A 458,037-nucleotide genomic window follows, 5' to 3' on the forward strand; every position below is an offset into this window, starting at 1 on the left:
GCTGGCTCAGCATGCTGTTCAGCAGCACGAAGAACAGCGCCGGATGCGTCGCCTTCACGATGCCGGCCTCGATTCCTGCAAGCACCAGTGCATGCCCGGCCGCGTAGGCAGGGCGCAGCAACTGCTCGGTGACCACGGCGGCCCGCTCGGGGCTTTCGGAGACCACGCGCGCGACGAAGTCGCGCACTGCCGGGTTGGTCTCGTAGAAGGCGGCCATGATCAGGATCGCGTCGGTCAGCCGCTGCAGCAGCGCGCGCCCGTCGTGTTCGGTCAGTTGCGCCATCGCTGCAAGCCGGGGCCGCAGGGCATGCGAGAGCTGCTCCACGCAGGCGCTCCACAGCTGCGCCTTGCTGCCGAAATGCACGCGCACCAGGTTCGGGCTCACTCCTGCGGCCGCGGCGATGGTGCGGATGTCGGCGCGGTCGAAGCCATACCGGGCAAAGATGCCGGTCGCCGCCGACAGCAGCGCCTGGCGGCCGTCGGCCCGGTCTCTGGTCGGGCGGCCGCGGGGGCGCGGGGGTGGCTTGGCGCTCATGTCCGGGTGTGCGTCCGCATAAATGTTCAGATGTACATTTAATGCCGGCCGCGGTGTTCTTCAAGGTGGCCGTTCAGCGGGTAGTTCGTTTGCTGCTACGGACTGCAGCGGGGCTGCGCCTGCGCGCAGACCAATGCGCGCCGTTGCCGGCGCGTGGCGAAGACATGGCGATCGGTCCCGTGTCGCTGCTTGCGCCGCCTTCTTCGCTCAAGCCCGCAGGCGCTTCACTTCGGGGTGCCCAATCCGCCGATGTTGACCATCACCCGCAGGCCGATCACCAGCGCGTTGTCCGGCGCGCGGCGTGCGGCGGTGTTGCCGAGGATGTCGGGATTGACGATGTACTGCACGTTCGGGACCAGGGACAGCGGCAACTGTGCGACGCGATAGCTGTAGTTGAGTTCGAGGATCGTCTCGTTGCGCGAGATCCCCGGCGCGGCGCCGCGCTTGCGCAGCAGGTCGTTCATGTAGCCCTGCTGGTCGGCGCTGAAGCGGTAGTAGTTGGCGATGGCGCCGAATCCGTCGTTCGGGCGCGAGTCGAACGGGCCGGCGTAGTACAGGCCGGCGGTGAGCTGCAGGTCGTACACCTGGCGCGCATCCAGCGGCGCGGCGATGTTGCCGAACGCGACCAGCATGCGTTTGCTGGCCATGCCCTGCGGCCGGTAGAGCGCGCGTTCGCCCATCAGGTAGGCGCCCCAGCGCCCGCCGTCGTACATGCGCGCCGGTCCGCCGGACAGGCCGCGCAATCCGCCGGTCCGGTTGTAGCGCAGGTCGGCGTAGTCGGCCGAGTTGTACCAGACGCCGGCCACGTAGCGCGGCGCGCCCTGGCCGCGCGCCGGATCGGGTTCGTAGCCGACCTCCAGCGTGCCGAGCACGCCGTTGCTGTCGGCGGTGCTCCAGTCCAAGCCGTTGCTGTTCTTGCGTTGCGGATTGAGTTCGAACGCGCCGACCGAGACGTAGCGCGCATCGGGCTTGTAGCGCAGCTTCGCGCCCCAGTTGACGTAGGGAAAACCGACGAAGCCGCCATCGGCCTGGCTCAGCTGGAACGGGCAATCCGAGGCGCCGACGAAGCGGCAACCGTAGCGGCTGCGGGCGAACTGCCAGGTGGTGTTCATGCGCCCGGCAACCAGCTGCCAGCGGCCACCGGCGAACGCCTGCTCCCAGGTGAACTGCGCCAGTTGCGCCTGTTGTTGCGGATACCAGTAGCCCTGCACCTTGACCGCGTTGCCGATCTGGCGCTGCGACAGGCTGTCGCCGTAGTACCAGGCGCCGGTCGCGTGCACGGTGGCGCCGGGAATGCCGAACAGGCGTTCCAGATCCAGGTCGGCACCGGCGACCACGCCGCCGGCGTTGCGATCGCCGCGCGCCAGCCCGCCGCTGGCGTTGCGCGCATAGTCGTTGGACCAGACGAAACGCGGCGCGATGCCGTGTTCGCCCAGCCAACTGTCGGTATCGGCAGCAGCGGCGCTGGCGGACAGCGTGGCCGAGGCCGCCAGCGTGAGAAATGGAACGAAAGAACGCGATCGGGACATGGGACGCTCCACGGACGAGGCGATGCACGCGGCGGACGTGCGCGGCAGGGGCGCGGTGTCGCGGCGGTGCGCGAAGGGAAGACAGCGTCCGGTCGTGGAGCCGCAGGACAGCGTCGCGTCCGTCGCTAAGCGGACACGGCATTGCGCAGGCTCGTGGGAGGACCGGCAAAGTCGCGGCGGCACGTACGTTGCGCGGCGCCGAAGCGCGCGCCATCGTCGCCACGGATGGGCCGCGCGGCGGCGCGGCCCATCGGACTGGATCGGACTGCCTGGGTCAGGCCACCTTGCCGAGGCCGGCGGCGGCCATCGCGTCGGCGATTTCCTTGTCGGCGCCTTCGGCCAGCGGCAGCAGCGGCGAACGCACCGTGGCGTGGTCGAGCAGGCCGCGCGCGGCCAGCGCCCACTTCAGCGCGACCGAGCCTTCCATGTGCGAACCGCGGTGATAGACGCTCTTGGTCACCGGCAGCAGGCGGTCGTGCAGGGCGCGCGCCTTGGCGTAGTCCTTGGCCTTGCCGGCGGCGATCATCTCGATCAGCGGCTCCGGCGCGATGCAGCCGTAGCCCACCAGCGCACCGTCCACGTCGAACATGGTGTGCAGCAGGTATTCGTCGTGGCAGGTCAGCACCGGCACGTTCGGACGCTCCTTGCGGAACACCGGGATCTCGGTGTCCCAGCGCTTCATGTTGCGCACGCCGTTCTTCATCGCGATCACCCCCGGCAGCGCGGCGATCTCCAGCAGCGTGTCCAGGTCGTAGGTGGCCTTGGTCACGTCCGGGTACTGGAACAGGATCATCGGCAGGCCGCTGGCCTCGTGGATGGCCTTGTAGCGGTCCTGCGGCGCGCCCTTCTGGTAGCCGAAGCGCAGCCAGCCGTGCGAGGGATAGATCAGGCCGGCCGAGGCGCCGGCGGCGACCGCGCGCTTGGCTTCGTCGGCGGCGACGCGGGTGCCTTCCAGGGTGATGCCGGCGATGATCGGGATGCGGGCGTCGACCGCATCGCGGAACGCCTCGATCACCTTGGCCTGCTCGTCGCGCTCCAGGAACGTGCCTTCGCCGGCGTGGCCGAGCACGGTCAGGCCCTTGACGCCCTCGATGCCGCCCAGCCACTTGCCGATGCGCTTGATCGCGGGATAGTCGACGGCGCCGTCGCGGGTGAACGGGGTGACGGGCGCGGGAACCAGGCCTTTCAGGTCGATGTTGCTCATGGGGTTTTTTCCTCTTGTTTCGGATCAACGGGGGATGGAGTCGAACGCAGCGTCCGACGTGGGGGTGGTGCGTGGAGGCGCTAGTAAACGGGCCTCCGGAGGGATGCGTGCGGTGTGGGCGGGTACTGCAGCCGATGCGCTCAGGGCGAGAGTTCTTCCAGCGATCGGCCCTTGGTTTCCAGCGCGCACAGCAGCGTCACCGCCGCGCCGGCCAGCAGCACGACGGCGAAGGCGACGAACACGTAGCGCAGGCCGATGCCGGCGATGACCGCGCCGACCACCAGCGGGCCGCTGGCCGAACCCAGGCGCAGCCAGGCGCTGCCCAGGCCGGTGCCGATGGCGCGGATGCGGGTGGGGTAGAGCTCGGCCGAATACAGGTACAGCGAGAAGGTGATGGTCTGCACCGCGGCATAGGCCAGCGCCGCGAACACCAGCACCTGCAGCGCCGAGGTGCCGCCCAGCATCGCCAGCGCCAGCAGCGGAACGCTGCCCGCGGCGAAGGCGATGACGTACCAGCGCTTGCGTCCGACCTTGTCGATCGACAGCGCGCACACCACCGCGGCGGCGACGCCGGCCAGCGAGGTGAGGAAGCCGTAGGCGATGCTCTGCTGCAGCGGCAACCCGAAATGCTGGCGATACAGCGTCGGCAGCCAGGTGATGATGCCGTTGGCCACCAGGTAGGAGCAGAACCACAGGCACCAGATCACCAGCGTGCGCTTGAGGTAGACGCTGCCGAACAGTTCGCGCCAGTCCGAACGTTGCGCCTTGGGCAGCGCGTTGCGGTCGAACACCGGCGCCGGCAGCGGGCCATGGCGGCGCTCGGCGCTGCGCTCCAGTTCGGACACGATCGCATCGGCCTTGTCGTAGCGGCCCTTGGAGGCCAGCCAGCGCGGCGACTCGAACATGAAGAAGCGCAGCGGGATCATCACCACCGCCGGGATCAACCCGACCATGAACATCGCCTTCCAGCCGTAGGCCGGCACCAGGAAGTAGCCGATGCCGCCGGCGGCGACCAGGCCCAGCAGGAACATCACCTCGTACAGCAGGAAGAAGCGGCCGCGCTTCTTGGAGCCGATCAGTTCGTTGATGTAGGCGCTGGCCACCGGCACTTCGCCGCCGGTGCCGATGCCCTGGATGAAGCGGAACGCCATCATCGCCGCGGCGCTGCCGGCGAACAGGCAGGCCACGTCCATCGACACGAACAGCAGGATGGTGAACAGCAGCACGTGCAGGCGGCCGACGCGCTCGGCCAGCCAGCCGAAGAACACCGCGCCGAGCAGTTGGCCGAGGTAGCCGGCCGACAGGATCATGCCGATCTGCGCCGGCGTCAGCTGCCACTCCTTGGCCAGCACCGGCATCGCGTAGGCGATGGCGATCACCGTGTAGCCGTCGAAGAAGGTGGCGGCGCCGACGATGTTGCGTGCCCACCACACCTGGCGGGTGACGGGAAGGCGTTCGAGCCGGGCGCCGATCTGCGCCTGCGCCTCGGCGGGCGGCAGCGAACGTGCGGCAGTGGCGGGGGCGGCGGTGGTGGGCATGAGCATCGTTGCTGCCTCTCACAGGACAAGAAGAACCCGGCGCGGGCGCCGGAGCGTCCACGAAGCGGTCGGATTGCAGGGGAACCGGGCGGGGCGCCCGGGCGGTCAGGTGCTGGGTGCGGTCACGGCGATACTCCCGCTGGCCTGGATCGCGAAGGCGATGTCCTTGGCCGCGAGCAGGGTGGGTTGCAGGGCGGTGCGTAGCAGTTCGTCATGGCTGGTGCGCACCGACGGTGCGGCGACGCTGATCGCGCCGAGCGGATAGTCGTCGGCATCCAGCACCGGCACCGCCAGCACGCGCAGTCCCTCGGTCAGCATCGAGTCGAGGATCACGTGGCGGTCGCGGCGGATGCGTTCGAAGGTGCCGAGCATGGCGGCGATCTCCGGCGCGTGCGGCGCGTGCACGTTCACCCCCGTCACCCGGGTCACTTCCTCTGGCGACAGGTGCGCGAGCATGGCCAGGCCGATCGCGGTGCGGGTGCTGGGCACGGTGGTGCCGATGCGGATGTCCACGCCCAGCCGGGTGATGCCGGCGCGGACCCGTTCGATGTAGAGCACGTCCGGGCCCTGCAGCACGGCGAAGCTGGCCGCTTCGTTGACGTCGCTGACCAGCGCGCGCAGCAACGGGCGCACCACGCTGCGCAGGTCGCGGCGGGCGATGGCGTGGAAGCCGAGGTCGAGCACCTTCAGCGTCAGCCGGAAGCGGCGGCTTTCGGGAATGCGGCTCACGTAGCCGAGTTCGACCAGCGTGTTGAGCATGCGGAACGTGGTGCCCGGGTCGAGCTTGGCCAGCGCCGCGATCTGGCTCAGCGACAGTTCCTCGTGCTCGGAGGAAAACGCCTCGAGCACCCGGAAGCCCTTGGCCAGCGATTGCACGGTGCTGCGCAGCTTCTTGTCCGCCGCGGCCTCGTCGCCGTCGGCGGCGGCGGGGTCCAGCGCGCCTGGGGAGATCGTCTTGGTCATCTGCACATTCCTGGTGGCCGTCGTACGTCGCAAGCTTGCCGAACCGGCCGGATGGTGTCGCTTGACAAGCGTGTTTCGGATTGCGAAAATTATTTCGAAAGTACACGCCAAGGTTCGCCAAGCGCTCTCGCCGCGTCAAGTTGCGGCGCAGCATCGGTGGCGTGTGGTCGTGCGCGGCGCGATCGGCGACATGGTCCGCGCCTGGTTCCAGGCGGCCGAGCGTGCGCCGCAGGATCGAGTTCCCAATCTCCAATCCCGGCTGCATTGCCCTGTGCGTGGCGCAAGACGTAGCGCCCTGTCGAAGTAGCTGGAGCCGCGTCTTGGATTCGCCGTGGCGGCGGCACCATGTGAGATCGGTGCGATTCCAATGCTTCGAGCGGCGTGCGCGCTGTGGCGGATCGCCATGTAGACGAACGGCTCCGCGATCGGCAGCGCAAGCGTTGCTGGCAGACAACCCCGCGCGGCGCCGATAGCGTGGCGTATGGCCCGAACCAACCGACAGGCGCCGCAACCACCTGCGCAGAAATGGTGGCAGACGTTGTCGTTCAAGCGCGCCGCCGCCGAGGTGTCGGCGGTGCTGGTGCTGGTCGGCGGCACCTACGGGTTCGTGCAGTACGTGGAGGTCAAGCCGCTGGAACGGCGCCTAGCCGAAGCGCAGGCCGCCGCTTGCAAGCCGGCGCCCAGTTCGCCATTGATCGCGTTCGGCTTGTTGCCGGGCGACAGCCGCGTCCTCTGGGATGGCGCGCTGACGGTGACCAACGCGACGCGCGGCGAGGACGGCGCGGGGACGCGGTTGCGGGCGACGCCACGCGAGGGTGCGCCGGTCGAGCGGGCAGGGCTGTCGCCGGGCGACAATTTCGATGTGCCGGTTGCCGGACACGGCACGTATCAGGTCTACCTGAAAAGAAGCTCGGCCGACTTCATCGAGGTGTCAGTGCTGCATCGGCCATGACGGCCGCGACGGGCGAAGGCGGCGCGTGCCTGCAACGCCTGCGCGGCGATCTCGTTGTCGTCAACGGATGCTGGACTTCGCGCAGCGGCGCCCCGGCGCTACTGCGGCTGCGTCACCGCGCCTGCGCGGTCTCGACCACGGCGCCGTTCTCGTACACGGTCAACCGGCGTGTGCCCGTGTCCGCCGCCGGCGCGAACACGAAGCGCAGGTCGCGTTCCATGGCAAAGAAGCGGGTCGGCGATTCGGCGTGCAGGGTCACCACCAGTGCGCCGGCGCTGAGCTTCAGGTGGTCGCCTTCCACGGCGACGCGGATGTCGCCCACGCGCGCGCCGCGATAGTCGCCGGCGTAGCCGGCCAGGACCTCGGGTGCCAGGCGCAGCTGCGTGGTGGGCGGCACGTACGCCGCCGCGGCGTGCGCGTAGCTGTAGATGCGGCGCATGCGCCAATGTCCGTCCACCGACTGCCAGAGATTGGTGAATTCGGCCTGCCCGTCCAGACGCTCGGGCTCACCGTTGCGCTGCAAGTGGAAGCGATGCGTGCCCGCCAGCAGCGCGAAGCCGCCGGCCAGCGGATGGAACTGCACGTCGCCGGCGGCCGCGTCGCGACGCAGGTGCATCGCCGGGTCGGCGCAGGGGCCATCGCGCAAGGATCGCAGCACCGCCGCCTTCGATGCGGTCAGGCCGGTCTTGTCGTGGTAGAACTCCACGTCGTCGGTGAGCAGTTCGCCCATCGTGCGCATGTCGCAGGCGTTGTAGGCCTGCCAGTAGCGCGCATCGGCGGCGCGCACCGCTGCTTCGTCGTCGGCCGCCGCGGCGGCGCCGCTCAGGCCCAGCAGCGCGCACAGCGCAAGATGGCGAAGGGACATGGCGGGCTCCTGCAGCAGGAGCCCGATTGCAACCCAACGCTGCGCGCCTGCCGCGTGCAACAAGTCATGGGCACCGATGGACGTCGGCGTTCGGTGGTCATGGCGAAGGGCACCAAGCGCGGCAATGCAGCGAAGGCGGCGCTGCCGAGGGTGCTGATCAGCTGAAAGAGATGTCGTGCCGGCAGCGCCGCATGGCCGAGCGGCGAGCGCACGACGTCGCCGTGTCGCAACGGCAGAAAATGCGTCTGCGCGTTGCCGCACACCGGCCGCTGGCGCTGCGCAATACCGTTACCATGCCCTGCGCCGCGACATGCCGCGTGCGCCTGCATGCGGCCGCATGTCGCCAAGATGACGGCGATCGCGCGCGCGCGATGAGCGCGAAGATGCGTCCGCTACGCAATCGTCGCATACTGGGCATGCAGGGGTGCGAGGGGAGGAGTTGTTGGCGGTGCTGATGCAAGGCGGTGGGACGTTCAAACGAGTGCTGCACGGCCCGGCCAGATGGCTGCGTGCGGTGCCGATCGCCGACCCGGTGGATCTGCGCAATGCGCCGATGTTCCAGGTGGTGCTGTTGCTGTTCGGGACCCTGCCTGTCGCTGCGTGGCTGTATCGCGCGATCGCGGTGCCGGTGGCGTGGCGTCCCGGCGAATTGACCAGTCTGGCGTTGAGCGCGCTGTTCAGTGCGGTCGCGCTGCTGGGCGTGGTGCTGATCCGTTTCGGCCGCTTCCGCTGGGCCGCCTACCAGATGTTGGGCGTGTTCGCGGTCTCGGTCCTGGCCAGCCATGCCGCCAGCGGATTCGGTGGGCAACGCTTCGAGCAGCCGGTGCTGGTGGTGCCGATGGCGATCGCCGCGCTGGCGGTGGGGCGGCCGGCGCTGTGGACGATGTTCGCCGCCGTCGCGCTGTCGTTCGCGCTCGGGACCTATGTGGACATCGGCAACGGTGAGCCGCAGGACGTCATCGGCGATGCGGTCATCAGCGGCGTCATCTTCCTGCTGATCGCGGTGGTGCTGGACCGCACCTCGGCCGCGTTGCGGCAGAGCCTGCGCGAGGTGCAGGTACGCGCCGAGCAACTCGGTCTCGCGCACGACACGCTGCGGCGCGAAGTGGAGGAGCGGCAGCGGATCGAAGACCAGCTGGTGAACGCCAAGAAGGTGGAGGCGGTGGCGCGGCTCGCCTCCGGCCTCAACCACGATTTCAACCATCTGCTGAGCCTGGTGCTGGGCTACGTGCGCCAGGGACGCCGCGCCGGCGACGCGCCGGCGATCGCCGCGGCGTTCGACGGGGTCGAGTCGGCGGCCAGGCGCGCCACCGCGCTCAGCGCGAAGTTGCTCAGCTTCAGCCGCCAGGACGAGACCCAGGCCGAGACGCTGGATCTCGGCGAACTGGTGGCGACGTTGCGGCCGCTGCTGAAGCAGGCGCTCAAGCCCGGCATCGCGCTGGAGGTGCAGGTGCCGCCCGGGCTGCAGGTGCATTTCGACCGGCAGCAGCTGGAGTTGATCCTGCTTAACCTGGTCGCCAATGCCGACGATGCGATGGAACACGGCGGCACCGTGACCCTGCACGGCCGGCGCGTCGGCGGCGAAGCCTGGCTGCAGTGCCGCGATACCGGCCCGGGCATTCCCGCGGCCCTGCGCGAAAAGATCTTCGAGCCGTTCTTCACCACCAAGCCGGTCGGCCATGGCACCGGGCTCGGCCTGGCGATGGCCAACGGGCTGATGCAGCGGCATGGCGCGCGCATCTGGGTCGACGCCGAGACCGGTGCCGGTGCCGCGTTCGTGCTGAGCTTCCCGCATGGGCAGGCGCAGCCGCCCGCGCTGGCGGGCGCGAAAGGCGTGGAGGGCTAGCGCGTGGCGTGTGCTTGCCGTTTGCAGGGCGCCGCGTATGCGTGGCTGGCGCCGTCAGGGACGTGCCGGCGATGACGGCGTCGCCGGGGCTGGTGCTGGCCGGGGTGCGGATCGCGGTGGTCGAGGACGACCCCGAACTGCGCGCGATCGTCGTCGACGAACTACGCCACGAAGGTGCCCAGGTGCTCGGCTTCGGCAGCGCCGAGGCGTTGTACCGGCACCTGCTGGGCGATGTCTGCGATCTGGTGGTGCTGGACGTCGGGCTGCCGGGCGAAGACGGCTATTCGGTGGCGCGCTATCTGCGGCAGATCGTGCCGCAGGCGGGCATCGTGATGCTGACCGGCCGCGGCGCGAACACCGACATGACCCGCGGCCTGATGCAGGGCGCGGACCTGTACCTGGTCAAGCCGCTGGACGTGGAACTGCTGATCGCGGCGCTGGCCAACCTGCGCCGGCGCCTGCAGCCTGCGGCACCGTCCGCGGCGCCGGCCGTGCAGGACTGGCGGCTGAGCGACGACGGCTGGACGCTGTTCGCGCCGGGCGCGCGGACGCTGGCGCTGACCGAGGCCGAGCGTGGACTGCTGAAGGTGCTGTTCGCGCAACGCGGCGCGCCGGTCGACCGCGACACGCTGATCGCCGCGGTCACCGATGCGCCGTGGGATTTCGATCCGCACCGCCTGGAGGTGCTGGTACACCGGCTGCGCGCACGGGTGACGGCCGCGACCGCGGCGACGCTGCCGCTGCGCGCCGTGCGCGGGCAGGGGTATCTGCTGGGCGAGGCGGCGTAGCCCAGCCGACCCGGTCGGGATAGGTCGTGCTGTGCCTGGCGCGTGTGCGGCCGGTAAGGCCGGGGGCTGTCTTCCGCAGGGAGCCGAGCCGCCGCGGCCTGGTGCGCCCGAGCGTATCCCTTCGAAGTGCCGTGTTCGGCGTCCGGGCGGCTTCGCGCCTCGGACCGGCGGCCGCCCGCCGCGCCGCCCGCGCATGACCACCCGCACGCCGGCACGGCCGATTCGCCTCTCCAATCGCGCAATGTCCCCAGGATGTCTCCCGGATGTCCCGCATTCGCGCATGGGCCGCGGATCCGATGCTTGCGCGATCGGTAGACAGATTGGCGGGTTTCGCCGGCTGCGCCGGCGTCCATTCTTTCGTCACAGCCCAATAACGAGGGCGTCCCATTGCGGTTGCGGCATCCGTCTCGTTGCGCGCGTGAGGAAGTGAGAGCGAACGCGAACCGCTGCTACTGACTGCCTGCACCGGCCTGCGCAGAATCCGCGCCACCACACCGGCAGGCCCAGCCTGCGCTTTCGGAGTGGGTTCCGATCCCGATCGCAGCGCGCCCCGCACGGCTTAGGCCTGGGGCGCCGGTTCGTGGGTCCGGTTTGGATGCTTGGGGAGAGAGAGGCACATGACTTATCTGATGCGCGGCAGCCGCATGGCTGCATTGCGGGCGTGGGCGCGTGTCGCCTGCGGCGACCACCGCGTTCCGGCGTTGCCGGGGCGAAGCCTGCGGCTGATGATGGCCGTGTTGCTGCTGGCCGCGCCTGCGCTGGCGGCGGCCGCGGACCTGCAGATCACCAACCTGTCCGACACCGGCTACGATCCGACGCCGGCCGGCGGCACCGTGGTCTACAGCGTCACCGTCGAGAACAGCGCCGCCGATACGGTCAACAACGCGGTGGTGATCTTCGATCTGCCCGCCGGCGCCCAGGCCGGCGCACCGCTGCCGGCCACCTGCAGCGTCGCCGCCGGCAACCCGCAGCGCATCGAGTGCCGGGTCGGCACCCTGGTCGGCACCTTCTCTTCCAACGGCGCGCCGGTGACTTTCCAGTTGCCGGTGAGCACGGTCGGCCTGGCCCCGGGCACGATCGAGATCCGCGGCGCGATCGGCGTTGAACCCGGCCTGCCGGCGGCGAGCACGCCGATCGCCTCGCTGCTCGATGGCGACGCGTTCTTCGCCGGCGACAGCAACGCCGCCAACAACCGCCGCCTGGAAGCGACCACGCTGGAATCGGCGGGCGACCTGAGCGTGGAGAAGACCGCCACGCCGAACCCGGTCGTCGCCGGCGCCGAGGTCACCTATACCGTCACCGTGCGCAACGCCGGGCCCAGCGCCTCGGCCGGCTTCACCGTGGTCGACACGCTGCCGGCCGCGGTGCAGTACGTGGCCAACAGCTTCAGCGGCAGCGGCTGGACCTTCAACAGCGGCAGCATGACCGCCACCCACGCCGGTGCGCTGGCCAACGGCGGCAGCAGCAGCTTCACCTTCCGCGCCCGCGTCACCGCGGCCAGCGGCAACATCGTCAACACCGCGCGCGTGGAGGCCGGCTCCACGCCGGATCCGCTGCCCGACAACAACACCGGCAGCGTGACCACCACGGTCAACGCCGGCGCCGACCTGGCGCTGAGCAAGAGCGTCAACCCCTCGCCGGCGATCTCCGGCCAGCCGGTCACCTTCAACATCCAGGTCCGCAACCAGGGCCCGAGCGCCGCGCTCAATCCGCGCTTCGTGGACAACCTGCCCACCGGTTTCCTGGCCACCGGCGGCACCGTGCCGGCCGGCTGGACCTGCACCAACAGCAATGGCAACGCCACCCGCACCTGCGCGTTGAACGGCAGCCTGGCGGTCGGCGCCGTGGCCGATTTCACCATCGAGAGCACGGTGCCGGCGTCCGGCACCAACAGCAGCGGCGACGTCACCAACAGCGCCACTGCCAGCTCCGACACCCCGGACGCGAACAGCGCCGACAACACCGGCAGCACCACCTTCACCGTGCTCGCCGACGGTGCCGACCTGTCGATGCAGAAGACCAAGACCCCGGCGCTGGTGCCGGTGTGGAGCGGCATCGGCAGCGATCTGGACAGCCGCATGACCAGCACCATCGTCGTGCGCAACATGGGTCCGCGCCCGGCCACCGGCCAGGTGCAGACGGTGGATACGCTGGCCACCGGCGAAGAGCTGTTGCAGCCGGACGGCAGCGTGGCGCAGCCGGGCGTGCCGTTCGCCAGCGGCGCGTGGACCTGTTCCGTAGACCAGGCCTACAGCGGCTCCAGCGTGCAGCACGTGACCTGCGACCTCGGCGCCGGTTCGCTGCCGTTGGCGGTGGGTGCGCAGGCGCCGACCCTGCAGCTGCTGACGCGTGCGCGCAGCTCCTCGGCCAACCTGCTCAACAACGCCTGTACCGGCGGCTCCGGCGGCTCGATCGAACCGCTGACCGGCAACGGCATCGACCGCGACCCGGAAACCGACAACGACTGCTCCGGCGCGGGCACCCGCACCACCGACGAGCGCGCCGACCTGGCCATCGCCAAGCAGACCAATGGCGTCGGCGCCGCCGACAACGTGCTGGCGGCCAACCAGGACACGCTCAGCTACACCCTGACCGTGACCAACAACGGCCCGGACAGCACCACCGGCGTGGTGGTCAACGACACCGTGCCCGGCTTCGTCAACGGCCGCACTCAGATCACCGTGACCACCACCCCGGCCGGCTGGAACTGCGCCATCAACGGCGCCTCGGTGGTCTGCCGCTCCGGCACCACCGCGCTGGCCAACGGCGCCACCGCGCAGATCGTCATCCAGGTCCAGCGCGCGCTGTTCGACAGCTTCAACCAGGCCGCCGGCACCTGCGGCGGCACCGCCATCAGCGGCGCGTTCTGCAACACCGCCGGGGTCGGCATCGATGCGGCCGTGGCCGGTTCGGTGGGCGAGCTCAACGGCAACAACAACCAGGCCTCGGACTGGATCCGCATCGCGCGCGTGGCCAACGTCGCCACCACCGCCAAGACCATTTCCTCGGGCACGCCCGGCCGCGCCGGCGTCAACACCACCTATGTGATGTCCTACATCAACCGTGGCCCGTCGACGGTACCCGGGGTGATCTTCCGCGACGTGTTCACCCTGCCGGCCAACGATTCCGGCTTCGTGCTGGTGTCCGCGCAGCGCACCGGTGCCGGCACCCGCGCCTGTACCGCCACCGCTGGCGCCGGAGTGACGGTCACCGTCGACGCCGGCGGCACCTCCTACGCCAACCCGACCGGCGCGCCGGCGCAGGTCACCGTGCAGTGCCCGGCGCTGCCCTCGCTCACCAACGAGCAGACCGAAACCCTGCAGGTGGTGATCCGGCCCAACGTCAACAGCGGCAACACCGGCCGCCAGTTCGACAACATCGCCGACTTCGTGGTGGACATCGATGGCGACGGCACCGGCGATGCGACCGCGGGCACCGATGGCGACGGCAACACCTACGACTTCAACACCGACACCAGCGACGACAGCAAGAGCGCGCAGCTGCCGTTCGAGGCCGGCCAGGTCGACCTGATCACCAACAAGGTCGACACCGGCTTCACCGGCGGCGTGGATCCGCTCGGCTACGACGAGACCAACCCCACCGCGAACCTGATCACCTACCGGATCACGATCCGCAACAACGGCCCGTCGGTCGCCACCGACGTGCGCCTGGGCGACAGCTTCACTCCGCCGTCCGGCCGCACCGTCACCTTCATCGGCGCCTCGGCCACGCCCACCGGCACCTTCGACCCGGCCGCCTGTTCGGTGACCTCCGGCAGCAACCCGACCGTGGGCGCGGTGCAGGTGCTGAACTGCCTGATGCCTGGCATCGGCTTCAGCAACAACGTCGCCGGCGTGGTCGCCTCCGGGCAGACCAGCACGCTGTACCTGCGCTACCGCTACGACACCCCGCCGGGCGCGGCCGGCGACACGGTCAGCAACCTGGCCCAGGCCACGTCCGCCGAGGCCGACAGCAACACCGCCAACAACGACGCCAGCCAGGAAACCACGATCCGCGCCTCCGCCGATGTGGGCGTGAGCAAGCACGTGATCACCACTGCGCCCGATGCCGATCCGGATGCGGCGCTGCCGGCCAACGCCACCTCGGTGGGCCTGCGCCAGCCGTTCTTCTACGTCATCGACGGCATCAACAACGGTCCCGGCGCGAGCCTGTCGCGCGACCGCAGCGGCACCAGTCCGCTCAACGGCACCGGCACCGTGGTCAGCGACACGCTGCCCGCCGGGCTGGTGGTCGTCGGCCAGGTGACCTGGCAGAAGAAGGGCCCGATCCCGGGCGGCGGCGGCGGCGAAGTGCCCAACGGCACCGGCAGCTGCACCCAGGCCTCGGCCACGCTGACCTGCAACCTCGGCGACGTCACCGTCGGCGGCAAGCTGCGCATCGTGGTGCCGGTGCGCTGGGATACCTATCCGGGCGCGTCGGCGATCAACAACACCGCGACCATCACCACCGAGCAGGTCGATCGCGTTCCGCCGAACAACACGTCCACCGTGCCGATCCTGGTCACCCGGGCGTCGCTGGCCGGCACCGTGTTCGAGGACCGCGACCGCGCGGGCGGCAATGGCGGCGTGCGCCAGAACGGCGAGCCCGGCATCGCCGGCGTCACCATCGTGCTGACCGGCACCGATGCCTATGGCAACACGGTCAACCGCAGCACCACCACCGCGGCCGACGGCACCTATAGCTTCGACAACCTGTCGGCGGCCGGCGCGGGCGGCTACACGCTGACCCAGACCCAGCCCACCGGCTATCGCAACGGGCCGGTGGATCCGCCGGTCGCCGGCGCCAGCGCGCCGTCGCTGGGCGGCACCTATGCCGCCGGCAGTCCCAACTCCAGCTACACCACCGTTCCGGTCGGCGCGACCGACGCGGCGGTGCGCTACGACTTCCCGGAAGTGCGTCGCCCCAGCCTGTCCGGCCGGGTCTACGCCGACCTGAACTTCAACAACGTGCGCGACGGCGGCGACCCGGCGATCGCCGGCGCCACCGTGGAACTGCTCGACGCCACCACCGGCGCCGTGCTGGCCACCACCAGCACCGACGGCAACGGCGCCTACCGCTTCGACGATCTGGATCCGACCCTGACCTACAGCGTGCGCGAGCCGCTGCCGGCCGGGCAGTACAGCAACCGTCCCAGCGCGATCAATCCCGGCCAGATCGGCGGCGCGGCGTGCACGCCGGGCAGCTGCGTGGCCGGCACCGCGGTGGCCGCCCCGGGCGGTCCGGATGCGGCCACCACCGACCGCATCTCGCAGATCCAGCTGGGCGCAGGCCTGGACGGCACCGAGTTCAACTTCGGCGAGAACCCCAGCGGCAGCGCGATCCAGGGACAGGTGTGGCGCGACGACGACAATGACGGCGTGATCGACCCGACCGAGACCGGCCTGGCCGACGTGGACGTGGTGCTGACCGGCACCGACCAGAACGGCCAGGCGGTCAATCTGACCACCAAGACCGATGCGACCGGCAACTACAGCTTCATCGGCCTGCTGCCGGGCACCTACACGGTGACCGAGCCGACCCAGCCGACCGGCACCCTCAACGGCAAGACCGTGCCCGGCGACAAGGGCGGTACCGCCACCGACGTGGTCACCACGCCGTCGGCGATCGCCACCATCGTGCTCGGCGCCAACCAGTTGGGCCAGCACTACGACTTCGGCGAAGTGCAGGCGGCCTCGCTGTCCGGCCGCGTGTACTACGACAACGACGACAACGGCGTGGTCGGCAGCGACGAGACCGGCATCGGCAACGTGCGCGTGGTGCTGACCGGCACCGACGACCTCGGCGCGGCGGTGCAGCTGACCGTGCAGACCGACGCGCAGGGCCGCTACCGCTTCGAGAACCTGCGTCCGGGCACCTACACGGTGACCGAACCGGACCAGCCGGCCGACACCCGCAACGGCATCACCACCGCCGGCACCGTCGGCGGCGCCACCCGCGGCGTGGCGACCCCGCGCGAGACCGTGCCGTCGGCGATTTCCGCGGTGGTCCTGGCCCCGGGCGCGCAGTCGATCGACAACAACTTCGGCGAGATCGCCAACACCCCGGACCTGGTCGTCAGCAAGATCGCCGACCCGGTCAAGTTCACCGTCAACAACACCGCCACCTACACCATCAGCGTGCGCAACATCGGTCCGCGTCCGACCGCCGGCGTGTACCAGGTGCAGGACCGCCTGCCGCCGGGCGTGACCCTGGCGGCCCTGCCCACCGGCAGCGGCTGGACCTGCGCCGGCGCGGTCGGTGCCGACCGCTTCAGCTGCGACGCCAGCACGCTGATCGCGCCCGGGCAGACCGCCAGCGACCGCATCCAGGTGCAGGTCGCGGTCGGTGCCGCGGCGGCGACCGGCAACCCGGTCAACAATGCGGTGCTGGTGCAGGGCGGCGGCGAAGATGCCGCGCACAGCCCGACCCCGACCGAGCGCGGCGCGTTCGACGGCGACGTGACCCAGTTGCCGGTGTGCGATCCGGCGATCACCCAGAACGCCTGCCGCCTGCCGACGCAGGTGCAGCTGGCGGCCTCGGTGACGGGCACGGTCTGGTTCGACGTCGGCAACGACGACACCCTGCTCGACGGCGGCGATCGCCGCCTGCCGAACTGGATCGTCGAACTGGTCGATCCGACCAGTGGCCAGGTGGTCAAGACCACGCTCAGCGCCGCCGACGGCAGCTACCGCTTCGGCGACGTGATCCCCGGACAGAAGTGGCACATCCGCTTCCGCGATCCGAGCTCCGGGGTGATCTGGGCGTTCCCGGTCAGCGGCGAGACCGCTTCCGGCGCCGCCGCCCCGTGCGCCGCCGACGCGGCGATCAGCAACGGCAGCACCAGCTCGTGCCGGGTCAGCGACGGCGGCATCAGCCAGCTGGAAGTGGTGCTCAAGGCCGGCGAGAACCTGCCGCAGCAGAGCCTGCCGGTGGATCCGTCGGGCGTGGTCTACGACGCGGTCACCCGCGATCCGGTGCCCGGTGCGATCGTCACCCTGGCCCCGGTCGGCGTCTGCGCCGGCTACGACCCGGCCACCAGCCTGCTCAACACCCAGGCCGGCGGCTACCGCATCGAAGGTAACGCGGTGTCGATGACCGTCGGCAACGATGGCTACTACCAGTTCCTGTTCGGCCCGGCGGCGCCGGCGCGCTGCGAATTCCAGCTGACGGTGACCCCGCCGGGCGGCTACGTGTTCGTCTCCACGCTGATCCCGGCCGAAGGCAACTCGCTGTCGCCGCCCGGCGCGGTGGGCAGCAACTACCAGGTGCAGCCCAACGCGCTGGCGCCGACCGGTCCGGTCGGCACCGCGACCCAGTACTACCTGCGGCTGTTCGCCGGGTCGGCCACCGCCGGCATCGTGCACAACCACATTCCGCTCGATACCGCGGTAGCCACCGGCCTGGCCATCACCAAGACCGGCGATCGCCAGACCGCCGAAGTGGGCGACACCGTGCAATACACCATCACCATCCGCCAGACCGCCGGCAGCCCGCTGCAGATGGTCAACGTGGTCGACCGCCTGCCGCGCGGCTTCACCTACATCGACGGCACCGCGCGTGCCAACGGTGTGGCCGTGCCCGAACCGCTGGGCAAGCCCGGTCCGACGCTGGGCTTCAGCGCCGGTCCGATCCAGGTCGGCCAGCAGATCGCGCTGACCTACCGCGTGCGCATCGGCGTCGGCGCGCAGCAGGGCGACGGCATCAACCGCGCCCAGGCGCACGGCTGCTCGATCGCCGGCGGCTGTCTCGACCCGGTCTCGCTGCAGCCGCGTTCCGGCGCGCTGCCGTCCAACCAGGCGCAGTACCGCGTGCGCGTCACCGGCGGCGTGTTCACCGAGGAGGGCTGTGTGCTCGGCAAGGTATTCGTGGATTGCAACGTCAACCATGTGCAGGACCGCGAGGAGATCGGCATTCCCGGCGTGCGCCTGTACTTCGAGGACGGCACCTGGGTGATCAGCGATTCGGAAGGCAAGTACAGCTACTGCGGCCTGCCGCCGCAGAGCCACACGCTGAAGGTCGACGCCAGCACGCTGCCGCAGGGTGCGCGCCTGACCACCAGCAGCAACCGCAACCTGGGCGACGCCGACAGCCTGTTCATCGACCTCAAGAACGGCGAGCTGCATCGCGCCGACTTCATCGAAGGCAGCTGTTCCAACCCGGTGCTGGAGCAGGTCAAGGCGCGGCGTACGCAGGGCGAGGTGCGCGCGCCGGAGACCGAAACCGGCAACGCGCCGCTGCGCTTCAGCAGCAAGCCGACGCGCGCCCCGCAGCAGGCCACCGACTCGGCGGCGCAGTCGCCGATCGTCAAGCCACGCGGTACGCCACCGCCCGATGTCACCGTTCCTGCGGAGGTGCAGCCATGAGCCGGCCCGTCACGACGCGCCGCCTGCCGCGGCTGACCCTGCTGGCGTGCGCCCTGGCGACGCTGCCGGCCATGGCCCAGCAGACCGTCGGCAGCAGCCGCTTCACCCCGGTGCTGGGCGAGGCCGGCACGCTGTACCCGCGCACGCCGGGCAGCGCTGACGCCGCCGCCCAGACCCTGGCGCCGCCGCGTTCGGGTTCGCTCGACGCGCGCGCCGCGCAGGGCATGGACCAGGTGCAGGTCGAGGTCGATCGCGATGGCGCGCCGGCCGACGGCCAGACCCCGGTGCACGTGACCGTGCGCCTGCTCGACGACGCCGGCAAGCCGTTGCAGGGCGAGCACTTCGCCACCATCGAGCACACCGGCGGGCGCATCCTGCTGCCGGGCTCGCGCACCGACGAGCTGGGGCCGGGCGCGGCCGACTCCGACAAGGTCACGCCGGGCGTACAGTTGCCGGTGCGCGACGGCGTGGCCGAGTTCGACCTGCTGGCACCGGACCAACCGCAGGACGTGGTGCTGCGGGTCACCGCCGGCGCCCACAGCGCCGAGGGCACCATCGGCTTCGTGCCGGAAATGCGCGAGATGATCGCCACCGGCCTGATCGAAGGCGTGGTCAATTTCCGCCGCCGCGACAACAGCGGGCTGATCGCCCCGGTCGACCACGACGACGTGTTCGAGCGCGACATCCGCCGCTGGGAGAAGCAGTTCAACAACGGCAAGGCCAACGCCTCGGCGCGCACCGCGTTCTTCGTCAAGGGCCGGATCAAGGGCGAGTACCTGCTCACCGCCGCCTACGATTCGGACAAGCAAGTGCGCGGGCGTCTGCTGCGCGACATCCAGCCGGAAGAGTACTACCCGGTGTACGGCGACTCCTCGCTGCGCGGCTTCGATGCGCGCTCGGCCGAGCGCCTGTACGTGCGCGTGGACAACCGCCGCAGCTACCTGCTGTACGGCGATTTCCAGACCGGCGACACGCTGGCCACCGCGACCGGCATCGGCGCGCGCAGCAGCATGCCGCAGCGCAGCCTGGGCACCTACAACCGCACCGCCACCGGCCTGGGCTGGCACTACGAGAACGAGCGCGTGCGCACCAACGTGTTCGCCATCCAGGACTCGCTGCGCCAGGTGATCGAGGAGTTCGCCAGCCAGGGCAGCGGCCCGTACGCGCTGCGCAACAACGCCGTGCTGGAAGGCAGCGAGCGGGTGGAAGTGGTCGTGCGCGACCGCAACCAGCCCTCGCGGATCGTCTCGGTGCAGCCGCTGTCGCGGTTGGTGGACTACAGCTTCGAGCCGTTCTCCGGGCGCATCCTGCTCAACCAGTTCCTGTCCGCGTACGACAGCAACCTCAATCCGGTCTCGCTGCGCATCACCTACGAACTGGACCAGGGCACCGAGCGCTTCTGGGTGTACGGCGCCGACGGCCAGCTGCGGCTGACCGATGCGCTGGAAGTCGGCGCGGCGGTGGTGGACGACCGCAACCCGTTCGCCGAATTCCGCATGGGCAGCGTCAACGCCGGTTACCGCTTCGGGCCCAACACCGCGCTGGTGGCGGAGTTCGCGCGCACCCAGAGCGAGATCAACACCAACTCGATCAACCAGATCGCCACCCCGGGCCTGCAGGATCTCAGCGGCCGCGTCGAAGGCGACGCCTGGCGGGTGGAGTTCGGCCACGACGGCACCAAGCTCGACGCCAACCTGTTCGCCGCGCGCACCGATCCGGCGTTCAACAACCCGGCCTCGCCGCTGTTCGGCGGGCGCGGCGAGTACAACGCCAAGGTCGAGTACCACCTGACCGAGCGCGTGGACCTGTATGTCGAAGGCCTGCGCAGCGAGGACCGCAATCCGGACGGCGGCAAGCGCGACGCCGGCGGCGCTGGCGTGCGCGTGGGCGCCACCGAGAAGCTGACCCTGGACTTCGGCCTGCGCTCGATCCGCGAGACGGTCGGCGCGTACTCGCCGTGGTCCACCGACACTGGCTACGGCAACAGCGGCGGCCTCACCGGCGGCTTCGCCACCGGCTCCGGCGGCGGCGCGCTCGGCTACGGCCAGCAGCCGCTGGATCCGCTGACCGGCCTGCCGGTGATCGGTTCCAGCAGCGCCGTCACCGGCACCGCCAGCGACCTGCCGATCGGCACCCGCCTGGAATCGGACAGCGCCCGCATCGGCGCCGGCTACCGCATCGGCGCCAAGCTGTCGCTGGGCGCCGAGTACGAGCAGAGCGTGTCCGGCGAGGACCGCAACCGCGTCGCCGCCGGCGTCGACTACCAGGTGCTGGAACGCAGCCGCCTGTACGGCCGCTACGAGAAGCAGACTGGCCTGACCAGCGCCTACGGCATCACCACCGTCGACCGCGAGGCCGATGCGCTGGTGTTCGGTATCGACAGCAGCTACGTGCGCGACACCCAGGCGTTCTCCGAGTACCGCATGCGCGATGCGATCAGCGGCCGCGACGTGCAGGCCGCCTCCGGCATCCGCAACACCTGGGACGTGCGCGAAGGCCTGCGCCTGAGCAGCTCCGCCGAGCACGTGAAGATCTACGACGGCAACACCGGCGATGCCACCGGCCTGGCGCTGGCGCTGGACTACAGCGCCAACCCGCTGTGGCGCGGCTCGGTGCGGGTGGAACACCGCATCAGCGGCGACGTCGCCGAGACCGAGACCGACGAGGCCTTCGACACCACGCTGGTGCAGTTCATGCTGGCGCGCAAGCTCAGCCGCGACTGGACCCTGCTCGGCCGCAACTACCTGCTGCAGACCAACTACGCCGCGCGCGGCGACGTACTGCAGAACCGCTTCCAGCTGGGCGTGGCCTACCGCGATACCGACACCAACCGGATCAACGCGCTGGCCCGCTACGAGTACAAGCTGGAGCGCGACGAGAGCGGGCTGACCCTGCTCGACGGGCAGGCGGTGGACGGCAGCAGCCAGGACATCAGCAGCCGCGCGCACATCGTCTCCACCCATGCCGACTGGCATCCGTCGCGGCCGTGGTGGCTGACCGGGCGCGTGGCCGGCAAGTGGCAGCAGGACCGCTTCGCCTATGCCGACGGCGGCCGCGTGGACAGCCGCTTCCATGCGGTGCTGGTGTCCGCACGCGTCGTCTACGACATCACCGAGAACTGGGACATCGGCGTGCTCGGCTCCACCTTCCGCGGCCAGCTGGGTTCCAACCAGTACGCCTACGGCCTGGAAGTGGGACGGCTGCTGCGCCAGAACCTGTGGCTGTCGGCTGGCTACAACTGGTCCGGCTACGAGGCCGACCGCGACCTGTCCGGCTACGAGTACACGCAGCAGGGCGCGTTCCTGCGCCTGCGCTTCAAATTCGACGAAGACCTGTTCCGCCGGGATCCGGTCCGTTACCGCGACCCGGCGCGCTGAGGAATCCATGATGACCACGACCCACTCCCGCTTCGTCCTGTCCCGCACCGTCGCCGCCGCCTTGCTGCTCGGCGCCTGTGCCGCCGGCAACGCGCAGACCCAGTTGCTGCCGCAGCAGCAACGCATCAGCGACGAGGCCATCGCCGCCGACCTGCACGGCTACCAGTCCGTGCAGGACCGCATCCAGGCGCTCAACGATGGCGGCCGTCCGGTGCGCGACTACGCCCTGTCCAAGGCGCAGTGCTGGCTCGACGTGTCCTTCCACGAGTACACCCGCAACGACCGCAGCGCGTTCCCGCAGGGCGCGCTCAGCGAATCGGAGAAGCTGGTGCAGCTGATGGAGCAGGGCGCCACCACGATCCCCACCGAGACCCCGCTGGTCAACGACGCCAAGTACCTGCGCGACGACCTGTGGCAGCGCCTGCGCGCGCTGCACGGCACTGCCGGCTTCAGCTGCGCGCAGCAGGCGGCGGCCTGCGGCGAGGTCGAGCTGGTGCACGCCGGCAACGAGTTCAACCAGCAGCAATGGCGCCATGCCAAGCCCTACATCCAGATCGCCGAGGACATGGTCAACGACGCCGAGGCGCTGGCGCGGCAGTGCGGCGGACCGGAGCGGCCGGACGCGCCGGCCGCGGCGCCGATCCCGCTGGTGGCCAACGTGCTGTTCGAGTTCGACCGCGACGGCTACAAGGACATCCGCACCCACTCGCTGGAAAGCCTGGACCGCGCCCTGGCGCGCATCGCCGAAGAGAAGCTGACCTTGCAGAAGGTGGAGCTGGTCGGCCATGCCGACCGCATGGACGGCCGCGGCCACGACTACAACCAGGGCCTGTCCGAGCGCCGTGCGCGCACCGTGCGCGAGCTGCTGATCGGCCGCGGCATTCCCGCCGACCGCATCCGCTACGAGTACCGCGGCGACAGCCAGCAGGTGCAGCAGTGCGCCGGCGTCAAGCCGCGCGCCGCGCTGCTGGAGTGCCTGCTGCCGAACCGCCGCGTCGAAGTGCGCCTGGTGGTCGGCCGCGGCGACTGACCGCACGCGTTAAAGCCCCTCTCCCCCCGGGAGAGGGGTTGGGGTGAGGGTACGGGGGCGAAGCCCTCGCATGTTCGGCTGCACCAGGCTTCGCCCGTACCCTCATCCGCCCCTTCGGGGCACCTTCTCCCGATGGGAGAAGGGAAGGCATCGCGCCGCCCATAACGCTCAGATGGGCCACAAGCCGCAGCACGACCACGGCTACGCTCAAGAATCTCCCACCGCCGCCGCCATCATGGAGAAGCGAAGTCGCTTCGCCGCCCGGGTCGGGCCGTCCATGAGGTCACGCGCATGCTGTCATTGCCACGCCTGCTGGGGCGCCACCTGGCCAAGTTCCTGTCCAAGCCGCGGCGGCACCGTTCGGAACTGCCGACCAGCCCGCCGCAGCTGCTGCAGGCGGCGCTGCGCAAGGGCGACGTGCTGCTGGTGGAAGGCAACAGCCGCTTCTCGACCGCGATCAAGTACCTCAGCCAGTCCACCTGGTCGCATGCCGCGCTGTACATCGGCGATCACCTGGGGCCGGCGGCGGACGCGGACGCGCCGACCTTCTGCGACGTGGACATCAACGTCGGCGTGCGCCTGGTCGGCCTGCGCGAGTTCGCCGGCCTGCACACGCGCATCTGCCGGCCGGTGGGGCTGCGCGCCGAGGAGATCGCGACACTGGTCGACTACATGGTCAGCCGGGTCGGCAACAGCTACGACCTGAAGAACATCTTCGACCTGGCGCGCTACCTGATCCGTACGCCGCCGCTGCCCTCGTCGGTGAAGCGCCGTTTCCTGGAACTGGGCAGCGGCGAGCCGACCAAGGCGATCTGCTCGACCCTGCTGGCGCAGGCCTTCGGCGCCATCCGCTATCCGATCCTGCCGGGAATCGGCCATGCGCCGACGCCCGACGCGCAGGACGCGGAGATCCTGCACAACCGCCATCACAGCCTGTACTTGCCGCGCGATTTCGACGTCTCGCCGTACTTCGACGTGGTCAAGCCGCGCCTGCAGGCCGGCTTCGATTTCCATCGCCTGGTATGGCAGGGCGATGCCGACGAAGACGCGGCTGAGCGCCGACGCGAGCGCCAACCCGCGCCGCAGCCTGTCCTGTAGGGACAGGTGACGCTCGCAGACGCCGCCTGAAAAGTGAGCGAGCGCACAAAACGGTGCGCCCGATCACAACGCTTCAGCCTGGCAGCCGACCAGGCGTCAAGTTTGAAATGCCTGTGGCCGATATCAGTGGATATACCTCACCGCATCGCCATCAGGATCGTCATGAATCCCATCCATTTCCTGCGTCGCCGCATCGCCAACCTGCCGATGTCGCGCAAGTTCGTCGTGCTGTGCACCCTGCTCGCCATCGGCGTGGTCCTGCTCGCGGTCGCCGCCGCGCGCCTGCAGTACCTGGACCTGGTCGCCGCGCGCAAGCAGAGCGTGAAGACGCAGGTCGACATGGGCATCAGCGTGATCGAGCACTACGCCGCCAAGGCCAAGCGCGGCGAGCTCAGCGAGCCGCAGGCGCAGGAGGCGGCGAAGGCCGCGCTGGCCGACATGAAGACCAACGGCGGCGTGGACTACTTCTTCATGCTCGACCCGCAGATGCGCATCGTCATGCATCCCAAGCGCAAGGTCGGCACCGACATGAGCGGCTACAAGAGCGATGCCGGTGAATACGTGTACCGCGACATCCGCACCGCGGTGACCAGCGGCGACGGCTTCAGCTACTACAGCGCGGCCAAGCCGGGCAAGAAAGAGCAGCTGCCGAAGATCAGCTACGCCAAGCTGTACCCGCAGTGGAACTGGGTGCTGGTGATGGGCGTCTATGCCGAGGACATCCAGGTCGAGGCGCTGGGCTTCACCAAGATCCTGACCGTGATCGGCGCCGGCCTGGTCGGCCTGGTGGTCGGGCTGTGCTGGCTGATCGCCAGCGCCATCGTCACCCCGCTGCGCGCCGCCACCCGCACCGCCGAGGCCATCGCCTCGGGCCGCTTCGACAACGCGATCAAGGTGGAGTCGCGCGACGAGACCGGGCAGCTGATGACCAGCATGCAGCAGATGCAGACCCAGTTGCAGCGCTTCAACGGCGAGATGCAGACGCTGGTGCGGCTGCAGCAGGGCGAGGACATCAGCCACCGCATGCCGGAGGATTTCCCCGGCGACTACGGCACCCTGGCACGCGGCATGAACACCGCCCTGTTCGAACACCTGGACGCGATCATCGAAGCGATGACGATCATGGGCGAATACGGCCGCGGCGACCTGCGCCGCGACATGCGCCGCCTGCCCGGCCAGCGCGCCGCGCTGCACCAGGCGCTGGACGCGGTGAAGACCAACCTGTCGGCGATCAACGGCGACATCGCGCGCCTGGCCGACGCGGCGGCGCGCGGCGACTTCTCCGCGCGCGGCGACGAGTCGCGCTACCAGTTCGCGTTCAAGGAAATGGTGGAAGCGCTGAACCGCTTGATGCTGCAGGCCGAAAGCGGCCTGGCCGACGTCGGCCGGATCATGGGCGCGATCGCCGACGGCGACCTGTCGCAGCGCGTGGACGCCAGCTACGAGGGCGCGTTCGGCCAGCTGGCCGAGGCCGCCAACCGCACCGCAGAGCAATTGACCTCGATCGTGCAGGGCATCCAGCGCTCGGCCGAATCGATCAACACCGCCGCCGGCGAGATCGCCAGCGGCAACAGCGATCTGTCGGTGCGCACCGAGCAGCAGGCGGCGAGCCTGGAAGAGACCGCCGCGTCGATGGAAGAGCTGACCTCCACGGTCAAGCAGAACGCCGACAGCGCGCGCCAGGCCAACCAGCTGGTGCTGGGCGCCGGCGAAGTGGCCGAGAGCGGCGGCCGCGTGGTCGAGGACGTGGTCACCACGATGGCCTCGATCAGCGCCGCCTCGGCGCGCATCGCCGACATCATCGGGGTCATCGACGGCATCGCCTTCCAGACCAACATCCTGGCGTTGAATGCGGCGGTGGAAGCCGCGCGCGCCGGCGAGCAGGGCCGCGGCTTCGCCGTGGTCGCCTCGGAAGTGCGCTCGCTGGCGCAGCGCTCGGCGGCGGCGGCCAAGGAGATCAAGACGCTGATCTCCGACTCGGTGCAGGAAGTGGAGCAGGGGTCGACCCTGGTCGCGCGTGCCGGCACCACCATGGCCGAGGTGGTGACCTCGGTGAAGCGGGTCACCGACATCATGGCCGAGATCTCCGCGGCCAGCGCCGAGCAGAGCTCGGGCATCGAGCAGGTCAGCAAGACGGTGATGCAGCTGGACGAGACCACCCAGCAGAACGCGGCGCTGGTGGAGGAAGCCACCGCGGCGGCGAAGAGCCTGGAAGACCAGGCCTCGGACCTGACCCGCGCGGTGGCGGTGTTCCGCCTCGCCGGCGGTGCCCAGCCGGTCGCCGTGACCGCGCCGCGGCCGGTGGCCGTGCAGGCGCCGGTCCGCGCGGTGGCCGCCGCGCGCGCGCCGCTGAAGAAGACGCCGGCACCGGCGGCGCGCCCGCTCGCGCGCAGCAAGGCCGGCGGCGCATTTGCGGAAAGCTCGGAGTGGGAAGAGTTCTGAGCCTGCGGTAGGGCGCCGGCAACGGGCGCCATTGCCGGCAACGACGCCGATGCCTTAGCGCATCGGCGTCGTCGTTTCTGCGCTGGCCGCGGTCGGCGGCCGCGGCGTCATGCCACGCCGCGCGCGACGCAAGGCGATCCAGCGCAACCCGAGCAAGGCGACGCCACGTGTGGGAGCGACTTCAGTCGCGACGGGCCTTCCCGGTAGCGCCCGTCGCGACTGAAGTCGCTCCCACACGGTTGGCGCCAGGCCGGTCCGGGTGCACTGCAGGAACGGCGGCAGCGGTCCTCTGCAGTCCAGGCGTTTGCGTTGGGCGATCCAGCTGCGAGGTGCACGAGGCCGCTCCGCGGTCGCATCTGCCACACTGTGCCGCCCCCCGATCAAGCAAGGACTCGCCTGATGCACCTTCGTGCCGTGCTCGCTGCCGTGCTCGCCGTGGCCAGTTCCATCGCCGCCGCGCAGGACCCGCTCGCATCCGCGGCCGCGCCGCTGCTCACCCAGGTTGCGTTCGGCGCTGGCGAGGTGCAGTTGGGCGAGCGCGGCGGCCACTGCGCACTGCTGCGTGGCGAGACCGAACTGCTGGCGCTGGCGATCCCGGCACCGTGCGGGTTCAGTCCGGACCGCCACGGCAAGGTGCGCATCGAGTCGTTCAATCGCGGCAGCCGCATCGTCCTGGTGGAGCACATACGCGCGGATCCGCGACCGCCGCTGCGCGGCAGCGTGGGGCCGGACTGCATCCGCGAAGCGCAGGCCGTGCGCGAGATCGGCGGCAAGCTGGAGGCCGGCCATGTGATCACCTCGGCCGGCTGCGCTCGCGGCGCGGCCGACCAGAAGATGTTCGTCGCCGGTTTCGATTGGTGACGTTCGCGCACGCGGCGCGATCGCGCCGAGGGACGTGTCACTCGTCTTCGTCGTCTTCGTCCTCATCCGCGCCCGCGTCGGCAGCATCGCCGAGCCGGGCCGCATCGGCGTCCACCGGTTCCAGCAAGGTGTAGTCGTTGCGCTCGCGGCGCTGGTAGGCCGCGGACACCGGATAGGCCAGCAGCGCCGGTTGCGGCGCCCGGGCCAGGAACGCGGCAGGAAACAGCCGTGGTCCGCGCAGCCAGCTGCGCCAGCGGTCGCCGTCCAGGAAGATCGGCCCGTCCGCGGTCAGCGGCGCGGGAATGGCGGCATTGGCGTGGGTCAGCATGCTGAAGCTGAGCAGCGCCGGTTCGCCGCGTTCCCAGCGTTCCCACAGCCCCGCCGCCAGCAGCACCTCGCCGTCGGCGTGGTGGATGTAATAGGGCTGCGCGGGTTTGCGGCTGCGGTCCCATTTGTAATAGCCGGACAAGGGGATCACGCAATGCTGGCTCTTCCACGGCGCGGCGAAGATGCGGCTGCGCGCGGCGCGTTCCAGCCGCGCGGTGACGGTGGTGTAGGGCGTGTCCGGGGTCTTCGACCAGCGCGGCACGATGCCCCATTGCAGGCGCTCCACCTGCGGCGTGCCGTCGCGGCACAGGATCGCGGACGCGACGTCGCCCTTGCCCAGGTTGTAGTGGTCCGGATATGCCGCCAGCGCCTCGCGCAGCGACGGGTCCAGCCGCGCGGGCAGGTCGTCCTCGATGCCGAAGGCCTGGACGAAGCGTCTCATCGGTTCCTCGCGTTGCGCACGCCACCACCTTAGTGCGCGGGGTGGACAAGCGCAGGTGAAGAAGCGCCGGGCATGCGCCGCTGCTGCGCAGCGCATCGCGGCATGGCGCCGGGCTGCCCGATGCCTGCGCTGCGCCAGCTTCTTCTTCATCCTGTCTTCCCGCAGCCGCGGGCATAGTCGCCGCCGACCCAGGCGACCGCCGCGGGTGCGGTGCAGGAGGAGACGTCCAGGCATGTTCTTTAAACGCAATGGCTTGTCGCTGGTGTTGTTGGGCCTGACCCTGCTGTTCATCGGCGGCCAGGCGCTCAGCGGCCAGCACGCGTACAACGACGAACTGCGCCAGCAGGGCCTGGCGCCGCTGATGTTCTGGGAATACCTGCGCAGCGGCCATTTCGTCGGCGCGCTGTTCGAGAACTGGGAAAGCGAATTCCTGCAGATGGGCATGTACGTGCTGCTCACGGTGAAGCTGCGCCAGTGGGGCTCGGCGGAATCGCGGCCATTGCCGCCGGACGAGGAAGACGAAACCATCGCGCCCGGCACCACGCCATGGCCGGTACGCGCCGGCGGCATCTGGCTGAAGCTGTACGAGCACTCGCTGGCGCTGGCGTTCGGCCTGCTGTTCCTGACCAGCTTCGTGCTGCACGCGCTGGGCAGCTGGCGGCACGAGTTGGCCGAGCGCGCGATGCAGCGGCTGCCGACGATTTCCTTCCTCGAGCATCTGGGCAGCGCGCAGTTCTGGTTCGAGTCGATGCAGAACTGGCAGAGCGAGTTCCTGGCGGTGTTCTCGCTGGTGGTGCTGACCATCTGGCTGCGGCAGAAGGACTCGCCGCAGTCCAAGCCAGTGCCTGCGCCGCACACGCAGACCGGGAGCTGACCGGGCCGCCATTCGGGAGGATGGTCCATGCAGACGATCGCGCCCTTCGCCTACCTCGCGTACCTGCTGTGGCTGAGCGCCGGACTGGGCGATTTCCTGCTGCACCGGCGCAGCGATCTGCCGCACACCTCCGGGCTGCGCGAGTCGCTGCTGCACCATCTGCAGTTGCTGTGCGTGGGCCTGGCCGTGCTCGCGTGGCTGAGTCTGCAGCCTGGCCTGGCGCAGCTGTCGGCGATGGCGCTGCTGGTGGTCGTGCATGCCCTGGTCGGCTACTGGGACACCCGCGTGGCCTACGGCGTGCGCGCCATCGGACCGCTGGAGCAGCACGTGCACAGCGTGCTGGACATGGCGCCGTGGATCGGACTGGCATGGGTCGCCACGCATGAGGGGAGCGCGGCCCTGCAGGCCGGCTGGGAACTGGCGTGGCGCGCTCCGACGTTGCCAGTGCCGCTGTGGATCGCTGTGCTGGTGCCGGCGTTGGCGATGACCGTGCTGCCGGCGCTGGCGGAAACGTTGTCGTGCCTGCGCGCGCGGGCGCGGCGCAATGGCCCGCGCCGCGCCTGACGCGACGAAACGTGCAGCGGCGAAACGCGTTCGCCGCTGCGGGTGCTGCGGTTACGGTTGCAGCGTGATGTTGCCCTTGGTGGAGCCGGCGCCGGGGCCTGCGCCAAGATCGGCGCCGGTGGTCGGATCGCTGTCCGGCTGCGACATCGTGCGCGCCGCCAGCGCCTGCAGCGCGCTCTCCTCGGCGGGACTGAGGCCGACGCTGGGCACGCCGCTGCCGCCGTCCACCGCGGCCTGGCGATTGCGGTCGGAGACCTTCTCCCACTGGCTGCCGCTGTTCCACGGACCGTTCAAGTCGCCTTCGCCCTGCGACATGTCGTAGAACTTGTCGGTGAACGCCGGATCGCCCGGCAGCTTGCCCGGCGGGAAGTTCGGCTCGATCGCGTACAGCGCCTTCTCGAACGACTTCTGGTGCGCCACCTCGCGGGTCATCAGGAACTTCAGCGCATCGACGATGCCCGGATCGTCGGTGACGTTGATCAGCCGCTCGTAGACGATCTTGGCGCGCGCCTCGGCGGCGATGTTGGAGCGCAGGTCGGCGGTCGGTTCGCCGATCGAATCGACATAGGCCGATGTCCACGGCACGCCGCTGGAATTCACCAGCGCCGGCCCGCCGCCATACAGGATCTGCTGAGTCTGGCTGGTGCTGTTGTTCATGGTGAGATTGCGCATGTCTTCCGCCTCGGCCATGCCTTCGGAAAGCACCGCCTTGGGCCCCTGGTTGAGCATGGCGATGATCGAGCCGATGATCTCCAGGTGGCTGAGTTCCTCGGTGGCGATGTCGTAGAGCAGGTCCTTGCGACCCGGGTCGACCTCACCGATGGCCTGGGTGAAATAGCGCATGGCGGCGGCCAGCTCGCCTTGCGGCCCGCCGAACTGCTCGAGCATCAGCGAGGCCAGCGCCGGATCCGGCTGCGCCACGCGGACCGTGTACATCAGCCGCTTGTTGTGCATGAACATGGGGAATCTCCTGGAGTGCGCCCAGGGCAAAGCCACAACGGACCAGTGCAGGCGTCGTGACGCATGGGGCGTCTGGGAAAGAAACCGCGGCGCCGGGTGCCGGCGCCGCGATCGGGCGGTTTAGGCCGCCTTGCGCTTCTGCGCGGCTGCTTCGTTGCCGCCCTGCTCGGCGAGCAGGGTCAGCTTCTCGTCGGTGGACTTCTCTTCTTCCAGCGTTTCCAGCAGCAGCTTCAGCGCATCGGTCTTGCCGAGTTGCTTGGCCATCGCCGCCAGCGTGCCGTAGGACGCGATCTCGTAGTGCTCGACCTTCTGCGCGCCGCCGATCAGCGCGGCGTCGCGCACCGGGCCGGCTTCGATCGACTCGATCACTTCCTTGCCTTCCTCCACCAGGCCTTCCATCGCCGCGCACTTGATGCGCTTCAGGCGCAGGTCGAGGATCTCCACAATCTTGTCGAGGCGCTCGATCTGGCCCTGGGTTTCCTCCAGGTGGGTCTCGAAGGCGGCGCGCAGGGCGGGGTTGGTCGAGGCGCGGGCCAGTTTCGGCAGCGCCTTGGTCAGCTGCTTCTCGGCGCTGTAGATGTCGGAAAGCTCGTGCAGGAACAGTTCGTCGATGGTCTTGATGGCCATGTCGATGGATCTCCGTGGTTGGTAGGTGGGTGGAGCGGGAAGTGCGCGGACGCGTGTTCGGCAGGGGCTAGTGCTTGGCCGTCTGGCCTTCGGTCCGTTCGCGTTTCAGGAAGGCCAGGATCGTGGCCTCCTGGTGTTCGATCAGCCACTCGGCCATGGCGATTTCCTGGTCGAGGATGGCAGCGCAGATCTCGGCGATCTGCGGTTGGTCTGCCTCCTTGGCGGCAATGACCAGCGCGCGATAGCTGGCGACTTCCATGTGTTCGAAGGCGTAGCTGATGCCCAGGCTCTTGGCCACTTCGTCGCTCATCATCGAGTTGCCGGCGGCGTGCACGGTGGCCATCACGCTGGCGACCGCGCCCTTGATGGCGGGGATGGAGCCGTCGAGCAGTTCGATGCAGCGCTTCACCTGTTCGGACTGGCCGCGGGTCTCGGTGATGTGCTGCTCGATGCGCGCCTTGAGTTCGGGATAGTGCTCCAGGCGGCCGGCGGTGGCGGTCAGCATCGTGTTCGCCTCCTGCTCCATCGCATAGGCGTCCTGCAGCCATTTCAGCAGGCGCTCGGTATTGCTTCGCGTCATGAATGTTTCTCCAAAGGAAGTGCGGGTTCCAACTTCGGCGCTCCGCCATCGTGGCGTTGCGCACTCGCTGTCTTGTCCCCGTGGAAGCCAAGCTAGACCGCCTGGCGTTAGTGCGGATTCAATGAAGGGTGAACGCTTTGCGAGGAGCGCGACTTTCTTCAACGCTGAATGCGCGCGTCATCGTCTGCGTGGCGACCGCGCGTTCACGGCCGCCACGCCAGGCTCGTGCGGCCCACCCTCACAGGAGACCCATGTGCCCAAACTCGATCACGCCGACTGGCCGCAGCGCCTGTGGCTGGTGCGGCACGGACAGAGCGCGGGCAACGTCGCCCGCGACCTGGCCGAGGAATCCGGACAGGACCTGATCGACATCGCCACCCGCGACGCCGACACGCCGTTGTCCGACCTGGGCCTGCAGCAATCGCAGCAACTGGGGCGCTGGTTCGCGGCGCTGCCGGCGCAACAGCGGCCCAGCATCCTGCTGACCTCGCCGTTCCTGCGTGCGCAACAGACCTGCGCGGCGATCGGCGAGGCGCTGCGGCTGCCGCCGGCGGCCGCGGCGCTGGACGAGCGCCTGCGCGAGAAGGAATTCGGCATCCTCGACCGCTACACCCGGCACGGCATCGCCAGCCGCTTTCCGGAACTGGCCGAACAGCGCGCCTCGGTCGGCAAGTTCTATTTCCGGCCGCCCGGCGGCGAGAGCTGGTGCGACGTGATCCTGCGCCTGCGCAGCGTGGTCGAGGAACTGCGCCGCGACCATGCCGGTGAGCGCGTGCTGATCGTGGCCCACCAGGTCATCGTCAACTGCATGCGCTACCTGCTCGAACGCCTGGACGAAACCGCGATCCTGGATATCGACCGCGGCGGCGACGTGCCCAACTGCAGCGTCACTGAGTACGCCATCGGCGACAGCGAGGGCGCGCCGCGCTTCGGCCTGGTCCAGGCCAATGCGGTGCCGTTCGAGGTGCCGGTGACCACCGCGTCCGACCAGCCGGGCGGGCCGCGATGACCCGCACGCGCGCGATCGCGGTGACGGCGGCACTGCTGCGGCGCTGGCCGTTGCCGAGCGCCGCCGGCGTCACCGGCAAGGAACAGCGCGGGCGCGTGCTGGTGATCGGCGGCAGCTGCGAGATTCCCGGCGCGGCGTTGTTGGCGGCGGAGGCGGCCCTGCGCGCCGGCGCCGGCAAGCTGCAGGTCGCCACCGCGCGGCCGGTGGCCATGGCGATGGCGATCGCCTTGCCCGAGGCGCGGGTGGTGGGATTGCCGGTCGCCGTCGACGGCGAACTGCGCCTGGAGGGTGCGGCGCTGCAGCGCGACGTCGCCCGCACCGATGCGCTGCTGATCGGCCCCGGCATGCGCGGCAAGCCGGCACTGCGCGCGCGCATCGCGCAACTGCTCGCGACCACCGGCTGCGGCGTGGTGCTGGACGCCGGCGCGCTGGTGGAGACGCGCGGCATGGCCGATCCCGGCCGCATCGTGCTGACCCCGCATCATGGCGAAATGGCCGCGCTGAGCGGCATCGCGATCGAACGCATCGCCGCCGATCCGACCGCGATCGCGCTGGACTACGCGCGGCACAGCGGCGCGATCGTGGTGCTGAAGTCGGCGACCACGGTGATCGCCGCGCCGGACGGAACGCACTGGGTGCACCGCGGCGGCAGCCCCTGCCTGGGCACCTCCGGCTCCGGCGACGTGCTCGCCGGCATCATCTGCGGCTTGCAGGCGCGCGGCGCCGACAGCACGCAGGCGGCGGTATGGGGCGTGCATCTGCATGCGCGTGCCGGCGCACTGCTGGCACGCCGGATCGGCCCGCTGGGGCCGCTGGCGCGCGAGATCGCGGCGCAGGTGCCGGGCTTGCTCAGCCGGGACTCGGGACCCGGGACTCGGGACTCGAAGAACGGGAGTCGGTAGAGCCTCGGGGCTTGGCGGCGCCGAAACTTCGATGTCGGCTGTTGTTGAGCGCTGGCCGGGACTCGGGCCGAGGACTCGAAACTTGAAGGACAGAACTCCGGTAGGGCTTCGCGAGCGGGGCGGCGCAGAAAATCCGACGCCGCCTGCCCATGTGCTGTTTGTTCAATGCCCCGCGTTCTAGCCCCGAGTCCCGAGTCCCGCGCTCTACAGCGTCGCCGCGCCGCCCGCGATGGTGATCAGGGCGCCGGAGGTGTAGCTGGACGTGTCGGAGGCGAGCAGCACGTAGGTCGACGCCAGTTCCACCGGCTGTCCGGGCCGGCCGAACGCGGTCTGCGAGCCGAATTCCTTCACTTCCTCGGCCGCCATGCCGGCCGGGATGAACGGCGTCCAGATCGGGCCCGGCAGCACGGCGTTGACCCGGATCTTCTTGTCCGCGAGCAGCCCGGCCAGGCCGATGGTCATGTTCGCCACCGCGCCCTTGGTGGTGGAGTAGGGGAGGATGTTGGGCGTGGGCTTCTTGGAGTTGACCGAGGCGGTGTTGATGATCGACCCGCCCTCGGGCATGTGCGGCACCGCCAGCCGCACCAGGTTGAAGGCTGCGTGCACATTGGTGGCGAAGGTCTTTTCCCATTCATCCAGGGTGATCTCGTCGAAGCTCTGGAAATAGCGCTGGTAGGCGGCGTTGTTGACCAGCACGTCGAGCCCGCCGAAGGTGCCGGTCACGGTCTCGATCAGCGCTTGCGCCTGCGCGCGGTCGCTGATGTCGCAGGGCTGCAGCAGCACGCGCACGCCGGCGGTCTCGAGCAGTTGGCCGATCCGCTCGGCGTCGTGTTGCTCGCTGGGCAGATAGGCGATGGCGACGTCGGCGCCTTCGCGCGCGTAGGCGATCGCCACCGCGGCGCCGATGCCGCTGTCGCCGCCGGTGATCAGCGTGCGCTTGCCCTGCAGCAGGCCATGGCCGACGTAGCTGTCCTCGCCGTGATCGGGCTTCGGGTCCATCTTGTCGGTCAGGCCGGGAAACGACTGCTGCTGCGGCTTGAAGGGTGGGTAGGGATAGTTCGGAACCGGCATGGCGATGTCCTGCGTCGGGGGAGTGCGCAAGCTTGCACGTGGCCGGGTAAAGGATCGGCCAAGGCCATGTCGTCATCGCGTGTGCGGCGACGCCAAAAAGCGTGCCGCAGCGGGCTTCGCCAGGCGCGGTTACACCGGCAGCGACACGCTGAACGTGCTGCCGCCGTCCACCCCTGCGCTGCTGGCGACCACGCTGCCGCCGTGCGCGGTCACGATTTCACGCACCACGGTCAGACCGATGCCCATGCCGCCGCTGTGGAAGCCGATCGCATGCGTGTCCTGCACGAACGGTTCGAACACCAATGGCAAGGCCTGCGCGGAGATGCCGATGCCGGTATCGGAGACGATCAACTGCGCCTGGCCCTCGATCTGCTGCAGCGTCAGCGTCAGTCGGCCGTGCTCGGGAGTGTATTTGCAGGCGTTGTCGAGCAGGTTGCGCGCCACCTGCGACAGGCGCACGCGGTCGCCGTGCATCCACAGCGCATGCTCGGGCATGGTCAACGCCAAGGTCTGCTGGCGCGCGTCGATCGCCGGGCGGCAGGCATTGACCGCCTCTAGGATGATCTCGCACAGATCCATCGCTTGCTTGATCAGGCGCAGCTTGCCGGTGCGGACCCGCGAAACGTCCAACAGGTCGCCGACTAGGCGGGCCATGTGCGAGACCTCGTGTTCGATGATCTGCTGCATGTGCAGCAGCTCGGCGGGCGCCAGGGTGGTCAGCATCGAGCCAGCGATGCGGATCGGCGTCAGCGGATTGCGCAGCTCGTGCGCCACGAAGGCCAGGAACTCGCCCTGCCGCTGGTAGGCCTTCTCGGCGCCGGCCTGCAATTCCTGCGCGCTCAGTGCCGCCAGCACCAGGTGTTGGTTGGCCTGGCGCAACTGCGCCTGCTGTTCGCTCTCGCCCGCATCTGGTGCCGTCGTTGCGCCGATCGCGCGCGCTTTCGCGCCCAAGGCGTTGCGGTGCGCATGCAGTTCGGCGACGCGGCGCGGATCGTAGAATTCGAAGCGGGCCGTCGACAGGCGCTTGGCGCAATACATTGCGTCGTCCGAATGTGACAGCAGGGCCTCCGCGTTGTCGGCATCGTCCGGATATAGGCTGATGCCGATGCTCACCCCCAGCCGCAGCGCGTCCTCGCCGGCGACCGCCGGCCGTTCGAAGGCTTCGATCAGCGCCGTCGCTGTCGCGGCGGCGTAGGCGTTGGTGCTCAGTCCGGTCAATACCACGACGAACTCGTCGCCGCCATAGCGCGCCACCGTGACATGCGCGTCGACGATGCCGTCGATGCGCTCGGCGGCCAGGCGCAGGAACCTGTCGCCGGTCGCGTGGCCGAGCAGATCGTTGACCTGCTTGAATTCGTTCAGATCCAGGAACAGCACGGCGATCCGGCTGTGCTGCGCGTGCGCCGTGGTGATGGCCAGATTGAGCCGTTCGAACAGCAGTTCGCGGTTCGGCAAGCCGGTCAACGCGTCGCGCTTGGCATGGCGCGTGGCGTCCTGCAGCGCCGTTTCGTAGCTCGCCACCTGCGCCTGGGCGCGTAGCGTGGAGAACACCAGCCGTTCGTTGGCCGCCTGCAGATCGGTCGCAAGGCCGAGCGGCGCATGCTCTTTCAGCGTACTCAGGTCCGCTTGCAACCGGTCGAGCTCCAGCCGCGCGACCAGCGACTGGCGGCGCAGGTGCGAGAGCTCGAGCCGGGCCGCGTCGATCGCGTGCTGGTCGGAGGGCGTCTGCATACGCGGTCAGCTCGTGTCGAGGGTGTCGTGTGCGCCGGACTTGCGCATCGGCCGGCCGCCTAGCAGGCCTTCCTGCTGCGGCAACGCTGCGCCGATGCGAATGCCGCTGTCGTCGATATGGAATTCCCGCAGCGCGTCCGAGTGCGCGCTCGCGCGGACCTTGACCACGGCCATGACCCGGCGCAGCCGGCTGTCCACCTCGATGTAGCGCTGCACGATGATCGCATCGGTCATGAAGGCGGTGCCGTAGGGACTGAAGCGCAAGTCGGTGTAGCGGTCTTCCAGCTCGGAGGTCATCAGTACGGTGACGCCGGTCGCGGCCAAGGCCACCACCATGCGCGACAGCGATTCGCGAAAGTCTTCGCGAAACGTCGGCGCCAACGCCAGCTCGAATGCCGACAGCGAATCGATCACCACGCGGGTGGCGCCGAGCCGGTCGATTTCCGCGACCAGCAACTGCAGGATCTCGTCGATCGACAGATCCGGCGCACGGCTGTCCACCACGCCGACCTGGCCGCTGGCGATCAATGCCGCCAGCGCAGGCGTGCGCGAGCGCTGCGGCTGCTGCTCGAAGACGACCAGCACGCCGTTGTCGCCACAACGCGCGCCTTCGGCGAGGAACGCCGCGGCGAGCAAGGTCTTGCCGGAGCCGGAGGGGCCTGCGACCAGCAGCGAATAGCCTTGCGGCAGGCCGCCGCCGAGCATCGCATCCAGCTCCGGCACGCCCATCGGCAAGCGCGCGCCGGTGCGCGGCGATGGTGCGCCTAGTGGCAGCACCGGCACCGGCGCGAACACCCGCATGCCGGAATGGTCGATGCGGAACGTATGCAGCCCCGGCAGCGACGGGCTGCCGCGCATCTTCATGACCTCCATCTTGCGCACCATCGAGTTGCGCTGCACGCTCTGCCGCAACCAGATCAGCCCGTCGGCCACGGTGAACACCGGATTGGGATCGGATTCCAAGAAGTATTCGCCGATCAGAAACGTGGTCGCCTGCCAGCTGCTCATCAGCATGCCCAACTGCTGGATGAAGCGTTGCAGGTTGTTGTGCAGGTTGCCGTCGGCGGTGCTGGCCAGTGCCACCGAGCGGAACGAATCGACGAACACCAGCGCTGGGCCGTGCGCTTCCACTTCGGCGACCATGCGCGCCAGCACCCGGTCCAGATCGCCGGCCAGGGTTTCCTCGGAGAGGTTGACGAAGTGGATCGTGGCGTTGATCGCTGTCGCATCGAAGAAGTCGAACTGCTGCTGGTAGCGCAGCATCTTCAGTGGCGGCTCGCCGAGCACGGTGAAGTACAGCGCCGGACGCTCGGGCGTGGCCAGCGCGAACATCATCTGGTGCGCGAGCGTGGTCTTGCCGCAGCCGGGCGGCCCGGCGATCAGGTTGAACGAGAATTCGGGCAATCCTCCACCCAATACCTTGTCGAGTCCGGGGACGCCGGTCCGCAGGCAATGAATGGCGACTTTGCTGCTCATGGGGAGGTGCCCTGCGCGGGAGGTCCGCTGGAAGAGGTGACCCACACCGACTGCAACAGCCGTTCGGTGAGGGTTGCGCCGATCATGCTGACTAGCACGCCGTGAAAGGTCGAAAGGAATGTGCCGCCGCCTGCGGCCGCGGTGGCGGCGCTTTGCTGGCCCAGCACCAGGCCGAAGCTGTCGAGCGCGCCGTGTTCGCTGGACGCCTCGGTCGCGATAAAGGCCTCTTCCAGCCACGGGAAGCGGTCCTTGGTCAGGAACAGGGCGCGTTTGAACAGCGCGGCCACGCCGCGCGCGCCGAGGATCGGTGTCAGTGCCTGTTCGATCTGCCGCCACGTCGAGGTGATGGACGCCGCGATCGTCGACGCCTCCGCGCCGTTCGCTGCCTGTCGTGCGAGCGCGGCGACCGTCGCAGATAGCGCGGGGTTCTCCATTGCCTTGCGCGTACCTGCGGATTATGTGTCCCCACTGTATACCTTCGGCCACGCAACGCGCGTGGCGTTGTCCTCACTCGTCCGGCAACCGCCCGTAAAAGCGGGGCGATGCTATTGGCGGTGGGCCCGGCAGGAACGCGTCGAGGTGTTCCGCCCAGTGCTACGCCTTGCCGATCGAGGCGGAAGGCGGGTTATGGACGGATATGTAGACAGCGAATAAACAGTTCAGGGCGCGATGGCGTCGAGGCCATGCACCGGCGCGGGAAGCAATTACGCCGACGCGGCGATCGTGCGCGAGCCGAGGATGATCATGCGCAGCATCGCGCTGATCTGCCGCACCAGTTCCGGGTCCTTCTCCGGCGGCAGGTCCATCGCGGTGGCGCCCATCGCGAACACCAGCCGGGTGATCGCCTTGGACACCAGCGCCGGTTCGTGCAGCGGCGTGCCGTCGAGCGCGGCCAGGCGGATCAGGTCCACGCGCAGCTCTTCCTCGAAGTAGTTCAGCTCGCGATCCACCGCGCGCTTGAACGCATCCGAGCCGACCGTGCCTTCGCGCAGCAGCACGTGCAGCAGCTTGTCGTCGGCGCGCAGCTGCTCCATGAAGGTTTCCACCGAGCTGAGGATGACGCTGCGGTTGCTGCCGGCCGCGCGCTGCCGCGCCTGACCGATGATGGTGCGCAGCGAACTGCCGGCCAGGTCGATCAGCGCCACCGCCAGTTCGTCCATGTCGCGGAACTGGCGGTAGAAGCTGTTCGGGGCGATGCCGGCTTCGCGGGTCACCTCGCGCAGGCTCAGCGTGGACACGCTGCGGTGCGGCCCGATCAGCTTCAATGCCGCCGCCAGCAGGTCTTCGCGCGAAATCGCGCTCTTGCGCGCGGGCAGCGCGTCCTCGGGCAGGGGCAGGGGCGTGGAAGTCATGGACGGGCTGGGCGAGACAAGAGAGGAATCATAGCGCCTTCCTGAATATACAACTGTATAGACATCTGTATCTGCGCCTGTATAGTGGACCCATGAACGCTGCCCGCCGTCCTGCCTCCGCCCGCTCCGCCACCCGCGCCCTGCGCGCCTGGGTGCAGCCGGAGGTGTTCGATTTCTGGTCCACGCGGATCCATCCGCTATGGACCTGGCAGCGCCCGCGCGCGCGGCTGCTGCAGCGCGAGCGCGCCAGCAGCGACGCGGTGACCCTGATCCTCAAGGCCAACCGCCACTGGCGCGGCCTGCGCGCCGGCCAGCACGTGCAGCTGGGCGTGGAGATCGACGGGCGCCGCCTGACCCGCAGCTACAGCCCCACGCCGCTGCCGGGCGGGCGCCTGGCGATCACGGTCAAGGCGATCGACGGCGGCCGCGTCAGCCAGTACCTGGCCGACGGCGCGCGAATCGGCGAGGTGTTCGAACTGGGCCAGGCGTTCGGCGACATGGTGCTGCCCGCCGCGCCGCAGGGACGCTGGTTGCTCCTGGCCGCCGGCAGCGGCATCACCCCGATGCGCGCGCTGCTGCGCCAACTGGCCGACGCCGGCATGCCGGCCGACGTGGACCTGATCTACTGGGCGCGGCGCAGCGACCAGTTGTGCTTCGTCGACGAACTGCAGGCGCTGGCCGCCGCGCACCCGCGGTTCCGCCTGCAACTGGCGGTCACCGGCGAAGGCGCTGCGCCGGCGCCGCGCGTGGACACGCTGTCGCTGGCGCACCTGGCCGGGCTGGAGCAGGCGCAGGTGCTGGCCTGCGGTCCGGGCGGTTTCGTGCAGGCCGCACGTGCGCGCCTGGAAAGCGGCGTCGCGCGCTTCCAGGCCGAGGCGTTCAGCGCACCGCCGCTGGCCGATGCCGAACACGGCACGGTCGCGGTGACGCTGGCGCGCAGCGGCCGCGTGCTGCAACTGCCGCGCGGGCAATCGCTGCTCAGCGCGCTGGAAGCCGAAGGCCTGCGCCCGAAGCACGGCTGCCGCATGGGCATCTGCAACAGCTGCGCCTGCGGCAAGCAGTCCGGCGCGACCCGCGACCTGCTCACCGGCGCGCACGCCACCGAACCGGGTTCGATGCTGAAGCTGTGCATCAACAGCGCCAGCAGCGACCTGATCCTGGACCTTTGAAGGACTTCCCCATGGCTGCTCCCCGCAACCGCGCACTCACCCCGGCCGACCTGCAGGCCTTCGGCGACGAACTCGATGCGCTGCGCGTGCGCACCGTGGCCACTCTGGGCGAAGCCGACGCGCGCTACATCCGCCGCATCGTCGCCGCGGTGCGCTACACCGGCCTGGCCGGGCGCGCGCTGCTGTTCCTGGGCGCGTTCGTGCACAGCGTGTTGTGGCCGGCGTGGATCGCCGGCGTGGCGCTGCTGACCCTGTCCAAGATCCTGGAGAACATGGAGCTGGGCCACAACGTCATGCACGGCCAGTACGACTGGATGGGCGATGCGCAGCTCAACGGCAACACCTACGAGTGGGACATCGTCGCCACCGGCGACAACTGGCGCAAGACGCACAACTTCAAGCACCACACCTATACCAACGTGCGCGGCATGGACGACGACATCGGCTACGGCCTGCTGCGGATCTTCCCCGAGCAGCGCTGGCGCCCGTTCTACCTGGCGCAGCCGTTCATCGCGGTGGTGTTCGCGCTGCTGTTCGAATGGGGCGTGGCGATCCAGGACCTGCGCCTGGGCCGCTGGTTCGCCGGCAAGATGAAGCGCGGCGAGCTGCGCCGCACCTTCCTGCCGGTCGGGCGCAAGATGGGCCGGCAGATCCTGAAGGACTACGTGATCTTCCCGGCGCTGGCCGGCCCGTTCTTCCTGCCGGTGCTGCTGGGCAACCTGGCCGCCAACGTGCTGCGCAGCATCTGGACCTTCGTGATCATCTTCTGCGGCCACTTCACCGCCGACGCGGAGACGTTCCCGAAAGAGTCGATCAAGGGCGAGTCGCGCGGCCACTGGTATCTGCGCCAGCTGCGCGGTTCCTCCAACCTGGCCGGCGGCAAGCTGCTGAACGTGCTGTCGGGCAACCTGAGCCACCAGATCGAGCACCACTTCTACCCGGACATCCCGGCCAACCGCTACGCGGCCCTGGCGGTGGAAGTGAAGGCGATCTGCGCGCGCTACGGCCAGCATTACAACACCGGCTCGCTGCCGCGCCAGTTCGGCCAGGTGATGTGGCGGATCGTGCGCCACGCCTTCCCGAGCCGCCCGCGGCCGGTGCGCCAAGTGCGGCAGCAGGCCGCGCAACAGACCGGCTGAGCGCAACGCGCAGGACGTGCAACCAAAGGCGGGGACTCCCCGCCTTTTTCATGCGCCGCTGCAGGATTCAGGATCATTGACGCTTCATCCACGCGGCGCTGCGGATCATCCTGGCTGCCCGCGCATTCACGCCTGGTGCGTCGGTCCCTTCGACTGCGCGAGGTCCGCGATGAAACCAGCCAACCTGTTCAACACCGTCGCCAAGAAGGCATCGTATGCGGCCGGCACGCCGTGGACGTTCTGCATTGCGCTGGGCATCGTGGTGCTGTGGGGCGCCAGCGGCCCGGTGTTCGGCTTCAACGACACCTGGCAGCTGGTGATCAACACCGGCACCACCATCATCACCTTCCTGATGGTGTTCCTGATCCAGCACACGCAAAACGCCGATACCGCGGCGATGCAGATCAAGCTCGACGAGCTGATCCGGGTGAGCGCGAAGGCGAACGACGAACTGCTCGATCTGGAAGAACTGGACGAGAAGCGGCTGGAAGAGATCCGCAAGCAGTACGAGGCGTTGGCGCAAAAGGCGGGAGAGGCGTTGCGCTCGCGTGGCTCGAATCGCCGCGACCCTGTCGGTGCGAAAGGCCCGGACGATCCTGACGGCGACTGACTGCGTCGTGGCGAACGCAAGGCATCTTGCGTGCCGCAACGGCAAAGCGGGCATGTGGGCTCCGATTCCGCCAATCGGACGCGCGCACATGCCCTGGATCCACGCGTTGAAGAGGCACCGCTCGCTCGATGGACGAACGTGTGCTGGCTCCTGCCTTACGTCAGCGCCGGTCCGGTATACAGGCCGGCCGCGCTCTCTCCGCCACGCTGCTCGTCGGTGGCGGAAACCACGTCGCCGTGCGGCGGCGTGAACGCTCCGTCGTCCGGCACGGCACGGTATGCGCCGTCTTGCGAAAACGCCGCGGGTTTCTGCGCGGTGCTGCGACGACGGTATGCCCTGGCCGCTGCGACAACGGTCCCGGCGACCGCCAGTTTCCAAAGTAGGCCACTCATGTTCGGCTCCTGCGGGATGACGAATCCAGATCGTCTGCGACCGCCGGTTAGCACGGCGTGGAAGGCATGCGACCGCGCCGTGCATGGGTCTTCTGCGTGCGTAGGCGTCCACGGATCGGGATGCACGATAGGGCATGCAAAGATGCTGCCCACCGCGTCGGCGATGACGTCATGGAGCGTAACCCGCGCTCGCGCCGTCTTCATCGCGCCTTGTGCCGTCGCTAACGCGTGCATGCCTAGGCTTGGTCGCACGCCGCCTCCCTCCGCGGCACGGCATCCGATCATCGAGGAGACCTTCATGAGCGACCATGATTCCCGCCCGCTGGGCGATCACGATATCCGCCAGGCCGGCTACCGCGGCGGTACCGCCGACGTTTCAGAGGACAGTGGCGTGCCGCGCGGGCGCGGACGCGACGTGCCGTCGCGCACCACCCCGCGGCAGGACGCGCAGGGCGTGCCGGACAACGACGCCGACGATCCGGGCGCCGACCGCAGCGGCCGCACCCAACCGAACTTCGGCCAGGCCGGCACCTATGCCGCCACCGGCGAGCACGCCGGCGGCGCGCACGGCAAGCCGGCGACCGGCGGCTACCACGAGGACGCCAGCGGCGAGGACGGCGGCCGCGACGAGCGTGCCGAGGATCGCGACAAGGGCTAAGCGCGGCCGCGGCTGGTCCGACGCCGGCCTGCACGCGCCGGTCGGGCGTGTCGGGAGCACGCGCGTGTAACGGATCGCGTGCCAGCATCTCCGCTTCTTTCGTGGAGATGATCATGTCCAAGCCGACCATGGCCCGCCTGCTCGCCGAAACCCTGCACAGCGCGGGGGTCGAGCGCATCTGGGGGGTCACCGGCGACAGCCTCAACGGGCTCACCGACGCGTTGCGGCAGATGGACAGCATCGAATGGATGCACGTGCGCCACGAGGAGGTGGCCGCGTTCGCCGCCGGCGCCGAGGCGGCGCTGAGCGGCAAGCTCGCGGTCTGCGCCGGCAGCTGCGGCCCGGGCAACCTGCACCTGATCAACGGCCTGTTCGACTGCCACCGCAGCCACCAGCCGGTGCTGGCGATCGCCGCGCATATCCCGTCCTCGGAGATCGGCCTGGGCTATTTCCAGGAAACCCATCCGCAGGAACTGTTCCGCGAATGCAGCCACTACGTCGAGCTGGTCACCAATCCGGCGCAGATGCCGGAGGTGCTGCACCGGGCGATGCGCACCGCGATCCTGAAACAGGGCGTGGCGGTGGTGGTGATTCCCGGCGACGTGGCGCTGCAGGAAGTGCCCAAGGGCACGTCGACCGCCTGGCCGGCGCTGGCGCCGCCGCGGATCCTGCCGGCCGACGCCGATGTGGAGCGCCTGGCCGAGCTGCTGCAGGCGAGCGAGGCGACCACGCTGCTGTGCGGCAGCGGCTGCGCCGGCGCGCACGACGAACTGGTGGCGCTGGCCGACCTGCTCGGTGCGCCGATCGTGCACGCGCTGCGCGGCAAGGAACACGTGGGATGGGACAATCCGTTCGACGTCGGTATGACCGGGCTGATCGGTTTCAGTTCCGGCTACCAGGCCATGCTCAACTGCGACACGCTGCTGATGCTCGGCACCGATTTCCCGTACCGCCAGTTCTATCCGAAGGACGCGGCCATCGTGCAGGTCGACCGCGACCCGTCCGCGCTGGGCCGGCGCACGCCGCTGCAGCTGGGCATTGCCGCCGACGTGCGCGAGACCATCGCCGCGCTGCTGCCGAAACTGCAGCGGCGCGAACAGCGCGGCTTCCTGGACAAGTCGCTGGCGCACTATCGCAAGGCGCGCGCAGGCCTTGACGACCTGGCCGTGGCGGCCGCGCCCGGCGAGCCGCTGCACCCGCAGTTCGTGACCCGGATGATCGATGCACTGGCCGACGAGGATGCGATCTTCAGCTGCGACGTCGGCACGCCGACGGTGTGGGCGGCGCGCTACCTGACCATGAACGGCAAGCGCCGCCTGCTCGGCTCGTTCAATCACGGCTCGATGGCCAACGCGATGCCGCAGGCGCTGGGCGCGCAGGCGCAGTTCCCGCGGCGGCAGGTGATCTCGCTGTCCGGCGACGGCGGCTTCACCATGCTGATGGGCGACTTCATCACCCTGGCGCAGCTGGGCCTGCCGGTGAAGGTGGTGGTCTACAACAACGGCTCGCTCGGCTTCGTCGCGATGGAGATGAAGTCGGCCGGCTACCTGGACACCGGTACCGACCTGAGCAACCCGGACTTCGCGGCGATGAGCAACGCGATGGGCATCCTCGGCCTGCGCGTGGACGACTCGGCGCAGCTGGAGCCGGCGCTGCGCCAGGCCTTCGCGCATCCCGGGCCGGTGCTGGTCGATGTACGCGTGGCGACCCAGGAACTGGTGATCCCGCCGGCGATCAAGCTCGAGCAGGCCAAGGGCATGGGCCTGTATCTGCTGCGCGCGGTGATGAGCGGGCGCGGCGACGAGGTCGTCGAACTGGTCAAGACCAACCTGCGCTGAGCGGCGGACGGCGGCAGCGCGCCCGCACAGCGCGGCGGCGTGGCGCGGGCTGCTATCGTTCCGACTTTCGCGCCCCCGGTGGACCATGCCCCGTTCGCTGCTGCGGCAACTGCTGCTGATCTGGATCGTCATCCTCGCCGCGTGCGTGGGCATGGCGGTGGTGCTGTTCGGCCTGTACCGGCACAGCGAGGGCGTGCGCGTGGGCGAGGCGCAGGCGCGGCTGCAGGGCGACTGCACGCGCATCGTGCAGCGCTACAACGGCGCCAGCGCGGCGGCGCGCGGCAGCGACGGCGCCGGCCTGGCCGCGGTGGTGCTGCAACTGGTGCTGGCCGACGCCGCGGGCGTGGAAGGCGGGGTCTGGGAGCGGCAGCGCGGCTTCCTCGCCTACGCCTATCCCACCTACGACGGCAGCGAACACAAGACCGACGTACCGACCGCCGAACAGAACGTCATCGTCGCCACCGCGCAACGCAGCGTGGCCGACCGCCAACCGGCGCACTACCGCCGCGACGGCCAGCGCGAGACGCTGCTGATCGCGGCCTGTCCGCTGGATCGCGACAGCGCGGCGTGGACCATGACCCGGGTCGCCGCGACCGGCGAGGCCTCGGCCGGACGTCCGCTGGCGGTGGGCATGGCGCTGATCCTGGCGCTGGCGGTGGTGTCGGCGGTGGCCCTGGGCTGGGTGGTACGGCGCTGGAGCCAGCGCCTGCAACGCATCCAGCAGGCGCTGGCGACGCCGGCGGAGGTGCCGTCGATACCGGCCACCGGCGCGCCGGAGCTGGACCGCCTGGGCGCGGCGGTTACCGATTACGCGCAACGCAGCGCACAGGCCCTGGCCGAGGCGCGCCGGCTCGGCGAGGAACTGTCGCGGCACGAGCGGCTGGCCGCGCTCGGACGCATGACCGCGACCGTCGCCCATGAGATCCGCAACCCGATCGCGACCTTGCGCCTTGCGCTCGAAAACCAGATCGCCGCGGGCGAGGGCGGCTTCGACGAGGCGCAGGCGCAGCTGATGCTGGCGCAGATCCAGCGCCTGGACGGGGTGGTGGAAAGCCTGCTCGGCATGGTCCAGCCGATCCGCCTGCAGCGCCAGACCGTGGCCTTGCAGCCCTGGCTGCAGGACCTGCTCGATCCGGCCGAATGGGCGCCGCTGGCGGCGCCGATCGCGTTGCAACTGGCGGCGGCGCCGGCGCAGTGGACGCTGGATCCGCAGCAGGCCGCGCGCGCCTTGCACAACCTGCTGCGCAACGCGCTGCAGCACGCCACGCCCGGCACCGCGGTGACGCTGACGGTCGAGGCCGATGCCGACCTGCTGCGGCTGACGGTGGCCAATCGCGGCGAACCGGTGCCCGCGCCGGTCGCCGCGCACCTGTTCGAACCCTTCGCCAGCGGCCGCAGCGACGGCAACGGCCTGGGCCTGGCGCTGGTGCGCGAGATCGCCCGCGCGCACGGCGGCCAGGCGCACTACGCGCACCACGACGGCATCACCTCCTTCATCCTGGAACTGCCATGGCGCGCATCCTGATCGTCGACGACGACACCGCCTTCCTGAGTACGCTGCAGGCCACGCTGCGCTCGTTCGGCCACGAGGTGCTCGCCGCCGCCGATGGCGAAGCGGGACTGGCGCGATTGCGCGAAGGCGGCATCGACCTGGCCTTCGTCGATTTCCGCATGCCCGGCATGGACGGCATCGCGCTGATGCGCGCGCGCCAGGCGCACGCGCAGGCCGCCGCGGTGCCGCTGGTGATGCTCACCGCCTACGCGTCCAGCAGCAACACCATCGAGGCGATGAAACTCGGCGCGTTCGACCACCTGGTCAAGCCGGTGGGGCGCGCCGACATCGTCGCGGTGGTGGAACGCGCGCTGCAGACGCACGCCGGTGGCGCGGCGGCGCCGCAGGCGCCGGCCGAGGACGCCGGCGCGCTGCTCGGGCACAGCGCGGCGATGCGCACCGTGCACAAGCGCATCGGCCTGGCCGCGGCCTCGGACCTGCCGGTGCTGATCAGCGGCGAGACCGGCACCGGCAAGGAACTGGTGGCGCGCGCGCTGCATCACGCCAGCGCGCGGGCGGGCTCCTTCGTCGCGGTCAACTGCGCGGCGATCCCGACCGAACTGATGGAGAGCGAACTGTTCGGCTACCGCAAGGGCGCGTTCTCCGGCGCCGTCGCCGATCGTCCCGGGCTGATCCGCGAGGCCGACGGCGGCACCCTGTTCCTGGACGAGATCGGCGACATGCCGCTGCCGATGCAGGCCAAGCTGCTGCGCTTCCTGCAGGAAGGCGAAGTGTCGCCATTGGGCGGGCGCGGCGCGCAGAAGGTGGACGTGCGCGTGGTCGCCGCGACCCACCGCGAACTGGCGCAGCTGGTCGCCGACGGCCGCTTCCGCAGCGACCTGCGCTACCGGCTCAACGTGGTGCCGATCGAACTGCCGCCCCTGCGCGAGCGCGGCGACGACATCGTGCTGCTGGCACAGCATTTCCTCGAGGACGGCGCCAGCGCGGCGCGCACGCTGTCGGCGGCGGCGCAGGCGCGGCTGCGCGCGTATCCATGGCCGGGCAACGTGCGCGAGCTGCGCAACGCGATGCAGCGCTGCCAGGTGCTGGTGCGCATGCCGACGATCGAGGCGCAGGACCTGGACGAGGTGTTGGCAGGCGATGGCGCCGGCGATGCGGTCGCCGCGGATGCGCCGGCGCTGACCCTGCCCGACGCGGTGGCGCAACTGGAGAAGCGGATGATCCAGGCCGCGCTGGCGCAGGCGCAGGGCAACCGTGCCGAAGCCGCGCGCCGGCTCGGCATCCACCGCCAGCTGCTGTACCGCAAGCTCGACGACTACGGGCTGGGCTAGCACGCCGCCGCGAGAGCGCACCGCACTCGCGTCGCGACGAAGCGAACGCGCCTCCGTCTCCTGGCAACGACGCCGCACCACTTACGCCCAGGTACGCCCAAGCCCAACGCGGCCAGACGCCCGACCCAAGCCACAGCAGCCACACCCATGTAGGAGCGGCTTCAGCCGCGACAGACACCCTCCGCAAGCCTGTCAAGCCAAGCGCCACTCACCAAGCGCAGTCCCACCAACAAGCGAACGAAACACCAACCCATAAGCGTCCGATTCCAGACACCACACCTGTCCGTAAAGCGGACGCCAGTGGATGAAGCGCAGACACCCAGCGTTCCCGTTCGCAAGCGCGATTCCTTGAGGATCAATTAGTTGGGACTTGGCACGGATGCTGCGTTGCTACCTCCACAGGCGGCCACCCCTTGCCGCCCTGGAGACTTCCGATGATCCGTCGCAGCGCACTCGCTTTCTCGCTGGCCATTGCCGCCGCCACTGCCGCCGCGCAGGTGCCGGCGCCCCTCACGGCCGCCGCTGCGCCGCCGCCGGCCCCGCCTGCGGCGCCCGCACCGCCACCGCCGCCTGCCGCGCCGGTCGCGGCCGCGCCGGTACGCGTCGAGGGCACGGTCGAGCGTTTCATGCTCAATCCCAATGGCGACGTCGACGGGCTGTGGCTGCGCGACGGCACCCAGGTCGGCTTTCCGCCGCATCTGTCGGCCGAACTGCAGGCCGCGGTGCGCAGCGGCGATGCGGTGACCGTGCAGGGCTATCGCCTGGGCACGCTGCCGTTGCTGCAGGCCAGTGCGATCGGCGCGCGGCGCAGCGGCAAGCAGGTGGTGGACCGTCCGCCGAACCCGCTGGCCGCGCCGCCGGCGCCGCCGACCCCGCCTGCGTTGAATCCGATGCAGGCCGAAGGCCGTATCGAGCGCCTGGTCTACGGCCCGCGCGGCGAGACCGCCGGCGTGCTGCTCAGCGACGGCACCGTGGTGCGGATGCCGCCGCACGTGGCCATGCAATACGCCACGCTGCTGCGCGTCGGTGCGCCGCTGAGCGTCAGCGGCTTCGGCGTGGCCACCGCGGCGGGGCGCTCGCTGGAAGCGACCCAGCTCGGCCGCGATCGCGCCACGCAGCGCACCCTGTTCGCGCCGCCCGCACCGCCGGTGCCGCCGGCCGCGCCACCGCCGGCCGGTCCCGCCGCGCCGGCAGTGCCGCCGGTGCCACTGCCGGCGCCGCGCTGATCGCCTGCGCTTGGTCATGCGATTGCGGCGCCCGCTGCCTCGCGGCGGGCGCCGCCACCGGCGCGACGCCGGTCCCCACCTTCCTTCATTGGAGTAACGCCATGCATTGGGTCGATCCCGATTTCCTGCCGGAAACCCGCGGCACGCTCGCCCGTTTCCTGCTCAACCCCAAGGCCGAGGTTGATGGCCTGCTGCTCGACGATGGCACCGAGGTGCACACCGCGCCGCACCTGTCGGCGCAGCTGCTGAAGACGCTCAAGCCCGGCGCCGCGCTCGGCGTGCGCGGGCTCAAACCCTATGGCGCGGACATGCTGGTCGCGCTGGCGATCGATCCCGACGGCGGCAAGCGCATCGCCGACCGCGGGCCGCATGGGCCACATGCCGAGCACACGCCGGCCAGGAAACCGGAAAAGCACGAGAAGCCGGCGAAGACCCGGCACAGCGGCGTCGTCGCGCGCCTGCTGCACGGCCCGCACGGACAGGTGCACGGCGCGCTGCTCGACGACGACTGCATCGTGCGGTTCCCCCCGCACGCCGCCGACGCGCTGGCGAACTGGCTGGCCGTGGGCCAGCCGCTGGCGGTGGAAGGCCACGCACTGGTGTTGCCGCATGGCACGGTGATCCACGCGCAGGCGGTCGGCGCCACGCCGGCGGCATTGCAGCCGATCGCGCCCAAGCCGCATCCGCCCAAGCCGCACGATGCCGACAAGCCCAAGCCAAAACCCAAATCCAAGCACTGAACCGCGCAGCGCAGCGGCGGTCGCGGCGACGCGACCGCCTGCATCGCGCAACGTTCTCGAATTCGTCGCGGCCGTCGCAGGCGCGTCAGAGCGCCATCGTGTGTTTCTCCAGCCCGAATCCTGGCGCTGAACCGGATAGCGCAAGCGCGGCCGCAGCAATGCGCCCGCCTGCGTCGCGCAAGTTTTCGAGTCCTCCTTGGCCCTCGCGGCGGCACTTCCAGGACATCGCATGCCACGTTTCCACTGCGCACATCGTTCGGCTTTGCCGCTCCTTTCCGCTCGCAGCGCGGTGCGGCGATGAGCGCGCTGCCGGCCGCAGTGCCCGGCGTCCGCCCGCGCGGCACGCGTGCGCTGGAAGCGCTGAACTTCACCTTGGCCGACGTGCAGGACGGGCTCGGCCCGTTCCTGAGCGTGTTCCTGCAATCCAAGGGCTGGTCGGTGGCGGCGATCGGCTCGGTGATGAGCGTGGGCGGCATCGCGGGCATGCTCGCGACCACGCCCGGCGGCGCGCTGGTCGATGCGACCCGGCGCAAGCGCAGCATCGTGGTGGTCGGTTGCACGCTGATCCTGCTGGCCTCGGCGCTGCTGTGGTGGGCGCCGAGCTTCGCCGGTGTGGTGACCGCGCAGGTGATGACCGCGCTCGCCGCCGCGGCGCTGGGTCCGGCGCTGTCGGGCATCACCCTGGGGCTGGTGCGGCAGGCCGGGTTCGATCATCAGATCGCGCGCAACCAGGTCGGCAGCCACGCCGGCAACGTGGTTGCGGCGGCGCTTGCCGGCGTGCTCGGCTGGAAATTCGGCTTCGGCGCGGTGTTCGCGCTGACCGGTTGCTTCGGCGTGCTGGCGATCGCCTCGGTGCTGCTGATCCCGCGCGATGCGATCGACCATCGTGCCGCGCGCGGCCTGGCCGATGCCGGCGTGCACGGCGCGGACCACGCCAGCGGCTGGTCGGTGCTGCTGACCTGCAAGCCGCTGCTGGTGCTGGCGACGGCGCTGGCGCTGTTCCATCTGGGCAATGCGGCGATGCTGCCGCTGTACGGCATGGCCGTGGTCGCCGCGCACAAGGGCAATCCCAGCGCGCTGACCGCCACCACGATCATCGTCGCGCAGGCGACGATGGTGGTGGCCTCGCTGCTGGCGATGCGCCTGATCCGCGTGCGCGGGCACTGGTGGGTGATGCTGCTGACCTTCCTGGCGCTGCCGCTGCGCGGCCTGATCGCGGCCAGCCTGATCCACAGCTGGGGCGTGTTCCCGGTGCAGATCCTCGACGGGATCGGCGCCGGCCTGCAGAGCGTGGTGGTGCCGGCGCTGGTGGCGCGGCTGCTGCAGGGCACCGGCCGGGTCAACGTCGGCCAGGGCGCGGTGATGACCGTGCAAGGCATCGGCGCGGCGCTGAGCCCGGCGCTGGGCGGCTGGATCGCGCAGGACTTCGGCTACCGCACCGCGTTCCTGCTGCTCGGCGGCATCTCGCTGCTGTCGCTGGCGCTGTGGGTGGGCTTCCGCAAGCAGTTGCTGCAGGTGGCCGGGGTGCCGGCGGCGGACGTTGCGGCAGCGCCAGCGCCGGCATGACCCGCCGCCGCGATCGCCCCGCGCCGCGCTGAATCAGTCCGCCGTCACGCCCGCCACCACGTCGCAGGCGATCCCGGCCGCGGCCAGTCGCGTAGCCAACTGCGCGTGCGGCGCCTGCCGGAATGCATCGCCCGGTTTCAGGCTGACCACGCGCTGCCCGGCCTGCACCTGCTCGACCAGCAACGCCAGGTGCGCGTCGGCGTCGGCCGGCAGCGGCTGCCGCGTCGCATCGCGGCGCGCCAGGCTCAGCACCGCGGCAGCCACCGCGGGATCGCACAGCAACAGGTCGGCCTGGTTCAATGCGCGCAGCGCCTTCAGCGTCAGCGCACCGGGATCGCCGTTGCCGGTGCCGACCAGCCACACGCTGCCGCGGCGCGGCGCGTCCTCCCCGCTGCGCTGCAAGGCATCGTGGAAGGCCTGCTCGGCGGCCTGGGTCTGCCCGCTCTGCAGCAGCACCTGCACCGGGCCTTCCAGCACCTGTTCGAACCAGCGCCGGCGCTGCGCCAGCTGCGGCAGGCGCGCGCGGATCGCCTCGCGGTGGCGCGCGAACAGCTGCGCCAGCTGCGCGTAGGAATGGTCCAGCTCGGTCTCCCAGCGCTCGCGCAGGCGCCGCGCCAGCATCGGCGCCGCACCGCTGGAGGAGATCGCCACCAGCAGCGGATCGCGGTCGATGATCGCCGGCACCTGGAACGTGGACAGCTCGGCATCGTCGACCACGTTGACCAGCTTGCGGCGCCGCCCGGCCTGGGCGGCGAGTTCGCGGTTGAAGGCGTTGTCGTCGGTGGCCGCGACCACCAGCCAGGCGTCGTCCAGCCACTGCGCATCGAACGCGCCATCGACCCGCTGCAGGCGGCCGTGCGCCAGCCACTGCGCCACCGTGGCGTTGAGCGCGTGCGCGTACACCAGCACCTGCGCGCCGGCGTGCAGCAGCGCCTCGATCTTGCGCATCGCCACCTCGCCGCCGCCGACCACCAGCACGCGGCGCCCGGCCAGGTCGGCGAACAAGGGATACAGCGGCATGCGGACTCCTGCGGGGTGGGGGACGGCTCGCTGCGGACGCGTGTTGCATGGCACCATGCGGCTCAGCCAACTTCCGTTAGCCAGGCCCGAATGCTGCGCGTCCTGCTGGTCAACGATACCGAAAAGCCGATCGGGCAGCTGCGCCAGGCGCTGCTCGACGCCGGCTACGAGGTGTTGGACGAGGTCGCCGCGGCGCCGGCGCTGCTCAAGGCGGTGTCCACCCAGCAGCCGGACGTGGTCATCATCGACGTCGATTCGCCCTCGCGCGACACCCTCGAGCAACTGGCGCTGATCCACCGCCAGGCGCCGCGCCCTGTGGTGATGTTCTCCGCCGACGGCGACGACCAACTGATCCGCGCCGCGGTCAGCGCCGGCGTCACCACCTATGTGGTCGATGGCCTGGCGCCGGCGCGGCTGGCGCCAATCGTGCAGGTGGCGCTGGCGCGCTTCGAACAGGAAGCGGGCATGCGCCGGCAGCTGGACGAAGTGCAGGGCAAGCTGCGCGACCGCGAACAGATCGACCGCGCCAAGCGCCTGCTGATGGACAAGCGCGGAATGAGCGAGAACGAGGCCTACGCCGCGCTGCGGCAGCAGGCGATGAAGCAGGGACTGAAGCTGGCCGACGTCGCCCAGCGCATCCTCGCGATGGCCGACCTGCTGGGATGAGGAAGCGATGAGCGCACCACTGCACCCCGAACCGCGCACCCTGCGCCTGGGCTACCTGCCGCTGATCGATTGCGCGCCGCTGATCGTCGCGGTGCGGCTGGGCCTGGACAGCCGCCACGGCCTGCGCCTGGAGCTGCAGCGGCAGGCCTCGTGGGCGGCGGTGCGCGACAAACTGCTGTCCGGCGAACTGGACGCGGCGCATGCGCTGGCCGGGCTGGTCTACGGCGTGGAATGCGGCATCGGCGGCCCGCAAGCGGACATGGCGATCCTGCTCACCCTCAACCAGAACGGCCAGGCCATCACCTTGGCGCCGGCGCTGGCCGACGCGCTCGCGCGCGGCACGCCGCTGCGCGAGGCCTTGGCCGCGCTGGGGCGCCCGCCGGTGTTCGCGCAGACCTTCCCCACCGGCACGCATGCGATGTGGCTGTACTACTGGCTGGCGGCGCAGGGCGTGGACCCGCTCGGCGGCATCCAGGCGGTGACCCTGCCGCCGCCGCAGATGCCCGGCGCGCTGGCGCGCGGCGAACTGGACGGCTACTGCGCCGGCGAACCGTGGGCGGCGCAGGCCGAGGCGATGGGCGTGGGCCGGCGCGTGATCCGCAGCGGCCAGCTATGGCCCGGGCATCCGGAAAAAGTGCTGGCCTGCCGCCGCGCCTTCGCCGCGCTGCAGCCGGAACTGGCGACCGCATTGACCGCGACACTGTTGGAGGCCTGCCGCTGGCTCGACGATGCCGCGCACCGCCGCGACGCGGTGGCGTGGCTGGCGGAGCCGGAGGTGATCGGATTGCCGGCCGAGCGCATCGCCGCATGCTTGTTGCCCGGTGGCGCCGCCGATGCGGGCGCCGACCCGCAGGGGCTGCGCTTCCATGCCGGTGGCCTGGCGAACATGCCGTGGCTGTCGGATGGACGCTGGTTCCTGCAGCAGTTCCGGCGTTGGGGGTGGTTGCCGGCGCGCGAGGCCGCGCAAGATGCGCTGGACGATGCGCAGATCGTGGCGCGGGTGCATCGATTGGAAACGTATCGCGCTGCCGCTGCGCAGTTGGGGATCGCGGTCCCGGCGCGCGACGAGCGCGAGGACGGATTACCGGATTGGGATGCTGGACGCGTGCCTGCCTAGCGCCTGCACGAACTGCAATGATGCAGCTTCGGCATTCCCAGCGTAGTCCATGCGGTGTCTCGGAGCCGCTGGCCGCGTGATGATGAAGCCGCGAGGAGCCTCTCAAGCATGGCTTCACCGCCTCGCCCATCCACGATGTGACGGTGATGTTGCCGCTCAGGTGATACTGGATACTTCTGTCCATGTCGCATGGGAGAGGAGCTGCGCGGTACGCTCGCTGCAGTCGACTTCGCCCCGCAACGCGGCTCGACGCACACGCTCGCCAATGGATGACGAATGGCCAATGCACTCATTGCCCTGGTGCTGATCGAGGGCTTGCTGCTGGTTCTATGGAGCCGGACCTATTGGTCGTGGGGGATTCCGGTGTTCAGTCGTCGCATCGCGGTGCCGACCGCGGCGTTGCTGCGCTTTCCTTTCGATCGGCTGGAAGGCGAAGTCGCGATGGAGAAGTGGCCCACACTGGCGTTCCGCCCGCTGTCCGCACGGAGCTGGGCGTTCCGCGAAAGCGTCGGTCTCCACTTCGGCTGGCGATACCCGCCGATCATGCGCGGGCTGATCGTGATCGACCGGCGGCGCAGCGAGATCCGCGTGCTCGGCTTGTGCAATTGGTCGGCGCTGTTCGCCGCCGCGACGCTGGTCCCGGCCATTGCCGTGAAGCCCGCCGCGGTGTTGATCGTCGCAGTGCTGCTCGGCGGAAGCTATCTCATGCAGAGGCACAGGTTCATGGCCGTCGATGCGGCGGTGCGCAGGCTGATGCTGCACTGCGAGCCGCAGCGGCCGATCGTCCACGGCGGCACCCGGGCTGAGCAACGCGGTTAGGCCTGGCGCATCGGGAAGTGGCGAATGGCCGCGTCTGGTCGGTGGCGGACAGAAGCGCACTGGCATCGCCCCGGTGGAAGGGGGAATTGCAGAATGCAGCTGAGATCCGCCCGGGGTCTTGTAAAAGATCATCGCGGGCTTGGATGCATGCTCGTTGCGCTTCATGGGCGACAAAGGGATCCATCGCACCAAGTACGACGATCATCCGAGTGTCGCGCGGTTCTCGGCGCGATTTACAAGCCAGGTGGGCAGTGCGCCAGGTAGCACGAAGCCCAACGTGACCAGCAGCCCGTGCAGATTGCAGGTCATGGACTGGGAGGGGCTACAACGCCTGGCTCGCGTCTGCGCACGCTAGAACTCACCTGAGCGTAGCCCACCTACCGTTCAACTGAAGATGCGAGGCCGTAGCCGGGCTGCAACCGTCATGCGCTCGTCATCTGGGATGCCTACCTTGCGGCGCACTTCAGGGGGAAAGGCGACACAGGTGGCCGAGCAGGCAAGACGGCGCCTGGCGCGCATGTTCGAGGACCACGCGCAGCTGCTGCGCGGCTTCTTCGTGCGGCGCGGCGCGCGGCAGGATGCCGAGGACCTGGTGCAGGAAACCTATCTACGCCTGCTGCGTGCGCATGAAGGCAACGGCGAGCCGATCGCCAATCCGGAAGCCTACCTGTTCACCGTCGCGCAGAACCTGGCGCGCGAGCAGGCCGCGCGCCGTCGCTGGTCGACGCTGCCCATCGAAGAGATCGAGGACCTGGGCCAGAGCCTGGCCAGCGGGGAATGCGTGGAAGATGCCGCCGAACGCGAACAGCGCCGCCAGCGCCTGCAGACGTTGCTGGCCACCCTTCCGGAGCACACGCGGGCCGTCCTGGTCATGCAGTACCGCGATGGATTGAGCTACAAGCAGATCGCCGAGCGCATGGGCGTGTCGCCGCACATGGTGAAAAAGCACGTGGTGCGCGGGCTTTCGGTGTGCCGCCGGGCGATGGCCGAACCGGCAGGGAGGCCCTGAGCATGGCCGTTGAACATCCGTCGGCGCTGACCCATGCCGCCGCGCACTGGCACGCCCTGCAGCGCGAGGGCGAGCTGAGCCCTTCGCAGCAGCGCGCCTTCATGCAGTGGCTGCTGGTCTCGCCCGAACATCTGCGCGAGTACATGGCCATCAGCGAGGTGGCCGGTGCGCTCGGGGAAGCGCTCCGCGCCATGCCCGTCGACGTGGATACGCTGCTGCAGGCCCCCGCGCCCGCCGGCAACGACCATAACGTGGTGCGTCTTTCACCGCGTCCGGCCGCTGCGCCGACAGCGCGGATGGCCCGCCCTATGCGAGGACTGCCACGCATCGCGGCCGCGGCGGCGCTGCTGCTGGGCGTGGGGGTGTTCACCACCGTGGCCTGGCCTCGCACCGCGCACTACGTGGCCGCGCATGGCGCACCGCGACAGATCACCCTGGCGGACAACACCGTGGTGCACCTGGATGCGGAAAGCGAGATATCGGTACGCATGACGCTGCTGGGGCGACGCGTCGAGCTCGAACGCGGCCAGGCCAGCTTCACGGTGGGCAGGGACCGCCGCCCCTTCGCGGTACACGCCGCAGGCCTGCAGGTGACCGACATCGGCACCACGTTCGATGTCTCGCTGCTGCGTGAGCAGGCCCGCATCGGCGTGAGCGAGGGACGCGTGCACGTGCGCGGCGATGGCGGACGCGGACGCATGCTGGCCAACCTGGGTGCGGGGCAGGCGGCGCAGGTCGACTACCGCGACCAGCAGGTGCGGGTGAGCGAGGAGGACGCCGCCAGCATGACCGCATGGTGGAAGGGCCGGGTGGTGTTCCGCGACGAGCCGCTGCGGGACGTGGCCGACCGCTTCAACCGACGCAACACGCTGCGCCTGCACGTGAGCGACGACGCCGGCGCGCTGCGCCTCACCGGCAACCTGCGTGCGGATGACGTGGCGTCGCTGCGCGCGTTCCTTGACCAGCAGCCGACGCTGGTCACGCAGCGCAGGGCGGACGGTATCCACGTGCGGATGCGCGCCGCGCCGCCGCCGCTGTAAGAAAAAATTCATCGAAAACGTGGTGCCCGATCAGTGCGCTGCGCCCTCGTAGTTGGGGAAAGCAGGAACAAACCCGTTCCGCGACCACCGCCATTTCCTCACTGGATCCCACGATGCGCCGCACACTGTTCCTTTCCATCGCCCTTGCACTGCAGGCCACCGCCACGGCGGGTGCCAACGCCGCAGAACCGGTCCGCGTGGCCAGCGAGGCCATCGCCTCGCAGCCGCTGGACATGGCGCTCAATGCCTTGTCGCGCCAGACCGGCCTGCAGTTCGTCTACAACGCACAGAGTGCGGGCAACCCGCGCACGCCGGGCGTGCCCGCCGGGCTGAGCGCGGATGCCGCGCTCAGCCGCCTGCTGGCCGGCACCGGGCTGCGCTACCGCTATCTCAATGCCACCACGGTCACCATCGAAGCGCAGGACGGTGCCTCGCCGGCCCCGACCTCCGCGCTGGCAGCAGCGGGTACGGCGGTGGTGGCGGCCACGGCTTCGGCCCAGGACGGCGTGGATGCCCCCGTTGCGGAAGCCGCCAACCTGGAAACCATCCATGTGACTGGCAGCTACAGCCGCAGCCTGGAACAGGCCGTGGACATCAAGCGAACCACCGTGGGCTTTTCCGACTCGATCGTCGCAACCGACGTGGCCGACTTTCCCGAGCAGAACCTCGCCGAAGCCCTGCAGCGCGTCCCGGGCGTGACCATCGAACGCAGCAAGGGCCTGGGCACCAAGGTCAATGTGCGTGGCCTGCCTTCGGAGTACACCCACGTTTCGATCAACGACCTGGCGACGGCCTCGGGCAGTGGTGGGCGTGACGTGGAGTTCGACATGTTCGCCTCGGAGATCATCCAGCAGGTCACCGTGCAGAAGTCCCCCACGGCCGCGGACGAAGAGGGCGGCATTGCCGGCTCGGTGAAGATCTCCACCGCACGCCCGTTCGACTACGACGAACGCAAGCTGGTGTTCTCCGCCGAGGGCGCGCACAACAGCATCTCGGAGGAGGTGGACCCGCGCTTGGCCTTCCTCGCCGCCGATACCTGGGGCGACTGGGGTGCGCTTGTGTCGTACTCGCAGTCCAAGCGCACCAACCGCACCGACTCGACTTCGGGCATCAACTTCCGCCCGTCCTCGCGCTTCCTGACCGCCTCGGGCACCCGCGGCACCCAGGCACAGGCCGTGCTGCTGCGCGACGCGGGTGTCAACATCAGCAACCGCAATGACGCCGACCAGACCAACCTGGTGGTATTCCAGGACAAGGTTGGCGACCGCGTCTACCTCAACGAGCAGGACAAGTGGGGCGCGACCGGTTCGCTGCAGTACAAGCCGAGCAACAACTTCAGCCTGACCTTCGACGCGATGGTGGGTGGCTACGACAGCACCGAGGACGAGTACGACGCGGCGGCCTATTCGGCCTCCAGCCGCAGCACCTTCGACACCATCCACGAGTACGACGCCACCACGCTGTCCGAATACGGCATGGTGGTGTTGCGCGATGTGTCCTACACCGCGACCCAGCACGAGATGCTGAGCAAGGAACGGATCAACAAGACCGACTACAGCCAGTACAGTCTGGCGATGGACTGGAAGGGCGACAGCTGGTACGTGGATGCGCTGGTGGGCTATTCCGGTGCGGAGAAGACCTCGGATTTCTCCAACCTCAAGCACGTGGCCTATGCGCCCTCGCGCACCCGCTGGACCGGACGCAGCGGTGAAACGATCCCCACTGCCGCGGCGGGCAGCTTCGACATGTACAACGCCCCGGGCCGGTACCTGTTCGAAGCGTATGAGACCACGCTGGAGAAGGTGCAGGACGACAAGTACGCCGGCCAGGTCAATGTCACCCGTCTGCTGGATATGGCCTTCCTGCCGGCGCTGCACACGGTCAAGTTCGGCGCGCGTTACACCGATCGCTCCAAGCAGCGCCAGTACGGGGAGCTGAAGATCACCGGCCCGACCGCCGGCAGCGCCGCCTGGGTCAATACCCGCACGATGGCCGACAGTCCGCTGCAGTCCATCGACGACATCGTCCCGGGCGGCAGCTACTCCAACAAAGGGCTGAACTGGCAGCAGATTTCCAACGAGTACGCCCGCAGTGCGTTCCGCTACGATGGCTTCTACACCCCCTTCGACCCGGGCCAGTACTACCAGGTCGACGAGAAGGTGATGAGCCTCTACGCCATGACCGATTTCGCCTTCGACATCGGCAGCGTGCCGTTCAGCGTCAACGCCGGCGCGCGCTACGTGGATACGCAGGTCGATTCGTTCGGTTATCACCCGATCCAGCGTCCCAACGGCAGCACCGGCTACACCGATACCCCGGTGTCGAAGGACGGCAGCTACGACGACCTGCTGCCCAGCTTCAACATGACCGCCGAACTCTCGCCCGGCCTGCTGCTGCGTGCTGCCGCGTCCAAGGTGATGATGCGCCCAGCGCTGACCGACATCGCCTACAAGCGTACCGCCAGCTGGAGCTCCTACCGCTTCACCGACGGTAATCCGGCGCTCAAGCCGACCTACGCCAAGCAGTGGGAAATCGGCGTGGAAAAGTATCTGGACAACGGCGCCCTGTTCGCCGCCAGCTACTTCCGCAAGAACATCGATGGCGTGGTGATCAATTCGCTGACCGGCGTGGTCGAGGACGTGGCGGTGTACAACGCCAACGGCAGCCTCAACGGCATCTACGACTTCGACGTGTACCAGCCGGTCAATGCCAAAGGGGCCTACGAGGTCGACGGCATCGAGCTGGTGGCGCAGTTGCCGCTGAACATGGTCACGCCCTGGCTGGATGGCTTCGGCATCAATGCCAACTACACCATGCTGGACAGCTCGCTGGCCGGTGAGTCCGACCTGGGCATCCGCACGCCGATGCCGGGTCTGTCGGAGAAGACCTGGAACCTCACCGCGTACTACGAGAGCGAGCGCTTCGACGCCCGCGTGTCCTACAACCACAAGGACGAGTACGTCGAATCGATCGGCTACAACCTGTACCCGATCTGGCGCGATGCCTATGGCCAGATGGATGTCTCGATCGGCTACCGCATCACCGACTACATCAAGATCAGCCTGAAGGGCATCAACCTCACCAACGAGCGGACCAGCGGCTACACCATGGATCCCTCCTTCCCGACCATGGACGAGACCTCGGGCCGTCGCATCAGCCTGGGCGTGCGCGCGGACTTCTAAGGGATGGTTCAGCTGCGGGCGGCGTGCGGATCGGAAAGGATCCGTACGTCGTCCGTACGCTTTTCAGAGATCACGTCATGAAGAAATGCCTAATGCTGGCGCTGCTCGCAGTGTCGGCTCCGGCGGTGTCCGCTCCCGCCACGGCTCCAGCCGATGCCGGCCGTCAGTGGCTGGCTGGCGACCACCACGTGCACAGCGAATGGAGCGTGGACTGGGACAGCAGCACGACGCCGCCCACGCCGGTGCGCGGTGGAGATTCGCCCTACAGCCGCAGCCGCAACGCGGCGCAGGCCAAAGCCTTCGGCCTGCGCTGGATGGTGCACACCGATCATGGTGGCCCCGGCCACTCTGCGGTCATGCGCGATCACGCCTACCCGGCACTTGTACAGGCACGAGCCGACGTGCCGGAAGTGATCCAGTTCAATGGCATGGAATTCGATGTGCCGGCGGGGGAGCACGCCTCGCTGATCATCGCGCCAGGCCCGGGGGAGCTGGACCAGCTGGTCACCGCAGAACGCGACTTCAGCCGCAGCGAGCCTCTGCAGGGCAGCCGCGATACCGAACAGCAGATGCAGGCGGCACTGGCCTATCTGCGGGATCTGCGTCCTGCGCCGCTGATGTTCATCAATCACCCGTCGCGCACGGCGACCGGCATGGGCGAATGGGGGGCGGTCACGCCCGAGGAGCTCCGGGGTTGGCATGCGGCCGCGCCGAACGTGCTGGTGGGCATGGAAGGCGCACCGGGGCATCAGGCCATCCGCACCGAGCGCGGCCTGTACCGCAATGCGGACGCCCCCACCTTGGGTGGCTACGATCAGATGACCGCGCAGGTGGGCGGCATCTGGGACCAGATGCTGGCGGACGGCATTCGATTCTGGATCACGGCCAACTCCGACTCGCATGTGAACCTGCGCGACGGTGGACGCGACTATGACCCCGGTGAGTACAGCAAGACCTATGCATGGGCACGGCCGGACGCCGGGGACATCCTGGATGCACTGCGGTACGGCCGCATCTTCACGGTGACGGGTGACTTGATCGACGCCCTGGAGCTTCGGGTGGCGGGTGGTGATGTCACCGGGACCCCGGGGGACACGGTAACGCTGTCCGTTACACAGACGATGCAGGTGGAAGTGCGGGTACGGCAGCCGACGCGTGCCAACGCGAAGGGGCTGCGCCCGGCGCTGAAGCACATCGAACTGATCGTGGGCGGGAGGGGGGAGGACGGCACCCTGCAGATGCAGCGGCGTGGCTTTGGCGTGGCGACGTGGGTGCGTGAGGGCGACTGGATCGTGGCACGTTGGTCACTGCCGGTGCCTTCGCGCGGGGCATTCGTACGAGCGCGGGGCAACAGCACTGGAGCCGTCGAGGCGCTGGTGGACGAACGCGGCGAAGATCCCTGGGACGATCTATGGTTCTACTCCAATCCGGTGTTCGTCAACGTCGCGGACGCGGCGCGGAGGTAGATGGGCGAGTGTGAAGCGGGAAAGGTGGCTGACGGAGACCGCACCGACGAAGAAGGGGCGCTTGCCGTGTCCGTTCCTGGTCGAAAGCGAACATTCGCCAAGGTTCGCAGGCGGCTACTCGCGTGGCGGCCGGTGATCGCTGGATGCCGCGGTCACTGTTTGCCGCGATGGTTGTCCAAACCCGATGGCTCCCCTGCCGCGCGCCGGCCTTGCCTCCAGGGCATCCAAAGCCACCTGGACTGGCTTATGATCCGCCCTCTCAACTCTCCCGCACCGGCATCATGGACCGAGCCCGTACGCGCCTTCCCCGTCGCCAGCGCCTGTGCGCGTGGGTTGCCATGCTGGCGCTGCTGGTGTGGTGCGCCGCGCCTGCGCTGGCGCAGACTGCGCGCAAACCTTCGCCCTACGAATACCGCCAGGGCAGCAACGCCGCGGTGCAGCCGACGCAGGGGCCGGACTATCTGTCGCGCATCGACAGCCGTGCGCAGTTCATGCAGCTCGCACGGGTCTACAACGCCGGGACCGCGCTGGAGATGCCGCATCTGATCTTCGTGATCGACCGGCAGCATGCGGCGCGCATCTACTACATCAACACGCCCCGTCACGCGCTGCACGAGGAGTTCGTGCAGCGCCAGCGGCTGGTGCGCGCCATGGACAAGGCGACGCTCAACGCGCAGTACCGCGACCCGCAGCGGCGATTCCTGTTCGGTACGCTGAGCTGGCAGCGGGATCTGCCGGGCTACACCTACGAGTTCTGGGAAGGCGACAAGCTCACCGCTGCGTTGCTGCGGCAGACCGACGACGTGGTGCGCGCCTCGTTCCGCGACCCGATCCGCTTCAAGACCAACTCCACCCAGCACGAGCAGCTGGCCAGTTCCATGGGACTGGCCTACGTCAGCCAGGAGGTGCTGCTGCGCGAGCAGCGGTTCCTGCCGTTGAACACGGGCCGCGCCGAAGGACGGCTGCGCATCGTGCGCTCGGAGGAACAGCTGCGCACGCTGTCGCCGCGCGACATCCCGGTCCTGGACGAAGTGCCCATCGCCTTGGCGCCGGTCGCGGGCCTGGTGACGCAGCGCCCGTCCACCCTGCTGTCCCACGTCAACCTGCTGGCCAAGGGGTGGGGCATTCCCAATGTCTACGTGCGCGATGCCCAGAACGCCCTGCGCCAGTACGACGGACGCTGGGTGGCGCTGGAGGTCACCCACAACGACTACCGGGTGACGCCACTGGCGCGTCCGCCACGGACGCCATCGGCCACGGCCGCCCGCCCGGCGGCGCGCAACCTGCCGCGCCCGGACCTGACGGTGGTCGCGCTCAAGCCCCTGGCGGCGCTGCGTGCGCGCGACAGCAGCCACTGCGGGGTGAAGGCGGCCAACCTCGGCACGCTGAAGGCGGCGCTGCCGCCTGCCGCGCGCGTGCCGGACGGCTTCTGCATCCCGTTCTCGCACTATCAGGCGATGATGCAACGGCTGCGGATTCCGCAGCGTCTGCAGGAACTGCAGCGCCGCCCAGGGTTCGGGACCGACTCCAACATCCGCCGCGACACGCTGGCAGCGCTGCGCGCCGAGATTGCCGACGCCGCGCCCGATCCCGCCTTCGTGCGCGCGCTGGACGCGCAATGGCGGAGCCAACTGCAGGGCGGTGCGGTGTTCGTGCGCAGCTCGTCCAACTCCGAGGATCTGCCGGGCTTCAGTGGTGCCGGCCTGTACACCACCGTCCCCAACGTGACCCGCGCCGATGCCCTGGCCAAGGCCGTGCAGACGGTGTGGGCGTCGGTCTACAACTTCGAGGCCTACGAAGCGCGCACGGCGGCGGGGCTGGGCCAGGACGCGGTAGCGATGGCGGTGCTGGTGCAGCTGGCCGCGCCGTCGGACAGCTCGGGGGTGATGATCACCCGCGACCCGTTCGACGCCGCCCGCCGCCACATCACCTACATCTCGGCCAAGCGCGGGCTCGGCATCCGCGTGGTGGAAGGCAAGCGCCAGGCCGAACAGGTGATGTATTCGACCTGGTCCAAGGCGGTGCAGGTGCTGAGCCGCTCGGCGGAAGACACCCAGCTCGTGGCCAACGCCGCTGGCGGCGTCCGCGAAGTGCCCATCACCGGCTCGCGCCAGGTGCTGACCGACGCGCTCATCGCGCGGCTGGCCAAGGTCGGCGCCTCCACCAAGCAGGCGCTGGGCGGCGCGGACCAGGACATCGAATGGGCCGTGGTCGGCGACGAGGTGGTGATCTTGCAGTCGCGGCCGTATGTAGATCGAAGCGCGCCGTAGCTGGCTGCTGCCGGATCGACGTGTCATGCCGCTTGCGCGAGCGTACGCCTGAGGTCGCATCGCGTCCGCGGCGCGGTGTGGGCGCAGATGCTGCGATCGTCTGCGGATGTCCGTTTCCGACCGAAAGCGGACGATGAACGTGGCAGATGAGGCGTCACCGCTGGGGGCGCTGCAGCGTGCTCATGCCCTGCACGAGCTTCGGGTGATTCTCGACCTTCCCAAGGGCCGAGTCGACGAACAGTGCGATGGCGTTGCCTTCCCGCGTGGCCATCGCTTCAGCCGACTCGCCGCCTTGCCCATTCCGCCATACGGTCCACATTGCACCCAGATCGCCGTCTATCCGGACGACCGCGATATGAAACCCGTCCTCGTCGCCGCCAAAAACCAGCGCGGGACAGACGAGTACGGCGCGCCCAGGAATGGACGGTAACGCGTTGCGCTTCCGATCGCGGAGGCAGTTCGCTGGCCCGCGGGGATCGTCGAGCCGAAGCTGGGCGAGATCGACCAGCTTGAAGCGTTTGGGAGGAAGCGCGCGTCGCACCACATACGACGTGTCAGTACACATGGATCTGGCCCACTGGCGCGAAAACGTGGGACACAGCTGACCCGCACTGGCAAGGTCGGTCTCACCGTATGGGTACACCGCGACTGATACCAGGTCTAGTTCGAGCGGGTGTCGATCGTCGCGCGTGTCGCGAAGGAAGGCGACGCGCCGCTCGGTCGCACGCTCCCGGTCGGCTGCCCGGTCGAGGGAGAACGACATCCCTCCTGACGCATGATCTTCCAGTGCGACGAATGGCAGGACCAGCGCATGCTCGGCAACGGCGACATGGACGTCCGTCGCCAGCAGTTGCAGGTCTGGTGGGCGATGCGGTGTACGACTGCCGCACCCGCCAAGCAGGACGATGCAGACGAGAAGCATGGACCGCGGGTTCTTGAAAGGCATGCGGGCAATCCCCCTGAAGCAGAAAGCCACAAGCTTGGGACGCTCAAGTGATGCCGGTAAGGGTCGAGTGTGAAGTGGTTGTGTCTTGGCGGTGGCCGCAAGCGCCTTTGCCGTCAGCAGGCATCCAATGAAGCGCGCTGCCGGCATCGCCGCAGTTGCCGCGGCGCACAATAAAGGTGCGCCGCGCACCACTTGTGTTCGTTGAGGCTCGCCGCGGTGGCTGCGCAAGCGGGTTGCAGGTTGCCGGTGGATCCGCCAGTGCCTTGAATTTTATGGCGATTCTTCCGCTGTACCGGCGCCGAGGCGACTTGGCACGCCGATTGCGATAGCTCCAGCGCGGACGCAACGGGGTGTCCGCACCAATTCGATTCGGCAGGCGGGCCAACGGCGGTCCGCCTGCCCAGACAACGGCGTCTTCCGGTGCGAACCGGACGGCGCCGTTTTCGTTTTTCCCTCCCCTCGACTACCGCGTGCTGCGGGTGGTGTGCAGCGCTGCGGCCCAACGTTTCTCGGAGATGGCGCGGATGAATCGATCGTTCTGGCAATCCGGGCATACGCCCACGCTGTTGTCGGCGTTCCTGTATTTCGACCTGAGCTTCATGGTCTGGTACCTGCTCGGGCCGTTGCAGGTGCAGATCGCCGCGGCGCTGTCGCTGGATACGCAGCAACGCGCGTTGATGGTGGCGGTGCCGATCCTGTGCGGGGCGGTGTTGCGGCTGTTCCTGGGCATGCTCGCCGACGTGATCGGCGCCAAGCGCGCAGGCATGCTGGCGCAGGTGCTGGTGATCGTGGCGCTGCTGGCGGCGTGGCAGTTGGGCGTGCACAGCTTCGCGCAGGTGCTGTTGCTGGGGTCGATGCTGGGCGTGGCCGGGGCCTCGTTCGCGGTGGCGCTGCCGCTGGCGTCGCGCTGGTATCCGCCGCAGCACCAGGGCACGGCGATGGGCATCGCCGGCGCCGGCAATTCCGGCACGGTGTTCGCGGCGCTGTTCGCGCCGGTGCTGGCCACGGCGTTCGGCTACCAAGCGGTGTTCGGGCTGGCCTGCATTCCGCTGGCGCTGACCTTGCTGGTGTTCGCGGCGTTCGCCAAGGACGCGCCGGTGGAGGTGCCGCGCAAGCACCTGGGCGACTACGCGCGGGTGCTGGTCGGCAACCGCGATTCGTGGTGGTTCATGCTGTTCTACGCGATCACCTTCGGGGGTTTCGCCGGGTTCGCCAGCGCCTTGCCCGGCTACTTCCACGATCAGTTCGACTTCTCTCCCAAGCTCGCCGGCTGGGCCACCGCGGCGTGCGTGCTGGCCGGTTCGGTGATGCGTCCGCTGGGCGGTGCGCTGGCCGACCGCATCGGCGGCACGCGCACGCTGCTGTCGATCTATCTGCTGGTGGCGCTGCTGGTGGCCGCCGCGGCGGTCGGGGTCGGCGGTCCGGCGGCGACGGTGGCGCTGTTCGTGCTGACCCTGCTGTGCCTGGGCACCGGCAACGGCGCGGTGTTCCAGCTGGTGCCGCAGCGGTTCGGTCGCGACATCGGGCTGATGACCGGGTTGATCGGCATGGCCGGCGGCATCGGCGGGTTCCTGCTCGCCGCGGGGCTGGGCATCGTCAAGCAGCACACCGGCAGCTATGCGTTGGGGCTGTGGCTGTTCGCCGGCTGCGCGCTGCTGGCCTGGGGCCTGCTGTCCAACGTCAAGCAGCACTGGCGCAGCCAGTGGGCCGCGGCCGGCGCGGCGCGGGTCTGATCCTCTCCACCGAAGCGAGACGCGAATGAACAAGCCAAGACTGGTGGTGGTGGGCAACGGCATGGCCGGCATCCGCACCGTGGAAGAACTGCTCAAGCTGATGCCGGGGATGTACGACATCACCGTGTTCGGCGCCGAGCCGCATCCGAACTACAACCGCATCCTGCTCTCGCCGGTGCTGGCCGGCGAACAACGGTTCGACGAGATCGTGCTCAATCCGCTGGCCTGGTATGCGGAGCACGGCATCCGCCTGCACGTGGGCAAGGAAGTGACCCGCATCGACCGGGTCAAGCGCAAGGTGATCGCCGCCGATGGCACCGAGGCGCCGTACGATCGCCTGCTGCTGGCCACCGGCTCGCTGCCGATCGTGCTGCCGGTGCCGGGCAAGGAGCTGAAGGGCGTGATCGGCTACCGCGACATGCACGACACGCAGACCATGATCGACACCGCCACGCGCAAGCGCCACGCGGTGGTGATCGGCGGCGGCCTGCTCGGCCTGGAGGCGGCCAATGGGCTCAAGCAGCGCGGCATGCAGGTGACCGTGGTGCACCTGGCCGACTGGCTGCTGGAGCGCCAGCTCGATCCGGTCGCCGGGCAGCTGCTGCAGCGCTCGCTCAGCGAACGCGGCCTGGACTTCCGCCTCGGCACCTCCACCACCGAACTGGTCGGCAACGCCGCTGGCGAAGTGGTGGCGGTGAAGTTCTCCGACGGCAGCGAGGTGCCGGCCGACCTGGTGGTGATGGCCGCCGGCATCCGCCCCAACATCGCGCTGGCGCAGGCCGCCGGCATCCACTGCACGCGCGGCATCGTGGTCAACGACACGCTGCAGACCTTCGACCCGCGCGTGTACGCGGTCGGCGAATGCGCCAGCCACCGCGGCATCGCCTACGGGCTGGTCGCGCCGCTGTTCGAGCAGGCCAAGATCTGCGCCAACCACCTGGCCGGGTTCGGCATCGGCATCTACCGCGGCTCGGTGGCCTCGACCAAGCTCAAGGTCACCGGCATCGACCTGTTCTCGGCCGGCGATTTCATGGGCGGGGACGGCAGCGAGGAGATCGTGCTGTCCGACCCGGCCGGCGGCGTCTACAAGAAGCTGGTGCTGAAGGACGACAAGCTGGTCGGCGCCTGCCTGTACGGCGACACCAACGACGGCGCCTGGTATTTCCAGCTGCTCAAGGACGCCAGCCCGATCGGCGAGCGCCGCGAGCGGCTGATGTTCGGCGAGAGCGCGCTCGGCGACGCCGGCACCGCCGGCCAGGACCGTGCCAGCGCGATGCGCGACAGCGACGAGGTGTGCGGCTGCAACGGCGTGTGCAAGGGCACCATCGTCAAGGCGATCAACGCGCAAGGCTTGTTCACCGTCGACGAGGTCAAGAAGCAGACCAAGGCGGCCAGTTCCTGCGGCTCGTGCACCGGCCTGGTCGAGCAGATCCTGATGAACTGCCTGGGCTCCAACTTCCAGCAGACGCCCAAGACCAAGGCGGTGTGCGGCTGCACCGACCTCAGCCACGGCGAGGTGCGCCAGGCGATCCGCGAGGGCAAGCTGCTCACGCATGGCGCGGTGTATGCGCAGCTGCAGTGGCGCAGTCCCAATGGCTGCGCGACGTGTCGTCCGGCGATCAACTACTACCTGCTGTCGACCTGGCCGCGCGAGGCGGTGGACGATCCGCAGTCGCGCTTCATCAACGAGCGCGCCCACGCCAACATCCAGAAGGACGGCACCTTCTCGGTGATCCCGCAGATGAAGGGCGGGGTGACCAACGCCTCGGAACTGCGCCGCATCGCCGACGTGGCCGACAAGTACGCGGTGCCGATGGTCAAGGTCACCGGCGGCCAGCGCATCGATCTGCTCGGCATCCGCAAGGAAGACCTGGTGGGCGTGTGGAAGGACCTGGGGATGAATTCCGGGCATGCCTACGGCAAGTCGATCCGCACGGTGAAGACCTGCGTGGGCAGCGAGTTCTGCCGCTTCGGCACGCAGAACAGCACGCAGATGGGCATCGACCTGGAGACCATGCTGGCCAACATGTGGAGCCCGCACAAGGTGAAGCTGGCGGTGTCCGGCTGCCCGCGCAACTGCGCCGAGTCCGGGATCAAGGACGTGGGCATCATCGCGGTGGAGTCGGGTTGGGAGCTGCACATCGGCGGCAACGGCGGCATGAAGACCGAGGTCGCCAAGTTCCTGGTCAAGGTCAAGACCGCCGAGGAGGTGAAGGAGTACACCGGCGCATTCCTGCAGCTGTACCGCGAAGAGGCCTACTACCTGGACCGCACCGTGCACTACATCGAGCGCGTGGGCATGGACTACATCCGCCAGCGTGTGATCGAGGACGCGGGCAACCGCCGCGCGCTGTACGAGCGCCTGCTGTACGCGCTGGAAGGCCTGCCCGATCCGTGGGCCGAGCGCATCGCCGGGGCCAAGCAGCGCGAGTTCCAGCCGCTGCGCGTGGCCGCGCCGCTGGCGCTGGTGGAGGACTGAACGATGCACGCAGCCGCTTCCGACCTCATCGAGTCCGACAGCAGTGCCGCCGACGCCAGCGCCCGCCACTGGATCCGCATCTGCCGCATCGACGACATCCCCGCGCTCGGCGCGCGCGTGCTGCAGATCGCCGGCACCGACCCGATCGCGCTGTTCCGCACCGCCGGCGACCGCGTGTTCGCGTTGGTCGACCGCTGTCCGCACAAGGGCGGGCCGCTGTCGCAGGGCATCGTCGCCGGCGACAGCGTCACCTGCCCGTTGCACAACTGGAACATCGCCCTGGACAGCGGCCAGGCCTGTGCGCCGGACGTGGGCTGCGCGCGCCGCTATCCGGTGCGGGTGGACGACGGCGAGGTGTGGCTGTCGTTGCAGGGCGCCGCGTGATGGACGGCGCGCACGTGCCCGCGGCCAGCGCGGTCGCGGACACCGCGGCGCGGCGCACGCTGACCCGTTCCACCTGCTGCTACTGCGGGGTCGGCTGCGGCGTGCTGATCGAGACCGAGCACGCCGCCGACGGCGCCGCGCGCATCGTCGGCATCGAGGGCGACCCGGAACACCCGGCCAACTACGGCCGGCTGTGCAGCAAGGGCCGCACGCTGCCGCAGACCGTGCGCAGCCTGCATGGCCGCGCGCTGCAGCCGGAACTGCGCACGCACCGCGACGCACCACGCCGTGCGGTGGACTGGGCGGTGGCGCTGGACAGCGTGGCCGAGCGCCTGGCCGGCATCGTCGAACGGCACGGGCCGGACGCGGTGGCGTTCTACCTGTCCGGGCAATTGCTGACCGAGGACTACTACGTCTTCAACAAGCTGGCCAAGGGCCTGATCGGCACCAACAACATCGACACCAATTCGCGGCTGTGCATGTCCAGCGCGGTCACCGGCTACAAGATGGCGCTGGGCGCGGACGGCCCGCCGACCTGCTACGAGGATCTGGAACTGGCCAGGACCGTGCTGCTGGCCGGCAGCAACATGGCCTATGCGCACCCGGTGCTGTTCCGCCGGCTCGAGGAGGCGCGCGCGCGCGATGCGGACGTGCGCTGGATCGTGGTCGACCCGCGCCGCACCGACACCGCGGCGATGGCCGACCTGCACCTGCCGATCCAGCCCGGCACCGACGTGGCGCTGTTCAACGGCATGCTGCATCACCTGATCTGGGAAGACCGCATCGATCGCGCGTTCATCGCCGCACACACGCAGGGTTTCGCCGAACTGCGGCAGACATTGCGCGAGTACACCCCGGCGATGGCCGCCGACATCTGCGGCATCCCGGTCGCCGACCTGGTGCAGGCGGCGGAATGGTTCGGCCGCGACGCGCCGGCGCTGTCGCTGTATTGCATGGGCCTGAACCAGTCCGCGCACGGCACCGACAAGAACCTGGCGCTGATCCACCTGCACCTGGCCACCGCGCAGATCGGCAAGCCCGGCGCCGGCCCGTTCTCGCTGACCGGACAGCCGAACGCGATGGGCGGGCGCGAGGTCGGCGGCATGGCGACGATGCTGGCCGCGCACCGCGAGATCGCCAGCGCCACCGATCGCGCCGAACTGGAGCGGCTGTGGCAGCTGCCGGCCGAGCGGCTGTCGGCGCGTCCCGGCCTGCCGGCGGTGGCGCTGTTCGATGCGCTGCGCCGCGGCGAGGTCAAGGCGGTGTGGATCGCCTGCACCAATCCCGTGCACTCGATGCCGGACATCGCGCAGGTGCGCGATGCGTTGCGCCAGGCCGAACTGGTGATCGTGCAGGACGCTTTCGTGCAGACCGATACGGTGCCGTTCGCCGACGTGCTGCTGCCGGCGGCGAGCTGGGGCGAGAAGGACGGCACGGTGACCAATTCCGAGCGCCGCATCTCGCGCGTGCGCCAGGCGCTGCCGGCGCCGGGTGCGGCCAAACCGGACTGGTGGATCGCCAACGAAGTGGCGCGGCGGCTGGAAGCGCGGCTGGACGCGCCTGCCGCCGGCTCGCGTTTCGGCTTCACCGATACCTCGGCGGTGTTCGACGAGCATCGCGCGCTGAGCGTCGGCCGCGACCTGGATATCGGCGGACTCGACTACGCGCGGCTGGAGACGCAAGGCCCGCAGCAATGGCCGCTGCCGGCCGGCGCCGCGCGCGGCCAGGCGCGACGCTACACCGACGGCGTGTTCGCCACCGCCGACGGCCGCGCGCGCTTCCATCCCACGCCGTACAAGCCGGTGGCCGAGCCGACCTCCGCGCGCTTCCCGCTGCGCCTGCTGAGCGGACGCCTGCGCGACCAGTGGCACGGCATGTCGCGCAGCGGCAGGGTGCCGGGGCTGTTCGCGCACAGTCCGCAGCCGGGCCTGCGCATGCATCCGCAGGACGCGGCGCGGCGCGGGCTGGCCGCCGGCGATCTGGTGCGTGTCGTGAGCAAGCGCGGCAGCGTAGTGCTGCCGCTGGAGCCGTGCGAAGAGATGCGCTCCGGCGACGTGTTCGCGGCGATGCACTGGAATGCGCAGTTCCTGGACAACGGCGGCATCAACGAACTCAGCCTGGGTACGGTGGATGCGCGCTCGCAGCAGCCCGAGCTCAAGCATGCCGCGGTGCGCGTGGAGAAGGCCGAGTTCGGCTGGCACCTGCTGCTGGCGCGGCGCGGCGACGTGCTCGCGCTGCAGGCCGCTGCGCAACCGTGGCTGCGCGACTTCGGCTATGCCGCGCTGAGCCTGCAGGCCGAGAGCGGCGAGCAGGAGCAGGCCTGGCTGGTATTGCGCGCCGCCGCCGAGCAGGCGCCGGCCGCCGCGCAACTGGAGGCGCTGGCCGCGGCGCTGGCCTTGGCCGGCGGCGACGCCGACATCCTCGAATACCGCGACGCGCGCCGCGGCCTGCTCAAGCGCGTGGCCTGGCGCGGCGCCGCGCCGGCCAGCCACCTCGACGGCCTGCTGTTGGCCGGCGCACAGCGCGATGCCGGCGGCGAAGGGCTGCTGGAGCGCGCGCTGAGCGGCGAGGTCTGGTACGGCGCGCGGCTGACGGCCTTCGCGCAGGCCCGCGGCAGCGCACGCGATCCGGTGGTGTGCCAATGCACGCAGGTCCGCGAATCGGCGATCCGCAGCGAAGCCGCGCGCGGCGCGGCGCCGGCCGAGATCCGCGCGCGGCTGGGCTGCGGCAGCGTGTGCGGCTCGTGCATGCCGCAGGTGCTGCGACTGTGCGCGACGGCGGCAAGCGCATGAGCGGCTGCGACTTGCAGGTAGGCGATTCGCGCCGAAGCCGCGTGCGGCGCGGCGCTCGCAGAGACCCGCGTGTGGCTGGGCTGCGGCAGCGTGTGTGGCTGGTGCATGCCGCAGGTGCTGCGACTGTGCACGACGGCGGCAAGCGCATGAGCGGCTGCGGCTTGCAGGTTGCCCTTGTGCCGGCCACGGAGTGCGCAGGAAACGCTGTAGGCATCCACCTTGCGTTCTACTCGGCAAGGCGAAGCGATGCGCTGGTGACGAGTCGCAGGTGCAGCGGGCGGACGCCGCAGTGGTGCCGGCGCTGGCGAGATCATCCCGCTTCGCACACGCCGCAGCTGCTGCGGTGCGCGACGACCCGTTGCGCATGAGTGGTCGGGGCTCGCGCGCAGCCCTGGTGTCCGCTGGGGATGCAGCGACGAACGCCGCGTGCGCTCGCGGCCCACGCGGCGTCGCCGGTAGGGCGCGGCGACGGCGCGCGTGGCGGGCGCAGGGGAAACACGGCGCGGATGCGCGCGGCGGAGCGCAGGCGGGTGCGATGTCTTGGGTGTGGTTCCTTCTTCCTGGGTGGAGTCTGCGATGAACGATGCAAGCATGTCCGGCGTGCGTGGTAGCGGCGAAGTGGTGTTGCTGTCGGCCGGTCCCGGCGACCTGGAGCTGCTGACGCTGAAGGCGGTCAAGGCGTTGGCCGCGGCGCAGGTGCTGCTGCTCGACGACCTGGTCAACCCGGACATCGTGCAGTTCGCGCCGCAGGCGCGGGTGATCCGGGTCGGCAAGCGCGGCGGCTGCCGCTCCACGCCGCAGGATTTCATCTGCCGGCTGATGCGGCGCTATGCGCTGCAGGGCGCCAACGTGGTGCGCGCCAAAGGCGGCGAGGCGCTGTTGTTCGGCCGCGCCGGCGAGGAGATCGCGTTCCTGCGCGCGTCTGGCGTGGCGGTGCGCATCGTCAACGGCGTCAGCGCCGGGTTCGCCGCGGCGGCCGGGCTGGGCATGTCGCTGACCCATCGCGACCACTGCCACGGCATCACCTTCGTCACCGCGCACACCCAGGACCATGGCGAGCCGGACTGGGCCGCACTGTGCGCCACTCGCACCACGCTGGCGATCTACATGGGCATGGGCCGCATCGCCGCGCTCAGCGCCGCCTTGCTGCGGCACCTGCCCGGCGACACGCCGGCGGCGGTGGTGCAGTCGGCGAGCCTGCCGCAGCAGGCGCAACTGCTGACCACGCTCGACCACCTGGCCGTGGACGTCGAAGGCCTGGGCATCGGCGTCCCAGGCGTGATCCTGATCGGTGGCGCGGTGGGCGAGGCGCAAGTGCAGCAGTTCGCGCAGTCACACGCACTGCGGGCGACCGCGTGATCCCTTGTGGGAGTGTCATCAGTCGCGACGAGGGAAGTCGAATCCTCGTCATCGCATCACGCCTCGAAGTCGGCCCGGAACCATCGTGACATCCTGAATCCCGATGGCGCCGGCTGCGGATACATACGGTCGCGGCTGAAGCTGTTCCTACAGTGCATGCGTGCAGTGCGCCTCGATCCCCCTGTAGGAGCGGCTTCAGCCGCGACGAACGAAGCGAAAGGCGTTGCAGCGTCATGTAACGCGCCGGACCGATGCTCCGAAGCCATCGCGATATCCGACATGGGTGAGCCGCTGACGCAAGCGTTAGAAACACCTTGTTCGCCAATGTCGCCCGGGCCGTCGCGGTCGCCCGCAAACCTTGGGATGCCGCCAGGCCTTTGCCTTCCTGCGCAGATGGCGCGCCGCGATTTTCCTGCGGCAACATGCGACGATGCCGAAGGGGCGCTGCCGCTACCCGACTGCCCGACCCTCCCGGGGTCGAAGGAGATGCAATGAAAAGCACGTCGGATGCCACAACGACCCAGCGTCCGGCACCTTGGGCAAGCCCGTCGCGCCGCCGTTGGCTGCTGGTCCTCGCACTCGCCGCCGCAGCGACCGCGCAAGCGCAGTCGGCACCCGCGCAGGATCCGCTCGCCGTGCTGGACCACGGGCTGCGCCCGAGCGTGCTCGCGCCCGGCCAGGCTTTGCCACGATGGTCGATCGACGAACGCATGCGCCACTACAAGGTGCCCGGCGTCGCCGTGGCGATACTGAAACATGGCGAAGTGGTAGCGGTGTCGGGCTACGGCGTGCGGCAAGCGCATACGCAGGACAAGGTCGACGGCGACACGCTGTTTTCGGTCGGTTCGATCAGCAAGGTCGCCACCGCGACCACCGCCTTGCGCTTGATCGCGCACGGCGAACTCGATCTGGACCGGAACGTCGGCGACTACCTCAAGCGCTGGAAGCTGCCGACCTCCGCGGACGTTCCCCGCCCGAACGTCAGCCTGCGAATGCTGATGTCGCATACCTCCGGCCTGGGCGTGCACGGTTTCGCGGACTATCGCCCCGAGGCTCCGCTGCCGACCCTCGTGCAGGTGCTCGACGGGCAGACACCGGCCAACGGCGAAGCGGTCGCGTTCAAGCACCCGCCAGGACAGGTCAATGACTATTCCGGCGGCGGCGTCACCGTGGAACAGGCCGTCATCGAAGATGCGACCGGCCACCCGCTTCAGCACGTGGCCCAGGACCGGGTGTTCGCTCCGCTGGGGATGCGCCGCAGCACCTTCGAAAGTCCGCTCTCGGCCGAACGCGGCAACATCGCCGAGGCGCATGACGCGAGCGGCGCACCGACGGCCTTGCCGCGCGGCTGGGAAAGCTTCGCCGAGGCCGGAGCATCGGGCTTGTGGACGACGGCAAACGATCTCGGGCGGCTGGTCGGTGGGTTGATCGACAGCTACCAGGGCCGAGGCGATTTTCTGCCGCAGCCGTTGGCGACGGCGATGATGACCGAGGTCTCCCCGGGGCCTTTCGGGCTGGGGCCGCGTCTGGGTGGCGCCGGTCCGGGACGCCACTTCTTCCACATGGGCGCCAACGACAGTTACCGTGCGTTTTTCGAGGGGTATCCGGAAACCGGCGACGGCTTCGTGATCCTCACCAACGGAAGCAACGGCACGGAACTGTCCTTCGAGATCCGCAACGCGTTGGCGGATGCGATCGGCCAGGGCGCGCATCCACTGATCCGCGGCGTGGCCCCGCGGCTGCCGCCTCCGCCGGACTATGCCGGCCGTTACCGGCTGGACACCAGTGTGCCGATGGACCTGCGCCGTGCCTCGGCCGACAGCTTCGACCACGACTCCCTGCAGGTGAAGGTCGCGGGCGACAAGGTGGAAGTGCTGTTGCCAGGCCAGGACGCGCCGCAGCCGTTGCACGTCCTTGGACCGGCACAATTCGTTCTGGCGGGGATGTACGCGTTCGTGTTCGAGTTCCGGCGCGATGCGTGGGGAAAGGTGCGAGGCATCTCGCTGTCGATCCCGGAGGCCAACTCCGTGACCTATTACGTACGCGAATGAAGCTGGCGGCGTAGGAGCGAATATCCGAACCGACGGGGCGTCGGATTCGCCATGCCATCCACCTGCCGGACCCGGCGCTATCGCCGACTTGCCGGTGAGATCCTGAAATGAGCGCCTCGCGGCAGCTGCCCGCGCCACTGGCGCGCCATCCGCGGCATCGGCCATGAAACGGTCCGCCAGCTCGCCGAGGCCGGCGTCGCCACGCTGCGTGCTGAGACCCACAGGTGTCGGGTAAGGCTACCCAGCGGACGCAAGTTCGTAGGCATGGTTGCAACGCTTGCGATTGCACTGGGGCCAGCAGCAGCTTGTGTTCGGCCGCGATCCCGCATGTACCTGAGCCGCCGCCGACAAACGAGCACCGACGGCTTGCCTGTCGAGCCGATCACGCTAGACATCACCAACGCCGACACAACTCACGAGGCCCTTGCAGATCAAGGGCGACCGCATCCGCGACGCACGCGATCTGAATTCTCGCATCCCGTAACCGACTGGGCCCGAAACCACCGGCATCGCTCCACACGCGCTGTGTGGAGCGACGCCAGCCGCATTGCGCGATCGGCAAGGCCGCTCTAAGCGGCCGCGCTTTCCTGCGCCGCGCTCAGGCCGCCGGCGTCGGCGACGGCGCCGCGTTCTGGTGCTGGGCCGCGGCGGCCTTGCTGTCGCGCTCGGCCGCCAGCAGGGTCAGCGAACGGCCGATGCCGTGCCATTGCGAGCCGCCCGGCAGGCCGTGCTCGTGCTCGCGCTCGGCGGTGTCGATCAGCACGCGCCAATGCTCGCCCTCGACCAGCGGCAGGGTGAAGGTCACGTCCTCGACGGCACCGTTGACGATCATCAGCAAGGTCACGTTCGACGCGGCCTGGCGCAGGCCGCTGGACGGCGCCCGGCCGTCCAGGCGCATCATCATCGCCCGCGCATGCGGGTCGTGCCAGGACGCCTCGGTCATCTCCTCGCCGTCCGGCGCCAGCCAGCTCACATCCTTGATGCCCAACTCTTCGTCGTAGACGCCGTCGAAGAAGCGCGCGCGATGCAGCAACGGGTAGTGCGCGCGCAGGTGGGTCAGGCGCGCCACGAACGCGGTCAGCCGCTGCGCGCGCTCGTCGCTGTCCCAGTTCAGCCAGGTCAGTTCGTTGTCCTGGCAGTAGGTGTTGTTGTTGCCGCCCTTGCTGCGCCCGAACTCGTCGCCGGCCAGCAGCATCGGCGTGCCCTGCGACAGCAGCAGCGTGGCCAGGATGTTGCGCATCTGCCGCTGGCGCAGCGCGTTGATCTGCTCGTCGTCGGTCTCGCCCTCCACGCCGTAGTTGGCGGAGATGTTGTTGTCCGAACCGTCGCGGTTTTCCTCGCCGTTGGCGTCGTTGTGCTTGTGCTCGTAGCTGACCAGGTCGTGCAGGGTGAAGCCGTCGTGGGCGGTGACGAAGTTGACCGAGGCGGTGGGGCGGCGACCGCGGTGGTTGAACAGGTCGGCCGAGCCGGTCAGGCGCGTGGCCAGTTCGGCCAGCTGGCCTTCGTCGCCGCGCCAGAACGCGCGCACGTTGTCGCGGAACTTGTCGTTCCATTCCGACCAGCCAGGCGGGAAGCCGCCGACCTGGTAGCCGCCGGGACCCACGTCCCACGGTTCGGCGATCAGCTTGACCTGGCTCAGCAGCGGATCCTGGCGGCAGGCGTCGAGGAAGCCGCCCTTGGGATCGAAGCCGTGGTGCTCGCGGCCGAGGATGGTGGCCAGGTCGAAGCGGAACCCGTCCACGTGCATCTCCGACACCCAGTAACGCAGCGAGTCGTTGACCATGCGCAGCGCGCCGGCGTTGGTCAGGTCGAAGGTGTTGCCGGTGCCGGTGTCGTTGATGTAGAAGCGGCGATCCTGCGCCAGGCGGTAGTAGCTGGCGTTGTCGATGCCCTTGAACGACAGCGTCGGCCCCAGTTCGTTGCCTTCGGCAGTGTGGTTGTAGACCACGTCCAGGATCACTTCCAGCCCGGCATGGTGCAATCGCGCCACCATCTGCTTGAACTCGGCCACGGTGCGCGTGGCCATGTAGCGCGGCTGCGGCGCGAAGAAGCCGATGGTGTTGTAGCCCCAGTAGTTGCGCAGGCCCTGCTTGAGCAGGTATTCGTCGTCGACGAAGGCGTGCACCGGCAGCAGTTCCACCGCGGTCATGCCGAGCCGCTTGATGTGTTCCACCACCTCGTCGACCTTGAGCCCGGAGAAGGTGCCGCGCCAGGCCTCGGGCACCGACGGATGGCGCATGGTGGTGCCGCGCACGTGGGTCTCGTAGATCACCGTGCGGTCCCACGGCGTTTGCAGGCGCTGGTCCTTGCCCCAGGTGAAGGCCGGATCGATCACCGCGCACTTGGGCACGTAGGCGGCGCTGTCGCGGCGGTCGAAGCTCAGGTCCGCGTCCTTGTGGCCGATGGTGTAGCCGAACAGGGCCGGGGCCCATTTCAGCTCGCCGACCAGCTGCTTGGCGTAGGGGTCGAGCAGCAGTTTGTTGGGATTGAAGCGGTGTCCGGCGTCGGGCGCGTACGGGCCGTACACGCGGTAGCCGTACAGCTGGCCGGGCCGCGCATCGGGCAGGTAGCCGTGCCAGATCTCGTCGGTGTACTCGGGCAGGACGATGCGCTCGACCTCGCGGCCGCGCTCGTCGAACAGGCACAGCTCGACCTTGGTGGCGTTGCTCGAATACAACGCGAAATTGACGCCCAGGCCGTCCCAGGTGGCGCCCAGCGGATACGAGCGGCCTTCGCGGATGCGGGAGCGGCGGGCGAGCTTGCGAAGCGGCATGCGGAATCCTTACGACGTGGCGGGGCCGTTGCCGGCCGGAGAAAGCGAGTGGTCTTGCGCAGGGGCGTGGGCTTCGGCGTCGACCAGGCGTTCGGCCATGGCCCAGTGGCGGGCGGCGCGGCCGTCGGGCCGGCCCTCGGCCTCCCAGATTTCGTGTGCGAGTTGTTCGATGCGGCGCTTGCGTGTGTCTGCGTCCATGGCGGTCTTGTCAGGGGAAGGTGGCCAGTACGGCGACCGGGAAGTCGGCGAGCAGCTCGGACACCGGCGTGGTGGCCGATGCCGCGAGCGTGCGCCCGCTCAACACATGCCGGTACTGTGCCGCGGGCAGTGTCAGAACGGTGTTATGCCAGTCCTGCGGCGCGCGCAGCGGCGCGGCCGGATCCAGCGCCTGCCGCGCCGCGGTCAGGCGCGGCACCAGCACCGCCAGGGTCTGGCCGGCGTGCTCGCGCAGGAAGCCGAGCACGTGGTCGGCGTGCGCGCCTTGCGCGTACAGCGGGCGATAGTCGCCGTGCGCGAACAACGCCGGATGGGCGGCGCGCAGCTGCAGCAGCTGCGCGCTCAGCCAGGCCTTGATGTGGCCGCTGTGCCAGTCGCGCAGCAGGTCGGCCGGCGCGGTGGCGTCGCGCAGCCAGGCCTGGCGCAGCGCGTAGTCGACCGGGCGGCGGTTGTCCGGATCGACCAGCGACAGGTCCCAGCCTTCGCTGCCCTGGTACAGATCGGGCACGCCGGGCACGGTCAGGCGCAGCGTGGTCTGCACCAGGCTGTTGAGCGCGCCGGCCGGGGCCAGCGCCGCCGCGGCCTGCGCCAGCGCCTCGCGCAGCGGCGCGCCGGCCGGCGCCAGCAGCGCCGCGTCCAGGAACGCGCGCGCGCCGGTTTCGTAGGCCTCGTCCGGCCAGGTCCAGTAGGTGCGCAGCTTGGCCTCGCGTGCGGCCTTCAGCTGCCAGGCGGCGATGCGCTCGGCGTAGTCGCGCAGGCCGGCGGCATCGTCGGCGGCCAGTTCCAGCGGCCAGGCGGCGACCAGCATCTGCCACAGCATCAGCACGTCGCCGGGCAGCGGCGCGGCGCTGTCCGCCGGCAGCAGGTCGGCGGCCAGCGACTGGAAGCGCGCGACCTGTGCGTCCCACCACGGCGCCTGCGCGCTGAGCGCGGCCAGGCGCATGCGCACATCTTCGCCGCGCTTGTGGTCGTGGGTGGCGGTGGCCAGCAGCGCGCGCGGATGCCGCTGCGCACGCGCCGCGTTGGCGGCATGGAACGCGTCCGGCGCCAGCGCGAACACGTCCGGATCGCTGCCGACCTCGTTGCGCGACAGCAGCACGCCATGGCGGTAGAACGCGGTGTCCTCGACCGACTTGGCGTTGAGCGGTGCCGACAGCTGCTCGATGCGCCGGCGCACGATGCGCCGCAGTGCGATCTGCGCCTTGCCGGTGCCGCGACCGTCGCGGCTCCAGCGTTCGATCGCGTCGATCGCCGCGACCACCCGCGGCTCGGCGCCGGCGCGCGCGCGCTGCGCGGCATGCGCCAGGCGCGCCGCATCGGCTTCGTCCAGGCCATCGGGGCCGGCGTAGGTGCGGTACACCTCGAACTGCCGCAGCAGCGCCATCAGGCCCTGCGCCAGCATCTGCGGGCTGAACTCGCGGGTCGCCGGTTCCAGATGCGCGGTGGCGGCCAGCGCCTGCACGGTGCGCACGAACTCGGTCTGCAGCGAACCCTGCAGGATCTCGTCGCGCGCGGCGCGCTGTTCCTGGCCGAAATCGCCGCTGCGGCCGCTGTATCGGCGCCACAGTGCGGTCAGCGGCGCGGCGCCGGCCGGGTCGTGCAGCACCCCGGCGACCTGGTCCATGAAGTCGTAGCCGGTGCTGCCGTCGCACGGCCAGTCGGCGCGCAGGGTCTCCTGCGGCGCCAGGATCTTCTCGATGTACAACGCGATGCCGCCGGCGCCGATGCCGCGACGGCGCCCGGCGCGGTCCAGTTGCGCACGCAGCCGCTGCACGTAGCCGGTGGGATCGGCCAGGCCGTCGACATGGTCCACGCGCACGCCGTCCAGGTGGCCGTCGGCGACCAGCCGCAGCGGCAGCTCGTGCACCGCGGCGAACACCTCGCTCTGCTCCACGCGCAGCGCGGTCAGCGAGGTGATGTCGAAGAAGCGGCGGTAGTTGAGCATGTCGTTGCCGACCCGCCACCACGCCAGGCGGTAGCACTGGCGCTCGATCAAGCGATGCAGGGTGTCGTCGCCGAGCCGCGCGGCATCGTTGAGCCGGGCCGCCCAGGCCTGGCGCGTGGCCGGCGGATCCTGCGCGACCGGACCTTCCAGGCGGATCGGGAAGCGCTGGTCGTGGTGCTCTAGTCGCGCCTCGCCGTCTTCGTCGACCCGCAGCTGCAACACGCCTTCGCTCAGCGCCTGCGCGTACGGCCGGTCCAGCACCGGCAGCCACAGCTTGCCGTCGCGCCCGGGCGCGCGCCAGTCGATGTCGAACCAGCCGGCGTGGCGGCTCTGCCGGCCGTGCTTGAGCACGTCCCACCACCACGGGTTGGCCGCGTGCGCGGCCATGTGGTTGGGCACGATGTCCAGGATCAGGCCCATGCCGTGCGCGCGCACGCGCTCGGACAGCTCCAGCAGCGCCGGCTCGCCGCCGAGTTCGGGGTTGACCTGGCGCGGATCGGTGACGTCGTAGCCATGCGTGGAGCCCGGCACCGCGGTGCCGATCGGCGACAGGTACAGGTGGCTGATGCCCAGGCCGGCGTAGTACGGCACCTGCGCGGCGGCGTCGAGCAGGGTGAACCCGGCGTGCAATTGCAGGCGGGCGGTGGCGCGCAGCGGGATCAGGCTCATCGGTCGGTTCCTTGCGCGGCGGAGGCGCTGCGGCGGGCTTGCGCGAACGCGTCCAGGCGGGCGTCGAGCAGCGCGCTGGCGTCCGTCGCGTCCGGCGGCGGCAGGCGCCGGCGCCAGTTCGGATGGCCGTCGACGGTGCCCGGCAGATTGGGTTGCTGGTCCAGCCCCAGCGCGTCCTCGGCCGGCAGCAGCGCCAGCGGCGAGGGCGTGGCGGCGACGAAGCGCAGCGCGTCCAGTTCCGGGTCGCGCGCCTGCGCCTGCGGCAGCGCCGCGGCGACCGTGCCGTCCATGCTGGCGACGTCGGCGGCGCGGGTCAGGTGGTCGGCGCGTTGCTGCGTGGCATCGGACAGCTGCAGGCGCCGGCGCCAGTCGATGTCCTCGCCGCGGCGCCAACCGCGCAGGGTCGGCAGGTCGTGGGTGGTGGTGGTGGCGATCGCATCGCCGCGCCAGCGCGCCGGCGGCAGGAAGGCGCCCTTGGCGTCGCGGGTGAACAGCAGCACGTCGATGCCCATCACCCCGCGCTGCGACAACTCGGCGCGGATGCCGTCCGGCACCACGCCCAGGTCTTCGCCGATCACGATCGCGCGGTGCCGCCACGATTCCAGCGCCAGCAGGCGCAGCAGGTCGTGCAGCGGATAACGCAGGTACACGCCGTCGGCGGAACTGGCGCCGCGCGGAATCGTCCACAGCCGCAGCAGGCCGAGGATGTGATCGATGCGCACGCCACCGCGGTCGCGCAGCACCGCGCGCAGCAGCTCGAGGAACGGCGCGTAGCCGGTGGCACGCAGCCCGGTCGGCGAGTAGCCGCCGATGCCCCAGGCTTGGCCGTCGCCGTTGAACGCGTCCGGCGGTGCGCCCAGTTCCAGCCCGGCCAACACCGCCTGCGGCCAGGCCGCGGCTTCGGCGCCGCCGGGATCGAAGCCCACCGCCAGGTCGGCGATCAGGCCGATGCCCATGCCGGCCTCGCGCGCCTGTCGCTGCACGCCGGCCCAGCTGCGCGCGGCCAGCCATTGCGCGAAGCGGTGCAGGGCCGGATCGGCATCGCCGAAATCGCGTGCGGCGAATGCGGCGTAGTCGCGCAAGGCGGCGCCGCGTTCTTGCTCGAATGCGGCGAAATCCGCATGCAAGGCGGCGTCGGCCTGGGCGAAGTCGGCATGCAGCTGGCGCAGCCACTGCCACTTCGCCGCGGCCGAGGCCGGCCAGTCGATCAGTGGGCGCGCCTGCGCCTCGGCGAAGGCCTGCTCCAGCCCGGCCGCCTGCAGGGCGCGCTGCGCCGCGGCGGCGCCGAGCACGCGCGCCGGGGCGGCCTGCAACGGGTCGAGGAAGCGGCGGTCGCCGGGCGAATACGGGCTGTAGTGGCTGCCGACCGGCCGCGCCGCGTGCACCGGGCTCAGCGCGATCGCATCGCCACCGGCCGCGGCGATGCGATCGGCCCAGGCGGCGACGCCGTCCGCGTCGCCGATGCCGGCGTCGCGTGGGCCTTGCGCCGAATACACCTGCAGCGACAGGCCCCAGCGCCGCGGCGCGTCTTCGTCGACCGCCTCGGCGACGCCGTAGCAGCGCGCCGGCGCCAGCGCCAGCGTGGTGTGCCGGTCGCCGTGCTGCAGAGTCCAGTAGCCGTGCGTGTCCAGCGCCGCGACGCGGCCCTGCGCATCGAAGCGGCCGTCGCGCTGGCTGCCGTCTTCGTGTTCGAGCCGGTACGCCGCGCCGGGCGTGCCGCCGGCATCGATCGGCGTGCCGACGTCGGCGGTCAGCAACGGTGCGGCGGTGGCGCTGGCCTGCAGTCGGCGCAGGCTGTCGCGGCAGGCGGCATCGTCGCGCGCGTCCAGGCCGAGCGCGCCGAGCACGCTGCGCAGCGTGTCCGGGCCGACGCTGCGCGGCGTGTCGGACGCGTCGATCCAGTCGACCAGCAGGCCGGCGGCGGAGGCCAGGGTGTGCAGGGGGGTGTCGGTCATGGGCAAGTCGGAGCCGCGGCAGTGATGGAGGGAGGACGTGCACCCGCCGTCGCCGGTGCCGCGCACGGCAAGGCCTGCGCGTCGGTCGGCGACCAACGGAACGGCCAGCTTGCCGGGGACGCTGTCGCGATGGCGTCGCGACAGCGTGCGGTCACGGTGTGGAACCGGGACGGTAGCGCGCGACGAAGGCGTTGGGCGGCAGCTGCGCCGGATCGTCGCCGGCGTTTTCGGCATGCACGGTGGCGCCGGGCAGGTCCAGCGCCACCGGCGCCTGTCCGAAGTTCGCGGCCACGTGCCACTCGCCGTCGCCCAGCCTCCAGCCTGCGGCGACCGCCTTCGGCCCCAGCGTGCGGGCGCCCAGCGCGCGTGCCTGCGCCAGCGGCGGCACCAGGTGCTGGCGGCGCAGGGCCATCAGCGCTACGAACCAGTCGCGCCAGCGCGCGCCGTCGCCGTGGGTGGCATCGCTGATGTCGGGAATGGACGCCTGGAACGTGCTCGGCGCGTTCGGGTCGGGAATGGTCGCGCGCTGCTGCGGATCGGCGAACGCGGCGAAATGCGCGAACTCGCGGCGCCGGCCTTCGCGCACCGCTTCGTCCAGCGGCGGCGCGAAATCGGTAAAGAACAGGAACGGGGTGCGGCTGCCCCACGGTTCGCCCATGAAGAACAGCGGGATCATCGGCGTCAGCGCGGTCAGCGCCAGCGCCGCGCGCAGCGCCGGTTCGGAGACCTGGGTGATCAGCCGGTCGCCGCGCGCGCGGTTGCCGATCTGGTCGTGGTTCTGCGCGAAGATCACGAACTTATGCGGCGGCAGCTGCGCGCTCGGTTCGCCGCGCGCATGCCCGCGGTGGTCGGCCTGGCCCTGGTAGGCGAAGCCTTCGCCCAGCACCCGCGCCAGGTGCTGCGCCGGCGCATCGGCGAAGCCGGCGTAGTAGCCCTCGTCCTCGCCGGTCAGCAGCACGTGCAGGCTGTTGTGGAAATCGTCGTCCCATTGCGCGCTGTAGCCGCGCTCCAGCACGCCGGCCTGGTTGGCCTCGTTCTCCAGCACCAGGTGCACGTGGCGCCCGGCCGGCACGCTGGCCATGATCGCCTCGCGCAAGGTGTCCAGGAATGCGTTGGGCACGATCGCGTGCACCGCGTCCAGGCGCAGGCCGTCGAAGCGGTACTCGTGCAGCCACATCAGCGCGTTGTCGATGAAGTAGCGCTGCACCGGCGCCAGCCGGAAGTCGATCGCCGCGCCCCACGGGGTCGGCGCGTCTTCGCGGAAGAACGGCGAGGCGTACTGGCCCAGGTAGTTGCCGTCCGGGCCGAAGTGGTTGTAGACCACGTCCAGGAACACGCTCAGGCCCAGCCCGTGCGCCTCGTCGATCAGCGCCTTGAGTTCGTCCGGATGGCCGTAGGCGGCGGCTGGCGCATACGGCAGCACGCCGTCGTAGCCCCAGTTGTGGCGGCCGGGGAACGCGGCCAGCGGCATCAGCTCGATCGCGGTGACGCCCAGCGCCGCCAGCGTCTGCAATTGCGCGCGCAGCCCGGCGTAGCCGCCGCAGGCGCCGACGTGCAGCTCGTAGAACACCGTTTCCGCCCACGGCCGGCCGCGCCAGTCGCCGTGCTTCCAGCGGTAACCGTCGCTGGCCAGCACCGCGCTGGCGCCATGCACGCCGTCGGGCTGCCAGCGCGAGGCCGGATCGGGCACCGGCTCGCCGCCGTCGATCGCGTAGCGGTAGCGGGTGCCGGCGGGGCAGGCGAGGGTGGCGGTGAAGTAGCCGCCCGCGGCGGCGGCCAGCGCTTGTCGGCTGCCGTCGTCGAACACCAGCTCCACGGCGGTGGCGTCCGGCGCCCACAGCGCGAACACGACTTCGCCGGTCGCGGTCGGCCAGGCGCCCTGGCGCAGCGCGGCGGGCGGCGCCGCTGCAGCGGAGCCGGTCGATGATGCGTTCGTTGCGATGTTCACGTCAGTGCTCCGCTTGCAACCAGAGGGTGGACAGCGGCGGCAGGGTCAGCGCCAGCGATTGCGCGTGCCCGTGCATCGGCTGCGCCACGGTGCGCAGGACGCCGCCGTTACCCTGGTTGGAACCGCCGTAGTAGCCGCTGTCGCTGTTGAGGATTTCGCGCCACTGCCCGCTGCGCGGCACGCCGAGGCAGTAGCCGTGGTGCACGCTCGGGGTGAAGTTGCTCACCGCCAGCAGCGGCGGCGCGCCGCCGTCGCGATCGTGGCGCACGAAGGCGAACACGCTGTTGCGGTGGTCGTCGGCCACGCTCCATTCAAAGCCCTCAGGCACGCGATCGCTGCGGTACAGCGCCGGCAGCGCGCGCAGCTGCCTATTGAGGTCGCCGACCAGCCGCGCCACGCCGCGATGCTCGGGGCGTTGCGCCTGCGCCCAGTCCAGCGCGCGGTCGTGGTCCCATTCCTGCCATTGCCCGAACTCGCCGCCCATGAACAGCAGCTTGCGTCCCGGGTGCGCCCACATGAACGCCAGGTAGGCGCGCAGGTTGGCGAAGCGCTGCCAGCTGTCGCCGGGCATCTTCGCCAGCAGCGAGCCCTTGCCGGGCGCCACTTCGTCGTGCGACAGCGGCAGCACGAAGTGCTCGGAGAACGCGTACACCAGGCCGAAGGTCATCTCGCTGTGGTGGTGCGGGCGCTGGACCGGGTCGCGCCGCATGTAGCTCAGCGTGTCGTGCATCCAGCCCATGTTCCACTTGTGGCTGAAACCCAGCCCGCCCTGGTCCAGCGGCGCGGTCACGCCCGGCCAGGCGGTGGATTCCTCGGCCATCACCCGCACCCCGGGGAAGCGCTGCGCGATCTCGGCGTTGAGCTGGCGCAGGAACGCGATCGCCTCCAGGTTCTCGCGCCCGCCTTCGGCGTTGGGCACCCACTCGCCCTCGTTGCGGCCGTAGTCGCGGTACAGCATCGCCGCCACCGCATCCACGCGCAGGCCGTCGACGTGGAAGCGCTCGATCCACTCCAGCGCGCTGCCGATCAGGTAGGCGACGACTTCGGCGCGGCCGTAGTTGTAGATCAGGGTGTTCCACTCGCGGTGCACGCCTTCGCGCGGATCGGCGTGCTCGTACAGCGCGGTGCCGTCGAAGCGCTGCAGGCCGTGCGCGTCGTCGGGGAAATGCGCGCCGACCCAGTCCAGGATCACGCCGATCCCGGCCTGGTGGCAGGCATCGACGAAGCGCGCGAAGCCGTCGGCGTCGCCGTGCCGCGCGGTCGGCGCGTACAGGCCCAGCGGCTGGTAGCCCCAGGAGCCGCCGAACGGATATTCGGTGATCGGCAGCAGCTCGATATGGGTGAAGCCCAGCTCCTGCACGTACGGGATCAGTTGCGCGGCCAGCGCATCCCACTGCAGCGGCTGGCCCTGCGCGTCGTGGCGCCAGGAGCCGGCGTGCAGTTCGTAGATGCTCATCGGCTGCGCGGCGCCGGCGCGCGCCTGGCGCTGCGCCAGCCAGTCCGCGTCGTGCCAGGCGAAGCCGGCGGGGCTCGGCACCACCGAGGCGGTGTCCGGCGCGCGCGTGCTGTGCCGCGCGACCGGGTCGGCCTTGCGCGGCAGCGGCGTGCCGTCGGCGGCCAGGATCTCGTACTGGTAGTGCTCGCCGCCGCGCAGCCCGGGCACGAACAACTCCCAGACCCCAGCCTCGCGGCGCAGCCGCATCGGGTGGCGGCGCCCATCCCAGCCGTTGAAGTCGCCGACCAGCGCGACCCGGCGCGCCTGCGGCGCCCACACCGCGAAGCGCACCCCGTCCACCGTGCCGACGCGGGTATGGTGCGCGCCCAGCGCGGTGCGCAGTGCGGCGCCGTCGCCGGCGGCCATGCCCTGCAGCCACGCCGCATCCAGCACCGGGCCGAACGCGTACGGGTCGTCGCTTTCCTGCACCGCGTCCGGCCACACGATGCGCAGCCGGTACGGCATCGCGGTCTTCAATTCGCCTTCGAACAGGCCCTCGGCCTGCGGATGCGCGCGCATCCGCGCCACCAGCTTGCCGGAACCGTCGAGCAGGCCGAGCGCGTCGGCGCCCGGCACCAGCGCGCGCACCCGCACCGTGCCGTCTGCGGCCGCGTGCGGACCCAGCCAGGCGAACGCGTCCACCGCCTCGCCGTACGCCAGCGCCTGCAGCGCCAGCCGTTCCTGCTCGTCGTCCGCTGCTTCCAGCGGCGCGTCCCACACCGGCGTCGTGTCCGCCGACCGTTCCCGCTCGCTCATGCCACCGCCGTCGCCGACGTCGGAGCCGCAGTGCGGTCGTACAGGGCCATGTACTTGCGGCCGGCCAGGTCCCAGCCGCTGGGCCGCAGCATCGCCGCGCGGCGCATCGCCTGCAGCAGGCGCGGCAGGCGGAAGGTGCGGAACGCGCGCTGCAGGCAGCGGCGCAGGCCGTCGGCGGACGGGTCCTCGAACAGGAAGCCGGTCACCCCGTCGTCCACGGTATCGATCAGACCGCCGGTGGCGTGCGCGATCGGCAGGCTGCCGAAGCGCTGCGCGTACATCTGGCTCAGCCCGCACGGCTCGAAGCGCGACGGCATCAGCAGGAAGTCCGAGCCGGCGAACATGCGCCGCGCCAGGCGTTCCTCGAAGCCGATGTGGGCGCCGACCTGGCCGGGGAAGCGCCGCGCCAGTGCCGCCACCGCCTGCTCGATCTGCGGCTCGCCGCCGCCGATCACCACGATCTGGCCGCCGGCGGCGACGATCTGCGGCGCCACCTCGCAGATCAGGTCCAGGCCCTTCTGGTGCACCAGCCGCGACACCACCGCGAACAGCGGCCCGTCGCTGTCGATCAGGCCGAACGCACGGCGCACATGGGCGGCGTTCTCGCGCTTGCCCTGGAACTGGTCGATGCCGAAATGGGCGTGCAGGTGGTCGTCGGTGCGCGGGTCCCAGCTGGCGTCGATGCCGTTGACGATGCCGCTAAGGCGGCCGCTGGCGGCACGCCGGGCCAACAGCGAGTCCAGGCCGCAGCCCTGCGCCGGGCCGGTGATCTGCGCGGCGTAGCTGACGCTGACCGTGTTGACGTGCTCGGCGTGGACGATGCCGGCGCGCAGGAACGACATCTGCCCGTAGAACTCCAGGTCCTGCAGGCCCTCGTTCGGAATGCCCAGGGCCGCGGCCATCGAATATGGGAACAGGCCCTGGTAGGCCAGGTTGTGGATGGTCAGCAGGCACGGTGTGCGGCCGCCGGACCAGCGCACGTAGGCGGCGGCCAGCGCGCACGGCCAGTCGTTGAGGTGCAGCAGGTCCGGGCTCCAGTCCAGCCCGGCGCGGCCGCCGGCGATCTGCGCGGCGGCGTGCGACAGCGTGGCGAAGCGCAGCGCGTTGTCTTCCCAGTCGCGGCCCTCGCTGGACACGTACGGCGAACCCTGGCGCTCGAACAGCTGCGGGCACAGCAGCACGTACACGCACAGGCCGTCGGGGCGGTCCGCGCGGCCCAGCGCGCAGGCCGGCAGGCCGGCATGGGCCGCGATCTGGCCGACGATCTGCAGCGGGCCGGTCTTACGCAGCACCGCCGGATAGCCCGGAATCAACACGCGGATGTCGCAGCTGCCGCGCAGCGCGCGCGGCAACGCCGCGGCCACGTCGCCGAGCCCGCCGGCCTTGATGAAGTCGGCCATCTCCGAGGTCACGAACAGGCTGGCGCGGCGCGCGGCCGGCTGCAGCTTGACGGTGACCTCGGCGGCGCGGATGAAGCGGCCGCGCGCGTCGCGATGCCGGCGCCGGGGGGCGCGCAGGACCGGATGGGTATCGCGTTGTCTATCGGGCAAATCGGCGAGCGTAGGGGGCGACATGGCAGTTCCGTCGAAGAGGGGGAGACGGGGACACGGAAAGCAACTGCCGCCGCAGGCCTTCACAGGCGCGCGGCGTAAAACCAAAGATGGAATGAGGTACAGCGGACAAGCGGGTCAGCGCTTCTTCAGCAATCTACGAATTCGGCGATAAAAGGGGCGTGAAGTGCGCGTGTTGTCTACGCTACAGCCGGGCCGCTACCGCATAGTGACTCGCCGATCGCAGGCGGTGACACGGGCAGACACCAATGAATCGTTTAGCTTCGTTTTCCGTGCCGCGGCCGCTCGCGCCGGCCGGCGTGAATGCGCGGGTAGCGGGGGCTTCATCCGGGCTGTGCTGCAATGCCGGCATGAACCTACCTGATCAACGCATGCGTCGCGAACTCGATGGCTTCGTGTTGGACGCCGTCCTCGCCGCGGGGCCGGATGGGGTGCTGCTGCCGCAGATCCGGATCTCGTCCGACGACGGCGCGGTCCTCGGCCGGCATGCATTCGACGGCGTCTACTTCGGCGATGTCCGTGCCGGCGAGCACTTCGTCGCCGAACGGTTGGCGGCGATCCGTTCGGCGCAGTACGGCAGGCTGGTGTTCGGCTGAACGAGCCGCGCGCCGCCTAGTGGGCCGGCTGCAGGCGCTGCAGCGCCGCCAGCAGGCCGGAATGGCTGTACGGCTTGGACAGGAAGCCGGTATGCGCGGGCAGCGTCGCGGTCTCGGGGTTCTTCATGCCGGAGGTGAGCAGGGCGGGGATGGTGACCGCGCGCCGGCGCAGTTCGCGCACCATGGTCACGCCGTCGCAGCCGGGCATCTGCACGTCGCTGAAGATCAGGTCCACGTCGGGATGCTGCTCGAGCAGTTGGAGCGCCTCGTTCGCGGTGCCGGCGCTCAGCACGCGATAGCCATCGGCGTCGAGCATCATCGCAGCCAATTCCCGGATCGTCTGGTCGTCCTCCACCAAAAGAATTGTGGTGAGGGCGCAAGTCCCGCGCATAATGCTGATGCCATCGGCTTCGTTGTCCGCAGCTTCACCACTGAGGGGTGAAGCGCTGGTGACGCCACGATGATGCCCATATCCTCGGCCTCCCAATCGCGAGACGTCGCTTGCCCACTCACGCCCGCTATCGACAGATCGTCGAACTCTCGCACGACTGCATCAAGGAGATCGGCCGCGATGGCGTCGTGCGTTCGATCAACACGCATGGCCTGGGCCTGCTGGGCGCGGCGGAGCCCAAGCGCATCGTCGGCCACGAATGGGTAGGACTGTGGCCGGAGGAGATGCGGCCGCTCGCGGAAACCGCGCTCGCCACGGCGCTGCGCAACGAACAATACGAATTCTGGGCGCAGCGCCCGACCCTGGATGGCCGCCCGCGCTGGTGGCACGTGCTGGCCAGCCCGCTGACCAACGCGCAGGCCGAAGTGGAAAGCGTGCTGGTGATCAGCCGCGACATCACCGAACACCGCCAGATCGAGCAGGCCCTGCGTACCCTCGGCGACTTGCCGCAGGCCGCCGCCGCGCCGCCGCCGGCGGTCAGCGAGGCGCTGGGGCGGCAGCAGCTGCAGGCCGAACGCACCCAGCTGCGCGGGCAGCTGGACATCGCCCTGGCCGCGCAGCGCGTCGCCGAGCGGGCGATGACCCAGGCGCAGAAGGGCGAGGCGATCGGGCAGATGCTCGCCGGCATCGTCCACGACTTCAACAACATGCTGCAGACCGCGATGACCTCGGTGAGCATGGTCGCCGAACATCCGCAGCGGTTGCAGCCGGACCAGCGCAAGCTGCTCGGCATCGCCGGCGAGGCGCTGCAGCATGGCGCGCGGATGACCCGGCGCCTGCTCGGCTTCGCCCGCGCGCACCCGGTCAAGCCGGAGTGGCTGGACCTGTGCGAGGTGGTCGTGCAGATGCAGCCGCTGCTGGCGCAGGCGCTGGGCGGGGAAATGCAGCTGCAGCTGGCGACCGCCGACGGCGCCGCGACGACCTATGCCGACCGCGGCTCGGTCGAGCAGGCGGTGATGAACCTGGCCCTGAACGCGCGCGACGCCTGCCAGCCGGGCGACGTGGTGTCGATCCGCTGCGGCACCCTGCACGTGCCGGCCACGCACGAGGCGGCGGCGCTGCGCCAGCCCGGCCGCTACGTGACCCTGGCGGTCAGCGACCAGGGCGAGGGCATGTCCGAGGAGACCAAGTCGCGGCTGTTCGAGGCGTACTTCACCACCAAGCCCGAGGGCAAGGGCACCGGCCTGGGCCTGGCCCAGGTCTACGGCCTGGTGCGCCAGGCCGGCGGCTTCGTCGACGTGGATTCCGAACTGGGCCGCGGCACCATCATCACCCTGGCGTTCCCGTATGTCGCCGCCGCGCCGCCGGGCGAGCGCGACGACGGCGCGACGCTGCCGGCGCTGGCCTGACCGACCTGAGCCACCGGCTCAGCGTGCCGGCAGCCGCTCGCTCACGCTGACCGCGAACGCGTCGTGCAGCAGCCGCAACGCGCGCTGCTGGCGCGCCGCGCCGAACGTGGCGCAGCACGACGGCGGCACCTGCACCTGGAAATCGCGCATCCGCGCGTCGATCGCGGTGGCCAGCACACAGGCGTCGGTGGCCACGCCGGTGACCAGCAGGCGCGTGGCCTGCAGCCGCGACAACAGGATCTGCAGCGCCGAATCCAGGAACGCCGAATGCTTCGGCTTGAGCACGTAGTAGTCCTGCGGCTGCGGCGCCAGCAGCTTGGCGATCTGCGCGCCGCGCTGCGCCGGGTCGGCGCACAGCGTCCACAGGCCTTCGAAATCGGTCTGCCAGTCGGCGAAGTTGTCGTTGGCGAACACCACCGGCCAGTCGCGGCGGTGGAAGCGCGTCCGCAGCTGCGCGATGCGTTCGGCCACCGGTAGCGCCGCCTTGGCCAGGCGCGCGCCGTCGGGGAAATCGAAGCGGCTGACCATGTCCACGATCAGCAGGGCCGGCCGGCTCATGACGTCCGCTCACGGTGTTCGCGCAGGCGCCGCCGTTTCAGCGTCTGCAGCAGTTGCCCGGCCACGGCGGTCAGCAGCACCAGCGTGTTGGTCGCCACGAACACGTAGTTGCGCAGGGCCGCGCTGTACACGATGAACAGCAGCGAGGCGCTGATCTGGCCGACGAACAGCCAGGCCGACACCGCCTGCACGTCGGGCGCGCGCCATTGCTTGTGGATCTGCCGCAGCAGCGTCGCCACCAGGATCAGCGTCGCCGCCCAGCCGATGAGATCCAGCGGCTTCATCGGATCCTCCTTCGCGGCCGCGTAGCGTTGCCGCGCGGCATGCAGCGCGCCTGCGCCGGTGGAACGATATTGTCGATGCGATCGATGCGATCGATGCGATCGATGCGTGGCGCGGCGGCCGGATGGACGCCCGGCGCCGCTGCCTGGGACGGTTGGCGCATCTGCGCTGCCTCCTGTGCGGACCGCTTGCCATGTTCTCCGCGCGCGGTGAAACGCAAGTGAGCGCGGCGGATGGCTGAACGGACTGCAGGCGCCGCCGCGGTCGCGTTCTCGGCGATCTTCGCGAAAGCTTACTATTTAAGGTTTACAGTGGCGGCCGTATTTTGCCCGCCCGACAGGAGAGAACGTGGGTACGAGTGGCAATCACAGCAACACGGCGCCGTTCGCGGTGCCAGGACACGCTGCGGCCAGGTCCGGATCGCGGCGCTGCGCTGCCCGACGAGGCTGGCGGAACGCATGAGCATGGTCGTCCCCCCACCGACCCTGCCCGACGCCGTTTCCCTCGATGCCGGCCACGCGGTGCTGCCGCCCGAGGCGCCATTGCCGATGCCGGTGCAGACCCTGCGCGAGGGCAAGCTGCGCAACAAGCGCCTGCCCACCACGCCGGTCGGCATGTTCTGGCGGCGGCTGTACGTGTTCGGCAGCACCGCCTTGATGACCGCCTACGCCAGCGTGCTGATCGCCAAGGTGCTGCTGATCGGCGGCGTCAGCGTGCTCGAAGCCTGCCTGATGGCGCTGTTCATTCCGCTGTTCGCGTGGATCGCGTTTTCGTTCGTCAGCGCGCTGGCCGGATTCGTGACCCTGGTGTTCGGCGGCGGGCGCAAGCTCGGCATCGATCCGGACGCACCGCTGCCGAGCGTGCGCAGCCGCACCGCGCTGCTGATGCCGACCTACAACGAGGATCCGCACCGGCTGATGGCCGGGTTGCAGGCGATCTACGAATCGGTCGAGGCCACCGGCCAGATCGCGCACTTCGATTTCTTCATCCTCAGCGACACCACGCGCGCCGCGGTCGGGACCGAGGAAGAAGAGGTCTACGCCGACCTGGTCGCGCGCACCGGCGGCCACGGCCGCATCTACTACCGGCGCCGCGCCGACAACGCCGAGCGCAAGGCCGGCAACATCGCCGACTGGGTGCGCCGTTTCGGCGGCGCCTATCCGCAGATGCTGATCCTGGACGCGGACAGCCTGATGACCGGCGAAACCATCGTGCGCCTGGTCGCGGGCATGGAAGACCATCCCGACGTCGGCCTGATCCAGACCTTGCCGGAAGTGGTCAACGGCAACAGCCTGTTCGCGCGCATGCAGCAGTTCGGCGGCCGCGTCTACGGCCCGGTGATCGCCTACGGCGTGGCCTGGTGGCACGGCGCGGAGAGCAACTACTGGGGCCACAACGCGGTGATCCGCACCCAGGCCTTCGCCGAACAGGCCGGCCTGCCGGCGCTGCCCGGGCGCAAGCCGTTCGGCGGCCACGTGCTCAGCCACGATTTCGTCGAGGCCGCGCTGATGCGCCGCGGCGGCTGGGCCACGCACATGGTGCCGTACCTGCAGGGCAGCTACGAGGAAGGCCCGCCGACGCTGACCGACCTGCTGGTGCGCGACCGCCGCTGGTGCCAGGGCAACCTGCAGCATTCCAAGGTGGTCTTCGCGCGCGGCCTGCACTGGATCAGCCGCATGCACATGATGATCGGCATCGGCCATTACTTCACCGCACCGATGTGGGGCTTGCTGATGCTGATCGGCATCGCCATCCCGCTGCAGAGCGACGGCTTCGACCTGGTCGCCACGGTGGTGTCCCCGTTCTCGCCGGCGCGCTACTGGCACCAGCAGGATTCGACCCGGGTGTTCTGGGTGTTCGCGGTGACCATGTTCGTGCTGCTGGCGCCGAAGGTGCTGGGCTACTTCGCCATGTTGCTCAAACCCGAGGAGCGGCGCGGCTGCGGCGGTGCGCTGCGCGCGCTGCTGAGCATGCTGCTGGAGACCGTGCTGGCGGCGCTGATGGCGCCGGTGGTGATGTACGTGCAGTCGCGCGGCGTGGCCGAAGTGCTGGCCGGCAAGGATTCGGGCTGGGACGCGCAGCAGCGCGACGACGGCCGCCTGTCGTGGCTGGCGCTGGCGCGCAGCTACGGCGGCCTCAGCGCGTTCGGGCTGCTGATGGGCGCGATGGCCTACGTGGTGTCGCCGTCGCTGGCGATGTGGATGGCGCCGGTGGTGATCGGCATGGCGCTGGCGATCCCGGTGGTCGCGGTGAGCTCCTCGCGCGCGGCCGGATTGTGGCTGCGCCAGCTGCGCATCCTGGCCATTCCCGAAGAGCGGCAGCCGCCGGCGGTGCTGCTGCGCGCCGGCGAATTGCGCCGCGCCGCGGCCGCGCGACGCATCGCCGGCTGACCCGGGCGGCCGATGCGGCAGGCATAATGCGCCGCATCTCGATGGGGACGCCGCGCATGCTGGAAACGCTGGAACACGAAACCGCCGCCTCGCCGGCCTGGACCGTCTTGTGGCTGCACGGGCTCGGTGCCGACGGCAACGACTTCGCGCCGCTGGTGCCGGAACTGCTGCGGCCGGGCTGGCCGGCGCTGCGCTTCGTGTTCCCGCACGCGCCGGTGCGCGCGGTGACGATCAACAACGGCGTGCGCATGCGCGCCTGGTACGACATCGTCAGTCCCGATTTCTCCAACCGCGCCGACAGCGCCGGCGTGGCCGCCTCGGTCGCGCAGGTCGAGGAACTGATCGCGCGCGAGCACGAACGCGGCGTGCCCGCCGAGCGCCTGCTGCTGGCCGGTTTCTCGCAGGGCGGCGCCATCACCCTGGCCGCCGGGCTGCGCCGCGAACGGCCGCTGGCCGGCTTGATCGCGCTGTCCACCTATCTGCCGGAGGTGGCCGACGTCGCCCGCTGGCATGCGCCGGCGGCGCTGTCGCAGCCGCTGTTCATGGCCCACGGCCAGGGCGATCCGGTGATCCCGCAACCCTATGCCGAGCAGACCGCGCAGGCGCTGCAGGCGCTGGGCATGCCGGTGCAGTGGCGGCGCTATCCGATGGCGCACCAGGTCTGCGCCGAGGAGATCGCCGATCTGCGCGACTGGATGAGCGCGCGCTTCGCCGCCGGCTGAGGCGCGGCCACGGCGAGCGGCGCGGGGCGCCGGGGCGAGCCCCTGCCGCTGAGGCGCGGATGACGGCCCGGCGGCGGCGGGGCTACTATGCGGCGAGACCGCGCTCCAGCCCACTGAGGTGACGTACGTGAAGGTGGTGATCGCCGACGACGAACCCCTGGCGCGCGAGCGCTTGCGCGCGCTGCTGGCCGAGCATGCCGGCGTCGAGGTGGTGGCCGAGGCCGGCAATGGCCTGGAAGCGCTGCACGCCTGCGCCGAATTGCGCCCGGATCTGGTGCTGCTGGATATCGCCATGCCCGGCGTCGACGGGCTGGAGACCGCGCGCCACCTGGCCAGCTTCGAGCCGCGTCCGGCGGTGGTGTTCTGCACCGCCTACGATGCGCACGCGCTGTCCGCGTTCGAGGCCGCGGCCATCGACTACCTGATGAAACCGGTGCGCGCCGAGCGGCTGGCGGCGGCGTTGGAGCGCGCGCGCACGTTCATGGCCGGTCGTCGCGGCAGCGTCGGCGCCACGCCGCTGGAACAGCGCCGCACCCACCTGTGCGCGCGGCTGCGCGGCAGCCTGCGCTTGATCCCGGTCGACGACATCCACTACCTGCAGGCCGAGGAAAAGTACGTGGTGGTGCACCATGCGCGCGGCGAGGACCTGATCGAGGAATCGCTGAAGTCGCTGGAGGAGGAATTCGCCGAGCGCTTCGTGCGCATCCACCGCAACTGCCTGGTCGCGCGCCACGAACTGGTCGAGCTGCGACGCCTGGGCGAGGGCCAGGTGCATGCGGTGCTGCGCCATGGCAAGCAGCCGCTGGAAGTGAGCCGGCGCTGTGTGGCGCAGTTGCGGCAGGAGATCCGTTATCTGTGAGGGGGCCGGAAGTGGGGATTCGGGATGGCCGGTGGAGTGGTTGCGGCAAGCGGGGTTCGGAATCGGGAGCGGATGAGCGGGCATTCGGCTGCGAAGGCCGGGATGGATGGCGGCGCTTTCCGCGATAATGGGCCGATGAAGATCCTGCGCATCGCCACCCGCAAAAGCCCGCTCGCCCTGTGGCAGAGCGAACACGTCGCCGCCTGCCTGCGCCAGGCGCATCCGCAGCTGGAGGTGGTGCTGGTGCCGATGAGCACCCGCGGCGACGAGGTGCTGGACCGCTCGCTGGCGGCGATCGGCGGCAAGGGCCTGTTCCTGAAGGAGCTGGAATTGGCGATGCTGCGCGGCGAGGCCGATTGCGCGGTGCATTCGCTCAAGGACGTGCCGATGGAACTGGATCCGCCGTTCGTGCTGCCGGCGATCCTGGCGCGCGCCGACCCGGCCGATGCGCTGATTTCCAACCTGTACGCGTCGCTGGACGCGCTGCCGCTGGGCGCGCGGGTGGGCACCTCCTCGCTGCGCCGACAGGCGCAGCTGCGCGCGCGGCGCCCGGACCTGCAGCTGCAGGATCTGCGCGGCAACGTCAACACGCGCCTGGCCAAGCTCGACAACGGCGGCTACGACGGGATCGTGCTGGCCTGCGCCGGCCTGCAGCGGCTCGGCTTGGAGGCGCGCATCACCCAACGCCTGCAGGCGCCGGACTGGCTGCCGGCGCCGGCGCAGGGCGCCATCGCGGTGGAATGCCGCGGCGACGCCTCGGTCGCGCTGGACCTGTTCGCTGCACTGGACCACGCGCCCACCCGCACCTGCGTGGAGGCCGAGCGGGCGATGAACCGCGCGCTGCACGGCAGCTGCCATGTGCCGGTGGCCGCCTTCGCCCAATGGCGCGGCGAGGACCTGCTGCTGCAGGGCTTGGTCGGCGGCGTCGCCGACGGACGCCTGGTGCGTGCCGAGCTGCAGCGTACCGCGCAGGACCCGGAGGCGCTGGGCGAAGCGGTGGCCGAGGCGCTGCTGGGCGCCGGCGCGCGCGAGCTGCTGGATGCCGCGCTACCGGGCTGAGAGGTCCGGCCCAGGCGCCCGTTGCATCCGGACAATTGGGTCTATGCGTGCAGCGAGCCCGTCTGCGGGCAGTGAACCCTGTAGGAGCGGCTTCAGCCGCGACAGGCGTTACCGGTAACGCCCGTCGCGGCTGAAGCCGCTCCTACAAAAACCAAAAACCATCAGCCGAAACGGCCGGGTCGGATGACCCAGAGCGGCAGCCCCGATCGGCGAGGCCGCGCCGCATGCTGTCCCGAGTCCCGAGTCCCGAGTCCCGGCCCCGGCCCTACCTGAACTTGTAGACCACATTCATCGTGGTCAACGTATCGGTCTTCTTCTTGTCGTCGCTGACGTCGCTGTTGTGGCGCGCCTGCCAGCCGGCCTTCAGCGCCAGCCGCGAATTCATGCTGACCGAGATGCCCAGGTCGTTCTGCGCGAAGGTGTTGTACGACCCCGATTCGACCAGCAGGGTGTTGGCCAGTTCGGTGTTGGCGGTCAGGCCGTACTTGAAGTCGACCAGGCCGCGGCCGATCAGCCCGGTCTCGGTGCGATCCTCTTCCACGTCGTGGGCGCGGCGCACGCCGGGGCCGATCTGCACGTCCAGGCTCCTGTGATCGCCGTCCATGATCCGCGTGCCGTAGCCGATGCCGATCGTGGCCAGACGGTCGTAGGTGGCGAAATCGTCGCGCTCGTAGCGCAGCGAGGCGGTCAGCTGGCGGTGTTCGCCCAACTGCAGCGCGCTGCCGGCGCTGCCGGTATAGCGGTTGGAGGTGGTCTGGCGCACGCGTTCGGTGCTGCCGTCGTCGTTGGTGTTGGTGTACTCGGCGCTGGCGCGCAACCCGAACAGGTCGATGCTGTGGATCCAGTCGCCGTCCAGGTACTGGCCCTTGAGCCGGCCGTTGAAGCTCTCGTTGGAGCTGTTGCCGCGCGAGGAGGCGAAGCCCAGCTCGCCGGAGCCGCTCCACGGCGAACTGCCCGGTTCCGGTGGCGCGGCCACGTCGGCGGCCCAGGCCGGGGACGTACCCAGCAGCATCAAGGTGATCGCGGTTACTACGGCAGCGCGGCGGGGCATTGGCTCTTCTCTCCTGGGTTTGGGGACGCAGCCTTCGGCTAACGAAATGGAAACGATTTCATCATACCGGATCCACATGACACCCCGGCCGCCGCCCGGCCACGGCTTCATCGGCGGTTTGGGCGCGCGGCTGGCCGCCAGGCGTATTTCCGCCACGGACTCAGACATAATCGGTGCCATGGACCGCTACGAACGCATCAACGCATTGCACCGGCTGCTCAAGTCCGCCCGCTACCCGGTGACGGTGGCGCGGCTGCAGGACGAACTGGGCTGCTCCCGCGCCACCGTCTACCGCGACCTGGCGTTCCTGCGCGACGCGCTGATGGCCCCGGTCGAGGGCGACGGCGAGGCCGGGTTCCGCTACGAGTCCGGGGAGAGCGACCGCTTCGAACTGCCGGGGCTGTGGCTCAGTTCCGAGGAACTGTACGCGCTGCTGGCCTCGCAGCAATTGCTGGCGCGCACCGGCGGCGGGGTGCTGTCCTCGGTGCTGGCGCCGCTGCAGCAGCGCATCGAGAGCCTGCTGGCGGCGCAGGCCGGGGCCACCCACTGGCCGGTGGAGCGGGTGCGGGTGATCCCGCACCGCGGCCGCAAGCTCGACGAGGCCAGCTTCCGCACCGTCGCCTCGGCGGTGCTGGAGCGCAAGCGGCTGTCGTTCGATTACCGCGCCCGCTCCACCGACGAATCGACCAAGCGCACGGTGTCGCCGCAGCGCATCACCCACTACCGCGACAACTGGTACCTGGACGCCTGGGACCACGGCCGCGACGCGGTGCGCAGCTTCGCGGTGGACCGGATCAACCACGCGCGCCTGCTCGACCAGCCGGCGCAGGACGTGGCCGACGAGGAGCTGGATTCGCAACTGGCGGCCAGCTACGGGATCTTCTCCGGCGCGCCCAAGGGCTGGGCGACGATCGTGTTCAGCCCCAAGGCGGCGCGCTGGGTCGCCGACGAGCACTGGCATTCCAAGCAGCAGGGGCGCTTCCTGGCCGACGGCCGCTACGAACTGAAGGTGCCGTACAGCGTCTCGCGCGAGCTGTTGATGGACGTGCTGCATTACGGCTCGGATGCGGAAATCGTCGAGCCGCGCTCGCTGCGCGAACAGGCCAAGGCGCTGCTGTCGCTGGCGCTGAGCAACTACAGCGACGACTAGCGCGTCGCTGCCACTGTAGGAGCGGCTTCAGCCGCGACAGGCAGCATCAGCCACGGTACCGTCTGTCGCGGCTGATGGCTCGAAGGCCACCCAGAGCCGCTCCTACAGTGTGTCCGGCGGCCGGTTGCCGTTGCTCAGGATGGTGCCGATGTTGGTCTCGATCCAGTCCACCAGTGCGTGCACGTGCGTGGCCGCGTCCTTGCCCAGCGGGGTCAGCGCGTAGTCCACGTGCGGCGGCACCACCGGGTGCGCGGTGCGCTGCACGAACCCGTCCGCTTCCAGTGCCTGCAGGGTCTGCGCCAGCATCTTCTCGCTGACCCCTTCCAGGCTGCGGCGCAGGTCGCCGAAGCGATGCGTGCCCTTGCGCAGCGCCACCAGCACCAGCACGCCCCAACGGCTGGTCACATGGCTGAGCACGGCGCGCGAGGGGCAGTGCTGCGCGAACACCTGGCCGCGCGTGGCGTCCGCTGCGGGCGGGAGCGGCGAATCGCAGAGGGTCTCGGAAAGAACGCTGGCCAAGCGGTGCACCTGTCTGGGGGACGGACCGGCCTGATCATACGGAGGTCGGCTGGCGCCTCGCTGAGTGGCAGGCGATGGCGGTGCAACCTATTCGGGGAGCGGCGACACGTCTCAGGGCTCGCTCGGCACTTCGAAACCGAGCCTGCCGACCTGGTCGCGGCGCTGCGGCACGCGCTTGAGCTTGTCGACGTTGATCCCGTAGTCGCGGTCCAGCTTGCCCGCCAGTTCGCGGTATTGCTTGTGGTCCATGTCCGGCTCGCGCGCGAATATCCAGGCCAGATCGCGGCCGGGATAGTCGATCAGCGCCCAGGAATAGTCCGGCGCGACCTCGAGGATGCGGTACTTGGTCGGCACCACGGCGAACAGCCAGGTGGTCCAGCGGCGGTCGCCGGTGCCCTCTTTGACCGTGGCGCGCGAAGTGATTTCCTTGACCGGCGCGTCGAAGCCCTCGCGGTACCGGTAGCGCACGGCGATCTTGCCGTCCTCCTTGAGCGTGTACTCGTCGCTGCTGGCGACATGGCCGCGCTCGGCGAAGTAGGGCACGTGCGCGATCACGTACCAGCGGCCCATGAAGCGCTTCAGGTCGATCGGCGGCTGCTGGGGCGCATGCTCCTCTGGGGATGTCGCCCGCGCCGCCGGCAGGGGGACGGCCATGCCGAGCAGCAGCATGGAGGCGAACAGGGAGAGCAGGCGCATAAGACAGGAATCCGGAGGCTTGAAGGGACAAGCTAGTGAGTATCGGGCGAAAGCCATGTCAATAGTGGGTCGCAGCCGTTGAGATGCGCGCGCGGCACGCTGCGCGCCTCATCACCGTTCCGGAGTCGCCGCCATGCCGATCGCCCCTTCGTCCCGTTCCGCCCGCGCGCCGCATCCCGGCCTGCGCCGCCTGGTGCTGCAGGCGCTGCTCGCCGGGCTGGCCTTGGTCCTGGTGTGGCCGGCCGCGCGCGGCTACAGCGAATGGCTGGGCTGGCGGCCGCTGTGGCTGCTGGGCATGCCGCTGAGCGCGTGGTGGGCGCTGCACCGCTTCCCGCTGCCGCTGCGGCCGTTGCGCCGGGGGTTGGCGCGGCTGCGGCCGCGGGTCCAGGCGCGGCGGCGCGCGCCGGCGTGGCGGGTCACCCGCGCAGCCTGACCTTCGGCAGGGGAGGGCCGCGTCCCCGCATGCTACGGTTCGGGGCTGTTCTCCTGGACCTGTCCCATGCCCTCTCTTGCCCATGCCTGCCTGCTTGCCGGACTGATTGCCTCCGGGACCGCCGCGGCGAAGGAAACCGCAATGCCCCAAGATCCCTATGCCTGGCTCGAAGACGTCACCGGCGCCAAGCCGCTGGACTGGGTCAAGGCGCAGAACGCCAAGACCGAGGCGCGGCTGACCGCGCAGCCGGGCTTCCAGGCGCGCGAGGCCGGCATCCGCGAAGTGCTGGATTCGGACGCGAAGATCCCGGCGGTGCAGAAGATCGGCCCGTACTACTACAACCTGTGGAAGGACCGCGAGCACGAGCGTGGTCTGTGGCGGCGCACCACCCTGGAGGAGTACCGCAAGCCCGAGCCGAAATGGGAGACGGTGCTGGACCTGGACGCGCTGAACAAGGCCGAGGGCGAGAACTGGGTGTGGCACGGCGCCGATTGCCTGCGCCCGGACTACCGCCGCTGCCTGATCGCGCTGTCGCGCGGCGGCGCCGACGCCGACGTCACCCGCGAGTTCGACCTGGGCAGCAAGCAGTGGGTCAAGGACGGCTTCTTCCGTCCCGAGGCCAAGGGCGGCCTGGGCTGGATCGACGCCGACACCGTCTACCTCTACACCGATTTCGGCGCCGGTTCGATGACCAGCTCCGGCTACCCGCGGGTGGTCAAGCAGTGGAAGCGCGGCACGGCGCTGCAGAGCGCGACGCCGGTCTACGAAGGCAAGCCGGAGGACATGTACATCGCCGCGATGCACGACGACACGCCCGGCTACGAGCGCGATTTCGTCAGCCGCACGCTGGCCTTCTACAACGATGAGCTGTACCTGCGGGGCGCCGACGGCCGCCTGACCAAGATCGACGTGCCCAACTCGGCCAACAAGCGCGTGCACCGGCAGTGGCTGACCCTGGAATTGCGCGATGCGTGGACCGTGGACGGCACCACCTATCCGGCCGGCGCGCTGCTGGTGGCCAAGTTCGACGACTTCATGGCCGGCAAGCGCGCGTTCCAGGTGGTGTTCACCCCGACCGAGACCACTTCGCTGGCCTCGTTCGCCTGGACCAAGTCGCGCCTGGTGCTGAACGTGCTCGACGACGTCAAGAGCCGGCTGTGGGTGCTGACCCCGGGCGAAGGCGAGTGGGCGCGCGCGCCGTTCCCGGTCGGCGACCTGGCCTTCGGCAGCACCAGCGTCGAGGCGGTCGATGCCGACGAGAACGACCAGGTGTGGCTGACCTCCACCGATTTCCTGACCCCGACCACGCTGATGCTGGCCGACGTGCAGCGCGGCGCGCAGAGCATCGAGACGCTGAAGGCGATGCCGAGCTTCTTCGACGCGTCCAAGGACGCGATTGAGCAGCACTTCGCGGTGTCCAAGGACGGCACCAAGGTGCCGTACTTCCTGGTCCGGCCGAAGCAGCTCAAGCTGGATGGCAGCAATCCGACCCTGCTGTACGCCTATGGCGGCTTCGAGATCTCGATGACCCCGTTCTACTCCGGCGGCCTCGGCCGCGCCTGGCTCGACCAGGGCGGCGTGTACGCGCTGGCCAACATCCGTGGCGGCGGCGAGTACGGCCCGCGCTGGCACCAGGCGGCGCTGAAGCAGAACCGGCACAAGGCCTACGAAGACATGGCGGCGGTGGCGCAGGACCTGGCCGCGCGCAAGATCACCTCGGCCAAGCACCTGGGCGTGCAGGGCGGCAGCAACGGCGGGCTGATGGCCGGCAACATGCTGGTGCAGTACCCGCAGCTGTTCGGCGCGGTGGTGGTGCAGGTGCCGCTGCTGGACATGAAGCGCTACAGCCACCTGCTGGCCGGCGCCTCGTGGATGGCCGAGTACGGCAATCCGGATACCGACGACTGGAAGTACATCCAGAGCTTCTCGCCGTACCACCTGTTCGACCCGAAGAAGACCTATCCGCCGGTGATCTTCCTGACCTCCACCCGCGACGACCGGGTGCACCCGGGCCATGCGCGCAAGATGGCGGCGAAGATGATCGATGCGGGCAAGGACGTGACCTACTACGAGAACATCGAAGGCGGCCACGGCGGTGCGGCCAACAACGCGCAGGCCGCGCATATGCAGGCGCTGGCGTACGGGTTCCTGTGGGAGCGGCTGAAGGATTGAAGGCGCTGTAGCAGCCGGTCTTAGCGGATGCCCGTGCGCCTTGTACGGGCGTTTGGAGTTCTGGCAAGGCGGGGTAACTTCAGGGCCGGAGCAGCGGCAAAGGCTGGAGCAACGGCAAGGGCCGGAGCAACGGCAAAGGCTTTCGCGCCCTTGGCGCGAGTCACTTTTGTCTTGGCAAAAGTAACCAAAACCGCCGTCGCCGACGCGAGCCGATGCGATAAAGCCGCATCGGTTCCCTGTGCTCCTCGGCGCAAGCGGCACGGCGCCCAAACTCGCTTCGCTCAAACAAGGGCGCCTCTTCGGCCGCTTGCGCCTGCGGTGCTCGGCTCGCTTTAAGGCGAAGACAATCGAAAGCCACAGCCACAGCCACAGCCACAGCCACAGCCACAGCTAAAGCCACAGCTAAAGCCAAGCCAAAACCGCGTTGGCTACGCGATGTGGTCGCTGGCGATCTTGGGCTTGGTTTCGGTCTGCGAGGTCATTGCGATCGGCAGCGCCTGAAGGCGCTTACGGTCCAGCGTGGCGATCCCAACGCTCCAGTCCGCGCGCGATCCGTGCCACCGCTTCCTGCAGCCGCGGCAGGCTCTGCGTGTAGGCGATGCGTACGTGCTGGCGTGCGCGGTGCCGGCCGAAGTCCACGCCCGGGGTGAATGCCACGTGCTCGGTCTCCAGGAAATGCGCGCAGAACGCCTGCGCGTCTTCGGTGAACGCGCTGACGTCGGCGTAGAGATAGAACGCGCCCTGCGGTTCCACTTCGATGCGCAGGCCGAGCGCGCGCAGCGCCGGCAGCAGGTAGTCGCGGCGTTGGCCGAACTCGGCGCGGCGCGCCTCCAGGATCTGCAGCGTGTCGGGGCGGAAACAGGCCAGCGCCGCATGCTGGGCGATGCTGGACGCGCTGATGTACAGGTTCTGCGCCAGCTTCTCCAGCGACGGCACCGCCGCGCGCGGCGCCACCAGCCAGCCCAGGCGCCAGCCGGTCATGCCGAAATACTTGGAGAAGCTGTTCAGCACATAGGCCTCGTCGTCGACCTCGAGCACGCTGGGCGCGTCGATGCCGTAGCTGAGGCCGTGGTAGATCTCGTCGACCACCAAGTGGCCGCCGCGCGCGCGTAGCGCCTGCGCCAGTGCGGCCAGTTCGGCGCGGTCCAGCAGCGTGCCGGTCGGGTTGGCCGGCGAGGCGACCAGCGCGCCGACGCTGTCGGCGTTCCAGTGCGCGTCCAGCAGGGCCGGGGTCAGCTGGTAGCGGCTGTCCGGGCCGACCGGCACCAGGTGCGCCGCGCCTTCGACCAGGCGCAGGAAGTGCCGGTTGCATGGATAACCGGGGTCGGCCAGCAGCCAGCGCTTGCCCGGATCCACCAGCAGCGCGCTGGCCAGCAGCAACGCGCCGGATCCGCCGGGCGTGATCATGATCCGCGCCGGGTCCAGGTCCACGTCGTGGCGTTGCCGATAGAAGCCGGCCAGCGCCTCGCGCAGCGCCGGCAGCCCGCGCGCGGCGGTGTAGCGGGTGTGGCCGGCGGCCAATGCGGCCTGGCCTGCGGCGACGATCGGCGCGGCGGTGGTGAAGTCCGGCTCGCCGATCTCCAAGTGGATCACGTCGTGGCCGGCATGTTCCAGTTCGTTGGCGCGGGCCAGCAGCGCCATCACGTGGAACGGTTCGATGTCGCGGCTGCGCTGGCTGTAGGCGGGCGGCGCGTGCGCCGCGGCGGAAGAGGGGGGCGGAAGGGAAGCCATGGCCCGATCATAGAGGAGCATGCGGCAACAAATCGTTGCGCGCGCTTGCCAGGATGCGGCGTTGCGCGGAGACTCGCTCGGCACCATGCGCCGCCGCATGCCTGCCGCCTCCCGGCCCGGGCGGCGCGTCCTTCGTTGCGTTGCCGCCGCCGGAGCCCCATTAGATGCATCCCCGTCCCTTGCTAGCGAGCTTCCTCCTGCTCATGACCGCGCCCTTCGCTTCCGCCCTCGCCACCGATGCCACGCCGCCGCACCCGGCCAAGCAGCCGCACACGGTCAAGGCGCCGTTCGGCGCCACCCGCCAGGACGACTATTACTGGCTGCGCGACGACAAGCGCGAAAACCCGCAGATGCTGGCCTATCTCAACGCCGAAAACGCCTACGCCGATCAGCTGCTGAAGCCGCTCAAGCCGCTGGAGGACACGCTGTACACCGAAATCGTCGGCCGCATCAAGCAGGACGACAGCAGCGTGCCGTACCGCGAGCGCGGCTACTGGTACTACACGCGCTACGAGAGCGGCAAGGACTATCCGGTGCACGCGCGGCGCAAGGGCAGCATGGACGCGCCGGAGCAGATCCTGCTCGACGTCAACGCGATGGCCGCCGACAAGGGCTATTTCAGCGTCGGCGACGCGGTGGTCAGCCAGGACAACCGCATCCTGGCCTGGACCGAGGACGACGTCGGCCGCCGCCAGTACGTGGTGCGCTTCAAGAACCTGGAGACCGGTGAGGTCTACGCCGATCGCGTGCCCGGCGTGTCGCCGGACCTGGTCTGGGCCGACGACAACAAGACCCTGTTCTACGTCGAGAACGACCCGGAAACGCTGCTCACCGTGCGCGTCAGGAAGCACGTGCTGGGCACGCCGGCCACGCAGGACGCGCTGGTCTACGAGGAGAAGGACGACAGTTTCTACATGGGCCTGGGCCGCACCCGCGACGACAAGTACATCGTCATCGGCGTGGAAAGCACGGTGTCCTCCGAGCAGCGCTACGCGCCGGCCGCCGATCCGCAGCGCTTCACCGTGCTGGCGCCGCGCGAACGCGACATCGAGTACAGCGCCGACCATTTCGACGGGCGCTGGGTGATCCGCACCAACTGGAAGGCCAAGAACTACGCGCTGATGACCGCGCCCGACGGCGCCACCGCGCGCGCGCAGTGGCAGACCTGGCTGCCCTACGACGAGAAGGTGTTCATCGACAGCTTCGAACTGTTCGACGGCTTCACCGCGATCGCCGAGCGGTCCGACGGCCTGGAGCGGATCCGCCTGCACTTCGCCGATGGCAAGGAGGACTACGTCAAGGCCGACGAGCCGGCCTATTCGATGGGCCTGTCGGTCAATCCGGAGCCGGACACGCCGTGGCTGCGCTACAGCTACACCTCGCTGACCACCCCGGCCACCACCTACGAACTCAACACCCGCACCGGCGAGCGCAAGCTGCTCAAGCAGCAGCCGGTGATCGGCTACGACGCGGACAAGTACCAGACCGAACGCGTGTGGGTGACCGCGCGCGACGGGGTCAAGGTGCCGGTGTCGCTGGTGTACAGGAAGGGCTTCAAGAAGGACGGCACCGCGGCGTTGTACCAGTACGCCTACGGCAGCTACGGCATGTCCACCGACCCCAACTTCAACCTGCCGGTGGTGAGCCTGCTCGACCGCGGCGTGGTCTACGCCATCGCGCACATCCGTGGCGGCCAGGAGATGGGCCGCGACTGGTACGACCAGGGCAAGCTGCTCAACAAGAAGAACACCTTCACCGACTTCATCGACGTGACCCGCGGCTTGGTCAAGCTCGGCTATGCGGCACCGGACCGTGTCGCCGCGGCCGGCGGCAGCGCCGGCGGGCTGCTGATGGGCGCGGTGGCGAACATGGCGCCGCAGGACTACCGGGTGCTGGTGGCGCAGGTGCCGTTCGTCGACGTGGTCACCACCATGCTCGACCCGAGCATTCCGCTGACCACCAACGAATACGACGAGTGGGGCAATCCGGAGAAGAAGAAGTACTACGACTACATGCTCGGCTATTCGCCGTACGACAACGTCGCGCGCCAGGCGTACCCGGCGCTGTTCGTCGGCACCGGGCTGTGGGATTCGCAGGTGCAGTACTGGGAGCCGGCGAAATGGGTGGCCAAGCTGCGCGACGACAACACCGGGACCCGACCGATCGTGTTCCGGGTCAACATGGAAGCCGGCCACGGCGGCAAGTCCGGGCGCTTCCGCCGCTATCGCGAGCAGGCCGAGTCGTACGCGTTCATGCTCGATCAGCTGGGCGTGGAGCACGCGGCGAAGTAGGGCGGGCTCCGGCGCCCTGTCGCGGCTGAAGCCGCTCCTACAGGAAGCGGGCCGGGTGCACTGTAGGGGCCGGGACTCGGGACTCGGGACTCGGAAAAGCGGCGCGCTTCTTGGTGCGGCGTCGGCCCGGTCTATAGCGCGCGGTAGCGCTGTAGGAGCGGCTTCAGCCGCGACGGGTTCCGCAGCCGCTGGCTGGCGGATTCCGCGTCGCGACTGAAGTCGCTCCCACAATGGCTTGCCACGCCGAGCGCTGGCCAGTGGCACTGTGGGAGGGACTTCAGTCCCGACTGCATCACGCTGGCAAGCACGTCGCTTCGCTGCTCGCGACTCAACTCGCCCGCGCAAGAGGGCGGTGCCGAGGGCGCATGTCCCGCCGCCATCCGGTCGCGGCTTTATCATGCGCCAATGGAATCCCCCTCCCGTTTCCGCTGGGCATGGTGGCTGCTGGCCTATGTCAGCCTGGCGACGGGCATCGTCGGCATCTTCGTGCCGGGCTTGCCGACCACGGTGTTCGTGCTGATCTCGGCCTACGCCGCGTCGCGCGGCTCCGAGCGGCTGCGCCGCCGGCTGCTGGAGGATCCGCGCTTCGGCCCCAGCATCCGCGACTGGGAAACGCACGGCGCGGTCAGTCGCCGCGGCAAGTGGATGGCGACGCTGACCATGGCGGTGTGCGCGCTGGTGCTGCTGCTGTTCGTGCACAGGCTCTGGGTGCAGGTGCTGGCGATCGGCTGCATGAGCTGCGTGGCGCTGTGGCTGTGGCTGCGCCCGGAGCCGCCGCCGCGCGACTGACGGGCGGGCGGCCGCATGCGGCACAGCCGATTCAGGCCCTTCTGGCTATACTCGGCGCATGAGCACATCGTTCCGTCATCCGATCCGTATCGCCCTGTTCGGTGCCGCCTTGCTGGCGCTGTCCGGGTGCGGCAACAAAGGCCCGCTGGTGATGCCGCAGAAGCCGGTCCCGGTGGAAACCGCGCCAGCCACCGCGCCCGACGCGACGCCACCGGCCACGACCGATCCCGCCGGCCAGGCGCAGCCGGTCGATGGCCAGCAGCAGCCGGTCGACGACACCACCACCACGCCCACCGATGGGAATGAGTGAGGCCACTCCCGCGGCGCGCCTGCGCTTTTCCAAGATGCAGGGCGCGGGCAACGATTTCGTGGTGCTCGACCTGCGCGATGGCGCCCCGGCGCCGGACGCCGCGCTGGCGGTGCGCCTGGCCGACCGCCATTTCGGCGTCGGCTGCGACCAACTCCTGACCATCGAGGCGCCGCGCAGCGCCGACGCGGTGGCCAGCTACCGCATCTGGAACACCGACGGCAGCCTGGCCGGGCAGTGCGGCAACGGCGCGCGCTGCGTCGCCGCCTGGCTGGTACGCGACGGCGCCGCCGGCAGCGATGCGTTCGTCATCGACAGTCCGTTCGCCTCGCATCGCATCGAGCGCGGCGACGACGGCCAGTTCGCGGTCGAGATGGGCGTGCCGCGCTTCGCCCCGGAGGACGTGCCGCTGATCGGCTTCCCGCGCATGCGCGAGGAATACGTGTTGCCATTGCAAGGCGGCAGCGTGCGCTTCGGCGCGGTGTCGATGGGCAATCCGCATGCGGTGCTGGAAGTGGGCCTGGTCGACGCGGCGCCGGTCGAACGGCTGGGGCCGTTGCTGCAGCAGCACGCGTCGTTTCCCGATTCGGTCAATGTCGGCTTCGCCCAGGTGATCGACCGCGGCCATGTGCGCCTGCGCGTGTACGAGCGCGGCGTCGGCGAGACCCTGGCCTGCGGCAGCGGCGCCTGCGCGGCCGCGGCGGTGCTGATCCAGCGCGGCCGCGTGGAGCGCGACGTGCGCGTGGTGCTGCCCGGCGGCGAGCTGCGCATCCGCTGGCCGCACGATGCGGCGCCGGTGGTGATGTCCGGGCCGGCCGCCTTCGTTTTCGATGGGGAGTGGATCCGATGAGCGAGACCCAGGACAAGATCGGCGCGCACGAGATCGCCGCATGGCTGCGCCGCCACCCGGCGTTCCTGAAACAGTTCCCCGACCTGGCGCTGACCCTGGTGGTGCCGCGCGACGACGGTCCGACCGCGTCGCTGGCCAGTTACCAGCTGGAAGTGCTGCGCGACAAGAACCGCGAGCTGTCGCGGCGCCTGTCCGAGCTGGCCGCCAACGCCCAGGTCAACGAGCGCCTGGCGGTGCGGACCCACCAGCTGACCCTGGCGCTGATGCGCCAGACCAGCGCCGCCGACAGCGTGCGCGCGATGGCCGCCTCGCTGCAGGAGGATTTCCAGGGCGACCTGGTCAGCATCGTGCTGCTGCACCCGCTGCCCGGGCTGGAGCAGGCGCCGTGGCTGCAGATCCTGGCGCAGGACGATCCGCGGCTGGCGCCGTTCCGCGACTGCCTGAAGGACGGCGAGCCGATCTGCGGCCGCCTGCAGCCGGAGAAGCAGGCGCTGCTGTACGCCGAGCGCATCGAGGACGTGCAGTCCACCGCGCTGCTGCCGTTGCCCGGCGTGGGCCTGCTCGCGGTCGGCAGCCGCGACCCGAACCGCTTCTATCCCGGCATGGGCACCTTGTTCCTGCGCATGATGGGCGAGTCGCTGACGGTGGCGCTGCAGCGATGAAGCGCGGGACCGGGGACCGGGGACCGGGGACCGGGAAAAAGCCGCAATCTCGCATTGGCGAGACCACTTGCACAACCAGCGCCGAAGGCCCGCTTGCACCGGGTCCCCGGTCCCCGGTCCCCGGTCCCGCGTCTGCCTTCCTCGCCTACCTGCAAGTCGAACGGCGCATGTCCGCGCACACCCTGGACGCGTACCGCCGCGACCTGGCCGCGCTGGCGGCGTGGGCCGCGGACAATGCCGGCGGCGACATCGTCGCGCTCGGCGCCGAGCAGTTGCGCCATTTCATCGCCGCCGAGCACCGCCGCGGGCTGTCGCCGAAGAGCCTGCAGCGGCGCCTGTCGGCGTGCCGCAGTTTCTACGCGTGGTTGCTCAAGCATGGCCAGATCGCGGCCAGTCCGGCCGCCGCGCTGCGTGCGCCGAAGGCGCCGCGCAAGCTGCCGCAGGTGCTCGACGCCGACGAGGCGGTGCGCCTGGTCGAGGTGCCGACCGATGTGCCGCTGGGCCTGCGCGACCGCGCGCTGCTCGAGTTGTTCTATTCCTCCGGGCTGCGCCTGAGCGAGCTGTGCGCGCTGCGCTGGCGCGATCTGGATTTCGCCAGTGGCCTGGTCCGCGTGCTCGGCAAGGGCAACCGCCAGCGGCTGGTGCCGGTCGGTTCGCATGCGCGCAAGGCGTTGCTGGAATGGCAGGCGGAGACCAAGGCGGCCGCAGAGGCGCCGGTGTTCCCGGGCCGCGGCGGCGCGCCGATCGGCGCGCGCGCGGTGCAGATCCGGATCAAGCAGCTGGCCGGGCGCCAGGGCCTGTTCAAGCACGTGCACCCGCACATGCTGCGGCACAGTTTCGCCAGCCACATCCTCGAATCCTCCGGCGACCTGCGCGGCGTGCAGGAGCTGCTCGGCCATGCCGACATCGCCACCACGCAGATCTACACCCACCTGGATTTCCAGCATCTGGCCAAGGTCTACGACGCCGCGCATCCGCGCGCCAAGCGCAAGTCCTGACTGATCCCTGAGCGGGCGCGATCTGCTGCCCGGGTTGTCCTCGATCAAGGCGCATCGCGCCCGCGCTGCGCACACTGCCGGCTCCAGCGCAGTGAACAGGCGTCCGATGGCCAGACCATTTCCATTGAAACCCGGGCATCCCGAGCGGATCTGCTGGGGCTGCGACCGCTATTGCGCGGCGGACGATCTGGCCTGCGGCAACGGCTCGGGACGGGTCATGCACCCGATCGAGATGCAGGGCGAGGATTGGCATCTGCTGTGGGGCATCGAACCGGAACCCGAGCATCCGGGCCGCGCCAGGATCGCGAGCGGCCGAGCTGCGGACGCTTGAACGGGCGGCGACGTGCCCCCACACCTGAAGAATCGCTCAGGAGGCAGCATGGACCCCAGTCAGAACCCCAACGTTTTCCACGCCACCACGATCCTGTCGGTGCGCCGCAACGGCCATGTCGCGGTGGCCGGCGATGGCCAGGTGACGCTGGGCCATACCGTGATGAAGGGCAATGCGCGCAAGGTGCGCCGGCTCGGCCGCGACGGCCAGGTGCTGGCCGGTTTCGCCGGCGCCGCCGCCGATGCCTTCACCCTGTTCGAACTGTTCGAGGCCAAGCTCGAGAAGCACGGCCAGCTGACCCGCGCGGCGGTGGAACTGGCCAAGGATTGGCGCACCGAGCGCCGCCTCGGCAAGCTCGAGGCGTTGCTGGCGGTGGCCGACAAGGAAACCTCGCTGATCATCAGCGGCACCGGCGACGTGATCGAGCCGGAGGACGGCATCATCGCCATCGGCTCCGGCGGTTCCTACGCGCTGTCGGCGGCGCGCGCGCTGCTCGGCCACACCGAGCTCGATGCCAAGACCATCGCGGTCGAAGCGCTCAACATCGCCGGCGACATCTGCATCTACACCAATCGCAACGTGGTGGTCGAAGAGCTGTGATTCGGGATTCGGGATTGGGGATTCGCAACAGCGCTCCTTTCCCTGTGTCCGGACACGCATCGATCGTTCCCATTCCGCTTCTACCAATCCCGAATCCCCAATGCCCAATCACGACACCTCAACCATGACCCCGCGCGAGATCGTGCAGGAACTGGACCGTCACATCGTCGGCCAGCACGACGCCAAGCGCGCGGTGGCGATCGCGCTGCGCAACCGCTGGCGGCGCATGCAGCTGCCCGATGCGCTGCGCAACGAAGTGATGCCCAAGAACATCCTGATGATCGGCCCCACCGGCGTCGGCAAGACCGAGATCGCGCGGCGCCTGGCGACACTGGCCAACGCGCCGTTCGTCAAGGTCGAGGCGACGCGTTTCACCGAGGTCGGCTACGTCGGCAAGGACGTGGAGCAGATCGTGCGCGACCTGGCCGACACCGCGGTCAAGCTGTACCGCGAGCAGGCCAAGGTGCGCGTGCGCACCCAGGCCGAGGACCGCGCCGAGGACCGCATCCTCGACGCGCTGCTGCCGCGCCGCAGCGCCGGCATCGGCTTCGATCCGGAGGCCGCGCGCAACGAGCCCTCGGCGCAGGACAACGACACCCGCAGCAAGTTCCGGCGCATGCTGCGCGCCGGCGAACTGGACGAGCGCGAGATCGAGCTGGACGTGGCGGTCAACGTCAGCATGGACATCATGACCCCGCCGGGCATGGAGGAAATGGGCCAGCAGCTGCGGCAGATGTTCTCCAACCTGGGCGGCAGCAAATCGCAGTCGCGCAAGCTGACGATCAAGGCGGCGCGGCCGCTGCTGATCGAGGAGGAGGCCGGCAAGCTGGTCAACGAGGAAGACGTGCGCGCCGCGGCGATCGAGGCCTGCGAGCAGCACGGCATCGTGTTCATCGACGAGATCGACAAGGTCGCCAAGCGCGGCGAAGCCGGGTCCTCCGGCGGCGACGTGTCGCGCGAAGGCGTGCAGCGCGACCTGCTGCCGCTGGTCGAAGGCTCCAACGTCAGCACCAAGTACGGCACGGTCAAGACCGACCACATCCTGTTCATCGCCTCCGGCGCGTTCCATCTGGCCAAGCCCAGCGACCTGATCCCGGAACTGCAGGGCCGCTTTCCGATCCGGGTGGAGCTGTCGGCGCTGTCCAAGGACGATTTCATCCGCATCCTCACCGAGCCGAAGGCGGCGCTGACCAAGCAGTACGAAGCGCTGCTGCTGACCGAGGGGGTGACCCTGAGCTTCACCGACGATGCGATCGACCGCCTCGCCGAGATCGCGTTCCTGGTCAACGAACGCCAGGAGAACATCGGTGCGCGGCGCCTGCATACGGTGCTCGAGCGCCTGCTCGATACGCTGAGCTACGAAGCCCCCGACCGCGACGGGCAGAGCGTCAATGTCGATGCGGCGTACGTCAACGCGCACCTGGGCGAGCTGGTGCAGGATCCGGATTTGAGCCGCTACATCCTGTAACTGCGTTGCTTGCTGTGACTGCTGCGTACCGGCACACAGCGGGCGAGCCAGCACCTTGTGGGAGCGACTTCAGTCGCTCCCCCAAAAGTTCCATCTGCGAACCGGATATGGAAGAACGCACGCTTGCGCGGCAGGCAGTGCCGCCGCGCTACCGGCGGGTGCGCGGCACGAATGCTCGTCAGGCGCCGGTCGCCGCAAACCTGTAGGAGCGGCTTCAGCCGCGACCGGGCATTACCGGTAACGCCCGGTCGCGGCTGAAGCCGCTCCTACAGGGTTCATGGCGGTGAATCCGGCGCTCAGTACAACGGCGTCCCCGCCTGATACGCGGCCGAGAACGCCTGCCAGTCCAACTGCACCTGCGCGGCGTAGTCGAACGCGAACTGGAGCAGTTCCGACTTCAGCCCGCTCTTGCTGCTGGCCGCCGCGTCGATCTGCTTGTCGATGCTGTAGCTCACCACCGCCGGATCGTAGTCCTGGTCGGCCAGCGCGTGCGCCGAGGCCAGCGCCTGTCCCAGGTAGGTGGCGGCGGTGGCCAGCTTGCCCGCGCTGCTCAGCGCGGCCGGGTCCAGGTCTTCCTGGAACGGCGATTTCTCGTGCACGTAGAACGGCACGCCGGCGACGCTGGCGTAGCCGATCAGCACGTCGGCATCCAGGGTCTGCGCCTTGGCGGTGCGCGCCACGCGCTCGCCTTCGTGACCGTCGTAGCTGGAGGCCGGCATCTGCGACGGTGCGGCGACGGCGACCACGCTGGCCGCTTCCTGTTTCCATTCCAGGATCACATCGTCGCCGGTCGAACTGCTCGCGCCTTCGATCAGCACGTACAGGCGCTGGCGGCCGAGGCTGCCGGTGCCCGAGCCGAGTTTCTGGCGCACGTCCTTGATCGCGTAGTAGCTCGTGGCATAGCGCTTGGATGCCGCGATCGAGGCCACATAGCCGTTCATCGCGCTGGCGACCGACGCGGACGTCGTGCTGTCCACCGCGACCAGGTTGTCCAGGTTCTGGAACGTGCGCCTGCCGCCGCCGACCACGGTGTATTTGGCCAGCAGGCTGCTGCGACTCTTGCCGTCGGCGCTGTCGATGGCCTTGGCCACCACGCCGCTGGTGTTGCTCTTGCCGAGCTGGAAACTCTTTTCGGCGTCGCTGCCCTTGAAGGCGCCGATCTTGTCCAGGTAGGCGCCGACCATCGTGTCGATCGCGCTACCGATGTCGCTGTCGGACAGGCCGTTGTCGCGCCCGGCCAGGACCATGCTCGCCGCCAGCCGGCGCAGGTCCCACACGTACTGGCCGAGATGGCCCTCGTCGAAGTCGGCGACGTGGAACACCGGCTTGCCGCTGCTGTCGCGCGCGGCATCGAAGTTGCCGATGTGGGTGTCGCCGCCGAGCCAGGTATAGCCGGTCTGCGGCGTGGTCCACAGCGAGGCCGGCAAGGTCTTCATGTCCTGGTAGAACAGATGGTCGGTGCCGCGATAGAACGCGTAGGCGCTGCCGGCCATCGTCGCCATCTTGGTGTCCAGCTCGGCCTGCTGCGTGGCATAGGGATGGTTGTAGTCGCGGATCTGCTGCACCACCCAGGCGTCGCGCTGGCTGGCGGCGGTGGCGCAGCCGGCGGTGGCGGCCAGGATCAGGCCGATCAGCAGCAGGCGCGGCAGGCGGGTGGGCATCGCAGGTCTCCAGGCGCGGACAGGGACACCAGTCGAGCATGCCGGCATTGCACGGCGATGAATCTTTGGCCGCCGCGCCGTGTTCCCCGCTACAGATAGCGCAGCCAGGCCAGGTCGCGGCGTCGCGCCTTCAGCCGCGCGAACGCGGCGACCGGCCAGTACAGCGCCAGCCCCAGCACCGCGGCGATCACCCACAGCGCGGCGACGCTGCCCACGCCGAACAGCGTGCCGTGGTTCGGCCCCCAGGACGCCAGCGCCGCCAGGTACAGCAGCCGCAGCACGTACAGGTGCAGCAGGTAGAAGAACATCGGCGCCGCGCCGATCGTGGCCAGCGGCGCCAGCGCCCTGGCCAGCGGCGGGTGCTCGTACAGGCGCAGCAACAGCAGGCCCACGCCCAGCGTCAACAGCAGGAACAGCAGCGATGGCGGGTACTTGGTCACGTTGAAGAAGCTCATCGCGGTGTGCGCGAGGTCGGCGTGTTCGCGCCACGGCGCATCGCCGTAGCCGTTGTGCCAGCGCAGCAGATGGAACAGCGCCAGCGCGCCGATTCCGCAGGCCAACAGCCGCCGCTGCCGTTGCGGCGGCGCGGCGGCGGCGCCGTACCAAGGGCCGGCCGCATAGCCCAGCGCGATCACCCCGATCCATGGCAGCAGCGGATACGAGGTGCGCAGGCGCAGTTCGCCCAGTTGCAGCCAGCTGCGGTCGTGCAGCACCGCCCAGGCCGCGGCCCACGGGCCGTCGCCGGCCACGTGCACGCCATCGAGCAGGTTGTGCCCGGCCACCAGCACCGCGCCGAGCAGCGCCAGCAGCGGCCGCGGCAGCCACAGCAACGCCGCCAGCGCCAGCATGCTCAGCCCGATCGCCCAGATCACCTGCAGGTACAGCACCTGCGGCGGGAAGGCCAAGGTCCAGGCGAAGTTGACCAGGGTCAGTTCCAGCACGATCAGGAACAGCCCGCGCTTGAGCAGGAACGTCGCCGCCGCGGCGCGGCCATGCGGTTGCCGCGCCGCGTACAGCCACGCCGACAGCCCGGTCAGGAACACGAACACCGGCGCGCACAGGTGCGCCAACGCGCGCGCCACGAACAGCGCCGGCGCGGCGCGCTCCACGTCCACCGGATCGCCGATCTGGTGGTGCAGGTAGAACGTCTCGCGCACATGGTCGAGCAGCATCAGCAGCATCACCGTGCCGCGCAGCAGATCGATCGAGGCCAGGCGCGAGGAGGGCGTGGGAGAAGCGAGGGAAGCGGGGGAGGCGGAAGACATGCGGTGTGATCGTGGCAATATTGAAATAATATAACATCGCTTTCCAGGTGCCTTTTCATGCCGCACCTCGCCGTATTCCTTCCCTTGTCGCCGCCTGTCGGGCCGCGGCGCATCGCCGCACAGCGCCTGCGGGGCGGCAGCTGGCGCTGCCGCGCTCAGTCCTCGCCGATGTCCTCGTTCCACACGTCCGGGTTGGCGGCGATGTAGCCGCCGAGCAGGTCGATGCACTCCTGGCTGTGCAGGTCGATCACCTCGACCCCGCTGTCGCGCAGCCAGTCGATGCCGCCCTGGAAGGTCACCGATTCGCCGACCACCACGGTGCCGATGTTGAACTGGCGCACCAGGCCGCTGCAGTACCAGCACGGCGCCAGCGTGGTGACCATGATGGTGTCCTTGTAGCGGCGCTGGCGGCCGGCCTTGCGGAACGCGTCGGTCTCGCCGTGCACGGAGGGGTCGCCTTCCTGCACGCGGCGGTTGTGGCCGCAGCCGAGCAGGCGGCCGTCGTTGTGGTACAGCGCCGCGCCGATCGGGATGCCGCCTTCGGCCAGGCCTTGGCGGGCTTCGGCGATGGCGGTGTCGAGCAGGGCGCGGTAGTCGGGCGTGGCGATCATCGAATGGGTTCCGTGGCGGGAGAGGGCCATAGTGCGCATGGCGGCGCGGGCTGTCACCACCGCCAGCCCAGGCGCGGTGCCGCCTGCGCGCACGCCGGCCCGGTGCTTGCCGCATCGGCATGCCGGCCGTCGCGCGTCCGGCTTTACTTACCCCGCAAATAGGGCTATGAACGCTCTACCCCCACCCCCCGCATCACCGGCTCGGCGCAGGCCTTGCTGCAGAAACGCTGTTGTCCGACGACAGGAGACACGCGATGCGCACCACGATGTGGAAAGGGATTGGCGGGCTGGCCGTGGCCGCAGGGATGGCGACCGGCGCGCAGGCGCAGGACCAGGAAAAGGCGCAGGGACTGCAGTGGAGCGACGGCGCGGCCAGCGCTTCGCTGTACGGCACGCTGGACATCGGCTACGTCGGCCGCCGCGGCGGTAACGGCGCGGTCGCCGATACCGGCACCGACAACGACCTGCAGAGCGCGGCCGGCTCGGACGGCAGCAACGTCGGCCTCAAGCTTGGCTACGCGCTGGGTGGCGGCACCCGCCTGATCGGCGAGGTCGAGGTCGGCGTCAACCTGACCGGCGACGAGGACGCCGGCAGCGGCGGCGATACGTTCTACACCCGCCATGCCTGGCTGGGCGCGACCGGCAAATGGGGCACGCTGCTCGGCGGCACCGTCGACGGCGGGCGCGCCGCGGTGCTCAAGCAGTACGATCCGTTCAAGGGCCGCTCCGTCGCCAGCGCCGGTTCGCTGCAGGTGGTGGTGTCGCGGGCCAAGGACGCAGTGGTCTACGTCACGCCCACCTGGCAAGGCTTCAACGCCACCGTCGCCTACACGCCCAATCTGCTCGGGGTCAGCGACCGCGACAGCCGCAGCCCGCTGTATGCGGTGATCCTGGCCTACAACAAGGGCCCGCTGAGCATCGGCTACGACCACGAGGAAGAATGGTGGGAGGACGTGCCCGGCCTGACCCGGCTCAAGATCAATCTGTTCGGCGCCAGCTACGATTTCGGTCCGCTCAAGCTGTACGGGTTCTACGAGCGCATCGACATCCAGCAGCCGTTCGACGTCGCCGCGCTGGGCTTCTACCACGAGCACAAGGGCTATCTGCTGGGGTTCACCGCGCCGATGGGCGCCAACGGGCTGTGGAAGGCGGCATGGAGCCGGCGCGATTCGTCCTACGTGGACAACACCTGCGACAAGTGGGGCGTGGGCTACCAGCACGCGCTGTCGGCCAAGGCCTATCTCTACGCCGACTACGCGCGCATCCACAACGACGCCGGCGGCACCTGCACGATCGCCTACAGCAACGAGCAGACCTCGGCCGACCTCGGCCAGGGCGATGCCGGCGGCTACGGCATCGAGGGCGTGGACTTCGGCCTGGTGCTGAAGTTCTGAGGAGCGCGCCCGGCGGCCGCGCGCGCCTCGCCGTGCGTGGCGCGGACGCTGGTCTGCCGCTGTCGTGAGATCGCGGGGCAGGGCCGGTGGCGCCGGGCCATCGGCCGGCTCAGCGGCGGCTGCGACAGAGCGCCGCGGGCCACGGCGGCGCCAGCAGTGCGATAATCCCGCCATGAGCGAATCTCCCTACAAGACCGGCACCACCCATTTCGGCTTCCGCGACGTCGATGCCAAGGACAAGCAGAAGCTGGTCGGCGAGGTGTTCACCTCGGTCGCCGGCAACTACGACCTGATGAACGACCTGATGAGCCTGGGCATCCATCGGGCCTGGAAGCGCTATTTCGTGGCCACCGCGCAGGTCAAGCCGGGCGACCGCGTGCTCGACCTGGCCGGCGGCACCGGCGACATCGCCGCGCTGCTCAAGGAGCGGGTCGGCGACGAGGGCGCGGTGGTACTGGGCGACATCAACGCCGGCATGCTGTCGGTGGGCCGCGACCGGCTGACCAACCGCGGCCTGGTCGCGGGCCTGGACTACGTGCAGTGCAACGCCGAGGCGCTGCCGTTCCCGGACCGCAGCTTCGACCTGGTGACCATCGCCTTTGGCCTGCGCAACGTCACCGACAAGGACGCCGCGCTGCGCGAGATGTACCGGGTGCTGAAGGTCGGCGGGCAGGCACGGGTACTGGAGTTCTCCGCGGTCACCGCCGACTGGTTCAAGCCGATCTACGACTTCCATTCGTTCAAGATCCTGCCGCGGCTGGGCCAGCTGTTCGCCAAGGACGCCGACAGCTACCAGTACCTGGCCGAGAGCATCCGCAAGCATCCGCCGCAGGACGCGCTGAAGGGCATGATGGCCGAGGCCGGGTTCGAGCGCAGTCACTACAAGAACCTGACTGGCGGGATCGTGGCGATCCATTCGGGTTACAAGATCTGACGGCCGGGATTCGGGATTGGAGATTCGGGATTCGTAAAAGCGGGGCAATGCGCTCTTTACGAATCCCCAATCCCGAATCCCCAATCCCGGCACTCAAGGTAAACTTCCGGTTTCCCCGAACCGGTGCTGTCCGCCATGCGTTCCCCGTTCCTGTTGCTGTCCCTGGCCGCGGTCATCGCGACCGGTTGTTCCCGCGAAGCGCCGACCGAAGCCGCCGCTCCCGCCGTCAAGCCCGCCCCCGCCGCCGTGAAATCCGCCGACCGCAGCCACGACGAAAGCTCCTACGCCGAGCCGGGCAAGGTCGTGATCAAGGACCTGGCGCTGGACCTGAAGCTGGATTTCGACAGCAAGCAGATCGGCGGCACCGCCACCTATACGCTGGACTGGAAGGACAAGGGCGCCAAGCAGTTGCTGCTGGATACGCGCGAACTGACCATCGAGCAGGTGCAGGGCGACGACGGCAAGGGCAACCTGGCGCCGCTGCAGTACGCGCTGGCGCCGGTCGACAAGATCTACGGCAGCAAGCTGACCATCGAGGCGCCGAACCAGCCGCAGAAGATCACCATCGCCTACCACACCGCGCCGACCGCCTCGGGCCTGCAGTGGCTGGAGCCGTCGATGACCGAGGGCAAGCAGCTGCCCTTCATGTTCAGCCAGTCGCAGGCGATCCACGCGCGCAGCTGGGTGCCGCTGCAGGACACGCCGAGCGTGCGCTTCACCTACAGCGCGCACGTGACCTCGCGTCCGGACGTGATGGTGCTGATGAGCGCCGACAACGATCCGAAGGCGGCGCGCGACGGCGACTACACGTTCAAGATGCCGCAGCCGATCCCGTCCTACCTGCTGGCCATCGCCGCCGGCGACCTGGTGTTCAAGCCGATCTCGGCGCGCTCGGGCATCTGGGCCGAACCGTCCATGGCCGACAAGGCGGTCAAGGAGTTCGAGGACACCGAGAAGATGATCGTCGCCGCCGAGACGCTGTACGGCCCCTACCGCTGGGGCCGCTACGACATGCTGGTGCTGCCGCCGTCGTTCCCGTTCGGCGGCATGGAGAATCCGCGCCTGACCTTCGCCACGCCGACCGTGATCGTCGGCGACAAGTCGCTGGTGTCGCTGATCGCGCACGAGCTGGCGCACAGTTGGTCCGGCAACCTGGTGACCAACGCCAGCTGGAAGGACATCTGGCTCAACGAAGGCTTCACCACCTACGTGCAGGCGCGCATCACCGAAGCGCTGTACGGCGCCGAAGCGGCGGAGATGGAGCGCGAGATCGACCAGACCGATCTGCTCGCCGAGGTCAAGGACATGAGCCCGGCCGACCAGGCGCTGGCGCTGCCGGCGCTGACCGAGCGCGATCCGGACGATGCGCTGAGCCAGGTCGCCTACGTCAAGGGCGCCTGGTTCCTGCAGTTCCTGGAGCAGCGTTTCGGCCGCGCAACCTTCGATCCGTTCCTGCGCGGCTGGTTCGACGACCACGCGTTCCAGAGCGCCAACACCGACCAGTTCGTCGAGTACCTGAAGAAGAACCTGCTGGCCAAGAAGCCCGACGCGGTCAGCGAGGCCGAACTGCACGCGTGGCTGGACGAGCCGGGCATCCCGGCGTTCGCGCAGAAGGCGCGTTCGCGCAACTTCGCGATGGTCGATACCGCGCGCATCGCCTGGGCCGGCAGCGGCACCCTGCCAGGCAAGCAGGTCACCGACGCCTGGAGCACGCAGGAGTGGACGCGCTTCCTCAGCGGCCTGGGCGCCACGCTGAAGCCCGAGCAGCTCAAGCAACTCGACGCCGCCTATCATTTCACCGGCACCGCCAACGGCGAGATCGCCATGCGCTGGTATCCGCTGGCGATCCGCAGCGGCTACGCCGAGGCGCGTCCGGCCGCCGGCGAGTTCATCGCCCGCGTCGGCCGCCGCAAGCTGATCCTGCCGATCTACGCCGAACTGGTGAAGACCCCGGACGGCCTGGCCTTCGCCAAGCAGGTCTTCGCCCAGGCCAAGCCCGGCTACCACCCGATCACCACGGTGTCGGTGGAAGACATGCTGACCAAGGCCGACAAGGGCGCTGCCGCGCACTGAGGCGGCGCGCCGATAGATGCAGCATTTGTGGGAGCGACTTCAGTCGCGACGGCTTACCGGTAAAGCCCGTCGCGGCTGAAGTCGCTCCCACATTTGTTGGAGACGCCCGGAGTCCGCCTAACAGGCCGCCCCATGCAGGACTTGGCGCAGGCCGGGTCGCATGCGAAGGTAGGCGCATGGCACGTTTACGGTTCCCGGCTCCTGCATGTTGCTGATGATGGTGTTGCTGCTGTTGCTGGCGCTCGCCGCGACCGTGCTGCTGGCGTTGCTGCTGTGCGCGCTGTTCGCGGTGCGCCGCAAGCCGTTCCTGCTGGTGCGCCTGGAAAGCCTGCGCCTGCGCAGCGGCAGCGGCCTGCAACGCCACCAGGCGCAGGTCGCCGGGCACCGCTGGACCTATCTGCACCGCGCCGCGGCCGATCCCGCCGCGCCGACGCTGCTGCTGGTGCACGGCTTCACCGGCAGCAAGGAGAACTGGCTGCCGCTGGCGCGCGCGCTCGGCACGCGCTATCACCTGTTCATTCCCGATCTGCCCGGCTGGGCCGAAAGCCAACGCATCGACGGCGAGGACTACGGCTTCGCCGCGCAGGCCGAGCGCGTGGCCGCGTTCGCCGCGCAATGCGTGCGCCGTGCGGGCAGCGACTGCGTGCTGGTCGGGCACTCGATGGGCGGCGGCATCGCCGCGCTCGCCGCCGCGCGCCATCCCGCGCTGTTCGACCGCGTCGGCCTGCTCAACGCCGCCGGCGTGCGCTTTTCCGACAACGCCTTCGGCCAGGCGGTGCTGGACGGCGACAACCCGTTCGCCGTGTACGACGCCGACTCGCTGCGCCGCTACATCGACACGGTGTTCCTGCTGGAGCCGAGCAAGCCGCGCATCCCGTCCTGGGCGGTGTCCTCGATCGTCGCCTGGCGGCGCAGCGAGGCCGACTTCGAACAGCAGGTGCTGGCGCGGATCGGCCGCAGCGACGAAGCCTTCCTGCCGTTCGACGAAGCGGCGCAGATCCGCCAGCCGGCGCTGCTGCTGAACTGCGTGCAGGATGCGGTGATCGATGCAAGCGCGCTGGCGCTGTACGCCGAGCGCGTGCCGCAGGCGCTGCAGGTGTTGCTCGACGGCAGCGGTCATATGTCCATCGTCGAGAAACCGACCGAGGTCGCGCAGGCGATCGATGACTTGATCCAACGAGGAGTCCCCCGATGAAACGCATTCTGCTCGGCGCGCTGTGCGCCGTCGCCCTGGCCGGTTGCGGCGACCACGAGGCCGAGCGCAAGGCGCAGGCCGCGGCCGAGGCGCAGGCCAAACAACAGGCCGCCGACGACCTGGCCAAGCAGTACGACGCCGCGGTGAAGTCCGGCAACTGGGACCTGGCGCGGATCCATGGCGCGGCGCTGCTGGAGCAGTATCCCGGTTCGGACGCGGCCGAGCGCATCCAACCCGGCTATGCCGAGGTCAAGGCCAAGGGCGAGGCGGCGCGCGAACTGCGGCGCATGCAGGCCGCCTGGGAATATTCGCAGGTGCCGGCCGGCAAGGGCACGCAACGCTCGGCGATGCTGTACAGCCGCGACAAGGTCGACGTGGACGGCAGCGGTCCCAAGCCGGTGCAACTGGTGTTCCGCGATCATCCGGAGTGGAAGCGCAGCGCCTACCTGGTGCTGCAGGCCGGCGATTTCCGCTGCGCCGGCGGCTGCAAGGTGCAGCTGAAGGCCGACGACGCGTCGCCGCGCGCGGCCGCGGCGTGGCGCCCGAACACCGACGAGGCGATCGCGATGTTCATCACCGACCACAAGGCGCTGTGGAAGCTGGCGCGCAAGACCACGGTGCTGCAGATCGAATTCCCGGTGAAGGCCGGCGGCACCCGCACCGTGGTGTTCGAGACCGGCGGCCTGGACGGATCGCAGATGCCGGGATGGGACTGAGCGCGATGGGCGAGGGTGCCGCCGCGCACGCCGCGGCGCTGCGCCAGGTGCGGCACTGGGTGTTCGACATGGACGGCACGCTGACGCTGGCCGTGCACGATTTCGCGCTGATACGCCGCGAGCTGCAGATCCCGGCGCAAGCCGACATCCTGCAGCACCTGGAGGCATTGCCGGCCACGCAGCGCGCGTCCAAGCACGCTTGGCTGCTGGAGCACGAGCGCGCGCTGGCCACTGCCGCGATCGCCGCACCCGGCGCGCCGGCGTTGCTGCAGGCGCTGCACGCTGCCGGGTGCCGACTGGCGGTGCTGACCCGCAACGCGCAGGAACTGGCGCACCTGACCCTTCAGGAAATCGGGGTCGACCACCTGTTCGAGGACGTAGCCGTCCTGGGCCGCGACGAAGCGCCGCCCAAGCCGCATCCGGGCGGCCTGCAGCAGTTGGCCGCGCACTGGGGTGTGGCGCCGCACACGCTGGCGATGGTCGGCGATCATGCGTACGACCTGCAGTGCGGCCGCGCCGCAGGGGCGACGACGGTGCTGCTGCATCCGGACAATCCGTGGCCGGCGCTGGCCGATCTGCATTTCGCCGATTGCGCTGCACTGCTGGCGTGGTGGCAGGACGCTGTCGCGTAGGGCGTCTTCTCTGTGGGAGGGACTTCAGTCCCGACGCTTTATCGGTGAAGCCCCGTCGGGACTGAAGTCACTCCCACACAGTGAAAGCTTGCCAGTTGCGGTTGTTGCCTCTGTCATGCAGATCCGGTTTCCTGTGCGCATGCGTCGCTTGGCGAATCGCTATCTCTGAATCTTCTGGTTCTACTGCCACCACCGCCGTAGTGGGAGGCAAAAGCAAAAGGCAAAGAAAAGCTTTTCGCCTTACGGCGAGTTACTTTTCTTTGCTTGTGCAAAGAAAAGTAACCAAAAGAAAGCACACCCCGCCTCCGCGCCCTCCGCGCTGCGCGCTCCGGGTCCGCGAATAGGCCGGGATTCGCGGAAGGGGCATCCTGCCCCTGCCGCGAACGGCGCACATCCATGTGCGCCGCCCCTTCGGGGTTTTTCCCGGCCTATTCGCCGCTGCGTAAGGGACCCCGAAAGTCCAAAGCAACAGCAAGAGCAACAGCAACAGCAACAGCAAGAGCAAGAGCAAGAGCAAGAGCAAGAGCAACAGCAAGAGCAACAGCAAGAGCAACAGCAAGAGCAAGAGCAAGAGCAAGAGCAAGAGCAAGAGCAAGAGCAACAGCAAGAGCATGCGGCTGCGGACGCGGCGGTTGCCGTCCTGCGCTGGGATTCTGCGACGCTGCAGATCCAGCAATCCTCGTGGTGCAATAGTGTTGCTCAAATCCTGCATGGAGCCAGAGGCGCATCGGTACCGTGCATAGGCGCTGATGTTGAATACCAGTTGCGTGTAGCGGCGCACGTGCGCCACCGGAACGGATGCTGGCTCGCCGCCAGCGGTTGCGAGTGTGGGCCGAGGTCGGCCAGGTACTGCGCCTCCAGCGCTGGATACTCGGACTCGCTGTTGCCGCCATGGCCGCTGTGCTGGTTGAACGGCACGTCGGACAGCACGTAGCCGTCGCGCCATGCGCACCGGTAGCCCGGGCACCGATCGGTTCGGCGCCTGACCTGGCTTCTTCCAGTCGCGCCGGTCGCTGTCGCTTTGCGGGCGCTGTGCTCCCGGCTGCGCCAACGGCGATACAAGCCCTTGGCACAGAGTGTGCCGTTCTCGATACAGCGCGACCATGGCGCAAGGGTGCGCCTGCGCTGGCGCCACAGCCGATGCTTGAGGCGCAAGGATGGCGCAGTGCAGCAAAGCGATGGCACGTCGATTGCTCTGTCTCTCTCGATGTTTCCGCATCCCGCCGCGCCAGCCGTTTGACGGCAAGCGCCACGGCACTTCAACGAGGGGAGTAGAACGATGCACAGTCATCCATGTCGTACCCGCACCTGGACGCTGCTCGCGCTGGCCACCGCGCTGGTGCTGGCCGGTTGCAAGAAGCAGGAAGAGGCTGCGGCGCCCGCCGCGCCCGCAGCACAGCAACCGGCCGCTGCCGCGCCCGCTGCCGTGGCCGACACCGACACCGAGTTCGCCAACAACGCCAGCAATCCCGATAACTGGGGCGGCATCGGTCGCGATTTCGCGCTGACCCGGCACAGCCCGCTGGCCGAGATCAACCGCGACAACGTCAAGAACCTCAAGATGTCGTGGGAAATGAAGACCGACGCCACCCGCGGCCACGAAGGCCAGCCGCTGGTGATCGGCAACATCATGTACATGGTCAGCGCGTATCCGAACAACGTGTTCGCGATCGACCTGGCGGCGCAGGAAGACGGCGGCAAGGTGCTGTGGAAATACACCCCGCAGCAGGACGAGCGCTCGGTGGCGGTGGCGTGCTGCGACACGGTCAACCGCGGCGCGTCCTATGCCGACGGCAAGCTGGTGTTTGGCAGCCTCAGCGGCGACGTGATCGCGCTCGATGCCAAGACCGGCAAGGAAGTGTGGAAGCAGAAGATGGCGCACCCGGACAAGGGCGAGACCATCACCATGGCGCCGATCATCGCCGACGGCAAGGTCGTCGCCGGTATCAGCGGCAACGAGTTCGGTGTGCTCGGCCGCGTCGCCGCGTATTCGCTGGCCGACGGCAAGCAGGTGTGGTCGTGCGACGCCGCCGGCAGCGACAAGGCGATCTGCCTGGGCGCGGACTTCAACAAGGCCAATCCGCAGCACGGCCAGCTCGGCGACCTGGGCATCAAGACCTTCCCCAACGAGGAATGGAAGCGTGGCGGAGGCGCGGCGTGGGGCTGGTACAGCTACGATCCGAAGCTGAAGCTGGTCTATTACGGCACCGGCAATCCCGGCCTGTGGAGCCCGTCGTACCGCTGCGGCAAGACCACGCAGGAAGAGTGCAACAACGGCGAACACGACAACAAGTGGTCGATGACCCTGTTCGCGCGCAAGATCGATACCGGCGAGGCGGTGTGGGGCTACCAGAAGACGCCGTTCGACCAGTGGGACTACGACGGCATCAACGAGCCGATCCTGGTCGACCTGACCATCGACGGCAAGCAGGTCCCCTCGGTGGTGCAGTTCGACCGCAACGGCTTCGCCTACGTGCTCGACCGCCGCGACGGCACCCTGCTGCGCGCGCACAAGTTCGTGCCGGCCAACTGGGCCGAGAGCATCGACATGAAGACCGGGCGTCCGATCAAGGTCGCCGCGCATTCGCCGCTGGAACGCGGCAAGAAGGTGCAGGCGTTCCCGTCGGCGATGGGCGGCAAGGACCAGCAGCCGTGCTCGGTGGATCCGGCCGATTCGGCGGTGTTCTTCTGCGGCACCAACAACTGGCACATGGAGCTGGAGCCGCAGGAGCGCGGCAACACCATGATGGGCCTGCCGTACGTGTTCGCCAACGTGATGATGAAGCCGAACGAGCCCGGCGCGCTGGGCATCGTCAAGGCGTTTGACGTGGTCAACGGCAAGTCCAAGTGGGAGATCAAGGAGAAGTTCCCGGTGTGGAGCGGCACCCTGGTCACCGACGGCGGGCTGGTGTTCTACGGCACGCTCGACGGCTGGTTCCGCGCGGTGGACAAGGACACCGGCAAGAAGCTGTGGGAGATGAAGTTGCCTTCCGGCATCATCGGCAACCCGATCGCCTACAAGGCCAACGGCCACCAGTACGTGGCGGTGTTCTCCGGCATCGGCGGCTGGATCGGCCTGCCGATCGCCGGCGGCCTGGACCCGGGCGATCCGTACGGTGCGCTGGGCGCGGCCGGGCTGGCCTTCAGCAACGGCTTCGACAAGATCCCGTTGGGCGGCATGGTGCATACCTTCCGCATCGACGGCACCGGCAAGACCATCACCCCGACCGCTCCCGCCACCGCGGCGGCGGGCGGAGCGCCGGCCGCCGCGGCCAAGACCGCGCGATGAGTCGGCGGCCACGCGCCCATGCTGCGAACGCGTGCCGCAAGGCACGCGTCTCGCGGCACCTGCACCAGGGCGCGCGCGCCGTGTTGCTGCTTTGCAGCCTCGGACTCGTCGCCGCAGGTTGCACGCGCGAGCCGTCGTCCGCGACGGCTCGCGTTCCTGAGGCCGCCTCCACCGCGGCCGCCAAGCCGGCGGCGGAAACGCCCGCCACCGCGATCGCCGCCGATGCGGCGGTGCTGCGGGTCTGTGCCGATCCGGGCAACATGCCGTTGTCCAATCGCGCAGGCGAAGGCTTCCAGAACAAGATCGCGCAGGTCCTCGCCGAGGCGATGGGCCGGCGCCTGCAATACGAATGGCGCACCTACTACCAACGTGGGTTGGCGCGCAGCACGATCAACGCCGGGCGTTGCGACGTGCTGATGGACATGAACAGCGACTTCGAGATGGGCCTGCCCACGCGTCCGCTGTACCGCTCCACCTATGTGCTGGTGACCCGCAAGGGCCTGGCGCTGCAGCCGACGTCGCTGGACGATCCGGCGCTGAAGAAACTGAAGATCGGCGTGTTCCAGAGTTCGCCGGCGCGGCAGGCGCTGTACGACCACGGCGTGACCGGCGACGTGCAGTACCTGTTCTACGATTCGTCGACGGCGCCGGAAGAGCATCCCGGCAAGCTGGCCGAACGCGTCGCCGGCGGGCAACTCGACGCCGCCGAATCCTGGGGCCCGGTCGCTGGCTACTACGCCGCGCGCGGCGGCCTGGGCATAGTGCCGCTGAACGTCATCGACGACGAAGTGCTCGAGTATTCGATGGCGTGGGCGGTGTCGCGCAAGAACGCGGCGCTGCGCGACGCGCTGAACGAGGCGATGCAACGCAGCGCCGGCAAGATCGACGCGATCCTGCGCGAGTACCACGTGCCGCTGGTGGCCTGCGCCGAGTGCGTCGTCAACGGCGATCTGCGCTCGCACGGCAGCTACGCCACGCCTGCCACCGATGCCCCGGCACCGAGCCCGCAGACCTCCTCGGCGATGCTGGCGCAACTGCAGCTGCGCATCGCCGACGGCGCCGATCCCAATCAGGAACTGGCGCATGCGCTGGACGCCGGCGATGGCGTGCGCGTGGCGTGGTTGCTGCGCCACGGCGCCAGCGCCGACCGGCCCAACCTGCTGGGCGAGCCGCCGCTGCACCAGGCGATCCGCAACCAGGCGCCGGCGCTGGTCGGCGAGTTGCTGGCCGCGGGCGCCAATGTGGAGACCCGCGACGGCAACGGGTGGACGCCGTTGATGAAGGCGGCCTGGTCCAACGATGCGCAGAGCACCGAACAGTTGCTGGCGCGCCGGGCCAAGGTCGACGTGGTGTCCAAGGACGGCTGGACCGCGCTGGACCTGGCGATCTCCTACGCCGATGTCGAACTGGTGCAGGCCTTGCTCGGCGCCGGCGCCAACGTGCGCCGCAGCAACCCGGCCGGGTTCACCCCGGTGATGTTCGCGGTGGCGCGCAACGACCCCAAGATGCTCGACGCCCTGCTGGCGCGCGGCGCCGAGGCCGACCGGGCCAACCGCGCCGGCGTCACCCCGCTGATGCTGGCCGCCGCCGCCGGCCGCGAGGACGCCACCCGCCGCCTGCTCGCCGCCGGCGCCAATGCCGCGACCCGCGACGCCGACGGCAAGACCCCGGCGGCGCTGGCGCAGCAGCGCGGCGATGCGTCGCTGGCGCAATTGCTGACGGAGGCCGAACACCGACGCACGCAATGATCGCCACGCTCTTCCTGCTCGCGCCGCAGCCGCGGCGTTTACGTCCCCACAGTCCGTCCCGCAAAGGTTCTTTCCCCATGCGCAATGCCGTCGTCCGCCGTTCCGTCGTGCCGAAGCTGCTGTCCCTGTCCCTGTCCCTGTTCGCGTTGAGCCTGGTCCTGGCCGCCTGCGGCAAGGATGCCCCGCCTTCCGCACCCGCCGCCGCTGCGCCTGCCGCCGCGTCGGCCGCCCCCGCGGCCGCACCTGCGTCCAACACCGCCCCGGCCGCTGCGCCGGCGGCCGCCGCCGCGACCCCGCCGCCGGCGGCAGTCACCCCGATTCCGAAGGGCCCGCCGGTGAAGGTGACGCCGGAGCTGGCCGCCGAAGGCAAGAAGATCTTCATGTCGGCCGGCTGCAGCGCCTGCCACGGCGGCACCGGCGGCGGCGGCATGTGCCCGCCGCTGACCAACGACGTGTGGGTCTACGGCCACGACGACGACACGCTGCGCGCGCTGATCGACGAAGGCACCGCCGGCATGACCGCGCACGGCAAGGTCCGCGTCGGCCATGAGAAGGTGGTCGGGCAGATGCCGCCGTTCGCGCCGGTGCTCAAAGAGGGCGACACCGAAAAGCTGCTGGCCTTCATCCACTCGATCAACAAGACCGCGGGCGCGGCTCCATGAGGTCAGCGGCACGACGCATGCTGGGCATCGCTGCGCTGGCGCTGCTGTCGGCCGGTGCGGCCTGCCAGCGCGCGCCGGCGCCCGCCGCCGACAGCGCCGCGGCCAAGCCGCCCGCACCGCCGGCGGCCGCGCTGGCCTACGTGCCGAACCAGCGCGCCGGCACCATCTCGGTGATCGACACCGGCACCGACGTGGTGCTGCGCACGCTGTCCGCGCAGGGCCAGCTCGGCAAGCGCCTGCAGCAGATCCTGCCCGGGCCGGCAGGGCACCTGTACGTGATCGACGCGCAGGGCCACCGGTTGCTGGAACTGGATACCGCGCAGGACCGCATCCTGCGCAGCGTGGACATCGGCGAGAACGCCGAGGGCATCGCCGTGTCGCCGAGCGGCGACCAGTTCGCGGTGTGCGTGGAAGGGCAGAACCAGGTGATGCTGATCGATCCGGCCAGTTTCGCGATCGGCGCGCGCATCGCCACCCAGGGGCAGGCGCCGGAACATTGCGTGTACAGCCCCGACGGCGCGCTGTTGCTGACCAGCAACGAAGGCTCCGACGACCTCGACGTGATCGACCTGAAGGCCGGCAAGTCCACCGGCGTCATCGCCACCAGCGGCCATCCGCGCGGCATGGCGTTCGCGCCGGACGGCAACACCGTGTACGTGGCGCAGGAGTCGGCCCACGTGGTCGACGTGGTCGACCTGGTCGCGCGGCGGCGCGTGGCCAGCATTCCGGCCGGGCAGCGCACCGCCGGGGTGACCATCTCGCACGACGGCAGCCGCGTCTACGCGTCCAACGGCGGCGCCGGCACGGTCAGCGTGATCGATCCGGCGGCGCGCAGCACCCTGGCCGAGATCCCGGTCGGGCAGCGGCCGTGGAATCCGGCGCTCACCGCCGACGGCAAGAAGCTGTACGTGGCCAACGGCCGCTCCAACAGCGTGAGCGTCATCGACACGACGACGATGAAGGAGATCAAGCAGATCGCAGTGGGCGAGATGCCCTGGGGTGTGGTCATCGCGCGGTGAGGCGAGGGACGCATGCGGCGCGGCAGCAGGATGTCGGGGAGAGCTGAATGAAGACGCGAGCCGCGGTCGCCTGGGCGGCGAACCAGCCGCTGGCCATCGAGGAAGTGGACCTGCAGCCGCCCAAGGCCGGCGAGGTGCTGGTGCGCATGGTCGCCAGCGGCGTGTGCCACAGCGACGCCAGCACCCTGTCCGGCGCCGATCCCGATGCCGCGTTCCCGGTGATCCTGGGCCAGGAAGGCGCCGGCGTGGTCGAGGAAGTCGGCATCGGCGTGAGCAGCGTGCGCCCCGGCGATCACGTGATCCCGCTGTACATGCCCGAATGCGGGGTGTGCAAGTTCTGCCGTTCCGGCCGCACCAACCTGTGCCAGGCGATCCGCGCCAGCCAGGACCGCGGGCTGATGCCCGACGGCAGCAGTCGCTTCTCGCATCGCGGGCGGCCGATCCTGCACTACATGGGCACTAGCACCTTCGCCGAGTACACCGTGCTGCCGGAAATCGCGGTGGCCAAGATCCATCCGTCCGCGCCGCTGGACAAGGTGTGCCTGCTCGGCTGCACGGTCACCACCGGCATCGGCGCGGTGCTCAACACCGCGCGCGTGCGGCCCGGCGACAGCGTGGCGGTGTTCGGGCTCGGCGGCATCGGTCTGTCGGTGGTGCAGGGCGCGGTGATGGCGCGCGCCGGGCGCATCATCGTGGTCGACATCAACCGCGACAAGTTTGACCTGGCGCGCGCGCTGGGCGCCACCGATTGCCTGGACCCGAAGGATTTCGGCGCGCCGGTGCAGCAGGTGATCGTCGACCTCACCGACGGCGGCGCCGATCACAGTTTCGAATGCGTGGGCGACGTGCGCGCGATGCGCGCGGCGCTGGAGTGCTGCCACAAGGGCTGGGGCGAGAGCATCATCCTGGGGGTGGCGCCGAGCGCGCAGGAGATCAGCACGCGGCCGCTGCAGCTGGTCACCGGCCGCGCCTGGCGCGGCAGCGCGTTCGGCGGGGTCAAGGGTCGCAGCGAACTGCCGGCCTACGTCGAGCGCTACCTGGCCGGCGAGATCCGCATCGACGAGCTGATCAGCGAGACGCTGCCGCTGCAGGACATCAACCGCGCCTTCGATGCGATCCGCGAGGGCCGGGGCATCAAGTCGGTCGTACTTTACTGAAACCAAGGAGCAGGCATGCGCAGACACAACGGACGCACCACCCCGCAGGCGAGCGCGCTCGCATTGGCCGTCGCCGCCGCGGTCGCCCTGGCCACTGCGCCGGCCGGCGCGCAGACCACGGTCAACGCCGGCGATGCGCAGATCACCGCGCTGGACCGGGTCGAGGTCACCGCCACGCCGATCCCCGGCACGCTGATCGACGCCGACCACCTGCCGTACACGGTGCAGACCGCCAACGCCGACGACATCGCGCGCAGCCAGGCCGGCAACCTCACCGATTTCATGCTGCGGCAGATGAACGGCGTGGACACCAACGAAGTGCAGGGCAGTCCGTTCCAGACCGATCTCACCTTCCGCGGCTTCCGCGCCTCCGCGCTGCCGGGTGCCTCGCAGGGCGTGTCGGTGTACCTGGACGGGGTGCGCATGAACGAGCCATTCGCCGACATCGTCAGCTGGGACATGATGCCGGAGGCGGCGATCCGCAGCGTCGCGCTGATGCCCGGTTCCAATCCGCTGTTCGGGCCGAACACGCTCGGCGGCGCGCTGGCGTTCACCACCCAGTCGGGCCTGACCGCGCCCGGGCTGCGCGCGGACCTGTCGTTCGGCAGCGGCGCGCGCAAGCGCCTGGATGCCTCCTACGGCTACGCCGGCGGCGACGGCCTGCATGCCTTCGTCGCGGTCACCGGCTTCGACGAGGACGGCTGGCGCGACGCCTCCGAAGGCCGCCTGGGCACCGTGTTCGGCAAAGTGGGGCGGCAGGGCGAGCGCACCGACTGGGACGTGTCGCTGCTGCACGGGCGCAGCCGCCTGATCGGCAACGGCCTGCTGCCCAGCGGCCGCTACACCGACGAGGGTGTCGAGCCGGGGCTGTACGAAGCCGACCGCGAGGCGGTCTACACCTCGCCGGACCTGACCCGCAATCGCAACACGCTGCTGACCGCGCAGATGGACCATCGCTTCGACGCGGACACCGCGCTGCACCTGCTGGCGTATTACCGCGAAGGCCGCCGCAACACGGTCAACGGCGACATCAACGAGGACTACGAGGAATTCGTCGAGGAATGCGCCGACGGCTACGCCGCCGACGGCACGCCGCTGGACGACGACTGCGAGGTGCCGCGCGCCGAGGCCGACGCGCTGCACAGCGGCGTGCTCAACACCACGCAGATGCGCCAGCGCGCCGAAGGCGTGGCGCTGAACTTCAGCCACCAGGCCGGCGCGCATGCGCTCAGCGTCGGCGCCACCTACGACCGCAATCGGGTGCGTTACCGGCAGTACGAGCAGGAGGGGTTCGTGCAGGACGACCGCTCCGTCGCCGCCGATCCCGACGAAGAGCGCGAATTCTTTTCCGGGGTCAGCGGCCGCAGCAGCACGCTGGGCGTGTTCGCCGCCGATACCTGGGAAGTCGCCGAGGCCACGCACGTGACCGCGGCGCTGCGCTGGAACCGGGTCGAGGTCAGCAACGTGCTGTCCACCGCCGAGGACGGCGCGCTGCCGCGCGAGCGCTTCGTGTTCGCCAAGGCCAACCCGTCTCTGGGCATCACCCAGCGCCTGGGCGGCGGCTTCACCGCCTTCGCCTCGGCCTCGCAGAACAGCCGCGCGCCGACTGCGATCGAACTGGGCTGCGCCGATCCGGAACGACCCTGCCGGCTGCCGACCGGGCTGCAGGCCGATCCGCGCCTGGAGCAGATCGTCTCGCGCACCTACGAAGTGGGACTGCGCTGGAACCCGTCGCCGGACCAGGCCTTCAACGCCTCGCTGTACCGCGCCGACAACCGCGACGACATCCTGTTCCTGCGCGCGCCGAACACCCAGCTGGGCTACTTCGACAACGTCGACCGCACCCGCTACCAGGGCGCGGACCTGAGCTACCGCGCCAGCAGCGGCGCGTTGCGCTGGTTCGCCGGCTACAGCTACCTGGATGCGACCTACCGCAGCGACGGCGAGCTGCAATCGGGCGAACGCACCATCGATCTGCATCCGGGCATGCGCATCGCCGGCCTGCCGCGCAACACGCTGAAGCTGGGCCTGGAATGGCAGGCGCTGGCGCAACTGGCGCTGGGCGCGGACCTGCGCGCGTTCTCGCGGCGCGTGGCCAGCGGCAACGAGGACGGCCTGGCCGAGAATGCCGAGGACGGCGAGGATGCGGCGCGCCACGACCTGTCCACCGGCGGCTACGCGTTGATCGACGTACACGGGACCTGGCAGATCGCCGAGGGCCTGTCGCTGTACCTGCGGGTCAATAACCTGTTCGACCGCCGCTACGAGACCTATGCGGCGATCGCCGAGGACCTGTTCCCCGACGGCGCGCTGGCGCGCCCGCAGGACGCCGCGGTCGAGGATGGCCCCTCGCGCTTCGTCGCCCCCGGCGCACCACGCCAGTACCAGGTGGGCTTGCGCTGGCGGTTCTAGGCGGCGTACCGCGGCCAGGATCGCCACCATCGTGGTCATCATGATCGGGCGCGCGCGCGCTGCCTGCCGCGGCGCTGTGGCGCTGTGGCGCAGGAGAGTGAAGCCGCGACCGGTGAACCGCCGCGCTGGCTGCGACCCCAGGCCAGATTTTTTGTAGGAGCGGCTTCAGCCGCGACATCGAAGCCGGACAGCACACCCGGCTTCGGTGGCAGTCGGGACTGAAGTCCCTCCCACAAAAAAACGGTGCGGTTGGATATCGCCAACGGCGGATGGGCATTGCCGTACCGAGCGCCGGCTCCCTGATTGCCAGGACTGGTGGCGGCTTGCGATGGTGGTGCTAGGCAGGGGCGGGCGGTTCCGCTTCCCGCGACGCGCATCCTCATGCCACTGTTGTTGTGGGAGCGACTTCAGTCGCGACATCGAAGCGGAATGCGCCCGCCTTCTGTAGCCGTCGGGACTGAAGTCCCTCCCACAAAAAGCGGAGCGGATGGAGATCGCCAACGGTTCGGATGACATCGTCGCAGCGAGCGCCGGCTCTTTGATCGCCCATGCCAAGTTGGCTTGCGCTGGCGGTTCTCTAGGACGGGGCGGGCGATTCCGCGGACCGCGGACGCGCATCGTCATGCCACGGCTGTTGTGGGAGCGACTTCAGTCGCGACATCGAAGCCGGACAGCCTCCGGCTTCGATGACAGTCGGGACTGAAGTCCCTCCTACAAAAAAGCGGTGCGGGTAGGGTGTCGCAAACGGCGGATGGACATCGCCGCACCCAGCGCCGGCGCTCTGATCCCTGCTTCGGGCGACGGCTTTTCTGTAGGAGCGGCTTCAGCCGCGACCCCGAAGCCGGAGGGCATCCGACTTCGGGGTCGCGGCTGAAGCCGCTCCTACAGGGATGGCATGACCGATCGGCTGTTGCGCTTGGAACTCAGACCGTCGCCAACCCATGCTTGCGCAGCTTGCGGTACAGGGTGTTGCGGCTGATGCCGAGCGCGTCGGCGGTGCGGCTGACGTTCCAGCGGTGCCGTTCCAATTGCTGTTGCAGCACGCTGCGTTCGGCGCTGTCCAGGGCGGCGCGGCCGGGCATGTCGTCGGCGGCGACCGCGTCGCCGTTGACCAGGCACGGGCCGCTGTCGGCGTCGACGATTTCCTGCGGCAGGTTGGAGATGCGGATCATGCTGTCGGCGCACAGCACCGCGGCGGTGCGCAGCACGTTGCGCAGCTGCCGCAGGTTGCCCGGCCAGGCGTAGCTGAGCAGCTTGTGCAGCGCGTCCTCGCTGATCCGCACGTGGCGCTCGCCGCTCTCCTCGCGCAGCAGGGTGCGGATCAGTTCGGCCTTGTCGCTGCGTTCGCGCAACGGCGGCAGGTGCAGCACCACGCCGTTGAGGCGGTAGTACAGGTCCTCGCGGAACTCGCCGACGGCCACCATCTGCCCCAGGTCGCGGTGACTGGCGCTGATCACGTGCAGTTCCAGCGGCATCGCCCGGTCGCTGCCCAGCGGGGTCACGCTCTGTTCTTCCAGCACGCGCAGCAGCCGCGTCTGCAGCGGCAGCGGCATGTCGCCGATCTCGTCCAGGAACAGGGTGCCGCCGCTGGCCTGCAGCAGCTTGCCGTGGCGGCCCTCGCGCGCGGCATCGGTGAAGGCGCCGCGGGCGTAGCCGAACAGCTCGCTCTCGATCAGCGCTTCCGGGATCGCCGCGCAGTTCACCGCCACGAACGGCCGCGCCGCCCACGGCGAGCTGCGGTGCACCGCCTTGGCGAATTCTTCCTTGCCGGTGCCGGTGGCGCCGCACAGCAGGATCGACACGCGATGCGCCGCCAGCTTCAGCGCGTTGTCCAGGTTATGGCGCATGCGCGGATCGGAGCCGACGTGCTCGCGCGCATAGGCGGCCTCGCCGCTGTCGGCGCTGGCGGCGTGCGCGCGCCCAGCGGCAGCGTCGCGGCGCGGCGGCTGCGCCAGGGCGAAGAAGCGGCGCCCGTGGCAGGCGCAGCGGATCGACCACAGCGTGCTGGCCTCGTTGCGCGCGCGCTGCTCCACCGTGTCGAAGTCCAGCTGCATCACCTGCGAGATGTCGCGCCCGACCAGCAGGCCGCGCTCGCCCTTGCCGAGCTGTTCCAGCGCCGCTTCGTTGACCGCGAGCACGCGGCCGTCCTCGCCGATCGCCATCAGCGCCTCGTGCAGCAGGCCGGCGAATTCCGGGCGGCTGTGGAAGCGCAGGATCCACGCGTGCCGGTACTGCTCCAGGAAATACGAACGCGCGATCTGCGCCGCCGACATGCGCACCAGCGCGCTGGTATGGCGCTGCACCAGCTTGGTGTCGCGCGCGTCGGGGGTGGAGGCGTCCAGCACCGCCAGCAGGTCGCCGTGCGGGTCCAGGATCGGCGCGCCGCTGCACGACAGCGGCAGGTGCCGGACCAGGTAGTGCTCGCCGCGGTGCACGCCCAGCGCGCTGCGTTCCACCGCGCAGGTGCCGATGCCGTTGGTGCCCTGGTAGCGCTCGGCCCAGCTGGCGCCGCAGAACAGCCCGGTCTGGCGGAACTCGCGCAGCAGTGCCGGGTCCTGCACGCTGTGCAGCACGGTGGCCTCGGCGTCGGCGACCACCACCGCGTAGCCGCCGCCGGCGATCTGCTCGTAGAGGTTCTCCATTTCCACCTTGGCGATGCGCAGCACTTCCTCCAGCCGTTGCTGGCGCTCGCGCAGTCCGCTGCCGTCGTGGACCATCGGCGAAGGCGTGGCATCGGGGTTCAGCCCGTACTCGTCCAGGCAGCGTTGCCAGGACCGCGCCAGTGCCGGCGGCAGCGGTTCGATCTGGCGGAAATGGCGCATCCGCGCCAGCAATGCCGGCTCCGCCTCGGCGACGGACGACGCCTTGGCTGCGGCCTGCAGGAGGTTGGCTACAGTCAACTCCGACACGTGCGCCCCTCGATCCGACCCCGGATCAGGCAGCCAGTGACGCACAAACCCGTCCCATGCTCAAACCGCAGTGCAGCAAAAGCCGGGATTGGGGATTCGGGATTGGGGATTGGCAAGGGCGGGTGGCCCGCGGCGGGTCGGTCCGGGCCATCCAAACAAAAAAACCGCGCAAATGCGCGGTTCTAGTGAAAATCAAGCGCCAGGACCGGCTTTTACGAATCCCCAATCCCCAATCCCGGCTTCTCAACGGATCCCCAATCCCGAATCCCCAATCCCCAATCCCGGCCTTACAACGCATACCCGAACTGCTGCTTGAACTGGTCGTTGAACTCGTCGAAATCGAAGCGCTGGTTCTGGGTGCCCGGGTGCTCCACCTTCAGCGCGCCCATCAGGTTGCCCATCCGCCCGATCGTCAGCCAGTCGCAGCCGCGCTGGATACCGAAGATCAGGCCGGCGCGGAACGCGTCGCCGCAGCCGGTCGGGTCGACCACGCGGCGCTCGTGCGCCGGCGGGATGTCGTAGGTCTTCTCGGGGGTATAGACCAGCGCGCCCTTCGGGCCCTGGGTGGTGATGTAGGCCTGCACCCGCGAGACGATGTCCTGCTCGTTCCAGCCGGTGCGCTCCTGCAGCAGGTTGGACTCGTAGTCGTTGACCACCACGTAGTCGGCCTGCTCGATGAAGGTGCGCAGTTCCGGGCCGCTGAACAGCGGCATCGCCTGGCCGGGGTCGAAGATGAACGGGATGCCGGCGGCGGCGAATTCCTCGGCGTTCTGGATCATGCCCTCGCGCCCGTCCGGGCCGACCAGGCCCAGGGTCACGCCCGGCACGTCGCGCACATGGTTCTCGTAGCTGCGCATCATCGCGCCCGGATGGAACGCGGTGATCTGGTTGTTGTCGTGGTCGGTGGTGATGAATGCCTGCGGGGTGAACAGGTCCTCGATCACCTTGACCCGCGACAGGTCGATGCCGAGCGTCTCGAAGTGCTCGCGGTACGGGCCGAAGTCCTGGCCCACCGTGCCCATCGGGATCGGGTCGCCGCCCAGCAGGTGCAGGTTGTAGGCGATGTTGCCGGCGCAGCCGCCGAACTCGCGGCGCATCCGCGGCACCAGGAACGACACGTTCAGGATGTGCACCTTGTCCGGCAGGATGTGGTTCTTGAACTGGTCCGGGAACACCATGATGGTGTCGAAAGCGAGGGAACCACAGATCAGTACGGACATCGGGCAGGCCTTGGCGGAGGGATGAGCCCGCATTCAGGCGGGCGACGTGCGGGGTCGCCGCGGCGCAAAGGGTAACGGCTGCGGCCGGGCAGGGCCAGAAGCACGATGCACGGCGCCCCCGCGAGGGGCGCGCAAGGCGCGGTTTTAGCGAGAATTTTCCTTGCCCGCACCCAGGTGGGTTGCTAGGCTAGCGGACTTCGTTTTCTGCCCATTTTTTCGCCATTCGGCGACGGCACGCGCCTCCCAGGACCCAATCCCCCGATGTTCAAGAAACTCCGCGGCATGTTCTCCAACGACCTGTCCATCGATCTGGGCACGGCCAACACCCTCATCTACGTGCGTGGCCAGGGCATCGTGCTGAACGAACCGTCGGTGGTCGCGGTGCGCCAGGACCGGGCGATCGGCGGCACCCGTTCGGTGGCCGCGGTCGGCGCCGAGGCCAAGCAGATGCTCGGCCGCACCCCGGGCCACATCACCACCATCCGCCCGATGAAGGACGGCGTCATCGCCGACTTCACCTACACCGAGGCGATGCTGAAGCACTTCATCAAGAAGGTGCACAAGTCGCGCTTCCTGCGCCCGAGCCCGCGCGTGCTGGTGTGCGTGCCGGCCGGCTCGACCCAGGTCGAGCGCCGCGCGATCAAGGAATCGGCCGAAGAGGCCGGTGCGCGCGACGTGTACCTGATCGAGGAACCGATGGCCGCGGCGATCGGCGCCGGCATGCCGGTCACCGAGGCACGCGGCTCGATGGTCATCGACATCGGCGGCGGCACCACCGAGGTGGCGGTGATCTCGCTGAACGGCATCGTCTACTCGCAGTCGGTGCGCATCGGCGGCGACCGCTTCGACGAGTCGATCACCAACTACGTGCGCCGCAACCACGGCATGCTGATCGGCGAGGCCACCGCCGAGCGCATCAAGCTGCAGATCGGCTGCGCCTATCCGCAGGAAGAGGTGCAGGAGATGGAGATCTCCGGCCGCAACCTAGCCGAGGGCGTGCCGAAGATGATCAAGATCAACTCCAACGAGGTGCTCGAGGCGCTGCACGAGCCGCTGTCGGGCATCGTCTCGGCGGTCAAGCTGGCGCTGGAACAGACCCCGCCGGAACTGTGCGCCGACGTCGCCGAGCGCGGCATCGTGCTGACCGGCGGCGGCGCGCTGCTGCGCGACCTGGACCGGCTGATCTCCGAGGAGACCGGCCTGCACGTGCAGGTCGCCGACGACCCGCTGACCTGCGTGGCCCGCGGCGGCGGCCGTGCGCTGGAGCTGGTGGACATGCACGGCAACGAGTTCTTCGCGCCGGAGTGATGGTGAGGCCGGGAATCGGGAATGGGGAATGGGGAATCGAACCCCCCATCCGCACCGATATTGCTGGCTCCGCGTCCGCCACCGTGCCTGCGCCCCGGCCCGATCGAGCCGGGATCGCGCTGTTGTTGTCCGATTCCCCCTTCCCGATTCCCCCTTCCCGGCCCTGATCCGTGCCTCCCTACGCCGGTCCCCCCGTCACTGCCCGCCCGGGCGAAGCCGCCAGCACGCCGCGCCTGCTTGCGTACCTGGCCCTGGCGGTGGTGCTGATCGTGCTCGATGCGCAGGCGGGCTGGCTGAAGCAGGTGCGCAGCCAGACCAACCTGCTGGTGCAGCCGCTGTGGGCGCTGGCCGGGCTGCCGGGCCGGCTCGGCTCGCAGGTGCAGGAGAACGCCGCCAGCCATGCGCAACTGGTCAGGGAAAACCGCGCGCTGCGCAACGAGCTGCTGATCGCCAAGGCGCGCCTGACCCGGCTGCAGACCGCGGCGCTGGACAACGCGCAGCTGCGCGAGCTGCTCGGCGTGGCCGAGCGCCGCGGCCTGGACGTGCAGCTGGCGCCGATCCTGGACATCGACCTGGACCCGACCCGGCAGCGCCTGGTGCTCGACGCCGGCGGCCGCGACGGCGTGCACGTCGGCCAGGCGGTGATCGACGCCGGCGGTCTGATGGGCCAGGTGATCGAGGTGACCCCGCTGCATTCCACGGTGCTGCTGCTGACCGACCCCGACCACGCGGTGCCGGTGACCGTGGCGCGCAACGGCGTGCGCCTGATCGTCTACGGCCGCGGCGACACCCTGCAGCTGCGCGACGTACCGCTCAGCGCCGGGGTCGAGGTCGGCGACGAGATCGTCACCTCCGGCCTGGGCGGCCGCTTCCCGGCCGGCTTCCCGGTCGGCACCGTGTCGGCGCTGCGCCCGGACGACACCCACGCCTTCCTGGTCGGCGACCTGAAGCCGGCGGCGAAGCTGGACCGGGGGCGGGACGTTTTGCTGCTGCGACCTTCGGTCGCGGCAGCGGGACCGGGGCAGCCGGGAGAATCGGGACCAGGGACCGGGGACCGGGGACCCGGTAGCAGCAACGGCGACAGCAATGCGACGCATGGACCGGCTCAAGGGCACGGTTCTGCGCCCGCTGCTGCGCCGACGGCCGGCTCGGTACCCGATCGGACCTCCGCTCCTGACCGGGTCCCCGGTCCCCGGTCCCCGGTCCCGGCGGCTGCGCAGGAGCCGCGCTCTTCCCCAATCCCGAATCCCGAATCCCCAACCCCGGCGTCTCCGCAGGAGACGCAGCAATGAGCCGCCCCCGCAGCAAAGGCTGGGTGCTCCCGGCCAGCGTGGTCCTGGCGCTGGTGCTGGGCCTGCTGCCGTTGCCGCTGGTGCTGCAGCCGCTGCGCCCGTATTTCCTGGCGCTGGTGGTGGCGTACTGGGTGATCGAGACGCCGGACACGGTCGGGCTCGGTTTCGCCTTCGCCATCGGCGTGGTCGCCGACCTGCTGTACGGCGGAGTGCTGGGCGAACAGGCGCTGCGGCTGGTGATCCTGGGCTTCATCCTGCAGCGCTTCCGCGCGCGCATCCGCTTCTTCCCGATGTCGCAGCAGGCGCTGGCGATCGGCGGGCTGCTGGTCAACGACCGCATCGTCGCTGCGGCCGTGCACCTGGCGGTGGGCGAGCCGCCGTTGCCGTGGAACTATTGGTGGGCGCCGCTGCTGGGCATGGCGCTGTGGCCGCCGCTGTTCGTGCTGCTGGACGCGCTGCGGCTGGGCCGGCGGAGCAAGAAGTAGCGTGGCCTTGACCACCCGCCGCACGCAGAAGAACCCGCACGCCGAGGCCGAGCAGTTCCGGCGCCGCGCGGCGCTGGGCTTCCTCGGCGTGCTGGTCGCGCTGGTCGGGCTGGGCGCCTGGTACTTCAAGCTGCAGGTGCTGGACCACGACGTCTACGCCACGCGCTCGGACGCCAACCGGATCAAGCCGCGGCCGGTGGTGCCGGGGCGCGGCATGATCTACGACCGCAACGGCCGCCTGCTGGCCGAGAACGTGCCCGCGTTCCGGCTCGACGTGACCCCGGACAAGGTCGAGGACATGGACGCGCTGCTGGCCGAGCTGGGCAAGGTGATCGCGCTGGCGCCGGAGGACATCGAACGCTTCCAGGCCGCGCGGAAGGCCAGCCGCAGTTTCCGCCCGATCACCCTGAAGTTGCGGGTCAGCGAGGAGGAGCGCGCGCGCTTCGCGGTCGACCGCTGGCGCTTCCCGGGCGTGGAGCTGGAGCCGTACCTGACCCGGCACTACCCCTACGGCGAGCTGTTCGCGCACATCATCGGCTACGTCGGCCGCATCGACGAGAAGGACCTGGAGACGCTGGGCGAGGGCAACGCGGCGCTGACCCACATCGGCAAGTCCGGGCTGGAGCGCTATTACGAAGAGGCGCTGCGCGGCAAGGTCGGCTACGAGCAGGTCGAGACCAACGTGCAGGGCCGCGCGATCCGCACCGTCGGCCGGGTGCCGGCGCAGTCCGGCGCCGACCTGCGCCTGTCCATCGACGCCGACCTGCAGCGCGCGATGGTCGCCGCGTTCGGCGACTTCCAGGGCTCGGCGGTGGCGATCGACCCGCGCACCGGCGAGATCCTGGCGATGGTCAGCCTGCCGTCCTACGACCCCAACCTGTTCGTCAACGGCATCTCGCATGCCGATTTCCAGGCGCTCAACAGCGACCTGTCGCGGCCGCAGTTCAACCGGCTGGTGCTGGGCGGGGTGGCGCCCGGCTCGACCATCAAGCCGTTCATGGGCCTGGCCGGGCTGGACAGCGGCACGCGCCGCCCGGAAGACAAGATCCTGTCCACCGGCATGTTCTACCTGCCCGGGGTCAGCCGCGGCTGGGGCGACTCGCACCGCGGCGGGCACGGCTGGACCGACCTGCGCAAGTCGATCTCGCAGTCGGTCAACACCTACTACTACAAGCTGGCCATCGACATGGGCATCGGCAAGGTCGACCAGTACATGACCCGCTACGGCTTCGGCGCGCCCACCGGCATCGACCTGATCGGCGAGAGCGGCGGCATCGTGCCGTCGCCGGCGTACAAGGCGAAGAGCCGCAAGGAAGCGTGGTACCCCGGCGACACGGTCAACATCGCCATCGGCCAGGGCGACTGGAAGGTGACGCCGCTGCAACTGGTGCGCGCGGTGGCGGGCATCGCCGACGGCCAGCTGCGCACGCCGCACCTGGTGATGGCGCGGCGCGGCGCGTTCGACCAGCCATGGACGCCGGTGCCGCTCGGCACGGGCAAGCCGATCAGCGACAATCCCGGCAACCTGCAGGCGGTGCGCGAAGGGATGATGGACACCATGCGTCCGGGCGGCAGCGGCCATGCGATCGCGGTCAGCGCGCCGTACCAGATGGCCGGCAAGACCGGCACCGCGCAGGTGGTCAGCCGCAAGGGCACCGCCGCGGTGGATCCGCGCAGCCTGCCGATGCACCTGCGCCACCGCTCGCTGTTCGAGGGCTTCGCCCCGGCCGAGCAGCCGACCATCGCGCTGGCCATCGCGGTGGAGGGCGGCGGCTACGGCGCCAGCACCGCCGCGCCGATCGCGCGCAAGATCTTCGATGCCTGGCTGCTCGGCCGCCTGCCCGCGGGCATCGAGCCGCTGGACAGCCTGCGCGGCGCCACCGCGTTCGGCAGCGAGCTGTACTACGCCGAGGATCCGGGCTCGCGCGCCGCCGCCGACGCGGTGGCGCTGGCCGCCGGCGAGCTGCCGGTGCTGGTCGGCCCGGTCGCGGTGGATGCCGCCAGCGTGGCGGTGCCGGCCGCGCCGCCGCCGATCCCCGACGAGATTCCGGACGAACGATGAAGGATTTCCTGCGCTGGCTGGCCGATCTCGGCGGCCGCTTCGCCCGCACCCTGGACTGGCCGCTGTGCCTGGCCCTGGGCGCGCTGATGGTGATCGGCCTGGCGGTGCTCAAGAGCGCCGGCGGCCAGTCCGGCGGCAACCACCTGATGCTGGCGCAGGGCATCCGCTTCGCGATCGGCGCGGCGGCGATGTGGGGCCTGTCGCGGGTCTCGGCGCTGCGCCTGCGCGCGTGGACGCCGCTGATCTACGCGCTGTCGATGCTGCCGCTGCTGGCGGTGTTCGCGCTGGGCACCGGCAAGTACGGCCGGCAATGGCTGGACCTGAAGGTGTTCTACCTGCAGCCGGCCGAGCTGCTGAAGATCAGCATGCCGATGATGGTGGCCTGGTATCTGCACCGCGTGCCGCTGCCGCCGCGCCTGCCCACGGTGCTGGTCAGCGCGGTGATCATCGGCCTGCCGACCGCGCTGATCATGCTGCAGCCGGACTTCGGCACCGGCGTGCTGATCGCCGCCAGCGGCGGGTTCGTGCTGCTGCTGGCCGGGCTGCCGTGGTGGTGGGTGGGCATCGCGGTGGGCGGCGTCGCCGCGGCCGCGCCGGTGGCCTGGCTGTGGCTGCTGCGGCCGTACCAGAAGGACCGGATCATGATGTTCCTCAATCCGGAGAACGATGCGCTCGGCGCGGGCTGGAACATCATCCAGTCCAAGATCGCGATCGGCTCCGGCGGCCTGCACGGCAAGGGCTGGGGCCTGGGCTCGCAGTCGCACCTGAACTTCATCCCCGAGCAGACCACCGACTTCGCGTTCTCCGTGCTCAGCGAGGAATTCGGCTGGATCGGCGTGGCCACGGTGCTGACCCTGTACCTGGTGGTGATCGGGCGCTGCCTGTGGATCGCCGTGCAGGCGCGCGACACGTTCTCGCGGCTGCTCGCCGGCGCCACCGGGCTGGCGTTCTTCGTCTACGTACTGGTCAACGGCGGCATGATCTCCGGGCTGCTGCCGGTGGTCGGGGTACCGATGCCGCTGATGAGCTACGGCGGCACCTCCGCGGTGTCGCTGCTGGCCGGCCTGGGCCTGGTGATGGCGGTCAAGGCGCACCGTCCGGTGCACGGCTACTAGCGACTGCGCCCGGCCATCCGCGCCGGCGCGAACGCGGCGGGGGCGGCCTGCCCGAATGCCGGCGCCTTCGACCGGCACGCACTGGCTTAACCGCAAGCAAGCATCAAGGTGGCAACCGATTGCGGCGTGTGTCGGCGCTGCGCACAATCCGCGTCGATGCCACGTCGCGGTGCCGCTGCTTGCGGCCCGTCGCGAGCGCAGGATCCGTTCCGGGTGAGCCATGCGCGGCGTCGACGCCGCCCGGCCGACCCGCGTCCACCGAGGGAGCCAGCACCGCGCAACGTCGATCCGGGCCTGGCCCGTGTCGCTCACCTGCGTCCGTTCGTGTGCGGTAGTCCCTCGCTCGTCCTTTCCGTGATTCCTGCCCGTTCGGCTGTGCCGACATGGATGTGCGTCGATGAAATTCCCGCGGTTGTGGTTGCTGGGCAGCGTGCTGCTGGGCCTGGCCGGCTATGCCGTCGCGCGTGCCTATTTCGCGCCCGGCATCGTGCATTGCTGCGGCTATGGCCGCATCGTCCTGACCAGGCCGCCGGGGCCGGTGCAGGGCATGGTGATCCTGCTCGCCAGCGGCACGCCGGCGCAGCGGCGGGCGGCGACCGCGCGCATCGCCGCCACCGGCGCGCTGGTGGCGACGGTCAACGGCGATCGCTACCAGGCCCGGCTGCAACGCGCAGGCCGCGGCTGCAGCCATGCCTGGCACGATGCCGAGCAGCTGAGCCGGCGCCTGCAGCGCGACCTGCACGGGGAGCGCTATTTCCTGCCGATGCTGGCCGGCAGCGGACGCGCGGCGACGCTGGCCGAGCGCATCGTCGGCGCCGCGCCGGCGGCGACCCTGGGCGGCGCGATCGGCGTGGCGCCGGCGCCGACCGAGGTCTGCGCCGGCACCGCGCAAGCCAACGCCGCGCAAGGCTTCGTCGATATCGCGCCGGCACCCGCCGCCGCAGCGGACGCGGCGCTGGCCGCACGCGTGGCCGCGCACCTGCACGCGCCGGTCAGCGGCGGCGCGCTCGAGGATCTGCCGTTGACCGAGCTGCCGGTGCGCACGCCGGGCGCACCGCTGGCGATCGTGCTGTCCGGCGACGGCGGCTGGCGCGATATCGACAAGGGCATGGCCGAGGCCCTGCAGCAACGCGGGATCGCGGTGGTGGGCTGGGACAGCCTGCGCTATTTCTGGCACGCCAAGCCGCCGGCGCAGTCCAGCGCCGATCTGCGGCGGGTCATCGCCTACTACCAGCAACGCTGGCACCCGCAAAAGATCCTGCTGGTCGGCTATTCCTTCGGCGCCACCGCGCTGCCGTTCATGTACAACCGGCTGCCGCCGGCGCAGCGCGCGCAGGTCGGGTTGCTGGCGTTGTTCGGCGTCGACCACAAGGCCGATTTCCAGATCCGCGTGCGCAACTGGCTGGACCTGGGCGATGCCGACGACGCCGAACCGGTGCTGCCGGAGATCGCGCGCATCGCCCCAGCGCAGCTGCTGTGCGTGTACGGCGACCAGGAAAAGGACACGCTGTGCCCGGAGCTGCGCGACAGCGGCGCGCAGATCGTCGCGCTGCACGGCGGCCACCATTTCGACCAGCGTCCGGCCGGCTTGGCGACGATCGTGGACGCGCGTTGGCAGCAACTCGCAGAGGACGCGCGCCATCCTATGGCGACAGTCGACACCGGCCATCCTCACCCAGCCGCGGTGCCGGCCGTTGCGCTGCGCGCGCAGCCTGGCGCCCTTCAATAGAGCCGTGCCCGGCTGCCTGCCGGGCATGGGCCGACGCGCCGCGTGGCATCCGCCGCGATCGGCGATGCGCGCGCGTTCGCCGAGCCGCGATCAACGCGCCGTCGACGTCGCCACGCCGAAGGCAAACAATGCACGTACCGCCTCACTCTGAAATCGCCTGCCGGCGTGCGGCGGCAAGCCGATCTGTCGCTCGCGTCGGTCGGTTGCCAGCCCGATAGCGCCGACAGGCGCCGCCGCCGCCTCGTCCAGCGCCTGTACCGCAGGCCAATACGTCGGCCGCAATTGATCGCAATCAATGTCGGCGGTGGCGCGCACGCGCACCGTGTCTGTACTTACCGACAGGCACTGGCTCATGGCGTTCACCGTAGCGGTAGTGAAGGAACAGCAAACCGGCGAGCGCCGCGTGGCGATGGTGCCGACGGTGCTGCCGAAACTGGCGAAGCTGGGCGCGCAGCTGCGCCTGCAGGCGGGAGCCGGTGTGGCCTCGCGCTTCGCCGATGCGGCCTATGCCGGCGCCACCGTGCTCGACGATGCGCAGGACGTCGTCGCCGGCGCCGACCTGGTGCTGGCGGTGCAGGCGCCGTCGCTGCAGACGCTGGCGGCGATGCGTCCGGGCAGCGTGCTGGTCGCGATGCTGTATCCGGCCAAGGCGCCGGGATTGCTGGAGTTGCTGTGCGAACGCCGCATCACCGCGTTCGCGATGGAAACCGTGCCGCGGATCAGCCGCGCGCAGGCGCTGGACGTGCTGTCCAGCCAGGCCGCGCTGGCCGGTTACTACGCGCCGCTGCTGGGCGCGGTGCATCTGCCGCGGATCCTGCCGATGATGACCACCGCGGTCGGCTCGCTGCGCGCCGCGCGCGTGCTGGTGATGGGCCTGGGCGTGGCCGGCCTGCAGGCGCTGGCCACCGCGCACCGGCTCGGCGCGATCACCGAAGGCTACGACGTGCGCCCGGAGACGCGCGAACAGGCGCAATCGGTGGGCGCCAAGTTCGTCGACACCGGCATCGACGCGCGCGGCGAGGGCGGCTATGCGCGCGAACTCACTGCAGAGGAACGGGCCAAGGCCGCCGCGGTGCTGACCCAGCACATCCAGCAGGCCGACATGATCGTCACCACCGCCAACGTGCCCGGACGCATCGCGCCGATCCTGATCGACCGCGCGCAGATCGATGGCATGAAACCCGGCGCGGTAATCGTGGACCTGGCCGCCGACAGCGGCGGCAACTGCGAGGGCAGCGTGCCCGGGCAGACCGTCGAAGTGGGGCCGGTGACCATCGTCGCGCCGTTCAACGTGCCCTCGGCGCTGGCCCAGCACGCCAGCGAGCTGTACGCGAAGAACCTGCTGAACCTGCTCGAGCTGCTGGTCCGCGACGGCGCGCTGGCGCCGGACTTCGACGACGAAGTCGTGGCCGGTACCTTGCTGACCCGCGATGGCCAGCGCTGCCATCCCACGCCGCAGGCCGTCGCGCCTGCGCCTGCACCCGCCGCCAAGGAGTCCTGAGCGATGAATCTCGATCTGTCGATGAGCTGGATGATCGCGTTGTACGTGTTCATGCTCGCCGCGTTCACCGGCTACGAAGTGATCGGCAAGGTGCCGTCGATCCTGCACACGCCGCTGATGTCCGGTTCCAACTTCATCCACGGCATCGTCGTGGTCGGCGCGATGCACGCGCTGTTCAACGCCGACACCGTCGCCGGCCAGGCGATCGGCTTCGTCGGCGTGCTGCTCGGCGCCGGCAACGCCGCCGGCGGCTACGTGGTCACCGACCGCATGCTGGCGATGTTCAAGCCCAGCGCCAAATCCGCTTCCGCGTCCGCCACCCCAAAGGAATAGCGTCATGCTGCAGTTACTGGTGGAGCTGAGCGGGTTCGCCGCCGCCCTGTTGTTCATTCTCGGCCTCAAGCACATGTCCTCGCCGGTGACTGCGCTGCGCGGCATCGTGCTGGCCGGCATCGGCATGCTGGTCGCCGTCGCCGCCGCGTTCGGCTATCTGGCCGACCTGCAGCCGGGCGCGCAGCCGCATGCGCTGACCAATCTGGCCCTGGCGCTGCTGGCGCTGGCGCTCGGCGGCGCCTGGGCCTGGCGCAGCGGGCGCAAGGTCGCGGTGACCGCGATGCCGCAGATGGTGGCGCTGTACAACGGCATGGGCGGCGGCGCCGCGGCCGCGGTCGCGGCCGTCGCGCTGACCTCGCGGCAGCCGCAGCACAGCGGCCTGCACCTGGCGGTGACCGTGCTCGGCGCACTGATCGGATCGATCTCGTTGTCCGGTTCGGTGATCGCCTGGGCCAAGCTCGATGGCCGCATCAACACGGCGTGGCGCTTCAAGGGCCAGAGCGGGTTCAACGCCAGCGTGTTCCTCTGCGCGCTGGTACTCGGCGGCTTGGTGGTCGCGCAGATCGGCGGCGGCTGGGCGGCGCTGGCGTTCTTCGTCGCCGCACTGGGCTTCGGCATCCTGATGACGCTGCCGATCGGCGGCGCCGACATGCCGGTGGTGATCTCGCTGTACAACGCCTTCACCGGGCTGGCGGTGGGCCTGGAAGGCTTCGCGCTGCAGAACCCGGCGCTGATGATCGCCGGCATGGTGGTCGGCTCGGCCGGCACCCTGCTGACCGTGCTGATGGCCAAGGCGATGAACCGCTCGCTGGCCAACGTGCTGTTCAGCAATTTCGGCGACGGCGCGGCGGTGGTGCAGGGCGACGTGCAGGGTCGCATGACCGCGGTCGATGCCGGCGATGCGGCGGTATCGATGCGCTACGCCTCCAGCGTGATCATCGTGCCCGGCTACGGCCTGGCGGTCGCGCAGGCGCAGGCGCGGCTGTACGAACTGGTCAAGCTGCTGCAGGCCGCCGACGTGGACGTGAAGTTCGCGATCCATCCGGTCGCCGGACGCATGCCCGGGCACATGAACGTGCTGCTCGCCGAGGCCGGCGTGCCCTACGACCTGATCTTCGACATGGAAGACATCAACGACAGCTTCGCCAGCACCGACGTGGCGCTGGTGATCGGCGCCAACGACGTGGTCAACCCGGCCGCGCGCACCGACAAGGCCTCGCCGATCTACGGCATGCCGATCCTCAACGCCGACCAGGCGCACCAGGTCTACGTGATCAAGCGCGGCCAGGGCAAGGGCTATGCCGGCGTGGAGAACCTGCTGTTCTACGGCGACAACTGCGACATGGTCTACGGCGACGCCGCCGCGGTGCTCAACCGCATGGTGCAGGCGGTCAAGGAACTGGCCGTCTGACCGAACCGCTTCCCGTGCCGGCGCGACGACGCGCCGGCGCTTCCCGACCTTCCACGAGGACACGACCATGGCTTATGCGACCCGCAATCCCTACACCGGCGAACTGCTCGCCAGCTTTCCCGAGGCGACCGACGAGGCGGTGCTCGCCGCGATCGGCGCCGCCGATGCGGCCTTCCAGCAGTGGAAGAGCGCCTCCTTCGCCGAGCGCGCCAAGGTCATGCGCGCGGCGGCGCAGTTGCTGCGCGCCGACGTGCGCGGTTACGCGCAACTGCTGACCCTGGAAATGGGCAAGCTGATCGGCGAGGCCGAAGCCGAGGTGACCTTGTCGGCGGACATCTTCGAGTACTACGCGGTCAACGCCGAGCGCCTGCTGGCGCCGGAGAAACTGCCGGTGGCCGATCCGGCCGAGGGCGAGGCGATCGTGGTGCACGAGCCGCTGGGCGTGCTGCTGGCGATCGAGCCGTGGAACTTCCCGTACTACCAGATCGCGCGGATCATCGCGCCGCAGCTGTCGGCCGGCAACACGGTGTTGCTCAAGCACGCGTCCAACGTGCCGCAGTGCGCGGCCAAGTTCGAAACGCTGATGGCCGCGGCGGGGCTGCCGTCCGGCGCGTTCGCCAACCTCTACGCCACGCGTTCGCAGGTGGAGACCATCCTCAACGACCCGCGCGTGCACGGCGTGGCGCTGACCGGCTCGGAGGGCGCCGGCGCCATCGTCGCCGCGCAGGCGGCCAGGGCGCTGAAGAAATCGACAATGGAATTGGGCGGTGCCGATGCCTTCGTAGTGCTGGCCGATGCCGAGCTGGACAAGACGGTGAAGTGGGCGGTGTTCGGCCGCCATTGGAATGGCGGCCAGGTGTGCGTGTCGTCCAAGCGCATGATCGTCGTGCAGGAGCTGTACGAGCGGTTCCTGCAGCGCTACACGGAGGGTGTGGCCGCCCTCAGGGCCGGCGATCCGATGGACGCGGCGACCACGCTGGCGCCACTGTCCTCGCAGGGCGCGGCCGACGAACTGAAGCTGCAGATCGCCGCGGCGGTCGAACACGGCGCCACCGCCACCGAGGTCGGGCCGCCGGTGCCGGCACACGGCGCGTTCGTGCAGCCGACCATCCTGACCAATGTGACTCCGGACAACCCGGCCTACTACCAGGAGTTCTTCGGCCCGGTGTCGATGCTGTTCGAGGCCGCCGACGAGGACGATGCGGTGCGCATCGCCAACGAGTCGCCATTCGGCCTGGGCGGCTCGGTGTTCACCGCCGACACCGCACGCGGCGTCGAAGTGGCCAAGCGCATCTCCACCGGCATGGTGTTCGTCAACCACCCGACCATGGTCAAGGCCGACCTGCCGTTCGGCGGGGTGCGCCGCTCCGGCTACGGCCGCGAGCTGATCGGACTGGGCATCAAAGAGTTCGTCAACCACAAGCTGATCGATGTGGTGGATATCGACGCGCCGTTCTGAGCGTCGCTGCCGCGCAGCACTGCGGGCCGTCGGTGGCAACCACCGGCGGCCTTTGCGTTTGCGGTGCCCGGCCGGCGACGGTGCCGATGCCGGTGCCATGATCCACGAAGGCTCTCCGGCATGAATACGCCAACTGCGCTTGACTCGGGGCAAAGTTCTTTTTTTTCATGGCGTTATTGGTGGAAATTCATCTGGACTCTGTTAACCTGCCGGCATGATTCGACGCTCGCTGATTTGCCTGATCACGCTTGGCCTGGTCGCATGCGCGACCCAGCCCAAGGCTCCGACGCCGCCACCGCAGGCCAGTGCGCTGCCGCAAACCGCGCCGCCGCCCGCGCTGCCGGCCGGCACCGCGCCCGAAGCGGCGCCTGCGCCGCCGGTCGACCTGACCCCGGTGCCGTTCGAGATCGCGCGCGCCAACTTCGTCCGCGACACCGCGGCCAAGTACGGCCTGGACCCGGCGCAGATCGAGGCGACGCTGGCGCAGGCGCAGTTCAAGGATGCAATCGTGGCGGCAATGTCGCGCCCGGCCGAGCGGGTCAAGCCGTGGAACGAATACCGGCCGATGTTCATCAGCCAGGCGCGCATCGACGGCGGCCGCGCGTTCCTGGCCACGCACCGCGAGGAGTTGATGCGGGTGCAGGCGCGGACCGGCGTGCCGGCCGAGATCATCGTCGCGATCATCGGCGTGGAGACCAGCTACGGCAAGAATGCCGGCAGCTATCGCGTGCTCGATGCGCTGTACACGCTGGCGTTCCGCTATCCGCGCAGCGGCGACCCGGCCAAGCTCGAGCGCGAAGTGCGCCGCGAGCTGTTTTTCCGCGACGAACTCGGCCAACTGTTCGCGCTCGGCCGCGAGGAGAGCCTGGACGTCACCAAGCTGATCGGCAGCTACGCCGGCGCGATGGGCCTGGGCCAGTTCATGCCGTCCAGCTATCGCCAGTTCGCAGTCGACGGCGATGGCGACGGCAAGCGCAACCTGTTCACCGACTACGACGACGCGTTCTCCTCGATCGCCAACTACTTCGTCAAGAAGGGCGGCTGGGTGCGCGACGGCCTGGTCGCGGTGCCGGCCACACTGCGTCCCGGCGCCGAGGAATTCAATCCGACCGACTGGACCCCGAGCCATTCGCTGGCCGACCTGGCCGCGCGCGGCTACCAGACCAACGCACCGGTCCCGGCCGGCGCCACCGCCACGCCGATCGCGCTCGACGACGGCAGCGCCGGCAAGCAGTACTGGCTGGGCTTCCAGAACTACTACGCGATCACCCGATACAACATTTCCAAGATGTACGCGATGGCCGTGTTCCAACTGTCCCAGGCCATCGCCGGCAAGGAGTTACCCCCGGCATGAACCCGAACGCGTTGCTCCGGATCGTCCCCGTCGTCGCCCTGCTGGCGCTGGCCGCCTGCAGCAGCGCCCCGAAGAAGACCGCAGGCGGCGCGGCGGCGCCGGGGGTCAAGGTGGAAGGCCGCGGTCCGGCGCATGTCGCCACCGGTTGTCCGTCCACCTCGCCGTACGCGCCGGCCAAGGAAGACCCGTCCACGCGCGGCAACTACACCGCCGGCGGCCTGTACGCGCCGGGGGTCAGCGACAGGACCCCCGACTACGTGCCCAACGTCGCCTGCATCCCCGAACCGCTGGTCACCGCCGAGCCGCGTTCGCCGGTCGGCAACCGTTCGCCGTACATGGTGCTGGGCCGCGAGTACAAGATCATCGACGACCCGGACAGCTACGTCGAACGCGGCACCGCCTCGTACTACGGCAGCAAGTTCCATGGCCGGCTGACCTCCAACCGCGAGGTCTACGACATGTACGCGTTCACCGCCGCGCACAAGACGCTGCCGCTGCCGAGCTTCGCCCTGGTCACCAACCTGGACAACGGCGAATCGGTGGTGGTGCGGGTCAACGACCGCGGCCCGTTCCACGATGGCCGGGTCATCGACCTGAGCTACGCGGCGGCGGTCAAGCTCGGCATCACCGGCAAGGGCACCGGCCGGGTCGAAGTGCGCGGGTTGACCCCGGCCGACAACGGCAACCTGCTCGCGGCGCGCCGCGCCGGCAAGCAGGTCGCCACCGGCACCGCGCTGGCCAGCGCGGTGCCGGTGGCGGGCGCCGCCCAGACCGCCGCGGCGCGGCGCGCCACCGACATGGACAACCTGGTCAAGGCCTTGCCGGCCAAGTCGGCGAGCGTGGCCGCGGCCAAGCCGCCGGCGCGCGGCGCGGCGCTGGCCGCGCCCTCCGCCGCCAATGCAGCGGCCGCCGCGGCCGCAATGCCGGAAGGCGAGCGCTGGCGCTACCGGGTGCAGGCCGATGCCGACACCGCGGCCAACGCCGACCATTTCGACGACTGGATGAAATCGCGCGGCGTGCGCGTGGCCACCGGCAAGCCGGCCAAGCTCGACAAATCGGCCAAGACCGATACGGCCGTGGCCGCCACGCCGGCACCGCGGCGCGCCACCGCCACGGCCGCGCAGGCGCCCAGTGCCGTTGCCGCCGCTGCAACGCCGACGCCGACACCGACGCCGCGCGCGGTTGCCGATGCCGCCGCGGCGCGCGGCCCGCTCGGCATCCTGCTGCAGGTGGCAAGCTTCGCCAGCCGCGACAACGCCAACCGCGCGCTGTCGCAGCTGGCCTCGGCCGGCATCGTCGGCGCCAGCGTCAGCGACATCGTCTCCGGCGGGCGCACGCTGTGGCGGCTGCGGGTCGCGGCCGAGGACCATGGCCGCGCCGCCGAGCTGGCCAGCCGCATCGCCGGCCTCGGCTTCGGGCGCCCGCAGATCGTCAAGGACTGAGCGCGCGAACACCGCGCGCACGCCTGCGGCGGCCGCTGCCGCGCAGTCACGACGACGGCTTGCGGGCGCGCTCCGACACCGATGGCTTAACCGCCACTCCCGCCTGCGCCGCCGCAGCGCCTGGCCGGGCGCCGGGTGGCCCTACAATGCCTCGTTTACCATCGGCCCTCGGGCCCGCCAGGAGTCGTTTTAGATGAAATTCCGCTTCGCCGTCGCCGCCGTGGCCACCTTCGCCGTCGGCCTGGTTTCCGCGCAGACCCCCGGCCCGGTGCCGGCACAGCCTGCCGCCGCTGCCGCCGCGCCCGCCGCGGTGGCGATCCCGCCGGCGCCCAAGCCGGCCGTGTCCAAGTCCTGGGTGCTGATGGACTATGCCACCGGCCAGGTGCTGGCCGGCGAGAACGAACATGTGCAGGTGGCTCCGGCCAGCATCACCAAGGTGATGACGTCCTATGTGGTCGCCGCTGAACTGAAGCTGGGCAAGATCAAGCGCGACGACCAGGTCATGCTCAGCGAGCGCGCCTGGCGCGAGGGCGGCGCCGGCACCGACGGCAGCTACAGCGGCTTCCCGGTCAACCAGACCGCGCGTCTGGAGGACATGGAAAAGGGCATGGCGATCCAGTCCGGCAACGACGCGGCGATCGCGCTGGCCGAACACACCGCCGGCAGCGAGGAAGCCTTCGCCGCGCTGATGAACAACTACGCGGCCAAGCTCGGCATGACCGGCTCGCACTTCGTCAACGCCCATGGCCTGTCCGCCGAAGGCCACCACACCACCGCCTACGACCTGGCACTGCTGGGCCGGGCGATGGTGCGCGACTATCCGGAGACCTACGCCTACAACAAGGTCAAGGAGTTCAAGGTCGGCGACATCACCCAGCAGAACCGCAACCTGCTGCTGTGGCGCGACCCCAGCGTGGACGGCATCAAGACCGGGCACACCTCCGAGGCCGGCTACTGCCTGCTCAGCTCGGCGCAGCGCGGCGACCAGCGCCTGATCGCGGTGGTGATGGGCGACAGCTCCGAAAAGCAGCGCGCCGAGGACAGCCTGGCGCTGTTGAACTGGGGCTTCCGTTTCTTCGAGACCCACCGCCTGTACGAGCCGGGCAAGCAGGTCGCGCAGCAGCGCGTGTGGAAGGGCAGCGAGAAGGAAGTGCTGCTGGGCGTGGCGCAGCCGCTGCTGGTCGGCGTGCCGCGCGGCCGCTACAACGAACTGAAGCCGTCGATCGATGTGCCCAAGACCCTGGAAGCGCCGATCAAGCAGGGCCAGGCGATCGGCACGGTGAAGGTCTCGCTGGACGGCAAGGTGGTCGCGCAGGCGCCGCTGGTGGCGCTGAAGGCGGTCGAGGAGGCGGGCTTCTTCAAACGCCTGTGGGACAGCTTCTGGATGTGGTGGGAAGCGGAGTGAGTTGAAGAAAAAGCCGGCTTGCGCCGGCTTTTTCTTTGGGGATTCGGGATTGGGGGATTGGGGATTCGTTGAAGCAGAGAGCGGTTTTCAATCCCCAATCCCGAATCCCCAATCCCGGCCCTTCAAAGCCGCCGGCTGATCGTGAAGCTGCCGAACACCGGCGTCTGTTTCTGCAGGTCGAATTCGCGGGTGCTCCAGTAGCGCGCCAGGGCGAACTTCCAGTTGCCGCGCATCACCGCCAGGCCGAAACCCGCCTCGCCGACGAAGGGGCGTTTGTTGACGCTGTGGCTGTCGCGGAAGGTGTTGCCGTCCAGGGTGATGTCGCGCACCACCCAGCGCGCGTCGCTGGTCAGGAACAGGTGCGCCGACCAGCCGCGGCCCATGCCGTAGCGGGGCGGGGCGGTGTTCTCGCCGGCCGGGCGCAGCGGCGAGCTGCCGAAGTCGTCCGGCAGCTTCCAGCCGAAGCGCACTTCGGCGCCGGCGTTGGCGTGGGTCTCCAGGGTGCCGAGCGCGCCGCCCCAGTGGCTGATCGCATCCCAGCCCCAGCCATCGGCGTTGGCCGCCGCGTCGCCAGGCCAGCGGCGCATGCGTTCGTGCAGCAGGCGGAACACCGGTTCGTCGTGCAACTGGTTGTCCCAGCCGAGGAACTTCTCGTCGCCGAGCGCGTCGTGCACCGCATCCTGCACCTGCTTGCCCTGCGCCGACGGGCCGACCATGCCCAGGGTCAGCTGGGTCGTGCGCAGGCGGTCCTGGTTGCGCGCGTTGTAGCCGAAGTTCACCGCCAGCACGGCGGCGTAGGGGCGGTCGTCCCTGATCAGGTCGCGGCGGGTCTTGTCGGTCGGGGTGAAGATGGCCTGGCCGAAACTGAAGACCATGTTCTGCTGCTCGAACTCACCCGGGTGCAGGCGCTCCAGGTAGCGGTTGACCGCCCGCGCCAGCCGCGGCAGGCAGGGGTCGTCGGTGAAGTCGACCAGGTTCGGCGAGACCAGGGTCACGCCGAAACCGTTGGTATAGCCCTGGTCCTGGTCGGCGCCGCCGAACAGGTCGTTGTCGATCCGGAAGTTCACCGTCGGCGGCGTGTCCTGCAACGCGCTGCCGGTGCAGCGATCGGCGGCAGCGGCAGGCAACGAGGCGATGGCGAGAACGACAGCAGCAGCGAGAGGCAGGCGCGATGACGGCATGGCACGTTCCCTGTACGGAGGAAGGGGGGGAGGGTGTGGCGCGACGCTAGCGGGCCGGCTGCGCGGATGCCGTGAAAGCCGGTCCGCGGAAGAGGCTGAACGGCAGCATAGGGCGCGGTCCGGGCCGGGCGAAAGCCATGTGGCCGTATCGCTTCGTCCCACCGGCGTCGCTTGCCAACCCGGCCCGCATGCTGGCGCTGCGGGACCGCCGCTGCATGCCCGTGCGCAGCGGGCGCGCGGCCTTGGGTTTGCCCGGCGCCGGCCCGATAATGCAGCCATGGACATCACCTCCGACAACCCCGAACACGGCTTTCAGTTCCCCGGCGTCTTCGAGCTCAGCGCGATGGGCAACGCCAACACCGGGCTGGAGACCGAACTGCCTCGTCTGCTGGCCAAGGCCGGCGTGGACGTGCTGGAAGAGCGCATCAGCTGGAAGCATTCGTCCAACGGCAAGTACGTGTCGGTGCGGATCGCCTTCCGCGCCGCCGACCGCGCCCAGTACGACGCCGCGCACCTGGCGCTGCGCGAGCATCCGGAAGTGAAGTGGACGCTGTAGCCGGCGCCGCGGCAGTGGCGCCGCAGCCGGCCCCGGCGTTGCCGCCGTGCCTGGTCCGCGATCTCGGCCGCCAGCCCTATGCGCCGGTGTGGCGCGCGATGCAGCGCTTCACCGATGCGCGCGAGGAGGCCAGCGCCGACGAGCTGTGGGTGGTCGAGCACGAACCGGTGTTCACCCTCGGCCAGGCCGGCAAGCCCGAGCACGTGCTGGCGCCCGGCGAGATCCCGGTGCTGCACGTGGACCGCGGCGGCCAGGTCACCTACCACGGCCCCGGCCAGCTGGTGGTGTACCCGCTGCTGGACCTGCGCCGGCTGAAGATCGGCGTGCGCGACTACGTGTGCCGCATCGAGCAGGCGATCATCGACACGCTGGACGAATGGAACATCCTCGGCCAGCGCCGCGACGGCGCGCCCGGGGTCTACGTCGGCGCGGCCAAGGTCGCCGCGCTCGGCATCCGCGTGCGCCGCGGCTGCACGTTCCACGGCCTGTCGTTCAACGTGGCGATGGACCTGGAGCCGTTCCACCGGATCAACCCCTGCGGCTACCAGGGCCTGCAGGTGACCTCGGTGCTAGACTTGGGCGGTCCCTCCGGCATGCAGGCCGTCAAACCGGTGCTGCTGGCCCAACTGGCGCGCCAGTTCGGGCTGACCCTGCAGCCGCTCGACGCCTTGCCCGACCTCACGCTCACGCACGCGGCCTGACCGCCTGCCCGCCGACGACGCCATGACCCAGCCCAGCGCACGCACCATCCCCTTGCAGGTCCTTTCCGGCGACAGCGCGCCAGCGCCGTTGCAGGCCGGCGTCAAGCAACTGGGCGGAGACAAGATCAACCGCTCGCCGGTGCAGTTCGCCGACGCGCCGGTGCTGCGCAAGCCGTCGTGGATCCGGGTGCGGATCCCGTCCGGCAACGCGGTGCAGAACCTCAAGGCCAAGCTGCGCGAGAATCGCCTGGTCACGGTCTGCGAGGAAGCCAGCTGCCCGAACATCCACGAGTGCTTCAGCCACGGCACCGCCACCTTCATGATCCTCGGCGAGGTCTGCACCCGCCGCTGCTCGTTCTGCGACGTCGCCCACGGCCGGCCCAAGCCGCCGGACGCCGGCGAGCCGGCCAGCCTGGCGCAGACTGTGGCCGACATGGGCCTGCGCTACGTGGTGGTGACCAGCGTCGACCGCGACGACCTGCGCGACGGCGGCGCCCAGCACTTCGCCGACTGCATCGGCGCGATCCGCGCCAAGGCCCCGGCCACCCGCATCGAGATCCTGACCCCGGACTTCCGTGGCAAGGGCCGCATGGACCGCGCGCTGGAGATCCTGGCGACCAATCCGCCGGACGTGTTCAACCACAACATCGAGACCGTGCCGGACCTGTACCCGAACGTGCGCCCCGGCGCCGACTACCAGTGGTCGCTGACCCTGCTGCAGAAGTTCAAGGCGCAGCACCCGGCCATCGCCACCAAGTCCGGGATCATGCTCGGCCTGGGCGAGACCATGGAGCAGGTGCAGGCCACGCTGCGCGACCTGCGCGCGCACGACGTGGACATGATCACCATCGGCCAGTACCTGCAGCCCACCGCGCACCACCACCCGGTGATGCGCTACTGGACGCCGGAGGAGTACAAGGCGCTGGAGGAGTACGGCAACGCGCTGGGCTTCAGCCACGTCGCCTCCGGGCCGATGGTGCGCTCGTCCTACCACGCCGACCGCCAGGCCGCCGGCGCCGGCGTCGCCGCCTGAGCGGCGCGGCGGCACCGATTCCGCATTCGATCGCCGCGTCCGGCGCTTGGCCTGGCGCTGGCCGCATGCCCGCTGCGCCGGCCTTTGCGCAGGCCCGCGGCCTCTGCACCGGCGCCATTCACACTTCGCTACCGGGCCGCCGCTAGTCTGGTTCAGGAAAGGTGACACGGCCTGCAACTTGCGGCACTGTCGTGTTGTCTCACGCGATCTGCAGCCCCCCTGACGGCCTGGTGCCGAGAGTACGTAGATGAAATTCAAAGCTTCCGTCTTCCTGCTGGCGTTCGCGCTGACCGCGCCGCTGGCGCTGTTCGCCCGCACCGACGCGCCGGCGCTGCCCGCGGCCTCGACCGCCGACCAGTCCACCACCGCCAAGCTGGTCTACGGGCTGCTTTCGGACAGCCGCTACGCCTACCGGCCGCGCGCGCTCGACGAGGCGACCTCCAAGGAAGTCTTCAAGAAGTACCTGGAGACGCTGGACGGCAGCAAGCAGTTCTTCACCCAGGCCGACGTCGACAAGTTCGCCCCGTTCCAGGCCAACCTCGGCGCCAATATCGCCTCCGGCCAGCTGGAGCCGGCGTTCCAGGTGTTCGCCGTGTACCGGCAGCGCGTGGACGAGCGCATCGGCTACGCGCGCAAGCTGCTCAAGCAGGACTTCGATTTCAACGGCAGCGAGAAGTTCGAGTACGACCGCAAGGACGTGCCGTGGCCCAAGGACAACCAGGAACTGGACGCGCTGTGGCGCAAGTCGGTGATGAACGACTGGCTGCGGCTCAAGCTCGCCGGCAAGAAGCCCGAGGACATCCGCAAGACCCTGGACAAGCGCTACGCCAACCTCGCCGATTCGGTAAAGGAGCTGAAGAGCGAGGACGTGTTCCAGTTCTTCATGAACGCCTACACCAACACCGTCGACCCGCACACCGACTACTTCACCCCGCGCACCGCCGAGAACTTCAACCAGCAGATGTCGCTGTCGCTGGAAGGCATCGGCGCGCAGCTGCAGAAGCAGGACGACATGGTGGTGATCCGCGAGGTCATCCCCGGCGGCCCGGCCGCGGTGGACGGCACGCTGAAGGCGGGCGACCGCATCGTCGGCGTCGGCCAGGGCAAGTCCGGCCAGGTCGAGGACGTGATCGGCTGGCGCATCGACGACGTCGTGGCCAAGATCCGCGGCGACAAGGACACCCAGGTGCGGCTGGAATACATCCCGGCCGAGACCGGCGTGGACGGCAAGCACCGCCAGTTGCTGCTGACCCGGCAGAAGGTGCGCCTGGCCGAGCAGGCCGCCAAGGGCGAGACCATCAGCCTGCCGGCCAAGGACGGCGAACCGGCGCGGCGCGTCGGCGTGATCAAGCTGCCGGCGTTCTACCAGGACTTCGAGGGCCGTCGCCGCAACGCCAGCGACTACGCCTCGGCGACCCGCGACGTGGCCAAGCTGCTGGCCGGCTTCAAGGCCGACAAGCTCGATGGCGTGGTGCTGGACCTGCGCAACAACGGCGGCGGTTCGCTGGACGAGGCGATCGAACTCACCGGGCTGTTCATCGAGCAGGGCCCGGTGGTGCAGGTGCGCGAATCCGGCGGCCGCGTCACCGTCAACAGCGACGACAAGCCGGGCGTGGCCTGGGACGGCCCGCTGGCGGTGCTGATCAACCGCGGCTCGGCCTCGGCCTCGGAGATCTTCGCCGGCGCCATCCAGGACTACGGCCGCGGCCTGATCATCGGCGAGACCAGCTTCGGCAAGGGCACGGTGCAGAACATCGTCGACCTGGACCGCTGGCCGGCCAACGAGACCGACCGCTTCGGCCAGGTCAAGCTGACCATCGCCCAGTTCTTCCGGGTCAGCGGCAGCAGCACCCAGCACAAAGGCGTGGTGCCGGACATCGCGTTCCCGGCCAGCGTCGACGCCACCGAATTCGGCGAGAGCACCTACGACAACGCCCTGCCGTGGACCCGCATCGCCGCGGTGCCGCACACCCAGTACGGCAATTTCGCGCCGCTGCTGCCGAGGCTGGAGACGCTGCATGCCGGCCGCATCGCCAGCGACAAGGAATTCCAGTGGTGGGAAGAGGACGTGCAGCAGTTCCGCACCGAAGCGGCGAAGAAGTACGTGGTGCTCAACGAGGCCGAGCGCCGCGCCGAGCGCGAGAAGCAGGACGTGCAGCGCAAGCAGCGCCAGGAGATGCGCAAGCAGCTCGGCCTGCCGCTGGACCCGCTCGCCGACGACAGCAGCGACGACGGCCTGACCGGCAACGAGCGCGACATCGTCAAGGACGCCGCGCGCGAAAAGCTGGTCGACAAGCGCCCGGATCCGCTGCTGCGCGAGTCGGCGGCGATCCTGGCCGACGCGCTGAACCTGCTGGAAAAGGACCGTCCGCTGTCGGTGCAGGTGCTGCCGCAGTCCACCGGCCCGGGGCGCTGGGCCGACTGAGCCCAGCCTCCACCGCCGCGCGAAACAGACGCGTCATCGCCTAGCGATGGCGACTTTTTCGTTGTGCGTTCGCGCGGCTGCGCGCAGCCGCCTGCGTTCGTCCTGAGTGCCGAACGATCCCGCGGTGGCCAGCGCGGCATTCGCCGATCTCTCTGGCGAATGCTCCAGGCGCCGATCGCATCGCCGCTGGAGCGCGCGCCACCGCGTTCGTCGTGATTGCGCTGCGCGACGCGCTGCGCACGGCTTCAAGGCCCGCGACGGAAGCGCAGTGCGCTGTAGGAGGACTTCGGCCCCGACAGCGAGCGGAGCTTGGAAGTCCGCTGCTTCGTTCGTCGCGGCTGAAGCCGCTCCTGCAGGGACCTGCGACGCGCCCGCTGGGTGCACTGTAGGAGCGGCTTCAGCCGCGACCCGAGCCCCGCCGCGCCGCCACATCCGTCACCGCATTCGCTCTCTATGGGCTGAAACCGAAACACCGCGACGCAGTCGCGCCGACCGGCCCTTTTGTGGGAGCGACTTCAGTCGCGACGAGCTTTCCCGAGAACGCCGCCACGACCAGCGATCCAAGCCACCGGCACTTCGACAGGTGGACATCGATTCGATCGAAGTGCCTAGCCCAGCGCCTGCCACAACTGGTGCAGGCCCAGCGCCAGCAAGGTCAGGAAGAACACGCGACGGAACGCCTCGGCGGAGATGCGCTGGCGGACCCGCGCGCCGAGCCACATGCCCGCCACGGTCGGCAGCAGCGCCAGCAGCGACGGCCCCAGCGCCGCGCGCGCGAACGCGCCATGCCAGGCCAGCGCCGCGGCCAGCGCCAGGGTGGCGGTGCCGAAGCAGTAGCCCAGTGCGCGCAGCAGCGTGTCGCGCGGCAGGCCCAGCGCGACCAGGTAGGGCAGGGACGGCAGCACGAACACGCCGGTGGCGCCGGTCAGCAGCCCGGTCGCCAGCCCGGCCGCCGGGCCGGCCCAGGGTTCGTGGCGTGGCGGCAGCCGGCCCTGCCAGCGGCTCAGGCCGAGCAGGGCGTACAGCGCCAGCAGGGCGCCCAGCCCGCCGCGGGCCAGCGCCGGATCGGCACCGACCAGGATGCCGGCGCTGAGCCAGGTGCCGACCACGATCGTCGCCAGCAGCGGCCACAACCGGCGCAGCAGCACCGCCGCACCGTCGCCCCAGGCCTGCTGCAGGTTGGTCAGCAGCGACGGCAGCACCAGCAGCGCGGCCGCCTCGGGCGGCGCCAGCCACAGTCCGAGCAGGCCCATCGCCACCGTCGGCAGGCCGGTGCCGGCGACGCCCTTGACGAAGCCGGCCAGGCAGAACACCGCGGCGATCGGCAGCAGATGTGGAATCAGCGATTGCATGCCTGCAGCATCGGGCGTCCGGCGGCGCCGGACAATGCGCGATCGCTTCAGGCAGACTTCGGCAACGACGAAGGCTGGAGTGGCGATGCATCTGGATTTCATCGACTTGCGCCTGTTCGCGGCGGTGGCCGAGGCCGGCAGCATCACCGCCGGCGCGGAACGGGCCGCGTTGTCGCTGGCCGCGGCCAGCGCCCGTATCCGCACGCTGGAACTGCAGGCGGGGACGGCGCTGTTCGTGCGCGGCCGCCGCGGCGTGACCCTGACCGCGGCCGGCGCGGCGTTGTTGCGGCATGCGCGGCAGCTACTGCGCCAGGCCGAGGCGATGCGCGCCGAACTGGGCGAACACGCCGGCGCCAACCAGGCCACGGTGCGGCTGCTGGCCAATACCGCGGCGCTGTACGAATGGCTGCCCGAACTGCTGGCCGAGTTCCTGGTCGCGCATCCGCGCATCGACTTGGCCTTGCGCGAGCTGGGCAGCACCGCCGCCGCCGATGCGGTGCGCGAGGAACGCGCCGACCTGGCGGTGATCGCCGACCACGCCGACCTGGCCGGCCTGCACGCGCAGGCGTTCCGGCAGGACCGGCTGGTGCTGGTGGCGGCGGCCTCGCATCCATTGGCGCAAGCGCCGCAGCTGCGCCTGGCGCAGCTGTGGCAGGCGGAGTTCCTCGGCCTGGCCGACGACAGTGCGTTGCAGCGGCACCTGCGCACGCAGGCCGCGCGTGCCGGCGGCCAGTTGCGCATCCGCGCCCACGTGCACGGCATCGAGCCGCTGTGCCGGATGCTGGCGCGCGGCGCCGGCGTGGCGATCCTGCCGCAGGCGGCGCTGGCCCGGGTCAGCGTGCGCGCGCAGCTGGTCGCGGTGCCGCTGCACGAAGCGTGGGCGGCGCGGCAGCTGTCGATCGTGTGGCGGGCGGCGCCTGCGCCGGCGCAGGCGGTGCGTCAGTTACTGGATTGGCTGTGCGCCCACGCCGAGGACGAGGGGCGGCCGGCATAGGCCGATGCCGCGCCGTGCGATCGCGCGGTTCAGTGCGGCCAGGCGAACTCGGCCATCACCGGGAAGTGGTCCGACGGCCAATGGCCCTGCGGCCGCGCGTCCAGCGTGGAGAAGCGGGTGGCGCGCAGCCCGCGCGACAGGATCCAGTCGATGCGCCGGTCGGGATGGCCGGTGAAGTCGTGGAAGGTCGCCTCCGGCCCTTGCGGCTGCGGCGCCTGCGCGCGCGCGTCGGCCAGCGCGGGAACCAGCGTGCGATAGGTGGGCGAGTCCGGCGCGGTGTTGAAGTCGCCGGTGAGCACCACCGGCACGTCCGCCGGCAAGGCCTGCAGGCGCGCGAGGATCAGCGCGGCACCCTTGGCGCGCGCCGCCTCGTCCTCGTCGCGATACGGCAGGTGGGTGTCGAACAGATAGAAACGGCGGCCGTCGGCGATGCGTTCGAACAGCCCCCAGTTGACCATCCGTGGCAGCGGGTGGCCCCAACTGATGCTGCCGACCACCGCCGGGGTGTCCGACAGCCAGAAGTCGCCCGATTCCACCAGCTTCAGCCGGCGGCTGTCGTAGAACACGCCCATGCGCTCGCCGTCCTCGCTGCCGTCGCGGCTGCGGCCGAACCAGCGGTAGTCGGGCAACTGCGCGGCCAGGTAGTCGGCCTGCAGCTTGACCAGTTCCTGGGTGCCGAACAGGTCCGGATGCTGCGTGCGGATTAGCGCCGCCATCGCGCTGCGGCGGATCTCCCAGCGCTTGTCGCCATCCTTGTCGACCGGCACGCGCACGTTGAAGCTCATCACCTTGAGCGGCGCCGGCGCGGGCGCGGCGCCCGCCAGCGGCGCGGCGAGGAGGGCGAACAGCGACAGGGCGAACGCAAGCGCCACGGCGCGTGCGCGGGGAAAGGGCGAGGAAGTCGGCATCGGAAACATCTCTTGGATGACAGCGGGAAGCGCGGGCGCAATGGTGGCATGCACGGCGCGGCATGGGCCAGCGCCGGCGTGCAGGTTTCGCATCTGCACGTTACGCCAGACATGTTGCGTTGTTGCAACGGAACCGGCGCGCCACGCCACAATGCCGGTGGTACGCGATGATGCGCTTGCACAGCGTGCGAACCAGCACGGCATGCGTGCCGGCGCAGGCGTGTGCGACATCTGCAGCGATCCGCTGCGGGCGCAGGCGATGCGTGATCGGGAACGCGGTGTCGCTGCGCACTCCCGGTCGTGTCAGTCCCAGGTGTTGGGCTGCGCACCGGTGGCGGGATCGCCCATCTTGACCACGCAGAAACGGTGTCCGGTCGGCGCTTCCATCACCCACCAGCGTTTGACGAAGCCGATGCGGCGCGCGCCGAGGCGCTCCAGGCGCGCGACCTCGGCGTCGATGTCGTCGCTCTCGATGTCCAGGTGTACCCGCGACGGATGGTCGACACGCTGCACTTCCACGTGCAGTCCTGCCGGGGCGCCCTGCAGTTCGGCGTATTCGGCACCGAGTTCGGAGTAGCTTGGCGCAGCCGGATAGCCGAGCGCCGCGCTCCAGAAGCGTGCGCCGGCCTCGGCGTCGGTGTCCTGGCAATCGATGATGAATCCGGCAAGACGGCTGCGATGGGACATGGTCGCGTGCTCCTGTTCGGGGTGCGAAAAGGCTAGCGCGATCGTGTGCGCTGCGCGCGCTGCAGCGCAGCGCCGTACGCTGCCTGCGCGTGCGGCAAATGCGGCGCCGGGAAAAATGCCGTACTTCTTGCGCGACGGTGCTGCCCTTGCCTTCGCCGTCCGCAGCCGGTGCCGTGACTCGGCGACAACGCAGCAGTGGTTGCGCCACGCATGCGGCACGAATCGCACGCACAGTGCCCCGCCGCGCACCGCTGATCGCACGCAAGACTTGACGCCTTCGCGCATCGGCGTAGCATTTGCGCCACGCCAAGGGACAGACCCGCGGCGACCCCAATCACCGTGAGGGATGCTCATGGAGTACGACTATCTTGTGTTCATCGGGCGCTTCGAGCCCTTCCACAACGGCCACGCCGCCGTTGCCCGCCACGCACTGGCGCGCTCGCAGAAACTCATCTTCCTGATCGGCTCCGCCGAGACCCCGCGCACCATCCGCAATCCGTGGACCGTGGCCGAACGCAGCGTGATGATCCAGGCCGCGCTCGACGGCGCCGGCGAACGCCTGATCCTGCGCCCGCTGCGCGACCACCTGTACAACGAGAGCCAGTGGATCGCCGCGGTGCAGTCGGCGGTGGCCGAGGCGGTGCGCGCCGACGGCGGCGGCGCCGAGGCGCGCATCGGCCTGGTCGGCATGGACAAGGATGCCAGCAGCTATTACCTGCGCGAATTCCCGCAGTGGCCGCTGGTCGACGTGCAGCATACCGAGACGCTGTCGGCGACCGAATTGCGCCGTTACCTGTTCGAGGCCGGCAGCATCGATTTCCACGGCGCGCTGCTGATGCTGCGCGGCAACGTGCCGGCGCCGGTGTTCGACATGCTCGAGGCGTTCCGCAAGAACTCGCCGTCGTATGCGGAACTGCTCGCCGAATACCAGTTCATCGAGCAGTACCGCGCGGCCTGGAAGGAGGCGCCGTATCCGCCGACCTTCGTCACCGCCGACGCGGTGGTGGTGCATTCCGGGCACGTGCTGCTGGTGCGGCGCCGCGCCGCGCCGGGCAAGGGTCTGTGGGCGTTGCCGGGCGGCTTCGTCGGCCAGCACGAGAGCATCTTCGAGGCCTGCCTGCGCGAGCTGCGCGAGGAAACCCGGCTGAAGATCCCGGTGCCGGTGCTGAAGGGCTCGCTGAAGAACCGCCACGTGTTCGACCATCCCGAGCGCAGCCTGCGCGGGCGCACCATCACCCATGCGTTCCACTTCGAGTTCACCTTCGGCGAACTGCCCGAGGTGCGCGGCGGCGACGATGCCGACAAGGCGCGCTGGATCCCGGTCAGCGAAGTGCTGGGCATGGGCCCGAAACTGTTCGAAGACCACCTGCACCTGCTCGAATTCTTCCTGGGCCGCGGTTGACCGCGGCCTGCCCCGGCCGGCGGACAGACCGCTGGCTTTCCCCGACGCGAAGGAGCTTCCCGTCATGCAATGCCTGAACAACCTGCTGCTCAACACCGATAGCTACAAGGCCAGCCACTGGCTGCAATATCCGGCCGGCACCGATGCCACGTTCTTCTACGTGGAATCGCGCGGCGGCGTCTACGACCGCACCGTGTTCTTCGGCCTGCAGTCGATCCTCAAGGAGGCGCTGGGCCGCGCCATCACCCATGCCGACGTCGACGAGGCGCGCGACCTGTTCGCCGCGCACGGCGAGCCGTTCAACGAGGCCGGCTGGCGCGACATCGTCGATCGCCTCGGCGGGCAGTTGCCGATCCGCATCCGCGCCGTGCCCGAGGGCAGCGTGGTGCCGACCCACAACGCGCTGATGACCATCGAGTCCACCGATGCGCAGGCCTACTGGGTGCCGTCGTATCTGGAAACGCTGCTGCTGCGCATCTGGTATCCGGTCACCGTGGCCACGGTCAGCTGGCACGCCAAGCAGACCCTGCGCCAGTTCCTGGAGCGCACCAGCGACGATCCGGAAGGGCAGCTGCCGTTCAAGCTGCACGACTTCGGCGCGCGCGGCGTGTCCAGCCTGGAGTCGGCGGCGATCGGCGGCGCATCGCACCTGGTCAACTTCCTCGGCACCGACACCGTGTCCGGGCTGCTGCTGGCGCGCGCGCACTACCACGAGCCGATGGCCGGCTACTCGATTCCCGCCGCCGAGCACAGCACCATCACCAGCTGGGGCCGCGAGCGCGAGGTGGATGCGTACCGCAACATGCTCAGGCAGTTCGGCAAGCCCGGCGGCATCGTCGCGGTGGTGTCCGACAGCTACGACATCTTCCATGCGATCCGCGAGCATTGGGGTACCACGCTGCGCGAGGAGGTGATCGCCTCCGGCGCCACTGTGGTGATCCGCCCCGACTCCGGCGATCCGGTCGCGGTCGTGCACCAGTGCCTGGAACTGCTCGACGAGGCCTTCGGCCACAGCGTCAACGGCAAGGGCTACAAGGTGCTCAACCATGTGCGCGTGATCCAGGGCGACGGGGTCAACCCGACCAGCATCCGCGCAATCCTGGAACGCGTCACCAGCGCCGGCTACGCCACCGACAACGTCGCCTTCGGCATGGGCGGCGCGCTGCTGCAGCGGTTGGACCGCGACACCCAGAAGTTCGCGCTGAAGTGCTCGGCCGCGCGCGTGGACGGCGAGTGGATCGACGTCTACAAGGATCCGGTCACCGACAAGGGCAAGCTCAGCAAGCGCGGGCGCATGAGCCTGCTGCGCCATCGCGAGTACGGCGGCTACCGCACCGAACCGGTGCCGGCCAGCGCGGCGTCGCTGGACGCGGTCGCGCGGCCCGCCGGCTACGACGACGCGATGGTCACGGTGTGGGAGAACGGCCGCCTGCTGCACGACTGGACGTTCGCGCAGGTGCGCGAGCGCGCGAACGCGGCACGCCTGTAGGTGCGGCGATGGACGCCCGCATGGAGTTGGCGCCGCCGCTGAGCGGCGCCTCGCCGCTGTTCGCCGCGTTGCGCGCCGGCATGCCGCACCTGGAGTGGCGGGTGCCGGCCGCCGACGATGCCGCGCGCTGGCGCGTGCAGCGCATCGGCGGCCGCGACTACCGCGTCGCGCAGCCGATCACCTTCACCCCGTACGCGTCGGTGCGGCCGTGTTCGGCGCGCTGCCGTTTCTGTTCGGAAACCCTGCGCCCGCACGCCGGCGGCACTGCGGCGGCCAGCCTGCGGCCGCCGCCGGAGTATTTCGCGATGCTGCGCCAGGGCCTGGCGCAGTTGTCCGGGCTGCCGCTGTCGCAGTCGCTGTCGGGGCTGGAGATGACCGACGACGAAGCCTGGTTCCTGCAACTGCTGGACACGCTGGGCGCGGCCGAACGCGACGGACTGCTGGTCGAACAGCGCGTGCTGTACAGCAACGGCGCCGGTTTCGCCCGCGGCCGCGGCGATGCGCTGCTGCAGGCCTTGCAGCGCTTCGGGCTGTCGTGGGTGGAACTGTCGCGGCACCATCCGCAGCAGGCCGGCAACGACGCGATCATGCGCTTCCGCGACGGCGAGGCGATCGCCGATGCGCAGGTGTTCGCCGCCACCGCGCGGCGCATCGCCGAGGCGGTGCCGCTACGCCTGGTGTGCATCCTGCAGCACGGCGGCATCGCCGATGCCGACGGCGTGGCCGGCTATCTGCGCTGGGCGCAGGAGTGCGGCGCGCGCACGGTGATCTTCCGCGAGTTCTCGCGCTTGGGCGACGGCTATCGCGCCACCGGCACCCAGCGCTACCTGGCGCAGGCCCGGGTCAGCGTGGAACAGGTCGTGGCCGCGTGCATGGCCACGCCGTGGTGGCGCACGCTGCGGCCGCTGCAGATCACCGAAGGCTATTACTTCTGGAACCTGCGCATGGCCGGCGCCGACGGCATGGAGGTGGTGTTCGAGAGCTCCGACTACACCGCGATGCACACGTGCCACGACAGCGGCGACATCTACAAGCTGGTGTTCTTCGCCGACGGCCGCCTGTGCGCGGGCTGGCAGCCGGACCGCGATCTGCTGTGGCAGGCCGCACATGGATAGCCGCAGCTGGTGGACGCCGCCGCCGGACCCGCCCGAGCACCGGCTGCCCGAGGACTTGCGCCAGCGCGATCCACTGGACGCGCGGGACTGCGGCTGGGTCAGCCAGATGCGCCCGTTCGTGCGCCAGTTCAGCGCGCCGGGCGGTTGCGTGCTGGATCCGTTCTGCGGCTTCGGCAGCACCTTGCTTGCCGCCGAACTGGAGGGCCGGCGCGGGCTGGGGCTGGAGATCGACGCGGCGCGCGCGGGGCTGGCGCGCGAGCGGCTGCAGCGGCTCGGGCTGCACGCGCAGGTGCGGGTCGGCGCGCTGCCGCAGCTCGCGCTGGAGGCGCCGGTCGACCTGTGCCTGACCAACGTGCCGTACTTCGGTTGCGACTGGCCGGGTGCGGCGACGCCGGGCCAGCTCTACGCCAGCGCCGACTACGCGGCCTATCTGCACGGCTTGCGTGCGGTGTTCCATGCGGTGCGCCGCGGCCTGCGCGACGGTGGCTTTTGCATCGCGATGGTGGAGAACGTGGAGATCGGCGGCGTGTGCGTGCCGCAGGCCTGGGACCTGGCGCGGCTGCTCGGTAGCCTGTTCGTGCCCTGCGCCGAGCGCGTGCTGTGCTACCCCCGCGACAGCGCGCAGGCGCTGGCGCCTGGCGACACCCGCAGCGATCGCAGCCACGAATACGCGCTGATCTTCCAGAAACGGCGCGAGCCGATCGACCTGCCCGGCACCGCGCAACTGCTCACTATGCTGCGCGAGGACGGGTTCGACTACGCGCTGTACGGCAGCTACCCGGACTGGCTCACCGACCCGGCCGCGGCCGCGCGCCTGCCCGGCGACGTGGACCTGCTGTTGCCGCGCGATCCCGGCCAGCTGCAGCGGCTGCTGGACTGGTTGCGTGCGCGCGGCTTCGCGCTCAGCCTGTGGGGCGAGCCGCTGGCGTCGCCGCCGACGCTGGCCGTGCTCGACGCCCACCACTACCTGCGCGCCGAACGCCGCGACCGCGGCGGCGGCCTGCTACGGGTGGACCTGTCGCTGCAGCCGGCAGCGGATGCGCTAACTGTGGGATGAGCGCGGGCGGCGGCATCAAGGCCGTCTCGACACGCTTGCGGCTATCCTTGGCCGGTTCCTTCCTTTCGGTCCACGGCCATGTCCGCTTCCTCCAACGTCCTCGCCCTTCCTGCGCTCGTGCTGGTCGCGATCGGCCTGAGCGGCTGCTTCAACCGCAAGCAGGACAACCTGGTGAAGGAGACCTTCAACTCCGACAACACCTATTCGCGCAGCTATCCGGTACAGCCGGGGCAGGCCTGCGAATCGGCGCGGCGCGCCTTGCTGAGCCAGGGTTACGTGGTCGCCAAGGCCACCGCCGATGCGGTCGAAGGCACCAAGAACTTCCAGCCCAACCAGGATTCGCACGAGCAGCTGGAATTGCGCGTGTCGTGCGTGGCGCACGGCCAGGACGAGTCCTGGGTGTTCGTCAGCGCGTTGCAGGACCGCTATGCGTTGAAGAAGAGCGCCACTTCGGCCAGCGTCGGCGTTGGCGTGCTCGGCTCGGTGTCGCTGCCGGTCGGCAGCAGCGACGACTCGCTGGTGCGCGTGGCCAGCAGCACGGTGCAGGACGGCGATTTCTACAAGCGCTTCTTCGAGCGCATCGCGCAGTACCTGCCGAAGGCCAAGCCGGCCGCGGCCGAGCCGCCGCCTGCCGAAGAGCCCAAGGCCGAGCCTGCTGCCGCGATGCCGCCAGCATCCACACCAGCGCCAACACCGACACCAGCAGCACCAGCACCAGCAGCATCTACACCGACGACGGCCGATGCCGCACCTGCGCCGGTCACGCCTGTGGCGCCTGTCGCGCCGGCCGTCGGCGACGCCACCACGCCACGGTGAGCCTGTTGTTCACTCGCCGCTGTGGAAGCTGAATAGAGGGATTTCGCTTCACGATCCATTCGCAATGGCGATGCAAAGGTGGCGCCTGTCGGGAGTGCGATGCGTGCAAGCGCATCGGCTCCGCCACCCAGGAGCAAGCAGCATGAACACTTTCAAATCCGCGTTGTGTCTCACCGTCCTCGCCGTCGCCACTGCTGCCGCGCCGCTGGCGCAGGCGCAGCGCCACTATGGGCCGGAAGACGCCGGGCGCCGCTTCAACGACGGCACCCGCGTGCACTGCAAGAAGGTCGCGGTGCAGAAGAACAGCACCGACCCGAATCGCATCGGCGGCACTTTGGCGGGTGCCGCGATCGGTGGTCTGCTCGGCAACCAGGTCGGCAAGGGCAACGGCAAGAAGCTGGCCACGGTCGGCGGCGCGGTCGCCGGTGGCGCCACCGGGCGCTACATCCAGGGCCAGCGCCAGCAGGCCAACGGCAACCGCCAGGTCGAGACCGTCTGCACGCGCTATTGAGCCGCCGCCGCGATCGGCCATCGCAGCGCACTCGGACACAGCAACGCCCCGGCGGACAGCCTCCGCCGGGGCGTTTTGCGTTGTTGGGGTGCTACGGCGGTGTGCGAGCGGATGAATGCAGCCAGGCGGCGAACGCACGCCCTTGACGGCCCATGACACGCTCTTTTGTAGGAGCGGCTTCAGCCGCGATCGGTAACGCCCGGTCGCGGCTGAAGCCGCTCCTACAAAAGCGTCGCAATGGCCGCGCTAGCCGACCGCGGCGCTCAGCGCGGCGCCTAGTTCCGGATAGCGGAACCCATAGCCTTCCTGTTGCGCGCGCGTCGGCAGCACCCGCTGGCTGCCCAGCAGCAGGTCGGCCATCTCACCGAAGGCCAGGCGCAGCGCCGTGGCCGGCGCCGGCAGCAGCGCCGGCCGGTGCAGCGTGCGGCCGAGCTGCGCGGCGAAATCCGCATTGGTCACCGGCGTCGGCGCAGTGGCGTTGTAGGCGCCGTCGCCACCGTGCTGCAGCAGCCACAGCAACAGCCCGACGTGATCGTCGCGATGGATCCAGCTCATCCATTGGCGGCCGTCGCCCATGCGTCCGCCCAGGCCGAGCCGAAACGGCGGCAGCATCCGCGCCAGCGCACCGCCATCGTTGCCCAGCACGACCCCGGTGCGCACCAGCGTGGTCCGCACGCCCAGTGCCTGCGCGCGCAGCGCCTCGGCTTCCCAGTCGCGGCACAGCTGCGCGGAAAAATCCGCACCGGCCGCGCTGCGTTCGTCGAGCAGGTCGCTGCCGCGGTCGCCGTAGTAGCCGATCGCCGAGCCGGACAGCAGACAGGCGGGGCGTTGCGCTGCGTCCAACTGCGCGATCCAGTCGATCAGCGCGCGGGTGGTGCCGATGCGCGAGGTGCGGAAGCGGCGTTTGCGGGTCTCGTTCCAACGGCCCTCGCTCAAGGACTCGCCGGCCAGATTGATCACCGCGTCCGCAGGCGCTGCGTCGTGAAGGTCCTGCAGCGGCTGTACGCCCGGAAGCGCACGCGCCGCGCGCGCCGCATCGCGGGTCAGGACGCTGACCCGGTGCCCGGCCTGGAGCAGGGCGGGGCACAGTGCGCGGCCGATGAATCCGGTGCCGCCGGTGACGAGCACATGCATGACGCTGTTTTCCGCGAGCGGGGAGCGGCAGTGTAGGGCGGGCCGGCATTGCAGCCGGGTGAACGCGCGCGCAGGCGCGCTTCGCGCACGGTGCGGCGCGCGGCTTCGCGGTGCGTGCACGACGCGCGCGGCACGCTCCGCGTCCGCGCCCCTGGCGCGCCGACCCCTCTACCCTGTCTGCTGTTCCGCATCTGCCATGCTCGCGCCATGACTGTCCTCACTGCGCTCCAGCCACCGCCGCGCCGACGGCGTTTCGCCGCGCGCCTGCTGCTGGCGCTGGCACTGGCCACGGGCGGCGCGTTCGCGGCGCCGCCGGATCCGGCGGACCAGGCCAGCGCCGACTGCCTGGCCGCGCTGCTGCGCCAGCTCGGCTGGCGCATCGACAGCACGCCTGCCGCGCAGCCGCGGCTGCTGCCGGGCGCGCCCTGTACGCGCGCTTCGCTGGCCGATGCGCAGGCGCACGGCGACCTGCAGGCGGCGCTGCCGGCGCAGTGGAGCCAAGCGCAACGGCGCGACGCCCTGCGCGCGCTGCTGGAGACCCCGGCCACGCACTGCGGCTATTTCCTGCTGCTCGGCGCGGCCACCGAGCGCGCGGCGGCGCGTCTGCAGGACAACCCCGGCTACCGCTTCTCCGCGCTGCAACTGGGCTGGATCGGGTTCGGCCCGGGCGGCGCGCGCCGGCAGGGTTGGCAGCGCTTCCGCAGTTTCGGCCGCGGCTACCGCCCGGTGCAGGGCAATGCGCGCGCGATCGAGGCGTTCTACAGCGGCCGGGTGCGCTCGGAATGCGGTGTCGGCCGGCAGATCGCGCAGCTGGCCACGCAGCGCGAACTGTACGGCGACGCCGGTTTCGATCGCGCGTTCAGCGCCGGGGAACTGTCGATCGGCACCTTCCTCACCCTGCACGATACCGACAGCATCCTGCTCGGCGCACAGGCCGGCGAGTTCTTCGCCGACGGCAAGGCGGCCAAGACGTCGCAACTGGGCCGCGCCGCCTTCCTCGGTGCGCCCGGCTTCATCGCCCACGTGTTCGAACGCCGCTACCTGGACGACATCAACAACCAGGCCGAGAACTTCGTGGTCGTGGCGGTCAGCGCCGAGGCGGCCGCGGCGTTGCGCGCGCATGGCGGCTTCGCCCATTACGACCGCAGCAACCGGCGCATCTGGGAACTGGCGCAGGCGCTGCGCGGACCCGGCCGCGAACGCTTCGAGAAACTGCTGTTCGAGCGCGACCCGGTCCTGCGCGCGGCGTTGTCGCCGGCGCAACGCAGTGTCCTGGCACAGATCGACGCGCTGCTCGACGACCCGTTCTATCGCGGCTTCGACGTGTACGTGCACCCCAAGGGCGTCAAGCCGATCGGCTACCACGTGGCGCGCTTGCTGGACCGCAATCCGCGCACGCCGTTCGCGATCGACCTGGCCCTGCACAACCTGCATACCACCCTGTACCGGCGCTGGCGCGACCAGCAGTTGCAGGACTGTGCGCAAGCGGCGCAGGACGCTTCGGCCGGGCGCATTCCTTAGCTGCGCGTCACGCCGCCGATGCCGCTTCGTGCGACCCTAATGGCCCTCACTTCGAGCTAGGAACGACGCATGGATCTGGGACTTTTAGGGTTGGGCCGCATGGGCGCCAACATGGCCGAACGGCTGGTGCGCGGCGGCCACCGGGTGGTCGGTTTCGACCTGGGCGAGGCGGCGCGCAGTGCGGCGCAGCAGCGCGGCGTGGAGACCGTGGAGACGATGGCGGCGCTGATCGCGGCGTTGCCGGCGCCGCGCGCGGTGTGGCTGATGGTGCCGGCCGGCAAGATCGTCGACGACACCCTGGCCGTGCTGCTGCCGCTTCTGGGCAAGGGCGACGTGATCGTGGACGGCGGCAACTCGTACTACAAGGATTCGATGCGCCGCGCCGCCGAGCTGGCCGCGCACGGCATCGGCTACGTCGATTGCGGTACCAGCGGCGGCGTGTGGGGCCTGAAGGAAGGCTACAGCCTGATGATCGGCGGCGACGAAGCGGCGGTGAGCCGGCTCGACCCGGTGTTCGCCACGCTGGCGCCGGCCGCCGACGCCGGTTGGGGACGGGTCGGTCCCAGCGGTGCCGGCCACTTCACCAAGATGGTCCACAACGGCATCGAGTACGGAATGATGCAGGCCTACGCCGAAGGCTTCGCGCTGATGGGGCGCAAGCAGGAATTCGATCTGGACCTGCACCAGGTCGCCGAGGTCTGGCGCCAGGGCAGCGTGGTGCGTTCGTGGCTGCTGGACCTGTGTTCAGACGCGCTGGGCAGCAACCCGGACCTGGCCGGCATCGCTCCGTACGTGGAGGATTCCGGCGAAGGCCGCTGGACCGTGGCCGAAGCGATCGACCTCAACGTGCCCGCGCCGGTGATCACCCTGTCGTTGCTGGAGCGGCTGCGTTCGCGCGATACCGATTCGTTCACCGACAAGCTGCTGGCGGCGATGCGCAACCAGTTCGGCGGGCACGCGATCAAGCACGAAACGCCCAGCGTGCCGCCGTCCGGTCCGGTCGCCGCGCAATAGGCCGCCGCGCGCGTCAGTCCAGCGCCAGCGTGCGGCCTTCGGCGGCGCTGCGCTGGCCGAGTTCGAGCAGCCGCATCACCGCCAGCGCCTGCGCCGCATCCACGGGCGCGGGCGCGCGCCCGGCCATCGCCTCGCGGAAGCCGGCATAGCAGTGGCGGTAGTCGCCGCGCTGCGTCGGCAGCGCCTGCGCGCTGGCGCTGCCGTCGGCGCCGACCAGGGTTAGCTGGCCGGCGACCGGATCCTCGCCCCACTGCGGCGCGGCCGGAGTGAGCCCGGCGCGCAGCTGCGTCTCCTGCGTGTCCAGGCCGTGCTTGACGTAGCTGCCGCGCTCGCCATGCACGGCAAAGCGCGGCCCGTTCGCCGCGACCAGCGAGCCGGCATGCAGCACCGCGCGCAGCCGTGGGTAGCGCAGCACGGCATGGAAGTAGTCGGTGGCCTGCGCGCCATGGCGCTGCTGCGCCAGGTCGGCCTGGATCGCCTCGGGCAGGCCGAACAGCTGCAAGGCCTGGTCGAGCAGATGCGGCCCCAGGTCGAACCACAGCCCCGAGCCGGGCAGCGCATGCTCGCGCCAGCGGTCGCCGACCTGCGGGCGGTGGCGATCGAAGTGCGAGTGGAATTCGGCGACCTCGCCCAGCGTGCCCGCATCCAACAGCCCGCGCACGGTGAGGAAGTCGCCGTCCCAGCGCCGGTTCTGGAACACGCTGACGATGCGCCCGGCGCGCTGCGCCTGCGCGAGCACCTGCTGCGCCTGGTCCACGTCCAGGGTGAACGGCTTGTCCACCAGCACGTGCTTGCCTTGGGCCAGCGCCGCGAGCGCCAGCGGCGCATGGGTCTGGTTGGGCGTGGCGACCACCACCGCATCGATCTGCGGGTCGGCGAAGGCCTGCTGCGCGTCGGCGACGATGCGCGCCTGCGGATAGGCCGCTGCGGCTTCGTCATGGCGGCTGGACACGATGGTGTGCAGGCGCAGGCCGGGCGTGTGCGCGATCAGCGGCGCATGGAACACGCGACCGACGAAGCCGTAGCCGAGCAGGGCGAGATTGAAGGGTTGGTCCATGACAGCGGCAGGTACCCGTAACGAAGAGGGCGCCAGTATCCGGGTAACCGCCTTCACGTCGCATGCACGCCTTTCACGCTGTCGGCATTCGCCGGTCACGTCGCCTGTACGCGGTCTTGCAGAGACTGCGCCACACACCTTCAAGGGAGGAGGACATCATGAAAAAGTTCACGTCACCCACGCTGCTCAGCGCTGCACTCGCATTCGGTCTGACCCTGGCCGCGGGCCAGGCGCTCGCCGTCGATCCGCCGACCGCCGCCAGCAAGGACCATGACGCCATGGCCCATGGCGACGGCATGAAGCACGATTCCAAGGAGCCGGTCACCGACACCTGGATCACCACCAAGGTGAAGGCCGATCTGCTCGCGACCAAGGACGTCTCCGGTACCGACATCAAGGTCGAGACGATGAACGGCACGGTCAAGCTGTCCGGTGCGGTCGAGAACAAGACCCAGCGCGACAAGGCGGTATCGGTCACCAAGATGATCGACGGGGTCAAGAAGGTCGACGCTTCCGGCCTGAAAGTGACTGGCGCCGCCAAGCACTGATCCGTCGCGATCACCGCGGATGCGGGGCGCGAGACGAGGCGCGCCCGGCTGCCGCAGTAGGAGAAACGCACCCTTCGGGGTGCGTTCTTTTTTGCGCCACGCCGGTGCATGGCCTCTATTATTTGCACCGTTTCGCATCGTATTGACATGCATTCAGCGATCATCAAGCCATGTCGGCTACCAGGCGAATCGCTATGTTGGATGCTTACTCCCATGCCGCGCCCAGTCACGCGCACGCGGCGTCGCAGACCGCAGCCGTCGGCGCGGTGGACGTGCCTTCCTCGGCCGAGCTGCCGCTGCGGCCGTCCTCATTGACCTTGGCCACGCGCCAGCTGGAATCGCAGCTCGGCATGCTGCTGGCCACCTTCCACGACGATGCCGGATTCTGGCCGGCTTTCACCAGGCTGATGCAGGGCCTGGAGACCGAACTGACCCAGGCCGAGCGCGCGCGCCTGCGCAGCCATGCCGATTTCCTGCTGGTGCGGGCCGGGATGTCGTCGTGGACGCTGATCGGCGCGACCACCGGGGCCAGCGCCCGCGCGCTGCCGGCCGCGGCGCGTCGACCCTGATTGCCTGCGGCACATCGGCGTCGACCACGGGCGGCTCGCAGCCGCCCGTTTTTTGTTTCCGGGCATTAGAATAAAGTCGTATTCAGGCGCGCGGTGGGGCACGACGCGACGCCTGAGCCATTCATCCGGGACCGTTGGAAGCGGCGACGTTGCCGCCCCTCGGTGCCGCTGTCGTTTCCAATTTCGCACGAACAGGTATGCAGATCACCGCAAAACATGATGCATGGGACCGCTGGCGTTTGCCGCTGCTGGCGTTGGCGGTGGTGTTGATCGTGATCCTGCCTTCGTTGCTGTTGCGGCAGATGAGCGACAGCACCCTGCGCGCGGCCGATTGGGTCGGCCACAGCCAGGAAGTCACGGCGACGCTGCGCGGTCTGGAGGCGCACATGCGCGACATGGAGTCGGCGGCGATGGCGATGTCGCACGCGGTCGAGTCGCCGATCCTGCGCGTGCGCTTCGCCGAGTCGCGTGCCGCGATCGCGCCGACCATCGCGCGCCTGGTCGACCTGACCCGTGACAACCCCGATCAGCAGGTGCGCATCGGCCGCTTGCAGAGCACCCTGGAACGCCGCAGCCTGCTGGCCGTGCGCATCGCGCAGAACCGCGACCCGGAGCAGGCGCGCGCATTGATCCAGGAGATGACCGCGGACAATCCGGTCCGTGGCCTGATCGCCGAACTGCAGCAGCGCGAGGACGCGCTGCTGGCCGAACGCACCGCCGATGCCGAAGGGCGGCGCACGCTCACCTCGGTGATCAGTTGGGTCTCGCTGAGCGTGCAGCTGCTGCTGCTGGCCCTGGTGATCTGGCTGCTGCAGCGGCAGATCGGCCGGCGCCTGGACGCGGAGCGGCACCTGTTGCGCGCCAATGCCCGCGCCGCCGCGGTGCTGCAGACGGTGCGCGAGCCGATCGTGCTGCTCGACGGCACGCAGCGCATGATGATGTACAACGCGGCCTTCGGCGAACTGTACGGGCTGGACCCGGAGCGGGCGCCGAAGATGCTCGACGACGTCGGCGATGGCGCCTGGCAGGACCCCATCGTGCGCCAGCGCCTGGCCGACGTGCTGTTGCGCGGACGCGAGCTGTGGGACTTCGAACACGAGCAGGCCGGCGCCGACGGCGTCGTCCGCACCATGCTGCTGAACGCGCGGCGCATGCCGCTGCCGGACAGCGACGACGAAGTGGTGCTGATGACGGTCAGCGACATCAGCCTGCAGAAGGCCAGCCAGCAGCGCATCCAGATCCTGAACCGGCAGCTCGAGGGCAAGGTGGAGCAGATCTCGGAGGTCAACCGCGAGCTGGAGGCCTTCAGCTACTCGGTCTCGCACGATCTGCGCGCGCCGCTGCGGCATGTCGCCGGCTTCGCCGACAAGCTGGCGCGCCACCTCGGCGACGCCGCCGACGAGAAGAGCCGCCACTACCTGGAAGTGATCGGCACCTCGGCGCGGCGCATGGCTTCGCTGATCGACGACCTGCTGGTCTACTCGCGGCTGGGCCGTAGCGCGCTGCGCCTGCAGGCGGTGGACATGCAGTCGCTGGTGGCGGAGACGCGCGCGGTGCTGGATTCCAACTTCCAGTCCGACAACGCCGGCAGCGGCCACCGCATCGAGTGGAACGTCAGCCCGTTGCCGATCCTGGTCGCCGACGAGAACATGATGCGCCAGCTGTGGTTGAACCTGCTCGGCAACGCGGTCAAGTACAGCGCCAAGCGCGAGGTCGCGGTGATCGAAGTCGGCTACCAGATGCAGGCCGACGGCAGCCACCACTTCACCGTGCGCGACAATGGCGCCGGTTTCGACATGGCCTACGCCGCCAAGCTGTTCGGCGTGTTCCAGCGCTTGCACAAGGCCAGCGAGTACAGCGGCACCGGCATCGGCCTGGCCAGCGTGCGCCGCGTGCTGAGCCGCCATGGCGGCCATATCTGGGCCGATGCGGCGCCGGAACAGGGCGCGACCTTCCATTTCGTCTTACCCCCCGCGCTCGAAGCGCCCACCAACGAGTTGACCGCATGACCGCCATCCGCACCATCCTGCTTGCCGAAGACAGCCCCGCCGATGCCGAAATGGCGGTCGATGCGCTGCGCGACGCGCGCCTGGCCAACCCCATCGTCCACGTCGAGGACGGCGTGGAGGCGATGGACTACCTGCTGCGTCGCGGCGCCTACGCCGACCGCGAGGAAGGCCTGCCCGCCGTGTTGCTGCTGGACATCAAGATGCCGCGCATGGACGGGCTGGAAGTGCTGAAGCTGGTGCGCACCGACGAGTCGCTCAAGCGCCTGCCGGTGGTGATCCTGTCGTCCTCGCGCGAGGAAAGCGACCTGGCGCGCAGCTGGGATCTGGGCGTCAATGCCTACGTGGTCAAGCCGGTGGACGTGGACCAGTTCTTCACTGCGGTGAAGACCCTGGGCACGTTCTGGGCGGTGATCAACCAGGCGCCGGAAAAAGAGTAAGCGCACATGCCCACGACCGGCACCAAGCTCGGACCGATCCGGATCCTGATGGTCGAGGATTCACCGGAAGACGCCGAGCTGTTGTCCGACCAACTGCTGGACGCCGGCCTGGAGGCAACCTTCCGCCGCGTGGAAGGCGAGTCCGCGCTGCGCGAGGCGCTGCACGAGTTCGCGCCGGACATCGTGCTGTCGGACCTGAGCATGCCGGGATTCTCCGGGCACCAGGCGCTGCGGGTGCTGCGCGAGCATGGCAACGCGGTGCCCTTCATCTTCGTCTCCGGCACGATCGGCGAGGAGACCGCGGTGGAGGCGCTGCGCGACGGCGCCAACGACTACATCATCAAGCACAACCCGACCCGGCTGCCGTCGGCGGTGGCGCGCGCGATCCGCGAGGCGCGCACCGAGCGCGAGCGGCAGCGGGTGGAAGGCGAGCTGATGCGCGCGCAGCGGCTGGAGAGCCTGGCGATGCTGGCCGCCGGCCTCAGCCACGACCTGCGCAACATCCTGCAGCCGCTGCTGATCGTGCCGGAACTGATCATCGGGCGCAGCGACGATCCGCAACTGCGGCACCTGGCCGAGGTCATCGCGGAGTGCGGCCGGCGCGGCCACGAGATGGCCGAGTCGATGCTGTCGTTCGTGCGCGGCTCGCGCAAGCCCAGCGAGCGCGTGTCCATCGCCGGCCTGTTCCAGGCGGTGCAGATGCTGCTCAAGAGCAGCCTGCCCGAGCGGGTGAGCCTGCAGGTGGAGGTGGCCGACGCCGAGCTGTCGATCGAGGCCAACTACACCGAGCTGCAGCAATGCCTGCTCAACCTCGGCCTGAACGCGATCCAGGCGATGCCCGGCGGCGGCACGCTGGTGTTCTCGGCGGCGCCGGCGATCGGCGCCGACGGCAGCGAGCAGGTACGGCTCCTGGTTCGCGACGACGGCCAGGGCATGGATGCGGAGACCCAGGCGCGCCTGTTCAGCCCGTTCTTCACCACCAAGCCCGACGGCACCGGCCTGGGCCTGATCTCGTGCAAGCGCATCGTCGAGAGCTACGGCGGCAGCATCGCCGTGGACAGCACCCCGGGCGAGGGCACGTGCTTCGAGCTGCTGATCCCGGTGCGCGGCCACGCGCCCTCGGCCGAGCCGGAACCGACGATCCCGATGGGCAAGGGCCAGCGCGTGCTGCTGGTCGACGGCGAGGCCACGCGCCTGTCGCTGCTCGGCAACGCCTTGTCCAGCCAGGGCTACCGGCCGCAGCCGGCCTCCGACGGCGCCGCGGCGCTGCGCGAGGTGCGCGAACACGGCATGCCGGACCTGGTGATCGTGGACAGCGACATCATCCTGCTGTCGGCGGTGAGCCTGCTGCTGGCGCTGCAGGACATGGACTACCGCGGCCCGGCGATCGTGCTGGAGGACGCCGGCACGGCGCTGCAGCGCGACCACTTCCCGCAGGACATCGCCGTGCACGTGCTGCGCAAGCCGCTGGAGATGCAGCGCGTGTTCCGCGCGGTGGCGCACGCGTTGGAGAGTGGCTGAAGAGCTGGGATTCGGGATTGGGGATTGGGGATTCGCAAAAGCGAATCGCGACACCCAGCACCTGCACCAAAAGCAACGCTGCCGCTGAGCTCATCGCGGTGAGCCGCTGCTGTTGCCTCTGCGAATCCCCAATCCCGAATTCCCAATCCCCGCTTCACTGCTGGGACGACTGGTCTTCCGGGTCGCGCCTGGCCGGTACGCGGCGCGGGGGCAGCGGCGGCAGGGCGCCGCGGTTGTCGGTTTCGCTCTCGGTGGTCAGCGCCGGTTCCCAGGGGAAGCGCGGCAGCGTGCGCACCGCATTCTCCAGCTTGCGCGACCAGGTGTCGTGGATTTCCGAGTACAGCGGGGTGTCCGCTTCCAGGCGCAGGCGCTGGGTCACGCGCAGGTCGTTGCGGCGGATCAGCGCCAGGTCGATCGGCATGCCGACCGACAGGTTGGAGCGGATGGTGGAATCCAGCGACACCAGCGCGGTGCGCGCGGCGTCCTCCAGCTGCATCTCCGGACGGATGATGCGGTCCAGGATCGGCTTGCCGTACTTGGACTCGCCGATCTGCAGATACGGGGTCTCCGGCGAGGTGGCGATCGCGTTGCCCAGCGGATAGATCATGTACAGCCCGGGCCGCTCGCCGGCGATCTGCCCGCCCAGGATCAGCGTGGATTGCACGCTGACCCCGCTGTGCTGGGACTGGTCGGACAGCTTGACCTGGCTGGAGACCAGCACCTCGCCGACGTACTCGGCGACCTCGAACAGGTGCCGGAACGAGCGCAGGCTGCGCGGCGCGTCCGGATCGTCGGCGTCGCGCTGCAGCTTGGAGATCGCCAGCTGGGTGGTGGCCAGGTTGCCGGCCGACATCAGCACGAACACCGCCTGGCCCGGATACTCGAACACATGCAGCTTGCGATGCACGCGTACGTCGTCCAGCGAAGCGTTGGTGCGCGTGTCTGCGGCGAAGATCAGGCCTTCGTCCACTTCGATGCCTACGCAATAAGTCATGTCGCTGCCGGAAGATCAGTGCGTTTCGATTCTATGCGGGGGGGACGGGCTTGGCTACCGGTTGACGCTCGCGGCCGCGGCATGCGCGAATATCCCATGACCACCGTGCTCCTCAGCCTGGGCAGCAATCTGCGCCCGCAACATCACCTGCATGCCGCGATAGGTGCGCTGCGGCAGCGTTTCGGCCCGATCGCGGTGTCCCCGACCTACCGCACCGCGGCGGTCGGATTCGACGGTCCGGCGTTCCTGAACAATGCCGTGTCGCTGCACACCGACTGGGAGCTGGCGCCGCTGGATGCGTGGCTGCATGCGCTGGAAGACGCCCACGGGCGCGACCGCAGCGGGCCGCGCTTCAGCGACCGGACCCTGGACATCGACGTGGTGTTCTACGGCGATCGCATCGTCGAAGGCCCCGGCCACCTGCGCATCCCGCGCCCGGAACTGCGCCACGCCTTCGTGCTCAAGCCGCTGGCCGACATCGCCGCCGAGTTCGTCGACCCGGTCAGCGGCCGCCGCCTGGGCGAACTGTGGCGGGCGCATGCGCAGTTCGGGGAGGCGTTCGAGGTGGTGGAGCTTGGAGAGCCGGGACCGGGGACCGGGGACCCGGGACCCGGGGCATTGTCGGCGGGGAGCTTCTAACACCCCATTGGGGATCTCCAAAGCGAAACCCCGGCGCGCGTCGCGACGCGTGCGGCACGTGCCACGTTCTTTCTCTCACCGTGCTTTGACCTCCGGGTCCCTGGTCCCCGGTCCCCGGTCCCGACTCTCAACTCAATCCCCTTCCCCCATCCACCCGCAACGTCTGCCCGGTGACGAAGCCGGCGTCGTCGAGCAGCCAGCGCACCGCTTCGGCGATCTCCTCGACCTGGCCGATGCGTGCCAGCGGGGTGCGCGCCAGCAGGGCCTGCTGCGCGGCGCTGTCCTTGCCGGCCTCCGGCCACAGGATCGCGCCCGGGGCGATGGCGTTGACCCGTACCTGCGGCGCCAGTTCCAGCGCCAGCGAGCGGGTCAGCATCGCCAGCGCCGCCTTCGCCGCGCAGTACAGCGGGTGCGCGCGCAGCGGCTGTTCGGCGTGCAGGTCGGTGATGTTGACGATCGCGCCATGATGTTCGCGCAGCTGCGCGGCCGCGGCCTGGGCCAGGAACAGCGGCGCGCGCGCGTTGACCGCGAACAGGTCGTCCCACTGCGCCGGCGTGGCCTCGGCCAGCGGGGTGGGGTAGAAGTTGGAGGCGTTGTTGATCAGCGCGTCGAGCCGGCCGAAACGCTGCACGCAGTGCGCCACCAGCGCCGGCAGCTGCGCGGCGTCGCGCAGGTCGGCGTGCAGGGTCAGGGTGCTGCCGGCGCGCACGCCTTCCAGTTCCTGCGCCAGCGCCTGCAGGTCGGCCTGCGAGGTGTGCGCGTGCAGCGCCACGCGGTAGCCCACCGCGTGCAGACGCCGCGCAATGCCGGCGCCGATGCGGCGTGCGCTGCCGGTGATCAGGACGACTTTGGTCTCGGTCATGTAGGTCTTCCGTGCTCGGCTATGCTGTGCATTGTCCACGCAATCCAGCGCCGTATGCCTATCGACTTTCCCACGCCCGACGCCGACGCGCTCGCCCACAGCGAACGCCTGGCCGCGCACCTGCGCGCCGAGATCGCCAGCGGCGGCGGCGCGATCCCGTTCTCGCGGTTCATGGAGCTGGCGCTGTACGCGCCGGGCCTGGGCTACTACAGCGCCGGCAGCAGCAAGTTCGGCGAGGAAGGCGATTTCGTCACCGCGCCGGAACTGGGGCCGCTGTTCGCCGCCACCGTCTCCAACGCGCTGGCGCCGGTGCTGCAGCAGCTCGGGCCGCAGGCGCGGATGCTGGAGGTCGGCGGCGGCAGCGGCGCGTTCGCCGAGGTGATGCTCAAGCGCCTGCTGGCGCTGGACGCGCTGCCCGAGCGCTACGCGATCCTCGAACCCAGTGCCGACCTGCGCGCGCGCCAGCGCGAGCGCCTGCAACGCGCGCTGATCCCGCCGGTGTTCGACCTGGTGGAGTGGCTGGACCGGCCGTTCGAGGACGACTGGAACGGGGTGCTGTTCGCCAACGAGGTGATCGATGCGTTGCCGACGCCGCGTTTCGTGCTGCGCGAGGGCGAGGTGTTCGAGGAAACCGTGACCCTGGACGGCGAAGGCCGCTTCCGCCGCGGCGAGCAGCCGGCCGATCCGCTGCTGGCGGCGGCGGTGCGCCACGTCGAACGCTACCTGCAGGCGCCGTTCGCCGACGGCTATCGCTCCGAACTGTTGCCGCAGCTGCCGTACTGGATCCAGGCGGTGGCCGGCGGCCTGCGCAGCGGCGCGATGCTGTTCGTCGACTACGGCTATCCGCGCGGCGAGTTCTACCTGCCGCAGCGCGACGACGGCACCCTGCGCGCGTTCTACCGGCACCGCACCCATGCCGATCTGTACCGCTGGCCGGGCCTGCAGGACCTGACCGCGTCGGTGGATTTCACCGCGCTGGCCGAGGCCGGCACCGGCGCCGGGTTCGAGTTGGGCGGCTACTGCACCCAGGCCAGCTTCCTGCTCGGCAACGGCATGGACGCGCTGCTGGCCGAGGCCGAGGCGCGCAGCGACGAACGCGGCCGCCTGCGCCTGCGCGAGCAGGTGAAGCGGCTGACCCTGCCCAGCGAGATGGGCGAGCGCTTCCAGGTGATGGGCTTCGAACGCGACGTGTCGCTGGCGCCGGCGTTCCTGGTCGGCGACCTGGCCTGGCGCCTGTGAGCGCGCGCGCGTTGCGCGATTTCCGGCGGCCGGCGCCCTGGCTGGGCCTGTGGCTGCTGGCGATCGCCGCGGTGATCGCGGTCTGCCTGGGACCGCCGCCGCAGATCCCGGAGCTGCCCTCGGGCAGCGACAAGATCGAGCACTTCCTGGCCTATTTCCTGCTCGCGTGGGGCGCGGTGCAGCTGTTCGCACGGCCACGCGCGCTGCTGCTGGCGGCGCTGGGCCTGGTCGCGCTGGGGATCGGCATCGAGTTCGCGCAGGGCGCGCTGACCACGGACCGCATGGCCGACCCGCGCGACGCGCTGGCCAACAGCGTGGGCGTGGCGGCAGGCATGGCGCTGCTGCCCACGCCGCTGCGCAACTGCATGCTGTGGCTGGACCGGCGCCTGTTCGGCCGCCGCGCGCCCGCCTGAGCGACGCGGCGGCGCGGATGGCCGGCGCGCCCTAGCGCGGCTGCAGCGTCAGCCGGTCCAGCACCCACATCGCCGGGCGCGTGTCGCCGGTGAAGTAGACGCACAGGTCGGCGGCGCGCGGCGCGTCCTTCGGCAGCGGCGCGCGCAGGGTCACGAAGCCGTCCGCGTCCGGTCGTGCGGGCAGTGCGACGCTGGCCAGGGTGCGGCCGTCGCAGCCGTCGCGCACCACCAGTTCGCCGTGCGGCGCGCGCGCCGGGCGGAAGCGCCGGTGCGGCTCGTCGTGGGCGAGCTGGAAGTAGTACGGCAGGCGGCCGGCGCGGACCTGCAGCATGCCGATGCCGTCCAGTGTGGCCTGCCGCCACGTCCAGCACGGATCGAAGATGTCCACGTCGAAGATCGCGCGCTCGCCGTCGCGCGGGCCGTCGTCCTCCAGCCGCAGCGTCAGCTTGCCGCTGCACATCGCCAGGTCTTCGTCGCGGCGGCTGCGCAGCGCGGCCAGGTCAACGCGGCGGCGCACCGCGTCGGCGAGCGGCATGCCGTCGGCGAAGGCCTGCGCGGCGATCGTGGTCGGCAGCGCGACCGTCAGCGGTTCGGTGTAGCGCGCCGAGGTGGCGCTCGGCGCGCTGCCGTCGGTGGTATAGCGGATGTCGCGATAGCCGAGCGGGGTGGCCAGGGCCACCGTGGCCTGCGTCGCGGCGCCGTCGCCGCGCACCTCGAACTGCGGCTGGAACGGCGTGGCCGCGTAGCCGATGCCGAGCGCGCGGTAGTGCGCCAGCAGGTCCGGCAGGCGCTGCAGGAAACCGTCGTAGTCCTTGCCTTGCGCCGGCGTCCAGCCGGTCTCGGCGACCGCGGCGATGCGCGGGAATACCGCGTGCTGCAGCCGCACCCAGCTGCGCATGTGCTCGGAGAACGCGGTGGCCTGCAGGCCGAGCACGTGCTTGCGCTGGGTCGCGTCCAGCACCGCCGGGACCGGGTCGAACGCGTACACCTTGCGCAGGTCGTTCAGCGCCGGGCGCCCCGGCGGCTCATCGGGCGAGGCGGTCTGCAGGTAGTCCAGGTACAGGTCGGTGACCGGCGCCATCACCACATCGTGGCCCTGCCGCGCGGCGGTGATGCCACCTTCGATGCCCTGCCACGACATCACCGTGGCGCGCTCGGGCAGGCCGCCGGCGAGGATCTCGTCCCAGCCGATCAGGCGCCGCCCGTGCGCGTCGAGATAGCGCTCCAGGCGTTTGATGATCCAGCCCTGCAACTGCTCTTCGTTGGCCAGGCCCAGCTCCCTGATCCGCGCCTGCGCCGCGGGCGAGGCCTTCCACTGGTCCTTGACCGCCTCGTCGCCGCCGACGTGGATGTAGGTGCCGGGGAACAGCGCGATCATCTCTCCGAGCACGTCCTCGAAGAACGCCAGGGTCTGCTCGCTGGCATTGAACAGGTTGGCGTGCACGCCCCATTCGTTGGAGACCTGCAGCGGCGTGTCGGTCGAGCCGAACTGCGGGTACGCGGCGAGCGCGGCGGTGGCGTGCCCGGGCAGGTCGAACTCCGGCACGATGGTGATGTGGCGCGCGGCGGCGTAGGCCACCAGCGCGCGGATCTGCGCCTGGCTGTAGAAGCCGCAGCTGCGCAGCGGGCGGCCGTCGGCACCGATGCCGGCGTCGCCGGCCGCGACCCGGCAGCCACCGATCTGGGTCAGCTTCGGGTACTTCGGGATCTCGATGCGCCAGCCCTGGTCGTCGGTGAGATGCCAGTGCAGGGTGTTGAGCTTGTGCAACGCCATCGCGTCGAGCAGTTGCTCGATCTGCTCCACGCTCTGGAACTGCCGCGCCGAGTCCAGCATCAGTCCGCGCCAGGCGAAGCGCGGCGCGTCGACGACGTGCGCGCCCGGCAGCACCGCGGCGCGCGCCTGGCCGGAGGCCGGCGCGAGCTGCCACAGCGTCGTCGCCGCATAGAACAGGCCGCGCGGATCGGCGGCGCGGGCGCGCACGCCGTCGGCACCGATGTCGAGCACGTAGCCTTCCGGCGACGCGCTGGCCTTGGGGTCGAGCGCGAACACGATGCTGCGCGCGCCGGGGCGGCTGGCAGGCGGCGCCAGTTGCAGCTTCACGCCGCTGCCGCGCGCCAGGCCGTCGATGAACTGCCGGGCGGTCGCGGCCGCGCGCGGATCGTCGGCGTACACGCGCACGCTGGCGTCGAGCGCGAATCCTTCGCCGCCGACGCGCGCCTGCTGTGGCGCGGGGATCAACGGCAGCGGCGCTGCGGCGACGGCGGCCATCGGCGAGGCCGCCAACGCAATCAGCATGGCGGCGGTCCGGCACGCCAACGGGAAGAAGGTGTTGCGAGTGGAACGGGTCATTCGGCGTCTCCTGTCGGCATGCCCGGCCGCACGCAGAACGGGCCCGGACGAATCCGGGCCCGCTGCGGGTCTAGACGGTGCGCACGCGTGCGGCGATCAGAACTTGAAGTGCACGGTGGCCATGTAGCGGCGCCCGTTCTTGTAGCGGCCGACCGGGTGGTCGGTGTCGCCCAGGTACTGGAAGTAGTCCTCGTCCAGCAGGTTCTGCGCATCCACCTGCAGCGACCACTGCTCGTTGATCGCATAGCCGATGCTCGCGCCCAGGTCGGCGTAGTCGTCGACGCTGGCCGGCGCGGCGCCGGCCACGTAGCCGCCGGCGAGGTAGCTGTCGCGCCAGTTGTAGGTGATGCGCGCGTTCAGCGGCCCCTTCTCGTAGTACGGGCTGAAGGCGATGGCGTTGCGCGACTGGTAGGGCAGGGCGTCGCCGGTGTTGTTCTCGCCGTTGGCGTAGGTGTAGTTGGCGGTGAGCCCGAAGCCGCTGTCGCCGAACGGTTGCTGGTAGGCGATGGTGAAGCCCTTGACCTTGCCGTCGCCGGCGTTGCGCGGACGCTGGATGCTGTAGTCGCAGTAGCCGTCGGCGGTGCAGCCGTTGCTGCCGAGCATCTGCGCCCAGGTCTGCGGCGAGGTGTCGCGGATCGAGTTGTACTGGCGCTCGATGGTGGCCGAGGTGTCGATGTAGTTGTCGATCTTCTTGTAGAAGATCGACCAGGCCACCACCGACTGCTCGGCGAAGTAGTACTCGGCCGACAGGTTGAAGTTCCACGACTCGTACGGCGACAGCTCGGCATTGCCGCCGCTGCCGGTGAGGGTGGTGTCGTTCAAGAAGGTGTTGTTGACCATCTGGTTGTACGGCGCCCACGCGATGACCTTGGCCGCGGCGAAGCGGAATGCCCAGTCGCTGCTGGTGTCGTAGACCAGGTTCAACGACGGCAGCACGAAGTTCTCTTTCTGGGTGCGGGTCTGCCACTTGCTGTCCAGGTCGTCCAGGGTTGGCGTGCCGCTGTAGACGAAGCCGCTGCCCTCGGTCTTGGAGTCCACGTAGCGCACGCCGAGGTTGCCGCGCAGGCCGCCTTCGGAGAAGTTCAGCTGCGCATAGGCGGCGTTGTTGGTCTGCTCCAGCGCCCAGCTGTTGTTGAGGAAGCTGGCCGGATCCGGATTGCCGTAGTCCACCGGGCTGTTGCGGATCCAGTCCATCACGTTGCCGCGCCCGGCCTGCACGTGCCGGCCGTGGTCGGGATAGAAGCCCTGGATGTCGGTCAGGCCGAGGGTGCCGACGTCGGCGAGCGTGCCCGGGGTGACGCCGCCGTACACGTTGAGTTCGAAGTTCTCCTTGTGCTTGCCCTGGCGCACGCCGAACAGCAACTGGTTGAACACGCCGTCGAACTGCACGTTGAAGTCGAGCTGGCCGTAGGTGTCCTTGCTCTCGGTGGCGAAGATGCCATTGTTGCCGAACCAGCCGCCGGCCGAGCCCCAGTTGGCCGGATCGCGTGCGCCGGCCGCATCGTCGAAGCGGATGCCGCGGTCCAGGTCCCAGCTGAAGCCGCCGTTGTAGAACGGCTCGATGAAGTACTGCGCCAGGTTCTTGTTCTCCGACTTGCTCTGCCCGACCTGGCCGCTCACGCCCCAGCCTTCGCCGCGGAAGGCGCCGCGCAGGTCCAGACCCTTGGTGGTGACCTCGGACTGGCGCACGTTGTTGTCGTAGATCACGGTGCCGCCGTCGGGGTTGGCATTGGCGCTGGAATGGCCGCTGCGGACCACGCCGTTGCGCACGTTGCCGAGCGCGTCCACGGCGTCGACCGTGCCCTGGTTCCAGGTCAGGAAGCTGTACATCGACTGGTTGTAGTTGTCGAAGTTCTCCTTGATGTACAGGCCGCTGAGGTTGAACTCCAGCGCATCGCTTGGCTTGAGCTGCAGGTTGACCACCGCGCTGTCGCGCTTGCGGTCCTGCTGGAACCACGCCGCGTTGACCGAGTTCGGCACGTCGGCATCGGCCGGCACGCCCGTGGCGTTGGTGAAGGTGGAAGCCTTGGCGTAGCCGAACACCTCCATGCCCTGGCGATCGACGCGCTCTTCGTAGTGCTGCGCGGACACGGCGATGCCGAAGGTTTCCTCCGGGTTCTTCCAGCTGTACAGCAGCGAGGCGTTCGGCTTGCCCTCGCTGGCCTGCTGGCTGTAGCTGTAGCCCACCGAGCCGGCGATCTCGTTGGCCTTCAGGTCCAGCGGCTGGCGGCTGTGCATCAGCACGGTGCCGCCGAGGCTGCCTTCGGTCAGGCGCGCTTCGGACGACTTGATGATCTCGGCGCGGCCGAGGATCTGCGGCGACAGCAAGGTGTAATCGAAGCCGCGGTTGGGCTGTTCGCCGTACAGCCAGATCGCCTGCGCCACCGGGTGCCCGTCCAGGAACGACAGGTTCAGGCTGGGATCGGTGCCGTCGATGCTGACGCGTTCGCCCTGGCCGAAGCGGCGGTCCAGGGTCACGCCGGGAATCTGCGAGAACGCCTCGGCCACGTTGGTGCTCGGAAACTTGCCGATGTCCTCGGCGGTGATCGCCTCGGAAATGGTGACGTTGTTGCGCTTGGTATCCAGCGACTTCTCGAGGCTGGCGCGGATGCCGACGACCTGGACGGTATCCAGGTCGGTGGCGGCGGTGGTCGCCTGCTGCGCCTGCGCGCCGAAGGCGAGGGTGGCGACGATGGCGGCCGACAAGACGGAATGGCGGTATTGCATGATGTCTCTCCTCATCATTCAATCGGTGGATGACGCAGCGCACGCGCGTTTGCGCACGCCGAATCTGCCTGTGGTCTTACTACGGGTGAATGGGTGGCGTCCTCCGGTGCGCGGCCAGCGGATGGCGGCGACGGCGGTTCGGCATTGCGTGCATCGGCGGGATGCGCCGCAGCGCAGCGCTCGGTGTCTGCTGCGTTGGCGGGCGTGAGCGGTCGATCAGGACAGGCTGGAGGTGCGGCAGGACGCTGTCGGGCACGGCGAGGTGGCCGCACCCAGGCGCAGCAACCGGCGCTGCGACGCTGCCACCCGCTGCGGCGGACGGCGCCAGCGCGCCGGCCGCACTGCCGATCAGGCTGCAGCGCAGTTCCAGGCATTCCATTGGCGTGCCGAATGCGGCACGCGAAACGCGTGTACGGATCAGTGCGATCACATGCCTCTCCCATGCCCCGCTGTGCACCGCGAATGCGCGGCCCCACCCCTGTGCGGACCGATTCTTACGAGGCCATGACAACGATGTCAAGTCCTCGTCGGAAAATTTGTCTGGTGCTGGTTCGGTCGGCCGAAACGCGTGCTTGGACCGGGCCGCACTTGATCGCTTTGCCTAAAGGTTTTTATTTTCAATGGTTTGTGAAGATACGCAGCGCCTGGGCGACAGCCTGCAGATGAGAACGGTGCGCAGTTATGTTGTGGCGCACAAAATTGGTCTCATTCGTAGAATTGGTGCGTCAAAGGTATCGTGACAACGATGCGTGAAGACCGCTGCATAAAAAATATTTTCGACCTAAGAATCTTTGATATTTAACGATTTATTTTGGTTTTCATGCCAAGTCCAGACGCCATTTGGCGCCCGCCCGTGTCGCGGCGTTGACATAATCTTTCTAAGACCATAAGAATCGAGCTGCCTGGAATTGGTCTCTGCCAATTCGGGATCGATCAGTCCAGCAGCCGCATGCACATCACCCATCCGGGGAAGGGATGGGGACGCGCCTCTCGCACCACGGGGCGCAGGAAACAGACAGAACGCTTCATCGATTCCGTGCCCGAACGGACGGCACCGCCCTGCGCATCGCGTTGGGCGGGATGGAGCGCGCTGTCCGCTCGCAGCCGCTGGATGTCAGACGTCGTCGTGCCGATCAGCCATCAACCAGGATAGCCCAATGCCACATGTCGCTCGCTCCCGTCCGCACTGCTGTTCCCTGTCCGTCCTCGCCATCGCCATCGCCCTCGGCCTGCTCAGCAGCGGCGCGCAGGCGCAGGACGCGCCCGCGCCCGCACCGGTCTCCCAGCTCGATACGGTCACCGTGACCAGCTCGTACCAGAAGAGCCTGATCACCGCGCTGGACAACAAGCGCGAGGACGCGCGCATGACCGACGGCATCTCCTCCGAGGACATCGGCAAGTTCCCGGCCGAGAACATCGCCGAGGCGATCCAGCGCATTCCCGGCGTGCAGATCTCCACCATCAACGGCCGCGGTTCGACCATCAGCATCCGCGGCCTGGGCCCGCAGTACTCGGCCACCACGATCAACGGCCAGACCATCAAGAGCGCCGATTTCACCGACGGCTTCCGCTACGACATCATCCAGCCGGAAGTGGCCGCGGCGATCGAGGTGATCAAGTCGCCGTCGGCGGACATGGATGCCGGCGGGCTGTCGGGCACGGTCAACATCGAGACCACCAAGCCGCTGGACTACAAGGAGCGCAAGCTGCTGCTGTCGGCCAAGGAGCAATACTCCGAATTCGCCGGCGGCGCGCCGACGCCGAAGGCGGTGCTCACCTACATCGACCAGTTCCAGCTCGCCGACGGCGGCGAACTGGGCGTGTTCGTCAACGCCGGCTACCAGAAGCTCAAGGACCGCGCCGACTACCTGTGGATCGACCGCTGGTACACCCAGGACACCACCGACGGCACCCTGTACATCCCGCGCCGCCCGCGCTACCGCTCGATCGAGCGCGAGACCGACCGCAAGATGCTCACCGCCGGGCTGCAGTGGAAGCCCAACGACCGGCTGGAAATGAACCTGACCGCGTTGTACTCGCAGGACAAGACCGACAACGACATGAACCAGTTGGTCTATTCCTTCGACCGCAATTTCCTGAGCGTGCTGGAGACCGACGGCCTGACCGCGACCAAGGTGTCGGCGTCCAACTACTGGCTGGAGAACAACCGCCAGCTCGAGCGCCACGATCTCACCTCGCAGCTGGTGACCTGGGACGCGAAGTGGAAGGGCGATGCGTGGACCTTCAGCGGCGTGGCCAACTACACCGAAGGCAAGACCGACGAGGACGAGCGCGCGGTGATCCTCGGCCGCCTGCCGTCGGCGACGCTGTTCGACATGTCCAACCCCGGCGCGATCTCGCTGACCACCGATGCCGACGCCAACGACGCCAGCGCCTGGGACCAGGCCAACCTGGTCCGCGACGAGTATCCCAACGGTGCGATCACCAAGCTCAGCAACAAGGAGTGGTCGCTGCAGTTCGACGCCGAGCGCTACGTCGGCGCCGGCTTCCTCGACTCGGTGAAGTTCGGCACCAAGTTCCGCCGCGAGACCTTCGACCGCAACGTCTGGCGCCGCGATTTCCTGTACCTGGTCAACTCCGGCGCGGTGTCCGGCTACGCGATGTTCCCGGAGCTGTCGGCGGCCAGTTCCAACGTCAGCAACTTCCTCGACGGCAATCTGGCCTCGCAGACCGGCTGGGTGGCGCCGGACGTGTACGCCTACGCCGAGGCGCTGGCCGCTTCGGGCATCACCGTGCCGGTGCTGTTCGCGCCGCAGGCCAGCTACCACATCCGCAACGACATCTTCTCCGCCTACGCGCTGGCCAAGATCGACACCGAGATCGGCAGCATGCGCCTGCGCGGCAACGTCGGCGTGCGCTACGAGAACACCAAGCGCACCACCGACACCTACCTGACCACCGCCTCGCAATTCAGCGAGGACGCCAACGACGTGGTCGGCACCGCGCGCGCGCCGTACGACTACCACAACTGGTTGCCGAGCCTGAACCTGGTGCTGGACATGCGCGAGGACCTGCTGCTGCGCTTCGCCGCCGGCAAGGCGCTGGTGCGCCCGATCCTGGACAGCAACACCGCCATCGCCACCACCATCTCCTCGGGCAGCAACACCGGCGGCACCACCACCTACGACGTGTCGCTGGGCCAGACCGACCTGAGGGCGCTGACCGCCAACCAGGCCGATCTCAGCCTGGAGTGGTACTACGGCCAAGGCGGTGGCCTGACCCTGGCCGGCTTCTGGAAGCAGGTCAAGAACGGCACCTTCAACAGCATCGTCTGCCCGACCACGTTCAACGGCGCGGCGCTGTCCGGCAACAGTGCCGGCGATTGCGTGGACGGCAGCGGCAACATCTACGAGATCACCGCCACCCAGAACGATCCGAGCAAGGTCAAGATCAAGGGCTACGAACTGGGCTGGACGCAATCCTTCGATGCCTGGCTGCCGATACAGGGCTTCGGCCTGACCGCCAACTTCACCCGGGTGATCCCGCAGCGCGACACCGACTTCAAGATCCGCAACCTGTCGGAGAAGACCTGGAACGCCACCGGCTACTGGGAGAACGAGATGTTCTCCGCGCGCCTGTCGCTCAACCACCGCAGCGAGTACGAGCAGGACAGCAGCGACAGCTTCTTCGCCCGCGAAGGCCACACCATGAAGGCGCGCACCCAGTTCGACGCGGTGCTCGGCTACCAGGCCACCGACAAGCTCAGCTTCCAGCTCGGCGGGCTCAACCTGACCGACAAGAAGGAAGAGGCGTACAAGGACATCAGCGAGCGCTGGCAGATGACCGGCGTCACTGGACGCAGCTTCTACGTGTCGATGCAGTGGGACATCCTGTGAGGTCCGTGCAGGCGCTTGCGGGATAACCCGCATCAGGCCCGGCGCCGCGGTGGCGCCGGGCGGTCGATCCGAGGGCAGGCGCATGCAACGACGACAATTCCTGGTGGGCGGCGCCAGCGCCGGGCTGCTGCTGGCGGCGCCACGCTGGAGCTGGGCGGGCAGTGCGGCCGATGCCGGATTCGCCGGTACCGGTGGCCGCGCAGCGGCGGTGTCGCTATTGACGCTGGCGGTCGATCCGGGCGTGTTCTGCCTGGACGACGGCTGGCGTTTCCACGCTGGCGACATCGCGTTTCCGCCGATCACCGGGCAGGACGCCAGCTACGACAACGCCAAGGCCGGCAAGGCCTGGGGCGCGGCTGCGGGTGATTTCGACGACAGCCAGTGGCGGTCGTTGCGCCTGCCGCACGATTTCGCCATCGAGCAGCCGATCGAGGCCAGCGCCAACGTGGCGCAAGGCTATCGCCGCCGCGGCATCGCCTGGTACCGGCGCAGCCTGCGGCTGGACGAGGCGCTGCGCGGCAAGGCGCTGGAGCTGCGCTTGGACGGCATCTCCAGCCGCGCCACGGTCTGGGTCAACGGGTTGCTGATGGCGCGCAGCTGGAGCGGCTACGACGGCGTCGCCATCGACCTGAGCGCGATCGCGCGCTACGGGCAGGATCTCAATAGCATTGCCGTGCGCGTGGACGCCGAGGCGATGGATGGCTGGTGGTACGAAGGCGCCGGTCTGTACCGGCACACCTGGCTTGTTGTGCGCGATGCGCTGCATATCGTCGGCGACGGGGTGCATGCGGTGCCGCGCTTCGATGACCAGCGCTGGACGCTGCCGGTCGCGGTCAGCGTCGCCAATGCCGGCGAGCAAGCCGAAGCGGCGCTGCTGGAGGTGACGCTGTACGACGCGCATGGCGCGGTGGTGGCGCAGGGCAGCAGTGCGCTGCAGGTGGGCGCATTGGCGCAGGCCGTGGCGCAGGTCGAACTGCAGGTGCGCCAGCCGCAGCGCTGGGACGTGGCCGCGCCGCACCTGTACCGGGTCGCGGCGGTGCTGCGCGTCGCTGGCCGCGAGCGCGACCGCCGCGAGTGCGCGATCGGCTTTCGCACGCTGCGCTTCGACGCGCAGCAGGGCTTCTTCCTCAACGAACGGCCGCTCAAGATCAAGGGCGCCTGCCTGCACCAGGACCATGCCGGGGTCGGCGTGGCGGTGCCCGACAGCGTGCACGAGTTCCGCATCCGCCGGCTCAAGGCGCTGGGCTGCAACGCGATCCGCCTGCATCATGCGGTGGCCAGCGAACTGCTCGACGTCTGCGATCGCCTGGGCATGCTGGTGATGGCCGAGAACCGCGTGTTCAATCCGGCGCCGGACTACGCCGCGCAGCTGCGCTGGCTGATACGCCGCGACCGCAACCGTGCCTGCGTGTTCCTGTGGTCGGTGTTCAACGAGGAGCCGATGCAGGGCACCGCCGCCGGCTATCAGATGGTGCGCCGTGCGGTGGCGCTGGTGCGCGAACTGGACGACAGCCGCCCGGTGACCGCGGCGATGAACGACGGCATGCTGACCCAGCGCAACGCGGCGCATGCGGTGGACGTGGTCGGCTTCAACTACCGCCAGTTCAACTACGACCGCGTGCACGCGGCGATGCCGCATACGCCGCTGCTGTCCAGCGAAGACACCAGCGCCTTCCAGACCCGCGGCGCCTGGTTCACCGACATGGACGCGCACGTCATCGCCGAGGACGACTCGGTCGCCGCGCCGTGGGGCAACACCCATCGCACGTCCTGGAAGCTGGTCAACGAGCGCCCGTATCTGGCCGGCAGTTTCGTCTGGACCGGCTTCGACTACCGCGGCGAGCCGACCCCGTTCGAATGGCCGTCGGTGTCCTCGTTCTTCGGCATCATGGACCTGTGCGGTTTCCCGAAGGGTGCGTACTGGCTGCGCCAGGCGCAGTGGATCGACGACGCGCCGATACTGCAGCTGCTGCCGCACTGGAACTGGCCGGGCCGCGAGGGCACGCCGATCAAGGTGATGGCGTTCTGCAACGCGCAGCAGGTGGAGCTGTGGCTCAACGGGCAGTCGCAGGGGCGGCAGGCGGTGGACCGGATCGAGATGAATGCCTGGCAGGTGCCGTATGCGCCGGGCGTGCTGGAGGCGGTGGCCTATCGCGACGGCCGCGAGGTGGCGCGGCAGCGGGTGCAGACGGTCGGCGCGCCGGTCGCGCTGCGGCTGACCCCGGACCGGACGCGGATGCGTGGCGATGGCCGCGACGCGCAGCCGATCACCCTGGAGGCGGTGGATGCGCAGGGCCGCCACGTGCCGTTCGCCGATGCGCAGATCGCGCTGCAGGTCGACGGCGGGCGCCTGCTCGGCGTCGGCAACGGCGACCCCAACCGGCATGCCGCCGACAACGTGCCGCAGGTGCAGCTGTTCAACGGCCTGGCGCAGGCCATTGTCGAGGCCGGCAGCGGCCAGCGCCGGCTGCGCATCCAGGCGCGCGCGCCCGGTCTGCGTGCCGCGCAGGCGACGATCGACCTGGAAGAGGCGGCGCCGCCGCTGTCGCTGCCTCCCGCCGCCGCGGCGATGGTGGTGCCCGGCTGGCGGCGCACGCTGCCGTTCGCCGCGCCGCCGGACCCGGCGCTGCCGCGCGCGCCCAACGACAACAACAGCTGGAGCTTCTGCCAGCCGGGCAACCTGGAGACGCGCGCCGAGCGCGACGGCTATGTGCTGTACCGGGCGATGTTCACGCCGTGGGTGGGAATCCAGCAGCGCGGCGGCCGGCTGCGGCTCGGCCGCGCGACCGGCGCGGCGCAGGTGTACCTGGACCGGCGCCTGGTCGCCAGCGTCGCCGCCGGGCAGCATGCGCAGGTGACGCTGCTGGCAGCGGCCGGCGAACGGGTGCTGGCGGTGGTGATGCAGGTGACGGCCGGAATGCCTTTCGGCTTCGACGACGTAGCGACAGTGGAGTATTGACCGCATGAAACGAGCCTTCCGCCGTGTCTTCCCGCACTCGCGTGCCATCGCAAATGCCCTGCCGATGCTGCGGCGTGGAAGCGCCGCGTTGCTGCTGGCCTGCGCGTTGCTGGCGCCGGCCGCGCTCGCGGCGCCGGCGCCCGACGCACCGGGCGACGCCGCGCGCGGCGTGCTGCTGCGCACGCTCGGCCCGCGCGCGGCCGCGCTGGCCCTGCAGCGGCAGCCGCGCGGCGGCGGCAACGACTGGTATCAGGTCGGCGCCGATGCCGGCACCTTGCGCGTGTCCGGTTCTTCGGAAGTGGCGCTGGCGCATGGCGCGTACAGCTATCTGCAATCGATCGGCGCCGCCTCGGTGAGCTGGGAAGGCAGCCGCGTGGCGCTGCCCGCCGCCTACGCCGACTTCCGCGGACAGCGCGTGGTCACTCCGTTCGCCTACCGCGCCTATCTCAACGTCTGCACCTACGGCTACACCACGCCGTGGTGGGACTGGGCGCGTTGGGAACGCGAGATCGACTGGATGGCGCTGCACGGCGTCGACATGCCGCTGGCGATGGAAGGCCAGGACTACGTGTGGCAGGCGCTGTGGCGCGAGTTCGGCGTCGCCGACGCGGACCTGGCGCAGTATTTTTCCGGCCCGGCGTTCACGCCGTGGCAGCGCATGGGCAACATCGAAGGCTACGACGCGCCGCTGCCGCAGCAGTGGATCGAGGACAAGCACGCCCTGCAGCTGCGCATCCTGCAACGCATGCGCGCGCTGGGCATGAAGCCGGTGCTGCCAGCCTTCGCCGGCTACGTGCCGAAAGCGTTCGCGCAGGCGCACCCGCAGGCGCGCATCTACCGCATGCGCGCCTGGGAAGGCTTCCACGAGACCTATTGGCTGGATCCGGCCGATCCGCTGTTCGCCAAGATCGCGCAGCGCTTCATCCAGCTCTACGACCGCACCTACGGCAAGGGCACCTACTACCTGGCCGATGCGTTCAACGAGATGCTGCCGCCGATCGCCGCCGACGGCAGCGACGCGCGCCTGGCCAGCTACGGCGACAGCACCGCCAACACCGCCCATACCGACAAGACCGCTCCCGCGACGCCCGAGGTGCCGCCGGCGCAGCGCGACAAGCGCCTGGCCGACTACGGCCGCGCGCTCTACGCATCGATCCATCGCGCCAATCCCGACGCGGTGTGGGTGATGCAGGGCTGGCTGTTCGGCGCCGACCGCCACTTCTGGACGCCGCAGGCGATCGCCGCGTTCCTGCGCGAGGTGCCCAACGACAAGCTGCTGGTGCTGGACATCGGCAACGATCGCTACCCGGGCACCTGGAAACTGTCCGAGGCGTTCGACGGCAAGCAGTGGATCTACGGCTACGTGCACAACTACGGCGGCAGCAACCCGGTGTACGGCGACCTGGCGTTCTATCGCGACGACCTGCGCGCGCTGCTCGCCGACAAGGACAAGCGGCAGTTGGTCGGCTTCGGCGCGTTCCCGGAAGGCCTGCACAACAACTCGGTGGTCTACGAATACATGTACGCCCTGGCCTGGGGCGCGCAGGAGCGTCCGCTGCAGGAATGGCTCGGCGACTACACCCGCGCCCGCTACGGGCATACCTCGCCGGCGTTGCGCGCGGCCTGGGACGACCTGCAGGCTTCGGTGCTGTCGACCCGCTATTGGACGCCGCGCTGGTGGCGCAGCCGTGCCGGTGCGTACCTGCTGTTCAAGCGGCCGACGCTGGACATCGGCGAATTCGAAGGCGCCCCCGGTGATCCGCCGCGCCTGCGCCGTGCGCTGGACCAGTTGCTGGCGTTGGCGCCGGAGTACGCCGACGCGCCGCTGTACCGCTACGACCTGGTCGACTTCGCCCGCCACTACGCCAGCGGCCGCGTGGACGCGCACTTGCAGCAGGCGGTGGCCGCGTACAAGCGCGGCGACGTCGCCGCCGGCGATGCCGCATTCGCCCGCGTGCAGGCGGCGGTGCAGCAACTCGACGGCCTGGTCGGCGGCCAGCAGGAAACCCTGTCGAGCTGGCTCGACGATGCCGAAGGCTATGCGAAGACGCCGCAGGACGCGGCCTATTACCGGCGCGACGCCAAGGCGCAGGTCAGCGTGTGGGGCGGCGAGGGCAATCTCGGCGACTACGCGTCCAAGGCCTGGCAAGGCATGTACGCCGACTACTATCTGCCGCGCTGGGCGCTGGCGATGCAGGCGCTGCGCGACGCGGCGGTCGCCGGCGGCAGCGTGGACGAGGCGGCGCTGCAGCAGCGCTTGCGCGCGTGGGAGCAGGCCTGGGTGAAGCGCGAGACGCCATACACGCGTAAAACGCCGGCCGACCCGGTCGCTGCGGTACGCACCCTGCTGCACGAGGTGGATGCCCGATGAGCGCCGCGTCCGTGACCCTTCCCGCCGCGGCGCCGTCGCGCGAGCGCTTCCTGTCGCTGGACGTGTTCCGCGGCCTGACCATCTTCCTGATGATCCTGGTCAACACGCCCGGCGCCGGCGCCGATGCGTTCGCGCAGCTGCGGCATGCGCCATGGTTCGGCTTCACCGCCGCCGATCTGGTGTTCCCGTCGTTCCTGTTCGCGGTCGGCAACGCGATGAGCTTCGCGCTGGATCGCGGCCAGCCGCTCGGCGCGTTCCTGCGCCGGGTCGGCAAGCGCAGCGCGCTGATCTTCCTGCTCGGCTTCCTGATGTACTGGTTTCCGTTCGTGCACCACGGCGCCGACGGTAGCTGGACCTTCACCGCGATCGACCAGACCCGGGTGCCGGGCGTGCTGCAGCGCATCGCGCTGTGCTACGCGCTGGCGGCGCTGCTGTGCCGCTGGCTGCCGCCGCGCGGCCTGCTCGGCGCTTGCGTCGCGCTGCTGCTCGGCTATTGGGCGGCGCTGTACTTGTGGGGCCAGCCGGGCGCGGAACTGAGCAAGCTCGGCAACGCCGGCACGCGCCTGGACCTGTGGCTGCTGGATCCGGCGCAGCTGTACCGCAAGGACGGCGGCTTCGATCCGGAAGGCCTGCTCGGCACATTGCCGGCCACGGTCAACGTCATCGCCGGTTACCTGACCGGCCTGTACGTACGCCGCGTCGGCAAGCAGGCGCGTACGGCCGGCTGGCTGTCGCTGGCAGGCGTCGCCCTGGTCGTGCTGGCCCTGGCCTGGCAGCCGTGGTTCCCGCTGTCCAAGAAGCTGTGGACCGGTTCGTTCGTGCTGCTGACCGTGGGCCTGGACCTGCTGTTGCTGGGCGCGCTGCTGTGGGCGATCGAAGTGCGGCGTTGGCAGGCCGGCAGCGGCTTCTTCACCGTGCTCGGGCGCAATCCGCTGGCGATCTACCTGTTCTCCGAGCTGTTCGTGATCAGCCTCGGCTTGTTGCCGGTCGGAAGCAGCGGGCACGGCCTGTACCAGTGGGTCGGTATCGCGGTGTTCCAGCGGCTGGTGCCGGGGCCCTGGGGCAGCCTGGCCTGCGCGCTGGCCTACACCCTGCTGTGCTGGGCGGTGGGCTGGTGGATGGACCGCCGGCGGCTGTACCTGCGGCTCTGACCCCGGCGTGCACGGGTCGCGGATTGGTACTATATTGGACCTAACGAATTCATGCGGTCTGGAGCGAGCACGATGACCAAGCCCAAGCCGGAGGCCGACCCCAGACTGGCGGGCCTGGCGGTGGACCCGAGCGCGCCGACCCCGCTGTACCTGCAACTGGCGAGCAAGCTGGTCGAGGCGATCAAGGGCGGGCAGTGGAAGCCGGGCGAGGCCTTGCCGGCCGAACGCCAGTTGTGCGAGCAGCTGCAGGTGTCGCGGGTGACCCTGCGCCAGGCGGTGGATGCGCTGGTCGAACAGGGCCTGGTCTCGCGCCGGCAGGGCGCCGGCACCTTCATCACCTCGCATATCCAGCACCAGCTCAGTGGCCTGGCCAGCTTCAGCGAGACCCTGCGCATGAAGGGCCTGGAACCGGGCACGCGCTGGCTGGAGCGGCGCATCCGCCCGGCCCACGGCGAGGAGATTCTGCGCCTGGGCCTGTCGCCGGACACCGTGGTGGCGTCGCTGACCCGCCTGCGCAGCGCCGACGGCCGGGTCATGGCCTACGAGAAGGCGGTGCTGCCGCAGCGCGTCGTGCCCGATCCGCTGGCGATCGGCGATTCGCTGTACGCCCACTTGGACGAGCACGGCCACCCGGTGGTGCGCGCGTTGCAGTACTTCCGCGCGATCAACCTGCCGGCGCGGCTGGCCGGACACCTGGGGATGAAGGAGGGCGAGGCGATCCTGCACGTGGTGCGGGTCGGCTACACCCGCGACGGCAGCGCGATCGAGCTGACCGATACCTATTGCCACAACGACTACTACGACTTCGTCGCCGAACTGCGACGCTGATCCGCCCGACCCCACGCGCCCTCCCGGAGCCCGCCCGCCCATGACCACCGCACGGCCTGCCAGTCCCTTCGCCTCGATCGCCATCGTCGGGTTGCTGTTCTTCATCATCGGCTTCTTCACCTGGATCAACGGCCCGCTGATCACCTTCGTGCGGCTGGCGTTCGACCTCAACGAGGTCAACGCGTTCCTGGTGCTGATGGTGTTCTACCTGTCGTATTTCTTCCTGGCGCTGCCGTCGTCGTGGATCCTCAAGCGCACCGGCATGAAGAAGGGCCTGGCGCTGAGCCTGGTGGTGATGGCGGTGGGCGCGGCGGCGTTCGGCCAGTTCGCCACGCAGCGTTTCTATCCCGGCGCGCTGGCCGGCCTGTTCGTGATCGGCAGCAGCCTGGCGCTGCTGCAGACCGCGATCAATCCGTACATCAGCATCCTCGGCCCGATCGAGAGCGCGGCGCGGCGCATCGCGGTGATGGGCATCTGCAACAAGATCGCCGGCATCCTGGCGCCGTTCCTGATCGGCACGCTGGTGCTGCACGGCGTCGGCGACCTGTCCATGCAGGTGCAGGCCGCCGACCCGGTGGCCAAGGACGTGCTGCTCGACGCGTTCGCCGCCAAGATCCACCTGCCGTACCTGGTGATGGCCGGAGTGCTGGTGTTGGTGGCGATCGGCGTGCTGTTCTCGCCGCTGCCGGAGCTGAAGGCGTCCGAAGCTAACGCCACGCCGGCCGCCGCCGGCAATGCCGCGCAGAAGACCAGCATCTTCCAGTTCCCGCACCTGTGGCTGGGCGTGCTGTGCCTGTTCGTGTACGTGGGCGTGGAAGTGATGGCCGGCGATGCGATCGGCACCTACGGCAACGGCTTCCACCTGCCGCTGGACCAGACCAAGCTGTTCACCTCGTTCACCCTGGCGGCGATGCTGGCCGGCTACGTCGCCGGCCTGCTGCTGATCCCGAAGGTGATCTCGCAGGCGCGCTACCTCAGCGTCTCGGCGCTGCTGGGCGTGCTGTTCTCGCTCGGCGCCTACGTCACCCATGGCTACGTGTCGGTGGCCTTCGTCGCCGCGCTGGGCTTCGCCAACGCGATGATGTGGCCGGCGATCTTCCCGCTGGCGATCAAGGGCCTGGGCCGCCACACCGAGATCGGCTCGGCGCTGCTGGTGATGGGCATCGCCGGCGGCGCGATCATCCCGCAGCTGTTCGCGGTGCTGAAGCAGCACTTCGACTTCCAGCTGGTGTTCCTGCTGCTGATGGTGCCCTGCTATCTGTACATCCTGTTCTATTCCCTGATCGGCCACCGCGCCGGCCAGGCCTCGGCCGGCGCGTGATCGCGCATCATGGGCACACTTCCCGACGTGCAGGACCGCAGCATGCGTAGACCCACCATCAAAGACGTCGCCGAACGGGCGCGGGTGTCGCTGAAGACCGTGTCGCGGGTCATCAACAACGAACCGTCGGTGATGCAGGCCACGCGCGCGCGCGTGCTGCACGCCATCGCCGAACTGGACTACGAGCCGGATCCGTCGGCGCGCAACCTGCGCAGCGGCACCCCGTTCGTGATCGGGCTGGTGTACGACAATCCCAATCCGTACCACATCATCGGCGTGCAGAACGGGGTGCTGGCGGCGTGCCGCGAGACCGGCTTCGGCCTGCAGATCCATCCCTGCGACTCGACCTCGCCGATGCTGGCCGAGGAACTGGCCGAGTGGACCCAGCGTTCGCGCCTGGCCGGACTGGTGCTGACCGCGCCGATGTCCGAGCGCGCCGAACTGGTCGCGGCGTTGAGCGCGCGCGGGATCAAGACCGTGCGCATCATCGCCGCCACCGAAGATCCCAAGGACGGCCCCTGTGTCTATGTCGACGACCGCGACGCCGCCTACGAGGTCACCGAGCACCTGATCCAGCTCGGCCACCAGCGCATCGGTTTCCTGTGGGGCGGTACCTCGCACCGCTCCAGCGGCGAGCGCTATGCCGGCTACGAAGCGGCGCTGAAGGACTACGGCATCACCCTGGACAAGCACCTGGTGATTCCCGGCGACTACACCTTCGACGACGGTTTCCGCGGCGCGCGGCGGTTGCTGGCGCTGCGCGAACCGCCGACCGCGATCTTCGGTTCCAACGACGAGATCGCCGCCGGCGTGCTGGCCGCGGCCAAGTCGGCCGGCATGAACGTGCCCTACGACCTGTCCATCGCCGGCTTCGAGGACAGCCCGTTCTCGCGCCAGTCGTGGCCGGCGCTGACCACCGCCAAGCAGGCCACCGAGGACATCGCCCGCCATGCCGCGCGGCTGCTGATCAGCCAGCTGCGCAGCGATGCCTACGAAGAGCATCCGGCGCCGATGCACAACCAGGGTTTCGTGCCGCAGCTGGTGGTGCGCGGCTCCACCGCGCCGATGCAGCCGCACTCCCGCCGCTCTCCTTCCCCCGATCCCACATGACCCTGCCCATGGCATTGCCTACCGAAACCGAAACCCTGATGTTCCGCGAAGCGGCGCAAACCGCCGACGTCGTCGCCGCGCAGTTCGCCCGCAACCATGCGGTGGTGAGCGCGCTGGCCGCGGCGCTGCGCGCCGATCCGCCGCCGTTCGTGGTCACCTGCGCGCGCGGCAGTTCCGACCACGCCGCAACCTACGCCAAGTACCTGTTCGAGACCCAGCTCGGCGTGGTCACCGCCTCGGCCTCGCCGTCGGTGGGCTCGGTGTATGCCTCGCCGCTGCAGTTGCGCGGCGCGCTGTACGTGGTGATCTCGCAATCCGGCAAGAGCCCGGACCTGCTGCGCAACGCGGAAGCGGCCAAGGCCGCCGGCGCGCGCTTGGTGGCGCTGGTCAACGTTGAGGATTCGCCATTGGCACAGCTGGCCGACACGGTGATTCCGCTCGGCGCCGGCCCGGAGAAAAGCGTGGCGGCGACCAAGAGCTACCTGGCCTCGCTGGCGGCGATCCTGCAGCTCGGCGCGTACTGGAAGAACGACCCGGCGCTGCTCGCCGCGCTGGACGCGCTGCCGCAGGCGCTGCGCGCCGCCTGGCAGGCCGACTGGCGCCCGCTCACCGACGGCCTGGCCGATGCGCACAACCTGTTCGTGCTCGGCCGCGGCCTGGGCCTGGCCGCCGCGCAGGAGGCGGCGCTGAAGTTCAAGGAAACCTGCGGCCTGCACGCCGAGGCGTACAGCTCGGCGGAAGTGAAGCACGGGCCGATGGCGCTGGTCGGCCCCGGTTTCCCGGTGCTGGCCTTCGCCCAGCCGGACGAGACCGGCCCCGGCACCCGCAGCCTGGCCGAAGAGTTCCGCGGCCGCGGCGCGCAGGTGTGGCTGGCCAGCGCCGACGGCGACCTGCCGCTGGTCGCCGCGCCGCACCCGGTGTGCGCGCCGCTGCTGACCATCCAGAGTTTCTACCGCGCGATCAACGCGCTGGCGCTGCGCCGCGGCTACAACCCGGACCTGCCGCCGCATCTGAACAAAGTGACGGAGACGGTGTAATGACGACGACGGCGCTGCGCAATGCGCGCGTACTCGGCGAGGACGGATTCCTCGATGGCGTGAGCGTGCTGCTGGACGGCGGACGCATCGCCGCGGTGCTCGACGACGGCGACGCGCGCGTGGCCGCGGCGGCGCAGCAGCGGGATCTGGGCGGCGACACGCTGCTGCCCGGCTTCATCGACCTGCAGGTCAACGGCGGCGGCGGCGTGCTGTTCAACAACCACACCGATGCCGACGCGCTGCGCCGCATCGGCCAGGCGCATCGCCGCTACGGCACCACCGGCTACCTGCCGACGCTGATCAGCGACGACGTGGCGGTGATGCGCGCGGCGATCGCCGCGACCCGCCAGGCGATCGCCGACGGCGTGCCGGGCGTGCTCGGCATCCACCTGGAAGGCCCGTACCTGGCGCCGGCGCGCAAGGGCACCCACAACGTCGACAAGTTCCGCGTGCCCGATGCCGAGGAACTGGCGCTGGCCACCTCGCTGGACAACGGCGTCACCCTGATCACGCTGGCGCCGGAGCGCCTGCCGGCCGACAGCATCCGCGCCCTGGCCGCGACCGGCGCGCGCGTGTTCGCCGGGCACACCGCCGGCAGCTACGACGAGATCCGCGCCGGCCTGGACGCGGGCATCTGCGGCTTCACCCATCTGTACAACGCGATGTCGCCGCTGCAGGGGCGCGATCCCGGCGCGGTGGGCGCGGCGCTGGAAGACCGCCACGCCTGGTGCGGCCTGATCGTCGACGGCGTGCACGTGCATCCGGCCAGCCTGCGCGTGGCGCTGGCGGCCAAGCCGCGCGGCACGCTGTTCCTGGTCACCGACGCGATGCCGATGGTCGGTGCCGACAGCCCAAGCTTCGACCTGTACGGCGAAACCATCACCGCCGTGGATGGCGTGGTGCGCAACGCCGCCGGCACGCTGGCCGGCTCGGCGCTGGACATGGCCAGCGCGGTGCGCAACAGCGTGCAATGGCTGGGCGTGACGCTCGACGAAGCCGCGCGCATGGCCTCGCTGTATCCGGCGCAATGCGTGGGCCTGGACGACCGCTACGGCCGCATCGCAGCGGGCTACCAGGCCGACCTGGTGCTGCTCGACGACGCGCTGCAGGTGCGGCACACCTGGATCGCGGGGGTGATGGAGTAAACGGCAGATCGGCGATGTCCGACGCCCGGCGGCAACGCCAGCCAGGCGTCGCGCGTTGCGCTGCGGGCGCAGACTGCGTGCCTGCGTTGTAGAGCGCGCCGGCCGTCGCCGCCCTGCCGGTGACGCGCGTCGCGACCGATGTCGCGTGTCGCACGCGACATCGCCTTGACCGAAGCCGCTCTAGCCTCGTGCGATGCAATCGACCACGAGCGTCCCGTTCCCGCTGCCGCGCAGCGACGGCCTGCACCGGCTGACGTTGTCCGACGGCCGTCGCGCAATCCGCAAACGCCGCCGCGCGATGCCGGCCGACTTCTTCGCCGCTGAAGTGCGCGGCCTGGACGCACTGCGCGTTGCCGGTGGTCTGCGCGTGCCGCAGATCTATGCGCATGGCGAAGATTGGCTGTTGCTCGAAGACCTGGGCGCGGCAGCGCCGCATCCGCACTTCGCCCGACTCGCCGGCGAGGGCCTAGCGCGCCAGCACCGCGTACGCAGCGAGCGCTTCGGTTTCGACCAGGACGGTTATATCGGCGACAGTCCACAGGACAACCGTACCGACAGCGACGGGCATCGGTTCTTCGTCGAGCGACGGTTGCGCCCGCAGGCAGAGCGCGCGCTGCGCAACGCAGCGCTGGTACCTGCCGACATGACGCGCCTCGAACGGCTGTACGCACGCCTGCCGCAGTTAATTCCGGCGCAGCCGCCGGTGCTGCTGCACGGCGATCTATGGCAGGTCAACCTGCATTGCGCCGGTGACGGCCTGCCGGCGCTGATCGATGCCGGCGCGGCGCACTATGGCTGGGCCGAGGCCGACCTGGCGATGCTGCTGCTGTTCGGCGACCCCGACCCGCAGCTGTTCCTCTGCTATGCCGAGCACGCGCCCCTCGCTGCGGACTGGCGCGAACGCGTGCCGCTGTACAACCTCTACCACCTGCTCAACCACCTCAACCTGTTCGGTGGCGGCTATCTGCGAGCGGTGCGTGCGGTGCTGGCGCGCTATTGATGGCGCGATGTGTGCGGCTGGCGAATTCGGCCAAGACATCTGCGACGGCGGTTTGTTGTAGGAGCGGCTTCAGCCGCGACAGATATCCCGAGCGACCTGTTGCCGATCGAGATCGCCGACGACCTGTCGCGGCTGAAGCCGCTCCTACAGGGTTTCCCAGAATCACGGAACAAGCGCCTGGGCCAACTGCGAGATATGTGGCGTGAGGCCTGGCCGCATCAGTCCGCGGGCGCGGCGCGCGCTGCGGCGATCGCCTTGATCCGCGCCTTCGCCAGTGCCTCGCCGATCTGCGGACCGCTCAGGCCCTGCGCGGCCAGGTCGCGGGCGTTGATCGCCAGTGCGGCGGCGTGCAGGCGCTGCAGTTCGCGGCCCTGCGGGTAGTCGGCGTCCTCGCTGCCGAGGCGGCCGCGCTTGTCGGCCTCGCACACCAGCGCCAGTTGCGCGATGCGCTCGGGCTTGCGGAAGCCGTCGCAGCGCTGCAGCAGTTCGTGCACGGTGCGATCGCGCAGCTCGGCCAGGCGATGCACGTTCAAGTGCTCGCGGCAGGCGATCTCGGCCAGCTGGCGGTGTTCCTGCGGCAGCTTCAGGCGCTCGCACAGTGCGCGCAGCGGGGTGACGCCGCGCTGTTCGTGCATCACGTGGCGGGGCCATTCCGCTTCAGGCGTCAGCGCCTTGCCCAGGTCGTGGGTCAGTGCGGCGAAACCGATCAGCGCATCGCCCGGCGCGAGCCGCGCGGCCATGTCGCTGACCAGTTCCTGGTGGCGGCCGGTGTCGATCTCGGGATGGTATTCGGCGCGCTGCGGCACGCCATACAGCGCGTCCAGTTCCGGCAGCACGCTGCGCAGCGCGTCGGCGTCGTGCAGCGTGCGCAGGAACGCCGAGGGCTGTGCCGCGGCCAGGCTGCGCCGCAGTTCCTGCCACACGCGCTCGGGCACCAGCGTGTCCAGTTCGCCGCTGGCCGCCATCTCGCGCATCAGCGCCAGCGTTTCCGGCGCCACGCTGAAGCCCAGCGGCGCCAGCCGCGCCATGAAGCGCGCGGCGCGCAGCACGCGCAGCGGGTCTTCGCCGAACGCGGGGCCGATATGGCGCAGTACGCGCTGCTCGATGTCGCGCACGCCGCCGTACGGATCGACCAGCGCACCGCTGTCCTCGTCGCGGGCGATCGCGTTGATGGTGAAGTCGCGCCGCTGCAGGTCTTCTTTCAACGTCACCGACGGGTCGGCGTCGACGACGAAGCCGTGGTAACCGCGCCCGGACTTGCGCTCGGTACGCGCCAGCGCGTATTCCTCGCCACTGTGCGGATGCAGGAACACCGGGAAATCGCGGCCGACCTGCTTGTAACCCAGTTCCAGCATTTGCTGCGGCGTGGCGCCGACCACGACCCAGTCGCGGTCGCCTGGCGGCCGCTTGAGCAGGCTGTCGCGGACGGCGCCGCCGACGAGATAGGTCTTCATCGGGCGGGACCGGGGACCGGGGACCGGGGACCCGGAACAGCGGCTGCGTAGGTGTCGCGCCGCTCCTGCGAAGCGGAGCGGGGACTCATTGTCCGGTCCCGGCGTTGGCGCCGGTGGATGGGCAGACGAACTTCTTGCGCGGCGCGTCGAGCTTGCCAAGCATGCGGTCGCTGACCGGCAGTGCGTCGCCGTTGAGGCGCCAGTCGTAGATCACGCTGAAGGCGAGGATGCGTGCGACGTATTCGCGGGTTTCCTTGTAGCTGATCGTCTCGATCCAGAAGTCGGCGTCGTGGCCGGGGCGTTGGCTCTGCCAGCGCTGCGCCGGGCCGGGGCCGGCGTTGTAGGCGGCGATGGTCAGGTACGGCAGGCCGTAGGTATTCAGCAGCTGGCGCAGGTAGGCGGTACCGATGGCGATGTTGGTGTCCGGGTCGTACAGGCTGGCGGCACCGCCGTAGCCGGCCAGGCCGAGGTTCCTGGCGACGCTGGCGCCGGTGGCCGGCAGCACCTGCATCAGGCCCATCGCATTGGCCGGCGAACGCGCGTTCGGATTGAAGATGCTCTCGGCGCGGATTTCGGCGGCGACCCAGGCCGGGTCGATGGCGTTCTTGCCGGCTTCGCGGCGGATGGTGGCGTCGTGGTGCAACGGGAAGCGCAGCGAATACAGGCGCTGCTCGTCCGGCGACTTGCCCAGCGAGAACACTGCGCGGTCGAACCAGCCGTTGTCGCGCGCCACTTCCACCGCGATGCGCCGCCGGGTGTCGTCGAAGCGGCTCAGCGCGTCGTTCCATTCGGCCACCGCCCAGGACGCGCGCTCGATCTTGAACAGTTCCAGCGCGCGCACCAATGCCGGATCGCGCGCGACCGCGGCCTGCGCCTGCGCGCTGTCGTTGGGCTCCCACGGGCACAGCGCGTACGGCTGCTTGAGCCGGTCGGCGGCCATGAAGCCGTGGAAGGTGGCGGACTTGGCCGCCTCGCGGTACAGCCGCTGCGCCTCGCCGGCATTGCCGGTCTTCTCCGCCAGCCGCGCCTCGAAATACTGCCAGCGCGAATCGCTGCGCTGCGCCGGCGCCATCTTGCGGATCGCCGCAAGCGCCGCGGGCCAGTCGCCGCGCGACATTGCCTCGCGCGCGCGCCACTCGTGCAGGCGCTCGTCGTAGGCGGACTCGGGTACCGCGTTGAGCCGGCGCGCCGAATCCGGGCCGTAGGATGCCACTGTCCACAGCGCGATCTGGTACAGCACTTCGCCGCGTTGCGCCTCGCTCAGCTGCAGCGCCTGGGCGAACTGCGGCAACTGCCGCTCGGCCGCATCCGGATCGGTCTTGGCCAGTTTTTCCAGGCCGTCCACCGCCACCTTGCGGCTGCGTTCGGTCTTCGGCCAGGTCAGCGCACGCGTATGCACCGCGTCCAGGAACGCCGCGTAGTCGTTGGCCAGGGCCAGCTCGGCGGCGGGCAGGCCGCGCGCGGCGCTGCGCATCACCGCCGGCTGCTGCGCGTCGGCCGCCGCTTCCACGCGCGTCCAACGCAACGCATCGGTCATGCCGCCGCGCGCCTGCAGCACCGCGAACACCGCATCGCAGGCATCCGGCAGCGATTTGCCGCTGCTGCGCCACAACGCCTGCGCCTCGTCGACCCATTGCGCATCGGCGCGGCCGGTGGCCTGCCGCGCGTTGAGCTGGGCACAGCGCAGGCCGGTGTTGTCGGTGGGTTTCCAGTTGGCCAGCAGCGCCGGCCAATCCTGGCGCCGCGCCAGCGCCGGCAGCCACAGCGTGCGGAAACTCTCGGCCACCGGTTGCCCGGCGTAGCGCTTGAGGAAATCCTGCGCCTGCGCGTCGGAGACGCGGTCGATGTTGCGGCGCAGGTTGGCGTATTCGAGCCAGCCGTACAGCGGATGCTGCCTGAATGCCGCCGCCTGGGCGGGATCGAACTGGCCGCGCTCGGCGGCGTCGATCGCCGCGCGCAGCGCCGGACGCTGGGCATCCAGGTTCTGGGCGAGGGCGGGAGCGGTGCCGCATAACGCGGCGGCGAGCAGCAGGAGAGACGTGCGCAATTTCATGCGCAGGACTATACCGAACGTCGATGAATCGACGCGCCGGGAAAGAGCGCGGCTTCGCCAGCGTAGGTGGACCGCGCCGCGCTGGCGCGTTCGCTGCGGCATGCGGCGGCCTGTGCAGCGATGTCGATCGGAACAGACACGTTGACGGGAATCGCGGGATCGAGACCTTGCGCCGGCTGTGCCTTGCGGTGGGCAGCAGCCTGCGCGGTGCTGGGTGGCGCGCGCATGGGCGATGCCGCCACGGTCATCGCGCGCCGGACCGATTGGGCGTGGAGCAGATGCGGGAATGCGTTCCATGCCCGGCGACGCCGTCTGCCGCAAGCCGCTCTTCGTGCTGCATCGTCCCGCCTCCGCCGTGCATGGCAACAGGCGCAACAGGCGTTGCTGCCTCGGCCGCCGCGTCGCTGCGCCATGGGCCGATCGCGTCCTTGACTCGCAGCGGCCCGACCGACACTGCCGGGGACAGCGCCCGGCCGGATCGCTCGCGCCACCGGCGGGAATGCCGCTGCTGCGGCATGTTTCCGCGCGCGTCCGCATGACATGGCGTGTCCCGCGCTGCCTGCAGGCGCGCCCGGCCACGCCGCCGCCGTGTCTACGAAGTCGTCCAGTCGGTCCGGGACTGTCCGAATCCGGCTCCTGGCGCTTGCTTAGCGTTTACGTTTTGTTTACAAAGTGGGTCACGCCGTCGCGGTGCAGGGGGTCGCAGCGGCCGACCCACATCCTTTCTGGAGAGAGAGACGGATGAATTTCCTGCACCGCCATCCTTTGGTTTTCGCCGTTTCGTTGTCCTTGCTGGCTGGTTCGCCCGGGCTGGCCATCGCCCAGCAGGCCGCGCCCGCTGCCCCCGAGTCGGCCACCACCCTGGACAGCGTCCAGGTCACCGGCACGCGCATCCGCAGGGCCGAGCTGGAAGGCCAGGTGCCGGTGCAGACGCTGAGCCGCGCCGACATCGAACGCACCGGGCTGAACTCGATCGGCGACGTGCTGCAGGAGCTCACCGCGTCCGGCTCGGCGTTGAACGCCAAGTTCAACTCCTCCGGCAACTTCGGCTTCCCGCCGGACGGCAGCGGCGTCGGCGCCGGTTCTGCGCAGGTGGACCTGCGCCATCTGGGCGCCAAGCGGGTGCTGGTGCTGGTCGACGGCATGCGCTGGGTCAATGAGTCCTCGGCCTCGGGCGTGGGCTCGTCCACCGACCTCAACACCATCCCGTTGGCCATCGTCGAGCGGATCGAAGTGCTGGAGGACGGCGCCTCGTCGCTGTACGGCTCCGATGCCATCGCCGGCGTGGTCAACATCATCACCCGGCGCAAGTTCGACGGCGGCCAGGTCACGCTGAACTACGGCCAGTACGACAAGGGCGACGGCGCCAGCAAGGGCTTCGACCTGGCCTGGGGCCACAGTACCGAGCGCACCAGCCTGTTCTTGGGCGCCAGCTACACCAAGCAGGACCCGATCTACGCGCGCGATCGCAAGCAGTCGCTGTATCCGGTGCCCGGCACCGGGCTCAGCTTCGCCAGCTCGGCCACGCCGGACGGTCGCTTCATCTTCGTCGATCCGGTCACCGGTGCCGAGCAGGACCTGACCCTGAACAGCGGCGTGCGCGGCCCGGCCTACGACGGCAGCGCCGGCTGCACGCGCAGCGACGACTACCACTGCTTCGGTACCTCCGACCGCTACAACTTCGCCGCCTCCAACCTGCTGCTGACCCCGTCCGAACGCAAGGGCGTGTTCGGCCAGTTCCGCTACTTCTTCAACGACGACGTGCAGTGGTACCTGAAGGTGCTCGGCAACCGCCGCGAGTCGACCAACCAGGCCGGGCCGGAACCGATCTTCCTCGGCCCGGATGCCGGCACCGGCAATCCGCTGGCCGACAACATCGTCATTTCCGCGGCCAACCCGTACAACCCGTTCGGCTTCGACCTGGATTCGGCCAGCAACCTGATCATGATCGGGCGCCGGCCGGTGGAAGGCGGCGCGCGCGTGTTCGAGCAGCGCGTGGACACCCAGTACGTCGGCACCGGCTTCATCGGCAGCTTCGAGAGCGCCGACCGCACCTGGTTCTGGGACGTCAACGGCGCCTACAGCAAGAACAAGGCCGAGCAGACCAACTACGGCAGCTACAACATCTACAACATCAACCTGGCGCTGGGCGACCCGGCCGCGTGCGCGGCGGTGGCCGGCTGCGTGCCGCTGGATATCTTCGGCGGCGCCGGCAGCATCACTCCGGAGATGCTGCGCTGGATCCAGCCGGTGGTGCGCGACCGCAGCCAGAACGAGCTGACCCAGTTCACCGCCAACCTCAGCAGCGACCTGTTCACCCTGCCGGCCGGCGCGGTGTCCTTCGCCACCGGCGTGGAATACCGCAAGTACGAGGGCTGGTACCAGCCCGATCCGCTGACGGTGATCGGCCACTACAACGGCGTGCCGTCGTTGCCGACCGAGGGCAGCTACGACGTCAAGGAGGCCTACCTCGAACTGAGCGTGCCGATCTTCGCCGACTCGCCGCTGGGCGACAAACTCGACCTGAGCCTGGCCGGGCGCTATTCCGACTACTCCACCTTCGGCGGCAAGTTCACCCCGAAGTACGGCCTGCGCTGGCAGGTGTCGCCGGACTTCGTGCTGCGCACCAGCTTCGCCGAAGGCTTCCGCGCACCGACCATCGGCGAACTGTACGGCTCGGCCGCGCGCGCCGACCTGACCCTGTCCGATCCGTGCTCGATCGGCCTCGGCGGCACCCCGCCGCGCGGCAGCGCCGCCAACTGCGCCGCGCTCGGCGTGCCGGCCGGCTACCAGCAGGCCAACTCGCAGATCTCGGTGACCACCGGCGGCAACCGCGCGCTGGAGCCGGAGGAAGCGCGCAGCTTCAGCGCCGGCTTCGTGTGGAGCCCGTGGTTCGCCAGCAACGTACCGTGGTCGGACCGCTTCGACGTCGAGGTGACCTTCTACCGCCACGACATCGAAGGTGCGATCCAGGCGATCAACGCGCAGACCCAGCTCGACCTGTGCGTGGACTCGCTCGATCCGACCTATTGCACCGGCATCACCCGCGCCTCCACCGGCGGCATCAACGGTTTCAACAACCGCCTGACCAACCTCGGCTCGATCAAGACCGACGGCTGGGACGTGGACCTGTTCTGGACCTCGCCGGAGACCACGGCCGGGCGCTTCAAGATCGGCTGGCAGAACACCTTCGTCACCCGTTACGTCGCCACCGGCGCCGCCGGCCAGGTGCAGCCGCAGGAACCGGGCGTGGAAGTGGTGGACAGCGCGATCCCGGAGTGGACCAGCAACCTGACCCTGGACTGGTCGCTCGATCGCTGGAACGCGTCGTGGACGGTGCGGCACATTTCCGAACTGACCGAGCAGTGCGGCGACGCGGTGGCGTTCCCGGTATGCAGCGACCAGGCGGCCGGCACCAACACGCTGGATGCGACCACCTACCACGACGTGCAGTTGGGTTACCGCATCGACTGGCTGAAGGGCCTGACCGTCAGCGGCGGCGTCAACAACGTCTTCGACAAGGACCCGCCGATTTGCCTGTCGTGCTCGCTCAACGGCTACGACGCATCCACCTACGACATCCCGGGCGGGCGCTATCTGTACGTGCGTGCGGACCTGAAGTTCTAGTCGCCTTCCGATCCAGATGGTAGTCACTTGTGGGAGCGACTTCAGTCGCGACGGGCTTTACCGATACGGCCCGTCGCGACTGAAGTCGCTCCCACAATGCATGAGGCCGATAGAGCGCGCAGGAGCGGCTGCGCCTTTGTAGGAGCGGCTTCAGCCGCGACAGGCCTTACCGGTAAAGCCCCGTCGCGGCTGAAGCCGCTCCTACAGGAAACCGTGGCAGCCGCCATCGCTAGCGCAACATCCCCTGCGGCACTTCGATCTCGGTCGCCACCGCCAGGTGGTCGGAGAACGCGGCCGGCAAGGCGCGCTGTTCGTTGCAGCGCAGGCCGTCGCTAACCAGGATGTGGTCGATCGCGCGCTGCGGGCGCCAGCTGGGGAAGGTCGGCACCACGCAGCCCGGCGGTTGCAGCCGGGTGCGCTTGTACAGGGCCTGCATCTCCGGCCGGTCGGCGACGCAGTTGAAGTCGCCCATCAGCACCGCGTTGGGATGGTCGGACAGCAATTCGGCGATGAAGGCCAACTGCGATGCGCGCGAATTGGCGCCCAGCGACAGATGCGCCACCGCGATCGCCAGCCCCTCGGCGCCATCGCCGAACTTGGCCAGCAGCACGCCACGCCCGCCGAGCCGGCCGGGCAGGGGATGGTCCTGCACCTCGACCGGTTCCAGCCGGCTGAGCAGGCCGTTGGCGCTGGAGGCCACGCCGCCCATGCGCCGGTTCGGCTGGTGGCTCCAGTAGTTGAAGCCGGCGCGCTCGGCCAGGTAGTGGGTCTGGTTGGTGAAGCCCGAGCGCAGGCTGCCTGGATCGCTTTCCTGCAGGCCGACGATGTCGTGCTCGCGGGCCAACTGCGCGATCGCGTCCAGGCTGCTGCGCTTGCTTCCCGCAGGCAGCGCATGCGACCAGCTGCGGGTCACGTAGTCGCTGTAGCGGCGCGTGCTGGAGCCGGCCTGGATATTGGCGGTGAGCACGCGCAGCGTGCGGGTGGCGGGAACGGTCACGGTGGGGCGGGGCCTCGGGCTTACTTGGCCAGCGCGGCGCGTTCGCGCGCGATCAGGTGATCGGCGATGCGCAGCATGTCGTCGTAGTTCTTGCCCTTGACCAGGTACTTGCCATTGACGATCAGCGACGGCGTGCCGGTGATGCCGCTGCGCGTGGCGAACTGCTTGGCGCGATTGGTCTTGGTGCTGACCGCGAAGCTGCCCATGGTGTCGGCGAACTGCTTGGGGTCCACGCCGTACTTGGCGTAGAAGCCGGCGATGTCCTGCACCGAATCGCGGCCGCGCTCGCCCTTCAGGGTCTGGTCGATATGGATCGCCTTGTACAGGGCCTCGTGGGTCTTTTCCTGCACGTTCAGCGCCTCGGCGGCGTAGAACGCGCGGGCGTAGTCGTCCCAGGTGCCGCCGAACATCGCCGGCACGTAGACGAAGTGCACGTCCGACGGCAGGCCGGCCTTCCACGGGCCGATCTGCGGCTGGAAGCGCGCGCAGGCCGGGCACACGTAGCCGAACACCTCGGCCACCTCGATCTTGCCGTTGGTCGGCTGGAACGGCTGGCCGCCCGCGATGTCGGCGTAGTCGGTGCCGGCGACCGGTTCGGCGCCGCTCGGCGTCCGCGCCGCGACCGGTGCGGCCGGGGTGTCGGCGGCAGGCTGCGCAGCGGCATCGGCGGCCGGGGTGGAGGCGTTGTCGGCGGCGGCCGGGGCGGTGTCGCTGGTGGCGGGCGCCGCCGGCGTAGCGGCGGGCGCGTCGGCGGCCGGAGCGGCGGTGTCGGCAGTGCCGTCCTGGGGCTTGCATGCGACCAGGATCGGCAGCAGGGCCATCAGGGTCAGGGCGAAGCGGGTCTTCATCGGCGGCATCTCCAGCAGGATGGGGGCAAACGCCGGCCGCGCCGAAAAAGCGCGACAGGCAACCCCATCATGATGCCATGGCGCGGATGAAGCGCCGCGCTGCCGGACGTGTCATTCCTCCCTGAGCAGGCCGCGTTGGGTCTGGCAGGCAGTCAGTTGGGGCGCTGCGTGGCGTAGCGCCCGACTGGCGATCGGGTCAAGCCGCGCGGCCGCCGGCCTGCAGGCCCAACCCGCAGCGCCGCTCTTGCGCACGCACGCGGCCGCTTCATCGCTTGGGCGTGACTTCCTGCCTCTTCCTTGTCGCATGCACGTGCAACAGCGGCGCGACGTGCTCGAAGGGATGAAGCGCCCCGCCGGAACTACTTGCCCGCGCGCTCGCGGGCGACCAGCGCATCGGCGATGCGCAGCATGTCCTGGAAGTTCTTGCCCTTGACCAGGTATTTGCCGTTGATCACCAGCGCCGGGGTGCCTGGGATCTCGGTGCGCGCGGCGAAGTCGCGCGCGGCCTTGACCTGCGCGGTCACCTGCGGGCTGTTGTAGGCGGCGACGAAGTCCTGCGGCTTGACCCCGTACGCGGCATAGAACGCAGCCAGCTCCTCCGGCGCCACGTTCTGCACCGGCACGCTGTGCTTGTCGTGGATCGCCTCGAACAGGGCGTGGTGGCTGCGGGTCTGCACGCCCAGCTTCTGCGCGGCGTAGAACGCACTGGCGTAGCTGTCCCAGAAACCGCCGAACGCGCCCGGCACCAGCGTCACCCGCACATCCTTGCCCTGCTTGCGCGTCCACTCTTCCAGGATCGGCTCGAAGTGCGCGCAGTGCGGGCAGGTGTAGCCGAACACCTCCACCACCTCGATCTTGCCGGCCAGCGGCGCGAACGGCTGCGGCTTGGCGATCAGCGCGTAGTCCTCGCCTTCGACCACGGTGGCGGCCTTGGGCTGCGCGCAGGCGCCCAGCGGCATCAGGGTGAGCAGGCACAGCAGCAGACGGGGCAGACGGTTCATGCGATCTCCATGGCAAAAAACGAACGCCGGTCGTGACGACCGGCGCGAGAGGGAAGCGGTCCGACGCCGCCGCGGCGGCGCGCGATCAGGATTGTTGCGCAGGCGCGGCCGGTTGTGGCGCCGCTTGCGCGGGCGCGACCTGCGCCGCGGCCGCGTCGTCGGCGCGATCGTGCAGGCCCTGCAGATAACTGCCCAGCGCCTTCATCTCCTGCTCGGTCAAGGGCTTGGCCACCTGCGCCATGATCTTGAACAGCGCCGGATCGCGTTCCTGGGTGGTGCCGGACTGGTACTCCTGCAGGCGCCGCGCCACGTAGTCGGCGTGCTGGCCGCCCAGGTGCGGATACGCCGGGCCAGGATTGCCGGCGCCGGTGGGGCCGTGGCAGGCCATGCACGCTGGAATCCCGCGCGCCGGATCGCCGCCGCGGTACAGCTGCTGGCCGACCTCGTAGAACTTCATGCCCGCATACGGGCCATCGCTGACCACCGCGTCGTCGGCGATGCCGGCGCCGGCCTTCTGCGTGGCGAAATAGGCGCCGATGTCGCGCATGTCCTGCGCGCTCAGCGGCTGCACGAACGGGACCATCGCCGCGACCGCGCCGGTGGTGCGTTCGCCGTGCGCGATCAAGGCCATCTGCCGCGCGCTGTAGCGCTCGCTCTGGCCGGCGATGCGCGGATACATCGCGATCGACGGATTGCCGTCGGCACCGTGGCAGGCGGCGCAGGACGCGGCCTTGGCCTGGCCGGCCTTGGCATCGCCCCAGGCGGCCTTGCTGACGTCGCCTTCCAGCGGCGCGGTACGCACCGGCGCGTTGTCCGGAATGGGAACCACCGAGGTCTGCGCGAACGCGACCGCAGCGGCGGCGGAAACCGCTAGACCAGCAAAGGCAAGAACGCGAGCGTGGCGCATTAGCTGAAGCTCCGTGTGACCCGACCCGCGGCTGCCGGGCCGGCGACCGCATTCGCGCGATTATCCCTGCGCCGCGCCCTGCCGGTCAATGAACCCGCCCGGGCCGGCGGACGTGCGATCCTAGCGCCATGTCGCTCCTAATAGAACGTGCCCAGTATCTGCTTTCCGCCCACAACCCCCGGCAGCTGCCGGAGGACGGGGGCTGGGAGGTGGCCTTCGCCGGCCGCTCCAACGCCGGCAAATCCAGCGCGCTGAACGCGCTCACCCGTCAGAACGCGCTGGCCCGCGTGTCCAAGACCCCCGGCCGCACCCAGCAGCTGGTGTTCTTCCAGATCCAGCCCGAACGCTATCTGGTGGACCTGCCCGGCTACGGCTACGCCAAGGTGCCGCTGGAGCTGCAGGCGCACTGGCAGTCGTTCATCGACAAGTATTTCCGCACCCGCGACGCCCTGCGCGGCCTGGTGGTGGTGATGGACATCCGCCATCCGTTGAAGGACTACGACCGGCAGATGCTCGGTTACGCGGTGCAGCGCGGGCTGCCGGCGCATGCGCTGCTGACCAAGGCCGACAAGCTCGGCCGCGGCCAGCAGGCGCAGGCGCTGCAGCAGGTGCGCAAGGACCTGTCCAGCTCCTTTGGCGACACGGTCAGTGTGCAGCTGTTTTCTGGCGAGACCCGCCAGGGCGTGGACGAGGCGCGCGGTATCGTCGGCGGCTGGCTGGGGCTGGATACGGAGCCGACCGCTACGGAATGAGCGTGGCGGCGCCGGACCTCCGGCGTCTTTTGCGCGGGGGCTGCCTGCGATCGGCAGCAAGCGGCGGTCGTGTCTGCGTTGGCGGCATCGCAAGCGCGATGCCGGGCGCCCCCCGCAGGGGTGGATGCGGGTACGGGCGAAGCCTCGTGTACCCAAACTCCGCGAGACGCTTCGCGCCGTACCCTCACCCCAACCCCTCTCCCGACGGGAGAGGGGCTAGCGGCTGCTCCCTTCTCCCCTGGGGAGAAGGTGCCCCGCAGGGGCGGATGAGGGTACGGGCGAAGCCTCGTGTACCCAAACTCCGCGAGACGCTTCGCGCCGTACCCTCACCCCAACCCCTCTCCCGACGGGAGAGGGGCTCAAGCGCGCCGCGGCTGTTCTTCCTTCTCCCGCCGGGAGAAGGCTGCACTCAAGGCGTCGCCGGCAGCGGCGCGAACTCGGCGGGGACCCAGGCGAACGCAGCGCCGTCGCGGCGCACATGGCCCAGTCCCGGGAACGGCAGATGCGCGCCGGCGATCCACCAGCCGCCGTCGGCGGCCTGCGCCATGGTCCGCTTGCGCGCGGCGATCGCCGCAGCGCGATCGCTGTCGGCCTCGTAGGAGGCCTGCGGCTGCGCGAACTGCACCGCGTGGTAGTGCACCAGATCGCCCCACACCAGCAACTGCTGGCCGCCACCGCCGTCGAAGCGATAGGAGACGTGGCCGGGAGTGTGGCCGTGCGTGTCCAGCGCCACCGCGTTGCCGGGCAGCGCGTCGCCGGGCCGGAAGCGGCGCAGCCGATCCTTGGCCTGGTACGGCGCCGCCGCCGCGCGCGCCAGCGGGAACGCGAACTTCAGCATCTGCGGTGCGCCGGCTTCGCTGGCCGGATCCAGCCAGTAGGCGGCATCGGCCGCGCTCAGCCACACCGTGGCGTTGGGATAGGCGGCCTGTCCCTGCGCATCGAGCAGGCCGCACATGTGGTCGGGATGGGCGTGGGTCAGCAGCACGTCGTCCACCTGCGTCGGCGCGTAGCCGGCCGCGCGCAGGTTCGCCAGCACCTGGCCCAGGCCGGGGCCGAAGCAGGCGGCGGTGCCGGTATCGACCAGGGTCAGGTGCGTGCCGTCCTGGATCAGGTAGGCGTTGACCGCGGTCTGCAGACCCTGCGGCGTCTCGGGCACGTAGCGGTGGTCGAGCAGGCGCGCGATCGTGTCGGTCTCCAGATTGGACAGTTGCGCGCGCGGCAATGGCACCGTGCCGTCGAATAGCGCGGTGATGCGCAGCGTCCCGATCGCCTGGCGATAAACGCCAGGGACCTGGCTGGCCGGTGCGGCCGGCGCGGCGGCACGGGCGGCCGGCGGCAACGAGACGGCCATGGCGGCGGCCAACGCCAGCAGGGCCAGTGGGCGCGATACGAAAACGGGCATGAGACGTTCCAGCAGGGAAGCGGCGGTCGCCGCGGTCCGTGCATGCTGCGCGGATGGCGCTGCGCGATTCGCTCATTCGGCTGCGCGCGGCGCTCGCGGCGTGGTGGGTTGCGCGTGGCGCGAACGGGTTGCTAGTTGCCGATGCTCGCCGGATCCAGGCCGTAGCGCTGCTGGAAGCGCTGGCTGAAGCTGCGCGTGGAGCGGTAGCCGGCGCGCGCGGCCACTGTCTTCAGCGGCCAGCGGGTGGTGTAGAGCAGTTCCATCGCATGCGCCAGGCGCGCGTCGACGATCAGCTCGCGCAGCGTGGTGCCTTCGCCGGCCAGGTGCCGGCGCAGGGTCGCACCGCTCAGTCCCAGGCTGTCCTCGAGATCGCGCGAACGCCATGCGCGCTGCGGCTGCGCCGCGACCAGTTCGCGCACCTGCGCGGCGACACTCGGCGCGGGCGGCAACAGCAATCCGCCGTGGCCGCGCCGGCAGAACGCGACCACCAGCGCCGCCAGCGCCAGCCTGGCTTCGGTGTAGTGGCCATCCTGCAGCGCCTGCCGCCACTGCAGCAACGCGCTGCCGAACTCGACCGCGCGCAGCCGCGCCAGTTCCTCGCCGGCCGCCGGCAGCGGCTCGTTCCACAACGTGCGCGCCGCGCTCAGCGCTTCCTCGCACAGCGGGATCACCGCGGTCAGGTACAGGCCGCTGTGCGGGTCGGGAATGTTGACCACGTCGATGCGGCAGCGCCGGGTCACCAGGAACAGATCGCCCGGCACGAACTCCAGCGCCTGCGTCGCGGTGCGCACCTGCTTGCGGCCCTGCAGCAGGATCGCCAGCTGCGGCCGCGGGATGTCGACCGACCGCGCGCCGTGTTCGCTGCGCGCAGCGATGCAGGCGTAGCCTTCGGCACGTTCGCACTCCACCAGCGTCGCCAGTTGCGCAAGCAGCAGGAATTCGGGGTCGTGGGTATCGGCCATCGAAGACGATGCTACAGCAGCGCGTAGCGCGGCCCGCGGCCGGCGCGCGCTGCGGGCTGCCGTTGGCGCAGTTGCGATCGTCCACTGTCGTTGGTGAAAACGGGTGTCGTCGCGATGGTCGTGCGGTTCGGTGCACTCGCGACCGATGGTGCGAAGCCGCCCGGTCCCGCTGGAGGACGGAGATCGTGCCGGTCGCGGTCCCCGTGAAGCGTCGGCTCAGACCTGCACGCCGAACAGCCGGCCGACCGCGCCGGTGGCGAGCATCGCCGCCGCACCCCAGAACACCACGCGCACCGCGCCGCGCGCCCCGGACGCGCCGCCGGCGCGCGCCGCCAGGGCGCCGGTCAGCGACAGCCCGAGCAGCGTCGCCGCGACGGTCACCCCCACCTGGCGGCTCGCCGGCGCCAGCATCGCGGCCAGGATCGGCAGCGCCGCACCGCAGCAGAACGCGGCCGCCGATGCCAGCGCGGCCTGCAGCGGCCGTGCGCGCAAGGTCTCGGTGATGCCCAGTTCGTCGCGCGCATGCGCGCCCAGCGCGTCGTGCGCGGTCAGCTGCTCGGCGACCTGGCGCGCCAGCGCCGCATCCAGCCCGCGCTGGCGGTAGATGGCGGCGAGCTCGTCCAGCTCGCTGTGCGGGTCCTCGCGCAGTTCGCGGCGCTCGATCGCCAGGTCGGCGCGCTCGGTGTCCACCTGCGACTGCACCGAGACATATTCGCCGGCGGCCATCGACATCGCGCCGGCGACCAGGCCGGCGATGCCGGTGGCCAGTACCGCCGGCGCGGGCGCGCCGCTGCTGGCCACGCCGACCACCAGCCCGGCCACCGACAGGATGCCGTCGTTGGCGCCGAGCACCGCGGCGCGCAGCCAGCCGGCGCGGTCGGCGCGATGCAGTTCGGAATGGGCGGGGCGCATCGGCGGCCTGCATGGCGGGGGAACAGGCCTGCAGCCTAGCCGAGCGTGGCGCCGCCGGCAGTGCTGCGTCTCACTCGCGCCGGCGCGAACCGGGCGGATGTGGAATGCTGCAGCACCGCCGGTAGCGATGTGGGGCGGGCGCCGGTCACGTTATAGTGCGGCCCTTGCGATGTCGGCGGGCCATCCCCACATCGCCTCATCTTCCGTGCGAGCCTGCCCTTGTCGAGCCCCAGCCACGTTGCCGAAACGCCGATCACCGACCGCACCGAACTGGTCGAGGTGCTGGCCTCCGGCGAGAAGCCCGAAGCGCAGTGGCGCATCGGCACCGAACACGAGAAGTTCGGCTTCCGCCTGGACGACCTGCGCCCGCCGACCTTCGACGGCGAGCGCGGCATCGAGGCCCTGCTCAATGGCCTGACCCGCTTCGGCTGGGAGCCGGTGCTCGAAGGCGGGCGCACCATCGCGCTGCTGCGCGACGGCGCCTCGGTGACGCTGGAGCCGGCCGGCCAGCTGGAACTGTCGGGCGCGCCGCTGGAAACCATCCACGACACCTGCGTGGAAGTGGGCAGCCACCTCAACGAGGTCAAGCAGGTCGCCGACGAACTGGGCCTGGGGTTCCTCGGCATGGGCTTCCAGCCGAAGTGGCGCCGCGACGAGATGCCGTGGATGCCCAAGGGCCGCTACCAGATCATGAAGAACTACATGCCCAAGGTCGGCGCGCTCGGCCTGGACATGATGACCCGCACCTGCACGGTTCAGGTCAACCTGGACTACGCGACCGAAGCGGACATGATCAAGAAGTTCCGCGTGTCGTTGGCGCTGCAGCCGATCGCCACCGCGCTGTTCGCCGACTCGCCGTTCACCGAGGGCAAGCCCAACGGCTACCTCAGCTACCGCTCGCACATCTGGACCGACACCGACGCCGACCGCACCGGCATGCTCGACTTCGTATTCGAGGACGGCTTCGGCTACGAGCGCTACGTCGACTACCTGCTCGACGTGCCGATGTACTTCTCCTACCGCGACGGCACCTACGTCGACGCCAGCGGGCAGAGCTTCCGCGATTTCATGCAGGGCAAGCTGCCGGCGCTGCCGGGCGCGCTGCCGACGCTGCGCGACTGGTCCGATCACATGACCACCGCGTTCCCGGAAGTGCGGCTGAAGAAATACCTGGAAATGCGCGGCGCCGACGCCGGCCCGTGGGGCCGCCTGTGCGCGCTGTCGGCGTACTGGGTCGGCCTGCTCTACGACGACGCGGCGCTGGATGCGGCCTGGGACCTGGTCAAGGACTTCAGCCTGGTCGAACGCCACGCGCTGCGCGACGGCGTGCCCAGGCAGGCGCTGAAACTGCCGTTCCGCAACGGCATGGCACAGGACCTGGCCGCCGAGTCGGTCAAGATCGCGCTGGACGGCCTGCGCCGCCGCGCGCGCCTGAACGGCGACGGCCAGGACGAATCGCGCTTCCTGGAACCGCTGGTGGAGATCCTCCACGCCGGCGAGACCGCGGCCGAGCGCAAGCTGGCGCTGTATCACGGGGCGTGGCAGGAGAACGTCGATCCGGTGTTCCGCGAGTTCGCTTACTGATCGTCGCGCCTGGCGTAGCGTGTTCCCGTCGATGACGCATGGCGATTCCCGGCGTTGCAGCGCCGCCTCGCATTTGCCGCGTGTCTTCGCGGATGCGCCGATCACGGCCATGGGCCGCGTTACCTCAGGTTTTCTGTCTCCTGGCGATGGTGGATGCCCGGTGCGATACCGCGTTTGGCGGTTCAATGGCAGTCGGGCGGCATGAAGAAGCGCTCTCCACGTCTGCGTCTCGGGCGACCCTCTGGACTTGTTCTGGCGTTCGGAACGCTCCTGGGGCTCACGATCATCGGCTACGGCTGGATCATGCTTTTTCTTCGACCTGCCGGCATCGGGCCTTGCCGTCTCAACTGTGGTCTGCGGCAGGCCTACCTGACGTTTCTCGGCCAGCCGCTGTACAACCTCGTCTTCGGGTTGGCGGACGTCGCCCTTGGCGTGGCGTTGATCGCCTTTCTGGCGTGGATGCGCTTTCGTAAATAGGGATATCGAGCATGTTGCCAGAGCCGGCTGTCCACGCAGGCGCCGTGGCGCGTTCTACGTAATGCAGCTGGTGGTATGCATGAGCAGCTACCTGCCTTGCTGCATGGTCAACATGGTCTGCCGCTAGGTGTTCTGCATCGGGTGTTTGCCCCTGCGATTCTCCCATACGGCATTCTCATCGCTACCGGTGTCATGGCAGTGCCGCTTGTTCGGGCAGCTCCGGACTCTTTCGGGCGCTGCCTAGGTACGTCGACTGATGCGATGGTGTACTCCATTCAACTTGGGCGTTAGGATCCATGCCGAAGATTCGGGCGTCTGCAATACTCCTGATCGCCGCCGCAGGCGCAGTGATGGTGACGGGCGGCTTCTTCTATCCGCAGGCCAAGCGGTCTTGGCACGAGTTGCAAGCGCGGCGCGCTCAAGGGCGCGAATTCGTGAGCGCATCCGAATCCGATCAGAGAATGATCGTGAGAAGCCTTCTCCTGAACGAACTGGGCAAGCCGCCTTTGTGCGGTCCGTCGGGAGACTGCCCCAAAGAGCCGATCTTCTTCGACCGCCTGTCTGCGACGCTCCGGTCGGCAGACTACGAAGGGCCGGAAGCCAAATACACGTTCTTTACGATTAGGCCCGAGGGCTCGTTGGCCAATGACAGTGATGATTCTTGGCCTGCCCCGTTAAAGGCGCTGCTCGACAACCTGTCGCAGCGCCAGACCTACAATGCCGACCCGATGCTGTCTGGCGTGACCTATGTCGACCGAGCCGAGGACCTGCCGGTGTTGGGAGAACCAGACAGCTGCGACAGGCTCGTCAGCCCTAGGTTGGTGAGAATCAGCAGGGCGGCGATCCAGAATTCGGAAGGGCTTGCGCTCGTGTTGGTTGCGACGACGTTCTGCGATGGAAGCGGAGTCCCGGGCATGGCAAGCCTTCGCCGGGACGGCCCTGGTTGGCGAGTGCTGAAGGGTCGCTAGAGAGGCGGTGGCCACTCGATCACAGGAGTTGCAAGGCGATGCCGCGGCGGCCTTGAGCGCACAGCGCTGGGCGAGCGGGCCTGCAATGTGCAGCCACACTTCGTCAGTTCGCCGATTCATCGGTAATTCCGCTCTTTCAAGCTTTGCGTCGATCATGGATACTCGACACGAACCGCCCGGCGATCCAGCCGCGGTTAGGCGACATGGAGAGTGCCATCGTGGGGCTAATGAGGACATGTTTCGCGGCCTTGTTCCTGATGGCTGCCTGCGCATCGATTGCGCGCGCGGCGCCTGTCGCAAGCGACAGGCCGGCAGAAGTGGCGCCGGTCCCTGAAGGTGGGTTTTCCTGGCAAGGGCAGGTCTATACCGTCCCGGAGTTAGGTAAAGCACTCCGATTGGCCAAGCCGTCGGAGAGCATCACTTCTGTGGTGATGCTCGGCGACGACGCGACGGTGCAGGACGTGATTGACATCGCGGCGCTGTCGCATGCTGCAGGCCTTCCTGCGTTCTATCGGCTCAACGGCAAGCTTCACCGCATCGAGGTGAGCGAGTGATACCTCGCCATTCGTCGAGCCGATGCCGTCTTGCGGCGTGGGTTGATGCACGTGCCGGCCTTCGGAGCATGAAAGTCAGTGATAGCTCATCCGTCAGTTGCCGTGTTACACCTTCATGGCGAATGATTCGCCGCTGTCGAGGGGGGGCGGAGCAGTGGAGTTGCAGCGGCTGGCCTGCCACCGTGCAGAGCGGCTTGGTCCGCAACGCCACGACGTAAGCGGCCTGCCACACGCTAGCGTGCTCAATAGTGCATTCAACGAATCCGCTTTGCGGGCTGCTTAATTTTGGTGTCAGGTGCCATGCCCAACTTCCGCGCAACCTTTGGTATCAGCATCTGCATTGCGCTAGCGATTGCTGCGTGCAAGCCGCAGCAAGAGGGGCCGGCCCCTGCTCCACGATCGGCAACTCCCCCTGATTCGGCTGCCCATTCGCCAGCTCGGCCAGGCTTGCCTGCTGATGTCCGTACCATCATTGCGGCCAGCCGAGAAAGAATGTCCTTGGGAGAGGTCTACGACCCCAAGTACTACACCATGGCCTATCCGGGCGGAGACGTCGCCAACGACCGTGGCGTTTGCACCGACGTCGTCATTCGCGCCTACAGGCACCTCGGGATCGATTTTCAGCAGTTGATCCATGAGGACATGCGTCGGGATTTCTCGGCGTATCCGCAGCTTTGGGGGAGCCAATCGACCGACAGGAATATCGATCATCGGCGGGTGCCCAACATCGAGCGGTTTCTGACCCGCAAGGGCGCATCGCTGCCGATCAGCGATCGTGCCGTGGACTATCGCCCCGGCGACTTGGTGACGTGGCGGCTGGCTGGCGGGTTGCCCCACATCGGGATCGTTTCGGATCGCCATGCGCCAAGCAGCGACCGCCTCCTGATACTCCACAACATTGGTGCAGGCACTGCCGAAGACGATGTTCTTTTCAGTTATCCGATCGTTGGACATTTCCGCTACTACCCGGATGGCGCTTAGCCCGTCCAGGCCGGGCGTCCCCGGGGCGCCGCTTGGGTCTGATGCGACAACAGCCATTTTTGGACTTCTGCCGTGACCCATCCATTCACTACGTCCCACTATTTCAAGAACATCGCATGGCTCATTGTGATCGTGGGCCTTTTGATTTTTAGTGGCTATAAATTTTTCACAACATTGCATGTGCGTCCAAGCCCTGGGCCCTTCTTTGCAATTGCCGCATTCGCGCTGTTTTTGACTACTGTCAGGGTCTTCAGGCGGATTCTTGCCATCCGCCGTGGCCTTCCTCGGGGATAGCATCGTGCCGCAGCTTTGGCCAGGTGAACTGGCGCTTCGCTCGGTGATGCAAGGCGTTCATTCGATGCCGACTGCACTTCGAGAGCTGGTAGAGCTTAGATCTGAGCAAGTTATTTTGCGCGCGAGGTAGATGGCAGTCGCTGGTCGTGGCGAACACTCCCGCGTGGGGCGGAGTGCCGAGCCAAGTTTGCGTGCCTCTGATCGGCTTGCATGCCGCTGTCACCTCAGCCAGTCGCGGCCTGACACGGCAGCTCCACGCACACCCGCAACCCGCCTTCGGGGCGGTTGGTCAGGGTGATCTCGCCGCCGTGGGCGAGCACGATGCTGTGCGCCACCGACAGGCCCAGGCCGATGCCGCCGGTGTCGCGGTTGCGCGAGTTCTCGCCGCGGAAGAACGGCAGGAACAGTTGCTCGTGCTGGGCCGGGTCGATGCCGGGACCGTCGTCGTCGATCCACAGCACGCAGTCGGCGCCGTCGCGGTGCAGTTCCAGGCGCGCGCGCTTGCCGTACTTGAGCGCGTTCTCGAGCAGGTTCATCACCATCCGTCGCAGCGACAGCGGGTCGCCATCGAGGGTGATCGCCTGTCCGGCGACGAAGGCCACGTCCGCGCCGGTGTCGCTGGCATCGTCGACCACGCTCTCCACCAGCAGGCGGAAATCCAGCGGCGCGCGGGTGCCGCGGCGGCTGTCGTTGTGGATGAAGTCCAGCGCCGCGGAGATCATCGCCTTCATCTCGTCGATGTCGGCGATGGTCTTGTCGCGCAGCGGCGGTTGCAGGCCTTCCAGGCGGAACGCCAGGCGCGCCAGCGGCGTGCGCAGGTCGTGGGCGATCGCCGCGACCATGTGCGTGCGCTCGTTGACCAGGCGGTTCAGGCGCGCCTGCATCGCGTTGAACGAGTCGGCGGCCTGCACGATCTCGCTGGGGCCGCTGCGCTGCAACGGCTGCGCATCGGGATTGCGGCCGAGGCGGTCGGCGGCTTCGGCGAAGCGCTTGATCGGTGCGGCCAGTGCGCGCGAGAACCACCATGCCAGCGGCAGCATCGCCAGCAGGCCGGCAACGAACAACAGGGCGACCTGGGTCTTGAATGCGGTGGAGATGCGCCGCGGCGGCGACACCACGTGGCGCCAGCGGCCATCGGGTTGGCGCAGGGCGGCGGTGAACCCGCCAAGCAGCGGAGAGGCGGGCGCGAAGCCGCGGTCGCGCCATCGCGCGCCCATCGCACGCATCGTGGCGCCGAACGCGCCGGCGGGCATGGGCCGGTCCGATTGCGGTTGCGCAGGTGGCTGCGCCGCGACGCCCGGCGGTGGGCCGGGCTCGTCGAACGGCGGCGACCCGTTGCGCAGGAAACGTTCGTCGCCGGGGGGGCCGGCACGCGCCTGCATACGTTTCCGCGCGTCCATCGGGAAATTCGGATTGGGCAGGTTCTCGTCGCTGCTGCGGTAGAAACGCACGCGTTCCGGCGTCACGTCCAGCCAGTTCGCCATCATGAACTCGGCGATGGAATCGCGGATCTGCCCCGGCGCGGGCAGCGGCGCCCGCACCGAGTCGTGCACCTTCAGTGTCCGCGTGCCGGCGGGCATCTTGGTCGTCAGCAGCGCGATCACCTCCGGCGGATGTACCGGCATTTCGTAGACCGGCGTGCGCAACACGAGCAGGGCGATGCCGATCAGCTGCGCGGTCAGCAGCGCCGCCACCAGCAGCAGGAACGTGCGCACGAAGATCGACATGCCGCGGCGGCCCCGCTTGGGCGCGTTCACAGCCGGGCGACGCTCGGCAGCAGCATGTAGCCTTCGTTGCGCACGGTGCGGATCAGTTCGGTCTGCACGCGCTCGTTGATCTTGCGCCGCAGGCGGCTGATCTGGCTGTCGATGGCGCGGTCGTAGACCTCGGTGTCGCGGCCGCGCGCATAGTCGAGCAGCTGGTCGCGGCTGAGCACGCGCTGCGGATGTTCGACGAAGGTGCGCAGCAGCGCGAACTCGCCGTCGGAGAGATTGATGAAGATGCCGGTGGGGTCGCGCAGGTCGCGGCGGATCACGTCCAGGCGCCAGCCGGCGAATTCGTAGACATTGCCGCGCGCTTCCGGTGGCAGCGTCGCCGCCTGGCTGCGGCGCAGCAGGGCGCGCACCCGCGCCAGCAGTTCGCGCGGATTGCAGGGCTTGGCCAGATAGTCGTCGGCGCCCACTTCCAGGCCGATGATGCGATCGGTGTCGCTGCCCAGCGCGCTGAGCATGATCACCGCCGGCGCGCCGCGTTCGCTGGCCAGTTGCCGGGCGGCGCTGAGGCCGTCCTCGCCCGGCATCATCACGTCCAGGATCACCAGGTCCGGTTGGCGTATCGCCATCAGCCGGCGCATGTCGGCGACGTTCTCCGCGGCCTCCACCTGATAGCCGTGCTCCTGAAGGAACTCGCTGATGAGCCGGCGCAGATCGGGGTCGTCGTCGACCACCAGTATGAAGGAGTGCATGTCCATGATCTTGAAGGGCGGCCGCTCGGAGTTCAGCCAGTCTAGACGCGGCCGCTGCCGCCTGGAACTGGTGCGGGCGGGCCGTCGCTGCAGGGTGCAAGGCGGGCGCGTGATCGCGTGGCCATGATAGGCAGTGGCGTCGGTGGCCTCATGGCCGCTGTGTGTCGATGGCTGACATGCGTTGACACATTGCGCGCGCGCTGTCCGGACCGTGTGGCCTTTGCAGCTGCCGGGGGATCACAGGCCTGGCCCTGGTGCCGAGCGAACAGCGCCAGGGCCATGGCGGGCACGTCGCTGCATCGGTTCCGCCCTGCAGCGCCGCCCATTCAGCGCCAGGCGACCGAGACGCCGCCGCGCGCCCGCGCACCCGCGCGCTCGATCCGGGACGCGCGGGCGTTTTCTTTTGCGGGCGGAGGAATATACTGTCCCCCAGTATAGTTTCGGGACCGCCGTCGCATGCCGCACACGCCCCACGAGAAGAAACGCGTCCTGGCCCGCATCCGCCGCGTGCGCGGGCAGACCGAGGCGCTGGAGCGGGCGTTGGAAGGCGGCGCCGACTGCGCTGCGGTGCTGCAGCAGATCGCGGCGATCCGCGGTGCGGTCAACGGCCTGATGTCGGAAGTGATGCAGGCGCATATCCGCGAAGAATTCGGCCACGCCGCCGCCTCGGAGACGCAGCGCGCCGCGCGCGTGCGCGAGATGGGCATGCTGGTCCGCTCCTATCTCAAGTAACCCCGAACCCCACGACCCAACCCGCTAGTCCAGGAGAAACCTCATGAAATCCCGCGCCGCCGTAGCCTTCGAAGCCGGCCAGCCGTTGCAGATCGTGGAGATCGATGTCGAGCCGCCGCGCCAGGGCGAGGTGCTGGTCCGCATCACCCACACCGGCGTCTGCCACACCGATGCGTTCACGCTGTCCGGCGACGATCCGGAAGGCATCTTTCCCGCGGTGCTCGGCCATGAAGGCGGCGGCATCGTCGAGGCGATCGGCGAGGGCGTGACCAGCGTCAAGGTCGGCGACCACGTGATCCCGCTGTACACGGCCGAATGCCGCAAGTGCAAGTTCTGCCTGTCGGGCAAGACCAACCTGTGCCAGGCCGTGCGCGCCACCCAGGGCAAGGGCCTGATGCCCGACGGCACCACCCGCTTCTCCTACAACGGGCAGCCGATCTTCCACTACATGGGCTGCAGCACCTTCAGCGAATACACCGTGGTGCCGGAGATCTCGCTGGCGGTGGTCAATCCCGAGGCGCCGCTGGAGAAGGTGTGCCTGCTCGGCTGCGGCGTCACCACCGGCATCGGCGCGGTGCACAACACCGCCAAGGTCAAGCCGGGCGACTCGGTGGCGGTGTTCGGCCTGGGCGGCATCGGCCTGGCGGTGATCCAGGGCGCGGTACAGGCCAAGGCCGGGCGCATCCTGGCCATCGACACCAATCCGGGCAAGTTCGACCTGGCGCGCAGCATGGGCGCCACCGACTGCATCAATCCGAAGGACTACGACAAGCCGATCCAGGAAGTCATCGTCGAGTTGACCGATGGCGGCGTGGATTTCAGCTTCGAGTGCATCGGCAACGTGCACGTGATGCGTTCGGCGCTGGAGTGCTGCCATAAGGGCTGGGGCGAGAGCGTCATCATCGGCGTGGCCGGCGCCGGCCAAGAGATCAGCACGCGTCCGTTCCAGCTGGTCACCGGCCGCGTATGGCGCGGCAGCGCGTTCGGCGGCGTCAAGGGCCGCACCCAATTGCCGGGCATGGTGGAGCAGGCGATGCATGGCGAGATCGATCTGGATCCGTTCATCACCCACACCATGCCGCTGGAAGAGATCAACGAAGCCTTCCACCTGATGCACGAAGGCAAGTCGATCCGCACCGTGATCCATTTCTGACCTGACGGTCAGTCCGGCGCGCGGCCGATTCCGCGCATGCAGGTACGCGACAAACCCGGGAGGGGCATGATGAGTACCGTAACGATTCATCCGTCGGTGGACGGTGGTGTGCGCGCAGGCGCAGAGAATTTCCAGGGCGGCACCCTGGAATGCCACTGCGCCAGCGACAAGGTGACCGTGGACGTGGGAGCGCAGACCGCGCACAACCACGCCTGCGGTTGCACCAAGTGCTGGAAGCCGAAGGGGGCGACCTTCTCGGTGGTGGCGGTGGTGGGCCGCGACAAGGTCAAGGTCACCGCGCACGAGGAGAAGCTGAAGGTCGTCGACGAGAGCGCGACGATCCGCCGCCATGCCTGCACCGGCTGCGGCGTGCACCTGTACGGCCGCATCGAGAACACCGAGCATCCGTTCTACGGCCTGGACTTCGTGCATACCGAGCTGTCGCCGCAGCAGGGCTGGTCGGCGCCGGGTTTCGCGGCGTTCGTGTCCTCGATCATCGAGAGCGGCACCCGCCCGGAAGCGATGGACGGCGTGCGCAGCAGGCTGCGCGAGCTGAAACTGGAGCCTTACGACTGCCTGTCGCCGGCGCTGATGGATGCGATCTCCACCCACGTCGCGCGCAAGAACGGCGTGCTGCAATAACGCCCGCTGCCTGCGGCGTGCCGCCCTGGCGGCGCGCTGCGGCAGTGTCTTTCGGATGCGGCCGGGGTCTGCCCGGCCGCGTCCCCCAATCCGGGATCCATCCAATGGAACGCATCGAACACCATGCCTGCTGCGGCGGCTGGCAGGACGTCTATCGCCATCAATCGACCGTGCTCGGCTGCACGATGAACGTGGCCGTGTACCTGCCGCCGCAGGCCGAGCACACCGCGCTGCCGGTGCTGTACTGGCTCAGCGGGCTCACCTGCACCGAGCAGAATTTCATCACCAAGGCCGGCGCGCAGCGCTACGCCGCCGAGCACGGGGTGATCCTGGTCGCGCCGGACACCAGCCCGCGCGGCGACGACGTCGCCGATGCCGAGGGCTACGACCTGGGCAAGGGCGCCGGGTTCTACGTCAATGCCACCCGCGAGCCGTGGGCCAGGCACTACCGCATGTACGACTACGTGGTGCAGGAACTGCCCGCGCTGATCGAAGCCAACTTCCGCACCACCGGCGCGCGCGCGATCAGCGGCCACTCGATGGGCGGTCACGGCGCGCTGGTGATCGCGCTAAAGAATCCGGGCCGCTATCGCAGCGTGTCGGCGTTCTCGCCGATCGTGGCGCCGTCGCAGGTGCCGTGGGGCGAGAAGGCTTTTTCGGCTTATCTCGGCGACGACCGCGCCAGCTGGAAGGCCTACGACGCCACCGCGCTGATCGGCACCGCCACCGAACGCCTGCCGCTGCTGATCGACCAGGGCGGCGGCGACGAGTTCCTCGACAAGCAATTGCAGCCGCAGCTGCTGCAGGCCGCAGCCGACGCCGCCGGCTATCCGCTGACCGTGCGCGTGCAGCCTGGGTACGACCACAGCTACTACTTCATCGGCAGCTTCATCGGCGAGCACATCGCCCACCACGCGCGCGCGCTGCAGGGCTGACGTGCGCGATGCGGCGGCGTACCGGTGATGCCGGGCGCCGGCGGTCGCATGCGCCAGTGCGACGTGCGCAGCATTGGGGCGATGGCCAGATGCTGCAGGGGCATCATTGTGGGAGCGGCTTCAGTCGCGACGGGCGCTACCGGTAAGGCCCGTCGCGACTGAAGTCGCTCCCACAACATTACGTCGCCTGTAAGTAGACAGGGAGCCGCTTTGGGTGCCGTGGAGGTGTGCCGCTGGCATTGCGGAACCGGCCAGCTCCCATCGCCACCGGGGCATCGCGATCGCTGCTGCACGATGACGGTGCGGTGGCAGTTGCATGGCGATTCCGCGCGTGTGCCGGCGCGGCTGGTAAACAAATGCGTGGGGCGTCGTCCAATGCGCGGTTGTGCGATCGCGGTCGCGCCGGCTGAGACGGCGTGCGGCTAGATTCCTCGGCCTTCGCCATCGGGTCTTCCCGGACTGGAGCCGCGCCATGCTCGCTTGCCGCAAACCCGTATCGTCGTGCCCGCGGCAGCGCTGGCGCAGCCCGCTCAGCGCGCTGGCCATGCTCGCCTGCACCTTGTTCGGCGCCTGCGCGGCGTTGGCGATCGGCGCGGCGGCGGTGTAAGTAGGGCCAGTTTGGTCGAGGACGAGGTCAGAGCGCCTTCTCCTATCTGCTGACCGACGATGGGCGGCTTCAGTCGCGAGCGCTACTCCGAGGTCACCCGGCATCGCTGGCACAGGTTCGGATACTGCAACACGGCGGCGTCGGTCACGGCCACCGCGACGCGGCAGCGGCCGCGGCCGGCGCCAGGCTGGTGGCCCGCGACCACGACAGCGCACTGCCAAGACAGCCGGATCAAGGAACGCCCTGGTGTTCATGGCCCATCGCGGACCAGCTGCGGCCGCCGACGCGGGCGCCACTCAGCGTTGGACGCGATTGCGGACTTTGATGGACTGCCTTCGCCCCTCCGGCGCGAGTTTCCGCACCGTGCATCGGGCATCGCTGCATTCGATCGCCTGGCGCGGCCGCGCCCAACCGCTCAGCACGGCAGCCGCGCGGCCAGCTTGCCCAGCCGCCGCATCGCGCTTTCCAGGGTCTCGCTCCACGGTTGGCCGCAGGTCAGGCGCAGGTGGTCAGCGTAGTCGCCGCGGCTGGAATACAGGTGCCCGGGCGAGGTGCCGATGCCTGCGGCCAGTGCCGCTTCGAACAGCGCCTGGCCGCTGCCGCCGTCGGCCAGCTGCAGCCAGAGCGACAGTCCGCCGGCGGGATCGCCGACCCGGGTACCGGCCGGCCAGTGCCGCAGGATCGCCTCGCGCAGGCGCTGGCCGTTGTCGGCGAGGGTGCGGCGCAGCTTGCGCAGGTGCCGTTCCAGGTCGTGCTGCGCCAGGTAATCGGCCAGCGCCAGCTGCGGCAGGCTGGCGCCGCCGACGGTGGAGAAGTACTTGGCGCGGACCAGCGCATCGGTCCATTCGCCGCCGAGCAGCCAGCCCACGCGCAGGCCCGGCGCCAGCACCTTGGAAAACGAGCCGCAGGTGATCACGTTGCCGTGCGTGTCGAAATGGCGCAGCGGACGCGGCCGTTGCCCGGACCAGTCCAGCTCGCCGTAGATGTCGTCCTCGATCACCACGGTGCCGTGGCGCGCGCAGCTGTCGAGCAGGGCGCGCTTGGCGCTGTCCGGGGTCAGGCTGCCGAGCGGATTGTTGAAGTTAGGCACCAGCACCGCCGCGCGCGCGGGCGTGCGCTGCAGCAGCGCGTCCAGGCGTGCGGCGTCGATGCCGTGGCCGGCGCGGGTGGGCACTTCCAGCACCTTCAGCCGCAGCGCCGCCACCGCCTGCAGAATGCCGTGGTAGGTCGGCGTCTCCACCAGCACCACGTCGCCGGGCGCGGTCAGCGTGCGCAGCGCCAGGCTGATCGCTTCCATCGCGCCGGCGGTCACCACCACTTCGTCCGCCGCCACCGTGGTCGCGCAGTGCGCGTAGCGCTGTGCGATCTGCCGGCGCAGCGCGGCGTGGCCTTGCGGCGGCGCATAGTCGAGCGCGACGCCGCGGTGGCGGCGCAGCTGCCGCGACAGCGCGGCTGCCAGTTGCGCGCCCGGCAGCAGCGCCGGCGCTGGCGTGGCGGTGTGCAGCGGCACCAGGTCCGAGCGCGCGAGCATGTCCAGCACGCCCTGCAGCGCCGGGTTGTCGACCATGCCCGGCGTGCGCCGCCGCGCCGTCACCGGCAGCGGCGGCAACGGCTGCGCCGCGGCGCGCACGAAGTAGCCCGAACGTGGCCGTGCCTGCACCCGCCCTTCGCGTTCCAGCTGCAGGCAGGCCTGCACCGCGGTGGCGGTGCTGATGCCGTGGCTGGCGGCCAGTTGCCGGATCGACGGCAGGCGCTCGCCGGTGCGCAGCGTGCCGCGCTCGATCTGCTGGCGCAGCTGCGTGGCGAGCGATTCGTACAAGAGCATGCGGGCGCCTCATCTGTATCGGTCCATTTACAGCGTAACTGAATCTGTAATGGTCGCGCGCCGCATTGCAGACTGGGTCCATGCCGGCCATCGCGTCCGGCATCTCTCTCCCGTTGCGAGGTGGGTCATGCCGCTGTCCCTGTTCGTCGTCGATGCCTTCACCACGGTCCGCTTCAAGGGCAACCCGGCCGCGGTGGTGCCGCTGCAGGCGTGGCTGCCCGACGCGTTGATGCAGGCTATCGCCAGCGAGAACAACCTGTCGGAGACCGCGTTCTTCGTGCGCGATGCCGACGGCGTGTTCGCGATCCGCTGGTTCTCGCCGCTGAAGGAAGTCGGCTTCTGCGGTCATGCGACGCTGGCCAGTGCGTTCGTGATCGCCACCCAGCAACTGGCGCCGTTCCCGCTGCGCCTGCGCGCGGCCGCGGTCGGCGAACTCGGCGTGGAAAGGGTGGCCGACGGCACGTTCGAGATGCGCTTTCCGAATCAGGCGCCTGCCTTGTTGGCGTCGGTGCCGCAGGCTTTGCTCGATGCCTTGTCGATCGCACCGCAGGCGGTCTACGTCAACGGCCAGGCGTACATCGCGGTGTACGCGGACGAACGCCAGGTGCGCGACGTGGTGTCGGACCTGGCGCGGATGCTGGCGCTGGCGCCGCGCGACGTGGCGGTGACCGCGCCCGGCAGCAGCCACGATTTCGTGTCGCGCTATTTCTGGCCGGCCAACGGCGGCGCCGAAGACCCGGTGACCGGCTCCATCCACGCCGCGCTGGCGCCGTTGTGGGCGCAGCGGCTGGGCAAGTCGCAGCTGAGCGCGCTGCAGGCCTCGGCGCGCGGCGGCGAACTCGGCTGCCGGGTCGAGGCGCAGCACGTCTATGTGCGCGGCAGCGCGGTGCAGTACCTGCACGGGACGATCGCGCTGTGAGCGCGGCGGTGGCCGTTCCCGCCGGCGCCGCGCGGCGCGCGCTGTGGCAGTTGCTGCTGGCGGAAGTGCTGATCGGCTCGGTCGGCGTGTTCGTGCACGAGAGCGGCCAGGACCCGGTGACCGCGGTGTTCTACCGCTGCCTGTTCGGCGCGCTGTTCCTCACCGTCTGCGGCCTGCTCGGCGGCCAATTGCGCGGACTGTGGCGCGAACGGATGCTGCTGCGCGACGCGGCGGTCAGCGGCGTGCTGCTGGTGCTGAACTGGGTGGCGCTGTTCGCCGGCATGGCGCGCTCGTCGATCGGCGTGGCGACGATGGTCTATCACGTGTTCCCGTTCGTGATGCTGCTGCTGGCGGCGTTGCTGCAGGGCGAGCGCACGCGCCGTTCCGATCTGGGTTGGACGCTGCTGGCGTTCGTCGGCGTGGCCTGCTCGGCGGACCCGGCGCGGCTCTGGCAGACCGCCGATCGTAGCTACCTGCTCGGCATCGCGCTGACCCTGCTAGCGGCGCTGCTGTGCGGTGCGTCGCTGCTGATGTCGCGGCGCATCAGCCGCGAACGGCCGCTGGCGGTGGTGACGGTGCAGTGCTGGGTGGGCACGCTGCTGCTGGTGGGATTTTCCAGCGGCAGCGCACTGCATCCGGGCATGCACTGGCTGTGGCTGGCCGGCCTGGGCGTGATCCACAGCGGCATCGTCTACGTGTTGTTCTATTCGTCCTACCGGCACCTGCACGTGGCGACGATCGCGATCCTGGCGTTCGTGTACCCGCTGGTCACGCTGCTGCTGGACTACCTGCTGTACGGCCACCGGCTGGTGCCGGTGCAATGGCTGGGCCTGGCGCTGATCGTGCTCGGCACGCTGGCAGTGAACCTGAAATGGCGCTGGCCGCGGCGCGCGGCGGGCACAGCGGCAGGGAGCGTGGTGCCTTAGATGCTCATTGCAGTCGGCCAAGCACTGTAGGAGCGGCTGCAGCCGCGACGGACTTCTCCAGCAAGGCCTGTCGCGACTGAAGTCGCTCCCACAGGTGTCATCGGCTGCACCAAGGCTGCTCTAGCCGATCCACGTCGTCGCGGGCACGCGGCGAATACGCTCAACGCACGTTGCGCAGTTCCCAGCCGCTGCCGGCGAGCAGGCGCATGCGCTGCTTGAGGATGTCGCCAGGAATGCTGGTGGTGGCGACCAGGTCGATGCGCAGGTCGTCCTGCTTGCCGCTGACCGTGGCTGCCGGGTCGACGACGCCCAGCGCCGGATCCACCTCGTCCGGTTCCGGCTGCAGCGCGCGCCAGCGCTCGAACCAGGCCGGGCTGCTCAACGCCTGCTGCAGCTGCTCGGCGAAGGCGTCGGCGCCGTTGGCGCTGAAGCTGAGCGTAGGTTCGCTGCCGCGCGCGCGGGCGGGGTCGGGCAGGCTGATCGAATAGGTCACGGCCATGGCGGTTCCTCTGTGGAGCGGTGCGGCGCAGCCTAGCAGGCGGCGTCGTGAGTGGGCCGTCTACATCGCGATCTCCATCGCGATCCCTGTAAGGAGCGGCTTCAGCCGCGACAAGCTGCCGATAGCTCCTGTCGCGGCTGAAGCCGCTCCTACAACAACGGACCCGCTCGCAGCGCTAGGCGAACGTATGCGGCGCGTCGGCGAAGCCCAGGGTGATCGCGCCCTTGCCGACGTTGACCATGCCGGTCAGGCTCATCACGCTTTCCAGCACCTCCACCGCATGCGTTTCGCAGGCCTGGCGCAACGCCGCGTAGCCGGGCAGGGCGCGCAACTCGCTCAGCTCGCCGCCGTAGCTCAGGCACAGCGTCGGCGTCAGCAGCCCTGCGGCGACGCGCTTGCCGACGAATTCGAACAGTTTCTGCACCGCGGCGTCGAAGCCCTTGATCTTGGCCACCGGCGCGGTCTCGCCGCGATAGCCGTGCAGCACCGGCTTGATGTCCAGCGCGGTGCCGAGCGCGGCGCTGAGCAGGCCGACGCTGCGGTCGCCCTTGCTGCGCGCGCGGGCGCGCATGTAATACAGATCGCGGGTGATCATGTAGCCGTGCACGTTGCCGGCCAGTTCCTCCAGCCGTTCGCGGATCGCCTGCACGCTGGCCCCGGCCGCGCGCAACCGCACCGCTTCCACCGCGGTCACCGCCTGCGCGGCGAACAGGTTCTGCGTGTCGATCACCCGCAGCGCGAACGGCGAGGTGTGCCCGGCGGCCTGGCGGATCGGCTTGTAGTCGTTGAGGATGGCGAAGCTGGCCTGCAGCGCGTGCTGATGGATCGGGCTGCGGGTCTTGGTGATAGTCATGCAGAACACGTGGTCGTAGTCGATCACCAGCCGGCTCAGGAACAGCTCGCGGATCTGCGCGACGCTGAACGGAATGGTTTCCGCCTCGGCGCCGTGTTCGGCCACGTGCGCATGCAGGAAGCTCAGCGTGGCTTCCTCGTCGCGATGGTCGGCCAGCAATGCCTCGCCGATGCGCACGCTGATCGGCAGCAACACGATGTTGTTGTCTGCGATGTAGTCCTGCGGCAAGTCGCAGGCGGAGTCCACCACGATCCCGATACGCATCTGGCCCCCTCCGGCATCGCGCTTGGTTACTGCCGGCTAGGGTAGCGCAGACGCCGCGCGGCGTCGCGGCCGGGTCAGGCGCCGCGCTGCACGCCGACGGGCAGCGCCGCCAGCCGCGCCATTTCGCCGCGCTGCAGCAACTGCGGATCGGCCAGCAGCGCCTGCATCAGCGGGTGCGCATCGTTGCCCCACAACAAGGTATCGCCGATCTGCAGCGTCGGTACGCCGAACACGCCGGCGGCGATCGCCTGATCGGTATTGCCGCGCAACTGCGCCTTGACCTGCGGATCGGCAAGTGCGGCCGGCGCATCGGCGATGCCCAAGGCCAGCGCCAGCGGGGCCAGCGCCGCCGCATCGTCGCCGGCACGGCCGTCGCGCCACAGCCAGTCGAAGATCGCATCGATCGCCTGCGGCGTGCTGCCGGCGGCGATGCACAGCCGCAGCGCCGCCAGCGGATTGAACGGATGCGCCGGCGGAAAGCGCAGCGGCACGCCCTCGTGCTGCGCCTGCCACTGCACGAACTGGTAGGTGAAGCTGCGTTTGTGCGCGATCTCCGCCGGCCCGCGCGTGTGCAGATGCTGCAACACCGCGCCGAACACGATCGGCACCGGTTCGATCTCCGCGAACTCGGGCAGCGCCTTGAGCTTGTGCCAGTGCAGATAGGAAAACGGCGAGACGAAATCGAAATACCAGCGCAGGGTCATGGGCTTCTCCTGGAGGATGCTGCCAGCTTATCGCGGGGTGGCGCGCCGCGTGATCATGTTGCGCTGCGAAGCGGTGGACGAGGAACCGGCGTCGCCGCTGCGGCTGGCGTAGACAATGCCGCCGCGCAAATCTCACCTGCACGTTGGAACTGGGAAGCGGCGCACTCGGACGGCCTCGAGCGAGTAGCGGTATTGCGCCAGCGCATGCCGCGCCCGCGTCTTTTCATAGCTCCGCACGTGGGCGGCTTGCTAGCGTCCGTCGCGGCAGCAGCCCCGCTGCCGAGGTTTCCAGACACGCTGAGGAGAGACCGACATGCACGACATCGATATCGCCGCCGCCGCCTTGCCGCGCCGCTGTTCTGCCGCCACCGCCGCGCCATCCGCCTGGCGCCGCGCGCGCCGGCTGCGTGCGCTGTTCGCACTGGTACTGGTCGCCTTCGCACCGGCGGCACTGGCCGGGCCGTACCAGGTGTACGGCAACCAGTACGCCTGGGTGAACAACTTCAACGATCCCAACAACGTCATCCAGGGCACGTTCCACAGCGGCAGCACGCCGAGCATGACCGTGACCTTCAACTTCGCCAGTTCCAGCCTGTACGGCTATCCGGCGATCCTGCGCGGCTCGCACTACGGATTCAATCCGACGTCCGACCGCACCTTCCCGCGGCAGGTGTCGGCACTGCAATCGTTGCCGTCCACGTTCGCCTATTCGTCCGGCGGCAGCAACATGGCCGGCGATTTCGCCTATGACCTGTTCCTGCGCTGGGACAACAACACCTCCTCCAGCGCGATCCCGCAGACCGAGGTGATGATCTGGGGCGGCCACAATTCCTATCCGATCGGCACGCTGACCGCGAGCAATGTGATCAGCGCCGGCGGCTACAGCTTCGACCTGTGGGAGGGCATGAACACCGCGGCCGGCTACTACGTGTACACCTTCATCCCGCACAACACCGCCGGGCAGCCGAACCTGCCGACCAACGGCAACCTCAACATCGACATCAAGCCGTTCCTGACCTGGCTGCACAACAACCGCGCGCAGGACGGGCGCTACAGCAACGCGATGTACCTGCACGTGGTCGAAGCGGGATTCGAGGTGGTGCGCGGCAACGGCTGGGCCTGGTTCCAGGCCAATATCGATGCGAACTAGGCGCGGCCCGTCGCACGAGGGCGTGGCCGGTCGCGTGACACTGCGGAAGACGTGGCGCTGCCGATGGCGGCAGCGCCACGTCGTGCGCGGCTGTTACGGGTACGCCCGCGGCAGCGCGCCGGACTGCTTCATGTAACGGTCGCGCAGTTCGGTCTGGCGCGAGCGCATCGGTAGCGCGCGGCCGCCCAGCCAGACCTGCTCGGCATAGTGGGCCACGTCCAGCGGATCGCCTTCCCACAGCACCAGGTCGGCGAGCTTGCCGGGGGCGATGCTGCCCAGCCTGTCGCCCACGCCCAGCGCCTCGGCCGGCACCCGGGTCAGGCCGGCCAAGCCGTCGTCCCAGGGCAGGCCGTGGGCCACCGCGTTGCCGGCCAGCTGGCGCTGCTTGCGTGCGTTGTGCGAGCCGTCGCCGCCCTGGGTGAAGCTCACCGCCACGCCGGCCGCGTGCAGGCGCGCGGCGTTTTCCAGGGTGGCGCCGATCTGGTCGAAGCTGGCCGGCAGGTCGTCCAGCGCGTTGACGAACACCGGCACCTGCGCCGCGGCCAGCTGCGGCGCCAGTTTCCACGCCTCGTCGCCGCCGGCGATGGCGATGCGTACCTTCTCGCGCTGCGCCCAGCGCAGCAACTGGCGGATGTCGGCCGCCCGGTTCACCGCCACCACGATGCGGCCCTGGCCGGCCAGGTACCTGGCCAGCACGGCGCGGCCGGCCGGGGTCAGCAGCGCGTGCGGCGAGTCCGCCGGCATGCGTCCGCGCGCTTCGCTCACCAACTGGTCGAGCAGCATCCATTGCGCCGCGCGCGACTTGCCGCTCAGTTCCAGCGCGTCGCTGCCCAGGCGCACGTACAGCGCGCGCGGGCCGATCGGGTCGGCGCCGCCGTCCAGGCGCATCACCGCGCCCTGGCCGGCGATGAAGGCGCCGCCGCTGTTGGCGCCGAGCGCGGTGAAGCCGATGCCCTCCACGCGCGCGACCGGGATCAGTACCGACTCGGGGTTGTAGGCCAGGGTCACGTCGAACTCCGGGCGCATCGGCTGGTCGCGCGGCAGGGTCACGGCGCTGTCCACGGTGGACGATTCGCCGGACACTTCCTCGATGCCGATCTCGGTGATGCCGCCGAACAGCGCCGGGGTCAGCGGGCGGCCCTTGGCCTCTACCACAGTCACCCCGGCCGGCGCCGCCAGGCCGCTGCCGACCGCGCGGATGGTGCCGCCTTGGACCAGCACGTCGGCGTTCTGCAGCGTGCCGCGCGCGCTGGCGGTGTGCACGGTGGCGCCGCGGATCAGCACGTCCTGGGCGAAGGCCGGCGCAGTGCCCAGCACCAGGCAGGCGGCGACGGCCAGGCGTTGCGCCAGGCGGCGCGGATGCGGAAGGATGCGGCTCATGGGGCAGCCTCCTGGCCGAGCATGAAGTCGGATGTGGGTTGCAGGCGGCGGTCGGCGCGGTCGTAGACCTGCGCGCCGTCGATGTAGACCTTCTCGGCCAGCGCGTAGGAACTGAACGGGTTGCCGTTCCACACCACCACGTCGGCCATCTTGCCCGGCTCCAGCGCGCCGGTCTGCTTGTCGATGCCCAGCGCCTTGGCCGGGTTGCTGGTCAGCCAGCGGATCGCGCGCTCGGGCGGGATGGCGATGCCGGCGCGGCGGCCGGCGGCCATCGCCTTGGCCGCTTCCTGGTTGAGCCGCTGGATGCCTTCCTCCGAATCCGAATGCACGATTGCGCAGCCGTTGGCGGGGCGGTCGACCAGCGCGATGTTTTCCTGGATGCCGTCGAAGGCCTCCATCTTGAAGCCCCACCAGTCCGCCCACAGCGCGCCGCAGACGTTTTCCTGGGCCAGCCGGTCGGCGACCTTGTAGGCCTCCACGCCGTGATGGAAGGCGGCGACCTTGAAGCCGAATTCCTTGGCCAGGTCGAGCATGGTGGTCATCTCGTCGGCGCGGTAGCAGTGGATGTGCACGCGGATGTCGCCGTTGATCGCGCCGGCCAGGGTGTCCAGCTTCAGGTCGCGCTTGCCGCCGCTGTCGCCGGAGCTGTCGTTGTCGCCGGCGCCGCGGCTCCACCAGTGGCGCTTCTCCGGCGCCTTCTTCTTCGGCGCGTTCTTGCGCAGGTATTCGCTGGCGTCGATGAACGCGGCGCGGTAACCGGCGACGTTGCCCATGCGCGTGGCCGGGCCGCCCTTCTCGCCGTACACGCGCTTGGGGTTCTCGCCGCAGGCCATCTTCAGGCCCCACGGCGCGCCGGGGAACTTCATCGCCTGGTAGGTAGTGGCGGGCACGTTCTTCAGGGTCACGCCGCGGCCGCCGACGAGGTTGGCCGACCCCGGCAGCACCTGCAGCGAGGTGACGCCGCCGGCCAGCGCGGTGCCGAAGCCCGGATCCTGCGGCCACACCGAATGCTCGGCCCAGACGTTGGGCGTCACCGGTGCAGTCATCTCGTTGCCGTCGCTGTGCGCGTTGACGCCGGGGCTGGCGTACACGCCCAGGTGCGAGTGCACGTCGATGATGCCGGGCGTGACCCACTTGCCGTGGCCGTCGATGCGGGTGACGTTGGCCGGGGCGGCCAGCGCGCGGCCCACGGCCTGCACTCGGCCGTCCTGCAGCAGGACGTCGGCATCGTCCAGGCGCTCGCCGGTGCCGGTGAGCACGGTGGCGTGTTCGATCAGCACCGGCGTGGACGCCAGCGGCCGGTACGTGCTGGGGTAGGGGTCTTCGACGAAGCGCGAGGCCGCCGCGGCAGGGCCGCACAGCGCCACGCCCAGGCAGGCGAGCAGCAGATGACGCATCAGATTTTTCCCCGGATGATTGAATGCGGGCGTGGAGCCGCCTGCGCACGCTAGCCCGAGCCGGCGCGCTTGCCAAGTGCAGGCGTGCCGGATGCCGGATCTGCGCACTGCACCGCGTGGCGACGCCGGATCGGGTATAGAAGCCGATTGCCGACCGATGGAAGTGCGATGACCGAGACCACGCCCCGCGACGTTGTGGAGTTCTGGCGCAGTGCCGGCCGCGAACGCTGGTTCGCCGCCAACGAGTCGTTCGACGCGAACGTGCGCCAGCATCTGCTCGACGCGCACCACGCCGCGGCGCGCGGCGAGCACGCGGCGTGGCTGGACAGCGCCGAGGGCGCACTGGCGCTGCTGCTGTTGCTCGACCAGGTGCCGCGCAACGTCTTCCGCGGCAGCGCGCATGCCTATGCGACCGATGGCCTGGCGCGGCGCTACGCGCACCGCGCGCTGGCGGCCGGCTACGACCGGCAGGTGGAGCCGGAACTGCGCATGTTCTTCTACCTGCCCTACGAGCATGCCGAGGACCCGGCGCTGCAGCGCGAGGCGGTGGAGCTGTTCAGTGCGCTGGGCGATGCCGACAGCCTGCAGTGGGCCATGCAGCACGAGGACATCATCCAGCGCTTCGGCCGCTTCCCGCATCGCAATGCGGCGTTGGGGCGGGACACGACGCAGGAAGAACAGCGCTTCCTGGACGAGGGCGGTTTCGCCGGTTGAGCGGCGCGCCGTGGCAGCGCTTTTGTAGGAGCGGCTTCAGCCGCGACAGACTCTTCGGGTAGAACCTGTCGCGGCTGAAGCCGCTCCTACAGTGCAGCGCCGAACGTTTGCGCGGCCGAGGCGCTCAGCAGCCGCCGACCAGGTCGTCGATGCGCCATTGGCCATCGACCATGTGCAGCAGCCAGAAGCCGTAGGTTTCGTAGCCGGAATGCTGGATCAGGAAGTCGACGTTGCCGTCGGCGTCGATGTCGGCGAACTGCAGCGGCGCGTAGTCGTCCTTGCGGCCCTCGCAATCGTCGCAGCCGTAGTCGGCGATGCTTTTGCGCAGCCGCCAGCCGGCGTCGCTGCGTTCCAGCACCGCCAGCATGGAGGTCAGGTAGGGCGAGTCCCCTGCCGAGGCCGGCGCAGCGTCGTGGACGCTGGCGGTGACCAGCGCCACCTCGTGGCCCGGACGCTTGGCGTCGGCGATCACGGTCAGCGTCGGCGTGTCGCCGCTGGACGGGGTGGCGAGATGCGCCAACAGGCGCTTCAGCGCCGCGGCAGGCAAGCGCTTGCGCACCGACGGATCGTTGCCGACGACCTGCAGCAGCGCGCGTCGCTGGGCTGCGTCGGGGGTGCCGCGGGTGAAGCGCTGGCCGGGGTTGAGGTCGAACGTAGCCAGCAGCGCGGCGTGGTCGAGGACCGGGCCGTGCGCGGTCTTCAGGCGCACGCGCAGGTCGCCGCCGCACATGGTGTTGTCGTCGACCGAGAAGCCCAGCGGCGTCGCCACGCCGTCCTGCTTCCCATCGTCGAACACCCGCATCGGCGTCTTCAGCCCGCGCCACTTCGCCAGCTCGGCCTCGTCGGACGGCGCATTGCGCACCGGCACATAGCTCATCACCGTCTCGCCTTCGCCGACGGGCGCGACGTAGATCACCGACGGCGGCGGCGTGGTCTGCGCCGGGGTGGGCGCGGCGCGGGCGGAGAAGGCGGCGAGGGCGACGAGGGCCGCGGTGCAGCGCAGTGTGCGTGTCATGTGTCGGTGTCCCCTGAAGAGCGAAGTGCTGTCGCAAAAAAAGCGGGCGACCCTTCGATCGCCCGCCGCATGCTGCCGTGTCGCGCCGCGTGGCCGGTTCAGTACTTGGCCACGCCGCTGTCGACCTGGTCGGCCCAGGCGTCGATGCCGCCGACCACGTTGTGCACGCGGGTGAAGCCGAGCGCACGGAACTGCTCGGCGGCCTGCGCGCTGCGTCCGCCGTGGTGGCACAGGAACGCCAGCGCGGTGTCCTTCGGCAGCGCTTCCAGCTGCGCGCGCTGGTCGCCGTCCAGGGTGCGGAACGGCACGTTGACCGAGGCGATCGCGCGCTCTTCCGGCGGGCGCACGTCGACCAGGATCAGGCTGCCGGCGCGGACCTGGTCGTCGGCGTCGCGCACGCTCAGTTCCTGCACCGGCTTGGGCGCGTTCGGGTTGTCGATCGCCAGGCCGCGGCCGCGCAGATCGTCGACCCAATCGATGGTGATGCCTTCGGCGCGGCGCGCGCTGGCCAGGTCGAACTGCACGCGCAGGCCGTTGGACTCGGCGGCGATGGCGTTGGGGTCGGTCGGGGCCAGCTGGAAGTTCGGCTGGAATTGCGCATCGATCGCCAGCGCCAGGGTCGCGCCCGGGGCGTCGGCCAGCGCGCCGCGCAGCATCTCGGCGGCGGCGTCGGTGATGGTGATCGCCGGCGGGGTGCGGTCCGGCGCCTGCACGCCGAGCAATTCGCTCAGCTCGCCGCTGCCGGCCATCTGCAGGATGATGTCGCTGCCGCCGACCAGCTCGCCGTCCACGTACAGCTGCGGGATCGTCGGCCAGTCGCCGTAGGCCTTGATGCCTTCGCGGATGTCCTGGTCGGCGAGCACGTTGACGTGGGCGAAGTCGACGCCCAGCTCGTTCAGCGCGCCCACCGCCTTGGCGGAAAAGCCGCATTGCGGCATGCTCGGCTGGCCTTTCATGAACAGCACGACGCGATTGGAACTGAGCAACGTTTCGATGCGGGAACGCAGGGCGGGATCGAGGGACATGGCAGTGATTTCGGTCGCTGAGTCGGACCGTCCATTCTACGCCGCATGGCATCATGGGGCATGACAGTTCCGGAAACGCTGCATCGCATCCCCCGCCACCCCTACCGCTGGCTGGCCTGGGCGCTGGCCTCGCAGGCCCTGGTGGCCTGGCTGTGGTGGGGCTGGGGCTGGCGGATCGGGCTGCCGGCGCTGCTGACCTCGCACGCCGCGTTCGTGCTGCCGGTGTTCCTGCCGCGGGCCTGGCTGTACGCCCCGGTGCTCAGCCGCCTGCCCGGCAGCGCGCCGCAGGTGTGGCTGACCATCGACGACGGCCCCTCCGACGACACCGCGGCGCTGCTGGACCTGCTCGACCGCCACCAGGCCAAGGCCACCTTCTTCCTGGTCGGCGCACGTGCCGCCGCCCGCCCGCAACTGGTGCGCGAGATCCTGCGCCGCGGCCACGGCATCGGCAACCACAGCCACACCCATCCGCAGGCCTGGTTCTGGGCGCTGGGCCCGCGGCGCATGGCGCGCGAGATCGGCCAGGCGCAGCAGGCGCTGAGCGCCATCGCCGGCACCGCGCCGCGCTGGTATCGCTCGGTGGTGGGCATGACCAATCCATTCGTGGCCGCACCGCTGCGCGCGCATGGCCTGACCCGGGTCGCCTGGAGCGCGCGCGGCTTCGACGGGGTGAAGTGCGACCCCGGCGCCACCGTGGCGCGCATCGTGCGCGATCTCACGCCCGGCGCGATCGTGCTGCTGCACGAGGGCGCGGCGCATGGCCACAACCTGGCGATCGTGGAAGGCGTGTTGCAGGCGATGCACGAACGCGGCTACCGCAGCGTGCTGCCGAGCTAGCTGGCAGCACGCTGCGGTTGCGGCGGGTCGCGGCACCCTTGCGTCCGCCGCTCGGGCATGTCGTGAAACGCATCGCCCTGCCGACGCTAGCCGTCGTAGAGCTGGCCAAAGACGATCAGCGCGACGACACCGATCAGGGTCGCGATCGCGAAGATCAGGCCGAGCACACCGTACAGTTTCCTGCGGTCGCGCTGGAGGAAGCAGCCGATGCCGAGCGCGGCCGCCGCCAGCTCGGCGAAGATGGTGATCATCAGTGCCAGGCCGAGCAGCATCGCCAGCGGCGTGTCCTCGTCCAGGCTGCCGGGCTGGGAATACACCAGCGCCCCACAGACGACGATCAACGCGAGCATCAGCGCGGCGGCGATCAGGCTGACCGCGAACGATGCGATGCCGAGGCCGGAATAGGGAGGAAGCGTCGGGGAGGTCATGCGGACTCCGGGGAAGTACGGGATCGTCCCGGCGCCGCTGCGCGCAGGACAGGGAATAGGGTATGCATGCGCTGCGCCTGCCGCGCCGGCACGCAGTGCCACGGCCGCGATCGGGTATGCGCATCGAGCCCGGCAGATCGGCGCGGTCGCTGGAAGAGGGAGGCGCTGCACATCGCTGCGGCCTGCATGTCCATCCATGGATCCGCACGTTGCTGCTGATGCGCCAGCGGCGGCGCGGCAGTATAGACGCCGTGCGCGGCAACTGCTGGCAGTGGCCTTGGAATGCGCTGCTTGGCTGCGCTGCAAACGCAGACGCTCAACCGAGGTGTGGCGTTTCTCGTACCCAGGCATCTAGCTGCGGCGATCCGTGTGACTTCCAGCGACGCTGCCCTGCGACGTTCCGAGCGGGAATGCGAGGCGAGCCGCGTCAGCGCGGCTCGGCCACGATCAGCCAGTTGTTGAACGGGGTGTTGCCGTACAGCGGCGCGAACGTGGCGCCCAGCCCGGCCGCGTCGAGCTGCGCTTCCAGGCTGTCGCGGGTCGGATAGCACTTGGGCACTTCCTGCATCCAGCCGGCCAGATGCGCGAGCACGTCGGTGACGCGGCTGGTGCGGCCGCGGCCGCTGGTGTCGCCAAGGCCGCTGCGGATCACCAGTTTGGCGCCGGGAGTGAGCATCTTCGCCACGCTGCGGATCAGGTTGGCCTGCATGGCGGCGTCGAGGTATTGCAGCACGTCCAGGATCGCGACGCTGCCGCTGTGTTCGGGCCAGGCCTGGCCGAGATCGACCACCTCGAAGTGGGCGCCGTGCAGTTCGCTGCGCGCGGCGATGCGGATCGCGCGGCGGATCTTGGCGGCGTCGATGTCCACCCCGTGGTAGCGCTGCCGCTGGCCGTCGGCGCGCAGCGCATGCGCCAGCAGGCCCAGGCCGCAGCCCAGGTCCAGGACCGGCGCGTCGGTGTCGCGCAGCGCCGCGAGCACGCCGGGGTAGAGCGGATCGGTGCGCAGCTTGGTGCGGGTGTAGTAGTAGTCGTAGCGGTTGCCGAGCGGATGCGTCGGCAGGAAGGCGCGGGCGATGGCCAGGGCCTGGGGGCGGGTCATGGGCTGGATGGTGCTGGCGTCGCGCAATGTCGGTCCTTGGCAGCGGGGCGTCGTACTCCGCTAGGCTAACGCATCGCGTGCCGCAGGCACTACCAGGGCGGTCCAGCGCTCATACATCGCCGCGGACGGATGCAGGCCGTCGGCGGCGAGCATCGCGGCGCTGCCGCCGTCATCGCGGCTGGCCGCGGTGATGTCGACGAAGCGCACCGTGCGTGCCTGGCAGCAGGCCTGCGCGGCGGCATTGAACGCATCGATCTGCGCGCCGATGCGGGCCGGATCGTGTGCGGGCGGCTGCGCGAACGAGGTCACGCCCCAGTCCGGAATCGACACCGCCAGTACCCGTCGCGGCTGGCCATCGGCAAAGCCGATGGCGCGTTGCAGCAGTGCGGCGAACTGTTCGCGGTACTCGTCGAGCGGGCGCCCGCGGTACTGGTTGTTGACCCCGATCAGCAGCGTGACCAGCGCGAACGGACCCTGCGGCGCAGCGGCGTCGATGCCGGCATCGAGTTCGTCGGTGGTCCAGCCGGTGGTGGCGACGATCTGCGGATCGGCGATGGCGAGGCCGTCCTGGCGCAGCGCCGCGGCCAGTTGCAGCGGCCAGCGCCCGCTCTCGGCGACACCTTCGCCGATCGTGTAGGAATCGCCCAGCGCCAGGTAGCGCAGCGGGGCATGGTGGAACGTGGCGACGCTGGCCTGGCTCATCTGGACGGCAGCGAAGGCGACCGGATCAGCGGCACCGGGAATCGCAGTACCGCCTCACGCTTTGCCCATTCCCGATTCCCCATTCCCGATTCACCGCCCCACAGCCGCACTGCGCGGCTTCAGCGGCACTACCTTGGTCGCCGCCTCGGCGCGGCGCGCCAGCACCCGGTCGATGCGCGCGAACACTTCGCGCATCACCGCCGCTTCCGGCAGCAGGGTCACCCGGAAATGGTGGCGGTAGGGCACGTTGAAGCTGGAACCGGGCACCACCAGCACGCCCTCGTCGTTCATCAGTTCCAGCGCGAAATCGTGATCGTCGAAGCTGCGCGCGGCCGCGCCGACCACCGCCGGGAACGCGTACAGCGCACCGGCCGGCTGCACCAGCGACAGGTGCTCGCTGGCCGCGCAGGCCTCTATCACCGCGCGGCGGGTCTCGTACAGGCGCCCGCCCGGCGCGCACAGCGGCGAGATGGTGTCCGGGCCGTTGACCGCGGCGTCGATCGCGTACTGGCCCGGCACGTTGGCGCACAGGCGCAGCGCGCCGAGCAGGTCCATGGCGTTGCGGAATTCGGTGATGCGCTCGGCGGCGCCGGACAGCAGCGCCCAGCCCACCCGCCAGCCGCAGGCGCGGTGCACCTTGCTCAGGCCGCCGAAGCTGATGCACGGATGCTCGCCGGCCAGCGGCGCGACCGGCACGAAATCGGCGCCGTCGTACAGCACCTGGTCGTAGATCTCGTCGACCATCAGCAGCAGGTTGTGCTTGGCCGCGATCGCCACGATCTTCTCCAGCAGCTCGCGCGAATAGCTGGCGCCGCTGGGATTGTTCGGGTTGATCAGCACGATGGCGCGGGTGCGCGAGGACACCAGGGTCTCGATCTCCACCGGATCGGGCTGGAAGCCGTTCTCCGGCGCGCAGCGGTAGTACACCGGGCGGCCGTCGTTGAGGATGGTCGCGGCCGACCACAGCGGGTAGTCGGGCGAGGGCACCAGCACTTCGTCGCCGGGATTGAGCAGCGCGCGCAGCGACAGGTCGATCAGCTCGCTGACGCCGTTGCCGATGAAGATCCGGTCCGGGTGCGCGTCCGGGTGCTGGCGCCGCGCATAGGCCGCGGCGATCGCCTCGCGCGCCTCCGGCAGGCCCTGCTGGTGGGTATAGGGGTCGGTACGGCCCATGTCGTCGGCGATCGCGCGCTGCAGGTGTTCCGGCGCGCGGAACCCGAACGCGCCGGGATTGCCGATGTTGAGCTTGATCAGCTTGCGCCCCTGCGCCTCCAGCTCCCGGGCTCGCCGCGCCAGTTCGCCCCGGATCTCGTAGCGGACTTCGGACAGGCGTTCGCGGATCGCGAGCGGCTTGATCGGGGGCGTGGGCATTGCATTGGCCGGTGGGGGCGTGGAACCGGCATGGTAGCGGAAATGTGACATGACGGCCGGGCCAGGGCCGGCACCGTCTAGAATCCGCCCATGACTTCCCCCCAGATCGACTTCGACGCGTTGCGCCCCATCGGCTGGCCCTGGCCCGGCATGCCGGAAGAACCGGCCTGGCTGGCGGCGATGGCCGCGCACCCGCTGGCACGGCCGGTGCGGGTCAGCGAGCAGCACCGCACCGGCTACGTGGTGGCCGATGCGGTGGAGACCGGGTTCAAGGTCGAATCCTTGCCGGAATGGCAGCGGCCGCGCTTCCCCAGCCACGAGCGCGCGGCGGTCGGCGACTGGGTGCTGCTGGAGGACGACAAGCGCATCGTGGCGCTGCTGCCGCGGCGCACCGCGATCAAGCGCGGTGCGGCCGGGGAGCACTATCACCAGCAGGTGATCGCGGCCAACATCGATACGGTGTTCATCGTCTGCGGGCTGGATGCGGACTTCAATCCGCGGCGCATCGAGCGCTATCTGCTGCTGGTCGGCGGCGGTGGCGCCGAGCCGGTGGTGATCCTGACCAAGGCCGATCTCACCGAATACGCCGACGATGCATTGGCGGTGCTGGAGGAACTGGCGGCGCAGAACATTCCGTTGCTGACCGTCAACGCCAAGGACGTGGACAGCGTGGCGGCGCTGCGGCCGTGGCTGGGGGCCGGGCGCACCGCGGTGCTGGTCGGCTCATCCGGCGCCGGCAAGTCCACCCTCACCAACACCTTGCTCGGCGTGCAGAAGATGCGCACCGCGGCGGTGCGCGAGAACGATTCGCGCGGCCGCCACACCACCACGCATCGGGCGTTGCTGCCGCTGCCGTCGGGGGCCTGCCTGATCGACACGCCGGGCATGCGCGAGCTCAAGCCCACCGGCGAGGAGGACCTGGCCGAGGGCGGGTTCGCCGACATCGAGGCGCTGGCGGCGCAGTGCCGCTTCAACGATTGCGCGCACCAGGCCGAGCCGGGATGCGCGGTGCAGGCGGCGATCGAGAGTGGCGAGATCGACGAGGCGCGGCTGGCCAACTACATGAAGCTGCGCGAGGAGGTCGCCGGCGCCGCCAGCAAGCTGGCGCAGCGCCAGGCGCAGAATGCGGATGCGGCCAGGTCCGGCAGGCCGGCCTCCGGCAAGCCCGGCGGCAAGCGTCCGCCGCCGCGCAACCAGCGCCGCTGACGCGCGGCGTCCCGCCACCGCCACGCTCGCGATGAACGCGCAGCCTGCCGACATCCTCCATCACGCCGCGCTGGATGCACGCCTGGTCAAGGCGGTGCGCGGGATCCGCCTGCTCGCGCTGGCGAGCTGGCCGGCGGCGCTGCAGGCGCCGTTCCTGGACAGCGTGGCGCGCGGCCGGCCGCAGCTGCCGCAGGTGCAGTATCCGCGGCTGGAGTTCGCCGACACGCGCCGCGAGCTGGCCGCGATCGCCCAGGCCGCCGATCCGGCGCATCCGCTCGGCGCCTATCTGCAGGCCTCGGCGCACAGCTGGGATCTGGCCGCTGCGTTGCTGGAATCGCTGGGCACGCCGGCAGTGGGCACGTATTCGGCGCAGCTGTTCGGCGCGCCCGAGGATTCGATGCCCGGGCATGGCCCGACCACGCGTGATGCCGCCGGCCACTTCATCCGTATCGCGCAGGAACTGGACCGCGAACTGCTGTCGGCCGAAGAGCAGGTGCCGGTCTCGGCCAGCGCCTTGCGCCTGCTGCTGCAGCAGGATCTGGACGCGTTCTTCGGCGCGCGGGTGATCGCGGTGGAACTGGATCCGGAACTGCTGGCCAAGGCCGCGGCCGGCGCGCACCGCATCCGCCTGCGCTCCGGCGCCTCGTTCAGCGACTACGACCGTGCGCAGCTGTTCCACCATGAGGCGCTGGTGCATTCGCTGACCGCGCTCAACGGCCGCGAGCAGGTGCACCTGCCGAGCCTGGCGCTGTCCTCGCCGCGGGTCACCGCGACCCAGGAAGGGCTGGCGACCTTCGCCGAGCAGATCACCGGCAGCATCGACATCGCGCGGATGAAGCGGATCAGCCTGCGCATCGAGGCGATCGCGCTGGCGCGTGGCGGCGCCGACTTCATCGAGGTGTTCCGCTATTTCGAAGCGGCCGGGCAGTCGCCGGCGGAGAGCTTCTCCCTCGCGCAGCGCGTGTTCCGCGGCGTGCCCACCACCGGCGGCGCCGCATTCACCAAGGACACCGTGTACCTGCGCGGGCTGGTATCGGTGCACACATTCTTCCGCCAGGCCCTGCAGCGCGACCGCCTGCCGCTGTGTCGCTGGCTGTTCGCCGGCAAGATGGCGCTGGAGGACGTGGCTGCGTTCGCGCCGCTGTTCGAGGCCGGGGTGCTGGCGCCGCCGCGCTGGCTGCCGGACTGGGTGGCGCGTGCGAGCGGGTTGGCCGGCATGCTGGCGTTCTCGCTGTTCGCCAACCGCATCCGCATGGATCAATTGGACGACGCCACCGGCGCCTGAACGCCGCCGCGTCGCGCTCACCCGCCGCGAATGCGGCCATGCCGATACTGCGCGCCCGGCCTGCCTGCGCACGGCCACCGTTCCCCGCAAAAAGGACATCCCGCATGAAGATCCTGATGGTGCTGACCTCGCACGACCGCCTCGGCGACACCGGCCACAAGACCGGCTTCTGGCTGGAGGAATTCGCCGCGCCGTATTACGTGTTCCAGGAGGCCGGCGCCGAGATCACCCTGGCCTCGCCCAAGGGCGGGCAACCGCCGCTGGACCCGAAGAGCGACGCCGCCGACGCGCAGACCGCCGCCACGCAGCGCTTCAAGGGCGACCCGGCGGCGCAGCAGCAGTTGGCGAACACGCGGCCGCTGGCCGACGTGCGGATGGCCGACTATGACGGCGTGTTCTATCCCGGCGGCCATGGCCCGCTGTGGGATCTGGCCGAGGACCGCACCTCGATCGCGCTGATCGAGGCGTTCGAGCGCGCCGGCAAGCCGATCGGCTTCGTCTGCCATGCGCCGGGCGCGCTGCGCCGGGTCACGACGGCCGAGGGCAAGCCGCTGGTCGCGGGCCGCCGCGTCACCGGTTTCACCAATGGCGAAGAAGCTGCGGTCGGGCTGACCGATGTTGTGCCGTTCCTGATCGAGGACGAGTTCCAGCGGCTGGGCGGCCTGTACGAGAAGGGCGCCGACTGGGGCGTGCACGTGGTAGTGGACGGCACCCTGGTCACCGGCCAGAACCCGGCCTCGTCCGAGGACGCGGCCAAGGCGTTGTTGGGGTTGCTGGCGAATTAGGCGAGCCTGCGGCGGTCGGCAGCGGCGGCCGTCGGAACGAACGTGTCCACCGGTACGATCGCCGCTGCGGCGCTGCGGATCGCAGCATGCCGTTGTTGTGGGAGCGACTTCAGTCGCGACGGCTCTACCGGCAATGCCTGTCCCGGCCGAAGGCGCTCCCGTGCTTGGTGTTCGATCGGTTCGGAGGGCCACGCTCGATGCGCAGCCGTTCGACGCGACGAACGCTGCCACGCGCGCCTGCCTGTTCGCGCGCTTGGCGGTTCCGCCGCTAGCCCATGTGCAGGCCGCCATTGACCGCGTAGTCGGCGCCAGTGACGTAGGCGGCCTCGTCGGAGGCCAGCCAGCCGCACAGCGCGGCCACTTCCTCGGGCTTGCCGAGCCGGCGCAGCGGCACCGAGGTCGCCAGGCGGTCGAGCACGTCCGGCGGGAAGCTGCTGATCGCGGCGCTGGCGATATAGCCGGGCGACACCGTGTTGACGGTGACCCCGCGCGAGGCCACTTCCTGCGCCAGCGCGCGGCTGAAACCCTGCATCGCCGCCTTGGCGGTGGCGTAGTTGATCTGCCCGATCTGGCCCTTCTGCGCGCTGACCGCGCCGATGTTGACGATGCGTCCCCAGCCGCGCGTGGTCATGCCGTCCACCACCTGCTTGGTGATGTTGAACAGCGAGTTGAGATTGCTGGCGATCACCGCCTGCCAGTCCTCGCGGCTCATCTGCCGGAACAGCGTGTCGCGGCTGCCGCCGGCGTTGTTGACCAGCACGTCGATCGCGCCGACCTCGGCCTTGACCTTGGCGAACGCGGCGACGGTGGAGTCCCAGTCGGTGGCATTGCCTTCGGAGGCGATGAAGTCGAAGCCCAATTCGCGCTGCTCGCGCAGCCACGCCGCCTTGCGCGGCGAATTGGGGCCGCAACCGGCGACCACGGTATGCCCGTTGCGGGCCAGCTTCTGGCAGATCGCGGTACCGATGCTGCCCATGCCGCTGGTGACGTAGGCGATTCTTAGGGTCATCTGGAACCTCTGTGGGTTGTGGGTTGGAGGCGGGACCAGGGACCGGGGACCGGGGACCCGGCAAAGCGCAGCGCAGCGATCTGAGGCTCTACCGACTTCCGTTCTTCGGGTCCCGGGTCCCCGGTCCCTGGTCCCGGCTGCTCAAGCAGCCAACGGATACAACGCGAACAACAGACTCCCGCCCATCAGGAGCAGAGAAACCAACACCGCCCACTTCAAGGTAAAACGCTGGTGGTCGGCGAAGTCGACCTTGGCCAGACCGACCAGCAGATAGGTCGACGGCACCAGCGGGCTGAGCAGGTGCACCGGCTGTCCGGCCAGCGAGGCGCGGGCCATTTCCACCGGGGTGATGCCGTAGTGGCTGGCGGCCTCGGACAGGATCGGCAGCACGCCGAAATAGAAGGCGTCGTTGGACATGAAGAAGGTGAAGGGCATGCTGGCCAGCGCGGTAATCACCGCCAGGTACGGACCCCACGCGTCGGGGATCACCGCCAGGAAGCTGCGCGACATCGCCTCGACCATGCCGGTGTTGGACAGGATGCCGGTGAACACGCCGGCGGCGAAGATCAGCGACACCACCGACAGCACGTTGCCGGCATGATTGACCAGGCGCCGGCGCTGCTCGGCCAGGTTCGGATAGTTGATCAGCAGCGCCAGCGCGAAGCCGATCATGAACAGCACCGGCATCGGCAGCACGCCGATCACCAGCGCCGCCATCAGCGCCAGGGTCAGCGCCAGGTTCACCCACAGCAGCTTCGGCCGCTTGATGTCCTCGGCGTCCTCCACGGTCGGCAGCGCATCGCCGTCGTCGGCCACGCTGCTGTCCATCCAGCTGTCGCCCGGCAGTGCGGCCACGCCGAGGCGGCGCCGTTCCTGCATGCCCAGGTACCACGCCAGCACCAGGATGCCGGCGATCGCCAGCGCCATCGCCGGCACCAGCGGCACGAACACGTCGGCCGGGTCCACGTGCAGTGCGGTGGCCGCGCGCGCGGTCGGCCCGCCCCACGGGGTCAGGTTCATCACCCCGCCGGCGAGGATGGTCACGCAGGTCATGTTCAGCGCGTTCATGCCGATGCGCCGGTACAGCGGCAGCATCGCCGAGACGGTGATCATGTAGGTGGTGGAGCCGTCGCCGTCGAGCGAGATCAGCAGCGCCAGCACCGCGGTGCCGACCACGATCTTCATCGGATCGCCCTTGACCAGGCGCAGGATGCGCCGCACCAGCGGATCGAACAGGCCGGCGTCGATCATCACCCCGAAGTACAGGATCGCGAACATCAGCATCACGCCGGTCGGCGCGATCTTCTTGATCCCTTCCAGCATCATCTCGTTGATGCCGGTGCCGAAACCGCCGGCCAGCGCGAACACGATCGGCACGATGATCAGGGCGACCAGCGGCGACAGCCGCTTGCTCATGATCAGGTACATGAAGGTGAGGACCATTCCGAAACCGAGCGCGGTCAGCATGGGGGAGTTTCCTTGGAGTGGTACGGAAAAGGGGCGGCGGGACCGGGGACCGGGGACCAGGGACCCGAAGAACGGAAGTCGGTAGAGCTTCAAATCGCGATGTCGCGCTTTTCCGGGTCCCCGGTCCCCGGTCCCTGGTCCCGGCCTCCCCACTCAGAAGTCATACTGAAACCGCCCAGTAATCGCCCGAGTGTGATCAAGCGTGGCCCCCGCCAGATGGTCGCGATTGCGGCTGTCGATCAGGTTCAGCATCAGCCGCAGGTTCGGCTTGAGATACCAGTTGCCGGCCAGGGTCCACGAGGCGGTGGAGGCGTCGAGGAAATCCGCCTGGCCGTCCAGGTGCTGCGTGCCCCACATGCGGTCGTAGCGCAGCGCCAGTTCGAATGCGCCGCGCGGGTTGTTGACCTGCGCGATGCGGGTGAAGCGTCCGGTCTTGCTGTCGTAGCGGCGCGATTCGCCGGTGGCGAACCAGCTGACGAAGCCGTAGGCGGACATCACCTGCGCACGCTGCGCACCGTCGTCGAACAGGCCGCCGCTGAATTCGCCCTGCCACGACAGCGGGCCACGCACCTGCGCGTATTCCAGCGACCACTTGTCCACGTCGGTATCGCGGCCGTCGGCGAAGCGCGCCAGGGTGATGCGGCTGTCGTCGGACAGGTGCCCGGCCGGGCGCGGGCGGATGCTCAGGGCGGGCGCGCCGTTGGCGCCGGGGTGGTCGTAGCGCTCGTGCGCCAGCGACAGGCCCAGGTGCAGCACGTCGCCGTCGCGCGCGCCCGGCGCCCAGGTGCCGCGGCCGCCGAACGCATCGCCCTTGATGTTGGAGACGTCGATGCTCTCCAGGCTGTAGACGCTGGCGGCCCAGGTGTAGTCCTTGCCGGCCGCCTGCCACGACACCGCCTTGCGGTACAGCGGCGCCAGCGTGCTGGCCGCGCCGCTGCGCTCCAGGAACTGGCCGAAGTTGGAGCCGGTGCGGTCGTCCAGCGAGAAGTACTGCTTGAACTGGCCGACGCTCAGCGTGCCGGCCTCGAACTTGCGGGTGAGGTAGACGTCCTTGGCCTCGATGCCCTTGCTGTTGAAATCGTCCTGCAGCCCCGCAAAATCGCCTTCGACCTTGTAGCCGAAGCCGAAGAACTTGCCGGAGACGTCGAGCCACAGGCGGCGGATCTCGGTGTCGTCGGGATTGGGCGTGCCGCGGCCGTCGTTGTCGAACTGGGCGAAGTCCCAGTGCAGGCGGCCGCCGAGTTCGGCGGTGACCGGGCCGTCGTCGTCGCCATCGGCGGCCCGCGCCAATGCGGGCAGGGACAGCAGGGCGCAGGCGCAAGCGCCGCACAGGCTCAGTTTCTTCAGGTCCACGTACCCTCCCAGGTGCGCGCAGCGCGTCGATGAGTCGGTAGCCTGCAGCGGAAGGCCGCGGGCCAGCGTGGCTGCAGCCTAGTGCGGCGTAGCTGTCATCGACCTGTCAGTGGAGCCGGGATTGGGGATGACCAGCCGTGCGGCTGTGGAAAGCGGGGATTCGGGATTGGCAAAAGCGCGTTGCGTCGCTGTCGCCTTTGCCGTGGGCGGGTTAGCATCCGCCGGCCGAATCGCGTTTGCGAATCCCCAATCCCCAATCTCGAATCCCAATGCGCCTTTTACTGGTCGAGGACAACGCCGATCTGGCCGATGCGATCGTGCGGCGCATGCGCCGCAGCGGGCATGCGGTGGATTGGCAGAGCGATGGGTTGGGTGCGGCCAGCGTGCTGCGCTACCAGCGTTTCGATCTGGTGGTGCTGGACATCGGCCTGCCGGGGCTGGACGGGTTGCGCGTGCTGGCCGGCTTGCGCGAGCGCGGCGACACCACGCCGGTGCTGATGCTGACCGCGCGCGACGGCATCGAGGATCGGGTGCAGGCGCTGGACGTGGGCGCCGACGATTACCTCGGCAAGCCGTTCGATTTCCGCGAATTCGAGGCGCGTTGCCGGGTGCTGCTGCGGCGCAACCGCGGCAACGCCAGCGAGGTGGTGCAGCTGGGCGGTTTCGCCTTCGACAACGCCGCGCACAGCGTCAGCCTGGACGGTGCGCCGATCGAACTGCCCAATCGCGAATACCGCCTGCTGGAGATCCTGATCGGACGGCTCGGCCAGGTGGTCGGCAAGGATGAGATCGGCAACGGCCTGTTCGGCTTCGACGACGAGGCCGGGCCGAACGCGATCGAGCTGTACGTCGGGCGCCTGCGCAAGAAGCTGGCCAGCGCGCCGCTGCGCATCGTCACCGTGCGCGGGGTCGGCTACAAGCTGGAAGCAGCGGATGCGGAAACGCCGTCGGCGCCATCGCAGGATGCGCCTGGCGATGGCTGAAGCCGCGCTGCCGGCGCCGTCGATCCGGCGCACGCTGCTGCTGTACCTGGGAGCGCTGTCGCTGCTCGGCGCGGTGGCGCTGTTCTTCTTCGCGCGCGACTACGGCCAGCGCGCGGCCAACCGCTCCTACGACCATCTGCTGGTGTCCTCGGCGCTGTCGATCGTCGATTCGGTGGCGCTGGCGGACGGGCAGTGGCAGGTGGACCTGCCGTACGCGGCGCTGGACCTGCTGGCGATGGCGCCGGAGGACCGGGTGTTCTACCGCGTGTTCGATGCGCGCGGACGCACCATCACCGGCTACGGCGATCTGCCGAAGGCGCCGTCGCTGCCGCGCGCCAGTGCCGCGCCGCGATTGTTCGACGCGTTCTACAGCGGCGAACGGGTGCGCTTCGCGGTGGTGGCGCGGCGGGTCTCGTCGGCCGCCGCGCAGGACGAGGTGTGGGTGCAGGTCGGGCAGACCCGTCGCGCGCGCGAGGCGCTGGCGCAGGATGTGGTGCTGCGCGCACTGGTCGCGATCGCGCTGCTGTCGCTGCTGTCGCTGGCGCTGGTGTGGCTGGGCGTGTATCGCGCATTGCGCCCGCTGCAGCGGATCGAGCGCGACCTGTCGCGGCGCGAGCCGTCCGAACTCAAGCCGCTGGCGGTGGCCGCGCCGCAGGAAATGCACCAGATGGTGGCGGCCTTGAACCGCTTCATGGCGCGCCTGTCCAGCAGCAACGAGACCCTGCGCGCGTTCATGGCCGAGGCCGCGCACCAGATGCGCACGCCGCTGGCGGCGCTGCGCGCGCAGGCGCAGCTGGCGCTGGACGAGGAGGATCCGCGCGACATGCGTCGCAGCCTGGAGGCGATCGAGCGCAACGCCACGCACATGAGCCGGCTGCTCAACCAGTTGCTCAGCGACGCCAGCGTGATCCATCGCTCCAACCTGCAGCGCTACGCCAGCGTCGACCTGGCCGAAGTGGTGCACCAGGCCCTGCACGAGGCGCTGCCGCAGTCGCAGCCGCGTCCGCGCGTGCAACTGGCCGTCGCCAGCGAGGCGGCGCTGGTGCGCGGCGATGCGCTGCTGCTGCGCGAGGCGATCAAGAACCTGATCGACAACGCCTGCAAGTACGGCGGCGACGGCGCATTGCAGGTGGCGCTGACCTGCGAGGCGCGCGATTGCGTGGTGACCGTGGCCGACCACGGCCCGGGCATCGCCGCCGCCGATGCCGAGCGCGTGTTCGAGCGCTTCGCGCGCGGCGAAGGCGCGGCCGCCGGCGGCGCCGGGCTCGGCCTGGCGATCGTCAAGCGCGTGGTCGACAGTCACGGCGGACGCATCGATCTGTCCAACCGTGTCGGCGGCGGCCTGATCGCCAGCCTGCGCCTGCCGAGGTTGCATCCATGACCGTGCTCCGCGCGTTGCGCACCGCTGCGCTGCTGCTGGGCTGCGTGCTGGCCCATGCCGCTGTCGCCGCGCCCGGCGACGTGCGTCGCTTCCCGGCGCAGGGCGCGCCCGAGGCGCAACTGTGCATCCAGGGCTCCACCGACATCGAGGTGTTCGCCGCGGTGATCGGCGACTACCAGCGGCTGCATCCGCGCAGCGAAGTCGTGTACCAGGACGTGATCGCCTGGGACATGTACCAGCGCTACCTGCACCCGCGGCCCGGCGCACGCTGCGCCGACCTGCTGATCAGCGCCAGCATGGACCTGCAGACCAAGCTGGTGAACGACGGCCATGCGCTCGCGCACCGCTCGCCGCAGACCGAGGCGCTGCCGGCGTGGGCGCAATGGCGGCACGAGGCGTTCGGGATCAGCTACGAGCCGGTGGCGATCGTCTACAACAAGGCGCGACTGCCGGCGGCGCAGGTGCCGCGTACGCGCCGCCAGCTGCTGGAGCTGCTGCGCGCGCCGGGCATGCCGCTGCGCGGCAGGATCGGCACCTACGACGTGGAGCGCAGCGGCGTGGGCTATCTGTTCGCGACCCAGGACGGGCAGATCGGCAGCATGGCCGGCGCCTTGCTGGCGGCGCTGGGCGACAACCAGGTGGTGCTGGAAGAGCGCACCGGCGTGCTGCTGGACCGGGTCAGCCGCGGCGAACTGCTGTTGGCCTACAACGTGCTCGGTTCCTATGCGCAGGCGCGGATCGACGCCGGCGCGCCGCTGGCGATCGTGCAGCCGGAGGACTACACCCTGGTCGCGCTGCGCACTGCGGTCATCCCGCGCGATACGCCGCACGCGGCCGAGGCGCGCCGGTTCCTCGACTACCTGCTGTCGCCGCGCGGCCAGCAGGTGCTGTCGCGCGAGGCGCGGCTCAAGCCGATCCTGGCGGTGCCCGGCGCCCCGCGCGCCGCGCTGCCGGCGGCGACGCCGGCGTTCCGCCCGATCGCGCTGGGGCCGGGCTTGCTGGTGTACCTGGACGCGCTCAAGCGCCGCCAGTTCCTGGATGCCTGGCGCAGCAGCATGCGCCGCAAGCCACCTGCGCGCTGAGGCGTCGACGGCGGCCGCCGCTCAACGCGCGAAGCGTGGCGGCTGCGCGGTGGAGTGCAGGATGCGCACGCTGTCGCCGAGCTGCTCGGGAGGGCCGCCGGCCAGCAAGGCCTGCACCCGCGGCCGGTCCGGCGCCGCGCCGGCCACCACCCCGACCCAGGCGTTCTTGCCGGCGCCCTTGGCCGCATACAGGCAGCGGTCGGCCAGGCCCACGCTCTGTTCCCAATCGCCCAGCGCCGGCCACGCCGCCACCAACGGCCATGGCGCGAAGCCGATCGAGCAGGTCAGTGCCAGGTCGCGCTGCTCCAGCACGAAATGCTGCGCGGCCACCGCCGCGCGCAGGCGTTCGGCGAGCGCCTCGGCGGCGGCATCGCGCGGCAGCCGGGTGACCAGCAGGAATTCCTCGCCGCCCCAGCGCACCAGCAGGTCGCGGATTCTGCACAGGGCGCGCAGGCTGTCGGCGCACTGCACCAGCGCGGTATCGCCGGCCTGGTGGCCGTAGTCGTCGTTGATGCGCTTGAAGTTGTCGACGTCGATCATGAAGAAATACAGCGCGTCGGTACTGCTGCCCGCGTCCAGCTCGGCGCGCAGCGCCGGGCACTCGCGCGCCAGCCAATCCTGCAGTTCGCGGCGGTTGGAGACCTGGGTCAGCGGATCCAGGCGGGTGGCCGCTTCCAGCTGCGTGTTGCTCTGCGACAGCTTCTGGTTGGCGCGCTCGAGCTGGCGCGTGCGCTCGGCGACGGTGAGGTTCAGCAGCTCGACCATGTCGCGCTCGCGGTTGACCGTGCGGCGCACGCGCTGCGCGGTCAGGCCGAGCAGCAGCAGGCCCAGCAGCGCGTAGCCGGCATAGGCCAGCGGATGCCGCCACGGCGGCGGCCGCACTTCGATCTGCAGCGTGCGCGAGGGGCCGAACTGGCCGTCGCGCCCGGCCGCCTGCACCTGCAGGACGTAGCGGTCCGGCGGCAGATGGCTAACCGAGAACTCGCTGTGCGCGGTCTGCGGATAGACCCAGCCCTTGTGCAGGCCGTCCACCCGGTAGCGCAGGCGCGCGGTGCCCGGCGCGGTGAAGTCGATCGCGGTCATGCCCACGGTGAACACGTTGTCGCGATGGTCCAGCGCGATGTCGCGCGCATACACCACGTCGGTCTCGGTCTGCCGCGTGCCGCCGTGGCGGGCTTCGCCGGCGTCGAGCACGTGCAGGTCGGTCAGCACCGCGCGCGCCGGCGGACTGCGCAGCGGCAGCTGTCGCGGATCGACCACGTCCACGCCTTGCGTGCCGCCGAAATACAGCAGGCCGCGGCTGTCGCGATAGCCGCGGCCGCTGTTGTATTCCTGGTTCTGCAGGCCGTCGCGGCGGCCCAGGCTCTGCACGATGCGGGTCGCCGGATCGAGCACGCTCAGGCCGTTGTTGGTGCTCAGCCAGAGCCGTCCCTGCGGATCGGGCAGGATGGTGTAGATCACGTTGCTGCTGAGGCCTTCGCGGTCGGTGTAGCGCACCGCGACGTCGTGCTTCAGGTCGACCCGGTACAGCCCGCCGGTGAAGGTGCCCACCCACAGGACGCCGTCCTTTTCGTACAGCGACCACACCGACGGGTACAGGCCGGCGCCGCCGGGCCGGTAGGGCTCGGCCGCGCGATCGCCGCGCATGCGCCACAGGCCGCAATCGTTGCCGCCGATCCACAGCGTGCCCTGGGCGTCGCGGTACAGCCGGGCCAGCGTGCGCCCGGCCAGCGGCGCCCAGCGCGGATCGTCCTGCACGCGGCCGTCGACCACCCGGGTCAGCCCGCGGCGGGTGGCGACCCACAGCGTGTCGCCTTCGCGCAGCAGGTCGTTCACGTGCGCATCGGCCAGCCCGTCCACGCGCGTGAGCGCACCGCTGTCGCTCAGCCGCCAGAGCCCGTGGCGGGTTCCCAGCCACCAGCCGTGGGTATCGCGCTCGATGGCGCGTACCGCGCGCGCGGCCAGCGGCGCCGGGACCCGCCACGGCGCGCGGTCGCGGTCGCGCAGCATCAGCCCCTGGTCGGTGCCGATCAGCATGCGCGTGCCGTCGCGCCAGATGCTGCGCACGCTGGAGCTGGGCCAGGCATGGACGTCGCTGAGGCCTTCCTCGTCGTTGCGGATCACCGCCGACAACGGCCGCACCCGGTACAGCCCGGCGGTGTAGGTGCCGATCCACCAGGTGCCGTTGCCGTCCTGGTAGAAGCCGTTGATGGCGCTTCGCGGCGGCGCGTCGAAGTGCAGCCGCCGCGGCGTCGCGTCGGTGTCCAGCTGGGTCACCGTGGCGTTGCTGGAGCCGACCAGCACCCGCCCGTCGGCCAGGCGGATCAGCGCGCTGAGATCGCCGTGGTCGGTCAGCAGCTGCTCGGTGCTCCAGTGCGCGAGCACGCCGCCCTGCGCGTCGAGCTTGAACAGCCCGGCGCTGGCCGAGGCCAGCCACAGGCCGTCGGGCCCGGACTGCAGCGCTACGCATTCGTCGATGCCTGGCGGCGCCGGCAGCGCCTGGCGCGCGCTCGCGCTGAGCAGCCACAGCCGGCAGTGCCGGTCCAGCGCCACGGCGCGCTTGCCGTCGGGCATCCAGGTCAGGCCCACCACCGGCGCATCGCCGCCCAGCGGCGACACCCGGCGCACCGCCGCATCGACGCGGTCGATGCCTTGCTCGGTGCCGAGCCAGGCGCCGCCCTGCGGATCGATCAGGATGTTCGTGACCCGGTTGTGCGACAGGCCATCGGCGGTGCTCAGCCGATGCCGCCGCCAGCTGGCCAGCTCGATCACTTCCAGGCCGGCGTCGTTGGTGCCCAGCCACAATCGGGTGCCGCGGGCTTCGAAGGCGAGGCTGTCGATGCTGCTGCTGAGCAGGCTCTGCCGTTCGCTGGGGCCGAGTTCGTGCCGGTAGGTGCGGAACAGATGGCCGTCGAAGCGGTTGAGGCCCTCCTGCGTGGCGATCCACAGGAATCCCTGGTCGTCGCTCTGCAGCGCGTTGATCGAGAGTTGCGACAGGCCTTCGTCCAGGCCGAAATGCTCCAGGCTGCTCGGCAGCTCGGGATCGTCGCCGTCGCTGGCCGCCGTCGCGGCCACGGCCAGTCCCGGCATCGACAACGCCGCCAGCAACGCGCAGCGGCGCATGGCCGCGCGCGCGCTTCGCAGGAAGGTCGAAAAAGGTCGGATCACGCCACGCTATCGGCCGAGGGCGGTGGCACTTGAATGGCGCCGATGCCCGGTGTTCGCGCGCATCCTGCCACACCCGCGGCACGCCCTGGGCAGTCGCGCAGGAGGGGAGTTGGGGGCGGCGGGATGCCAGCGGGCGCCGCACGACTCGACTGGTCTGACGGCCCGGCCACGGACATTGCGCCGGCGGCGTGCCGGCCCTCGCGGCGGCGTCCCCGGCGTGGCGATACGCCGCCGCCGCCGCGCGTGCCAGACTGTCGCCATGGACACGCCGAAGATCCTGGTCGCCGACGACCATCCCCTGTTCCGCGCCGCGGTGCTGCACGCGCTGCGCCAGGCCTTGCCGCGCGCACTGGTGACCGAGGCGGCCAGCGCCGCCACGCTGGATGCCGCGCTGGCCGCGCTGCCCGATGCCGACCTGGTCCTGCTGGATCTGGCGATGCCCGGTGCGCGCGGCTTTTCGGCGCTGCTGCACGTGCGCGGCGAACATCCGGAGGTGCCGGTGGTGGTGATCTCCTCCAACGACCACCCGCGGGTGATCCGCCGCGCCCAGCAGTTCGGCGCGGCCGGCTTCATCCCCAAGTCCTCGCCGGCCGAGACCATCGGCATCGCGGTGGCGGCGGTCCTCGACGGCGGCACCTGGTTCCCGCCGCTGACCGCGGCGCGCTCGGAGGCCGACGCGCAACTGGCCGCGCGCCTGGCGCAGCTGACCCCGCAGCAGTTCCGCGTGCTGCTGTGCCTGGCTGACGGCCTGCTCAACAAGCAGATCGCCTACGAGCTGGGCCTGGCCGAGAACACGGTGAAGGTGCATGTGACGGCGATCCTGAAAAAGCTCGAATGTCACAGCCGGACCCAGGCCGCGGTGCTGGTCAAGGCGCTGGAGCCGGAAGGCGAGGCCTGACCGCCGGCGCGGCCCGCCAGCCGCCGGCTGTGCCGGGAGCATTTTCCGCCGCGCCCGGATACGCGATGCTATGCACTGGCGCCCGCGCTTCCTGCGGGCGGAAAGGATCCCCCGACCATGCCCCTTAGCAACGAGCAGATCACGTACTACCCGTTCCTGCAGGAAATGCTGGATGACGACTACTTCCCCTCCTTCCTGGTCGGCAAGGGCCAGAAGATCCTGCTGCGGCTGTGCGAGGCGATCGAAGCGCAGGCGCCGAAGGATCTGCCCGCGCTGTACCGGCTCACCCACGCCGCCACCGAGGAATTCAACGCGCTGGCGCTGGAATTCGAGGCGCACGACAGCGAGATCGAGACCGCCGCGCGCGACAACATCGGCGTGGATTTCCTGTACATCGCCAAGACCTACGGTTTCGACGACGCCGACGCCGAGGAACTGATCGCGCCGCGGGAGTGGTGAAAGGGCCAAGCGCCGGTGGGGCCAAGCACGCGCGGCTGTTCCCTTTCCCTTCTCCCACCGGGAGAAGGTGCCCCGCAGGGGCGGATGAGGGTACGGGCGTAGCCTCGTGCACCCAACTCCACGAGTCGCTGCGCGCCGCACCCTCACCCCCTCTCCCGGAGAGAGGGGCTAAGGCGCACCGCGGTTGTTCCCTTCTCCCATCGGGAGAAGGTGGCCCGCAGGGCCGGATGAGGGTACGGGCGCAGCCTCGTGCACCCAACTCAGCGAGTCGCTTCGCGCCGTACCCTCACCCCAACCCCTCTCCCGGTGGGAGAGGGGCTAAGGCGCACCGCGGCTGTTTCCTTCTCCCACCGGGAGAAGGTGCCCCGCAGGGGCGGATGAGGGTACGGGCGCAGCCTCGTGCACCCAACTCCGCGAGTCGCTTCGCGCCGTACCCTCACCCCAACCCCTCTCCCGGTGGGAGAGGGGCTAAGGCGCACCGCGGCTGTTTCCTTTTCCCCCTCGGGAGAAGGTGCCCCGCAGGGGCGGATGAGGGTACGGGCGCAGCCTCGTGTGCCCAAACTCCACGAGTCGCTTCGCGCCGCACCCTCACCAACCCCTCTCCCAAGGGGAGAGGGGCTAAGGCACGCCACGCTGTTCCTTCTCCCCTCGGGAGAAGGTGCCCCGCAGGGGCAGATGAGGGTCCGGGCGAAGCCTCGTGCATCCAACTTCACGAGCCGCTTCGCGCCGTACCCTCACCCCAACCCCTCTCCCGGGGGGAGAGGGGCTATTGCTTCGGTGGGAGAGCGCTCAACCGCGGCGCAGCAGCATCTGCGTCATCAGTGCGCGTAGCGCCGGCGCGCGCACCGGCTTGGCCAGGAAGCCCCAGCCGCGTTCCTGGGCCAGCGCGCGCAGCGCCGGATCCGCTTCGGCGGTGACCAGGATCACCCGCGGCTCGGCGTTCCAGCGCTCGCACAGTTGCGCGAACAGGGCCGGGCCGTCGCGCGCGCCCATGCGCACGTCCAGCAGCACCAACTCCGGCGCCTGTGCCGGTTGCGCCGCGGCCAGCGCTTCCTCCGGGCCGGCGGCCAGTTCCACGCGGCATGCCCAGCGCTCCAGCAGCATGCGGCTGGCCTCGCACACGCGCGGCTCGTCGTCGATGCACCACACCCGGCAGCCGTGCAGGATCGGGTCGTCGCCGTTGTCGCTGGCCACCGCGGTCGGCGGCTGCGCCTGTGCCGCGGCGGCGGCGTCGCCCAGCGCCACGGTGACTGCGAACACGCTGCCGCGGCCGAGCTGCGAGCGCAGGCCGATGCGATGGCCGAGCAGGCGGCCGATGCGCTCCACGATCGCCAGGCCGAGGCCGGCGCCGCGGTCGTGGGCGACGCCGTCGCCGAGGCGGCGGAACTCTTCGAAGATCTCCTGCTGCAGCGCTTCGGGGATGCCCGGGCCCTGGTCGTGGACTTCGATGCGCAGGCGCTCGCCGTCGCGGCGGCAGCCCAGCAGCACGCGTCCGCGCGGCGTGTAGCGGATGGCGTTGGACAGGAAGTTCTGCAGGATGCGCCGCAGCAGGGTCTCGTCGCTGCGCACCGTGGCGCGGGTCGGCACGTAATCCAGGCGCAGGCCGCGGTCCTGCGCGACGATACCGAACTCGTGCGCCAGGGCCTGCAGCAGCGGCCCCAGCGCGAAATCGCGCACCTGCGTCTTCAGCGTGCCCGCTTCCAGCCGCGAGATGTCCAGCAGGCTGTTGAGGATCGCGTCCTGCGCGACCAGCGCGTTGTCGACATGGTCGGCGATCTGCCGCGCGTCGTCGTCGTGCAGCTTGCCGCGCAGCGCCGAGACGAACATGCGCGCGGCGTTGAGCGGTTGCAGCAGATCGTGCACGGCCGAGGCGACGAAGCGGGTCTTGTAGCGGTTGGCGTTCTCGGCCTCGCGCTTGGCGTCGGCCAGGTCGCGGGTGCGTTCGGCGACGCGGTGCTCCAGCGCATCGGCCAACGAGCGCAGTTCGCGCGCGGCGTTCTTGTAGCTGGTGATGTCGGCATAGCTGGTGACGAAGCCGCCGTCGGGCAGCGGGTTGCCACGGATCTCCAGCACCGTGCCGTCGTCCTTCTCGCTCTCGCGCATGTGCGGGCGGCCGCTGCGCAGGTGGTCGAGGCGACGCTGGATCGCCGCCTCCACCGGGCCGGGGCCGAGCAGGCCGCGGCGCGCGTTGTAGCGGAACACGTCCTCGATCGGGCGGCCGATGCGGATCAGTTCCGGCGGGAAGCGGAAGATCTCCAGGTAGCGCGAATTCCACGCCACCAGGCACAGCTGCGCATCGATGATCACCACGCCCTGCGGCAGGTGTTCCAGGCTGCGGCTGAGGCCGGTGTCGGCCTGCTGCGCGGCCTGCACGATGCCGTCCTGCGCGGTGCGCAGTTCCTGCGCGTGCTGTTGCAGCAGCGATTCCAGTTCGCGCCGGCTGCGCTGGCGCAACCGCGCCAGGCGCTGGCGCTGCTGGAACAGCAGGCCCAGGAACACCAGCGCCAGCCAGATGCCGGCCGCGGCCAGCGCGGCGGCGCGGCCGGCGGCGCGGCTGCCGCCGATGTCGTGCAGCAGGTGCAGGCGCCAGCCGCTCTCCGGCAGCGCCATGCTCTGCCATAGCAGCGGCGCGCGTTGCGCGGGAGCATCGACGCGCATCACCTGGCCGCCGTCGTCCAGCGTGTCCAGGCTGCGCCGCTGCGCCGGCAGCAGCGCCTGCCGGGCGTACTGGCGGGTGGCCAGCAGTTCCTCGCGTTCGCGCGCGCTCAGCGGCTGCAGCTGGCGGTAGCGCCAGGCGTCGCGGCTGGACAGGAACACCACGCCGTGGCGGTCGCTGACCAGCACCACGTCGGGCACGCGCAGCCACTCGCGCTCCAGCGCGGCCAGCTCGATCTTGATCACGATCACGCCGAGGGTGCGCCCGGCCTCGTCGTGGATCGCCTGCGACAGGAAATAGCCGGGCACGCCGGTGGTCATGCCGATGCCGTAGAAACGTCCGCTGCCCTGCGCCAGCGCCTGCTTCACGTAGGGGCGGAAGCTGTAGTCGGCGCCGACGTTGCTGCTGGCCAAGCGCCAGTTGCTGGCGGCCACGGCGACGCCGTCGGCGCCGATCAGGGTCAGCGTCGAGGAGCGGGTGACGTCGTTGGCGCGCTCCAGCTTCAGGTTCAGCCGCTGGTGCGTGGCCGGGTCCAGCGGCCGGGTCAATGCGTCGCGCAGTTCCGGATCCAGCGCCAGCACCTGCGGCAGGGTGCGATAGCGGTCGATGCGCTGCTGCAGGGTCTGCGCGTACAGGTCCAGCTGTTGCCGCAGTTGCCGGCTCTCGGCGCGCAGCGCGCGCTGTTCGGCGAAATGCCCGGCCGACAGCATCGCCAGCGCCATGCCGCCGAGGACGGCGAGCAGGAGCAGGGCGAGGTGGCGATAGCGCGAAGCGGAATACATCGGAGGGGACGCGGCCGGAGGATGGCCGTCAGCTTAGCGGCAGCGGCGTGCGCGCTGGTGGCGATCGGTCGTGCGGGCGGTTACCTGCGGCGCCGATGTGATCGCGCCATCGGCCGTCGCGGCCGGATGTCGGATGCAGTCCGGCAGCGCCGGTCCGGTGTGGACAGGCCGGCGGCGCCAAGCTGCATTTTCCTCTTGAATCCGTCCCGATCGGGCATTGCCGATCGGGACGTCGATCAGAACGTGCGATCCGTACGTCCTGATCGGGGCATGCCGATCGGCACGTGCCGATCAGCGCGCGCCGATCAGAACTGCACCTGCGCGCGCAGGTCGAACGAGTCCGGCTTGGTGCGCACGCCGGCGCGTTCGGCATCGGCGCGCACGTAGTTGGCCTGGAACTTGAAGTGGCTGGTCAGGTACCAGTTGGCGCCTAGGGTCCAGTTGTGCTCACGGCCGCCGAGGATGCTGCCGTCGTCCAGATCCAGGCGGCTGTAGCGGGCCAGCAGCTCGACCGCGCCGTAGGCGTTGGCCGGCTTGATGTTGGCCACGTTGCCGGCGCTGTACGGGCGCGACTCGCCGGTCAGCACGTAGCTGGCGAAGACGTACTGGCCGTCGGCGGTGTAGTCGGGGCGGCCGTTGTCGCGGGTGACCTCGGCGCGCAGCGCCTCGCCCTGCAGCGAGAACGGACCCTTGATCCAGATCGCTTCCAGGCCGGTGCGGCGCACCTGGTCGGCATCGACCAGAGTGCCCGAGTCGACCAGGCGCACGTCGGTCAGGCCGGCTTCCGGGCGCGCACGCAGACGCACGCGCGGGCTGAAGCTCACGTCCAGGCCGTTGTGGTAGCCGCGCGGATTCTCCTGCGAGTAGGCCAGGCCCAGGTGCAGCACGTCGCCCTCGGCCTTGAACGGGGTCCACACGCCACGCACCGCCTGGGTGGTGCCGGGGTTGTCGCCCTGCAGGTCCTTGCCGCCGTACGCGCCGGCCTGCAGCAGGTACTGCGGACGCTCGAAGGTCCACTCCACGCCGGTGCGGCGGCCCTGGTAGATCGCCTGGATCGGCAGCGCGGTCTCCATGAAGCTGTCGGCGCGAGAACTGGTCACGCCTTCCAGGCCGACCGGCACCTTGATGTAGCCCAGGCGCACCTTGCCGTAGTCGCTGCCGAACAGCGCCTTGGTCTCGACGCGGAAGAACACGTCCAGCCACAGCTTGGACTGGAAGTCGAAGTACACCATCGCGTCGTACACGCCCTTCTTCTTCAGCGTGGCGCCGAATTCCTTGCGCCGGAACGCGTTGTCGTCTTCCAGGCGCGCGTCGTCGTCGGAGAAGTTGTTCCAGTCGTAGCCGTAGTTGCCGGTCAGGGCCAGTTCGGTGCCGTCGTTGAAGGCGACCTTGGTCGGCCAATCGTCGAAGCCGCTGGCGACGGCGGGAGCGGCGGCGGTCAGGCACAGCGCAGCGAAGAGAAGGGTATGGCGCATGGTGTGATGTCTTCTTGATGAGGAAAAAAGCGCGCCGGCACTCGACTGAACGGGACGGGCTTGCGCGGGCGGTGCAGCGAGTTGCCGACCGCGGCCGAACCTCGGCCGCGGTGCGGGCGCATCCGTCGGAACAACGAGCCGCCCGCATGCAATAGCGGACGCATCCGGCGGTTCTTTACAGCGATGTTGCGATCCTGCGACGGCGCATCGCCCCTGAATACGCATGCGACACCGGCAGCGCCGGCGGCAGATCGGTGCGCGACGCAGCATCGGCGGGGCGCGGCCCGGCGCCGGCGTTGCGTGTCGCATCTCCCTCCCGTGAGCGTGCCGGGACACTGTAACTGCGCCGGCGGCGCCGCGAACAGGGAACTAGTACCAATAGGTTATCTGCTTAGAAGCCGGTGCCGCGTACAAAGGCAGCATTCCGGGACCTGCGTCGGGTCCCCGGTTCCGTCACGTTCCGGAGCGCTCTGCATGCATATCCCAACTTCCCCGGCCGGCGGCCTCGTGCATCGGCATGTGCCGTTCTACCGGCAGCTGTATTTTCAGGTGGTGGTCGCCATCGTGCTCGGCGCGCTGCTCGGCCACTTCGAGCCGGCCTTCGCCGAGAAGCTCAAGCCGTTGGGCGACGCCTTCATCAAGCTGGTGAAGATGATCATCGCGCCGGTCATCTTCCTGACCATCGTCACCGGCATCGCCGGCATGACCCACCTGAAGACAGTGGGCCGCGTCTTCGTCAAGGCGATGGTGTATTTCCTGTTCTTCTCCACGCTGGCGCTGGTGGTCGGCATGATCGTCGCGCACGTGGTGCAGCCCGGCGCCGGCATGAACATCAATGCGGCCGACCTGGATCAGAGCGCGGTGCACAGCTACGTGGAGAAGTCGCACGAGCTGACCCTGGTCGGCTTCCTGATGGACATCATCCCCAAGACGCTGCTCAGCCCGTTCGTCGGCGACAACATCCTGCAGGTGCTGTTCGTGGCGGTGCTGTTCGGCGTGTCGCTGGCGATGGTCGGCGAGCGCGGCAAGCCGGTGCTGAACCTGCTGGAGGCGCTGGTCGCGCCGGTGTTCAAGCTGGTGCACATCCTGATGCGCGCCGCACCGCTCGGCGCGTTCGGCGCGATCGCCTTCACCATCGGCAAGTACGGGGTGGAGTCGCTGATCAACCTGGCCTGGCTGGTGGGCTCGTTTTACGTGACCGCGCTGCTGTTCGTGCTGGTGATCCTGGGCGCGGTGGCGCGCCTGTGCGGCTTCTCGATCTTCAAGCTGATCCGCTACCTGAAGGCGGAACTGCTGCTGGTGCTGGGCACTTCCTCGTCCGAATCGGCGCTGCCGTCGCTGATGGAGAAGATGGAGAAGGCCGGCTGCGAGAAGTCGGTGGTCGGGCTGGTGGTGCCCACCGGCTATTCGTTCAACCTGGACGGCACCAACATCTACATGACCCTGGCCGCGCTGTTCATCGCCCAGGCGACCAACACCGAGCTGACCCTGGGTCACCAGATCGCGCTGCTGCTGGTGGCGATGCTCAGCTCCAAGGGCGCCGCGGGCGTCACCGGCGCCGGCTTCATCACCCTGGCGGCGACGCTGGCGGTGGTGCCGGAAGTGCCGGTGGCGGGCATGGCGCTGATCCTGGGCGTGGACCGCTTCATGAGCGAATGCCGCTCGCTGACCAACTTCATCGGCAACGCGGTCGCCACCGTGGTGGTCTCGCGCTGGGAGAACGCGCTGGATCGCGACCGCCTGCGCATCGCCCTGGACGGCGGCGAAGACGCGCTGCCGGCGGTCGTGGCCGAGCCTGCCGCGATCCGCTGAGTTTCATCACCCCGCGCGCGCGCCGGCCTTGCCGGCGCGCCGCGTTTCCGGCCCCCGGCCTGCGCGGCGACAGCCGCAAGACAGGCTTGGCCATGGCCCAGGGAGTAGAATCCTGGGTCCTCGCGCCTCTCGACTACAGAAGCCTCGATGTCAAACGACGATTTCAAACAGGCCGCCCTCGACTATCACCGCCAGCAGCCGCCGGGCAAGATCAAGGTGTCGGCGACCAAGCCGATGCTGACCCAGCGCGACCTGTCGCTGGCCTATTCGCCGGGCGTGGCGTTCGCCTGCGAGGCGATCGTCGCCGATCCGCAGCAGGCCAGCGCATTGACCGCGCGCGGCAACCTGGTCGCGGTGATCAGCAACGGCACCGCGGTGCTGGGCCTGGGCAACATCGGCCCGCTGGCGTCCAAGCCGGTGATGGAAGGCAAGGGCGTGCTGTTCCAGAAGTTCGCCGGCATCGACGTGTTCGACATCGAGATCGACGAGAACGATCCGGACAAACTGGTCGACATCATCGCCAGCCTGGAGCCGACCTTCGGCGGCATCAACCTGGAAGACATCAAGGCGCCGGAGTGCTTCGTCGTCGAGCGCAAGCTGCGCGAGCGGATGAACATCCCGGTGTTCCACGATGACCAGCACGGCACCGCGATCATCGTCGGCGCGGCGGTGCTCAACGCGCTGGTGGTGACCGGCAAGAAGATCGAGGACGTCAAGCTCGCCACCACCGGCATGGGCGCGGCCGGCATCTCCTGCGTCAACATGCTGGTGTCGCTGGGGCTGAAGCCGGAGAACATCCTGGCGCTGGACCGCGACGGCGTGATCCACACCGGCCGCACCGACCTGGACCCGGACAAGCTGCGCTACGCGCGCGACACCGACAAGCGCACCCTGGCCGAGATCGTCGAGGGCGCGGACATCTTCCTGGGCCTGTCGGCCGCCGGCATCCTCAAGCCGGAGATGGTGGCGACGATGGCGCCGCAGCCGGTGATCTTCGCGCTGGCCAATCCGAATCCGGAAATCACCCCGGAGGCGGCCAAGGCGGTGCGCCCGGACGCGATCATCGGCACCGGCCGTTCGGACTACCCGAACCAGATCAACAACGTGCTGTGCTTCCCGTACCTGTTCCGCGGCGCGCTCGACGTCGGCGCCACCGGCATCAACGAGGCGATGAAGATCGCCTGCGTCAAGGCGATCGCGGCGATGGCGCGGCGCGAGGCCTCCGACCTGGGCGCAGCCTACGGCGGCGAGACCCCGAGCTTCGGTCCCGACTACCTGATCCCGCGGCCGCTGGATCCGCGCCTGCTGGTCGAGCTGTCCTCGGCGGTGGCGCAGGCGGCGATGGATTCGGGCGTGGCCACGCGCCCGATCGCCGACATGGCCGCCTACCGCGACACGCTCAGCCAGTTCGTCTACCGCACCAGCCTGATGATGAAGCCGGTGTACGACCGCGCCCGCGCCGACAAGCAGCGCGTGGTCTATGCCGAGGGCGAAGAGGAAGTGGTGCTGCGCGCGGTGCAGAGCGTGATCGACGAAGGCCTGGCGTTCCCGATCCTGATCGGCCGCCCGGACGTGATCGAGGCGCGCATCGAGCGGCTGGGCCTGCGCATCACCGCCGGCGTGGACTTCGAGATCACCAACATCCACGACGATCCACGCTTCAACGACTACTGGCAGTACTACCACGCGCTGACCGAGCGCCGCGGCGTCACCGTCACCGCGGCCAAGGAACTGATGCGCTCGCGGCCGACGCTGATCGCTGCGGTGATGGTCGCGCGCGGCGAAGCCGATGCGCTGCTGACCGGCGTGGTCGGCCGTTTCCACAAGAAGCTCGGCTACGCGCGCAGCGTGATCCCGCTGGAGCCGCGGGTCAGTTCGACCTCGGCGATGACCGGGGTGATCAACCAGCAGGGCGCGTTCTTCTTCCTCGACACGCACGTGCAGGAAGATCCGAGCGTGGAGCAGATCGTCGAGGCCACGCTGCAGGCCGCGTACCGGCTGAAGCTGTTCGGCATCGAGCCGAACATCGCGCTGCTGTCGCATTCCAACTTCGGCAGCCACGACTCGCGCGACGCGCTGAAGATGCGCCAGGTGCGCGAGGCGCTGCTCAAGCGCAAGCCCGAACTCAACATCGACGGCGAGATGCAGGGCGACACCGCCTGGGACGAGGCGCTGCGCAAGCAGATCATGCCCAACAGCACGCTGAAGGGCCGCGCCAACCTGTTCGTGCTGCCGAACCTGGAAGCGGCCAACATCGCCTACAACCTGGTGCGCGTGTTCACCGACGGGGTGGCGATCGGCCCGATCCTGATGGGCATCTCCAAGCCGGTGCACATCCTCACCACCAGCGCCACCTCGCGCCGGGTGATGAACATGACCGCGATCGCCGCGGTCGATGCGCAGATCCGCAAGCAGCTGGAAGCGGAGAAGAGCGCACCGTAAGCGCTGGCTTCGGGCGTTCGATGTACATGCGCGCGCAGCCCGTAGTGGCTGCGCGTTTTGCTGTCGGCACTGCATGCCGAGCGGGGCGTGCGGTGTCTCTCTGCGGCGCGTGTCCGGATGCATCGCATCGGCCAGCCCGTCGCGCCAGGATGTGGCGATCGGGTTTGCCAGCGATCGGGAGTGGGTGCCTCGCAGGCATCAAAAACTGACCGAATTAACGGCGCATCGAACCCCGGCGTGATCGATGGCCGATGGGCCATGGCGTCGGGACGCCGCACAGGCGTCTCCCGCGCACACGCCACCGGCGTGTGTCGCATGAACGATTTAGAGTCCGAAGTGGGATGAATTGCGCTTGACGGGCGCAGGCATGACGCCATGGCGGCATCCGCCGCGCGGCTGCGCAGGATCTAACGCGGCGCCAGCGGCGCCGCGGCCCCTCAGGCCAGGCGCTTGCCGGCTGGCAGCGGCAGGCTTTCGTGGTCGCCCTGGTTCAACTTGGACGGCTTGCCGGTCAGCAGCACGTAGGCATCGACGCCGGTAAGTTCGGCAATCTTCAGCAAATGCCGGGCATTGGGAACCGAACGATTGTTCTCCCAGTGACCCAGGGTGCTATGCGCCACACCAAGCAAGGCCGCCAGCTCGCGCAGCGTGAAACCGGCATTGCGCCGCGCCTGCATCAATCGCACACCTATATCCACGGGACACCTCGGAGCGGCAGGTTTGCGCCGCGTACCGCCGAGCATAGTGGATGTCATCGCTTGGCATCAAGCCGCTACGCAAGGACACGTCCAGGTCATGGCCGGCGGCGCATGCGCGCGCGCCGCCCGCCCCGGCGCGCGCGCGGGACGGGCTGCTAGAATTCGCTGTCCCCTCCCGCCGTGCCTACCGCTATGAGCCATACCGCCACCGCGCCCGCCAATGCAGAGAAGCGCTACACCGTGCACCGCGCCGAGCTGCCGCTGAGCTGCCCGACGCCGGAGATGGCGCTGTGGAACTCGCACCCGCGGGTGTACCTGCCGGTCGAGGACGAGCCGGGCAACGAAGCCCAGTGCCCCTACTGCGGCGCGGTCTTCGTGCTGGTCGACTGACCGCCGGCGCGATGCACCGCCTGACCGTGGTGCAACTGCTGCCGGCGCTCGAATCCGGCGGCGTCGAACGCTCCACCCTGGAAATCGCCGCGGCGCTGGTCGCGGCCGGGCACCGCGCACTGGTGGTCTCGGCTGGCGGTCGCCTGCTGCCGGCGCTGGCCGCGACCGGCGCCGAGCACATCGCCCTGGACATCGGCCGCAAATCGCTGCTGAGCCTGCGCCACGTGCCGGCGCTGCGCCGCCTGTTCGTGCGCGAGCGGGCGGACATCGTGCACGCGCGCTCGCGGCTGCCGGCCTGGCTGGGGTGGCACGCGCTGCGCGGCTTGCCCGCGGCGCAGCGGCCGCGCTTCGTCACCACCGTGCACGGGCTCAATTCGCCGAGCCGCTACAGCGCGATCATGGCCCGCGGCGAGCGGGTGATCTGCGTATCCGCCACGGTGCGCGACTACGTGCTGCGCCATTACCCGCAGACCGACCCGGCGCGGCTGCGGGTGATCCCGCGCGGCATCGACCCGGCGCAGTTCCCGCGCCGTGCGCAGCCCGATCCTGCGGCGCGCGCCTGGGCCGCGACCCAGGCACCGGCCACGGCCGGGCATGGCCCGTTGCTGTTGTTGCCCGGCCGCGGCACCCGCCTCAAGGGCCATGCCGACGCGCTGCGCCTGCTCGCCGCAGTGCGCGCCGACGGCAGCGACGCGCGGCTGTGGCTGCCCGGCGCGCGCGAGGCCGGGCGTGTGGCCTACATACAGGAGCTGGAAGCGCAGGCCGCCGCGCTGGGCATCGCTGATGCGGTCGCGTTCACCGCGCCGACCGCGCGCATCGCCGAGGCCTATGCCGCCAGCGACCTGGTGCTGCAGCTGTCGCGCAAGCCGGAAGCGTTCGGACGCACCGTGGTCGAGGCGCTGGCGGTGGGGCGGCCGGTGCTGGGCTGGGCGCACGGCGGCGCCGGCGAACTGCTGGCGCAGCTGCAGCCCGAGGGCGCGGTGCCGGCCTTCGATCCGGCGGCGCTGCACGCCGCCGCGGCGCGCCTGCTGGCGCATCCGCCGACGCCGCCGGCGCAGATTCCCTACACGCTGCAGGCCATGCAGCGCGCGACCCTGGCCGTGTATGACGAACTCCACGACTGATTCCTCCCTGCTCGCGCCGCTGACCCCGGCGCGCAACGAACGCTGGGCGCCGGTGTGGGTACTGGCGTTCGTGGCGCTGTGGCCGGCGCCGGGTCTGGCCGCCGGGGTGCTGGCGCTGGGCGCGCTGGTCACCCTGGCGCGGCTGCTGCACAGCCGTTTCCGCGGCGGCGCCAGCCTGCTCAGCGGCCCGGCGTGGGCGCTGACCACGCTGCTGTTCCTGAGCTACTGGCTGCCGCAGCCGCTGTCGGCGCTGGACGCGGTGGACGTGCCGCTGGCGCTGCGCGAATCGGCGGTGGACCTGCGCTTCCTGCCGTTCCTGTGGCTGGTGGCGATGGCGGTGGCGACGCCGCGCGGCCGCCGCACCACCTTCAACGGCCTGGCGATCATCGCCGCGATCTGGACCGCCGATGCACTGGCGCAGGCGCTGTGCGGCAGCAGTCCGCTGTTCTGGTCGATGGACCAGCTGAAGTGGGCGATCAGCCACCACGGCCTGTGCACGCCGCAGGAGATCGCGCTGGCCGACCGTCTCAGCGGGGTGTTCGGGCCCTGCAACCTCAAGTTCGGCCAGGTACTGGCCAGCCTGTCGCCGTTCCTGCTGTTCCTGGCCGGGCGCCGCGGCGGCGCCTGGGGCTGGCTGTGCGCCGCCGCGGCGGTGGGCGTGGTGCTGGTGCTGGCCGGGTCGCGCGCCTCGTGGATCACCTACGCGCTGGTGCTGCTGCTGTCGGGCTGGCGCCTGCTGGGCATGCGCCGGCTGCTGGCGCTGGGCGTGGCCGCGGTGCTGGTCGCCGGCGTGCTCGGCGCGCTATCGCCGCAGGTGCGCGAGCGCTTCGCCCGTACCACGCTGGCGCTGAGCGGGCGTCCGGCCGATCTCGATGCGGCGCTGGCCGGGCGCACGCAGATCTGGAGCGCCTCCTGGTGCATGATCCGCCAGCATCCGCTCAACGGCGTGGGCGTGCGCGGGTTCCGCGAAGCCTATGTCGCCTGCGACCCGGATCCTGCGCATGGGGGCGCCTGGGGCCGCGAGCCGGCCTTCCACGCCCACCAGATCGTGCTCGAAGTGCTCAGCGAGACCGGCGCGATCGGCTTGCTGCTGTGGCTGGCCGGCGCCGCGCAGGCCTGGCGCGCGTGGCGCTACGCCTCGCCGCAGGCGCGCGAACGGGCGCGGCCGGCGATGCTGGCGCTGCTGGCGACCGTGTTCCCGTTCAACACCCACCTGGCGTTCTATTCGTCGTTCTGGGGCTCGCTGGCGCTGATGCTGGTCGGGCTGTATGTCGGCGCGCTGCTAGCCGAGGAGCGTGACACCGAGGGCGCTGCAGGAACCGTGTAGCCCCTCTCCCGCTGGGAGAGGGGGGCGGCGCGAAAGCGACTCGCGGAGTTTGGGTGCACGAGGCTGTGCCCGTACCCTCATCCGCCCCTGCGGGGCACCTTCTCCCGAGGGGAGAAGGGAACAGCCGGTGCCCCTCTCCCACCGGGAGAGGGGTTGGGGTGAGGGTCCGGCGCGAAAGCGACTCGCGGAGTTTGGGTGCACGAGGCTGCGCCCGTACCCTCATCCGCCCCTGCGGGGCACCTTCTCCCGAGGGGAGAAGGGAATAGCCGGTGCCCCTCTCCCACCGGGAGAGGGGTTGGGGTGAGGGTCCGGCGCGAAAACGACTCGCAGAGCTGGGGCGCACGCGGCCGCACCCGCCCTACACCTGGCTCAATCGCGCGCGTAGAACGTACTGCGGCCGCCGGGCTGGCGCTTGAAGCGGCGGTGGATCCACAGGTATTGCGCCGGCGCCTCGCGCACCATGGCCTCGATCGCGGCATTGACCCGCGCGGTGTCGGCGACCATGTCCTGCGACGGAAAATCTTCCAGCGGCGGGGCGATGCGCAGCACGTAGTCGGCGCCTTCGCGGCGGTGGAAATACGGCACCACCGCGCAGCCGGTCAGCCGCGCCAACTGGTGGGTGGCGGTGATGGTGGAGGCGGGCATGCCGAAGAACGGCACGAACACCGTGTCCTTGCCGCGCATGTCCTGGTCCGGCGCGTACCACAGGAAGCCGCCGCGCTTGAGGTGGCGCACGCTGCCGCGCAGGTCCTCGTTGGCGAACATGGCGATGGCGTAGCGCAGGCGGCCGCGCTTGACCGCCCACTCGAACACCGGATTGCGGTGGCGGCGGTACATGCCGGCCAGCGGCACGTACTGGCACAGCAGCCGCCCGCACATCTCCAGGGTCATGAAATGGCCCGACACCAGCAGCACGCCGCGGCCCTGCGCCTGCAGCGCGCGCAGGTGCTCCAGGCCTTCGATGCGGGTGCGGCGGCGGATCGGGGCGATGCTGCCCCACCAGGCGCGGGCGAACTCGAACACGCCCACGCCCAGCGCATCGAAGCTGTCGTGCAGCAGGCGCGTGCGCCAGGCCTCGCTCTGCTCGGGGAAGCACAGTTTCAGGTTCACTTCGGCGGCGTGGCGGCGGGTGCCGGCCAGGCGCAGCGCGATCCAGCCGACGCCGCGGCCGAGCGCGCGCTGCAGCAACCAGGGCAGCCGGGCCAGGGCCACGGCGATGCCGAGCAGCAACCAGGTCGGCCAGTGCCGCGGCGAACGCGGCGGCGGTGCGGCGGTGGTGGCGGCGGCCGGAAGGGCGGGGGATGGGGCGGACATGCGCCAAGTTTAGCCGGGAGCGGGCAACGCGGCGTCGGCGCCGCGTCGCGATGGCGCGTGCAGGGATGGCGGTCGCGATCGTCTGCCGCCTGCGCGGCGCAACCCGCTATGCTTCCGCGATGCGCAACGATTTCATCGAGCGGCTGCTGCGCGGCCTGTATTCGGCCGTGCTGTACATGCTGCTGCCGGTCACCGTCTATCACCTGGTCTGGCGCGGTTTCCGCGTGCGCCAGTACTTCCAGCGCTGGGACGAGCGCTACGCCTCGTATCCGCAAGCGCGCGGGCGGCCGCGGGTGTGGCTGCACGCGGTGTCGGTGGGCGAAGTCAACGTCGCCGCGCCGGTGGTCAACGCGCTGCGCGTGCTGCGCCCGGACATCCGCTGGGTGATCACCACCATCACCCCGACCGGGTCCGAGCGGGTGCGCGCGCTGTGGGGCGATGCGCTGGACCACGTCTACCTGCCGTACGACGTGCCCGGCAGCGTGGGCCGTTTCCTGCAGCACTTCCGCCCGAGTCTGGCGCTGATCCTGGAAACCGAACTGTGGCCGAACATGCTGTTCGGCTGCCGCGACCGCGACATCCCGGTGTATGTGCTCAACGCGCGGCTGTCGGCGCGCTCGCTGCGCGGCTACCGCCTGCTGCGGCCGTTGATCGGGCGCGCGCTGCGCACTGTCGCCTGCGTGGCGGCGCAGTCGCAGGCGGACGCCGAACGCTTCATCGAACTCGGCGCGCGTCCGCAGCAGGTGCGCGCGCTGGGCAACCTGAAGTTCGATATCGCCGTGCCCGAGCACCTGCCGGAGTTCGTCGCCGCGTTCGGCGAACGCGTGGCGCCGACGCGGCCGGTGTGGATCGCCGCCAGCACCCACGAGGGCGAGGAGGCGGCGGTGATCGAGCTGCACCGGCAACTGCGCCGGCAGTGGCCGGACCTGCTGCTGCTGTGGGCGCCGCGCCACCCCGAGCGCTTCGCCAAGGTCGAGACGCTGGCGCGCGACCAGGGCTGGCGCGTGGCCACGCGCCGCCAGCAGCAGTGGCCCGGCGCCGAGGACGACGTGTTCGTGATCGATACGCTGGGCGAACTGATGACGTTCTATGCCTGCGCCCAGGTCGCCTTCGTCGGCGGCAGCCTGCAGCCGATCGGCGGGCACAATCTGCTGGAGCCGGCCGCGGTCGGCACGCCGTCGGTGACCGGGCCGCACCTACACAATTTCGCCGACATCTCGCGGCGCATGCGCGAGGCCGGCGCCGTGGCGATCTGCGAGGACGCCGCGGCGGTGTGCGCGGCGCTGCACGAGTTGCTGGGCGATGCCGCCGCGCGCGCGCGCATGGCCGAGGCCGGGTGCGCGCTGGTCGCCAATGGCCGCGGCGCGCTGCAGCGGGCGCTGCAACTGATCGCGCACGATCTGCCGCCGGTGGCGCCGGATCTGCCGCCGGGCGAATAGGCGTTGCGTCCTGGGCGTTGCGACCGTGGACGTGTCGTGGGAGCGGCTCCGGTCGCGACATGCGTTGCCGGTGAAGCCTGTCGGGGCTGAAAGGAACCTCGAGAATCTCGCGGCCGGAATCTGCGCGATAGGGCATCACTGGCGCGCGCCTTTTCTGTCGCGGCTGAAGCCGCTCCTACAAAAATGCGGTGCTGCCACTGCAGGAGCGGCTTCAGCCGCGACAGAAAGATGAAGCGCTCGCGATGCCAAGGCGCTCATCGAAAACGCGGCATCAGCGCCAGCGAGTCCCTCGTCCCAGATCTTGCTCGGGAGTCCTCGGTGCCACCAGGCATTGTCCCTGGCCACTGTGCCGGCCCTCAAGCAAAAACGGCGGACCCGAAGGCCCGCCGTTCGCGGTGTCGCACAGACGCCGGTATCGGCGTTACTGGGTGCTGCTGCCGGAGTTGAGCTTGGATTCGGCGCTCTGGGTCAGCAGCGCGTTGATCGACTGCACCTCGGCCACGTCCAGCGAGCCCAGCGCCTGGCTCAGCAGCAGGCGGTTCTGCAGGAAGTTGTAGCGCGCCTGCGCATAGGCCAGCTGCGCCTGGTACAGCGTGCGCTGGTTCTGCACCACGTCCAGCACGGTGCGCGTGCCCACTTCCAGGCCGACCTGCGAGGCGTCGTACGCGGCCTGCGCCGAGACCACCGCCAGGCGCCGCGCCTCGATTTCGCTGATGCCGGCGACCACGGTCTGGTACGCGTTGCGGGTGTTGCGATCGAGCGCACGCTTCTGCAGCTCGTAGGTGTCCTGGGCGATGTCGCGCTGCGCCAGCGCCTGGCGCACCGCCGACTGGGTCGCGCCGCCGGCGAAGATCGGGATGTTCAGGGTCACGCCGATGACGTTGCTGTCCGAGCGCGGCGAGTTGCTGCCGGAGACGCCGTCGCCCCAGCTGGCGTCGCGGCCGACGCTGGCCGCCAGATTCAGCGTCGGCAGGTGGCCGGCGCGCGCGGCGGAGACGCTGTTCTCGGCCGCCTGCACCTGGTACTGGTAGGCGCGCAGCGACGGGTTCTTGTCCAGCGCCGAGGCGATCAGGCCGTCGATGTTGCTGCTCTCGGCCGGCAGCTGCGGGCGGAAGTCCTCCGGCAGGCTGCGCAGGTCGCGTACCGGCTGCCCGGTGATCTCGGTCAGCGCCTGGTACAGGTCCTGCAGCGAGTTGCGCGCGGTGATCGTGTCGGCGCGCGCCTGGTCGTACTCGGCACGCGCTTCGTGCACGTCGGTGATCGGCGCCAGGCCCACTTCCAGGCGCTTGTCGGCGTAGTCGAACTGCTTCTTGGCGGCGGCTTCGTTGGTCTCCGCGGCGACCAGCGACTCGATCGCCACCAGCACGTTGAAGTAGGCTGCCGAGGTGCGCACGATCAGGTCGTCGTTGGCCGATTCCAGCGTGTAGTCGGCGGCCAGGCTGTTGGCCTTCTGCGCGCGCAGGGTGGCGAACTGGGCGAAGTTGACCAGCGTCTGCTGGCCCTGGATCGCGTAGCTGCGGCTCTTGCCGGTGCCGGCCAGTTCGCCGGTGCCGCGCTCGATCTCGCTGTGGCTGCGCTGCAGCGAAGCGGAGCCGTTCAACTGCGGCAGCAGCGCCGCGCGCGCCTGCACTTCGCCTTCCTTGTTGTACAGCCGGTTCGATTCGGCGGTGGCCAGCTGCGGATCGCTGTTGCGCGCCATTTCGTAGACTTGCAGCAGGTCCGTGGCGTTGGCGGCCAACGGAGACAGCGCGGCGGCCAGCGCCAGGACGAGGGATCGGCGGATCATTGCGGCTTCCTTGGATGGATCAGAATGTGAACTGGGGGACCGGCGCGGCACCGCGCAGGTAGTACGCCAAATCGGTTTCGAACAGCGATTCCACGCGCGGCGCGCCGGCATCGGCGTGGACCAGCACCGCGTCCATGACCGGGGCGCGGCCGCGGATCGCGAACAGCCGGCCGCCGGGACGCAGCCAGGCCAGGAACTGCGCCGGGATTTCGGTGACGGCGGCGGTGACGCAGACCACGTCGAAGCGGCGCTCGCTGTGCCAGCCGAACGCGTCGGCGGTTTCGATGCGCACGTTGCTGCCCAGCGCGGCGGCATCCAGGTTGGCGCGCGCACTGGCGGCCAGGGCCGGTTCGATCTCCAGGCTGACCACGTCGCGGCCGAGCTCGCCCAGGCAGGCGCTGACGAAGCCGCTGCCGGTGCCGATCTCCAGGACGTCCTCGCCCGGCTGCAGGTCCAGCGCCTGCAGCATGCGCCCTTCGATCACCGGCTTCATCATGTATTGGCCGTGGCCCAGCGGGATCTCCAGATCGGCATAGGCCACCGCGCGATGCGCCTGCGGCACGAACAGCTCGCGCGGCAGTCGCGCCAGCACGTCGAGCACGCGCAGGTCGAGCACGTCCCAGGGACGCACCTGCTGTTCAACCATCTTTTCGCGGGCTTGGGAGTAGTCGATCGTCATCTGGGGCATCCAACGCGGTGGGTCGCGCATTTTAGCCGGCCCAAAGGCCGTGCGTATGCTGCAGCATCGCCGCAGGCGGGCCATGGCGCGCAGTGCCGGAAGTCACCGGGCCGGCCTGCCGGGGCGGACTCAGCGCGGCGCATAGGCGCGCAGGAAGAAGTCGACGCTGGCCTGCACATGGGCCTGGATCCGGGCCTGGCTGGGGTCGCGGCACAGGCCGCACATCATCAGCGAGTGCAGTTCGCCCTTGACCAGGCAGAAGAACTGCGAGGCGGCCAGGGGCAGGTCGGGGATCTCCAGCTCGCCGGCGGCGACATGCGCCTGCAGCAGCTGCGCCAGGTCTTGCTGGGTCCGTTTGGGACCGGCATTCCAGAACATCTCGCGCACGTGTTCGTCGCCGGTGCCGGGCGCGAGCATCATGCGATGGGTCGCCATGGCCGCGTCGCTGCCGATCATCGCGAAGAACGCCAGGCCGATTTCCACCAGCTGCGCGCGCAGCGGTCCTTTGCGCGCATGCCCGAACAGGTCGTCGGGCAGCAGCGCCTGGCACTGCGCGCGGACCGCTTCGGCGAACAGGGTCTCCTTGTCGCCGTAGTGGCTGTAGACGGTGAGCTTGGACACGCCGGCCCGCGCGGCGATGCCGTCCATGCTGACCCCGCCGAAGCCCAGTTCGGTGAACAACTGCTTGGCCGCTTCCAGGATCGCCGCGCGCTTGCCCATGTCCTTGGGCCGCCCCGGGCCGGCGGCACGGGTGGAGGATTTGGGGGAGGGGACGACGGAGGGTTTACTGACCATGGCGGCAATACTAGACCAGTCGGTTCGATATTTATACTATACCGTGTAGTGCACTATTGGCTGCGGCGATCTTCATGGCGCCTGCTGGCCAGGCCGTCGGGGTGCGACCCGTGCGCCGCCTTGGCCCGAAAAAGCCGTGTACACGCCGCCTGGACGATGCTGAACGCAGCGTGCCGCAGCACCCGCGGCGTAGGGAACGTCCTGACATCGGCGGCGAACGCGCAGTGATAAATTGCATTCCTTGCATGGTAGGGGATGGCTGCGCGCTGGCGCGGCGCGATCGGAAGGCAATGGAGCAGGGGGCACACCGTCATTCGACTGTCGGCGGCGCGCATGCGTTGCGCCGCCGCGTGCGCGTCTGCCTGCTGCTGGCGCTGCTGTGCGCCTGCTGCGCGGCGGGTGCGGGCGCCCAGCAGGCGGCGCTGGCCCTGTCCGAACATGCCATCACCGAGCGGCCCACGGTGGTGCGCTGGACCATGGAGGAAGGCCTGCCGCACAACCTGGTGCATGCGCTGGCGCAGGACCGCGACGGCTTGCTGTGGATCGGCACCTGGGAGGGCGTGGCACGTTTCGATGGCCGCGGCTTCACCGTCTTCGATCGGCAGAACACGCCCGGCATGGAGATGTCCGGGGTGTTCGTGATCGTGCCCGAGCGCGAGGGCGGGGTCTTGATCGGCACCGCCTACGACGGCGTGTTCCGCTATGCCGAGGGCAGTTGGGAGCACCTGGGCGACGCGCGTGCGCGGCGGCTGTCGGTGGTCTCGATGCTGCGCGACCGCGACGGCGCGCTGTGGGTCGGCAGCGAGGACGGGTTGTACCGGATCGAGGCCGATGGCCGCCTGAGCGCCGTCGGCGCTGCGGCCGGTTTGCCGAAGACGCGGGTCGCGGCGCTGCTGCAGCAGGCCGATGGCGGCGTGCTGGTCGGCACCGCGCAGGGCCTGTTCCGCCTCGACCCCGCCAAGACGCGCGCGCAGCGCTGGGGCAGCACGGCGGCGATGCGCGCGGCGCCGGTGCGGCGCCTGGGCCACGACCGCGACGGCGGGCTGCTGGTCGCCGGCGATGCCGGCGTGTTCTGGCTGCACGCCGACGGCACGCTGCAGTGGTTGCGCCAGGGCCAGCGGGTCGACGCCGCGCTGCAGGATCGCCAGGGCCAGCTGTGGACCAGCCTGTCCAGCGGCCAGCTACTGCGGCGTTCGCGCAACGGCGCCAGCGAGGAGATGCTGTCGATCTCCGGCGTGGTCAGCCCGGCGCTGATCGAAGACCGCGAAGGCCTGATCTGGGCCGGCAGCACCGACGGCCTGTTTCGCGTCGCCGCGGGCGATGCCGGCGGCCTGACCCGGCGCGACGGCCTCTCCGGCGACTACGTGCGCGTGGTGCGGCAGAGCGCCGACGGCGCGATCTGGATCGGCCATGCGGCCGGGCTCGACCGCTGGCAGCGCGGCCGCGTCGGCGCGCTGCGCATCGCCACCGGCGGTCGCGACCCGTCGGTGCTGGCGCTGGCGCCGGCCAACGACGGCGGCATGTGGGTCGGCACCTACGACCAGGGCGTGCTGCTGCTGGCGGCCGACGGCGCGGTCCGGCAGCGCCTCGGGACCGAGGCCGGCGTGCCGCGCACGATGGTGCGCGCGCTGCTGCAGGATGCGGACGGCGGCCTGTGGATCGGCAGCAATGCCGGCCTGATCCATCGCCGCGGCGGCCGCAGCCGCGTGTACACCGTGGCCGACGGGCTGCCGGCGGCGCAGGTGCAGGCGCTGTACCGCGACCGTGCGGGGGTGCTGTGGATCGGCACCAGCGACGGCATCGCCTCGCTGTCGGCGAGCGGCGCGCTGCGGGCGTGGCCGAGCGGCGCCGCGTTCCCGGCGCACAACGCGTTCGATTTCCTGGGCGATGCCGACGGCTCGCTGTGGATCGCCAGCGACCGCGGCCTGCTGCGGCTGCGCGGCGACCGCTTCCAGGTCTACGACCATCGGGTCGGACTGCCGCGCGACAAGCTGTTCCGGATCATCGACGACGGCCACGGCCATCTGTGGGCGACCAGCAACCAGGGCGTGTTCCGCATCGCCCGCGACAGCATCGCGCAACTCGATGCCGGCCGCCGCACGCAGCTGGCGGTGGACGCGGTCGACCGCAGCGACGGCATGCCCGGCAGCCAGGGCAACGGCAGCAGTGCGCCGGCCGGCTGGCTGACCCGCGACGGCACCTTGCTGATCCCGACCTCGGCCGGCCTGGCGCTGATCGACCCGGCGCTGCCCAGCCGGCATGCGCTGCGCGCGCCGGCGGTGGTGGTCGAGCGACTGCAGGTCGACGGCCGCGAGCAGCCGCTGCGCCACGACTACCGCTTGCACGGCAGCGTCGGCCGGCTCGCCGTCGACTATGCGGGGCTGAGCTTCCGCTCGCCGGACAAGGTGCGCTACCGCTATCGCCTGCATGGCTTCGACCGACAGTGGATCGACGCCGGCAGCAGCGAGACCGCGGTCTACACCAACCTGCCGCCGGGCAGCTATCGCCTGGAGATACAGGCCACCACCAGCGCGATGGACTGGTCGCGCAGCGCGCTGGTCGGGCGCACCTCGCTGCAACTGGAGCTGGTGCCGCCGTTCTGGCAGCGCGGTCCGTTCGTGGTGATCGCGGCGATCGCCTGCAGCGGCCTGCTGATGTGGTGGTACCGCAGCCGCAGCCATCGCTACCTGCGCCGCCAGCGCCGGCTCAACCGCATCATCGCCGAGCGCACCCACGAGCTGCGCGCAAAGAACCTGGCGCTGAAGCTGGCCGATCGCGAACGCGACGAACTGGTGCGCAAGCTCGCCCACCAGGCCGGCCATGACGCGCTGACCGGCCTGCCGAACCGGCGCACCGCCGACCCGCACCTGACCGCGGCGCTGGAGCGCGCGCTGGCCAAGCCGGCGCCGCTGTGCGTGGCCTTGCTGGACATCGACAACTTCAAGCGGATCAACGACACGCACGGCCACGAACTCGGCGACGAAGTGCTGCGCCGGGTCGGCGAGGCGTTGCGTGCCAGCCTCGGCGAGCAGGCGTTCGCCGCGCGCCATGGTGGCGAGGAATTCCTGCTGGTCTTGCCGGGCCTGGACCGCGAACAGGCGCGGGCGCGGCTGGACGAGCTGCGCCGCCGCGTCGCCGCGATCGTGGTCCTCGATGGCGACGGCCGCGCACTGCAATGCACCGCCAGCATCGGCTTCGCCTGCCTGGCCCCGACGCTGCAGACCCGCCGCGAACTGCTGGCCCTGGCCGACCAGCGCCTGTACCAGGCCAAGCGCGAGGGACGCGATCGGGTGATCGGGTAGGGCGCAAGCGCGAGACGGCGGTGCGCGCCCTTGTAGGAGCGGCTTCAGCCGCGACACACGGCACGGCGGGCCTGCGGCGTTGGTTCCTGTCGGGGCTGAAGCCCCTCCTACAGGAGCGGCTCCACGCGACGAACCGGCCGCCGCCTATCCGCAGCGGCCGAACGCCTTACCAATCCCCAATCCCTACTCCCGAATCCCAGCCGCCTGCAGCCGCTCCACCACCGCGCGTGCCGCCGCATTGGTGGAAATGCCCTGGCCCGGCGCGGCGAGGTCGGCGGTGAAGGCCTGCGCGTCGAGCGCGGCGTCCACGGCCTGTTCGATCGCCTCGGCTTCGGCGCTCAGGCCCAGCGAATGGCGCAGCAGCAGCGCGGCGCTGAGGATGGTGGCGTAGGGATTGGCGATGCCCTTGCCGGCGATGTCCGGGGCCGAGCCGTGGATCGGCTCGTACAGGCCGATCCGGCCTTCGCCCAGCGACGCCGACGGCAGCAGACCCAGCGAGCCGGCCAGCATCGAGGCCTCGTCGGTGAGGATGTCGCCGAACATGTTCTCGGTGACGATCACGTCGTACTCGCGCGGCTTGGCCAGCAGGTGCATGGCCATCGAATCGACCAGCTGGTGCTCCAGGCGCACGTCCGGGAACTCGTCGCGGCCGATGCGCGCGGCCACGTCGCGCCACAGCCGCGAGGTCTCCAGCACGTTGGCCTTGTCCACCGAGGTGACGTGGTTGCGGCGCTGCTGCGCCAGCCGGAACGCGCTGCGCAGCACCCGCTCGATCTCCTCGACGCTGTAGCGGCACAGGTCGCTGGCGTCGGTGGCGCTGCGGGTCTTGTCGCCGAAGTAGATGCCGCCGGTCAGCTCGCGCACCACGACGATGTCCACGCCGGTGAGCAGGTGCGACTTGATCGGCGAGGCGTCCAGCGCCGCCGGGTGCGGCTTGACCGGGCGCAGGTTGGCGAACAGCCCCAGGCCGCGGCGGATCGCCAGCAGGCCCTGCTCGGGGCGGATATTGGCATTGGGATCGGACCATTTCGGCCCGCCGACCGCGCCCAGCAGCACCGCGTCGGCCTGCTGGCAGGCGGCCAGCGTCGCCGCCGGCAGCGGCTCGCCGTGGCGGTCGATGGCGATGCCGCCGATGTCGTGTTCGTGGAACTCGAACGTGTGCTGGTAGCGGCGGGCGATGGTGCGCAGCACCGACACCGCCGCGGCGGTGACTTCCGGGCCGATGCCGTCGCCGGGCAGGACGACGATGTCAGCGTGCATGGGCGGCCTCGTACTGTTCGATGAAGGGTTCGCGCAGCAGCAGGTAGCCGAGTTCGTCGACGCCTTCGAGCAGGCAGGTCTGCGAGAAATCGTCGAGCGGGAAGGCGTAGACGCGGCCATCGGGCGTACGCAGTTCGCGCGCGGCCACGTCCACGGTCAGCGCGTCGTCCGGACGCTGCATCAGCGTCTGCACGTCGGCCTCGGCCAGCACGATCGGCAGCAGCCCGTTCTTGAGGCTGTTGTTGCGGAAGATGTCGGCGATCTCGCTGCTGACGATGGCGCGCAGGCCCAGGTCGGTCAGCGCCCACGGCGCGTGCTCGCGCGAGGAGCCGCAGCCGAAGTTGCGCCCGGCCAGCAGGATCTGGCGGCCGGCGTTGTGCGGCTGGTTGAACGCGAACTCCGGGTTCGGCGTGCCGTCTGCCTGCCAGCGCCAGTCGTTGAACGCGTTGCGGCCGAGGCCGGCGCGCTCGGTGGTGGACAGGAACCGCGCCGGGATGATCTGGTCGGTGTCGATGTTGGTCTGGCGCAGCACCACGCTGGCCGAGGTGAGGGCGGCGAATCCGGCCATCAGCAGGTCTCCTGGGACACGGTGGCAGGTGCGGCGGCCGCTTCGGCTTGCGTCGCCGGCGGCAGCGCCGGGGTCGGCACGTGCGGCGGCAGCAGTGGCTTGCCGCGGTGGGCGAAGGCGCGGGTGGTCGCGGCGACGAAGGTCAACGTGGCCGCGAGCGCGGCGATGTGCGGCACCATCACGCGACCTCCGCGAACAGCGTGCGCGGGTCGCTGACCTGGCCGTTCACCGCGGCCCACGCCGCGGTCATCGGCGAGGCCAGCAAGGTGCGCGCGCCGGGGCCCTGGCGGCCTTCGAAATTGCGGTTGCTGGTGCTCACCGCCAGTTGCCCCGGCGCGACCAGGTCGCCGTTCATCGCGATGCACATCGAGCAGCCGGATTCGCGCCACTCCGCGCCGGCGGCGCGCACCACCTCGTGGATGCCCTCGGCCTCGGCCTGGCGCTTGACGATCTCCGAGCCCGGCACCACCAGCATGCGCACGTGCGGCGCGACGCGGCGGCCGCGCAGCACCTGCGCCACTTCGCGCATGTCGCTGAGCCGGCCGTTGGTGCAGGAACCGACGAACACCACGTCCACCGGGGTGCCGATCAGCGCATGGCCGGATGCGAAATGCATGTAGTCCAGGCCCTTCTGCGCGGCCGCGTCCTGCGCCGCCGGGATCGGTACGTCCACCGCGATCGCGGTGCCCGGGTGGGTGCCCCAGGTCAGGGTCGGGCGGATGTCGCGCGCGTCGATGCGCACCTCCACGTCGAAGCGCGCGCCCGGATCGCTGCGCAGCTGCGACCAGCGCTGCACCGCGGCGTCGAACTCCGCGCCCTTCGGTCCGCGCGGGGTCTTGGCCATCCAGTCGAAGGTGATCTGGTCAGGTGCGACCATGCCGGCGCGCGCGCCGGCCTCGATCGACATGTTGCACAGGGTCATGCGCTGCTCCATGTCCATCGCTTCGATGGTGGAGCCGCGGTACTCGAGCACGTGGCCGGTACCGCCGTTGACCCCGATCACGCCGATGATGTGCAGGATCACGTCCTTGGCGCCGACGCCCGGCGCCAGCGGCCCGTCGACGCTGATCGCCATGGTCTTGGCCTTGCGCTGCAGCAGGCACTGCGTGGCCAGCACGTGGCCGACCTCGCTGGTGCCGATGCCGAACGCTAGCGCGCCGAACGCGCCGTGGGTAGAGGTGTGGCTGTCGCCGCAGACGATGGTCATGCCGGGCTGGGTGAAGCCCTGCTCGGGCGCGATCACGTGCACGATGCCGCGGTTGTCCGAGGCCATGTCGAACAGTTCGATGCCGTAGTCGGCGCAATTGCGCGCGAGCATGTCCACCTGCGCCTCGGAGGCCTTGGTGTAGTACGGAAGCTTGCCGTCGGCGCCGCGCGGCAGGGTCGGCGTGGAGTGGTCCATCGTCGCCTTGGTGCGGTCGGGCCGGCGTGGCTTGAGGCCGCGCGACTTCAGTTCGGTGAACGCCTGCGGCGAGGTCACCTCGTGGATCAGGTGCAGGTCGATGTACAGCACCGCCGGGGCGGTGCTGCTTTCGGGGACGACGACGTGCGCGTCCCACAGCTTGTCGTACAGGGTACGGGGGGTCGAAGACATTACGGGACTACCTGGCAGGGACGCTGGGCGAGGGTGGGAACGGAGCAGGGTGCATGGCGACGATGACGGGGTCGTGGCCGCTCAGGCGGCCGCCGTCGCGGCGCCGGCGTGCGCGCCCTGGCGCTGGCGCAGCACGCGGTTGGCCACGTCCAGCCAGGCCAACGCGCTGGCCTCGATGATGTCGCGGCTGGTGCCGGTGCCGTCGTACTCGACTTCGCCGTGGCGCACGCTGAGGTTGGCCTCGCCGCGCGCATCGGCGCCGATGCCGACGCTGTGCACCTGGTAGCTGTCCAGGGTCAGCTGCACGCCGGTGGCGGCGGCGAGCGCGGCGAACAGCGCATCCACCGGGCCGTCGCCTTCGGCGCGCTCTGTGACCCGCTGGCCGTCCGGATCGGACAGCTCGACCTGCGCGCTGGCGCGCTGGCCGCGGTCGCTGACGGTCATCGACGCGAGCCGGTAGCCCTGGCTTTCCGGCGCATCCTGCATCATCGCCTGCAGGTCGGCGTCGTTGACCACGCGCTGCTGCTCGCACAGCGCCTTGAACGCCTCGAACGCCAGGTTCAGTTCGGCCTCTTCCAGCACGTAGCCCAGCGCGCGCAGGCGCTGCTCGACCGCGGCGCGGCCGCTGTGGCGGCCCAGCACCATCTGCGAGGACTCCCAGCCCACGTCTTCCGGACGCATGATCTCGTAGGTGCCGCGGTGGCGCAGCATGCCGTGCTGGTGGATGCCCGACTCGTGGGCGAAGGCATTGCCGCCGACGATCGCCTTGTTGCGCTGCACCGGCATGCCGACCAGCCGCTGCAGCAGCTGCGAGCTGGCGACGATGCGCTGGGTGTTGATCGCGGTGTCGATCTCGTAGAACGCGTTGCGCACCTTCAGCGCCATCGCGATCTCTTCCAGCGCGCAGTTGCCGGCGCGCTCGCCGATGCCGTTGATGGTGCATTCCACCTGCCGCGCGCCGCCTTCCACCGCGGCCAGCGAGTTGGCCACGGCCAGGCCCAGGTCGTTGTGGCAATGGGTGCTGAACACCACCCGCTCGGCGCCGGGCACGCTGGCGATCAGCCGCGCGAACATGCCGCGGATCTCTTCGGGCGTGGTGAAGCCGACCGTGTCGGGCAGGTTGATGGTGGTGGCGCCGGCGGCGATCGCCACCGCGGCGACCTCGGCCAGGAAATCCTCCTCGGTGCGGGTGGCGTCCTCGGCCGAGAATTCCACGTCGTCCACGTACTGGCGCGCCAGCGAGACGTGCTTGCGTACCGATTCCAGCACCTGCTCGCGGCTCATCCGCAGCTTGTGCTCACGGTGCAGCGGGCTGGTCGACAGGAACACGTGCAGGCGCGGCTTGGCCGCCGCCTCCAGCGCGCGCGCCGAGATCTCGATGTCGGTGGCCAGGCAGCGCGACAGCACCGCCAGGGTCGGCTCGCGCAGTTCGCGGCCGATCAGCGCCATCGCCTCGCGGTCGGACTGCGAACTGGCCGGGAAGCCGGTCTCGATGATGTCCACGCCCAGCTCGGCCAGGGCGCGCGCCATGACCAGCTTCTGCGGCGGGGTCATGCTGCAGCCGGGGGATTGCTCGCCGTCGCGCAGGGTGGTGTCGAAGATGCGGATGCGGGGGGTCTGGGAAGAAGACGAAGTGTTCACCAGATGGTTTCCTCTACGGCGGCGGTGGCTGGCGGATGGGGTGGCGTGGGCGTGGGACGGCGTGGAGCGGGCGGAGCGGCGGCGAGCTGGCTGCGAAGTCGCTCGGTGTTGCGGCGGCGCGGCTTGCGCGGCGTGCGCGGGCGCACCTCCGACAGCAGCGTCGCCAGCACGCCGGCGTCGATGTTGCCGCCGGACACCACCGCGCACTTGCGCTTGCCGGAGACGCGGCGGCCGGCGGCCAGCGCCAGCGCGCCGGCGCCCTCGGCGATGACGTGCTCCTCCAGCGCCAGGCGCACCAGCGTCTCGCGCAGTTCCGCCTCGCGCACGATCACCACGTCGTCGAGCAGGCTGGCGCACAGCCGGCGGGTGATGAACCCGGGGATTTTAACCTTGACGCCGTCGGCCAGGGTGGGCACCGGGTCCACGGCGCGGATATCGCCGCGGATCGCCCGCGCCATCGAATCCACGCCTTCGACCTGCGCACCGACGATGCGCACGCCCTGCGAGCGCAGCGCCAGGGCCACGCCGGCGGCCAGGCCGCCGCCGCCGATCGGCACGATCACCACGTCCGGCGCATGCGCGGCCAGCTCAATGCCGACCGTGCCCTGGCCGGCGATCACGTCCGGGTCGTCGAACGCGGACAGGAAGCGGTAGCCGTTCTGCTCGGCCAGTTCGCGGGCGAAGGCGAAGGCCTCGTCGTAGCTGTTGCCGTGCTGGCGCACGGTGGCGCCCCAGTGCGCGACGCCGGCGATCTTGGTCTGCGGCGCGCCGTGCGGCATCACCGTGATCGCCTGCACGCCCAGCCGGTGCGCGGCCCAGGCCACGCCCTGCGCATGGTTGCCGGCCGAGGCGCAGATGATCGTGCGCTCATCGCCGCGCTCCAGCCCGGCCAGCAGCGCGTTCAGCGCGCCGCGCACCTTGTAGGATCCGGTGCGCTGCAGGTTCTCCAGCTTCAGCCACACGCCGAAGCGCTCGGCGTAGTGCACCGGCGTCGGCGGCAGGTAACGGCGCAGCCGCGCCTGCGCGGCCAGCACGTCGGCGACGCTGACCGCTACGTCGCCTACGTCCGGTTCCTGCGGGGCGGGGCGGCCGGGGTCAGGCATGGGGCGGCCGCGGGACCGGGGACCGGGGACCGGGGACCCGGAAAAGCGGGTTGGCGCGAAGAAGCGACCTCCATGGAAGAAGGCCCCTCCGCGGGCGAGCGGAAGCTTGCGGACGGCGCGCGACGCACGAGGCGCCGCCGGGTCCCCGGTGCCCGGTCCCTGGTCCCGTGCGCCTCACGGCGCCCCATCCAACGCAGTCACCCGCACCGACTCGCAGTCGTACACCTTCTCCATCTGCAGGCGCAGGCTCTCGCCCGGGCGGTTGCCGTCGACCACCATCTGCAGGTGCCAGCGGCCGGCGTCGTCGGCCACCGGCGCGCCGGTGATCGACAGCGGCGCGAAGCCGCGCCGCTCGGCCATGCCGATCGCGCGCAGCAGCGCGCCTTCGGCCGGCTTCAGCACCAGGTCAAGCTGGTATCGCATGGGGGGTCTCCTGGCGCTGGGTCGCGGGATTGCTTTCCAGCATGGTGCTGTTGGCGGTGTTCGGCGGCACCAGCGGCCACACGTTGGCGCGCGCGTCGATGGCCACGTGCAGCAGCGCCGGGCCCGGCTGCGCCAGCAGTTCGGCCAGCCCGTCCTCGACCTGGCCGCGCGCGGTGATGCGCTTGGCCGGGATGCCGAACACCTGCGCCAGCGCGGCGAAATCCGGGTTGTCGGACAGGTCGATCTCGCTGTAGCGCTCGGCGAAGAACAGTTCCTGCCACTGCCGCACCATGCCCAGCGAACTGTTGTCCAGCAGCACGATCTTCACCGGCAGCTTGCAGCGCGCGATGGTGACCAGTTCCTGCACGTTCATCATGAAGCTGCCGTCGCCGCTGACCAGCACCACGGTGCGGTCCGGGCAGGCGAACTGCGCGCCCATCGCCGCCGGCAGGCCGAAGCCCATCGTGCCCAGCGCGCCGCTGGTCAGGTGGTTGCGCGGATGGTTGAAGCGGCAGTGCTGCGCGACCCACATCTGATGCTGGCCGACGTCGCAGGCGATGATGGTGTCGGCCGGGGCCAGCTCGCTCAGCCGCTTCAGCAGGCCGGGCGCGTAGATGTCCTCGCCCGGCGCGTCGTAGCGGGCGCCGAACTTCTCGCGATGGCCGATGCAGCGCGCGTGCCAGGCCTCGCAGGTGCTGGTGGCCGTGCACAGGGTGCGCAGCGCTTCGGCCACGTCGCCGGGCACGGCGATGTCGGCATGGCGCAGCTTGGAGATCTCGCAGGCGTCGGCGTCCAGGTGGATGACCCGCGCGAACGGGGCGAACTCGGCCAGCTTGCCGGTGGCGCGGTCGTCGAAACGCGCGCCGACCACGATCAGCAGGTCCGATTCCTGCACCGCCATGTTGGCGGCGCGGGTGCCGTGCATGCCGAGCATGCCCAGGTAGTGCGGATGCCCGTGCGGCAACGCGCCCAGCCCGCGCAGGGTCAGCACGGTGGGGATACGGGTGCTGTCGACGAACTGGCGGAACGCGTCCACCGCGTCGGCCAGGGCGATGCCGCCGCCGCCGTAGATGACCGGCTTCTCGGCGCCGGCGATCGCCGCCAGGGCTTCGGCCAGGGCCTCGGCGTGCGGCGACGGCGGCACCGGCACCGCGGCCGGCACGTGGTCGGGCAGGTGCGAGGCGTCGCCCAGTTGCACGTCCTTGGGCAGGTCGATCAGCACCGGCCCCGGACGCCCTTCGCGGGCGATGCGGAACGCGTCGCGCACCACCTGCGGCAGGTCGTCCACGCGGCGCACCAGGAAGCTGTGCTTGACGATCGGCAGGGTCAGCCCGAACACGTCCAGTTCCTGGAACGCGTCGGTGCCCAGCAGCGGCGTGGCGACCTGGCCGGTCAGGCAGATCATCGGCACCGAGTCCAGCATCGCGTCGGCGATGCCGGTGACCAGGTTGGAGGCGCCCGGGCCGGAGGTGGCGACGCAGACCCCGACCCGGCCGCTGGCGCGGGCGTAGCCGTTGGCGGCCAGCGCCGCGCCCTGCTCGTGGCGGACCAGGATGTGCTTGAGCTGGCTGTCTACCAGCGCGTCGTAGAACGGCATGATGGTGCCGCCCGGATAGCCGAACAGCGTGTCCACGCCTTCGGCTTCCAGGGCCTGCGTCAGCCAGCGCGCGCCGTTGCGGGGCGTGCCGTGAGCGGAGGAGTTCATACGGTGGCGACCTTTCGGTGGAAGCGGGTGGGGGAGCCGCGGGTTACGCGGCTTGCTGGCCGGTGGCCGGCTTGGCGGCAGCCGCCTGGCCGTTCAACCAGACCATCTTGGCGCGCAGCTGCTTGCCGACCACTTCGATCGGGTGCTCCAGGTCGGCCTGCTTGAACTTGGTGTAGTTCGGCAGCCCGGCTTCGTATTCGGCGACCCAGTTCTTGGTGAAGGTGCCGTTCTGGATGTCGGTCAGCACGTCGCGCATGCGCTCCTTGGTGGCCGCGTCGATGACCCGCGGACCGCTGACGTAGTCGCCGTACTGCGCGGTCTCGGAGACGAACTCGAGCATGCGGGTGATGCCGCCTTCGTAGAACAGGTCCACGATCAGCTTCAGTTCGTGCAGCACTTCGTAGTAGGCGATTTCCGGCTGGTAGCCGGCTTCCACCAGCACTTCGAAGCCGGCCTGGACCAGCGACGAGGCGCCGCCGCACAGCACCGCCTGCTCGCCGAACAGGTCGGTCTCGGTCTCTTCCTTGAAGGTGGTCTTGATCAGGTTGGCGCGCGCGCCGCCCAGGCCGGCGGCGTACTCGAGCGCGAACTGCTCGGCCTTGCCGCTCTTGTCCTGGTACACCGCCCAGATGCACGGCACGCCGCGGCCGATCTCGTACTCGCGGCGCACCAGCGCGCCCGGGCCCTTCGGCGCGACCAGCACCACGTCCAGGTCGGCGCGCGGCTTGATCATGTCGAAATGCACGTTCAGGCCGTGCGCGAACAGCAGGCACGCGCCCTGCTTCATGTTCGGCGCCAGCACCTCGTCGTACAGCTTCTTCTGCACCATGTCCGGGGTCAGCACCGCGACTAGGTCGGCGTCCTTGACCGCCTCGGCGGGGCTCTTCACCACGAAGCCGTCGGCCTGCGCCTTGGCTTCGGTCGGGCCGCCCGCGCGCAGGCCGACAGTGACGTCGAAGCCGGACTCGCGCAGGTTCAGCGCGTGCGCGCGGCCCTGGCTGCCGTAGCCGACGATGGCGATCTTGGTGGTGGGCTGGGCGGAACTGGTCATGGGGCGGATTTCCTCGGGACGGTGTGGGTAGGGAGGGGTTTGCGTTTCGCGGTTACTAAAATGAAAAACCCCGCGCCGTTGCCGGTGCGGGGTCTGATCGAATCCAGGCTGCTTGTCGCTTACACGCCGGTTCGTCCCGCACTTGTGGGCGAGGTAATAAGCACGAGTACGAGGAGCGACGCGGCGGCGTCCGCGCGCAGCGCGGCGGGCAGGCGGGTCGGCTTCGGGCTGGTGTGGCGATGCAACATGCAGCGAGATAAACATGGGCTTTGCGGCACTGTCAACCCTGCCGCCGATGCGCGCTGGCGAATGTGCCGAAAGCCGCACCAGGACAGCATCGTTACGCCTGAAACGGTGCTCCGGCACGGCGCAAGCGCGGCCGATTGCGCGGAATATCGGCTCCAGTCACGCCCCCCCTGGGGCATGCCATCCGGCGTCAACAGGCGGTCGCGATCCTGCGGTAATCTGGCGCCGCTCCTGCCATGCGGCGGTCGTTGGCCGGCCGCCCTTTCCTGTTCGACGGATCCCGGCGCATGCATTCCGAACCTTTTCCCGTGGCTGTCTCTGCGCGCAACGCCTCCGCGTCGGCGGTGGCCGAGAGCGAGCAGGTCACCCGCCTGCTGCAGCGCTGGCGGGGCGGCGACGCCCAGGCCGAGGCGCAGTTGCTGGAGCTGGTCTATGCCGCGCTGCGCGACATGGCTGCCGCGCGCATGGCGGCGCGCCACGACGACGCCTTGCTGCAGCCGACCGCGCTGGTCCACGAGGCCTTGCTGCGCATGCTCGACGCCGACGTGGAATACCGCGACCGGGTGCATTTCTTCGCCCTGGCCTCGCTGAAGATGCGCGCGGTGCTGGTCGACTACGCGCGCGCCAACCTGGCCGCCAAGCGCGGCGGCGGGGCGATGATGATGACCCTGTCGCATGCCGACCGCGACGGCGCCGCGGCCAGCGAGGAATACCAGGTGCTGGCCCTGCACCAGTCGCTGCAGCGCTTCGCCGGGTTCGACCCGCGCGCGGCGCATGCGGTGGAACTGGCCTATTTCGGCGGCATGACCCACGACGAGATCGCCTGCCTGCTGGAGGTGTCGGTGCCGACCGTCGAGCGCGACCTGCGCATCGCCCGCGCCTGGCTCAAGCGCGAACTCAGCGCCGAACCGGGCCGTCCATGAGCGAACGCTGGCAACAGGTCCGGCACTTGTTCGAAGCGGTCTGCGACCTGCCGCCGCCGCAGTGGCAGCCGACCCTGGAGCGGCTCAGCCACGATCCGGCGCTGGTGCAGGAGGTGCTGGCCCTGCTCGCCGCGCAGACCGTGCAGCTGCAGCAGCTGGCCGAGCCGTTGCGGGCGCTGGCCGGGCGCCTGGCCGCGCCGGAACTGGGGGTGGGCGACCGGCTCGGCCCGTGGCGGCTGACCCGCTTCCTGGCCAGCGGCGGCATGGGCAGCGTGTTCGTCGCCGAGCGCGCGGACGAGCAGTACCAGCGGCAGGTGGCGGTGAAACTGCTGCGCGGCCTGCCCGACGCGCTGACCGCGCAGCGGCTGGCCGCCGAACGGCAGATCCTGGCGAGCCTGCAGCATCCCAACATCGCGCGCCTGTACGACGGCGGCGCCACCCCGGGCGGGCAGCCGTACCTGGTGATGGAGTACGTCGACGGCGTCGCCCTGGACCGCTACCTGCAGGCGCAGGCGCCGGACCTGCCGGCGCGGCTGCAGCTGTTCCTGCGCATCTGCCGCGCGGTGCAGGCGGCGCACCAGCGCCTGGTGCTGCACTGCGACCTGAAGCCGGGCAACGTGCTGGTCCGCGCCGACGGCGAGCCGGTGCTGCTGGACTTCGGCATCGCCCGGCTGCAGGACGCGGCCGACGGCGCCGAGCGCGGGCGCTTCTGCACGCCGCCCTACGCCAGCCCGGAGCTGCTGGCCGGGCAGCCGGTGGGCGTGGCCAGCGACGTCTACAGCCTGGGCGTGATGCTGGTGGAAGTATTGGCCGAGCAACGCCTGCCGGCGCAGACCGGGGCCGGCGCCTGTCCGCGCCCCAGCGCGCTGGCGCAGCTGCCGGCGCTGCGCCGGAAACTGCGCGGCGATCTCGACGCGATCGCGGCCAAGGCCTGCGCGGCGGATCCGGCGCAGCGCTATGCCAACGTCGCCGACCTCGCCGCCGATCTGCAGCGCTATCTCGGCCGCTATCCGGTGCATGCGCGCCGCGGCGGACGCCGCTATGCGCTGTCGCAGCTGTTGCGCCGGCGCTGGAAGGAGAGCGCGGCGGTCGCGGCGATGCTGCTGCTCAGCGGCGGCTTCATGTGGCGGCTGCTCGATACGCGCGCGCAGGCGCAGCGCGAAGCGGCGATCGCGCAGCAGGTGAGCCAATTCCTCACCGCCGCGTTCGATGCCGCCGATCCGCGCAAGCGCGGCGCCCGCGGCACCGAGAGCATCAGCGCGCGGCAGGTGCTGGACAGCTGCGCGATGCAGCTGGACCAGGGGCTGGCGCAGTCGCCGGCGGTGCGCGCGCGGCTGCGCGCGACGCTGGGCCTGGCCTACATGAATCTTGGCCAGGGAGAACGCGCCGAGGCGATGCTGCGCCGGGCGGCGACCGAACTGCAGAGCGCGCAGGTCGACGAACCCGCGCTGGCGGCGGCGGCCTGGAGCGACCTGGCGACGCTGCTGGCCAACGACGAACGCGGCGACGACGCGCAGGCGGCAGGCCGGCAGGCGTTGGCGCTGGCCACGCGCAGCGGCGACCTCGATGCGCTGGCCAAGGCGACCAATGCGCTGGGGTTGGGGCTGCATCGCGCCGCGCGCTACGCCGAGGCGCAGGCCATGCTGCAGCGCTCGCTGGCGCTGCGCCGGCAGCCCGGGGTCAAGGTCGATGGCGGCGTGGCGACCGTGCTGCACAACCTCGGCCTGGTATTCAAGGCGCAGGGCCAGTATGCGCAGGCCGAGCAGTGGTTTCGCCAGGCCCTGGCGATGAAGCAGCGCGAGTACGGCACGCGCAGCGTCGACTATCTCAACAGCGCCGAAGCGCTGGCGCAGTCGCTGGCCGAACAGGGCGCGCTCGGCGCGGCCGCGGCGCAGCTGGCGCAGAACCTGGAGCTGGCGCGCGCGCTGTACGGCGAGCGCAGCGAGCAGGTCGCCAGCGCGGAGAACGAACTGGCCTCGGTGCAGCAGGATGCCGGCGACTACGCCGCCGCGCGCAGCCACTACGCGCGCGCGCTGGCGCTGTTGCCCGGGCTGGGGCTGGAGGGCAGCGTCGATCACGCGCGTTACCTCAACAACCTGGCCACGCTGGAAGAATCGCGCGGCGCGCTGGCCACGGCCGAAGCCCTGTACCGGCAGTCGTGGCAGATCCGGCGCCAGCGCCTGGGCGCGGACAACCCGATGACGCTCAACGCCGAAGGCAACCTCGGCCGCATGCTGATGCGCCAGGACCGCCTGGCGGAAGCCGAGCCGCTGCTGACGCGCGCGGCCGACGGCATGGCGCGGCTGTACCCGGCCGATCATCCACGGCGGCTGATCCAGAGCATGACCCGGATTGAATGGTCGATGCGCCGTGGCGAACTGGCGCGCGCGCAGCGCGAACTGGACGCGCTGCAGCCGGCGTCGGGATGGCCGTCGCCGCAGCTGCAGCGACGCCGCGACGCGCTGGCCGCGGAGCTGGCGCAGCGCGCCGGCGACGTGGCGCAGGCGGTGCGCGGCTGGCAGCGGCTGGTGCAGGCCAACCAAGCCGAACTGGGCGCGGACGCGGTGCCGACGGCAATGTCGCGGGTCGCGCTGGCCGAGTCCCTGATCGCCGCCGGACGCCATGGCGAGGCGCAGGCGCAACTGGGGCAGGCGCAGCCGGTGCTGACCGCGCAGCTGGCGCCGGAGGCCGACGCGCTGCGTCGCCTGCTCGCCGGCCAGGCGTTGGCGTCGCGCTAGGCGGTTTCGCTGCGCTTTCCAATGGTGAGCGCTGCAAGAACGCTGCCTCGATGCGCGCAACCACGCCTTTCCACTATTGGCCGATCGAGTTCCCGCCATCGCGCTAAAGCAGCCTTGGCCGGGGTCGGCCATGAGCCGCGACGCAGGTGATCGGCGACCTCCCGTCGCACCGTCGGTTGAAGCGCCAGTACATGCGATGCCTGCGCAGATTCCATCGGTGCCGCTTCCTGTGACCGGTTGCGCGCAAGGTGAGGGATCGCCGTTCCAGGCGCGGCAAGCGCGCGGCGGCATTGCATCGCGATGGCCCGTCGCCGGCAGGTGCGGGCGTACCGCGCAGCGACGACAATATGCGCCCCTGCCGGAGCCTGCCGATGGATCGTACCGACGAACAACCGCCCGCCGCGCCCGACGAGGCCGCCAGCGCCGAACGCATCGCCTATGAGTGGAGCCTGCTCGGCGATCCGCCGCCGGCTGCGGCGCCGCACCTGCAGCGCAAGGCGCCGTTGCCGACGCTGCTGGACGACGCGCGCATCGCCGCCGCGTTGCGGCTGATGGAGCGCAACCCGGCCGGGCCGCTGTCGCTGGACGCCATCGCCGGCCATGTCGGGCTGAGCCCGTTCCATTTCCAGCGCACGTTCCTCGAAGCCATGGGCGAGACCCCGAGCGCCTACCTGCGCCGGGTGCGCCTGGACCGCGCGGCGATGAACCTGGCGATGAGCAACACCCCCGTGCTGGACATCGCGCTGACCTGCGGCTATGCCAGCCACGAGGCCTTCATCCGCGCGTTCCAGCGCCAGTTCGGACTGGTGCCCAGCCAGTACCGCGCATTCGCGCGGCAGGTGTCGGTCGGCCCGGCGCCGGGCGACGCCGAACGCGCCGCACAGGCGCGCGTGGCCCGGCACGGCGGCCAGCGCCTGCTGGCGCTGCGCTTCTTCGGCCCGTGGACCGAGGTGGAGGACTATTGGCGGCGCTTCGCCGAGGTGCTGCGCGGGATCGGCGTCGACCCGGACGCGTGCCAGGCGGTCGGCGTGATCAAGGACACGCCCGAGATCACCCCGGCACCGATGCTGCGTTACGACTGCGCGATCGTGGACACCGGCATCGACGCGGGCGGCAGCGCGCTGACCGCGATCGACTTCGAACCCGGACGCTACGTGTCGCTGCGCCACCAGGGCGCCTACGCCGACCTGTTCCACAGCTACCGCGCGCTGAGCTTCGCCTGGCTGCACGGCGCCGGCGAGACCTTCGCCGCCGACGCCAACGGCGGCTACCAGTTCTTCCGCCAGCCGCCATGGCGCCCGCGCGATGGCCGCCACGACCTGGACGTGGTGCTGCCGCTGCAGGGCTGACCGCTGCACCGCAAGAGCGATCAAGCGGCGCCCCTGCCGCCTGGGCATAGTCGCTGCCGAACCCCGGGGCCGTACTGCGGCGCGGGGCGGGATGCCGGTCACGGTTCGTGCCGGTGGGCAGCGCATGCGACGGCGCGTCACGCGGCAAAAGGGGCGGCATGGATCGGCCACACCGGACGGACCACGGCACCGACAGCGCGCCCGGCGTGCTGTGGATGCCGGGCGACGCGTCGACCGTGGACGATGCCGCCGACGTCCCGGCGATCCGCCTGCTCGGCGAGCCGGCGCTGGGCGGCGGCGCGCAGGCGGCGGACCTGCGCTATCGCAAGAGCTGGGCGCTGCTGGCCTACCTGGCGTTGCAGCGGCGCGCGCATCGGCGCGCGGCGCTGGCCTGCCTGTTGTGGCCGACGCTGCCCGAGCCTGCGGCGCTGACCAACCTGCGCCAGGTGGTCGGCGACCTGCGCCGGGCGCTGCGCACGATCGACCGCGAAGCGTGGCTGCGCTGCACGCGCGCCACGCTGGCGCTGGACCACCGCGCCAACTGCGACACCGATGCGCTGGAAGCGGGCAGCGCCGGCGATGCCGGCGGCGCGCTGCTGGAGGGCATCGAGCTGGACGACTGCAGCGAGTTCCAGACCTGGCTGCAGGCGGCGCGCGCGCAGTGCGCGGCGTATTCGGCATGCTGGCTGGAACGACGCCGCGACGCGCTATTGGCGGCCGGGCAGCTGCGCCCGGCCATCGGCCTGGCGCGGCGTCTGGCGGCGCTGGACCTGTGCAACGAACGCTACGCGCGCGGGCTGATGCGCACGCTGGCCAGCGCCGGCGCGCCCGAGCTGGCATGGCTGGAATTCGAGCAGTTGCAGCGCCGGCTGCGGCGCGAACTGGACGTGGCACCGGCGACCGATACCGCGCATCTGGCCGCGGCGCTGCGCGCGGGCGTCGTGCCGCCAGGCTGACCGCTTGCGCGCAACGGCAGGCAACGCCGTTGCGTCTCCAGGCGGATCGCAGGCGACGCGCTGGCGTCCCGCCTGTGGGAGAAGCTTCAGTCACGGCCGCCGCTACCGACAGAGCGGTTGCGCCCGACGGCGTATGGGCGTCCCTGGCCATCCCTGACCATTCGATACGTCGCTGGTCGCAAGCGCTCGCGTGCGGGGCGTGCAACGCCTCGGTGCCAATGGACGGCGCGCAGCGCATCGCGCGGCCGGATGGCCGGCAAGGTCGGCACGTGGCCGCTGCGCCGGCGCGCGCGCTCATGCGGCGCCGCTGGCAGCCGGGCCGTCGCGATCGGTGCCATGCGGGCGCACGCAGCGTGGGGCGCTGGCCGCGCCGCGGCAGCTGGCCGGCACGGCCTCGGTCGCTGGGACGGTATGTGCCGCGCGCGTGACCGGTGCCAGCAGCAGGTCGCGCACATCGGCGCTGCACAGCGGCAGGCCGCTGATGCCGCCGAGCGGCCGTGCCGCGGCAGCGGTCGGGCGCGCCAGCGGGGCGTGCCCCGCACCGGCGGGCGCCACCGTGGCGGGCAGCAGCATCGCGGCGCCGAGCGCGATACCTCGAAAGGGGTGCAGCAGCATGGCTGGGTGATCCGCCTGGCGGACCCACGCCGGATGGCGCGGGTACGCATGCGGCAGGCATGCGCGATGCAGGGATAGGCCCGCGCCGTAACCGCTACGTAAGCCGCGCGTAAGCGCTGCGTAAGCGCGCCCGGCAGCCGGTGCGGTCGGGATGCCGATCCGGCGTCGCATCGTGCCCGGCATCGCCGCCACCGATGTGTCGCCGCTGCAAGGCGCGGCCGCGTCGGGTAGGGTGGCGCGGTATCCATCGAGGGGAGTTGCGCATGTCCATTCCGACGATCCGCCTGGCGCTGCTGTGCGCCGCGCTCGCCGTGCCGCCGTCGTTGCACGCCGCCGACCGCATCACCGGCCAGCCGTTCGCCACGCGTTCGGAAGTGATCGCGCCGCACGCGATGGCCGCCACCTCGCAGCCGCTGGCCACGCAGATCGCGCTGGACACGATGCAGGCGGGCGGTTCGGCGGTGGACGCGGCGATCGCCGCCAACGCCGCGCTCGGCCTGATGGAGCCGACCGGCAACGGCGTCGGCGGCGACCTGTTCGCGATCGTGTGGGATCCGAAGACGCACAAGCTCTACGGCTACAACGGCTCGGGCCGCTCGCCCAAGTCGCTGACCCTGGCCGAATTCCAGCGCCGCGGCTTGAAGGACATCCCGCCGACCGGGCCGTTACCGGTATCGGTGCCGGGCGCGGTGGACGGCTGGTTCGCGCTGCACGAACGCTTCGGCCGCAGGCCGATGGCGCAGAACCTGGCGCCGGCGATCCGCTACGCGCGCGAAGGCCATCCGGTCGCCGAGACCATCGCCTATTACTGGGACCGCTCGGTGCCGCGGTTGTCGCAGTATCCTGGCTTCAAGGAGCAGTTCACCATCGACGGCCATGCGCCGCGCAAGGGCGAGCTGTGGAAGAACCCGAACCTGGCCGACACCCTGCAGCAGATCGCCGATGGCGGCCGCGACGCGTTCTACAAGGGCAGGATCGCGCGCACCATCGACGCCTATTTCAAGGCCAACGGCGGCTTCCTCAGCTACGAGGACCTGGCCAGCCACCACGGCGAGTGGGTCGAGCCGGTCAGCACCAATTACCGCGGCTACGACGTATGGGAGCTGCCGCCCAACAGCCAGGGCATCGCCGCGCTGCAGATGCTCAACATCCTGGAGGGCTACGATTTCTCCAAGATCGCGTTCGGCTCGGCCGAGCACGTGCACCTGTTCGCCGAGGCCAAGAAGCTGGCCTTCGCCGACCGCGCGCGCTTCTACGCCGATCCGGCGTTCCAGCCGGCGCCGCTGACCAGGCTGCTCTCCAAGGACTACGCCACGCAGCGCCGCGCGCTGATCTCGATGGACAAGGCCTTGAAGGAAGTGCAGCCGGGCACGCCCAAGCAGCTGGAAGAGGGCGACACCATCTACCTGACCGTGGCCGATGCCGACGGCATGATGGTGTCGCTGATCCAGTCCAATTACCGCGGCATGGGCAGCGGCATGGCGCCGCCGGGGCTGGGCTTCATCCTGCAGGACCGCGGCGAGATGTTCGTGCTGAAGAAAGATCATCCCAACGGCTACGCGCCGGGCAAGCGTCCGTTCCAGACCATCATCCCGGCGTTCGTGACCAAGGGCGGCAAGCCGTGGCTGAGCTTCGGGGTGATGGGCGGGGCGATGCAGCCGCAGGGCCACGTGCAGATCGTGATGAACCTGGTCGATTTCCACATGAACCTGCAGGAAGCCGGCGATGCGCCGCGCATCCAGCACGAAGGCTCCACCGAGCCGACCGGGCAGGCCACGGCGATGCGCGATGGCGGCGAGCTCAACCTGGAGACGGGCTTCTCCTACGACACGGTCCGCGCGCTGATGCGCAAGGGCCACCGCGTGATCTTCGCCGACGGCCCGTACGGCGGCTACCAGGCGATCGCCCGCGATCCGGCCAGCGGCGTGTACTACGGCGCTTCGGAAAGCCGCAAGGACGGCCAGGCCGCCGGCTACTGAGCCGGCGCCGCGGGCTGGCTTGGCGCGGGCGGGCCGGCCGCTGGACGGGCCAGGCCAGCCCGCGCGCTCACTCCTGCGCTTGCGCGCGTTCCGCCTCGCCGCGCGTCTGTTCCTGCGCCGCCCGTTCGCGCGCGATCCATGCCTCGATCATGTGCCGGGTACGCTGCGCGCGGCGGCGTTCGCGAGTGTGCTCGGCGTCCAGCACGCGGTAGAGCGAAACGATCACCAGCACCATCAGCACCGCGAACGGCAGCGCGGCGATGGTGATCATGCCCTGCAGCGCGTCCAGGCCTCCGGCCAGCAACAGCACCGCCGCGATCAGCGCCACCGCCACGCCCCACACCAGCTTGCGCGCCAGCGGCGGGTCGCCGGCCTCGTCGGTGGACATGCTGGCCAGCACCAGCACCGCCGAGTCGGCCGAACTGACGAAGAAGATCGTCAGCAACAGCAACGCCACGCTGGACAGCAGCAGCGAACCGGGCAGGCTGTCGAACAGGGTGAACAGCACCGTCTCGTAGCCGTTGCCCAGCGCCTGCAGCATGTCGACGTGGCCGAACAGCTGCGCCCACAGCGCAGCGCCGCCGAACACCGAGAACCACACGAAGCCGAGCAGGGTCGGGGCCAGCACCACGCCCACCACGAACTCGCGGATGCTGCGTCCGCGCGAGACGCGGGCGATGAACGCACCGACGAACGGCGCCCAGGCGATCCACCATGCCCAGTAGAAAATGGTCCACTCCGCCACCCACTTGCTGCCGGAAAACGGCGACATGCGCAGGCTCATCGTCACCAGTTGGTTGAGATAGGAGCCCAGCGTGGTGGTGAAGGCGTCGAAGATGAAGCCGGTCGGGCCCAGCACCAGCACCGCGGCCAGCAGCAGCGCGGCCAGCGCCAGGTTGAAGTTGGACAGCCACTTGATGCCGCGCTCCACGCCGCTGGCGGTGGAGGCCATGTAAAGCACGAACGCCACGGCGATGATGCCCATCTGCACGGGGATGCTCGCCTGCACGCCGAACACGCGGTGCAGGCCGGCGGCGATCTGGATCGTGCCGAAGCCCAGCGTGGTGGCCACGCCGATCGCGGTGGCCACCACCGCGGCGATGTTCACGGCGTGGCCGAACCAGCCGCGGTGGTGGCGGCCGATGACCGGCTGCAGCATGTCGCTGACCAGCCCGCGGCCGTTGCGGTTGTACTGGAACCAGGCCATGGCCAGGCCGATCAGCGCATAGATCGCCCACGGATGCAGGCCCCAATGGAAGAACGCATAGCGCATCGACGCGCGTGCGGCCTCCATGCTCTCCGGTGCCAGCCCTTCCGGCGGCTTGAGGAAATGCGAGATCGGCTCGGCCGCGCCCCAGAACACCAGGCCGATGCCCATGCCGGCGGCGAACAGCATGGACAGCCAGCTGGCGCGCGAGAAGTCCGGCTCGGCGTCCTCGCCGCCGATGCGCAGATGGCCGAAGCGGCCGAAGGCCAGATACAGCATGAAGGCCAGGGTCAGGAACACCACCAGCAGGTACATCCAGCCGGCACCGCGGATGACCTGGGCCAGCGCCGCCTGCACCACGTCGTCGAACGGGCCGGGCGCGAGGCCGGCGATCAGCACCAGCAAGGCCACCAGCGCGATGGAAATACGGAACACCATGAAGGATCGTCTCCGATCAAAAATCGAGAGAGGGAGCGCGCCGGCCTCGCAGCGATGCGCAGGCGCGAGCGGCACGCAGCGGTTGCCGGTCTGCAAGCGTTGCGGCGGCAATGAAGGGCAACGCAGGAACGAAGCAGGCAAGGGTACCGGGCGGATCGTCACGGCGCCGTTATGGCGCGATCCGCTGTGCATGGCGTGAGCGTGCTCGATGCCGCCCATGCAGACGTTCCGCCAGAGCACGCCGCCGAACGACGCATCCTGGGGGAACGCCACAACCCTTCCGCCGTGCGCGGTCCCGGGACGATCTTCGCCGCCGCGCACAGTGCGACCGACCTACGCGGGCGGGGCGGCGGCCGGCACCTGAACGAGCATGACGCCGGTCGCGCTTGCGCGCATGCCCTCAGGTTGCGCGGTGGCGGCCGATACCATGGCGTGGAATTCCTGGAGGGGAAGACGATGTCGTTGTTCACACGCAGTCCGGATGCTGATGCCGGACACGCCGCGGCCTTGCCGGATGCACCGGTGGCGCTGCTGCGGCTGGACCCGCAAGGGCGGATCGCCGCCGCCAATCGTGCCGCGCTGGACCTGCTCGGAGTGCACGCGGACGGCTTGATCGGCGAACCCTGCGACGCGGTGTGGGGCCTGCCACTGGCATCGCTGGCCGGCGCCGAAGGCAGCTGGCTGGCGTCGGCGGACGATCCGGCGCGGCGGGTGCGCTACCAGCGCGATCGCGACGGCGACGGCTGGCTGCTGTCGCTGCCGCATCCGGAGACCGCCGCGCTGCTGCGCGACGTGGCCCTGCTCGGCGCCGGGCAGGCGCAGGGCGCGACCAGTCCTGCGCTGCAGGCGCTGGCGCAGCGGCTGCAGGCCGGCGCCGAAGCGCAGGCGCTGCTGGAGCGTGTGGGCGAGCGTCTGACCGGCTGCGACCTGGACCTGGGCCTGAGCACGCCGCTGTCCGCGCAGGACACCGAGGCGATGGCCGGGCGGCGCCTGTCGGCCGGGTTCGGCAACCTGGCCGAGGCAATCCGCCAGGCGGTGGCGCTGTCGCTGCAGATCGCCGCCGACGTGCCGCACGTGGTCGCCGAGAACGAGGAACTGGCGCAGCAATCGCAGACCCAGATGGAGGCGTTGCAGACGGTGGTGGCGACAACCCGGCGGCTGCTGCAGGGCCTGCAGGAGATGGACCAGGAACTGCGCGCGGTGATCGCGGTGGCGGCCAGCGCCGACGACAGCGCGCGCCAGGGCGTGGAGGCGGCGCGCACGCTGGGCCAGGCCATGCGCGAAGTGGAGCGGCGTTCGGCGCGCGCCACCGAGGTCATCGAGGTGATCGACGCGGTCGCCTTCCAGACCAACATCCTCTCCATCAACGCCAGCATCGAGGCGGTGCATGCCGGTGCCGCCGGGCGCGGCTTCGCCGTGGTCGCCAGCGAGATCCGGCGCCTGGCCGAACGCGCCGCCGCCGCCGCGCGCGACGTGCGCACCATCATCGGCGAGACCGGCAGCGCCTTGAACGACAGCGCCGCCTCGGCGCAGCGCACCGAGCAGGTGCTCGGCGGCATCGGCCAGCTGCTGGGCCGCGCCAGCGCGGCGATGGAGACCGTGGCCACCCGCGTCGCCGCGCAGGGCGAGGAGATCGGCGGCATCGACCGCGCGGTCGAGCACGTGGTCGGGCTCAGCCGCAGCAATCTGGAGCATGTGGCGCAGGTGGTCGAGCGCAGCGCAGCGTTGGCCGCGGGCAGTGCCACGCTGCACGACTGCGTGGGCCTGTTCCGCTTGCCCACCGATCCGATGCAGCAGCCGCGCCACGCGCGCATCCGCGAACTGGCGACGGCCACCGCCGGCAGGATCGGGCAGGCGCTGGCCGAGGCGATCGCGCGCGGCCGCATCGGCGAGGAGGCGTTGTTCTCCACCGACTACACGCCGATCGCGGGCATCGATCCGCCCAAGTACCGCACCGCCTTCGACGCGCTGTGCGACGAACTGCTGCCGCCGTTGCAGGAACCGCTGCTGGCCGCGCATCCGTGGATCGTGTTCGCGATCTGCGCCACTGCGGACGGCTATGTGCCGACCCACAACCTGCGCTTCAGCCAGCCGCTGAGCGGCGACCGCGCCCGCGACCTGGTCGGCAACCGCACCAAGCGCATGTTCACCGACCGGGTCGGGCGCAGCGTCGGCCGCCACACCCAGCCCTATCTGCTGCAGGTGTACCGGCGCGACACCGGGCAGATCCTGTTCGACCTGTCGGTGCCGGTGTACGTGCGCGGCCGCCACTGGGGCGGCTTGCGCGTGGCCTACGTGCTGGAGTGAGCGCCGCGCGCGGACGCCGGACAAAAAAACGCCACCGGCATGACCGGTGGCAGGGAGAGAGAGTCGTCGTTCTTGTGGGGCCCAGGCTACGCCCGGCAGTTCGCCGTGGTGTGCCGCAAGGCACTGCGCGCGTGGCGGCACTGACAAGAAGCGGACCCGGTTGTGCGCCGATTCAGCCGGCCGCCACTCGCAGGCTCAACGCAGCGGCGAGCGGCCTTCCCAGAGTTCGCCGCAGACGCTGTCGATGTCGAGCGCGTCGTCCTCCAGCACGGCCTCGACGAACGCCTCGCGCGCTTGCTGCGGAGTCATGCCGTCGCTGAAATCGCGCGCGATGCGCGCGTCCGCCGGCAGGCTCAGGACATTGGACACCGGCGCGACCAGGTCGGCCTCGAAACCGCCGACGAACGCGAAGGTATGCGCGTCTTCGAGCAACGCGCCCACGCGGGCGTGCCCGGCGCAGCCGAACATGCGATCGCCGTAGGACAGGCCGACCAGGGTCTGGCAGTCCAGGTCGCCGAGCACGTAGATGCCGCCGTTGCCGATGATCGCGCGGGCGCGCAGCCGCCCGGCGACGATCAGGCTGGCGATGTCGTTGACGAACAGGATGTCGCACTCCAGGTCGCCCAGCACCACCAGCACGTTCTCCTCGATCTCCAGCGCGCCATCGAGCAGCAACGGGCCGTCGCAGGCATCGAAGCCTTCCTCGCCGGCACGGAAGCGCAGCTGCTCCCAGCTCGGCGGGGTGCGTGCCTGGAGTTCGGCGGCCTCGCTGTCGCTCAAGGGGCGGCGTACGATGGTGGAGGGCATGGTCGGTAGCGTCTGGTCGGGATGGGGGCGCATCATGGCCGGCAGCTGTGGCTGCGTCCAGATCGGCGTCAGCGAAGCGGCCTGCGTTCGGCGCATGGCGGGAAGGAGTTGGGACGCTTCGCGTTTCGTGCTCTAATCCGTGCCGAAGCGGGGGTACCTGCGGCCACACGGCCGGCGGGTTGAGACAGTCCCTTCGAACCTGACGCGGCTCATACCGCCGTAGGGAAGCTTCGCAGCCATGCCATGCGCCCGGGCTCCGTGCGCGCGGCGGGCATGCGCCGCCGCTTCGTCCCGCCCGCCAAGGGCTCGCACAGGACGAAGGCCATGAACGCAATCCCCTCCACGCTGATCCAGCAGGCCGAGCGGCTCTCCGAATCGGTGACGCGGCCGATCGCCGGCTCGCGCAAGATCCATGTCGAGGGCTCGCGCCCGGACCTGCGCGTGCCGATGCGCGAGATCGTGCTGACCCGCACCCCGACCCTGTTCGGCGGCGAGGACAACCCGCCGGTCACCGTCTACGACACCTCCGGCCCGTACACCGATCCGCACGCGAGCATCGACCTGCGCGCCGGCCTGGCGCCGCTGCGCGCGCGCTGGATCGAAGAACGCGGCGACACCGCGGCGCTGGCCCAGCTCAGCTCCGATTTCGGCCGCGGCCGCGAGCACAACGCGCGGCTGGACGCGGTGCGCTTCCCGGCCCGGCGCCTGCCGCGGCGCGCGCTGGCCGGCGCCAACGTCACCCAGATGCACTACGCGCGGCGCGGCATCGTCACTCCGGAGATGGAGTTCGTCGCGATCCGCGAGAACCAGCGGCTGGAAGCGGTGCGCGACGCGCTGCTGCGCCAGCAGCATCCCGGCGAAGCCTTCGGCGCCAGCATCCAGCACGCGATCACGCCGGAGTTCGTGCGGCAGGAGATCGCCCGCGGCCGCGCCATCCTGCCCGCCAACATCAACCATCCGGAAAGCGAGCCGATGATCATCGGCCGCAATTTCCTGACCAAGATCAACGCCAACATCGGCAACAGCGCGGTGAGTTCGGGCATCGCCGAGGAAGTGGAGAAGCTGGTGTGGTCGATCCGCTGGGGCGGCGACACGGTGATGGACCTGTCCACCGGCAAGCACATCCACGAAACCCGCGAATGGATCGTGCGCAACTCGCCGGTGCCGATCGGCACCGTGCCGATCTACCAGGCGCTGGAGAAGGTCGACGGCCGCGCCGAGGAACTGACCTGGGAGATCTTCCGCGACACGCTGATCGAGCAGGCCGAACAGGGCGTGGACTACTTCACCATCCACGCCGGCGTGCTGCTGCGCTACGTGCCGCTGACCGCCAAGCGCGTCACCGGCATCGTCTCGCGCGGCGGCTCGATCCTGGCCAAGTGGTGCCTGGCGCATCACAAGGAGAACTTCCTCTACACCCACTTCGAGGACATCTGCGAGATCATGCAGGCCTACGACGTGGCCTTCTCGCTGGGCGACGGGCTGCGCCCGGGCTGCATCGCCGACGCCAACGACGCGGCGCAGTTCGGCGAGCTGGAGACGCTCGGCGAGCTGACCAAGCTGGCCTGGAAGCACGACGTGCAGACCATGATCGAAGGCCCCGGCCACGTGCCGATGCAGCTGATCAAGGAGAACATGGACAAGCAGCTGCGCGAATGCGGCGAGGCGCCGTTCTACACGCTGGGGCCGCTGACCACCGACATCGCGCCCGGCTACGACCACATCACCTCGGCGATCGGCGCGGCGATGATCGGCTGGTTCGGCACCGCGATGCTGTGCTACGTGACGCCGAAGGAACACCTGGGCCTGCCCAACCGGCAGGACGTGCGCGACGGCATCATGGCCTACAAGATCGCCGCGCACGCCGCGGACCTGGCCAAGGGCCATCCCGGCGCGCAGGTGCGCGACAACGCGTTGAGCAAGGCGCGCTTCGAATTCCGCTGGGACGACCAGTTCCACCTGGGCCTGGATCCGGAGAAGGCTAAGGAATTCCACGACGAGACCCTGCCCAAGGACGCGCACAAGCTGGCGCATTTCTGCTCGATGTGCGGGCCGCACTTCTGCTCGATGAAGATCACCCAGGACGTGCGCGACTACGCCGCCGAACAAGGCGTCGGCGAAACCGACGCGCTGCAGGCCGGCATGGCCGAGAAATCGGCGCAGTTCCTGGACGCCGGCGCCGAGGTCTATCGGCAGGGCTAGCGCCGCGTGCCGCCGTGGTGGCGTGCGCTTGTCTATGATGCGCGCACGTCACCTCCGGAATTCAGCATGCTCCGCTACGCGCTCGCCTTGCGCCGCCACCCGTCCGCGTTGCTGCTGGGCGTGCAATTGCTGGGATTGCTGCTGTATCCGCTGATGGAAGACACCGCGGCCGGGCGCGCGCTGTTCGGCGCGTTCGGCATCGTGGTGTTGGCGCTGGCGGTGTGGGTGGTCAACCGCAGCCCGTCGGTGCTGTGGATCGCCTGGTGCCTGGCGGTGCCGTCGGTGGTGCTGTCGATCGCGGCGGCCATGCTCGACAGCGTGACACTCGGCGCATTCGCGCAGTTGCTGGAAAGCCTGTTGTACTTCTATACCGCGGTCAGCCTGATCGCCTACATGCTGCAGGACCACGAGGTCACCCGCGACGAACTGTATGCGGCCGGCGCGACCTTCACGCTGCTGGCATGGGCGTTCGCCTTCGCGTTCTCGGTGTGCCAGCAGTGGCTGCCCGGCAGTTTCACCGCCGCGGTGGACGCGTCCTCGCCCAGAACCTGGATGGAACTGCTGTACTTGAGCTTCAGCGTGCTGTCCGGAGTGGGCTTGAGCGATGTGGTGCCGGTGAAGCCGTTGGCGCGTTCGCTGGTCATGCTCGAACAGTTCGCGGGGGTGATGTACATCGCGCTGGTGGTGTCGCGGCTGATTGGGCTCACCATCACGCACAAACCGAAAGCCTGAATCGCAGCTAAAAAAAACGCGCCAAGTGGGCGCGTAATCTTGCAGCGTTTATGTGAGCGTCGTCGGCGGAGAGAGAGCCTGTAGTTGCTTCGCCGCGATTGGCGGCGGCAACGACTAGGGTAGAATTTGTCGGCGTCGCCACGCCTGGCTGCATTCGTCGCATTGGTTTGCCGAATCTGCCCGTTGGCGGCACATGGCGCCTCCGCGCCGTGACGTGGTTCCCACCCCATCGCAGATCGTCGTTGCCTTAGTCGCGCATGTCCTCGCCATCCCCCGCCACCCCGCCGCTTCCTGACCGGATGCAGGTCGGCGACTGCCTGGTGCTGCTGTCGCTGCGCGAAGTGCATGCGCCGCGCGCGCGCCGGCCGCAGCGGCTCACGCCCAAGGCGATGGGCGTGCTGCGCGTGCTGCTGGCGCAGCCGGGGCAGGTGGTGGAGCGCGAGACGCTGCTGGCCCAGGTGTGGCCGGACACGCTGCCGACCAACGATGTGGTGACCCAGGCCGTCACCCAGTTGCGCAAGGCGTTTGCTGCCGGCGCGAAGGACGACGCGCCGGCCTACATCGAGACCCTGGCCAAGACCGGCTATCGGCTGGTGGCGCCGGTGCAGGCGTTGCCGGAGGTGGAGGCGGACGCGCCTGCGCTGGCCGCTGCGGCGCTGGCCGACGGCGGACGCGCCGCCGCCGAGGCGCCTGCCGCCGCCTTGCCGCCGCCGGCCGTGGTGCCGCCTGCGCCACGCCCGCCGCCGCGCCGCGTGCAGGTGGCGCTGGCCGCCGTCGCCGGGGCCGGCGTGATGCTGCTGGCGATGCTGCTGTGGTGGCTGCCGCATGGCGTTGCGGATCCGGTCGACGGCGAGCAGGAACGGGTGGTCGGCAGCCCGGAGCGGCCGTACCGGCTGATCACCACGATGCCGGGCTTCGAACTGGAGCCGGCCTTGTCGCCTGACGGCACCCAGGTGGTGTATGCCGCCGGGATCGAGGGGCGCGGCGGCACGCAACTGCTGGTGCAGGCGACCGGCCGTGCCGCCGGCAGCGCGCCGCCGCGTCCGCTGCTGGTGCCGGGCGTGGGCTATTCCGACCGCCTGCCGGCCTGGTCGCCGGACGGCGGCCGCATCGCCTTCGCCCGGCTCGGACCGGACGGCCAGTGCCAGGTGATGGTGGCGGCCGCCGATGGGCATCGCGCGGCGCGCCCGGCGGTGCGCTGCGACGGCACCGAGCTGCTCAGCTTCGCCTGGACCCCGGACGGGCGCGGGCTGCTGTTCGGCAGCATGACCGGGCGCCAACCCGGCCGCGGGATCCGTGTGCTCGACCTGGCCAGCGGCCGCTGGCGCGCGCTGCCCTACACGGTCGCCGCCGGCGAGTTCGACTACATGCCGCGCTATTCCCCCGACGGGCAGTGGATCGCGTTCGTGCGCAACCCGCAGATGGGCGGCCTGTGGCGGATCCCGGCCTCAGGCGGCCGCGCCGAGCCGCTGACCCGCGAGTTCGCCGAGATCCGCGGTTGGGACTGGACCCAGGACGGCCGCGGCATCGTGTTCGGACGCCGGGTCGACAGCGAGACCCGCCTGTACCGGCTGGACACCGCCTCGCGGCGCCTGCGCGATCTGGACCTGGGCGACGCGCAGTCGCCGACCCTGTCGCGCGACGGCGGGCGCCTCGGCTTCGTGCACCGGCGCCCGCAGTTCGCGCTGTATCGCATCGCCGCCGGCGATGGCCGCGGCAAGCGCGACAGCCAGCGGCTGTTCGCCTCCACCGGACGCGACGGCCAGCCGGTGATCGCGCCCGATGGCCGCCAGCTGGTCTTCACCTCCGACCGCTCCGGCAGCTACGCGCTGTGGTGGGGCGACGTGACCCGGCCGCAATCGCTGCGCCTGATCGAAGGGCTGCGCCCTGAAAACCGGCAGCCGCCGGCGTGGTCGGCCGACAGCCAGTCGCTGCTGGTCAGCGGCCGCGATGCGCAGGGACGCTCGGTGATCTACGAAGTGCGGCCGCAGTCGGGCAGCGTCGTGCCCCTGCCGGTGCCGTCCGGCGAGCCGCTGCAGGCGCTGTACACCGCCGATCCGGCGCAGTTGCTGGTGCTGCTCGGCGAGAACGGACGCACCCGCCTGCAGCTGTACGACCGGCGCAGCCAGCCATGGCGGCGGCTGGCCGCGCTGGACGACGTCTCGCAGCTGCGCATGGATCCGCACGGCGGGCAGGTGCTGTTCACCCGAATGGCGCGCAGCGGCCTGTGGCGTGCCGATGCCGCGCTGAACCCGGCCAGCGTGGCGGCGGTCGACACGGCGGTGCCGTCGCTGTGGCGCTACCGGACCTGGGCGATCGGCGCTGCCGGCGAGGTGCGCTATCTGTTCCCGACCGGCGAGTGCGCCAGCCGGATGGCGCGGATCGGTGGCGGGCTCGGCGACAGCGTATGCCTGGACCGCGACCGGCTCAGTTCGGTCAACGGGTTCAGCATCGATCCGCATAGCGGCGACGTCTACGTGTCGCTGGCGGTGGAGGACGGCAGCGACATCGGCTTCATGCGCATGCCCGAGAGCGCCGGCTGGTTCTCGGTGGTGACCTCCAAGTGGTTGCCGCACAAGGGAAAATGAGCATCGTAAGTTGTTCGTGACGGCTTCGTGCCGATTTCGGACAAACATCGCCACATCGTCCTGACCCTGCCGCCACATCCGGCAAGACTGCGCGCCGGTTCAAGCAAAGCGGGTGCGTCGGATGCGGCACGTGTTCATGGCCGATCGTGGGCAACAACGGATTCTGGACAACGAGGACGCGCCGAGCGGGTCGGCCTGCCTGGGCGCGGCGCGGCTGGGCAGCCTGCAGGCCTCGGCCGCCGCGTTCACGGTGTGGATCCAGCTGCGCGGCAGCGCCTGGATCGAGGCCAAGGAAGGCCGCTTCGAACTGCGCCGCGGCCAGTGGCTGGCGTTCGAGCGCGATTCGCGGCCGCTGGTGCAGGCCGATCGCGATGGCCTGTGCATCGGCCTGAGCCTGGACGCCGATGCGTTGAAGGCGCTGGGACGCATGGCCGACGCGACCCTGTACACCGGCCGCGGCCTGCTGCCGGCGCGCGAGGCGCGGATCGCGCTGCGGCTGTGGCGGCAGGCGGCGGCGCGGCCGGGCGACGTGCTGGCGATGCGCCCGGTGCTGCTGCACCTGGCCTCGATGCAGGACGAGCTATCGCACCGCGTGCAGCGGTGCCCGGGCCGTTCGCGGATACGCAAGCGCCAGGTGTTCGGGCGCATGCAGCGCGCGCATCTGTACCTGGAAGGGCACCGCGACCGCGTGGTGCGGATCAGCGAACTGGCCGAGCTGACCAACTTCTCCAGCTGGTATCTGTCCAAGACCTTCCAGAGCCTGTATGAGGAAAGCCCGCAGGCGTTGTCGGCGCGGTTGCGGCTGGAACGCGCCGCGGATCTGCTGCGCGACACCACGATGATGATCGGCGAGGTCGCCGCGGCCAGCGGTTTCGACAACTGCTGCAGTTTCGCTCGCGCCTTCCGTGCGCGCTTCGGCGTCTCCGCTTCGCAATATCGACAAGAGACGGCGGTGCCGCCAGATTCGGCAAAGTCTGCGAACGGCCGCGGCAAAGCAGCCATGCTCACCGGAACGTAACGTGCCGAGGGCGCTTAACACGCCCCTAACGTTACCCTGGAGAGATTGATGAACCTTCGCACTTCCGCAGTGCGGCTGGGCCTGTTGCCCGCCAGCATCGCGATCGCGTTGACGCCGGCCATTGCCGGCGCGCAAGAGTCCACCGCCACCGATGGCAACCCGACCAACCTCGACCGCATCGAGGTCACCGGTTCGCGCATCCGTCAGGCGAGTTCCGAGACCGCGCAGCCGGTGATCGCGCTGCAGCGTGCCGATATCGAGAAGCAGGGCTACACCAGCGTCGCCGACATCGTGCAGAACCTGTCGGCGACCGGTTCGCCGGCGATCAGCCGCGCCGATGCGCTGTCCTCGGGCGAAGAAGTCGGCGGCCAGTACGTCGATCTGCGCAACCTCGGCCCGCAGCGCACCCTGGTGCTGCTGGACGGCAAGCGCATGGGCGTCAGCTCCGGCGGCTACACCGATCTGGCTTCGATTCCGACCTCGATGGTCGAGCGCGTGGAAGTGCTGACCGACGGCGCCTCGGCGCTGTACGGCTCCGACGCCATCGCCGGCGTGATCAACGTGATCACCCGCAAGAACTTCGACGGTCTGGAAGCCAGCGCCTACGTCGGCCAGTACGGCCAGGGCGACGGCCATAAGGAAACCTACAACTTCGTCTACGGCGCCAGCAACGATCGCGGTTCGCTGACCCTCGGCGCCGAGTACAGCAAGGAAGATCCGGTCTACGCCAAGGATCGCGACTACAGCGCCTCGCCGAACGGCTACTTCCACCCGGTTCCGACCGACGCCGACGCCAACGGCTGGAGCGCGATCAGCGAGAAGGGCGTGCTGATCGACGGTTCCGGCAACATGTATTCGCTGAACCCGGGCGGCAACCCGCGCAACTTCGCCGACTACCACGACTTCAGCAACGCCGACCTGTCCAACCCGAGCCAGCAGATGTTCCTGCAGACCGGGATCGAGCGCCGCTCGGTGTTCGCCAACGGCAACTTCGATTTCACCGACAACGTCCGCGGTACCGCCAGCGTGCTGTACACCGAGCGCGAGACGCTGCAGCAGATCGCCGGCTATCCGTACCGTTCGGTCGCCTTCGACAGCCCGCTGTCGGGCGAGAGCTACTTCAATCCGCTGCCGGGCCAGGACGTCGATTTCATGCGTCGTACCTGGGAAGTGCCGCGCCAGACCCGTTCGGAGCTGAACACCTTCCGCTTCAGCGGCGGGCTCGAAGGGTCGTTCCAGCTGGGCGACAACTACTGGGATTGGGACGTCGGCTACGTCTACAACCGCAACAAGGGCACCAAGACCGGCACCGGCAACCTGTTCGTGCCGAATGTGCAGAACGCGGTCGGCCCGTCGTTCCTGGACAGCGACGGCGTGGTCAAGTGCGGCTCGGCCGGCAACGTGATCGCCGGTTGCATGCCGTGGAACCCGCTGTTGCCGAACGGCGCCACCGGTGCCGGCTCGCTGGCCGATCCGGCCCTGCAGGCCTACCTGTTCCTGCCGTCGCACGACACCTCGGTGAGCACCACCAAGGTCTATAGCGCCAACCTCAGCGGCACCATCATGGCGCTGCCGGCCGGCGACCTGGCGATGGCCGCGGGTATCGAGCACCGCAGCGAAGACGCGCGCTACGATCCCGACGCGCTGCTGCAGTCCGGCCTGAGCACCGACCTGGCCGGCGCGCCGACCAAGGGCGGCTACTCGCTGGACGAGGTGTACCTGGAGTTCAACATCCCGGTGCTGGCGGACATGCCGTTCGCCAAGGAACTGTCGTTCGACGTGGCCGGCCGCTACTCCGACTACGACACCTTCGGCGACACCACCAACAGCAAGTTCGGCCTGAAGTGGAAGCCGATCGACGACCTGCTGGTGCGCGGCACCTACGCCACCGGCTTCCGTGCGCCGACCGTGTCGGATCTGTACGGCGGCACCTCGGAGACCTTCGACTCCTACACCGATCCGTGCGACACCCTGTTCGGTGCGGCGACCCGCAACGCGGGCGTGGCCGGGCGCTGCGGCGCCGTGGTGCCGGCGAACTTCCGCCAGGAAGCCTCCGGTGGCGTGGACGCCAGCGGCCCCGGGTCGCAGTCGAACTACGCGTACCTGTCCGGCTCCAGCCCGGAGCTGCTGCCGGAAACCTCCAAGACCTACACGCTGGGCCTGGTCTACAGCCCGGGCTACGTGAACGGCCTGGACATCAGCCTGGACTGGTGGAAGATCCGCATCGACGACGTCATCGCCGCCGAGTCGGTCACCTCCATCCTCAACCAGTGCTACGTGCAGAACATCGGCGCGGCCTGCGACCGTTTCGTGCGTGACGCCACCAGCGGCCAGGTCACCGACGTGACCCGTACGCTGATCAACGGCGGCTACCAGGAAACCGCGGGCTACGATCTGGGCGTGCGCTATCGCCTGGCCGACACCGGCTTCGGCAACTTCGTGTTCGACTGGAAGACCACCTACGTGGACTACCAGGAATACAAGCGCGACAACGAGTCGGAAACGCCGGTCGAACAGCGCAACGGCTGGGGCAGCAGCGACTGGGGTTCCAACTTCCGCGTCCGTTCCAACCTGAACGTGGATTGGAGCTACGGCAACTTCGGCGTCAACTGGGGCGTGCGTTACTACTCCGGTCTGCGCGAGGCATGTGCGTACGATCTGGAAGGCGGTTCGGAGTGCAACGAGCCGGGCTTCACCTCGGCGTACACGCTGGAGCAGCCGTCGCGCACGGTGGGTTCCAACACCTTCCATGACGTGCAGGTCCGCTACAACGCGCCGTGGGATGCCACCGTGTCGCTGGGTGCCAACAACGTGTTCAACCACGAAGGCCCGATCATGTACAGCCAGCCGAACTCGAACTTCTCCTACAACGGAAGCTTCGACATCGGCCGCATGCTCTACATGAAGTACACCCAGCGCTTCTGATCCACCGACGTCTGAGCAATAAAAAAGACGGGCCGCAAGGCCCGTCTTTTTTTGTCCGCGATATCCGCCGATCGCGGCGGCGGCAGGGCGATGCGCGAGAAGTTGTTTTGTAGGAGCGGCTTCAGCCGCGACGGGCATTCCCGGTAGCGCGTCGCGACTGAAGTCGTTCCCACAACGGCCGCGCCGGGAATGCTCGAAATCGGTGTCCAGCAGGTGTCGCTGCACAAGCTGGCATGGCGCCGACGACGCGCACGAGGCATCGGTGGCGCGCTATTGTTGACGAACACGGCGGATGCGGACATCGGGAAGCCGGGCTGTCAGTCCTTGGACCGCTCGCGCCGATGGCGGGTACATGTGTATCGGTAGCGTCGACAGGGACCATCTACAGCGGCGGCGTTGCGCTGCCGCTCATGCGTCAATTGCGATGTCGGGTCGTCCTGGCGGCGAAACCAGCCCCGGGAAGCGTCTTGTGCTGCGAGGGCAGGCGACGCGGCGCTACGCCGAAGTCAGCCCCATCAGGTTTTCGGCCTGTTCGCGCCAGGTCGGCAGCTTGTTCAGCACGCCGGTCTTGGCCAGGTACTCCTCGTCGATCTCCGTGCCGCTGGCCAAGGCCATCGCCACGTGCACCGCGCCGGTGACCCAGAAGCTGCGCGTACTGGAGCGTTGCGGCTGGCGGTGGAACGCCACCGCCTCGATGATCGGCATCGGGAGGCCCCACAGGCCGAGCAGATAGGCGCCGGCCTCGGCATGGCCGGGGCGATCGTCGTTCGGGTCGACCGGCTCGCGCTCGTTGCGGATGCCCGGCAGCAGCAGGCCGATGTCGGCCAGCAACGCCGCGGTCGCGCCGAGTTCGGCGCTGGAGGACGGCAGCATCTTCGAGGCCAGCTTCGAGGCCAGCAGCGAGCGCTGCTGCAGCGCATTGCGTTCGGCGTTGGACAGCGCCTGCACCGAGAACACTTCGCTGGCCAGGACCAGGTCGCGCAAGGTGGCGATGCCCAGCCGGGTCACCGCGGTGCGCAGGTCGGACATCGTGCGGCCGTTGGAGAAGTACGCCGAGTTGCACAGCTGCAGCACCTTGGCCGCGATCGCCGGATCGGCCGAGACCAGCTTGGCCAGGTCGGCGGCATTGCTGCCGTCGTCCTGTTCCAGTGCGTGCATCAGGCTCAGGTACAGATGCGGCGGCGACGGCAGTTTCTCGATGCGGCCGATGCTGGCGCGCAGGATCGGGTTGCCGAGCAGCTCCTGCAGTTCCTCGATGCTGGTGACCGCCTCGAGCAGCATCTCCGGCGACAGCGGCAGCGGCAGGAACCGATGCGCCACGCCGATGATCCGCGCCGGGGGGGCGCGATTGCTCTGCTCCGCCTCGATCAGCGCGATGCGAATGGTCTCCGGACTCAGCGTGCGGATCTGGCCGAGCAGGGTGGCCGTGGTCAGGTCCGGCAGCGCCGGCGCGGCGATCACCGCATCCAGCTGCACGGTCGCGGCGGCGGCGATGGCGGCATTGCCGTCGGTCACGGTCTGGACCTGCCAGTCCTCGCCCAATTCGCGGATGTATTCGGTGACTTCGGCCGGCAGGCTCGCTTCGTCGCCGACGAACAGGATGCGCAAGAGACTATCCCCCAATAGAGACCGGCTGGCGTTCGACCAGCCGGACATTCGATCCGCAATGTACCCCAAACCCCGGAATGCGGCAGCGTTCGCCGTCGTAAAACGTGAAACGGGTCAGCCGCGGCGGACGGACGCCCGCCGCGGCGCCGGGTTCAGGCGCCGGCCTTGTAGCGCTCGACCGCGTCCAGCAGGATCTGCTTGGCCTCGGCGGCGTTGCCCCAGCCGTCCAGCTTGACCCACTTGCCCTTCTCCAGATCCTTGTAATGCTCGAAGAAGTGGCCGATGCGCTCCATCCAGTGGCCCGACACCTGGGCGATGTCCTCGATGTGGCCGTAGCCTTCGAACACCTTGGCCACCGGCACCGCCAGGATCTTCTCGTCGCTGCCGGCCTCGTCGCTCATCTTCAGCACGCCGACCGGGCGGCAGCGCACCACGCAGCCGGGCACCAGCGGCAGCGGCAGCACCACCAGCACGTCGGCCGGGTCGCCGTCGCCGCACAGGGTGTTGGGCACGTAGCCGTAGTTGCAGGGATAGCGCATCGGCGTGGACAGGATGCGGTCGACGAAGATCGCGCCGCTGGCCTTGTCCACTTCGTACTTGACCGGCTCCGAATCCTTGGGGATTTCGATGACGACGTTGATTTCTTCCGGGAGATTCTTGCCGGAGGTGACCAGTTCCAGACCCATGCGCTAGCTCCAGTGGAGTGGCTTCAAAGAGGTCTGCATTCTAGTCGGTTGGCTGTTGCAATGCAGCGAGAACGGGGAGGGGCCTGCGATCTGGCCGGCCAGGCTGCCGGACGCGGCGCCAGGTGACTGTGCGTGGCGGCGTAGTCGCCAAGGGCGCGCGTGGGCCAAGTCATGCGCCGAGCGGCGGATGCGACCGCCGCCGGGCCGGCTTGGGAGCGCCCGACGTAGCGGCATCACCAGCTCGTGCGGCGTGAGCTCCTTGGTTTTTCCTCGCCGACACGCGCCCCAGCGTGAGGCGATCTACCCCGATGCGCATCGACACACCTCAGCCTATTCCTACAAGGTTTTCGGGCTCCGTACCCATGCGTATGGGAGGATTTCCGATGGTGCCCGGCCGGGCGCGGCGCGACGCTGTGTCCACAGTCCACCCCAAGGAGCAAGGCAATGAAGGGAATCCGGTTTTCGATGGGCATGCTGTTGACGGTCGCGCTGCTGGCCCTCGGCGCGCCGCGGGCGCAGGCGCAACAGGTCTACGTGGATGCGGTCGACTATCCCACCCCGGGCGCAGGCTGGGAGGCGTTCTACGATCTGGAGCGGCGGCTGGCCGAGGACTTCGACCAGAGTTGCGGCGACACCTTCTGCGAAGGGGAGTACAGCGACTACCAGCCGCTGCGCTACCGCTGCTCGGTGCGCCAGCGCGATGGCGTGCTCGGCCAGTGCGTATGGACCTTCGGCGCCAGCGAATCCAGCATCGACCCGGCCACCGGGCAGGTGCTGGTCGATGCGAAGCTGTGGCAATGCCCGACGCCGCTGCTGCCGCAGACCCGGCTGGTGGCGCTGTACAAGGCGCTGGCGGGGGAGCATCCGTTGTTCGCGCCGTTGCCGCACAGCCAGCGCAGCGTCAACGACGGCCTGATCGATTGTCTGTAGCCGCGAGGCAGACGCACCGGCGCTGGCGGGTCGCCAGCACCGGTGCGTCCAACAGGGCCTACAGCAGCGGCACCATCAGCAACGCCACGATGTTGATGATCTTGATCAGCGGATTGATCGCCGGCCCGGCGGTGTCCTTGTACGGATCGCCGACGGTGTCGCCGGTGACCGCGGCCTTGTGCGCCTCGCTGCCCTTGCCGCCGAAATGGCCATCCTCGATGTACTTCTTGGCGTTGTCCCAGGCGCCGCCGCCGGTGGTCATCGAGATCGCCACGAACAGCCCGGTGACGATGGTGCCGATCAGCAGACCGCCGAGCGCGCGCGGGCCGAGCAGCAGCCCGACCACCACCGGCACTGCCACCGGCAGCAGCGACGGCACGATCATCTCGCGGATCGCCGAGCGGGTCAGCATGTCCACCGCACGGTCGTACTGCGGCTTGCCGGTGCCTTCCATGATGCCGGGGATCTCGCGGAACTGGCGCCGTACTTCCTCGACCACGGCGCCGGCGGCGCGGCCTACCGCTTCCATCGCCATCGCGCCGAACAGGTAGGGGATCAGGCCGCCGAGCAGCAGGCCGATGATCACCGTGTGGTCGGACAGGTCGAAGGCGAAGGTTTCGCCAGGATGCGCAGCGCGCAGGTTGTGCGTGTAGTCGGCAAACAGCACCAGCGCGGCCAGTGCGGCCGAGCCGATCGCATAGCCCTTGGTCACCGCCTTGGTGGTGTTGCCGACCGCGTCCAGCGGGTCGGTCACCGCGCGCACTTCCGGCGGCAGTTCAGCCATCTCGGCGATGCCGCCGGCGTTGTCGGTGATCGGCCCGTAGGCGTCGAGCGCGACGATCATGCCGGCCATCGACAGCATCGCCGTGGCGGCGATGGCGATGCCGTACAGGCCCGACAGCGCGAACGCGCCCCAGATCGCCGCACACACCGCGATCACCGGCAGCGCGGTGGATTTCATCGAGATGCCGAGCCCGGCGATGATGTTGGTGCCGTGGCCGGTGGTCGAGGCCTGCGCCACGTGCTGCACCGGCTTGTACTGGGTGCCGGTGTAGTACTCGGTGATCCATACGATCAATCCGGTCAGCACCAGGCCGATCAACGCGCAGCCGTAGAGCTTGGTCGCGCCAGCGGCGGTATCGCCCATCAATTGCTGGGTCACCGGCCAGAACGCCGCCGCGGCGAGCACCGCGGACACGATCACGCCCTTGTACAGCGCGCCCATGATCGAGCCGCCGGGGCGCACGCGCACGAAGAAGGTGCCGACGATCGAGGCGACGATCGACACGCCGCCGAGCACCAGCGGATACAGCACCGCGTTGCGACCGGCCTCGGCCGCCATCAGCCCGCCGAGCAGCATGGTGGCGATGACCGTGACCGCATAGGTCTCGAACAGGTCGGCGGCCATGCCCGCGCAGTCGCCGACGTTGTCGCCGACGTTGTCGGCGATCACCGCCGGGTTGCGCGGATCGTCCTCGGGGATGCCGGCCTCGACCTTGCCGACCAGGTCCGCGCCGACGTCGGCACCCTTGGTAAAGATGCCGCCGCCCAGCCGCGCGAAGATCGAGATCAGCGAACTGCCGAAGGCCAGGCCGACCAGCGCGTGCAGGCTTTCCTCGACGCTGCGCCCCAGCCATTGCAGCACGCCGTAGTAGCCGGCCACGCCGATCAGGCCGAGTCCGACCACCAGCATGCCGGTGATCGCGCCGCCGCGGAACGCCACGTCCATCGCCGGCCCCAGCCCGCGCCGCGCCGCCTCGGCGGTGCGCACGTTGGCGCGCACCGACAGGTTCATGCCGATGTAGCCGGCCACGCCCGACAGCACCGCACCGATGGCGAAACCGCCGGCGGTGTACCAGCTCAGGAAGAAGCCGACCAGCAGCAACAGCGCCACGCCGGCGATGGCGATGGTCTGGTACTGCCGGTTGAGATAGGCGCGGGCGCCTTCCTGGATCGCATCGGCGATCTGCCGCATGCGTTCGTTGCCGGCTGGCTGCGCCAGGATCCAGCGTGTGGACACGATGCCATAGAGTATTGCCAAGGCCGCGCACGCCAGTGCCACGGTGACCGCATATCGTTCCAGCATGACCCCTCCCAAGGATGTGGATGACGCCCAAGCGGTGGGACGTACAACGGGATCACACCGGAAGGAGTCTGAGGCATGCAACGACTCCGCGGCCGCAATGCGCCGGTGGTGCGTATCGCAATGTTCGACCTGGCTTGAACCGGACCGAGTATGCGCCCGGGTCCTGCCCATCGCCAGCGGCGGGCGCCTTGCCTGCCTTGGCGCCTCGTTCAGTCGGCGCGTGGCAGCGTTGCGCATCGCTTTCAAGGAGCAAGCCCATGCAATCGACGACCCCGGCGCGGATGCGCGCACTCGCTTCGACCCTGGCCCTGGGCCTGTGCGCCTGCGCGCCGTTGGCGATGGCCGCCGATCCGGTGCCCGAACTGCAGCGCCAGCCCGGTGCCGCGCAGGCGGTGGGCGTGGTGCACACGATCCGGCAGATTCCCGAGGCCTGCGTGCGTTTCGAAGGTGTGTACACCGGCGAGGCCGCGCAGCCCTACAAGTTTTCCGCGGTCCGCAGCAGCCCCACCTGCCAGCCGCGCGCCAAGCTGGTGGAGTTCGACCAGGCCAAGCCCAGCGAGGCGACGGGGTGGAAGTTCAACGATGTGATCCGCGTGCCCAGCGCGGCCTGCCCGTCGCAGCAGGCGGTGGTGCGGGTCTGGCGCAAGCCGGTGGCGACCAAGGCGGATCTGGACGGCCAGGGCCAGTCGCGGATCTATCTGGAAGAGGCGAAGAAGCAGGCGGCGGCCGGCGCGATCGCGCAGGTGCCGCAGTTCACCGCGCAGATGAAAGTGGAAGGGGCCGCCTGCCGCTGAGTCGGGTGCGTGGCGGCAGGCTTACGGGACGGCTGCCGTTGGGTGCTCGCGCGCATGGTGCTGACCATGCCATCCATGGGCATCGGTAGTGCCATGCGCTCGCATGGCTCGATGCGCAGGCTACCCCCGGCTCACCGCTCACCGCGTCGCTGGTGGCGGCCTGGCAACGCGTCTCTCAACCTGCTTCGCATGCTGCCGCTCACCGTCGTTGTTCGATCGGCGCATGGACCACGTGCGCCAGTGCAGGTTACCGAATCGATTCCAGCCCGTCGCGCCGTCGCCGCATCCATTCGTCGGCGACCTCGCCCATGTTCTTGGGCGGCGCCGTCCTTGATCCACGCCATGAAGGCGCGATCGAACTTGAACTCGGCCCCGCACGCGCCGGCGAGGAACCGGCGTACGGCCTGCGTATTCCGGTAGGTCTCGTCGACCGGCGTCGCGCGCGTGATCGGACCGTTGTGCCAATCGATGTCGATTCTGGTTCCTCGTCGTCGGTTCGCAGAGCGGATGCCGGTTGGCACGCGGCAGCGTAACCGCATCCTTCGCCGCGAATCCGTTGCGCTGTGCACCTGGACAAGAATTCTCCGAGCTGGCGGCGCGTTCTGGCGGGAGGCCTCAGGAACCCGAGGAGGCCGGACGCGGCTTGCGGAAGCTCAGCCACAGCGCGGAGAGCAAGAAATAGACGCCGCCGAATCCAGCGTAAGGCGCGAGCTGGGCGAGCGCCGGCGCAGTGCCGAACGACTGGACGACGAAGAAGATGCCGGCGAGCGCCGACTGGGCGCCGCTGACCATCATGAAGGCCTGGCCGCCGAGCTTGCGGCGGCGGATGCCAACGGCGAGCTGGAACAGGCCGGCCAGCAGCGCCCATGCACCGAAGACCAGGACGCCGCCGGCGTTGCCGTGCATCGCGAACGCGATCGCAATCGCGACGGCGGTGACGGCACTGACCACCGCGTTGAACGTCTGCCCGGGGTTGGCCTGGAGTCCGCCGCTGCGGCGCGCATCCAGAACGTTCGCGAGCGCATCCCAGGCCGGGTAGAACGCCAGCAGCGTTGCGGCGAGCGCCACGGGTGCGGGCGCGGAGAGAAGAACTGCGGCCACCCAGGCAAAAGCGACGCCAGCGCGCAGGAAGTAGAAGTTGCGAAGTGAGTTCATGGGGAGCGACCTTGAGGAATGTTTTAACCCTACTAGTAGGTAGATAAATAATCAATGAATTATATTTGGGGCTGCTGTAGAGGTCGTATGGGCTGATCTGGCTTGGGAGGCTACCTATCAGGTGGTAGAATCGCCTCATGACGACGACACAGCAGAAACTCATCGATTCGGCCCGTTACCTGATCCAGACGCGGGGTTACAACGGCTTCAGCTATGCCGACGTCGCCGAACAGGTGCAGGTGCGCAAGGCGAGCATTCACCACCACTTTCCTGCCAAGGCCGATCTGGCGCGGGCGGTGGTGGAGGAATCCCGCGCGCTGATCGTCGCGCAGACGCGAATGCTGGAAAGCGGTGTCTTCGATCCCGAGCAACAGCTCGGCTTCTACACCGGCTACTGGGAGAGGTGCATCGCCGACGCGTCCGCCCCGTTCTGCGTCGCCGGCATGCTCGCCAGCGAATTGCCCACCCTGCCCGACGATCTGGCCGAGCACGTGCGTGCGCATTTTCGCGACCTGTCGAACTGGCTGGAAATCGTGCTGACCAAGGGCGCGCAACTGGGCCGGTTCCAGCTGCAAGGCTCCGCCCGCCTGGAGGCGGCAGCGTTCATGTCGATCGTGTACGGCGCGATGCTCACCGCGCGCGCCTACGGCGAGCCGAAGGTATTCGCGGAGATCGTCCAGGGCGGTCTGAAGAAGCTCCTGCGCCAGCCGGACTGATGTCGCTCAGCACTCATCCGGCGCGTCGCGAATGCGATGGCTGGCGTCCGCGACCAGGCTTCACCGAAGCAGCACTGTTCTTCGGCGACAAGCGAAGCACGCTGATGGCCGAGTCCCGAGTCCCGAGTCCCGAGTCCCGCGCCCGTCAGCCCTCCCAGGCCGGCAACTTCTTCTTCACCGCCACGTTCTTCAGCGCCACGTACTTCGGCAGGCCGTCGTTGCGATCGTAGGGCGGATAGGCCTCGCCGCGGATCAGCGGCTGCAGGTAGCGGCGCGCCTTGTCGGTGATGCCGAAGCCGTCCTTGCGCAGGAACGCCGGCGGCATCTTCTTTTCGTGGTTGGCGATCTTGCTCAGCGGCGCGGCCTCGATCTTCCAGCGGTACGGGACATCGCTGCTGCGCACGATCACCGGCATCACCGCGTTCATGCCCTTCAGTGCGAATTGCACCGCGGCCTTGCCGGCGGCCTGCGCCTGCTCCCAGTCGGTCTTGGAGGCGATGTGGCGGGCTGAACGCTGCAGGTAGTCGGGCAGGGTCCAATGCACCTTGTAGCCGAGTTCGGCCTTGACCTTGCCGGCCAGATACGAGGCCACGCCGCCGAGCTGGCTGTGGCCGAACGCGTCGGTGCCGCCGCCGGCATCGGCGACGAAGCGCCCGTCGGCGGTCTGGATGCCTTCGCTGGCCACCACCACGCACCAGCCGACGTTGTCCACCACCTTGCGCACCTGCGCCAGGAATGCCGCTTCGTCGTAGGCGCGTTCGGGGAACAGGATGATCTGCGGCGCGTCGTCCGGCGACTGCGCGGCCAGTCCGGCCGCGGCGGCCAGCCAGCCGGCGTGGCGGCCCATCGCTTCGTAGACAAACACCTTGGTCGAGGTCTCGGCCATCGCCGCCACGTCCAGCGCCGCCTCGCGCACCGACACCGCGGTGTACTTGGCGGCCGAGCCGAAGCCGGGGCAGGTGTCGGTGACCGCCAAGTCGTTGTCGATGGTCTTGGGCACGCCGATGCAGTGCAGCGGGTAGCCGAAGGCCTCGGCCAGCTGCGACACCTTCCAGGCGGTATCGGCCGAGTCGTTGCCGCCGTTGTAGAGGAAGTAGCGCACGTCGTGCGCCTTGAACACCTCCAGCAGGCGCTCGTACTTGGCCCGGTCGGCCTCCAGCGACTTGAGCTTGTAGCGGCACGAGCCGAATGCGCCGCCGGGCGTGTGCGCCAGCGCGCGGATCGCCGCGGCCGACTCCTTGGAGGTGTCGATCAGCTCCTCGCGCAGCGCGCCGAGAATGCCGTTGCGCGCGGCCAGGACCTTGACCTTGCGCGCGCGCGCCTCGCCGATCACGGCGGCGGCGCTGGCATTGATGACGGCGGTGACGCCGCCGGATTGGGCGTACAGCAGGGTGCCTTGGGCCATGGTCGGGGCTCGCTCCTGGGGTGGGGACATTGCCGGGACATTGCCCGGATGCGGTAAGCTGGGGAAATTGCGGTACAGCGCAGGCGTGGCCCCCGAGTCTAACGCCGCCGGCCGCGCACGGTAATTTCCTCGAGGAGTCAGGTTGATGCGATTGGTTCTGTTGGGACCGCCCGGATCGGGCAAGGGCACGCAGGCGGCCCGCCTGAAGGACAAGCTGCAGATTCCGCACATTTCCACCGGCGATCTGCTGCGCGCCGAAGTCGCCGCCGGCACCGCGCTGGGCGTGCAGGCCAAGGAAGTGATGGCGCGCGGCGACCTGGTTTCCGACGACATCCTGCTCGGCATGCTCGAATCGCGCCTGGGCCGCGACGACGTCGCCAACGGCTTCATCCTCGACGGCTATCCGCGCAACCTGGCCCAGGCCTCGGCGCTGGACGAACTGCTGGCCAAGATCGGCCAGCCGCTGGACGCGGTGGTGCAGCTGGACGTGGCCACCGAACTGCTGGTCGAGCGCATCGCCGGCCGCGCCAAGGCCGAAGGCCGCGAAGACGACAATCCCGAGTCGGTGCGCAAGCGCCTGCAGGTGTACAACGATTCGACCGCGCCGGTGATCGGCTTCTACGACAAGCGCGGCACCCTGGCGCGCGTGGACGGCGTCGGCTCGCAGGATGACGTGCTGGCCCGCATTCTGGCGTCGATCGGCCGCTGAGGCGGCCTGTGCCGGGCGGCCGCCTCGATGCGGCGCTCGGCACGAATGCTCCCGGGCCGATCCCGGAGGTACTGCGCAGGCTGCGGCATCTGGCCTGGTGCACCGTAGGAGGGGCTTGAGCCCCGAGCTTATCCGTCGCCGGAAGGCTCGTTGCTGCGCTCGTCGCGGCTGAAACCGCTCCTACAGGAGGCTCGCGTTTCGCTGGGCGGGTGCACTGTAGAGGGGCTTTCGCGTCGACCGTATCCGTCGCCGGCACGTCCGCCGCTGCGCTCGTCGCCGTTGAAACCGCTCTTGCAAGCGCCGCGCGCTTCGCTGGCTGGGTGCAGTGTGGGAGGGGCTTCAGCCCCGACGCAGTCCTGCCCGAATACTGCGCGGTCCGCCGCTGTGCTCGTCGCGACTGAAGTCGCTCCCACAGCAGGGGCTAGCGGCCAGTTCGCTGGGTGTACTGGCTAGGTGCACTGTAGGAGGGACTTCAGTCCCGACGCTGTCCTGTCCAATACTGCGCGGCCTGCCGCTGCGCTCGTCGTGCCTGAAGTCGCTTCCACAGAAAGCTGGCGGCCAGTCGGCTGGGTGCACTATAGGAGTGACTTCAGTCCCAACGCATTGCGCCGCCGGAAGTGCCCCACTTCGCTCGTCGCGGCTGAAGCCGCTCCTGCAGGGACGTGCGGCAAGCTAACTGGGTGCACTGTAGGAGGGGCTTCAGCCCCGACAGGCTGTGTCCGAAGTCTGCACCTCTCACACTTCGCTCGTCGCGATTGAAGCCGCTCCTGCAAGGGATAAGGACGTAAGGCAGGCGTGTGCGGGGTGCGCGCAGCGCTCAAGCCCGCCAGGCGTCGTCCTAACTTCGGCTGCCGCGCGTCCGCGCCATGTCGTCGGCGAACCGCATTCTGCGCAAGATTCAACGTCATCCGGCGCCAGCAGTGGGCCAAGCCCAAATCCATGCCTCCCGCCACGCGTGGACGCGGGCGGGAGGCCGGAACCGTCAGGTGCCAGCGAACGGGCTTGCTCAGGGCCCCGCAACATGAGCTCCCTTGGGGATGGCCTCTTGGGGAGTAGGACCGCAGGGTGCTGCGGCTGGCCTGTTCATTTTCGATGTCGGCTCCCGACTTGCCTATCGGGAGTTTTCTGCAGGGGGTGTGGGGAATTCCCTACTTGACGCGGTTGCCATCCGCATGCACTCGGTGGCCCGCGCGGCCTTGCCGATGCTGGGCGGCGGCGGGTCCTGCCGCCGTCGCGCCGGTTTGCGCGCGCCGGGGGATCGGCGACAATCGGCGCATGAGCAAGATCCATATTCTCGGCATCGCCGGTACGTTCATGGGCGGTGTCGCCGCGCTGGCGCGCGAACTCGGCCATGCGGTCGAGGGCAGCGACCAGGCGATCTATCCGCCGATGTCCACGCAACTGGAGCACCTCGGCATCGCGCTGAAGCAGGGCTATCTGCCCGAGCACATCGGCGCCGATTGCGAGCAGGTGATCGTCGGCAATGCGCTGTCGCGCGGCAACGCCGCGGTCGAGGCGGTGCTGGATGCCGGCCGCGCCTATACCTCCGGCGCGCAGTGGCTGAGCGAGCAGGTGCTGCCCGGGCGCGACACGCTGGCGGTGGCCGGCACCCACGGCAAGACCACCACCACCAGCATCCTCACCTGGCTGCTGCAGGCGGCCGGCCGCGAGCCGGGCTTCCTGATCGGTGGCGTGGCCGAGGATTTCGGCGTGTCCGCGCGGCTGGGCCGCACCGCGTCCCCGGCCGCCGCCGCGAACGCGACCGCAACCGCCGCCAGCGGCGCGAACGGCGAAGGCGCGACCGCGGCGCAGCGGCCGCTGTTCGTGGTCGAGGCCGACGAGTACGACACCGCGTTCTTCGACAAGCGCAGCAAGTTCGTGCACTACCGGCCGCTGGTGGCGATCCTCAACAACCTCGAATACGACCACGCCGACATCTTCCCCGATGTGGCCGCCATCCAGCGCCAGTTCCATCACCTGGTGCGCACCGTGCCGCGGCGCGGGCGACTGATCGTCAACGGCGAGGACGCGCATCTGCGCGAGGTGCTGGCGATGGGCTGCTGGACGCCGGTGGAGCGCTTCGGTTTCGATCCGGCGTTCGAGTGGAGCGCACGCGCGCTGGCCGCCGACGGCAGCCACTTCGCGGTGTTGCACCACGGCCAGGAACTGGGCGAAGTGCGCTGGCCGCTGCTCGGCCGGCACAACGTGATGAACGCGCTGGCGGCGCTGGCCGCGGCGCACGCGGTCGGCGTGGCGCCGGCGCAGGTGATGCCGGCGCTGGCGCGGTTCCGCAGCGTCAAGCGGCGCATGGAGGTGATCGGGCAGGCGCAGGGCATCACCGTCTACGACGATTTCGCGCATCACCCCACCGCGATCCGCACCACCCTGGAAGGCCTGCGCGCCAAGGTCGGCGCGGCGCGCATCGTGGTGGCGATGGAGCCGCGCAGCAATTCGATGCGCCTGGGCGCGCACGCGCAGGCGCTGGCGCCGGCGCTGGACGCGGCCGATGCGGTGGTGTTCCTGCAGCGGCCGGAACTGGCCTGGGACGCCGCCAAGGTGATCGCCACGGTGCGCGGGCAGGCCTGTGCCGCCGCGGACGTGGAGGCGTTGCTGGCGGCGCTGCAGGCGCAGGCGCGGGCCGGCGACCATGTGGTGTTCATGTCCAATGGCGGTTTCGACGGCGCGCCGCGGCGCTTCCTGGCGGCGCTGCAGTGAGCGTGCGGCACGACGGAGCGTGCGCATGAGCGAGGAGCGCAGCACGCTGCCGCTGTTCCCGCTGCACGCGGTGCTGCTGCCGGGTGCGTCGATCAAGCTGCGTGTGTTCGAACGCCGCTACCTGGACATGGTGCGCGAATGCGGCCGCAACGACAGCGGCTTCGGCGTGTGCCTGATCCTGGAGGGCACCGAGACCGGCACGCCGGCAGTGCCGGCGGCCTACGGCACCGAGGCGCGCATCGCCGATTTCGACGTCGGCGCCGATGGCGTGCTGGTGCTGAGCCTGCGCGGCGGGCGCCGCTTCCACGTGCTGCGCAGCCGCGTGCGCGACAACGGCCTGGTGGTCGGCGACGTGCACTGGCGCGAGCCGGACGAGGACGACGAGTTGCAGCCGCAACACGCGTTGTTGTCGACCGTGCTGGACAGCATCCTCGACCAGGCCGCCGACGTGTACCCGGTGGCCGGCCCGCGCCTGCTCGACCAGGCGGCCTGGGTCGGCTGGCGCCTGGCCGAACTGCTGCCGCTGGACGAGCGCCAGCGGCTGGCACTGCTGCAGGAAGACGATCCGCACGAGCGGCTGGAGCAGTTGCTGGGGTGGATACCCTGAGGGCTGGGATTCGGGATTGGGGATTGGCGGTTCAGCCGCGACATGCGCCATCGCGACCGGGTCGTTCCACACCATGGCACCGAACGTGTAGGTGCGACGCAAGGTGGCCTTGATCATCGGGCGTAACAGGTTTGTTGGTAGTGCCTGTCGCGACTGAAGTCGCTCCTACATGGCTTCGCTACACGACCCTGGCGGTAAACGGCTGAAGAAGGGGACGCGTTACTCGGCCTCCACCGGCGCCTCGCCCTCGCTGCGCACCAGCAGCACCGGCACATCCGACGGGCGGTGCATGTCCTTGCGCGTGGGCAGCGCGCTCAGCGCCTCGGTGACCGCGTTGAGCGCCGGGTCGGCGCCGCGCAGCGGGCGCCACAGGCCGATCAGGTTGAAGTGCCGTTCGTAGCGCAGGCTCTGCGCGCTGCCCAGCCACAGCGGCACGTTGCCCGGTTGCAGCCGCGCCGGTGCCGGCCACAGGCGCAGCGCATAGAGTTCGCCGGGGCGCGGGCCGCTGCGCAGCATCAGCAGCGATTCCACCTGGGTGTCCAGCGTCGCCGGCAGCACCGGGACCTGTTCGGCCTGGGCCTTGTAGTCGAGCAACTGCAGCGCCTGCTGCCAGCCGGCCTGCGTCTGCACGCGCCAGCCGGCGGCCTGGAGCTGGCGCTGCAGCGGCGCCAATGGCCCGGCCACCTGCAGGTCCAGCGGCCAGCGCTGGCTGTCGTCGAACTCGTTGCGCCGCGACGGCAGCAGGCGCCATTCGTCCCGCCACCACGCGCTCGCCGCCAGATCCATGCGCACCGGCGGCGGCGGTTCGAACTTGGCCAGCTTGCGCTCCAGGTCACGCGGCGCATACCACAGTGCCGCGGCGACGAAGCCGCCGTAGAACAGCCACGCCAGCGGCTTCATCCAGAACGAGCGGTTGAAGCGGCGGCGGTAGGCGATGCCCAGCACCAGCAGCCAGAAGATGCCGAACAGCATGCCGCCGACCACGTCGCTGAGCCAATGCGCGCCCAGGTACAGGCGGGCGAAGCCGATCAGCGTCACCAGCACGCCCGACAGCAGGTACGGCCACACCCGCGAGCGCCCGGGCAGTTCGCGGGCGATCAGCACGGCGAAGAAGCCGAAGCTGATCGTGGCCATGGTCACCGCCACCGACGGGAAGCCGAAGCCGCTGCTGGCCGCCGGCGGGCGCACCACGTGCACGGTGGTGCCGAGCAGCTTGGTCAGGGCCAGGCCGAAGGCCAGCGCCGCCAGCCAGTGCGCCGCGGCCATCCAGCGCTGGCGCCAGATCAGGTAGACCAAGCCGAGCGTGGTGGCCGGCACCAGCACCTGCCAGTCGCCGAGCGAGGCCAGCGCGGTCATCGGGTAGTCGGCCAGCGGGTTGCGCAGCGCCAGCATCAGGTCGTGCACGGCCAGGTCCAGCGACAGCGGCTCGCCGTGGCCCACCACCACCATCAGCAGCGCGAACCAGCCCCAACCCAGCGCCAGCAGCATCACCGCCAGCATCGCCAGCGGCACCGATTCGCGCCGTTGCGGATCGAACACCGCGATCGGATAGCGGCCCAGCAGCGGGTGCCGGCGCGACCAGTCCAGGCCGCGCGCCAGCAGCGCGTCCATGTGCCCGGCCGACCAGCGATAGCCGTACAGCACGATCGCCCACACCAGCCCCAGCGCCAGCACCAGCAGGCCCAGCACCAGGAACAGGCGCCCGGCGACCGCGGCGACCGCGTCGTAGGCCTGGCCGAGCAGCCAGCCCGGGCCCAGGAACAGCAGCGCCCAGGTCACCGCGGCGACGCTGCTGGCGAGGAAATAGCGGCGCAACGGCATCTTCATCATGCCGGCCACGGCCGGCACGAACGGACGGATCGCGCCGACGTAGCGCGCGATCAGGATGCTCTTGAAGGCGTTGCGGCGGAACATCGTTTCGCCGCGGTCCAGCAGCTGCGGATAGCGCCGGAACGGCCAGTAGTTGCGCAGCTGGTGGCCCCAGCGATGGCCGACCCAGTAGCTGAGCGCGTCGCCGGCCAGCGCGCCGAGGGCGGCGCTGACCACCGCGTACGGACCGGAAATCTGGCCCAGGCCGATCAGCACGCCGATCGCGAACAGCAGCGGCAGCGCCGGCACGATCGTGCCCAGCACGATCACCGCGTCGCAGAACGCGATCGCGAAGATGACCGCGCCGGCCAGGAGGGGATGCGCTGCGACCCACTCCAGCGTGGCGTCGATCCATGATGCATTCATGGGGGGATTATAAGTGGGCGAGCATGGCGATCCGCTTAAACTGGGGCGATGACACGCGCGCCGGCCGCCTCCACCCAGATCCTCAAGTCCGACAGCTTCGGGCGCATCCTGCTGGTGCGCGACGGTGGCGCGGGCGTGTTCGTGCGCCGCGACCTGACCGCCGCGCCGTGGTGGCTGCGGCTGCCGGCCTGGTGGCTGGCGCGGCGCGAGGCGCGGGCATTGCAGCAGCTGTCCGGCATGGCGGCGACGCCGCAGCTGCGCGGCTGGGACGGCACCTTCCTGGACCGCAGCTACCTGGCCGGCGACGCGATGTACCAGCGTCCGCCGCGCGGCGACCTGGCCTATTTCCGCGCCGCGCGGCGCCTGCTGCAGCAGGTGCACCGGCGCGGCGTGGCACACAACGATCTGGCCAAGGAAGCCAACTGGCTGGTGCTGGAGGACGGCAGCCCGGCGCTGATCGACTTCCAACTGGCGGTGCGCGGTGCGCCGCGCGCGCGCTGGATGCGGCTGCTGGCGCGCGAGGACCTGCGCCACCTGCTCAAGCACAAGCGCATGTATTGCCGGCACGCACTGACCCCGGTCGAACTGCGCCTGCTCAAGCGCCACTCCTGGGTGCGCGAACTGTGGTTCGCCACCGGCAAGCCGGTCTACCGGTTCGTGACCCGGCGCCTGCTCAAGTGGGAAGACAACGAGGGGCAGGGGCCGAAGCCCTGAGAGGCCGGGATTGGGGATTTGGGATTCGGGATTGGTAACGGCGCGTGGCTGTGGCTGCGGATTTTCCTGGCAGGGCAGCAGGGTCTTGAGTTGGGGAGTTTCCGAACCTCCTGAGGGCTTGGGATTGGGGATTCGGGATTGGTAGGCGTTTGGTTGTCTGGGTTGCCCCAGGCCACAAGCGCTAAGCTGCGACGAATCTCCAATCCCGAATCCCCAATCCCATGACGTTGCAAGGCAAAACCCTGTTCATCACCGGCGCCTCGCGCGGCATCGGCCTGGCGATCGCGCTGCGTGCGGCGCGCGATGGCGCCAACGTGGCGATCGCGGCCAAGTCGGCGGTGCCCAATCCGAAGCTGCCCGGCACCATCCACAGCGCGGCGGCGGCGGTCGAGGCGGCCGGTGGGCGCGGCCTGGCGCTGAAGTGCGACATCCGCGAGGAGGAGCAGGTGCGCGCGGCGGTGGCGGCCACGGTCGAGGCGTTCGGCGGCATCGACATCCTGGTCAACAACGCCAGCGCGATCTGGCTGCGCGGCGCGCTGGACACGCCGATGAAGCGCTTCGACCTGATGCAGCAGGTCAATGCGCGCGGCAGTTTCCTGTGCGCGCAGGCCTGCCTGCCGCATCTGTTGCGCAGCGCCAATCCGCACATCCTGACCCTGGCGCCGCCGCCGTCGCTGGATCCGAAATGGTGGGCGCCGCACGCCGGCTACACGCTGGCCAAGATGGGCATGAGCTTCGTGACCCTGGGCCTGGCCGGCGAATTCGGGCCGCAGGGCGTGGCGGTCAATGCGCTGTGGCCGCGCACGCTGATCGCCACCGAGGCGCTGAACATGATCCCGGGCGTCAGCGCAGGCAACGGGCGCCGTCCGGAGATCATGGCCGACGCGGCGTATGCGCTGCTGACCCGGCCGGCGGCGGGGTTCCATGGCCAGTTCCTGATCGACGACGAGGTGCTGGCCGCGGCCGGGGTGACCGACCTGTCCGCTTATGCGCTGGATCCGTCGCAGCCATTGCTGCCGGACCTGTTCCTGGATTGATTGCGCCGGCATGCGCCGGGGCGGCAAGACGGCATGGACCAGGCAGGAGCCGTGCGGTGGCGATGCGCGGCGTGCTGGCGCATCTGTCTGCAGGAGGGGGTTCAACCTTGGAGTGCGCCGCCGGTAGGTTCACCGATGCGTTCGTGGCGACTGCTCATTGCGACGACGGCCGGGTCGTTCGGATTCACCTCCGCGGTCCTCGGGGCGAGCTGACCGGTCCCCTGTAGGAGGGGCTTCAGCCCCGACCGATCCCATCCGCAGCCTGGAGGCTCCGCATTCTTTCGCCGCGCTGGATGATCTGAGGCCACCGTGTTCTCCGGCAGGAACTGCGTGCGCAGATGGTTGGAAAAAGCCCTGGAGAGGCTGACGTCGAGCGCTGCCATGCATACCAGCCGCGCCTGCCGCTCGCCGCGCATGCCCGCGCCTGCACGCCGCGGGCGCTACCCTATGCGCTTGTGCGGGATCCCTGCCGTAGCGTCTGCCGATCCTGCCGTTTCCCCCACTCACTGGAGTTGTCGCCATGAAATACCTGCACGCCATGATCCGCGTCCACGACCTGGAGAAGACCAGCAAGTTCTTCACCGAAGGCCTGGGCCTGCACGAGACCCGCCGCATCGACAATGAAGCCGGCAAGTTCACCCTGGTGTACTTCGGCGCGCCGGAGAACCCGGAAGCCGAAGTCGAACTGACCTACAACTGGGGCTCGGACGAGGACTACGGCAGCGCGCGCAACTTCGGCCACCTGGCGTTCGAGGTCGACGACATCTACGCGACGTGCGCGCACCTGCAGGCGCAGGGCATCGTCATCAACCGCCCGCCGCGCGACGGGCGCATGGCCTTCGTGCGCAGCCCGGACCTGATCTCGATCGAACTGCTGCAGAAGGGCGCGGCGCTGGCCCCGGCCGAACCGTGGGCGTCGATGCCGAACACCGGCGTGTGGTGAGTCCTCAGGCCGCGGCGTCGGGCAGCGATTGGCCGCAGTTGCGGCAATAGCCGGCGCTGCGGTCGTGGCCTTGCAGGCCGCAGTGCGCGCAGCTGCGCTGGTCCGGCGCGCGATTGCGGTCGGCGTCGCGCAGGCTGTTGGCGAGCTCGGCGGTGTAGATGCCGGTGGGCACGGCGATGATGCTGTAGCCGATCAGGATCAGCACCGAGGTGATCGCGCGGCCCAGCGGCGTGAGCGGGGCGATGTCGCCGAAGCCGACGGTGGCCATCGTCACCACCGCCCAGTACATCGCAGTGGGGATGCTGGTGAAGCCGTTGGCCGGCCCTTCCACCACGTACATCAGCGCACCGAAGATCACCACCAGGGTGATCACGGCGAACAGGAACACGAACACCTTGCGCCGGCTGCGCCATAGCGCGTCGACCAGCAGGCTGCTTTCCTCGACGTAGCGGGTCAGCTTGAGGATGCGGAACAGCCGCAGCACCCGCAGCACGCGCACCACCAGCAGGGTCTGCGCGCCAGGCAGCAGGAACGAGACGTAGGTGGGCAGGGTCGACAGCAGATCGATCACGCCCCAGAAGCTCAGCGCATAGCGCAGCGGCCGCTTCACCGTGGCCAGGCGCAGCACGTATTCGGCGGTGAACAGTGCGGTGAAGCCCCATTCCAGCACGTACATGGGGCGGGCGTAGCGCGCGTGCAGCGCCGGGACGCTGTCGGCCATGATCACCGCGACGCTGGCCACGATCGCCGCGACCAGCAGCAGGTCGAAGTTGCGCGAGGGCCGGGTGTCGTGCCGATAGATGATGTCGAACCAGCGTCGCCGCCAGCCGTGCTCGCTCGCCGGGGCGAGCTGGGGATCGGTGAACAGTCGCATGCCCTCATGCTAACCGACCCCGCATCGCAATCGCGGCGCCGGGCGGGCCGGAAGGCGCCGCGCCGGTCGAGTTTTCGTGGTGGCGTGCGAACCGGCTCGCGCTCCGCCGCGATGGGTGCCGGGCTGCGGCCCAGCCCGGGCGGGCGGGCCGCAGCTGGTGATCCCGGCAGGCGCCGCCGGCGGTCTTATAATCGAACGCTTTCCCGCAGGATGTTCCTTCGATGACCGTTTCCTCCGCCGCGGACCTGATCGCTCTTGGCCAGCACTACTATCTGCCGATCTACCGCCCGCGCCAGCTGGTGCTGGAGCGTGGCCAGGGCGCCAAGGTGTGGGACAGCGAAGGCCGCGACTACATCGACCTGTCCGCCGGCATCGCGGTGTGCGGGCTCGGCCACAACGATCCGGACCTGACCGCGGCGCTGCTCGAGCAGGCCGGCAAGCTGTGGCACACCAGCAACGTGTTCTACAGCGAGCCGCCGCTGCGCCTGGCCGAGGAACTGGTCGCCGCCTCGCGCTTCGCGCGCAAGGTGTTCCTGTGCAACTCCGGCAGCGAGGCCAACGAGGCGGCGATCAAGCTGGTGCGCAAGTGGGCGGCCAGCCAGGGCCGCGCGCCGGACCGGCGGGTCATCGTCACGTTCCGCGGCAGCTTCCACGGCCGCACCCTGGCCGCGGTCACCGCCACCGCGCAGCCGAAGTACCAGGAAGGCTACGAGCCGCTGCCGGGCGGTTTCCGCTACGTGGATTTCAACGACATCGTGCAGCTGGAAACGGCGATGGCCGCCGGCGACGTGGCCGCGGTGATGATCGAGCCGGTGCAGGGCGAGGGCGGGGTGATGCCGGCCGCGCCGGGTTTCCTGGCGCAGGTGCGCGCGCTGTGCGACCACCACGGTGCGCTGCTGCTGCTGGACGAGATCCAGTGCGGCATGGGCCGCACCGGCACCTTGTTCGCGCACTGGCAGGACGACGTGACGCCGGACATCGTGACGCTGGCCAAGGCGCTGGGCGGCGGTTTCCCGATCGGTGCGCTGCTGGCCGGGCCGAAGGTCGCCGAGACCATGCAGTTCGGTGCGCACGGCAGCACCTTCGGCGGCAATCCGCTGGCGGCTGCGGTGGCGCGGGTGGCGCTGCGCAAGCTGGCGTCGGCGCCGATCGCGGCGAATGTGTCGCGGCAGGCGGCGGCGCTGCGGCAGGGGTTGGCTGCGCTCAACGAGGAGTTCAAGCTGTTTTCGCAGGTGCGCGGGCGTGGCTTGATGCTGGGCGCGGTGTTGAATCAGGCGCATGCGGGGCAGGCCGGGGCGATTCTCGATCACGCTGCGGCGCATGGGTTGTTGACGTTGCAGGCGGGGCCGGATGTGTTGCGCTTCGTGCCTTCGTTGAACATCACCGATCAGGAGATGGCCGAGGGGTTGATGCGGTTGCGGGTGGCGTTGCAGGCTTATGTCGGCAAGCGTTGAGTCGATCGGTTGGTTCTGGATTTTGATGCCGTAACGGCAAAGCAAAGGCAGAGCTTTCGCGCGTTGCGCGAGTCACTTTTCTTTGCTTGTGCAAAGAAAAGTAACCAAAAGAAAGCACACCCCGACGCGCGCCCTCCGCTGCGCTCCGGGTGCGCGAGGTGGACAGGAATTTTCCGATGGCACATCCATGTGCCAGCGGAAAACGCCACGCATCCTGCGTGGCGCCCCCTGCGGGGGTTGTACCTGTCCACCTCGCCGCGCTCTAGGGGGCCCCGAACGGCAAGATCAAAATCCTGAGCAACAGCAACAGCAACAGCAATAGCAATAGCAACAGCAATAGCAACAGCAATAGCAACAGCAATAGCAACAGCAACAGCAACAGCAACAGCAACAGCAATAGCAACGGCAGCCGCAGTTCGCTGCAATAGACGCGATAGCAAAGCGACAGCGACGGCGAATTTGCCGGTTGCTCGCGGTATGTCAGGGCAAGCCGTGCCGCGCCAGTGCGCGGCGCAGGGCGCGGGCGCCGCTGGCGGTTTCTGCGGCCATGCCGGTCGCGCGTGCGCCGCGCACGTTGACGAACAGGTCGTCGATGAACAGTGCGTGCCGCGCTGCGATGCCGAAGTGGGCTAGCGCGCGCCGGTAGACCTCGGCCTGCGGCTTGCGTGCGCCGAGTGCGCCGCTGCACAGCACGCGCCCCTGCAGCAATGGGAACAGCGCCGGCACGATCCGTGGGATCGCCTGCGCCATCAGCGCGCCGTTGTTGGTCAGCACGCCGATGTCGATCCTGTCGGCCAGCGCCAGCACGCGTTCGATCACGCCAGGGTCGCCGCGGCTGCCGGCCACGCGCGCGGCGATCCAGTCGGCCTCGCTCACGTGCGCGCCCAGGCCCGCGCCGAGCCGTTGCAGATAATCGGGCGTGGTGATGTCGCCGCCGTCGTAGGCGGTTTCCAACCCGGAGGCGAACAGCACCTGCCGCACCCGCGCCGGATCGCAGCCGCTGTGGTCGGCCAGATGCGCGATGCGCGCCGCGCGCGCGTAGCCCGCCAGTACGCCGTCGAAATCGAGCAGCAGCAGCTGCGGGCGCGGCTGGATCAGCACGGCCATGGCGCGTGGCGCGAGAACGAGCGGCGGAGCTGAAGCATGTGCGGGGTCCGTAGCGGCAGCGGCCGAGATTAACGCAGTACCCGCGGCGACGGATGCCGCTACCCGCGTCGTGGCCCTGGCCGGCGCTTGCCCACCCGGGCGCTGCGCACCTACCCGTCGGATGCGGCCGCCCGGCGCTGCGCGCTGGCTATGGTCCCTGCACGCCGCGATCGCGGCCGTCGCCGGTCCGGGGGCCGGTGCGCATCCACGCCACATCCACGTCATCACGGGGGTCTTGGACATGAGCAAGCGTTTGCAATCCGATCGTCTGGCGGAATCGGTGGGCAGGGGACTGTGCAATGCGCGTCACGGCCGCGGGCTGGCCACACTGACGCTGCTGCTGGCCGGCGCGCCGGCGCTGGCGGAGGAGCCGGGCGGCGAGGCCAAGACGCTGGACGCGATCACGGTGATCTCGACCGGCACGCGCAAGACCAACATGGCGGTGACCGACAGCCCGGCGCCGATCCAACTGGTGAGTGCGGAGATGCTCAAGCAGTCGGCCGCGCCGGACCTGATCAACGCCATCGCCAACCAGGTGCCGTCCTACAACGCCAACCAGACCGGCAGCGACATGGCCAGCCAGACGCTCACCGCCAGCCTGCGCAACCTGTCGCCCAACCACACGCTGGTGCTGGTCAACGGCAAGCGCCGCCACATCACGTCCAACGTCAACGTCACCACCGGCGCGGCCTCGGCCGATCTGTCGTTCATCCCGGCCGCGGCGATCGACCATGTCGAGGTGCTGACCGACGGCGCCGCCGCGCTGTACGGCTCGGATGCGATCGCCGGGGTGATCAACATCATCCTCAAGAAGAACCACGAGGGTGGCGAGGTGGATGCCGGCTACGCCGGCTACAAGGATGGCGGCGGCGGCACCGATACGTGGGGCGCCAACATCGGTTTCGGCAACGACGATGCGTATTTCAGCCTCAGCGCCGAGGTCGAGAACCGCAAGACCGTGTACCGGCTGGGTTCGTACAGCTACGCCGACTGCGTGGCCAACTACGCCGACTGCTCGGCGGTGAATCCGGACATGGCCGAGTTCCTGGCCGACGACGTCCAGGGCATGACCCTCAACGGGCGCTTCCCCAACGTCAACGCCTGGCTCAATCCGCCGGAAGTGCACCGCAAGACGCTGTTCTTCAACTCCGGCGCGGTGCTGAGCGACGCCCTCGAGTTCTATGCCTTCGGCAGCTTCGGCAAGAAGACCGCGCAGTCGGAGGAGAACTACCGCCGTCCGAGCCAGGACGGCGGCTACGTCGATCCGGCGAGCGGCGAGGTCTCGCACAAGTATCCGCTGGGCTTCAATCCGTCCGAAGCCTCCGACGAAGTCGACTACGACCTGAGCGCCGGGTTGAAGGGCGTGCTGGCCGGCTGGTCGTGGGATTTCTCCAGCAGCTACGGCAAGAACAAGATGGACGTGTACACGCTGAATTCGATGAACTTCAGCCTGTGGCAGGAGTTCGGCGCCTCGCCCGAGGACTTCTACGACGGCACGTTCTGGGCCAGCCAGTGGACCACCAACCTCAATGCCACGCACGACTTCGACGTGGGGCTGTCGCAGCCGCTCACGTTCAATGCCGGCGTCGAGTACCGGCGCGACCAGTACGGCATCGATCCGGGCGATCCGACCTCGTACTACGGTGCCGGCGCGTCCTCGTTCCCCGGCTACAACCCCTTGTTCAACACCGGTTCCTACAGCCGCCACAGCTACGCCGCGTACGCCGACGTGGTGTTCAACCCGACCGAGAGATGGCTGGTCGACGTGGCCGGGCGCTACGAGGACTACAGCGACTTCGGCAGCAAGGCGGTGGGCAAGCTGACCACGCGTTTCGACCTCAGCGACACCTTCGCGGTGCGCGCCACCGCCAGCACCGGCTTCCGCGCGCCGACCCTGCAGGAAGGCTACTACTCGGCGGTGCAGGTCGGCCCGACCAGCGCCACCCCGACGCTGCAGCCCAACAGTGCGGCCGCGGCGGCGTTGGGCTTCGGCAGCCTGAAGCCGGAGACCAGCACCAACTACAGCCTCGGTCTCGTGTTCCGGCCGATGCCCAACTTCGACAGCACGCTCGACTTCTACCGCATCACCATCTCCGACCGCATCGGCGTCGGCACCTTCGAGTATTCCAAGGCCGGCCAGCCGGGCGACACCAACGGCGACGGCACCCCCGACGACGCCTACAACGCCGCGCTGGGCCAGGCGCTGGTCGACTTCGGCTACCTCGGCGGTATCGACCCGGCGGCGCCGGGCGGTTCGCTCGACGCCACCGCACGCCAGAACATCTCGGTGGCGATCTTCAACAATGCGCTCAAGACCCGCAGCACCGGCGTGGACTGGGTGACCAACTACATCGCCGAGTTCGACTGGGGCTCGATCGACTGGGTACTAGCCGCCAACTACAACAAGACCGAGGTGCTCAGCGCCAAGCCAGCGCCCGAGGTGCTCGGCGGCGCCACGATGTACAGCGCCGCGACCCTGACCAACCTGGAGAACAACGCGCCGAAGTACCGGGTCAACCTGGGCGCCACGTTCAATGTGGGCAAGTTCAGCCTGCGCGTGACCGAGGCGATCTATGGCCCGCAGTACCAGCTGATCGCGCCGTACGACGAGTGGAACGGCGACATCTTCCCCGACAGCGTGCTGAGCCAGCTCGACGTGGTCGACGTCAACGGCGCGCCGTACTACAAGCACAAGATCGGCACGATGGCGCTGACCAACGTCGAATTGACGTTCCGGCCCAACGAGCAGCTGACCGTCAGCGTCGGCGGCGACAACGTGTTCAACAAATACCCCGACAAGGTCCCGGCAGCGGCATACGGCTACCTCGAGAAGAACTACCTCAGCTACTACAACTCGCCGTACCTGACCGGCAGCCCGATCGGCTACTTCGGCGCGCGCTACTACGCCAAGCTGACCTACCGCTTCTGAGCGGTTCGAGCCCCTCTCCCCCGGGAGAGGGGTTGGGGTGAGGGTACGTCCGCCAGCGGAGTGCTCGCCCGCGTAGTGGCGCGCCGTCCGCGTTCCTACCCGCTCCATCGCGACCTACCCGCCGCACGCGGCCTGCGCCGCCGTCGCGGCGGCTATGGTCGATCCGCACTCCGTGAGGCGATGTCGACGATGCAAGCAACCACCAGGGGCGCCATGACCCGCCGCCAATTGCTCGCCAGGATCGGCCTGGCCGGCGGCGGCGCGATGATGTACCAGGCGATGCACAGCCTGGGCCTGGCCGCCGAATCGCGCTTCGGCGGCGTGCCGCGGCTGGACGGCGATGCCAAGGGCGCGTCGGTGCTGGTGCTCGGCGCCGGCCTGGCTGGGCTGACCGCGGCCTACGAACTGCGCAAGGCCGGCTATCGCGTGCAGGTGCTCGAGTACAACGCGCGTCCCGGCGGTCGCAACTGGACGCTGCGCGGCGGCGATCGCTACACCGAGTTGGGCGGCTTCGAGCAGCAGTGCGGGTTCGACGAGGGCATGTACCTCAATCCCGGCCCGTGGCGCATCCCGCACCATCACAAGGCGGTGTTGTCCTACTGCAAGCAGTTCGGGGTGGCGCTGGAACCGTTCGTGCAGGTCAACTTCAACGCGTTGCTGCACAGCCGCGCCGGATTCGGCGGCAAGCCGCAGCGCTTCCGCGACATCGACGCCGACTACAAGGGGCACGTGGCCGAACTGCTGGCCAAGAGCACCCGGCAGGGCGCGCTGGATGCGCAGGTGCAGCGCGAGGACCGGGAGATCCTGCTCGAGTCGCTGCGCAACTGGGGCGCGCTGGACAAGGACTTCGGCTACGTCAGGGGCCGCGAGAGCAGCGAGCGCCGCGGCTTCGCCCGATATCCCGGCGGCGGGCTGTCCGGCAAACCGGAATTTTCCGAACCGTTCACCGCCCAGGACATCCTGCGCTCGCGGCTGTGGACCACGCTGGCGGCGGGCAACAACTACGAGATGCAGACCGCGATGTTCCAGCCGGTCGGCGGCATGGATCAGATCGGCAAGGCGTTCGCGCGCGAGCTCGGCGACGCGATCCGCTACAACGCGCGGGTCACCCGCATCGACCAGGACGCGCACGGGGTCAGCGTCGCCTACCAGGACGGCAACGGCGCCGAGCAGCTGGCGAAAGCCGATTGGTGCGTGTGCACGATCCCGCTGTCGATCCTCAGCCGCATTCCGCTGGCGGTGGGCGAGAAGATGGCCGCGGCGATCGGCCAGGTGCCGTACGCGGCGTCGGTGAAGGTGGGGCTGCAGTTCAAGCGCCGCTTTTGGGAAGAGGACGAGGCGATCTACGGCGGCATCAGCTACACCGACCTGCCGATCACCCTGATCAGCTATCCGAGCACCGGCTTCCAGAGCGCCGGCAAGGGCGTGCTGCTCGGCGCCTACGTGTGGGGACTGGAGGCGTTCGAGTTCACCTCGATGACCCCGCAGCAACGCGTAGCCAAGGCGGTGGAGTACGGCACGCAACTGCATCCGCAGTATCCGCGCGAATTCGACAACGGCATCGCCGTGGGCTGGCACCGGGTGCCGTTCACCCACGGCTGCTTCGGCATGTGGAGCGACGCGGCGCGCGCCGAGCACTACGAGAACCTGTGCCAGATCGATGGCCGGATCGCCCTCGCCGGTGAACACGCCTCGTACATTCCGGCCTGGCAGGAAGGAGCCATCACCTCGGCGCTGGATGCGATCGAGCGCCTGCATCGCCGTGCCGTCAACGGAGCCCACGCATGAAGCTCGACCGTCACTGGATGCTCGCTGCGGCGGTCGCCGCCGGGGTGCTGGCGCTGATGCTGCCGCCGGCGATCGGCCCGGTCGCGGCGCAGAGTTCCGACGCCACCCCGCTGTATCCGCAGGCCACCTTCGCCACCGCCTCCGGCGCCACCGTGTACGCGGCGATCTGCCAGGGCTGCCACATGCCGGGCGGACAGGGCGCGCGCGGCGGCGGCGAATATCCGGCGCTGGCCGGCAACCCCAAGGTGGCCGCGGCGCCATATGTGGCGATGATGGTGCTCGACGGCCGCGGCGGCATGCCCGGTTTCGGTGGCATGCTCAACGACCGGCAGGTCGCCGAGGTCGTGCACTACGTGCGCAGCGAGTTCGGCAACGATTATCCGGGCAAGCTCAGCGCCGACGAGGTGCGCACCTTGCGGCACTGAGCCGTCACCGCTCCATTCCCTTTTTCGATCGCGAGGAATTCCGCATGCGCCGTTCGTCCGTTTCCCGCTCGCTCCGTGCCGGCCTGTGCGCCGCGCTGTGGCTGCCCGCCCTGGCCGGCGCCGCCGAGATCGTGCGCCACAAGATCCCCAACAGCGACTTCCCGATTTCCGCGGCGGTGGAGATTCCGGCCGGCAAGACCACGGTCTATCTGAGCGGCGCGGTGCCGCGGCCGATCGACCCCGCCGCGCCGAAAGATTCGCCCGCCGCCTACGGCGACACCAAGGCGCAGACCATCAGCGTGCTGTCGCAGATCAAGACGCAGTTGGAAGGCATGGGCCTGGGCATGCGCGACGTGGTCAAGATGCAGGCGTTCCTGGTCGGCGATCCGGCGCTGGACGGGAAGATGGATTTCGCCGGTTTCATGGAGGGCTACCGGCAGTTCTTCGGCACTCCCGAGCAGCCCAACCTGCCGTCGCGCTCGGCGTTCCAGATCGCCGCGCTGGGCAATCCGCTGTACCGCATCGAGATCGAAGTCGTCGCGGTGCGTCCGTAGCGCCTGTCGGGCAATGCGGCCGGCCGCGTGGCCGTGTCCGGTGCTCGTGCGGTCGTGCGTGGCCACGCCGATCTGGCTGAGCAACTGGGTGGACAGCATCGGTTCGCCGTCCAGGCCGGCTTGTCCAAATCGCGTTGGCATCCCCTTTTCCGCCATGTTTTCGAGGAATCCGCCATGCAACGACCGTCGCGTTCGCGCCGCACGTTTCTCAAGGAATCGGCGCTCGTCGCCGCGGCCGGCTTCGGCGCGCCGTGGCTGGCGCAGGCCGCGCCCGGCGCGGCGCAGGCGGCCGGCGCCGAGCTGGCGCCGGTGCTGATCAACGCCAACGAATATCCCGGCGGGCCGTCGCCGGCCGCGCAGCGCGCGATCGCCGCGATCGCGTCCAGCGGCGGACGCTACCTGGGCGAGCTGCAACTGGAATTGCTGCAGACCCTCGCCGACCAGCTCGGCGTCGGCATCGATCACCTGATGGCCTATGCCGGCTCCACCGAGCCGCTGGACTACGCCATGCTGGCGTTCACCTCGCCCAGCGCGTCGCTGGTCACCGCCGACCCTACCTTCGAATCCGGCTGGCGCGCCGCTGCGCGCAACGGCGCCAAGGTGATCAAGGTGCCGCTGCGCAAGGACGACGCGCACGACGTGCAGGCGATGTGCGCCGCCGACGCCAACGCCGGGGTGATCTACATCTGCAACCCGAACAATCCCACCGGTTCGGTGACGGCGCGCAAGGACCTGGACTACGCGCTGGCGCACAAGCCCAAGGGCAGCGTGCTGGTGGTGGACGAGGCGTACCTGCATTTCTCCGACAGCGCCAGCAGCATGGTCGATCGCGTCGCCACCGGCGACGATGTGATCGTGCTGCGCACCTTCTCCAAGCTCTACGGCATGGCCGGGATCCGCCTGGGCTATGCGGTGGCGCGGCCGGACTTGCTGGCCAAGCTGAAGTTCTACAGCGTCAACAGCCTGCCGGTGACCGCGGTCGCCGCCGGCCTGGCCAGCCTGCGCGATCCGGCGCTGGTGCCGCAGCGGCGTGCGCTCAACAGCGCCATCCGCAACGACGTGGTGCGCTGGCTCGGCGCGCAGGGCCATGCGTGTACCGCCTCGGAAAGCAACTGCTTCATGGTCGACGTGAAACGCCCGGCGAAGGAGTTCATGGATGCGATGGCGACCCATGGCGTGTTCGTCGGCCGCAGCTGGGCGTTGTGGCCGAACCGCTCGCGCATCACCATCGGCACCGCGCCGGAGATGGCGCGGTTCAAGCACGCGTTCGCGCAGGTGGCGGCCGGCAAGCGCGGGCCGTTGCCGGTGCCGGCGCCGAGGATGGCGCTGTACGATCCATTGCACGCATTCTTCCGCAGCGCTTAAAACGTGTCCTGCATTCGGGCGGACCCCATCCACGTGACCGCTCCTGCGCGGGATTGCGCGCTGCGCGCGTGCTCCGTATGCGCGAGCGCGGCGGGATCCGCCTAGGAAAGGACGACACTGCCCGCTGCGCCGATGCTGCAGTGCACGAGCGATCGTCGTTGACAAACATTTGTGCAAAGGCAGACAGTCTTGGCGACGTCGCTGCACGCGCGTCGCATCGGTGGCGAGGTTGCTCGCGCTTGCCGTTCCCACTGTCCAAGGAGTCCGTCTTGAAAGCGAAGTTCCTGTCTCCCCTGTTGGTCCTTGCCGCGCTCGCGTTCGCGCCGGCGGCCTGGGCCAAGACCTGCGCGGTGACCATCACCGGCACCGACCAGATGTCCTTCGACCAGACCCAGATCAAGGTCGCCGCCGACTGCACCGAAGTGGCGTTGACGCTCAAGCACAGCGGCAAGCTCGCCGCCGCGGTGATGGGCCACAACTGGGTGCTGACCAAGACCGCGGACTTCCAGGCGGTGGCCAATGCCGGCACCAGCTCCAGCCTGGCCGACAACTACCTGCCCAAGGGCGATGCGCGGATCATCGCGCATACCAAGGTGATCGGCGCCGGGCAGTCGGACACGGTCAAGTTCTCCACCGCCAAGTTGAGCAAGGGCGGCGACTACACGTTCTTCTGCTCGTTCCCCGGGCACTGGGCGATGATGAAGGGCAAGTTCGTGTTCGGCTGAGCGGCCGCAGTTGCGCTGCAGGTTGCGATCAGCGATCTGCAGCGCCTTTCGAACATGATGGCGGCGCAGGCTTCGGCCTGCGTCAGCGCCGACTCAACCTGTGGGAGCGACTTCAGTCGCGACGGGCTTTCCCGGTAACGCCTGTCGCGACTGAAGTCGCTCCCACAAAATAGCGACCACTCTCGCGATTGCGAGATCGCGCTCAGTCCAGCGCGGCATCCGGCGGTGCCATGCGCTGCAGCAGGCCGCGTTGCAGCGCGCTGGCCAGCGCGGCTTCGCGGGTGCCGGCTTCCAGCTTGCGGTACAGGTTCTTCAGGTGGAACTTGACCGTGTTCTCCGACAACGCCAGGCGTCGCGCGATCTGCTTGTTCGCGGCGCCCTGCGCCAGCAGCGCCAGCACTTCCAGTTCGCGTTCGCTGAACAGCTCGGCAGCGCTGTCCTGGCCGTGGCGCAGCTTGTCGAGCAGGGTCTGGATGGTCATGGCCAGGGTCGTGTTCGGCGCCGCTTGCGGATCCTGCTGGCGTGCCATGCGCAGCAGCGCCTTGCCCGGCACGCCCAGTTCCAGCAGGCATTGCCAGGCCTGGGTGCTGGCGACGTGCTGCAGCGTGTGGCGCAGGTAGGGCAGGGCCGCGGCGGACTCGCCGCGGTCGTGGAGTACCAGCGCGATGCGCGCACGCGCGCGCGCCAGATGCACGCGGTTGTCGGCGGCCACGCATGCCGCCTCCACGCCCTGCAGCACCGCCAGCGCGGCGCGGGTGCGGCCGCCCAGACGATGCCAGCGGGCCAGGGCGAAGCCGAGCGCGGCCAGGAAACGCCAATCCTGCGGCTGGCTCAGCGCGTGCGCGAAACGCGCCTCGCCGCCGGCGCGCGCGACCAGCACGTCGATCGCCGCCGAGGGCGGCTGGTCGAGCAGCACGTGCAGCCGCCAGGCCAGCGCCAGGTCGGCGAGCCGGCCCAGGTGCCGCGCATGCGCGATACGGTCGATGTGGTCGAGCAGGTCCAGCGCGGCGCGGCCGCTGCGGTCGTGCTGCCGCGCCAGCACCAGCGCGGTCTCGTAGCCGGCGGCGTACACGTCCAGCCAGCCGTCGTGCTGCTCGAGGAAGCCCAGCGCCGGTTGCAGGCAGTCGGCGGCGTCGTCGTAACGGCCGTGCTCGCATTGCAGTTGCGCCAGCAGGCATTGGCCCACCGCCTGCAGGGTGGGGTCGAGCTGTTGCTGGCGCTGGGCGATGGCCAGCGCCTGGCGGCAGATGGCCTCGGCCCGCTCCAGTTGGCCGCGGTAGTAGTGGCTCTGCGCCAGATGGATCAGCGCATAGCTGGCGCCGACCTCGCTGCCGCTGGCCTGCATCGCGGTGCCGGCCAGCTGCGCATAGCGTTCGGCGGCGGCGAAATCGGCGCGGCCCAGCGCGGTGGTGGCGCAGATGCACCACAGGGTGCCGCGGCCCAGATGGTCGTCCTCGTCCAGCGCCGCCGCCTGCGCGGCGATCTGCGCCTGTCCGCGCGGGTTGGCGCAGACCTGGTCGAGCAGATCGCGCAGCAGCGCCACCACCACCGTGTAGTCGCGCTCGAACGGCGCGCGCACCGGCTCGGGAAAATCGCGGAAGCGTTCCAGCAGGGTCTGCGCATGCGCGAATTCGCCCAGCTTCATGTGCAGGTAGGCCTGGGTCAGGTTCAGCGCCGGCCGTTCGCCGATGCTGCTGCGCGGGAACCGGCGCAGCAGCGCGCGCACCGACGCGGTGCCGTGGCGCAGCAGCAGCTGCCAGGTGCCGGCGCGGGCGATGCAGTCGGCGGCGCTGTCGATCGCACCGCCGCGCACCGCATGCCGTACCGCTTCGGGCAACTGTCCGTGCGCATCGAACCAGCGTGCGGCGCGCCGGTGCAGCTGCGGCGCCAGTCCCGGCGTGTCGCGCTCCAACTGCTGATACAGGTAATCGGCGAACAGCGGATGGAAGCGGAACCATTCGTGCTCGCCGTCCAGCGCCACCAGCAGGCCCTGGAAGTGCGCCAGCCGCTCCAGCAGGCGGCCGCTGTCGTCGCGCTCGCGCACCGCGTCGGCGAGCACGGCGTTGAACCGTTCCAGCGGCGAGAGTTGCAGCAGGAACGCGCGCAACGCCGGGTCCAGGTCGTTGAGCACCTGTTCGGCCAGATAGGCCGCCAGCTCGGCGGTGCGCCCGGAGAAGCGGCCGAGGTCGTCGCGGCGTTGTTCGTCGCCGCCCAGCCATAGCCCGGCCAGTTGCAGCGCGACCGCCCAGCCTTCGGTCTGCCGACGCAACTGGCGGGCGGTCGCGGCCGGCACGTGCGGTCCCAGCAGCGCCAATGTCTCGGCTTCGTCCAGCGCCAGTTCGCGCGCACCGATGCGTTCCAATTGGCCCTGCAGTGCCCAGCGCGCCAGCGGCAGCGCCGGCGCGCGCCGCGTCGCCAGCAGCAGGTGCAACTGGCCGCCGGCATGTTCGACCAGCCGTGTCACCGCGTCGTCGAGCGCGGCGGCATGGCCGCGGTCGTAGTCGTCGAGGATGACCAGCAGGCGGCGCGGCGCGGCGCGGATCGCGCGGATCAGGCCGGGCAGGGTGGCGGCCACGTCCAGGTCCTGGCCCTGCTGCTGCAGCGCGGCCTGCAGCGGCGCGCCCAGTTCGACGCCGGCGCCGCGCGCGGCCAGCGCCAGGTAGGCGAGGAAGCGTCCGGGATCGGCATCGTCCTCGTCCAGCGACAGCCAGGCCACTGCGGCGTCGCCGCGTTCGCGCAGGCGCTGGTGCCATTGCCCGAGCAAGGTGGTCTTGCCGAAGCCGGGCGGCGCCAGCAGCAGGGTCAGCGGCAGTTCGGCGGCGCGGTCCAGGCGCTGCAGCAACGCTTCGCGCGCCACCGCCGCCACGCGCGAGCGCGGCGGCGCCAGTTTGTCGGCCAGCACCCAGTCGGGCACGGCAGGGCTGTCGTGCCCGGCTGGCGAGGAACGCGGATTCAACAGCGTGACAGGCTTGAGCATGTCGCCAGGAAGTGTCTGCAGCTGTCGCCCTTGCGCCCTCTGGCGGTTCGGGTGACGGTACGGAACCGGACACGTGCCGGCCTGCCGCGCAGAGCGCGGAAAGCTCGCGTGCCGCGTGATTCCACGGGCCCCCGCCCTGACGCCGTCCGTTGGCCTTGAATGTCGAACTTATGACACGGCCGCGACAAAAGCAAAGTCGCGACCGGGTGCTCGGTTTTCGCTCAGCCGGCGGCGGCCACGGCGAATGCCTCGCGCGCCGCGGCCAACGTCGCTTCGATCACGGCCTCGTCGTGGGCGCTGGACAGGAAGCCGGCCTCGTACGCCGACGGCGCCAGGAACACGCCGCGCGCGAGCATGGCGTGGAAGAAGCGGTTGAATGCGGCGGTGTCGCAGGCGGTGGCCTGGGCGTAGGTCTCCACCTTCTCGGTCGTGAAGAACAGGCCGAACATCGCCCCGACCTGGTTGGTGGTGACCGCCACGCCGGCGGCCGCGGCGGCCTGCTCCAGCCCGGCGCACAGCGCGGCGGTGGCCGCGTCCAAGCGTTGGTGGAAGCCCGGCGCCTGCACCAGTTCCAGCATCGCCAGGCCGGCGGCCATCGCCACCGGGTTGCCGCTGAGCGTGCCGGCCTGGTAGATCGGCCCGGAAGGGGCGATCTGCCGCATCAGGTCGGCGCGGCCGCCGTAGGCGCCGACCGGCATGCCGCCGCCGATGATCTTGCCGAAGGTGGTCAGGTCCGGGACCACGCCGTAGTGCGCCTGCGCGCCGCCCAGCGCCACCCGGAAACCGGTCATCACCTCGTCGAAGATCAGCAGCGCACCGTGGCGCGTGCACAGGTCGCGCAGGTGCTGCAGGTAGCCTGCGCGCGGCGGGATGCAGTTGGCGTTGCCGACCACCGGCTCGATGATCACCGCGGCGATCTCGCCGCCGATCTCGTCGAACAGTGCGGTGGCACCCTCGACGTCGTTGTAGCTCAGCGTGGCGGTCAGCTCGCTCAGGCCCGCTGGTACGCCCGGCGAGGTCGGCACGCCTAGGGTCAGCATGCCGCTGCCGGCCTTGACCAGGAACGAGTCGCCGTGGCCGTGGTAGCAGCCCTCGAACTTGACGATGCGGCTGCGTCCGGTGGCGCCGCGCGCCAGGCGCACCGCCGACAGCGTGGCCTCGGTGCCGGAGTTGACCATGCGCACCATCTCGCACGAGGGCACCAGCCGGGTGATGGTTTCGGCCATCGTCACCTCGGCCGCGCAGGGCGCGCCGAACGACAGGCCGTCGCCGATCGCGCGCTGCACCGCCTCGCGCACCGCCGGGTGGTTGTGCCCGGCGATCATCGGGCCCCACGAGCCGACGTAGTCGATGTAGCGGTTGCCGTCCACGTCGTACAGGTAGGGGCCGTCGGCACGCTGCACGAAGAACGGTTCGCCGCCCACCGACTTGAAGGCGCGGACCGGCGAATTGACGCCGCCGGGGATCAGCGACTGCGCCTGGCTGAAGAGGGCGTGCGAGCGGGAATGGTTCATGGGCGAAAAATCCTTGGCGATGCTGGCCTAGCCGAGTGGGCCGGGCGCGGAGCGATGCCGCCTATTGTCGCGGCTCCCGCCTGCACGTGCCATGTCGCCTACCCGCCGGCTGCGCACCTACCCGTCGCGGGTGGGTCCGCGACGTGATGGGCTGCCTAGTATCGAAGCGGCCAGGGGACGCACGACCCGATCGCCAATCGGCATCGGCCATGCATCGGGCAGGTTTTTTCCAGAGTGCCCGGACGGATCGCCGCCCGGCGTCGCGCTGGGTCTCGTTGGGCCGTCAACGACTTTCACATCTTTGGGGAGAGAGCATGAATCGATTGATCCGCAAGAGCGCCTTGGCGCTCGCGCTGACCGCCGCCGTCGGCGGCGCCTTTGCACAGTCCACCACCGGCAGCATTGCCGGCAGCGTCGCCGAAGGCGCCAACCAGACCGTGCTGGTGGAGAACAACAGCGGGTTCAGTCGCGAGGTGCCGGTGGACGCGCGTGGCCGCTATCAGGCCGGCAACCTGCCGCTGGGCACCTACAAGGTGACGGTCAAACGCGACGGTGCGGTGGTGCAGACCCGCGAGAACGTCAGCATCACTGTCGGCGCGAGCACCGATGTGTCGTTCTCTGCGGCCGGTGTGCAGACCCTGGAAGGCGTGACCGTGAACGCGTCGGGGTTGTCGCCCATCGACGTGAGCAGCGTGGACACGCGCACCGTGATCACCGCCGAGCAACTGCAGCAGCTGCCGTTGGGACGCACCGCCGAAGCCATCGCGCTGTTGGCGCCTGGCGTGGTCGTCAACAGCGGCGGCTTCGACAACGGCCCGCTCGGCGGCTCGCTGCCCAGCTTCGGCGGATCGGCGGCCAGCGAGAACGCCTATTATCTCAACGGCTTCAACACCACCACCGCCAGCAACAGCCTGGGCGGGCTGACCCTGCCGTATGGCGCCATCGATCAGCAGGAAATCTTCACCGGCGGCTACGGCGCGCAGTACGGCCGCTCCAACGGCGGGGTGATCAACCAGATCGGCAAGCGCGGCAGCAACGAATGGAAGTTCGGCGCGGCGGTGATCTGGGAGCCGAACGGCCTCAAGGCCAATCAGCGCGATCTGTACTGGCGCCCCGACAGCCAGGGCAGCAGCGTGAACAACGCCGCCTACCGGTACGCACGCTCGGCCAACGGCCTGTACCAGCCGCAGAGCGAGGCCGAAGCCAGCCAGGCCACGTACAGCGCCTACATCGGCGGCCCCATCGTCCAGGACAAGCTGTTCTTCTTCCTGGCCGCGGAGAAGGTGGATTCCGACGGCGTACGCACGGTCTCCAATCGCGATTCGGACAACGGCCGCACCGGCGGCCTGACCGACTACGACTACGAACAGAAGCGCTGGTACGCCAAGCTGGACTGGTACATCACCGACAACCACCTGCTGGAGGTGACCGGCGCCAGCGACGAAGCCGAAACCCAAGGTTCCATCTACCGCTACGACTACGTCAATCGCGAGCGCGGCAGCTACCTCACCGACGAGTCCACGTGGAAGACCGGGCCGACGCTGTTCTCCGGAAAATACACCGGCTACTTCGGCGACAACATCACCCTGACCGCGCTGTACGGCAAGATGAAGACCCCGGACGAGCTGATCCCCTACAACTACGACGCCGGCAACGGGCCGGTGATCATCAGCGCGGCGCTGCAGAACCCTGCCTACGTCGGCGGCGCGCCGATCGTCGGCCGGCAGCTGGTCACCTCGGTGAGTTCGCCGGACCGCGAATACGAGAAGGACAACCAGCGGCTGAACCTGGAATGGCGCGTGGGCAAGCACACGCTCAACTTCGGCATCGACAACCAGAAGTCCAAGGGCACGGACGTGGGGTCAATCCTGTCAGGCCCCGGCTATTCGTGGACGTACGGCCAGACCAGCGATCCGCTCGGCCTGCAGACCGGCGGTCTGGTGAGCCAGTCGGCGAACGAGGCCGGCGGCGTCGGCGCGCCGAGTCCGGGCCTGGTGGATCCGGTCTACGGCGCGCAGGGCTATTACGTCATCCGTACCGTCAACACCAGCCTCTATTCCTACGAAGCCAAGCAGCGCGCGTACTACATCGAAGACAAATGGCAGGTCACCGACAACCTGCTGCTCAGCCTCGGGCTGCGCAAGGACGAGTTCACCAACTACACCCCGTTCGGCGCCGCCTACATCGATGTCGACGACGCCTGGGCGCCGCGGCTGGGTTTCAGCTGGGACGTCAACGGCGATTCCAGCCTGAAGGTGTTCGGCAGCGTCGGCCGCTACTATCTGGGCCTGCCTTTGTCGCCGGTCGGGTTGTTCACGCCGGCGATCAACACCGACACCTACTTCACCTACAGCGGCGTTAATGCCGATGGCACGCCGGTCCTCGCCCAGCAGCTGGGCTCTGCGGTGTCGGCCAACTCGCGCTTCGGCCGCGTCGCCGACGTGCGCACGGCGGTGGCCAAGGACATCGAGGGCGAGAACCAGGACGAGATCATCCTGGGCTTCACCAAGCAGTTGGAGAGCGGCTGGGTGTTCGGGTTCCGCGGCACCCATCGCCGCCTGAACGCCGGCATCGACGACCAGAACTACGACGTCTCCAACACCGCGCTGATCGAGGCCGCCGCCGCGCAGGGCGTCACCATCGACTGGTCGAAAGTCTCCGGCGCGGCGCTGATCAATCCCGGGCAGACCAACACCTGGGGCGTGATCGGCACCGACGGGCAGTTCCATGAGGTGTCGGTGAGCCGCCAGGCGGCGGGTTTCCCGGAGTTCAAGCGCAACTACTCGGCGCTTGAATTCAATCTGGAGCGTCCGTTCGACGGCAAGTGGTATGCGAAGGCCAACTACGTGTGGTCGCACAGCTACGGCACCACCGAAGGCCAGGTGCGCTCGGACCTGTGGCGCACCGGCGGCGCGCTGGGCAGCTACCAGGGCCAGGCCTCGGTCTCCACCACGCAGAGCTGGGACCATGCGGCGTTGATGGAGCACTTCAACGGCGATCAATCCAACGATCACCGCCATCAGCTGAAGCTGCTGGGTTTCTACCAGTTCACGCCGCAGTGGGGCGCATCGGCCAATTTCAGCCTGGTCTCGGGCGCGCCGCGCAACTGCCTGGGCAACTACTACGGCGACAACTACCCCGGCAGGGACCCGGCCGGATATGGCGGCAGCGCGATCACCGGTGGTCCTTACCACTTCTGCTACAACGCCGAAACCGGCACCGGCGAACCGTCGCCTCCGGGCTCGCAGGGGCGCCTGGGCTGGATCGCCCAGCTCGACCTGGGCGTGACCTACAAGCCTGCGTTCGCCAGCGGCAAGCTGGCGTTGCGATTGGACGTGTTCAACGTGACCAACGAGCAGACCGCGACCAACATCTATCCGTTCTCGCAGCTTCCCGACAACAGCACGAACCCGCTGTGGGACCAGGTGGTGGCGTATCAAGCGCCGCGCTCGGGCCGGGTCACGCTCAGCTACGACTTCTGATCCACGCACCGGCCCGCCGCGCGGCGGGCCGGACCCTTTTCCCCCTGGCGAAGGCACCGGCGCGGACCGCCGATGCCCGCGCTGCGTACGAACGGATACCCGATGCCCAAACTCCGTCCTTTGCTGTTGCTGTTGTGCCTGGCCTGCTGCTGCGGCGACCTGCCGGCCGCCGACGGGCTGTCGCGCGCGCGTGCGCTGCATGCGCGCTTCCCGGTACTGGACACGCACCTGGATACGCCGGCCAATCTCGCGCGCCCCGGCTGGAACATCCTCGACCACCACCACTACGACGAAGACGGCACCCAGGTCGACTATCCGCGCATGCTCGAAGGCGGCCTGGACGGCGGCTTCTGGGTGATCTACACCGCGCAGGGCGAACGCAGCGATGCGGGCAACCGCCAGGCGCGCGACTTCGGCCTGCAGCGCCTGGCGCAGATCCGCGAGATGGTCGCCGCCCACCCGGACAAATTCGAACTGGCCACCGCGCCCGGGGATGCGGCCAGGATCAAGGCCGCCGGCAGGCGCTCGGTCTACATCAGTATCGAGAACGCCTCGCCGCTGGCCGCCGATCCAACGCTGCTGAGCGCCTACTACCGGCTCGGCGTGCGCATGCTCGGGCTGGTGCATACCAGCAACAACGACTTCGCCGATTCCTCTACCGACAGCAAGGGGCCGCAGTGGCACGGGCTCAGCCCGAAGGGCAGGGCGCTGGTGGCGCAGGCCAACCGCCTGGGCATCGTGCTCGACCAGTCGCACGCCTCCGACGCGGTGTTCGACCAGCTGCTGGAACTGTCCACCGCCCCCATCATCCTGTCGCACACCGCGTCAGGCGAGCTCAATGCGCATCCGCGCAACATCGACGACGCACGCATCCGCAAGCTGGCCGCCAAGGGCGGCGTGATCCAGGTCAATTCGCTGTCCGGCTACCTGATCCCGGGCAACCGCGATCCGGCCTATGGCGAGGAACTGCGCGCGCTGTTCGCCGGCTACGGCGGGCGCCAGGCGATCAAGCCCGCGCAGTACCGCGAGGTGATGGCCAAGCGCAAGGCGCTGGACGCCAAGTACGGCGTCGCGCGCGCCACCTTCGACGACTACATGAAGCACATCCTGCACATCCTCGAGGTCGCCGGTCCCGACCATGTCGGCCTGGGCGCGGACTGGGACGGCGGCGGCGGCGTGGCCGGGCTGGAGGACGTCTCGCAACTGCCGCGCATCACCGAGCGCCTGCTGCAGGCCGGCTACAGCGAACGGCAGATCGCCAACATCTGGGGCGGCAACCTGCTGCGGCTGCTCGAGCGGGTGCAGGCGCAGGCCGACCCGGCCGCGATCGCCGAACTGAAGTGAACCGGCAGGGCCGCCGGCGCAGCGGGCGCGGATCCGGCGCGAGGAGTGCGCCCACCGTGCGTGGCAGATGCGCGCCCGGACCGATGGCATGAGGTCGCCGCGCCTTCAGGCACCGCCCTCCGTGGACACCGGCTAGCGCAGGTCCGCAAAGCACGCGCGATACGCCCGCAGCGCGGCGAGCGGGTCGGGCGCCGAACAGACGCCGCTGATGACCGCGAGCAGGTCGGCGCCGGCGGCGATCGCCGGGCCGCAGTTGTCCGGGGTCAAGCCGCCGATGGCCACGCGCGGCACGCCCAGGTCCGCGGCGGCGGTCAGCAGCGCCGGCGTGGCCCGCGCGGTGGTGGCCTTGCTGAGGCTGGGGAAGAACGCGCCGAAGGCGACATAGCTGGCGCCGGCGGCGACCGCGGCCCGGGCCAGCGCCAGGTCCGCGTAGCACGATGCGCCGATCAGCGCATCGCGGCCCAGCCGCGCGCGCGCAGCGGCCAGGTCGCCGTCGTCCTGGCCCAGGTGCACGCCGGCCGCGCCCACCGCCAGCGCCAGGTCGACGTCGTCGTTGACGATCAGCGGCACCCCGGCCTGCGCGCACAACGCCTGCAGCGCCGTCGCCTGGGCCAGGCGCTGCGCCGCGTCGGCACGCTTGTTGCGGTACTGCAGCCAGGTCGGGCCGTGGCCGAGCAGCGGCGCCACGCGCGCCAGCAGGCGTTCGCCGTCGGCGTCGTCGGGCGTGATCAGGTAGATGCCACGGGGCGGCGGTGATGCATTCATGGAGGAGCCTTCCGGTGCGCAGGCGAGGGTGGGACAATGCCGCTCCGCCCCAGCCTGCAGATCCGCGATTATCCGATGAGCGACGTCACTGCCACCACCTACCGCGCCTGGATGTGCGTCGTCTGCGGCTTCATCTACAAGGAAATCGACGGCTTGCCGGAAGAAGGCATCGCCCCCGGCACCCGCTGGGAAGACGTGCCCGATACCTGGACCTGCCCGGATTGCGGCGTGACCAAGGACGATTTCGAGATGGTGGAGATGGATTGAAGGCCGGGATTGGGGAGTCGGGATTGGGGATTCGCAAAAGCCGGTTCGGCGATGGCTGCAGATTCGCCGCATCCTGTGGGATGCGGTTCAACTCCGACCTGATTCATTGGCATGCGCCGGAGCTAAAGCCACTCCTACAGGCGAAGCAAATCGCCGGGTAACCGCTGAGGCCGCTTTAGCGAATCCCCAATCCCGACTCCCCAATCCCAGCCCTCAATGCATCCGCTGCGCCCGCGCGCTCAGTTCCACCAGGCGTTCGCGGATCGGCAGCGCGTCGTTGGCTTCCGGGTTCAGTTGCAGGTAGCGGCCCAGGTCGCGGCGCGCGCCGGGGACGTAGTCCATCTGCAGGTAGGCCAGGCCGCGGTCGCGCAGGGCTTCGGGCTGGTCGGGCATCAGCTTGAGCACGCGGTCGGCGCTGCGCGCGGCGCGGTCCCATTCGTCGCGTTCGGCGTAGACGCCGTGCAGGTTGCGCAGCACCCGGGTCAGGATCGCGCGGTGCGGTGCCGGGTCGAGGATCTGCAGCAGCGCGCGGTCGTCCGGGGTCTCGCCGCCCAGGTGCGGACGGGCGCGTTCGCGCAGTTCCTCCACCGCCAGCGGGCGGCCGCCGTTGAACGGATCCATCACCAGCAGGCCGTCGTCCACCGGCAGGCGCACCAGGAAGTGCCCGGGGAAGGACACGCCGTCGAGCGGGATGTCCAGCCGCCGCGCCACTTCCATCTGCACCAGCGCCAGCGAGATCGGATTGCCCAGGCGGCGCTCGAACACCTGGTTCATGTAGCTGTTGCGCGGGTCGTAGTACTCGTCGTGGTTGCCGCTGTAGCCGAGTTCTTCGAACAGGTGGCGATTGATCGCGGCCATCTTCAGCGGCCACGGTTCGATCATCGCCACCTCGTGGCGCAGGTGCTCGGCGTGGTTCTGCGCCAGGGTGTCGTAGTGCTCGGCATCCAGCTCCGGATACTCGTCGCGGGCGATCAGCAGCGCGGTGGCCATCAGTGGCAGCGCGTCGTCGTCCAGCGCGGCCAGGGTATTCCAGCTCGGCAATGTCAGTCGGTCCACCATGGACCAAGACTGGCCGCAAAGTGCGGCGCGATCAAGTCCGGAAGTTCCCGACAGCGGTGTCGGGTTCAGCGCCACGACGGTGGCGCTTTTCCCCACGCCGGCGCGGTTCAGCGCGCCTTGGGGATGCCGGGGCCGAAGCTCAGTTCGGCGCCGTTCTGCAGCTTGATCTGCGCGGCCTGGCCGGCGTTGAGTTCCAGCACGTAACGCGCCGGCGCGTTGCTCGGATAGGGCGGGCAGGCGTTGCCGGCCGAGCACGGCGGCACGTCGCGCTGCTGCGCCACCAGCTTGCGCTGGTTGTCGAAGTAGAGGATGTCCAGCGCGATCTTGGTGTTCTTCATCCAGTACGCCTGCGGCTCCTCGCGGTCGTGGATGAACAGCATGCCGTGGTCGGCGTCCATCTGCTCGCGGAACATCAGCCCGCGCGCGCGGGTCGCATCGTCCTGGGCCAGCTCGACCTGGTAACGGTGCCCGGCCAGTTCCACCCAGGTGCCGCCGGCGCTGGCGCAGCCGCTGAGGGTCAGCAGGACGAGGACGGACAGGGCGCGGAACAGGGACATGGCGTTGCCGGGAAGGTGGGATCAGCGCGCACCTTGTTGCATGGTGCTTGGCGAGTCAATAGGGCCGGGATTGGGGATTCGGGATTGGGGATTCGCAACAGCGGATCCGGAGGCCGGGAAGAGATTCTGGCCTTTACGAATCCCCAATCCCGCGCGCGTCCTACAGGACGCGCGGCGGTTCGCCGCCGACGATCACCACGTCGGCCGGGCGGCGCGCGAACAGGCCGACGCAGACCACGCCGGGGATCTGGTTCAGTTCGCGCTCCAGCGCCACCGGGTCGGTGATCTGCAGGTGGTGCACGTCGAGCACCACGTTGCCGTTGTCGGTGACCACGCCGTCGCGCCACACCGGCTGGCCGCCGGTGCGCGCCAGGATCTCGCGCGCGACCAGGCTGCGCGCCATCGGGATCACTTCGATCGGCAGCGGGAACGCGCCCAGCGTCTGGACCTGCTTGCTCGGGTCGATGATGCAGACGAAGCGCTCGCTGGCCTCGGCGATGATCTTCTCGCGGGTCAGCGCGGCGCCGCCGCCCTTGATCAGGCAGCGGTTCGGGTCGCACTCGTCGGCGCCGTCCACGTACAGCGACAGGTTGCCGGTGTGGTTCAGCTCCAGCACCTCGATGCCGTGCTGGCGCAGGCGCGCGGTGCTCTGCTCGGAGCTGGAGACCGCGCCCTTGATGCGGTGGCCGATGCGGCCGAGCGCGTCGATGAAGTAGGCCACGGTGGAGCCGGTGCCGACGCCGACGATCATGCCGTCCTCGACGTATTCGACGGCTTTCTCGGCGGCTAGGCGTTTGCTTTCGGACATTGGAAGCTCGGGATTCGGGATTGGGAATTCGGGATTCGTGAAAAAGCGGCCGGCGGGCAGGGCAGGAGACGAATCCCCAATGCCCAATCCCCAATCCTGGCTACTCAAGCGCCAGCAACAGCTTCCACTGCGCGGCGCTGACCGGGAACACCGACAGGCGATTGCCGCGCGCGGTCAGCGGAAAGCCTTCGCCGAGCGCGTCGGCGTGCTGCTTGATCTCGTCCAGCGCGATGGTGCGCGCGAGCTTGCGCTCGAAGGCCACGTCCACCAGGTACCAGCGCGGCTGTTCGCGGGTGGCCTTGGGGTCGTGGTAGTCGGAGGTGGGATCGAACTGGGTGACGTCAGGATAGGCCGCGCTGGCCACCGTGGCCGTGCCGACGATGCCCGGCACCTTGCAGTTGGAGTGGTAGAACAGGATGCCGTCGCCGAGCTTCATGCCGTCGCGCATGAAGTTGCGCGCCTGGTAGTTGCGCACCCCGTTCCAGGGTTCGGTGCCGACCCGCTGCAGGTCGTCGATCGAGAAGGCGTCCGGTTCGGACTTCATCAGCCAGTAGCGCTTGCGTGCGGTCATGCGGGGGAATCGGTCGCGGTCAGGAGGGTGAGGGAGTCGGTGCAGACCGCATCCAGCGCCACGTCCCAGGCGGCGACGGGCAGCGCGGCGACCTGCTGCACGGCGAAGGCGGCGCCGACCAGCCAGGGCGGAGGCGCTTGCCGCTGGCGAAATGCGAAGCTGCGATCATACCAGCCGCCCCCCATGCCCAGGCGTCCGCCGCCGGCGTCGAAGCCGACCAGCGGCGCCACCACCAGCGCCATCTGCTCCGGCGCCAGGGTCGCCTCGGCGGCGACGTCGGGTTCGGGGATGCCGTAGCGGTTGGCGGCCAGCGGCTGCCCCGGGCGCCACGGCGCGAAGCGCAGGGTCTTGCCGCTGAGCACCGGCAGGCAGTACTGCACCGTAGGCGGCAGGCTCAGCTGCCAGCGGTGCAGCGCGATCTCCCCGTCCAGCGCCCAATAGCCGGCGACGTGGCCGTGCTGCGGCGCGAACGGCAGCTCCAGCAGGCGCTGCGCCAGCGCGTCGGCGGCGGCCAGGCGCTCGGCGGCGGGGAGCGCGCGGCGGCGCGCGCGCAAGTGCTGGCGCAGGAGGTCGCGGTCGTCGGAAGTCATCGGGCAGCGCGGCAGGAGAGGGCGCCATTGTCGGTGCCCAGGTGCGCACTGGCTACTGGGGCATCGTCTGCAAGCGCGTCAGGCGTAGATCGCCACCGTCTGCCGGCCCGACAGCACCAGCCGCCCGGCCCGGTCCCAGATCTGCATGTCCTGCAGCGAATAGCCGTCGGCGGCGTGCCGGCTGGCCGAACGCAGCAGGAACCAGTCGCCGGCGGTTGCAGGCTGCGGGAAATCCAGGGTCCAGGTCATCGAACTGACCGGCGCCGGTTCGGTGAAGCAGGCCATCGCCGCCGGCGGCAGGCAGTCGCCGAGCGCGACCAGGGCCACGCCCGGGTCCACCCCGCCGCCGTCGCGGTGGCGCGCCCACACCAGCAGCTCCGGGGTGGCGGCGCCGGAGACCGGCAGCGCGCCGCCCGCCAAGCGCATCTCGAAATTGGCGACGAACGCCGGGGTGGCGGCGCTGTCGGCGATCGGCGCGGCGGCGTCGGGTGCGCACACCGCCGGCGCCACCGGCATGAAGTCGTGGGCGATGCCGCTGGGCCGCGGCTGCGCGAACAGCAGCGCCGCGCGCAACGCGACCTGCTCGCCGGCCAGGCAGTCGACCGCGATCGAGGTGGCGGACTTGCCCTGGCGCAGCAGGCGCGCATCGAAACGCAGGGCGTCGTCGGTCGGGCCGACGAACCAGATGTGCGCCGATTTCAGCGGCGGCAGCGCGGACGGCGCGGCGCGCAGCGCGGCCTGCAGCGCCAGCGCCGCGGACAGGCCGCCGAAGGCGGTACGTCCCTGCCGCCAGCTGGCGGGGACGTCGAACCCGGCGGCCGGGTCGAAGCGGTCGACGAGTTGGGCGAGCGAGGGCATGCGGCGTCTCCTGGGTGGGGGGCGACAGTATCCCAGGCTCGCGCGGCAGCTGGTCGCGGCGTGGCGGCGTGGCGGCGTGCGGCACGGACGGGAACCCACGCGCATGCGCACGCCCAACACGCGGACACACAAAAGGAAACGGCGCCTTGCGGCGCCGTTTCCGGGATATTGCATTCTCCGCCATGACGATGCGTGCGAAACGACCTTGAACCCTGGGTTCAAGTGGGATAGCTGGGGAACCATCGGGCTTCCCGCTACGAGGCGGACCTGCACACCCGATTCCGTCGCCATCCCGTGGTCGTAATTAAGGGACAAGGCGAATGTTTGCACACGCTGTCGTTCACAGCAGAGAACGCAAACGAAGTATAGCGCTGTCGCCGCGCTTGGCTAGTCCGTTCGTCGGTCGCGCGGTACGGCGCAATTCACGTTGATGATCGAAATGCGATGTGCGGATCAGCGCGCCGTATCGACCACGCCGTCCAGGCGGCGATTGAGATCGGCCAGCGTGCGCGTCATCTCATGATCGCGCCGCGTCTGCTCGTCGCGCAGCTGTTGCAGTTCGTGCGCCAGGTTCAGCGCGGCCAGCACCGCGACCCGGTCCACCGCCGCCATGCGGTTGCTGCCGCGCACCTCGCGCATCTTCGCGTCGAGCAGGCGCGCGGCGGCGACCAAGCTGTCGCGCTCCTCGGCCTCGACGCCGACGGTGTATTCGCGATCGAGGATGCGGACGCTGACCGGTTCGCTCACGTGTGCTGCTCCAACGACTTGAGCCGGGTGATCATCGCCTCGACCCGCGAGCGCGCCTGCTCGTTCTTGGTCAGCAGCTGCGAGCGCTCGCCGATCAGCTGCTCCTGCTGCTGGCGCAGGCTGCGGTTCTCGTCGGCCAGGCGCTGGCAGCGCTCGACCAGCGTTTCCACGCGTGTGGCGAGGGTGCGTAGCTGGGCGAGGGTGTCGGGGGTGTCCATGGCGCCCACGATAGGCATGCGCCCGAGCGGCGGTCAAGACGCCGCGCCGCGCCGCGACGGCCGCCGCTCAGGCCGGCAGCAGCAACGGCTGCTGCAGCAGCTGCAGGCAGACCTCCGGCTCCAGCGCCGGCGCGACCAGGTGGCCCTGGATCTCGTCGCAGCCGTGCTCGCGCAGGAACGCCAGCTGGCCGGGCAGCTCGACGCCTTCGGCCACCACTTTCAGCGCCAGCGAGTGGCCCATGGCGATGATGGTGCTGGTGATCGCCTCGTCGTCCGGGTCGCGGGTCAGATCGCCGATGAACTCCTGGTCGATCTTCAGGGTGTTGATCGGCAGCCGCTTCAGGTAGGCCAGCGAGGAATAGCCGGTGCCGAAGTCGTCGATCGCCAGGGCCAGGCCCAGCGCGCGGCAGGCGTGCAGGGTGGCCGCGTTCTTGCCGACCTGCGACATCACCACGCTTTCGGTGAGTTCCAGTTCGACCCTGTTCGCCGGCACCCCGGTCTCGGCCAGGATCCGCGCCATCAGCGCCGGCAGGTCGCCGCGCTCGAGCTGGATCGCCGAGACGTTGACCGACATGCACAACTCGGTCAGGCCCAGCTCGCGCCAGCCGCGCAGGGTGGTGCAGGCCTGGCGCAGCACCCACTCGCCGATCTCCAGGATCAGCCCGGTCTCCTCGGCCAGGGGAATGAACTGGCTCGGCGAGACCGTGCCGAAATCGGCGCTGTGCCAGCGCAGCAGCGCTTCCACGCCGACCACGCGCTGCTCGCGCAGCGAATAGCGCGGCTGGTAGACCAGCTTCAGTTCCTGGTCGAGCGGGATCTTACGCAGGGTGCTGGCCAGCGTGGCGCGGTGGCGGGTGGCCTCGTCCATGCGCGCCGAGTACACCTGGATGTTGCGGCGGCCGGCGGCCTTGGCCTGGTACATCGCGGTGTCGGCGTGCTTGAGCAGTTCGCTGGGCAACAGCGCGTGCTGCGGGAACAGCGAGATGCCGATCGAGGAGGAGATGGCCACTTCGCGGCGGTCGTCCAGTTGCAGCGGCGGATCGAACGCGGTCAGCACGCGCGCGGCGACGGCCTCGGCTTGGGCCTGGTCGGCGACGTCCTCCACCACCACGGTGAATTCGTCGCCAGCCAGGCGCGCGACCGTGTGCTGCGGGCCCACCGCCTGCTGCAGGCGTTCGGCGACCGCACGCAGCACCCGGTCGCCGATGGCGTGGCCGAGCGAATCGTTGATGTCCTTGAACCGGTCCAGGTCCAGGAACAGCACCGCCACCGAACTGCCCTGGCGCCGCGCCCGCACGATCGCGCGCGCCAGCCGCTCGGACAGCAAGGCGCGGTTGGGCAGGCTGGTCAGCGTGTCGTAGTTGGCCAGGTAGCGCAGTTCCTGCTCGGCGCGCTTCTGGTCGGTGATGTCTTCCAGCACCACCACGTAGAAGCTGTGCCGGCCATCGGCGTCGACGACGGTGTTGCGGCGCACGTGGCAGAGGATCTCCTGGCCGTCCTTGCGCCGCTTCCAGGCTTCGCCGCGCCACTGCCGGCCATGCTCGAACGCGGGCGGGACCGGCACGTCCGGTGCGTGGTCGAGCAGCGCCATCGGCTGGCCCAGCACTTCGCGCTCGCTGTAGCCGGTGATGCGGGTGAAGGCCGGATTGACCGAAATGAAGCGGGATTCCTCGTCCAGCACCGCGACCGCTTCGCTCATGCTGCGCAGCACTTCGCTGGCGATGCGCCGCTCCAGATCGGCCTGGCGGTGCGAGGTGATGTCGCGCGCGGTGCCGGCGAGCCGGCGCGGCTTGCCGTCGGCGCCGTAGTCGACCACGCGGCCACGCACCCGCGCCCACAGCCACACGCCGTCGCCGGCCAGGTCCACCCGGTACTCGGCCACGTAGACCGGGGTCAGCCCCTGCAGGTGCTCGCGCAGTGCGCGTTCGGCCTGCGGCACGTCGTCGGGGTGGATGCGCAGCGGGTCGTCCTCGCGGATCACCATGGTGATCTCCTGCGCGTGCGGCGCCGCTTCGTCGGCGCGCATCCGGCGCAGCTTGCGCTGCTGCAGGTCGTAGTCCCAGAAGTGCTCGCCGGAGGCCCACAGCGCCAGTTTCAGGTGGTGGTCGCGCTGCTGCAGCTGCTGCTGGCGCTGCAGTTGCTGCTGCATGCGCCGCCGCCAGTGCAAGGCCTGCAGCACCGCCACCCCCGTGGCCACGGCCAGGATCGCCGCCGCGGCGGCCCAGCCCCAACGCCAGTCGATGCCGGCATGACCCGTGATTCCCGCAGCGACGTGCTCGATCGACATGGCGGGTAGGGGCTTCGAGCAGGAAAGGGTGGTGGAGTGTAGGCGCCGGTCGGAAGCCTTCACAAGCAGCGCGGCGCATGCGGATTGCTACACTGCGCGGCCCGATCCACCGCTGCGCCCCGCTCCGGCGATCGGCGCCCAACAGGCCTTGCGTCCATGACCGAACTTCCCACCGCCGACGACGTCCACCAAGCCAGCCAACAACTGGGCCTGGCCGCGTCGGCGGCCGAACTCCACGGCGCGTTGTGCGGCTGGCTGGCCGGCGGCGGCGCCGACCTGGCGGCCTGGCCGGCGGCGGTGCTGGCCGATGCCGGCGTCGCCACGCCGCGCCCCGGCGATGCGCTGGACCGGCTGCGCGAGGCCACCGTCGCGCAGCTGGAGGACCGCGATTTCGCCTTCGACCTGGTGCTGACCGACGCCGGCGCGCCGCTGTCCGAACGCGCCGACGGCCTGTTCGACTGGTGCCGCGGCTTTCTCGGCGGCTTCGGGCTGGCCGCCGGCGCCAAGCCGCCGTTGTCCGAAGAAGGCGAGGAGGCGCTGCAGGACCTGGCGCGGCTGGCGCAGGCCAGCACCGACGATTTCGACAGCGCCGACGAGGACGAGGACGCGCTGGCCGAGATCGAGGAATTCGTGCGCGTGGCGGCCTTGCTGCTGCACAGCGACTGCGTGCTCGGCCCGCGCCACCGGCAACGCCTGAACTGAGCGATGAAGCGACTCACCGGGATCGGCGCGGGCGAATACGCGCGCCGGCGCAGACACCTGATGGACATGGCCGGCGAGCACGCCATCCTGGTGCTGCCGAGCGCGCCGGAACGGGTGCGCAGCCACGACACCCACTACCCGTACCGGCAGGACTCGGATTTCTGGTACCTGTGCGGCTTCCCCGAGCCAGAGGCGGTGCTGGTGCTGGTGCCGGGCCGCAAGCACGGCGAGGCGCTGCTGTTCTGCCGCGAGCGCGACCCCGAGCGCGAGGCCTGGGACGGCCCGCGCGCCGGCCAAGACGGCGCGGTCGAGCGCTACGGCATGGACGATGCGTACCCGATCGAGGACCTCGACGAGATCCTGCCCGGGCTGCTGGAAGGCCGTTCGCGGGTGTACTACCACTTCGGCCGCGACGTCGACTTCGACCTCAAGCTGATCGGCTGGGTCAAGCGCGTGCGCGAACAGGTGCGGCACGGCGCGCAGCCGCCGCACGAGTTCCTGGAGCTGGGCCACCTGCTGCACGAGCAGCGCCTGTTCAAGTCGCGCGACGAGATCGCGCTGATGCAGGTGGCCGCCGACCTGAGCGTGGAGGGGCATCGCGCGGCGATGCGGCTGGCGCGCGCGGGCGTCCACGAATACCAGTTGCAGGCGGAGATCGAGCGCGAATTTCGTGCCGGCGATGCCTGGCCGGCCTACGGCAGCATCGTCGGCACCGGCGCCAACGCCTGCGTGCTGCACTACCGCGCCAACGCCGCGCGCCTGCGCGACGGCGAGCTGGTGCTGATCGACGCCGGCGCCGAGTACCGCGGCTATGCCGCCGACATCACCCGCACCTTCCCGGTGAGCGGCCGCTTCAGCGCCGAGCAGCGCGCGCTGCACGACCTGGTCGGCGCCGCGCACGCGGCGGCGCTGGCGCAGGCGCGGCCGGGTGTGGCCTACGAGGCCGGACACCTGGCCGCGGTGCAGACCCTCACCGAGGGCCTGCTGCGCCTGGGGCTGCTCAAGGGCAGCCTGGAGCAGAACCTGGCCAGCGGCGACTATCGGCGCTTCTACCGGCACAAGACCGGGCACTGGCTGGGCCTGGACGTGCACGACGTCGGCGACTACAAGCTGGCCGGCGAATCGCGCCTGCTGGAGCCGGGCATGGTGTTCACCATCGAGCCCGGCCTGTACGTCTCGCCCGACGACAAGGAGGTCGATGCGAAGTGGCGCGGCATCGGCATCCGGACCGAGGACGACGTGCTGATCACCGACGACGGCCACCGCGTGCTGACCGCCGCGCTGGCGCGCAGCGCCGAGGAGATCGAGGCGGAGATGGCTGCGCGCTGACGTCACTTGCGCGCTTGTCGTCCGCTGCGCACAGTGTGCAGGTACGGGGGAGGGAATGATCTTGAAGAACATGATGTCGGGATTGCTCGCGGCAGCGCTGTGGCTTGCAGCCAGCGCGGGCGCGGTACCGCAGGCGCACGATGCGGCGCCAGCGCCGGCCAGCGTTGCGGCCGGCGTTCCCAGCATGGCGCTGGCCGATCTGGAAACGCTGTTGTCGGTGCGCTCCGTGCCTGCGGCCCGCGAGCAGCTGTTGGCGCAGTTGGTGGCGCTGGCCCGCAACGGCGACGGCGCTTCGGCCTTCTACCTCGGCGTGCTCTACCGCCATGGCGATGCGCATCCGGCGCATCTGGTGCAGCGCGACGACGATACCGCGCGCTATTGGCTGGAAACATGCCTCGGGATGACACGGTGTCCGTTGCTGGCGCTCGCCTCGCTGGCGGAACTGGAACTGTCCGCGGGCAACGCCAAGCCGGCGATGCAGTGGGCGCAGGCCTGGATCGCACTGGATCGCGAGCTCACGGCGCGCGAACGCGAGGCCAGCGGCCGCACGCTTCGGCCCAGCCAGCTCAATCGCGATACCGCGTATCACGCCTATCTGCTGGAGCGGTGCTACGCCGCCATGCCGTCGGGCGATCGCAACGCGATCGGCCTAGCCTGGTTCAACGAACTCCGGCTGCAGCGGGGCAAGGTGCTGGACCGCATGCTGTTCGCGCAGATCGACGCGCTGCACGCGCAGGACACGGGCGAGAGCGCCGGGCTTGCGCCACGCGCCGAGAACCAGCGGCGCAAGACCGTGCGCGATAGCCCGATGGACTTGCCGGTCACCCCGGCGTTGACCCTGTTCCTGCTCCGCGGCAACCCGCAAGGCGGACGTCCCGAGTCGTCGCTGGTGATCGAGGCATTGCCGTCGCCGAGCGCGGCGCGCGGACTCGAGGCGTTGGCGCGCGATTTCAAGACCGCGCCGTATCCTGCTGCGGCAGGGCAGCGTCGCTACGACACGGTGCCCATGAGCTTCAATCGCGGCCCCTATGCGTTGACCGGCAAGCAGTGACCGCGGCGGAGCGAGCCAGGCGCCGATCAGGTTTTCCGGATCGTCACCGTTGCAGGGCACGTCGGCGCTCACTCCTGCGCGCTTGAGCGCGCCGCGCCACGCCGTGCGCGCCAGGCCGCGAAACGTCCCTGCAGGCCGAGCACGAACACGAAGAACGCCGGCACGAAGAACACCGCCAGCAAGGTGCCGCTGACCATGCCGCCGAACACGCCGGTGCCGATCGCATGCTGGGTCTCGGCGCTGGCGCCGGAGGCCAGCATCAGCGGCACCACGCCCAGCGCGAACGCCAGCGACGTCATCAGGATCGGGCGCAGGCGCAGGCGCGCCGCGTTCACCACCGCCTCGGCCAGGCCCTGGCCGCCGGCGTGCAGCTGCCGGGCGAATTCCACGATCAGGATCGCGTTCTTGGCCGACAGGCCGATGATGGTGATCATGCCGACCTTGAAGAACACGTCGTTCGGCAGGCCGCGCAGCATCACCGCGGCCACCGCGCCGAGCAGCCCGAGCGGGACCACCAGCATCACCGACAGCGGAATCGACCAGCTCTCGTACAGCGCCGCCAGCACCAGGAACACCACCAGCGCCGACAGCAGGGTCAGCATCGGCGCCTGCGCCGCCGACTGGCGTTCCTGCAGCGACTGCCCGGTCCAGGCCACGGCGAAGCCCGGCGGCAGCCGCGCCGCCAGCCGCTCCATTTCCGCCATCGCCTCGCCGCTGGAGATGCCGGGCGCCGCGCCGCCGGCGATGCGCACGGCGGGAAAGCCCTGGAAGCGCATCAGTTGCTGCGGCGAGTCGATCCACGCCGGCGCCACCACTTCGCGCAACGGCAGCATGCCGCCGGAGGCGGTGCGCACGCGCAGCGCCAGCACGTCGTCCAGCTGCATGCGCGCCGGCGCGTCGGCCTGCACGATCACCTGCTGCATGCGCCCGGCGTTGGGGAAATCGTTGACGTACAGCGAGCCCATCGCCGCCGACAGGGTCGCGCTGACCGTGCCGAACGACAGGCCCATCGCTTCGGCCTTCTGCCGGTCGATCTGCAACTGGATGCTCTTCCCCGGCGGCATGCCGTCGGGATAGACGTCGCTGACCAGCTTGCTGTGCGCGGCCAGGTCCAGCAGCCGCGTCTGCGCGGCCATGAGCGCGGCGTCGCCGCGGTTGCCGCGGTCCTGCAGGAACAGGGTGAAGCCCGAGGACGTGCCCAGCTCGTCGATCGCTGGCGGCATCAGGCTCATCACCGTGCCTTCGGCGGTGCCGCGCATGGCCTGCTGGGCCAGCGCCGCTTCCTGGCCCGCGGTGGCGCCGCCACGTTGGTCCCAATCCTTGAGCATGGTGAAGGCCATTGCCGCGTTCGGCCCCGCGCCGGCGAAGCTGAAGCCCTGGATGACCAGGTTCGAGGCCAGCGCCGGGCGCGTTGCGACATGCGCCTCGAAGGCCTTCACCACATCGAGCGTGCGCTCGCTGGTGGCGCCGGTCGGCAGTTGGATGGAGGTCATGAAATAGCCCTGGTCCTCTTCCGGCAGGAACGAAGACGGCAGCTGGCGCGCCGCGAACACCAGCGCGACGCAGACCACGCAGAACGCCGCCATCATGCGCCCGCTGTGCCGGACCATGCGCGCCACGCGCGCTGCGTAACCGCCGGTCAGGCGCTCGAAGCGGCGATTGAAGGCGCCGAAGAAGCCGCGTTTCTCGTGGTGGCCGGGCTGCGGCGGACGCAGCAGCGTCGCGCACAGCGCCGGCGTCAGGGTCAGCGCCAGGAACGCCGAGAACAGGATCGAGACCGCCATCGACAGGGTGAACTGCTTGTAGATCACGCCGACCGAGCCGGCCGCGAATGCCATCGGGATGAACACCGCGGTCAGCACCAGGGTGATGCCGACCACCGCGCCGGTGATTTCCCGCATCGCCTTGGACGTGGCGTCCCTGGGCGAGAGCCCTTCGCTGGCCATCAGCCGTTCGACGTTCTCCACCACCACGATGGCGTCGTCGACGATGATGCCGATCGCCAGCACCATGCCGAACATGGTCAGCACGTTGATGGAGAACCCGGCCAGCAACATCACCGCGAACGTGCCGAGCAGCGCGATCGGCGCGACGATCGCCGGAATCAGCGTATAGCGGACGTTCTGCAGGAACAGGTACATCACCAGGAACACCAGCAGCATCGCTTCGAGCAGGGTGTGGAGCACTTTCTCGATGGAGATCTTTACGAACGGCGCGGTGTTGAACGGGATGGAGTAGGCCATCCCGGCCGGCATGCTGGCGGCCAGTTCGTCGAGCCTGTCCTGCACCGCCTGCGCGGTCCGCACCGCGTTGGCGCCGGGCGAAAGCTGGATGGCGGCGCTGGTCGCGGCCGCGCCGTTCTCGCGGTTGGAGAATGCATAGGACTGCGCGCCCAGTTCCACGCGCGCCACATCGCCGAGCACGACCCTGGCGCCGTCGGCGCTGGCGCGGAGCACGATCGCGGCGAACTGCTCCGGCGTGGATAGCTGCCCGACGACGGTCAGCGGCACGGTCAGGCGCTGGCCGGGCAGGGTCGGTTCGTCGCCGACCCTGCCCGGCGCGATCTGCGCGTTCTGCTGTTCGATCGCTTGCGCCAGGTCGGTCATCGCCAGCCCGTAGGCGACCAGCTTGTCCGGATCCACCCACACGCGCATGGCCTGCTCGGCACCGAACAGCTGCACGCGGCCGACGCCGTCGATCCGGCGCAGCTCCTGCACGATGTTGCGCGCCATGTAGTCGTTGAGCGCGACCTCGTCGTAGCGGCCGTCGCGCGAGGTCATGCCGATCAGCATCAGGAAGCCGGAGGCGGCCGACTCCACCTGCAGGCCGCTTTGCCGCACCGCCTGCGGCAGGCGCGGTTCCACCGCCTTGATCCGGTTCTGCACGTCCACCTGCGCCAACTCCGGATCGGTGCCCGGCTTGAAGGTCGCGGTGATCTGCGCGGTGCCGGAGGTATCCACCGACGACTCGAAGTACAGCAGGTTCTTGACGCCGGCCAGTTCGCGTTCGACCAGGCCGACCACCGAATCGTTCATCGTCTGCGGCGTGGCACCGGGATAGCTCGCGTACAAGGTCACCGACGGCGGCGCCACCGAGGGATAGCGCGCGACCGGCAGCTGCCCGATGGCGATGGCGCCGAACAGCACGATGAACAGTGCGATCACCCACGCGAACACCGGACGTTCGATGAAGAACTGGGGCATGCTCGATTCCTCCGTTCAGCGCGCGCTTGCGGCCGCGGCTGCGCTGGCCGGACCGCGCCACGGGCGAGCGCTGACCGTCGCTCCGGCGCTCAGGCGTTCGATGCCCTCGATGACTACCCGCTGCCCCGCGTGCAGGCCGGAGGCGATGCGGTAGCGGCGCTCGACCAGTTCGCCGAGTTCGACCGAGGCGCTGTGTGTGCGTCCGCGCGCATCCACCACCCACACGTACGCCTGCGCGCCGATTCGGGTGACTGCCTGCTGGGGAACGGTGAGCGCCTGCGCATAGCTGGCCCGCGGCACCCGCGCGCGCACGTACATTCCGGGCAGCAATCGCCGCTGCGGGTTGTCGACCAGGATGCGCAGCAGCACGTCCCCGGTGCTGGCATCGACGTCGATGCCGGAGAACAACACGCGCCCGCTCACGCCGGAGGGCTGCCCGCTGCGATCGAGGATCTGTGCGGGCAGGCCGTGGTCGCCGGCCGCCTGCGCGCCCGGCGCATCGCCAATCGGGTCCAGCGCGGTCGCTGGCTGGCGCACGTCGACGTAGACCTGGTCGATCTGCTGGACCACCGCCAGCGGCGCACTGTCGGTCGGCGCGACCAACGCGCCCTCGGTGAGCAGCGCCTGGTCGATGCGCCCGGAGATCGGCGCATCGACCCGCGCGAACGCCAGGTCCAGGCGCCGCCGCGCCAGCGTCGCGCGCGCTTCGGCCACGTCGGCCGCGGCCTGGTCGCGTTGCGCCACCGCGTCGTCGTACGTCTGCCGGCTGACCAAGTCGGATTGCACCAGGCGCTCGAGCCGTGCGGCCTGCCCGCTGGCGCGCGACAGCGCGGCCTGCGCGCGTTGCATCGCGGCCACGGCGCTGTCGACCTCGGCCTTGAACGGGGCCGGGTTGATCTGGAACAGCGCGTCGCCGCGTGTCACTTCGGCGCCCTGTTCGAAGAAACGCCGCTGCACGATGCCGCCGACCTGCGGGCGGATCTGCGCGCTGCGCACTGCGGAAATCCGCCCTGGCAGGTCGACGCTTGCGGTCACCTGCTCCGGGCGCAGGGTCAGCACCGTGACCTGCGCCGGTGGCGGTGCGGCAGCGTCCTGCCCGCCGGTTCCGCAGCCGGCCAGCGCCAGCGCGGCCAGGCCGGCCGTCGCCAGGTTTCGGTACCACTGTCGCATGCACATGCCTCACGAGCCTCGATGGTGTCGCCGCGCGCGCGGCGGAAGTGCGAAGCGGGAAGCGTGACAGGCGATGGTTGCGGCGCTTTCGATGCAGTGTGGAGATATGATGGAGGCCCATCGACCATTCAGCGTCGAAGCATTCCAGCGTCCACATGCCCGCCTCCGCCTCAGGCCCGTCACCGGTGCCCGCGTCCGCCGCGCTCGTCCTGATCGCCGAAGACGAGCGCGAGATCGCCGAGATCCTGGCGGCGTATCTGGCGCGCGGCGGGTTGCGCACGGCGCATGCGGTCAATGGCCGCGAAGCGCTCGCCATGCATCTGACGCTGGATCCGGACCTGGTCCTGCTGGACGTGCAGATGCCCGACGTGGACGGGTGGAAGGTGCTCGCCGAGCTGCGCCATCGCGGCCAGACCCCGGTGATCATGCTCACCGCGCTCGATCACGACATCGACAAACTGATGGGCCTGCGCCTGGGCGCCGACGACTACGTGGTGAAGCCGTTCAACCCGGCCGAAGTGGTGGCGCGCGTGCAGGCGGTGCTGCGGCGGATCCAGGCCAACGGCGCGACCGAAGCGCGCGCGCTTCGGGTGGGCGCGTTCCATCTCGATCTGGACCAGCACCACGCCAGCGTGCGCGTCGGCGAGCGGCGCCACACGTTGGACCTGACCCTGACCGAGTTCAAGATCCTGAGCCGGCTGATGCGCGCGCCCAGGCGCGTGTTCAGTCGCGCCGAGCTGTTGAGCGCGTGCCTGCCCGAGGGCGACAGCCAGGAACGCACGGTCGACAGCCACATCAGCAAGCTGCGCAAGAAACTCGAGGCCCTCGGCGTGCAGGGCACGCCGGCCAGCGTGCGCGGCGTCGGCTACCGGTTCGGGCACGGCGCGTGAGCCAGGAACCGGGGCTGCGCCGGCAGGTCGTGCTGTCGCTGGGCGTGCTGGCGCTGGGGATCATCCTGCTGTCGGTGGTCGGTTCCTATGTGTTCTATGCGCTGGCCGTGGCGTATCTGCCGGGCAGCATTTCCGAAACATGGATGCCGTCCCGCGTCGAGCTGGCATGGATCGTCTGCACTGCGGTGGCGGCGCTGGCGGTGGCGGTGCTGGTGGCCGTGCGCCTGTCGCGCCGGATCCTGCTGCCGCTGAACTCGGTAGCGCACAGCCTGCGCGAGATCGCCCAGGGCAACCTGCAGGCGCGCGCGGCGATGGACGAACATGCGCTGGGCGAGACCGCGCAACTGGTGCGCGACTTCAACACGATGGCCGAGCGCCTGCAGCGCATGACCCGCGAGCGCGAGTTCTGGAACGCGGCCATCGCCCACGAACTGCGCACGCCGGTCACCATCCTGCGCGGGCGCCTGCAGGGCCTGGCGGAAGGGGTGTTCGAGCCCGAGGTCGAGACGTTCCAGGGGCTGCTGCGCCAGGTCGAGGGGTTGAGCAGGCTGATCGAGGATCTGCGTGTGCTCAGCCTCAACGACAGCGGCCATCTGGAACTGCACCTGGCGCCGGCCGACCTGGCGCAGGAACTGTCCGCCGTCGTCCACGCCTTCGCCGGCGGCCTGGCCGCGCGCGGTTTCGTGCTGCAGGTGGAGCTGGATCCGCGGATGCAGGTCGTGTGCGATGCGGTGCGCATCCGCCAGGCCCTGATGGCCTTGCTGCAGAACGCGCTCGCGTACGCCGAACCCGGCGCGTTGCGGGTGCGCGCGGGCAACCGCGACGGCGTGTGCGAGCTGAGCGTGGAGGACGACGGCCCCGGCATCGATGCGGACGTCGCCGCGCGCGTGTTCGAGGCCTTCCGCCGCGGCGATCCTTCGCGCTCGCGCAAGAGCGGCGGCAGCGGGCTGGGCCTGTCCGTGGTCAAGGCCATCGCCGAGGCGCACGGCGGCGATGCGACCTGCCGGCCCTCGGGCACGGGCGGCACCAGCTTCCTGCTGCGCTGGCCGCTGCCGGCGGGCGAACCGGTCGCGCTGCCGCGCCTGTGATTCGCGCGGCAGGCCGCGGCCACCGGACGTCGCGGCTCAGGGCGCCGGAGTGCCGCTCTCGGCGGCCGCTGCGGACGCAGGCGCAGCGCGCGCCGTCCGCCACGGCAGCATGCGCGCGAGCACGTCGTCGCGGCGCACCCAGTGGTGGAACAGCGCTGCGGCGACGTGCAGCGCGACCACCAGCCACGCGATCCATTTGCCGATGAAGTGATGCACGACATCGATGGGCGCTTCGAACGCTTCCCAGCTGAGCGCGAAGCGCTGGCTGATCCACGCGAACAGCCGGGTGTCGTTGAACCCGGTGACGCGGAACAGGCCGACGTCGGTGTCGGCACCGGTGCCCACGTAACCGGTCAGCGGCATGACGATCAGCAGGGCGTACAGGCCCCAGTGCGCCGCATGCGCGAGCCGGTGTTCCAGCGGCGATCCCGGCGGATCGTCCGGCTGCACGTCCAGCCACCGCCACAGCAGCCGCGGCAGCACCAGGAAGCCGACCAGCAGGCCGAGCACCCAGTGGAGGTTGAGCACCGGCAAGGACGCGTCGGAGGTGTCGTCCATGAACCAGATGACGTAGTAGACGACCACGTAGGCGCCGATGAACGCGGCGGCGGTGGTCCAATGGAACAGCTTGGCCACGAAGCCGAAGCGGTGTGCGGTGGTGCGCCATTGCATGAGGGGAATCCTGGCAGCGTGCGGATGCGATCGTTCAGCGGGCGAGCAGGCTGCCGAGCAGCCGTTCCAGGCCGTCGAGCGCATCGGCCAGGCGCGCCTGCTGGTCGCCCTCCGGTTCGGCGATCCAGAACGAGGCTTCGGTGATGGCGCCGTAGAGCATGCGTGCCATCACCCCCGCATGCAGCGGCGCCACCGTGCCGGCGGCGATCAGGGTCTCGAGCGCGGCCTGCAATGCGCCGATCCCTACCGACTGCGCGGCCGGCGGGACGTCGCCGAACACGGCGCGCGCGTCCTGCAGGATGATGCGGCGGATCTCCGGCTCCAGCGCCAGTTCCAGATAGGTGCGGCAGCGGCGGCGAAACCCCTCCCACGGCGAGGGCGCCGCATCGGACACCGCCTGCAGGCGTGCGCCGACCTCGACCTCGATCTGTTCGATGACCGCGGTCAGCAGCCCTTCCTTGCCGTTGAAGTGGTGGTAGAGCGCGCCGCGGGTCAGGCCTACCTCGGCAGTGAAGTCGTCCATCGAGGTGTGCGCGAAGCCTTGCGCGGCGAACGCGCGCCGCGCCGCCGCCAGCAGCTTGGCGCGGGTGTCCTCGATCATTTCGGTGCGGGAGCGGCGGCGTGGCATGCGGTGGCCAGTTGACATACGCAGTGTATGCTATTTTCATACGTCGCGTATGTCAATTTAGCTGTGCGCTTGGCGGCGCGCGACCGGGAAGCAGCGGTCCGGTGGCTGGTGGGCGATCCGCGGCGGCTGGCGCCGCGTGTCGTAGGCGGTGCCGCGATGTCTTCTCGCCCTCCGCAAGGACATGCGATCAGCGGCTACGAGCGGCCCTTTCCTTGGTGCATGCATCGGCTTGCGCTGGCCGTCGTCGGATAGCCGAAGCGTTCGCTTCCACGCGCGGCATCAGTCCAGCACCGGCACGTTGCGCTTCGCGCGGGCAAATAGAACAGCGTTGGGCGTCATGGATACGGCCATCCCCGCTCATAGGCCGGCGTCATTCGCGGGTACTGCGGGCTTGCCGGTAGACGCAGCAGGCAGCCGCGGTGCGTTCATTGCGCGCTGGCGGCAACGAGCCTCCGTGCCACCAGCTGCCCAGAAACCCGAGGGAAGGCCGGCAGTCTCGCCGTGCGTCTGCGCTGCCCGGCGAACAACACGCGCGACGGTCAGGCCGCCGCGGCGAACGCCGGGCGGGTCAGGTTCTCCGGATCGCCGTCGGTACAGGCCACCTCGTCCTCGATGCGGATGCCGCCGTAGGGCTTGAACTGCGCCACGCGCGCCCAGTCGATGCTGGCGGCGTGGCCGGCCTGTTTGGCTTCGTCCAGCAGCATGTCGATGAAGTACACGCCCGGTTCGATCGTCACCACCATGCCCGGTTCCAGCACGCGGGTCATGCGCAGGTAGGGATGGCCGACGGGGCGTTCGATGCGGCCGCCGCGGTCGCTGGCGGCGAAGCCGGCCACGTCGTGCACCTGCAGGCCGATCGGGTGGCCGAGCCCGTGCGGGAAGAACGCGGCGCTGACGCCGGTGGCCAGCGCGGCTTCCGGCGACACGGTGATCACCCCGAAGTCCTTGAGCACGCCCATCAGCGCCAGGTGCGCGTCGAGGTGCAACTGCTTGTAGTCCACGCCGGCGCGCACGCTCTGGCCCATGCGGAGTTGCGCGGCGTCGACCGCGTCGATCAGCGCCTGGAACTCGCTGCCGGTGTCGGCGGCGTAGCTGCGGGTGATGTCGCTGGCGTAGCCGTGCGCGGAGGCGCCGGCATCGATCAGGAAGCTGCGCCGCTGCGCCGGCGCCTGCCGCTCCAGTTCGGTGTAGTGCAGCACCGCGCCGTGCTCGTTGAGCGCAATGATGTTCCCGTACGGCAGGTCGTTGGCGTCCTGGCCGACCGCGCCGCAATAGGCCATGTGGATCTCGAACTCGCTGCGGCCGTCGCGGAACGCGGCTTCGGCGGCGCGGTGGCCGCGCACCGCCAGATGCTGCGCCTGGCGCATGAGTTCCAGTTCGTAGGCGGTCTTGTAGGCGCGGTGGTACTCCAGGTACTGGACCACCGCGTCGGGATTGTTCGGCACGTAGTCGCCCAGCGCGCTCTGCGCCTCGCCCAGGATCGCGCAGCGCGCCGCCGCCGCGGGCAGCAGCGCCAGCGCCTCTTCCGGGCTGCGGATGACGTGGATGTCGCAATGTTCCACCCACCAGCCGTTCGGCGCGGCCGGCACCACGTGCCAGTAGTCGCGCGGCTGGTGGAAGATCACCTGCGGGCGGCGCCCGGGCGTGTACACCAGCCAGCTGTTCGGCATCCGGGTCAACGGCAGCCAGGCCTTGAACTGCGGGTTCACCGCGTACGGATAGTCGCGGTCGTCGAACAGCTGGTAGTGCAGGGTGCCGCTGGGCACTACCAGATGGTCGAAGCCGCCGCGCGCCAGCGCGGTGTCGGCGCGTTGCGCCAGCGTGCGCAGGTGGTCGGCATACAGGGCACTGGGGTCGTGCTGGATCATGGCGAAGGCTCGGTCGGCGATGCGAAAAGGCAGGCGCCCAGTTTGCCGCAAACGTCGCGGCGCTTGCCAACGCGATCGGCGCCAGCGCCGCTCCAGGAGCGAGGAGGGCGTGGCGCCGCGATCGGCAATTTATGGGGGCGACTTCAGTCGCGACGGGCGCTACCGGTAATGCCCGTCGCGACTGAAGTCGCTCTCACAGGTGAGTGGGCGGCGGGCATGTGCCGCGACGTCACGTTCGTGCGTAGTGCGCACCTGTTCAAGCCGCGCCTGCAGCAGCAGGCCACGGACTGGTGTGGAGGAGGCTTCAGTCCAGCGTCCGCCAACCGCTCGGCTTTGCTTGTCTCATCGGTGTTGCTTCCGCACCATGTCGCCGGCGATGCGGACAGGTGCCCGATGCGCTACCCGGCCGGCCCCGCATTGATCCACTGCCGCAGCAGTTCGCGGTGCGCGGGCGAGATGGTCAGGAAGCGGAAGCCGGCCCAGGACTGGCCCGGCGCATGCGAACGTTCGCTCCACAGTAGGTGCACGCCGACGTCGATCTGGGTGTCGCGGCCGAGTTGCGGGATCGCGAAGCGCAACTGGTACAGCGCGTCGTCGTGCAGCGGGGCCGACGCCAGCAGCAGCATGCCGCTCTCGGACACGTTGCCGAGCCGGCCGACCACGGCGTCTTCCATCATGTCCAGCACCGGCACCATGTCCGGGACCTGTCGTCGCGGCGAGCGGCGGGCTTCGGCGATCATGCGTCCTCCAGGGGGGCGTTGGGCGCAGGCGCGCCGGCCAGGGTGCGCAGCGCGCGCACGGTGGCGTGCCAGGCGCGGTCGATCAGCCGCGCGCGGTCTTCGGTGACGATCCGCGCCTGGCCCTGCGCCAGCAACCGCGACAGCGCGTCCAGCGAGTATTCGGCGGTCTTGTGCCCGCGCTGGTTGACGAACAGGGCGCGATCGGTGATCGGGCTGTACCAGGACAGGCGCTGCCGTTTCAGGTCGCCCTGCTGGTTGGTGACGAACTCGAACCAGGTGCCGAACGGCAGGCTGCGCAAGCGCGCGTACGCGGCCTGCTCGGTCTCGTTGCGCGGCGCCAGCAGCGGACGCTCGTCCTCGCCCTGGTCGCCGAGGCGGGTGCGCGACTTGAGCCTGGCGCTGAGTTCGGTGCGCGAGACCAGTTCGTCGCCGCCTCCCGGGGTGGACAGGCGCCGCGCGATCGCGGCGGCTTCGTCCTGGTGGTAGCCCACCTGCAACAAGGCGCTGCGCACCTCGTCGGCCAGGCCGGTATCGGGATCGCCGCCGTTGTCGCGACAACTGACCTCGGCGATGCACTGGGTCAGCTGCTGGCGCTCGCGCCACGCTTCCGAGTCCTCGCCCTGGCGCAGCAGGGTCAGGGTCAGTACGTCGGACCAGGCCTGCTTCAGCAGCGCCTGCACGAACTTGGGCGGCTGCCAGGTCCGGCACAGGTCGTCCAGCGTGGCATTGGCCAACTGCTTGGCCACCTCCAGCCGCTCCTTGCCGCGTGCGGCCTCGATGTGCCGGCGCTCGGCGATCTCGGCCTTGTGCGCCAGCGCGCGGTACTGCGCCTGGATGTCCTGGTGGGCCTGTTCGAAGACGCTCTCGTCGCCTTCGTAGTCCTCGACCACCCGGTCCACGGTCTGGTTCAGCTTCAACAGCAGCTGTGGATCGGTGTCTTCTTCGCCGAGCCAGGTGGCGCCGGATTCGGCGACCGCGTTGAGCAGTTCGCGCGCCGGATGCTGGTGGCGCACGAAGAACGCCGGGTCCTGCAGCGCGGCGCGCACCAGCGGCACCTGCAGGCGTTCCAGCAGCGCGGCGGCGGGCGCTTCGCTGCGCACTTCGCGCTCGACCTCGGCGTAGAGCAGGCCGAGCAGTTCGAAGGTGTCGGCATCCTGCGGAGCCAGCGCGGCCTGCGCGCCATGCTCGGCGCGCAGCGTGGCCAGCAAGGCGGCCTGCACGTCGCGGACCTGGCGGCGGCCGCGCAGTCCGGCCTGCGCGCTGTGCGCGGGCGGCTGCGCCTGCAGCTCGCCCAGCGCCTGCAGCAGCGAGGCGGTCGGCACGGCGGGGGCAGTGCCGTTGGCGGCTGCCGCGGACGTGCCGGTCGCCGCGGTGGTGCGTGGCGTGGCCGGCATGGTGGGGCCGCCCGCGGTGGGCGTCGTCGCGGCGGTGGCGGCGGGCTGGCCGCCGGCCGCTGCGGCATGCGCAGTGCCGGCCGGCGCTGCGACCGCCGCTGCCGCCGCACGGTCGCGCGCGACGGCGAGCAGCTGGCGCAGCGTGGCCAGGTCGGTCGGTTCGCTGCCGGTGGCCGCTGCCGCCGGGGCGGTGGCCGCCGTCGCCGCGGCACCGGACGCGCGCTGCTGCGCTGCGGCCGCGGCCGCGGGTGGCGGGCCTGGTGTGGCTGGGGCTGGCATCGTCGGCATGCCGGGCCGGGCCTCGCTGGCCGCTGCACCGGAACTCGGACTGGACCAGGCGCTGGGCGCCGCCTGCCCCGACCAGCCGGTGGCCGGGCGCGTGGCGGGGGAGGGCCGCGCCGCGCCGCGTGCGCCGGCAGTCGGTTCCGCCGGCGGACGCGCCACGTACGGCAAATAGACCAGCCCGGGCAGCACGCCGGCATGGGTCAGCAACACGTTGGCGCGCTCCACGATCTCGCCGTAGCGCGCCAGCACCTGGCGCTCGAAGGCGCGGTACAGGGTCAGTTGCGCGTCCAACCCCAGCCGCAGTTCCTCGCCGGCCTCGCGCAGGATCCGGCACAGCAGGTGCGGGCCGAGCGGGGTGTGCTCGGCCTCGAACGCCGGCCGCGCGGCGAGCACGCCGAAGCGCTGGCCGAGCAGTTGCAACGGGATGCTGGCGCGCGCGGCCTCGCGCCGGGCGATGTCGTGCAGCACGATGTCGCGGTCGATGTCCACGTCGGCGACCAGGGTCAGCATCTGCATCGCCGCGTTGGCCTTTTCCTGCCGGCGCGGGCCGCTGGGGTCGGGCGGCAGCCGGATCGTGGCCAGCGCCGCTTCCAGCTGCGCCTTGTAGAACGGCGCGAAGCGCTCGCGGCGCGCGCGCAGGCCCTGCAGTTCCTGGTAGATGTCCTGTTGCAGCTGGCTGTTGCGCGCACGCTCGGCCTGGTCGAACAGCTCGCGCTCCAGCTCGGCCAGGGTCGTTTGCAGCGGGGCGTCCAGCGCCTGCCACAGCAAGGTCTTGAGCGTGTCCAGGATGTCGCGCACACGCGTGGGCAGGGCGGCCGCAGCGAGCGTCGCCGGGTTGGCCGACGGGGTAGCAGACAATGACATCCTGTGATCGCCGTTTACTTTTTCCGGGTCCGGTATGTAGCACGTTTCCGCCGGCGCAACCACGCCGGGGTGCCGCGGCCAGGCGTTTTCAGGCCAGGAACAGGGCGACCACGTCGTTGGTGAAGCGCCGTCCCAGTTCGGTAGGGACGGCGTACCCGGCGTCCACCCGCAGCCAGTCCCGCGCCTGCGCCTGCGCCAGCGCCGGCGCGATCGCCTCCGGCGCCAGGCCGGTGCGTGCGGCGAAGTCGCGCAGCGCGAAACCCTGGTTCAGGCGCAGCGCGTTGAGCATGTATTCGAACGGGCGCCGTTCGGCCGCGATCCACTCGTCGCCGCCGATCGCCGCCGGGGTGCCGGCGGCGGCCAGGAACGCCTGCGGATGCTTGGTCTTCCAGCGGCGCAGGATGCTCTGCTCGGCGCCGGAGCTGATCTTGCCGTGGGCGCCGGCGCCGATGCCCAGGTAGTCGCCGAACTTCCAGTAGTTGAGGTTGTGCGCGCACTGGTAGCCGTCGCGGGCATAGGCGCTGACCTCGTACTGGGCGTAGCCGGCCGCGGCCAGCAGCGCCTGGCAGCGCTCCTGCATGTCCCAGGCGTCGTCGTCCTCCGGGATGCCCTGCGGCGGGCGCGCGGCGAACACCGTGTTCGGCTCCAGGGTCAGCTGGTAGTGGCTGAGGTGGGTGGGCTGCAGCGCCAGCGCGCGGGCGATGTCGGCCTCCGCCCCGGCCAGGGTCTGCTGCGGCAGCGCGTACATCAGGTCCAGGTTGAGGTTGGCGTAGCCGGCGTCCTGCGCCAGCTTCACCGCGCGCTCGGCGTCGGCGCTGTCGTGGATCCGGCCCAGGCGCTGCAGCGCGGCGTCGTCGAAGCTCTGGATGCCGAAGCTGAGCCGGTTGACCCCGGCCGCCAGGTAGCGGTCGAAGCGGCCGTGCTCGGCGGTGCCCGGGTTGGTCTCCAGGGTGATTTCCAGGTTCGGCGCGAAGCGCAGGCGCGCGCTGGCCGCCTGCAGGAAGCGGTCGATCGCTTCGGCCGGGAACAGGCTGGGAGTGCCGCCGCCGAAGAACACGGTCTGCACGGTGCGGCCCCAGACCAGCGGCAGGTCCTGGTCAAGGTCGCGGATCAGCGCGTCCACGTAGTCGTCGAACGGCAGCGCACCCTTGGCCGCATGCGAGTTGAAATCGCAGTACGGGCATTTGCGCACGCACCAGGGCAGGTGCACGTACAGCGACAGCGGGGGCGGGATCAGCGGCGGCATGGGGACAGTGTAGAAGGCGGAGCGGCAGCGGCGCGCGGGCGCGCAGCTTGGGTTTCGGTGGTGGAAGAGGGGCGGTGGCTGCAGCGCCGGCTACGCCCGGGGAGCGGCCACCTGGCGCCAGGCGGAAGCCGTAGCGGCGCTCGCGCGCCCGCTACAGGGATGCCAGGCGCTGCTTCAACAGTGCCAGCGCCTGGCCGCGGTGGCTGATCCGGTTCTTCAGCGCCAGCGGCATCTGCGCCGCGCTCTGGCCGTGCTCGGGGTCGAAGAACACCGGGTCGTAGCCGTGGCCGCCGTCGCCGGCGCGCGCGTGCAGGATGCGTCCGCGCCAGCTGCCTTCCACCAGCAGCGGCTGCGGGTCTTCGGCATGCCGCAGCAGCACCAGCACGCAGTAGAAATGCGCGCCACGCTGCGCATCGGGCACGTCGCGCAGTGCGTGCAGCAGCTTGTCGATGTTGGCGTTGGCGTTGCCGTGTTCGCCGGCGTAGCGCGCCGAATACAGGCCGGGCGCGCCGCGCAGCGCGTCCACGCAGATGCCCGAGTCGTCGGCCAGCGCCGGCAGGCCGGTGACCTGCGCGGCGTGGCGCGCCTTGAGCAGCGCGTTCTCGACGAAGGTCAGGCCGGTCTCGTCGGCATCGCGCACGCCGAGCGTGGACTGCGCGACCAGCTCGATGCCGGTGCCGTCGAGCAGCGCATGCAGTTCTTCCAGCTTGCCGGCGTTGCTGCTGGCCAGGACCAGTGTCTTCATTGCTTGGGTTCCAGCAGGTCCCACTTGGTGCCGTACAGGTCGCGGAACACCGCGACCGTGCCATAGGGTTCCGCGCGTGGGGATTCGAGGAACTCCACGCCCTGCGCCAGCATCGCGGCGTGGTCGCGGGCGAAGTCGTCGGTGTACAGGAAGTGGTCCACGCGCCCGCCGGTCTGGTCGCCGATCCGCGCGCGCTGCGCGGCGTCGCCGGGTTCGGCCAGCAGCAGCGCGGCATCGTCGCTGCCGCCCGGGCCGACCACCACCCAGCGCTTGCCGTCGCCGAGCGCCACGTCCTGCAGCAGGGCGAAGCCGAGCTTGCCGGTGTACCAGGCGATCGCCGCGTCGTAGTCGGCCACGATCAGCGTGGTCAATGCGATCCGCCGCTTCACCGCGCCAGCGCCTCGCGCTGGGCGGCAAGCAGCTGGCCGATGCCGGTTTCGGCCAGCGCCAGCAGCGCGTCCAGTTCGTCGCGGCGGAACGCGTGGCCTTCGGCAGTGCCCTGGATTTCGATGAAGCCGCCGCCGTCGTTCATCACCACGTTCATGTCGGTGTCGCAGTCGCTGTCCTCGGCGTAGTCCAGGTCCAGCACCGGGGTGCCGCGGTAGACGCCGACCGAGACCGCGGCGACCGCGCCGAGCACCACCGGCTTCTTCAGGTCGCCGCGCTTCTGCAGCCAGTTCACCGCGTCCATCAGCGCCACGTAGGCGCCGGTGATCGCCGCGGTGCGGGTGCCGCCGTCGGCCTGCAGCACGTCGCAGTCCAGGGTGATGGTGCGCTCGCCGAGCGCGTTGCGGTCCACGCAGGCGCGCAGCGCGCGGCCGATCAGGCGCTGGATCTCCAGCGTGCGCCCGCCCTGCTTGCCGCGCGCGGCCTCGCGGTCGGAACGCGAATGGGTGGCGCGCGGCAGCATGCCGTACTCGGCGGTGATCCAGCCTTCGCCCTTGCCGCGCAGGAAGCCGGGCACGCGGTTCTCGACGCTGGCGTTGCACAGCACGCGGGTGTCGCCGAAGCTGACCAGCACCGAACCTTCGGCGTGGCGGGTGAAGGCGCGCTCGATGCGCACCGGGCGCAGCTGATCGGCCGTGCGGCCACTGGGACGGGAAAAGGACATGGGGTTCGATCCGGAGGTGTCGTGAGGGCCGGGCGCGGCAACGGGCCGGGCCGGCGGGGCGCTAGGGTACCATTCGCGCTTTGCACGCACCGGAACAGCACATGATCCGCAGCATGACCGCCTTCGCCGGCGCCGAGCGCATCACTCCCTGGGGCACGCTGGGCTGCGAGTTGCGCTCGGTCAACCACCGTTTTCTCGAAGTGAGCGTGCGCCTGCCGGAGGAGCTGCGCGCGCTGGAACCGCAGTTGCGCGAACGCCTGGCCGCGCGGGTCAGCCGCGGCAAGCTGGACCTGATGCTGCGCCTGCGCGCGCCCGATGCCAACGCGCAGGCGCTGGCGGTGAACGAACCGCTGGTCGAGCAGCTGGCCGTGCTCGCGCAGCGGCTCGGCGCGCGCTTCCCGCAGCTGCAGGTGCAGTTCGCCGACCTGCTGCAGCTGCCCGGCGTACTGCAGGGGCAGGCGGTCGACCCGGCCGCGCTGCAGGCACAGGCGCTGGAACTGCTGGACGAGGTGGTGGCCGAATTCGTCGCCGCGCGCGAGCGCGAGGGCGGCAAGCTCGCGGCGGCCATCGTCGAGCGGGTCGACGCGGTCGAGCGCATCGCCGGCGAGGTGAAGGAACTGATCCCGGCCATCCGCGAGGGCCAGCGCGCCAAGCTGGCCGCACGCCTGGCCGACCTGCCGCATCCGGTCGATCCGGGCCGCGCCGAGCAGGAACTGGTGCTGTGGCTGCAGAAACTCGACGTGGACGAGGAGCTGGACCGGCTCGGCAGCCACATCAAGGAGATCCGCCGCGTGCTGCGCCAGCCCGAGCCGGCCGGCCGGCGCCTGGATTTCCTGCTGCAGGAATTCAACCGCGAGGCCAACACCCTGGGCTCCAAGTCGGTGGACAGCCGCACCTCCAACGCGGCGGTGGAGCTGAAGGTGCTGATCGACCAAATCCGCGAGCAGGTGCAGAACCTGGAGTAGCTTGCCGCCGGCGCCGTCCGGCGTCCGCGTCAGCGCTCGCGCAGGAAGAAGTCCACCGGCACCACCACCTGCACCGGGTCGCCCTCGATCTCCGCTGGCGGTGGCGGCAGCGGGCTGGCCCGCTGCACCGTCGCCAAGGTCTCGCTGTCCAGCGCGTCGTGGCCGCTGCCCTGGACGACGCGGATCGCGCTGGCATGGCCGCGCCGATCCACCGCGAACTGGACCTGCACCACCCCTTCCTGCCTGCGCCGTTGCGCCGGCCGCGGATAGCGCTTGTAGCGTTGCAGATGGCCCAGCACTTGCGCCTGCCAGGTGGCGCGCTGCTGTTGCGCCACGCCGGAGAGCGATTGCGCCGCGGCATAGCGGTTTGCCGGCGGCGCCGGCGCGCTGGGCGGGGCGCTGGCCTGCGCGGCGCTGGCCGCTTGCGGTTCGTCTAGCGGTTCGTCTTGCGCCGGCGCCGGCGCCGACGGCGGCGGTTGCTCGCGGCCTGCAGGCAGGCGTTGCAGCGGCGGGGACGCCGGCAGCGGTGCACGCGCGCGCGGAACCTGGCGTTGCTGCTGCTCTTTCTGCGGCGGCCCCGGCGGCACCTCGCTGGGCGCCGCTGGCGGAGCGGTCGGGATCGGCGCGAGTTCCAGCATGACCGCCTGCGCGGGAGCGGCGAGCGGCAGCGGCCGATCGCGCGACGGCCAGCACAGCAGCATGGTCAGGATCGCCGCATGCGCCGCCAGCACGCCGCCGAGACTGAGCAGCCAGCGCCGCAGCGCTCGCTCCTGCGGCGCTGCGCTCATTGCCCGGCGCGCTCCATCCCGACCAGCGCCACCTTCAGGTAGCCTGCGTCGCGCAGCGCGTTCATCGTCTGCATCAGCTCGCCGTAGGCCACGGCCCGGTCGGCGCGCAGGAAGATGCGCTGGTCGCGATCGCCACGGGTCAGCCGATCCAGCGCCGGCTGCAGTGCAGCGTTCTCGATCCGGGTGTCGTTGAGGCTCAGGCCCAGGTCCTTGTGCAGCGTCAGGTAGACCGGATCGCGGTCCCTGGGCTGCGGCGCCGCGCTGCTGGCGGGCAGCTCCACCGGCACCTCCACCGTGGCCAGCGGCGCGGCGACCATGAAGACGATCAGCAGCACCAGCATCACGTCGATGAGCGGGGTGACGTTGATCGCGTGGTTCTCTTCCAGCGCCTCGTCGTCGTCTCGGCCCGTGCGGATGGTCATGCCGGCTGCCTCACTGCGCGCCGGCCACGGGCGAGCCGGGCTCGGTTGCCTGCTGGCGATCCAGGTCGCGCGAGACCAGTTGCTGTACGCCCGCCGACAGATCGCCCAGTTGCTGGCGCAAGCCGCCCAGGGTGCGCGCGAAATGGTTGTAGATCACCACCGCCGGAATCGCGGCGACCAGGCCCAGCGCGGTCGCGAGCAAGGCCTCGGCGATGCCCGGCGCGACCACCGCCAGGTTGGTGGTGTTGGAGCGGGCGATGCCGACGAAGCTGTTCATGATGCCCCACACGGTGCCGAACAGGCCGACGAACGGCGCGGTGGCGCCGATCGTGGCGAGCGGACCGGTGCCCTTGCGCAGCTGGCGCGCATACCCAAGTTCGATCCGCTCCAGGCGCGAGGCCAGCCGCTCCTTGATCCCGAGCTTGTCCTCCAGGCCGCTGGATTGCCGCAGTTCGGCGCGGGCCTCGTGCAGCAGCGCGCGCGCCGCATGTACGGCCAACTGCGGCCTCGCCTCGGCGTCGACCAGATGTTGCGATTGCAGCAGCGCCGCATGCGCCGCCCGCAGCGTGCGCCCGATCCGCGCCAACTCCCAGCTCTTGGCCGCCAGGATCGTCCAGGTGGCGACCGAGGCGATGGCCAGGCCGACCATCACCGCCTGGACCACCAGGTCGGCGTGCAGGAACATCTGCCACGGCCCCAGGTCGGGCGGCAGCAGGGAGGGGGCGATGTCAGCGTGCATGGTCGTCATCCAGCGTGTCGAAAGTAGGAACGGAGGCGGATGCGTCCACAGCGGCGACAGTCGTTTGCAACGCGTTCGGCTGCGGACCGATGCCGGGATGGCGCAGCCGGCATCGCGCGCGGCGGCATGCGGAGGCCGGGGTGTCGACTGGCCGCGCGCGCCTGGCGCCAGCCGCACCGCCGCCAGGCATGCGCAGGTGAGGTGCAGCCCGGCGCCACGCCGGCAGCGCCGCAGCCGGACTGGTGCGGCGCGCTTGTCGCTGGCGGCAACGCATGACGATCTTCCCTGGCATCACTGAACTCCTTGCGCATCCGCAACGCCGCGCGGTGCCGGACGCGACAGCACGTACGCGGCGCTGCCGGCGAAGAACAGGCCCACGCCCAGCGCCAGTTTCCAGCCCGGATGCGCGCCGCACCAGAACAGCAGGTAGCCCACGCCCATGCCGGCGCCAGCGAAACATTTCCCGCGGCGCGTGATCGCGCCCTGTTCGCGCCACAGCCGCAAGGCGGCGCCGTAGCGGGGATGCCCCAGCAGCCACGCCTCCAGTCGCGGCGAACAGCGCGAGAAGCAGCCTGCCGCCAGGATCAGGAAGATCGTGGTCGGCATCACCGGCAGCACCGCGCCGATCAGGCCCAGCGCCAGCATCAGCAGGCCCAGGCACAGCCAAGCGCCGCGGCTCGGCGTCATCGCCATCGCCAGGGTCGCTCGCGACATGAGGACATCAGGCGCCGGCCGCGAGATGGGTATCGACATGCGCATACACGCGATCGAACGCGGCGCATGCCGCAGCGACCACCGCCTGTTCCTGCGTGGGGTGCAGCGGCACGCTGTCGAGCGCGGTGGTGAACTGGCGCCAATGCCGCGCTCGCCCGTCCGGATGGCCGGCCAGGTGGCGCGCGCCGAACTGCTCGTGCAGTCCTAGCCTGGCGGCCAGCTTGGCCAGGATCGCCGCGCCCAGGCTGGAACCTTCGGCCACGTAGAGCCAGCCCAGCGCGTTGACCTGCTTTTCGTAGTAGCGGCCGTCCGCTGCCGCGAACGCAGGCACGTCGGGTACCGCGGCGCCGAGATCGGCCAGGTCGGCCAACAGCTGCGGCAGTCGCCGGCGCTGCGCCAGCTCGGGCACCACGCTGGCGAGCACGGGATTGCGGTACACGCTCTCCATGTCGCAGTGGAAGCAGTACTGCGCCTGCACGAAGCGCGCGTAGTTCGCGCGCGATGCGAACGGTTGCGCGGCCATGATGCGCTGGTCCAGGCGCGCGTGCGCCGCATGGGTGGCGGCCTTCAGGCGCTGGCTGCGGGTGGTGTCGGCGAGGAGGGTCTGGTTCATGGCGCAGGCTCGATGGCGAAAGGGAAGAAAGGTGGCGCGCCTGGCATGGGCGTCGCTCGGAACGGCAGACCGGTCACAGCGTCCGCTCCAGTTTCAGGCTGACCGTGTTCCTGTCGTAGCTGTAGAGCCAATCGACGTTGCTGCTGACATGGCTGCGGCGCAGCGTCAGCAGCGGCACGAAGCCGGCGATGGCCAGGCGCGGCGCGCGCAGGACAAAGCTGTAGCCCTGTTCGGCGTCGTCGCGCCGCGCACCGAGTACTGCGCTGTAGGCGCCGTAGTCGCGGCGGCGGTAGGACGCGAACAGCGTGCCGCTGAAGCCGTCCGGCCATTGCAGCGAACCGCCCAGGCGGACGCCCTTTTGCAGGAAGGACTCGGCTGGCTGCGCGAGGGCGCTGTCGGTCAGGTCGGCACCGGCGAAGACGGTCCAGCGCGTGCCGAGACTGCGGAAATACGTGGCGTATGCGCTGCGGACTACACCGTCGTAGCTGCCGGCGTAGTCGCCGCGGCGATAGCGCATGTCCTTCCAGTCGCCCTCCAGCTTGAGCAGCGCGCGCGGCGAAAGCGTCCAGCTCCACTCCGCGTGCGCGCCCCAGGCGCCGTACAGCGCGTCGTTGCCCAGCGCGTAGTACTCGAACGTGGGCGCCAGCGCCAGCGTGTGCCGTCCGCTGCGGTAGCTGTAGCCGGCCTGGCTGATCGAGGTCAGCTCGTTGTAGGCGCCGTTGTCGCGATAACCCTGGCCGAACAGCAGCGAGCGCAGGTACAGCCCGTGGTGCCCGCGCAGCGGCAGGCGCCGATCGACGCTGGCATCGTAGTCGTAGCCGGCGGCACTGATCGCCTCGGGCGTGCTGCGGCTGAAGAAGCAGCGTCCGTCCATCAGCAGCAGGCAGACCGAACTGGCCGAGGTGCGGTTGACGTTGTCGCTCCATGCCGGGCCCAGCGCGAACGCGCCGTTCCAGTCGCGGCGCCCGGCCAGCGCCTGGCGGAAACTGGCGACGCTGCTGCGCACGCCCTCGGTCTTGGGATCGCCGGCATCGATGGAGGCCTCGATCGCCGCGAACGCCTGCTCGGCCTCGCGATCCTGCTGGTCCTCGAACAGCACCCGCGCCAGTTCCAGCCGGCCCGGCAGGAAGTCCGGCCGCAGCGCCAGCAGTGCCCGGTACTCGCGTTCGGCCTCGCGGTAATGGCCGCCGTTGCGGGCCACCGCGCCCTGCGCGTAGTGGACCAGCAGCGGATCGCGATCGGCCAGGGTCAGGTATTCCTGCAGGAAATGCTGCACCGCCTGCCACTGCCGGTTCTGCAGCGACAGATACAGCGCGCGGCCGACGTCGTTGGCGGTGTGCGCGACCGTGTAGGACTTGCCATCGACGCTGATGGTCGGCCGCTCGGCGTCCAGTTCGTCCTTGAGCAGCGCACGCTCGCGCTCGCTCGCCTGGCCCTGGGTGCGCTGGTCCAGCATGCGCCGCGTGTCGTCCTGCGACTGCGCCGGGACGTGGAAGCAAACGGCCATGACTGCGCATCCCAGCAGCAATGCCATGGAGCACGAACGTCGCCGCGCAGAGAGAAAGAAGTGCATCGATGCGCCGTGGAAAGGGGGGAAGCAGGACTGGCTTGGCCTTGGCTTGTCCTGCGTGAAGCAGTTCTGAAAACTGCGAACTGGCGAAGCGGTTACTGCTTGGCGCCGCCGAACGCGGTGTCGTACGCGACGCCGGCGAAATCGGCGATGCCGGCCAGAGCGGTCTGGTTGGCGTAGAACTGGCCGGAGACCGCGCCGTTGGATGCCACCAGGGTGCCCGACTGCCGCGCCGTGGCGTTGCTGCCGGAGACGCTGGCGTTGCTGTTGATGGTGGCCGTGCCGATGTTGACCGCGAAGCCGGCGCCGTTCTGGATCGAACCGGTCAGCCGCGCGGTGCCGAAGTTGGCGTTGAAGGTGCCTGTCAGCTGGTTGCCGGCGCTGTAGTTGTTGATGCCGACCACGCTGTAGCTGGCCGTGCCCGAGGTCGGGACGCTGCTATCGGGCTTGTCGCCGATGAAATATACGGTGTGCGTGCCCAGTCCGTCGGTGGTGTCCTTGCGCGAGTACCACTCGCCGAACCACACGTCCTGGCTGCCGACCTGGGCGAACGCGAACACGCCCAGGCTGTCGTGGCTGCTCGGCGCGCCGCTGTACGGGAAGTTCAGCACTTTCACCGAGCCGACGCCGCCGTAGGTGGCCAGCCCCTTGAAATCCACCGGATTGTTCAGCCCGGTCGAGTTCACCGCGATGCCGGCGAATCCGGCCTGGTGCGGCCCGCCGTTGACCGTGGATTCGCCGACCTTCACGTAGGCCTCGTTGCTCGACTTGCCGACGAACGGAGCGGCATGCGCGCTGCCCAGCATGCCGGCCATGACCAGGCCGACAACGGCGGCGATGCGTGTGTTTTTCGTGTTCATGAGATGTATCCCTATGGTTGGGTTGGAACGATGAGAACGTCCGTGTCCGGAACAAGCCACACTCCTTGATGCGTCCAGGCGGTTCAGAACCTCCCGGTCAAACTGAGTTTCAGCGTCCGCCCCGGCGCCGCGACGGTCGAGCGCGTGGCGGGGTCGACGTAGTAGCGGTCGGTGAGGTTGGTGGCGGTCAGCTCCACGTCCAGGTTCTCGCGCAGCTTGTAGCTGGCGTAGGCATCCAGCAGCACCGTCCTGCCCCAGGAGAAGGGCACGTTGAAGGTGTAGACCAGCCGCCCGTCCTGGTTCTGGATCGAGTTCTCGCGGAACCAGTCCAGGTCCGGATTCCGGTACTGCTTGTAGTAGGTGACGCGGCTGCCCAGCTCGAGGCGCCGCTGCAGCAGGCGCCCGCCCAGCGACCACGTCGCCGACAGCTCCGGCGTGCTCTGGGTCAGCAGGTAGCCGCCGACGAATCCGTAGTCGACGCAGGTCGGCACGATCTGGCCACTGCCGATGACGTAGCCGTTGGTGCTGGACAGCAGCGCCGCGGTGGTCTCGTCGCAGACCTCGTTCTTCAGGCTGTAGTTGACGCCCAGGTCGGTGAACAGCCGTCCGTTGTCGTAGCGGCCCTGGAACTCGAGGCCGCGGAGGGTCTGCTTTTCGATGTTGTCGAACTTGAAGCCGGGATCGCGTTCGATCACGTCGCGCGTCTTGTTGACGTAATAGGCCAGCTTGACGTCGGCGGTGGTGTCGGCGCCGAGCAGCGGGCTCAGATCGTGGACGTAGGCCAGTTCCCAGTTGTAGGCGTGCTCGGGCCGCACGCCCCAGGGATTGAGCGAAGCGGAGAACGCCACCGTGCTCTCGAACATGCTGGGGAAGCGCAGGGTTTCGCCGTAGCGGAAATAGACGCGGCTGTAGTCGCCGAAGTTCACCGTGGCCGAGAAGAACGGCACCCAGCCATGGTCCTTGCGCTTGCGCGCGGTGGCGTCGAGGGTCTGGGTCACGGCGCTGGCGAGGCAGGTCTGCCCGGCCGTGCCGGCCAGGCCGTCCAGCGACCCATTGAGGCAGGCGTTGCCAGCCTTGGTGTAGTCGCCGTTGGCGTCCGGCTGCCACGGCACCCGGTGCTGCACCTCGTAGCTGCTGGGGACGTTCTGCAGCAGCGCGGCGGCGATCTCGTCGTACTCCTGCTGGGTGATGATCTCCAGTTCCAGCAGTTCCAGGTTGCCGGCGAGCTGGTCGGCGATCAGCGCCTCGCGCTGCTGCTGCGTGTAGGTCTCGGTCGTGCGGTAGCCGATCTCGTAGCCGGTGACCACGGACTGCCTGATCTGGCCGGCGTGCGCGTCCAGGAAGTCATCGAAGGCCCAATACGAGGCGTAGCGCGCACCGGCGCTCAGGGTCAGGAAGTCGAGCGGCCGCCATTCGAAATTGAAATTGGCCTGCCATTCCTCGCGCCGGCCTGCGCGCGGATACATGCGCCAGCCATCGCTCACGCCGAAATAGGCATCGTCCGAGCGCAGCGTCTCATGCTGGAAGTTGCCGCCCAGGGTCAGGTCGAGGCGATCGGCGAGGCGAATCCTGTTGCTCAGGGTGATGCCGTTGCGCGCGTTGCGCGCATTGGCCAGCGCGGTGTTCTTCAGCAGCGGGGCGTCGACGCCTTGCGCGTAGTTCGGAAAGCCGCCGGCGGTGTAGGTGTCGCTGATCGTCTCGGTGCGCCACAGGTTGGCGTACAGGTCGATCCAGCGGCTGTCCGCCGGCTGCCACTGATATTCCAGGTTCCACGCCTTCGCATCGACGCGGCTGGTCGGCCACTGGATGGCGGCGCGGTCCTGCGAGGCGATGATCCGCGAGGGCATCACCTCGCCGTAGTGCGAGAGGCTGTCGCGGTAGCCCGCCTGCAGCGCCTGTTCGTCGCTGGGGCGCCAGGTGGCCTTGAACAGCCAGGATTCCATCTGGCTCGACGTGTTGGTCACCTCGTTGCCGGGCAGCCAGTAGTTGGCCATCGACAGGATGTAGTCGTCGGCGGAAGAGCCTGTCGCTTTGCTGTAGTAGCCGGCGCCGCGCTTGCCGGCGTAGTAGTTGCCGCGTTCGCGATAGGCATAGGCGGCCAGCAGGTCGAGGTTCTCGGCGGGCCGCCAGCCCAGCGCGAGCCGGTACGCGTAGTCGTCGCCGTCGAGGACGTTGTAGCCCCCGCCGCCGCTGCGCGGCGTCACCAGCAGGGTGCGATCGGTGTAGGGGATGTTGGGCGTGGCCTGCGGGAAGCCCTCGACCGTGCGGTAGTCCTCCCCGGTGTGCAGGGTCGGCAGCCGCGGCGAGGTCGCGTTGCTGCTGCCCTCGAGCTTGAATTCGCCGCCGAAGCGCTGGCCTTGCTCGACGACGTCGTCCACGTCCAGGGTATCGACGACCATCGCGCCGCCGATGCCGGTGGCGACGTTGCGGGTCAGCGAGGGGCCCTTGAGGATCCGGATGCCGCCGATCAGGAACGGGTCGATGTAGTTGCGGTTGCTGGCGCCGTTGTAGCCGCGCCAGACCGTCAAGGCCTGCTCGGTGCCGTCGATGGTCACCGGCACGCGGCCGGGACCCTGGATGCCGCGGATGTTGAGGTCCAGCGCGCCGCTGTTGCGGGCGTCGCCGCTGAACACGCCGGCGACGCCGTTGAGCAGGTCCGACGGGGTGGCGCCCTTGTAGCGTTCGACCTCGGTGCGGCCGATGTACGAAGTCGACAGGTCCAGGTCGTAGATGTCGTCGTAGCCCTGGACGTCGCGTGCGCTGCCGGTGGCATCGCCGCGCGCGGCGCCGGCCACGTTCAAGGTGTCGGTGACGATCGCCGCGTCGTGTCCGCCCGGCGCGGGAGGATTGGCAAGGACGTCCAGCGTGACCGCATTGGCGCCGGTCCGCCGCGGCACCAGGCCGCTGCCCTGCAGCAGACGCTGCAGGGCCTGCTCGGCGCTGTAGTCGCCCTTCACCGCGGGAGCGACCAGGCGGTAGGGCTCCTGCCGGCTGTACAGCACCTGCAATCCGGTTTGCGCGGACAGCTTCACCAGCGCATCGGGCAGCGGCTGCGCCTCCAGATCGATGGCGTAGCGCGCCGGTTGCGTGCCGGTCGCGGCGGCCGGCGACTGCGCGTAGGTCGACGTGGCCAGGGGGAGCAGCGCCAGCGCGATGGTGCTGGAGAGCAGGGTGCGGCAGGCAGGGAGGCGGCGCCTGCGGACGGCGGTGGTGTGGAGGGACATGGAATCGGGTATCGGGAAGAAGAGGTTGTGTGATGCGAACGAAAATCATTCCGTTCTTCCTGGTAACACGGGTCCAGCCGGGTCCCACTACCCAGTCCGTTTGCCGTCTGTGTGCGGCATCAGCGGTTTTGTTTATCTTTTGTTCATTGAATGCGGCCAGGCACTGCCTGCGCCGGCGCTGGCCGGTACACGACGGTCACCCATCCCAGGCGCACCGCGTCGAGCTGCAAACTGTCCAGCAGCAGCTGCAGGCTGGCGTCCGGATCGGCGATGCTGAACGAGCCGGAGACCGGGAGTGCGCGCACGTCGTCGCCATGCACCTGCACGATACCGTTGCGGTAGCGCGCGAGTTCGTCGACGACCTGCGACAGCGGCGTGTTGTAGAAGACCAATTGCCGCCGCCGCCAGGCGATCGCCGCGCGCGGATCGTGCACGGCCTCGCGCTGCACGGCGGCGCCCGCCAGCCATGCGCTTTGCCCGGCGGCGAGCACCGCGCCGGTTCCCCCGGCAGGCGGGCTGACGGCGACGCGGCCTTCGACCACGCTGACCCGGGCGCTGGCGTCGTCGAGACGGACGTTGAAGGCGGTCCCCAGCACGCGCGCGCTGCCGCCGGCGCTGTCCACCACGAAAGGACGGTGCATGTCGCGCGCGACCTGGAAGAAGGCTTCGCCGCGCAGCAGCCTGACCGTGCGCAGGTCCTTGCGCATGTGCACGGCGATGGCGCTGTCGGTATTGAGGGTGACGACGCTGCCGTCCTCCAGCTGCAGCCGCCGCATCGCGCCGACCTGGGTGTAGGCGTCGCTGCGCAGGCGGTCCAGGCCGCCGCCGCCCAGCCAGCCGCCCGCGGCGATCGCCAGGGCCAGGCTGGCCACGGCGGCGTGCAGCAGCCGGCGCCTGCGTCGGCCGCGCACCACTGCAGCGGGTGCGGGCGGCACCCGCGGCGCCGGTGCCGACAGCGTCGCAGCCGGAGCCGGAGCCCCCGCGGCGCGCGGCGCCTCCGCGTCCAGCTGGTCGGCGAGGTCGGTGACGGGTTGTTCCAACAGGCCCAGGAACGCGCGTGCCGACGCCATCGCCGCGGCACGGGCAGCGGGGGCGGCGGCGAGCCAGGCCAGGTGGCGGCGCACTAGGTCCGGGTCCTCCGGCGCTTCGTCCAGGTGCAGGACCCAATGGATCGCCTGGTCGAACAGGTCGTCGTCGACGGGAGGTGTGGCGGGCATCGTCTGCCTATCCGTTAAGGAATGGGTGGCCGCCAGCGGCGAGCGGAACGGGGCTATGGAACGGGCTATAGAAATGCTGACGGGTCCAGCGCGATCGATCCCTTAGTCGCCCGCGCTCACACGTCCCGGCCCGCGTCGCGCAGCCGCCGCCGGCAATGGGCGACGGCGACGGCGATGTGCTTTTCCACGGTGCGCGGCGAGATGCTTAATTGCTCGGCGATCTGCGCCATGCTCAGGCCGCGGCCGCGGAACAGGATGAACACCCGCCGCGCCTGCGCCGGCAGGTCGCGTACCGCCTGTTGCAGGACCGCGTACTCCTGCTCGCTCAGCGCCACCTGGTAGGGCGACGGCGCCGGGCTGGCAATGTCCTCGTGTTTTTCCGCAGAAGAGAGGAAGCGGTTGCGGGACGCCGCCAGCCGGTGCCGGTCGATCGCGAGGTTGTCGACGATCCGGCGCAGGTAGGTGACCGGGTCGCGCACCGCGGCGGTCCCGGCGCCGGAGTCGGCGCGCGAGGCCAGGCGGAGCCACGCATCGTGCAGCAGGTCGTCTGCGGCAGCGGCGTACTTGCGCGAGGCGTATCGGCGCAGCTCCTCGTAGCTGTTTTCCAGCTCGGCCGCCAGCGGGGCGGCGTCGGCCGGAGGCGACGGAACCGACATGGCGTGCGTCCAGACCTGCGGTAAGAGCGCCATTGTGGTTCAGATGAGAGTTATTCTCAATTGCGGCGTCATCGTGCAAGCGCATGCAGCGCCCGTGTCCGTCGCGGCCTGGAGGAGGCAGCGCACGCGTTCGTTGGCGAATAGCGATAGGGATCAGTCGCTTCGGTTCGGCGACGACGGCAGGCACTGCGCCGGCCGCGCCGTGTCGCTTGCGGTGGCGGCTGGGGCTGGTATCGTGCGCCGCCCGACTCCATCGACCGAGACCTGAGCGATGCGTGGCACTCTCTACATCGTTGCGGCGCCTTCCGGCGCCGGCAAGAGCAGCATCGTCAACGCCACGTTGGCGCGCGATCCGCAGATCGCGCTGTCGATCTCGTTCACCTCGCGCGCGCCGCGGCCGGGCGAGCGCCACGCCGAGCACTACCACTTCGTGTCCGCCGACGCGTTCCAGGGCATGATCGATGCCGGCGACTTCTTCGAGTACGCCCGCGTCCACGGCGACTGGAAGGGCACGGCGCGGCAATCGGTGGAGCCGCAATTGGCCGCCGGCCACGACGTGCTGCTGGAGATCGACTGGCAGGGCGCGCGCCAGGTGCGGGCCAAGGTGCCCGACGCGGTCAGCGTGTTCATCCTGCCGCCGTCGCGGGCGGCGCTGGAGCAGCGTATGCGCAAGCGCGGCCAGGACAGCGAGGCGGTGATCGCGCAGCGGCTGGCCGCGGCGCGCGAGGAGATGTCGCACTACGCCGACTTCGATTACGTGATCGTCAACGAGGATTTCGACACCGCGGTGGACGAGATGTGCGCGATCTTCGTCGCCAGCCGCCTGCGCCGGCTGCCGCAGCAGCAGCGCCACGCCGACCTGATCGCGGCGCTGCTGCAGGATCAGCCAACTGGCTGATTCCAAAGGAAACTGAATAACGGCCGGTTGATTTCGGCCGGTGCGCGGCCTACAATCGCCGCCCTTTCCCTCATTCGAGCGCGCGGCCGTCGCCGGCCCGCCGGGAGCCCGCATGGCCCGCATCACCGTAGAAGATTGCCTGGAAGTCGTTAACAACCGTTTCGAGCTGGTCATGATGGCGTCCAAGCGCGCCCGCCAGCTGGCCAACGGCGTGCAGGCCACGCTCGACAACACCGAATCGGCCGACAAGCCGACCGTGCTGGCGCTGCGCGAGATCGCCGCGCGCAAGATCGACAACGCGCTGATCGACGAAGTCGAGAAGGCCGAGCGCGAGCGCGCCGAGCGCGAAGCACTGGAGTGGGCCGCGGCCGAAGTCGTCGCCGACGAGGACATGTCCAAGAACGACGACTGATCGCGCACGTCGCGTTCCGATCGCCGCCGAAACAGCCCGCATCCGCGGGCTGTTCCGTTTTGCGGGTTTGCCGTCCTCGCGCCGCTGGCATAGTCTTCGCGCATGAACCCAGGCCCTTCTGCCCAGGTCGCCACTGCCGCGCTGTCGTCGGCCAGCGAGGCGATCCCCGACTACGTCCTGCAACTCGAGCGCAGCGCCAGCTATCTGCCGGCCGAGCAGATCCCGCTGCTGCGGCGCGCGTGGGAAGTGGGCGCGGCCGCGCACGCCGGGCAGACCCGCAAGTCGGGCGAGCCGTACATCACCCATCCGGTGGCGGTTGCCGGCGTGCTGGCCGAACTCGGCCTGGACGTGGAAGCGCTGATCGCCGCGATCCTGCACGACACCATCGAAGACACGCCGCTGACCCGCGCCGAACTGGCGGCCGAGTTCGGCGAGGCGGTCGCCGAACTGGTCGACGGCGTCACCAAGCTGGACAAGCTGAAGTTCCGCGACCGCCAGGAAGCGGCGGCCGAAAGCTTCCGCAAGATGCTGCTGGCGATGTCGCGCGACCTGCGCGTGATCATGATCAAGCTCGCCGACCGCCTGCACAACATGCGCACGCTTGGCGCGCAGAGCGCCGAGGCGCGCAGCCGCATCGCCCGCGAGACGCTGGAGATCTACGCGCCGATCGCCCAGCGCCTGGGCATGAGCCTGATGAAGTCCGAGCTGCAGAACCTCGGCTTCCGCGCGCTGCATCCGTGGCGCCATGCGATCATCGAAAAGCACATCCGCAGCCAGCCGGTGGTGCGCCGCGAGTCGATGGCGCAGGTGGAGGTGCAGCTGTCGCAGCGGCTGGCCAAGGACGGGCTGGAGCACCGCCTGGTCAGTCGGATCAAGACCCCGTGGAGCATCTACAACAAGATGCGCGACGAGAACAAATCTTTTGACCAGGTGATGGACGTGTTCGGCTTCCGCCTGGTGGTGCGCGGGGTGCCCGATTGCTACCACGCGTTGGGCGCGGTGCACGCCACGTTCAAGCCGCTGGACGCGCGCTTCCGCGACTTCATCGCCATTCCCAAGGCCAACGGCTACCAGTCGCTGCACACGGTGCTGTTCGGTCCCTACGGCTCGCCGATCGAAGTGCAGATCCGCACCGAGGAAATGGACCTGATCGCCGAGCGCGGCGTGGCCGCGCACTGGACCTACAAGTTCGGCGGCGAATCGCCGAACAGCGCGCAGAGCCGCGCGCACGCGTGGATCGTGGAGCTGATCGAATCGCAGCGCGCCGCCGGTTCGTCGCTGGAGTTCCTCGACAACGTCAAGGTCGACCTGTTCCCGGACGAGGTCTACCTGTTCACGCCGAAGGGCAAGATCCTCGCGCTGCCGCGCAATTCCACCGCGCTGGATTTCGCCTACGCCGTGCATACCGACGTCGGCAACCGCGCGGTGGCCTCGCGGGTGGACAAGAAGCTGGTGCCGCTGCGCACCAAGCTGGTCAGCGGGCAGACCGTGGAAGTGATCACCGCGCGTTCGGCCACGCCCAAGCCGCAGTGGCTGGAGTTCGTGGTCAGCAGCAAGGCGCGCACCGCGATCCGCCACCAGCTCAAGCAGCTCGAGCACGAGGACGCGGTGCAGCTCGGCCACCGCATGCTCGACCGCGCGCTGGAGGCGATGGACAGTTCGCTGGAGCGCCTGCCCAAGGGGCGGCTGGATTCGTTCCTCAGCGAGCACCGCTATCCGCGCCTGGAGGCGCTGCTGGCCGACATCGCGCTGGGCAACTGGATGCCGAACCAGGCCGCGCAGGCGCTGATGGCCTATGCGGAACTGCGCGGTGGCGGCCTGTCCAAGCATTCGCAGGAAAAGATCCTGATCAACGGCACCGAGCGCGGCGTGGTCAGCTTCGCCAACTGCTGCCAGCCGATTCCCGGCGACGAGATCATGGGCTACCACACCGCCGGCAAGGGCATCGTGGTGCACCGGCTGGACTGCCCGAACCTGGCCGAACTGCGCAAGTCGCCCGAGCGCTGGGTGCCGATCGGCTGGGACACCAGCGTCATCGGCGACTACGACACCGCATTGGTGGTGGACGTGGAGAACCGCACCGGCGTGCTGGCGCAACTGGCCGCGGCGATCGCGCAGAGCCAGTCCAACATCGAGCGCGTGGACTACCTGGACCGTGACTTCAACGCCGCGGTACTGCGCTTCAACATCCAGGTCCGCGATCGCAACCACCTGGCCGAAGTGATGCGCCGGCTGCGGCGGCTGACGGCAGTGCAGAGTGTGCGCAGGCAGTAGTGGGGCCGGGACTCGGGGCTCGGGACCGGGGACTCGGGGGATGGTCGCAAGAGCGCTGCATTTTTGCTTTTCTGTAGGAGGGGCTTTAGCCCCGACGCCTTACCGATAACGCGTCGGGGCTAAAGCCCCTCCTACAGAAAAGCGGTTGTGCGGTAGCCGCAAAAAAGGCCGCTTTTTCTGCAAAAAAAAGCGGCCTTCTTGCATCAAATCGCTTGACAGCGATTTCCCCCGGGACATCATCCTGCCGTCCCGAGTCCCGAGTCCCGAGTCCCGAGTCCCGAGTCCCGAGTCCCGAGTCCCGAGTCCCGAGTCCCGAGTCCCGAGTCCCGAGTCCCGAGTCCCGAGTAAAATACCTACCCATTCTTCCGTTGGAGCCGCCATGTCCCGCCAGATCATCCACACCGAGCAGGCGCCGGCCGCGATCGGGCCGTATTCGCAGGCCGTGCGCGCCGGCAACACGGTGTACTTCTCCGGGCAGATCCCGCTGGATCCGGCGACCGGTGAGGTCGTGCCCGGCGATATCGGCGTGCAGGCGCGCCGCGCCTTCGACAACCTCAAGGCGGTGGCCGAGGCGGCGGGCGGTTCGTTGGACCGGATCGTGCGGCTGGGCCTGTACCTGACCGACCTGTCGCAGTTCGCCCAGGTCAATGCGGTGATGCAGGAGTATTTCCAGGCGCCGTTCCCCGCGCGTTCCACCGTCGAAGTGTCCGGCCTGCCGAAGGGCGTCGGTTTCGAGGTCGATGCGGTGATGGTGCTCGACTGACCCTCGCCCGTGCCGCGCGTGCAGGTTCCGGCGCCGGCGCTGTCGGCGGCAGGCGAGGCGCCGTTGTCGGCGCTGCCGGGCGTCGGCCCGAAGGTCGCCGAGAAGTTCGCCGCGCGCGGCCTGCTGACGCTGCAGGACCTGTGGCTGCACCTGCCGCTGCGCTATGAGGACCGAACCCGGCTGACCCCGGTGGCGGCGCTGCAGCCGGGCATCCCGGCGCAGGTCGAGGTGCGGGTGGAGGCGGTGGATCGCGGGTTCCGCTACCGGCCGATGCTGCGCGTGGCGGTGGCCGACGATTCGCGCGGCACGCTGGTGCTGCGCTTCTTCCAGTTCCGCGCCGCGCAGGTGGCGCAATTCGCGGTGGGCGCGCGGCTGCGCGCGTTCGGCACACCCAAGCCGGGCCAGCACGGCCTGGAGATGGTGCATCCGAGCTACCAGATCCTCGGCGGCGACGACACCGTGGGGCTGGACGACAGCCTGGACCCGGTCTACCCGGCGGTCGAGGGCATCGGCCCGGCGACGCTGCGCAAGCTGATCGGCCAGGCGCTGGACCGGCTGCCCGCCGAAGCGTCGCTGGAGCTGTTGCCGGCGGCGATGCTGGTCGAACTGGGCCTGCCCTCGCTGCGCAGCGCGCTGCTGATCGCGCACCGGCCGCCACCGCAGGCCGACCTGGGCGCGCTCGCCGCCGGCCTGCATCCGGCGCAGCAGCGGCTGGCGCTGGAAGAACTGCTGGCCCACCACCTGAGCCTGCGCCGGCAGCGCATCGCGCTGCAGCGCCAGCGTTCGCCGTCGCTGCGCGGCCGCGGCCTGCTGGCCAAGCGCCTGCAGCAGTCGCTGCCGTTCCAGCTCACCGGCGCGCAGCAGCGGGTGTACGCGCAGATCCGCGCCGATCTGGAAAAGCCCTCGCCGATGCTGCGCCTGGTGCAGGGCGACGTCGGCAGCGGCAAGACCGTGGTCGCGGCGCTGGCGGCGATGCTCGCGGTGGACAAGGGCAAGCAGGCGGCGCTGGCGGCGCCGACCGAACTGCTCGCCGAGCAGCACCTGGCCAACCTGCGCGCCTGGCTGGAACCGCTCGGCATCCGCGTCGCCTGGCTGGCCGGCAAGGTCACCGGCAAGGCGCGCGCCGCGGTGCTGGCGCAGATCGCTTCGGGCGAGGCGCAGGTGGTGGTTGGCACCCACGCGCTGATGCAGGCCGCGGTGGCCTTCCACGATCTGGCCCTGGCCATCGTCGACGAGCAGCACCGCTTCGGCGTGCACCAGCGCCTGGCCTTGCGCGACAAGGGCGCCACCGGCGCCGGCGTGCCGCACCAACTGGTGATGACCGCCACTCCGATCCCGCGCACGCTGGCGATGGCCGCGTATGCCGACCTGGACGTGTCGGCGATCGACGAGCTGCCGCCCGGGCGCACGCCGGTGCAGACCATCGTGCTCAGTGCCGAGCGCCGCCCGGAGCTGGTGCAGCGCATCCGCGTGGCCTGCGCCGAAGGCCGCCAGGCGTACTGGGTGTGCACCCTGATCGACGAAACCGAGGACAGCGACAAGCCGGCGCAGGGGCAGGGCGGCGGCGCCGGCAACCGCATCGACGCCACGGCCGCGCAGGCCACCTTCGAGGCGTTGTCGGCGCAGCTGCCGGAGCTGAAGGTGGGGCTGGTGCACGGCCGCATGAAGGGCGCCGAGAAGCAGGCGGCGATGCGCGCGTTCAAACAGGGCGAGATCGACCTGCTGGTCGCCACCACGGTCATCGAGGTCGGCGTCGACGTGCCCAACGCGTCGCTGATGATCATCGAGAACGCCGAGCGCCTGGGCCTGGCGCAACTGCACCAGCTGCGCGGCAGGGTCGGGCGTGGCGCGGCCGCATCGAGTTGCGTGCTGATGTATCAAGCGCCGTTGTCGGCGATGGCGCGGCAGCGCCTGCAGACCATGCGCCAGACCAACGACGGCTTCGTCATCGCCGAGAAGGACCTGGAGCTGCGCGGCCCCGGCGAACTGCTCGGCACCCGCCAGACCGGCCTGGCTGCCTTCCGCGTCGCCGACCTGGCGCGCGACGCCGGCCTGCTGCCGCGCGTGCACGCGCTGGCCGAGCGGCTGCTGACCGAGTCGCCGGCCCTGGCCGATCGCATCGTCGCGCGCTGGGTGGGTGGGGCGGCGCGGTTTGCGGGGGCTTAGTTGGCGGGACCAGGGACCGGGGACCGGGGACCCGGAAAGGCAGCGGTGTCGGTGCGTAGGGGGTTTGCACTTTCACGGGCGATTCCATGCGCGGGGATTCATACCGCGCTTGACAGGCGATCGCGGCCAAAGATCCTTGCCCGGTCCCCGGTCCCCGGTCCCCGGTCCCCGGTCCCCGGTCCCGCTTCCCACTCCCTCGCCGCAATGCCAGACTCGGCGGCCGAATGGACTGATGAAGAATCGCGCATGAGCGACAAGATTCCCCTGTTGATCGACACCGATCCCGGCGTGGACGACGCCCTGGCCCTGTTGATGGCCTTCGCCGATGAGCGCCACGAGGTGGTCGGCCTGACCATCGCCGCCGGCAACGTCGGTCTGCAGCACACCGTGCGCAATGCGCTGAAGCTGTGCGAAGTGGCCGGGCGCGAGGATGTGCCGGTGTACGCCGGCTGCGCCGATCCGTTGCTGCATCCGGCGGTCGACGCCGCTCACGTGCACGGCGTGGATGGGTTCGGCGATGTCGGCCTGGCGCCGTCGGCGCGTGCCGCCGAGCGCGAGCACGCGGCTCTGGCGATCCTGCGCCTGTCGCACCAGTACGCTGGTTCGCTGCTGCTGGTCGCGCTCGGCCCGCTGACCAACGTCGCGCTGGCGCTGAAGCTGGATCCGACCCTGCCGCAGCGGGTGCGCCGCTTCGTGGTGATGGGCGGGGCGATCACCTGCCACGGCAACATCACCCCGGCCGCCGAGTTCAACATCGCCTTCGATCCGGAAGCGGCGCACATCGTGTTTTCCGGGTTCCCGCACATCGAGGTCGCCGACTGGGAGGCCACCGTCGCCCATGGCCTGCCGCACCGCGAGGTCGAACAGTGGCTGGCGGCGGACGCCGACAAGGCGCGCTTCTACGAGGAGATCTCGCGCAAGACCCGGCTGTGGTCGGAGGATTCGCGCGGCGAGTACTGGTATGCCGCCGATGCGCTGGCGATGGCCTGGGCGCTGCAGCCCGACGGCGCGTTGGAGGTGCAGTCGCGGCCGCTGCAGGTCGAACTGGCCGGGGTCCACAGCCGCGGCGCCACCCTGGTCGACTGGAACCGCCAGCTCGGCCTGGCCGACAACACGGCGCTGCTGATCCGCTACGACCAGGCCCGCTTCCAGGCGCTGGCGCGCGCGGCGGTGGGCGCCGGCTGAGCCGGGGCCTGTCGGCGCTATCGGGGCGGATCCCCCGATGGTGCCGGCGAGGCTTGTCCCGGGATCCGGGACGCGGGACTCAGGACTCAGGACTCAGGACTCGGGACTCGGGACTCGGGACTCGGGACTCGGGACTCGGGATTTTCAGAGAGTACGAAGCATGGGAGGCAGGGAGGGGCCGGTGCAGGCCTTGCCCTGAGCGCGGGCGCCCGCCTCGCGTTCTCGGCACCGCATATTCGGTGCAGGTTGTTCTTGCGCGCAGGCCCGGGGAGTTGCTATAGTTTCCCTCTTGTCCAGCAGCCCCTACGGTGCGAGCCCATGAAGGCCGACCTCCATCCCCAGTACCACAACGTCGTGTTCCACGACGTCACCTCCGATTTCAAGATCCTGACCCGTTCGACCATGTCCTCGAAGGACAAGGTCAAGTGGGAGGACGGCGAAGAGTATCCGCTGATCAAGGTCGAAATCTCCTCGGCTTCGCATCCGTTCTATACGGGCAAGCACAAGGTCATCGACACCAGCGGCCGCATCGACAAGTTCCAGAAGCGCTACGCGCGCTGATCGAGCGGTCGAAGTGGTAGAAGACGGCCGCGCCCTGCGCGGCCGTCTTTTTTGGCGTTCCCGATCCGTCGATTCCCGGTCCGTCGCGGCCTGCGTAGATCTTCCCGTCCGATGGCGGCGAGGATGCAACGCTGTGTCGCCGCGGGCCTGCGCTTTGCGGCGTGACGAGCAACGACTCAAATGTTGCTGTGCGATAATGGCGCGATCCGTGGTAATTGCCGTGGACTTCCTTCACGCGTCTGTTCGCAAAGTACGGGCAGGCGCCTTCCACTGAGGAGCGCACACTGTGTCCGATCTTGATCAGGTCACGCTGAATGCCGGCGACAAGTCGGTCGTTCTGCCGGTACTCAAACCCACCTTGGGCAACGATTGCGTCGACATTTCCAAGTTGACCAAAGAAACCGGTCTGTTCACCTACGACTCGGGCTTCACCGCGACCGCCAGCTGCAAGTCGGCGATCACCTACATCGATGGCGACAACGGCGTGCTGCTGTACCGCGGCTACCCGATCGAGCAGCTGGCCGAGAAGTCCAACTTCCTCGAAGTGGCCTACCTGCTGATGAACGGCGAACTGCCCACCGCCGACGAATTCAAGACCTTCGACCACGAAGTGACGCATCACACGATGATGCACGAGTCGCTGAAGAACTTCCTCGGCGGCTTCCGCCACGACGCGCACCCGATGGCGATGATGGCCGGCACGGTGGCCTCGCTGTCGGCGTTCTACCACGACACGCTGGACCTCAACGATCCGGAGCAGCGGCGCCTGGCCGCGATCCGCCTGATCGCCAAGGTGCCGACGATCGCCGCCGCGGCGCACCGCTATTCGATCGGCTGGCCGATCCGCTACCCGCGCAACAATCTCGGCTACGTCGACCGTTTCCTGCACATGATGTTCGAAGTGCCGAGCGAGCAGCTGGAGATGAATCCGGTCGTGGCCAAGGCGCTGGACCTGCTGTTCATCCTGCACGCCGACCACGAGCAGAACGCCTCGACCTCGACCGTGCGCCTGGTCGGCTCCACCGGCGCCAACCCGTACGCCTCGGTCGCCGCCGGCATCACCGCGCTGTGGGGCCCGGCGCATGGCGGCGCCAACGAAGCCGTGCTGAAGATGCTGGAAGAGATCGGTACCGCCGACAACGTCGAGAGCGCCGTGGCCAAGGCCAAGGACAAGAACTCGAGCTTCCGCCTGATGGGCTTCGGCCACCGCGTCTACAAGAACTTCGATCCGCGCGCCAAGATCATCCGCGAGATGACCCACAAGGTGCTGGGCGAACTGGGCGTCAACGATCCGTTGCTGGAAGTGGCGCTGAAGCTGGAAGAGGCCGCGCTGAAGGACGACTACTTCGTGCAGCGCAAGCTGTACCCGAACGTCGACTTCTACTCGGGCATCATCTACAAGGCGCTGAACATTCCGGTGGAGATGTTCACCGTGATGTTCGCCATCGCGCGCACCGCCGGCTGGGTGTCGCATTGGCTGGAGCAGCAGGTCGACCCGGAAATGAAGATCGGCCGTCCGCGCCAGATCTACACCGGCTACGACAAGCGCGACTACAAGGCCGACGGCCAGCGCTGATCGCGCTGCCGTTGATCCGTCGCAAGAACGCCCCGCTTTGCGGGGCGTTTTTTATGGGGCGGACTGTGTGCGACGGCTTTTCCGGGGCGCCTCTCGTCGCGACTGGAGGCGCTCCCGCGGCCTTGCGTGCAGGCGCCGCGCCGAAGCGCTTTTCATGTGGGAGCGACTTCAGTCGCGACGCGCGTGACATGGAATGCCCACTGCGGCCGATGGCTTGATGCCGCCCAAGCGCCTTCCACAGGCACCGCTGCGCGATGGCATCATCGCGTGGCAGGCTCTGGCTCGAGCCGCACTAGTGCTCGACCGGCACTTCGATCTGCGCCACCAGCGCATGGCTGTCGGCCTCGTGCATGCGCGCGATGCCATCGAGGTCGAGCAGGTAGAAGTGGCCGCGATCGGTCAGGAAGTGCCAGGCCAGCACCTGGCCGCCGTTGTGCGCGTGGCTTGGGTCGCCCGCGGTGACCCTGTCCAGCGTGTGCCCGCTGTCGGCGCACAGGCGGCGGATCAGTTTCATGTAGCGCGGTTCGTTCTCCAGCGCTGCGGCGACGCGCGCATGGCGATCGGGCAGGGCCGCGGCACGGCGCTCGACCTCGGCCTGCATCTCTTCGATCGACAGCACCACCAGTTGCGGGTGCGTGCGCAGCCAGGCCGAGTTCAACGCGATCAGGTCTTCTTCTTCCGCCAGCGCATGGAAGGCGTCGCCATGCTGGTCGAGCGCGTCGCGCGCGGGGTTGTCGCCGAAGTAGTCGCCATCCATGAACGCCTGCAGCGTGTCCTCGTCCATCCGCTCCAACAGCGCGCGGCTGGCCGCGTACAGCGCCGCATGCCGCGGCGCCTGCATCGCCTGCAGCCCGCGCCCGACCTGGTCCAGCACCACCGGGTCGGCATTGCAGTTGTAGACGAACTGGGCGAAGCCGCCGTTTTCCACCTGCGCCACGTAGAAGTCGACGTAGTAGCTGCACATCGCCTCGGCGGCGATCTCGTCCGGGCGCAGCCATTGGTCGAGCTGGGCGTTGATGAAGCTGATGTTGGACTGGATCGGCGCGTACGCATCGTCGCTGTCGAAGCTGTTGCGTGAGATGACGATGGCGCTGGCGGGAATGGCGGGCATGCAGTGGGTCCGGTGGCGAGGGGGTGTGCGCGGGACGCGCGGCGCGGCGGCGCTCAGCGCCGCTGCTGGTAGTCGGCGATGTCCTGCTCGGTCAGCAGCTGCCGCAGCTGGCTGTCCGAGGCGCGCCGCATCGGCTTCTCGTCGACCTGCGACAGCGGCGCCTGGCGCAGCGCGTCGTAAGGCAGCACGGTCAGGTCGAAGCTCAGTTCCTCGGCGGCGAACAGCCACACCGGGAAGTCCTCGCTGCGTTCGCGGTCCAGGCGCAGCCGGCGCGTGCGCGATTCGGCCGGGATCCGGTGTTCTTCGAGAAAGCGCGCCACCGCGTCGGCGTCGTCGCTGTGCAGGTGCAATTGCACGGGACTGTTCGCATCGGCGGTGCCGTCGTACACCGGGCCGACCAGGCGCGGCGCGAACGCGTGCAGGAAGTCCATCGCGCGCAACGCGGCCTCGCGGCGCAGGCGCAGGCCACCGGCGTGGTCGGGTCCAGCGAACAGGCGCTGGTACTCGCGCAGCGCATCCTCGATCTCGCGGTTGCGCGGCAGCGAGGCGTCGTCGTGGATGCCGAGCCGTTCGGCGGCCTTCAATTTGGCCTGGTGGAAATCGCGGATGCCGCCTTCGGCCATTAGCCGGGCGGCTTCGTGGGCCAGCCGGCGGCGGCGTTCGTGCGTGCGGGTCTGGGCATGTTGCCGAGCGTGGTGCATGGGGCCGCCTCCCTCAAAGCCTGCCCCGACTGTACAACAGCGCGGTGACGTCGGCATGCAGCGCGGTTGCGCGCTGCAGCCGGTTCGAATCGCGCTCGGCTACGCAGCGTCCGCCAGCCATCGCCGCCTCGGCGCCGGGTCCCCGCCGAGTCCCGAGTCCCTGGTCCCGAGTCCGGAGCCCTTAGAAGATATCGAACGCTGCGTCGTCGGTCTTCTGGTCCTGCAGGCCGTAGTCGAACTCCTGGATGCGATCCATGTCCTCGACCTTGACCCACTCGGTGGCGCCGTTGAGCGAGGCCTGGACCATGCCGGCCGGCGGGTCGTTGCTGGCGATCGGCTTGTCCTTCAGCGCCACGCGCATGTACTCGATCCAGATCGGCAGCGCCGCCTTGCCGCCGTATTCGCGGTAGCCGAGCGAACGGAAGTCGTCGCGGCCGACCCACACGGTGGTCACGTAGGGGCCGCCGAAGCCGGAGAACCAGGCATCGCGGTGGTCGTTGGTGGAGCCGGTCTTGCCGCCGATGTCCTCGCGGCCCAGTACCTTGGCGGCGGTGCCGGTGCCGCGCTGGACCACGTCGCGCATCATCGAGACCAACTGGTAGGCGGTGCGCTCGTCGATCGCGCGCGGCGCCACCTTGGCCTCGGGATCGGCCGGCGCCGTCTCGGCCACGGCCGGGGCCGCCGCGGCGGTCGCCGCAGGCTTGGGCGCTGGCGGCGGCGTTGCCGCACCGAAGTTGAAGCCGTCGACCACCTGGCTGGCCGGAGTGGCGCTGCCACCGACGCTGCCGCAGCTGCGGCAGGCGGTCGGCGCGTGCTCCTGGAACAGCACATTGCCGTCGCGGTCGGTGACCTTGTCGATGATCCAGGTGTCCACCCTGGAGCCGCCGTTGGCGAAGACCGCATAGCCGCGCGCCACCGACAGCGGGGTCAGCGACGCGGTGCCCAGCGACATCGACAGGTTGGGCGGCAGCTCGGCTTCCTGGAAGCCGAACTGGCTGATGTACTTGCGCGCGAAGTCCACGCCGATGCTGTCGAGCAGGCGCACCGAGACCAGGTTGCGCGACTGCACCAGCGCCTCGCGCAGGCGCATCGGGCCGCGGAAGCCGCCGCCGTCGTTCTGCGGCGACCAGGTCTTGCCGCGGCGGTCGCGAAACACCACCGGCGCGTCGAGCACGATCGACGCCGGATTGAAGCCCTTCTCGAACGCGGCCGCGTACAGGAACGGCTTGAAGCTGGAGCCGGGCTGGCGCCGCGCCTGGGTGGCGCGGTTGAACTTGTTGCCGGCGTAGCTGAAGCCGCCGACCAGGGCGCGCAGCGCGCCGTTGTTGGCGTCCAGCGACACCAGCGCCGACTGTCCGCGCGGCAACTGGGTGACTTCCCACTCGCCCGGCTTGTCGCCGGCCTGGATCCGCACCAGGTCGCCGCGCTTGAGCAGCGCGGCCGGGCTGCGCCCGGTCCAGCGGCTGGAGGCGACCGGCAGCACCAGCTCGGTCTTGTTGGCGAGCACCACGCTGGCGCTGCCGTCGCTGCCGGTGGCGGCGACGATGCTCGGCAGCATGCCGCCCTGCGCATTGATGCCGGCCAGGTGGCCGGCCAGCGCGGCCGCGTCGGCGTCGGCGGCCACGTCGAAATGCTTCTCCACGCCATTCCAGCCATGGCGCCGGTCGTAGATCACCAGGCCTTTGCGCACCGCCTGGTTGGCGGCGGCCTGCAGTTCGGTGTCGATGGTGGTGGTGACGTGGTAGCCCTTGTCGAGCACGTCGCCGCCGAAGCGCGCGATCATCTCCTGGCGCACCAGCTCGGCCACGTAGGGCGACTCGACCTCGACCGGGCGCTCGTGCGGCGTGGCGTGCATCGGCACCGCCTTGGCGGCGTCGGCCTCGGCCTGGGTGACGAAGCCCAGCGACGCCATGCGGCTGAGCACGTAGTTGTCGCGGCGCTGCTTGGCGCGCTCGGGATTGCTGATCGGGTTGCCGCTGGACGGGAACTTGGGGATGCCGGCCAGCGAGGCCATCTCGTCCAGGCTCAGTTCGTTGAGCTTCTTGCCGTAGTAGTACTCGGCCGCGGCGGCGATGCCGTAGGCGCGGTTGCCGAAGAAGCTCTTGTTGAGGTACAGCTCGAAGATCTCGTCCTTGCTCAGCTCGGCCTCGATCTTGCGCGCCAGCAGGATCTCGGCCAGCTTGCGCGTATAACTGTATTCGGAGCTCAGGAAGAACTGGCGGGCGACCTGCTGGGTGATGGTCGAGCCGCCCGGCACGCGCTTGTCGCTGGTGGTGGCCAGCAGCCACACCGCGCGGGCGATGCCTTTGTAGTCGACTCCGCCGTGCTGGTAGAAGCGCGCGTCCTCGGTGGCCAGGAACGCCTGCTTCAGCCGCTCCGGCACGTCCTTCATGGTGATCGGATAGCGCCGCGTCTCGCCGAACAGGGCCATCAGCTTGCCGTCGCTGGCATAGACGTACATGGGCTCCTGCAGCTCCACCTGGCGCAGCGTCTGCACGTCGGGAAGCTTGGAGGAGACGACGTAATACAGCCCGCCGGCGGCGGCTGCTCCGACCAGGGCGAGGACGACAAACGTGACCAGCGCCCAGCGCAGCCAACGACGAAAACGGGGCATCGACAGAGATTCCGATTGCAGATTTCTTGGGCGCAGAGTATAGAGTACGGCGGGGAACGGCTGGGGCCGATTCCGGGGATGCGAAGGGTTGCCGCCACAAGACATGACGTGACCGAGGTCACGACATGCCGAGGGTGGTTGCCAATTGCAAAAAATTTGTTATTAATGCGCGGACGCAAGATTGGCGTCCAAGTGCCCGTCGGCAGGGGAAAATCCGTGGGGCTTATCCCAAAGAGTCAGCAACCGCTGATCGGCGTCGATATCAGTTCGACTGCGGTCAAGCTGTTGCAGCTGTCGCGTAGCGGCAACCGGTTCCGCGTAGAGCACTACGCCGTGGAACCCTTGCCGCCCAACGCCGTGGTCGAGAAGAACATCGTCGAGGTCGAAGCCGTGGGCGAGGCGATTCGCCGCGCCGTGACCCGTTCCGGCACCCGCGCCAAGCATGCCGCGGCGGCGGTGGCCGGCTCGGCGGTGATCACCAAGCTGATCCCGATGCCGGCCGAGCTCGACGAGAACGAGCTGGAAGCGCAGGTCGAGCTGGAGGCGGTCAACTACATCCCGTACCCGATCGACGAAGTGAACCTGGACTTCGAGGTGCTGGGCAGCATCCCCAACAACCCGGAGATGGTGCAGGTGCTGCTGGCCGCGTCGCGCTCGGAGAACGTGGAGCTGCGCCAGTCGGCGCTGGAACTCGGCGGCCTGATCGCCAGGGTCATGGACGTGGAGGCCTTCGCGGTCGAGAACGCGTTCGCGCTGGTGGCCAGCGAGCTGCCGGTGGCCGCAGATGGCGTCGTCGCCCTGGTCGATATCGGCGCCACCATGACCACGCTCAACGTGTTGCGCGGCGGACGCAGCCTGTACAGCCGCGAACAGGTATTCGGCGGCAAGCAGCTGACCGACGAAGTGATGCGCCGCTACGGCCTGACCTACGAGGAAGCCGGCATGGCCAAGCGCCAGGGCGGGCTGCCGGAAAGCTACGAGATCGAAGTGCTGGAGCCGTTCAAGGAGGCGACGGTGCAGCAGATCAGCCGCCTGCTGCAGTTCTTCTATGCAGGCAGCGAATTCAACCGGGTCGACCACATCGTGCTGGCCGGCGGCTGCGCGGCGCTGGCCGGGTTGCCAGAGATGGTCGAGGAACAACTGGGAGTGGCGACCGTGGTCGCCAACCCGCTGGCGCAGATGACCCTGGGGCCGAAGGTGCAGGCGCATGCGCTGGCCCAGGACGCGCCGGCGCTGATGATCGCCACCGGCCTGGCTCTGAGGAGCTTCGACTGATGGCAAAAATCAACCTGCTGCCCTGGCGGGCGGAGCGACGCAAGCAACGCGAGCGCGAGTTCTACTCGATGCTGGGCTTCGCCGCATTGGCCGGCGTGCTGCTGGCGGCGCTGATCTGGTTCTACTACGACCGTCAGATCACCGGACAGAACGAGCGCAACGCCTATCTGCAGACCGAGATCGAGAAGGTCCAGGCGCAGAACAAGGAAATCGACAAGCTCGACGAGCAGAAGCGGCGCCTGCTGGCGCGCAAGCGCGTGATCGAAGAGCTGCAGGCCAAGCGTTCGCAGATGGTGCACCTGTTCGACTCGCTGGTGCGCACCATCCCCGATGGCGTGGTGCTGACCGCGGTCAAGCAGGAAGGCGACATCCTGACCCTGGAAGGGCGCTCGCAATCCAATGCACGGGTCAGCGCCTACATGCGCAATCTCGAGGGCTCGGGCTGGATGACCAATCCGGAACTGTCGGTGATCGAGGCCAAGGCGCAGGACAAGGAGGTCAAGGGGCCGATCGTCGACGCCAAGGCCTTGCCCTACGTGTTCACGCTGAAGGTCAAGCTGCCGGTGCCGGGCGACGCCGCGGACACGGTGCCGGGTACTGGCACGCCGGCACCCGGTGCGCCGGCCGCGCCGCCCGCCGCCGGCGCCGCCGCAACTCCGGCGTCGACTGCCGCGCCCGCGGCACCGACCGCACCCGCGACGCCGCCGGCCGCCCCGCCGGCCGCGCCTGCCGCCACGCCAGCGCAACAGGGACCGGCGTCATGAGCAAGAAAGTCAACCTGAAAGACCTGGACTTCAACAACCTCGGCAGTTGGCCGCAGCAGGCCAAGATCGGCTTCTGCGTGCTGGTCACGCTGTTCATCCTGATCCTGTCGTGGTTCCTGCTGATCAGCGACAAGCGCGACGAGCTGGGCACGCTGGAGCAGAAGGAAACCGAGCTGCGCGCCTCGTTCGAGAAGGAGCAGAGCCGTGCGGTCAACCTGCAGCCGCTGAAGCAACAGCTGGTGCAGATGGAGCAGGTGCTGCAGCAGATGCTGCGGCAGCTGCCGAGCAAGACCGAGATGCCCGACCTGATCATCGACATCTCGCAGACCGCGCTGTCCAGCGGCCTGGCCAACGAGCTGTTCCAGCCGGGCCCGGAGTCGCCGAAGGAGTTCTACGCGGAGAAGCCGATCGCGCTGCGCATGGTCGGCAGCTACCACCAGTTCGGCGCCTTCGTCAGCGGCGTGGCGTCGCTGCCGCGGGTGGTGATCCTGACCATGCACGACATCAATCTCCAGCCTAAGGACAAGAAGGTCGGGCTCACCTCGCGCGGTGAGCTGGAGCTGTCCGGCACGGTCAAGACCTATCGCTACCTGGACGACAAGGAAATGGCGGACCAGGAGAAAGCGGCGGCCGCGGCGAAGAAGGCTTCCAAGCAAGGCGGTGGCGCATGAAGCGGCGGACCACGGCATGGAAGTGCCTGGCCGGACTGGCGCTGGTGGCGCTGCTCGGCGGTTGCGGTCGCGGCGTGACCAGCACGCCGGGCGAGGCCCCGAACCTGGAGAACTGGGTGAAGGACGTGCGCGCGCGGCCGGCGCAGCCGCTGGAGCCGCTGCCGGTGATGCAGCAGTTCGAAACCTTCGAATATGCGGCGCAGGGCCTGCGCGATCCGTTCAGCGACGCCTGGACCAGTCCGGACGGCAACAACGGCCTGCGCCCGGATCCGAACCGGCGCAAGGAACCGCTGGAGCAGTTCCCGCTGGACGGCTTGACGATGGTCGGCACGCTGGGCAACGGTGCGGGCCTGGTGGCGCTGGTGATGGCGCCGGACAAGGTGACCTACCGGGTTCGTCCCGGCATCTACATGGGGCAGAGCGATGGCCGCGTGACCGGGGTGCACGAGGATCGCATCGATTTGATTGAACTGGTGCCGGATGGCGCTGGCGGTTGGCTGGAACGTCCGGCCGCCGTGGCGCTGGACGATCAATGATTGATTATGGGGATAGCACGATGACTTTTTCCAAAGCCCTGAGCCTGCGTCCCATCCGGCGCCACGCGACGGTGCGGCTATGCGCATTGGGGTTGGCGGCGATGCTGGGGAGCTCGGCCGTGATGGGTGCGGCGCTGGCGGCGACGCCTGCGCCGGGTCCGGCGGTGGCAGCGCCGCAGGCACCGGCCAAGCTCACGGTGTCGAAGATCGATTTCAAGCGCGGCGACGGCGATGCGGGGCGGCTGATCCTGCACTTCAGCGGCGCGGGCGCAAGCCCCGATCTGCGGACCCAGGGCAACAACGTGGTGGTCGATGTCGGCAACGCATCGCTGCCGGCGGAACTGCAGCGTCCGCTCAACGTCACCGACTTCGCCACGCCGGTCCAGCGCATCGACGCCAAGCCGTACGCCGGCGGCGCGCAGCTGGTGCTGAGCACCAGCGGCGCCTTCGAGTCGCTGGCCTACCAGTCCGGCAACGAGTACGTGGTGGAGATCTCGCCGCGGACCTCGGCGCCGGCAGTGGGCGCGGTCAGCGCGACCACGGTCAGCCAGGCGGCGGCGCAGGTCGCCGCGCGCGGCTATAGCGGCCGCCCGGTCACGTTCAACTTCCAGGACGTGCCGGTGCGCACCGTGCTGCAGCTGATCGCCGAGGAATCCAACCTCAACATCGTCGCGTCCGACACCGTGCAGGGCAGCGTCACCCTGCGCTTGGTCAACGTGCCGTGGGACCAGGCGCTGGACATCGTGCTGCGCGCCAAGGGCCTGGACAAACGCCGCGACGGCGCCGTGGTCTGGGTCGCGCCGCAGCAGGAACTGGCCAAGTTCGAGCAGGAAAAGGAAGATGCGCGGATCGCGATCGAGAACCGCGAGGACCTGAGCACCGACTACATCCAGATCAACTACCACAGCGCCACCACGATCTTCAAAGCGTTGACCGAGGCCAAGGGGATCGGTGGTGGTGGTGGTGGTGGTGGTGGTGGTGGTGGTGGCGGTAGCGGCGGCAGCGGCCAGACCGACAACGGCTTCCTGTCGCCGCGCGGACGCATCGTCGCCGACGAACGCACCAATACGCTGATGATCAGCGACATCCCGAAGAAGATCGCGCAGATGCGCGAGCTCATCAACGTGATCGACCGTCCGGTCGACCAGGTGCTGATCGAGGGCCGCATCGTCATCGCCACCGACACCTTCGCCCGCGATCTGGGCGCCAAGTTCGGCATCGGCGGTACCCGTGGCTACGGCGACAACACCGCGACCGTCGGCAGCGGCGCGACCGGCGGCGGCGCCGCTGCCACGCGCGGGCTCAACGTCGATCTGGGCGGCACCACCTTCACCAATGCCACGAACCTGCCGAGCCTGGCCTATACGCTGCTCGGATCCAACTTCAACCTGGATCTGGAGCTGTCGGCGCTGCAGGAAGAGGGACGTGGCGAGGTGATCTCCAACCCGCGCATCGTCACCTCCAACCAGCGCGAGGCGGTGATCAAGCAGGGTAAGGAAGTCGCCTATGTCACCATTACCGGTGGCACGGGTGGGACCGCGGCAACGCCGAACGTGCAGTTCAAGGAAGTGTTGCTGGAGCTGAAGGTCACTCCGACCATCACCGACGACAATCGGGTCTTCCTGAACATGAACGTGAAGAAGGACGAGATCGAGCGTTTCGTGATCCTGGAAAACTACGGCACTGTCCCGGAAATCAACCGCCGCGAGATCAATACCGCGGTGCTGGTCGACGACGGCCAGACCGTGGTGATCGGCGGCGTTTACGAGTTCACCGATCGCAACAGCGTCTCCAAGGTGCCGTTCCTGGGCGATATCCCGTTCCTGGGCAATCTGTTCAAGAAGCGCGGCCGCAGCAAGAGCAAGGCCGAACTGCTGATCTTCGTGACGCCGAAGGTAATGCGCGTGGCCAAGCGGGCGTCGGCCGCTGGCTGATCCCGCGCTACCGAACCACCAGTGGTGACAGGACGGGAGAAGCATGCACTTCTCCCGTCTTCGTTTCAGGCGGCGGATGAGGAAAATCTGAATTCGCGGCCGATTCCTGTCGCAGGCGCAGAACCATTTCACCGCCGATAGGTCAAACTCGGCGCATGAACACCACGCCCTCGAGCTTCGACCCTTCTCCCGCCGCGTCCGAGCACCAGCGTCTGCACGCGGCCTTCCTCGCCCTGCGCGACGGCCTGTCCGCCACCATCGTCGGCCAGTCCGCGCTGGTGGAACGGTTGCTGATCGCGCTGCTCGCCGATGGCCACCTGCTGGTCGAAGGCGCGCCCGGCCTGGCCAAGACCACCGCGATCCGCGCGCTGGCCTCGCGGCTGGAAGCGGATTTCGCCCGCGTCCAGTTCACGCCGGACCTGTTGCCGGCCGACCTGACCGGCACCGAGGTGTGGCGCCCGCAGGAAAGCCGCTTCGAGTTCCTGCCTGGGCCGATCTTCCATCCGATCCTGCTCGCCGACGAGATCAACCGCGCGCCGGCCAAGGTGCAGTCGGCGCTGCTCGAGGCGATGGGCGAGCGCCAGGTCACCGTCGGCCGGCACACTTATGCGCTGCCGAAGCTGTTCCTGGTGATGGCCACGCAGAACCCGATCGAGCAGGAGGGCACCTTCCCGCTGCCCGAGGCGCAGCTGGACCGCTTCCTGATGCATGTGCGGATCGGCTATCCGGAAGCCGCCGCCGAGGCCGAGATCCTGCGCCTGGCGCGCGAGCGCGCGCGCGAGACCCTGGAGCACGGCGAGGCAGCACCGCCGCGGCTGCCGCTGGAGGACGTGTTCGCCGCGCGGCGTGCGGTGCTGTCGCTGCACATGGCGCCGCCGCTGGAGCGTTACCTGATCGAACTGGTGCTGGCCTCGCGCGATGCCAGCGGCTACGACCCGGCACTGGCACGGCGCATCGCCTGGGGCGCGAGCCCGCGCGGCTCGATCGCGCTGGAGCGCTGCGCGCGTGCGCGCGCCTGGCTGGCGGGGCGCGACTTCGTGACCCCGGACGACGTGCGCGCGGTCGCGCCAGACGTATTGCGCCATCGCGTGCTGCCCAGCTACGAGGCCACGGCCGAGGGCTGGGACGGCGATCGCCTGGTCGCAGCGCTGCTGGACCAGGTGCCGCCGCCTTGACCGAGCGGCAGCGCGAACGGAAACGGCTACAGCGCCGAGCGCCGGCATGTCGTGCCGGCGGCGCCATGCCGCGGGCGAGGTAGCGCACGGTGGCCGTGCAGACCATGCCGCCGCAGACGCCACGCGCCGACGCCGCGCCGGGCGGCGACGGCGTGCGCCCGACCCTGGCCGAGCTGGTGGCGTTGCGCGCGAGCGTGGCGCGGGTGCCGCCGCCGCGGCGCGGGCGCCATGGCCTCAGCGGCAGCGCGCCGGCGGCGCAACGTGGCCGCGGCATGGAATTCGCCGAGTCGCGCGAGTACGTGGCCGGCGACGACGTGCGCCACATCGACTGGCGGCTCACCGCGCGCAGTGGGCGCACCCATACCAAACTGTTCCAGGCCGAGCGCGAGCGGCTCAGCCTGATCGTGGCCGATACCGCGCCGACCCTGTATTTCGGCACCCGCGTGCGTTTCAAGTCGGTGCAGGCGGCGCGTGCCGGCGCGGTGGCGGCATGGACCGCGCAGCGCCAGGGCGATCGTCTCGCCGCCTTGCGCGGCAGCCGCAGCGAAGCGCCGGTGCCGCCGGCGGCCGGACCGCGCGGCGCGTTGCGCGTGCTCGACGCGCTGGCGCGCTGGTACGCGCAGCCGCCGCCGGACGATGCCGGCCTCGGCGTGGCGCTGGAACACGCGGCCAAGCTGCTGCGGCCGGGTTCGCGGCTGGTGGTGCTGGCCGATCCGAGCAGCGCCAACGCGATTCCCGCGGCGCGCTGGGCCGGGCTGGCGCTGCACAACGACGTGGTGCTGGTGTTGCTGGCCGACGCGCTGGAGTTGCAGCCGCCGCGTGCGGCGTTGCCGTTCTGGGCCGGCGGCCGGCGGGTGGAAGTGGACTTGCTGGCGGCCAGCGCGCAACAACGCTGGCACGCGCAGTTCGTCGCGCCGCTGGAAACGCTGCTGGCCGAACTGCCCGGGCGCGGCGTGCAGGTGCGCGTGCTGCGCAGCGATGCGGCCAGCGAATCTTGGCTGCTGCCGGCGCCAGCCGGGAGCGCGCCGCGATGACCCCGCAACAGTTGCCGCTGCGCGATGTGCACCTGCCGCCGGCGCCGCCGTGGTGGCCGCCGGCCCCGGGCTGGTTGCTGCTGGGCGCGGCGCTGCTGCTGGCGCTGGGCATCGCGCTGGGCCTGTGGGCGTGGCGGCGCGCGCGACTGCGCCGCTGGCAGCGCCAGTTCGATGCGGCGCTCGGCAGCGGCGCTGCGCCGGCGCAGGTGGCCGCGGTGTCGGAACTGCTGCGCCGCGCGGCACGGCGCAGCGACCCCGCCGCCGCGGCGTTGCAGGGCGAGCCCTGGCTGCGCTTCCTCGACGGCGGCAAGCGCCAGGACTTCTCCGCCGGGCCGGGCCGGGCGCTGCTCGACGGCGGCTATCGGCGCGAACTGGATCCTGCGCAGCTGCAGGCCTTGCTGCCGCTGGCGCGGCGCCGCTTCCTCGAGCTGATGGCCAGGCGATGAGCAAGGCCGCGATCAGCATGTTCTCGCTGCACTGGCAAAGTCTCGCCGACCTGCTGGCCGGGTTCGCCTGGCCATGGATGTGGCTGGCGATGCCGCTGCCGCTGCTGGCGCGGCTGTTGCTGCCGGCGCAGCACGGCAACGCACCGGCGCTGCGCGTGCCGTACGGCGCGCAGTTGCAGGCCGTGGCGGCGGCGCCCGCGCGCGGCGGCCTGTGGCGCGTCGGCCTGTGGTTGGCGTGGCTGGCCTGGTTCTGCCTGTGCGGCGCGGCGGCACGGCCGCTGCAACTGGGCGAGCCGATCTCGCCGCCGCAGCAGGCGCGGCAGCTGATGCTGGCGGTGGACCTGTCCGGCAGCATGAGCGAGCCGGACATGACCCTGGGCGGGCGCGTGGTGGACCGGCTGACCGCGGCCAAGGCGGTATTGGCCGACTTCCTCGACCGCCGCGACGGCGACCGCATCGGCCTGCTGGTGTTCGGCCAGCAGGCGTATGCGCTGACCCCGCTGACCGCCGACCTGGCGACGGTGCGCGATCAACTGCGCGACAGCGTGGTCGGCCTGGCCGGACGTGAGACCGCGCTCGGCGACGCGATCGCGCTGTCGGTCAAGCGCCTGCGCGAACAGCCGCAGGGCGACCGGGTGCTGATCGTGCTGACCGACGGCGTCAACACCGCCGGCGTGCTGGAACCGGCCAAGGCGGCGGAACTGGCCAAGGCCGAACACGTGCGCGTCTACACCATCGCCTTCGGCGGTGCCGGCGGCTATTCGCTGTTCGGCTTGCCGATCCCCGCCAGCGGCGGCGACGACCAGGTCGACGAGGACACCTTGCGCAAGATCGCGCAGGACACCGGCGGCCGCTTCTTCCGCGCCCGCGACACCGACGAACTGGTCTCGATCTACGCCGAGCTGGAGCGCCTGGAGCCGGTGCGCTCGGCCGGCCCGGCGGTGCGCCCGCGGATCGAGCGCTACGCGTGGCCGCTGGCGGCGGCGCTACTGCTGGGGTTGATCGCCTTCGTGTGGCCATGGAGGCGGCAATGAACGCCGTGCTCGGCTTCCTGGATGCCTTGCATCTGCTGCGTCCGCAGTGGCTGTGGGCGCTGCTGTTGCTGCCGTTGCTGGGCTGGAGCTGGCTGCGCCGGCGCCGGCGCCGCAATGTGTGGCGGCGCGCGGTGGACGCGCACCTGTTGCCGCACCTGCTGGCGAAGGAGGATGGCCGGCAGTCGCTGTCCGGCCTGTGGCTGGCCGCGCTCGGCTACGTGCTTGCGGTCGTGGCGCTGTCCGGGCCGAGCTGGCGCCAGGAACAGCAGCCGTTGTGGCAATCGCGCACGCCGCTGGTGATCGCGCTGGACCTGTCGCCGCGGATCGAGGCCGGCGACCTGCCGCCGTCGCGCCTGCTGCAGGCGCGCGCCAAGCTGGCGACGCTGCTGCGCGAGCGCGCCGGCGGCGAAGTCGCGCTGCTGGCCTACGCCGGCGAACCCTATACCGTCGCGCCGCTGACCGACGACGCGGCCAACGTGGCCTTGTTCCTGGACGCGCTGTCGCCGCAGGTGATGCCGATGCCCGGACAGCGCGGCGACCTGGCCATCGACTGGGCCGCGCAGTTGCTGCGCCAGGCCGGTTTCACCCGCGGCGACATCCTGCTGCTGAGCGACCAGGCCGACGCGCAGGCGCAGCAGGCTGCGGCGCGCGCGGCCGGGCAGGGCTACCGCGTGTCCGCACTGGGATTGGGGACCGCGCAGGGGGCGGCCTATCGCGACGGCCAGGGCGGCGTCGGCCATGCGCAACTGGATGCCGGCGCGCTGCAGGCGCTGGCCGCCGCCGGCAACGGCCGCTACGCCGCGCTGACGCCGACCGATGCCGATCTGCACGCGCTGGGCGTGCTGCAACCGGCGCAGCAACAGGATGCAACCGCCGCCGGGGAACACAGCGGCCGGGTGTGGCTGGACCAGGGCTACTGGCTGCTGCCGCCGCTGTTGCTGCTGGCGCTGTTCGCGTTCCGTCGCCGCGGTGGCGCGGCAGTGCTGCTGGTGTTGCTGCTGCCGCTGGCGATGCCGTGGCCGGCGCAGGCGCAGGCGACCGGCGCCACGGGCGGCGACGCTGCCGCCGGCAACTGGTGGCGGCGTCCCGACCAGGTGCGCCAGCAGCGCCTGGATACGGGCGTGCAGGCCTATCGCAAGGGCGATTTCGCCGCCGCGCAGCAACAGTTCGAAGGCATCGACAGCGACCAGGGCTGGTACAACCTGGGCAATGCGCTGGCCCGCCAGGGCCGCTACGACGAGGCCATCGACGCCTACGACAAGGCGCTGCGGCAGCAGCCGCAGATGGCCGATGCGATCGCCAACCGCGCCGCGGTCGATGCCGCGCGCAAGCGCCAGTCCGGGCAGAACACGTCCGGGCAGAACAAGCCGGGACAGCAGGACAACAACAAATCGCAACAGGACCAGAAAGGCCAGTCGCAGTCGGGTGCCGGCGGCACGCCCAAGGACCAGGATCCGGCCCAGGCCAAGGCGCCGCCGCAGCCCGATGCGCAAGGCCAGCCAGGGCAGAAGAACGGACAGTCGCCGCCGTCTGGCGCACCGAAGGATGGGCAGCAGCCGGCGCCGCCGAAGCCGGGCGATGCGCAGGCGCAGCAGCAGGCCGATGCGGCGCAGCGCCAGCAGATGCAGCAGGCGATGGCGGCGCAGCAGGGCGCGGCGGGCAAGCAGGCGGCCGCGCGCGCCGCTGCGGCCGCGGCGGAAACCCCGCAGCAGCGCGAACAGCGGCAGGCGGTGGAGGCATGGCTGCGGCGGGTGCCGGACGATCCGGGCAACCTGCTGCGCGCCAAATTCAAGCTCGAACACGAACGCAGGCAGCGGGAAGGACCATGATCGAACGCAAGCAACGCCGCTGGCGCGGATGCGTCTTCGCCACGCCGATGCGGTCGGCGACACTGGCCCTGTCGGCCATCCTGGTCCTGCTGGCCATGCTGGCGCTGCCCGCCGCGGCCGCCACCCGTGCGTGGCTGGACCGCGACAGCATCGGCGCCGGCGAGAGCGTCACCCTCAACATCGAGACCGACCAAGGCCTGGCGGCGCCGGAGTATGCGCCGCTGCACGCGGATTTCGCGCTCAGCGACGAGGTCAACAGCCGGCAGATGCAGATGGTCAACGGCCAGGTCACGGCGAAGTCGTTGTTCGGCGTGGCGCTGACGCCGCGCGCCAGCGGCACGCTGGAGATCCCGTCGCTGCGCGTGGGCAACGAGCGCACCGCGCCGCTGCGGCTGCAGGTCGGCGCGGCCGCCCCGGCGCCGGCCGGCAGCACCCGCGCCGGCGATCCGGCGCAAATCGGCAATGCCGACGTATTCGTGCAGACCGTCGCCGATGACGCGCAGCCGTACGTGCAGCAGAGCGTCGGCGTGGTGGTGCGGCTGTACCTGGGGGTGCCGCTGAGTTCGGGCGAACTGGACCTGGATCCGCCCACCGGCGCCGCGCTGCAGCGCATCGGCGACGACATCCAGAGCCGGCGCGAGATCGACGGACGCATGTTCACCATCGTCGAGCGCCGCTTCCTGCTGGTGCCCGAGCGCAGCGGGCCGTTGACTCTCCCCGGCGCGCGCTTCCGCGGACGCGGCCCCAGTGGCTTCTTCGACGACTATTTCGGCCGCGGCGGCGACCTCAGCGCGCGCAGCGCGGCGCAGACGCTGCAGGTGCGCGCGCAACCGGCCAATGCGCCGCAGCCGTGGTTGCCGCTGCACGATCTGCGCCTGCGCTACACCGCCACGCCGCAGCGCGCGGCGGTGGGCGAGGCGGCCGACATCGTGGTCGAGGCCAGCGCGCGCGGCGCCACCCAGGCGCAGTTCCCGGAGCTGCCGACGCCGAGCATCGACGGCGCGCAGGTGTTCGCCGAACCGCCGCAGTTCGACGAGAAGTTCGTCGACGGCAGTCCGCAACTGAAGATCACCCGGCGCTATTCGATCGTGCCGCAGGCCGCGGGACCGTTGCGGGTGAGCGGGCTGCGCGTGCCGTGGTGGGACGTGGCCGCCGGCGATGCGCGCGAGGCGACCTTGCCCGATCTGACCCTGCAGGTGCTGCCCGGGCGCAGTGCGCCGGCAGCGCCTGCGGCGCCGGCCAGCGTCCCGGCAGCGAGCGCGGATGCGGCGCCGGCCGGCAATGCGGTGACGCCGACCCAGGTGGGGACCGGATGGCGCGGTTCGGCGCCGCGATGGATGGCGCTCGCCGCGCTGTTCGCACTGCTGTGGCTGGCGACGCTGGTCTGGGCCTGGCGCCGCAGCCGCGGTGCGCGTGCGACGGCAGGCGGACACGCTGCACCGGCGGCGGTCGCTGCGCCACGTTCCCGCTACGGCCTGCCCGACCTGCGCAAGGCGCTGGATGCCGGCGGCCTGGACGAGGTCGCGGCGATCCTGTGCGCGCAGGCCGGCGTCGCCGACCTGGATACGCTGTTGACCCGGCTGGACGACCCGGCGCAGCGCGAAGCGGTGCTGCGCATGCAGCGCGCACGCTGGGGCGGCGCCGGCGATGTGCCCAGCGCCCGCGCCGCGTTGCGCGAGGCGTTCTGGGCCGGGCCGCGCTGGCGCGACACACAGCGCAAGCCTGCGAACGGCGACCTGCCGCCGCTGTATCCGCGCGACGCATGAATCCTTCTTGCTCATAGCGGGCCATCGCCTGAATGCGAAGGATTGGCTGGCTCTCCTTTCATCTGACGCCACGAGCCAAGGGGTGCGGTGATTAAATCGGCGGATATGCGCCGGTTGAAGGGCAGAAGTGCGCGCATTCGATGCATTCAGTTGATGCCACTGTCCCCTTCTTACCAGGTCGCGATCATTTCCTCTGTCTGATCGCGAAACGCCGGGCTGTGCTGCGGCCGCATTGTTGGCTGGAGGAGTGGAACTGCCCGCGAATCTATCCTGCTAACGTCAATAAAGCATCTCAGGTGTTTAAGCCACAGTCGTGTTGACATGAAGTGGCTTCGGGTTCACTATCCACGAAAACACGCATATTTCTGGCTATAATGAGGAAAAAGCGTCTGTTGTAGGATAATGGTCCCGGTTCAAAAAACAAAATAAGATTTTTTATCGTGATAGGAGCAAATGATGAAGAGTCAAATAATAATCAGCTTTCTCACGGCGCTGGTGTCTGGCCTATGTTTCGCTGGCGATGCGGGTGCCGCGACCCAAACCATTACTGCGAGCGCGCGAAATGGAACTTCCACGCAGGGTAGTGCAGTAACTACAACCTTCTCCAAGGTTACTTGCACGCAGGCGTCAGGTGGTGCTGGCGCCAGTTGTGGGGTTAAAGGGCCGGGCACTTTTGGGACTAATGGCTTTGCCAATCTGAATGTTGGCGAGTCCGTTGGCACTACTGGTCCAGGCACCATTTTTCTTGGTTGCAATGGTTCCTATTCTGCCAATGGTGGTCTAAGCTGCACGGCGAAAATAGAGGATACCGTCTGTAAGCCGTCTCAAACCATTTCCGCTTCCGCACATAATGGCAGCTCAATCCAAGGGTCAGCTGCGACCGTGGCACCTGCCACTGTAACGTGCACCTCGGCCAATGGCGGGACGTCCGGCACTACTTGCGGAATTCGTGGCCCAGGTACGTTTGGGACAAATGGCTATGCAATTGTTGCCGTGGGTCAATCAATTGGCACTACCGGCGGCGGTGACATTTCTCTAGGTTGTAATGGATCTTATAACGCAAGCGGTGGCGGGCTGGCCTGTTCAGCACTTGTGACCCAGGTTTGTCCTTGAAAGGGCACGTATTTGCGAAAGGCAAGAAGGGGAGCTTCGTGCTCCCTTTTTTTGCTGGTCCAGCATTGCTCCCTTGCTCGGAAGGGGGCTCGGCATGGGGGTATGGTGGCTAAGGAATGCTATTGGATAATTGCAGCTGTCATGGCAGTGGCGGTAATTGGCGGCTGGCTCCTTTTCGGGGATGCCAATAAGCCAGTGGATGACGATGCTCATCACGAGGCGAGTATTATTGATGGCTCTGCATCTATTTCCAAGAATTCCCGTGCGGCTCGCAGCCTCGACTTTTCGGGTGACGGAGGTGAGATTCATTGGTCAAAAGGCGCGATATTGGATTCAAAAGCTGTTTTGAATCTAGAATTTGAGAAAGCAGTTTTGAGGGGTGGGAAGATATCTTATGCTCGGGCGGTGCGTATGCTCAAGGGCGAAGATTTCAAAAATTACATGCAGGATGCCCTGTGGCAGTCACAAAGAGATATGGAGGCGGCTCGCGTGACTGAAATCTATGCGAAAACTATCGAAAAATCGTTCGAAAATGACCCCTCTATCGTGATCGAAAACCTTGGTTGTGGCTTAAGTGTTTGTGTCGGTGCAATCACCACTTATGGTGCCGTGGGTGAGGATAAATATAATCGATTTCAGCAAGTGCTATCGCCTGCCGACGGCACGCCTGCTTATTCGATGATTGAGGTGCCCATGGGTGAAGAGGGAGAGGCTGTCGAGCATCGCTTCGTCTTCGCGACTGATCCAAATATGAATGCTATAGCCGATGCGGCGCGTCCTTAGTGAAGGCTGCGAATTGAAGATTGGCCGCAGCGTTGCTGGACATGAGAGATGTCAAGGTAACGGAATGCAGGCTGGCGAGGGTTTCCAGCAAGTGCTCCAATTGACTGCAATTCGACGGAATCGGGTGGCCTAGCTGAAGCTGGTTCGACCACCAAGCGCTGGGGAATTAGTATGGAACTACTTTCTTGGCTCCGGGCAGTTTCACCGCGTGCAGTTAGATTATTATCTTCTCTAGCCGCTTGCTTCGGCTCATGCTCGATATGGCCTTGATCCACGAATGCAACCTTTACTAATTCGCATGACTTGTTGTAGCTCTTGAGCCAGCAATCCCACATGAGCACGCTCCTGTTCGTTGATTGCTATAACTTGCAAAAATTTCCCGGCGTATCGGCCGCCATTTGCGCCTTGCTGCTCTTCTTGCATTATAGCCTCCGTAACCGGCACGTTTGCCGCTCTCATGTAACCTCGGCGTCTGTGGCTATTTGGTCGAAGTCGCGTGCCGGTTCAATTGCAGATTCGCCTGCGCCATCTATTGCCGCCGTTTGCCAGCGCTGCCCGCTAACGGGAGTTGCTGCCCGATCAAGCTTTGTTAAGCTCGGAGTTCCCCTCCTGCAAGGCGCACACCATGACCGACACCCCCGTGAAGGCCAAGACCGGCATGCCTTTGCATTGGAAAATGGCGATCGGCTTCGCGCTCGGGTTGGTGCTGGGCCTAGCCGTGCACATGACCGTAGGCGGCGAGGCGGCCTGGGTGCAGACGCTGACCAAGTACCTGACCACGCCGTTCTCCAAGCTGTTCCTCAGCCTGATCTTCATGCTGATCGTGCCGCTGCTGTTCTCGGCGCTGGTGATGGGCATTTCCGAGATGGGCGACATCCGCGCGCTGGGCCGGATCGGCTGGAAGACGCTGGGCTATACCGTGGTGCTGTCCGGCATCGCGGTGCTGCTCGGGCTGGTGCTGGTCAACGTGCTCAAGCCGGGCATGGGCGTGGACCATGAGTTGGCGCAGCAGCTGCTGCAGCAGAACGCGGAGCGCGCCGCGCAGATCGTCGACCAGAGCAAGAGCCAGCCGCGCGGCATGGACATGCTGCTGTCGATCGTGCCCGACAACGTGGTCGCCGCCGCTTCCAGCAATGGCGCGATCCTGTCGCTGATGTTCTTCGCGGTGATGTTCGGCGTGGGCATGGTGCTCAGCGACGACGCCAAGGTGGCGACCCTGCGGCGCGGCATCGAAGGCATCTTCGAGATCTCGATGACCCTGATCGGGCTGGTGATCCGCCTGGCGCCGTACGCGGTGGCCTGTTTCATGTTCAACCTGGCGGCGCTGTTCGGCTTCGAACTGCTGGTCCGCCTGGGCGCCTACGTCGGCGTGGTGGTGCTGGCGCTGGGCCTGCACATGGTGGTGACCTACGGGCTGGCGGTGAAGTTCGCCGGGCGCTCGCCGCTGGCGTTCTTCCGCGCCACCCGCGAAGCCACGGTGATGGCGTTCTCCACCGCCTCCAGCAACGCCACGCTGCCGACCGCGCTGCGCGTGGCCGACGAGATGGGCCTGCCGAACAAGGTCTCGCGCTTCGTGCTGACCGTCGGCGCCACCGCCAACCAAAACGGCACCGCGTTGTTCGAGGGCGTCACCGTGATCTTCCTCGCCCAGTTCTTCGGCGTGGAACTGAGCATCGCGCAGCAGTTCATGGTGATGCTGGTGTGCATCCTCGGCGGCATCGGTACCGCCGGCGTGCCGTCCGGCTCGCTGCCGGTGGTGGCGCTGATCTGCGCGATGGTCGGGGTGGACCCGGTCGGCATCGGCATGATCCTGGGCGTCAACCATTTCCTGGACATGTGCCGCACGGCGCTGAACGTGACGGGCGATCTGGCGTTGACGACGTTGGTGGCGAAAGGGGAGGAGGGGGCGGCCGGGACGGCCGGGACCGGGGACCGGGGACCGGGGACCCGGTAGAAGCAACAGCAACGGCAACGGCAACAGCAACAGCAATGGCGATGCGGGCTGTGGGGTTCGCGGCGCTTGCGCGGAATGCGCGCCGCTCTCCGCTTTTCCGGGTCCCCGGTCCCGGCTCCCCAGCCTGTGGGACAATAGCGAACCCGACGCCCCGCGCCCGCTGCCAACAGAACCCACATGACGACGCCTACCCGCCGCCAGCTCGCCAACGCGATCCGCTTCCTCGCCGCCGATGCGGTCGAGGCCGCCAAGTCCGGCCATCCCGGCATGCCGATGGGCATGGCCGACATCGCCGAAGTGCTGTGGAACGACTTCCTCAGCCACAACCCGAACAATCCGAAGTGGTTCAACCGCGACCGCTTCGTGCTCTCCAACGGCCACGGTTCGATGCTGCAGTACGCGCTGCTGCACCTGTCCGGCTACGACCTGCCGCTGGACGAGCTCAAGCGCTTCCGCCAGCTGCACAGCAAGACCGCCGGCCACCCCGAGCGCAGCGAGACCCCCGGCGTGGAAACCACCACGGGTCCGCTCGGCCAGGGCTTCGCCAACGCGGTCGGTTTCGCGCTGGCCGAGAAGCTGCTGGCGCAGCGCTATAACCGCCCCGAGCACCAGATCGTCGACCACCGCACCTGGGTGTTCATGGGCGACGGCTGCATGATGGAAGGCATCTCGCACGAAGCCGCCTCGCTTGCCGGCACCTGGGGCCTGGGCAAGCTGGTCGCGTTCTGGGACAACAACCATATCTCCATCGACGGCAACACCGCCGGCTGGTTCAGCGACAACACCCCGGCGCGCTTCGAGGCCTATGGCTGGCACGTGCTGCGCGATGTCGACGGCCAGGACGCCGATGCGATCAAGGCGGCGATCGAGGCCGCGATCGGCGAGAGCGACAAGCCGACCCTGATCTGCTGCCGCACCACCATCGGCTTCGGTGCGCCGAGCAAGGCCGGCAAGGAATCCTCGCACGGCGCGCCGCTGGGCAAGGACGAACTGGAAGGCGCGCGCAAGGCGCTGGGTTGGCCGTACGGCCCGTTCGAGATCCCGCAGGAGATCTATGACGGCTGGCGCGCCGGTGGCGCCGGCACGCTGCGCCAGGCCGAGTGGGAGCAGGCGTTCGACAAGTACGCCAAGCAGTTCCCGGCCGAGGCCGCCGAGCTGACCCGCCGCTCGCACGGCGAGCTGCCGGAGGACTTCATCGCCCAGGCCGATGCCTACATCGCCAAGCAGGCCGCCGAAGCGCAGACCATCGCCTCGCGCAAGGCCTCGCAGATGGCGATCGAGGCGTTCGCGCCGCTGCTGCCGGAACTGGTCGGCGGCTCGGCCGATCTGGCGCATTCCAACCTGACCCTGTGGAAGGCCAGCAAGTCGGTCGCCAGCGACGACCCGAACGCCAACTACGTGTACTACGGCGTGCGCGAGTTCGGCATGACCGCGATCGCGAATGGTCTTGCGCTGCATGGCGGCTTCATCCCGTTCGACGCCACCTTCCTGGTGTTCAGCGACTACGCGCGCAACGGCGTGCGCATGAGCGCGCTGAACCCGGCGCACGCGATCCACGTGTACACCCACGATTCGATCGGCCTGGGCGAGGACGGCCCGACCCACCAGCCGGTGGAACACCTGGCCTCGCTGCGCTACATCCCCAACAACGACGTGTGGCGCCCGTGCGACACGGTCGAGTCGGCGGTGAGCTGGAAGGCCGCGATCACCCGCCAGGACGGCCCGAGCTGCCTGGTGTTCAGCCGCCAGAACCTGCCGTTCCAGGCGCGCAGCGACGCGCAGATCAAGCAGATCGAACGCGGCGGCTACGTGCTGGCCGATGCCGAGGGCGGCGCCCCGGACGTGATCCTGATCGGCACCGGGTCGGAAGTCGGCCTGGCCGTGGAAGCGAAGCAGACGCTGGATGCCGCGGGCCTGAAAACCCGCGTGGTGTCGATGCCGTCGACCGACGTGTTCGACCGCCAGGATGCGGCCTATCGCGAATCGGTGCTGCCGAACGCGGTGCGCAAGCGCGTGGCGGTGGAAGCCGGCGTCACCGGTTTCTGGCGCAAGTACGTGGGCCTGGACGGTGCGGTGGTCGGCATCGACACGTTCGGCGCCTCGGCACCGGCCGACGAGTTGTACACGTACTTCGAGATCACCGCCGAGCACGTGGTCGCGGCGGCGAAGGCGTTGTAAGCGGCGCTGTAGGCATGTGAGCGGAAAGGGCCGGCGCAAGCCGGCCTTTTTCATGTGCGCGTGCCTGCGCCGCCGCGTAGTTAAGTGAACCACCTGTAGGAGCGGCTTCAGCCGCGACGGGTTTTACCGAGAGTGCCTGTCGCGGCTGAAGCCGCTCCTACAAGGGCGTTGTCGATGCGATCGGACCGATGCGCCAGACAGCGCATGGCGGTAAGCGCGTGACGCGCTTTCAGCTGCGCCTGCGCGGCTTGCCGCGCGTCGGCTTCTTTCCGATCGCGGCGCTGGAGGTGTGCTGTGCCGCCAGCGCGCCGCCATCGCGCAGTTGCTGCAGCCACGACAGCGCATCGACGTAGGCCAGGAAGTGCTGCAGATAGCCCGGCGACAGCGTGCGCATCAGCGCCAGCGAGCGGTGCACCAGCACGCCGGAATTCAGCGGGCCGGCATCGGACGGCGCCTGCTGCAGCGATTGCCGCAGCTGGCTGCGGCTGCGCAATTCGGTCCATAGCCGGCGCGCGTCGTCGAGTGCGGGCAATGACGCGAACGCCGGTGGCGCGGCGCCGGCGGGCGCGTGCGTCGCGCCGCCAGCGAGCGTATCCAGCAGTTCGCCGAGCGGGCCGCGCGTGGTGGTGGGTGCAGTCTCGGCGCTGGCATGGACATCTGCATGGTCACCGGCACCGGCACCGGCACTGCCATCGGCATCGCCCGCCGCGGCCGGCATCCTGGCCACGTCGGCGGCATAGGTATCGAGCAGCGCGGACAGCTTCTGGTCGAGCAGGCGCCGTGCTTCGCCCTGGTGGGCATCGGCGCGCCGCGCCAGCGCCTCGATGAAGCGCACGCGCAGCGGGTCCAGGCGCCCGCCATGCTGCGCGCGCCATGCCGCGATCCGTTCGCTCGCCGTTGTTGCGTCAGTGCGCATGCGGGATCGGTGCGGACTTGGACAGCTTGGGCAGCGGCGCCATTTCCACGCGCCGGTTGCTGGCGCGTCCGGCTTCGTCGGTGTTCGGGCTCACCGGTTGCTGCGCGCCGAACGCGGCGGCGAACACCGCGTCGGCCGGCACGCCTTCGTCGATCAGCGCGCGGGTCACGGTCAGCGCGCGCTGCGCCGACAGTTCCCAGTTGTCGGCGAACTGGCGGTTGCTGTCGCGGACCTGGCGGTCGTCGGTGAAGCCGCTGACCATCAGGATCTCGCCGCGCGCCTTGAGATAACCGGCCAATGGCGCGGCCAGGCTCTTCAGCACCTCGCGTCCCTCGGGCTGCAACTGGTCGGAATTGAGCGCGAACAGCACGCTGCCGCGGATGCCGATGCGGCCGTCGACCAGGGTCACCCGGCCCGCCGCCAGCGGCGCGGCCAGCGCCTGTTCCAGGGTCTTGCGCTGCCGCGCCTCGGCCTGGCGCTGCCTGACTTCCTCGTCGAGCTTGTTCGACAGCTGCAGTTGCACGCCGATCACGCCGATCAGGATCAGCACGAACGCGCCCAGCAGCACCGACATCAGGTCGCCGAACACCGCCCAGATCGGGGTGCCGGCCTCGGTGTCGAGTTCCAGCCCGTCGCTCATGCCGCTTCGGCCCCGCCGTGGCCATGCTGGCCGGGCATCTGGCGCAGTTCCTCGATGATCTGCTTCTGCGACAGCATGCTCAGGTCGATCACTTCACGCGCCTGCGCCACGTAGTAGGCCAACTGCTCGTCGCTGCGCGCCAGCGACTTGTCCAGCGCCTGTTCGATGCCCTGCAGGCGCTCCAGCAGCGCCGCGTTCGACTGGCCGAACGCCTCCACCGCGCCACCGAACGCATCGCCCAGGCTCGCCACTTCGGTGGCGCCGACCGCGACCTGCGCGGCGACCGATTCGAGCTTGCCGGTCTCGGCCTGGATGTGGTCGGTGAAGCGGGTGCCGACGCGGTCGAGCAGATCCGCCGAGGTGGTGACCAGCGCGTCCACCGCCGTGCGTTGCTCGGTGGACGCGTGGTTCACCGCATCGAGCAGGGTGTGCAGCGTGTCCAGCAGGCGGCTGCGCTCTTCCAGCATGGCGGTGTCGCGGACCATGCTCTCGGAGAGCTTCTGGCGCAGCTCGGCGACGACGTCGGCGGCGGCCTTCGGCGCTTCGGAGGCGGTCTGCACCAGGCGCGAGATCTCGGCGATGGTTTCGCTGGCATGCGCCTGGGTCTGCGCCGCGATCGCGGCTGCGGTGCGTTCGAGCGTGTCGCAGATCTCCTGCTGGCGCTGCGCGCTGTGCGCGCCGTTGCGTTCCCACTCCGCATTCAAGCCGGCGACCATGGTGGCGAACGTGTCCGCCCACGCGGCCAGGCGCGCCTGGTCGCGTGCCTGCAGCGCGTCCTGCAGCTGCGCGTGCGCTTGCTGCATGACCGCGACCAGCGCCGCCGCGCGTTCTTCCAGCGTCGTCGCGGCTTCGCTCAGCGCCTGCGCGTTGCGCTCGGCCAATGCGGCGTTGACCTGCTCCTGGCGCGACAGCGCATCGTTCCAGGCCTGCTTGGCGGCGTCCGCGGTGGCGTCCAGGCGCGCCGAGATCGCGTCCAGCGCCTGTGCGTTGCGCGCCGCCAATTGCGCGTTGATCTCCTCCTGGTGCGACAGCGCGTCGCTCCAGGCCTGCTTCGCGCCGTCGGCGGTGGCGTCCAGGCGCACCGCGATCGCGTCCAGCGCTTGCGCATTGCGCGCCGCCAGGCGGTCGTTGAGGTCTTCCTGGCGCGACAGCGCCTCGTGCCATGCCTGCTTGGCGCCGTCCGCGGTCGCGTCCAGGCGCGCCGACACGGCATCCAGCAGCCCGGCCGAGCGCGTCGCGAAGCTGTCGCCGGCACCCTCCAGCGCGCTGCGCAGATCCTGGACCAGCGCCTCGTTGGTGCCGCGTTGCCCCGCCAGTGCGGCGTCCCAGGTCTGCGCAGCGCGCGCAGCGGCGGTTTCGAAGCCGGACGTCAGGCCGTCCAGCTGCCGCTGCACGGCCTGTTCGACGCGCTCGTGCAGCGTGGCGGTTTCTCGCGCCAGGCCGGCCAGCGTGGCCTGTACCACCGGCTGCAGCGCGGCGCCGAGCGCGCGCGCGTTTTCGGCGACCCCGGCCTGCAGCGACTGCTCCACCGCGCCGGCCAGGCGCGTGTAGGCGGCCTCGGTCCGGGCGTGGAAGGCGTCCTGATGGCTCGCCAGCCGTTCGCCGCTGGCGGCGCCCTGTTGCTCGATGCCCGCCGCCATCGCCTGCAGCCGGTCGATCAGCGCCGGCATCAGCTCGGTCTGCCGTTGCAGCAGCTTGAACGCTTCGCTGCGCTGGAAGGCTTGCGAATGGGTGTGCAGGGTGGTCGCGATCTGCAGGTCGAGCGCTTGCACCGCCTGCGAGCGCTCGCGCCGGCACAGCGCGGCGAGCAGGCCGAGCATCGCCGAACTGGCCACGCCGGCGATCGAGGTGCCGAACGCGAAGCCCAGGCCCTTGACCGGCGCGGCCAGCGAGTCGCGGATGGCCTGCAGGTCGGTCGCGCTTTCCAGCGCCAGGCCGGTGCCGCGCAGCGTCGCCATCATGCCCAGGAAGGTGCCCAGCATGCCCAGCAGGACCAGCAGGCCGACCAGGTACGGGGTCAGCCCCGGCGCCGGCAAGGCGACGCGCTCGCCCTCGATGCGCAGGCGCACCGCGTTGCGCAGGCTCGGATCCAGGCGCGCGAGCCAGCCGCCCAGGTCGGCCTGCGCCGCGTCCGCGTCGGCCACGGCGTGGACGAGCGTGGTGGTGGCTTGCCGGTAGCGGTACAGCTCCAGCGCGCCGGCCACGTAGCAGGCGCCGATCAGCAGCGCGAAGCTGGCGCCCAGGGGGTTGGAGCCGAGGTAGCCCACGCCGATCCAGCACACGGCGGCGAGGCCGGCAAGGAAGACGATGGAATGGAAGATGGTCTTGAACATGTCGTCTCGGTCAGCGGGTGCGAAGTGCTGCGAGCAGCCCTTCGATGGGATGGAAGCGGACGTCCAGCTCGGCGCGCAGCACGCTGCGCATGTCCTGGCGGAACACGTCCAGCCAGGCGCCGGCGCGCGTGGCCTGGGAGGCGGTGTCCGCCGGCTGCGCGTCGGCCGGCGGCGGGTGCCCGGCCTCGCGCAGCCGTTCGAAATGGTGTCCCAGCAGCGTCGGGACCGCGGCCAGCAGGGTCTGCTCGCGCGGGCTCAGGGTCGACTCCATGACCGCGTCCACTTCCGCCAGCCGCGCCATGTCGGCCGACGACCGCGCCAGCGTGTCGCGCAGCTGGCCGCGCAGGCGGCCGGTGGCGGTCAGCATCGCCCGCTGCAGCGACAGGTAGCGCTCGCGGAACGGCGCATAGTCGATCGGCGCGGTCGCGTCGGCGCCATGGCCATGCCCGGCGCCCCGAGCTTTGCCGGCGCCCGTGGCGGGATCGGCGCAGATGGCCTCCTCCAGCGCGCCGCGCACCCGTGCGCATTCGTGCTCGTCGGTGCTCTCGAAGGGCGCATCGTCGTCGATGGCGGCCAGCTTACCGTCCAGCGCCCTGGACACGGCGACGGCGCGTGTCCAGTCGATCCATTGGCCGAGGCGGTCGGCCAGTGCGGGGCTGGACGGCGCCATGTCGGCGTCGCTGAGACGTGCGAGGAGGCGAATGAACGCCGGGCCCGGGACAGGCGGCCGTGGAGGAGCTTTCGCCATGCTTCTGCGCAAAGCGCGCAATTTTACACGCGAATGACATTCCGGGCCGGGCGGACCTTCGAAGCGATGCCGGAAACCAGGCCGCGGGTTCGCTGCGGTTCAAGCGCTCGCCGCGTCGCCGACGCCAGCCAGGCACCGTGGTGCCTGCCGCTCGGCGCTGGTTGGCGGCCTGCCGGGCCTGCGTGGCTTGCTCGGAGAAGGCAGCCCAGCCGCGCACGGTGCGAACGCCAGCCGGGGCCGGCCTGGACCTGAACCGACTCGGATTCGATGCTTCCGGGTCCGGCTGGCCGCAAAGTAAAGCGGGCCAAGATGCGGCGGGCCGCCACGGGGCGTCTTCGGGCGGCCATCGGCTACAACTGCTGCTCCCCACGCAGCAACGGATACGGATTGAGCGATTCGCCCTTCCACCACTGCTTTTCCGGGCCGAGCCGGTGGATCTCGAAATGCAGGTGCGGCGCGCCAGGGGCGGCATTGCCGGTGCTGCCGACATAGCCGATCACCTGGCCGCGGCGGATCGCCTGCTTCTCCGCCAGCCCGTCCGCATAGCGCTGCAGGTGCGCGTAGTAGTAGGCGTAGCGGCCGCTGGGTTCGAACTGGTACACGGTCAGCCCGCCGCGCTCGCTGTCGAACAGTTTTTCCACTCTGCCGTCGGCGACCGCCAGCACCGGCGTGCCGGCCGGCGCCAGGATGTCGATCGCGTCGTGGCGGCGGCCCTGGCTGCGGGCGTCGGTGAAGGTGTCCTGCAACTGGTCGCCGGTCACGCCCTGTACCGGGATCAGCAGACCGGCGGATCCGCTGGCCGGCGCCGCTGCGCTCGCTGGCGCCGCAACCGGCCGAGCCTGCGCGGTGTCCGCGACGGACGGAGGCGATGGTGCAGTCGCCACAGGTTGTGCCTGCGCCGCTGCCGGCCCGGCAGCGGGGGATGCCTCTGGCGTGGCGGGCGCCGCGCTGTCGGCCGATGGCACGGGGCTGGGACGGACCTGCACCACGCCGCCGCGCAGGCTCAAGTACCCCAGTGCCGCCGCGACCAGCAATGCCAGGATCGGAACGCTACGCATGCGCTCAGTCCTGCATGGTGACCGGCACCGACGCGTTCACCGCGGCGGCGACGGTCAGCGCATCCCAATTGGTCAGGCGGACGCAGCCGTGCGATTGCGCCTTGCCGACCCGTGCCGGATCGGGCGTGCCGTGCAGGCCGTAGTGGTCCTTGGACAGGTCGATCCACACCTCGCCAACCGGGTTGTTCGGGCCTGCCGCCAGCGTCGCCTTCTTGTCCGACTTGTCGGCGTCCCAGAACAACTTGGGGTTGTAGTGGAAGGTCGGCTGCCGCACCACGCCCTTGATCTTCCACTCGCCGATCGGCAGCGGATCGTGCTCGCTGCCGGTGGAGGCGGGGAACTGGGCCAGGATCGCGCCGTTGGCGTCGAGCAGGCGCACGGTGGAGTCGGATTTGTCGACCAGCAGCTTGGCCGCCTTGGGCAGCGCGGCGGTGCCGAGCACGTTCGGCACCTGCACGCTGGCGCCGGCCTGGGCGAAGTCGATCGACGGGTTCAGCGCCCGCAGCAGCGCAGGCGCGGCGTGGAAGCGCTCGCCCAGGCGCTCTTCCACCGACTCATAGCCCAGCGCCGGCAACGTGGCCTTCTCCGCGGTGTCCTCAGGGATCTTGGGGAACGGACCGGCGACGTCCTCGGCGGTGAGCGTGTAGGCGACCAGCGCCGGCGCGGTGTCCTGCGCCAGCGCCTGCCAGGTGGCGTCGTCGAGTTCGCCGCTTGCGTTCAGGCCGCGGGCGGCCTGGAACCCGGAGACGGCGCGGCGCTGGTTGGAACCGGCCTGGCCGTCGATCTCGCCCGGCGAGAAGTGCGCGCGGTCCAGCAGCACCTGCGCACGCAGCAGCGAGCGCTCGCCGCTGTCCGGCGCCGGTGCGGTGGCGGCCTTGGCGGGCGGTTGCGCCGCCGCACTGTCGATCGTGCTCGCGAACAGGACGGCAAGGCAGGCGAGTGGAAGCGATAGACGGGACATCGGCGACTCCAGCAGGAATTCCGTCCACCATGCCTACGCGCTGCGGCTAGCCCGCGTGAAATGGCTGGCTCCCCGCTGACCGGAGCGCAGCGAGGCTGCCGGGACCGCGCTCCTGCAGCGTATCGCGAGCGTCCATCGGGGTATCGCGGAGCGTCCCATCGGCAAGATGCGGCAGCGAGCCGCGAGCCGCGAGCCGCGGGCCGCGAGCGGCGAGCGGCGACGCCGGGTCGGGCATCGCCTCGGGTTCCGCTCGTGTCTGCATCGCCGGCGGCGATGCCTCTCCCTGCGGTGGCCTGCGCCGGCAGCGTTACCGACACGGCGGCCAGTGCATGTCCTTCCCTCGTATCGCCGCGCGCGCCATCCCAATCGCACCGACAGGCTCGGGCAGTGCGACATGCTGCCGTGGCGGGATACTGGTGTTTCAGCCCGCCGCGGTCTGCCGCAGGGCGTAGGCGAGCAGCCGCGCCTGCACGCGTTCGCCCAGGCTGCGCGGCGCATCCAGGGCCATGCGCTGCAGGCACGCCGGATCGGCGGCGGTGCGCGACAGCAGCGCGCGCGCCACGGTCGCGAGCTTCGCGCCGGTGCCGGCGGTGTTGCGTTTCAGCCACGCCAGTGCGCGCAGCAGGCGCTGCTCGATCTCGGTGAAGTCGCTGCCCAGCGGATAGTCGGGCAGGGTGCCGTCGGCGCGGAACGGAGCCAGCGCGGCACGCACCCGCTCGGCGCGGTTGCGCTGCCATTGCCGCGGCGCGACGAAATCCACGGCGAGCTTGCGCGCTTGCCTGGCCTGCTGCAGCAGTGCCGGCTGGAACGCCACGTCGGCCAGGCCGGTCATCGCCACGGCGCAGTCCTCGTCGGTCATGCCGCGCAGGTCGGCGATGCCGTATTCGTTGAGGTAGATGTCGCGCAGATGGCGCGGGATCGTGGTGTGGCCGTAGTTCCAGCGCAGGTTGGACTGTAGCGCGGGCGCCTCGCCGCGGGTGGCGCGGAACATCAGCACGCTGCGCGCGTCGTCCAGCGCATGCGCCATCGCCACGAAGTTGTACTGGCCGCCCACGCCGGACACCACGCGGCCGTCGTCCAGCGCATCGGACACCGCCGCGCCCAGCGCGGTGGCCATCATGCACGAGTTGAAGAAGCGCGCCTCGCGCCGTTGCGCGCGGCGCAGCGCCTCGCCGCCGTACAGCTGGTTGATCTCGCTGATCCGCCGCATGCCGATCGCGGCGCATGCCTCCGGCGCCATGTCGCGCAGCCAGGCGTAGAACTCGGGCGAGCCGAGGTAGAACGCGCCCTGCAGGTATTCGCCATCGCGCTGCAGCCGCGCCTGGTCGTCGGCACTGGCGCTGCCGTCGGCCACGCGCTGCATCAGCGCGGCATCGTCGAGTACCTTGCGCCGGATCACGCCGCACTGGACCAGTTGCCGGAAGCCTTCGTTGAGCATTTCGCTGCAGCCGAACAGGCCGATCGAGAACGGTGCCAGTCCGCCGCATTCCTGCACCGCCGGGTGCGTTTCCAGTTCCGGATCCAGCGCCGCCAGCACCTGCCGATAGCGCGCGTTGTCGGTATGCCGCAGCACCAGCGCGTGGCACAGCGCGTCGGCCAGTGTGCCGATGCCGATCTGCAGCGTGCCGCCATCGCGCACCAGCGTGCTCGCGTACAGGCCGATGGCGTAGTCGGCATCGGCCACCGGTTGCCGCGGCAGCCCGAACAGGCGCGGATACGGACCCGGCGGCGTCGCCACCACGTCGAAGAATGACGGTTCCACCGCTGCGCTGCCGCCGATCCACGGCAGCTGCGGATCGACTTCGGCGACCAGCAGCGGCCGCGGCAGGCCGCGCCGGCGCACCGCGTCCAGCGTGTCCTGGGTGATGTCGTTGTTGCATGAGAACGACAGGCGCGTGCCGCCGGGTTCGCGCGCCACCTTCTGCACGATCAGGTTCGGCGCGCGCTGCGCCACCGCGTCGGCGGCATGGGTGTAGTTGAGGCTGGTGTAGCCGCGCTGCGCCTGTGCCGAGTGCAGCAGCGCGCCGGACTGCATGTAGAACTCCTCGACCTGGATGTGCGCCGGCAGCGCATCGCGCTGCAACGCCTGCACGTACTTGAGCGCCGGGAAATCCTCGCCGAAATGGCGCTGCACGAACGGCTGCACGAAGCGGCCTTCCAGTCCGCTGCCGGCCGGCGGTGGGTTCAGCGACAGCGCGGTGTAGAGCTGCATCGGCCGCGCCGGATCGGCGGCGACGCGGTCGTACAGCGCGTTGAGCAGGCGATGCGGCTTGCCGATGCCCAGCGGCGCGCCTATGCGCAGCGTGCCGGGGATGCGCTGCAGGATCAGGTCGGCAACGGCGTCGAGGTCTTGGAGGTGGTCGGTCATCCGCATAGCTTAGGCGAGGGCCAAGGTTCCAGGGTTCGGCAATGTGCGGTGACCGCTTGACAAGCGGTTTGTTTACCCGTGTAATCGATAAAAATTACAGGTGTAAACGGTATGGCGATCAGCGATGCGGAAGCGGTGGTGATGGAGGTGCTGTGGAGCCGGCATCCGCTCGCGGCCGAGGAGGTGTTCGCGGCCCTGTCCGGGCATGGCGGCTGGGCCGAACCCACGGTCAAGACCTTGCTCAACCGGCTGCTCAACAAGGGCGCGATCCGCGCCGACAAACAGGGACGACGCTATCTGTACGCGCCACTGCTGCAGCGCGAACAGTGGGTGCAGCAACAGAGCGAAGGCCTGCTCGAACGCCTGTTCGGCGGCCGCGTCGCGCCGCTGGTGGCGCACTTCAGCGAACGCGGCAAGCTCAGTGATGCCGATATCGCCGAACTCAAACGACTGATCCAGGAGCTGGACGATGAGCGTTGAAACTTTCGTGGCGGGGATGTGGGCGACGGCGCTGGCCGGCAGTGCGGCGATCGTAGCGGTGCTGGCGCTGCGCGCGCCGTTGCGGCGGATGTTCGGCGCCAGCGTCGCCTACACGTTGTGGGCGGTGGTGCCGTTGGCGATGCTCGGCGTGCTGCTGCCTGGCGATGTGCGCCCGGCGCTGCCGACGGCGCTGGCGATGCCGCAGGTCTGGGTCGGGCTGCCGCAGGGAACGGCTGGCGCCGCTGGTGCGATGGCGATCGCGAACGACCATCTCGCGTTGTGGATGGCCGCGCTCTGGCTGCTGGGCGCAGCGACGATGGCTGCCGTCCTGTGGCGACAGCAGCGGCGCTACCGGCGCAGCCTGGGGCGGTTGTCGTCGGGCGCCGATGGCGTGCTGTACGCACAGCATGCGGCACACGGTCCACTGGTGCTCGGCGCCTGGCGGCCGCGCGTGGTGCTGCCGATGGACTTCGCCCTGCGCTATCCGGCCGCACAATCGGAACTGGTGCTGGCGCACGAACGCATGCATATCGCCCGCGGCGACACCCGCTGCAACCTGCTGCTGGCGGCGCTGCGCTGCGTGCACTGGTTCAATCCGTTGCTGTACTGGGCCGCGCCGCGGTTCCGTTTCGACCAGGAGCTGGCCTGCGATGCGGCGGTGCTGGCGCGGCATCCGGCCTCGCGCCGCAGCTACGCCGAAGCGATGCTGCAGACCCAATTGGATGCGATCGCGTTGCCGGTCGGCTGTCATTGGCAGGCCGGGCGGACCTTGCGGCAGCGGATCGGCATGCTGCGACGGCCGGCGGTGAGCGGTTGGCGGCGGCGTGCGGGAATCGCCGTGGTGGCGATGGCGGCGCTGTGCGGCGCCACCGCGGCCTGGGCGTTGCAGCCACCGCCGGCGGTCGCGTTGGCGGGAAGCGGCATCGCGCCTGGGCGGTCGGATGCGCAAGCCCCGGATGCGGGTGTTGTGCTGGCGGGGGATGCGTCTGCAGCGGGCACTGGGCCGACAAGCAGCGGGAAGCGCCTGCCGATGACACTCGCTGCCGCAACCGGCGCCGCGGCGACGGACACGGCCGCCAAGCGCGCAACCACACCTGCCAAGCCCATGACGATGCTGCCGCCGCGCTATCCGCGCGAAGCGCTGCGCGAGGGTGCCTCGGGAAAAGTGATGCTGTTGGTCAGTGTGGATGAAGCCGGTACGGCCAGCGACGTGCGTTTGCTCGGTCGTGGCAGCGGCAACGCGGCATTGGACCAGGCGGCCATCGCGGCCGCCCGGCAGTGGCGCTTCACGCCGGCCCAGGAACACGGGCGTGCGATCCGTGGCAGGCTGAAGATTCCGGTCACGTTCGAGTCCGGGATGCAGCCTATCGCGACGCCTACGGGATTGGCCGATGCGGATGGCTATCGCTGGTATCTGCTGGATGCGGAGACGCGCGATACGGACCAGCGCATGTGCGATGTGGTCAAGTCCGATGGACAAGGGCCGGCTCGGCGCGTGTATTGCGGCGTGACCGTGGCGTCGCAGAGATGAGCGCGCGCCGGATCGGTTCGGCAGGTCTGTTTCTGTGCCTGGCAGCCTGCGCCAACCAGCCGCAGCGCGAGCAGACTCAGCGGCTGGATTCGGTGGACCAGCGCCTGCTTGCGCCACGCGGCGACGGTGCCCCGAGCGGCGCCATCTCGGCCTACGAGATGCAGCCGCAGCAGGTGTTCCGCATGCCGCAGCCGTTGGACGCGGCGACGCCGCAACTGCCTGCCGCATCGCCGCGACGCACGCTGGCGCCGACCACGGTGTGCGTGCGCGTGATCCTGTCCGCACAAGGCGCGGTGCAGCGCAGCGAGCCGTTGCACGATCGCGAGGAATGCGGTGCCGGTGCGCTGGCGGACAACGCCGATCTGCTGCAGGCGGTGCAGCAGGAGGTCGCGCGCTGGCGTTTCGTGCCAGCGGCGATCTGCACCTATGCCGATCCGGCGCAGCGCCCGGCCGTGGAAGGGCACTGCGACGGTGCAGTGTCGGTGGAAGAGGTGCCGGTGACGCTAGCCTATGCGTTCACCTTCGAGGTGCGCGAGGGCAAGGCCAGCGTGCAGACCGGGCGGGTGGGCGGTCGAAGTGCGCGTTGAGTGCGAGGTGCCGAACCGTGAGCGTTGGAAAGTATTCTCTGACGATTGAGGATTGCGGAAGCGATCGGTTAGCTTCTGGCCATCGGTTGCGATAGGCGTCGCCGTACAGTCTGTCGCGACTGAAGTCGCTCCTACAAGGGCGGCATCTCGACGGGATGCCCGATGTGGCAGCAGCAGGATCGCTGCCGTGCATTGTCATCGCGGCTACAGCATCTCCGGCTTGAACAGCCGCCGCCGCGAGACTTCCGCGCCGGACAGCATGAACTTGCCGTCGCCGCGGTAGTGCAGGGTCCTGGGTAGTTTCGGCGACGTGGCGACCTGCGCCTTGACCACTTCCCAGATGAACAGATTGTGCCTGGCGATCTGGCGGCCATCGTGCAGGCGGCACTCGAAGCTGGCATGGCACTCGGCGATCGACGGCGCATCGACCTGCGTGCCGGCCACCGCGGTCAGCCCGAAGTGCGCGAACTTGTCGAGCTGCGCGCCGCTGCTGTTGCCGATGCCGACCACGGTGTCGAGCAGGTCCGCGGTCGGCAGGTTGATCGTGCATTGCCTGCTGCGCCGGACCAGCTCGAAGCTATGGTTGGCGCTGGAGATGCAGCAGGCGATCAGCGATGGCGAGAACTCCAGCACCATGTGCCAGCCCATGGTCATGATGTCGCGCTGCCCTTTCCACGCCGAGGCGACCAGCACTACCGGGCCGGGTTCCAGGAGCCGGCGCACCTGGTCGAGCGGGAAATCGTGCTTGCGGTAGCGACGCATGGCTGCGGCCTCGCTTCGATGGCGATGGCACACAGTCTGGCCATCGGCGGTGAATGCGGCGTCGGCGCCCTAGTCCAGCCGATGGATCGCATCGGCGATGCGTTCCACTTCCTCGGCCTGGTGGCTGACGTAGAGCATCGGCAGGCGCACCTCGTCGCGCACGCGCTGCAGGTACGGGATCAGCTCGCCGCGGCGTTGCGCGTCCAGTGCCGACAGCGGTTCGTCGAACAGCAGGATCGCCGGCTGCGACAGCAGCGCGCGGCCGATCGCCACGCGCTGCGCTTCGCCGCCGGACAGATTGCCCGGGCGCCGCGACAGCAGCGGCGCGATGCCGAGCAGCTCGACCACCGCATCGAAGCCGAAGCGCTCGGCCTGGCCGCGGCCGTGGCGGCCGTAGCCGAGGTTGCGGCGCACGTCCATGTGCGGGAACAGCCGCGCGTCCTGGAACACGTAACCGATCCGGCGCCGGTGGGTGGGCACGTCGATGCCGGCGTCGCTGTCGTAGAGCACGCGCGCGTCGATGACGATGCGCCCGCTGCGCGGCCGCAGCACGCCGGCGATGGCGTTGAGCATGCTGGTCTTGCCGACGCCGGAAGGACCGACCAGCGCGACCACGCGCGCCTGTTCCTCGACCCGCAAGCGGCGCTGGAAACGGCCGCGCTGCACTTCGATGTCGATGCTCAGCATCGGCGCGGGCTCCCGTGCCGCGAACGCGGTATGAGCAGGAGGCGCGCAGCGGCGTTGGGCCGGCTCATGCGTCCGCCTCCGGCCCGCGCTGGCGCCGCACCAGCCATTCGGACAGCAGCAGCGCGGCCAGCGAGATCGCCAGGGCCACCGCCGCCAGCCGCCAGATGCCCGCTTCGCCGCCGGGCACCTGCAGCAGGCCGTAGATCGCCGCCGACAGCGTCTGCGTTTCCCCGGGAATATTCGACACGAAGGTGATGGTGGCGCCGAATTCGCCCAGCGCCTTGGCGAAGGCGAGCGCGGTGCCGGCGACCAGCCCCGGCCAGGCCAGCGGCAGGGTGATGCTGAAGAACACCCGCCACGGGCCAGCGCCGAGCGTGGCCGCGGCCGCCTCCAGGCGCCGATCGGTGGATTCCAGGGCCAGACGGATCGCGCGCACCATCAGCGGGAATCCCATCACCGCGCTGGCCAGCGCGGCGCCGGTCCAGCGGAACGCGAACTGCACGCCCAGATGCTCCAGCAACCAGGCGCCGACCGGTCCCTGCGTGCCGAGCACGATCAACAGCACGTACCCGGTGACTACCGGCGGCATCACCAGCGGCAGGTGCAGCAAGGCATCCAGCAGCGATTTGCCGGGGAAGCGGCGCCGCGCCAGCAGCCAGCCGCAGGCCACCCCGAACGGCAGGCTGCCCAGCGCGGCGACCAGCGCGACCTTGACGCTGAGCGCGATGGCGGTGAGTTCCTGCGGCGTGAATGCGAACAACGGCGACGGCTCAGGGCGCGAGCGAGAAACCGCGGCGCTGGAAGATCGCCTGCGCCGGCGGCGTACCCAGCCAGCGCACGAAGTCGGCCGCGGCCGGGTGCTTGCTCGCGCGCAGCGCCGCCACCGGATACACGATCGGCGCATGGCTGTCGGCGGGGAACACCGCCACCACCCGCACCTTCGGCTCGGCCTTGGCATCGGAGCCGTAGACGATACCCAGCGGCGTTTCGCCGCGCGCGACCAGCATCAGCGCGGCGCGCACGCTGTCCGATTCGGCCAGCCGCGCCTGCACGCCGTCCCACTGGCCGAGCGTCTGCAGCGCGGCGCGCGCGTACTTGCCGGCCGGCACGCTGTTGGTCTGGCCGAGCGCCAGCCGGCCCTGCGCGCCGAGCGCAGCGGCGAGCGCGCCGGGCTTGCGCAGATCGACCTTGGCCGCGCTCGACGCGGGTGCGACCAGCACCAGCGTATTGCCCAGCAGATTGCGCCGCTGCGCCGGAGCGACCAGTTGGCGCTGCTGCAGATAGTCCATCCACTCCAGGTCGGCGGAGAAGAACACATCCGCCGGCGCGCCCTGTTCCACCTGCCGCGCCAGCGCCGAGCTGGCCGCGTACGACACCTGCACCGGCGTGCCGCTGGCGCGCTGATAGGCCGCGGCGGCCTCGTCCAGCGATTCCTTCAGGCTGGCGGCGGCGAACACGGTCAACGGCGTCTGCGCCAAGGCCGGCACGGCCATGGCGACGGTGAGCGAGAGCAGGCACAGCAAGCTGCGTAGCGTACGGGACATGGGGGATGCTCCGGGGACATCGGGGGGACAGCGGCGATCGACTGGACGTGGCGCACTTGGCGCGCCAGCCGCCGGTGCTGCAGCGCGACCGTGCGGCGGCACTTGCCGCATCCTAACGCCTTCACTGTGGCGAGGGGGACAGATCGTCGGTGCGGCCGGCCTGGATGTTGGCGCGCACCGACGGTTGCATCAGCCGCGGCTGCGCCAGCGTCGCGTCGCGCGCCTGGCGCAGCGCGACGAACGCTGCTTCGTCGACGCCGTCGCGCACATGGATGTTGTCGCGACGCTGCGCGCCGATGCTGGTTTCGCAGGCGACCGCGCGGCCGCCGGCGCCATAGTCGTGGCAGACGAACACGCGGGTGGCGGCGGGCAGCGCGTAGAGCCTGTGGATCGAACGGAACAGCGTCGCCGCGTCGCCGCCGGGGAAATCGCAGCGCGCGGTGCCGCTGTCGGGCATGAACAGCGAATCGCCGGGAAACAGCGCATCGCCGATCAGGTAGGCGATGCTGTCGTCGGTATGCCCGGGCACCGCGATCACTTGGGCGGACAACGCGCCGATCGCGAACCGCTCGCCGTCGGCGAACAGATGATCGAAGCCGCAGCGCGTATCGCCGTCGTCCTCGGCCAGGCCGAACTGCGGCGCGAAGCGCGCGCGCACCTGGCGGATGCCCGCGCCGATCGCCAGCGTCGCCTGCGGCCAGCGCCGCTTGAACCACTGCGCGGCGGAGACATGGTCGGCATGCGCGTGGGTTTCCAGGATCCAGCGCAGTTGCAGGCCACGCGCTTCAACCAGCGCGGCCAGGCCTTGCGCCGGCGCATCGCGCAGCGCGCCGGTGTCCGGATCGAAGTCCAGCACCGGGTCGATCACCGCGGCCTCGTGGCCGTCTTCGACCAGATAGCTCCAGGTGCCGGAACCGGCGTGGTGGAAGGGGTGGACGTTGGGAACCTGGCTCATGGGCCTGCCTTGGCGGGAGAGGAACGGCCGGCGCTGCAGTAGATGCCGTGCAAGGTATCGAGGATGCGCTGCGCCGGGCCGGGGACCAGCGAATAGTAGATGGTCTGCCCGTCGCGGCGGGTCTGCACCAGGCCGTCCTCGCGCAGCAGCGCCAGGTGCTGCGACAGCGCCGATTGGCTCAGGTCCAGGCGCGCGTTGAGCTCGCCCACTGAGTGTTCGTGGTCCACCAGCAGGCACAGCAACAGCAGCCGCTTTTCGTTGCCGAGCGCCTTCAGCAGGCGCGCGGCTTCGCCGGCATGCGCGCGCATCGCCGCAGGATCCATCGCGGGTTGCAGGCGGCGGGCCATCGGACTCAGAAGGCGACCGGCAGGCCGGCAGCGGTCCAGCCGAGGAAGCCGCCGTTCAACGAGCGCACCGCGCTGTAGCCGAGTTGCTGCAGGCTCAGCGCGGCCAGCGTGGAGCGGCCGCCGGTGGCGCAGTACAGCAGGATCGGTTGGTCGCGCCGCGATAGTGCCGGATCGGTGTCGAGACGGAATTCGAGGATGCCGCGCGGGATGTTGATCGCGTTGGGCAGGTGGCCGACGGCGAACTCGCCGGGTTCGCGCACGTCGATGATCCATTCGCCAGGCAGCGGCGTGGCCGCGGCATCGGTGTCGATTTCGTGGATCTGCGGGCGTGCCCGGTCGACCAGGGCTTGGGCGGAGGAGTAGGGCATGGGGGGCTCCTGTGATGACAGTCCCTATAATATCAGTCGGTTCTAATATACGAAAATCGCGATTCATCTGGCGGCCATCTCTGTTCGCTGCGCCGACCGCTGTGGGTCGAGGCAGGCGGCTTTGGAAATCGATGCGCATGCGCGTCCACGCGGTCTTTGCGGCGCCGGCGTAGAGTCGGCGTTCCCCGTTGTGCATCTTCTGGAGACCTGCATGAGCATCGGCGACCCGATCCGCGTCACCCTCGAGCAGGAGGCGGATTTCGCGTTCCGCATCCAGTTCGACGAAACCGACCTGGCGCCGTGGCTGGGCGACGAGACCGCGCCGCTGGGCCACGAGCGCGGGCCGAACCCTTCGCGCATCCTGTTGGCCAGCATCGCCAACTGCCTGGCGGCGAGCCTGTTGTTCGCGATGCGCAAGTTTAAGAACGATCCGGTCGGCGTGGTCGCGCACATCACCGCCACGCCGATGCGCAACGCGGACGGCTACTGGCGCATTCCGCAGGCATCGGTGGAACTGCAACTGCCCGACGGCAACCAGGACTACGCGCAGCTGCAACGCATCCTCGACCAGTTCGAACAGTTCTGCGTGGTCACCCAGAGCGTGCGCCAGGGCATCGACGTGCAGGTCATGGTCAAGGACGCGCACGGCAATGTCCTGCTCGGCGACAAGAGCATCGAGGCCGGCGCGTGAGCGATCCGCTGCACATCGCCTGCCCGCACTGCCAGGCGCTGAACCGGGTGCCGGGCGACCGCCTGGCGGCGGCGCCGCAATGCGGCCGCTGCCATCGCGCGCTGTTCGTTGGTGCGCCGGTGGTGCTGACGGGGGACAACTTCGCCGCCCACGCCGAGCGCAGCGACATCGCGTTGCTGGTGGATTTCTGGGCGCCGTGGTGCGGCCCGTGCCGGACCATGGCGCCGCAGTTCGAGGCCGCCGCCGCGCAACTGGAGCCGCGCCTGCGCCTGGGCAAGCTGGATACCGAAGCACAGCCGGCGCTGGCGACGCGCTTCGGCATCCGCAGCATTCCGACTTTGGCGTTGCTGCGGCATGGGCGCGAACTGGCGCGGCACAGCGGCGCGATCGGTGCCGCCGAGATCGAGCGCTGGGCGCGGGCGCACGCGGGCTAGCGCATCCTGCTCGGGCACTGGAGCCCTTGTAGGAGCGGCTTCAGCCGCGACAGGCACTGCCAGTAAAGCGTGTCGCGGCTGAAGCCGCTCCTACAGGAAGCGATGGCCTGCGGGACTGCAGGCAAACATGCCAACCAAAACACGCCGATGCCTGGGTCATGGAAACGGCACGCAGTGCGCCAAGGCCCGCCGCCCCACCATCACTTCCCCAGCGCCGCGTTCAGCGTCGCCGCCAGATCCGCGCCGGCCTGACGCAACTGCGCCTCGGCGACCGGGCGCCAGGTCGTCACGTAGTCCGGCGGCAACTTGGCGCCGGGCGGGTAGAAGCCCGGGCGCAGCATGATCCGGCACGAGGCTTCGGCCCAGGCCGCGGCCGGCGGCGGCAGCGCGCTGCCGGCCGGCGAGGGCGCCGGCAGCGGCTGTGCCTGCAACTGCGCCAGGTAGTGCGCCTCGTCCAGGCCGCGGCTGCGCAGCAGCCCGCTGTCCCACAGCGCGTGCAGGTTGCTGCCCTTGCCCTCGAACTGGATCTGGACGGTGTTGGCGCCCTTGTCGCGCGCATAGCCGGCGTGCAGCGGCTGCTGGATATCGCCGGCGAAATGCACCACGAATTTCAGCGCCTGGGCGCGCGCCGCCTGCGGTTGGCTGCGGTCGGCCAGGATCGCGGCCTGGCGGCGCAGCGCTTCCACCGCGCAGTTGCCGTCGGGGCAATCGCGGTTTTCCTCGTAGTGGCACTGGTCTTCGCCGAGGTTGACGTAGTGCCAGGGGCCGGTGCGCTTGCCCATGTCCGGGTCGCTTTCGCGCAATTGGTCGGCCCAGTTGGCGACACCGGCCAGGGTCGGCTCGGCTTCGCCCTGCAGCAGTTGCTGGACCTGCGCGCGCGCCTGCGGGGTGAGTTGGGAGTCGGCCAGGTCGGCGACCAGGCGATGGCCCAGCGGGCCCCAGGCGAAGGCGGCCGACGGCGCGGCGGCCAGGGCCGCGGCGAGCGCGGCGGAAACGAAGAGAGAGGATTTCATGCGCGGATTCTAGCCGGCGCCGATGACGTTGCCATGGCCGCGTCATCGCGCCGTTGCGCAACCGCTAAGCCTCGCCCACGCGGCGAGGCCCGCGAGTGCGTTGGATCAGAAATACATCATGTACGCGACGCCGTAGGTGATCGGGTCGAGCTTGGCCTCGCCGAGCTTGCCGCTGTTTACTTCCACGTCGCTGCGCATGCTGGTCCAGCGCGCGTCCACGCGCAGCGCGCTGCGCTCGCCCACGGCGAAGTCCACGCCGGCATGTACCGCGGGGCCGAAGCTGTCCTTGAACTTGACGTCTTCCCTGGAGAACGCGCCCTTGCCGTCGGCGCCCAGGAAGGTGGTGTAGTTGAGGCCGACGCCGACGAACGGGGAGATGTCGCCGTTGCCGTTGAAGTGGTACTGCAGCGAGAACGTCGGCGACAGCGCCCAGGCGCGGCCGACATCGCCGCCCTGTTCCAGGCCGATCTTCTGCTGCCCGACCAGGGTCTGGATCTCCAGGCCGAGGTTGCCGCGGAAGAAGTATTCGTAGCTGAACGAGAGCGCCGGCGTGGTGTCGGCGCTGAAACGCTGGTCGGTGCCGTCCAGCGTGCCGTTCGACGAGCCGGGCACCATGCCGTGGATGCCGTAGCTGGTGGTGTAGTGGCCGGCCGACTGCGCCGCGGCGGGCAGGGCGATGGCAGCGAGGGCGGCGACGGCGAGACGGCGGAACAGGCGTGGCTTCATTGGGGACCCCGGTGGACGGCGAATGGGCGGATGCGAATCCCAGTGCCGGCCCGGCGGCGGCCGATCCACATCCTTGTGGAGCCTAGTCTGCCAGAGAAGCGGCGCCGCCGTGCAGCCCTCAGAACTTCATCACATAGGCCAGGCCGTACACCAGCGGATCGATCTGCGCGGTGCCCATGCTGGCGCCATCGACCTTGACCTTGCTGTCGATGTCGGCCCAGCGCAGGTCCACCCGCAGCGCCGAGGCGTCGGTGAGCGCGAAGTCCACGCCGACGTGCGCGGCCAGGCCCCAGGAATCTTCCAGCTTGAGCTTGGTGCCGGCCAGCGCGCCGCTGGTGTCCTCGCTGAAGAAGGTGGTGTAGTTGATGCCGGCGCCGACGAACGGGGAGACCTTGCCGGCGCTGTTGAAGTGGTACTGCAGCGAGACCACCGGCGGCAGCTGCTTGGTGCTGCCGACCTTGCCGACGCCCTTGACGTCGATGTCGTGCTTGAACGGCAGCGCGGCCAGCAGCTCGATGCCCAGGTCCTGGCGGACGAAGTATTCGAAGGTGACGGTCGGCTTGATGTCGCTGCCGATGCTCAGCGGCAGCGTGCCGCCGGCCAGCTTGCCGTTGTCGGACTTCGGGTTGACCTGGTGGGCGCCGATGCCCACGGTCCAATCGCCCTGCGACTGCGCCAGCGCGGGCAGGGCGCACAGCGAAAGGGCGGCCGCCAGGCCGGACAGCAGGAGGGGGGAGGTCTTGCGCATGATGAGGTCTCGGTTGGGTGTGGGCGCAGTGTCCTGCCGGGCACCGCGCGCCGCCTTGATCCTGATCAAACCCGGGTGCAGGGCGCGATACGGCCGGCCTGATAGAATGTCGTCCCCCCTTCCATCCGCCGCGTCAGGCGCGGCCGCAGGAGCTACTGAAATGGCAATCAAGGTTGGCATCAACGGTTTCGGTCGCATCGGACGCAATGTGCTGCGCTCGGCGGTACAGAATTTCGGCAGCGACATCGAGATCGTCGCCATCAACGACCTGCTCGAGCCCGACTACCTGGCCTACATGCTGCAGTACGATTCGGTGCACGGCCGCTTCGACGGCGAGGTGTCGGTCGACGGCAATCACCTGGTGGTCAACGGCAAGAAGATCCGCCTGAGCCAGGAACGCGATCCGTCCGCGCTGAAGTGGGACGAGGTCGGCGCTGAGGTGGTGATCGAATCCACCGGCCTGTTCCTGACCAAGGACACCGCGCAGAAGCACCTCGACGCCGGCGCCAAGAAGGTGATCCTGTCGGCGCCGTCCAAGGACGACACGCCGATGTTCGTGTATGGCGTCAACGACAGCACCTACGCCGGCCAGGCGATCGTCTCCAACGCCAGCTGCACCACCAACTGCCTGGCGCCGCTGGCCAAGGTGATCAACGACAAGTGGGGCATCAAGCGTGGCCTGATGACCACCGTGCACGCGGCCACCGCCACCCAGAAGACCGTGGACGGCCCCAGCAACAAGGACTGGCGCGGCGGCCGCGGCATCCTGGAGAACATCATCCCGTCCAGCACCGGTGCGGCCAAGGCGGTCGGCGTGGTGATTCCGGAGTTGAACAAGAAGCTGACCGGCATGAGCTTCCGCGTGCCGACCTCGGACGTGTCGGTGGTCGACCTGACCGTGGAACTGGAAAAGCCGGCCACCTACGCCGAGATCTGCGCCGAGATCAAGGCGCAGAGCGAAGGCGCGCTGAAGGGCATCCTCGGCTACACCGAGGACAAGGTGGTGGCCACCGATTTCCGCGGCGACGCACGCACCTCGATCTTCGACGCCGACGCCGGCATCGCCCTGGACAGCACCTTCGTCAAGCTGGTGTCCTGGTACGACAACGAGTGGGGCTATTCCAACAAGTGCCTGGAAATGGTCAAGGTGGTGGCGAAGTAAGCCAGGCCGCGTCCGTACCGTCGCGCCGGATTCATCGCTTTGCCGGACTTGCCGTGCAATGTCCCGGCGGTGAATCTGGCGGTTGAATCGGCGGGCGACAGGGGAATGCAAAAAGGAGCGCAACTGCGCTCCTTTTTGTTTGAGACATGCCAGGAGCCGATCGGTCGGCACCCGATGCGCTTGCATGGCTAGGCCTGGCGAGGTGCCCTCATGTCAGGCGGATGCGCCGGTTACAGCGAGTCCTTGGAGTTGTTGTCTTCGGTCTGCTCGTAGTCGGTGACGACGCCTTTCGCATCGTAGGAAACGGACAAGCTATAGCCTTTGACGTTGCGCGCGCCGACACCATGTTTCTGCGCCTCGTTCACTGCCTGTCCGGTGTGCCAGCCGGGCAACATTCCCCTGACGATTCCGCCCACGGTCTCGCGCACTTTCTCGCCATGCGATTCGGTGGGACTGTAGCTCCAGGACGTCTCATATCCGCCTTCCTTCGCGGAGGCTCTATGCACATAGTCCGGATCGCCATAGATGGCGCGAACCTCTTCCTTCGTCGTCTTGCCGAGGACCAAGTTCTTCTTCAGCGCTTCGGTCGTGTAGAGGCTCGGGTCGTCCACCTTGGCGGCGAATGCCGGAGCAGCGAAGGTGGCGGCCAGCATGGCCGAGATGCAAAGCGTGCGAAAAGGTTTCATGGTCATGTCCGTTTACCTTGTGATTGCGCCTGAATTTCAAATTCCATCCATACCATGCTGACACACCCGCATTCGGCTCGCATCAGCGATGCGCGCCGAGCTTAGGCATGCCGAAACGGCACCGTCAATATGATATTTGCGCTCATGCGCATTCATGCGGGTCGACGCACGCTGCATGGCGCATGGGCCTGCGGACAGCGCCCGCGTTGCGCGTGGTCGGCAGACCACTGCAAGCTCGGAGAGCGTCTTGTGATGGGATGCGCTCTTTCCGACATCGGTTGCCAGCGCTCGCAGCCAAAGGAGGGGCGTGCGACGTGTTGGCTCTGCAGACGGCGTCCCGCCTAGCCAGCCGCCGCGGCCAGCGCGCTGGCGCCCGCGGTGGGTATCGCGTCACCGCGGGCGGCGTGCGTGCATGTGGCGTTGCGGGGCGCCGCGATCACGCCGCGCCGCGCGTGTCTGCCTCCAGGCCCGGGTCCAACGATGCGAGCAGGGTGGCGCGGCAGGTGGCGAGGATCTCGTCCGCCAGCGGCGAATCGTCGGGGCAGGCCCGCGACATGACGATCGCGCCGAGGGCGTGCGCCAGCATGTCCAGGCGCTTGGCGCGCGCTTCGCCGGGGCTGCCGCCGGTCGCTGCAGCGTCCTCGCGTTCCAGGGCCGCCAGTATGCCTTCGATGCCGTCCGCGAACGCGGCCCGCACCGCCTCCGGCTGGCGCGCGGCGTCGCCGCCCAGCGCGGCCATGGTGCAGCCGACCGTGCGGGTATCGCGGTGCGCGCGCGACACATAGCGACGGACGAATTCCGGCGAATCGATTCCACCGACCTGGGCCACCGTCTGCGCGATCCCGCATGCCGTCGCCTCCGCCGCCAGGTCGGCCTTGGACGCGAAGTGCTTGTAGAAGCCGCCGTGGGTGAAACCGGCGGCGGCCATCAGGTCGGCCACGCCGATCCCCTCGTAGCCGCGCTCGCGAAACAGCGCGGACGCGGTTTCGACGATATGCGCCCGGTTCGCCTGCGCCTGCGCCTTGCTGACCTTCATCGCGGATGCCCTCCAGCGTCGCCTTTTCCAGGGCCAAGGATACATTGATGCTGGTCGTCATCAAAACGTTGACAAGTTAGATTATGATCGTCATCATTGCGTGGCTGCTTCGATTCGCCTGTTTCCCGGGGGCGCCCGTCCATCGCCGCGACGCGCCGCATTGCGGTGCCGATCGTCGCGCCGCCGGCACGCCTCCACCTTCGAGAACCACGCCACCATGTCCGACACCGCACTGTTCACGCCGTACCCGCTGGGCTCGCTGACGCTCGCCAACCGCATCGTCATGGCGCCGCTGACCCGCAACCGCGCCGGCAAGGGCCTGGTGCCCAGCGAACTGGCCGCCACCTACTACGCCCAGCGCGCGTCCGCAGGCCTGTTGATCACCGAGGCGACGCAGATCTCGGCGGACGCGCAGGGCTATCAGGACACGCCCGGCATCTACACCCCGGCGCAGATCGAAGGATGGCGCGCGGTCACCGACGCGGTGCACGCCAAGGGCGGGCGCATCTTCGTGCAGCTGTGGCACGTCGGCCGCGTCTCGCACGTGGACCTGCGTCCCGGCGGGACCGCGCCGGTGGCGCCTTCGGCGATCGCCGCCGCCACCAAGACCTTCGTCAACAACGGCTTCGCCGACGTGTCCGCGCCGCGCGCGCTGGAGCGCGACGAGCTGCCGCGCATCGTGGACGACTTCCGCCAGGCCGCGGTCAACGCGATCGCCGCCGGCTTCGACGGGGTGGAGCTGCATGGCGCCAACGGTTACCTGCTGGAGCAGTTCGTCAAGGACGGCGCCAACCAGCGCAGCGACGCCTACGGCGGTTCCATCGAGAACCGCGCGCGCCTGTTGCTGGAGGTCGCCGCGGCGGTAGCCGAGGCCATCGGTGCCGAGCGCACCGGCGTGCGCATCTCGCCGGTGTCGCCGGCCAACGGCATCTCCTGCAGCGATCCGCAGCCGCAGTACGACTACATCGCCGAGCGACTCAGCGCGCTGGGCATCGTCTACCTGCATGTGGTGGAGGGCGCCACCGGCGGGCCGCGCGACGTGGCGCCGTTCGATTACGCGGCGCTGCGCAGCCGCTTCAAGCAGACCTATCTGGCCAACAACGGCTACGACCCGGCGCTGGCCAGCGCCAGCCTTGCCGCCGGCAGCGCCGACCTGTTCGCCTTCGGCCGCGCGTTCATCGGCAATCCCGACCTGGTCGAGCGGTTGCAGGCCGGCGCGCCGCTGGCCGCCCCGGATCCGGCCACGCTCTACGGCGGCGGCGCCAAGGGCTACATCGATTACCCGACGCTGGCCGAAAGCGCCAGCGCCTGAGCGGCACCGTCGTCCCACCGGCCACGTCGTCGTGGCCGCACTTTCCCTTTCGATCCGAAGAGACCACTCGCATGAGCAGCACCTCCACCGTCCTCATCACCGGCGCCTCCAGCGGCATCGGCGCCGTCTATGCGCAGCGCTTCGCCCAGCGCGGCCACGACCTGGTCCTGGTCGCACGCGACAAGACCCGCCTGGACGCCCTCGCCGCGCGCCTGCGCGCGGAGCACAAGGTCGCGGTCGACGTGCTGCAGGCCGACCTGACCGCAGCGGCCGACGTGGCGGCGGTCGAAGCGCGCCTGCGCGACGACGCGCGCATCGGCATCCTCATCAACAACGCCGGCATGGCCCAGTCCGGCGGCTTCGCCGAGCAGACGGGCGAGGGCGTCGAACGCCTGCTGGCGCTCAACACCACCGCGCTGACGCGGCTGGCGGTGGCGATCGCGCCGCGGCTGGCGCAGTCCGGCAACGGCGCGATCGTCAACATCGGCTCGGTGGTCGGCCTGGCGCCGGAATTCGGCATGACCGTGTACGGCGCGACCAAGGCCTTCGTGCTGTTCCTCTCGCAGGGCATGAACCTGGAACTGGCGCCCAAGGGCGTGTACGTGCAGGCGGTGCTTCCGGCGGCCACCCGCACCGAGATCTGGGAGCGCGCGGGCATCGACGTCAACACGCTGCCCGAGGTGATGGACGTCGAGGAACTGGTCGATGCGGCGCTGATCGGCTTCGATCGCCGCGAACTGGTGACCATCCCGCCGCTGCACGATGCCGACCGCTGGGACGCCCTTGACGGCGCCAGGCAGGCGCTGCTGGGAAGCATCCGCCAGGCCAATGCCGCGGAACGCTACCGGCCGGCGGCTTAAAGCCCGCCTGCCGCGAACGAGGCCATCACCATGGAAGCGCAACGCAATAGCTGGGTGCTGATCACCGGCGCATCGAGTGGATTCGGCGAGGAATTCGCCCGGCAGTACGCGGCGCGCGGCCACAGGTTGATCCTGGTCGCGCGGCGCCTGGACCGGCTCGATGCGCTGGCGCAGGCGTTGCGGCAGCGGCACGGCGTGGAGATCCTCGTCGAACAGGTGGATCTGTCGGAGATCGCGGCAGTGCGCCGGCTCCACGCCGGCCTGCAGGCGCGCGGCATCGACGTCGAGGTGCTGATCAACAATGCCGGGCACGGGCTGCAGGGGCGGTTCCTGGCGGCCGAGCTGGAGCCGGTGCTGTCGATGATCCAGCTGGATATCGCCAGCCTGACCGCAATGACGCACCTGTTCGGCCAGGACATGCAGCGGCGCCGGCACGGGAAGATCCTGCAGGTGGCCAGCCTGCTGGCCTACCAGGGCGTGGAAGACTTCGCGGTGTATTCGGCCGCCAAGGCCTACGTCCTGCGCCTGGGCGAGGCGCTGCATCGCGAGTTCGCCCGCGATGGCGTCACCGTGACCACGCTGTGCCCGGGACTGACCGACACCGGCTTCGCGCGCGTCGCCCAGCAGCGGATCACGCCCCAGCTCGCGGCGTTGATGATGCAGACGCCGCCGGTGGTGCGTGCCGGCATGCGCGCGCTGGACGCCGGTCGCATCAGCGTGGTGCCCGGGCTGATCAACAAGTTGAACGCGGTCTTCATGTGGGCGACGCCGCGCTGGATCCACCAGGCCGTGCTGTCGCGCATCCTCAACCGGTGATGGTCATGCGCCCGGGTTTCCGCTCGCTGTCGGTCCTGACCTCGCTGCTGTTTCTGGCGATCGCCTGCACCTGGATGTTCTCGCCGGATGCGATGCTGGCGAACTGGGAGATCGGCGCTTCGCCATCGGCCGAGCTGATGGCGCGACGCGGGGCCGCGCTGTATGCGGGCCTGAGCGTGATGTTCTTCATGGCGCGCGGCGCGGCGCCATCGCCGGCGCGTTCGGCGCTGGTGGCCGGCTTCGTCACCGCCTGTACGCTGCTGGCGGCGCTCGGCATCGGCGAACTGGCCAGCGGGCACGCAGGCCGCGGGATACTGGTCGCGGTGGTGCTCGAAATCGTGTTCGTCCTCGGGTTCGTTCTGGTCAGGGAAACATCATGAAAGCGTTCTTCATCGACGGCTATGGCAACAGGCACCCGGGCCGGATCGGCGAGCTGCCCGAACCGGAGGTGCGCGACGACGATGTGCTGGTGGAGGTGCATGCCGCCGGCGTCAACGTGCTCGACGCGAAGATCCGCAAGGGCGAGTTCAAGCTGATCCTGCCGTACCGCTTTCCGTTGGTGCTGGGCAACGACGTGGCCGGCGTGGTGCTGCGGGTCGGGGCCGGCGTGCGCCGTTTCAAGCCCGGTGACGCGGTGTATGCGCGTCCCGACCAGACCCGCATCGGCAGCTTCGCCGAACGCATCGCGGTCAAGGAAAGCGCGCTGGCGTTGAAGCCCGCCAACCTCGGCATGGAGGAAGCCGCCTCGGTTCCGCTGGTCGCGCTGACCGCATGGCAGGCCCTGGTGGAAACGGCGGGCCTGCAGAAGGGGCAGAAGGTGCTGATCCATGCCGGCTCCGGCGGCGTCGGCAGCATCGCCATCCAGCTCGCCAAGCACCTTGGCGCCTTCGTCGCGACCACCACCGGCACCGGCAACGTCGGCTGGGTGAAGGCGC

General features: G+C 69.7%; 374 protein-coding genes, 1 other RNA gene, 2 pseudogenes and 1 riboswitch (2 of these 378 cut by a window edge). Of the genes and pseudogenes, 214 read left to right on the top strand and 163 right to left on the bottom strand.

The window, feature by feature from the left end; translation table 11 throughout:
- The 5 genes from J2Y70_RS04175 to J2Y70_RS04195 all read right to left on the bottom strand — a co-directional run.
- Positions 1 to 535: the 5' portion of a TetR/AcrR family transcriptional regulator gene (locus J2Y70_RS04175; RefSeq protein WP_309913684.1), read on the bottom strand. 170 nt of this gene lie to the left of the window's left edge; only the first 535 of its 705 coding nucleotides appear in the window; it begins with the start codon at positions 533 to 535; the stop codon falls past the left edge of the window.
- A gap of 224 nt (positions 536 to 759) precedes the next feature.
- Positions 760 to 2,064 carry a carbohydrate porin gene (locus tag J2Y70_RS04180; RefSeq protein ID WP_309913687.1) on the bottom strand — a complete coding sequence of 435 codons (1,305 nt, stop codon included), beginning with the start codon at positions 2,062 to 2,064 and terminating at the stop codon, positions 760 to 762.
- 274 nt (positions 2,065 to 2,338) lie between these two features.
- On the bottom strand, positions 2,339 to 3,268 hold the full coding sequence (locus J2Y70_RS04185) for a dihydrodipicolinate synthase family protein (protein WP_309913688.1): 930 nt from the start codon (positions 3,266 to 3,268) through the stop codon (positions 2,339 to 2,341).
- Between the two features lie 140 nt (positions 3,269 to 3,408).
- On the bottom strand, positions 3,409 to 4,806 hold the full coding sequence (locus tag J2Y70_RS04190) for an MFS transporter (RefSeq protein WP_309913691.1): 1,398 nt from the start codon (positions 4,804 to 4,806) through the stop codon (positions 3,409 to 3,411).
- A 105-nt stretch (positions 4,807 to 4,911) separates the two neighbouring features.
- Entirely contained in the window at positions 4,912 to 5,769 is an 858-nt protein-coding gene (locus J2Y70_RS04195; RefSeq protein ID WP_309913694.1) for an IclR family transcriptional regulator, read from the bottom strand.
- Between the two features lie 538 nt (positions 5,770 to 6,307).
- Here J2Y70_RS04195 and J2Y70_RS04200 point away from each other — a divergent pair.
- Positions 6,308 to 6,721, top strand: coding sequence for a hypothetical protein (locus J2Y70_RS04200; RefSeq protein WP_309913696.1), 414 nt, complete (start codon positions 6,308 to 6,310; stop codon positions 6,719 to 6,721).
- A 112-nt stretch (positions 6,722 to 6,833) separates the two neighbouring features.
- On the opposite strand, the gene J2Y70_RS04205 is transcribed toward J2Y70_RS04200, so the two are convergent.
- Entirely contained in the window at positions 6,834 to 7,586 is a 753-nt protein-coding gene (locus J2Y70_RS04205) for a DUF4440 domain-containing protein (RefSeq protein WP_309913699.1), read from the bottom strand.
- Between J2Y70_RS04205 and J2Y70_RS04210 the strand changes: the two genes are divergently transcribed.
- The 9 genes and pseudogenes from J2Y70_RS04210 to J2Y70_RS04250 all read left to right on the top strand — a co-directional run bounded on the left by J2Y70_RS04210 (position 7,572) and on the right by J2Y70_RS04250 (position 27,391).
- Positions 7,572 to 7,751: a hypothetical protein gene (locus J2Y70_RS04210; RefSeq protein WP_309913702.1), complete on the top strand. Its 180-nt coding sequence runs from the start codon at positions 7,572 to 7,574 to the stop codon at positions 7,749 to 7,751. The two genes, J2Y70_RS04205 and J2Y70_RS04210, sit on opposite strands and share 15 nt — an antisense overlap.
- A gap of 289 nt (positions 7,752 to 8,040) precedes the next feature.
- Complete coding sequence (locus tag J2Y70_RS04215) at positions 8,041 to 9,432, top strand: ATP-binding protein (RefSeq protein WP_309914688.1); 1,392 nt, start codon at positions 8,041 to 8,043, stop codon at positions 9,430 to 9,432.
- Between the two features lie 71 nt (positions 9,433 to 9,503).
- Positions 9,504 to 10,220, top strand: coding sequence for a response regulator transcription factor (locus tag J2Y70_RS04220; protein WP_309913704.1), 717 nt, complete (start codon positions 9,504 to 9,506; stop codon positions 10,218 to 10,220).
- Positions 10,221 to 10,837: 617 nt separating this feature from the next.
- Positions 10,838 to 18,583: an SdrD B-like domain-containing protein gene (locus J2Y70_RS04225; RefSeq protein WP_309913707.1), complete on the top strand. Its 7,746-nt coding sequence runs from the start codon at positions 10,838 to 10,840 to the stop codon at positions 18,581 to 18,583.
- Positions 18,580 to 21,960: a hypothetical protein gene (locus J2Y70_RS04230; protein WP_263395855.1), complete on the top strand. Its 3,381-nt coding sequence runs from the start codon at positions 18,580 to 18,582 to the stop codon at positions 21,958 to 21,960. The genes J2Y70_RS04225 and J2Y70_RS04230 overlap by 4 nt, the downstream gene beginning before the upstream one ends.
- A 10-nt stretch (positions 21,961 to 21,970) precedes the next feature.
- Positions 21,971 to 22,990: an OmpA family protein gene (locus J2Y70_RS04235; protein WP_309913709.1), complete on the top strand. Its 1,020-nt coding sequence runs from the start codon at positions 21,971 to 21,973 to the stop codon at positions 22,988 to 22,990.
- A gap of 291 nt (positions 22,991 to 23,281) precedes the next feature.
- Positions 23,282 to 24,088 (top strand): YiiX/YebB-like N1pC/P60 family cysteine hydrolase, encoded by an 807-nt coding sequence (locus J2Y70_RS04240; protein WP_309913712.1) that lies wholly within the window; start codon positions 23,282 to 23,284, stop codon positions 24,086 to 24,088.
- Positions 24,089 to 24,268: 180 nt separating this feature from the next.
- Positions 24,269 to 26,347: pseudogene (locus J2Y70_RS04245) on the top strand (methyl-accepting chemotaxis protein); the annotation flags it as partial.
- Between the two features lie 582 nt (positions 26,348 to 26,929).
- Positions 26,930 to 27,391 (top strand): hypothetical protein, encoded by a 462-nt coding sequence (locus J2Y70_RS04250; protein ID WP_309913714.1) that lies wholly within the window; start codon positions 26,930 to 26,932, stop codon positions 27,389 to 27,391.
- Positions 27,392 to 27,428: 37 nt separating this feature from the next.
- Here the strand turns inward: J2Y70_RS04250 and J2Y70_RS04255 are convergent, their stop codons facing one another.
- Complete coding sequence (locus tag J2Y70_RS04255; protein ID WP_309913716.1) at positions 27,429 to 28,160, bottom strand: SOS response-associated peptidase family protein; 732 nt, start codon at positions 28,158 to 28,160, stop codon at positions 27,429 to 27,431.
- A 232-nt stretch (positions 28,161 to 28,392) separates the two neighbouring features.
- On the opposite strand from J2Y70_RS04255, the gene J2Y70_RS04260 reads away from it, so the two are divergent.
- On the top strand, positions 28,393 to 29,034 hold the full coding sequence (locus J2Y70_RS04260) for a DUF6766 family protein (protein ID WP_263395850.1): 642 nt from the start codon (positions 28,393 to 28,395) through the stop codon (positions 29,032 to 29,034).
- A 27-nt stretch (positions 29,035 to 29,061) separates the two neighbouring features.
- Positions 29,062 to 29,598: a hypothetical protein gene (locus J2Y70_RS04265; protein ID WP_309913721.1), complete on the top strand. Its 537-nt coding sequence runs from the start codon at positions 29,062 to 29,064 to the stop codon at positions 29,596 to 29,598.
- Between the two features lie 51 nt (positions 29,599 to 29,649).
- Here the strand turns inward: J2Y70_RS04265 and J2Y70_RS04270 are convergent, their stop codons facing one another.
- From J2Y70_RS04270 to J2Y70_RS04280, 3 genes are all read right to left on the bottom strand, one after another.
- Complete coding sequence (locus J2Y70_RS04270; RefSeq protein WP_309913724.1) at positions 29,650 to 30,558, bottom strand: manganese catalase family protein; 909 nt, start codon at positions 30,556 to 30,558, stop codon at positions 29,650 to 29,652.
- Between the two features lie 120 nt (positions 30,559 to 30,678).
- Positions 30,679 to 31,185, bottom strand: coding sequence for a DUF892 family protein (locus J2Y70_RS04275; protein ID WP_309913726.1), 507 nt, complete (start codon positions 31,183 to 31,185; stop codon positions 30,679 to 30,681).
- Between the two features lie 67 nt (positions 31,186 to 31,252).
- Complete coding sequence (locus J2Y70_RS04280; RefSeq protein ID WP_309913729.1) at positions 31,253 to 31,765, bottom strand: ferritin-like domain-containing protein; 513 nt, start codon at positions 31,763 to 31,765, stop codon at positions 31,253 to 31,255.
- Positions 31,766 to 32,018: 253 nt separating this feature from the next.
- Here J2Y70_RS04280 and J2Y70_RS04285 point away from each other — a divergent pair, with 253 nt between their 5' ends.
- Together J2Y70_RS04285 and J2Y70_RS04290 are read left to right on the top strand one after the other, a co-directional pair.
- Positions 32,019 to 32,774, top strand: a complete 756-nt coding sequence (locus J2Y70_RS04285) for a histidine phosphatase family protein (protein ID WP_309913732.1) — start codon at positions 32,019 to 32,021, stop codon at positions 32,772 to 32,774.
- On the top strand, positions 32,771 to 33,676 hold the full coding sequence (locus J2Y70_RS04290) for an NAD(P)H-hydrate dehydratase (RefSeq protein WP_309913735.1): 906 nt from the start codon (positions 32,771 to 32,773) through the stop codon (positions 33,674 to 33,676). The genes J2Y70_RS04285 and J2Y70_RS04290 overlap by 4 nt, the downstream gene beginning before the upstream one ends.
- 204 nt (positions 33,677 to 33,880) lie before the next feature.
- Here the strand turns inward: J2Y70_RS04290 and J2Y70_RS04295 are convergent, their stop codons facing one another.
- The 5 genes from J2Y70_RS04295 to fabR form a co-directional block, all read right to left on the bottom strand.
- Complete coding sequence (locus J2Y70_RS04295) at positions 33,881 to 34,747, bottom strand: SDR family oxidoreductase (RefSeq protein WP_309913738.1); 867 nt, start codon at positions 34,745 to 34,747, stop codon at positions 33,881 to 33,883.
- A gap of 129 nt (positions 34,748 to 34,876) precedes the next feature.
- The gene (locus J2Y70_RS04300) at positions 34,877 to 36,478 is read right to left on the bottom strand and encodes a diguanylate cyclase (protein WP_309913742.1); all 1,602 of its coding nucleotides are present in this window, start codon (positions 36,476 to 36,478) and stop codon (positions 34,877 to 34,879) included.
- A 6-nt stretch (positions 36,479 to 36,484) separates the two neighbouring features.
- Positions 36,485 to 37,954: an ATPase domain-containing protein gene (locus J2Y70_RS04305; protein ID WP_309913744.1), complete on the bottom strand. Its 1,470-nt coding sequence runs from the start codon at positions 37,952 to 37,954 to the stop codon at positions 36,485 to 36,487.
- Entirely contained in the window at positions 37,951 to 38,388 is a 438-nt protein-coding gene (locus J2Y70_RS04310; protein WP_309913746.1) for a hypothetical protein, read from the bottom strand. Before J2Y70_RS04310 ends, J2Y70_RS04305 begins: the two co-directional genes overlap by 4 nt.
- A gap of 270 nt (positions 38,389 to 38,658) precedes the next feature.
- A complete protein-coding gene (fabR, locus tag J2Y70_RS04315; RefSeq protein ID WP_263395842.1) occupies positions 38,659 to 39,306 on the bottom strand; it encodes an HTH-type transcriptional repressor FabR in 648 nt (215 codons plus the stop codon).
- Positions 39,307 to 39,398: 92 nt separating this feature from the next.
- Between fabR and J2Y70_RS04320 the strand changes: the two genes are divergently transcribed.
- From J2Y70_RS04320 to J2Y70_RS04330, 3 genes are all read left to right on the top strand, one after another.
- Positions 39,399 to 40,475: a ferredoxin reductase gene (locus J2Y70_RS04320; protein ID WP_309913751.1), complete on the top strand. Its 1,077-nt coding sequence runs from the start codon at positions 39,399 to 39,401 to the stop codon at positions 40,473 to 40,475.
- A gap of 11 nt (positions 40,476 to 40,486) precedes the next feature.
- Entirely contained in the window at positions 40,487 to 41,614 is a 1,128-nt protein-coding gene (locus J2Y70_RS04325; protein ID WP_263395840.1) for an acyl-CoA desaturase, read from the top strand.
- Positions 41,615 to 41,783: 169 nt separating this feature from the next.
- The gene (locus J2Y70_RS04330; protein WP_309914690.1) at positions 41,784 to 42,224 is read left to right on the top strand and encodes a low affinity iron permease family protein; all 441 of its coding nucleotides are present in this window, start codon (positions 41,784 to 41,786) and stop codon (positions 42,222 to 42,224) included.
- A 155-nt stretch (positions 42,225 to 42,379) separates the two neighbouring features.
- Here the strand turns inward: J2Y70_RS04330 and J2Y70_RS04335 are convergent, their stop codons facing one another.
- Positions 42,380 to 42,616 (bottom strand): hypothetical protein, encoded by a 237-nt coding sequence (locus tag J2Y70_RS04335; protein ID WP_309913756.1) that lies wholly within the window; start codon positions 42,614 to 42,616, stop codon positions 42,380 to 42,382.
- A 298-nt stretch (positions 42,617 to 42,914) separates the two neighbouring features.
- Between J2Y70_RS04335 and J2Y70_RS04340 the strand changes: the two genes are divergently transcribed.
- From J2Y70_RS04340 to J2Y70_RS04370, 7 genes are all read left to right on the top strand, one after another.
- Complete coding sequence (locus tag J2Y70_RS04340; RefSeq protein ID WP_309913759.1) at positions 42,915 to 43,274, top strand: hypothetical protein; 360 nt, start codon at positions 42,915 to 42,917, stop codon at positions 43,272 to 43,274.
- 128 nt (positions 43,275 to 43,402) lie between these two features.
- Entirely contained in the window at positions 43,403 to 45,112 is a 1,710-nt protein-coding gene (gene poxB, locus J2Y70_RS04345) for a ubiquinone-dependent pyruvate dehydrogenase (RefSeq protein WP_309914693.1), read from the top strand.
- 85 nt (positions 45,113 to 45,197) lie between these two features.
- Positions 45,198 to 46,637 (top strand): HAMP domain-containing sensor histidine kinase, encoded by a 1,440-nt coding sequence (locus tag J2Y70_RS04350; protein WP_309913762.1) that lies wholly within the window; start codon positions 45,198 to 45,200, stop codon positions 46,635 to 46,637.
- Positions 46,622 to 47,956 carry a sigma-54 dependent transcriptional regulator gene (locus tag J2Y70_RS04355; RefSeq protein WP_309913765.1) on the top strand — a complete coding sequence of 445 codons (1,335 nt, stop codon included), beginning with the start codon at positions 46,622 to 46,624 and terminating at the stop codon, positions 47,954 to 47,956. The genes J2Y70_RS04350 and J2Y70_RS04355 overlap by 16 nt, the downstream gene beginning before the upstream one ends.
- Before the next feature lie 434 nt (positions 47,957 to 48,390).
- Positions 48,391 to 49,182 carry a hypothetical protein gene (locus J2Y70_RS04360; RefSeq protein ID WP_309913768.1) on the top strand — a complete coding sequence of 264 codons (792 nt, stop codon included), beginning with the start codon at positions 48,391 to 48,393 and terminating at the stop codon, positions 49,180 to 49,182.
- A 101-nt stretch (positions 49,183 to 49,283) separates the two neighbouring features.
- The gene (locus tag J2Y70_RS04365) at positions 49,284 to 49,922 is read left to right on the top strand and encodes a hypothetical protein (RefSeq protein WP_309913771.1); all 639 of its coding nucleotides are present in this window, start codon (positions 49,284 to 49,286) and stop codon (positions 49,920 to 49,922) included.
- Positions 49,923 to 50,219: 297 nt separating this feature from the next.
- Complete coding sequence (locus J2Y70_RS04370) at positions 50,220 to 51,488, top strand: MFS transporter (RefSeq protein WP_309913774.1); 1,269 nt, start codon at positions 50,220 to 50,222, stop codon at positions 51,486 to 51,488.
- A 33-nt stretch (positions 51,489 to 51,521) separates the two neighbouring features.
- On the opposite strand, the gene J2Y70_RS04375 is transcribed toward J2Y70_RS04370, so the two are convergent.
- Positions 51,522 to 52,508: an NAD(P)-dependent oxidoreductase gene (locus J2Y70_RS04375; protein ID WP_309913777.1), complete on the bottom strand. Its 987-nt coding sequence runs from the start codon at positions 52,506 to 52,508 to the stop codon at positions 51,522 to 51,524.
- Between the two features lie 93 nt (positions 52,509 to 52,601).
- On the opposite strand from J2Y70_RS04375, the gene J2Y70_RS04380 reads away from it, so the two are divergent.
- The 8 genes from J2Y70_RS04380 to J2Y70_RS04415 all read left to right on the top strand — a co-directional run bounded on the left by J2Y70_RS04380 (position 52,602) and on the right by J2Y70_RS04415 (position 64,077).
- Positions 52,602 to 53,174: an ANTAR domain-containing response regulator gene (locus J2Y70_RS04380; protein ID WP_263398532.1), complete on the top strand. Its 573-nt coding sequence runs from the start codon at positions 52,602 to 52,604 to the stop codon at positions 53,172 to 53,174.
- 7 nt (positions 53,175 to 53,181) lie between these two features.
- Positions 53,182 to 54,291 carry a CmpA/NrtA family ABC transporter substrate-binding protein gene (locus tag J2Y70_RS04385; RefSeq protein ID WP_309913782.1) on the top strand — a complete coding sequence of 370 codons (1,110 nt, stop codon included), beginning with the start codon at positions 53,182 to 53,184 and terminating at the stop codon, positions 54,289 to 54,291.
- A 276-nt stretch (positions 54,292 to 54,567) separates the two neighbouring features.
- Positions 54,568 to 55,110 (top strand): hypothetical protein, encoded by a 543-nt coding sequence (locus J2Y70_RS04390; protein WP_309913785.1) that lies wholly within the window; start codon positions 54,568 to 54,570, stop codon positions 55,108 to 55,110.
- A gap of 484 nt (positions 55,111 to 55,594) precedes the next feature.
- Positions 55,595 to 56,119, top strand: coding sequence for an RNA polymerase sigma factor (locus J2Y70_RS04395; RefSeq protein ID WP_263395829.1), 525 nt, complete (start codon positions 55,595 to 55,597; stop codon positions 56,117 to 56,119).
- A 2-nt stretch (positions 56,120 to 56,121) separates the two neighbouring features.
- Positions 56,122 to 57,159, top strand: a complete 1,038-nt coding sequence (locus J2Y70_RS04400) for a FecR domain-containing protein (RefSeq protein WP_309913789.1) — start codon at positions 56,122 to 56,124, stop codon at positions 57,157 to 57,159.
- Positions 57,160 to 57,272: 113 nt separating this feature from the next.
- A complete protein-coding gene (locus J2Y70_RS04405; RefSeq protein ID WP_309913792.1) occupies positions 57,273 to 60,341 on the top strand; it encodes a TonB-dependent receptor in 3,069 nt (1,022 codons plus the stop codon).
- Positions 60,342 to 60,433: 92 nt separating this feature from the next.
- A complete protein-coding gene (locus tag J2Y70_RS04410) occupies positions 60,434 to 61,807 on the top strand; it encodes a hypothetical protein (protein WP_309913795.1) in 1,374 nt (457 codons plus the stop codon).
- Between the two features lie 338 nt (positions 61,808 to 62,145).
- A complete protein-coding gene (locus tag J2Y70_RS04415) occupies positions 62,146 to 64,077 on the top strand; it encodes a PEP/pyruvate-binding domain-containing protein (protein ID WP_309913798.1) in 1,932 nt (643 codons plus the stop codon).
- Positions 64,078 to 64,231: 154 nt separating this feature from the next.
- Here J2Y70_RS04415 and J2Y70_RS04420 read toward each other — a convergent pair whose 3' ends face one another.
- The gene (locus tag J2Y70_RS04420; protein ID WP_309913801.1) at positions 64,232 to 65,023 is read right to left on the bottom strand and encodes a hypothetical protein; all 792 of its coding nucleotides are present in this window, start codon (positions 65,021 to 65,023) and stop codon (positions 64,232 to 64,234) included.
- Between the two features lie 563 nt (positions 65,024 to 65,586).
- Here J2Y70_RS04420 and J2Y70_RS04425 point away from each other — a divergent pair.
- The 6 genes from J2Y70_RS04425 (at position 65,587) to J2Y70_RS04450 (ending at position 75,821) form a co-directional block, all read left to right on the top strand.
- Entirely contained in the window at positions 65,587 to 66,756 is a 1,170-nt protein-coding gene (locus J2Y70_RS04425) for a nitrate/nitrite transporter (RefSeq protein ID WP_309914695.1), read from the top strand.
- A gap of 61 nt (positions 66,757 to 66,817) precedes the next feature.
- Complete coding sequence (nirB, locus tag J2Y70_RS04430) at positions 66,818 to 69,235, top strand: nitrite reductase large subunit NirB (protein WP_309914697.1); 2,418 nt, start codon at positions 66,818 to 66,820, stop codon at positions 69,233 to 69,235.
- Positions 69,236 to 69,238: 3 nt separating this feature from the next.
- On the top strand, positions 69,239 to 69,619 hold the full coding sequence (gene nirD / locus J2Y70_RS04435) for a nitrite reductase small subunit NirD (protein ID WP_309913804.1): 381 nt from the start codon (positions 69,239 to 69,241) through the stop codon (positions 69,617 to 69,619).
- Complete coding sequence (locus tag J2Y70_RS04440) at positions 69,619 to 72,411, top strand: molybdopterin-dependent oxidoreductase (RefSeq protein WP_309913807.1); 2,793 nt, start codon at positions 69,619 to 69,621, stop codon at positions 72,409 to 72,411. Before nirD ends, J2Y70_RS04440 begins: the two co-directional genes overlap by 1 nt.
- Before the next feature lie 618 nt (positions 72,412 to 73,029).
- Positions 73,030 to 73,770 (top strand): uroporphyrinogen-III C-methyltransferase, encoded by a 741-nt coding sequence (gene cobA / locus J2Y70_RS04445; RefSeq protein ID WP_309914699.1) that lies wholly within the window; start codon positions 73,030 to 73,032, stop codon positions 73,768 to 73,770.
- A 491-nt stretch (positions 73,771 to 74,261) separates the two neighbouring features.
- Positions 74,262 to 75,821 (top strand): serine hydrolase domain-containing protein, encoded by a 1,560-nt coding sequence (locus J2Y70_RS04450; protein WP_309913810.1) that lies wholly within the window; start codon positions 74,262 to 74,264, stop codon positions 75,819 to 75,821.
- Positions 75,822 to 76,419: 598 nt separating this feature from the next.
- Here the strand turns inward: J2Y70_RS04450 and glgX are convergent.
- From glgX to glgA, 7 genes are all read right to left on the bottom strand, one after another.
- Positions 76,420 to 78,594 carry a glycogen debranching protein GlgX gene (gene glgX, locus J2Y70_RS04455; protein ID WP_263395820.1) on the bottom strand — a complete coding sequence of 725 codons (2,175 nt, stop codon included), beginning with the start codon at positions 78,592 to 78,594 and terminating at the stop codon, positions 76,420 to 76,422.
- Positions 78,595 to 78,603: 9 nt separating this feature from the next.
- Positions 78,604 to 78,792, bottom strand: a complete 189-nt coding sequence (locus tag J2Y70_RS04460) for a DUF2934 domain-containing protein (RefSeq protein WP_263395819.1) — start codon at positions 78,790 to 78,792, stop codon at positions 78,604 to 78,606.
- A gap of 10 nt (positions 78,793 to 78,802) precedes the next feature.
- Entirely contained in the window at positions 78,803 to 81,418 is a 2,616-nt protein-coding gene (treY, locus tag J2Y70_RS04465; protein WP_309914701.1) for a malto-oligosyltrehalose synthase, read from the bottom strand.
- 2 nt (positions 81,419 to 81,420) lie between these two features.
- Positions 81,421 to 83,379: a 4-alpha-glucanotransferase gene (gene malQ / locus J2Y70_RS04470; protein WP_309913815.1), complete on the bottom strand. Its 1,959-nt coding sequence runs from the start codon at positions 83,377 to 83,379 to the stop codon at positions 81,421 to 81,423.
- Positions 83,380 to 83,530: 151 nt separating this feature from the next.
- On the bottom strand, positions 83,531 to 85,267 hold the full coding sequence (gene treZ / locus J2Y70_RS04475; protein ID WP_309914704.1) for a malto-oligosyltrehalose trehalohydrolase: 1,737 nt from the start codon (positions 85,265 to 85,267) through the stop codon (positions 83,531 to 83,533).
- Between the two features lie 61 nt (positions 85,268 to 85,328).
- Positions 85,329 to 87,578 (bottom strand): 1,4-alpha-glucan branching enzyme, encoded by a 2,250-nt coding sequence (locus tag J2Y70_RS04480; protein WP_309913818.1) that lies wholly within the window; start codon positions 87,576 to 87,578, stop codon positions 85,329 to 85,331.
- Positions 87,575 to 89,152: a glycogen synthase GlgA gene (gene glgA, locus J2Y70_RS04485; RefSeq protein WP_263395816.1), complete on the bottom strand. Its 1,578-nt coding sequence runs from the start codon at positions 89,150 to 89,152 to the stop codon at positions 87,575 to 87,577. Before glgA ends, J2Y70_RS04480 begins: the two co-directional genes overlap by 4 nt.
- Positions 89,153 to 89,397: 245 nt before the next feature.
- On the opposite strand from glgA, the gene J2Y70_RS04490 reads away from it, so the two are divergent.
- A complete protein-coding gene (locus J2Y70_RS04490; RefSeq protein WP_309913823.1) occupies positions 89,398 to 89,745 on the top strand; it encodes a hypothetical protein in 348 nt (115 codons plus the stop codon).
- A gap of 16 nt (positions 89,746 to 89,761) precedes the next feature.
- On the opposite strand, the gene J2Y70_RS04495 is transcribed toward J2Y70_RS04490, so the two are convergent.
- Entirely contained in the window at positions 89,762 to 90,136 is a 375-nt protein-coding gene (locus J2Y70_RS04495) for a response regulator (RefSeq protein WP_286038041.1), read from the bottom strand.
- A gap of 110 nt (positions 90,137 to 90,246) precedes the next feature.
- On the opposite strand from J2Y70_RS04495, the gene J2Y70_RS04500 reads away from it, so the two are divergent.
- The gene (locus tag J2Y70_RS04500) at positions 90,247 to 91,545 is read left to right on the top strand and encodes an ATP-binding protein (RefSeq protein ID WP_309913826.1); all 1,299 of its coding nucleotides are present in this window, start codon (positions 90,247 to 90,249) and stop codon (positions 91,543 to 91,545) included.
- Between the two features lie 18 nt (positions 91,546 to 91,563).
- Here J2Y70_RS04500 and J2Y70_RS04505 read toward each other — a convergent pair whose 3' ends face one another.
- Both J2Y70_RS04505 and J2Y70_RS04510 read right to left on the bottom strand, forming a co-directional pair.
- Positions 91,564 to 92,103, bottom strand: coding sequence for an isochorismatase family cysteine hydrolase (locus J2Y70_RS04505; protein WP_309913829.1), 540 nt, complete (start codon positions 92,101 to 92,103; stop codon positions 91,564 to 91,566).
- Entirely contained in the window at positions 92,100 to 92,387 is a 288-nt protein-coding gene (locus J2Y70_RS04510) for a hypothetical protein (RefSeq protein WP_309913832.1), read from the bottom strand. Before J2Y70_RS04510 ends, J2Y70_RS04505 begins: the two co-directional genes overlap by 4 nt.
- Before the next feature lie 456 nt (positions 92,388 to 92,843).
- Here J2Y70_RS04510 and mdoH point away from each other — a divergent pair, with 456 nt between their 5' ends.
- The 4 genes from mdoH (at position 92,844) to hemC (ending at position 97,415) form a co-directional block, all read left to right on the top strand.
- Positions 92,844 to 94,775, top strand: a complete 1,932-nt coding sequence (gene mdoH, locus J2Y70_RS04515; protein WP_263395810.1) for a glucans biosynthesis glucosyltransferase MdoH — start codon at positions 92,844 to 92,846, stop codon at positions 94,773 to 94,775.
- 56 nt (positions 94,776 to 94,831) lie between these two features.
- Complete coding sequence (locus J2Y70_RS04520; RefSeq protein ID WP_309914706.1) at positions 94,832 to 95,497, top strand: alpha/beta hydrolase; 666 nt, start codon at positions 94,832 to 94,834, stop codon at positions 95,495 to 95,497.
- Between the two features lie 127 nt (positions 95,498 to 95,624).
- A complete protein-coding gene (locus tag J2Y70_RS04525) occupies positions 95,625 to 96,356 on the top strand; it encodes a LytTR family DNA-binding domain-containing protein (protein WP_263398525.1) in 732 nt (243 codons plus the stop codon).
- Between the two features lie 135 nt (positions 96,357 to 96,491).
- Positions 96,492 to 97,415 carry a hydroxymethylbilane synthase gene (hemC, locus tag J2Y70_RS04530; protein WP_309913838.1) on the top strand — a complete coding sequence of 308 codons (924 nt, stop codon included), beginning with the start codon at positions 96,492 to 96,494 and terminating at the stop codon, positions 97,413 to 97,415.
- 265 nt (positions 97,416 to 97,680) lie between these two features.
- On the opposite strand, the gene J2Y70_RS04535 is transcribed toward hemC, so the two are convergent.
- Complete coding sequence (locus J2Y70_RS04535) at positions 97,681 to 98,466, bottom strand: YdiY family protein (protein WP_263395807.1); 786 nt, start codon at positions 98,464 to 98,466, stop codon at positions 97,681 to 97,683.
- Positions 98,467 to 98,644: 178 nt separating this feature from the next.
- Between J2Y70_RS04535 and J2Y70_RS04540 the strand changes: the two genes are divergently transcribed.
- On the top strand, positions 98,645 to 99,616 hold the full coding sequence (locus J2Y70_RS04540; protein WP_309913845.1) for a YafY family protein: 972 nt from the start codon (positions 98,645 to 98,647) through the stop codon (positions 99,614 to 99,616).
- Positions 99,617 to 99,718: 102 nt separating this feature from the next.
- Here the strand turns inward: J2Y70_RS04540 and J2Y70_RS04545 are convergent, their stop codons facing one another.
- Both J2Y70_RS04545 and J2Y70_RS04550 read right to left on the bottom strand, forming a co-directional pair.
- A complete protein-coding gene (locus J2Y70_RS04545; protein WP_309913848.1) occupies positions 99,719 to 100,135 on the bottom strand; it encodes a helix-turn-helix domain-containing protein in 417 nt (138 codons plus the stop codon).
- Between the two features lie 111 nt (positions 100,136 to 100,246).
- Positions 100,247 to 100,831 (bottom strand): lipocalin family protein, encoded by a 585-nt coding sequence (locus J2Y70_RS04550; RefSeq protein ID WP_263395804.1) that lies wholly within the window; start codon positions 100,829 to 100,831, stop codon positions 100,247 to 100,249.
- 133 nt (positions 100,832 to 100,964) lie between these two features.
- Between J2Y70_RS04550 and J2Y70_RS04555 the strand changes: the two genes are divergently transcribed.
- Both J2Y70_RS04555 and J2Y70_RS04560 read left to right on the top strand, forming a co-directional pair.
- The gene (locus J2Y70_RS04555) at positions 100,965 to 101,264 is read left to right on the top strand and encodes a hypothetical protein (RefSeq protein WP_263395803.1); all 300 of its coding nucleotides are present in this window, start codon (positions 100,965 to 100,967) and stop codon (positions 101,262 to 101,264) included.
- A gap of 66 nt (positions 101,265 to 101,330) precedes the next feature.
- On the top strand, positions 101,331 to 103,436 hold the full coding sequence (locus tag J2Y70_RS04560; RefSeq protein ID WP_309913851.1) for a prolyl oligopeptidase family serine peptidase: 2,106 nt from the start codon (positions 101,331 to 101,333) through the stop codon (positions 103,434 to 103,436).
- A gap of 507 nt (positions 103,437 to 103,943) precedes the next feature.
- On the opposite strand, the gene J2Y70_RS04565 is transcribed toward J2Y70_RS04560, so the two are convergent.
- Positions 103,944 to 105,167: a pyridoxal phosphate-dependent aminotransferase gene (locus J2Y70_RS04565; protein ID WP_309913853.1), complete on the bottom strand. Its 1,224-nt coding sequence runs from the start codon at positions 105,165 to 105,167 to the stop codon at positions 103,944 to 103,946.
- Positions 105,168 to 105,370: 203 nt separating this feature from the next.
- On the opposite strand from J2Y70_RS04565, the gene J2Y70_RS04570 reads away from it, so the two are divergent.
- From J2Y70_RS04570 to hslU, 9 genes are all read left to right on the top strand, one after another.
- The gene (locus tag J2Y70_RS04570; protein WP_309913855.1) at positions 105,371 to 107,458 is read left to right on the top strand and encodes a S9 family peptidase; all 2,088 of its coding nucleotides are present in this window, start codon (positions 105,371 to 105,373) and stop codon (positions 107,456 to 107,458) included.
- Positions 107,459 to 107,863: 405 nt separating this feature from the next.
- On the top strand, positions 107,864 to 108,247 hold the full coding sequence (locus J2Y70_RS04575) for a YbaN family protein (protein ID WP_309913858.1): 384 nt from the start codon (positions 107,864 to 107,866) through the stop codon (positions 108,245 to 108,247).
- Positions 108,248 to 108,305: 58 nt separating this feature from the next.
- Positions 108,306 to 108,557, top strand: coding sequence for a lipoprotein (locus J2Y70_RS04580; RefSeq protein ID WP_263395798.1), 252 nt, complete (start codon positions 108,306 to 108,308; stop codon positions 108,555 to 108,557).
- The gene (dapF, locus tag J2Y70_RS04585) at positions 108,550 to 109,404 is read left to right on the top strand and encodes a diaminopimelate epimerase (RefSeq protein ID WP_309913862.1); all 855 of its coding nucleotides are present in this window, start codon (positions 108,550 to 108,552) and stop codon (positions 109,402 to 109,404) included. Before J2Y70_RS04580 ends, dapF begins: the two co-directional genes overlap by 8 nt.
- Positions 109,401 to 110,066 (top strand): DUF484 family protein, encoded by a 666-nt coding sequence (locus tag J2Y70_RS04590; protein WP_309913866.1) that lies wholly within the window; start codon positions 109,401 to 109,403, stop codon positions 110,064 to 110,066. Before dapF ends, J2Y70_RS04590 begins: the two co-directional genes overlap by 4 nt.
- Positions 110,063 to 111,064, top strand: coding sequence for a tyrosine recombinase XerC (gene xerC / locus J2Y70_RS04595; protein WP_309913869.1), 1,002 nt, complete (start codon positions 110,063 to 110,065; stop codon positions 111,062 to 111,064). Before J2Y70_RS04590 ends, xerC begins: the two co-directional genes overlap by 4 nt.
- Positions 111,065 to 111,098: 34 nt before the next feature.
- On the top strand, positions 111,099 to 111,395 hold the full coding sequence (locus tag J2Y70_RS04600) for a DUF3079 domain-containing protein (protein ID WP_369011074.1): 297 nt from the start codon (positions 111,099 to 111,101) through the stop codon (positions 111,393 to 111,395).
- 48 nt (positions 111,396 to 111,443) lie between these two features.
- On the top strand, positions 111,444 to 111,995 hold the full coding sequence (gene hslV / locus J2Y70_RS04605) for an ATP-dependent protease subunit HslV (protein WP_003465879.1): 552 nt from the start codon (positions 111,444 to 111,446) through the stop codon (positions 111,993 to 111,995).
- A gap of 100 nt (positions 111,996 to 112,095) precedes the next feature.
- Positions 112,096 to 113,463 (top strand): ATP-dependent protease ATPase subunit HslU, encoded by a 1,368-nt coding sequence (gene hslU / locus J2Y70_RS04610; RefSeq protein ID WP_309913872.1) that lies wholly within the window; start codon positions 112,096 to 112,098, stop codon positions 113,461 to 113,463.
- A gap of 296 nt (positions 113,464 to 113,759) precedes the next feature.
- Here the strand turns inward: hslU and J2Y70_RS04615 are convergent, their stop codons facing one another.
- The 3 genes from J2Y70_RS04615 to J2Y70_RS04625 all read right to left on the bottom strand — a co-directional run bounded on the left by J2Y70_RS04615 (position 113,760) and on the right by J2Y70_RS04625 (position 117,000).
- A complete protein-coding gene (locus J2Y70_RS04615; protein ID WP_309913875.1) occupies positions 113,760 to 115,124 on the bottom strand; it encodes a DUF2252 family protein in 1,365 nt (454 codons plus the stop codon).
- A gap of 89 nt (positions 115,125 to 115,213) precedes the next feature.
- On the bottom strand, positions 115,214 to 116,389 hold the full coding sequence (locus tag J2Y70_RS04620) for a heparan-alpha-glucosaminide N-acetyltransferase domain-containing protein (RefSeq protein ID WP_309913878.1): 1,176 nt from the start codon (positions 116,387 to 116,389) through the stop codon (positions 115,214 to 115,216).
- A gap of 155 nt (positions 116,390 to 116,544) precedes the next feature.
- Entirely contained in the window at positions 116,545 to 117,000 is a 456-nt protein-coding gene (locus J2Y70_RS04625; protein ID WP_263395790.1) for a nucleoside deaminase, read from the bottom strand.
- Positions 117,001 to 117,254: 254 nt separating this feature from the next.
- Between J2Y70_RS04625 and J2Y70_RS04630 the strand changes: the two genes are divergently transcribed.
- From J2Y70_RS04630 to J2Y70_RS04655, 6 genes are all read left to right on the top strand, one after another.
- On the top strand, positions 117,255 to 118,394 hold the full coding sequence (locus J2Y70_RS04630) for a porin (protein WP_309913881.1): 1,140 nt from the start codon (positions 117,255 to 117,257) through the stop codon (positions 118,392 to 118,394).
- A gap of 172 nt (positions 118,395 to 118,566) precedes the next feature.
- A complete protein-coding gene (gene ubiE / locus J2Y70_RS04635; protein ID WP_309913883.1) occupies positions 118,567 to 119,328 on the top strand; it encodes a bifunctional demethylmenaquinone methyltransferase/2-methoxy-6-polyprenyl-1,4-benzoquinol methylase UbiE in 762 nt (253 codons plus the stop codon).
- Between the two features lie 135 nt (positions 119,329 to 119,463).
- Positions 119,464 to 121,401 carry a M1 family metallopeptidase gene (locus J2Y70_RS04640; protein WP_309913886.1) on the top strand — a complete coding sequence of 646 codons (1,938 nt, stop codon included), beginning with the start codon at positions 119,464 to 119,466 and terminating at the stop codon, positions 121,399 to 121,401.
- A 205-nt stretch (positions 121,402 to 121,606) separates the two neighbouring features.
- On the top strand, positions 121,607 to 122,596 hold the full coding sequence (locus J2Y70_RS04645; protein WP_309913890.1) for an alpha/beta hydrolase: 990 nt from the start codon (positions 121,607 to 121,609) through the stop codon (positions 122,594 to 122,596).
- Entirely contained in the window at positions 122,593 to 123,312 is a 720-nt protein-coding gene (locus J2Y70_RS04650) for a hypothetical protein (protein ID WP_309913893.1), read from the top strand. Before J2Y70_RS04645 ends, J2Y70_RS04650 begins: the two co-directional genes overlap by 4 nt.
- Positions 123,303 to 123,944, top strand: a complete 642-nt coding sequence (locus tag J2Y70_RS04655; RefSeq protein ID WP_309913896.1) for an HAD family hydrolase — start codon at positions 123,303 to 123,305, stop codon at positions 123,942 to 123,944. Before J2Y70_RS04650 ends, J2Y70_RS04655 begins: the two co-directional genes overlap by 10 nt.
- Positions 123,945 to 124,677: 733 nt before the next feature.
- On the opposite strand, the pseudogene J2Y70_RS04660 reads toward J2Y70_RS04655, so the two are convergent.
- Positions 124,678 to 124,889: pseudogene (locus J2Y70_RS04660) on the bottom strand (D-amino-acid oxidase); the annotation flags it as partial.
- Between the two features lie 334 nt (positions 124,890 to 125,223).
- On the opposite strand from J2Y70_RS04660, the gene J2Y70_RS04665 reads away from it, so the two are divergent.
- From J2Y70_RS04665 to J2Y70_RS04690, 6 genes are all read left to right on the top strand, one after another.
- Positions 125,224 to 127,233 carry a methanol/ethanol family PQQ-dependent dehydrogenase gene (locus J2Y70_RS04665; protein WP_309913899.1) on the top strand — a complete coding sequence of 670 codons (2,010 nt, stop codon included), beginning with the start codon at positions 125,224 to 125,226 and terminating at the stop codon, positions 127,231 to 127,233.
- On the top strand, positions 127,230 to 128,981 hold the full coding sequence (locus J2Y70_RS04670) for a quinoprotein dehydrogenase-associated putative ABC transporter substrate-binding protein (RefSeq protein WP_309913902.1): 1,752 nt from the start codon (positions 127,230 to 127,232) through the stop codon (positions 128,979 to 128,981). The genes J2Y70_RS04665 and J2Y70_RS04670 overlap by 4 nt, the downstream gene beginning before the upstream one ends.
- Before the next feature lie 77 nt (positions 128,982 to 129,058).
- Positions 129,059 to 129,643, top strand: a complete 585-nt coding sequence (locus J2Y70_RS04675) for a c-type cytochrome (RefSeq protein WP_309914712.1) — start codon at positions 129,059 to 129,061, stop codon at positions 129,641 to 129,643.
- Positions 129,640 to 130,662: a beta-propeller fold lactonase family protein gene (locus tag J2Y70_RS04680; RefSeq protein WP_309913905.1), complete on the top strand. Its 1,023-nt coding sequence runs from the start codon at positions 129,640 to 129,642 to the stop codon at positions 130,660 to 130,662. Before J2Y70_RS04675 ends, J2Y70_RS04680 begins: the two co-directional genes overlap by 4 nt.
- A gap of 47 nt (positions 130,663 to 130,709) precedes the next feature.
- Complete coding sequence (locus J2Y70_RS04685) at positions 130,710 to 131,819, top strand: S-(hydroxymethyl)glutathione dehydrogenase/class III alcohol dehydrogenase (RefSeq protein WP_309913908.1); 1,110 nt, start codon at positions 130,710 to 130,712, stop codon at positions 131,817 to 131,819.
- Positions 131,820 to 131,834: 15 nt separating this feature from the next.
- Positions 131,835 to 134,231 (top strand): TonB-dependent receptor, encoded by a 2,397-nt coding sequence (locus tag J2Y70_RS04690; protein ID WP_309913911.1) that lies wholly within the window; start codon positions 131,835 to 131,837, stop codon positions 134,229 to 134,231.
- 923 nt (positions 134,232 to 135,154) lie between these two features.
- Here J2Y70_RS04690 and J2Y70_RS04695 read toward each other — a convergent pair.
- On the bottom strand, positions 135,155 to 137,140 hold the full coding sequence (locus tag J2Y70_RS04695) for a sigma-54-dependent Fis family transcriptional regulator (protein ID WP_309913914.1): 1,986 nt from the start codon (positions 137,138 to 137,140) through the stop codon (positions 135,155 to 135,157).
- A 287-nt stretch (positions 137,141 to 137,427) separates the two neighbouring features.
- Entirely contained in the window at positions 137,428 to 138,360 is a 933-nt protein-coding gene (locus J2Y70_RS04700) for a carbohydrate kinase family protein (RefSeq protein ID WP_263395776.1), read from the bottom strand.
- Positions 138,361 to 138,621: 261 nt separating this feature from the next.
- On the opposite strand from J2Y70_RS04700, the gene J2Y70_RS04705 reads away from it, so the two are divergent.
- From J2Y70_RS04705 to J2Y70_RS04730, 6 genes are all read left to right on the top strand, one after another.
- Positions 138,622 to 139,668, top strand: coding sequence for a rod shape-determining protein (locus tag J2Y70_RS04705; protein ID WP_003465837.1), 1,047 nt, complete (start codon positions 138,622 to 138,624; stop codon positions 139,666 to 139,668).
- 170 nt (positions 139,669 to 139,838) lie between these two features.
- Positions 139,839 to 140,960, top strand: coding sequence for a rod shape-determining protein MreC (gene mreC / locus J2Y70_RS04710; RefSeq protein ID WP_309913920.1), 1,122 nt, complete (start codon positions 139,839 to 139,841; stop codon positions 140,958 to 140,960).
- Positions 140,957 to 141,445 (top strand): rod shape-determining protein MreD, encoded by a 489-nt coding sequence (gene mreD / locus J2Y70_RS04715; protein ID WP_263395774.1) that lies wholly within the window; start codon positions 140,957 to 140,959, stop codon positions 141,443 to 141,445. Before mreC ends, mreD begins: the two co-directional genes overlap by 4 nt.
- Before the next feature lies 1 nt (position 141,446).
- Positions 141,447 to 143,507 (top strand): penicillin-binding protein 2, encoded by a 2,061-nt coding sequence (mrdA, locus tag J2Y70_RS04720; protein ID WP_309913922.1) that lies wholly within the window; start codon positions 141,447 to 141,449, stop codon positions 143,505 to 143,507.
- On the top strand, positions 143,504 to 144,622 hold the full coding sequence (rodA, locus tag J2Y70_RS04725; RefSeq protein WP_309913925.1) for a rod shape-determining protein RodA: 1,119 nt from the start codon (positions 143,504 to 143,506) through the stop codon (positions 144,620 to 144,622). The genes mrdA and rodA overlap by 4 nt, the downstream gene beginning before the upstream one ends.
- A gap of 397 nt (positions 144,623 to 145,019) precedes the next feature.
- Positions 145,020 to 146,351 carry an AcvB/VirJ family lysyl-phosphatidylglycerol hydrolase gene (locus J2Y70_RS04730; RefSeq protein ID WP_309913927.1) on the top strand — a complete coding sequence of 444 codons (1,332 nt, stop codon included), beginning with the start codon at positions 145,020 to 145,022 and terminating at the stop codon, positions 146,349 to 146,351.
- A gap of 90 nt (positions 146,352 to 146,441) precedes the next feature.
- Here J2Y70_RS04730 and J2Y70_RS04735 read toward each other — a convergent pair whose 3' ends face one another.
- Entirely contained in the window at positions 146,442 to 146,705 is a 264-nt protein-coding gene (locus J2Y70_RS04735) for a hypothetical protein (protein WP_309913930.1), read from the bottom strand.
- Here J2Y70_RS04735 and J2Y70_RS04740 point away from each other — a divergent pair.
- The 7 genes from J2Y70_RS04740 (at position 146,704) to J2Y70_RS04770 (ending at position 155,256) form a co-directional block, all read left to right on the top strand.
- A complete protein-coding gene (locus J2Y70_RS04740) occupies positions 146,704 to 147,852 on the top strand; it encodes an NAD(P) transhydrogenase subunit alpha (protein WP_309913933.1) in 1,149 nt (382 codons plus the stop codon). The two genes, J2Y70_RS04735 and J2Y70_RS04740, sit on opposite strands and share 2 nt — an antisense overlap.
- A 3-nt stretch (positions 147,853 to 147,855) precedes the next feature.
- Positions 147,856 to 148,185, top strand: a complete 330-nt coding sequence (locus J2Y70_RS04745) for an NAD(P) transhydrogenase subunit alpha (RefSeq protein WP_309913935.1) — start codon at positions 147,856 to 147,858, stop codon at positions 148,183 to 148,185.
- Between the two features lie 4 nt (positions 148,186 to 148,189).
- Positions 148,190 to 149,596, top strand: a complete 1,407-nt coding sequence (locus J2Y70_RS04750; protein ID WP_309913938.1) for an NAD(P)(+) transhydrogenase (Re/Si-specific) subunit beta — start codon at positions 148,190 to 148,192, stop codon at positions 149,594 to 149,596.
- A 67-nt stretch (positions 149,597 to 149,663) separates the two neighbouring features.
- A complete protein-coding gene (locus tag J2Y70_RS04755) occupies positions 149,664 to 151,055 on the top strand; it encodes an NAD-dependent succinate-semialdehyde dehydrogenase (RefSeq protein WP_309913942.1) in 1,392 nt (463 codons plus the stop codon).
- Between the two features lie 214 nt (positions 151,056 to 151,269).
- Positions 151,270 to 152,409, top strand: a complete 1,140-nt coding sequence (mltB, locus tag J2Y70_RS04760; RefSeq protein WP_309913947.1) for a lytic murein transglycosylase B — start codon at positions 151,270 to 151,272, stop codon at positions 152,407 to 152,409.
- Positions 152,406 to 153,851 (top strand): septal ring lytic transglycosylase RlpA family protein, encoded by a 1,446-nt coding sequence (locus J2Y70_RS04765; RefSeq protein WP_309913950.1) that lies wholly within the window; start codon positions 152,406 to 152,408, stop codon positions 153,849 to 153,851. Before mltB ends, J2Y70_RS04765 begins: the two co-directional genes overlap by 4 nt.
- A gap of 193 nt (positions 153,852 to 154,044) precedes the next feature.
- On the top strand, positions 154,045 to 155,256 hold the full coding sequence (locus tag J2Y70_RS04770) for a D-alanyl-D-alanine carboxypeptidase family protein (RefSeq protein ID WP_309913952.1): 1,212 nt from the start codon (positions 154,045 to 154,047) through the stop codon (positions 155,254 to 155,256).
- A gap of 122 nt (positions 155,257 to 155,378) precedes the next feature.
- On the opposite strand, the gene J2Y70_RS04775 is transcribed toward J2Y70_RS04770, so the two are convergent.
- Positions 155,379 to 156,437 carry a lipid A deacylase LpxR family protein gene (locus tag J2Y70_RS04775; protein WP_309913955.1) on the bottom strand — a complete coding sequence of 353 codons (1,059 nt, stop codon included), beginning with the start codon at positions 156,435 to 156,437 and terminating at the stop codon, positions 155,379 to 155,381.
- A 277-nt stretch (positions 156,438 to 156,714) separates the two neighbouring features.
- Here J2Y70_RS04775 and J2Y70_RS04780 point away from each other — a divergent pair, with 277 nt between their 5' ends.
- The 4 genes from J2Y70_RS04780 to J2Y70_RS04795 all read left to right on the top strand — a co-directional run bounded on the left by J2Y70_RS04780 (position 156,715) and on the right by J2Y70_RS04795 (position 161,152).
- Entirely contained in the window at positions 156,715 to 156,993 is a 279-nt protein-coding gene (locus tag J2Y70_RS04780; protein ID WP_263395762.1) for a DUF493 family protein, read from the top strand.
- A gap of 14 nt (positions 156,994 to 157,007) precedes the next feature.
- Positions 157,008 to 157,694, top strand: coding sequence for a lipoyl(octanoyl) transferase LipB (lipB, locus tag J2Y70_RS04785; protein ID WP_286038054.1), 687 nt, complete (start codon positions 157,008 to 157,010; stop codon positions 157,692 to 157,694).
- Positions 157,695 to 157,716: 22 nt separating this feature from the next.
- The gene (lipA, locus tag J2Y70_RS04790) at positions 157,717 to 158,727 is read left to right on the top strand and encodes a lipoyl synthase (protein WP_309913960.1); all 1,011 of its coding nucleotides are present in this window, start codon (positions 157,717 to 157,719) and stop codon (positions 158,725 to 158,727) included.
- Positions 158,728 to 158,974: 247 nt separating this feature from the next.
- Positions 158,975 to 161,152 (top strand): carboxy terminal-processing peptidase, encoded by a 2,178-nt coding sequence (locus J2Y70_RS04795; protein ID WP_309913963.1) that lies wholly within the window; start codon positions 158,975 to 158,977, stop codon positions 161,150 to 161,152.
- 608 nt (positions 161,153 to 161,760) lie between these two features.
- Here the strand turns inward: J2Y70_RS04795 and J2Y70_RS04800 are convergent.
- Positions 161,761 to 162,504 carry a sulfite exporter TauE/SafE family protein gene (locus J2Y70_RS04800; protein ID WP_309913966.1) on the bottom strand — a complete coding sequence of 248 codons (744 nt, stop codon included), beginning with the start codon at positions 162,502 to 162,504 and terminating at the stop codon, positions 161,761 to 161,763.
- 85 nt (positions 162,505 to 162,589) lie between these two features.
- Here J2Y70_RS04800 and J2Y70_RS04805 point away from each other — a divergent pair, with 85 nt between their 5' ends.
- A complete protein-coding gene (locus J2Y70_RS04805; RefSeq protein WP_309913970.1) occupies positions 162,590 to 163,498 on the top strand; it encodes a LysR substrate-binding domain-containing protein in 909 nt (302 codons plus the stop codon).
- 29 nt (positions 163,499 to 163,527) lie between these two features.
- Here the strand turns inward: J2Y70_RS04805 and J2Y70_RS04810 are convergent, their stop codons facing one another.
- Positions 163,528 to 164,406 (bottom strand): endonuclease/exonuclease/phosphatase family protein, encoded by an 879-nt coding sequence (locus J2Y70_RS04810; protein ID WP_309913972.1) that lies wholly within the window; start codon positions 164,404 to 164,406, stop codon positions 163,528 to 163,530.
- Between the two features lie 303 nt (positions 164,407 to 164,709).
- Positions 164,710 to 165,093, bottom strand: coding sequence for a VOC family protein (locus J2Y70_RS04815; RefSeq protein ID WP_309913976.1), 384 nt, complete (start codon positions 165,091 to 165,093; stop codon positions 164,710 to 164,712).
- 346 nt (positions 165,094 to 165,439) lie between these two features.
- Between J2Y70_RS04815 and J2Y70_RS04820 the strand changes: the two genes are divergently transcribed.
- The 6 genes from J2Y70_RS04820 to J2Y70_RS04845 all read left to right on the top strand — a co-directional run bounded on the left by J2Y70_RS04820 (position 165,440) and on the right by J2Y70_RS04845 (position 171,483).
- Positions 165,440 to 166,495 carry a bifunctional nicotinamide-nucleotide adenylyltransferase/Nudix hydroxylase gene (locus J2Y70_RS04820; RefSeq protein WP_263395755.1) on the top strand — a complete coding sequence of 352 codons (1,056 nt, stop codon included), beginning with the start codon at positions 165,440 to 165,442 and terminating at the stop codon, positions 166,493 to 166,495.
- A 64-nt stretch (positions 166,496 to 166,559) separates the two neighbouring features.
- A complete protein-coding gene (locus J2Y70_RS04825; RefSeq protein WP_309913982.1) occupies positions 166,560 to 167,984 on the top strand; it encodes a nicotinate phosphoribosyltransferase in 1,425 nt (474 codons plus the stop codon).
- An 8-nt stretch (positions 167,985 to 167,992) separates the two neighbouring features.
- The gene (locus J2Y70_RS04830; RefSeq protein ID WP_309913985.1) at positions 167,993 to 169,099 is read left to right on the top strand and encodes a hypothetical protein; all 1,107 of its coding nucleotides are present in this window, start codon (positions 167,993 to 167,995) and stop codon (positions 169,097 to 169,099) included.
- Entirely contained in the window at positions 169,092 to 170,156 is a 1,065-nt protein-coding gene (locus tag J2Y70_RS04835) for a DNA methyltransferase (protein ID WP_309913987.1), read from the top strand. Before J2Y70_RS04830 ends, J2Y70_RS04835 begins: the two co-directional genes overlap by 8 nt.
- Positions 170,157 to 170,234: 78 nt before the next feature.
- On the top strand, positions 170,235 to 170,972 hold the full coding sequence (locus J2Y70_RS04840) for a DUF2242 domain-containing protein (protein WP_309913990.1): 738 nt from the start codon (positions 170,235 to 170,237) through the stop codon (positions 170,970 to 170,972).
- A 142-nt stretch (positions 170,973 to 171,114) separates the two neighbouring features.
- The gene (locus tag J2Y70_RS04845; RefSeq protein WP_263395750.1) at positions 171,115 to 171,483 is read left to right on the top strand and encodes a glycine zipper 2TM domain-containing protein; all 369 of its coding nucleotides are present in this window, start codon (positions 171,115 to 171,117) and stop codon (positions 171,481 to 171,483) included.
- 246 nt (positions 171,484 to 171,729) lie between these two features.
- On the opposite strand, the gene J2Y70_RS04850 is transcribed toward J2Y70_RS04845, so the two are convergent.
- Entirely contained in the window at positions 171,730 to 172,617 is an 888-nt protein-coding gene (locus J2Y70_RS04850; protein WP_309913993.1) for a TIGR01777 family oxidoreductase, read from the bottom strand.
- 207 nt (positions 172,618 to 172,824) lie between these two features.
- Here J2Y70_RS04850 and J2Y70_RS04855 point away from each other — a divergent pair, with 207 nt between their 5' ends.
- Positions 172,825 to 174,138: a hypothetical protein gene (locus tag J2Y70_RS04855; protein ID WP_309913996.1), complete on the top strand. Its 1,314-nt coding sequence runs from the start codon at positions 172,825 to 172,827 to the stop codon at positions 174,136 to 174,138.
- A 69-nt stretch (positions 174,139 to 174,207) separates the two neighbouring features.
- Positions 174,208 to 175,152, top strand: coding sequence for a phosphogluconate dehydrogenase (NAD(+)-dependent, decarboxylating) (gene gnd, locus J2Y70_RS04860; protein WP_309913998.1), 945 nt, complete (start codon positions 174,208 to 174,210; stop codon positions 175,150 to 175,152).
- Between the two features lie 13 nt (positions 175,153 to 175,165).
- Here gnd and J2Y70_RS04865 read toward each other — a convergent pair whose 3' ends face one another.
- Complete coding sequence (locus J2Y70_RS04865; protein WP_309914001.1) at positions 175,166 to 176,209, bottom strand: oxidoreductase; 1,044 nt, start codon at positions 176,207 to 176,209, stop codon at positions 175,166 to 175,168.
- A gap of 158 nt (positions 176,210 to 176,367) precedes the next feature.
- Between J2Y70_RS04865 and J2Y70_RS04870 the strand changes: the two genes are divergently transcribed.
- The 5 genes from J2Y70_RS04870 (at position 176,368) to J2Y70_RS04890 (ending at position 181,293) form a co-directional block, all read left to right on the top strand.
- Positions 176,368 to 176,757, top strand: coding sequence for a BON domain-containing protein (locus J2Y70_RS04870; protein WP_263395745.1), 390 nt, complete (start codon positions 176,368 to 176,370; stop codon positions 176,755 to 176,757).
- 194 nt (positions 176,758 to 176,951) lie between these two features.
- Positions 176,952 to 177,326: a hypothetical protein gene (locus J2Y70_RS04875; RefSeq protein WP_309914007.1), complete on the top strand. Its 375-nt coding sequence runs from the start codon at positions 176,952 to 176,954 to the stop codon at positions 177,324 to 177,326.
- A gap of 197 nt (positions 177,327 to 177,523) precedes the next feature.
- Positions 177,524 to 179,335, top strand: coding sequence for an ATP-binding protein (locus J2Y70_RS04880; RefSeq protein ID WP_309914009.1), 1,812 nt, complete (start codon positions 177,524 to 177,526; stop codon positions 179,333 to 179,335).
- Positions 179,332 to 179,772 carry a response regulator gene (locus J2Y70_RS04885; protein WP_263395742.1) on the top strand — a complete coding sequence of 147 codons (441 nt, stop codon included), beginning with the start codon at positions 179,332 to 179,334 and terminating at the stop codon, positions 179,770 to 179,772. Before J2Y70_RS04880 ends, J2Y70_RS04885 begins: the two co-directional genes overlap by 4 nt.
- A gap of 6 nt (positions 179,773 to 179,778) precedes the next feature.
- On the top strand, positions 179,779 to 181,293 hold the full coding sequence (locus J2Y70_RS04890) for a hybrid sensor histidine kinase/response regulator (protein WP_263395741.1): 1,515 nt from the start codon (positions 179,779 to 179,781) through the stop codon (positions 181,291 to 181,293).
- Positions 181,294 to 181,447: 154 nt separating this feature from the next.
- Here the strand turns inward: J2Y70_RS04890 and J2Y70_RS04895 are convergent, their stop codons facing one another.
- Complete coding sequence (locus J2Y70_RS04895) at positions 181,448 to 182,287, bottom strand: 20S proteasome subunit A/B (RefSeq protein WP_263395740.1); 840 nt, start codon at positions 182,285 to 182,287, stop codon at positions 181,448 to 181,450.
- 96 nt (positions 182,288 to 182,383) lie between these two features.
- Between J2Y70_RS04895 and folK the strand changes: the two genes are divergently transcribed.
- Positions 182,384 to 182,926 (top strand): 2-amino-4-hydroxy-6-hydroxymethyldihydropteridine diphosphokinase, encoded by a 543-nt coding sequence (folK, locus tag J2Y70_RS04900; RefSeq protein ID WP_309914014.1) that lies wholly within the window; start codon positions 182,384 to 182,386, stop codon positions 182,924 to 182,926.
- Between the two features lie 127 nt (positions 182,927 to 183,053).
- On the opposite strand, the gene J2Y70_RS04905 is transcribed toward folK, so the two are convergent.
- A complete protein-coding gene (locus J2Y70_RS04905) occupies positions 183,054 to 183,788 on the bottom strand; it encodes a pteridine reductase (RefSeq protein WP_309914017.1) in 735 nt (244 codons plus the stop codon).
- Positions 183,789 to 183,842: 54 nt separating this feature from the next.
- On the opposite strand from J2Y70_RS04905, the gene J2Y70_RS04910 reads away from it, so the two are divergent.
- Positions 183,843 to 185,027 carry an SAM-dependent methyltransferase gene (locus J2Y70_RS04910; protein WP_309914020.1) on the top strand — a complete coding sequence of 395 codons (1,185 nt, stop codon included), beginning with the start codon at positions 183,843 to 183,845 and terminating at the stop codon, positions 185,025 to 185,027.
- Positions 185,015 to 185,440 carry a VanZ family protein gene (locus tag J2Y70_RS04915; RefSeq protein WP_309914715.1) on the top strand — a complete coding sequence of 142 codons (426 nt, stop codon included), beginning with the start codon at positions 185,015 to 185,017 and terminating at the stop codon, positions 185,438 to 185,440. The genes J2Y70_RS04910 and J2Y70_RS04915 overlap by 13 nt, the downstream gene beginning before the upstream one ends.
- Before the next feature lie 31 nt (positions 185,441 to 185,471).
- Here the strand turns inward: J2Y70_RS04915 and J2Y70_RS04920 are convergent, their stop codons facing one another.
- From J2Y70_RS04920 to J2Y70_RS04930, 3 genes are all read right to left on the bottom strand, one after another.
- Positions 185,472 to 187,790 carry a family 20 glycosylhydrolase gene (locus J2Y70_RS04920; protein WP_309914023.1) on the bottom strand — a complete coding sequence of 773 codons (2,319 nt, stop codon included), beginning with the start codon at positions 187,788 to 187,790 and terminating at the stop codon, positions 185,472 to 185,474.
- A 96-nt stretch (positions 187,791 to 187,886) separates the two neighbouring features.
- Positions 187,887 to 190,517 carry a TonB-dependent receptor gene (locus J2Y70_RS04925; RefSeq protein ID WP_309914026.1) on the bottom strand — a complete coding sequence of 877 codons (2,631 nt, stop codon included), beginning with the start codon at positions 190,515 to 190,517 and terminating at the stop codon, positions 187,887 to 187,889.
- A 79-nt stretch (positions 190,518 to 190,596) separates the two neighbouring features.
- On the bottom strand, positions 190,597 to 190,947 hold the full coding sequence (locus J2Y70_RS04930) for a hypothetical protein (RefSeq protein ID WP_309914029.1): 351 nt from the start codon (positions 190,945 to 190,947) through the stop codon (positions 190,597 to 190,599).
- Between the two features lie 727 nt (positions 190,948 to 191,674).
- Here J2Y70_RS04930 and J2Y70_RS04935 point away from each other — a divergent pair.
- The 10 genes from J2Y70_RS04935 (at position 191,675) to J2Y70_RS04980 (ending at position 207,296) form a co-directional block, all read left to right on the top strand.
- On the top strand, positions 191,675 to 194,374 hold the full coding sequence (locus tag J2Y70_RS04935) for a TonB-dependent receptor (protein ID WP_309914032.1): 2,700 nt from the start codon (positions 191,675 to 191,677) through the stop codon (positions 194,372 to 194,374).
- An 82-nt stretch (positions 194,375 to 194,456) separates the two neighbouring features.
- Positions 194,457 to 197,333 (top strand): beta-galactosidase GalA, encoded by a 2,877-nt coding sequence (galA, locus tag J2Y70_RS04940; protein WP_309914034.1) that lies wholly within the window; start codon positions 194,457 to 194,459, stop codon positions 197,331 to 197,333.
- A gap of 64 nt (positions 197,334 to 197,397) precedes the next feature.
- The gene (locus J2Y70_RS04945; RefSeq protein ID WP_309914037.1) at positions 197,398 to 199,704 is read left to right on the top strand and encodes an alpha-N-acetylglucosaminidase; all 2,307 of its coding nucleotides are present in this window, start codon (positions 197,398 to 197,400) and stop codon (positions 199,702 to 199,704) included.
- Positions 199,701 to 200,855 (top strand): heparan-alpha-glucosaminide N-acetyltransferase domain-containing protein, encoded by a 1,155-nt coding sequence (locus J2Y70_RS04950; protein WP_309914040.1) that lies wholly within the window; start codon positions 199,701 to 199,703, stop codon positions 200,853 to 200,855. Before J2Y70_RS04945 ends, J2Y70_RS04950 begins: the two co-directional genes overlap by 4 nt.
- A 105-nt stretch (positions 200,856 to 200,960) precedes the next feature.
- Positions 200,961 to 201,683 carry a GntR family transcriptional regulator gene (locus tag J2Y70_RS04955; protein WP_263398522.1) on the top strand — a complete coding sequence of 241 codons (723 nt, stop codon included), beginning with the start codon at positions 200,961 to 200,963 and terminating at the stop codon, positions 201,681 to 201,683.
- Between the two features lie 40 nt (positions 201,684 to 201,723).
- Complete coding sequence (locus J2Y70_RS04960) at positions 201,724 to 203,004, top strand: sugar MFS transporter (protein WP_309914043.1); 1,281 nt, start codon at positions 201,724 to 201,726, stop codon at positions 203,002 to 203,004.
- Between the two features lie 42 nt (positions 203,005 to 203,046).
- Entirely contained in the window at positions 203,047 to 204,114 is a 1,068-nt protein-coding gene (locus J2Y70_RS04965; RefSeq protein WP_263395727.1) for a LacI family DNA-binding transcriptional regulator, read from the top strand.
- A gap of 8 nt (positions 204,115 to 204,122) precedes the next feature.
- Positions 204,123 to 205,151: an SIS domain-containing protein gene (locus J2Y70_RS04970; protein ID WP_309914718.1), complete on the top strand. Its 1,029-nt coding sequence runs from the start codon at positions 204,123 to 204,125 to the stop codon at positions 205,149 to 205,151.
- A complete protein-coding gene (nagA, locus tag J2Y70_RS04975; RefSeq protein WP_309914048.1) occupies positions 205,151 to 206,296 on the top strand; it encodes an N-acetylglucosamine-6-phosphate deacetylase in 1,146 nt (381 codons plus the stop codon). The genes J2Y70_RS04970 and nagA overlap by 1 nt, the downstream gene beginning before the upstream one ends.
- A 193-nt stretch (positions 206,297 to 206,489) precedes the next feature.
- Positions 206,490 to 207,296: a fructosamine kinase family protein gene (locus J2Y70_RS04980; protein WP_309914051.1), complete on the top strand. Its 807-nt coding sequence runs from the start codon at positions 206,490 to 206,492 to the stop codon at positions 207,294 to 207,296.
- A gap of 218 nt (positions 207,297 to 207,514) precedes the next feature.
- Here the strand turns inward: J2Y70_RS04980 and J2Y70_RS04985 are convergent, their stop codons facing one another.
- The 3 genes from J2Y70_RS04985 to J2Y70_RS04995 form a co-directional block, all read right to left on the bottom strand.
- Entirely contained in the window at positions 207,515 to 208,750 is a 1,236-nt protein-coding gene (locus tag J2Y70_RS04985; protein WP_309914054.1) for a multifunctional CCA addition/repair protein, read from the bottom strand.
- Positions 208,751 to 208,835: 85 nt separating this feature from the next.
- Positions 208,836 to 210,803 carry a transglycosylase SLT domain-containing protein gene (locus J2Y70_RS04990; protein WP_309914057.1) on the bottom strand — a complete coding sequence of 656 codons (1,968 nt, stop codon included), beginning with the start codon at positions 210,801 to 210,803 and terminating at the stop codon, positions 208,836 to 208,838.
- An 8-nt stretch (positions 210,804 to 210,811) separates the two neighbouring features.
- Positions 210,812 to 211,051 (bottom strand): hypothetical protein, encoded by a 240-nt coding sequence (locus J2Y70_RS04995; RefSeq protein ID WP_309914060.1) that lies wholly within the window; start codon positions 211,049 to 211,051, stop codon positions 210,812 to 210,814.
- 493 nt (positions 211,052 to 211,544) lie between these two features.
- Here J2Y70_RS04995 and J2Y70_RS05000 point away from each other — a divergent pair, with 493 nt between their 5' ends.
- Positions 211,545 to 214,430 (top strand): TonB-dependent receptor, encoded by a 2,886-nt coding sequence (locus J2Y70_RS05000; RefSeq protein WP_309914063.1) that lies wholly within the window; start codon positions 211,545 to 211,547, stop codon positions 214,428 to 214,430.
- 229 nt (positions 214,431 to 214,659) lie between these two features.
- Here the strand turns inward: J2Y70_RS05000 and J2Y70_RS05005 are convergent, their stop codons facing one another.
- From J2Y70_RS05005 to J2Y70_RS05020, 4 genes are all read right to left on the bottom strand, one after another.
- The gene (locus J2Y70_RS05005; RefSeq protein WP_263395721.1) at positions 214,660 to 215,427 is read right to left on the bottom strand and encodes an endonuclease/exonuclease/phosphatase family protein; all 768 of its coding nucleotides are present in this window, start codon (positions 215,425 to 215,427) and stop codon (positions 214,660 to 214,662) included.
- Between the two features lie 20 nt (positions 215,428 to 215,447).
- Positions 215,448 to 216,275 (bottom strand): thiol:disulfide interchange protein DsbA/DsbL, encoded by an 828-nt coding sequence (locus tag J2Y70_RS05010; protein WP_309914071.1) that lies wholly within the window; start codon positions 216,273 to 216,275, stop codon positions 215,448 to 215,450.
- 359 nt (positions 216,276 to 216,634) lie between these two features.
- Complete coding sequence (locus J2Y70_RS05015; RefSeq protein ID WP_309914074.1) at positions 216,635 to 217,276, bottom strand: thiol:disulfide interchange protein DsbA/DsbL; 642 nt, start codon at positions 217,274 to 217,276, stop codon at positions 216,635 to 216,637.
- Between the two features lie 85 nt (positions 217,277 to 217,361).
- Positions 217,362 to 218,183 carry a c-type cytochrome gene (locus J2Y70_RS05020; protein ID WP_309914077.1) on the bottom strand — a complete coding sequence of 274 codons (822 nt, stop codon included), beginning with the start codon at positions 218,181 to 218,183 and terminating at the stop codon, positions 217,362 to 217,364.
- A gap of 128 nt (positions 218,184 to 218,311) precedes the next feature.
- Between J2Y70_RS05020 and yihA the strand changes: the two genes are divergently transcribed.
- The gene (gene yihA, locus J2Y70_RS05025; protein WP_263395717.1) at positions 218,312 to 218,935 is read left to right on the top strand and encodes a ribosome biogenesis GTP-binding protein YihA/YsxC; all 624 of its coding nucleotides are present in this window, start codon (positions 218,312 to 218,314) and stop codon (positions 218,933 to 218,935) included.
- Positions 218,936 to 219,344: 409 nt separating this feature from the next.
- Here yihA and J2Y70_RS05030 read toward each other — a convergent pair whose 3' ends face one another.
- From J2Y70_RS05030 to J2Y70_RS05040, 3 genes are all read right to left on the bottom strand, one after another.
- A complete protein-coding gene (locus J2Y70_RS05030) occupies positions 219,345 to 220,337 on the bottom strand; it encodes an MBL fold metallo-hydrolase (RefSeq protein ID WP_309914083.1) in 993 nt (330 codons plus the stop codon).
- Positions 220,338 to 220,468: 131 nt separating this feature from the next.
- Complete coding sequence (locus J2Y70_RS05035; protein ID WP_263395715.1) at positions 220,469 to 221,299, bottom strand: helix-turn-helix domain-containing protein; 831 nt, start codon at positions 221,297 to 221,299, stop codon at positions 220,469 to 220,471.
- Between the two features lie 216 nt (positions 221,300 to 221,515).
- Positions 221,516 to 222,211: a VIT family protein gene (locus J2Y70_RS05040; protein ID WP_309914086.1), complete on the bottom strand. Its 696-nt coding sequence runs from the start codon at positions 222,209 to 222,211 to the stop codon at positions 221,516 to 221,518.
- A 219-nt stretch (positions 222,212 to 222,430) separates the two neighbouring features.
- On the opposite strand from J2Y70_RS05040, the gene J2Y70_RS05045 reads away from it, so the two are divergent.
- The 5 genes from J2Y70_RS05045 (at position 222,431) to J2Y70_RS05065 (ending at position 226,775) form a co-directional block, all read left to right on the top strand.
- Positions 222,431 to 223,795, top strand: coding sequence for a glutamate--cysteine ligase (locus J2Y70_RS05045; RefSeq protein WP_309914088.1), 1,365 nt, complete (start codon positions 222,431 to 222,433; stop codon positions 223,793 to 223,795).
- A 201-nt stretch (positions 223,796 to 223,996) separates the two neighbouring features.
- Positions 223,997 to 224,272 carry a hypothetical protein gene (locus J2Y70_RS05050; RefSeq protein WP_309914091.1) on the top strand — a complete coding sequence of 92 codons (276 nt, stop codon included), beginning with the start codon at positions 223,997 to 223,999 and terminating at the stop codon, positions 224,270 to 224,272.
- Positions 224,273 to 224,568: 296 nt separating this feature from the next.
- Complete coding sequence (locus J2Y70_RS05055; RefSeq protein ID WP_309914093.1) at positions 224,569 to 225,240, top strand: hypothetical protein; 672 nt, start codon at positions 224,569 to 224,571, stop codon at positions 225,238 to 225,240.
- Positions 225,241 to 225,488: 248 nt separating this feature from the next.
- The gene (locus J2Y70_RS05060) at positions 225,489 to 225,794 is read left to right on the top strand and encodes a hypothetical protein (protein WP_309914095.1); all 306 of its coding nucleotides are present in this window, start codon (positions 225,489 to 225,491) and stop codon (positions 225,792 to 225,794) included.
- Positions 225,795 to 226,094: 300 nt separating this feature from the next.
- On the top strand, positions 226,095 to 226,775 hold the full coding sequence (locus tag J2Y70_RS05065) for a DUF1287 domain-containing protein (RefSeq protein ID WP_286038043.1): 681 nt from the start codon (positions 226,095 to 226,097) through the stop codon (positions 226,773 to 226,775).
- Between the two features lie 518 nt (positions 226,776 to 227,293).
- On the opposite strand, the gene J2Y70_RS05070 is transcribed toward J2Y70_RS05065, so the two are convergent.
- Positions 227,294 to 228,796: an ATP-binding protein gene (locus tag J2Y70_RS05070; RefSeq protein WP_263395708.1), complete on the bottom strand. Its 1,503-nt coding sequence runs from the start codon at positions 228,794 to 228,796 to the stop codon at positions 227,294 to 227,296.
- 26 nt (positions 228,797 to 228,822) lie between these two features.
- Positions 228,823 to 229,539, bottom strand: coding sequence for a response regulator (locus tag J2Y70_RS05075; protein WP_263395707.1), 717 nt, complete (start codon positions 229,537 to 229,539; stop codon positions 228,823 to 228,825).
- 450 nt (positions 229,540 to 229,989) lie between these two features.
- Here J2Y70_RS05075 and J2Y70_RS05080 point away from each other — a divergent pair, with 450 nt between their 5' ends.
- From J2Y70_RS05080 to J2Y70_RS05100, 5 genes are all read left to right on the top strand, one after another.
- Positions 229,990 to 230,265, top strand: coding sequence for a metal/formaldehyde-sensitive transcriptional repressor (locus J2Y70_RS05080; RefSeq protein WP_179567232.1), 276 nt, complete (start codon positions 229,990 to 229,992; stop codon positions 230,263 to 230,265).
- A 43-nt stretch (positions 230,266 to 230,308) separates the two neighbouring features.
- Positions 230,309 to 231,418 carry an S-(hydroxymethyl)glutathione dehydrogenase/class III alcohol dehydrogenase gene (locus J2Y70_RS05085; RefSeq protein ID WP_185815275.1) on the top strand — a complete coding sequence of 370 codons (1,110 nt, stop codon included), beginning with the start codon at positions 230,309 to 230,311 and terminating at the stop codon, positions 231,416 to 231,418.
- A gap of 69 nt (positions 231,419 to 231,487) precedes the next feature.
- Complete coding sequence (gene gfa, locus J2Y70_RS05090) at positions 231,488 to 232,060, top strand: S-(hydroxymethyl)glutathione synthase (RefSeq protein ID WP_263395705.1); 573 nt, start codon at positions 231,488 to 231,490, stop codon at positions 232,058 to 232,060.
- A gap of 104 nt (positions 232,061 to 232,164) precedes the next feature.
- Complete coding sequence (gene fghA / locus J2Y70_RS05095; RefSeq protein ID WP_309914105.1) at positions 232,165 to 232,995, top strand: S-formylglutathione hydrolase; 831 nt, start codon at positions 232,165 to 232,167, stop codon at positions 232,993 to 232,995.
- Between the two features lie 472 nt (positions 232,996 to 233,467).
- Positions 233,468 to 233,602 (top strand): hypothetical protein, encoded by a 135-nt coding sequence (locus J2Y70_RS05100; protein ID WP_309914108.1) that lies wholly within the window; start codon positions 233,468 to 233,470, stop codon positions 233,600 to 233,602.
- A 415-nt stretch (positions 233,603 to 234,017) separates the two neighbouring features.
- Here J2Y70_RS05100 and J2Y70_RS05105 read toward each other — a convergent pair whose 3' ends face one another.
- A complete protein-coding gene (locus J2Y70_RS05105; RefSeq protein ID WP_309914111.1) occupies positions 234,018 to 235,427 on the bottom strand; it encodes a PLP-dependent aminotransferase family protein in 1,410 nt (469 codons plus the stop codon).
- 127 nt (positions 235,428 to 235,554) lie between these two features.
- Here J2Y70_RS05105 and J2Y70_RS05110 point away from each other — a divergent pair, with 127 nt between their 5' ends.
- A complete protein-coding gene (locus J2Y70_RS05110; RefSeq protein WP_309914114.1) occupies positions 235,555 to 236,346 on the top strand; it encodes a PhzF family phenazine biosynthesis protein in 792 nt (263 codons plus the stop codon).
- Positions 236,343 to 237,272, top strand: a complete 930-nt coding sequence (locus J2Y70_RS05115) for a DMT family transporter (protein ID WP_309914117.1) — start codon at positions 236,343 to 236,345, stop codon at positions 237,270 to 237,272. The genes J2Y70_RS05110 and J2Y70_RS05115 overlap by 4 nt, the downstream gene beginning before the upstream one ends.
- Positions 237,273 to 237,432: 160 nt before the next feature.
- On the opposite strand, the gene J2Y70_RS05120 is transcribed toward J2Y70_RS05115, so the two are convergent.
- From J2Y70_RS05120 to J2Y70_RS05130, 3 genes are all read right to left on the bottom strand, one after another.
- On the bottom strand, positions 237,433 to 237,771 hold the full coding sequence (locus J2Y70_RS05120; RefSeq protein WP_309914120.1) for a hypothetical protein: 339 nt from the start codon (positions 237,769 to 237,771) through the stop codon (positions 237,433 to 237,435).
- A 175-nt stretch (positions 237,772 to 237,946) separates the two neighbouring features.
- Entirely contained in the window at positions 237,947 to 238,888 is a 942-nt protein-coding gene (locus J2Y70_RS05125; protein WP_309914122.1) for a DegV family protein, read from the bottom strand.
- Positions 238,889 to 238,962: 74 nt separating this feature from the next.
- Positions 238,963 to 239,592, bottom strand: coding sequence for a DsbA family protein (locus tag J2Y70_RS05130; RefSeq protein WP_309914125.1), 630 nt, complete (start codon positions 239,590 to 239,592; stop codon positions 238,963 to 238,965).
- 313 nt (positions 239,593 to 239,905) lie between these two features.
- Here J2Y70_RS05130 and J2Y70_RS05135 point away from each other — a divergent pair, with 313 nt between their 5' ends.
- Positions 239,906 to 240,742: a cellulase gene (locus tag J2Y70_RS05135; RefSeq protein ID WP_309914127.1), complete on the top strand. Its 837-nt coding sequence runs from the start codon at positions 239,906 to 239,908 to the stop codon at positions 240,740 to 240,742.
- A 93-nt stretch (positions 240,743 to 240,835) separates the two neighbouring features.
- On the opposite strand, the gene J2Y70_RS05140 is transcribed toward J2Y70_RS05135, so the two are convergent.
- Both J2Y70_RS05140 and J2Y70_RS05145 read right to left on the bottom strand, forming a co-directional pair.
- Positions 240,836 to 242,122 (bottom strand): amidohydrolase family protein, encoded by a 1,287-nt coding sequence (locus tag J2Y70_RS05140; protein WP_309914131.1) that lies wholly within the window; start codon positions 242,120 to 242,122, stop codon positions 240,836 to 240,838.
- Positions 242,119 to 243,519 (bottom strand): amidohydrolase, encoded by a 1,401-nt coding sequence (locus tag J2Y70_RS05145; RefSeq protein WP_309914133.1) that lies wholly within the window; start codon positions 243,517 to 243,519, stop codon positions 242,119 to 242,121. The genes J2Y70_RS05140 and J2Y70_RS05145 overlap by 4 nt, the downstream gene beginning before the upstream one ends.
- Positions 243,520 to 243,687: 168 nt before the next feature.
- Here J2Y70_RS05145 and J2Y70_RS05150 point away from each other — a divergent pair, with 168 nt between their 5' ends.
- Positions 243,688 to 244,233 carry a DUF924 family protein gene (locus J2Y70_RS05150; RefSeq protein ID WP_309914136.1) on the top strand — a complete coding sequence of 182 codons (546 nt, stop codon included), beginning with the start codon at positions 243,688 to 243,690 and terminating at the stop codon, positions 244,231 to 244,233.
- Positions 244,234 to 244,357: 124 nt separating this feature from the next.
- Here J2Y70_RS05150 and J2Y70_RS05155 read toward each other — a convergent pair whose 3' ends face one another.
- Together J2Y70_RS05155 and grxD are read right to left on the bottom strand one after the other, a co-directional pair.
- Positions 244,358 to 245,248 (bottom strand): hypothetical protein, encoded by an 891-nt coding sequence (locus tag J2Y70_RS05155; protein WP_309914139.1) that lies wholly within the window; start codon positions 245,246 to 245,248, stop codon positions 244,358 to 244,360.
- A 98-nt stretch (positions 245,249 to 245,346) separates the two neighbouring features.
- A complete protein-coding gene (gene grxD, locus J2Y70_RS05160; RefSeq protein ID WP_263395691.1) occupies positions 245,347 to 246,273 on the bottom strand; it encodes a Grx4 family monothiol glutaredoxin in 927 nt (308 codons plus the stop codon).
- Positions 246,274 to 246,318: 45 nt separating this feature from the next.
- Here grxD and J2Y70_RS05165 point away from each other — a divergent pair, with 45 nt between their 5' ends.
- Entirely contained in the window at positions 246,319 to 247,110 is a 792-nt protein-coding gene (locus tag J2Y70_RS05165) for a polysaccharide deacetylase family protein (RefSeq protein WP_309914142.1), read from the top strand.
- An 86-nt stretch (positions 247,111 to 247,196) separates the two neighbouring features.
- Here J2Y70_RS05165 and J2Y70_RS05170 read toward each other — a convergent pair whose 3' ends face one another.
- The 4 genes from J2Y70_RS05170 to J2Y70_RS05185 form a co-directional block, all read right to left on the bottom strand.
- Positions 247,197 to 247,538 (bottom strand): hypothetical protein, encoded by a 342-nt coding sequence (locus J2Y70_RS05170; protein WP_309914145.1) that lies wholly within the window; start codon positions 247,536 to 247,538, stop codon positions 247,197 to 247,199.
- 427 nt (positions 247,539 to 247,965) lie between these two features.
- Positions 247,966 to 248,637, bottom strand: a complete 672-nt coding sequence (locus J2Y70_RS05175) for a methyltransferase domain-containing protein (RefSeq protein WP_309914149.1) — start codon at positions 248,635 to 248,637, stop codon at positions 247,966 to 247,968.
- 60 nt (positions 248,638 to 248,697) lie between these two features.
- On the bottom strand, positions 248,698 to 249,339 hold the full coding sequence (locus tag J2Y70_RS05180; RefSeq protein ID WP_309914151.1) for an SGNH/GDSL hydrolase family protein: 642 nt from the start codon (positions 249,337 to 249,339) through the stop codon (positions 248,698 to 248,700).
- 90 nt (positions 249,340 to 249,429) lie between these two features.
- Positions 249,430 to 250,710, bottom strand: coding sequence for a pyridoxal phosphate-dependent aminotransferase (locus J2Y70_RS05185; protein WP_309914154.1), 1,281 nt, complete (start codon positions 250,708 to 250,710; stop codon positions 249,430 to 249,432).
- A gap of 90 nt (positions 250,711 to 250,800) precedes the next feature.
- Here J2Y70_RS05185 and rsgA point away from each other — a divergent pair, with 90 nt between their 5' ends.
- The 3 genes from rsgA (at position 250,801) to J2Y70_RS05200 (ending at position 253,986) form a co-directional block, all read left to right on the top strand.
- Positions 250,801 to 251,916, top strand: coding sequence for a ribosome small subunit-dependent GTPase A (rsgA, locus tag J2Y70_RS05190; protein ID WP_309914157.1), 1,116 nt, complete (start codon positions 250,801 to 250,803; stop codon positions 251,914 to 251,916).
- Between the two features lie 31 nt (positions 251,917 to 251,947).
- Positions 251,948 to 253,201, top strand: a complete 1,254-nt coding sequence (locus tag J2Y70_RS05195) for a flavohemoglobin expression-modulating QEGLA motif protein (RefSeq protein ID WP_309914160.1) — start codon at positions 251,948 to 251,950, stop codon at positions 253,199 to 253,201.
- A 104-nt stretch (positions 253,202 to 253,305) separates the two neighbouring features.
- Positions 253,306 to 253,986 (top strand): type 1 glutamine amidotransferase domain-containing protein, encoded by a 681-nt coding sequence (locus J2Y70_RS05200; RefSeq protein ID WP_309914163.1) that lies wholly within the window; start codon positions 253,306 to 253,308, stop codon positions 253,984 to 253,986.
- Positions 253,987 to 254,254: 268 nt separating this feature from the next.
- Here J2Y70_RS05200 and phbB read toward each other — a convergent pair whose 3' ends face one another.
- The 3 genes from phbB to J2Y70_RS05215 all read right to left on the bottom strand — a co-directional run bounded on the left by phbB (position 254,255) and on the right by J2Y70_RS05215 (position 257,815).
- The gene (gene phbB / locus J2Y70_RS05205) at positions 254,255 to 254,995 is read right to left on the bottom strand and encodes an acetoacetyl-CoA reductase (protein WP_309914166.1); all 741 of its coding nucleotides are present in this window, start codon (positions 254,993 to 254,995) and stop codon (positions 254,255 to 254,257) included.
- Between the two features lie 141 nt (positions 254,996 to 255,136).
- Positions 255,137 to 256,462 (bottom strand): CitMHS family transporter, encoded by a 1,326-nt coding sequence (locus J2Y70_RS05210; protein WP_263395681.1) that lies wholly within the window; start codon positions 256,460 to 256,462, stop codon positions 255,137 to 255,139.
- Between the two features lie 153 nt (positions 256,463 to 256,615).
- On the bottom strand, positions 256,616 to 257,815 hold the full coding sequence (locus tag J2Y70_RS05215) for a porin (protein ID WP_309914171.1): 1,200 nt from the start codon (positions 257,813 to 257,815) through the stop codon (positions 256,616 to 256,618).
- A 269-nt stretch (positions 257,816 to 258,084) separates the two neighbouring features.
- On the opposite strand from J2Y70_RS05215, the gene J2Y70_RS05220 reads away from it, so the two are divergent.
- The 3 genes from J2Y70_RS05220 to J2Y70_RS05230 are packed head-to-tail and all read left to right on the top strand — an operon-like array spanning position 258,085 to position 261,261.
- Positions 258,085 to 258,798, top strand: coding sequence for a response regulator transcription factor (locus tag J2Y70_RS05220; protein WP_309914174.1), 714 nt, complete (start codon positions 258,085 to 258,087; stop codon positions 258,796 to 258,798).
- On the top strand, positions 258,791 to 260,179 hold the full coding sequence (locus J2Y70_RS05225; RefSeq protein ID WP_309914177.1) for a sensor histidine kinase: 1,389 nt from the start codon (positions 258,791 to 258,793) through the stop codon (positions 260,177 to 260,179). Before J2Y70_RS05220 ends, J2Y70_RS05225 begins: the two co-directional genes overlap by 8 nt.
- A complete protein-coding gene (locus tag J2Y70_RS05230) occupies positions 260,176 to 261,261 on the top strand; it encodes an ABC transporter substrate-binding protein (RefSeq protein WP_309914181.1) in 1,086 nt (361 codons plus the stop codon). The genes J2Y70_RS05225 and J2Y70_RS05230 overlap by 4 nt, the downstream gene beginning before the upstream one ends.
- A 21-nt stretch (positions 261,262 to 261,282) precedes the next feature.
- Here the strand turns inward: J2Y70_RS05230 and J2Y70_RS05235 are convergent, their stop codons facing one another.
- Complete coding sequence (locus tag J2Y70_RS05235; RefSeq protein WP_309914185.1) at positions 261,283 to 264,429, bottom strand: two-component regulator propeller domain-containing protein; 3,147 nt, start codon at positions 264,427 to 264,429, stop codon at positions 261,283 to 261,285.
- Between the two features lie 259 nt (positions 264,430 to 264,688).
- On the opposite strand from J2Y70_RS05235, the gene J2Y70_RS05240 reads away from it, so the two are divergent.
- Together J2Y70_RS05240 and J2Y70_RS05245 are read left to right on the top strand one after the other, a co-directional pair.
- On the top strand, positions 264,689 to 265,327 hold the full coding sequence (locus tag J2Y70_RS05240; RefSeq protein WP_263395675.1) for a response regulator transcription factor: 639 nt from the start codon (positions 264,689 to 264,691) through the stop codon (positions 265,325 to 265,327).
- A 117-nt stretch (positions 265,328 to 265,444) separates the two neighbouring features.
- Positions 265,445 to 265,786, top strand: coding sequence for a DUF5713 family protein (locus J2Y70_RS05245; RefSeq protein ID WP_263395674.1), 342 nt, complete (start codon positions 265,445 to 265,447; stop codon positions 265,784 to 265,786).
- A 789-nt stretch (positions 265,787 to 266,575) separates the two neighbouring features.
- Here J2Y70_RS05245 and J2Y70_RS05250 read toward each other — a convergent pair.
- On the bottom strand, positions 266,576 to 269,224 hold the full coding sequence (locus tag J2Y70_RS05250) for a PAS-domain containing protein (RefSeq protein ID WP_309914190.1): 2,649 nt from the start codon (positions 269,222 to 269,224) through the stop codon (positions 266,576 to 266,578).
- Between the two features lie 305 nt (positions 269,225 to 269,529).
- Positions 269,530 to 270,699 carry a porin gene (locus tag J2Y70_RS05255; protein ID WP_309914193.1) on the bottom strand — a complete coding sequence of 390 codons (1,170 nt, stop codon included), beginning with the start codon at positions 270,697 to 270,699 and terminating at the stop codon, positions 269,530 to 269,532.
- Positions 270,700 to 271,173: 474 nt separating this feature from the next.
- On the opposite strand from J2Y70_RS05255, the gene J2Y70_RS05260 reads away from it, so the two are divergent.
- Both J2Y70_RS05260 and J2Y70_RS05265 read left to right on the top strand, forming a co-directional pair.
- Entirely contained in the window at positions 271,174 to 272,511 is a 1,338-nt protein-coding gene (locus J2Y70_RS05260; RefSeq protein WP_309914196.1) for a dicarboxylate/amino acid:cation symporter, read from the top strand.
- 147 nt (positions 272,512 to 272,658) lie between these two features.
- Positions 272,659 to 274,953: an NADP-dependent malic enzyme gene (locus J2Y70_RS05265; RefSeq protein WP_263395670.1), complete on the top strand. Its 2,295-nt coding sequence runs from the start codon at positions 272,659 to 272,661 to the stop codon at positions 274,951 to 274,953.
- A gap of 437 nt (positions 274,954 to 275,390) precedes the next feature.
- Here the strand turns inward: J2Y70_RS05265 and J2Y70_RS05270 are convergent, their stop codons facing one another.
- Positions 275,391 to 275,633: a helix-turn-helix transcriptional regulator gene (locus J2Y70_RS05270; RefSeq protein ID WP_309914201.1), complete on the bottom strand. Its 243-nt coding sequence runs from the start codon at positions 275,631 to 275,633 to the stop codon at positions 275,391 to 275,393.
- 210 nt (positions 275,634 to 275,843) lie between these two features.
- Here J2Y70_RS05270 and J2Y70_RS05275 point away from each other — a divergent pair, with 210 nt between their 5' ends.
- From J2Y70_RS05275 to J2Y70_RS05285, 3 genes are read left to right on the top strand one after another with little or no spacing between them, the layout of a single operon-like run.
- Entirely contained in the window at positions 275,844 to 276,041 is a 198-nt protein-coding gene (locus J2Y70_RS05275; RefSeq protein WP_263395669.1) for a zinc-finger domain-containing protein, read from the top strand.
- An 11-nt stretch (positions 276,042 to 276,052) separates the two neighbouring features.
- Complete coding sequence (locus J2Y70_RS05280) at positions 276,053 to 277,165, top strand: glycosyltransferase (RefSeq protein WP_309914208.1); 1,113 nt, start codon at positions 276,053 to 276,055, stop codon at positions 277,163 to 277,165.
- On the top strand, positions 277,146 to 278,492 hold the full coding sequence (locus J2Y70_RS05285; protein WP_309914211.1) for an O-antigen ligase: 1,347 nt from the start codon (positions 277,146 to 277,148) through the stop codon (positions 278,490 to 278,492). The genes J2Y70_RS05280 and J2Y70_RS05285 overlap by 20 nt, the downstream gene beginning before the upstream one ends.
- A gap of 369 nt (positions 278,493 to 278,861) precedes the next feature.
- Here J2Y70_RS05285 and J2Y70_RS05290 read toward each other — a convergent pair whose 3' ends face one another.
- Positions 278,862 to 279,806: an LpxL/LpxP family Kdo(2)-lipid IV(A) lauroyl/palmitoleoyl acyltransferase gene (locus J2Y70_RS05290; protein WP_309914214.1), complete on the bottom strand. Its 945-nt coding sequence runs from the start codon at positions 279,804 to 279,806 to the stop codon at positions 278,862 to 278,864.
- Between the two features lie 119 nt (positions 279,807 to 279,925).
- Between J2Y70_RS05290 and waaA the strand changes: the two genes are divergently transcribed.
- Positions 279,926 to 281,245, top strand: a complete 1,320-nt coding sequence (waaA, locus tag J2Y70_RS05295) for a lipid IV(A) 3-deoxy-D-manno-octulosonic acid transferase (RefSeq protein WP_309914217.1) — start codon at positions 279,926 to 279,928, stop codon at positions 281,243 to 281,245.
- A gap of 421 nt (positions 281,246 to 281,666) precedes the next feature.
- Here waaA and J2Y70_RS05300 read toward each other — a convergent pair whose 3' ends face one another.
- From J2Y70_RS05300 to J2Y70_RS05310, 3 genes are all read right to left on the bottom strand, one after another.
- Positions 281,667 to 283,031 carry a TolC family outer membrane protein gene (locus tag J2Y70_RS05300; protein ID WP_263395664.1) on the bottom strand — a complete coding sequence of 455 codons (1,365 nt, stop codon included), beginning with the start codon at positions 283,029 to 283,031 and terminating at the stop codon, positions 281,667 to 281,669.
- A 19-nt stretch (positions 283,032 to 283,050) separates the two neighbouring features.
- Positions 283,051 to 283,710 (bottom strand): protein-L-isoaspartate O-methyltransferase, encoded by a 660-nt coding sequence (locus J2Y70_RS05305; protein ID WP_263395663.1) that lies wholly within the window; start codon positions 283,708 to 283,710, stop codon positions 283,051 to 283,053.
- Between the two features lie 129 nt (positions 283,711 to 283,839).
- A complete protein-coding gene (locus J2Y70_RS05310) occupies positions 283,840 to 284,505 on the bottom strand; it encodes a TetR/AcrR family transcriptional regulator (protein WP_263395662.1) in 666 nt (221 codons plus the stop codon).
- A gap of 290 nt (positions 284,506 to 284,795) precedes the next feature.
- Between J2Y70_RS05310 and J2Y70_RS05315 the strand changes: the two genes are divergently transcribed.
- Positions 284,796 to 287,807 (top strand): diguanylate cyclase, encoded by a 3,012-nt coding sequence (locus tag J2Y70_RS05315; protein WP_309914220.1) that lies wholly within the window; start codon positions 284,796 to 284,798, stop codon positions 287,805 to 287,807.
- A 183-nt stretch (positions 287,808 to 287,990) separates the two neighbouring features.
- Here J2Y70_RS05315 and leuB read toward each other — a convergent pair whose 3' ends face one another.
- The 9 genes from leuB to ilvC form a co-directional block, all read right to left on the bottom strand.
- Complete coding sequence (gene leuB / locus J2Y70_RS05320; protein ID WP_309914223.1) at positions 287,991 to 289,067, bottom strand: 3-isopropylmalate dehydrogenase; 1,077 nt, start codon at positions 289,065 to 289,067, stop codon at positions 287,991 to 287,993.
- Positions 289,057 to 289,635 carry a 3-isopropylmalate dehydratase small subunit gene (gene leuD, locus J2Y70_RS05325; RefSeq protein ID WP_309914226.1) on the bottom strand — a complete coding sequence of 193 codons (579 nt, stop codon included), beginning with the start codon at positions 289,633 to 289,635 and terminating at the stop codon, positions 289,057 to 289,059. The genes leuB and leuD overlap by 11 nt, the downstream gene beginning before the upstream one ends.
- Entirely contained in the window at positions 289,635 to 289,814 is a 180-nt protein-coding gene (locus J2Y70_RS05330; protein ID WP_309914229.1) for a hypothetical protein, read from the bottom strand. Before J2Y70_RS05330 ends, leuD begins: the two co-directional genes overlap by 1 nt.
- The gene (gene leuC / locus J2Y70_RS05335; RefSeq protein ID WP_309914232.1) at positions 289,814 to 291,229 is read right to left on the bottom strand and encodes a 3-isopropylmalate dehydratase large subunit; all 1,416 of its coding nucleotides are present in this window, start codon (positions 291,227 to 291,229) and stop codon (positions 289,814 to 289,816) included. The genes J2Y70_RS05330 and leuC overlap by 1 nt, the downstream gene beginning before the upstream one ends.
- An 81-nt stretch (positions 291,230 to 291,310) precedes the next feature.
- Positions 291,311 to 292,870: a 2-isopropylmalate synthase gene (locus J2Y70_RS05340; protein ID WP_309914235.1), complete on the bottom strand. Its 1,560-nt coding sequence runs from the start codon at positions 292,868 to 292,870 to the stop codon at positions 291,311 to 291,313.
- Complete coding sequence (locus J2Y70_RS05345) at positions 292,867 to 293,973, bottom strand: threonine dehydratase (protein WP_309914238.1); 1,107 nt, start codon at positions 293,971 to 293,973, stop codon at positions 292,867 to 292,869. Before J2Y70_RS05345 ends, J2Y70_RS05340 begins: the two co-directional genes overlap by 4 nt.
- A 174-nt stretch (positions 293,974 to 294,147) precedes the next feature.
- Positions 294,148 to 294,396, bottom strand: coding sequence for an ACT domain-containing protein (locus tag J2Y70_RS05350; RefSeq protein WP_263395654.1), 249 nt, complete (start codon positions 294,394 to 294,396; stop codon positions 294,148 to 294,150).
- Complete coding sequence (gene ilvG / locus J2Y70_RS05355; RefSeq protein WP_309914245.1) at positions 294,380 to 296,101, bottom strand: acetolactate synthase 2 catalytic subunit; 1,722 nt, start codon at positions 296,099 to 296,101, stop codon at positions 294,380 to 294,382. The genes J2Y70_RS05350 and ilvG overlap by 17 nt, the downstream gene beginning before the upstream one ends.
- Before the next feature lie 43 nt (positions 296,102 to 296,144).
- Entirely contained in the window at positions 296,145 to 297,152 is a 1,008-nt protein-coding gene (gene ilvC / locus J2Y70_RS05360) for a ketol-acid reductoisomerase (RefSeq protein WP_309914247.1), read from the bottom strand.
- A 533-nt stretch (positions 297,153 to 297,685) separates the two neighbouring features.
- Here ilvC and J2Y70_RS05365 point away from each other — a divergent pair.
- The 4 genes from J2Y70_RS05365 to J2Y70_RS05380 all read left to right on the top strand — a co-directional run bounded on the left by J2Y70_RS05365 (position 297,686) and on the right by J2Y70_RS05380 (position 303,364).
- Entirely contained in the window at positions 297,686 to 298,321 is a 636-nt protein-coding gene (locus J2Y70_RS05365; protein WP_309914250.1) for an ECF-type sigma factor, read from the top strand.
- On the top strand, positions 298,318 to 301,059 hold the full coding sequence (locus J2Y70_RS05370) for a tetratricopeptide repeat protein (RefSeq protein ID WP_309914253.1): 2,742 nt from the start codon (positions 298,318 to 298,320) through the stop codon (positions 301,057 to 301,059). Before J2Y70_RS05365 ends, J2Y70_RS05370 begins: the two co-directional genes overlap by 4 nt.
- 371 nt (positions 301,060 to 301,430) lie before the next feature.
- Complete coding sequence (locus J2Y70_RS05375; RefSeq protein ID WP_309914257.1) at positions 301,431 to 302,408, top strand: AraC family transcriptional regulator; 978 nt, start codon at positions 301,431 to 301,433, stop codon at positions 302,406 to 302,408.
- 158 nt (positions 302,409 to 302,566) lie between these two features.
- Entirely contained in the window at positions 302,567 to 303,364 is a 798-nt protein-coding gene (locus J2Y70_RS05380) for a BTAD domain-containing putative transcriptional regulator (protein ID WP_309914261.1), read from the top strand.
- A 294-nt stretch (positions 303,365 to 303,658) separates the two neighbouring features.
- Here J2Y70_RS05380 and J2Y70_RS05385 read toward each other — a convergent pair whose 3' ends face one another.
- Positions 303,659 to 303,979, bottom strand: a complete 321-nt coding sequence (locus tag J2Y70_RS05385) for a hypothetical protein (protein WP_309914264.1) — start codon at positions 303,977 to 303,979, stop codon at positions 303,659 to 303,661.
- Positions 303,980 to 304,242: 263 nt separating this feature from the next.
- Between J2Y70_RS05385 and ggt the strand changes: the two genes are divergently transcribed.
- On the top strand, positions 304,243 to 305,958 hold the full coding sequence (gene ggt, locus J2Y70_RS05390) for a gamma-glutamyltransferase (RefSeq protein ID WP_309914266.1): 1,716 nt from the start codon (positions 304,243 to 304,245) through the stop codon (positions 305,956 to 305,958).
- 67 nt (positions 305,959 to 306,025) lie between these two features.
- On the opposite strand, the gene J2Y70_RS05395 is transcribed toward ggt, so the two are convergent.
- Positions 306,026 to 307,603 carry a BCCT family transporter gene (locus J2Y70_RS05395; protein ID WP_309914269.1) on the bottom strand — a complete coding sequence of 526 codons (1,578 nt, stop codon included), beginning with the start codon at positions 307,601 to 307,603 and terminating at the stop codon, positions 306,026 to 306,028.
- A 456-nt stretch (positions 307,604 to 308,059) separates the two neighbouring features.
- Here J2Y70_RS05395 and J2Y70_RS05400 point away from each other — a divergent pair, with 456 nt between their 5' ends.
- Positions 308,060 to 309,910 (top strand): methyl-accepting chemotaxis protein, encoded by a 1,851-nt coding sequence (locus tag J2Y70_RS05400; RefSeq protein WP_309914272.1) that lies wholly within the window; start codon positions 308,060 to 308,062, stop codon positions 309,908 to 309,910.
- Between the two features lie 195 nt (positions 309,911 to 310,105).
- Here J2Y70_RS05400 and J2Y70_RS05405 read toward each other — a convergent pair whose 3' ends face one another.
- On the bottom strand, positions 310,106 to 310,753 hold the full coding sequence (locus J2Y70_RS05405; RefSeq protein ID WP_309914274.1) for a hypothetical protein: 648 nt from the start codon (positions 310,751 to 310,753) through the stop codon (positions 310,106 to 310,108).
- A gap of 103 nt (positions 310,754 to 310,856) precedes the next feature.
- Positions 310,857 to 310,961: riboswitch (TPP riboswitch) on the top strand.
- An 80-nt stretch (positions 310,962 to 311,041) separates the two neighbouring features.
- On the opposite strand from J2Y70_RS05405, the gene thiC reads away from it, so the two are divergent.
- From thiC to J2Y70_RS05430, 5 genes are all read left to right on the top strand, one after another.
- Positions 311,042 to 312,919 (top strand): phosphomethylpyrimidine synthase ThiC, encoded by a 1,878-nt coding sequence (gene thiC, locus J2Y70_RS05410; protein ID WP_309914277.1) that lies wholly within the window; start codon positions 311,042 to 311,044, stop codon positions 312,917 to 312,919.
- Positions 312,920 to 312,985: 66 nt separating this feature from the next.
- Positions 312,986 to 313,651 carry an ion channel gene (locus J2Y70_RS05415; protein WP_309914280.1) on the top strand — a complete coding sequence of 222 codons (666 nt, stop codon included), beginning with the start codon at positions 312,986 to 312,988 and terminating at the stop codon, positions 313,649 to 313,651.
- 257 nt (positions 313,652 to 313,908) lie between these two features.
- Positions 313,909 to 316,239: a winged helix-turn-helix domain-containing protein gene (locus tag J2Y70_RS05420; protein WP_309914283.1), complete on the top strand. Its 2,331-nt coding sequence runs from the start codon at positions 313,909 to 313,911 to the stop codon at positions 316,237 to 316,239.
- Between the two features lie 121 nt (positions 316,240 to 316,360).
- Positions 316,361 to 317,257: a helix-turn-helix transcriptional regulator gene (locus tag J2Y70_RS05425; RefSeq protein WP_263395639.1), complete on the top strand. Its 897-nt coding sequence runs from the start codon at positions 316,361 to 316,363 to the stop codon at positions 317,255 to 317,257.
- 48 nt (positions 317,258 to 317,305) lie between these two features.
- Positions 317,306 to 320,182 (top strand): TonB-dependent receptor, encoded by a 2,877-nt coding sequence (locus J2Y70_RS05430; protein WP_309914286.1) that lies wholly within the window; start codon positions 317,306 to 317,308, stop codon positions 320,180 to 320,182.
- Here J2Y70_RS05430 and J2Y70_RS05435 read toward each other — a convergent pair.
- The 3 genes from J2Y70_RS05435 to ppa form a co-directional block, all read right to left on the bottom strand.
- Positions 320,155 to 320,484 carry a hypothetical protein gene (locus J2Y70_RS05435; protein ID WP_309914290.1) on the bottom strand — a complete coding sequence of 110 codons (330 nt, stop codon included), beginning with the start codon at positions 320,482 to 320,484 and terminating at the stop codon, positions 320,155 to 320,157. The two genes, J2Y70_RS05430 and J2Y70_RS05435, sit on opposite strands and share 28 nt — an antisense overlap.
- Before the next feature lie 193 nt (positions 320,485 to 320,677).
- Positions 320,678 to 321,838 (bottom strand): HDOD domain-containing protein, encoded by a 1,161-nt coding sequence (locus J2Y70_RS05440; protein WP_309914293.1) that lies wholly within the window; start codon positions 321,836 to 321,838, stop codon positions 320,678 to 320,680.
- 104 nt (positions 321,839 to 321,942) lie between these two features.
- The gene (ppa, locus tag J2Y70_RS05445) at positions 321,943 to 322,476 is read right to left on the bottom strand and encodes an inorganic diphosphatase (protein WP_179567039.1); all 534 of its coding nucleotides are present in this window, start codon (positions 322,474 to 322,476) and stop codon (positions 321,943 to 321,945) included.
- 444 nt (positions 322,477 to 322,920) lie between these two features.
- Between ppa and J2Y70_RS05450 the strand changes: the two genes are divergently transcribed.
- Positions 322,921 to 323,406 (top strand): hypothetical protein, encoded by a 486-nt coding sequence (locus tag J2Y70_RS05450; protein ID WP_309914297.1) that lies wholly within the window; start codon positions 322,921 to 322,923, stop codon positions 323,404 to 323,406.
- Between the two features lie 58 nt (positions 323,407 to 323,464).
- Here the strand turns inward: J2Y70_RS05450 and J2Y70_RS05455 are convergent, their stop codons facing one another.
- Positions 323,465 to 325,492, bottom strand: coding sequence for a sodium-translocating pyrophosphatase (locus J2Y70_RS05455; protein WP_309914301.1), 2,028 nt, complete (start codon positions 325,490 to 325,492; stop codon positions 323,465 to 323,467).
- 281 nt (positions 325,493 to 325,773) lie between these two features.
- On the opposite strand from J2Y70_RS05455, the gene J2Y70_RS05460 reads away from it, so the two are divergent.
- Positions 325,774 to 326,286 (top strand): hypothetical protein, encoded by a 513-nt coding sequence (locus tag J2Y70_RS05460; RefSeq protein ID WP_309914721.1) that lies wholly within the window; start codon positions 325,774 to 325,776, stop codon positions 326,284 to 326,286.
- A 131-nt stretch (positions 326,287 to 326,417) separates the two neighbouring features.
- Here the strand turns inward: J2Y70_RS05460 and J2Y70_RS05465 are convergent, their stop codons facing one another.
- Positions 326,418 to 326,825: a DUF6434 domain-containing protein gene (locus J2Y70_RS05465; protein ID WP_309914304.1), complete on the bottom strand. Its 408-nt coding sequence runs from the start codon at positions 326,823 to 326,825 to the stop codon at positions 326,418 to 326,420.
- A gap of 76 nt (positions 326,826 to 326,901) precedes the next feature.
- Positions 326,902 to 327,441 (bottom strand): hypothetical protein, encoded by a 540-nt coding sequence (locus J2Y70_RS05470; protein WP_309914307.1) that lies wholly within the window; start codon positions 327,439 to 327,441, stop codon positions 326,902 to 326,904.
- 137 nt (positions 327,442 to 327,578) lie between these two features.
- Between J2Y70_RS05470 and J2Y70_RS05475 the strand changes: the two genes are divergently transcribed.
- Positions 327,579 to 328,157, top strand: coding sequence for a TetR/AcrR family transcriptional regulator (locus J2Y70_RS05475; RefSeq protein WP_263395632.1), 579 nt, complete (start codon positions 327,579 to 327,581; stop codon positions 328,155 to 328,157).
- Positions 328,158 to 328,302: 145 nt separating this feature from the next.
- On the opposite strand, the gene J2Y70_RS05480 is transcribed toward J2Y70_RS05475, so the two are convergent.
- The gene (locus J2Y70_RS05480; protein ID WP_309914311.1) at positions 328,303 to 329,562 is read right to left on the bottom strand and encodes a 6-phosphofructokinase; all 1,260 of its coding nucleotides are present in this window, start codon (positions 329,560 to 329,562) and stop codon (positions 328,303 to 328,305) included.
- Positions 329,563 to 329,707: 145 nt separating this feature from the next.
- Here J2Y70_RS05480 and J2Y70_RS05485 point away from each other — a divergent pair, with 145 nt between their 5' ends.
- The 3 genes from J2Y70_RS05485 (at position 329,708) to J2Y70_RS05495 (ending at position 333,593) form a co-directional block, all read left to right on the top strand.
- Positions 329,708 to 330,271 carry an adenylate kinase gene (locus J2Y70_RS05485; RefSeq protein ID WP_309914313.1) on the top strand — a complete coding sequence of 188 codons (564 nt, stop codon included), beginning with the start codon at positions 329,708 to 329,710 and terminating at the stop codon, positions 330,269 to 330,271.
- Between the two features lie 1,275 nt (positions 330,272 to 331,546).
- Positions 331,547 to 332,986, top strand: a complete 1,440-nt coding sequence (gene mpl, locus J2Y70_RS05490; RefSeq protein WP_309914316.1) for a UDP-N-acetylmuramate:L-alanyl-gamma-D-glutamyl-meso-diaminopimelate ligase — start codon at positions 331,547 to 331,549, stop codon at positions 332,984 to 332,986.
- Between the two features lie 25 nt (positions 332,987 to 333,011).
- Positions 333,012 to 333,593 (top strand): LON peptidase substrate-binding domain-containing protein, encoded by a 582-nt coding sequence (locus tag J2Y70_RS05495; protein ID WP_309914320.1) that lies wholly within the window; start codon positions 333,012 to 333,014, stop codon positions 333,591 to 333,593.
- A 219-nt stretch (positions 333,594 to 333,812) separates the two neighbouring features.
- Here J2Y70_RS05495 and J2Y70_RS05500 read toward each other — a convergent pair whose 3' ends face one another.
- The gene (locus tag J2Y70_RS05500) at positions 333,813 to 335,828 is read right to left on the bottom strand and encodes a bifunctional DedA family/phosphatase PAP2 family protein (protein ID WP_263395627.1); all 2,016 of its coding nucleotides are present in this window, start codon (positions 335,826 to 335,828) and stop codon (positions 333,813 to 333,815) included.
- Between the two features lie 48 nt (positions 335,829 to 335,876).
- Between J2Y70_RS05500 and J2Y70_RS05505 the strand changes: the two genes are divergently transcribed.
- The 3 genes from J2Y70_RS05505 to J2Y70_RS05515 all read left to right on the top strand — a co-directional run bounded on the left by J2Y70_RS05505 (position 335,877) and on the right by J2Y70_RS05515 (position 338,522).
- Positions 335,877 to 336,542, top strand: a complete 666-nt coding sequence (locus tag J2Y70_RS05505) for a serine/threonine-protein kinase (protein WP_263395626.1) — start codon at positions 335,877 to 335,879, stop codon at positions 336,540 to 336,542.
- Between the two features lie 221 nt (positions 336,543 to 336,763).
- A complete protein-coding gene (locus tag J2Y70_RS05510; RefSeq protein WP_309914325.1) occupies positions 336,764 to 337,579 on the top strand; it encodes an NAD(P)-dependent oxidoreductase in 816 nt (271 codons plus the stop codon).
- Between the two features lie 520 nt (positions 337,580 to 338,099).
- Positions 338,100 to 338,522 carry a VOC family protein gene (locus tag J2Y70_RS05515; protein WP_263395624.1) on the top strand — a complete coding sequence of 141 codons (423 nt, stop codon included), beginning with the start codon at positions 338,100 to 338,102 and terminating at the stop codon, positions 338,520 to 338,522.
- 4 nt (positions 338,523 to 338,526) lie between these two features.
- Here the strand turns inward: J2Y70_RS05515 and J2Y70_RS05520 are convergent, their stop codons facing one another.
- Entirely contained in the window at positions 338,527 to 339,396 is an 870-nt protein-coding gene (locus J2Y70_RS05520; protein WP_309914331.1) for an ion transporter, read from the bottom strand.
- Between the two features lie 221 nt (positions 339,397 to 339,617).
- Here J2Y70_RS05520 and J2Y70_RS05525 point away from each other — a divergent pair, with 221 nt between their 5' ends.
- The gene (locus J2Y70_RS05525) at positions 339,618 to 340,850 is read left to right on the top strand and encodes an acetylornithine transaminase (protein ID WP_309914334.1); all 1,233 of its coding nucleotides are present in this window, start codon (positions 339,618 to 339,620) and stop codon (positions 340,848 to 340,850) included.
- A gap of 480 nt (positions 340,851 to 341,330) precedes the next feature.
- On the opposite strand, the gene J2Y70_RS05530 is transcribed toward J2Y70_RS05525, so the two are convergent.
- The gene (locus J2Y70_RS05530; protein WP_309914335.1) at positions 341,331 to 341,957 is read right to left on the bottom strand and encodes an HAD-IA family hydrolase; all 627 of its coding nucleotides are present in this window, start codon (positions 341,955 to 341,957) and stop codon (positions 341,331 to 341,333) included.
- A gap of 280 nt (positions 341,958 to 342,237) precedes the next feature.
- On the opposite strand from J2Y70_RS05530, the gene J2Y70_RS05535 reads away from it, so the two are divergent.
- From J2Y70_RS05535 to azu, 6 genes are all read left to right on the top strand, one after another.
- Positions 342,238 to 344,925, top strand: a complete 2,688-nt coding sequence (locus tag J2Y70_RS05535; protein WP_309914338.1) for a TonB-dependent receptor — start codon at positions 342,238 to 342,240, stop codon at positions 344,923 to 344,925.
- Positions 344,926 to 345,138: 213 nt separating this feature from the next.
- A complete protein-coding gene (locus J2Y70_RS05540) occupies positions 345,139 to 346,713 on the top strand; it encodes an NAD(P)/FAD-dependent oxidoreductase (RefSeq protein ID WP_309914341.1) in 1,575 nt (524 codons plus the stop codon).
- A complete protein-coding gene (locus J2Y70_RS05545) occupies positions 346,710 to 347,138 on the top strand; it encodes a cytochrome c (RefSeq protein ID WP_263395618.1) in 429 nt (142 codons plus the stop codon). Before J2Y70_RS05540 ends, J2Y70_RS05545 begins: the two co-directional genes overlap by 4 nt.
- A 44-nt stretch (positions 347,139 to 347,182) precedes the next feature.
- Positions 347,183 to 347,692 carry a RidA family protein gene (locus J2Y70_RS05550; protein WP_263395617.1) on the top strand — a complete coding sequence of 170 codons (510 nt, stop codon included), beginning with the start codon at positions 347,183 to 347,185 and terminating at the stop codon, positions 347,690 to 347,692.
- Positions 347,693 to 347,866: 174 nt separating this feature from the next.
- Positions 347,867 to 349,057: a pyridoxal phosphate-dependent aminotransferase gene (locus J2Y70_RS05555; protein ID WP_309914347.1), complete on the top strand. Its 1,191-nt coding sequence runs from the start codon at positions 347,867 to 347,869 to the stop codon at positions 349,055 to 349,057.
- 284 nt (positions 349,058 to 349,341) lie between these two features.
- Positions 349,342 to 349,782, top strand: coding sequence for an azurin (azu, locus tag J2Y70_RS05560; protein ID WP_286038028.1), 441 nt, complete (start codon positions 349,342 to 349,344; stop codon positions 349,780 to 349,782).
- A gap of 202 nt (positions 349,783 to 349,984) precedes the next feature.
- Here the strand turns inward: azu and J2Y70_RS05565 are convergent, their stop codons facing one another.
- Positions 349,985 to 352,759: a LuxR C-terminal-related transcriptional regulator gene (locus tag J2Y70_RS05565; RefSeq protein ID WP_309914350.1), complete on the bottom strand. Its 2,775-nt coding sequence runs from the start codon at positions 352,757 to 352,759 to the stop codon at positions 349,985 to 349,987.
- A gap of 221 nt (positions 352,760 to 352,980) precedes the next feature.
- Positions 352,981 to 354,273 carry a glutamate-1-semialdehyde 2,1-aminomutase gene (gene hemL / locus J2Y70_RS05570; protein ID WP_309914352.1) on the bottom strand — a complete coding sequence of 431 codons (1,293 nt, stop codon included), beginning with the start codon at positions 354,271 to 354,273 and terminating at the stop codon, positions 352,981 to 352,983.
- 314 nt (positions 354,274 to 354,587) lie between these two features.
- On the opposite strand from hemL, the gene J2Y70_RS05575 reads away from it, so the two are divergent.
- The gene (locus J2Y70_RS05575) at positions 354,588 to 357,755 is read left to right on the top strand and encodes a TonB-dependent receptor (protein WP_309914355.1); all 3,168 of its coding nucleotides are present in this window, start codon (positions 354,588 to 354,590) and stop codon (positions 357,753 to 357,755) included.
- Between the two features lie 102 nt (positions 357,756 to 357,857).
- Positions 357,858 to 359,099, top strand: coding sequence for a dipeptidase (locus J2Y70_RS05580; RefSeq protein WP_309914357.1), 1,242 nt, complete (start codon positions 357,858 to 357,860; stop codon positions 359,097 to 359,099).
- A gap of 132 nt (positions 359,100 to 359,231) precedes the next feature.
- Here J2Y70_RS05580 and thiE read toward each other — a convergent pair whose 3' ends face one another.
- On the bottom strand, positions 359,232 to 359,864 hold the full coding sequence (thiE, locus tag J2Y70_RS05585; RefSeq protein ID WP_309914361.1) for a thiamine phosphate synthase: 633 nt from the start codon (positions 359,862 to 359,864) through the stop codon (positions 359,232 to 359,234).
- Positions 359,865 to 359,939: 75 nt separating this feature from the next.
- Here thiE and J2Y70_RS05590 point away from each other — a divergent pair, with 75 nt between their 5' ends.
- Complete coding sequence (locus J2Y70_RS05590) at positions 359,940 to 360,131, top strand: rubredoxin (RefSeq protein WP_309914364.1); 192 nt, start codon at positions 359,940 to 359,942, stop codon at positions 360,129 to 360,131.
- Positions 360,132 to 360,344: 213 nt separating this feature from the next.
- Here J2Y70_RS05590 and J2Y70_RS05595 read toward each other — a convergent pair whose 3' ends face one another.
- The 10 genes from J2Y70_RS05595 to J2Y70_RS05640 form a co-directional block, all read right to left on the bottom strand.
- A complete protein-coding gene (locus J2Y70_RS05595) occupies positions 360,345 to 361,190 on the bottom strand; it encodes a SirB1 family protein (protein WP_263395609.1) in 846 nt (281 codons plus the stop codon).
- A 107-nt stretch (positions 361,191 to 361,297) separates the two neighbouring features.
- The gene (locus J2Y70_RS05600) at positions 361,298 to 361,747 is read right to left on the bottom strand and encodes a DUF192 domain-containing protein (protein ID WP_309914368.1); all 450 of its coding nucleotides are present in this window, start codon (positions 361,745 to 361,747) and stop codon (positions 361,298 to 361,300) included.
- A 160-nt stretch (positions 361,748 to 361,907) separates the two neighbouring features.
- A complete protein-coding gene (gene rpiA, locus J2Y70_RS05605; protein WP_263395607.1) occupies positions 361,908 to 362,555 on the bottom strand; it encodes a ribose-5-phosphate isomerase RpiA in 648 nt (215 codons plus the stop codon).
- A gap of 100 nt (positions 362,556 to 362,655) precedes the next feature.
- Positions 362,656 to 363,126 (bottom strand): EVE domain-containing protein, encoded by a 471-nt coding sequence (locus J2Y70_RS05610; protein ID WP_263395606.1) that lies wholly within the window; start codon positions 363,124 to 363,126, stop codon positions 362,656 to 362,658.
- A complete protein-coding gene (locus J2Y70_RS05615; RefSeq protein WP_309914373.1) occupies positions 363,123 to 363,716 on the bottom strand; it encodes a 5-formyltetrahydrofolate cyclo-ligase in 594 nt (197 codons plus the stop codon). Before J2Y70_RS05615 ends, J2Y70_RS05610 begins: the two co-directional genes overlap by 4 nt.
- Before the next feature lie 78 nt (positions 363,717 to 363,794).
- A complete protein-coding gene (locus tag J2Y70_RS05620) occupies positions 363,795 to 364,574 on the bottom strand; it encodes a thioesterase family protein (RefSeq protein WP_309914376.1) in 780 nt (259 codons plus the stop codon).
- 170 nt (positions 364,575 to 364,744) lie between these two features.
- Positions 364,745 to 364,929, bottom strand: a non-coding RNA gene (gene ssrS, locus J2Y70_RS05625) — 6S RNA.
- Between the two features lie 98 nt (positions 364,930 to 365,027).
- A complete protein-coding gene (locus J2Y70_RS05630) occupies positions 365,028 to 365,321 on the bottom strand; it encodes a cell division protein ZapA (RefSeq protein WP_309914379.1) in 294 nt (97 codons plus the stop codon).
- The gene (locus tag J2Y70_RS05635; RefSeq protein ID WP_309914382.1) at positions 365,318 to 365,539 is read right to left on the bottom strand and encodes a TIGR02449 family protein; all 222 of its coding nucleotides are present in this window, start codon (positions 365,537 to 365,539) and stop codon (positions 365,318 to 365,320) included. The genes J2Y70_RS05630 and J2Y70_RS05635 overlap by 4 nt, the downstream gene beginning before the upstream one ends.
- 67 nt (positions 365,540 to 365,606) lie before the next feature.
- Entirely contained in the window at positions 365,607 to 367,826 is a 2,220-nt protein-coding gene (locus tag J2Y70_RS05640; protein ID WP_309914385.1) for an EAL domain-containing protein, read from the bottom strand.
- A gap of 156 nt (positions 367,827 to 367,982) precedes the next feature.
- On the opposite strand from J2Y70_RS05640, the gene J2Y70_RS05645 reads away from it, so the two are divergent.
- Genes J2Y70_RS05645 through J2Y70_RS05655 form a run of 3 tightly spaced genes read left to right on the top strand, consistent with a single transcriptional unit; the run spans position 367,983 to position 370,908 of the window.
- Positions 367,983 to 368,528, top strand: coding sequence for a YecA family protein (locus tag J2Y70_RS05645; protein WP_309914388.1), 546 nt, complete (start codon positions 367,983 to 367,985; stop codon positions 368,526 to 368,528).
- A 3-nt stretch (positions 368,529 to 368,531) separates the two neighbouring features.
- Complete coding sequence (locus J2Y70_RS05650; RefSeq protein WP_309914391.1) at positions 368,532 to 369,857, top strand: aminopeptidase P N-terminal domain-containing protein; 1,326 nt, start codon at positions 368,532 to 368,534, stop codon at positions 369,855 to 369,857.
- 55 nt (positions 369,858 to 369,912) lie between these two features.
- A complete protein-coding gene (locus tag J2Y70_RS05655) occupies positions 369,913 to 370,908 on the top strand; it encodes a hypothetical protein (protein ID WP_309914394.1) in 996 nt (331 codons plus the stop codon).
- 68 nt (positions 370,909 to 370,976) lie between these two features.
- Here J2Y70_RS05655 and J2Y70_RS05660 read toward each other — a convergent pair whose 3' ends face one another.
- Together J2Y70_RS05660 and J2Y70_RS05665 are read right to left on the bottom strand one after the other, a co-directional pair.
- The gene (locus J2Y70_RS05660) at positions 370,977 to 374,111 is read right to left on the bottom strand and encodes a multidrug efflux RND transporter permease subunit (RefSeq protein WP_309914397.1); all 3,135 of its coding nucleotides are present in this window, start codon (positions 374,109 to 374,111) and stop codon (positions 370,977 to 370,979) included.
- Positions 374,112 to 374,126: 15 nt separating this feature from the next.
- Positions 374,127 to 375,281 carry an efflux RND transporter periplasmic adaptor subunit gene (locus J2Y70_RS05665; protein WP_309914400.1) on the bottom strand — a complete coding sequence of 385 codons (1,155 nt, stop codon included), beginning with the start codon at positions 375,279 to 375,281 and terminating at the stop codon, positions 374,127 to 374,129.
- 155 nt (positions 375,282 to 375,436) lie between these two features.
- Here J2Y70_RS05665 and J2Y70_RS05670 point away from each other — a divergent pair, with 155 nt between their 5' ends.
- Entirely contained in the window at positions 375,437 to 376,171 is a 735-nt protein-coding gene (locus J2Y70_RS05670) for a response regulator (protein ID WP_309914403.1), read from the top strand.
- Positions 376,168 to 377,259 (top strand): ATP-binding protein, encoded by a 1,092-nt coding sequence (locus J2Y70_RS05675; protein ID WP_309914406.1) that lies wholly within the window; start codon positions 376,168 to 376,170, stop codon positions 377,257 to 377,259. The genes J2Y70_RS05670 and J2Y70_RS05675 overlap by 4 nt, the downstream gene beginning before the upstream one ends.
- Before the next feature lie 36 nt (positions 377,260 to 377,295).
- Here the strand turns inward: J2Y70_RS05675 and J2Y70_RS05680 are convergent, their stop codons facing one another.
- The 9 genes from J2Y70_RS05680 to rph all read right to left on the bottom strand — a co-directional run bounded on the left by J2Y70_RS05680 (position 377,296) and on the right by rph (position 386,812).
- Positions 377,296 to 377,931, bottom strand: coding sequence for a cytochrome b (locus J2Y70_RS05680; protein ID WP_309914408.1), 636 nt, complete (start codon positions 377,929 to 377,931; stop codon positions 377,296 to 377,298).
- 34 nt (positions 377,932 to 377,965) lie between these two features.
- Positions 377,966 to 378,559 carry a TetR/AcrR family transcriptional regulator gene (locus J2Y70_RS05685; protein ID WP_309914410.1) on the bottom strand — a complete coding sequence of 198 codons (594 nt, stop codon included), beginning with the start codon at positions 378,557 to 378,559 and terminating at the stop codon, positions 377,966 to 377,968.
- A gap of 539 nt (positions 378,560 to 379,098) precedes the next feature.
- Entirely contained in the window at positions 379,099 to 380,427 is a 1,329-nt protein-coding gene (pepQ, locus tag J2Y70_RS05690) for a Xaa-Pro dipeptidase (protein ID WP_309914413.1), read from the bottom strand.
- A gap of 398 nt (positions 380,428 to 380,825) precedes the next feature.
- Positions 380,826 to 381,167 (bottom strand): PilZ domain-containing protein, encoded by a 342-nt coding sequence (locus J2Y70_RS05695; RefSeq protein ID WP_309914416.1) that lies wholly within the window; start codon positions 381,165 to 381,167, stop codon positions 380,826 to 380,828.
- Positions 381,164 to 383,710: a DUF1631 domain-containing protein gene (locus J2Y70_RS05700; RefSeq protein WP_309914420.1), complete on the bottom strand. Its 2,547-nt coding sequence runs from the start codon at positions 383,708 to 383,710 to the stop codon at positions 381,164 to 381,166. Before J2Y70_RS05700 ends, J2Y70_RS05695 begins: the two co-directional genes overlap by 4 nt.
- An 88-nt stretch (positions 383,711 to 383,798) precedes the next feature.
- On the bottom strand, positions 383,799 to 384,956 hold the full coding sequence (hemW, locus tag J2Y70_RS05705) for a radical SAM family heme chaperone HemW (protein WP_309914424.1): 1,158 nt from the start codon (positions 384,954 to 384,956) through the stop codon (positions 383,799 to 383,801).
- Positions 384,957 to 385,107: 151 nt separating this feature from the next.
- Positions 385,108 to 385,701: an RdgB/HAM1 family non-canonical purine NTP pyrophosphatase gene (gene rdgB / locus J2Y70_RS05710; RefSeq protein WP_309914426.1), complete on the bottom strand. Its 594-nt coding sequence runs from the start codon at positions 385,699 to 385,701 to the stop codon at positions 385,108 to 385,110.
- Positions 385,698 to 386,090, bottom strand: a complete 393-nt coding sequence (locus J2Y70_RS05715) for a VOC family protein (RefSeq protein WP_309914429.1) — start codon at positions 386,088 to 386,090, stop codon at positions 385,698 to 385,700. The genes rdgB and J2Y70_RS05715 overlap by 4 nt, the downstream gene beginning before the upstream one ends.
- A complete protein-coding gene (rph, locus tag J2Y70_RS05720) occupies positions 386,087 to 386,812 on the bottom strand; it encodes a ribonuclease PH (RefSeq protein WP_263395590.1) in 726 nt (241 codons plus the stop codon). Before rph ends, J2Y70_RS05715 begins: the two co-directional genes overlap by 4 nt.
- A 101-nt stretch (positions 386,813 to 386,913) precedes the next feature.
- Between rph and J2Y70_RS05725 the strand changes: the two genes are divergently transcribed.
- Positions 386,914 to 387,777, top strand: a complete 864-nt coding sequence (locus tag J2Y70_RS05725) for a YicC/YloC family endoribonuclease (protein ID WP_263395589.1) — start codon at positions 386,914 to 386,916, stop codon at positions 387,775 to 387,777.
- Positions 387,778 to 387,806: 29 nt separating this feature from the next.
- Here J2Y70_RS05725 and J2Y70_RS05730 read toward each other — a convergent pair whose 3' ends face one another.
- From J2Y70_RS05730 to J2Y70_RS05755, 6 genes are all read right to left on the bottom strand, one after another.
- Positions 387,807 to 388,565, bottom strand: a complete 759-nt coding sequence (locus tag J2Y70_RS05730) for an energy transducer TonB (protein ID WP_309914433.1) — start codon at positions 388,563 to 388,565, stop codon at positions 387,807 to 387,809.
- Complete coding sequence (gene exbD, locus J2Y70_RS05735) at positions 388,562 to 388,987, bottom strand: TonB system transport protein ExbD (protein WP_263395587.1); 426 nt, start codon at positions 388,985 to 388,987, stop codon at positions 388,562 to 388,564. Before exbD ends, J2Y70_RS05730 begins: the two co-directional genes overlap by 4 nt.
- A 10-nt stretch (positions 388,988 to 388,997) precedes the next feature.
- Complete coding sequence (exbB, locus tag J2Y70_RS05740) at positions 388,998 to 389,726, bottom strand: tonB-system energizer ExbB (RefSeq protein WP_309914437.1); 729 nt, start codon at positions 389,724 to 389,726, stop codon at positions 388,998 to 389,000.
- 291 nt (positions 389,727 to 390,017) lie between these two features.
- On the bottom strand, positions 390,018 to 390,440 hold the full coding sequence (locus J2Y70_RS05745) for a YbaN family protein (RefSeq protein WP_309914440.1): 423 nt from the start codon (positions 390,438 to 390,440) through the stop codon (positions 390,018 to 390,020).
- A gap of 7 nt (positions 390,441 to 390,447) precedes the next feature.
- The gene (locus tag J2Y70_RS05750; protein WP_309914442.1) at positions 390,448 to 391,053 is read right to left on the bottom strand and encodes a biliverdin-producing heme oxygenase; all 606 of its coding nucleotides are present in this window, start codon (positions 391,051 to 391,053) and stop codon (positions 390,448 to 390,450) included.
- Positions 391,054 to 391,126: 73 nt separating this feature from the next.
- On the bottom strand, positions 391,127 to 392,560 hold the full coding sequence (locus tag J2Y70_RS05755) for a surface lipoprotein assembly modifier (RefSeq protein WP_309914445.1): 1,434 nt from the start codon (positions 392,558 to 392,560) through the stop codon (positions 391,127 to 391,129).
- Here J2Y70_RS05755 and J2Y70_RS05760 point away from each other — a divergent pair.
- On the top strand, positions 392,559 to 392,696 hold the full coding sequence (locus tag J2Y70_RS05760; protein ID WP_309914447.1) for a hypothetical protein: 138 nt from the start codon (positions 392,559 to 392,561) through the stop codon (positions 392,694 to 392,696). The two genes, J2Y70_RS05755 and J2Y70_RS05760, sit on opposite strands and share 2 nt — an antisense overlap.
- Before the next feature lie 22 nt (positions 392,697 to 392,718).
- On the opposite strand, the gene J2Y70_RS05765 is transcribed toward J2Y70_RS05760, so the two are convergent.
- From J2Y70_RS05765 to J2Y70_RS05780, 4 genes are all read right to left on the bottom strand, one after another.
- Positions 392,719 to 393,483 carry a Slam-dependent surface lipoprotein gene (locus tag J2Y70_RS05765; protein WP_263395581.1) on the bottom strand — a complete coding sequence of 255 codons (765 nt, stop codon included), beginning with the start codon at positions 393,481 to 393,483 and terminating at the stop codon, positions 392,719 to 392,721.
- A gap of 83 nt (positions 393,484 to 393,566) precedes the next feature.
- The gene (locus J2Y70_RS05770) at positions 393,567 to 396,707 is read right to left on the bottom strand and encodes a TonB-dependent receptor (RefSeq protein WP_309914451.1); all 3,141 of its coding nucleotides are present in this window, start codon (positions 396,705 to 396,707) and stop codon (positions 393,567 to 393,569) included.
- A 143-nt stretch (positions 396,708 to 396,850) separates the two neighbouring features.
- The gene (locus J2Y70_RS05775) at positions 396,851 to 397,924 is read right to left on the bottom strand and encodes a FecR domain-containing protein (protein WP_309914454.1); all 1,074 of its coding nucleotides are present in this window, start codon (positions 397,922 to 397,924) and stop codon (positions 396,851 to 396,853) included.
- A 116-nt stretch (positions 397,925 to 398,040) separates the two neighbouring features.
- Positions 398,041 to 398,613 (bottom strand): sigma-70 family RNA polymerase sigma factor, encoded by a 573-nt coding sequence (locus J2Y70_RS05780; protein ID WP_309914457.1) that lies wholly within the window; start codon positions 398,611 to 398,613, stop codon positions 398,041 to 398,043.
- A gap of 238 nt (positions 398,614 to 398,851) precedes the next feature.
- Here J2Y70_RS05780 and gmk point away from each other — a divergent pair, with 238 nt between their 5' ends.
- From gmk to J2Y70_RS05820, 8 genes are all read left to right on the top strand, one after another.
- On the top strand, positions 398,852 to 399,478 hold the full coding sequence (gene gmk / locus J2Y70_RS05785) for a guanylate kinase (RefSeq protein WP_263395577.1): 627 nt from the start codon (positions 398,852 to 398,854) through the stop codon (positions 399,476 to 399,478).
- Between the two features lie 112 nt (positions 399,479 to 399,590).
- Positions 399,591 to 399,890 carry a DNA-directed RNA polymerase subunit omega gene (gene rpoZ, locus J2Y70_RS05790; protein ID WP_010343101.1) on the top strand — a complete coding sequence of 100 codons (300 nt, stop codon included), beginning with the start codon at positions 399,591 to 399,593 and terminating at the stop codon, positions 399,888 to 399,890.
- Positions 399,891 to 399,992: 102 nt separating this feature from the next.
- The gene (locus tag J2Y70_RS05795; protein WP_263395576.1) at positions 399,993 to 402,164 is read left to right on the top strand and encodes a bifunctional (p)ppGpp synthetase/guanosine-3',5'-bis(diphosphate) 3'-pyrophosphohydrolase; all 2,172 of its coding nucleotides are present in this window, start codon (positions 399,993 to 399,995) and stop codon (positions 402,162 to 402,164) included.
- Positions 402,165 to 402,543: 379 nt separating this feature from the next.
- On the top strand, positions 402,544 to 402,927 hold the full coding sequence (locus J2Y70_RS05800; protein ID WP_263395575.1) for a RidA family protein: 384 nt from the start codon (positions 402,544 to 402,546) through the stop codon (positions 402,925 to 402,927).
- Positions 402,928 to 402,936: 9 nt separating this feature from the next.
- Positions 402,937 to 405,093 carry an ATP-dependent DNA helicase RecG gene (gene recG, locus J2Y70_RS05805; protein WP_309914464.1) on the top strand — a complete coding sequence of 719 codons (2,157 nt, stop codon included), beginning with the start codon at positions 402,937 to 402,939 and terminating at the stop codon, positions 405,091 to 405,093.
- Between the two features lie 246 nt (positions 405,094 to 405,339).
- On the top strand, positions 405,340 to 406,278 hold the full coding sequence (locus J2Y70_RS05810) for a nucleoside hydrolase (RefSeq protein WP_309914466.1): 939 nt from the start codon (positions 405,340 to 405,342) through the stop codon (positions 406,276 to 406,278).
- A gap of 318 nt (positions 406,279 to 406,596) precedes the next feature.
- On the top strand, positions 406,597 to 406,839 hold the full coding sequence (locus J2Y70_RS05815) for a type B 50S ribosomal protein L31 (protein ID WP_263395572.1): 243 nt from the start codon (positions 406,597 to 406,599) through the stop codon (positions 406,837 to 406,839).
- Positions 406,840 to 407,125: 286 nt separating this feature from the next.
- On the top strand, positions 407,126 to 408,415 hold the full coding sequence (locus tag J2Y70_RS05820) for a citrate synthase (RefSeq protein WP_185815393.1): 1,290 nt from the start codon (positions 407,126 to 407,128) through the stop codon (positions 408,413 to 408,415).
- A gap of 292 nt (positions 408,416 to 408,707) precedes the next feature.
- Here J2Y70_RS05820 and J2Y70_RS05825 read toward each other — a convergent pair whose 3' ends face one another.
- From J2Y70_RS05825 to J2Y70_RS05835, 3 genes are all read right to left on the bottom strand, one after another.
- The gene (locus J2Y70_RS05825) at positions 408,708 to 409,526 is read right to left on the bottom strand and encodes a DUF4375 domain-containing protein (RefSeq protein ID WP_309914472.1); all 819 of its coding nucleotides are present in this window, start codon (positions 409,524 to 409,526) and stop codon (positions 408,708 to 408,710) included.
- 53 nt (positions 409,527 to 409,579) lie between these two features.
- A complete protein-coding gene (locus J2Y70_RS05830) occupies positions 409,580 to 410,227 on the bottom strand; it encodes a hypothetical protein (RefSeq protein WP_263395570.1) in 648 nt (215 codons plus the stop codon).
- Between the two features lie 181 nt (positions 410,228 to 410,408).
- Entirely contained in the window at positions 410,409 to 412,841 is a 2,433-nt protein-coding gene (locus J2Y70_RS05835; protein WP_309914476.1) for a penicillin-binding protein 1A, read from the bottom strand.
- A gap of 216 nt (positions 412,842 to 413,057) precedes the next feature.
- Between J2Y70_RS05835 and J2Y70_RS05840 the strand changes: the two genes are divergently transcribed.
- The 14 genes from J2Y70_RS05840 (at position 413,058) to tkt (ending at position 431,333) form a co-directional block, all read left to right on the top strand.
- Positions 413,058 to 414,116: a pilus assembly protein PilM gene (locus tag J2Y70_RS05840; RefSeq protein ID WP_343237612.1), complete on the top strand. Its 1,059-nt coding sequence runs from the start codon at positions 413,058 to 413,060 to the stop codon at positions 414,114 to 414,116.
- Positions 414,116 to 414,880: a PilN domain-containing protein gene (locus J2Y70_RS05845; protein ID WP_309914480.1), complete on the top strand. Its 765-nt coding sequence runs from the start codon at positions 414,116 to 414,118 to the stop codon at positions 414,878 to 414,880. The genes J2Y70_RS05840 and J2Y70_RS05845 overlap by 1 nt, the downstream gene beginning before the upstream one ends.
- The gene (locus tag J2Y70_RS05850) at positions 414,877 to 415,551 is read left to right on the top strand and encodes a type 4a pilus biogenesis protein PilO (RefSeq protein WP_309914482.1); all 675 of its coding nucleotides are present in this window, start codon (positions 414,877 to 414,879) and stop codon (positions 415,549 to 415,551) included. Before J2Y70_RS05845 ends, J2Y70_RS05850 begins: the two co-directional genes overlap by 4 nt.
- Positions 415,548 to 416,087 carry a pilus assembly protein PilP gene (locus J2Y70_RS05855; RefSeq protein WP_309914485.1) on the top strand — a complete coding sequence of 180 codons (540 nt, stop codon included), beginning with the start codon at positions 415,548 to 415,550 and terminating at the stop codon, positions 416,085 to 416,087. The genes J2Y70_RS05850 and J2Y70_RS05855 overlap by 4 nt, the downstream gene beginning before the upstream one ends.
- Before the next feature lie 20 nt (positions 416,088 to 416,107).
- Positions 416,108 to 418,021: a type IV pilus secretin PilQ family protein gene (locus tag J2Y70_RS05860; RefSeq protein ID WP_309914488.1), complete on the top strand. Its 1,914-nt coding sequence runs from the start codon at positions 416,108 to 416,110 to the stop codon at positions 418,019 to 418,021.
- A gap of 155 nt (positions 418,022 to 418,176) precedes the next feature.
- Positions 418,177 to 419,196, top strand: coding sequence for a MoxR family ATPase (locus J2Y70_RS05865; protein WP_309914491.1), 1,020 nt, complete (start codon positions 418,177 to 418,179; stop codon positions 419,194 to 419,196).
- Positions 419,197 to 419,300: 104 nt separating this feature from the next.
- Entirely contained in the window at positions 419,301 to 420,230 is a 930-nt protein-coding gene (locus tag J2Y70_RS05870) for a DUF58 domain-containing protein (RefSeq protein WP_309914724.1), read from the top strand.
- Positions 420,227 to 420,676: a DUF4381 family protein gene (locus J2Y70_RS05875; protein WP_309914494.1), complete on the top strand. Its 450-nt coding sequence runs from the start codon at positions 420,227 to 420,229 to the stop codon at positions 420,674 to 420,676. The genes J2Y70_RS05870 and J2Y70_RS05875 overlap by 4 nt, the downstream gene beginning before the upstream one ends.
- Before the next feature lie 17 nt (positions 420,677 to 420,693).
- Positions 420,694 to 421,710 (top strand): VWA domain-containing protein, encoded by a 1,017-nt coding sequence (locus tag J2Y70_RS05880; RefSeq protein WP_309914727.1) that lies wholly within the window; start codon positions 420,694 to 420,696, stop codon positions 421,708 to 421,710.
- Entirely contained in the window at positions 421,707 to 423,539 is a 1,833-nt protein-coding gene (locus J2Y70_RS05885) for a tetratricopeptide repeat protein (protein WP_309914497.1), read from the top strand. Before J2Y70_RS05880 ends, J2Y70_RS05885 begins: the two co-directional genes overlap by 4 nt.
- Positions 423,540 to 423,586: 47 nt before the next feature.
- Positions 423,587 to 425,305 carry a BatD family protein gene (locus J2Y70_RS05890; RefSeq protein ID WP_309914729.1) on the top strand — a complete coding sequence of 573 codons (1,719 nt, stop codon included), beginning with the start codon at positions 423,587 to 423,589 and terminating at the stop codon, positions 425,303 to 425,305.
- A 1,215-nt stretch (positions 425,306 to 426,520) separates the two neighbouring features.
- The gene (locus tag J2Y70_RS05895; protein ID WP_309914500.1) at positions 426,521 to 427,201 is read left to right on the top strand and encodes a hypothetical protein; all 681 of its coding nucleotides are present in this window, start codon (positions 426,521 to 426,523) and stop codon (positions 427,199 to 427,201) included.
- A gap of 625 nt (positions 427,202 to 427,826) precedes the next feature.
- Positions 427,827 to 429,155 (top strand): dicarboxylate/amino acid:cation symporter, encoded by a 1,329-nt coding sequence (locus J2Y70_RS05900; protein WP_309914502.1) that lies wholly within the window; start codon positions 427,827 to 427,829, stop codon positions 429,153 to 429,155.
- 177 nt (positions 429,156 to 429,332) lie between these two features.
- Positions 429,333 to 431,333: a transketolase gene (gene tkt, locus J2Y70_RS05905; protein WP_309914504.1), complete on the top strand. Its 2,001-nt coding sequence runs from the start codon at positions 429,333 to 429,335 to the stop codon at positions 431,331 to 431,333.
- Between the two features lie 229 nt (positions 431,334 to 431,562).
- On the opposite strand, the gene J2Y70_RS05910 is transcribed toward tkt, so the two are convergent.
- From J2Y70_RS05910 to J2Y70_RS05940, 7 genes are all read right to left on the bottom strand, one after another.
- A complete protein-coding gene (locus J2Y70_RS05910; RefSeq protein ID WP_309914507.1) occupies positions 431,563 to 432,249 on the bottom strand; it encodes a DUF2894 domain-containing protein in 687 nt (228 codons plus the stop codon).
- Positions 432,239 to 432,889: an OmpA family protein gene (locus J2Y70_RS05915; protein WP_309914510.1), complete on the bottom strand. Its 651-nt coding sequence runs from the start codon at positions 432,887 to 432,889 to the stop codon at positions 432,239 to 432,241. The genes J2Y70_RS05910 and J2Y70_RS05915 overlap by 11 nt, the downstream gene beginning before the upstream one ends.
- Complete coding sequence (locus J2Y70_RS05920) at positions 432,886 to 435,222, bottom strand: DUF802 domain-containing protein (RefSeq protein WP_309914512.1); 2,337 nt, start codon at positions 435,220 to 435,222, stop codon at positions 432,886 to 432,888. Before J2Y70_RS05920 ends, J2Y70_RS05915 begins: the two co-directional genes overlap by 4 nt.
- A 10-nt stretch (positions 435,223 to 435,232) precedes the next feature.
- Positions 435,233 to 435,970: a DUF3348 domain-containing protein gene (locus J2Y70_RS05925; protein WP_309914515.1), complete on the bottom strand. Its 738-nt coding sequence runs from the start codon at positions 435,968 to 435,970 to the stop codon at positions 435,233 to 435,235.
- Positions 435,971 to 436,320: 350 nt separating this feature from the next.
- On the bottom strand, positions 436,321 to 437,028 hold the full coding sequence (locus J2Y70_RS05930; protein WP_309914517.1) for a M23 family metallopeptidase: 708 nt from the start codon (positions 437,026 to 437,028) through the stop codon (positions 436,321 to 436,323).
- Between the two features lie 4 nt (positions 437,029 to 437,032).
- Entirely contained in the window at positions 437,033 to 437,989 is a 957-nt protein-coding gene (locus J2Y70_RS05935) for a L,D-transpeptidase (protein ID WP_309914520.1), read from the bottom strand.
- A gap of 421 nt (positions 437,990 to 438,410) precedes the next feature.
- Positions 438,411 to 440,357, bottom strand: a complete 1,947-nt coding sequence (locus J2Y70_RS05940) for an acetyl-CoA hydrolase/transferase C-terminal domain-containing protein (RefSeq protein WP_309914523.1) — start codon at positions 440,355 to 440,357, stop codon at positions 438,411 to 438,413.
- A gap of 111 nt (positions 440,358 to 440,468) precedes the next feature.
- Here J2Y70_RS05940 and J2Y70_RS05945 point away from each other — a divergent pair, with 111 nt between their 5' ends.
- From J2Y70_RS05945 to J2Y70_RS05955, 3 genes are read left to right on the top strand one after another with little or no spacing between them, the layout of a single operon-like run.
- Positions 440,469 to 440,837 carry a BlaI/MecI/CopY family transcriptional regulator gene (locus J2Y70_RS05945; RefSeq protein WP_263395551.1) on the top strand — a complete coding sequence of 123 codons (369 nt, stop codon included), beginning with the start codon at positions 440,469 to 440,471 and terminating at the stop codon, positions 440,835 to 440,837.
- A 16-nt stretch (positions 440,838 to 440,853) separates the two neighbouring features.
- Positions 440,854 to 442,368, top strand: coding sequence for a TonB family protein (locus tag J2Y70_RS05950; RefSeq protein ID WP_309914732.1), 1,515 nt, complete (start codon positions 440,854 to 440,856; stop codon positions 442,366 to 442,368).
- Positions 442,365 to 442,955 carry a hypothetical protein gene (locus J2Y70_RS05955; protein WP_309914527.1) on the top strand — a complete coding sequence of 197 codons (591 nt, stop codon included), beginning with the start codon at positions 442,365 to 442,367 and terminating at the stop codon, positions 442,953 to 442,955. The genes J2Y70_RS05950 and J2Y70_RS05955 overlap by 4 nt, the downstream gene beginning before the upstream one ends.
- Before the next feature lie 204 nt (positions 442,956 to 443,159).
- Here J2Y70_RS05955 and J2Y70_RS05960 read toward each other — a convergent pair whose 3' ends face one another.
- From J2Y70_RS05960 to J2Y70_RS05990, 7 genes are all read right to left on the bottom strand, one after another.
- Positions 443,160 to 443,717: a flavin reductase family protein gene (locus J2Y70_RS05960; protein ID WP_309914530.1), complete on the bottom strand. Its 558-nt coding sequence runs from the start codon at positions 443,715 to 443,717 to the stop codon at positions 443,160 to 443,162.
- A gap of 69 nt (positions 443,718 to 443,786) precedes the next feature.
- Positions 443,787 to 444,404, bottom strand: a complete 618-nt coding sequence (locus J2Y70_RS05965; protein WP_309914533.1) for an ATP-binding cassette domain-containing protein — start codon at positions 444,402 to 444,404, stop codon at positions 443,787 to 443,789.
- 64 nt (positions 444,405 to 444,468) lie between these two features.
- Positions 444,469 to 445,164 carry a molybdate ABC transporter permease subunit gene (gene modB, locus J2Y70_RS05970; protein ID WP_263395546.1) on the bottom strand — a complete coding sequence of 232 codons (696 nt, stop codon included), beginning with the start codon at positions 445,162 to 445,164 and terminating at the stop codon, positions 444,469 to 444,471.
- 10 nt (positions 445,165 to 445,174) lie between these two features.
- Positions 445,175 to 445,948: a molybdate ABC transporter substrate-binding protein gene (gene modA / locus J2Y70_RS05975; RefSeq protein WP_309914536.1), complete on the bottom strand. Its 774-nt coding sequence runs from the start codon at positions 445,946 to 445,948 to the stop codon at positions 445,175 to 445,177.
- Between the two features lie 121 nt (positions 445,949 to 446,069).
- Positions 446,070 to 446,903, bottom strand: a complete 834-nt coding sequence (locus tag J2Y70_RS05980; RefSeq protein WP_309914539.1) for an MBL fold metallo-hydrolase — start codon at positions 446,901 to 446,903, stop codon at positions 446,070 to 446,072.
- Positions 446,900 to 447,250 (bottom strand): metalloregulator ArsR/SmtB family transcription factor, encoded by a 351-nt coding sequence (locus J2Y70_RS05985; protein WP_309914542.1) that lies wholly within the window; start codon positions 447,248 to 447,250, stop codon positions 446,900 to 446,902. The genes J2Y70_RS05980 and J2Y70_RS05985 overlap by 4 nt, the downstream gene beginning before the upstream one ends.
- Positions 447,251 to 447,255: 5 nt before the next feature.
- Entirely contained in the window at positions 447,256 to 447,618 is a 363-nt protein-coding gene (locus tag J2Y70_RS05990; protein WP_309914545.1) for a rhodanese-like domain-containing protein, read from the bottom strand.
- 211 nt (positions 447,619 to 447,829) lie between these two features.
- Between J2Y70_RS05990 and J2Y70_RS05995 the strand changes: the two genes are divergently transcribed.
- On the top strand, positions 447,830 to 448,309 hold the full coding sequence (locus J2Y70_RS05995; RefSeq protein ID WP_309914548.1) for an OsmC family protein: 480 nt from the start codon (positions 447,830 to 447,832) through the stop codon (positions 448,307 to 448,309).
- Entirely contained in the window at positions 448,306 to 448,743 is a 438-nt protein-coding gene (gene trxC / locus J2Y70_RS06000) for a thioredoxin TrxC (protein ID WP_309914551.1), read from the top strand. Before J2Y70_RS05995 ends, trxC begins: the two co-directional genes overlap by 4 nt.
- 200 nt (positions 448,744 to 448,943) lie before the next feature.
- Here trxC and J2Y70_RS06005 read toward each other — a convergent pair whose 3' ends face one another.
- The 3 genes from J2Y70_RS06005 to J2Y70_RS06015 form a co-directional block, all read right to left on the bottom strand.
- Entirely contained in the window at positions 448,944 to 449,756 is an 813-nt protein-coding gene (locus J2Y70_RS06005; RefSeq protein WP_309914553.1) for a S1/P1 nuclease, read from the bottom strand.
- A 105-nt stretch (positions 449,757 to 449,861) separates the two neighbouring features.
- The gene (locus J2Y70_RS06010; protein WP_309914556.1) at positions 449,862 to 450,482 is read right to left on the bottom strand and encodes an OmpW family outer membrane protein; all 621 of its coding nucleotides are present in this window, start codon (positions 450,480 to 450,482) and stop codon (positions 449,862 to 449,864) included.
- 118 nt (positions 450,483 to 450,600) lie between these two features.
- Positions 450,601 to 451,230 (bottom strand): OmpW family outer membrane protein, encoded by a 630-nt coding sequence (locus J2Y70_RS06015; RefSeq protein ID WP_309914559.1) that lies wholly within the window; start codon positions 451,228 to 451,230, stop codon positions 450,601 to 450,603.
- A gap of 160 nt (positions 451,231 to 451,390) precedes the next feature.
- Between J2Y70_RS06015 and gap the strand changes: the two genes are divergently transcribed.
- Positions 451,391 to 452,392 carry a type I glyceraldehyde-3-phosphate dehydrogenase gene (gap, locus tag J2Y70_RS06020; RefSeq protein ID WP_309914562.1) on the top strand — a complete coding sequence of 334 codons (1,002 nt, stop codon included), beginning with the start codon at positions 451,391 to 451,393 and terminating at the stop codon, positions 452,390 to 452,392.
- Positions 452,393 to 452,622: 230 nt separating this feature from the next.
- On the opposite strand, the gene J2Y70_RS06025 is transcribed toward gap, so the two are convergent.
- The gene (locus tag J2Y70_RS06025; RefSeq protein WP_263395530.1) at positions 452,623 to 453,084 is read right to left on the bottom strand and encodes a hypothetical protein; all 462 of its coding nucleotides are present in this window, start codon (positions 453,082 to 453,084) and stop codon (positions 452,623 to 452,625) included.
- A 430-nt stretch (positions 453,085 to 453,514) separates the two neighbouring features.
- Positions 453,515 to 454,114, bottom strand: a complete 600-nt coding sequence (locus tag J2Y70_RS06030; RefSeq protein ID WP_309914566.1) for a TetR family transcriptional regulator — start codon at positions 454,112 to 454,114, stop codon at positions 453,515 to 453,517.
- Between the two features lie 217 nt (positions 454,115 to 454,331).
- Between J2Y70_RS06030 and J2Y70_RS06035 the strand changes: the two genes are divergently transcribed.
- From J2Y70_RS06035 to J2Y70_RS06055, 5 genes are all read left to right on the top strand, one after another.
- A complete protein-coding gene (locus J2Y70_RS06035) occupies positions 454,332 to 455,426 on the top strand; it encodes an alkene reductase (protein WP_309914569.1) in 1,095 nt (364 codons plus the stop codon).
- 71 nt (positions 455,427 to 455,497) lie between these two features.
- Entirely contained in the window at positions 455,498 to 456,286 is a 789-nt protein-coding gene (locus tag J2Y70_RS06040) for an SDR family oxidoreductase (RefSeq protein WP_309914572.1), read from the top strand.
- 30 nt (positions 456,287 to 456,316) lie between these two features.
- The gene (locus J2Y70_RS06045) at positions 456,317 to 457,102 is read left to right on the top strand and encodes an SDR family oxidoreductase (protein ID WP_309914575.1); all 786 of its coding nucleotides are present in this window, start codon (positions 456,317 to 456,319) and stop codon (positions 457,100 to 457,102) included.
- Positions 457,045 to 457,482: a hypothetical protein gene (locus J2Y70_RS06050; protein WP_309914579.1), complete on the top strand. Its 438-nt coding sequence runs from the start codon at positions 457,045 to 457,047 to the stop codon at positions 457,480 to 457,482. The genes J2Y70_RS06045 and J2Y70_RS06050 overlap by 58 nt, the downstream gene beginning before the upstream one ends.
- Positions 457,479 to 458,037, top strand: partial view of an NADP-dependent oxidoreductase gene (locus J2Y70_RS06055; protein ID WP_309914581.1) — the 5' portion only. It continues 449 nt past the right edge of the window; 559 of the gene's 1,008 nt are visible here — the first part of the coding sequence; its start codon is at positions 457,479 to 457,481; its stop codon lies beyond the right edge, outside the window. Before J2Y70_RS06050 ends, J2Y70_RS06055 begins: the two co-directional genes overlap by 4 nt.

The organism is Xanthomonas sp. 1678, from assembly GCF_031455575.1.
Classification (GTDB): domain Bacteria; phylum Pseudomonadota; class Gammaproteobacteria; order Xanthomonadales; family Xanthomonadaceae; genus Xanthomonas_A.

Bases quoted from the DNA above. Each gene is read 5' to 3' on its own strand.
- J2Y70_RS04180 (WP_309913687.1), bottom strand. From the start codon at position 2,064: ATGTCCCGATCGCGTTCTTTCGTTCCATTTCTCACGCTGGCGGCCTCG.
- J2Y70_RS04185 (WP_309913688.1), bottom strand. From the start codon at position 3,268: ATGAGCAACATCGACCTGAAAGGCCTGGTTCCCGCGCCCGTCACCCCG.
- J2Y70_RS04190 (WP_309913691.1), bottom strand. From the start codon at position 4,806: ATGCCCACCACCGCCGCCCCCGCCACTGCCGCACGTTCGCTGCCGCCC.
- J2Y70_RS04195 (WP_309913694.1), bottom strand. From the start codon at position 5,769: ATGACCAAGACGATCTCCCCAGGCGCGCTGGACCCCGCCGCCGCCGAC.
- J2Y70_RS04210 (WP_309913702.1), top strand. From the start codon at position 7,572: ATGGCGAAGGGACATGGCGGGCTCCTGCAGCAGGAGCCCGATTGCAAC.
- J2Y70_RS04205 (WP_309913699.1), bottom strand. From the start codon at position 7,586: ATGTCCCTTCGCCATCTTGCGCTGTGCGCGCTGCTGGGCCTGAGCGGC.
- J2Y70_RS04215 (WP_309914688.1), top strand. From the start codon at position 8,041: ATGCAAGGCGGTGGGACGTTCAAACGAGTGCTGCACGGCCCGGCCAGA.
- J2Y70_RS04220 (WP_309913704.1), top strand. From the start codon at position 9,504: ATGACGGCGTCGCCGGGGCTGGTGCTGGCCGGGGTGCGGATCGCGGTG.
- J2Y70_RS04225 (WP_309913707.1), top strand. From the start codon at position 10,838: ATGACTTATCTGATGCGCGGCAGCCGCATGGCTGCATTGCGGGCGTGG.
- J2Y70_RS04230 (WP_263395855.1), top strand. From the start codon at position 18,580: ATGAGCCGGCCCGTCACGACGCGCCGCCTGCCGCGGCTGACCCTGCTG.
- J2Y70_RS04235 (WP_309913709.1), top strand. From the start codon at position 21,971: ATGACCACGACCCACTCCCGCTTCGTCCTGTCCCGCACCGTCGCCGCC.
- J2Y70_RS04240 (WP_309913712.1), top strand. From the start codon at position 23,282: ATGCTGTCATTGCCACGCCTGCTGGGGCGCCACCTGGCCAAGTTCCTG.
- J2Y70_RS04250 (WP_309913714.1), top strand. From the start codon at position 26,930: ATGCACCTTCGTGCCGTGCTCGCTGCCGTGCTCGCCGTGGCCAGTTCC.
- J2Y70_RS04255 (WP_309913716.1), bottom strand. From the start codon at position 28,160: ATGAGACGCTTCGTCCAGGCCTTCGGCATCGAGGACGACCTGCCCGCG.
- J2Y70_RS04260 (WP_263395850.1), top strand. From the start codon at position 28,393: ATGTTCTTTAAACGCAATGGCTTGTCGCTGGTGTTGTTGGGCCTGACC.
- J2Y70_RS04265 (WP_309913721.1), top strand. From the start codon at position 29,062: ATGCAGACGATCGCGCCCTTCGCCTACCTCGCGTACCTGCTGTGGCTG.
- J2Y70_RS04270 (WP_309913724.1), bottom strand. From the start codon at position 30,558: ATGTTCATGCACAACAAGCGGCTGATGTACACGGTCCGCGTGGCGCAG.
- J2Y70_RS04275 (WP_309913726.1), bottom strand. From the start codon at position 31,185: ATGGCCATCAAGACCATCGACGAACTGTTCCTGCACGAGCTTTCCGAC.
- J2Y70_RS04280 (WP_309913729.1), bottom strand. From the start codon at position 31,765: ATGACGCGAAGCAATACCGAGCGCCTGCTGAAATGGCTGCAGGACGCC.
- J2Y70_RS04290 (WP_309913735.1), top strand. From the start codon at position 32,771: ATGACCCGCACGCGCGCGATCGCGGTGACGGCGGCACTGCTGCGGCGC.
- J2Y70_RS04295 (WP_309913738.1), bottom strand. From the start codon at position 34,747: ATGCCGGTTCCGAACTATCCCTACCCACCCTTCAAGCCGCAGCAGCAG.
- J2Y70_RS04300 (WP_309913742.1), bottom strand. From the start codon at position 36,478: ATGCAGACGCCCTCCGACCAGCACGCGATCGACGCGGCCCGGCTCGAG.
- J2Y70_RS04305 (WP_309913744.1), bottom strand. From the start codon at position 37,954: ATGAGCAGCAAAGTCGCCATTCATTGCCTGCGGACCGGCGTCCCCGGA.
- J2Y70_RS04310 (WP_309913746.1), bottom strand. From the start codon at position 38,388: ATGGAGAACCCCGCGCTATCTGCGACGGTCGCCGCGCTCGCACGACAG.
- fabR (WP_263395842.1), bottom strand. From the start codon at position 39,306: ATGACTTCCACGCCCCTGCCCCTGCCCGAGGACGCGCTGCCCGCGCGC.
- J2Y70_RS04320 (WP_309913751.1), top strand. From the start codon at position 39,399: ATGAACGCTGCCCGCCGTCCTGCCTCCGCCCGCTCCGCCACCCGCGCC.
- J2Y70_RS04325 (WP_263395840.1), top strand. From the start codon at position 40,487: ATGGCTGCTCCCCGCAACCGCGCACTCACCCCGGCCGACCTGCAGGCC.
- J2Y70_RS04330 (WP_309914690.1), top strand. From the start codon at position 41,784: ATGAAACCAGCCAACCTGTTCAACACCGTCGCCAAGAAGGCATCGTAT.
- J2Y70_RS04335 (WP_309913756.1), bottom strand. From the start codon at position 42,616: ATGAGTGGCCTACTTTGGAAACTGGCGGTCGCCGGGACCGTTGTCGCA.
- J2Y70_RS04340 (WP_309913759.1), top strand. From the start codon at position 42,915: ATGAGCGACCATGATTCCCGCCCGCTGGGCGATCACGATATCCGCCAG.
- poxB (WP_309914693.1), top strand. From the start codon at position 43,403: ATGGCCCGCCTGCTCGCCGAAACCCTGCACAGCGCGGGGGTCGAGCGC.
- J2Y70_RS04350 (WP_309913762.1), top strand. From the start codon at position 45,198: ATGCCCCGTTCGCTGCTGCGGCAACTGCTGCTGATCTGGATCGTCATC.
- J2Y70_RS04355 (WP_309913765.1), top strand. From the start codon at position 46,622: ATGGCGCGCATCCTGATCGTCGACGACGACACCGCCTTCCTGAGTACG.
- J2Y70_RS04360 (WP_309913768.1), top strand. From the start codon at position 48,391: ATGATCCGTCGCAGCGCACTCGCTTTCTCGCTGGCCATTGCCGCCGCC.
- J2Y70_RS04365 (WP_309913771.1), top strand. From the start codon at position 49,284: ATGCATTGGGTCGATCCCGATTTCCTGCCGGAAACCCGCGGCACGCTC.
- J2Y70_RS04370 (WP_309913774.1), top strand. From the start codon at position 50,220: ATGAGCGCGCTGCCGGCCGCAGTGCCCGGCGTCCGCCCGCGCGGCACG.
- J2Y70_RS04375 (WP_309913777.1), bottom strand. From the start codon at position 52,508: ATGCCGCTGTATCCCTTGTTCGCCGACCTGGCCGGGCGCCGCGTGCTG.
- J2Y70_RS04385 (WP_309913782.1), top strand. From the start codon at position 53,182: ATGAGCGCACCACTGCACCCCGAACCGCGCACCCTGCGCCTGGGCTAC.
- J2Y70_RS04390 (WP_309913785.1), top strand. From the start codon at position 54,568: ATGGCCAATGCACTCATTGCCCTGGTGCTGATCGAGGGCTTGCTGCTG.
- J2Y70_RS04400 (WP_309913789.1), top strand. From the start codon at position 56,122: ATGGCCGTTGAACATCCGTCGGCGCTGACCCATGCCGCCGCGCACTGG.
- J2Y70_RS04405 (WP_309913792.1), top strand. From the start codon at position 57,273: ATGCGCCGCACACTGTTCCTTTCCATCGCCCTTGCACTGCAGGCCACC.
- J2Y70_RS04410 (WP_309913795.1), top strand. From the start codon at position 60,434: ATGCTGGCGCTGCTCGCAGTGTCGGCTCCGGCGGTGTCCGCTCCCGCC.
- J2Y70_RS04415 (WP_309913798.1), top strand. From the start codon at position 62,146: ATGCTGGCGCTGCTGGTGTGGTGCGCCGCGCCTGCGCTGGCGCAGACT.
- J2Y70_RS04420 (WP_309913801.1), bottom strand. From the start codon at position 65,023: ATGCCTTTCAAGAACCCGCGGTCCATGCTTCTCGTCTGCATCGTCCTG.
- nirB (WP_309914697.1), top strand. From the start codon at position 66,818: ATGGCCGGCATCCGCACCGTGGAAGAACTGCTCAAGCTGATGCCGGGG.
- nirD (WP_309913804.1), top strand. From the start codon at position 69,239: ATGCACGCAGCCGCTTCCGACCTCATCGAGTCCGACAGCAGTGCCGCC.
- J2Y70_RS04440 (WP_309913807.1), top strand. From the start codon at position 69,619: ATGGACGGCGCGCACGTGCCCGCGGCCAGCGCGGTCGCGGACACCGCG.
- J2Y70_RS04450 (WP_309913810.1), top strand. From the start codon at position 74,262: ATGAAAAGCACGTCGGATGCCACAACGACCCAGCGTCCGGCACCTTGG.
- glgX (WP_263395820.1), bottom strand. From the start codon at position 78,594: ATGCCGCTTCGCAAGCTCGCCCGCCGCTCCCGCATCCGCGAAGGCCGC.
- J2Y70_RS04460 (WP_263395819.1), bottom strand. From the start codon at position 78,792: ATGGACGCAGACACACGCAAGCGCCGCATCGAACAACTCGCACACGAA.
- malQ (WP_309913815.1), bottom strand. From the start codon at position 83,379: ATGACCGACACCCCCCTGCACACCCTGGCCTCCGCCGCCGGCCTGCTG.
- J2Y70_RS04480 (WP_309913818.1), bottom strand. From the start codon at position 87,578: ATGAGCGAGCGGGAACGGTCGGCGGACACGACGCCGGTGTGGGACGCG.
- glgA (WP_263395816.1), bottom strand. From the start codon at position 89,152: ATGTCGCCCCCTACGCTCGCCGATTTGCCCGATAGACAACGCGATACC.
- J2Y70_RS04490 (WP_309913823.1), top strand. From the start codon at position 89,398: ATGAATCGTTTAGCTTCGTTTTCCGTGCCGCGGCCGCTCGCGCCGGCC.
- J2Y70_RS04495 (WP_286038041.1), bottom strand. From the start codon at position 90,136: ATGCGCGGGACTTGCGCCCTCACCACAATTCTTTTGGTGGAGGACGAC.
- J2Y70_RS04505 (WP_309913829.1), bottom strand. From the start codon at position 92,103: ATGAGCCGGCCGGCCCTGCTGATCGTGGACATGGTCAGCCGCTTCGAT.
- J2Y70_RS04510 (WP_309913832.1), bottom strand. From the start codon at position 92,387: ATGAAGCCGCTGGATCTCATCGGCTGGGCGGCGACGCTGATCCTGGTG.
- mdoH (WP_263395810.1), top strand. From the start codon at position 92,844: ATGAGCATGGTCGTCCCCCCACCGACCCTGCCCGACGCCGTTTCCCTC.
- J2Y70_RS04520 (WP_309914706.1), top strand. From the start codon at position 94,832: ATGCTGGAAACGCTGGAACACGAAACCGCCGCCTCGCCGGCCTGGACC.
- hemC (WP_309913838.1), top strand. From the start codon at position 96,492: ATGAAGATCCTGCGCATCGCCACCCGCAAAAGCCCGCTCGCCCTGTGG.
- J2Y70_RS04535 (WP_263395807.1), bottom strand. From the start codon at position 98,466: ATGCCCCGCCGCGCTGCCGTAGTAACCGCGATCACCTTGATGCTGCTG.
- J2Y70_RS04540 (WP_309913845.1), top strand. From the start codon at position 98,645: ATGGACCGCTACGAACGCATCAACGCATTGCACCGGCTGCTCAAGTCC.
- J2Y70_RS04550 (WP_263395804.1), bottom strand. From the start codon at position 100,831: ATGCGCCTGCTCTCCCTGTTCGCCTCCATGCTGCTGCTCGGCATGGCC.
- J2Y70_RS04555 (WP_263395803.1), top strand. From the start codon at position 100,965: ATGCCGATCGCCCCTTCGTCCCGTTCCGCCCGCGCGCCGCATCCCGGC.
- J2Y70_RS04560 (WP_309913851.1), top strand. From the start codon at position 101,331: ATGCCCTCTCTTGCCCATGCCTGCCTGCTTGCCGGACTGATTGCCTCC.
- J2Y70_RS04565 (WP_309913853.1), bottom strand. From the start codon at position 105,167: ATGGCTTCCCTTCCGCCCCCCTCTTCCGCCGCGGCGCACGCGCCGCCC.
- J2Y70_RS04570 (WP_309913855.1), top strand. From the start codon at position 105,371: ATGACCGCGCCCTTCGCTTCCGCCCTCGCCACCGATGCCACGCCGCCG.
- J2Y70_RS04575 (WP_309913858.1), top strand. From the start codon at position 107,864: ATGGAATCCCCCTCCCGTTTCCGCTGGGCATGGTGGCTGCTGGCCTAT.
- J2Y70_RS04580 (WP_263395798.1), top strand. From the start codon at position 108,306: ATGAGCACATCGTTCCGTCATCCGATCCGTATCGCCCTGTTCGGTGCC.
- dapF (WP_309913862.1), top strand. From the start codon at position 108,550: ATGAGTGAGGCCACTCCCGCGGCGCGCCTGCGCTTTTCCAAGATGCAG.
- J2Y70_RS04590 (WP_309913866.1), top strand. From the start codon at position 109,401: ATGAGCGAGACCCAGGACAAGATCGGCGCGCACGAGATCGCCGCATGG.
- xerC (WP_309913869.1), top strand. From the start codon at position 110,063: ATGAAGCGCGGGACCGGGGACCGGGGACCGGGGACCGGGAAAAAGCCG.
- hslV (WP_003465879.1), top strand. From the start codon at position 111,444: ATGGACCCCAGTCAGAACCCCAACGTTTTCCACGCCACCACGATCCTG.
- hslU (WP_309913872.1), top strand. From the start codon at position 112,096: ATGCCCAATCACGACACCTCAACCATGACCCCGCGCGAGATCGTGCAG.
- J2Y70_RS04615 (WP_309913875.1), bottom strand. From the start codon at position 115,124: ATGCCCACCCGCCTGCCGCGCCTGCTGCTGATCGGCCTGATCCTGGCC.
- J2Y70_RS04620 (WP_309913878.1), bottom strand. From the start codon at position 116,389: ATGTCTTCCGCCTCCCCCGCTTCCCTCGCTTCTCCCACGCCCTCCTCG.
- J2Y70_RS04625 (WP_263395790.1), bottom strand. From the start codon at position 117,000: ATGATCGCCACGCCCGACTACCGCGCCCTGCTCGACACCGCCATCGCC.
- J2Y70_RS04630 (WP_309913881.1), top strand. From the start codon at position 117,255: ATGCGCACCACGATGTGGAAAGGGATTGGCGGGCTGGCCGTGGCCGCA.
- ubiE (WP_309913883.1), top strand. From the start codon at position 118,567: ATGAGCGAATCTCCCTACAAGACCGGCACCACCCATTTCGGCTTCCGC.
- J2Y70_RS04640 (WP_309913886.1), top strand. From the start codon at position 119,464: ATGCGTTCCCCGTTCCTGTTGCTGTCCCTGGCCGCGGTCATCGCGACC.
- J2Y70_RS04645 (WP_309913890.1), top strand. From the start codon at position 121,607: ATGTTGCTGATGATGGTGTTGCTGCTGTTGCTGGCGCTCGCCGCGACC.
- J2Y70_RS04650 (WP_309913893.1), top strand. From the start codon at position 122,593: ATGAAACGCATTCTGCTCGGCGCGCTGTGCGCCGTCGCCCTGGCCGGT.
- J2Y70_RS04655 (WP_309913896.1), top strand. From the start codon at position 123,303: ATGGGACTGAGCGCGATGGGCGAGGGTGCCGCCGCGCACGCCGCGGCG.
- J2Y70_RS04665 (WP_309913899.1), top strand. From the start codon at position 125,224: ATGCACAGTCATCCATGTCGTACCCGCACCTGGACGCTGCTCGCGCTG.
- J2Y70_RS04670 (WP_309913902.1), top strand. From the start codon at position 127,230: ATGAGTCGGCGGCCACGCGCCCATGCTGCGAACGCGTGCCGCAAGGCA.
- J2Y70_RS04675 (WP_309914712.1), top strand. From the start codon at position 129,059: ATGCGCAATGCCGTCGTCCGCCGTTCCGTCGTGCCGAAGCTGCTGTCC.
- J2Y70_RS04680 (WP_309913905.1), top strand. From the start codon at position 129,640: ATGAGGTCAGCGGCACGACGCATGCTGGGCATCGCTGCGCTGGCGCTG.
- J2Y70_RS04685 (WP_309913908.1), top strand. From the start codon at position 130,710: ATGAAGACGCGAGCCGCGGTCGCCTGGGCGGCGAACCAGCCGCTGGCC.
- J2Y70_RS04690 (WP_309913911.1), top strand. From the start codon at position 131,835: ATGCGCAGACACAACGGACGCACCACCCCGCAGGCGAGCGCGCTCGCA.
- J2Y70_RS04700 (WP_263395776.1), bottom strand. From the start codon at position 138,360: ATGTCCGTACTGATCTGTGGTTCCCTCGCTTTCGACACCATCATGGTG.
- J2Y70_RS04705 (WP_003465837.1), top strand. From the start codon at position 138,622: ATGTTCAAGAAACTCCGCGGCATGTTCTCCAACGACCTGTCCATCGAT.
- mreD (WP_263395774.1), top strand. From the start codon at position 140,957: ATGAGCCGCCCCCGCAGCAAAGGCTGGGTGCTCCCGGCCAGCGTGGTC.
- rodA (WP_309913925.1), top strand. From the start codon at position 143,504: ATGAAGGATTTCCTGCGCTGGCTGGCCGATCTCGGCGGCCGCTTCGCC.
- J2Y70_RS04730 (WP_309913927.1), top strand. From the start codon at position 145,020: ATGAAATTCCCGCGGTTGTGGTTGCTGGGCAGCGTGCTGCTGGGCCTG.
- J2Y70_RS04740 (WP_309913933.1), top strand. From the start codon at position 146,704: ATGGCGTTCACCGTAGCGGTAGTGAAGGAACAGCAAACCGGCGAGCGC.
- J2Y70_RS04735 (WP_309913930.1), bottom strand. From the start codon at position 146,705: ATGAGCCAGTGCCTGTCGGTAAGTACAGACACGGTGCGCGTGCGCGCC.
- J2Y70_RS04745 (WP_309913935.1), top strand. From the start codon at position 147,856: ATGAATCTCGATCTGTCGATGAGCTGGATGATCGCGTTGTACGTGTTC.
- J2Y70_RS04750 (WP_309913938.1), top strand. From the start codon at position 148,190: ATGCTGCAGTTACTGGTGGAGCTGAGCGGGTTCGCCGCCGCCCTGTTG.
- J2Y70_RS04755 (WP_309913942.1), top strand. From the start codon at position 149,664: ATGGCTTATGCGACCCGCAATCCCTACACCGGCGAACTGCTCGCCAGC.
- mltB (WP_309913947.1), top strand. From the start codon at position 151,270: ATGATTCGACGCTCGCTGATTTGCCTGATCACGCTTGGCCTGGTCGCA.
- J2Y70_RS04765 (WP_309913950.1), top strand. From the start codon at position 152,406: ATGAACCCGAACGCGTTGCTCCGGATCGTCCCCGTCGTCGCCCTGCTG.
- J2Y70_RS04770 (WP_309913952.1), top strand. From the start codon at position 154,045: ATGAAATTCCGCTTCGCCGTCGCCGCCGTGGCCACCTTCGCCGTCGGC.
- J2Y70_RS04775 (WP_309913955.1), bottom strand. From the start codon at position 156,437: ATGCCGTCATCGCGCCTGCCTCTCGCTGCTGCTGTCGTTCTCGCCATC.
- J2Y70_RS04780 (WP_263395762.1), top strand. From the start codon at position 156,715: ATGGACATCACCTCCGACAACCCCGAACACGGCTTTCAGTTCCCCGGC.
- lipA (WP_309913960.1), top strand. From the start codon at position 157,717: ATGACCCAGCCCAGCGCACGCACCATCCCCTTGCAGGTCCTTTCCGGC.
- J2Y70_RS04795 (WP_309913963.1), top strand. From the start codon at position 158,975: ATGAAATTCAAAGCTTCCGTCTTCCTGCTGGCGTTCGCGCTGACCGCG.
- J2Y70_RS04800 (WP_309913966.1), bottom strand. From the start codon at position 162,504: ATGCAATCGCTGATTCCACATCTGCTGCCGATCGCCGCGGTGTTCTGC.
- J2Y70_RS04805 (WP_309913970.1), top strand. From the start codon at position 162,590: ATGCATCTGGATTTCATCGACTTGCGCCTGTTCGCGGCGGTGGCCGAG.
- J2Y70_RS04810 (WP_309913972.1), bottom strand. From the start codon at position 164,406: ATGCCGACTTCCTCGCCCTTTCCCCGCGCACGCGCCGTGGCGCTTGCG.
- J2Y70_RS04815 (WP_309913976.1), bottom strand. From the start codon at position 165,093: ATGTCCCATCGCAGCCGTCTTGCCGGATTCATCATCGATTGCCAGGAC.
- J2Y70_RS04820 (WP_263395755.1), top strand. From the start codon at position 165,440: ATGCTCATGGAGTACGACTATCTTGTGTTCATCGGGCGCTTCGAGCCC.
- J2Y70_RS04825 (WP_309913982.1), top strand. From the start codon at position 166,560: ATGCAATGCCTGAACAACCTGCTGCTCAACACCGATAGCTACAAGGCC.
- J2Y70_RS04830 (WP_309913985.1), top strand. From the start codon at position 167,993: ATGGACGCCCGCATGGAGTTGGCGCCGCCGCTGAGCGGCGCCTCGCCG.
- J2Y70_RS04835 (WP_309913987.1), top strand. From the start codon at position 169,092: ATGGATAGCCGCAGCTGGTGGACGCCGCCGCCGGACCCGCCCGAGCAC.
- J2Y70_RS04840 (WP_309913990.1), top strand. From the start codon at position 170,235: ATGTCCGCTTCCTCCAACGTCCTCGCCCTTCCTGCGCTCGTGCTGGTC.
- J2Y70_RS04845 (WP_263395750.1), top strand. From the start codon at position 171,115: ATGAACACTTTCAAATCCGCGTTGTGTCTCACCGTCCTCGCCGTCGCC.
- J2Y70_RS04850 (WP_309913993.1), bottom strand. From the start codon at position 172,617: ATGCATGTGCTCGTCACCGGCGGCACCGGATTCATCGGCCGCGCACTG.
- J2Y70_RS04855 (WP_309913996.1), top strand. From the start codon at position 172,825: ATGACTGTCCTCACTGCGCTCCAGCCACCGCCGCGCCGACGGCGTTTC.
- gnd (WP_309913998.1), top strand. From the start codon at position 174,208: ATGGATCTGGGACTTTTAGGGTTGGGCCGCATGGGCGCCAACATGGCC.
- J2Y70_RS04865 (WP_309914001.1), bottom strand. From the start codon at position 176,209: ATGGACCAACCCTTCAATCTCGCCCTGCTCGGCTACGGCTTCGTCGGT.
- J2Y70_RS04870 (WP_263395745.1), top strand. From the start codon at position 176,368: ATGAAAAAGTTCACGTCACCCACGCTGCTCAGCGCTGCACTCGCATTC.
- J2Y70_RS04875 (WP_309914007.1), top strand. From the start codon at position 176,952: ATGTTGGATGCTTACTCCCATGCCGCGCCCAGTCACGCGCACGCGGCG.
- J2Y70_RS04880 (WP_309914009.1), top strand. From the start codon at position 177,524: ATGCAGATCACCGCAAAACATGATGCATGGGACCGCTGGCGTTTGCCG.
- J2Y70_RS04885 (WP_263395742.1), top strand. From the start codon at position 179,332: ATGACCGCCATCCGCACCATCCTGCTTGCCGAAGACAGCCCCGCCGAT.
- J2Y70_RS04890 (WP_263395741.1), top strand. From the start codon at position 179,779: ATGCCCACGACCGGCACCAAGCTCGGACCGATCCGGATCCTGATGGTC.
- J2Y70_RS04895 (WP_263395740.1), bottom strand. From the start codon at position 182,287: ATGACTTATTGCGTAGGCATCGAAGTGGACGAAGGCCTGATCTTCGCC.
- folK (WP_309914014.1), top strand. From the start codon at position 182,384: ATGACCACCGTGCTCCTCAGCCTGGGCAGCAATCTGCGCCCGCAACAT.
- J2Y70_RS04905 (WP_309914017.1), bottom strand. From the start codon at position 183,788: ATGACCGAGACCAAAGTCGTCCTGATCACCGGCAGCGCACGCCGCATC.
- J2Y70_RS04910 (WP_309914020.1), top strand. From the start codon at position 183,843: ATGCCTATCGACTTTCCCACGCCCGACGCCGACGCGCTCGCCCACAGC.
- J2Y70_RS04920 (WP_309914023.1), bottom strand. From the start codon at position 187,790: ATGACCCGTTCCACTCGCAACACCTTCTTCCCGTTGGCGTGCCGGACC.
- J2Y70_RS04925 (WP_309914026.1), bottom strand. From the start codon at position 190,517: ATGCAATACCGCCATTCCGTCTTGTCGGCCGCCATCGTCGCCACCCTC.
- J2Y70_RS04935 (WP_309914032.1), top strand. From the start codon at position 191,675: ATGCCACATGTCGCTCGCTCCCGTCCGCACTGCTGTTCCCTGTCCGTC.
- galA (WP_309914034.1), top strand. From the start codon at position 194,457: ATGCAACGACGACAATTCCTGGTGGGCGGCGCCAGCGCCGGGCTGCTG.
- J2Y70_RS04945 (WP_309914037.1), top strand. From the start codon at position 197,398: ATGCTGCGGCGTGGAAGCGCCGCGTTGCTGCTGGCCTGCGCGTTGCTG.
- J2Y70_RS04950 (WP_309914040.1), top strand. From the start codon at position 199,701: ATGAGCGCCGCGTCCGTGACCCTTCCCGCCGCGGCGCCGTCGCGCGAG.
- J2Y70_RS04960 (WP_309914043.1), top strand. From the start codon at position 201,724: ATGACCACCGCACGGCCTGCCAGTCCCTTCGCCTCGATCGCCATCGTC.
- J2Y70_RS04965 (WP_263395727.1), top strand. From the start codon at position 203,047: ATGCGTAGACCCACCATCAAAGACGTCGCCGAACGGGCGCGGGTGTCG.
- J2Y70_RS04970 (WP_309914718.1), top strand. From the start codon at position 204,123: ATGGCATTGCCTACCGAAACCGAAACCCTGATGTTCCGCGAAGCGGCG.
- nagA (WP_309914048.1), top strand. From the start codon at position 205,151: ATGACGACGACGGCGCTGCGCAATGCGCGCGTACTCGGCGAGGACGGA.
- J2Y70_RS04980 (WP_309914051.1), top strand. From the start codon at position 206,490: ATGCAATCGACCACGAGCGTCCCGTTCCCGCTGCCGCGCAGCGACGGC.
- J2Y70_RS04985 (WP_309914054.1), bottom strand. From the start codon at position 208,750: ATGAAGACCTATCTCGTCGGCGGCGCCGTCCGCGACAGCCTGCTCAAG.
- J2Y70_RS04990 (WP_309914057.1), bottom strand. From the start codon at position 210,803: ATGAAATTGCGCACGTCTCTCCTGCTGCTCGCCGCCGCGTTATGCGGC.
- J2Y70_RS04995 (WP_309914060.1), bottom strand. From the start codon at position 211,051: ATGACCGTGGCGGCATCGCCCATGCGCGCGCCACCCAGCACCGCGCAG.
- J2Y70_RS05000 (WP_309914063.1), top strand. From the start codon at position 211,545: ATGAATTTCCTGCACCGCCATCCTTTGGTTTTCGCCGTTTCGTTGTCC.
- J2Y70_RS05010 (WP_309914071.1), bottom strand. From the start codon at position 216,275: ATGAAGACCCGCTTCGCCCTGACCCTGATGGCCCTGCTGCCGATCCTG.
- J2Y70_RS05015 (WP_309914074.1), bottom strand. From the start codon at position 217,276: ATGAACCGTCTGCCCCGTCTGCTGCTGTGCCTGCTCACCCTGATGCCG.
- J2Y70_RS05020 (WP_309914077.1), bottom strand. From the start codon at position 218,183: ATGCGCCACGCTCGCGTTCTTGCCTTTGCTGGTCTAGCGGTTTCCGCC.
- yihA (WP_263395717.1), top strand. From the start codon at position 218,312: ATGTCGCTCCTAATAGAACGTGCCCAGTATCTGCTTTCCGCCCACAAC.
- J2Y70_RS05030 (WP_309914083.1), bottom strand. From the start codon at position 220,337: ATGCCCGTTTTCGTATCGCGCCCACTGGCCCTGCTGGCGTTGGCCGCC.
- J2Y70_RS05035 (WP_263395715.1), bottom strand. From the start codon at position 221,299: ATGGCCGATACCCACGACCCCGAATTCCTGCTGCTTGCGCAACTGGCG.
- J2Y70_RS05040 (WP_309914086.1), bottom strand. From the start codon at position 222,211: ATGCGCCCCGCCCATTCCGAACTGCATCGCGCCGACCGCGCCGGCTGG.
- J2Y70_RS05050 (WP_309914091.1), top strand. From the start codon at position 223,997: ATGAAGAAGCGCTCTCCACGTCTGCGTCTCGGGCGACCCTCTGGACTT.
- J2Y70_RS05055 (WP_309914093.1), top strand. From the start codon at position 224,569: ATGCCGAAGATTCGGGCGTCTGCAATACTCCTGATCGCCGCCGCAGGC.
- J2Y70_RS05065 (WP_286038043.1), top strand. From the start codon at position 226,095: ATGCCCAACTTCCGCGCAACCTTTGGTATCAGCATCTGCATTGCGCTA.
- J2Y70_RS05070 (WP_263395708.1), bottom strand. From the start codon at position 228,796: ATGTCGATCTTCGTGCGCACGTTCCTGCTGCTGGTGGCGGCGCTGCTG.
- J2Y70_RS05075 (WP_263395707.1), bottom strand. From the start codon at position 229,539: ATGGACATGCACTCCTTCATACTGGTGGTCGACGACGACCCCGATCTG.
- J2Y70_RS05080 (WP_179567232.1), top strand. From the start codon at position 229,990: ATGCCGCACACGCCCCACGAGAAGAAACGCGTCCTGGCCCGCATCCGC.
- J2Y70_RS05085 (WP_185815275.1), top strand. From the start codon at position 230,309: ATGAAATCCCGCGCCGCCGTAGCCTTCGAAGCCGGCCAGCCGTTGCAG.
- gfa (WP_263395705.1), top strand. From the start codon at position 231,488: ATGAGTACCGTAACGATTCATCCGTCGGTGGACGGTGGTGTGCGCGCA.
- fghA (WP_309914105.1), top strand. From the start codon at position 232,165: ATGGAACGCATCGAACACCATGCCTGCTGCGGCGGCTGGCAGGACGTC.
- J2Y70_RS05100 (WP_309914108.1), top strand. From the start codon at position 233,468: ATGCTCGCTTGCCGCAAACCCGTATCGTCGTGCCCGCGGCAGCGCTGG.
- J2Y70_RS05105 (WP_309914111.1), bottom strand. From the start codon at position 235,427: ATGCTCTTGTACGAATCGCTCGCCACGCAGCTGCGCCAGCAGATCGAG.
- J2Y70_RS05110 (WP_309914114.1), top strand. From the start codon at position 235,555: ATGCCGCTGTCCCTGTTCGTCGTCGATGCCTTCACCACGGTCCGCTTC.
- J2Y70_RS05120 (WP_309914120.1), bottom strand. From the start codon at position 237,771: ATGGCCGTGACCTATTCGATCAGCCTGCCCGACCCCGCCCGCGCGCGC.
- J2Y70_RS05125 (WP_309914122.1), bottom strand. From the start codon at position 238,888: ATGCGTATCGGGATCGTGGTGGACTCCGCCTGCGACTTGCCGCAGGAC.
- J2Y70_RS05130 (WP_309914125.1), bottom strand. From the start codon at position 239,592: ATGACCCTGCGCTGGTATTTCGATTTCGTCTCGCCGTTTTCCTATCTG.
- J2Y70_RS05135 (WP_309914127.1), top strand. From the start codon at position 239,906: ATGCACGACATCGATATCGCCGCCGCCGCCTTGCCGCGCCGCTGTTCT.
- J2Y70_RS05140 (WP_309914131.1), bottom strand. From the start codon at position 242,122: ATGAGCCGCATCCTTCCGCATCCGCGCCGCCTGGCGCAACGCCTGGCC.
- J2Y70_RS05145 (WP_309914133.1), bottom strand. From the start codon at position 243,519: ATGCGTCATCTGCTGCTCGCCTGCCTGGGCGTGGCGCTGTGCGGCCCT.
- J2Y70_RS05150 (WP_309914136.1), top strand. From the start codon at position 243,688: ATGACCGAGACCACGCCCCGCGACGTTGTGGAGTTCTGGCGCAGTGCC.
- J2Y70_RS05155 (WP_309914139.1), bottom strand. From the start codon at position 245,248: ATGACACGCACACTGCGCTGCACCGCGGCCCTCGTCGCCCTCGCCGCC.
- grxD (WP_263395691.1), bottom strand. From the start codon at position 246,273: ATGTCCCTCGATCCCGCCCTGCGTTCCCGCATCGAAACGTTGCTCAGT.
- J2Y70_RS05165 (WP_309914142.1), top strand. From the start codon at position 246,319: ATGGCATCATGGGGCATGACAGTTCCGGAAACGCTGCATCGCATCCCC.
- J2Y70_RS05170 (WP_309914145.1), bottom strand. From the start codon at position 247,538: ATGACCTCCCCGACGCTTCCTCCCTATTCCGGCCTCGGCATCGCATCG.
- J2Y70_RS05175 (WP_309914149.1), bottom strand. From the start codon at position 248,637: ATGACCCGCCCCCAGGCCCTGGCCATCGCCCGCGCCTTCCTGCCGACG.
- J2Y70_RS05180 (WP_309914151.1), bottom strand. From the start codon at position 249,339: ATGAGCCAGGCCAGCGTCGCCACGTTCCACCATGCCCCGCTGCGCTAC.
- J2Y70_RS05185 (WP_309914154.1), bottom strand. From the start codon at position 250,710: ATGCCCACGCCCCCGATCAAGCCGCTCGCGATCCGCGAACGCCTGTCC.
- rsgA (WP_309914157.1), top strand. From the start codon at position 250,801: ATGACTTCCCCCCAGATCGACTTCGACGCGTTGCGCCCCATCGGCTGG.
- J2Y70_RS05195 (WP_309914160.1), top strand. From the start codon at position 251,948: ATGAACGCGCAGCCTGCCGACATCCTCCATCACGCCGCGCTGGATGCA.
- J2Y70_RS05200 (WP_309914163.1), top strand. From the start codon at position 253,306: ATGAAGATCCTGATGGTGCTGACCTCGCACGACCGCCTCGGCGACACC.
- phbB (WP_309914166.1), bottom strand. From the start codon at position 254,995: ATGACCCTAAGAATCGCCTACGTCACCAGCGGCATGGGCAGCATCGGT.
- J2Y70_RS05210 (WP_263395681.1), bottom strand. From the start codon at position 256,462: ATGCTGACCGCGCTCGGTTTCGGAATGGTCCTCACCTTCATGTACCTG.
- J2Y70_RS05220 (WP_309914174.1), top strand. From the start codon at position 258,085: ATGCGCCTTTTACTGGTCGAGGACAACGCCGATCTGGCCGATGCGATC.
- J2Y70_RS05225 (WP_309914177.1), top strand. From the start codon at position 258,791: ATGGCTGAAGCCGCGCTGCCGGCGCCGTCGATCCGGCGCACGCTGCTG.
- J2Y70_RS05230 (WP_309914181.1), top strand. From the start codon at position 260,176: ATGACCGTGCTCCGCGCGTTGCGCACCGCTGCGCTGCTGCTGGGCTGC.
- J2Y70_RS05240 (WP_263395675.1), top strand. From the start codon at position 264,689: ATGGACACGCCGAAGATCCTGGTCGCCGACGACCATCCCCTGTTCCGC.
- J2Y70_RS05245 (WP_263395674.1), top strand. From the start codon at position 265,445: ATGCCCCTTAGCAACGAGCAGATCACGTACTACCCGTTCCTGCAGGAA.
- J2Y70_RS05250 (WP_309914190.1), bottom strand. From the start codon at position 269,224: ATGTATTCCGCTTCGCGCTATCGCCACCTCGCCCTGCTCCTGCTCGCC.
- J2Y70_RS05255 (WP_309914193.1), bottom strand. From the start codon at position 270,699: ATGCGCCATACCCTTCTCTTCGCTGCGCTGTGCCTGACCGCCGCCGCT.
- J2Y70_RS05260 (WP_309914196.1), top strand. From the start codon at position 271,174: ATGCATATCCCAACTTCCCCGGCCGGCGGCCTCGTGCATCGGCATGTG.
- J2Y70_RS05265 (WP_263395670.1), top strand. From the start codon at position 272,659: ATGTCAAACGACGATTTCAAACAGGCCGCCCTCGACTATCACCGCCAG.
- J2Y70_RS05275 (WP_263395669.1), top strand. From the start codon at position 275,844: ATGAGCCATACCGCCACCGCGCCCGCCAATGCAGAGAAGCGCTACACC.
- J2Y70_RS05280 (WP_309914208.1), top strand. From the start codon at position 276,053: ATGCACCGCCTGACCGTGGTGCAACTGCTGCCGGCGCTCGAATCCGGC.
- J2Y70_RS05285 (WP_309914211.1), top strand. From the start codon at position 277,146: ATGACGAACTCCACGACTGATTCCTCCCTGCTCGCGCCGCTGACCCCG.
- J2Y70_RS05290 (WP_309914214.1), bottom strand. From the start codon at position 279,806: ATGTCCGCCCCATCCCCCGCCCTTCCGGCCGCCGCCACCACCGCCGCA.
- waaA (WP_309914217.1), top strand. From the start codon at position 279,926: ATGCGCAACGATTTCATCGAGCGGCTGCTGCGCGGCCTGTATTCGGCC.
- J2Y70_RS05300 (WP_263395664.1), bottom strand. From the start codon at position 283,031: ATGATCCGCCGATCCCTCGTCCTGGCGCTGGCCGCCGCGCTGTCTCCG.
- J2Y70_RS05305 (WP_263395663.1), bottom strand. From the start codon at position 283,710: ATGACGATCGACTACTCCCAAGCCCGCGAAAAGATGGTTGAACAGCAG.
- J2Y70_RS05310 (WP_263395662.1), bottom strand. From the start codon at position 284,505: ATGGTCAGTAAACCCTCCGTCGTCCCCTCCCCCAAATCCTCCACCCGT.
- J2Y70_RS05315 (WP_309914220.1), top strand. From the start codon at position 284,796: ATGGAGCAGGGGGCACACCGTCATTCGACTGTCGGCGGCGCGCATGCG.
- leuB (WP_309914223.1), bottom strand. From the start codon at position 289,067: ATGCACGCTGACATCGTCGTCCTGCCCGGCGACGGCATCGGCCCGGAA.
- leuD (WP_309914226.1), bottom strand. From the start codon at position 289,635: ATGGCCGGATTCGCCGCCCTCACCTCGGCCAGCGTGGTGCTGCGCCAG.
- J2Y70_RS05330 (WP_309914229.1), bottom strand. From the start codon at position 289,814: ATGGTGCCGCACATCGCCGCGCTCGCGGCCACGTTGACCTTCGTCGCC.
- leuC (WP_309914232.1), bottom strand. From the start codon at position 291,229: ATGTCTTCGACCCCCCGTACCCTGTACGACAAGCTGTGGGACGCGCAC.
- J2Y70_RS05345 (WP_309914238.1), bottom strand. From the start codon at position 293,973: ATGCCTGACCCCGGCCGCCCCGCCCCGCAGGAACCGGACGTAGGCGAC.
- J2Y70_RS05350 (WP_263395654.1), bottom strand. From the start codon at position 294,396: ATGCGATACCAGCTTGACCTGGTGCTGAAGCCGGCCGAAGGCGCGCTG.
- ilvG (WP_309914245.1), bottom strand. From the start codon at position 296,101: ATGAACTCCTCCGCTCACGGCACGCCCCGCAACGGCGCGCGCTGGCTG.
- ilvC (WP_309914247.1), bottom strand. From the start codon at position 297,152: ATGACCAGTTCCGCCCAGCCCACCACCAAGATCGCCATCGTCGGCTAC.
- J2Y70_RS05365 (WP_309914250.1), top strand. From the start codon at position 297,686: ATGCATTCCGAACCTTTTCCCGTGGCTGTCTCTGCGCGCAACGCCTCC.
- J2Y70_RS05370 (WP_309914253.1), top strand. From the start codon at position 298,318: ATGAGCGAACGCTGGCAACAGGTCCGGCACTTGTTCGAAGCGGTCTGC.
- J2Y70_RS05375 (WP_309914257.1), top strand. From the start codon at position 301,431: ATGGATCGTACCGACGAACAACCGCCCGCCGCGCCCGACGAGGCCGCC.
- J2Y70_RS05380 (WP_309914261.1), top strand. From the start codon at position 302,567: ATGGATCGGCCACACCGGACGGACCACGGCACCGACAGCGCGCCCGGC.
- J2Y70_RS05385 (WP_309914264.1), bottom strand. From the start codon at position 303,979: ATGCTGCTGCACCCCTTTCGAGGTATCGCGCTCGGCGCCGCGATGCTG.
- ggt (WP_309914266.1), top strand. From the start codon at position 304,243: ATGTCCATTCCGACGATCCGCCTGGCGCTGCTGTGCGCCGCGCTCGCC.
- J2Y70_RS05395 (WP_309914269.1), bottom strand. From the start codon at position 307,603: ATGGTGTTCCGTATTTCCATCGCGCTGGTGGCCTTGCTGGTGCTGATC.
- J2Y70_RS05400 (WP_309914272.1), top strand. From the start codon at position 308,060: ATGTCGTTGTTCACACGCAGTCCGGATGCTGATGCCGGACACGCCGCG.
- J2Y70_RS05405 (WP_309914274.1), bottom strand. From the start codon at position 310,753: ATGATGCGCCCCCATCCCGACCAGACGCTACCGACCATGCCCTCCACC.
- thiC (WP_309914277.1), top strand. From the start codon at position 311,042: ATGAACGCAATCCCCTCCACGCTGATCCAGCAGGCCGAGCGGCTCTCC.
- J2Y70_RS05415 (WP_309914280.1), top strand. From the start codon at position 312,986: ATGCTCCGCTACGCGCTCGCCTTGCGCCGCCACCCGTCCGCGTTGCTG.
- J2Y70_RS05420 (WP_309914283.1), top strand. From the start codon at position 313,909: ATGTCCTCGCCATCCCCCGCCACCCCGCCGCTTCCTGACCGGATGCAG.
- J2Y70_RS05425 (WP_263395639.1), top strand. From the start codon at position 316,361: ATGCGGCACGTGTTCATGGCCGATCGTGGGCAACAACGGATTCTGGAC.
- J2Y70_RS05430 (WP_309914286.1), top strand. From the start codon at position 317,306: ATGAACCTTCGCACTTCCGCAGTGCGGCTGGGCCTGTTGCCCGCCAGC.
- J2Y70_RS05435 (WP_309914290.1), bottom strand. From the start codon at position 320,484: ATGTCCGCATCCGCCGTGTTCGTCAACAATAGCGCGCCACCGATGCCT.
- J2Y70_RS05440 (WP_309914293.1), bottom strand. From the start codon at position 321,838: ATGTCCGGCTGGTCGAACGCCAGCCGGTCTCTATTGGGGGATAGTCTC.
- ppa (WP_179567039.1), bottom strand. From the start codon at position 322,476: ATGGGTCTGGAACTGGTCACCTCCGGCAAGAATCTCCCGGAAGAAATC.
- J2Y70_RS05450 (WP_309914297.1), top strand. From the start codon at position 322,921: ATGAAGGGAATCCGGTTTTCGATGGGCATGCTGTTGACGGTCGCGCTG.
- J2Y70_RS05455 (WP_309914301.1), bottom strand. From the start codon at position 325,492: ATGCTGGAACGATATGCGGTCACCGTGGCACTGGCGTGCGCGGCCTTG.
- J2Y70_RS05460 (WP_309914721.1), top strand. From the start codon at position 325,774: ATGCGCGCACTCGCTTCGACCCTGGCCCTGGGCCTGTGCGCCTGCGCG.
- J2Y70_RS05465 (WP_309914304.1), bottom strand. From the start codon at position 326,825: ATGCGGTTACGCTGCCGCGTGCCAACCGGCATCCGCTCTGCGAACCGA.
- J2Y70_RS05470 (WP_309914307.1), bottom strand. From the start codon at position 327,441: ATGAACTCACTTCGCAACTTCTACTTCCTGCGCGCTGGCGTCGCTTTT.
- J2Y70_RS05475 (WP_263395632.1), top strand. From the start codon at position 327,579: ATGACGACGACACAGCAGAAACTCATCGATTCGGCCCGTTACCTGATC.
- J2Y70_RS05480 (WP_309914311.1), bottom strand. From the start codon at position 329,562: ATGGCCCAAGGCACCCTGCTGTACGCCCAATCCGGCGGCGTCACCGCC.
- J2Y70_RS05485 (WP_309914313.1), top strand. From the start codon at position 329,708: ATGCGATTGGTTCTGTTGGGACCGCCCGGATCGGGCAAGGGCACGCAG.
- mpl (WP_309914316.1), top strand. From the start codon at position 331,547: ATGAGCAAGATCCATATTCTCGGCATCGCCGGTACGTTCATGGGCGGT.
- J2Y70_RS05495 (WP_309914320.1), top strand. From the start codon at position 333,012: ATGAGCGAGGAGCGCAGCACGCTGCCGCTGTTCCCGCTGCACGCGGTG.
- J2Y70_RS05500 (WP_263395627.1), bottom strand. From the start codon at position 335,828: ATGAATGCATCATGGATCGACGCCACGCTGGAGTGGGTCGCAGCGCAT.
- J2Y70_RS05505 (WP_263395626.1), top strand. From the start codon at position 335,877: ATGACACGCGCGCCGGCCGCCTCCACCCAGATCCTCAAGTCCGACAGC.
- J2Y70_RS05510 (WP_309914325.1), top strand. From the start codon at position 336,764: ATGACGTTGCAAGGCAAAACCCTGTTCATCACCGGCGCCTCGCGCGGC.
- J2Y70_RS05515 (WP_263395624.1), top strand. From the start codon at position 338,100: ATGAAATACCTGCACGCCATGATCCGCGTCCACGACCTGGAGAAGACC.
- J2Y70_RS05520 (WP_309914331.1), bottom strand. From the start codon at position 339,396: ATGCGACTGTTCACCGATCCCCAGCTCGCCCCGGCGAGCGAGCACGGC.
- J2Y70_RS05525 (WP_309914334.1), top strand. From the start codon at position 339,618: ATGACCGTTTCCTCCGCCGCGGACCTGATCGCTCTTGGCCAGCACTAC.
- J2Y70_RS05530 (WP_309914335.1), bottom strand. From the start codon at position 341,957: ATGGCCGTGCTGATCCAGCCGCGCCCGCAGCTGCTGCTGCTCGATTTC.
- J2Y70_RS05535 (WP_309914338.1), top strand. From the start codon at position 342,238: ATGAGCAAGCGTTTGCAATCCGATCGTCTGGCGGAATCGGTGGGCAGG.
- J2Y70_RS05540 (WP_309914341.1), top strand. From the start codon at position 345,139: ATGACCCGCCGCCAATTGCTCGCCAGGATCGGCCTGGCCGGCGGCGGC.
- J2Y70_RS05545 (WP_263395618.1), top strand. From the start codon at position 346,710: ATGAAGCTCGACCGTCACTGGATGCTCGCTGCGGCGGTCGCCGCCGGG.
- J2Y70_RS05550 (WP_263395617.1), top strand. From the start codon at position 347,183: ATGCGCCGTTCGTCCGTTTCCCGCTCGCTCCGTGCCGGCCTGTGCGCC.
- J2Y70_RS05555 (WP_309914347.1), top strand. From the start codon at position 347,867: ATGCAACGACCGTCGCGTTCGCGCCGCACGTTTCTCAAGGAATCGGCG.
- J2Y70_RS05565 (WP_309914350.1), bottom strand. From the start codon at position 352,759: ATGCTCAAGCCTGTCACGCTGTTGAATCCGCGTTCCTCGCCAGCCGGG.
- hemL (WP_309914352.1), bottom strand. From the start codon at position 354,273: ATGAACCATTCCCGCTCGCACGCCCTCTTCAGCCAGGCGCAGTCGCTG.
- J2Y70_RS05575 (WP_309914355.1), top strand. From the start codon at position 354,588: ATGAATCGATTGATCCGCAAGAGCGCCTTGGCGCTCGCGCTGACCGCC.
- J2Y70_RS05580 (WP_309914357.1), top strand. From the start codon at position 357,858: ATGCCCAAACTCCGTCCTTTGCTGTTGCTGTTGTGCCTGGCCTGCTGC.
- thiE (WP_309914361.1), bottom strand. From the start codon at position 359,864: ATGAATGCATCACCGCCGCCCCGTGGCATCTACCTGATCACGCCCGAC.
- J2Y70_RS05590 (WP_309914364.1), top strand. From the start codon at position 359,940: ATGAGCGACGTCACTGCCACCACCTACCGCGCCTGGATGTGCGTCGTC.
- J2Y70_RS05595 (WP_263395609.1), bottom strand. From the start codon at position 361,190: ATGGTGGACCGACTGACATTGCCGAGCTGGAATACCCTGGCCGCGCTG.
- J2Y70_RS05600 (WP_309914368.1), bottom strand. From the start codon at position 361,747: ATGTCCCTGTTCCGCGCCCTGTCCGTCCTCGTCCTGCTGACCCTCAGC.
- rpiA (WP_263395607.1), bottom strand. From the start codon at position 362,555: ATGTCCGAAAGCAAACGCCTAGCCGCCGAGAAAGCCGTCGAATACGTC.
- J2Y70_RS05610 (WP_263395606.1), bottom strand. From the start codon at position 363,126: ATGACCGCACGCAAGCGCTACTGGCTGATGAAGTCCGAACCGGACGCC.
- J2Y70_RS05615 (WP_309914373.1), bottom strand. From the start codon at position 363,716: ATGACTTCCGACGACCGCGACCTCCTGCGCCAGCACTTGCGCGCGCGC.
- J2Y70_RS05620 (WP_309914376.1), bottom strand. From the start codon at position 364,574: ATGCCCTCGCTCGCCCAACTCGTCGACCGCTTCGACCCGGCCGCCGGG.
- J2Y70_RS05635 (WP_309914382.1), bottom strand. From the start codon at position 365,539: ATGGACACCCCCGACACCCTCGCCCAGCTACGCACCCTCGCCACACGC.
- J2Y70_RS05640 (WP_309914385.1), bottom strand. From the start codon at position 367,826: ATGTCGATCGAGCACGTCGCTGCGGGAATCACGGGTCATGCCGGCATC.
- J2Y70_RS05645 (WP_309914388.1), top strand. From the start codon at position 367,983: ATGACCGAACTTCCCACCGCCGACGACGTCCACCAAGCCAGCCAACAA.
- J2Y70_RS05650 (WP_309914391.1), top strand. From the start codon at position 368,532: ATGAAGCGACTCACCGGGATCGGCGCGGGCGAATACGCGCGCCGGCGC.
- J2Y70_RS05655 (WP_309914394.1), top strand. From the start codon at position 369,913: ATGATCTTGAAGAACATGATGTCGGGATTGCTCGCGGCAGCGCTGTGG.
- J2Y70_RS05660 (WP_309914397.1), bottom strand. From the start codon at position 374,111: ATGCCCCAGTTCTTCATCGAACGTCCGGTGTTCGCGTGGGTGATCGCA.
- J2Y70_RS05665 (WP_309914400.1), bottom strand. From the start codon at position 375,281: ATGCGACAGTGGTACCGAAACCTGGCGACGGCCGGCCTGGCCGCGCTG.
- J2Y70_RS05670 (WP_309914403.1), top strand. From the start codon at position 375,437: ATGCCCGCCTCCGCCTCAGGCCCGTCACCGGTGCCCGCGTCCGCCGCG.
- J2Y70_RS05680 (WP_309914408.1), bottom strand. From the start codon at position 377,931: ATGCAATGGCGCACCACCGCACACCGCTTCGGCTTCGTGGCCAAGCTG.
- J2Y70_RS05685 (WP_309914410.1), bottom strand. From the start codon at position 378,559: ATGCCACGCCGCCGCTCCCGCACCGAAATGATCGAGGACACCCGCGCC.
- pepQ (WP_309914413.1), bottom strand. From the start codon at position 380,427: ATGATCCAGCACGACCCCAGTGCCCTGTATGCCGACCACCTGCGCACG.
- J2Y70_RS05695 (WP_309914416.1), bottom strand. From the start codon at position 381,167: ATGATCGCCGAAGCCCGCCGCTCGCCGCGACGACAGGTCCCGGACATG.
- J2Y70_RS05700 (WP_309914420.1), bottom strand. From the start codon at position 383,710: ATGTCATTGTCTGCTACCCCGTCGGCCAACCCGGCGACGCTCGCTGCG.
- hemW (WP_309914424.1), bottom strand. From the start codon at position 384,956: ATGCCGCCGCTGATCCCGCCCCCGCTGTCGCTGTACGTGCACCTGCCC.
- rdgB (WP_309914426.1), bottom strand. From the start codon at position 385,701: ATGAAGACACTGGTCCTGGCCAGCAGCAACGCCGGCAAGCTGGAAGAA.
- rph (WP_263395590.1), bottom strand. From the start codon at position 386,812: ATGTCCTTTTCCCGTCCCAGTGGCCGCACGGCCGATCAGCTGCGCCCG.
- J2Y70_RS05725 (WP_263395589.1), top strand. From the start codon at position 386,914: ATGATCCGCAGCATGACCGCCTTCGCCGGCGCCGAGCGCATCACTCCC.
- J2Y70_RS05730 (WP_309914433.1), bottom strand. From the start codon at position 388,565: ATGAGCGCAGCGCCGCAGGAGCGAGCGCTGCGGCGCTGGCTGCTCAGT.
- exbD (WP_263395587.1), bottom strand. From the start codon at position 388,987: ATGACCATCCGCACGGGCCGAGACGACGACGAGGCGCTGGAAGAGAAC.
- exbB (WP_309914437.1), bottom strand. From the start codon at position 389,726: ATGCACGCTGACATCGCCCCCTCCCTGCTGCCGCCCGACCTGGGGCCG.
- J2Y70_RS05745 (WP_309914440.1), bottom strand. From the start codon at position 390,440: ATGTCGCGAGCGACCCTGGCGATGGCGATGACGCCGAGCCGCGGCGCT.
- J2Y70_RS05750 (WP_309914442.1), bottom strand. From the start codon at position 391,053: ATGAACCAGACCCTCCTCGCCGACACCACCCGCAGCCAGCGCCTGAAG.
- J2Y70_RS05760 (WP_309914447.1), top strand. From the start codon at position 392,559: ATGACTGCGCATCCCAGCAGCAATGCCATGGAGCACGAACGTCGCCGC.
- J2Y70_RS05755 (WP_309914445.1), bottom strand. From the start codon at position 392,560: ATGGCCGTTTGCTTCCACGTCCCGGCGCAGTCGCAGGACGACACGCGG.
- J2Y70_RS05765 (WP_263395581.1), bottom strand. From the start codon at position 393,483: ATGAACACGAAAAACACACGCATCGCCGCCGTTGTCGGCCTGGTCATG.
- J2Y70_RS05770 (WP_309914451.1), bottom strand. From the start codon at position 396,707: ATGTCCCTCCACACCACCGCCGTCCGCAGGCGCCGCCTCCCTGCCTGC.
- J2Y70_RS05775 (WP_309914454.1), bottom strand. From the start codon at position 397,924: ATGCCCGCCACACCTCCCGTCGACGACGACCTGTTCGACCAGGCGATC.
- J2Y70_RS05780 (WP_309914457.1), bottom strand. From the start codon at position 398,613: ATGGCGCTCTTACCGCAGGTCTGGACGCACGCCATGTCGGTTCCGTCG.
- gmk (WP_263395577.1), top strand. From the start codon at position 398,852: ATGCGTGGCACTCTCTACATCGTTGCGGCGCCTTCCGGCGCCGGCAAG.
- rpoZ (WP_010343101.1), top strand. From the start codon at position 399,591: ATGGCCCGCATCACCGTAGAAGATTGCCTGGAAGTCGTTAACAACCGT.
- J2Y70_RS05795 (WP_263395576.1), top strand. From the start codon at position 399,993: ATGAACCCAGGCCCTTCTGCCCAGGTCGCCACTGCCGCGCTGTCGTCG.
- J2Y70_RS05800 (WP_263395575.1), top strand. From the start codon at position 402,544: ATGTCCCGCCAGATCATCCACACCGAGCAGGCGCCGGCCGCGATCGGG.
- J2Y70_RS05810 (WP_309914466.1), top strand. From the start codon at position 405,340: ATGAGCGACAAGATTCCCCTGTTGATCGACACCGATCCCGGCGTGGAC.
- J2Y70_RS05815 (WP_263395572.1), top strand. From the start codon at position 406,597: ATGAAGGCCGACCTCCATCCCCAGTACCACAACGTCGTGTTCCACGAC.
- J2Y70_RS05825 (WP_309914472.1), bottom strand. From the start codon at position 409,526: ATGCCCGCCATTCCCGCCAGCGCCATCGTCATCTCACGCAACAGCTTC.
- J2Y70_RS05830 (WP_263395570.1), bottom strand. From the start codon at position 410,227: ATGCACCACGCTCGGCAACATGCCCAGACCCGCACGCACGAACGCCGC.
- J2Y70_RS05835 (WP_309914476.1), bottom strand. From the start codon at position 412,841: ATGCCCCGTTTTCGTCGTTGGCTGCGCTGGGCGCTGGTCACGTTTGTC.
- J2Y70_RS05845 (WP_309914480.1), top strand. From the start codon at position 414,116: ATGGCAAAAATCAACCTGCTGCCCTGGCGGGCGGAGCGACGCAAGCAA.
- J2Y70_RS05850 (WP_309914482.1), top strand. From the start codon at position 414,877: ATGAGCAAGAAAGTCAACCTGAAAGACCTGGACTTCAACAACCTCGGC.
- J2Y70_RS05855 (WP_309914485.1), top strand. From the start codon at position 415,548: ATGAAGCGGCGGACCACGGCATGGAAGTGCCTGGCCGGACTGGCGCTG.
- J2Y70_RS05860 (WP_309914488.1), top strand. From the start codon at position 416,108: ATGACTTTTTCCAAAGCCCTGAGCCTGCGTCCCATCCGGCGCCACGCG.
- J2Y70_RS05865 (WP_309914491.1), top strand. From the start codon at position 418,177: ATGAACACCACGCCCTCGAGCTTCGACCCTTCTCCCGCCGCGTCCGAG.
- J2Y70_RS05870 (WP_309914724.1), top strand. From the start codon at position 419,301: ATGCCGCCGCAGACGCCACGCGCCGACGCCGCGCCGGGCGGCGACGGC.
- J2Y70_RS05875 (WP_309914494.1), top strand. From the start codon at position 420,227: ATGACCCCGCAACAGTTGCCGCTGCGCGATGTGCACCTGCCGCCGGCG.
- J2Y70_RS05880 (WP_309914727.1), top strand. From the start codon at position 420,694: ATGTTCTCGCTGCACTGGCAAAGTCTCGCCGACCTGCTGGCCGGGTTC.
- J2Y70_RS05885 (WP_309914497.1), top strand. From the start codon at position 421,707: ATGAACGCCGTGCTCGGCTTCCTGGATGCCTTGCATCTGCTGCGTCCG.
- J2Y70_RS05890 (WP_309914729.1), top strand. From the start codon at position 423,587: ATGCGGTCGGCGACACTGGCCCTGTCGGCCATCCTGGTCCTGCTGGCC.
- J2Y70_RS05895 (WP_309914500.1), top strand. From the start codon at position 426,521: ATGGTGGCTAAGGAATGCTATTGGATAATTGCAGCTGTCATGGCAGTG.
- J2Y70_RS05900 (WP_309914502.1), top strand. From the start codon at position 427,827: ATGACCGACACCCCCGTGAAGGCCAAGACCGGCATGCCTTTGCATTGG.
- tkt (WP_309914504.1), top strand. From the start codon at position 429,333: ATGACGACGCCTACCCGCCGCCAGCTCGCCAACGCGATCCGCTTCCTC.
- J2Y70_RS05910 (WP_309914507.1), bottom strand. From the start codon at position 432,249: ATGCGCACTGACGCAACAACGGCGAGCGAACGGATCGCGGCATGGCGC.
- J2Y70_RS05915 (WP_309914510.1), bottom strand. From the start codon at position 432,889: ATGAGCGACGGGCTGGAACTCGACACCGAGGCCGGCACCCCGATCTGG.
- J2Y70_RS05920 (WP_309914512.1), bottom strand. From the start codon at position 435,222: ATGTTCAAGACCATCTTCCATTCCATCGTCTTCCTTGCCGGCCTCGCC.
- J2Y70_RS05925 (WP_309914515.1), bottom strand. From the start codon at position 435,970: ATGGCGAAAGCTCCTCCACGGCCGCCTGTCCCGGGCCCGGCGTTCATT.
- J2Y70_RS05930 (WP_309914517.1), bottom strand. From the start codon at position 437,028: ATGCGTAGCGTTCCGATCCTGGCATTGCTGGTCGCGGCGGCACTGGGG.
- J2Y70_RS05935 (WP_309914520.1), bottom strand. From the start codon at position 437,989: ATGTCCCGTCTATCGCTTCCACTCGCCTGCCTTGCCGTCCTGTTCGCG.
- J2Y70_RS05940 (WP_309914523.1), bottom strand. From the start codon at position 440,357: ATGACCGACCACCTCCAAGACCTCGACGCCGTTGCCGACCTGATCCTG.
- J2Y70_RS05945 (WP_263395551.1), top strand. From the start codon at position 440,469: ATGGCGATCAGCGATGCGGAAGCGGTGGTGATGGAGGTGCTGTGGAGC.
- J2Y70_RS05950 (WP_309914732.1), top strand. From the start codon at position 440,854: ATGTGGGCGACGGCGCTGGCCGGCAGTGCGGCGATCGTAGCGGTGCTG.
- J2Y70_RS05955 (WP_309914527.1), top strand. From the start codon at position 442,365: ATGAGCGCGCGCCGGATCGGTTCGGCAGGTCTGTTTCTGTGCCTGGCA.
- J2Y70_RS05960 (WP_309914530.1), bottom strand. From the start codon at position 443,717: ATGCGTCGCTACCGCAAGCACGATTTCCCGCTCGACCAGGTGCGCCGG.
- J2Y70_RS05965 (WP_309914533.1), bottom strand. From the start codon at position 444,404: ATGCTGAGCATCGACATCGAAGTGCAGCGCGGCCGTTTCCAGCGCCGC.
- modA (WP_309914536.1), bottom strand. From the start codon at position 445,948: ATGTCCCGTACGCTACGCAGCTTGCTGTGCCTGCTCTCGCTCACCGTC.
- J2Y70_RS05980 (WP_309914539.1), bottom strand. From the start codon at position 446,903: ATGAGCCAGGTTCCCAACGTCCACCCCTTCCACCACGCCGGTTCCGGC.
- J2Y70_RS05985 (WP_309914542.1), bottom strand. From the start codon at position 447,250: ATGGCCCGCCGCCTGCAACCCGCGATGGATCCTGCGGCGATGCGCGCG.
- J2Y70_RS05990 (WP_309914545.1), bottom strand. From the start codon at position 447,618: ATGCCCTACTCCTCCGCCCAAGCCCTGGTCGACCGGGCACGCCCGCAG.
- J2Y70_RS05995 (WP_309914548.1), top strand. From the start codon at position 447,830: ATGAGCATCGGCGACCCGATCCGCGTCACCCTCGAGCAGGAGGCGGAT.
- J2Y70_RS06005 (WP_309914553.1), bottom strand. From the start codon at position 449,756: ATGAAATCCTCTCTCTTCGTTTCCGCCGCGCTCGCCGCGGCCCTGGCC.
- J2Y70_RS06010 (WP_309914556.1), bottom strand. From the start codon at position 450,482: ATGAAGCCACGCCTGTTCCGCCGTCTCGCCGTCGCCGCCCTCGCTGCC.
- J2Y70_RS06015 (WP_309914559.1), bottom strand. From the start codon at position 451,230: ATGCGCAAGACCTCCCCCCTCCTGCTGTCCGGCCTGGCGGCCGCCCTT.
- gap (WP_309914562.1), top strand. From the start codon at position 451,391: ATGGCAATCAAGGTTGGCATCAACGGTTTCGGTCGCATCGGACGCAAT.
- J2Y70_RS06025 (WP_263395530.1), bottom strand. From the start codon at position 453,084: ATGACCATGAAACCTTTTCGCACGCTTTGCATCTCGGCCATGCTGGCC.
- J2Y70_RS06030 (WP_309914566.1), bottom strand. From the start codon at position 454,114: ATGAAGGTCAGCAAGGCGCAGGCGCAGGCGAACCGGGCGCATATCGTC.
- J2Y70_RS06035 (WP_309914569.1), top strand. From the start codon at position 454,332: ATGTCCGACACCGCACTGTTCACGCCGTACCCGCTGGGCTCGCTGACG.
- J2Y70_RS06040 (WP_309914572.1), top strand. From the start codon at position 455,498: ATGAGCAGCACCTCCACCGTCCTCATCACCGGCGCCTCCAGCGGCATC.
- J2Y70_RS06045 (WP_309914575.1), top strand. From the start codon at position 456,317: ATGGAAGCGCAACGCAATAGCTGGGTGCTGATCACCGGCGCATCGAGT.